Genomic DNA, 451991 nt, shown 5'->3' on the forward strand with positions numbered 1-451991 from the left:
ACGGCTCGGTAGCATCGGGCCGTGTTCCGACGAGTCCGTGCCAGCGTCCGCAGCATGCCCTCGGCAGCGCGGATGCTGGCCGTCGCGGCGATGCTCCTGGTCGCGGCCGCGGCACACCTCGCCGCCCGCTCGGAGCCCGGTGGCCGCTGGGTCCCGCTCCTGGTCGTCGGCGTCGTCGCTGCGGTCGTCACCGGATCACCGACCCGCCTCTGGCCGCTCCCCGCGATCTGGCTCGTCGCGACGCTCCTCGCCCTGACCGGTGACGTGCCGGTCGACGCCTCGTCCGCACTGGTCGCCCTGGTCGTCGGCGCAGTCGCGCTCCTGGCAGCGATCGCCGTGGACCTGCGGCCCGTCCTGCGGGCGCGACGCCGACGGGGTGCGGCGTGACCACCCCACGGCCTGGAGGCGCGACACACGACCCGCACCGTGCCTCCCGTCCGCCTGCTGGGCGCGTCGACGACCGTGACCTGCGTCGGTTCCTCGCCGACAGCACCCCCGTGGCCGCGGGCGGCCGCGCCATCCTGCTGCAGATCGCCGACCCGGTCGTCGCGGCCGGTGTCCGACGGCATTCGGACTTCGCCCGGCGACCCCAGCAGCGGCTCGCCCACACCCTGATGTTCGTCTACGCCGTCGTCATCGGCACGGAGACCGACTCGGCGACCGCAGTCGGCTTCGTCAACCGTGCGCACCGGCCCGTCGCGGGCGCCGACGATGTCGACCGGCAGCTCTGGGTGGCCGCGACCCTGTTCGACTCCGCCCGGCGGGCGCACGACCTGTTCGGCACACGCGTCTCCGCGGCCCGCGCCGAGCAGGTCCTCGCCGCCTACGCCCCGATCGCGACCGCGCTGCGGGTGCCGCCGGAGCGTTGGCCGACCTCGGTGGCGGCGTTCGACCGGTACTGGCAGCGGACGCTGGAGGGGCTCGAGGTCACCGACGACGCCCGCGGGGTCGTCCGCGACCTGCTGCACCCGCGGTTCGCGCCGCTGTGGGTGCGGGCGGCGATGCCCCTCGTCCGCATCGTGACCGTGGGGATGCTGCCGGAACGGGTGCGCACGGCGTACGGCTTCGCCTGGGGGCCGCGGGAGGAACGGCGTTTCCGGCGCACCGTGCGGGTGGTGGCCGGGGTGCGGGCGCTGGTGCCGGGGGCGCTGCTGCGACTGCCGGGGCCGTTGCTGCTGCGGGCGATGCGGCGAACCGCGGGGCGGTACGCGACGGCCGGGGCTGGTGCTGGGGCTGGTGCTGGGGCTGGTGCTGGTGCTGGTGCTGGTGCTGGTCAGCCTGCGAGTACCCGCACGGCGTAGTCCCCCACCATCACGACGTCACCGGGCCGGGCGATGACCTGTGCGCCGCCCACGCTGGGTTCCTGCGCACCGGATGCGCGGACGACCACCGTGCCGTTCGACGACCCGAGGTCCTCGACCACCAGGCCGCCGTCCCCCGTCGGCCGCATCGCGGCGTGCTCGCGCGACACCGATTTCCCCGGGTCGTCGAGCAGCACGGCTCGTCGTCCCGGCGCGGTCGGGACGCGTCGCCCCACGACGACCGGCTGGTCGAGCGGCACGACGGTGCCCGGCGCGACCTCGAGCACGAGTCGCGGCACTATGCCGATCGTCGGCAGCGGCTGCTCCGTCCGGACGACGGCGTCCGGCTCGTCGTCCGACACCGGAGCCGCGGGCAGCACCCAGGCGCGGGACAGGTACCCGGCCTGCCGGTCGCGCTCGACGTCGGCACGCGTGACCGCCGGGCGCTTCGGAGTGTCGTCGTCCTTCCGGCGTCGAGCCACCGTGTACCCCTCGTTCTGGTGATTGTTCAGAAGTGGTGCGAGATGCAACGCGATCAAGTATGGTCGAACCGCGCCGGGGGTCGCCCGGTACTTCACATACGCATCGGGAGGGCATGCGCCATGGCCAATGTCAACGTCACCTACGACGATCTTCGCAACCAGGCTTCGCAGCTTCGCAACGGCCAGAAGGCCATCGAAGACCAGCTGAGCCAGCTCAAGAGCCAGATCGACAACCTCGTCTCGTCGGGGTACGTCACCGACAAGTCCTCGAAGGCCTTCGACTCGACGTACTCGGAGTTCAACTCCGGCGCGACGCAGACGATCCAGGCCATCGACGGCATGGCCGGGTTCCTCGAGAGCGCGGCGAACACCCTCGAGTCGACCGACGAGCAGCTCGCGTCCAGCATCGGCTGAGACCGGCTCGGAACGGTGGTGGCCGGCGTCTTCGGGCGTCGGCCACCGCTCTCAGCATGACCACGTGGCACCGGGGGAAGAGGAAGACATTGGCAGGCGGAACTCTGCGCTACCAGGGCGCGAAGATGCAGTCGCTCTGGAGCGACCTCAACGCGGTGAAGAACGAGTTCGACCACGGGGACCAGCACTCGGGTGACGCGGCGGACGCCGTTGGGCATGCCGCGCTCGCAAGCCGCATCCGGTCGTTCTCCTCGGGGTGGGACAGTCACCGACGCGAACTCAGCGACTCCATCGAGAAGCTCGCGAAGCTCGCCCTGAACGTCGATGGCGCCTTCGACGACACCGAATCGGAACTCGTCAAGTCGATTGCGAGCGAGAAGTGAGCGCGCTCGTGGGGGGTCCTACGGGCGATCCCGTTGCCGTTCAGGACATGGCGCAGCGCTACCACCAGATCGCAACCGCGATCAGCGACGCGGCCAGCACCCTCAAGCGACTGGACGGCTCGGATTCGGAGAGCAAAGCGGTCACCGCCTTCCTGAAGAAGGCAGGCGACCTCGCCGACAAGCTCGGGCGCGCCGAAGGCCGCTACTCAGGCACCGGGGATGCACTGTCCGAGTACGCGACGGCGCTCACTTCGGCGCTCGACGAGGCATCCAGTGCCACTCGACTGCACGATCAGAGCGAATCCGAAGCGCAGTCCTCCAGCCGCTCCCAGGACCGCTACCAGGACCTTGCGAACAGCGCCACCGATCCGGATCAGCAGACGGAGTACCAGACGCTCGCGGACACGCAGCGGTCGCGGGCCGACGGGGCCCGCGCGGACGCGACCCGGGCTGCGAGCACCATGCGCGCCGCCGTGGAAGGGCTCGATGCGGCCGCGCAGCGGGCCATTGCAAAGATCGACGACAGCGTCGACGACGGCCTGAACGACAGCGGCTGGGACGACTTCAAGCAGTGGATGAAGGACAACGACGAGTGGATCTCGGTCGTCGTCAAGATCGCGCAGTTCGCCGGAACCGTGCTCGCGATCGCGGCGCTCCTGTTCCCGTTGACATCTTGGCTCGGCGCGCTGGCGCTCGGAGTGATGATCTTCGGCACCGCGGCTGACGTGACGAAGGCCGCCGCCGGAACCGGGTCCTGGGGAGATGTGGCGCTTGACGCCTTCGGTCTCGTGACCTTCGGCGCAGGCAAGCTCGCCGTTTCCAGCGGACGAGTAGCCGTCAACGCCGTTGCACAATCGCGAGTGCAATCGATCGTCGCGGACGGGATGAGCGAAACAGCCGCCTTCACCCGGGTGTCACGGAGCTACACGCGTATCGCTCGGGAAGGCATTTACAACAAGTACCGATTCCTTGCCGCCGGTGACGAAGAGCTTGCCCACATGGTGCAGTGGATCCGTCGCTCACAGGTGGGCGCGGTCGGTCAGAGTCCGGAGGCGGTTGCCCGACTGAACACGGTGCTCACCACCGGGATCGGTCTCGGTTGGACAGGTGTGGCTGCTGACGGCTTCGGCTGGGCGAAGGACTACATCCCGGCCTGGCAGAAGGTCGATCGTTGGGCGACGATGCCAATCGGCTCGCGCTGGTGAATAGCGAACGTCGCGACATGGGGATACCTGCTTCGTATGCTCTGGCTCTGCCCGCAGGCTGGATCCATCTTTCCGCTGGGACCCCCGACGAGATGTTGCGTCAGGCGGATCGCTCCTTTGCTTCCCGCCCCGGGGACAACTGGAGGGCAGAAGTCGGAAGCCTCTTCGAGGCCGCCTACGCACCAGACACCTCTCATAGCGTGCTCGACACCTTCATGACATCGGGGCCAGTGCCCGGTACGTCCATCGCGGCATCGATAACGGTCGCTCGTGCAGCACTTGCCGAAGCAGTGAACCATTCGGCCGAGGACGTCTTGCTCGCTCGAAGCCTCGGAGCAGGTGCCGAAGTCCTCTCAGTTGCAGGATCCGTGGCTGTCCTGACCCCCCTTGATCAGCCGCCAGCCCTGCCGCGCGGGTCCGCTCGCGTGTTGAGCTCCACCTCAGTCCTCCTCGCCGTTCCACAGCGGGATGACTTCCTCCTGGCGCTCGTGTTCACCGTGCTGACTGATCAGGCACCGACCGGGCCAGACCTGCACGCAGCGGAAACTCGCGTCAACTCCTCACTTGTGGAACTCTTCCGAGCTTTACTCACGACCTTCCGGTGGATCGACGATGGGGGTGCGGTCATGCAAGCATCTCCAGGTGAGCACGATGATTGAACCGTCCGCCCTCTCAGTCACGGTCGATCTGCTCGAACCGGGCTGGTTGTTCGCCGAACGTGAAGACAATTTACTAACTGCCGAGCGGGTCCAGGCCTGGGCGAGCGAACTCCCCGAGGATCTCCACGGCGACGAGGTGCTCGCGTCATGGCTCGTGCAGACGCTGCAGACGCTTGCGGATTCACTCCTCGAAGATGAGATCGTGGCCGTTCACCTCCCTGATGCTCTCGAACCGCCGACGATCGTTCGGATCCGATTCGCCCGTGAAACGGATGATGAGACTTTCGATCTTGCGGAACTCGTTCAGGGAGAGCCCCGCGAAACTCTCGAGCCACCGATCGTCGAACCACATCGAGCAGCTTCGCTCGGCGCCGGGGTACGAGCTTTACGATTCCGCGCGCTCGGCCAAGACCGAGAACTGTTCGGGTCCCTGGCATTTGCGTTCCGACAGCGGGACATGGTCGTCACGGTGGTCGGCGACAATCCGAACTTCGATGTGCTCGTGCGCCGCACCGACGCAATGGTCCGTTTGATCGATGCCATCACCATCACTCAACAAGTCGAGTCAGGACACCGTTGATGAACCTCGACGTACCCGGAGCAGAAGAGGACTGGATCGTCGTTCCGAACGACTTCCAGAACGCTTCTGACCGGAAGATCGCCAAGTGGGCTGCATCTGCTGCCCGGTCAGTCCTCCCGAAGCGGCTCTTCGGGCAGGATCCACAACAGTTCCCGATACAGGCTTCGCTCGCCGCCGCTGCTGCCATGACCAGCCCCAACGAGCGAGCCTACGTCCTCCGGGCAACTCTTCCGGACCAGTTCCTGCCGGTTCGGCTGCGGTGGGTGAGGTTGGGAAACTCCCCGCGGCAGACGCTCCTCGAGCTCGCAACGCCGGACTTGAAGCAGATCACACTCGGCACTCCATCGGAGTGGCTGTCCCCGTTGGGAACCAGTGGACTTCGCACCTCGATCACTCGCGATCACTCCGAGCACGGCTACATTGCAGCGTTCCCGCTCGACGACCTCGGTGTGCAGGTCAAGGTGGATGTCGACGGCCGCGCGTTGCTCGCCATGCAGGGGGCAGTCGCTGATCTCATCCAGCGCATTCGCCGGGTGAGCTGATGAACTCCCCTCGCCGTGGTCAGGAGCAAATCGAACAGGCAGGGGGCGACTGAATTGGAGATCGTAGCCCGGGGAGTCGACGGGGTGTGGCTGCCGGTGCCGAACGACCTCGGCGATGCCCCCGCCAAGAAGATCATGAAGTGGGCGCAACCGACGGTGCGGGACATTCTGCCGCGCAAGGTCTTCAGCCCGCATCCGAAGCAGATGTTCCTCCAGACGCTCTTCGGTTCAGTGGCACAGGCGACCCGACCGAACGAGCAGTACTTCATCCATCGGGCAGCGCTCCCGGCCGAGGTCCTCTTGGTCCGCGTCCGGTGGGAACCGGCCGAGCCGGACCTGACCGCGCATCTCCGCCGCCTCGTCGGTCCAGGGGACAGCAGCGACGTCATGGTCGGCCTCGCATCACCGGCACTCATCGCTCCAGGTATCGAGGGGTGGCGCGCCGAACTCCAGCGCGGTCAGGACGTCGTCGGTCATGTCGCTGGGTTCCGGTGCGACCGCCTGTCCGTCCAACTCCGTGTCGAACTCCCGCCGGAGTGCCTCGAGCCGGTCCAGCCCGATGTCGAGCAACTCGCCCGATCCCTCAAGGCGGTCTGATCCCCGTGTATGTCGACCGTCTCACTGCACTGACCGAGCGACCGATGTCACAGCCCGCGCGATTGCGGTGGTTCTGGACGGTGGCCGCGGTCAGTTGGAGCGCTGTGGCGGCGTGGATGGCGTTCCGCGGCGACGCTCCACGGTGGCCCGCTTCCATCATCCTCGCCTTCGTCTGCGGCGCCATCGGACTCTGTTTCTTCGTCCTGCTGCTCTTCGGCGGCCGGCCAACGCGTCGGCAGTTCCTCCGAGCAGCGTGCACCATCGTCGCCGGCCACGCCCTGATCGTGCTCGCGCTCGACTTTGCCCTCATCCCCGCGCCGAGCCGCTTGGCCGTCGCCGTCGACGCGGTGCTGATAGCCCCCGGACTCGGCATAGTCTTCGCGAGCTTCGGTGTGCTCGCGGTCGTGTCCGCGGCGGCCGTGGCCCTGGGGATCGCATTCACCCTCGATCTCGTCAACAAGGCCGTCCGAGAGTCCGGCGAGAACCCGCGCAAGCGCGTCCGGACACTGTCCCTGGCTGTCGGGGTCCTGGGCATCACGCTGGCGTTCCTCAGTGTCACCATCACGCCGCACCCTCTCGCCATGCCGGCGAGTATCCGCGGACGCGGTGCTGGACTTGCAGAGATCTCGTACCTGTTCCTGCAGTCGTTCGGAATCACGGAGACACGCCCTGGCTGGTTCCCGCTGACCGTCAACGTGCTGTTCGTCGTTTCACTGGTCTTGATCGCCCAGTTCGCCACCAGCCCGCTGTGGTCGCGGTTGATCCCCGAGAAGCGCACGACGTGACCCGACCCCGATTTTTCCACCGCGCCTCCAGACCGCACCCGGTGTCCACAGGAACGACCGGACCGCGCCTGCCGGACCGGGGAACCTGCGAGAATCAGGCCATGAGCGGCAGCATGACGCTGCGGGGGGCCTCGTCCGACCACCGCGCTGCGACCACGATGACCACGATCTCCGGTGCGGGGCGCCACACGTGCGCCTGACGTTCACCGCGAGCCACCTTCCGTCGAGCGCCTCCGCCGACTTCGTGGTGGAGTGCGACGAGGACACCCTGCTCGGCGAGATCGTCGAGGTCGTCGCCAAGCGGCTCGGGCAAGGGGCCACGTCGATCGTCGACGTCGCGGTCGACTCCGTCCCGACCACCCCGCACGCACGCATCGGTGACGGTGTGCTGCTCGAGGGCGCTCGGCTGACGTTCGGGGCCCCGGCTCCGGTCCTGCCCTTGCCCGGTGACCTGCCGAGCGTGCGGATCGTCGGCGGACCGGGTGCCGGCACCGTGGTGGTGCTCGATGCGGGCATCGCACACGTCGGTTCGGCGCCCGACGCAACGGTGCCCCTGCCGGACCGGAGCGCGCCGGAGTACGCCGCGATCCTGCGGCTCGACCTCAACCGTCGGTTCACGATCACGCCGACCGAAGGCTCCACGGTGCTGGTGGACCGCGCCGAGGTCGACGACGAGACCCCGGTCGAGCCGGGCAGCATCGTCACGATCGGCGACACCCTGCTGTCGGTCGCGGTGCCGGACGCCGACCGAGCGGCGATCACCCTGACCGCCGGTGGCGGCTCGCTCGACTACACGCGGCCGCCGCGGCTCCTGCCCGAGGACCACCCGTCCGTGTTCAAGCTGCCGGCCGTGCCGGCGCAGCAGTCACGTCGGTCCATCCCGATCATCGCGGCGCTCGCGCCGCTCGGCATGGCCGCCGTGATGATCTCGATCTTCCACAACGTCGCGTACCTCGCGTTCGGTCTGATGTCGCCGATCATCATGTTCGGCAACGCCTGGTGGGACCGTCGGAACGGCAAGAAGACCCACAAGCAGCGCGTTGCCGAGTACGAAGAGACCAAGAAGGCGGTCGAGGCGGACGCCCTGGAGGCAGTGGTCCGGTACCAGCGCGAGCTGCGGACGAGCGCACCGGACCCCGCGACCGTGCTCGACGTCGCGTTGCGGCGTCGCGCTCGCCTGTGGGAGCGCCGCCGGACCGATCCCGACTACCTGACGCTCCGCGTCGGGACCGCTGACGTCCCGTCCGGCGTCGTGCTCGAGGACCCGTCGGCGCTCGAGCACCGTCGCGCGGTCGACAAGCTGGCCGAGGACGTGCCGGTGATCGTCGACCTCGGCGTGCAGGGCGTCGTCGGCGTCGCGGGCCGAGACGAGCACACGCGGCACCTGACGTCGTGGTTCGTGGCGCAGCTCGCGGTGCTCCAGAGTCCGCGTGACACGCAGTTCGTCGTGCTGACGGACGCCCGGTCGGCCGATGAGTGGGCGTGGTTGCGGTGGATCCCGCAGGCCCGACCGGGCTTCGGGCAGGACGCCGTGATCGCGATCGGCAACGACGCCGAGACGCTCGGCGCCCGTGTGGCCGAGGTCGGTCAGCTGATCGATGCGCGACAGCGGGCGATGCGTGAGTCGAACATGCGCGGGATCCCCGGTCCGGACGTCGTCGTCGTGCTCGACGGTGCCCGGCGGCTCCGAGCGCTGCCCGGTCTGATCCGCATCCTCAAGGAAGGGCCGGCGGTCGGCGTCCGGGCGATCTGCATCGAGGAAGAGGCACGGCTGCTGCCCGAGGAGTGCTCCGTCGTGGTCACCGTCGGTCCGGAACGCATCCGGGTGGCTGCGCAGCGCCAGGCGACGGTCACCGACGTGCGGCCCGACCGGATCCCGGACGGCTGGTTCGAGACGGTCGCCCGAGCAGTGGCGCCGATGGTCGACGCCGATGACGAGAGCGACGCCGGCGGACTGCCCACGTCGTCGCGGTTGCTCGACGTCATGCTGCTCGAACCGCCGACGGCCCGGGCGATCACCGGGAAGTGGTCGGTGCGCCCACGCACCACCGAGGTCGTCGTGGGCGAGAGCCTCGACGGCCCGTTCGCGTTCGACCTGCGGAAGGACGGCCCCCACGGCCTCGTCGCCGGCACGACGGGTTCAGGCAAGTCCGAGCTCCTGCAGACGATCGTCGCGTCGCTCGCGGCGACCAACACTCCAGAGGGCATGAACTTCGTCCTCATCGACTACAAGGGCGGCGCTGCCTTCCGCGACTTCGCGCCGCTGCCGCACACCGTCGGCATGGTGACCGACCTCGACACACACCTGGTGGAGCGAGCGCTCGAGTCCCTGGGCGCCGAACTCCGTCGTCGCGAGCACCTGTTGGCCGATGCGGCAGCGAAGGACATCGAGGACTACCTCGACCGCCTCGGTCGTGGTGAACCGCTGCCGCCGATGCCGCGGCTGCTCATCGTCATCGACGAGTTCGCGAGCCTGGTGCGGGAGCTGCCCGACTTCGTGACCGGCCTGGTGAACATCGCCCAGCGCGGTCGGTCCCTCGGCATCCACCTGATCCTCGCCACGCAGCGTCCGACCGGTGTCGTCTCGAACGACATCCGCGCGAACACGAACCTGCGGATCGCACTGCGGGTCACCGACTCGAGCGAGAGCACCGACGTGATCGACGCCGGCGACGCGGCCCAGATCCAGAAGAGCACCCCCGGCCGGGGGTACATCCGTCTGGGCGCCGGGGCGCTGCTGCCGTTCCAGTCGGGTCGCGTCGGTGGCCGTCGCCCCGGACAGTCGACCCAGCGCAAGCAGGTCTGGGCCGGTGCGGTCTCGTGGTCGGCGCTCGGTACCGCACCGCCCGCACCACCGAAGTCCGAGGTGCAGCACACCGACGAGCGAACCGACCTGCAGGAGCTCGTCGGCGCCGTGACCGAGGCCGCGGCGGAGCTCGGCGGTCCGGCTCCGTACCGTCCCTGGCTCGATGCCCTGCCGGAGACGCTGCTCTTCACCGACCTCAACGACCGCGCGTGGGAACTCGACGTCAGCACCGTCACGGATGCCCGGGTGGGGCCGCTGCCGTTCGCGCTGCAGGACTTCCCCGGCGAGCAGGCGCAGCGGGTGCGCAGCCTCGACCTCGACTCCGACGGACACCTCTACGTCGTCGGTGCCCCGCGGAGCGGCCGGTCGCAGGTGCTCCGGACCCTGGCGGCAGCCATCGCCCGGAACACCTCGGCGGCCGACGTCCACGTGTACGCGCTCGACTGCGGCAACGGCGCGCTGCTGCCGATCCAGGCACTCCCGCACGCCGGCGCCGTCGTCCAGCGTGTCCAGACCGAACGAGCCCAGCGGCTGCTGACCAAGCTGGCCCAGGAGCTCGCCCGTCGCCAGCAGGTGCTGGCTGACGGCGGTTTCGCCAGCATCGTCGAGCAGCGTGCCGCGGCCGTCGTGCCGGCGGAACGCCTGCCGCACATCGTCTTCATGCTCGACCGCTGGGAAGGCTTCGTCGGCTCACTCGGCGAGCTCGACCACGGCGCTCCGACCGACCAGGTGATGACGTTGCTCCGCGAAGGCGCCAGCGTCGGCATCCATCTGGTCGTCACCGGAGACCGACAGCTGCTCTCGAGTCGGATGGCCACCCTGGTGGAGGACAAGCTCGTCCTCCGGCTGTCGGACCGGGGCGACTACGGGCTGGCGTCGCTCAACCCGCGCAAGCTCCCGGAGCAGGTCCCCGACGGACGTGCGTTCGCCTCCGAGTCCGCGACGGAGACACAGATCGCGCTGCTCGCCGCAGCCGGCACCGGGCAGTCGCAGGCCGCCGCCATCACGGCCCTCGCCACCTTCGCGACGGAACGCGACCGGGCAGTCGAACGCAGCCGACGTCCCTTCCGCGTCGACCAGCTGTCCGGCCCGGTGCCGTTCGAGCGGGCATGGGAGATGCGCGACGACGACGCCGGCCTGTTCGGTCTGGTCGGCATCGGCGGCGACGACCTCACCGCGATCGGGCCCGACCTGGCCGCGGCCGGTTCGTTCGTCGTCGGTGGACCCGCGAAGTCCGGACGCAGCGCCGTCCTGCTCTCGATGACCCGTTCGGTCCTGCGCGAGGGTGGCGAGGTCGTGCTCGTGACCCCGCGGCAGTCCCCGCTCCGTGCGCTGGCCGCGGAACCGGGTGTCCTGGCGGCGCACGAGGGTGCCGATCTGACCGAGGACGACCTCGCACCCCTGTTCGACGGGCAGCCCGGTCGACGCGTCCTGGTGATCGACGACGCCGAGCTCGTCAAGGACGCCCCGGCGAAGAGCTGGCTGCAGGGGTTCGTCAAGCGTGCGGCCGACAACGGTCAGGCGATCGTCGCGGCCGGGCTGACCGCCGAGTTCGGTGTCGGGTTCACCGGCTGGCAGGTCGACATGAAGCGCAACCGCTCGGGAGCGCTGCTCAGCCCCCAGGCGATCACCGAGGGCGACCTGCTCGGCATGCGCCTGCCGCGGAGCAGCATCGTCGAGCGCGTCCAGGTCGGTTCCGCGATCGTGCACCTCGGCGACGGTGCGCTCGTGTCGGTGCAGGTCCCGACGCCGTGACACATGGACACGGCAAGCGGCGATGACGACGTACGACCGGATCGCGTACCGGAACGGCACCGGCGCCCCGGCGACCGTCACGGTGGAGATGGACGTGACGAACCCCGACCACCAGGTGCACTCCACCGTGACCGTGTCGCTGCTGGGCGTCGAACACTCGGCCACGGCCGACGACGCCTTCGAGGCGCTGAGCCTGGTGCGCGCGGCACTCGACCGCGAGGGGTGGCTCCTGGGCGTGCAGGGGGCTCGCGTCGACGTGTGGCCGAGCGGGATGGCCCGACAGCAGGGTGGTGGCCTGCGTGCGTACCGACACCGCCGCGGTCGTCGTCCACGCCTCGACGACCTGGTCGACGTGTTCGCCCCGGCCGACGAACGCCTCGGCACGGTGGAGGCACAGCGGGCGTTCGTCGGAGTGAAGCCGCTGGTCGCGCGACCAGAGGCCGTCGACGACACCGAGACGATCGCCACCTCGACGACGCTTGCTCCGACCCACCCCATCGACGGACGGCCTTCCCTGATCGATCGCTTCCTCGGTCGCGCGCAGCCGGCCTCGTGGTCGGCACCGCAACGGTGGACCGCCGTGCGGGCGACGCTCGGTGACGCCCTGACTCCGGGCGAGTGGGCGGAAGCGGAAGTGCTCGCCGGCACGGTACTGGCCGGCAGGTACCAGCCGAGCACGCACCGGATCACCCGAGCGGTGGGCTGGGACGACGAGGACACCCGGTGGGCCGACCTCATCGACGTCGCCGTCGAACCGAACGGCACGATCGGCATCCGGGTGTTCCGCAGGCGGTACGTCGAGCGTCCCGGAGCACCGTTCGAGGTGGTGCACGACACCCGCGCGGACGACCTGCCACCGACGCAGTTCCGCCCGAGCGGACTCGAGACGTCCACGCGCCAGGACCAGGTGAGCGCACTCTGGCAGCACCTCCGTCGGCTCGCGCTGATCCCGGACGAGGCGCTGACCGTCATGTTCTGGCCGGACCACGGACGTGTCCCGACCGGCAGCGACGACGACCAGGGCCGAACCGTCACGTTCTCGGGCCTGGCGGACGGATCCGTCTGGACCGTCCTCGTCAGTGCGGTCGGACATCTCCGCATCACCCGGACGCTGCCGTCCGCGACGTCCTGACGAGGCCGAGGTCGACCCCGGCCTACGACCCCTTTCGAACACCGAGCCCTCAGGCACGGTTGGGTGGGTACATGTCCTCTGCCCCGCTCTCCGGTGACGACTCCCTGCACCTGCCCGAGTTCGACAGCCCGCCAGCGTCTCCGCTCGACCTCGCTCGCGACTGGCTGTCCGCGGCGAAGGACCGACAGGTCTCCGAGCCGTTGTCGATGACCCTCGCCACGGCCGGGGCCGACGGCCGTGTGTCCGCTCGCACCGTCGACGTGAAGCGCATCGAGGCGGACGGACTGGTCTTCGGCACGTCGGAGGACAGTCCGAAGGGGCGGCAGCTCGCCGAGAACCCGCACGCAGCCCTGCAGGCGTACTGGCGCGAGACGATGCAGCAGCTCCGGTTCGAGGGCCACGTCGTCCGGCTGTCGGACGCCGAGTCCGACGCCCTGTTCGCGGACCGCTCCCCGAAGTCACGCGCGGCGACGGCCATCGCGGACCAGTCGGCCGTGCTCGAGCCGCGGACCCTGCAGGACCTGATCGACGACGCGAACGACCTGCTCGACGACTCCGGCGACGACGTCCCCCGGCCGGCACGGTGGGTTGCCTGGCGTCTCGAGCCCGACATCGTGGAGTTCTGGCACGGCAGCCGCGACCGGATGCACCGACGACTGCAGTACGCACTCGCCGAGGGCACCTGGACGGCCACCCGCCTGCAGCCGTAGTCGGTACGGCTCCGGTTCGTGAGAGCCGCCGCCCCTCTACCGCCCGATCGGGTTCACCATCGCCCCCGCCCGGATGAGCGACGCCGACTGGTCCGCCAGGTCCACCATCGACAGGGTGTTCCGCAGCTGCAACCGGTTCAGGCACGAGTGCTCGAACGTCGGCACCCGCAGGTCCAGGGGACGACGGCGGTCCGGGTGCGCGGCGGCGTGGGCGTCGATGCACTCCCCCACGACCTGCCAGAAGCGGGACCCCGGCAGCACCGCGTCGTCGTCGAGGATCGCGGCGACGAACCGGAGCACCCCGTCGAACACGTCGGTGAAGACCGCGAGCGCGGCCTCGTCGTCGGACACCGGGTGCACGATCCGGTCGATGTCGGCGGGGACCGGGCGGTCGTCGTGCCGACCGAGCACCGCGGCCTCCTCGCCAATGTCCTTCATCACGGCACGGACCACGACGCCGTCGCGCACGACGAGCACCAGGTTCTCGCCGTGCGGCATGAACACCAGGTCGTGCACGGTCAGGCAGTGCACGACGGGCAGCAGGTAGGCGTCGAGCCAGCGCCGGACCCAGACGTCGGCGGGCAGACCGGAGGCCTCGATCAGCGCCGAGACCACGGCGTTCCCCGCGGCGTCCCGGTGCAGCAGCGCCGCCATAGTCAGCAGCCGCTCGCCGTCCGTCACCCGTGGCAGCGGGCTCTCCCGCCACAGGGCCGCGAGCATCTTGCGCTGCGGCGAGGACACGTCGACCCGGTGGTAGGCGTCCCCCGTGTAGCCGATGGCAGCGTGCTCCCGGAGCACCGAGAACCCGGCGGCGGCGAGCGTGGGGTCGGCGGAGACGATCGACTCGACCCAGTCGTTCACGGCCGGGGTGTTCCGCATGTACGCGGGCGACATGCCCCGCAGGAACCCCATGTTCTGCACGGCGAGCGCGGTCTTCACGTACGAGCGTGCCGGCTCGGTGCGGTTGAACGCGGTGCGGATGGACTGCTGCGGCTGGTACTCGTCGGGTCCCTCGCCCAGGTCGACCAGGTCCTGTCGGCCCAGGTCGGGCGCGAAGGTCACGGCGATCCGGTGCTGCCACTGCCACGGGTGCACGGGCAGCCACACGTAGTCGTCGGGGTCGAGCCCGCGACGCTCCAGCGTCGCACGGAACCCGGCCACGACAGTCGGTGACAGCTCTGCCTCCCAGTGCGCCTGCTCGGTCCGGTCGGCGGCGAGCGCCAGGTGCGTGTGCTCGCGTCGGGCAGCGAGCCACCGGTACCGGAACCGGCCGCCGGACTCCGGCGCGAACGCCCGGTACTCGTCGAGCCCGAACCCGATCCGGCCGTTGGCGGCGACGAACGCCGGGTGCCCCTCGGTCATCGCCGCCTCGACGTCCTGGAACGACGCGACGACGTCCTCGACGGACCCGGCCGAACCGAACGAACCGACCGACCCGGCCCCGCCCCGCCCCCGTGCCAGCTGCCCGGCCGACGGTCCGCCTCGCCGGTGCTTCGCCGCGGCGCTCGCCAGCGTCGAAGCGATCTCCTCCAGGTACGTGCCGAGCAACTCGTCGGGGATCCCGAGCACCGCGCGCAGCTCGAGCACGAGCTCCTGCGCGCTGAGCGGCGCCGGCACCCCCGCACGGGTCCGCATCAGCGAGGCCTCGTCCACCGACCAGTGCTCGAGCACGTGCTGCCGCGCCCGGAACCGGTAGGTCGACTCCCCCGCGTCGAGCCGCCACCCGTCCCCGTCCGGCACGGGTGCGATCAGCCGTTCGTGGGCGAACTCGGCGATCGCCTTCGCGACGAGGTGCCGTTCGGCGGGTTCCAGGTGCTCGGGCCGCAGGTGTGCGGCCGGCCCGTCGTCGTCGGGGACGCCGATCCGGTCGATGTCGAGCACCGACAGCAGGGCCCGCTTGCCGTCGACGTCCACCTGCCGCAGGGCGCGGAACCCGACCTCGGCGTTCTTCGCCTGCACGGCGGTGTTCCGCACGTCGGGCTCGACGACGACCCGGCAAGCGCCGAGGGCGTCCCGGCAGTGCTCGACGACGGCACGCATCACCGCGCTGGTCAGGCCGTGGACACGACCACCGGCGGGCACCGGCGCGACGAGCAGGTGCATGCCGACGTCGCCGGGTTCGGCCGCCCACACGTCGGTGAGCAGGACGGCGGAGGGGTCGTAGGTCTCCGCCAGGAAGCACGGTTCGCCGTTCCGGCGGCCGAGCCACGCTGCCTGCGCGGGGTCCGCGTGGACGCCGACCAGGTAGGCGCGCACCCCTTCCACGTCGAGGTCGCCCATCTCCCACCACGACGACGCGGGGTGGGCGAGCCACGACTGCACGACGGCGGCGTCGCGTTCCGGGTCCACGGGCTCGACGGTCAGGAGGCCCGGCTCGGCTCCCCGGGCGCGGTCGCCCCGTGCGCGTCGACCGTCGCAGTGCCCACCACACCAGCGCCCGCCGAACCGGCGACCGTCACACCGGTGCTGTCGACGACGGCGCTCATGCGGACACCTCCGTCCGTTCGGACGCGCGCCGGGCCGGCGCGCGCTCCGCGGCGCCGGGGTGGGCGGTGGACGGCTCCGAGGCGGGCAGGCCGAACTCCTGGAAGGCGATCCGGGCCTCCAGGCCGTACACGGGGCGACCCGTGACGGACCGGATGATCGACGCGTTCCGCCACGCACCCATGCCGAGGTCGGGCGCGGTCAGGCCGTGCGTGTGCTCCTCGGCGTTCTGTACCCAGATGCGTCCACCCAGGGTGTCGACGTGGTGGTCGCGGGCGACCGCCAGGCGACCGCGGGAGTCGCGGGCGACGAGGTGCTCGACCGGGTCGAGGAACCGCGGGATCCGCGGGGTGTACCCGGTGGCCAGCACCAGCTGCTCGACCTCGTGCTCGTACGTCTGGTCGAGCTGCTCGTGGCGGAGCGTCAGCCGGTACGTGCCGCGGTCGGCGAGCCAGGCGGCGTCGACGACGCTCGTCTCGGTCCGGAGCGTCGTCGGGACCGGGCCGCGCGCGCTGATCCGGTAGAGCTGGTCGTACAGGTCGTCGACCAGGTCCGCGCTGATGCCCTTGTACAGGCCACGCTGTTCCCGCCCCAGGCGATCGCGGACGGCTTCGGGCAGCCCGTGGAAGTGGTCCGTGTACTCCGGGCTCGTCATCTCGAGGGTGAGCTTGGTGTCCTCCATCGGGAAGAACCGGGGCGAACGTGTGATCCAGTCGAGCCGGTAGCCGTCCTGCCGGATGTCCTCGAGCAGTTCGCGGTAGACCTCGGCGGCGGACTGCCCGCTGCCGACGACGGCGATGGACCCGGCATCGCGCAGGGCGTCGCGGTTCGGCAGGAACCCGGCGGAGTGGATCGCCGGCCCGCCGATCCCGCGCAGCGGGGCGGGGACGGACGGCTCGGTGCCGATGCCCACGACGACGTGGTGTGCGCGGTACGTCTCGGGACCCTGATCGGTCTCGGCGTGCACCGTGAACGTGTCGGTGACCGGGTCGTGCTCGACGGCGGTCACCCGGCGGCCCCACCGCAGGGTGTCGAGCCGGTCGGCGGCCCAGCGGCAGTAGGCGTCGTACTCGCTGCGCAGGGGGTGGAAGTCCTCGCGGATGTAGAACGGGTACAGGCGCCCGGTCTCCTTGAGCCAGGCGAGGAACGAGAACGGCGAGGTCGGGTCGGCCATCGTCACCAGGTCGGCGAGGAACGGCACCTGGATCGTGGCGTCGTCGAGCATCATGCCGTGGTGCCAGGCGAAGCCGTCGGCGGCGTCGAGGAACACCGCGTCGAGGTCGGCGATCGGGTCGGTCAGGCAGGCGAGGCCGAGGTTGAACGGGCCGATGCCGACGCCGACGACGTCGTGCACGGTGGGGTCGGCGGCGGTGCGGTCGGCAGTGGTGGGGTCGGCGGCGGTGCGGTGGGCGGTCATCGGGTCGCTCCCCTCGGTCTCGGTGGTGGCGGCGCGCACCCGGGCGGCCGTCGCGACGACGTGCTCCAGCGACGCGCGCATCTGCTCCGGGGTGGTCTCGGGGTTGAGCAGCGTGAGCTTGTTGCACGGCCGGCCGTCGATGACCGTCTTGGCGATCAGCACCCGGCCCTCGGCGAGCAGGGCCGAGCGGATCGGGGCGACCAGCGCGTCGGCGGCCTCGTCCGTCATGCCGGCGGGCTGCCAGCGGAACAGCACCGTGCTGAGCTGCGTCGGCGCGACGAGCACCAGGTCGGGGTGCTCCTCGACGATCCGGTGGGTGGCCACGGCGAGGTCGATGACGGCGTCGACCGCGGCCCCGATCGCGTCGGCACCCGTCGCCCGCAGGGTGGCCCAGAGCTTCAGTGCGTCGAACCGGCGGGTGGTCTGCAGCGACTTGTCGACCTGGTTCGGCTCGGCGGCGTCCTCGGGGTTCAGGTAGTCGGCGTACCAGGCGGTGCGGCGCAGGTCCTCCGGGCGCTGCACGAGCAGGGCGCTCGACGACACCGGCTGGAAGAACGACTTGTGCAGGTCGGCGGTCACGCTCCGGGCCCGTTCGACGCCGTCGAGCAGGTGCCGGCGGGTCGGGGACACGAGCAGCCCGCAGCCGTACGCGGCGTCGACGTGCAGCCAGACTCCCTCGAGGTCACAGACGTCCGCGATCGGCTCGAGCGGGTCGATCACCCCGCGGTCGGTGGTGCCGGCGGTGGCGACGACGGCCATCGGCGTCTGCCCGGCTGCACGGGCGGCGGCGATCGCCTCGGCGAGGGCGGCGGGCACCATCCGGCCGGCGTGGTCGGTGGCGACGGCGACCACGGCCTCGAGCCCGAGCAGCCGCGCCGACTTCGCGATGCTGAAGTGGGTCTCCGCGGTCGTGAACACGGTGCCGCTGGCGCCGAGGGCCTCGCGCGCCAGCAGCAGGGCCTGCAGGTTCGACTGCGAGCCGCCCGAGGTGAAGATGCCGTCACCCGCGGCGAACCCGATCCGACCGGCGAGCCAGGCGACGACGTGCCGCTCGATCTCGGTGCCGATCCGGGACTGGTCCCAGGTGTCGACCGACGGGTTCACGGCGGCCAGGACCGACTCGGCGGCGACCGCGGGCAGCGCGACCGGGCAGTTCAGGTGCGCGAGGTACGCCGGGTCGTGGAACCAGACGGCCTCACGGACGAACAGCTCGTCGAGTTCGGCGAGCGCGCGGTCCGTCCCGAGGGGTTCGGCGTCGAGGTCGACGTCCTGCACCCGGGCCCGGAGGACCTCGGGAGCGGTGTCGGTGGTCGGACGGTCGGCGGCGGCGAAGCGGTCGGCCAGACGGTCCACCGTGGACGTCACGGCGGAGCGGTAGCGCTCGGCGGTGGCGGTGGTCAGGAGTTCGATGGGAGGTGTCACGTTAGGTAAGGCTAACCTCACAAAGCGAGATCGTGCCACCCGAACGAGGGGCGCGCCGAACGGCCGGGCGTGTCAGACGCCCGTCTGCCGGACGGCCCGGGCGCCCGCCCACCGCGCGGGTCAGGCGTCCGCCTGCGGGCGTCAGGCGTTCATGAACTCGCTCGGCTGCAGCGCCCGGCCGACGACGCGCACGTCGCCGATCGACCCGACGAACACCTGGTCGAGCTTGCCGCCGTAGCGGTAGCCACCGAGCAGCCACGGCTTGCCGATCGTGCTCAGGCCGCGGTTCGGGGTGGACGGGTTGCGGACGACCGGGCACCCGTCGACGTACAGCACGGTGTGCGTCCCGTCGTTCACCACGGCCACGTGCCACCAGGCCCCGAGCGGCAACTCGTGCCCCCAGTTCGTCAGTGACCCGTCCTGGCTCGCCGGGTACACGCACCACTGCAGTTCGCGGTCCCCCGACAGGCTCAGGGTCACGGCGGGTTCGTCCGGGTCACCGTCGGCTCCGGTCGCCTTCCCCACCTGGCCGGCGCTCGAGTACTGCGACAGCAGGGCGCTGAACCCGTTCGCGCTCGGGTCGAACGTGGTCGGCAGCGCGAAGAACGCCTCGACCGTGTAGCCGTGAGGGAACCGGGTCCGGTTGAGCGGAGCCGTGTCGACGGTCTGCAGGTGGTCCCCGCCGGTCTTGCCGCCCTGGAGCGCGAGGCTGCCGGCGCCCGGCTGGTCGGGGTGGTGCGCCGCCGTCCAGCGCAGCGCCCCCGCGACGGCACCGGTCCGGCGAGCGACCACCAGGTCGTTCCCCCGCCCGCTCTGGTCGCGCACACGCGTCGTCGGCGCGAGTGCCGCCCCGTCCGGGTTGCCGTCGAACCGCCAGTACGCCAGCGTCCCCGGCACCAGCATGCGTGCCGCCGGCCGGGAGGCCCGTGGTGCGACCGGCGCGAACCCCGCGAAGCGTGCGTCGAAGTCCACCGCCATGGTGAAGCGGTCGACGTCACCGCTGAGGGTGATCTCCTGGGCCGCGAGCTCGTTCGTCTCGCCGAGCCCACCGGCGAGCAGGAACGGCGACAGCGTCTCGACGTCGATGACGTTCCGCTCGAGGTCGACGTGGTACAGCCGGATCATGGCCGCCCCGCCGTAGTAGCGGTTCTGGTAGTTGGTCAGGTGCAGGGCGACGTCGTGCCCCAGGGCGTTCTTCGACGTCGTGCGGCCCGGACCCCAGTAGTGCCCGTTGAGCGTCAGGAACACCTGGTCGTGCTTCGAGATGAAGGAGTCCCAGAGCTGCTGGCCGTAGGGGTCGAACGCCGCCCCACCGCTGGCGTCCGAGTCGACGAGGGCGTGCGTCGTGAGGATGACCGGGGCGTGCGGCCGTGCCGCGAGCACGGAGCTGGCCCAGGCGAGCCCGCTCGCGCTCGTCCGCCAGTCGAGCGCGAGGACGACCCACTCGCGGCCGGCCGCGGTGAACCGGTGGGCGGTGTTGTAGCCGTCCGGGCTCGAACCGATCCAGCCCGGGGCCTTCCGGAACCGCTGCGGGCCGAACACGTCGAGGTACGGGGTTCGGCCGCGCTGGTCGTCGGTCGACGAGTCGACGTCGTGGTTCCCGGCGAGCACGCTGTAGGGGGCACCGGCACGGTCGAGCACGTCGAAGACCGCGCCGGACGCACGCATCTCGGACGCCGCACCGTTCTGCGTCAGGTCGCCGAGGTGGACGAGGAACACCGTGTTGTGCCGGGCCTGCTCGCGGACGACGTACTCGAGCGAGGCGCGCATCGGTGCCGGGTCGACCGCGGCACCGTCGAACATGTACTGCGTGTCCGGCATCACGGCGACGGTGAAGCGTGGCGAGGTCGTGTCCGGGCGCCACCGTCCGGTGTGCCCGCGCGCCACCGCCGCCTGAGCGGCCTCGGTCGATCCACCCAGTGCCGCCGGGGCGACAGCGGGTGCCGCGGACAGTGCCTCGGCGACGGCCGGGGCACTGCCGAACCCGTTCGACGCCACGAGACCGGCGGCACCGGCGAGTCCGGACCCGACCAGGAAGCCCCGGCGGGAGACCGGGATGCGCTTGCTGCGGTCTCCGGAGTGGTCGTCGGCGTCGTCGCGATCGTCAGGGCTGTTCTGCACAGCACCGCACGGTACGGACCGCGGGGGAACGCCCCGGGTCCGTTCCGTGAACTCCAGACGGGCTGCGACTGCCGGTTCGGTGTAGACCGGTGAGGGCTCCTACAGCTTCTCGATCGGGGCGATCTTGATGAGGAGCTTCTTGCGGCCCGCGGAGTCGAACGCGATCTCCGCGATGCGCTTGGCACCCTGACCCGTCACCGCGGACACCGTGCCCTCGCCGAAGTCGACGTGCTTGATGCGGTCGCCGGCGACGAGTTCCATGTCGCCGTTGTCGCGCACCTGCCCGGACACCCGGTTCGCCCACTCGGTCTTCGGGCGGGTCTTCGACGCTGCCGCTGCGCGGTCGTACGAGCCGCCGCCCCAGCCGCCACCACCGCGGTAGCCGCCGCCACCACCACCGCCGCCGCCGAAGCCGCCGTCGCGCTTGGCGTTCAGGGCGCGGGGCTGCGTGCCACCACGGCTGTTCGCCATGCCCGGGGACTGCTTCCACTCGATGAGCCCCTCGGGGATCTCCTGGAGGAAGCGCGAGGGCATCGCCACGTTCACGTCGCCGAACTGGGCACGGGTCATCGCGAGGGACAGGAACAGGACCTTCTTGGCGCGGGTGATGCCCACGTAGAACAGCCGGCGCTCTTCCGACGGCCCGCCGGGTTCGTTGGCGGACATCCGGTGCGGGAGCAGGTCTTCCTCGACGCCGGTCAGGAACACCGCGTCGTACTCCAGGCCCTTCGCGGTGTGCAGCGTCATCAGCGACACCGTGCCCGAGGAGTCGTCGAGCTCGTCCGCCGCGGCGACCAGCGAGACCTCGGTCAGGAAGTCCGACAGCGTGCCCTCGGGGTTGTTCTTCTGGAACTCACGCGTCACGGCCACGAGCTCGTCGATGTTGTCGGCACGGGCGGCGTCCTGCGCGTCGGGCGACTTCCGCAGGTTGTCGAGCAGCCCGGAGCCGTCGAGCAGCTGCGTCAGGGTGTCGACCACCGGCTGCGTCGGGGCCTTCTCAGACACGGAGTCGAGCAGTGCCGCGAACTCGGTGATGGCGTTCCGCACCTTCGGCCCGAACCCGAGCTCACCCGCGTGCCGCAGGGCGTCGCGCATCGTGGTCTCGTGCTCGTCGGCGTAGCGCTGCAGCGTGGTCTCGGTGACCGAGCCGATGCCGCGCTTGGGCACGTTGAGGATGCGGCGCAGGGCCATCGGGTCGGCCGGGTTGGCGACGGTGATCAGGTACGCCATGGCGTCCTTGATCTCGGCGCGCTCGTAGAACTTCGTGCCGCCGAGCACCCGGTACGGGATCGCCGCACGGATGAAGATCTCCTCCAGCGCACGGGTCTGCGAGTTGGTCCGGTAGAACACCGCCATGTCGCGGTAGTCCATGCCGTCTTCACGCAGGCGCTGGATCTCGTCGGCGACGAACTGCGCCTCGTCGTGGCCGGTGTACCCGGTGAAGCCGACGATCTTCTCGCCGGCACCGACGTCGGTGAACAGGCTCTTCGCCTGACGGTCGAAGTTGTTCGCGATGACCGCGTTCGCCGCGTCGAGGATGTTCTGCGTCGAGCGGTAGTTCTGCTCGAGCAGGATCGTCTTGGAGTTCGGGAAGTCCCGCTCGAACTCGACGATGTTGCGGATGTCCGCCCCGCGGAACGCGTAGATCGACTGGTCGGAGTCGCCGACCACCGTCAGGGACGCGGGGGCGATCGACCCGTCGGTCTCCCGCATCCGGGCGACGTGCTGGCCGGAGTCCTCGAGCTTGTCGACCTGTTCGACCGGCACCGGGCGGGTGAGCTCACGGATCAGGGCGTACTGGGCATGGTTCGTGTCCTGGTACTCGTCGACCAGGATGTAGCGGAAGCGGCGCTGGTACAGGGCGGCGACGTCCGGGAAGGCCCGGAACAGGAACACCGTCTGGCCGATGAGGTCGTCGAAGTCGAACGCGTTCGCCCGGCGGAGTTCGTTCGTGTAGCGCCGGAACACCTCGGTGAACATGACCTCTTGCGGGTCGTTCACGTTGATGTTGCGCGCGTAGGTGTCGATGTCCTGCAGCTCGTTCTTGAGCTTCGAGATCTTCGACGCCGCGGCGCCGACGGTCAGCCCGAGGGAGTCGGCCTCGAGCTCCTTGATGATCCGCTTCATCAGCGCCTTGGAGTCGGCGGAGTCGTAGATCGTGAACGACTGCGGGAACCCGAACCGCTCGGCTTCGCGTCGCAGGATGCGCACGCACGCCGAGTGGAACGTGGAGATCCACATCCCCTCGGCCTCGCCACCGACCAGGGCCCGGACACGCTCGCGCATCTCGGCCGCGGCCTTGTTCGTGAACGTGATCGCCAGGATCTGCGACGGCCAGGCTTCGCGGTTGGCGAGCAGCAGCGCGATGCGGCGGGTGAGCACGCTCGTCTTGCCGGAACCGGCACCGGCCACGATCAGCAGGGACTCGCCGCGGTACTCGACGGCTTCCTTCTGCTGGGGGTTCAGGCCCGCGGTGAACGGGTCTTCGTACGCGCGGGCACCGGCGCCCGGTTCGGGCGTCGATTCGAAGGGGTCGAGCACGATCGTCATGTCCGGGACAGTCTAGGCGGGACCCCCGACAGCGGACCGGGCGAGCACCGCCAGGTCGGGGTGGTCGGCGAACACCCCGTCGAGTCCGGTGCGGATCACGGACGTGAACCACCGCTCCCAGTCGCCGAACGCCGCGACGTCGCCACCACGGCGCAGCGGCGACGGCAGGAACCGGTTCTCCGGCCGGAGGGTCCACGTGTACACGGCGAGCCCGGCGGCGTGAGCGCGGTCGACGATCGCGCTGCGCACCGGCGTCGGGTCGTCGAGCGCGACGCTGTCGATGCCGGCCATCAGGGTGCCGAGGTCGACGCTGATGCCGTTGAACTCGGTCGCGAACGACGCGAGCGCGTCCTCGGAGCGCTCGGCGGCGTAGGTGGGGGCGAGCGATCCGTGGGACGCGACCTCGTCCGCGGCGCTGCCACGGGCCTCCTGGAGGTACACGAGTCGACCACCGGTCCCCCGCTCGCGCAGGTCGCGCAGCACGCCCTTCTCGAAGCTCTCCACCGTGAGCCGCTCGTCCTGCCGCCACCCGGCCTCGCCGAGCGCGGCGTCGACGAGTTCACCCATCGGGAACCCGGCGCGGTCGAAGGACGCGGCGTGCTTGACCTCGGCGACGAGCCCGACCGGGCGGGGCGCGGCGTCGAGGATCGCGAGCAGGTCGACGAGCCGCAGGATCGGCTGCGCACCGTCGTGCTCGGCGGATCCCGGGCGCAGCACCGGCAGGCGCTCGCGGGTGCGGAGCGTCTGCAGCTCGGCCCACGTGAAGTCCTCGGTGAACCAGCCCGTCAGGGTCTGCCCGTCGACGGTCTTCGTCGTGCGCAGGTGCCGGAACTCGGGGTGGTCGGCGACGTCCGTGGTGCCCGAGACCTCGTTCTCGTGCCGGAGCACCAGGACGCCGTCCCTCGTGGGCACCAGGTCCGGTTCGATCGCGTCGGCACCGAGCTCGATCGCGAGCTCGTACGCGCTCCGCGAGTGCTCGGGGCGGTAGCCGGACGCACCACGGTGGGCGATCACGAGGGTCATGGCGCGACCCTACTGGCCGCGGGTGACCAGCGGGGCGCCTGTGTCGCGGGACACACCGGTGGCTCCGGGGGCTGTCGTTCCCAGGGACGGCACCGAGCATCACCGCATGACCGTCCGTTCGCTCTCCACCGCCGTCGAGGCCCGGATCGACCGGGCCGCTCGCCGTCTGCTCGACGCCGGGCACCAACCGCACCGGCCCGTCCGGGTGTTCGTCACCGAGTTCCTGGTGTTCGGCGCGAAACAGGCCTGGGCGTGCGCGTTCGGGGCGCTGCTGCTCGCGACCATGGCCGTGGTGCACCTGACCGTGCCGGCAGCGATGCGGAACGACGTCCTGACGATCGCGGCCGTGCTGCTGCAGGTCGGCATGCTCGTGTTCGGGCTCGAGACCGTGCGCGAACTCCGGGTCGTGCTGCTGTTCCACGTCGTCGGCACCGCGATGGAGGTGTTCAAGACCCACATGGGCTCGTGGAGCTACGAACCCGGAGGGCTGTTCGTCGTCGCCGGGGTGCCGCTGTTCTCGGGGTTCATGTACGGCGCCGTCGGGTCGTACATGGTCAGGGTCTACCGGCTGTTCGACCTGCGGTTCGACCGGTACCCGCGGCAGTGGCTGCTGGCGGTCGTGGCGGGCGGGATCTACCTGAACTTCTTCGGCCACCACTTCGTCGCCGACGCCCGGTACCTGCTGCTCGCGCTCGTGCTGCTGCTCTTCGTCCGCACGACCATGCACGTCCGGATCCACCGGGCGACGCTGCGGATGCCCGTGCTCGTCGCGATGGGCCTCGTCGCGGTGTTCATCTGGGCGGCGGAGAACGTCGCGACCTGGGCCGGGGCGTGGAGCTACCCGGCGCAGCTGGCGGTGTGGCAGCCGGTGGCACCGACGAAGATCGTGGCGTGGTTCCTGCTCATGACGATCTCGGTCGCGCTCGTCACCTGGCTCTACCCGGCGCTGCCGTCCGGACGGGTGGGCTCCACCGGCTCGGCGGGCTCGACGGCGGACTCTCGACGTCCTCGGGGCGCGCGTGCAGCGGGCGACCCTAGGCTTCCCTCGTCGGGGCCCGTTGGGCCCGCGTCCGCTCGCCGCGAATCCTCAGCCTTCCGCGACCGAGCGCCCCTAGGCTGAGAGGACTCGAATCTCCTAGGAAGAGGACACCATGGCCTTCAAGCCCGGTTTCGACCAGTCCCCCGCCTTCAACGCACAGGGGGCAAACACCTGGGGCGGGCGCGGTGCTGGTCAGCAGCAGGCCGGCTGGGGACAGACCCCGCAGCAGGCCCAGGGTGGCATGACCCCCGAGCAGCTGCAGTACATGTACGACCGCCCGACTGCGTCCCCGGTGGACACCGACCGCATGTCGTACGAAGACACCATCGTCAAGACGCTGCTCGCGTTCGGCGTGCTCGTCGTCGGCGCGGTGGCCGGTTGGAACCTGCCGCCGGTCGTCTGGATCGTCGGCGCGCTCGTCGGGTTCGTCCTGGCGCTCGTCAACACCTTCAAGAAGAAGCCGTCGCCGGGTCTGATCCTGACGTACGCGTTCTTCGAGGGGCTGTTCGTCGGCGGTATCTCGAACTACTTCCAGACCGCGTTCCCCCAGGCCGACGGCATCGTGGCGCAGGCCGTGTTCGGCACCCTCGGCGTGTTCTTCGTCACCCTGCTCCTGTTCCGCTCGGGCAAGGTCCGCGCGACCCCGAAGGCCACGCGCTTCTTCCTGATCGCGATGGTCGGGTACATGGCGTTCTCCCTCGTGAACCTGGTCCTGATGTGGACCGGCGTGACGCAGAGCGCGTTCGGCCTGATGGGCGTGACGCTCTTCGGCATCCCGCTCGGTGTGCTCATCGGCATCTTCGTGGTCGTCATGGCGGCGTACTCGCTGATCCTCGACTTCGACCAGATCAAGACCGGTGTCGAGCGCGGCGCACCCCGCATCTACGCCTGGACCGCGGCGTTCGGCCTCATCGTGACGCTCGTCTGGCTGTACCTCGAGATCCTGCGCATCCTCGCCATCATCGCGAGCAGCTCGCGCAACTAGTACCACCGCACACGCGAAGGGCCCCGGCGCTGCCGGGGCCCTTCGTCGTTCCCGGGCCGGTGGTCGACGCCGGCGGGGGCGGGGGGGCGGCGGTGCCGGCCCGAGCGGCGGTCCTGGCGCCGGCGGTCCCAGCGCTGGCGGTCCCAGTGGTCACAACACCCCGCCGGTCGCCCACCGAGTGGTCACGAAGTGTCGTCCGGGCAAGGGCCAGCCGACACTTCCTGACCACTCGGCACCGGGCCCGCGGGGTGTTGCGACCACTCAACGGCCCCGGCAGCGCCACCCGCGAACACACGAAGGCCCGGCACGCGTGACGCGTACCGGGCCTTCCGTTGCTCAGGGGAGCCCTACTCCCACTCGATCGTCCCCGGCGGCTTCGACGTGACGTCGAGCACGACCCGGTTGACGTCGGGCACCTCGTTCGTGATGCGGTTCGAGATCTTCGCGAGGGTGTCGTACGGCAGACGCGTCCAGTCGGCGGTCATGGCGTCCTCGGACGAGACCGGACGGAGCACGATCGGGTGCCCGTAGGTCCGGCCGTCGCCCTGCACGCCCACGGAGCGGACGTCGGCGAGCAGCACGACCGGGCACTGCCAGATCTCCTGGTCGAGGCCGGCCGCGGTGAGCTCTTCGCGGGCGATCTTGTCGGCCGCGCGGAGCAGTTCGAGCCGCTCCTTCGTGACCTCGCCGACGATGCGGATGCCGAGGCCCGGGCCGGGGAACGGCTGGCGACCGACGATGACCTCGGGCAGCCCGAGCTCGCGGCCGACCGCACGGACCTCGTCCTTGAACAGGGTGCGCAGCGGCTCGACGAGCTCGAACGTCATGTCCTCGGGCAGGCCGCCGACGTTGTGGTGCGACTTGATGTTCGCGGTGCCTGCTCCGCCGCCGGACTCGACGACGTCGGGGTAGAGCGTGCCCTGCACGAGGAACTTGACCTCGGCGTCGGAGTCGGAAGCCTGCGCCTCGAGCACGAGTGCCTCGGCCGCGCCCTCGAACGTGCGGATGAACTCGCGCCCGATGATCTTGCGCTTCTGCTCGGGGTCGCTCACGCCGGCGAGGGCGTCGAGGAACTGCTGCTCGGCGTCGATCGTGATGAGCCGGACGCCGGTGGAGGCGACGTAGTCCTCTTCGACCTGCTTGCGCTCGTCGGCCCGGAGGAGTCCGTGGTCGACGAAGACGCAGGTCAGCTGGTCGCCGACGGCCTTGTGCACCAGGGCTGCGGCGACGGCGGAGTCGACACCACCGGAGAGCCCGGCGATGACCCGTGCGGAACCGACCTGCTCGCGGATGCGGGCGACCTGCTCCTCGATGACGTTGCTGGAGTTCCAGTCGCCGGGCAGCCCCGCGGCACGGTGCAGGAAGTTCTCGAGAACGGCCTGGCCGTACACGGAGTGCTTGACCTCGGGGTGCCACTGCACGCCGTAGAGCTTGCGCTCGTCGGACGCGAACGCCGCGACGGGCGTCGACGCGCTCGAGGCGAGCACCTCGAAGCCGGCCGGTGCCTTGGCCACGGAGTCGCCGTGCGACATCCACGTCACCTGGTCCGCCGGCTGGTCGCCGAGCAGAGTGCTGGTGCCGGGGGCGAGCGTCACGTCGGTGGCGCCGTACTCGCGCAGACCGGTGTTCGCGACCTCGCCGCCGAGGGCGGTCGCCATGGCCTGGAAGCCGTAGCAGATGCCGAGCACGGGGACGCCGAGGTCGAGGATGTCACCGTCGAGGGACGGCGCGCCTTCTTCGTACACGGACGACGGACCACCGGACAGCACGATGGCCGCCGGGTCCTTGGCGCGGATCTCGTCCGCGGTGATGGAGTGCGGCACGATCTCGCTGTAGACGTTCGCTTCACGGACCCGACGCGCGATGAGCTGCGCGTACTGGGCCCCGAAGTCGACGACGAGGACGGGACGCTGTTCGGTCTCGCTCACCGAGCGGCCTCCTTCTCACGCTGCTGGGCAGCGATCAGCTCGTGGTAGGTGTCCATGGCCTGCTGCTGCATGCGGTGTTCGACCACGAAGGACATGAACGGGATGATGCCCCCGAGGGCGATGAGCAGGAAGCGCGACGGCCTCCAGCGCATGATGCTCCACAGACGGAAGTCCGTGAAGAGGTAGAGCACGTACAGCCAGCCGTGGGCGATGAGGATCGCGATCGACAGGTTGAACGTGCCCGGGGTCTCGCCCGCCGTGCCGTTGGGCACGAAGAACGGACCGTTGCCGAGCTGCATCTCGAGCTGCAGCGGCGTGTACTTGATGATGACCTCGACCACCAGGGCGAGCAGCAGCACACCGGTGATGTACGCCGAGACGCGGTACCACTTCACCGCCCCCGGGATCTTGGGGATGTCACGGGTTCGGACGGTCAGGGCCATGCCGGCAATCCTACCGTCGGAGCGCGTCGGCTTCGGTGGCGAGCGCTGCCTCGCGATCCTCTTCCTGCTCGCGCTCCCAGGCGTCCTTCACGAACCGGTACCAGAGGAACACGGCGAAGCCGGCGAAGACGACCCACTCGATCGCGTAGAACAGGTTGAGCCAGTCGAACTGGACCTCGCGCGACGGCGCACGGTCGGCGATGGTGCCGAGGTCGGCGGCCTTCGCGGTGGAGCCGTCGGCGACCACGTACCCGAGGTACATGCGGTCGTCGAAGGCCTGCCAGGTGTTCACGAACCGGGCGGGGGCGACCGCCGAGTACTCGCCCTTCTTGTAGGCGTCCTGGTCGGGCGACTCGGCCGGGTAGTAGCGACCCTGGATCGTGAGCGTCTGCCCGTCCGCCAGGCGCTCGCCCCCGGCGACGGCGGCCGCCCGCTGGTCGGACCATCCGATGACGACCGGGAGGCTCGCCCCACCGTCCGAGTCCACCAAGTGACCGACGGTCTGGTACTTCCCACCCCCGGTGCGGCCGGTCAGGACGGTGGTGTCGTCGGCGACGAAGGTCCCGGTGACGGTGACCTTCTGCCCGGCGAGACTCTCGCTGACGGGGCGCTCGGGGGTGGTGACCGCCTCAAGCGTGCGGCGGGTCTCGGTGGTCGCAGGCAGGGGCTTGCCGTTGGCGATCGACCGCTCCAGCTGCCACTTGCCCAGCCCGGCGAACACCGCCGCCAGCACGAGCGCCAGCAACAGCAGCGCGATCCACCTCGGTCGTCGGGCAACGGCCCACATCTGTATCAGTACTCCGGATCGCGCTGTCGGACCGGGCGCTCGGGGCGCTCGGCGGGGATCTCGACCGGCGACGTCACGGGGGCGGACGTCGGCTCGGACCCCTCATTGTCTCGCTCGTCCCTGCCAGCTGCCTCGACGAGCGCGAACTCCTCGGCGAACTGGCGGTCCCGCTCGGCCTTCCGCGCCGCGGCGGTGGCATCCGCCTCGGCCTCGGCCGCTTCGGCGCTCTCGGCAGCGGCTGCCGCGGCGACGGCACGTCGGCCGCCCAGGCGTCCGCGCAGGCGGATGAGCCGACCCGGGCGCACCACGAGGCGGCCGATCCGGTCCGAGTTCACCGCGAGCAGCGGCCCGAGGACGGCCATGCAGAGGACGTAGAGGCCCGCGAAGGCGGTGATCCGCGCCTCCAGCCCGGCGGCAGCCGACAGCGTCGCGAGGATCAGTGCGAACTCACCCCGGTTCACCAGGATGACGGCGGTGTTGATGCCCTGCTGGACGTTGAAGCCGTTCATCCGCGCGACGATCTGGCCGGCGACCGCGTTGAGCACGACCGTCATGCCGATGGCGCCGAGGACGGGCCAGAGCACCTCGCCGAAGGTCGACAGGTCGAGGCCGAGCCCGAAGTTGACGAAGAAGAACGCGGCGAAGACGTCGCGCATCGGCAGGGCGAGCTGTTCGATGCGGTCGCGGTACCGGGTCGCTCCGCAGAGCAGGCCGATGACGAAGGCACCGATGGCGTCGGTCACGCCGAGCAGGTCGCCGATGCCGCCGAACATGACCGCGAGTCCGAAGAACAGCACCGTGAACAGCTCGTCGTCACGGGTGGCGAAGATCTTCGAGACCCACTTGCCCGCGAAGCGCGCGAGCGTGAACATCACGATGAGGAACCCGAACGCGAGTGCCAGCTTGCCGACGACGGCCCAGACGTTGGTGTCGCCGGACAGCACGACGGAGACGATCGCCAGGTAGACGGCGATGAAGACGTCCTCGATCACGGTGACGCCGAGGATCATCGGGGTCTCGTCGTTCGCCAGGCGCCGGAGCTCGATGAGGAGCTTCGTCACGATGGCGCTCGAGGACGTCGCCGTCATGCCCGCGATGATCAGGGCTTCACGGGTACCCCAGCCGAGCGAGAACCCGAAGGCGAACCCCACGCCCATGTTGATGACGACGTAGGTGCCGCCCGACACCAGGAGCTTGCCGGCGTTGCCGTAGAACTCCTCTTGGTCGAACTCGAGCCCGAGGTTGAACAGCAGCAGGATGAGCCCGAACGTCGCGATGAGCTCGATCGTGTGGGACTCGACGCTCAGCCCGAACCACGGCGTGTTCGGACTCGCGACGAGTCCGACCACCATGTAGATCGGGATGGCCGGCAGACCGATGGTCTTGCCGAGCCGGCCCAGGACGTAGGCGATGACGAAGAGCACACCGATGGTGAGCAGCTCACCACCCAGGTGCATGCGCTAGCTCTTCCGCGGGGCCTCGGCCGAGGCGGCCGCAAGCTCTCCGCTGCGGTAGAAGGAGAACGCCTTGGCGACCTTCTCGGGGGAACCGGCGACGACGATCGTGTCTCCGGGGAAGACGACGAAGTCCGACGAGGGCGCCGGGTTGGCACTGTCGCCACGGACCACGGCGACGACGGTCAGGCCGATGAAGCCCGAGTCGTGCAGGTCGCCGAGGGGCTTGCCCGCGATGGCGTCGTCGTAGTCGACGGAGAACCAGTCGATGGACAGCCCCGGGATCTCGTCGAGCTTGTCGAGGCCCTCGGTGATCCGGGTGCCGCCGAGCAGTTCGGCGAGCGTGTGCGCTTCGTCCTCGCTGAGACGCAGCGAGACCTTTTCCGACTTGTCCGCGCCGTCGGAGACGTCGGCGAACGAGATGAGGTCGGAGTGCCCCGACCGGTGCGTGATGACACCGCACTTGCCACCGTCGTCGGTGTAGAAGCTGTGCAGCACGCCGACTCCGGGGAGTTTGACGCGATGGACGTCGACCATGATGGCTCCCTTTTCGAGTACCCCGATGATAACCACCAGGACCGCCCGCGCATTCCGCTCACTAGAGTTCTGTGGATGGGGAGAACACGGATCGCCGTGGCCGTCGTCGGGGTGCTGGTCGTGACGCTGTACGCGGCGCTGCTGGCGGTGAACGCACTGGTGCTGGACCCGCTCGCAGCGGTCCCCGGTGCGACCCTGGCCGAGATCCACGCCGAGCTCACGCAGCAGGGCTTCCCGGTCGGGGCAGACGTCGCGACCGTCGTCGGGATCGCCGTCGTCGGCGTCCTGTTCGCCGCGGGGCTGTCGGTGCTGCTGCTCATCACCCGGGCACCGGCGCACGTCATCGCGGCGGTGCTGCTCGCCGTCGTGGTGATGGGGACGCCGATGTCGTTCGTGGCGGCGATCGCCCTCGGCATGGACGTCGCGGACGCCTACGGGGTCGGCGGCGGTGACCACACGATCTGGTCGGGCGTGCTGTACGTGACGAGCCTCGTCGCGCTGATCGCGATCCCGGTGGTGCTCGTGGTGGGACAGTCGGTGCACGTGCGCCGCGCTGCCCTGCGGGCGCGCGCCGTCTGACGGACGCACCACGGGCCTCCAGTCCGGTCTTCCGTCCTTCCGGTCTGGAGGCGCGGGTGGACCCCGCAAGACGCCGTCGTCTTGTCCAGACGCCTCGTCGGCACCGAGACGCCGCCGGATCCGGCGGCGTCTCGACGACCAGACGGCGTCAACACGACGCGACGGCGTCTTGTCCGACCCGCAGACGCCGGCTTTCCGGTGACACGACGGCGTCTGCTGGCCTCGCTACTCCGGCTCGCTCGTCTTCTCGCCGACGACCTGCTCGTCGGACGCCTTCGCGCCCTCGGCGCCGTCCGAGCGACCGCCGCCCACGACCACGTCGTCCTCGTCGAAGCCGAACGCGATGTCCGGGGCCTCGAGCCGCACGCGGTCCGCACTCTCGTCGTCGGGCTGCAGCTGCGACTCCCGTTCGGCGGCGACGCGCTTCAGGTAGTTCGCGACCTCGTGCTCGGTCGTCTCCTGGTCCCAGCCGAGCACGTCCGCCATGAGCTTCGCGGCGACGGGCGCTGCTGATTCGCCGCGGTCCCACGCCTCGATGGAGATGCGGGTGCGGCGGGCGAGGACGTCCTCCAGGTGCAGGGCGCCCTCGTGCGAGGCGGCGTAGACGACCTCGGCGCCGATGTAGTCGTCGGCCCCCGGCAGCGGCTCGGCGAGCGCCGGGTCCTGCTCGACGAGCTGCAGCACCTCGGTCGCGAGGGTGCCGTACCGGTTGAGCAGGTGCTCGATGCGGACCTTGTGCACGTTGAAGCTCCGTGCGGTGCGGGCGCGTCGGTTCCACGCGGCCGGGTACCCTTCGGCGCCGAGGAGCGGGATGTCCTCGGTCGTCGACTCCGGGATCCTGCCGTCCATGGCCGCGACGGCCTCGTCGATGGCGTCCTTGCCCATCACCCGGTAGGTGGTCCACTTGCCGCCGGCGACCACGACGAGGCCCGGGACGGTGTGGGCGACGACGTGCTCCCGGCTGAGCTGCGAGGTCTGGTCGGACTCCCCCGCCAGGAGCGGGCGGAGGCCGGCGTAGACGCCCTCGACGTCCTCGCGGGTCAGCGGGACGGCGAGCACCTTGTTCACGTGCTCGAGGATGTAGTCGATGTCCGCCGCGGTCGCTGCCGGGTGCGCCTTGTCGAGGTACCAGTCGGTGTCCGTCGTGCCGACGAGCCAGTGCCGGCCCCACGGGATGACGAAGAGCACGCTCTTCTCGGTGCGCAGGATCATGCCCGTGTTCGACTGGAACCGGTCCCGGGGGATCACGAGGTGGACGCCCTTCGACGCCCGCACCTTGAACTGGCCACGGGTGCCGATCATCGCCTGGGTGTCGTCGGTCCAGACACCGGTGGCGTTGACGACCTGCTTCGCGCGGATCTCGAACCGTTCGCCGGTCTGGATGTCGTGGGCCTGCGCACCGACCACGCGCTCTCCGACCTTGATGAACCCCTCGATGCGGACACGACTCGCTGCCTCGGCGCCGTACGAGGCCGCGGTGCGCACGAGCGACGCGACGTAGCGGGCGTCGTCGACCTGGGCGTCGTAGTACGTCATGCCGCCGACGAAGGCGTCCTTCTTGAGCCCGGGCATGTTCCTGAGCACTTGCTTCCGCCTGAGGTGCCGGTGGTGCGGGACGCCGGGCGGACGGCCGCCGGACCAGCTGAACACGTCGTACATCGCCATGCCGATGCCGATGTAGAAGCGCTCCCACACCCGGTGGTTGAGCGGGTAGAGGAAGCGCACGGGCTTCACCAGGTGCGGGGCGATGCGCTGGAGCAGCAGGCCGCGTTCGATGAGGGCCTCGCGGACGAGCGCGAAGTTGAGCTGCTCCAGGTAGCGGATGCCGCCGTGCACGAGCTTGGACGAGCGGCTCGACGTCCCCGAGCCCCAGTCGCGCGCCTCGACGATGCCGACGCTCAGGCCGCGGGTCACGGCGTCGAGCGCACTGCCCGCACCGACGATCCCGCCGCCGACGACCAGGACGTCGAGCTCCTTTGTCTTCAGCGTCTCGATCGCGGCCGCACGTTCGTCCGGGCCGAGCTTCGCCGCGGGGTCGAACCCCACGCCGGGCGCAACGTCACGCGGACGTCCGGCCGTGCTGGTCTGCTTCGTCGTGCTGGACTTGGCCATCGTCGCCTCCGGGTCACGGTCGGCGCCGTGGCGTCACCCGGGGTCGTGCCCGGGTGCCACCGTCACTGGTGGTACGGCGCCACGACCACTTCTACTCGCTGGAACTCCTTGGCGTCGGAGTATCCGGTCGTGGCCATCGAGCGGCGCAGGGCACCGACGAGGTTCGCGCGGCCGTCGTGGGTCGGCGTCGGGCCGTTCAGGACGTTCTCGAGCGGGGCGATCGTGCCCACCTCCACCCGGCGGCCGCGGGGCAGCTCGGGGTGGTGCGCCTCGGCACCCCAGTGGTAGCCACCACCCGGAGCCTCGGTCGCACGGGCCAGTGCGGTGCCGAGCATGACGGCGTCGGCGCCCACGGCGATGGCCTTGACGATGTCGCCCGCGGTGTCGAGCCCGCCGTCGGCGATGACGTGCACGTAGCGGCCGCCCGACTCGTCGAGGTAGTCACGACGGGCACCGGCGACGTCCGCGACGGCGGTGGCCATCGGGGCGTGGATGCCGAGCGCGGCGCGGGTGGTCGACGCAGCGCCGCCACCGAAGCCGACGAGCACGCCGGCGGCACCGGTGCGCATGAGGTGCAGCGCCGACGTGTAGGTCGAGGCACCGCCCACGATCACCGGGACGTCGAGCTCGTAGATGAACTTCTTGAGGTTGAGGGGTTCCTCGGTCTGGGAGACGTGCTCGGCCGAGACCGTGGTGCCGCGGATGACGAACAGGTCGACACCGGCGTCGACGACCGTCTTCGAGAACTCCTGGGTGCGCTGCGGGCTGAGCGAACCGGCGACCGGCACCCCGGCTGCGCGGATCTCGGCCAGGCGTGCGGTGATCAGCTCGGCCTTGATCGGCTCGGAGTAGATCTCCTGCATGCGCTTCGTGACGTTGCCGTCGGTGAGCGACTTGATCTCGTCGTAGTACGGGGTCGGGTCCTCGTAGCGGGTCCACAGACCTTCGAGGTCGAGCACACCGAGGATGCCGAGCTTGCCCATCTGGATGACCGTCGCCGGCGAGGACACGGAGTCCATCGGCGCCGACAGGATCGGCGACGCGAACGTGAACGCGTCGATCGACCACTGCACGCTGACGTCGCGCGGGTCACGCGTCCGCCTGGAGGGGACCACTGCGATGTCGTCGAACGCGTACGCCCGACGTCCGCGCTTGCCTGCACCGATCTCGACTTCGCTCACTCGGACAGCCTACCGGGCGGGCTCTGCGGCGTGCACGGGCCGGACGGTGCGGGCGGAGCAACCTCGCACCGTGCGAGGCCTGCCGCCTACGGTGCAAGGTTCCGTGTCCGGTGCGATGTCTCGAGGGTCGCACGACGTGCGGAACCTCACACCACGCAGCCGTCAGCGCGGAGTCGTCAGCGCGGACGCCGCGGCGCCCGTCGGCGCTTCCGGAGCGCCCGCAGCACGAAGCCGAGCAGGAGCGCGAGCACCACGAGGACGACGAGCAGCACGGCCGCGACCTTGACGAGCAACGCCGCCCCGACGAAGAGCGCGATGAACACGAGCCAGACGAGAGCGTCGAGCACGAGGGGTCCAGAGGTGCGCACCCGCGGAACGATACCGACCCGCGCGGGGCGAGCAGCGCCTCCGGGCCGGGTACAGGAGCGGGGCCGTGCGGCGCGAAGCGACCACGCACGGCCCCACCCGTCACGGATACCACCCCCACAGCGGTACCCGTAGCCGACGACAGCGCTAGCGCTGTGCGTCGACGTCCTTGGCGAGCGTCCCCAGGTAGAGCTCGATGACCTTGGGGTCGTCAGCGAGTTCCTTCCCGGTGCCCGAGTACGCGTTCTTCCCCTGGTCGAGCACGTACCCACGATCGCAGATCTGCAGACAGCGTCGCGCGTTCTGCTCCACCATGATGATCGACACACCGGCCTTGTTGATCCGGCGGGTCCGCAGGAACGTCTCGTCCTGACGCACGGGGGACAGTCCGGCGCTCGGCTCGTCGAGCAGCAGCACCTTCGGGTCCATCATCAGCGCACGGGCCATCGCGACGGACTGCCGCTCACCACCCGAGAGCGATCCGGCCCGCTGGTTGCGCCGCTGCGCGAGGACCGGGAACAGGTCGTAGATGACCTCGAGCCGCTCGGCGAACTTCCGGGGCCGCAGGTACAGCCCCATCTGCAGGTTCTCCTCGATCGACAGCGAGGGGAACACGTTGTTCGTCTGCGGCACGAAGCCGACACCGGCCTGCACGAGCTTGTTCGCCTTGAGGTTCGTGATGTCGTCCCCCTGCAGGGTCACCGAACCCTCGCGGATGGACACGAGCCCGAACAGCGCCTTGAGGAGCGTCGACTTGCCCGCACCGTTCGGCCCGATGATGCCGATGAGCTCACCCGGGTAGCAGTCCAGGTCGCAGCCGTTCAGGATGTTCACGCCCGGCAGGTAGCCGGCGACGAGGTTCTTGGCGCTGAGCACCGGCTCGCGTTCCAGCGTGGCCGCCGGGGACGGACTGGAGGCACTGCTCGCGTTCGTGGGGTCCGTTGCGTCCGTCATCGGGTCGTCTCCTCTGCTGCGTCCTCTTCGGCGACTTCCTCCGCCAGTTCCTCGAAGGTCTCCTCGGTGAGGAGCGAGTCGTCACCCAGGTCGGTGTCGTGGTGCGCACCGAGGTAGGCGTCGATCACGGCCTGGTCGTCCATCACCGTGTCCGCCGGGCCCTCGGCGACGACCTTGCCCTCGGCCATCACGACCACCCAGTCCGAGATGTGCCGGACCATGTGCATGTCGTGCTCGACGAAGAGCACGGTCATGCCGTCGTCGCGCAGGGACTGGATGTGCCCGAGGAGCGACTGGGTGAGCGCGGGGTTCACGCCGGCCATCGGCTCGTCGAGCATGATCATCGTCGGGTCGGACATCAGCGCCCGGGCCATCTCGAGCAGCTTGCGCTGCCCGCCGGACAGCGAGCCGGCGTAGTCGTCCGCCTTCGTGTCGAGCTTGAACCGGGCGAGGAGGTCCTCGGCCTTGGCCGTGATCTCGCGCTCCCGCTTCGCCCACACCGGCTTGACCAGTGCGGCGAAGAAGTTCTCGCCGGGCTGGTCGCGGGCACCGAGCAGCATGTTCTGCATCACGGTGAGCCGGGACAGCGCCTTGGTCAGCTGGAAGGTGCGGACCATGCCCTTGTTCGCGATGTGCGTCGCGCTCGTCTTCTGCAGCGTGGCGCCGTTGAACTGCGTCTTCGCACCCGGGCTCGGCTTGTCGAACCCGGTGAGCAGGTTGAAGAACGTGGTCTTGCCGGCACCGTTCGGGCCGATCAGGGCCGTGATGGAGCCGCGCTGGACCTCGAGGTGGTCGACGTCCACGGCGGTCATGCCCCCGAAGCGGCGGGTGACGTCGTCGACGGTGAGGATCGGGTCGGCCTTGGGGTGGCCGTAGGTCTCAGACACTGAACGTCAGCTCCTTCTTGTTGCCGAGCAACCCCTGTGGACGGAACACGATGAGCAGCATGAGCGCGACGCCGACGAGCACGTACGAGAACTGCTCGGCCTGCTGCGCGTTCATGATCGAGTCGGGGATGAAGTCGCCGGCCAGCGTGCGGATGAAGAGCCGGACGACGAAGAAGAGCACGGCTCCGAGCACCGGTCCGAACACCGTCGCCGCACCACCGAGGATGAGCGCCGTCCAGATGAAGAACGTCATCGAGCGGCCCATGGCGTCCGGTTGCACCGAACTCGGCAGCACGTAGATGATGCCCGCGATCGCACCGAGCGCCCCACCGAACACGAGCGCCTGCATCTTGTACGAGTAGACGTTCTTGCCGAGCGAGCGGACGGCGTCCTCGTCCTCGCGGATGGCCTTCACCACGCGGCCCCACGGGCTGCGCATGAGCAGGAAGAGCACCAGGGTGAACAGGGCGACCATGGCCCACGCCGCGATGCGGATCCACCAGCCGTTGACGCCGTTGTTCGCGTACGTGAACCACAGGATCGTGGTGGTTCCGTCGGGCAGCGGGCTGAGGGCGGTGAACGGATCGCGGTAGCTCGACCCGGTGATGCCGTTCGAGCCGCCCGTGGTCGAGGTGAGCAGGCTCGAGCGACCAACCATGCGGATGATCTCGGCGCCGGAGATCGTGACGATCGCCAGGTAGTCGCCGCGCAACCGCAGGGTGGGGATGCCGAGGATGATCGCGAACACGATCGCGACGAGCAGGGCGATGAGGACCGCCATCACGAACGGCAGTCCGTTCGTGATCGAGATCGCGAAGCCGTAGGCGCCGAGCAGCAGGAACGCCGCCTGGCCCATGTTCACGAGGCCGGTGAGCCCGAAGTGCACGTTCAGGCCGATCGCGGCCAGGGCGAACGCGGCCGTCGTCGGGGCGAGTGCCTCCTGGGTGAGCGAGGACAGCAGGTTGAGGATGTAGTCCATGCGCGTGCTCCCCTAGCCGATCCGCTCGGCGCGGCCGAAGATGCCCTGCGGCCGGAACAGCAGGATGAGGATGAGGATGACGAGGGCGGTGGCGTACTTGAAGTCACCGGGGAGCACCAGGTTCGTGAGCTCCACGACGACGCCGATGATCATCGACCCGACCAGGGCGCCGTACGCGGTGCCGAGGCCGCCAAGCGTCACCGAGGCGAACATGAGCAGGAGCAGCTGGAGCCCGGTCTGCCAGTTCACGCCGTTCAGGACGAGTCCGAGCATCACGCCGGAGAGCCCCGCGAGGCCTGCGGCGAGCGTCCACACGAAGCGGATCACCCGGTCGACGTCGATGCCGGAGGCCGCGGCGAGCGCCGGGTTGTCCGACACGGCGCGGGTCGCCCGGCCGAAGCGCGTCTTCGCCAGGAAGAGCCCGGTCGCCACCAGGACCACGAGGGCGATCCCCATGGCGACGTAGGACTGCACCGTGAGGGTGACGCCGGCGAACCGCACGGTCTCCGGGTTGCCCTGCTGGATGCGGACCGTCGAGGCTCCGAAGAAGTACTGGAACGCGTACTGGGCCGCGATCGAGAGACCGATCGTCACGATCATGAGCTGCGTCAGGCTGATGCGCCGTCGACGGAGTGGCCGCCAGATCGCGGCGTCCTGCAGGTACCCGGTCGCCGCGCACAACAGCGTGACGACGATGCCGGTGACCCAGATGTTCCAGCCGAGCTGGTTGGCGAACACGTACGCCAGCAGACCGCCGAGGGTGACCTGCTCACCGTGCGAGAAGCTCGACAGCCCCGTCGTGCCGTAGATGAGCGAGAGCCCGATGGACGCCAGGGCGATGAGCAGCCCGAGCCGGAGCCCGGAGGCGAACTGCTGCCAGGCCCGCTGGATGCTCACACCCGACGAGTCCGCCGAGGTCGTGGCGCCCTTCTGGTCGGACAGCTGGAAGATCTGGCCGACGTTGGCGTTCAGGGTGGCCTGCACCTTGCGCTCGGCGTCGGCGGCGTTCGTCAGGTACTGGCCCTTCGGCAGGGTGCCCTGGTCGACGCTCACCGTGTACTCGCCGGCCGTGTCGACGCTGACCGACCAGCGGCCGTCGCCGTTGGTCGTGGCCGTCTGGTCGAAGCCGCTCGGGCCGGTCACGTCGACGTCGACGCCCTCGGCCGGTTCACGCTCGGAGTCGGTGATCGTGCCCTGGATGCACCCGTTGTCGGGGCTGACGGTGCACGCCTGGCTGGTGGCCGGTGCCGAGGTGGCACTGAAGGCCGGCAGGGTGACCGCCCAGTCGATCAGGAAGGTCGCCAGGAACGCGGCGACGAGCACGGCCGCAAGGACCGGTCGTCGTCGTGCGTGGCGGAGGCGGAACAGGCGCGGCTGCGCCCGTCCCGGAGGAGTGATGGATCCCACGGAAGAGCCTCTCGTTCGGATGACGAGGAACCTATGGGGATTTTGTGACACCCGTGTTTCCAACACGTTCCCTGTGTGATTCGTACCCGAACTGTGACGTTGTGGAGGAATGCTCCGAGGCGGGCGCGATCCGTGCCTCCAGGCGGAATGCGGCGACAGCCGCTCGCGTTACCATGTCCTATCCGGAACCCGTCGTCGTGTTCCCGGTGTCTCGACACTTCACTCGCCCACGAAGGGGACCCATGGACCAGCCGGATCCGTTCGGATTCATCGGACTCACGTACGACGACGTCATGCTGCTGCCCGGGCACACCGACGTCATCCCGAGCGAGGCGTCCACGGCGTCCCGGCTCACCAAGCGGATCTCCGTCAACGTCCCGCTGCTCTCCGCCGCGATGGACACCGTCACCGAAGCCCGCATGGCCATCGCCATGGCGCGCCAGGGTGGCATCGGGATCCTGCACCGCAACCTGTCCATCGAGGACCAGGCTGCCTACGTCGACAAGGTCAAGCGCTCCGAGTCGGGCATGATCACCAACCCGGTGACCACCACCCCGGACGCCACCGTGGCCGAGGTCGACGCGCTCTGCGGCCAGTTCCGTGTCTCCGGCCTGCCGGTCGTCGAGCAGGACGGCACCCTCGTCGGCATCATCACGAACCGCGACATGCGCTTCGTGGCCACGTTCGAGCAGGCCACCACGTACGTGCGCGACGTCATGACGAAGGCCCCGCTGATCACCGCGATGGAGGGCATCGACCCCGAAGAGGCGATCGCCATCTTCGCGCAGCACAAGATCGAGAAGCTGCCGCTGGTCGACGCCGAGGGCAAGCTCCGCGGCCTCATCACCGTCAAGGACTTCGACAAGAGCGAGCAGTACCCGGACGCCACGAAGGACGACGAGGGCCGGCTCCGCGTCGGTGCCGCGATCGGCTTCTTCGGCGACGCGTGGCAGCGTGCCGAGGCCCTGCGTGACGCCGGCGTCGACGTGCTCGTCGTCGACACCGCCAACGGCGAGAGCGAAGGCGTGCTCGACATGGTCCTCCGCCTCAAGGCCGACCCGACGTTCGACGCGATCGACGTCATCGGCGGCAACGTCGCCACCCGCGCGGGCGCCCAGGCGCTCATCGACGCCGGTGTGGACGCCGTCAAGGTCGGTGTCGGCCCGGGCTCCATCTGCACCACGCGCGTCGTCGCCGGTGTGGGCGTGCCGCAGGTGACCGCCGTGTACGAGGCCTCCCTCGCCGCACGTGAAGCCGGTGTGCCGATCATCGCCGACGGTGGCCTGCAGTACTCCGGCGACATCGCGAAGGCCCTGGTGGCCGGTGCCGACACCGTCATGCTCGGCTCGCTGCTGGCCGGCACCGACGAGTCCCCTGGCGACCTGGTGTTCGTGAACGGCAAGCAGTTCAAGGCCTACCGCGGCATGGGGTCCCTCGGGGCTCTGCAGACCCGTGGCAAGAAGACCTCGTACTCGAAGGACCGCTACTTCCAGGCGGACGTGCCGAACGACGACAAGCTCATCCCCGAGGGCATCGAGGGCCAGGTGCCCTACCGCGGCTCGGTCGGCAACGTCGTCTACCAGCTCACCGGCGGGCTGCGCCAGTCGATGTTCTACGTCGGCGGTCGCACGATCCCCGAGCTGAAGGCCCGTGGCAAGTTCGTCCGCATCACCGCGGCGGGGCTCAAGGAGTCCCACCCCCACGATGTCCAGATGGTCGTCGAGGCGCCGAACTACCGCAGCTAGACAGCGTTCGACAGCACGCCTCCGTTCCCCTGTGGAGTGGGGGCGTGCTGCGTTGCCCGGCGGTAGTGTCGCCGCATGGTCAGCGCCGTCTCACACACCACGATCGACTCCCGCGACGCCTACGCCCAGTCGGAGTGGTGGAAGCAGGTGCTCGGGTACGTCGACCTGCCCGACGACCTGAACGCTCCCGGACACGAGGAGTGCGAGATCACGGCACCCGACCGGTCGCACACCGTGCTCTTCATCCAGGTGCCCGAGGCGAAGACCGTGAAGAACCGGATCCACTTCGACCTGCGCCCCACCGACCGCACCCGCGACGAAGAGGTCGAGCGGCTCCGCGGCATCGGTGCCGTGGAGCTCGCCGACCTGCGCCACCCGGACGGCGGATGGGTGGTCTTCGCCGACCCGGAGGGCAACGAGTTCTGCGTCCTGCGGTCCCAGGCCGAACTCGACGAGGAAGCCGGCCAGCCGAGCTGACCAGCCCGGCGACCGGCCTGCTGACCGGACCGCCGGCCGAGTTCCTACGCCGAACGCCAGTCGTTCGACGTGATGTGCGAGCCGCCGTGCGGGCCCATCTGCAGCATCCCGCCGTCCACCGGCAGGGACACCCCGGTGATGTAGGACGACGCACGCGAGGCCAGGAACGCCACGGCTGCCGCGATCTCCCACGCGTTGCCCGGACGGCCGAGCGGCACACCGGGGCGGTCGATGGTGTGCGGGTCCTCGTCCTCGGCGCCGGTCATCCGGGTGGCGATCTCGCCGGGGGCGACGGCGTTCACGGTGATGCCGTGCTCGGCGAGCTCGATCGCCATGGTCTTCAGCAGGCCGCCGAGCCCGTGCTTCGCGGCGTCGTAGGCGCTCGAGCCGGAGCGGGGCTGATGTTCGTGCACGCTCGTGATGCCGATGATCCGGCCGCCGGTGCCGGCCTGCACCATGTGCTTCGCGGCGGCCTGCATCGTGACGAAGGCGCCGTCGAGGTCGGTCGACACAGTGTGGCGCCACTGGTCGAGGGTCATCTCGAGGAACGGGGCGTTGTCGCCGGTGCCGGCGTCGGCCACGAAGACGTCGACGCCGCCCAGCTGCGAGACGAGGCGGTCGACGACGGCGGCCGCCCCGGCGAGGTCGGAGACGTCGATCTGCTCGACGAAGGCCTGACGACCGGTCTTCCGGACCTCCTCCGCGGTCTCCTCGGCACGGTCGGGCTCGGACAGGTAAGTGATGCCGACGTCCATGCCGGCTTCGGCGAGTGCGACGGCGGTCGCACGGCCGATCCCGGATTCGGAGCCGGTGACGATGGCTTTGGTGGGCTGGAAGTCGCTCATGCGGCGGAACGTACGCCGGGCCTCCCGGGCGCCCTGCCGGACCATCCGCCTGGCGCAGGTCGGGTTGCCACGCCGCCACCGTCGCTCCTGCGCCGATCCCTGTCCCTGCGCACAGGAACGTCACGGCTCGGTAACGAAACACCTTTGCGTACCGCCCCGTCACACGGGCGAAACACATGGACCCTACGTTTCTCGACATCCAGTGGAGGCGTCGCATTCACCCGAAGCGGCACAGCCTCCGCGCAGAGAAAGGGCTCCACGGATGATCAGAACCACCCGTGCCACCGCGGCACTGGCGTTGGCGGGCGCAGCAGCCGTCCTCCTCGCCGCGTGTTCCACCACCGGCAGTGCTTCCCCCTCGAGCTCGGCGTCGAGCGATGCGAAGAAGGATCCCGCCGCCAGCTGCAAGGCCCCGGACACCCCCGGTACGGACGCGCTGAAGATCGGCACGATCCTGCCCCTGACCGGTTCGCTGGCCTACCTCAACCCGCCGGCGGAGTCCGGTGTCGGCCTGGCCGTCAAGGACATCAACGCCGCGGGCGGCGTCCTCGACAAGGACGTCACGATCGACCCGGCGACCGACTCCGGTGACAGCAACGACATGACCGTGTCGAGCTCCGCCGCGACGAAGCTCGTCAACGCGAAGGTGCCGGTCGCGATCGGCGCCGAGTCCTCGTCGGTCACGCTGAACGTCATCGACCAGCTGACGAGCAACTGCATCGTCGAGATCTCGCCCGCGAACACCGCGACCGACCTCTCCGGCTACTCGTCGTACTACTACCGGACCGCACCGCCGGACTCGGTGCAGGGTTCCGCGCTCGGCCAGCTCGTGACCGGTGACGGCAACGCGAAGGTCGCCTTCCTGGTCTTCAACGACACGTACGGCACCGGTCTCCGCAACTCGGTGCAGGCTGCGGTCGAGGCGTCGGGTGGCCAGGTCGTCTACGGCGGCAAGGGTGAGGGCCAGGAGTTCCCGCCCGGCCAGACCACGTTCTCGTCCGAGGTGACCGCGGCCCTGGCCGCGAAGCCCGACGCGATCGTCGTCCTCGCCTTCGACGAGACGAAGTCGATCATCCCGGAGCTCGTCTCGCAGGGCAACGAAGCGAAGATCTACATGTCCGACGGCAACACGGCGGACTACTCGAAGGACTTCGACAAGGGCACCCTGACCGGCGCCCAGGGCACCATCCCCGGTGCCTCGCCGAAGGACGACTTCAAGAAGCAGCTCGCTGCGTTCTACAAGGACTCGTCGGGCAAGACGCTCGCCGACTACTCGTACGCGGCGGAGTCCTACGACGCCACCGTCCTCGCCGCCCTCGCCGCGGTGAAGGGCAAGGGCACCGACTCCGGCACCATCCAGGCCAACATGGCTGCGGTGTCGGGTGCTGACGGCGGCACCGAGTGCGCGACGTTCAAGGAGTGCAAGACGCTCCTGGACGACGGCAAGGACATCCACTACACCGGCCCGTCCGGCATCGGTCCGTTCGACGAGAACAACGACCCGTCGGCCGCCTACATCGGCATCTACAAGTTCGACGGCGACAACAAGCCCGTTTACCAGAGCGCCATCCAGGGTGCGGTGAAGAAGTAGGGCTCAGCCCAGCGCCGCTCACGAAAGCGACAGTCCCCCACGGAACTTCCGTGGGGGACTGTCGCTTTCGCGTCGGCGGCCTGGAGGCCCGTGGTGCGTCCGTCAGACCGGCTCGACCTGGGTGGATGCGAGCGCCCGGCGACGGGACGCCCGCGCGGCGGCGAACGAGTCCGCCGTCAGCACCACGAGCGCGAGCCACACGATGCCGAAGCCGAACCAGCGCCCGGCGGACATCTCCTCGTGCTGCACCAGCACCCCGACGAGCAGCTGCATCACGGGCGCCAGGTACTGGGTCAGCCCGAGCGTCGACAGGCTCACCCGCCGTGCCGACGACGCGAAGAGCAGCAGCGGCACCGCCGTCGCCGGCCCGGTCAGCACGGTGATGACCGCGTGCCCCCAGCCCTCGCTCGTGAACGTCACGCCGCCACCGAGCCCGGTCACACCGAGCACCACCAGCGCCACGACCGCGATCGGCAGCAGCCACACGGTCTCGATCGTCAGGCCGCTCAGGGCGTCCACGGTGCCGCCGACCCGCTTCTTCACCAGGCCGTACAGTCCGAACGAGAACGCCAGGGCCAGCGAGATCCACGGCATCTGCCCGTAGCCGATCGCGATGACGACGACCGCCACGACGCTCAGCCCGACGGCTGCCCACTGCGCCGGACGCAGGCGTTCGCGCAGGACCACGACGCCGAGCGCGATCGTGACGAGCGGGTTGATGAAGTAGCCGAGCGCCGCCTCGACGGTGTGACCGGTGGTCGTCGCGAGGACGTAGACGGTCCAGTTGACCAGGATCAGGACGGCGGCGAGCCCCATCACGAGCATCACACGGCGCTGGGCCATCAGGGTGCGGGTGCGGAGCCACGACCGGGTCACCGCGATCGCCACCGCGCAGAACACCAGGCCGAAGACGATCCGCCACGACACGATCTCGAACGCCGCCGCGGGGGCCATGGCGGCGAAGAGCAGGGGCATCAGCCCCCAGAGCCCGTAGGCCACGATGGCCTGCACCACGCCGACGGATGCCTCGCTGCGGACGGGTCGCGCCGGACTCGGTTCACTCACGGAACCATCCTAGGAACGACCGCCGACCCGTGGGACCCGCACCGGGCCTCCAGGCGGGCTGATGGCGGGCTGGTCAGGACCGGAGCACCGGGGCGACCGCCCCCGGACGCACGGACGCCCCGTCGGCCCGAAGGCCGGACGGGGCGTCCGTGGTGAGAACTCGACTCAGTGAACGATGACCGCGAGGACGTCGCGGGCCGACAGGACCAGCAGGTCCTCGCCCGAGTACTTGACCTCGGTTCCGCCGTACTTGGAGTAGATGACCTTGTCACCCACGGCGACGTCGAGCGGGACGCGGTTGCCGTTGTCGTCGATGCGACCCGGACCCACGGCGACGACCTCGCCCTCCTGGGGCTTCTCCTTCGCGGTGTCGGGGATGACCAGACCGGAAGCGGTGGTCTGCTCCGCCTCGACCTGGCGGATGACGATGCGATCCTCGAGCGGCTTGATGCTGACGGCCACGGTGACCTCTTCTTTCTCGGTACGGACTCGGTACAGATGAAAACCGGGTTGGCACTTCGCACAGGAGAGTGCCAACGCCAACTCTAGGGGGCCTCTGGCACTCGGTCAATCCGAGTGCCAGCACATCCGGAGAACACGCAGCACCTGCGAGGATCGACGCATGGACGCCGCCGAGCTCACCGCACTGCTGACCCCCGACGGGATGGCCCTGCTCGACCGTACCCCGGGCGTCTCCGACGGTGGCGAGATCGTCCGCGTGGTGTCCCGGCTGCGCGCCGAGGGCCACGATCCCCGACTGGTCGCCGCGGTGCTGACCCAGGCGAAGCTGCGGCTGAAGGCCCGCGGCAAGTTCGGCGACTTCGCCTCCCGCATGCTCTTCACCGAGGCCGGGCTCGAGCAGGCCACCCGGCTGCAGGTCGCGGCCCAGCACGCAGGACGCTTCGCCGCGGCCGGGCTGACCCGTGTCGCCGACCTCGGCTGCGGCATCGGCGGGGACGCGATGGCGATGGCGGCGCTCGACCTCGACGTCACCGCCGTCGATCGCGACGAGGTGACCGCGGCCGTCGCAACCCACAACCTGGCGGTGTGGCCGAACGCCCGGGTGGAGCTCGGTGATGCCGCGTCCTTCGACCTGTCCTCGGTGGACGGCGTGTGGATGGACCCCGCACGACGCACCTCCGGCCACTCGGACACCCGCCGGCTCGCCGACCCCGACGACTGGTCGCCCTCGCTCGACACCGTGTTCGCCGCGGCGACGACGACGCCGACCGGCGTGAAGCTCGGACCGGGCATCGACCGCGACCTGATCCCGGACACCGCCGAGGCGCAGTGGACCTCCGTCGACCGCGAGGTCGTGGAGCTCGCCCTGTGGTTCGGCCCCCTCGCCCGACCCGGGATCCGCCGCGCCGCCACCGTCATCGGCGCACACGGCATCGCCGAGATGACCGGAGCGGCCGACGCCGACGACGCCGAGGTCGGACCGCTCGGCGCCTACCTGTACGAGCCCGACGGCGCCGTGATCCGCGCACGGCTGATCGGCGACCTCGCACGGGGCCTCGACGGGCACATGCTGTCCGACGGCATCGCCTACGTCACGTCCGACCGCGCCGCCTCGACCCCCTTCGCGCAGGGCTTCCGGGTGCTCGACACGATGCCGCTCGACGTCAAGCGACTGGCCGCGCGGCTCGCCGCCGACGGCATCGGCACCGTCGAGATCAAGAAGCGCGGCGTCGACGTCGACCCGGCGCAGTTCCGCAAACGGCTGCGGTTGCGCGGATCGGGTCGCGTCACGCTCGTGCTCACCCGCCTGGAGGGACGCCACACGGCGATCCTGTGCGAGCGGCTCACCGACACGGTCGGCTGACGGCCGGGGGCCGCTCGAGGCGCCCGTTTCCCCCGGGCTGCGTCAGCTGACGAAGGCGCCGGAGTTCGAGCTGTAGTCGGAGTAGTCCGAGTAGTCCGACGCGTTCGCGATCGAGATCCACACCAGGGCGACGATCAGGATGAACAGTCCGGTCAGGATCCAGCCACCGATGATGCCGGCGAGCGCGAGGCCGCGGCCACCCTCGCCGGTCTGCTTGATCTTGCCGAGGGCGATGTGGCCCATAATCGCGCCGGCCGGGCTCGTCAGGATGATGATCGGCCAGATGATGATGCCGCCGAACGCGAAGACGATCGACAGGATCGAAAGGACGTTCGTCTTCGGGCGCTGCGCGTAGGGCTGGTACGTGTACGGGTTCGACGCGTAGGGCTGCTGCTGCTGCGCGTACGGGTTCTGCTGCTGGCCGTACGGGTTCTGCGGGGCACCGTAGGTGTTCTGCTGCGGCGGGGCCGCGTACGGGTCCTGCTGCTGCGCGTAAGGGTTCGACTGGGGCTGCGGGGCCGAGTACGGGTTCTGCTGCTGGCCGTACGGGTTCTGGGGCTGCTGCGGCTGGCCGTACGGGTTCTGCTGCTGCGGGGCCGAGTGCGGGTCCTGCTGCTGGCCGTACGGGTTCTGCTGCTGCGGTGCCGCGTACGGGTCCTGCTGCCGGCCGTACGGGTTCTGGGGCGCTTCCGGGGCCGACGGCGCCTGCGGTGCGTCAGGGGCCTGCGGGGCGTCCGGGGCCTGCGAGCCGTCGGGCTGCCCGTTCGCTCGGCCGTTCGGCGTCTCGCCCGGCTTCGGCCACTCGTTCTGATCGGACACCGTCCACCCCTCTCGGGCGTCCGGTCTCTCCGACGCCCGTGTGAATCCTCCCACAGGCTCCCGACGACCGACCGGGTGCGGCCGGTCAGACCTGGTCAGAGCTGGTCAGAGCTGGTCAGACCTGGACGGTCGTCACCGGCAGGGTCGAGTCCGCGGCGATGCCGAGGTCGCTCGGCGCGTGCCCCTCGGCCACGAGTCGGGCGCCGACGGCGGCGATCATCGCGCCGTTGTCGGTGCACAGGTCGAACGGCGGGATCCGGAGCCGCACGCCAGCGGCCGCGCAGCGCCTCCTCGGCGACCTGTCGCAGTCGGGCGTTCGCGACGACCCCACCGCCGAGCAGCAGCCGGTCGACCCCGGTGTCGCGGCACGCGTTCAGGGCCTTGGTCAGCAGGACGTCGACGACGGCCTCGCGGAAGCTCGCGGCGACGTCGGCCACCGGCACCTCGCGGCCCTCGTCGCGGCAGCGCTCGACCGACCGTGCGACGGCGGTCTTGAGCCCCGAGAACGAGAAGTCGTACCGGTGCGCGGCCATGTCCTTCGGCAGCGTCAGTCCCCGGGGGAACCGGATCGCCTTGGGGTCGCCGTCGGCCGCGGCTCGGTCGATCTGCGGGCCGCCGGGGTAGGGCAGTCCGAGCAGCCGCGCGACCTTGTCGAACGCCTCGCCCGCCGCGTCGTCGATCGTCTCGCCGAGCAGTTCGACGTCGCCGACCAGGTCCCGCACCAGCAGCAGTGACGTGTGACCGCCGGAGACCAGCAGCGCGATCGTCGGCAGCTCGATCTCGCTGCCGTCCTCGCGCAGCACGTCGGCGCCGACGTGCCCGACCAGGTGGTTCACGCCGTACAGGGGCTTGCCGGTGGCCACGGCGAGCGCCTTCGCGGCCCCCACCCCGACCATGAGCGCCCCTGCCAAGCCCGGTCCGGCGGTCACCGCGACGGCGTCGAGTTCGTCGAGGGTGACGCCGGCACGGTCGAGCGCCTCGTGCAGCGTCGGGGTCATCGCCTCCAGGTGGGCCCGTGCAGCGACCTCGGGCACGACCCCGCCGTAGCGCGCGTGCTCGTCCATGCTCGAGGCGATCACGTTCGCGAGCAGGGTGCTCCCCCGCACGATGCCGACGCCAGTCTCGTCACAGCTCGTCTCGATGCCGAGCACCAGTGGTTCAGTCGCGCTCACCGAGGGCCTCCTGTCCGATGGGTCCGACGCCCGACGACCGCTCGGCGTCCGGGCCCGGCAGTTCCGCCCGCATCACCCACGCGTCGACGCCGTCCGGTTGGTAGTAACGCGGTCGGGTCGCGATGTGCTCGAACCCGAACGCCGTGTACATCGCCTGCGCCACGGGGTTGTCCGCGCGCACCTCGAGGAACACCTCGCGCACACCGCGGCGACGCGCCTCGTCGAGCAGCTCCGTGAACAGGACCCTCCCGAGCCCCTTGCCGCGCTGGTCCGCGGCGACTGCGATGGTCTGCACGTCGGCCACCGGGTTCCCCGCGAGCGACGAGAGCCCGGCGTACCCGACGACCAGCGGGGCAGAGGCGTCGTCGACCGTCTCGATCACGACGTAGTACCCGTGCGGTGAGTACAGCTCGCCGGACATCTGCGACGCCGACCAGGCGTCCGTCGGGAACGAGACGTGCTCGAGCCACATGATGTCGTCGAGGTCCTGCGGGTGTGCTCGCCGCAGGCGGAGCCCGTCCGGCAGGGTCACTGCTTCACCCGCTTCGGCGCACCCGGCACCGTGACGTCGGGGTCGCGCAGGTACAGGGGCGTGTCCTGGTCGAACGCCGCACCGGACGCGAGCCGGTCCGCGGCGAGCGAGCCGAGCCTCCAGGCCGGGATGGACAGGGCCGTCACGCGGTCCCAGCCCACCGCTCCGGGCCGGGAGGCGCGGATCGCGTCGTCGAGATCGGCGGGCTTGGCGAGTCCGGGGCCGGCCACGCGGACGCCGTCGGCGTCGTAGGCGCTCCAGTAGACCTCGCGGCGGCGGGCATCCGTGAGGACGACGAACGGCCCGGCGATCCCCGAGTCGCGCTGGTCGAGGGCGACGGCGTCGTGGCTGACGAGGGGCAGGACGGGGACGCCGCGGGCTGCGGCGAAGGTGCGGGCGGCGGCGATGCCGACGCGCAGGCCGGTGAAGGGGCCGGGGCCCATGCCGGCGACGACGCCGGTGACGTCGGCTCCGGTGATGCCGGCCTCGGCGAGGGTCTCGGCGAGGAACGGACCGATCACCTCGGCATGCCGGCGGCTGTCCTCGGTGTCACGGGTCGCGAGGGCCTGGCCAGTGGCCGGGTCGACGACGGCGACGGAGGTCCCGGCGGAGGTGTCGATCGCGAGCAGCACCCGTCCATCGTAGGCGGCGGTCAGCGCACCGGCAGCCCGCGGGACCACGCGACCTCGTGGTCCAACTGCCCGGTCCGACGGAACAGGCGGACCTGGTGGGTGTCCGGCAGCGCGGCGGCCAGTGCCTGTCGGTCGGCGGGCGTGAAGCCGAGCGACTGCCAGAACGGACCGGAGCGACGCGAGAACAGCCACGCACGCTCGGCACCGGCCTCGGTCGCCCGCTGGATCGCGAACCGCGCCAGGCGCGTACCGGCCCCGGAACCGCGGTGCTGCGGCGCGACGGCCACACTCCGGACGAGGACGTGCCGGCCGTCAGCGCTCGCCTCGAATCCGGTGCTGCCGACCACCCTGCCGTCGTCGTCGCGGTCGAGCCAGAGCCGCACCGTCGGCTCGTCGAGGCCCGCGAGGGTCAGGTCGGCACCGACGAGGAACGCGCGGAGCGCCTCGACGTCGTCCGCGTCGACGGGCTGCAGGGTCAGAGGGCCACGCCTTCCCAGCGCGGACCGGTGGCGGTGACGACGACACGGCGGGGCTCGTCGGGCACGTCGTCCGGGTCCGTGTCGTGAGCGGCTGCGTCGTCGGCACCGGTGGCACGGGTGATCTCGACGTCGAGCACGCTGTCGCTGATGCCGTCGACCATGCCGCGGCCCCACTCGACGACGACGATGGCGGCGTCCCAGTCGAGGTCGAGGTCGTCGAGCTCGACCGGGTCGGACAGGCGGTAGGCGTCGACGTGCACCAGGTCGGGGCCGACGGTCGTCGGGTGCGTCCGGGCGAGGACGAAGGTCGGGCTGGACACCTGGCCGCGTGCGCCGAGTGCGGCGCCGAGCCCGCGCGTCAGGGTCGTCTTGCCGGCACCGAGCGGCCCGGTGAGCACGACGAGGTCCCCCGCGCGCAGCACCGCGGCCAACCGGGCCCCGAGCTCCCCCATCGCCTCGGTGCCGTCGACGGTGGTGTCGAGCAGGACGTGCGCCGACCCGGTCACGGCCGCTCGCCCCGCAGGTACTCCCCGACCCGTCCCTCGATGTCGTGGCCCTCGTAGAACCGGGGCACACGGCTGCCGATCCGGCAGACGATCTCCTCGCCGATGGTCTCGAGCGCCGCGCCCCACTCGAGCACGGTCATCTCGTCGTGCTCGCCGGTGCCGAAGAGCACGACGGTGTCGCCGGTCTGCACGTCGTCCTCGCCGACGTCCACCAGGAACTGGTCCATCGCGACGCGGCCGGCGATCGGGTAGCGCTTGCCGCGGATCGCGACCTCGATGCGGCCCTGCGCCAGACGCGGGACACCGTCGGCGTACCCGACGGGCACGAGGGCCAGGGTCGTCTCGGTCGCGGTGCGGTACGTGTAGTCGTAGGAGACGCCGGTGTCGACGGGGACGCGCTTCGTCTTCGCGACCGACGCGGTCAGGGTCATCACCGGCTCGAGTCCGAGGTCGGCCGCCGAGACGCCGTCGGCTCCGGGGATGCCGAACAGGTTCGCGCCCATCCGGACCATGTCCTTACGGAACTCCTTGCGCTCCAGCCCCGCGAGCGACGCGGCGACGTGCTCCATCGGGACGTCGAGCCCCAGGTCCTCGGCGATCTCGATCGCGGCGTCGAACACGGCGACCGCGGCGCTGTCCTCGTGGTCGGACGCCTCGGCCAGGTGCGTGTACGCGGCGACCACCTCGATGCGGCCGTTCCGCTGGGCGTCCCGGGCGAGCTCGACGAGCGCCGGCCAGTCCGCCGGGATCGCGCCGTCGCGGTGCAGGCCGGAGTCGACGCCGAGGTGCACCCGGGCCGGTCGCTGGTCGACGGCGTCGACGATGCGCTGCAGCTCGGCGACGTTCGAGACGCCGAGGTCGACGGCCGAGTCGATGGCGTCACGGAAGTCCAGGTCGGGGTCGTGCTGCCAGGTGAACAGGTGGACGTCCTCGCCGACGCCGATGGAGCGCAGGCGCAGGGCCGCGGGCACCGTCAGCACACCGATCCAGCGGATGCCGGCATCGACGGCGGCGAGCGCGATCGGCTCGAGGCCGTGCCCGTACGCGTCGGCCTTCATGATCGCCATCACGGCGACCGGGTCCATCCACTCACGGACACGGTCGAGGTTGGCACGGTAGGCGTCGAGGTCGATACGGGCCTGACGCAGCGGTGCGGAGCTCACGTCGTCCTCCGTTCCACGCTGCGGCCGATCCGGGCGACCACCTCGTAGTTGATCGTGCCGATGGCGTCGGCCCAGTCCTCGACGGCGGGGTCGCCGTTCGCGGGGTCGCCCCACAGCACCGCCTCGTCGCCGACCTGCACGTCGGCGTCACCGATGTCGACGTGCATGGCGTTCATCGCGACGCGTCCGACCACGGGGAACGTCCGGTCGCCGATCCGCACCGAGACCCGGTTGCCGAAGTCGCGGTCGAAGCCGTCCGCGTAGCCGAGGCCGATCACGGCGAGACGGGTGTCCGTCTCGGCGCGCCAGGTGTAGCCGTAGGAGACGCCGTCGCCCGCAGCGACCGGCACGGTGCGGAGCACGGCGGCGGTGACCCGCATCGCCGGGCGCAGCCCCAGGTCGGCCGAGGTGCGACCGTCGAAGGGGCTCAGCCCGTACAGGGCGAGTCCGACGCGGGACAGGTCGTGGCGGGTCTCCGGCACGGCGATGCTCGCGGCACTCGCGGCGAGGTGCACCACGTCCGGCACGATGCCGTTCGCGGCGAGGCCGTCCAGCGCCCGCTGCAGTGCGGCGTCCTGGTCGAGGTCGTCGGTGCGCGACGCGTTCGACAGGTGGGACATGAGCCCCTCGACCCGGGTGCGGTTGCCGCCGCGGGCCAGGGCGCCGGCGGTCGCGAAGAGCTCGGCCCACTCGGACTCGACCGCACCGTTGCGGCTCAGGCCGGTGTCGACGCACAGGTGCACGGCGCGGACGTCGGAGTCGGCTGCTGCGGAGAGTTGCTCGACGCTCGACACCGCGGGCGTGACGTCGAACTGCGCCGCGCGGCGGAAGTCCTCGTCGGGGGCGTGCAGCCACGCGAGGATCCGGACCCCCTCGTCGATGCCACCTTGACGGAGCGCGACGGCCTCGTCGATGTCGGCGACCCCGAGCCACTCCGCACCGGCGTCCACAAAGGCCTGCGCGGCGTCGAGGGCCCCGTGACCGTAGGCGTTCGCCTTGACCACCGCGATGACCCCGGCCGGGGCGACCCGGTCGGCGATGGTCGCGTAGTTCTCGATCAGGGCTCCGCGATCGACCGTGATGCCGGTGAACGCGCTCACGGGACCGTTCCTTCCAGGACCACGTCTGTTCCTTCCAGGACCACGAACGCGGTCGCGATCCCTCCATCATGCGAGAGCGACAGGTGCACGCTCGTCACGCCACGCGCGTCAGCCACCTGCCGGGCGCCCTGGTGCAGGGTGAGCGACGGGTTCCGCTGGTCGTCGGACACGACCTCGAGGTCCTGCCAGCTCAGCCCGGCACTCGACCCGAAGGCCTTGATCAGGGCTTCCTTCGCCGCGAACCGTGCGGCGAGGGACGCGATCGGCCGGGGTTCGCCGTCACGGACCTGCTCGGACGGCGTGAACAGCCGCGCCCGCATCGCCGGTGTGCGCTCCAGCACCCGTTCGAACCGCTCCAGGTCGACCACGTCGACCCCGATCCCGATGATCACCGTCGCGACTACTCGACGGTGACCGACTTCGCGAGGTTGCGTGGCTGGTCGACGTCGAGGCCCTTGGCGGCGGCGAGCTCCATGCCGAACATGTGCAGCGGTGCCACGGCGAGCAGCGGCTCGAACAGCGGGGTCGCGAGCGGGATCCGCAGGACCTCGTCGGCGAAGGGCAGCACCGCGGCGTCGCCCTCTTCGGCGATCGCGATCACCCGGGCACCGCGGGCGCGGATCTCCTGGATGTTCGAGACGACCTTCGGGTGCAGCGACCGGGGGTCGCGCGGCGACGGCACGATGACGAAGACGATCTGTCCCGGCTCGATCAGGGCGATCGGGCCGTGCTTGAGCTCTCCGGCGGCGAAGCCCTCGGCGTGGATGTACGCGAGCTCCTTGAGCTTGAGGGCCCCCTCGAGCGCGATCGGGTAGCCGACGTGGCGACCGAGGAACAGCACGCTTCGGGTGTCCGCCATCCAGCGGGCCAGGTCCTTGATGCCGGCGGCGTCCTCGATGGTCTGCTGCAGCTTCGGGGCGAGCCCCTCGAGCTCGGCGACCTGCTCGGCGATCTGCTCGGTGGTGAGCGTGCCGCGCAGCGTCGCCAGGTGCAGCCCGAGCAGGTACAGCGCGACGCCCTGGGCGATGAAGGCCTTGGTCGACGCGACGGCGACCTCGGGTCCGGCGTGCGTGTAGATCACGGCATCGGACTCACGCGGGATCGTGGCGCCCTGGGTGTTGCAGATCGACAGGACCTGCGCGCCCTGCTCGCGGGCGTACTTGACGGCCATGAGCGTGTCCATGGTCTCGCCGGACTGGCTGATCGAGACGACCAGGGTGCGCTCGTTCAGCACCGGGTCGCGGTACCGGAACTCGTGCGCGAGCTCGACCTCGACCGGCACACGCGCCCACTGCTCGATGGCGTACTTGCCGAGGATGCCGGCGTAGGCGGCGGTGCCGCAGGCGATCACGATGACGCGGTCGACGGTCGCCAGGCGGTCGGCGATCGGGTCGAGGTCGGTCAGCGTGACGGCGCCGTCGTGCACGCGACCGAGGATCGTCTTCGCGACGGCCTCGGGCTCCTCGCTGATCTCCTTCGCCATGAACGAGCTCCAGCCGCCCTTGTCGGCGGCGGAGGCGTCCCAGTTGACCTCGAACTCGCTCGGCGTGGCCGGGGTGCCGTCGAAGTGGATGACTTCCACGCCGTCGGGGCGGATCGTGGCGATCTCGTCCTGCCCGATCGACAGCGCGCGCTGCGTGTAGGCGACGAACGCGGCGACGTCCGAGCCCATGAAGTTCTCGCCGTCACCGAGCCCGACCACCAGGGGCGAGTTGCGACGGGCGCCGACGACGACGCCGGGCTGGTCGGCGTGCACGACGAGGAGCGTGAAGGCCCCCTCGAGTCGCTGCACGGCCTGCTGCATGGCTGCGGTCAGGTCACCGGTCTCGCGGAAGGCGCGTCCGACCAGGTGCGCGGCGACCTCGGAGTCGGTCTCGCTGCGGAACTCGATGCCCTCGGCCTGCAGTTCGGCGCGGAGCTCGGAGAAGTTCTCGATGATGCCGTTGTGGATGAGAGCGAGCTTGTCGCCGTCGGCCAGGTGCGGGTGGGCGTTGCCGTCGGTCGGGCCACCGTGGGTCGCCCAGCGGGTGTGCCCGATGCCGGTCGCGCCGTCCGGGATCGGCGACGACTCGAGCTCGTCGACCAGCGCCTGGAGCTTGCCGGCCTTCTTGGCCGACACGAGGTCTCCGGCTGGGTCGACGACGGCGATGCCCGCCGAGTCGTAGCCGCGGTACTCGAGGCGACGGAGGCCACCGAGGAGGACGTCCTGGCTGCTGTTGCTGCCGACGTAGCCGACGATTCCACACATGGAACCGATCCTACGGTCTGCCTGGACGCCCACCCTGCGAAGTCCCGGGGGTGGGGATAACGTTTCGGCCATGGGACGCTTCGACGACATCGCCATCACCACGCTGCACGGCGAGGACACCACGTTCGGCGCCTACGCCGACAAGGCCGTACTGGTCGTGAACGTCGCCTCTCGGTGCGGCCTCGCCCCGCAGTACGAGCAGCTCGAGGCCCTGCAGAAGCAGTACGGTCCCCGCGGGTTCACGGTGCTGGGCTTCCCGAGCAACCAGTTCCTGCAGGAGCTCGGCTCGTCCGAGGCGATCGACGAGTACTGCTCCACCACGTGGGGTGTGACGTTCCCGATGTCCGAGAAGGTCAAGGTCAACGGCAAGAGCGCGCACCCGCTCTACCAGGCCCTCAAGGAGACCCCGGACGCCGACGGCAAGGCCGGCCGGGTCGCCTGGAACTTCGAGAAGTTCCTCATCGCCCCCGACGGCACCGTGACGCGCTTCCGTCCCACCACGAAGCCGGACGCCCCCGAGGTCGTCGCCGCCATCGAGGCGGCCCTGCCCGCCTGACGCGTCGCGTCCTGCGGGCGCGCACCGGGCACTGGACGGGAGGCCCGGGGCACGTGAGCCGACCGCTCACGTGCCCCGGGCCTGGCGTCTGTACGCTCGATCCCATGCCGTTCTCGGAGACCGCCGTCGCGCACCCGACCCCGTTCGTGGAGATCCCGCGTGACGAGTGGTCCCAGCTCGCCCCGAAGGAGCACCTGTCGCTCACCGAGACCGAGATCGTGCAGCTGCGCGGTCTCGGCGACCGGTTGGACATGCAGGAGGTGCAGGAGGTCTACCTGCCCCTGTCCCGCCTGCTCACGCTCTACGCCGCCGGTGCGCGCAACCTGCACGCCGAGACGAGCCGGTTCCTCGGGGAACGCGCCGGCCGCACGCCGTTCGTCATCGGCGTCGCGGGCTCCGTCGCGGTCGGCAAGTCCACGGTCGCCCGTCTGCTGCGCGAGCTGACGAAGCGCTGGCCGGACACCCCTCGGGTCGAGCTCGTGACGACCGACGGCTTCCTGTACCCGAACGCCGAGCTGGAGCGACGCGGGATCATGGACCGCAAGGGCTTCCCGGAGTCGTACGACCGCCGTTCCCTGCTGCGCTTCGTGAGCCAGGTGAAGAGCGGGGCGACCGAGGTCCGCGCGCCGTACTACTCGCACCTGGTCTACGACATCGTGCCCGATGCCGAGATCGTCGTCCGGCAGCCCGACGTGCTCATCGTCGAGGGCCTCAACGTGCTGGCGCCGCCGGTGCACGGGCGGCTCGCGCTGTCCGACCTGTTCGACTTCACGATCTACGTGGACGCGAAGACGAAGGACATCGAGTCCTGGTACGTCGACCGGTTCCTCGCGCTGCAGGAAGAGGCGTTCTCGAGCCCCGACTCGTTCTTCCACCGGTTCGCCTCGCTCTCGCGTGAGGACGCGGTACGGACGGCGACCGAGGTCTGGCGGGCGATCAACGAGCCGAACCTGATCGAGAACGTGCTGCCCACGCGCTCCCGCGCCACCCTGGTGCTGAAGAAGGGCGCGAACCACAAGGTGAACTCGGTCCTGCTCCGCAAGATCTAGCGGTAGGGCAGCGCAAAACATCGGTGTTCGCGAGCTGAACCGCGGTCTGCGCGTGTTCAACCGGCGAACACCGGTGTCTTGCGGAGGAAACCCCTAGGCGGCGTCGAGCGCCAGGCGGTCCTGCACGACGGCGGCGAGCTCCTCGGCGATGCGCTGGGCATCGTCCTGCGAGGCAGCCTCGACCATGACGCGCACGACCGGCTCGGTGCCCGACGGACGGAGCAGCACACGGCCGCTGTCCCCGAGCGCCTCGCTGGCGGCGGCGATGGCGTCCTGCACGCCCTGGTCGGCGAGCCCGTGACGATCGACGCCCCGGACGTTGAGCAGCACCTGCGGGAACACGGTCATGCACGAGGCGAGCTCCTGCAGCGACTTCCCCGTCCGCGCCATCTCGGCCACCAGGTGCAGCCCGGTCAGGATGCCGTCGCCCGTGGTGGCGAACTCGTTGAAGATGATGTGGCCGGACTGCTCGCCACCGATGGAGTAGTCGCCCTCGGTCATCTTCTCGAGCACGTAGCGGTCACCCACGCCGGCCTCGATCACGGTGATGCCAGCGTCGGCCATGGCGCGTTTCAGCCCGAGGTTCGACATGACCGTCGCGACGAGGGTGTCGTCCTTCAGGCGGCCGCGCTCCTGCAGGGACAGCGCGAGGATCGCCATGATCTGGTCACCGTCGATCGCGTTGCCCGCGGCGTCGACCGCCAGGCAACGGTCCGCGTCACCGTCGTGCGCGATGCCGACGTCGGCACCGTGCTCGAGCACCGCGCGGGCGAGGTTGTCGATGTGGGTCGACCCGACGCCGTCGTTGATGTTCCAGCCGTCGGGGTCGGCGCCGATGAGCGTCACGCGGGCCCCCGCGTTGACGAAGACCTCGGGCGAGACGCCGGCGGCGGCACCGTTGGCGCAGTCGAGCACCACGTGGATGCCGTCGAGCCGGTGCGGCAGCGTGCCGAGCAGGTGCACCACGTAGCGGTCCTCGGCGTCGGCGAACCGCGAGATGCGCCCGACGTCGATGCCGGTGGGGGTGGGTGCGGAGTGGTCGTGCATGGCCGCTTCGATGCGGTCCTCGACCTCGTCCGGCAGCTTGCGGCCACCCGTGGCGAAGAACTTGATCCCGTTGTCGGGAGCGGGGTTGTGCGATGCGGAGATCATCACGCCGAAGTCGGCGTCGATGTCCGCGACGAGGAACGCCGCGGCGGGGGTGGGGATGACCCCGGCGTCGAGCACGTCGACGCCGGCCGAGGCGAGCCCGGCCGCGACGGCGGCACCGAGGAACTCGCCGGAGACGCGCGGGTCGCGCGCGAGGACCGCGCGCGGGCGCGGTCGACCCGACGCCCGGCGGGCGTCGGCATGGTGTCCGTGTGTGAGGACGGCCGCGCTCGCCTGGGCAAGACCCAGTGCGAGCGCGGCCGTCAGCTCGCCGTTGGCGAGACCACGAACCCCGTCGGTACCGAACAGACGCGGCATGGCGATCTTCAGCCGGTGACGACTAGCGCTTCGAGAACTGCGACGCCTTGCGGGCCTTCTTGAGACCGGCCTTCTTGCGCTCGATGACGCGGGCGTCACGGGTGAGGAAGCCGGCCTTCTTGAGGGTCGCGCGGTTGTTCTCGCGGTCGATCTCGTTCAGGGTGCGGGCGATGGCGAGGCGGAGCGCGCCGGCCTGACCCGAGGGGCCACCACCGGTGATGCGGGCGACGACGTCGTACGAGCCGAGGAGCTCGAGCACCTTGAAGGGGTCGTTGATGAGCTGCTGGTGCAGCTTGTTCGGGAAGTAGTCCTCGAGCGTGCGGCCGTTCACGACGAACGTGCCGGAGCCCGGGACGAGCCGGACGCGCGCGATGGCCTCCTTGCGGCGCCCGACGGCACCGCCGGAGACGTTGAGGATCTGACGGGGAGCAGCCTCGGCAGCGGCGGGTGCGCTCTCCGTGGTGAAGCTCTCCGGGGTCTGGTCGAGGGAATCAGCGATCTGAGCCATGAGTTTTTTCGTGTCCTTGAAGTCGTCGTGGCCGGAACTACTGTGCGACCTGGTCGAAGATGTACGGCTTGGGCTGCTGCGCGGCGTGCGGGTGCTCCGCGCCGGCGTAGACCTTCAGCTTCTTGAGCTGCTCGCGGCCGAGGGTGTTCTTCGGCAGCATGCCGCGGATCGCCTTCTCGACGGCGCGGGTGGGGTGCTTCTCGAGCATCTCCGGGTAGGAGGTCGCCGTCAGGCCGCCCGGGTAACCCGAGTGACGGTAGTAGACCTTCTTCGCGAGCTTCGAACCGGTCAGGGCGACCTTGTCGGCGTTCACGATGATGACGAAGTCACCCATGTCCATGTGCTGGGCGAAGGTGGCCTTGTGCTTGCCGCGCAGGAGCGCCGCGGCGTGGGTGGCGAGACGGCCGAGGACGACGTCGGTGGCGTCGATGACGATCCAGTCGTGCTGGACGTCTGCCGGCTTCGGTGAGAACGTGCGAGTCACAGGAGTGCTGCTTTCGTGTCGAGGTGAGGAGTCCGTGAATCCCACTCCGGTCGGGAGTTCCACGGGCAGAAGCACGGGGAACACCTCTGTTGGAGGGCTCATCTGACTGTCCGCGCGCGGGGCGCACAGACCAAGGTGAGAGCTTAGCCGACGCGGGGTACGTCGGTCAAACGCGTCCCGCTGCCGGCCTGGAGGCGCGGGGCGGCCCCGCACCGCGCCTCCCGTCCGTCGCGCGGTCGCGCCCACCACCCATGGTGCGCAGAAACGGTCGGGTCCGCTGTTCGAACCCGACCATTCCTGCTCACGAAGTGCGCCCGTGGGGCGTGGGGACTACTCCGCAGCCACCGTCCGACGTCGGCGACGCACGACCAGCACACCCGCACCCGCCGCGAACAGCAGGAACGCCACCACCGCACCGGCACCGAGCCCTGCGGCACCCGTGAACGCGAGCTGCCCATCCGCGGTGATCGTGATCGGCGTCCACCCGATCAACGACCCGTCAGCAGCCGTCACCGCCAACCGGTGCACCCCAGCCACCGTGTCCGCCGGGATCGTCACCCGCACCGTCCCGTCAGCAGCCACCACCGCCGTACCGATCAACGTCGGCTCCGAGAACAACCACGCGTTCACCGTGTCACCGGCCGACGCCGTGCCCACCGTCACCGTGATCGTCTCCCCCGCACGAGCCGACGCCGGAGCCGACACCCCACCACGGTTCGCCTCCGTCAACAGCGACCCCGACGGCGCCACCGGAGCAACCGGCGGGGTGATCCCGTCGACCGGCGGCACCGGAGTCGGCACCGGCGTCGGGGTCGGGGTCGGCACCGGCGTCGGGTCCGTGCCCGGGTCGGTGCCCGCGGCGTCGAGGTCGAACCCGACCAGGATCGGGTCGTGGTCGCTCGCCCGGTACACGTCGTCGTTGTACAGGTTCGTCGCGTTGTAGTTGTAACGGCTGTACTCCAGGCCCACCGACTCGACCGAGTTGATGTTCCAGATGTCCACGCCGGTGACCGTCTCGAGCGCGGCCTCCGACGCGAACACGTGGTCGAGCGAGCCGCTCAGGCCGGAGAACACGTACGAGTACTCGGTGCTGTCGAGCGCCGGGCCGAGGTCGGTGTAACCGGCCTCGTCGAGGACCACCACCGGGTCCTCCTTGCTGTAGGCGTTGAAGTCACCGAGCATGAACACCTTGTCGGTGCCGTACTGCTCCTGCATGTCGGTGGAGAACGTCACCAGGGCCTTCGCCTGCTCGACGCGGTCGGCGTTCGACGCACCCTGCCCGTCGCCCTGGTCGGCGTTCTCGCCGGTGCCGGAGCCCTTCGACTTGAAGTGGTTCGCGATCACCAGGAAGTCGTCGTCCGCGGTGCCGCCGACCGGGCGGAACGCGTCCGCGACGGGCTGGCGGGCGTTCGTGAACGCGTCGTCGAGCAGGATCGTCGACTCGCCGACGGGCTCGACGCGGTCCTTCTTGTAGATCAGGGCGAGGCGGATCACGTCCTCGCTCGCGGGCACGACAGCCGGGGACTTCGCGTAGGCCCAGGTGTCCTGGCCGGTGGCGGCGTTGAGCGCGTCGACCAGGGTGGCCACGGCGGCGTCACGGTCCTGACCGAAGCGGACGGAGTTCTCGATCTCCTCGAGCGAGACGACGTCGGCGTCCAGGCCGTTGATCGCCTTGACGATCTTGACCTGCTGACGCAGGAAGTCCTCCTGCTCGGCGGCACCGCGGGCGTCGCAGCCCGAGTTCACCGTGACGGGGTCTCCGGCACGGTCCGTGTAGTACTTGCAGCCGGTGAGCTCGTCGCCCGTGGTCGGGAAGTAGTTGAGGACGTTGAAGCCGGCGAGCTTCAGGTCACCGCCGACGTCCTGCGGTGCCGGCCGGCGCACCTTCGAGAACGACGCCGGCAGTTCGGCGGCCGGGGTCGCACCCGTGATCGGCGCGGTCGGCTGGAACTTCCACCCGTTGTTGCGGTAGTCCAGGACGACCGGCTCGGTGAAGGTGGCCGCGGCCCCGACGGTGACCGGGCCCTGGGTGAGCCACGACACCGGGATGCCCTGGTTCGCCTGGGTCAGGAAGTTGGTGCTCGCACCGTCGTCGAGCGTGACCTTGCGCGCGGCGTTGTCGGCCTCGACGGCCTTCGCCGCGGCGCTGCCCGGGCGGCCGACCTCCGTCGGCTGGATCAGACGCTTCGTGCCGCTGGCGAGCACGACCTCGCCGTACTGGTTCGTCGTGTAGTTGTCGGCGACGGTGTACGCCCCCTGGGGAGCGACGAGCATGCTCTCGAGCGACTCGCGCTGGGCGTCGGACGACGGGAACGCGACCACGGCCGGCTGCGGTGCCGCGACGCTGCCGTCCAGCTGCTGCAGCGACGAGGCCCCGGACACCGTGAGCTCGGTCAGGCCGAAGTACTCGGACACGGCGCCGGTGACCCGCACGTGGTCGCCCTCGTGCACCAGCCCTGCGGTGGCGGACGAGAAGACGAACACGGCGTCGGACGCGGTGTGGGCGGCGAGGTTGATCGCGCCGCCGGTGCCCGGGGTCTGGATCGTGTAGCCGTTGAAGCTGCCGGTGCCGTAGACCGCGGTGACGACGCCGTCGGTCGTGACGTTCTCGCCGGCGTACGGCGAGGTGTCCGTGGTGCCCTGCAGCTGGGCGATGGTCACCGTCTCGGCGGGGGTGCCGGGCGTGGGGGTCCCGCCGTCACCCGGGTCGGTCGGTTCTGTGGGCTCGGTCGGTGCCGTGGTCTCGCCCGCGGCGTTCCGCGGGGTGAGCGTCGTCGTCACCGAGAAGTCCGCACCGTTGACGTCGGTGTCCGTGGTGCCCTGGCGGACCAGGCCGTTCGGCACGGAGTTGTCCCCGGTCACGGTCCGCACGGCCGACTCGTACGTGTTCGAGGCGCCGTAGCCGAGCAGGTCGACCACGCCGTCGGTGCCGGTGGCGACGGGTCCAGCGGCGAGCGCCAGGGGTGCGGTGGCGTCTGACAGCACGAGCGTGCCGGTGGTGCCCGACGGGTTGAGCGTCGCGGTGTCGTCGGCTGCGGGCAGGTCCTCGCCAGCCGGGCTGGCCCCGCCGTTGCCCGCCATCGACACCAGGAAGGTGCCCTTCGCCGGCACGGTGCCCTGGAGCGCACTGGCCGAGAACGTGCCGGCGCCCGTGGCGGACCGGTACTGCAACGACCACCCGTCGAGCGACACGGCGGCGTCGGTCGGGTTGCCGATCTCGACGAACTTCTCGTTGTAGAACGCGCCCTTGCTCCCCGCCTTCAGGTAGGCCTCCTCGATGACGAGGCCGGTCCCCTCGGGGTTCGCGGTCGCTGCGGTGACGGTGACGAGTGGGGCCGCGAGGAGCGTCGCGGCCGCCGTGGCGCACAGCAGAGTGCGCCCGAGGGTGTTGGCCATGCCCGCACGCTACCGACCTGCGGGGACATTCAGGTTGCGTCGAGGTAAATGATTGCGTTCGGCAACATCAGCCCGATCGCGTCGGCCGCACAGCCGATCGCGCGGCATCAGCCGATCGCGCCGCATCAGCCGATCGGCAGCCACGTCCCGCCCACACGCCGGACGGCCGGTCCGTGTCCCGGCAGCACGAGGGCCGGGAACGGCAGCGCCCGTGCCGACTCGAGCGCGCGGTCCTGGTCGGCGGTGAAGAACGGTGTGATCATCCGCGGGCGCGGGGCCCACGACCCCGGCTGGGTGTCGTGCCGGCTGACGACCGCGTCGCCGGTGACGATCGCGTCCGCCGCGGGCAGCAGGTACGCGGTCGAGCCGTCGGTGTGGCCGACGGCGAGGAACGGCGAGATCGCCCGACCCGCGAAGTCCGCACCGGTGAACGCGCGAGCGGACGGCACGGTGGTGGGTCGGAGGGCGTCGGAGCGGATCGCCCGTGCCAGCCAGGCGAGCACGCGCGGGCTGGCGAGTCGGCCGCCGATCTCCGCCGGCGTGACCTGCTGCCGTTCCGGCCCGCGCACGTTGGCGAGCTCGTCGGCGTGGGCGAGCACCTCGACGTCGGGGTACCGCTCGAGGATCCCGGGGATGCCGCCGACGTGGTCGACGTGTCCGTGCGTCACGTAGACGCGACGCAGGTCGGCGGGGTCGTGTCCGGCGGCGCGCACGGTGTCGAGCACGAGGTCGGTGTCGGCCGGGTACCCGGCGTCGATCAGCGCGACGCCGTCCTCCTCCGCCAGCACCACCCAGTTGGACACCGGGCCCTCGACGAAGACGACTCCGGGGGCGACGGACACGACGGAACGGGGTTCGCGCGGGGTCATCCCTCGACGGTACCGTCCACCGACCGTCGGGCCCGGGTCTGCTCCGCCCGCTCCGCGAGCTCCGCGTCCGCCGGGTAGCCCACCTCGGTCAGGGTCAGCCCCTTCGCGGGCGCGGTCTTGAAGGCGCTCGTGCGCTCCTCGGCGACGCGCAGTTCCTCGAGGCGGTCCGGGCCGAAGCGACCCTCGCCGACGGCGATGGTCGCGCCGACCATCGCCCGCACCATCGAGTGGCAGAAGGCGTCGGCCTGGAGGCGCGCCACCAGCACGCCGTCCGGCTCGCGGTCCCAGCGGAACTGCTGCAACGTCCGGATGGTCGTCGCTCCCTCGCGCGGCTTGCAGAACGTCGCGAAGTCGTGCAGCCCGAGCAACGTCAGCGCACCGCGCTCCATCGCTGCCGGATCGAGCCGCGCCGCGTGCCAGACCGTGTGCCCACGACGACGTGGATCGCGCGGGGCGTCGGCGTCCGCGATCCGGTACTCGTACCGGCGCCAGAGCGGCGAGAACCGCGCGTCGAACCCGGCGGGCGCCACCGAAGCTCCGGTGACGACGACGTCCCCCTCGGGTGCCGCGATGCCGTTGACCCGCTTGAGCAGCCCGTCGAGCGGTGAGCGGCCCGACCCGCGCTTGGCGGTGAGCGCGGCCCACTGCTCCGCCGACAGGTCCAGGTGTGCGACCTGCCCCGTGGCGTGCACCCCGGCGTCGGTGCGTCCGGCGACGGTGAGCAGCGGCGGTTCGCCCCAGCGGGTGAAGACGGTGGCGAGTGCGGTCTCGAGCGCGCCCTGCACGGTCCGGAGCCCGGGCTGCCGGGCCCACCCGGAGAACGCCGCCCCGTCGTAGGCGATGTCGAACCGCAGCCGCACGTCGCCCGTGCTGTCGGGGTCCTGGAAGCCGACCGTCTCGTCCACGTGACCACCGTAGCGGGGGTGGTCCGTGCCTCCCGGCCCGCGCTGGATCTGCCGGACGGCGGCCGCCCGCACCCGCTCAGCCGCGCGGACGGCCGAACGCCGACGGACCGGTCCGGGTGTCGAGGTCGTCGGTGGCGCGTCGCTCGGACTCGACGATCCCCCGCAGGGCGACGAGCGCGGCCGAGGTGACCGCGACGTGGGAGGGGTTCTCACGCGACGCGTCGAGCGCTGCCTCGAGTCGTGCGATGGCCTCTTCGGCCTGGTCCTCCGGGGAGTCGCCGCGGATCGTGCTGGCGATCTTCCGCAGCGCCTCGGCGATGGGGGTGGCGAACGCGGGGTCCGGACGCCCGACGCCCTCGGACACCGGGCCGGAGCGGGCCACGAGCTCGGTGAGGTCGGTCGTGTACCAGGCGACCCGTTCCAGGGCCCGGAAGCGTCCGCCGTCCTTCTGGAGCCGCGCTCGCGACCCACGCAGTGCACCACGGGGGTTGAGCCGGCGGCTCTCGTGCGCGATCGCCACCCGCGACCGCACGTCCGCGATCGCGCGGTCCAGGCGGTCCTGCTGGTGGTCCCACGCCTTCTCGTCGCGCTTGCCCTCCTCGAGCACGGCTGCCAGCCCGTCGAGGTGGTCCGCCAGCACGCCGTTCACCGCGTCGATGCGGTGTTCGGCGTCCCAGAAGTGCAGCGGCGGGAACACCAGGAAGTTGACCAACAGTCCGATAACGACCCCCACGGCCATCTGCACGAGGTAGCCGAGCGAGTAGCCCTCGGCGTTCGCGCCACCGACGAGCAGCACGAAGAGCGCCGCGGTGGACACCCACGAGCTGCCCTCCCCCAGCACGCGGAACCCGCCGACCAGCACCCCGACACCGACCGCGAGCGCGATCGCGAGGAAGCCGGGGTCGCCGACCCACATCGTGAACGCGGCGATGAGGATGCCGAGGGCGATCCCGACCAGGGTCTGCACACCGCTCCGGATGCCGGCGAACACCGTGGTCTGCATCGCGACGACGGCACCGAGTGGTGCGTAGTACGGGTACTCGGCCGCGACGCCCGGGATGTGCCGCGCCACGAACCAGGCGATCACGGCAGCGGCAGCGGCCTTGCCGGCGTGCAGCAGGCGCGGCTGCGTGCCCGAGGTCCGGCTCCACCGCCAGACCCTCGTCCCCAGACCCGCAACGTGCTGGAACGCCATGTCTTCCTTCCCTCGCACCCGGCCGGGGACGTTACGCCGAGCCGTCCGTGCCCGTGACCAGCCTCGGACGCGAGGAAGCCCCCGCGACCTGGGTCGCGGGGGCTTCCTCGTGGTGGTGCAGCGCCCCGGAGGGCACCGGACTACTTGGTGTCGGCGTCGTCCGACTTCTCGGCGGCGTCGGCCTCGACCTCGGCAGCAGCCTCGGACTCGGACTCGGCCTCGACCGGTGCGGACTCCTCGGTGGTCTCGGTCTCCTCGACCGGGGCCTCCTCGGTGGTCTCGTCGGCGGCGGGCTCGTCGACCGGGGCGGCAGCAGCGGCCGGAGCCGAGTTGCGCTTGACCGGAGCGGGCGTGCTCGAGACGGGCTCGAGGACGAGCTCGATCGACGCCAGCGGGGCGTTGTCGCCCTTGCGGAAGCCGAGCTTCGTGATGCGGGTGTAACCGCCCTGGCGGTCCTCGACCTGGGGGGCGATCTCGGTGAACAGCGTGTGCACGACGGACTTGTCGCGCAGGATGCTGATCACACGACGACGCGCGTGCAGGTCGCCGCGCTTCGCGAACGTGATGAGACGCTCGGCGACCGGACGGAGGCGCTTGGCCTTCGTCTCGGTGGTCGTGATGCGACCGTGCGTGAAGAGGGCGTTGGCGAGGTTGCTCAGGAGCAGGCGCTCGTGGGCGGGACCGCCACCGAGGCGGGGGCCCTTGGTGGGCTTCGGCATGTCAGTTCTCCAGTGGTGAAAGTTGTGCGCGCGGTGTCAGCGCGCTTGCGCGTGAGCGCGAGGTCAGTTGTTGGACTCGTCCTCGTCGTACCCGCTGTAGAAGTGGGCGCCGTCGAATCCGGGGACGGTGTCCTTGAGGGACAGGCCGAGCTCGGTGAGCTTGTCCTTGACCTCGTCCACCGACTTCTGACCGAAGTTGCGGATGTTCATGAGCTGCGTCTCCGACAGGGCGACGAGCTCGGACACCGTGTTGATGCCCTCCCGCTTCAGGCAGTTGTAGCTGCGGACCGACAGGTCGAGGTCCTCGATCGGGGTCTGCAGTTCGTTCGAGAGCACGGCGTCGACCGGCGCGGGGCCGATCTCGATGCCCTCGGCCGCCGTGTTGAGCTCGCGAGCGAGCCCGAACAGCTCGACCAGCGTGCGACCGGCCGACGCGATGGCGTCGCGCGGCGTGATGGCCGGCTTCGCCTCGACGTCGACGACCAGGCGGTCGAAGTCCGTGCGCTCACCGGCACGCGTCGCCTCGACGCGGTAGGTGACCTTGAGGACCGGCGAGTAGATCGAGTCGATCGGGATCTGACCGGCTTCGCTGAACTCGGAACGGTTCTGCGTCGCCGAGACGTAGCCACGGCCACGCTCGATCGTGAGCTCGAGCTCGAAGCGCGCGGTGTCGTTCAGGGTCGCGATGACGAGTTCCGGGTTGTGGATCTCGACGCCGGCCGGAGCGGAGATGTCCGCTGCGGTGACCTGACCGGCACCCTGCTTCCGCAGGTACGCCGTGATGGGCTCGTCGTGCTCGCTGGAGACGACCAGGCTCTTGATGTTGAGGATGATCTCGGTGACGTCTTCCTTGACACCGGGAACGGTGCTGAACTCGTGGAGGACGCCGTCGATGCGGATGCTGGTGACAGCCGCGCCGGGGATCGAGGAGAGGAGCGTGCGGCGCAGCGAGTTGCCGAGGGTGTAACCGAAGCCCGGCTCGAGCGGCTCGATGACGAAGCGCGAGCGGTGCTCGGAGATCGGCTCCTCGGTCAGGGTGGGGCGCTGTGCAATGAGCACTGTGGGATTCCTTTCGGCGAAGTGTCCGCTATATGACACTTGGCGGTACGACGGGGCCGCATGGGCCCCGACGGGTCTGTTGAGTTGTGATCACGCGCACACACGTGCGCGATCGAACGACCAGGAATGGCCGCGGGCCCTGCCCGCCCTCGCCGGAACGGATCCGGTCAGGGGACGAGCAGGGCGCGGCCGGTTGCTCCTCGCGTCAGACGCGACGGCGCTTGGGCGGGCGGCACCCGTTGTGCGCCTGCGGCGTGACGTCGTTGATCGAGCCGACCTCGAGGCCAGCGGCCTGGAGGGAGCGGATCGCGGTCTCGCGACCCGAACCCGGGCCCTTCACGAAGACGTCGACCTTCTTGACGCCGTGCTCCTGCGCCTGACGCGCAGCGGACTCGGCGGCGAGCTGCGCCGCGAACGGCGTCGACTTGCGCGAACCCTTGAAGCCCACGGCACCCGAGGACGCCCAGCTGAGGACGGCACCCGACGGGTCGGTGATGCTGACGATCGTGTTGTTGAACGTGCTCTTGATGTGGGCCTGGCCCACAGCGACGTTCTTCTTCTCCTTGCGGCGCGGCTTGCGCGCGGCAGTCTTGGGGGTAGCCATCGGGGTCTCCTATCGAGCCTTCTTCTTGCCTGCCACGGTGCGCTTCGGTCCCTTGCGGGTACGAGCGTTGGTCTTGGTGCGCTGACCGCGCACCGGGAGACCACGACGGTGGCGGAGACCCTCGTAGCTGCCGATCTCGACCTTGCGGCGGATGTCGGCGGCGACCTCACGGCGGAGGTCACCCTCGACCTTGAAGTTGCCCTCGATGAAGTCACGGAGGGCGACGAGCTGGTCGTCGGTCAGGTCCTTGACGCGGATGTCACCGGAGATACCGGTCTCCGTCAGTGCCTGGACGGCGCGGGTACGGCCGACGCCGTAGATGTACGTGAGTGCGATCTCCACGCGCTTCTCGCGCGGGATGTCGACGCCTGCTAGACGTGCCATGTGATGGCTGCTCCTGTTGTCGATGGAGGTGTGGCGCAGTACCGGTGCTCGGGCCTCCGCCCCGAGGTGTCCCCCGGCCGTCGTGCGACCGGGTTCTGGTACTGCGTTGTCGATCTTCAGTTGTGGGTCGTGCTCGAGCAGCCTGGTGTCCGAGGGACACCGTCGGCGCCGGTCACGCGCCCGGGACTAGCCCTGGCGCTGCTTGTGACGCGGGTTGCTCTTGCAGATCACCATGACGCGGCCCTTGCGGCGAATCACACGGCAGTGTTCGCAGATGGGCTTGACGCTGGGGTTGACCTTCATGGTTCTTTCCTCGTGCTCGCTGGCTTCGTGCTCGGCAGGATTGCCGTGCCGTTCCTTTCCAGCTCGCGGATCACTTGTAGCGGTAGACGATCCGGCCGCGGGTCAGGTCGTACGGGCTCAGCTCCACGATCACGCGGTCCTCGGGGAGGATGCGGATGTAGTGCTGGCGCATCTTCCCGGAGATGTGCGCGAGGACCTTGTGTCCGTTCGTCAGCTCAACGCGGAACATCGCGTTGGGCAGAGCTTCGAGCACCGAGCCTTCGATCTCGATGACGCCGTCTTTCTTGGCCATAGCCTCACTGTCGCTTGGTTGTGGAACAGGTGTGATCCCCGAACCGGTCTGCGGGTCGGTCGCCACACCCGAGAGGGCATGACACACCAAAGATCGATCTTATGTGGTAAACCCGCAATTGCCAAGTGGGGACGCGGAACACCCCACGTCTGGGGCTTCCGGAGCCGTGCCTGAGCGTTCCACAGTGGTTTGACGGCGCGCTCCGGGCGCGCACTTGCGCGCGAACCGTAGTTTTGCTCCGCAGCCCCGTCCGTCGCACCAGCAGCTCGCGCCGGACCACCGAACGGAGAACACGTGCCCGACGCCACCCGACGCCCCTTCGCCAGCCACGGCAAGCAGGCCCGTCGCCGGGGTTGGGGCACGCTCGTCACCGTCGTCGCAGCCACCGTCGCCGTCCTGCTCGTCAGCGGCACCAGCGTCGCCGCGATCGCCGGGGCGCAGCTCGCCACCGCCCCGCAGACCGTCGCACTGAGCACCGACGACCAGAGCACCGCCAAGACCGCGGACATCTCCGCGATCAAGGGCGGGGCGAACATCCTGCTCATCGGCAGCGACACCCGGGTCGGCCAGTTCGACTCCGACGAGGACGTCGAGGGCGCCCGCAACGACGTCACGATGCTCATCCACATCTCGGCGGACCACCAGCAGCTCACCGCGGTCAGCTTCCCCCGTGACCTGATGGTCCCGATCCCGGCCTGCACCAACCCCGCGACCGGCACGACCTACCCCGCGTCCACCTCGGCGATGTTCAACACCGCGCTCGGCAACGGCGGTGTCTCCTGCGTCGTGGACACGGTCGAGAACCTCACCGGCCTGAGCATCCCCTACGCCGGGCTCATCACCTTCGACGGCGTCATCGAGATGTCCAACGCCCTCGGCGGCGTGGACGTCTGCGTCGCCGAGCCGATCGACGACACGTTCACCGGTCTGCACCTCACGACGGGTTCACACTCCCTCGAGGGCTCGGACGCCCTCGCCTTCCTGCGCACCCGCCACGGGGTCGGCGACGGCAGCGACCTCGCCCGCATCAGCTCGCAGCAGGTGTTCCTGTCGGCGCTCCTCCGCAAGGTCACCTCGGACGGCACGCTCTCGAACCCGATCACGCTCTACAAGCTGGCCGGTGCCGCCCTGTCCAACATGACGCTGTCCGACGGCCTGGCCCAGACCGGCACCCTGGTCAAGCTCGCCGCGGCACTGCGTGGGATGAGCACCGCCAACATGCTCTTCGTGCAGTACCCGGTGGCCGACGACCCCGACGACAGCGCCCGCGTGATCGTCGACCAGGAGACGGCCCACACCCTGAACGTGGCACTGCAGAACGACGTCCGGTCCTCGCTGAGCGACTCGAGCACCGGTCGCGCGTCCGAGGAGTCGCCGTCGAGCGGCGGGACGTCGAGCGGCGGGACATCGACCGGCACCGGGTCGTCCGGCACAACGGGTTCGACCGGGACCTCGTCGTCCGCCGGCACGCCGTCAGCCACGCCGAGCGCGACCGCCACTCGGACGCCGACCACGTCGGCGACGCCGCTGCCCTCGTCGATCACCGGGCAGAGCGCCTCCGAGGAGACCTGCTCCGTCGGCAACTGACCCGACGCCACGGCGTCCGTCCGGCACTGGTCGGGTGGGTCCACGCGACCAGGGCGACACGTCGGACGTCAGCCGGGCCTCCCGGCCGTTGCGTCGCGCAGGTGCGCGCGTCGCGCAGGTGCGCCGGTCGTGGACACCGGATCCGGACCGGAGGCCCGTCCTACGGGATCGGGACGGGCGTCACACCCAGCGGGGCCAGGCCCCGAGCGCCGCCGTCGGCGGCCGTGAGCACCCAGACACCGGCCGCGTGCACCGCGACGCTGTGCTCCCAGTGCGCGGCGTCCGAGCCGTCGAGCGTGCGGACGGTCCAGTCGTCGTCGTCGGTCGAGCTGTCGATCGCGCCGGCCGTGACCATCGGTTCGATGGCGATCACCAGCCCCGGCTTGACGGCAGGGCCGGCGCCACGGACGCGGTAGTTGAAGACCGGCGGGTCCTCGTGCATCGACCGACCGATGCCGTGACCGGTGTAGTCCTCGACGATGCCCCACGCGCCGGTCTCGTCGATCGCGTCTTCCACGGCGGAGCCGACCTCGTGCAGGTTCTTCGCGTGGGCGAGCGCGGCGATGCCGTGCCACAGCGACCGCTCGGTCGTGTCGCAGAGCGTCTGCCGCGCTGCGGTGACCGTGGCGTCGCCACCGGGCACGACGGTCGTGAACGCGCTGTCGCCGTTCCAGCCGTCGACCTCGGCGCCGGCGTCCACCGACACGATGTCCCCGGGCGCGAGCACGCGCTCTCCGGGGATCCCGTGCACGATCTCGTCGTTCACGGACACGCACAGCGTGTGGCGGTAGCCGGGCACGAGCTGGAAGTTCGGGATCCCACCGCCGTCACGGATGGTGCGCTCGGCGATCGCGTCGAGTTCACCGGTGGTGATGCCCGGGCGTATCGCTGCACGGACGGCGTCGAGCGCCTCGGCGGTCAGCAGACCCGGCCGGACCATCGCCCGGAGCTCGTCCGGGGTCTTGTAGATCGAGGGCTTCTTGAACCGCACCACGCTCGTCAGACGGTCGCGGAGAGCCCGCGGCCCGCCAGTGCCGTCTGGATGCGGTCGCCGACCTCGTCGATCGCGCCGAGGCCGTCGACGTCGACCACCAGGCCACGTTCGCCGTACGCCGCCACGATGGGCGCCGTCTGCTCGGCGTACACCTGCTGACGACGACGGATCGTCTCCTCGTTGTCGTCGCTGCGGCCCTGGTCCTCGGCACGCTTGAGCAGGCGGCCGACGAGCTCGTCCTGGTCGGCGACGAGCTGCACGACGGCGTCGATCCCGGTGCCCTGCTCGGCGAGCAGCGCGTCGAGGTACTCGACCTGGCCGACCGTGCGCGGGTACCCGTCCAGCAGGAACCCGTGCTCGGCATCGGACTCCTGCAGGCGGGACTTCACGAGCTCGTTCGTCAGGGAGTCCGGCACGTAGTCGCCGGCGTCCATGATCGCCTTCGCCTGCACGCCGAGGGGCGTGCCCTCTGCCACGTTCTTGCGGAAGATGTCCCCGGTCGAGATCGCGGGGATCCCGAGGGAGTCAGCGATTCGGCCGGCCTGGGTGCCCTTCCCGGCTCCGGGAGGTCCGACGATGATGAGACGTGCGCTCAACGGAGAAGCCCTTCGTAGTGACGCTGCTGCAGCTGCGAGTCGATCTGCTTCACGGTTTCGAGACCGACACCCACGATGATGAGGATGCTCGCGCCACCGAACGGGAAGTTCTGGTTCGCGCCGAACAGCGCCAGTGCTGCCAGCGGGATGAGCGCGATGAGACCGAGGTAGAGCGAGCCGGGCAGCGTCACCCGGGTGAGGACGTAGTCGAGGTACTCGGCGGTCGGACGACCGGCACGGATGCCGGGGATGAACCCGCCGTACTTCTTCATGTTGTCGGCGACCTCTTCGGGGTTGAAGGTGATCGCCACGTAGAAGTACGTGAACCCGACGATGAGCAGGAAGTACAGGACCATGTAGAACCAGTTGTCACCCGAGGTCAGGTTGTTCTGGATCCAGGTCACCCACGCGGCCGGCTCGGAGCCGTCCGAGGGCTGGTTGAACTGCGCGATCAGAGCCGGCAGGTACAGCAGCGACGAGGCGAAGATGACGGGCACGACGCCGGCCATGTTCACCTTGATCGGGATGTAGGTGTTGTTGCCGCCGTACGTCCGCCGCCCGACCATGCGCTTGGCGTACTGCACGGGGATCCGCCGCTGTGACTGCTCGACGAACACGACGGCCATCATGATCACGAGTCCGACCAGGATCACGAACAGGAAGAGCTCGAACGACTGCGACTGCTCGATCGCCCAGAGCGCCGACGGGAACTGCGCCGCGATCGACGTGAAGATCAGGAGCGACATGCCGTTGCCGATGCCGCGCTCGGTGACGAGCTCGCCCATCCACATGATGAGGCCGGTGCCGGCGGTCAGCGTGACGACCATCAGCATGATGGCGTACCAGCTGTCGTTCGAGATGATCGAGGTGCAGGACGCGGAGGCGTTGGTGCCGAACAGGGCGCCGGAGCGAGCGACCGTGATCAGCGTCGTGGACTGCAGGACACCGAGCGCGATCGTGAGGTAGCGCGTGTACTGCGTCAGCTTCGCCTGGCCCGACTGGCCCTCCTTGTAGAGGGTGTCGAAGTGCGGGATGACCACACGCAGGAGCTGCACGATGATCGACGACGTGATGTACGGCATGATGCCGAGCGCGAAGACCGAGAGCTTCAGCAGCGCGCCGCCGGAGAAGAGGTTGATGAGGTCGTAGAGACCGCCGGAGGACGACGCGCTGGCGAGACAGCTCTGCACGGCGGCGTAGTCGACGAACGGTGCCGGGATGTACGACCCGAGACGGAACAGCGCGATGATCGCGAGGGTGAAGCCGATCTTCTTGCGAAGATCAGGGGTGCGCATGATGCGCGCGACCGCTCTGAACACGATGACTCCGAACTTGTGGGACCGGGGCCGTCGATCGCGGCCGGACCGGTTTCGGTCGGCAGGGCCGACCTGGCCGGCGGATGCCGGCCACTGTCAAGGAAACCGTAACGGCGGCCCGTGCGCAAACGCACGGGCCGCCGACGGGGGTTACTGGGAGACGGTGCCGCCAGCAGCCACGATCTTCTCGGCGGCGGACGCCGAGACCTTGTCGACCGTGACCGTGATCTTCACGGTGATGTCACCCTGACCGAGAACCTTGACCTTCTCGTTCTTGCGGACGGCGCCCTTGGCGACCAGGCCCGCAACGGTGACGTCGCCACCGTCGGGGTAGAGCTCCGAGATCTTGTCCAGGTTCACGACCTGGTACTCGACCCGGAACGGGTTCTTGAACCCGCGGAGCTTCGGGGTGCGCATGTGCAGCGGCATCTGCCCACCCTCGAAGCCGACCCGGACCTGGTAACGGGCCTTCGTGCCCTTGGTACCACGCCCAGCGGTCTTGCCCTTCGAGCCCTCACCGCGACCCACACGGGTGCGGTCCTTCTTGGCGCCCTCTGCGGGACGGAGGTGGTGCAGCTTCAGCACCTGCACGCGCTCGTTCTTCTCGTCGCTCATGCGTCGACCTCCTCGACCTTCACGAGGTGCGCCACCGTCGCGATGTACCCGCGGTTCTGGGAGTTGTCCTCACGCTCGACCGAACGGCCGATGCGCTTGAGGCCCAGGCTGCGCAGGGTGTCGCGCTGGTACTGCTTCTCGCTGATAACGGACTTGATCTGCGTGATCTTCAGCATCGCCATCACGCACCTGCCTTCTCGGTCGCGGCACGCAGGGCTGCGGCCTCGGCCTGGAGCAGACGGGCCGGGACGACCCGCTCGACGTCGAGGCCACGACGGCTGGCGACGGCGCGGGGCTCCTCGAGCTGCTTCAGAGCCTCGACGGTCGCGTGCACGATGTTGATGGTGTTCGACGAGCCGAGCGACTTGCTCAGGACGTCGTGGATGCCGGCGCACTCGAGCACGGCGCGGACCGGACCACCGGCGATGACACCGGTACCGGGGCCGGCCGGACGCAGGAGGACGACGCCAGCGGCGGCTTCACCCTGCACCGGGTGCGGGATCGTGTTGCCGACGCGGGGGACGCGGAAGAAGTTCTTCTTCGCCTCTTCGACACCCTTGGAGATCGCCGTGGGGACCTCCTTGGCCTTGCCGTAGCCGACGCCCACGAGGCCGTTGCCGTCACCGACGACGACGAGCGCCGTGAAGCTGAAGCGACGACCACCCTTGACGACCTTCGAGACGCGGTTGATGGTCACCACGCGCTCGAGGAACTGGCTGTCGCCACCGCGGTTGTTGCGGTCGCGGCCCTGCTGACGGTCACGACCGCCACCACGACGGCCACGGTTGTCCGCGGAGTCGCGGTTGTTGGACGCGGAGCCCGCGGCGGTCTCGACCGGACGCTCGGCGACGGCAGGTGCCTCCGCCTCCTTGCCGGTCTTGGCGCCCTCGGTGGTCGCCTCGGCGGTTGCCTCGGTGGCCGTGGCCTCCGTGCTCGCCTCGGTGGTCTCCGTGGTCTCGACTGCCTCGGTCTCCGCGGCCTCGACGGCCTCGGTCTTGGCGTCTTCGTTGGTGTTCGCGTTGTCGCTCACAGGTTCAGCCCTCCTTCACGGGCACCATCGGCGATCGCGGCGACGCGACCGGCGTACTTGCTGCCACCGCGGTCGAAGACCACGGCCTCGACGCCAGCCGACTTCGCGCGCTCGGCGAGGAGCTCACCGACGCGACGGGCCTTGGCGGTCTTGTCGCCGTCGAACGAGCGGAGGTCTGCCTCCATCGTCGAGGCGCTGGCGAGGGTGTGACCCTTCGAGTCGTCGATGACCTGCACGAACACGTGACGCGACGAGCGGGTGACGGCGAGACGGGGACGAGCCTCGGTGCCGGTGATCTTCTTGCGGAGACGGTTGTGACGACGCGCCTTGGCGGCCGCCTTGCTCTTGCCTCGTGTCTTGAGGAGTCCCATGATCACTTACCTGACTTTCCGGCCTTGCGGCGCACGTTCTCGCCGGCGTAACGGACACCCTTGCCCTTGTAGGGCTCGGGCTTCCGGAGCTTCCGGATGTTCGCGGCGACCTCGCCGACAGCCTGCTTGTCGATACCGGCGACGGTGACCTTGTTGTTGCCCTCCACCGCGAAGCTGATGCCCGCCGGCGGCTCGACCGTGATCGAGTGGGAGTACCCGAGCGCGAACTCGAGGTTCGAGCCCTTGGCCGCGACACGGTAACCGGTGCCGACGACCTCGAGGCCCTTGGTGTAGCCCTGGGTCACGCCGATGATGTTGTTGGCGATGAGGGTCCGGGTCAGTCCGTGGAGCGAACGCGACTCGCGCTCGTCGTCCGGACGGGTGACGAGGACCTGGTTCTCCTCGACCTTGGCCTGGATGGGCTCCGCGATGACGAGCGCGAGCTCGCCCTTCGGGCCCTTGACCGCCACGTTCTGACCGTCAACGGAGACGGTGACGCCGGCGGGGATGTCGATGGGGAGACGTCCGATTCGTGACATTGTCGATCACCACACGTAGGCGAGGACTTCCCCACCCACGCCCTTCTGCTCGGCTTCGCGGTCGGTCAGGAGGCCGGAGGAGGTCGAGAGGATCGCCACGCCGAGGCCACCGAGGACCTGGGGGATCTCCGTCGACTTCGCGTAGACCCGGAGGCCCGGCTTCGAGACGCGCTTGATGCCGGCGATCGAACGCTCGCGCTCGGGGCCGTACTTCAGGTCGATGGTGAGGGTCTGCCCGACTCGGGCGTCCTCCACCTTCCACTCGCTGATGTAGCCCTCACGCTTGAGGATGTCGGCGATGTTCTTCTTGAGCTTGGAGCTCGGGAGCGCGACTGCGTCGTGGTGCGCGGAGTTCGCGTTCCGCAATCTGGTCAGCATGTCTGCGACCGGATCGGTCATCGTCATGATGTTCGTCCATTTCTCGCCTGGTTTCGACACCCGTTCCACGAATGCCGACCTGAGCGATCGAGTGATCCCGGGGCGGTTCCCCGAGATCGGTGTGTTCGTGCGTGCGGGCCGGAGGACGTGAATCCTCCGGCCCGCACCGCCCGAAGTAGTTTAGACCGTCTGCTCGTTGGAGCGGAACGGGAAGCCGAGCTGACGGAGCAGCGCGCGTCCCTCGTCGTCCGTCTTCGCGGTGGTCACGACAGTGATGTCGAAGCCGCGGACACGGTCGATGCGGTCCTGGTCGATCTCGTGGAACACGGACTGCTCCGTGAGACCGAACGTGTAGTTGCCGTTGCCGTCGAACTGCTTGTCGCTGAGACCGCGGAAGTCGCGGATGCGGGGCAGTGCGAGCGTCACCAGGCGGTCGAGGAACTCCCACGCGCGGTCACCGCGGAGGGTGACGTGCGCGCCGATGGCCTGGCCCTCGCGCAGCTTGAACTGTGCGATGGACTTGCGGGCGATGTTGACCTGGGGCTTCTGACCCGTGATCGCCGTGAGGTCCTTGATGGCCCCCTCGATGATCTTGGAGTCACGAGCGGCCTCGCCGACACCGGTGTTCACGACGACCTTGACCAGGCCGGGGACCTGGTTGACGTTCGCGTAACCGAACTGCTCGGTGAGGGCCGACTTGATCTCGGCCAGGTACTTCTGCTTGAGGCGCGGCTGGATCTTGCCAGCGGGCGCAGCAGTCGTGTCAGTCATCAGAGCTTCTCACCAGACTTCTTCGCGTAGCGGACACGGACGGTCTTCTTGACGCCGTCCTTCTCCACCTCTTCGGTGCGGAAGCCGACACGCGTCGGCTTCTTCGTCTTCGGGTCGACGAGTGCGACGTTCGAGACGTGGATCGAGGCTTCGTGCTGCTCGATGCCACCGGTCTTCGAACCACGCTGCGTCTGACCGACGCGGACGTGCTTCGTGACGAAGTTCACGCCCTCGACGACGACGCGGTTCTTGTCCTTGAGGACCTCGATGACCTTGCCCTGCTTGCCACGGTCGCCGCCACGCTCCTGCGTCGCGCCCGTGATGACCTGGACGAGGTCACCCTTCTTGATGTTCGCCATGGCTTACAGCACCTCCGGCGCGAGCGAGATGATCTTCATGAACTTCTTGTCACGGAGCTCGCGACCGACCGGACCGAAGATGCGCGTACCGCGCGGGTCGCCGTCGGCCTTGAGGATCACTGCCGCGTTCTCGTCGAACTTGATGTAGGAGCCGTCCTGACGACGGGTCTCCTTCTTGGTGCGAACGATGACCGCCTTGACGACGTCACCCTTCTTCACGTTGCCGCCGGGGATGGCGTCCTTCACCGTGGCGACGATGACGTCACCGAGGCCGGCGTAGCGACGACCCGAGCCACCGAGCACGCGGATGGTCAAGATCTCCTTGGCACCCGTGTTGTCGGCGACCTTCAGGCGGGATTCCTGCTGAATCACTGCTGTCTCCTATTCCGAAGCAGGCCGAGGCCTACTTGGCCTTCTCGAGGATCTCGACCAGGCGCCAGCGCTTGGACGCGCTGAGGGGACGGGTCTCGCTGATCACGACGAGGTCGCCGACACCAGCGGTGCCGAGCTCGTCGTGGGCCTTCACCTTGGACGTGCGACGGATGATCTTGCCGTAGAGCGCGTGCTTCACGCGGTCCTCGACCTCGACCACGATGGTCTTGTCCATCTTGTCGCTCGTCACGTAGCCGCGACGCGTCTTGCGGTAGCCGCGAGTGAGGGCGGCGGAGTTCTTCTCTTCGTTCGCCATTACTTCTCCTCGGCGGTCTCGGCCTCGGTCGACTCGGCCGGCTTGTCAGCCTTCTTCGTCGTCTTCTTGGCCTTGGGGGCGGTCTCGACGGGCGCGGGAGTGGCACGGATGCCGAGCTCGCGCTCGCGGAGGACGGTGTAGATGCGGGCGATGTCGCGCTTGACGGCACGGAGACGACCGTGGCTCTCCAGCTGGCCGGTGGCCGACTGGAAGCGGAGGTTGAAGAGTTCCTCCTTGGCCTTCTTCAGCTCGTCAGCGAGACGCTCGTTCTCGAACGTGTCGAGCTCCGTCGGACGGAGCTCCTTGGAACCGATCGCCATTATGCGTCGCCCTCCTCGCGCTTGATGATGCGTGCCTTGAGGGGCAGCTTGTGGATTGCACGAGTCAACGCCTCACGGGCGATCTCCTCGCTGACGCCGGAGAGCTCGAAGAGCACCCGGCCCGGCTTCACGTTCGCGACCCACCACTCGGGCGAACCCTTACCGGAACCCATGCGGGTCTCGGCGGGCTTCTTGGTCAGCGGACGGTCCGGGTAGATGTTGATCCAGACCTTGCCACCACGCTTGATGTGACGCGTCATGGCGATACGAGCGGACTCGATCTGACGGTTGGTCACGTACGCCGGGGTGAGGGCCTGGATGCCGTAGTCGCCGAAGCTGACCTTGGTACCACCGGTTGCCTGACCCGAACGCTTCGGGTGGTGCTGCTTGCGGTGCTTGACTCGACGGGGAATAAGCATGGTTACGCCTCAACTCCTGCGCCGGCCGGCGCGTCCTGCGGGGCCTGCTGCGGGCGACGGTCACCGCGGTCGCCGCCACGACGGTCGCCGCCACGGTCGCCACGCTCACCGCGCGGGCCGCCACGACGCTCGGGGCGCGACGAACGCTGGTTCGCCTGCTCGCGAGCGAGCTCCTTGTTCGTGATGTCGCCCTTGTAGATCCAGACCTTCACGCCGATGCGGCCGAACGTGGTCCGGGCCTCGTAGAAGCCGTAGTCGATGTTCGCGCGGAGGGTGTGCAGCGGCACACGGCCTTCGCGGTAGAACTCCGAACGGGACATCTCGGCGCCGCCGAGACGGCCCGACACCTGGATGCGGACACCCTTGGCGCCGGCGCGCTGTGCACCCTGCAGGCCCTTGCGCATGGCGCGACGGAACGCGACACGAGCGGAGAGCTGCTCGGCGATGCCCTGCGCGACGAGCTGGGCCTCGGTCTCGGGGTTCTTGACCTCGAGGATGTTCAGCTGGATCTGCTTCTTGGTGAGCTTCTCGAGCTCACCGCGAACGCGCTCCGCCTCGGCGCCGCGGCGGCCGATGACGATGCCCGGACGAGCCGTGTGGATGTCCACGCGGACACGGTCACGGGTGCGCTCGAGCTCGATGCGTGCGACACCGGCGCGGTCGAGGGTCTTCTTCAGGTACTCGCGCACCTTGATGTCCTCGGCCACGTAGTCGGCGTAGCGCTGACCGGCCTTCTTGCTGTCGGTGAACCAGTGCGAGACGTGGTCCGTCGTGATCCCGAGACGGAAGCCGTACGGGTTGACCTTCTGGCCCATTACTTGCTCGCCTTCTTGCTCGTCGCGGCAACCTCGGCCTCGTCGGGCGTCGCGAGGACGACCGTGATGTGGCTGGTGCGCTTGTTGATGCGGAAGGCGCGGCCCTGGGCGCGCGGCTGGAACCGCTTCAGGGTCGTGCCCTCGTCGACGAAGACGCGGCTCACGTAGAGGTCGCGCTCGTCGAGGAAGCTGTTCGTCGAGTCCGCCTTGACCCGTGCGTTCGCGATCGCCGAGGCGACCAGCTTGTACACGGGCTCCGAAGCGCCCTGGGGGGCGAACTTCAGGATGGCGAGGGCCTCGTGGGCCTGCTTGCCGCGGATCAGCTCGATGACGCGACGGGCCTTCTGAGGCGTGACGCGGATGTGTCGCACGCGTGCGATCGACTCCACCATTTCGTTCCTCCTCTGCGTCGCCGCCTCAGCGGCGACGGCCCTTCTTGTCGTCCTTCACGTGACCACGGAAGGTGCGGGTCGGCGCGAACTCGCCGAGCTTGTGACCGACCATCGACTCGGTGACGAACACCGGGATGTGCTTGCGGCCGTCGTGGACGGCGATGGTGTGCCCGAGCATGTTCGGGACGATCATCGACCGACGCGACCACGTGCGGATCACGTTCTTGGTGTTGGCCTCGTTCTGCGTGACGACCTTGCGGAGCAGGTGCTCGTCGACGAAGGGGCCCTTCTTCAGACTGCGTGGCATCTTCTGAACTCCTACTTGCGCTTCTTGCCGGCGTTACGGCGACGGACGATGAGCTTGTCGCTCGGCTTGTTCGGCTTGCGCGTACGGCCCTCGGACTGACCCCAGGGGCTGACCGGGTGACGACCACCGGAGGTCTTGCCCTCACCACCACCGTGCGGGTGGTCGACCGGGTTCATGGCGACACCACGGACGGTCGGGCGGACGCCCTTCCAGCGCATGCGGCCGGCCTTGCCCCAGTTGATGTTCGACTGCTCGGCGTTGCCGACCTCGCCGATGGTGGCGCGGCAGCGTGCGTCGACGTTGCGGACCTCACCCGACGGCAGACGGAGCTGCGCGTAGGGGCCGTCCTTGGCGACGAGGCGGACCGAGGCGCCGGCGGAGCGAGCCATCTTGGCGCCGCCACCGGGGCGGAGCTCGATGGCGTGCACGACGGTACCCACGGGGATGTTGCGCAGCGGCAGGTTGTTGCCGGGCTTGATGTCGGCGCCGGGGCCCTGCTCGATGACGTCGCCCTGCTTGAGCTTGTTCGGCGCGATGATGTACCGCTTCGTGCCGTCCACGTAGTGCAGGAGCGCGATGCGCGCAGTGCGGTTGGGGTCGTACTCGATGTGAGCGACCTTGGCGTCGACGCCGTCCTTGTCGGAGCGACGGAAGTCGATCACGCGGTACTGGCGCTTGTGGCCACCACCGATGTGACGCGTGGTGATACGGCCGGAGCTGTTGCGACCACCGGTCTTCGGCAGCGGACGAAGCAGGGACTTCTCCGGAGTCGAACGGGTGATCTCAGCGAAGTCTGCGACCGACGAGCCGCGACGACCGGGGGTCGTCGGCTTGTAGTTACGAATAGCCATGATTTATCCCTCTGGTCCTCAGCCGACAGCCGTGAAGATGTCGATCGAACCGGACTTGAGCGTCACGATGGCGCGCTTGGTGTCCTTGCGCTTGCCGAGACCGAACTTGGTGCGACGGGTCTTGCCCGGGCGGTTCAGCGTGTTGATGCTCGCGACCTTGACGTCGAAGATCTTCTCGATGGCGAGCTTGATCTCGGTCTTGTTCGAGCGGGGGTCCACGATGAACGTGTACTTGCCCTGGTCGATGAGCGCGTAGCTCTTCTCCGAGACGACCGGCGAGATGATGACGTCGCGCGGGTCCTTGTTGAAGCCGCTCATGCGGTGATCTCCTTCGCGGTCTTCGACGCGATGAAGGCGTCGAGGGCGCTCTTGCTGAAGACGACGGCGTCCGAACGCAGCACGTCGTAGGCGTTGAGCTGGCCGTACGAGAGCGCGTGGACGTTCGACAGGTTGCGGATCGACTTGAGCGTCAGCTCGTCGTCCGTCTCGAGCACGACGAGCACGTTCTTGACGGGCGCGACCTTCTCGAGGAGCGTGCGGGCGGTCTTGGTCGACGGCAGTTCAGCCGCGACGAAGCCCTCCACAGCGGAGATGCGGCCACCGCGGGCGCGGTCCGAGAGCGAGCCGAGCAGAGCAGCGGCGATCATCTTCTTCGGGGTGCGCTGCGAGTAGTCGCGCGGGGTCGGTCCGTGGACGACGCCACCGCCGGTGTGCTCCGGAGCACGGACGGAACCCTGACGGGCGCGGCCGGTGCCCTTCTGCTTGAACGGCTTGCGACCGGCACCGCGGACTTCGCCGCGGTTCTTGGTCTTGTGGGTGCCCTGACGCGCGGCTGCGAGCTGCGCGGTGACGACCTGGTGGATCAGCGGGACGTTGGTCTCGACGTCGAAGAGAGCTGCGGGGAGCTCGACGGTGCCGGACTTGGCACCCGATGCGTCGAGGACGTCGATCGTGGTTGCGGTCGTGGTGGCCATGATCACTTACCCTTCACGGCGGTGCGGACGAAGACGGAGCGGCCACGAGCACCGGGGACGGCGCCCTTGACGAGCAGCAGACCCTTCTCGGCGTCGACGGCGTGCACCGTGAGGTTGAGGACGGTCACGCGGTCGCCACCCATACGACCAGCCATGCGCATGCCCTTGAAGACGCGCGACGGGGTCGAGGAAGCACCGATCGAGCCGGGCTTGCGGTGGTTGCGGTGCGCACCGTGCGAGGCACCGACGCCGTGGAAGCCGTGACGCTTCATGACACCGGCGAAGCCCTTGCCCTTGGAGGTACCGACGACGTCGACCTTCTGGCCCGCCGTGAACGTGCCGTCCACGGTGAGCTCCTGGCCGAGCGTGTACTCAGCGGAGTCGTTGGTACGGATCTCGGTGAGGGTGCGACGCGGGGTCACGCCAGCGGCCTCGAAGTGGCCAGCGGCCGGCTTGTTGACCTTGCGCGGGTCGATGGCACCGGCGGCGATCTGGATCGCCTCGTAGCCGTCGCGCTCAGCGTTGCGGATCTGGGTGACCACGTTCGGGCCGACCTCGATCACGGTGACGGGGATGAACTTGTTGTTCTCGTCCCACACCTGCGTCATGCCGAGCTTCTTGCCGAGGAGGCCCTTGACGGTCTTGGTTGAGTTCGCCATTGGTCAGCCCCCTTACAGCTTGATCTCGATGTTGACGTCTGCCGGCAGGTCGAGTCGCATGAGCGAGTCCACGGCCTTCGGCGTCGGGTCGACGATGTCGATGACCCGCTTGTGCGTGCGCTTCTCGAAGTGCTCGCGCGAGTCCTTGTACTTGTGAGGGGAACGGATCACTGCGATCACGTTCTTCTCGGTGGGGAGCGGCACCGGGCCGACCACGGTTGCACCGGCACGGGTCACCGTGTCGACGATCTTCCGGGCCGACGTGTCGATGACCTCGTGGTCATACGACTTGAGCCGGATGCGGATCTTCTGTCCCGCCATGTGTCTCTTGTCCTCTCTGCGCCGCGCACCCTCTGGCCGCCTGACGCCGCTCGGTTCCGCATTCCTGCGGACCGTGCTGTTTTCCTGAACCAACCGGCCGCATCCACTGGGGATGACCGCTGTTCACCTGTCAACCTCGCGGGCGACCGTGGCCGTCCAGCGTGGGCAATCGACTGCCTCGCGCTCCGGGCGCAGCAGTGGTACACCGCGTCCGTCACATCTCGGGGAGTCGTGTTCTGCTGCCTGCGGCCCAACCCAGCCCTGCTGAACAAGGGGGTTGTGCACTGCCAGAGCAGTGATCCTGTGGGCGTACACCCACGGGGAATTCGGAACCGGACAAGTCTCGCATAGCCCCGCCCCACGTGCAACCCGGGCGTGTCGCGAATTGCCGGGCGTGTCCCGCCGGCTCGCTTCCCCGGATCCACGCGGATCGAACGGCCTGGAGGCCCGGCTCGGCCCCGCAACGCGACGCACCCTCCGGACGGGGTCCGGAGGGTGCGTCGAGACGGGTCAGGAGACCGTCACTCGGCGGTCACCGGGGGCACGAACCACGGCGGGAAGACGGCCACTCGCGGAGCGTGTCCACCGTGGTCGGCGAGCACGGCGCGGACGGTCTGCCGGGCCTTGTCGTTCGGCACGCCGATGACCGCGACCGACGTGAACGGCACACTCGGACCGGCGAGCAGCTCGAGGCCGTGCATCTCCGGGTCCGTGAAGTCGGTGCGGCGGATCAGGTTCGTGCCGGCGTCCGGGCCGACGGCGAACCGGACGTCGTCGGCGTCGGCGTCCTGGTCGGCGACGATCACCGAGGCACCGAACGCCGAGACCGGCACGACGAGCACGACGTAGTCGATCGCCCGGGTACGGCGGGCGGCGTCCGACCAGCGCTCGCCCTCGGCGCCCGTGCGGAGCTCGTCCCAGCGGGTGGCGTCCGGCGACAGCGTGAACGGCACGTGGCCGGCGATCGAGGAGCCGTCGGGCGCCTCGGCCTCGGCGCGGGCGGCGCGGGTCTCGGCGGAACTGACGTCCACGACCGGCTCGGCCTGGTCGGACGCCAGGATCGCGCCGGCACCGACGATGCCGTCGAGGTTGTCGATGTGGGTGACGTGGTGGGCGCGGAGCGCTGCGAACTCACGTGCCTCGGGCAGGTCGGCGGACGACGAGCGGAGCGACGTCGGCGACCGGAGCGACGTCCCGGGGCCGGAGGCCGGCGGGTCGACGCGCAGGTTGGTGGTGATGCGGGTCCGGCGGGGGGCCGGGGTGGCTGGGATCTCCGACGCCTCGCGCTGCCGGGGTGCGCAGATGTCGCAGAGCTCGGTGGGGAATCCGTGGATGCACTCGTCGGTCACGACTGTTGTGGGTCCTTCCGTGCCGTGTGGGGGTGGTCCGGCACGTCGACCAACGCTACGTCATCCGGACGGCCCCCGGGTCATTGTCGGTAGAGCAGTGCCCGGACCTCGGCCTCGGCGGACGCCAGGCGGTTCGGGTCGATGGTCTCCCCGTGGTCGTACGCGTCGAGCAACCGGGGGTCGATGTAGCTCTGTCGGCACACCGTCGGGGTGTTGCCGAGTTCGTCGCTGGCGGCCTTCACCGCGTGCGAGACGGCCTTCTTCCGCTTCGCCTGGGACGACTGCGGTCCGGTCTTCGCCAGGTCGACCGCGGCCGCGACCGTCCCGTGCAGGGTCCGGAAGTCCTTCGCGGTGAACTCGTCGCCCGCACGTTCCTTCACGTAGGCGTTGATGTCCTCGGCGGAGAGCGGCTCCCACTCCGCCCCACGGCGCTCGCGGAACGAGAGCAACCGCGCGTTGGGCCCGCGACGCTTCATGCCGGCGATCACCCGCGCGAGGTCGTGGTCGTGGATCGACGACGACCACTCCTGCCCGCTCTTGCCGGGGAAGTCGAGCTCGATGTCGTCGCCCGACACGTGCGCGTGCGCGCAGAGCAGCGTGGACAGGCCCCGACTGCCGTGCTCGGTGGCGTACCGCTCGGACCCGACCCGGAGCGACCCCTGGTCGAGCATCCGGAACGCTGCGGCCAACGCACGGCGGCGGTCCGGCTCGGGGCGGCGGAGGTCCTGCGTGACACCGCGGCGGGCGACCGGCAACGACTCGGCCAGTGCCAGCGCACGGTCGTACTTGATCCGGTCCATCCGTTCGCGCCACGACGGGTGGTACATGTACTGGCGACGTCCCGCGCCGTCCGTACCCGTCGCCAGGATGTGGCCGTTCTCGTACGGGGAGATCCAGACGTCGTCCCACGCCGGCGGGATCACGAACTCCTCGAGCCGACGGCGCTCGTCCGGGTCCGTCACGGTGTTGCCGTCGGGGTCGCGGAACGAGAAACCGCGTCCAGAACGGACGCGGTGGTAGCCGCGACCAGAGGTCGCGGATCTGCGGAGACGTGTCACGACGTCGAGCCAACTCCGTGACGCCTGTGACGGGTCACGGGGCGGACAGGAGGCCCGTGGCGGGCCCCGCCCCGGTCCTCCTGTCCGGCGCCCTGTACGCGCGCCAGGGGCCGGACACGACGAAGCGGGGCCGGGCCCGAAGGCCCGACCCCGCTGTCGCAAGGAACCGGAGTTACTTGATGATCTTCTCGACCGTACCGGCACCGACCGTACGACCACCCTCACGGATGGCGAAACGGAGGCCCTCTTCCATGGCGATCGGCTGGATCAGCTCGACCGTCATGGCGACGGTGTCACCGGGCATGACCATCTCGGTGCCCTCGGGCAGCGTGATGACGCCGGTGACGTCCGTGGTGCGGAAGTAGAACTGCGGGCGGTAGTTCGCGTAGAACGGGTTGTGACGCCCACCCTCGTCCTTGGTCAGGATGTACGCGTTCGCCTGGAACTCGGTGTGCGGCGTGACCGAACCCGGCTTCACGACGACCTGGCCGCGCTCCACGTCCTCGCGCTTGAGGCCACGGATGAGCAGACCGGTGTTGTCACCGGCGACCGCCTGGTCGAGCAGCTTGCGGAACATCTCGATGCCCGTGACGGTGGTCTTCTGCGTCGCGCGGATGCCGACGATCTCGACCTCGGCGTTCAGGTTGAGCGTGCCACGCTCGACGCGACCGGTGACGACCGTGCCACGACCGGTGATCGTGAAGACGTCCTCGATCGGCATCAGGAACGGCTGGTCGGTGGCGCGCACCGGGTCCGGCACGTGCTCGTCGACCTGGGCCATGAGGTCCTGGACCGACTTGACCCACTTCTCGTCGCCCTCGAGCGCCTTGAGCGCCGAGACCTGCACGACGGGGGCGTCCTCGTCGAACTGCTGCGAGCCGAGGAGCTCGCGGACCTCGAGCTCGACGAGCTCCAGGATCTCCTCGTCGTCCACCATGTCGGACTTGTTCAGTGCGACGACGATGTAGGGGACGCCGACCTGGCGGGCGAGCAGCACGTGCTCACGCGTCTGGGGCATCGGGCCGTCGGTGGCGGCGACCACGAGGATCGCGCCGTCCATCTGTGCCGCACCCGTGATCATGTTCTTCACGTAGTCGGCGTGACCGGGGGCGTCGACGTGCGCGTAGTGACGCTTCTCGGTCTGGTACTCGACGTGCGAGATGTTGATCGTGATGCCGCGCTGGCGCTCCTCGGGAGCGTTGTCGATCTGCGCGAAGTCGCGGGCCTCGTTGAGGTCCGGGTACTGGTCGTGCAGAACCTTGGTGATCGCCGCCGTGAGCGTGGTCTTGCCGTGGTCGACGTGACCGATGGTTCCGATGTTGACGTGCGGCTTGGTGCGCTCGAACTTGGCCTTGGCCACTGTGGGTCCTCCTCAGGACTCGGAAGCGTCACCCCCGGCCGGCCCTGGATGGGCTCGGAACCGTTGGTGCGCGGTGTGTGTCTGTACTTTACTTGGTGGCGAGGGGCCCGTCGCCGGGCGCCCCCGCCTGTGGAGAAGCGCTGAGCGCTACTCCCCCGCGTTCTTCGCGATGATCTCCTCGGCGACCTTGGCCGGGACCTGGCTGTAGGTCTCGAAGGTCATCGAGTAGACCGCACGACCAGAGGTCTTCGACCGCAGGTCGCCGACGTAGCCGAACATCTCGGACAGCGGCACGCTCGCGCGGACCACCTTGACGCCCGAGGCGTCCTCCATCGAGGCGATCTGGCCACGACGGGAGTTCAGGTCACCGATGACGTCGCCCATGTACTCCTCAGGAGTACGGACCTCGACGGCCATGATCGGCTCGAGGATCGCCGGACCGGCCTTGCGAGCCGCTTCCTTGTAGGCGATCGAGCCGGCGATCTTGAACGCCATCTCGGACGAGTCGACGTCGTGCGCCGCGCCGTCCTTGAGGATGGCCTTCACGCCGACCGTCGGGTAGCCCGCCAGGATGCCGACCTGCATGGCGTCCTGGATACCGGCGTCGACCGACGGGATGTACTCGCGCGGGACACGGCCACCGGAGGTCGCGTTGACGAACTCGTAGACCTTCTCGCTCGTGACCTCCATCGGCTCGAGCGCGATCTGCACCTTCGCGAACTGGCCGGAACCACCGGTCTGCTTCTTGTGGGTGTAGTCGTAGCGCTCGACGATCTTGGTGAGCGTCTCGCGGTAGGCCACCTGGGGCTTGCCGACGCTCGCCTCGACGTGGAACTCACGCTTCATGCGGTCGACGAGGATGTCGAGGTGGAGCTCGCCCATGCCCTTGATCGTCGTCTGACCGGTCTCGGCGTTGAGCTCGACGCGGAACGTCGGGTCCTCTTCGGCGAGCTTCTGGATGGCCGTGGAGAGCTTCTCCTGGTCAGCCTTCGTGTTCGGCTCGATGGCGACCTCGATGACCGGCTCCGGGAACGTCATCGACTCGAGGACGACCTGGTTGGTCGGGTCGCACAGGGTGTCACCGGTGGTGGTGTCCTTGAGGCCGATGACCGCGTAGATGTGGCCAGCGGTCACGTTGGCGACCGGGTTCTCCTTGTTGGAGTGCATCTGGAAGATCTTGCCGATGCGCTCCTTCTTGCCCTTGGTCGAGTTGATGACCTGGGCACCGGACTCGATCGAGCCGGAGTAGACGCGCACGTAGGTCAGACGACCGAAGAACGGGTGCACCGCGACCTTGAACGCGAGGGCCGAGAACGGCTCGGACGCGTCGGGCTTGCGGATGATCTCCTTCTCCTCGTCCTTGACGTCGTGGCCGATCATCGGCGGCACGTCGAGCGGGGACGGGAGGTAGTCGATGACGGCGTCGAGCATCGGCTGGACACCACGGTTCTTGAACGCGGAACCGCAGAGGACCGGGTAGAGCGTGCTGCTCACCGTGAGGGCACGGATGGCTGCCTTGATCTCGGCGACCGAGAAGTCGGTGTCGCCCTCGAGGTAGCGCTCCATGAGGACGTCGTCCGCCTCGGCCACGCGCTCGATGAGCTTCTCGCGGTACTCGGCGGCACGGTCCTGCAGGTCAGCCGGGATCTCTTCGATCTCGTACTTCGCGCCCATCGCGACGTCACCCTTGGCGTCGCCGCGCCAGGTGAGTGCACGCATCTGGACGAGGTCGACGACGCCTTCGAACGAGCTCTCGGAACCGATCGGCAGCTGGAGCACGAGGGGCTCCGCACCGAGGCGGTTCACGATGGTGTCGACGGTGTAGTAGAAGTCGGCGCCCAGCTTGTCCATCTTGTTGACGAAGCAGATGCGCGGGACGTCGTACTTGTCGGCCTGACGCCAGACGGTCTCGGACTGGGGCTCGACGCCCTCCTTGCCGTCGAAGACGGCGACCGCACCGTCGAGGACGCGGAGCGAGCGCTCCACCTCGACCGTGAAGTCCACGTGACCGGGGGTGTCGATGATGTTGATCTGGTTGTTGTCCCAGAAGCAGGTCGTCGCGGCCGACGTGATCGTGATGCCGCGCTCCTGCTCCTGCGCCATCCAGTCCATCGTGGCAGCGCCGTCGTGGACCTCACCGATCTTGTGCGTGATGCCCGTGTAGAACAGGATGCGCTCGGTCGTCGTGGTCTTGCCGGCATCGATGTGCGCCATGATGCCGATGTTGCGGACCTTGTTCAGGTCGGTGAGCACGTCCTGTGCCACAGGGTTCCTCCGGAAGAGTTGTAGGAGAGGTTGGCGGCCGTCCGGGCGCCGGGGTTCTTGACCACCGGCGCCCGGACGGTGCCGGGACTACCAGCGGTAGTGGGCGAAGGCCTTGTTCGACTCGGCCATCTTGTGCGTGTCCTCGCGGCGCTTGACCGCGGCACCGAGACCGTTCGACGCGTCGAGGATCTCGTTCATGAGACGCTCGGTCATCGTCTTCTCGCGACGGGCCTTGGCGTACGAGGTGAGCCAACGGAGCGCGAGGGTGTTCGCGCGGTGCGGCTTGACCTCGACCGGGACCTGGTAGGTCGAGCCACCGACGCGGCGGCTGCGGACCTCGAGGGTCGGACGGACGTTGTCGAGCGCCTTCTTCAGCGTCACGACGGCGTCCTGCTGGTTCTTGGCGGAAACGCCCTCGAGTGCACCGTAGACGATGCGCTCGGCGAGGCCCTTCTTGCCGTCGAGCAGGATCTTGTTGACGAGCTGGCTGACGATCGGCGCACCGTAGACCGGGTCGGCGACGACGGGACGCTTGGGGGCGGGACCCTTACGAGGCATCTAACTCAACCCTTCTTCGCGCCGTAGCGGCTACGAGCCTGCTTACGGTTCTTGACTGCCTGGGTGTCCAGGGCGCCACGGATGATCTTGTACCGCACACCCGGGAGGTCCTTCACACGACCGCCACGGACGAGCACCATCGAGTGCTCCTGGAGGTTGTGGCCCTCACCGGGGATGTAGGCCGTGACCTCAGTGCCGTTCGAGAGCTTGACACGAGCGACCTTGCGCAGTGCCGAGTTCGGCTTCTTGGGGGTGGTGGTGTAGACGCGGGTGCACACACCACGCTGCTGGGGGTTCGCCTTCAGGGCGGGCGCCTTGGTCTTGGTGACCTTCGGCGTACGACCCTTGCGAACCAGCTGCTGAATAGTAGGCAACTGTTCTCCTGGTTCTTCGCTCGTGCTCTCTGGCCGGCGCGTTCCGCCGGCTTCCTCGTCCCACGCTGATCACCGCCGGACGGCGGGTGTTCGAGTGGGGGACGGAGTGGTCCGGCTGGGCGATCCCGCTCGCCGGACTTTTCGGGCGCGCCCGAGGGCGCACACCCGGTAGAGACTACCCGCGTAACGGGACGAAATCAATCCGGGTCACCCCGGGAACCGACACCGTCATGAGCCGGTGTCGGAGGACCCGTTGCCCACCGCCGAGCGGAACGTGGCTCCGTCGCTCGAGAAGCCGGTGACGTACCCGCTCGCGTTCACGTTGAGCGGCCCCGCGGACGCCGTTCCGGTGCCGGCAGCACCCGAGATGTCGGCCGTGTACTTCGCCCGGCCGGGCGCCGTCGTCGTGATCAGCCAGCCGTTCGTCGTCCAGCTGCCGACCCGGACGGTGGGCCGCGTCTCGAGTGTCCACTTCTGGTTCGAGTACGTGTACGCGGGGTTCTGCCCGTACGCGTAGAAGCTGCACCCGGCGGGGGCGGCGTCGGTGGAGGCGATGCAGCCGTCCACCCAGTCGTCCACCGCTCGCTTGGCGGCCTGCTGCCCGGCGGTGGTCAGGGTCGTGGTCATCTGCACCGGGGTCGAGGTCGACCGCCCGAACCCGCTGACGCTCGCCGATCCCCCACTGGCCGTGGTCCACTTGCCGCCGTCGAAGGCGACGTCGTAGGTCCCGGGCAGCGCGCGGAGGCTCACGGTGCCGTCCTTCGCGGTCTTCACCTTGCTGCCGGCGACGGTGACCGCTGCGCCGGACGGCCCCCGCACGGCGACGTCGACCGAGCCGAGCTCGGGGGCCTGCAGCTCCCAGATCGGGAACACGCCCCAGTCCGTCCCGGTCTTGTCCAGCGTGAAGGTCGCGGCGACGTCCTGCCCGCCCTGGCGCAGGTAGGCGCGGACCGTCGCGGTGTCGCCCGCTGTCCGCGTCGCGGCGACGCGGTAGCCGGTGACCTTGTCCGATGCCTTCGCGTAGGCGGCTTCGCCGAGGAGCACGTCGGTCTTCTCGCGATCGATGCCCGCGTCGTCGAGGGCGTCGGCCACGCGTCCGGCCGTCAGGTCGTCGAGGAACGCCCGCACCGGACGGTCAGCAGAGTGCGAGGAGGAACCGATCGAGTACCCGACGACCCCGGCGACGAGCAGCAGGACGACCGCGGTGCCGCCCGAGACGATGCCGATGAGCTGACCACGGCGGAGCTTCCGGCGAGGACGCTGCGCCACCGGTCCGGGCATCCCGGGGAATCCGGGGGCTCCTGCAGCGGACGTTCCGTCGGTGCCACGGATCGAGTCCACCGGCGGGACGGCGCCCCAGCCGCCCTGCTGGTCCGGATCCTGCGCGTGCTGGTCGCTCATCGTTCCCCCGTTGCGTGTGCGTCGTGCCCTGCGAACACTACCGTCCGGCGGGTTCCTCGCCCGCGTTCGTCCGGTCGTGCCCGGAGCGCTCGTCAGGGCCGTCCGGACGCGTCGCGGCAGCGCCCGAGCCGCCTGCGGTCCGCGCCTGGTGTCGGGCCGTCGTGATCCCGCCGAGCACCGACAGGAGCGCCACCACGACGGACCCGACCACGAACGGCCCGAGGGCGTACCCCGCGGGGAAGACGAGGAGCTCCGTCGCGTCCGAGCGGACGAGCGTGTAGCCCACGGCCCCGACGCCGAGCATGACCAGGTAGACCGTCGCTGCGGCCACCAGGGCCGTCACGCCGGGGTTGCCGTCCCGCGCACCCGCCACGGTCGCGAGGAAGACCACCACCGCGGCGCCGACCACCATCGCGGGCCCGAGGTACGGGGTGGCGTCGAGCTGCGAGATGACCTCGACGTCGGCGAGCAGGGCTTCGAAGCCCGTGACGGCGATCACGAGCGCGATGAAGAGGACGGACGTCATCGTCGCGATCAACCACCGGGACATGCGCCGATCGTATCGCCGTCCGGCTGGTCAGCGAGCGGGTTCGGCGTGGCCCGTGTCGTCGGCGTGCTCGCGACGGTCCGCCCGGTCGGACTGCTCCTGCGCGGCGGCGACCAGGGCGAGCGCGATCGTCGCCGTGATGATCGGGACGGTCTCCGTCATGGGGGCGGGCGCCTCCCGCACTGCGGCGGGTGCGGCATCCGGCATCGTCGCGTCCGTCGGGTCGTCGGACTGGAGGCCCGTGGCGGCGTCCGCCTCGACGGTGCCCTCCGGCTCGTGGTCACGCAGCGCCGGGCCGATGACCGGCAGGACCCCGGTGGTCGCGGCCGGTTCGGCGTGCAGGACCGGCGGCTCGGTGGACACGGATCCGTCGCGCTTCGCCGCGCGACGCGCTCGGCCCATCTTCACCAGGACCACGACGGCGACGATCGCCCAGATCCCGTTGACGATCGTCGAGGGGACGGCGTGGTGCGCGGCGACGTTGATCGCCACCGCGAGGCCGCCGACCAGGTTGAACAGCTGGTAGAGCGGACCGTTCGAGATCTTGCCGGTGGAGAACAAGATGTAACCGGTTAGAACGGTTACGGCACCAAACCAACCAAGGAATTCCACGATTCCGACCAACACGCGCGACTCCGGGCACGACGAGGAACGGCCGGTTCGAGCCGACCGTTCGAGCGGGGATGAACAGCCGCGATCACGGCGTCAGGTGCATCGTAATCACAACGACGGGTGTCGCGGAAGTGGGGTCGGCGTGGCGTTGCCGACCCCGGTCTGTGGGGCGGGTTCAACCCTTCGCGGCGGTGTCCGACCCGGCGGTCAGGACGTACACGTAGCCACCGAACGTCCACGTCGTCGCAGCCGCCGCGGCGGGGTCGGTCGAGTCCTGCGAGACGGAGGAGGACACCGTGGTGACGAGGAAGAGCCGAGCGCCGTCCTGCATGCCCCCGACGAACGACAGGGCCTGGTCGAACGACCCGTCGACCGACACCGAGACGGGGATGGCCGAGAAGTTGGCGGCCGAGATCGCGGGATCGGTCAGCGGTGCCGTCGCTTCGTCGGTCGCACCGGTGGTCGGTTCGGCGGTCGCGCCATCGGTGGCTTCGGCCGCCGCGTCGGTCGCGGCGGCGGGTGCGGTGTATGCAATAGCGTCCGAGGTCGTGATCGCCGACACCTTCACGCCCGCCTTCGCGGCCACGCTGTCGACCGCGCCGTAGAAGGACGACATGCTCGCGCTCGAGGGCACCGAGGCGGTGAGCGCGGCGAGCTCCGCCTTGAGCTTCGGGAGGGACTCTGCCCGTTCCTTGAGCCGTGCGAGCTCCGCCGCCGTCGTCCGGTTCGTCGCGTCCACCGTCACCTGGTCGGTGCGGTCGCTCGCGGCCTGTGCGAGATGTGGCTGCACACCGAGGAAGAACCCCGCGAGCGCCACCACGACCATCGCCACGACGGCGAGGATCATGTTGAGTCGGTTGCGGGTCATCTCACTCGCCCTTGTCCTGGTACTTGCCGTCGAAGGCGGCCTGGTCGACGTGGATCGTCATGTTCACGGTGTAGGTACCGGTCGTCGGGTCGAGCGTGACCGAGTTCGCGGTCGCGTCGACGAAGCCCTTGAGCCCCTTGACGGCATCGAGCCACGACGGGACGGACGGCAGCGTCGGACTCTGCGCGTCGATGGTCAGGGTCGCGACACGCTGCCCCTGGAGCGGGGTGTCGGCCTGCGCGTAGGTCTCCAGCGGCGTGGCGGAGTCGATCGCGACGCCGGTGATCTCGACGCCCGCGGGGAGCGACGCCTTCAGCGAAGCGAGGTACGGCTGCCAGGCGATCTCCGTGGCCCCACCGACCGACTGCGCGGCTTCACGCAGCGCGGTACCGGCTTCCGTGTCCCGGACCTCGCGGTAGTTCGCCTGCTGCTGCAGGAGCGACAGGGTCTCCTCCTGCGCGTGGGTCAGGTCGTCGTGGGCCTGGCTGGACAGGAGGCTGGCGCCGGCGGTCGCGATCCCGACCACGATCGCCACGAGGACGACGCCGGCCCACATCCGACGGACGACACGGCGACTGCGTCGGTCGGCGAGGACCTCGGTGGGCAGGAGGTCGACGCTGGGGCGGCCCCCGACGACGATCTCGTTGGGGGCGGTGCGACGCTGGCGCTTGACGCGCTCGGCAGTCTCGGCGGCGACACGCAGGGCGGGGTCGGGCGCCGCTCCACGGCGGCGGCTCCGTCCAGCACGCGAGGGCTTCGACCTGGTCGTCTGGCTCATGCTGCCTTCCCTCCCGCGGCGAGTCCCCATGCGACCGCGATCGATGCCCCGTGTGCGTGCAGGTCTTCGACCCGGATGGACTTCGCGAGCGCGACGTTGGCGAACGGTGCCCCGAACCGGACGGGCGTCCGGGTGAACTCCGAGAGCGCTGCGGCGAAGCCGGGCAACGCAGCTGCACCACCGCAGAGCAGGATCTCGCCGACGGGTTCGGCGGGGTGTGTGTTGACGAAGTAGTTGACGGTGTTGCGGAGGCTGGAGAGCAGTTCGCCCATCGTCTCGCGGACCGCCGCCACCGCGAGTGCGTCGTCGCCCGTCCGCGCACGCTCCGGATCCATGCCGAGGTGGCGCTTGACGGCTTCGGCCGCTCCCTCGTCGATCGTCAACCGACCGGCGAGGAGCCGCGTGATGTCGTCACCACCGGTCGGCACGATGCGGACGAACTTCGGGACGCCGTCGGTGACGATGACGACGGTCGTCGTGTTGCCGCCGCACTCGACGATGGCGACCGTGCCCGACCGGTTCGCCGGCGCCAGCACGCGTGCCAGGGCGAACGGGATGAGGTCGACGCCGACCGGCTTGAGGCCCGCGTTCTGCACCGCGCGGATGTTGGCGAGCACGGCGTCCTTCACCGCGGCGACGAGGAGACCGCTCACGGTGGGGCCGTTCTCGCCCGTCTCCTCGCTCGTCGGGTAGAAGTCGAGGATGGCGTCTCCCACGGGCACCGGGAGCATGTCCTGCACCTGGAAGGGCAACGATTCGCGGATCTGCGCGATGGGGGCCTTCGGGACCGTCAGGTCGCGCGACAGCACTCGCTGGTTGCCCATGCCGAGCACGACGTCCTTCGAACGGAAGCGCCCCAGCGACCAGAGCTGTCGGAGCGCGCCCGCGACGGTGTTCGGCTCGAGCACCTCCCCCTGCTTCGTCGCGCCCGGGGGCACGGGGACCTCGGCGAACCGCAGGATCGTCGGCCTCGGCTTGTCGGCGTCCTGGACCTCGACAGCACGGATCGCGGCGGCGCCGATGTCGACGCCCACGATGCTCTTCGACATGGGTGGTCCTTCCGTGACCGTCTTCGGGTCGGTCTGGTGGGTCAGCGCGCGACGAGGCGTCAGGCGAGTCCGAGGAGGCGCAGGTAGCCGTCCCAGGCGGGGGCACCGACGGCGATGCCGAGCCAGGCACCCGCGAGCATCCAGGGGCCGAACGGGATCCCGCTGCGACGGCCCGCCCGGCGCACGACCAGGAGGACGACTGCGAAGGTACCTCCGAGCAGGAACGCCGCGAAAGAACCCACTGCGAGGGGTCCCCATCCGAGGTACGCGAGCACGAGGCCGAGCACGCCGGCGAGCTTGACGTCCCCGAGCCCCATCCCGCCGGGCACGGCCAGCGCGAGCGCGAGGTAGGTGCCACCGAGGACGACCAGGCCGATGAGCCCCCGGAGCGCGGCACCCCAGTCGCCGGACACCGCCGACGCCGCCAGCAGGAGCACGGGCAGCACGATGTAGGCCGGCAGCACGATCCGGTTCGGCAACGTGTGGGTGTCGAGGTCGATGAGCGTCAACGAGATGCTGATCGCCATCAGGTACAGGAGTGCGACGAGCAGGATCGCAGCGCGGATCGTTCCGGGGACGCCGTCCGGTGCCGCCAACGTCGACCACGATGCGAGTACCGAGAGCAGGGTCACCGCGACGAAGAGGAGGCCCGTGGCGGCTTCGACGAGCGGGTACCGGGCCGAGATGGGCGCGCCACAGTCGCGACACCGTGCACGCAGGACGAGCCAGGAGACCACGGGCACGTTGTCGCGGCGACGGATCTCGTGGCCGCACCCGGGGCAGGAGCTGGCCGGCACGACGACGGACATGCCCGCGGGCACCCGGTGGACGACGACGTTCAGGAACGACCCGATCGCGAGGCCGAGCACACCGACCAGCACGGCGACGAGGGGCGCCACAGCGGCGAGGGAAGACACGGTCACTTCCCCGTCGGAGAGCCGTCGGCGCGGAACGCCGTGGCCGACTCGGTCTCGGTCGTCACGCCGTACGTCGTCGACACGGGCTGCAGGAACTTCGGCGGGGCCGAGGTCTTCAGTCTGGTGTCGTACGCGTACGCCTTCGCGTAGCCGGTGAGGTACGAACCGTACGAGGTCCGCACCGACCCACGGAACTGCTGCGCGATCGAACCGTAGATGGTCAGGACCCCGAGGTTCGACCCGAACGCGCTGTTCTGCACGTTGAAGGTGCCGAGGTTGCTCGCGATGGCGGCATCGATCTCGATGTTCCGGGTCGGGGCGAGGTTGGCGGACGAACCCGACGAAGTGGAGCACGTGCTGCTCGTCCCGGAGGAGCACGAGATGGGGTTGTGGACGGACACTGCTCGCTGCCCCACGAGGCCGAGCATGTCGTCCGAGCCACGCCCGTTCTGGTAGACGATGCTCCCGGTCACGTAGACGAAGTTCTCGGCGGCCAGGGTCATCTGCCCTCCGAACGAACCCGACACGAAGACGTCGCCGTTCCGGCATCCGTAGTACCCGGAGTCACCGAGGCTGCCGGTGAACTCGTTGCTCTTCGGGTAGCCGAGTCCGTTCCCGTAGTCAGAGGTGGTCTTGCCGCTGGCGTCCTTCACGTTCTGCTGGCAGTAGACCGGCGAACCGGCGTTCACGGTCCCGTTCACGGTTCCGCCCGGGGGCGGTGTCGTGTTGGGCGCCCAGTAGTTGGGGTCTCCGCTGGCGCTCGGGACCGTCTGCACGAAGACCAGGTTCGACGGCAGGGTCGGGATGACCGCTCCCGCACCGGTCAGCGCCGAGACCGATCCACAGAGTGCGTCGTTCGTGCTGCCGCTGGTGATCGTGCCGTTCGCGGCGCCGGAGAGCTGGGTCTTCTTCGTCCACGGTGAGACGACGCGCATCTTGCCACCGGACAGGAAGGTGATCGACGTCGGCCCGGTGTAGATGCAGCCGGGCTTCGCAACCTTGTCGGGGATGTCCGTCCGTGCTTCCTGCTTCATGTTCGCGTTCGTGCTCGGCATCGGGAGGGTGCCCCTGTTCTGGATCAGACCGCCGTTGAACTTCGTCGAGGTCCGGCACGACGAGTCGACCTTCGTCTCCTTGCTCGTGTAGAAGAAGTCGGCTGCTCCGGTGTCGTACACGGCCTGGTTGAACGTCGCACCGCAGGCGGTGATGACGTCGTTCGTCCGGACGGGGCCGTCGAGCGTGTCACCCGCTCCGAACTGCACCGCGTCGCAGCTGGTGTAGTAGTTCCAGTTGCTGTCGTTGCGGTGCGCCGAGGTGCACCGCGTCGTCGTCGCAGCGCCACTCGTCGTCGTGGTGGTCTCACCGGTGAGGCCGGGGTCCTGCGACTCGTAGTTCGTGAACCAGAGGTAGTTCACGAAGCCGTCACCGCGCAGGTCGACGACGAGCGTCCGGGTCGCGTCGTCCGCCTTGCCGGTGACACGGAGACGGACCTTGCCGGTGTTCGCGTAGGCGGAGTTGTCGACCTCGTACCGGTAGAACTGGTCGGTGCTCCCCACGACCGGCGCCCAGGTCCCGCCCACGGTCGTCCCGAAGGCCTTGTTCGCGGTGTCGGTGGAGTACGTGCTCTCACCCGAGAACGGGGTCCGCACCCCGTACCTCACGTACGCGTTGTCCGCCGCGAGACGTCCCTGGTAGTCCGACAGGCCGGCGTACGCCGCAGCCATCGCCTTGTTGTAGTCGTCGTCGTTCGACGCCTTCGTCGCGCCGCTCGTCGCGGTCGCGACCACCAGCGAGAGCACGATCATGAGCACCGCGCCGAGGCCGATGACCGCCGCGAGTGCCACGCCACGTTCGTCGTCACGGCTTCGGAGGGCACGGACAAGTCGGATGAGCATCATGACTCCGTCGCTGCGCCGTAGTCGAGGTTGCGCAGGTTGATGTTCGCTTGGAAGGTGGTGTCGTTCGCGGTCGTCCCCGTCACGGATCCGACCGTGAGGGCCACGTCGACCGATCGGATCGAGTCGAGGGTTGCGGCTGTCGGGGTGACGACGCCACCGGCGGCGTTCCGGTAGCTGAACAGCGGGCTGCTGCCGGCGCTCGTCCGGATGACGTCGGCCAGCACGATGGTCTTCGTCGTGCCGGTGAACGTGCAGTACCCGTTCGCCGGGCAGTCGCCGCGCTGGAGCTGCATGCGGAGCTTCGTGCCCTGCGTGTCGATCGTGACCTTGGTGAGCCCGGCCCGGGACGTGGAGAGGTCGACGCCGGAGTAGAACCGCATGCTCGTGGCCGTCGCGCTCTCGAACGCCGCCAGGTTCGTCGTCTTCGTCAGCTGCACGCGGGACGCTTCGCGCAGGTACCGGCTCACCTGCGTCATGGAGGTCGTGCCCTGCCGCGTGCTGTCGTTGACCGACGAGACCGTCCGCTGGGCCTTGATCATCGAGACGAAGAAGCTCCCGACCAACGTGAGCAGCAGTGACGTGACGAGCATCGCCACGAGGAGTTCGACGAGCGTGATGCCCCGTTGCTCCGAGTGGAGACGACGGATGATCGCCCGCATCAGCTGACCGGCCTGGGATCGACCATCACGGAACCACTCCGGACGGCGCCGTTCGTGACCATCGCGGCGTTCTCGTTCGTGAGGGCGAGGGCGTTCGTGGTGGATCCGGCCGTGTCCCCGGAGTAGATCTTCCAGGTCCCCCACGGCAACGCGATCGACGCAGTGCCCGCTGCGAGCTTCGGGAACTGCAGGGTCATCCCTGCGGCGCAGCCCGGGTCGCCGTTCACGGGCGTCGTCGTCTTCGCGGTCAGGAACTTGCCCGCCGTCAGACCCGAGAGCTTGACCGCCCCCATCTGCACGGTGATCGTCGCCTTGTTGTTCAGGGGCTCCGAGGGTGTCCCGACCTTCGACTTCGCATTCGGGGTCGTCCAGGACCCCGGCTCAGGGCTGAGACAGGTCGACGACGAGGTACCCGACGCGTCGACGACGTACGACCCGGCGACCACCCGGTAGCTCCCGTACGGGAACAGCGACGCCGAGCTGGCGGTGTTCGTCAGTTGGGTGGTGCCGGAGGTCGGGTTGATGAGCGTCGTCGGCATGTTGGTGGGGAGCATCGCGCCCACGTCCGGCGTGGACGTGTACGTGAACGTGTACTTCGCTGCCACGTCGAAGCTGAACGCGGCAGCCCCGGACGCGCCCGCAGCGACGGTGATCGTCTGCGATGACGGGCTGACCTGCTGGTTCGAGTCGACGTAGCCGCTCCGAGCGATCTTCACCGAGTAGGTGCCGGGAGCGACTCCGGAGACGTAGGTGCACCCCTCGGCGTCGGTTGCGGGCATGGTGACCCCGTCCGGGCCGGTGACGGTCGGGATGATCCCGGACACCCCGACGCCGTTCGCGTTCGTGACCCCGATCAGGATCGAACCCGTGCTGTCCGAGTTGATGTTCGTCAACGGAGCGATGGCGCTCGACATGGTGACCTGCTGCGAGCCGGACGACGATGCACTCGTCTTCCAGCTGACCGTGACGGTGACGGCTTTGTAGGACAGCACGCCTTCGCCGGTGCCGCAGGCCGTCGCGCTTCCCGACGACCGGGTCCACGACACCTTGCGCGTGAGGGCGAACGTCTGGTTACCGACCTTCGGCGAATCGGTACCGCTCTTGATGTCGAAGATGCTGGGGAGGTCGCGGAGGCCGTCGATGTCCTCCATCGCGATCGTCGACGCGACCTCTCGAGCACGGGTGTCCTTCGAGAGCACGAGAGAAGCGGTGATGCCGGCGGCGATGCCGGCGGCGATCAGGGCGAAGATCGTCATGGCGACCATCACCTCGATGATCGTGAAGCCGTCCTCGTCCTCACGGGCGGAACGCAGTCGCTCGGCGATGCGCGAGATCATGTCGTCCCTTCTGCTGGTCGTGCTGGTGGGCAAGGGGGGGCACCAGGGCGAACTCGCCCTGGTGCCCCCTTTGCCCCGTTGGTCAGGATGCCTTCGTGAACACGCCTGCAGAGCAACTTCCCTCGGCGACACCGGAAGCATCCGTCGCGCCGAAGGTCTTGCCGGTTGCCGTGCTCTTGCCCTGGATGCAGAACGCGGACTTGTCGGCGTTCACCGTGTAGGTGAGCGTCGTGTCCGTCCCCGCGGTACTTCCCGCAGCCTTGTACGGGTCTGCCGCGAACTGGGCGGCGCTGATCGAAGCGGGAAGCGTCCCGGCGTCGGACTGCGTGACCACGGTCACGACGGCGGTCTTCGCGTTGGAGATGTCGGACTTGACAGCCGAGTTCTTCGCGTTGTTCTGCACGCTGATGTACACCGGGATGGCGATCGCGGCGAGGATGCCGATGATGATGACGACGACGAGGAGCTCGATGAGCGTGAAGCCCTTCTCGCCGTCCTTCAGGAGACCCTTGCGGCGAGCGTCGAGCTTGCCCATGAGAGCGAAGTACATGGTTTTTCCATTCTGCGGGGAATGTCGGGGAAATGGGTTCGGGGCTTGCTCGGCCGCCGCAGATCAGCGTATTGGGGGCGCATCCAGTGGCCAATCCCGAGAACGGGGGCCATGCTGGGCGCAAAACACCCCCAGTGCGGGGGAGGGCCGATATCGACAATGCCCCCGCATGGGGGTGGAATGACTAGGAAGCGTTCTGCACGACGTTGGTGATCTGGAAGATCGGCATGTAGAGCGCGATGATCATCCCGCCCACCACCACCCCCAGGAAAGCGATGAGCAGCGGCTCGATCAGCGAGGTCAGGGCGTCGGTGGTCGCCTCGACTTCGGCGTCGTAGAACACCGCGATCTTCTCGAGCATGATCTCGAGGGAACCGGCGTCTTCACCGACCGCGACCATTTGCGTCACCATCGGCGGGAAAACAGATTGTGCGGCGAGCGGAACCGCGATGGATTCGCCTTTCCGCACGGCCTCGGCGACATTGTCGAGCGCACGCTTCACGACGAAGTTGTTCGACACTTCCCCGACGATCCGCAATGCCTGCAGAATGGGAACACCCGCGCCGATCATGTTCGAGAAGTTGCGCGCGAACCGAGCAATGACGATCTTCTTCTGCAGCGGGCCGAAGACCGGCAGTTTCAAGGTGATCGGATCGATGAACGCCCGGACGCGTTCGGTGTTCTTGTTCGCCCGCCACCAGAGCCACGCCAGCACGACGACGATCGCGAGCGGGATCGCGACGTACCGCATGGCGTGCGAGAGGGAGACGAGGATCTGCGTCGGCAGCGGGAGCGTTCCGCCGAGCGACGAGAACATGTCCTGGAAGATCGGGACGATGAAGATGAGCATGATGGCGACCGCCACCAGTGACATCACGAGCACGACCACCGGGTAGGTCATCGCCGACTTGATCGTCGAGCGGAGCTTGTGCTCCTTCTCGAAGTTCATCGCGATGGAGTCCATGGCCTGGTCGAGGAAGCCGCCGGTCTCCCCCGCGCGGATCATGTTGATCATGATCGGCGGGAAGTCGACCGGGTACTTCGCGACGGCGTCGGAGAACGAGACACCGCGCTCGACGTCGTCGCGGACCTTGCCGAGGATGTCCTTGAGCTTCTTGTTCTCGGTCTGGTCGGACAGGATCGTCAGGGTCCGCAGGAGCGAGAGCCCCGAGGTGAGCATCGTCGAGGCCTGCCGCGACATGATCGCGAGGTCCTTGAGCCCGACGCCCTTCTCGAACCCGGGGATCTTGATCTCGGTCTGCAGCCCGGTGCCGGCCTTGGCCTCGGTGATGGCGATCGGTGAGACGCCCATCCCCCGGAGGCGCTGGACGACGGCTCCTTCGGACGCGGCGTCGAGGCGGCCCTTGACGAGCTTGCCGGCGCCGTCACGCCCGCGGTAGTCGAACGCGAGTGACATCAGTAGCCTCCGGAGAACTTGTCGCCGAAGTCGATGCCGCTGGCGGCGATCGCGGCGGCCGAGGAGTCGGACGGGGACTCGACGCGCTGGACGAGCCGGTCGAAGCCCTCTTCGTCGTGGACCTTCTCCATCGCGGCCTTGCGCGAGATGGTGCCGACGTTGACCAGTTCGGCGAGGTCCTGGTCCATGGTGTGCATGCCGAGGTCACGGCCGGCCTGCATGGCGGAGGTGATCTGGTACGTCTTGCCCTCGCGGATGAGGTTGCCGATGGCCGGGGTGATCGTCATGATCTCGGTCGCGACGACCCGACCGACGCCGTTGGCCTTCGGGACGAGGGTCTGGCAGACGACGCCCTGCAGGGTGGCCGCGAGCTGTGTGCGGATCTGCCCCTGCTGGTGCGGCGGGAAGACGTCGATGACGCGGTCGATCGTGCCGGGTGCGCTCTGCGTGTGCAGGGTGGCGAACACCAGGTGGCCGGTCTCGGCGGCGGTGAGCGCGACGGAGATGGTCTCGAGGTCGCGGAGCTCACCGATCAGGATGACGTCGGGGTCCTGCCGTAGCACGTGCTTGAGCGCCGAGGCGAAGGAGTGGGTGTCGGCGCCGACCTCGCGCTGGTTGATGATCGACCGCTTGTGGTCGTGCATGAACTCGATCGGGTCCTCGACCGTCACGATGTGGTCGGCACGGCTCTCGTTGACCAGGTCGATGAGCGCGGCGAGGGTGGTCGACTTGCCCGAGCCGGTCGGGCCGGTGACGAGGACCAGGCCACGGGGCAGGCCGGCGAAGTCGCCGACGTGCGCGGGGATGCCGAGCTGCTTGAGCGTCTTGATCCTGGTGGGGATGATGCGGAACGCCGCACCCCAGTTGCCGCGCTGCTGGTAGTAGTTCACGCGGAAGCGGTACTCCGGCGACAGCGAGTACGCGAAGTCGAGCTCCTGGTCGTGGTCGAACTGCCCGGCCTGTTCGACGGACAGCAGCGTCTTCAGTGCCGCGATGACCTTGCCACGGGACCACGCGCCTCCGGGCACGGCCGGCCGGAGCGAGCCGTCGACGCGGACGGTGGGTGGGGCGTCGGCCGTGACGTGCAGGTCGGAGGCCCCCTGGTAGACGACCTGCGCCAGTGCGGTGATGAGGTCGGGGTCGGCGACCTCACGCGCGTGTCGGGCGAAGTCGATGTCACCGGCCGACGCCGCGGCGGGGGCGGGAACCGGAGTGGGTGCCGCCGGTGCGGCGTGGTGGGCGCCGCTGTAGGCGATGGCCGGCAGCTGCTGGGTCGCGGGCTCGGCGTACCCGTAGATGGCGGTCGAGGACGGCACCGCGGCGGGCGGCGTCGCCGGAGCGGTGGCGGACTGTGCCACGGGCGCAGCGACCGGACCACCCACGGGCCCGGCGACCGGGCTGGCCACCGGCGTGCCGGTGGGCGCGGGCCACACCGCCGAGTCGTCCGTCAGGTCGTAGACCTGCTCGGGCGGGGCGGCAGCCGCCGCGGCCAGACGCGCGGCACGGCGGGAGCCGACCTCGGCGCCGGGGGTGCCGGGGTGCCATCCGGCGACGGGCTCGTCGCCGGGCATGGTGATGTCGTACACGGAGTCGGTCATCTGCTCGTCCTGTTCCCCGGTCACGCGACGACGCGCAGGATCTCGTCGACGCTCGTCATGCCGAGCTTGACCTTCTCGAAGCCGTCCTGGCGGAGCGTGAGCATGCCCTGCTGCTGGGCGACGCGGCTGATCTCCGCGCTCGAGGCGCGACCGACGGCGAGCCGCTCGATCTCCTCGGTCACGGTCATGACCTCGTGCAGGGCGATGCGGCCGCGGTACCCGGTGTTCGAGCACACCGCGCAGCCGACCGGGGCGAAGAACGCGGGCATCTCGTCGCCGGGGGCCAGGAACCCGAGTGCCTGGAGCTGCTCGATCTCGTACACGGCGGGCGCCTTGCACCGGTCGCACAGTCGGCGGGCGAGTCGCTGGGCGACGACGGAGTCGAGGGCGGACCCGACCAGGAACGGCTCGATGTCCATCTCGGTCAGGCGGGTCACGGCCGACGGCGCGTCGTTGGTGTGCAGGGTCGAGAGCACGAGGTGCCCGGTGAGCGACGCCTCGATCGCGATCTGCGCGGTCTCGTGGTCGCGGATCTCGCCGAGGAGCACGACATCGGGGTCGGACCGGAGGATCGAGCGGAGCGCGGACGCGAACGTCAGGCCGGCCTTCGGGTTGACCTGCACCTGGTTGATGCCGGCCATCCGGTACTCGACCGGGTCCTCCACCGTGATGACGTTGATCTCGGGCTTCGCCACGGCGTTGAGGGTCGTGTACAGCGTCGTCGACTTGCCCGAACCGGTGGGACCCGTGACCAGGATCATGCCGTACGGCTTCGAGTAGGACCGCTGGTACGCCTGGAAGTTCTGCTCGAGGAGGTTGAGGTCCTTGAGGGTCAGCGAGGTGTTCGTGTTGTCGAGGATCCGCATGACGACCTTCTCGCCCCAAACGGTGGGCAGCGTCGCGACACGGAGGTCGATCTGCCGGCCGCCGTGCCGCACGGACATGCGGCCGTCCTGCGGCTTGCGACGCTCGGCGATGTCGATGTCGCTCATGATCTTCAGGCGGCTGATCACGCCGTTCTGGATGTTCTTCGGCGCCGGCGCCATCTCGTGCAGCACGCCGTCGATGCGGTACCGGATCCGGACCTCGTGCTCGCCGGGCTCGATGTGGATGTCGGACGCGTGGTCCTGGATGGCCTGCGACACGAGCAGGTTCACGAAGCGGACGATCGGCACGTCGTCGAGGGCGCCGTCGGCGATGTCGACCTGCGCCTTCGAGGTCGTCGACGCTTCTTCTTCGAGCGACGACGTCAGGTCGTTCAGCTCGTCGTCGGCGCGCAGGTACCGGTCGAGGGCAGCGACGAGGTCGCGCTCCTCGACCTGCAGCGGCTTGATCGCCCGGCCGGATGCCGTCCGGGCGTCGTCGATGGCGAGCACGTTCGTGGGGTTCACCATCGCGAGGATGAGCAGGTCGCCCTCGAACCCGACGCCGAGTACACCGTGTCGACGGCACAGTGCCGCCGGCAGGATCGACACCGCGGTGCCGTCGACGGGGTAGTCGCTCAGCGGGACGGTGCGGGAGTTGTTCGACGCGGCCCGGGCGGTGATGAACTGGGCCTCGCTCACGACGCCCTGGTCGACCAGGCCGCGGATGGCGCGCTCGTCGAGGTCCTCGTCACCCGTCATCGCATCGAGGTGCTCGATCGGCAGGGCGCCGTTCAGGATGAGGATCTCGGACAGGGTCGCCATGAGTCCCGTGCCTCCTTGGACTCGCGCACGGCGAGACGTCGTCGGGTGATGCGCCACCAGGGATGTGGCGCCCGACCACGCTACTTCTGGGGCCCTCGCCGACCGCAGTCCCAGAAAGAGGGGGCGGAGGGGGTCCGGCTGCACCCAGAACTGGGGTCCACGACCGGTTCGGCCCCGGTCCGGGGGACGCCTCGGCCGGTTCACGGTGGTCGTCGGAGGGTGCATGTCCGCCAGCCTCCCGGACCCCGCACCGCTCCCGGAGTCCTGGCGAGCAGTCCGTGGAGAACGTCGGCGTCACACGGGGGTGTGGAGGAACAAGGCCGCCGTCGGACGTGGGCCGGACAGCGCGGCACCGCGGAATCCCTCTCGACGCGCGCCCCCACCCGGGCACATGATGAGTCATGGACATCACGAGCGTGACCGTGGGGTTGCCCGTCAGCGACATCGAGGCGTCCTGCCTCTGGTACGGCGCGGTCTTCGAGCGCACCGAGCCGGACCTCGAGCCCGAGGACGGCGTCGCCGAGTACGAGGTCGGCGGCATCTGGATCCAGCTCTACGTCGACGAACAGGCCGAGGAGAACCCGGTCAGCGTCCGCTTCGGCGTCGACGACGTCGCCGCGCAGCACGCACGCATCGGCGCACTCGGCATCGACATCGGCCCCGTCGAGTGCGTCGACGGGGCGGTCGACTGGTTCGACGTCCGCGATCCCGACGGCAACGTGCTGAGCCTGTTCTCGCTGGTCGACGAGACCGGTCGCGGTTCCGGCCGCGACAACGGCGCGGGCCGCGCGCTCTAGCCGCGACCCCACGGCGGACGGGAGGCCCGTGGCGGCCCCGCACCGCGCCTCCAGGCCGTCACGTGGTGACGACACGACGAAGGCCCCGCCTCCTTGCGGAGACGGGGCCTTCGTGGGATCACATCAGGCTCAGTTGTACGTGCCCGGCGTGAAGTCGTCCGACGAGAAGCTGTCGAAGTCGACGAAGCTCAGGTCGGCGTCCGAGAACGACGAGTCGTCAGCGAAGATGCGGTTGGGGTACCGCTCCGCCTTCGCCTCTTCGGTCGCGTTCACGTCCACGTCACGGTACCGGCTGAGGCCCGTCCCGGCGGGGATGAGCTTACCGATGATGACGTTCTCCTTGAGGCCGACGAGGTGGTCCTGCTTGCCCTCCATGGCCGCCTGCGTGAGCACGCGGGTGGTCTCCTGGAAGGAAGCGGCGGACAGCCACGACTCGGTCGCGAGGGACGCCTTCGTGATGCCCATGACCTCCTGGCGAGCCGAGGCGGTCTTGCGACCCTCCTGCAGCGCCGCACGGTTCAGCGCGTTGTAGCGCGACCGGTCGACGAGCTCACCCGGCAGCAGGTCGGTGTCGCCGTGGTCGACGACGGTGACCTTGCGGAGCATCTGGCGGACGATGACCTCGATGTGCTTGTCGTGGATCGGCACACCCTGCGAGCCGTAGACGTCCTGCACACCGTTGACCAGGTGCTTCTGGACCTCTCGGACACCCTTGACCCGGAGGACTTCCTTCGGGTCGACGGTGCCGGCGATGAACTGCTCGCCGAGCTCGACGTGCTGGTTGTCCTCGATGAGGAGCGTCGCACGCTTGAGCACCGGGTAGATGAACGGCTCGTCGCCGTTGTCCGGCGTGAGGATGATCCGACGACCCTTGTCCGTGTCCTCGACCACGACGCGGCCGGGGGCCTCGGCGATCGGGGACGCGCCCTTGGGGGTACGCGCCTCGAAGAGCTCCGTGACACGCGGCAGACCCTGGGTGATGTCGTCGGCCGAGGCCGAACCACCCGTGTGGAAGGTACGCATCGTCAGCTGGGTACCGGGCTCACCGATGGACTGCGCGGCGATGATGCCGACTGCCTCACCGATGTCGACCAGGTTGCCGGTGGCGAGCGAACGGCCGTAGCACTTCGCGCAGACACCGACGGCCGACTCGCAGGTCAGGACCGAGCGCACCTTGATGCTCTCGACACCGGCTGCCAGCAGCTTCTCGAGGAGCACGTCACCGACGTCCTCACCGGCTTCGGCCACGACCGTGCCCTGTGCGTCCACGGCCTCGGTGGCCAGGGTGCGGGAGTACACGGTGTTCTCGACGCGCGGGTCGCGGACGAGCTTGCCGTCGGCGTCCACGGTCGCGATCGGCAGCTCGAGGCCACGCGTCGTGCCGCAGTCGTCCTCGCGGATGATGACGTCCTGCGAGACGTCCACGAGACGACGGGTGAGGTACCCGGAGTCCGCGGTACGGAGCGCGGTGTCGGCAAGACCCTTACGAGCACCGTGGGTGGCGATGAAGTACTCCGCCACGGTCAGGCCCTCGCGGTACGAGTTGATGATCGGGCGGGCGATGATCTCGCCCTTCGGGTTGTTCACCAGACCACGCATACCGGCGATGTTGCGGACCTGGAGCCAGTTACCACGAGCGCCGGACGACACCATGCGGTTGATGGTGTTGTCGACCGGGAAGTTGTCGCGCATCTCCTGCGCGATCTCGTTCGTGGCCTCGGTCCAGATCTTGATCAGGTCGGCGCGACGCTCGGAGTCGGTGATCAGACCCTTGTCGAACTCGCCCTGCACCTTGGCGGCCTGGATCTCGTAGCCCGCGATGATCTCCTTCTTGCGAGGAGGCGTCACGACGTCCGACAGGGCGACGGTCACACCGGAGCGGGTGCCCCAGTAGAAGCCGGCGTCCTTGATCCGGTCCAGCGCAGCGGCCGTCTCGGTCTTGGAGTAGCGCTCGGCGAGGTCGTTGACGATCGCGGAGAGCACGCCCTTGTCCGTGACCTTCTGGACGAACGGGTAGTTCGCCGGCAGGGTCTCGTTGAAGAGCGCACGGCCCAGGGTCGTCTCGAGCAGCACGGTGTCGCCCTGCTCGTAGCCCTCGGGAGCTTCACCCTCGGCGAAGTGGACACCCGTCATGCGGATCTTCACCATCGCGTTGAGGTGCAGCGTGTGCTGGTCGTTCGCCAGGATCGCCTCGGCCACCGACGAGAACGCACGGCCCTCGCCCACGGCGCCCTCGCGGACGGTCGTGAGGTGGTGCAGACCGATGATCATGTCCTGTGCGGGCAGGGTCACCGGGCGGCCGTCGGACGGCTTCAGGATGTTGTTCGAGGCGAGCATCAGGATGCGGGCCTCGGCCTGGGCCTCGACCGACAGCGGCAGGTGCACGGCCATCTGGTCGCCGTCGAAGTCCGCGTTGAACGCAGCACACACGAGCGGGTGGAGCTGGATGGCCTTGCCCTCGACGAGCTGCGGCTCGAACGCCTGGATGCCCAGACGGTGCAGCGTCGGCGCACGGTTCAGCAGGACGGGGCGCTCGCGGATGATCTCCTCGAGCACGTCCCACACCTGCGGACGCGAACGCTCGACCATGCGCTTGGCCGACTTGATGTTCTGCGCGTGCGACAGGTCGATGAGGCGCTTGATCACGAACGGCTTGAAGAGCTCGAGTGCCATCTGCTTGGGCAGACCGCACTGGTGCAGCTTCAGCTGCGGGCCGACGATGATGACCGAACGGCCCGAGTAGTCGACGCGCTTGCCGAGCAGGTTCTGGCGGAAACGACCCTGCTTGCCCTTGAGCATGTCGCTCAGGGACTTCAGGGCGCGGTTGCCGGTACCCGTGACCGGACGCCCACGACGACCGTTGTCGAACAGCGCGTCGACCGCTTCCTGCAGCATGCGCTTCTCGTTGTTCACGATGATCTCGGGGGCACCGAGGTCGAGCAGGCGGCGGAGACGGTTGTTGCGGTTGATCACACGACGGTAGAGGTCGTTGAGGTCCGACGTGGCGAAACGGCCACCGTCGAGCTGCACCATCGGGCGCAGCTCCGGCGGGATGACCGGCACGACGCCGAGCACCATCGCGGCCGGCGAGTTGCCGGTGGCGAGGAAGGAGCTGACGACGCGCAGACGCTTGATCGCGCGGATCTTCTTCTGGCCCTTGCCCTCGGCGATCTGCAGACGCAGTGCCTCGGCCTCGGCGGCCAGGTCGAACGCCTCGAGCCGGAGCTTGATCGCCTCGGCTCCCATGTAGGCGTCGAAGTAGATCCCGAACCGGTCCTGGAGCTCGTGGAAGACGGCGTCCTCGGGCTTGAGGTCGCCCACCTTGAGGTTGCGGAAGTCCTCCCACACACGCTCGAGACGGGTGATGTCCTCGTCGAACGACTTGCGGACCTGGGACATCTCCTTCTCGGCGGTGTCCTTGGTGCGGCGCTTGACGTCGGCCTTCGCGCCCTCTTCCTCAAGGGCTGCGAGGTCGTCCTCGAGCTTCTTGAGGCGGTCGGCGATGATCGAGTCGCGCTGGCCCTCGAGGGTCTTGATCTCGAGACGCATCTCGTTCTCGAGACCCGGCATGTCCGCGTGACGGCCCTCTTCATCGATGTCGATGATCATGTACGCCGCGAAGTAGATGACCTTCTCGAGGTCCTTCGGCGCCATGTCGAGGAGGTACCCGAGGCGCGACGGGACGCCCTTGAAGTACCAGATGTGCGTGACGGGGGCAGCGAGCTCGATGTGGCCCATGCGCTCACGACGGACCGAGGACTTGGTGACCTCGACGCCGCAGCGCTCGCAGACGATGCCCTTGAACCGGACACGCTTGTACTTGCCGCAGGCGCACTCCCAGTCACGGGAAGGACCGAAGATCTGCTCGCCGAACAGACCGTCCTTCTCGGGCTTCAGGGTGCGGTAGTTGATGGTCTCCGGCTTCTTGACCTCGCCGTACGACCACTGACGGATGTCCTCGGCGGTCGCGAGGCCGATCCGAATGGCGTCAAAGGAAGTTGCTTCGAGCAATGTTCTTCTCTCTTGCTGATTCAGGCTTCGATGTACGGGCGGGATCAGATGTCGTCGACAGAGGACGACTCGAACCGCGAGGAGATGTTGATGCCCAGCTCCTCCGCAGCGCGGAAGACCTCGTCATCGTTGTCGCGCAGGCTGACCGCCTGGCCGTCGGCCGAGAGGACCTCGACGTTCAAGCAGAGCGACTGCATCTCCTTCATGAGGACCTTGAAGGACTCGGGGATGCCGGGTTCCTGGATGTTCTCGCCCTTGACGATCGCCTCGTAGACCTTCACGCGGCCGAGGATGTCGTCGGACTTGATCGTCAGGAGCTCCTGGAGGGCGTAGGCGGCGCCGTACGCTTCGAGCGCCCACACCTCCATCTCACCGAATCGCTGTCCACCGAACTGCGCCTTACCACCCAGCGGCTGCTGCGTGATCATCGAGTACGGACCGGTCGAACGCGCGTGGATCTTGTCGTCGACCAGGTGGTGCAGCTTGAGGATGTACATGTAGCCGACCGAGACGGGCTCCGGGAACGGCTCGCCGGAGCGGCCGTCGAAGAGCTGCGCCTTGCCGGACGAGCCGATCAGGCGCTCGCCGTCGCGGTTCGGGAGGGTCGAGTCGAGGAGGCCCTCGATCTCGCGCTCGTACGCACCGTCGAACACCGGGGTGGCGACCTTGGTGCCGGGCTCGGCGCTGTGCGCTGCCTCCGGCAGGTTCTCGGCCCAGTCCTGGATGCCCTCGACGTTCCAGCCCTGCTTGGCGAGCCACCCGAGGTGGATCTCGAGCACCTGGCCGAAGTTCATGCGGCCGGGGACGCCGAGCGGGTTGAGGACGATGTCGACGGGGGTGCCGTCGGCGAGGAACGGCATGTCCTCGACCGGGAGGATGGTCGAGATGACACCCTTGTTGCCGTGACGACCGGCGAGCTTGTCACCCGCGGTGATCTTGCGCTTCTGGGCGATGTAGACGACCACGCGCTGGTTGACGCCCGAGCCGAGCTCGTCGTCGCCGTCCTGCGAGTCGAACACCTTGACGCCGATGATCGTGCCCTCTTCACCGTGGGGCACCTTGAGCGAGGTGTCGCGGACTTCGCGCGACTTCTCGTTGAAGATGGCACGGAGCAGACGCTCCTCGGCGCTCAGCTCGGTCTCGCCCTTCGGCGTGACCTTGCCGACGAGGATGTCGCCGGGGCGGACCTCGGCACCGATGCGGATGATGCCGCGCTCGTCGAGGTCGGCCAGCAGGTCCGGGCTGACGTTGGGGAGGTCACGGGTGATCTCCTCCTTGCCGAGCTTGGTGTCGCGGGCGTCGACCTCGTACTCCTCGATGTGGATCGAGGAGAGCGTGTCGTCCTTGATGAGGTTCTGCGACAGGATCATCGCGTCCTCGTAGTTGTAGCCCTCCCACGGCATGAACGCGACGAGGAGGTTCTTGCCGAGCGCGAGCTCGCCGTTCTCCGTCGCGGGACCGTCGGCGATGACCTCGCCCTGCTCCACGCGCTCGCCTGCGGAGACGATGACGCGGTGGTTGTAGCTCGTGCCCTGGTTGGAGCGGTCGAACTTGCGCAGGTAGTAGGTCTGCGTGCCGCCCTCGTCGAGCTGCAGGGTGACGGCGTCGGCCGAGACCTCGGAGACGACACCGGCCTTGTCGGCGGTGACGACGTCGCCGGCGTCGATGGCCGTGTAGCCCTCCATGCCGGTGCCGACGAGCGGCGACTCGGAACGGAGCAGCGGGACGGCCTGACGCTGCATGTTCGCACCCATGAGGGCGCGGTTCGCGTCGTCGTGCTCGAGGAACGGGATCAGCGACGTCGCGACCGACACCATCTGGCGCGGGGAGACGTCCATGTAGTCGACCTCGTCCTTGGCGACGAGTTCGACCTCGCCACCCTTCTTGCGGACGAGCACCTTGTCGTCAGCGAAGTGGAAGTCGTTCGTCAGCGGGGCGTTGGCCTGCGCGACGACGAAGTCGTCCTCTTCCGAAGCGGTGAGGTAGTCGATGGTCTTCGTGACCTCGCCGTCGACGACGCGACGGTACGGGGTCTCGATGAAGCCGAAGGAGTTGATCCGACCGAACGACGCGAGCGAACCGATCAGGCCGATGTTCGGGCCTTCCGGGGTCTCGATCGGGCACATGCGGCCGTAGTGCGACGGGTGGACGTCACGGACCTCGACGCCGGCACGCTCACGGGACAGACCACCCGGGCCGAGGGCCGAGAGACGACGCTTGTGCGTCAGGCCCGCGAGCGGGTTGTTCTGGTCCATGAACTGCGACAGCTGGGACGTTCCGAAGAACTCCTTGATCGCGGCGACGACCGGACGCACGTTGATGAGCGTCTGGGGCGTGATCGCCTCGATGTCCTGCGTGGTCATGCGCTCGCGGACGACGCGCTCCATGCGGGACAGACCCGTGCGGACCTGGTTCTGGATGAGCTCGCCGACGGCGCGGATGCGACGGTTGCCGAAGTGGTCGATGTCGTCCACGTCGAGGCGCAGCTGCACCGGCTCGCCGTCACGGACGCCGTCGATCGTGGTGCGCTCAGCGTGCAGCGACACCAGGTACTTGATCGTCGCGACGATGTCCTTGACGGTGAGCACCGAGTCGGACAGCGGGGCGTCCATGCCGAGCTTGCGGTTGACCTTGTAGCGGCCGACCTTCGCCAGGTCGTAGCGCTTCGGGTTGAAGTAGAAGTTGTCGAGGAGCGCACGCGCGGCCTCGGCAGCGACCTGCTCGCCCGGACGGAGCTTGCGGTAGATGTCCTTGAGCGCCTCTTCCTTCGTGAGGACGGCGTCCTTCTCGAGGGTCGACTCGATCGACGCGAAGCCCTGGAACTCGTCCATGATCTCTTCGCTCGTCAGGCCGAGGGCCTTGAGGAAGACGGTCACGGACTGCTTGCGCTTGCGGTCGATGCGCACGCCCACCTGGTCGCGCTTGTCGATCTCGAACTCGAGCCAGGCACCACGCGACGGGATGATCCGCGCCGAGTAGATGTCCTTGTCGGAGGTCTTCTCCTGCTGGCGCTCGAAGTACACGCCGGGCGAACGGACGAGCTGCGACACGACGACGCGCTCGGTGCCGTTGATGATGAACGTGCCGCGTTCGGTCATGAGCGGGAAGTCGCCCATGAAGACCGTCTGCGTCTTGATCTCACCCGTCATGTGGTTCATGAACTCGGCGTTGACGTACAGCGGAGCGGCGTAGGTCTTGCCGCGCTCCTTGCAGTCGTCGATCGAGTACTTCGGGTCTTCGAGCTCCGGCGCGGTGAACGAGAGCTGCATGGTCTCGCCGAGGTCCTCGATCGGGGAGATCTCCTCGAAGATCTCCTCGAGCCCCGAGTGCAGCGCGAGGTCGGTACGACCCTGCTCCTGCCCTTCGGCGAGGCGGGCCTTCCACACGTCGTTGCCGACGAGCCAGTCGAAGCTCTCCGTCTGGAGTGCGAGCAGATCAGGAACCGTGAGGGTGTCCGTGATCTTGGCGAACGAGAGTCGCGAGTGGTTGCGACCGTTCTTGGGGTTGGTGGATGCGTTGGGCGCAGCAGCCAAGGGTGTGACCTCCGGTAGGCCCCGTCGGGCCGACACTGACGAGCAGTGTGTAGGTGAGTGGATTGATCGCTCGGCGAACCCTGAGATGCAAGCCCTGCGACCACGCCGACGCGTGCCTGACGCGGAACGTCGGTGCACGTGTGGGATGATCTCCGTGAGCGGTACCCGCCGCCATATACGGGTCCGGCTGCACCAGGGCGAGATGAGTTTCTGTCTCAGAACTCTGCGTCGACCGCAATATGACGACACGGATGCCAGGGAGCGCGAACTGTCATCATAGTTCGCTCCGTGGCGCGCTGTCCAGTCCCGGCTTGACCGGATTCGGCAGTGGCGTGTATAAGCCGCCACGCACCGCTTCCATTCCCGTGCTCAGCCGGGTCTCTCCTCAGCCGAGCCCGTGATCAACCGAGACGCTCGCGCTCGACGTGATCCGCGCCTCCCGGCCCGCCCGGCAGTCCGGCCAGCGCACGGAACGCGTCCTCCGGTCGACGCGTGCGGACGAACGTGACCCGGCCCCGGTCGTCCGTGAGCTCGATCCCGAGCCCCGGCGTGAGGATGAGCGCACGCACGCCGCGACGGATCCGCAGGCCGACACCGCCGTAGGTGGCCGCGTCCGCCTCGACCAGGCGGACGTCGGTGATCCGCCGGCGCGGGATGCGCCGTGGCGGGAGCGGACGGAAGTGCAGGGTCACGTGCCGCTCGGTGACGGTGAACCCGGCACGGGCGAGCAGGAGCAGCGCCCCGAGGGCGACGGCGAGCAGGGCCGGCACCAGCAGGGCGACCTCCGGTGCGTCCCCGGGCCAGCCGAGCACGGCGGCGGACAGGCCGGCGCCGCCGACGAGCAGCGCCGTGCCGACGACCCGCATCCAGGTGGGCGCCGTCTCGCGGTCGGCGTGGAACTGCAGGGAGGCACGCGAAGCGCGCGACGGCCGAGAAGCGCGGGACGGCCGGGAGGCCCGGATCACCCGGGTGGGTCGGGTGCCGGCCCGGCGGGTGTCCGGGGTGGTGGAACGAGCGGTGGGCACGCTCATGGTGTCGGCGGTCATGACGGAGGTCTCCTGCGGCGGATCAGCAGTGGTGCACTCGTCATCGGGTGCGGTGCGTTCGACGGCCAGCGCGCGCGGGTGGCCGGAGGGGTGGCGCTCAGCAGCACGCCGACGACGCGCACGCTCGAGCGGTGGGGGCGCTCACGGGCACGTCGTGGTCACGGTGTCCGGGCGGACGCGTGGTGTGTGGGGCACACACGCATCGACGCTCTGGCGTCGTGACGACAGGCGTCAACGGTACGCAACGAGTCTTGGCGTCCGCTGGTCGTCCATGTGTACGCATTCACGTGTCCGCAGCGCGTCGCGTGGGTACGGCGGGGTGCTGCCGACGGTCAGCGCAGGACGCGGGCGACGGCCTCGGCGCGGGTCCGGACCCCGAGCTTCGCGAACACCTGGTTCACGTACGACTTCACGGTGGGCACCGTCAGGAACAGCTCGGCGGCGATCTGCGGGTTCGTCCGGCCGTCCGCGATCCGCTCGAGGACGTCCACTTCGCGCGGGGTGAGGTCCGGGAACCGGGCACCGAGTGACCGGCCCGGATCAGCTCCCGCCGGCGCAGCGGAACCAGCAGCGGCGCCGGCACCTGCGTCGGCACCAGCACCACCGGCGAGGCGCGCCACCAGCCGCGCCCCCACGGTCGCGTCGAAGGTCGACTGCCCGGCGGCCACCGCCCGCACCGCGGTCGCGATCTCCGCCCGCCCGGCGTCCTTCGTCAGGTAGCCGCGCGCTCCCGCCCGCAGCGCGGTGACGACGGAGTCGTCGTCGGCGTAGGTCGTCAGCACCAGGACCGCCACCCCGGGGTGCTCGGCGACGATCCGCGCGGTCGCGGTCGGCCCGTCGACCCCCGGCATCCGCAGGTCCATCAGGACGACGTCGGGCACGTACCGGTCGACGGCGGCGATCGCCTCGGCACCGTCCGCCGCCTGCCCGACGACCTGCAGGTCGGGCACGAGCGACAGCACCGTCACCAGGCCGTCGCGGACGATGGCCTGGTCGTCGACCACGAGCACCCGGATCGTCACGAGCGGTCGTCCTCGGCGGCGCCCGGAGCGTCCGCGGTCTCCGCATCGACCGAACCGTCGACGGGCAGGTGCATGGCGACGACGAACTCGTCGTCGGAACGCTCGGCCTCCACCGTGGCCTCGCTGCCGAGTTCCGCGAACCGCTCGCGCATCCCGAGCAACCCCTGTCCACCGCTCGGCAGCGGGTTGGCCACGACGACGTCCACGGCGTCGCCGTCCCGGATCACGGACAGGGACACGGGGCGGCCGGGAGCGTGCCTGCGGGCGTTGCTGAGGGCCTCCCGGACGACCTGGACCACGGCGGCCCGGTGGGCGTCGTCGAGGACCGCGAGGGTCGCGTCGCCCTGCACGACGACCTCGCCGCCGAACGAGCGGTGCGCGTCGAGCAGGGCCGTCAGGCCCGACGCGTGGTCGGCGGACGGACTGGAGGCACGGGTCGGCTCCGGCTGGTCGGGCTGCGGTTCGTCGCGGAGCGCGTGCACCGCACGCCGCGCCTCGGCCAGGCCGTCCGCGGCCAGCGCGCGGGCATCGCCGGCTCGGCGGGTGGCCTCGTCGACGCGGCCGGCCTCGAGCAGGGCCTCGACCGCGTCGAGCTGCAGCACCAGGCCGCCGAGCGAGTGGGCGAGGACGTCGTGGATGTCCCGGGACGCCCGCGACCGATCGGCGAGGAGCCGTGCGCGCTGCTGCTGCCGCTCGGTCTCGCGGGCCTGCGCCGTCGTGATCCGCACCTGCCGACGGCTGAATCCGACGAGCACGCCGAGCAGCAGCCCGCCGCCGACGCCGAGGACGAACTGCACCGACGTCTGCTCGAGCGTCGCGGTGACGGCGACCACCACGACGGCGGCGAGCGCGGCGACCGCGGCCGTCCAGACCGGCAGGCGGAGGTCGGCGCCGAGGACGACGAGCCCGACGATCACCGGGACGACCAGGAGCGAGTCGGTCGGCACCACGACGCAGGATCCGGCGGCGATCATCACGCCGGCTGCGGCGACGAGCACGCGGGGCGTGCGTGCGGCTTCGCGGACGGCCCAGGCGGCGAGCGCCACGGCCCCGAGGACCCAGACCCACGCGGGGTGGTGGAGCAGCAGGCCGTTCCGGACGAACCAGAAGGCCACCACGGCGATCCCGACGGCGTTGAGTCCCCAGGTGAGCACCGAGCGGGACCGGACCCCGGCGGGGTCGGTCGGGTCCGGGTCGGTGGGCAGGCTCACCGGACCATCATGCCGCGGCGGGCGGCCGCCGACCGGTCACCGCCGCGGGGGATGCGCTGGTCGACGACCAGGGCACGGGCGGCGCGGTTCAGGGCGAGCACGAGCAGGATCGTGCCGGTCGAGGTGAGCAGGTGTGCGCCGAGGTGGCCGCCGAGGACGTCGAGTCCGATGCGGGCGGCGATCAGGACGAGCCAGAGCGCGGCGCCCAGCCAACCGGTGCGGGACTGCAGGGTGCGCCCCTTGTCGTCCGGTGTCGTGACGGTGCGGAACCGGGTCATGGCCCCCATCGCGAGGCCGACGCCGGCGGTGAGCAGGGCCTCGAGGCCGAGGAACACGACGTCGGTGGTGGTGACGGTCGTCGTGGTCTGCGCGAGGACGACCACGCCGACGATCGCCATCACGAGCGGACCCCGCCAGATGCGCGCCGGGTCGAGGTACCGCCAGGTCGCCTGCCGGTACGCCAGGAGGCCGACGAGGGCGAGGCCGATGAGCACGTTCGCGAGGAGCTGGACCGACATGGTGTGCCTTTCGAGGTGGTCCGGCGGGGCGTTCCCGACCGGTGTGATCAGCCTCGTTCCGGGCGGCCCGCGGGCACACCAACCAGGGGTGGGGACGCGGGTGGTGATCGCGGTGGTGTTCCATTGACGGCATGGCTGATGCGTTCGACGGGTTCCGGATCGGTGCGGGGTACTCGGTGGTGGAGCCGGACCGGCACCGACCGGGGTCCTTCACCCTGGTGGTGGACGGCACCCCGCAGTCGCACGTGGACCTCGAGGACCCGACCCACCTGGCGTTCGAGTACATCCGGCGGATCGGGCACGCGATCGACCTGCTGCCGGACGGCCCGATCACGGCACTGCACCTGGGCGCCGGCGCCCTCACCCTGCCCCGCTACGTCGCGGTGACCCGTCCGGGTTCGCGGCAGCAGGTGATCGAGCTCGAGCGTGACCTGGTCGAGCACGTGCGCGAGGCCCTGCCGTTCCCCCGTGGCGCGTCGATCCGGGTGCGGTACGGCGATGCCCGGGAGGTCCTCGGCAAGCTGCCCGCCGGGCTCCGCGGCACCGTGGACCTGGCGGTGGTGGACGTCTTCGGCGGTTCGCAGATCCCCGCACACGTGACGAGCGTCGAGTTCTACCGCGAGGTCGCCGCGTTCCTGTCGCCGACGGGCATCGTCGCGGTGAACGTGGCCGACGGCGCCGGGTTGGCCTTCGCCCGCGGGCAGGCGTCGACGCTGCAGTCGGTGCTGCCGTCGGTCGCGGCGGTGGCGGACACCGGCATGCTCAAGGGCCGGCGGTTCGGCAACATCGTGCTGCTCGGGTCGCCGACCGACCTGCCGGTGGCGGACATGCCGAGGCGGTACTCGTCCGACCCGATGCCGGCCAAGGTCGTGCACGGTGCGGAGCTCCGGTCGTTCATCGCCGGGGCGCCGATCGTCACGGACCAGACGGCGGTCGCGTCGCCGGAGCCGAACCGGAGCGTGTTCGGGGGCTGACGCCCGCCCGGGGCCTCGCCGGGGACGGACTTCGGGCACTCGACGGGTCCGGCTGTCAGGATGGTCTGAACGACCGCGCAGCTGCGCGACCGAGCGATGGGAACCCTGATGACGAACGACGACCGGAACGACCAGGACCGGACGGGCGACGGCCAGGCGCCGCGCTGGGGCGACGCCCCGCAACAGCAGCAGCCCGACGCCGATGCCCCGCGGTACGGCGAGCGGGTGGACCCGGCGCCGACCTCGACCCCGCAGTACGGCGAGCAGTACGGCCAGGGCCAGCAGCAGTCCGGGCAGGGCCAGGGCCAGTACGAGCAGCAGTCCGGGCAGGGCGAGCAGCAGTACGGGCAGCAGCAGTACGGCCAGCCGTCGAGCACGCCGAGCTGGAACGACCAGCAGCGCCACGATCAGGGCCAGCACCACGACCAGCAGCCGTACGCCGCCGCGCCCGCGCACTCCGGCGCCCCGGCCTGGCAGAGCCACGACGAGCCGAAGCCCAAGAAGAAGAAGACCGTCGGCATCATCGCCTTCGTGCTCGGCCTGCTCGCGCTCGTGCTCGGCGTCGTCGGCGGCTACATCATGGGTTCGGCCATCAGCAACAGCGGTGTGATCGACCAGATCACGCAGAACGGTTCGACGAACCTCACGCCCGAGCAGATGCAGAGCGAGGTCATGAACGACCCGGACGTCCGCTCGCAGCTCGTGGGCGGCATCGCCGTGATCGGCATCGCCGCGTTCCTCGGACTCTGGGCACTCGTGCAGGGGATCATCGCGGCCGTCGCCAAGCGCGGTCGTGTCTGGGGCATCCTGGCGATCGTCCTGGCGGTCGTCGCGACCATCGCGACGTTCGTCACCTACGCCGGCGTGGCCGCCGCCGGCGCGATGGGCGCCAACTCCTGATCGACCCCCTCGACCGAACGGCCCGTCGCGCTCCGGCACGGCGGGCCGTTCGTCGTCCCGGGGGGGCACGCGCGGACGGCTGCACCCGCGCAACCTGAGCGCGTCGCACCGACCGCTCCCGGGAGACCGCGGCTACCCTCGAACCGATGTCCCTCCCGCCCGACGACCGCCAGCAGCCCGACCTGTCCGACCGTTCCCGTGAACCGCGCCACGCGGCTCCCGTGACGGCCGGAGTCAGCCCGGGCAGCACCTTCGCGCCCATCAGCCTGCGACCCGCGGTCGACGTCGACGCCGTGCACCAGCGGCTCCGTGACCTCGGTCAGAGCCGCAGCACCGACGCCCTCGCCGAACGGGCCGAGCTCCTCCGCCTGCTCGGCCGTCTGGACGAGTCGCTCGTGATCGCCGAAGAGGTGTTCCGCCTCGCCATGTTCACCGGGGAGCGCCAGGACAAGGTCGCCGCGCGGATCCGTCGTGCGCACGTCCTGCACGACCTCGGCCGGCACGACCGCGCCGCCGCCGAGGCCGCCATGGCCCGCGACACCGCCGCCACCGAGGAGTGGCCGGAGCTCGAGGGCGCCGCGGCCGAGATCGAGGGCTGGTCGCTGTTCGAGAACGACCGCTTCGACGAGGCCCGGGCCGCACTGTCGCGGGCGTACCAGGCCTTCCGGCAGGCGGGGGCGCCGTCCGAGCGCACCGACGCGCTGCGCACCGCGGTCGAGGCCGCCATGCGGGCCTCGATCACGAACCCGGCGGAACCGTCCGACCGGCCCCGGACGGCCCGCGAGGTCGCCGCCCGCCGCGCCGAGGACGACGAACCCACGACCCGCGTCGCCGAGCCGGTGAAGCAGGTCCCGCCGATCCGCCGGCGCGTGCTCGGTGCGCCCGACGCCGCCCGGACCGAGGCCGACGACATCTGGGGCCGGATCGCGGCCCGGGCAGCGAAGAAGGGCCAGGCCGACCCGCGTTCCGAGCAGTGACCGCGCTCGAGACCGTCCGGCTCCGCGCCGAGGCGCTCATCGCCGAACACCTCGGCGCCGGGACGTGGGCGTTCGGGTTCGACCACGCCAAGACCCGCGCGGGTCAGTGCGACTTCGCGCGGAAGCGGATCACGGTGAGCCGTCACCTGGCCACCCGGTTCTCCGACGACGACGTCGAACAGGTCCTGCTGCACGAGGTCGCGCACGCCCTCGCCGGCGCCCGGGCGGCACACGGACCGAAGTGGAAGCGCACGGCCGCGTCGATCGGGTACACCGGTTCCCGGCTGCACGACGGGCCGATCGCCAGCGAGCTCGCCCCCTGGATCGGCACCTGCCCCGCGGGACACGAGCACTTCCGGTACCGCACGCCCACCCGTCCCCTGGCCTGCGCCCGCTGTTCCCGGCGGTTCGACGCCCGGAACGTCATCACGTGGCGGCGCCGGACCGCGGACGACGACGCAGCCACGATGGCATCGACTACCGCATGAGGTGCCCGACGCACGGAGGCGCGCCGGTAACCCGTTAGCCTGGGCGGATGCACACGGGGCAGCACATCCGCACGGACGCCGGTTCCTCCTGGTTCTTCGACGCCGGACGGATCGCGCTCGACTTCGCGCACACGGGTGGCTTCGCCGACGACCCCACCGGACGCCGACCGCGGTCGCAGCTCGGGGAGCTGCTCGCGAGTCCGGCCGACCTGGACGAGTGGCTCAGCGAGCACACCGAGCCGATCGACGTCGGTGCCAGCGCCCGCGAGCTGCAGGACGCCCGTGCCCTGCGTGCCGCGATCGCCCGGCTCGCCGTGGCCGCCGCCCCCGCGCCGGCGAGCACCGCCGCGGAGCGCACCGCCGTGGCGGCGGGCCTGCGCGCCGGAGCCGGCCGCACGCGCCCCGCGCCCGACGACATCGACACCGTCAACCTGTTCGCCGCCCTGCCGGACGTGCCCCCGAGCCTCCCGGGTGGCCGACGCCGCGCCGGAGCGAACCGGGTCCGCCTGGCGCAGGCCCTGTCGAGCGTCGCGCGCGACGCCGTCGCGCTCTTCACCGAGGTCGGCTTCGACGACGTCGAGGCCGACGGTCGGCCGACGCGGCTGAGCCGGTGCTCGGCCGAGGACTGCGGCCTGGTGTTCTACGACTCGTCGCGCGGTGGGACCCGTCGCTGGTGCTCGATGCAGCGGTGCGGCAACCGGGCGAAGGTCCGGGCGCACCGCGCTCGCCGCGCCGCGGAGTGAGCCCGAGCTGACACCTTCCTCTCGTCGTCCGGGAGGGGGCGAGTCGCGACACCCCGCGCACCTCGGCCGAGCGGTCACCAACCGTCGCCCGACGGCGTTCCAACCGTCAGGTTGCGACCACCCGACGCGAAGCAAGCGACGAGTCGCGACCAGCCACCGGCCGGGAGGCGCGTGGCGGCGCCGCCACGGGCCTCCTGTCCGCCTTCTGCGAGCGGTCACGACACCCCGCGCACCTCGGCCGAGCGGTCACCGACTGTCTACTGGCGGCGTCCCAGCCGACGGGTCGTGACCACCCGACACACGCACACGCGAGTGGCGACCGGCCAGCACCACGACACAGCGAAGAAAAAGATTCGGTGAGCCGAATTCTCTGGCAGGATCGGTGCATGACCGACACTGCCAGCCCCCGGCTCGACGAGCACCCATCCGGTGCCCCGCGTCGTCGCGCAGCCGGGCTCACCCTGCTCGGACCGGCCTTCGTGGCGGCCATCGCGTACGTCGACCCGGGCAACGTCGCCGCCAACCTGACGGCCGGCGCCGAGTACGGGTACCTGCTGCTCTGGGTGCTCGTGGCCGCGAACGCCAGCGCCGTGGTGGTGCAGTACCTGTCCGCCAAGCTCGGGGTGGTGACGGGCAAGTCGCTGCCCGAACACCTCGGCCTGCGGATGCGGCGCACCCCGCGCCTGCTCTTCTGGGGCCAGGCCGAGATCGTCGCCGCCGCGACCGACATCGCCGAGGTCATCGGCGGCGCGCTCGCGCTCTACCTGCTCTTCGACCTGCCGCTCGTGGTCGGCGGGATCATCACCGGGCTCGTCTCGATGCTCCTGCTGACCCTGCACAGCCGCCGGGGCACGCGCCTGTTCGAGACCGTGGTGACGGCGATGCTCGCGATCCTGACGGTGGGCTTCTGCGCCGGGCTCCTGTTCGCCCGGGTCACACCGGCCGACCTGGTCGCCGGGCTCGTGCCGCGGTTCGAGGGCGCCGGGTCGGTGCTGCTCGCGGCCTCGATGCTCGGTGCGACCGTGATGCCGCACGCGGTGTACCTGCACTCGGCGCTCGCCCGGGACCGCCACGGGGACGTCCCCGCCGGGCCGGAGCGTCGCCGGGTGCTCGTCGCGACCCGGTGGGACGTCGGCCTCGCGCTGATCGTGGCGGGTGGAGTGAACATCGCGATGCTCGTCCTCGCCGCGGCCACCCTGCCCGGAGTCGAGGGCACCGACTCCATCCCCGGTGCGCAGCGCGCCATCGCCGAGAACGTCGGCCCGGTCGTCGGGGTGCTCTTCGCCGTGGGCCTGCTCGCGTCCGGCCTGGCCTCGACCTCGGTGGGCTGCATGGCCGGCGCGGAGATCATGAAGGGCCTGCTGCACGTGCGGATCCCGCTCGTGGCCCGACGCGCGATCACCCTGGTGCCCGCGATCGTGCTGCTCGCGCTGAACGCCGACGCGACGATGCTGCTCGTCGTCAGCCAGGTGGTGCTGAGCTTCGGGATCGCCTTCGCGATCGTGCCCCTGGTGGTCTACACCTCGCGACGGAGCGTGATGGGGACCGACGTGAACGCCGCGACCACCCGCGTGGTGGCGTGGGTGATCGCGGCGGTCATCGTGGCGCTCAACGTCGCGCTGGTCGTGCTGACCCTGACCGGCTGAGGCCCGGCCGGTCAGGGGACGGGCGGTCGTCAGTCGACGACCTGGACGTCCTTCCAGAACGCGACGTAGCCCGAGTAGTCCTTGCCGACGCGGTCGAACGACGACGGGATCGGCGTCGGGTACGACCACGCGCGGTCTTGCAGCGCCTGTCCGTCGACGTTCACCGTGAAGTACTGGGTGTCGCCCTTCCACGGGCAGTGGTACTGGGTGGGGCTCTCGGTGAAGAGCTCGGTCTTCACGCTCGACGGCGGGAAGTACCAGTTGCCCTCGATCTTGATGAGGTCCTCTTCGGGGGCCTCCGCGATCACCGTGTCGCCGACGACTGCCTTCATGGCGTTGCTCCTTCGCTCGCTGGTTCCGTGACGGGGCGAACGCTACGCGCGCTCCCCCGATTCCCGCAGGACGGTCAGGTCGGGGCCCGCGGCGAGCGCCGCGTGCACGTCGTCACGGCTCAGGACGGCGGCTCCCTCGGACGCACTGACCAGGTGGCGCACGGCCCGGCGCAGCCCGGTGTACGCCGCGCAGGCCGCGGCGGCCTCGGGTGAGGTGTGGTCGATGCCGACCTCGGTGAGCGCGTCGACGACGGCTCCGGCGGCGAGCAGGTCCTCGACGGCGAAGTCCGGTGCGTCGGCGACGTCGACGGACTCCCCCGCCGCCTCGGCCGCGTCGTCGAGGGCTGCGGTGTGGTGCAGCCCGGCGGCCACGATCGCGACGACGCACCGGTCACCGCGTGCGGCCTGGAGGCCCGTCACCCGTTCCGCGACCGCCGCCGCGTTGCCGAGGTGGCCGAGCACGACCTCCGGACCCTGCGGCAACTGGGCGGTCACGTTCCGCAGCGCGCGCCGCTGTGCGGCGGCGTCGGGAGTCGGCGGCAGGGCGTCGACCCAGACGAGCAGGTGGGTGCCGTGGGCGATGCGAGCCGCACCCCCGGGACCCCACGCGAACCGGACCTGGTACTTCTCCTGGGTGCGTTCTGCCACGTCCGTCACGATAGCCGCCCGGGCGATGCTGTCCCTCTCCACAGGGTCGCCGTCCGACCGGGTTCCGCCAGGGTCGTCGACCCTAGGATGCATGTCCATGGAGATCGCCCCCGCGCCCACCCTGACCGGCGACCGTGTGACGCTCGAGCCCCTCGGGCAGGAGCACGCGGAAGACCTGCGGGCGGCGGTCGCGGACGGCGATCTGTGGCGCACCTGGTACACCTCGGTGCCCGCCCCGGCACAGGTCGAGGCCGAGATCGACCGGCGGCTCGCCGAGCACGAGGCCGGCCGCATGGTGCCCTTCGCCGTGCGGGACCGCCCGACCGGCCGGGTGGTGGGCGCGACGACCTTCATGAACATCGACTCGGGCAACCGCCGTGTCGAGATCGGCAGCACGTTCCTGGCCAGGTCAGCGCAGCGATCGGGGATCAACACCGAGTCGAAGCTGCTCATGCTGTCCCACGCGTTCGAAGCGTGGCAGTGCATCGCGGTCGAGTTCCGCACCCACTGGCACAACCTGCAGTCCCGAGCGGCCATCGCGGGTCTCGGCGCCAAGCAGGACGGCGTCCTCCGGAACCACGCGATCGGCCGTGACGGCACCCTGCGCGACACCGTGGTGTTCTCCGTCATCGCGTCGGAGTGGCCGGCGGTCCGCCTCTCGCTGGCCGAGCGGCTCCGGCGGCACGACCGCGCCGAGGGGTCCCGCCGTCGGTCGGCCCGGCACGCCTGAGGCGGCACCGTCCAGCCCGCGGGCGTAGCGTCACCGCCATGCACGTCGGCCTCCGGATCGTCCTCGACGCGCCGGTCGACGCCGTGCGCGATGCCCTGCTGTCCCCGTCCGTGATGGTCGCGGTGACGAAACCGTTCCTGGCGTACCGTTCGCGCGACCCGCGGGGGTTCCCGGAGCGTTGGGAGCCCGGGCACCCGCACCCGATCACCGCGGACGCCTTCGGGCTGGTGCCGAGCGGCGACACGCACGTCGACCTCGACCTGTACGAGGTCCGGGGAGTCCCCGTGCAGCGTGACAACGGCGGCGGCACGTCCGGGTTGTTCGGGCGGATGACGATGTCGCACCGGATGGCCGTCGTCCCCGCGCCGGGTGGCCGGACCCTGCTGCTCGACCGCCTGACCTACCGGATGCGACCGGCCGTCCTCGGGCTCGCCCTGTGGCCCGGCATGTGGGTCATCTGGCAGTGGCGGGCGTTCCGGATGCGTGCCCTCGCGCCCACCTGGCGGACCGACGGCGAGTGACGTGACGCGGGTCGGGCCTCCCGTCCACCGCGGAGCGGGCGTAGCCTCGTCCACGTGAGCCAGACGCGCCCCCAGGAGCCGACGACCGACGACCGCGTGCGCAGCACGCTGGCGACGACGGATTGGCGGCGGATGACGTTCGACCTGTACCGCCGCGTCCGCGCCACCCCGGACCCCCAGACGGCGCACGCGCTCTGGCGCGAGACCCGGGACGCGATGTTCGCGGAGCACCCGGCGTCGCCGCTGCTCGACGAGGACGCCCGCGACTTCGAGTCCCTGCCGGTGCCGGACTACGACCCCGCGTGGCGGTTCCAGGTGCGCATCGAGGCCACGGAGCCCGCCGAGTTCGATTTCGAGACCGGCACCGACGGCATCGTCCACTTCGACCGGCTCGGCCTCGTGCGGGTCCCCGGGGTCGGCACGCTCGACGTCTGGAAGCACGGCGGCTACGCGGGCGGGGTGTTCGTCCCGGTCAAGGACGCCAGCGCCGGCAAGGCCCGCGGCACCTACGGCGGCGGACGCTACCTGCTCGACACCATCAAGGGCTCGGACCTGGGCGGCGACGACCTCGGGTCGCTCGTGCTCGACTTCAACTTCGCGTACAACCCGTCGTGCGCGTACGACCCGGCGTGGGCGTGCCCGCTCGCGCCTCCGGGCAACACCGTGGCGGTCCCGATCCCCGTCGGCGAGCAGTACGACTTCTAGGGTGGAACGCATGACAGGACTCGTCGCCCTCGACGTCGGTGGCCGCGTGCCGCCGTTCGAGCAGGTCCGATCGCAGATCGCCGCGCAGATCACCGCCGGGTACCTGGTGGACGGCGAACGGCTGCCGAGCGTGCGTGGACTGGCGGACGAGCTCGGGCTCGCCGCCGGCACCGTCGCGAAGGCCTACCAGCTGCTCGAGGAGGCCGGACTCGTGCACACCGCACGGGGCGCCGGCACCCGTGTGGTGCGACCGGCAGCGGTACCGGACGCCGTGGCCGAGGCCGCTCGCGCCCTGGCCGCTGCGGCACGCTCCGCGGGGCTGTCGGCGGACCAGGCCGCGACCGCGTTGCGCGAGGCCTGGCCGGCCTAGCGCGGGCGTGCGGCTGGCTGGCTGGCGCTTCCGGGCGTACCCGGTCGTTCCGGGCGTACCTGGTCGGAAGTTCTGACCCGGTACGCCCGATCCGACCAGGCATCGCAGGCGTTCTGGGAAGAACCGATCCGAGCGCTCAGCAGTGCTCGTACACGTACGCGTCGTCCGTCGGGGTCACCAGGTCACGGTCGCGCAGGATCGTCATGGCCGGACGGCTCCCCAGCCCGCAGACCGACGCCCACGAGCCCTTGAGGGTGTCCGAGTACTCGACGTCGATGACCCGTCCGCCGTAGGCCTTCGTGTACGCGGCGCACTCCCGGTACTGCACGCACTCCTCGGCGACGACGAAGTCGAACCCGGTCTGCTTCCTGCCGGACGCCCCGAGCTGCGGGGTGTTCTTCTGCCCGACGGCCAGGCCGTGCCGGTGCCCCTCGGCGACGAGCGACTTCGCGAGCGCCAGGTTGCCGGCACGGGTGAGCCGCTTGCCGCTTCGGGTCCACGAGTCGAGGTTGTCGAACTCCACCGCGTCGAACCCGCGGTCACCGCAGCGGGCGACGGTCTTCGCGAGCACCTTCGTGATCAGGGCACGCTTGGCCGCCGTCCGGGTGTCGAGGAGCATCTCGTCCGGCCATCCCGGGTCCGACACCGGCTTGCCCGCACGATCGCGGAGGATCGCCGACGGGTACGACTTCTTCCACGTGCTGGCGGCCTCGGGCTGCGTCTGGAACCCGTTGACGTAGCAGATGTTGTACTTGCCCTTCGCCGGGCGGTCGGTGCTGTCGCGCTCGACGATCGTCACGCCGGAGGGCGGGGTGTACCCGCCGCCGAGCTGGTAGTCCACACGACCCGAGGTCGGCAGGTTGCGGTAGCTCCCGGCCGCGCTGGTCGTGGCGGCCTCGGCGCAGCCGGCGGTGCCGAGGACGGCCACCAGGGCCATCGTGGTGGTCAACAGGAGGGATCGCGTGCGCACCCCGGAATCCTCGCACGCCACGGGTGAACGACCCCGCCCTCGCCGTTCCGGGGATGTGCACGCTATGCTGGTCGTACTCGAGGCGCCGATCGCCTCGTGCGTCGTACGGACGCCCCGAACTCCCGACCAGCTGTCTCCAGACTCCGGTCGATGATCGAGCACCTCACGAAGGTGCCCAGGCTTCTCTGCTGCGGCGACTGCGCCAGCCACATCCGTTGGCGCGCATCCCGCCCGCGCGCTGCCTCAGAGCGCGCCCACAGCCGGACTGCTCCGGCTCGAAAGGTCACCATGACCACCGAAGACATCCGTTTCTCCGACCTCGGCGTCCCCGCGCCGATGGTCTCCGTCCTCGCTGACCAGGGCAAGGACATGGCGTTCCCCATCCAGGCGGACACCCTCCCGGACTCCCTGCAGGGCAAGGACGTCCTCGGCCGCGGCCGCACCGGCTCCGGCAAGACCATCGCCTTCGCGATCCCGCTCGTCGCGCGCCTCGCCGCCAGCGGCCGCAAGCGCCGCGCCGGCCGCCCCCGCGCCCTGGTGCTCGCCCCGACCCGTGAGCTCGCGACCCAGATCGACGTCGCCCTCGCCCCGCTCGCCAAGGCCATGGGCCTGAACACCACGACCATCTTCGGTGGCGTCGGTCAGGGCCGTCAGGTCGACGCCCTGCGCGGCGGCGTCGACGTCGTGGTCGCCTGCCCGGGTCGCCTCGCCGACCTCATGCAGCAGGGCCACGTGAACCTGGGCGACATCGAGGTCACCGTCCTCGACGAGGCCGACCACATGGCCGACATGGGCTTCCTGCCCGGCGTGACCAAGATCATGCAGGCGACGCCCGAGAACGGGCAGCGACTGCTGTTCTCCGCCACGCTCGACAACGGCGTGGACAAGCTCGTCAAGAAGTTCCTGCACAACCCGGTGATGCACTCCGTCGACGAGGCGAACAGCCCCGTCGAGGCGATGACCCACCACCTGTTCGAGGTCGCCGACGCCGACGCGAAGAAGCACCTCGTGAGCGCCCTCGCCTCGGGCAACGGTCGCCGCATCCTCTTCATGCGCACGAAGCACCACGCCAAGCGCCTGGCCAAGCAGCTCAGCAGCCAGGGGATCCCGGCCGTCGACCTGCAGGGCAACCTGTCGCAGGGTGCCCGCGAGCGCAACCTCGCGAAGTTCTCCTCCGGCGAGGCCCTCGTGCTCGTGGCCACCGACGTCGCCGCCCGCGGTGTGCACGTCGACAACGTCGAGCTCGTCGTGCACGTCGACCCGCCCACCGAGCACAAGGCGTACCTGCACCGCTCGGGCCGCACGGCGCGTGCCGGTTCGTCCGGTGACGTCGTCACGGTGACGATGCCCGCCGAGCGTCGCGACGTCGCGCAGATGATGCGTGCAGCCGCGATCAAGGTCACCCCGCAGCACGTCACGGCGACCTCCCCGGCCGTCGCCGCGCTCGTCGGCGAGGTCGCTCCGATCCGCCACGTGGCCGAGGAGCAGCCCACCCAGCAGCGTCAGCCCAAGCAGCGCTCGGCCGAGTCCGCCGGTGACGGCGGCGGTCGTCGCCGTGGTCGCGGCGGTCGGTCTGGAGGCGCGGCGCAGCCCGCACGCTCCGGCTCGGCTGGCGAGTCCGCCGGTTCGGCCGGGGGCCGTCAGGGCCGTCCGGCCCGTGGCGCACGGACCGAGGGCGCCGGGCGCTCCGGTGCCGCGGCCGCTGGTTCGACCGGTGGTCGCCGCAGCGGCGGCAACCGTCGCTCGGGCAGCAGCGACGTCGTGCGCGGCGGCTCGTCGGCCGTCTGGTCGTCCGAGGGCGGCTACGCCGCGGGTCGGTCCGGCAACGAGTCGGGCGGCAACCGTCGTGGTGGCTCGCGCCGCGCCTCCCGTCCGGCCGGCGCTGCCGACCGCCACTGACCCACGCGCTCTGACCCGCGCAGCCTGACCCGCGCAGCCTGACCCAGTCGGGCTGAGCCCGTCGGTGCCCGCAAGACACCGGTGTTCACGTTTCGAACCCCCGCATCGCGCGGTGTGTTCCGTGAACACCGGTGTTCTGCGTCCGGGCTCGGGCGAACCTTGGCGGGGGCTGGGGGTGGGGTACTCCGCCGGGCGTACGGTCTCACTCACCGGATGCCGCGCAAGCGGCTGACGGGGAACACGTCCGCTTCTGGAAGGAGTGCCTATGGCTGGCATCGATGACATCAAGAACGCCGCTGAGAAGGCGGCAGGCAAGGTCAAGGAAGCTGCCGGCAACGCGACCGGTAACGACCGGCTGAAGGCCGAAGGCCAGACCGACCAGGGCAAGGCCTCGGCGAAGCAGGGCGTCACCGACGTCAAGGACGCCGCGCACGGCGTCGCCGACAGCTTCAAGGACGACAAGCACTAAGCCGGTTCGCGACCGCGCTGCGAAGCCCCCGGATCCGATCGGATCCGGGGGCTTCGTCGTGCGGGGACTTCGTCGTGCGCCGGGCGTGGACGCCGCGGTCGGGCTAGTGCAGGGCGCCGACCGATGCCAGGCCGGCCCGCAGCAGTGCGCCGCGGCCGCCTTCCATCTCGTCGGCGACGGCGTCGGACGCAGCTTCCATCGGGCTCATCCACGTGAGCTCGAGGGCGTCCTGCCGGGGCTCGCACGTGCCGGTGACGGGGACGACGTACGCCAGCGAGATCGCGTGCTGCCGCTCGTCGGTGTACACCGAGGCGCCGGGCAGCGGGAAGTACTCGGCCACGGTGAACGGCGTCGGGCTCGAGGGCAGCTGCGGGAACGCCATCGGCCCGAGGTCCTTCTCGAGGTGGCGGAACAGCGCGGTGCGGATCGACTCGCCGAACATCACGCGGCCGGACACCAGGGTGCGGGCGATGAGACCGCTCGGGGAGACACGCAGCAGCACGCCGACCTCGGTCACGACGCCGAGACCGTCGGTGCGGACGGGGACCGCCTCGACGTAGCAGATCGGCAGACGACGGCGGACGTTCGCGAGCTCCTCGTCGGACAGCCAGCCGGAGTCGGGATCGGGGGTGCGCAGCGAGGACATGCACCGTGTCTACCAGGGACGGCGGCGAGTTCGGCGGAAGGCACGGGAGTTGGGGATGGTTAGCGTTGTCCACATGATCGATGCGGACCTGGTGCAGTGGACACGGAGTGCCTCGGACCGGCGGGGCACACCCCTGCTCGTGGCGATGCACGGGGTGGGCTCGAACGAGCACGACCTGCTCGGGCTCGCCCCCGCGCTGCCGCCCGCGTGGACCGTTGCGTCGCTCCGCGCGCCGATGCCGTGGGGGTCCGGCTTCAGCTGGTACCCGCTCGGCACGCCCGGCTCCCCAGCGCCCGAGGCGGTGGACGCCACGACCGCCGAGGTGCTCGACTGGATCGACTCCGTCGCCGCCGACCACCCGCGGATCGGGCTGCTCGGGTTCTCGCAGGGCGGCTCGATGGCACTCCAGCTCCTGCGCGCCCGGCCCGCGGCGTTCGCGTTCGCGGTGTCCCTGTCGGGGTTCGTCGTGCCGGGCGTCACGGACTCGCGCGACGAGGCCGTGTCGGCCGTGCGGCCGCGGGTGTTCCTGGGGCACGGTGACCTCGACCCGGTGATCCCACCCGAGGCGACCGCCCGGACGCAGGCGTGGGCCGCAGCGCACACCGACGTGACCGACCGTTCCTACGCGGGCCTGCCGCACGCCGTGTCGACGGCGGAGCTGGCGGACGTGGCGGCCTTCGTCGACGCGGTGTAGGCGCACGACGACGGACAGGAGGCCCGGTGCCAGCTGGCACCGGGCCTCCTGTCCGTCATGGGTGACGTCCGTCAGTCGGCGAGGATCTGGAGCAGGTCCTTGCGGAGCTGGTCCACCTTGGCCGTGGCGGCCTTGGCCTGTTCCTCGGTCGCGGTGCTGCGGTACATCTGCAGGACGCCCATGGTCTTCCGCAGCGCCTCGAAGAACTCGCGCTGGGCGTCCGGGATGCCCGGGGCCCCGTCGAGTGCCGCAGCGATCTCGTCGGCCTTGGCCTCGGTCTCGGCCTTGCCGGCGTCGGTGAGCTCGAAGAGCGTCTTGCGGCCGTCGCCCGACGAGACCACGAGGTCTTCGTCGACGAGCTGCTGGAGCGTCGGGTAGACCGAGCCGGGGCTCGGCTTCCAGGCGCCGCCGGTGCGCTCGGCGATGGTCTTGATCACGGCGTACCCGTTCTGCGGGCCCTCGGCCAGCAGACCGAGGATCGCGAGACGGACGTCACCGCGGCGACGGCGTTCGCGGCCGAAGCCGGGCCCGCCGAAACCGGGGCCGAAGCCCATGCCCGGGCCGAAGCCGGGTCCGAACCCGCGACCACCGAAGCCGCGGCCGCCGTGGTCGTGGTCACCGCGGTCACGGCCGGGGAAGCCGGCACCGTGGTGCTGCCGCGCGCCGCCGAAGCGGGGGCCGCGCGGACCGAGCCCGCGCTGGTCGCGGGGGGACGTGTTGCTGTCGTCGTCATACCAGGGGCGCATGAGGAGTCCTTTCATCGTGCTGAGTCGGCTCGCGACCGGTCTGACCTGATCGTCTTCGTCGTATCGCGATGTGTTTACGATAGATCGCTAACTATCGTCCTGTCAAGGGGTACGTGTGCTCGGCCTGCTGTCGGTGGTGGCGGGCAGGATGGGACGGACCATGACGGACGTCTTCGAGCGCTTCTCCCCCGCGACCACCGAGTGGTTCCGCGGCGCCTTCGACGCACCGACACCGGCACAGGCCGGGGCGTGGGACGCCATCTCGACCGGGCAGCACGCACTCGTGATCGCCCCGACCGGCTCCGGCAAGACCCTGGCGTCGTTCCTGTGGTCGATCGACCGGCTCATCAGCGCGACGGACCGCCCGCCGGCGAAGCAGCGCACGCGGGTGCTCTACGTCTCGCCGCTCAAGGCCCTCGGCGTCGACGTCGAGCGCAACCTGCGGAGCCCGCTCGTCGGCATCACCCAGACCGCTCGGCGCCTCGGCACCGGACCGCCGGACGTCACGGTCGGGGTGCGCAGCGGTGACACCCCGTCGTCCGACCGCCAGAAGCTCCTGCGCCAACCGCCGGACATCCTCATCACCACGCCAGAGTCGCTCTACCTGATGCTCACCTCGCAGGCGCGCGAGACCCTGGTGAACGTCGACACGGTCATCGTGGACGAGGTCCACGCGGTCGCCTCGACCAAGCGCGGCGCGCACCTGGCCGTGTCGCTCGAGCGCCTCGACGACCTGCTCGACAAGCCGGTGCAGCGCATCGGGCTGTCCGCGACCGTCCGCCCGCCGGAAGAGGTCGCGCGGTTCCTCGGCGGCCGTGCACCGGTGACGATCATCGCGCCGCCCGCGCAGAAGACCTTCGACCTGCGGGTCGTCGTGCCCGTCGACGACATGACCGAGCTCGGGGCGCCGCCGGTCGGCGCGGACGCGTCCGAGTCACCGACGAACGGGTCGATCTGGCCGCACGTCGAAGAACGTGTCGTCGACCTGATCGAGGAACACCGCTCGACCATCGTGTTCGCGAACTCGCGGCGGCTGGCCGAACGGCTCACGGCCCGGCTCAACGAGATCCACGAGGAACGCGTGCTCGCCGCCGCCGGTGACGGCGTGCTGGTGCCGGCTGGGGCGTCCCCGGACGACGACGGGCTCCCCGCGGCGCGGGGCCGACCGCAGTCACCGGCCCGCACCTCGGCGCACGCCGTCGCACCCCAGGGGGCCAAGCGACCGCCGGCGCAGCTGATCGGCGGGTCCGGGCAGACGGGTGGCGGGGGCTCGGACGCCTCGGTCCCGGTGCTCGCCCGCGCACACCACGGCTCGGTGTCGAAGGACCAGCGCGCGATCATCGAGGACGACCTGAAGTCCGGTCGGCTGCGGTGCGTCGTCGCGACGAGTTCACTCGAGCTCGGCATCGACATGGGCGAGGTCGACCTGGTCGTCCAGGTCGAGGCGCCGCCGTCGGTCGCGAGCGGCCTGCAGCGCGTCGGTCGCGCCGGCCACCAGGTGGGTGAGATCTCCCGCGGCGTGCTGTTCCCGAAGCACCGGGCCGACCTGGTCAACAGCGCGGTCACGGTCGAGCGGATGGTCACGGGTCAGATCGAGTCGATCTCGGTGCCGGCGAACCCGCTCGACGTCCTGGCGCAGCACACCGTGGCCGCCGGGGCGATCGACACCCTCGACGTCGAGCACTGGTTCGAGCTCGTGCGGCGGAGCGCCCCGTTCAGCGGCCTGCCCCGGTCGGCCTTCGAGGCGACGCTCGACCTGGTCACGGGCCGGTACCCGAGCGACGAGTTCGCCGAGCTCCGGCCACGGCTGGTCTGGGACCGCGTGCACGGCACCCTGACCGGGCGCCCCGGTGCGCAGCGACTCGCGGTGACGAGCGGCGGGACGATCCCCGACCGCGGGATGTTCGGCGTCTTCATGGTCGGCGAGAAGGCGTCCCGCGTCGGCGAGCTCGACGAGGAGATGGTCTACGAGTCGCGCGTGGGCGACGTCTTCGCCCTCGGCGCGACGAGCTGGCGGATCGAGGAGATCACCCACGACCGCGTCGTCGTGAGCCCGGCGTTCGGGCAGCCCGGACGCGTGCCGTTCTGGAAGGGCGACGGCATCGGCCGGCCCGCCGAGCTCGGCCGGGCGACCGGTGCGTTCGTGCGCGAGGTCGAGGGCGCCTCGGACGACGACGCCCGCGCCCGCGTCGCCGCCGGCGGACTGGACGAGCGCGCGATCACCAACCTGCTGACCTTCCTGCGCGACCAGCGCGCGGCCACCGGTCACGTGCCGAACGACACCACGCTCGTCATCGAGCGGTTCCGCGACGAGCTCGGGGACTGGCGGCTCATCCTGCACTCGCCCTACGGCATGCAGGTGCACGCGCCGTGGGCCCTGGCCGTCGCCGCACGCTTGCGCGAACGGCACGGCATCGACGGCGACGCGATGGCGGCCGACGACGGCATCGTCGTCCGCATCCCGGAGACCGACGCCGAGCCACCGGGTGCCGACCTGTTCGTGTTCGAGCGCGACGACCTCGAGGCCCTGGTCACCGACGAGGTCGGCGGCTCGGCGCTGTTCGCCGCGCGGTTCCGCGAGTGCGCCGCGCGCGCCCTGCTGCTGCCCCGACGGAACCCCGGGCAGCGGTCGCCGCTCTGGCAGCAGCGGCAGCGGGCCTCGCAGCTGCTCGAGGTCGCGCAGAAGTACCCGACGTTCCCGATCGTGCTCGAGACCGTGCGCGAGGTGCTGCAGGACGTCTACGACGTGCCCGCGCTGCTCGGGATCGCCGACGACATCGCCGGACGCCGGATCCGCCTGGTCGAGACGGAGACCGAGCAGCCGTCGCCGTTCGCCCGGTCGATCCTGTTCGGGTACGTCGCGGCCTTCATGTACGAGGGTGACACCCCGCTCGCCGAACGCCGGGCAGCGGCCCTGTCGCTCGACTCGACGTTGCTCGGCGAACTGCTCGGACGCGCGGAGCTGCGCGAGCTGCTCGACCCGGCGGTCATCACCTCGGTGGAGCGCGACCTGCAGCGGCTGTCGCCGGACCGCCGTGCCCGTGACGCCGAAGGACTCGTGGACGTGCTGCGGCTCGTCGGCGCGCTCGACCTCGACGAAGCGGTCGACCGGAGCTGGCTCGCCGACACCGCCGACCGTCCAGCGGCCACCGCCGAGCTGCGGAGCACGCTCCAGGTGTTGGAGCGGGACCGCCGGGTGCTCCCGTTCTCGCACGCCGGCGCGACCCGCTGGGCCGTGATCGAGGACGCCGCCCGCCTGCGCGACGCCCTCGGGGTCCCGCTTCCGATCGGTGTGCCCACGGCGTTCGTCGAGCCCGTGGCCGACCCCCTCGGCGACCTGATCGGCCGCTACGCCCGGTCGCACGGGCCGTTCTCCGCGCAGGAGGCCGCCGGTCGCCTCGGGCTGGGCATCGCCGTCGTGCAGGACACCCTGCGCCGACTCGTCGCCGACCGCCGGGTGGTGGAGGGCGAGTTCCGCCCCGATCGTCAGGGTGCCGAGTGGTGCGACGCCGAGGTCCTGCGACGGATCCGCACGAAGTCCCTGGCAGCCCTGCGGCACGAGGTCGAACCGGTCTCGCCGGACACCCTCGCCCGGTTCCTGCCCGCGTGGCAGCACGTGCAGACCCCCGGGACCCGCGGCGGGCTCCGTGGCGTCGACGGCGTCCTGCAGGTGATCGACCAGCTCGCCGGGGTCGCCCTGCCCGCCAGCGCCTGGGAGACCCTGGTGCTGCCGTCGCGCGTCACGGACTACTCGACGAGCATGCTCGACGAACTCACCGCCACCGGCGAGGTCCTGTGGTCCGGCGGGGGCACCCTGCCCGGCAACGACGGCTGGGTGCGCCTGCACCTGGCCGACACCGCGGCGACGACACTCGCCGAGCCCTCCGGGGACGAGACGACCGAGCTGCAGCGGGACGTGCTCGGCGCCCTGGCCGGCGGTGGCGCGTACTTCTTCCGGCAGCTGGGCCAAGCCGTGGGCAGCAGCGACGACCAGGCGCTCACCACCGCGCTGTGGGACCTGGTCTGGGCCGGGCAGATCACGAACGACACGTTCGCCCCGCTGCGCTCGATGCTCGGCGGCAAGGCGAAGAGCTCGAGTGCTCCGCGGGCTCGGGCCTACCGCGGCCGTCGGCGTCCGACGATGCCGACGCAGTCCGGGCCGCCGTCCGTCGGGGGACGCTGGTCACTCCTGCCGCTGGCCGAGTCCGACTCGACCGTGCGGGCCGCCGCGACCGCCGAACAGCTGCTCGAACGCTACGGCGTCGTCACCCGCGGTGCCGTCCAGGTCGAGGGCGTCAGGGGTGGTTTCGCCGGGGTGTACCGGGTGCTCTCGCGGTTCGAGGAGTCCGGCCGGGCTCGTCGCGGGTACTTCGTCGAGGGGCTCGGTGCCGCACAGTTCGCCACCGGCCCGACCGTCGACCGGCTGCGCACCTACGCCCGCGAACTCGGCGACGACGAGCGCGACGATCCGGACCGGAAGCGCGAGGCGCTCACGCTCGCAGCGACCGACCCGGCGAATCCGTTCGGGGCCTCGCTGCCGTGGCCGACGGGCGACGCAGACCACGGTGTCGCGGCCGACGACGCCGAGGTCGCCGGCGTGGCGAGCACCGCCGCGAACGGTGTTGCGAGCGGCGCTGCGAGCGCCGCGAAGACCACGCGGGGCCACCGCCCGGGCCGGAAGGCGGGTGCACTGGTGACGACCGTCGACGGCAAGCTCACCGTGTACGTGGAGCGCGGCGGCAAGTCGGTGCTGACCTTCACCGACGACGCCGCCGACCTCGCTGCTGCCGCCGCCTCCATCGCCGGCATCGTCCGGACCGGGCTGCGGAAGCTCTCGGTCGAGCGGGTCGACGGGGACTTCGTGCTCGAGACGCCGCTCGGCGGCGCACTCCGGGCCGCGGGGTTCACGGCCACCCCGCAGGGCCTGCGACTCCGTGTGTGAGGCGACCTGCGCCTCCCGGCAGTGCAGCGACCACGTGCCGGAGGTGACCCGTGCCGTCCGGACGGGGCGCGCGCACCCGTCGGAGGCGACCCGTGCCTGAAGGCGACACCGTCTACCGGGCTGCCCGCCGCCTGCACACCGCACTGGCGGGCAAGGTCCTGACGAAGAGCGACTTCCGGGTCCCCGCGTTCGCGACGCTCGACCTGGTCGGCCGCACCGTCGACGAGGTCGTCCCCCGCGGCAAGCACCTGCTGCACCGCATCGGCGACCTGACCGTGCACTCGCACCTGAAGATGGAGGGCCGGTGGGACGTCTACGCGCCCGGTGACCGATGGCGACGCCCTGCGCACCAGGCCCGGGCGATCCTGGACGCCGAGGGGGTCTCCACCGTCGGCTTCGCACTCGGGGTGCTCGAGGTCGTGCCGCGCGACCAGGAGTCCGAGGTCGTCGGACACCTGGGGCCCGATCTGCTCGGCCCGGACTGGGACGCCGACCTGGCGCTCGCCAACCTGACCGAGGACCCCGAGCGCCCGGTCGGGTTGGCACTGCTCGACCAGCGGGTGCTCGCCGGGCTCGGCAACGTGTACCGGAACGAACTCTGCTTCCTGCGCGGTGTGCTGCCCACGCGTCCGGTCGGGCAGGTGCCGGACCCGGCGCGGACGATCACGCTCGCGAGCCGACTGATCCTGGCGAACCGCGACCGCAGTGCCCGCGTCACCACCGGCGTCGACCGCCCGGGGCGACGCTTCTGGGTCTACGGTCGCGCCGGCAAGCCGTGCCTGCGGTGCGGGACCCCGATCCGGCACGGCGAACTCGGCGACTCGGAACTCACCCTTCGCGACACCTACTGGTGTCCGCGCTGTCAGACCTGACGCGCGGGGTGCAGGCGCGACGAGGCGGTCGCACGGACGGCGTCGGTGACCCGTTCGAGGAGCGGTGACGCCAGGTTCCAGCGCTGCCACCACAGCGCCACGTCCGCGTGCCGGCCCGGGGCCAGCTCGACCAGGACACCGCGGTCGATCGCCTCGAGGCACTGCGCCTCGGGCAGCAGCCCCCATCCGAACCCGAGCGTGACCGCACGGGCGAAGTCGGCGGAGGTCGGGACGAAGTGGCGCGGGCCTCCGGGAGCGTGGCCGAGGACCTGCCGCAGGTACCCCTGCTGCAGGTCGTCGTCGCGGTCGTAGTCGACGAGCGGCACCTCGTCGAGCCGCCGGAGCATCCGCCGCTCGGTGCCGGTGTCGCCGAGGTAGCGGGCGACGAACGGGGGGGACGCCACCGCCCGGTACCGGTCGATGCCGAGCGGCACCGACGAGCAGCCCTGGACCGGATCCGCCTCGGCCGTCACGGCACCCATCACCGTGCCGGCGCGGAGCAGTTCGGCGGTGCGGTCCTGGTCCTCGCGGTGCAGGTCGAAGACCACCTCGGTGTCGGCCCGGACGAGGGCGAGGGCGTCGAGGAACCAGGTGCCGAGCGAGTCGGCGTTCACGGCCAGCGGGATCGACGGCACCACGGAGGAGCCGCCGCCGAGTGCTCGGGAGGTCTCCTCGTCGAGCAGCCGGACCTGCCGTGCGTGCCGGAGCACCACTGCGCCGTCCGCGGTCGGGCGCACCGGGGTGGTTCGCTGGAGCAGGACCCGACCGACCTGCTGCTCCATGGACTTGATCCGCTGCGAGACCGCCGACGGGGTGATCGCCAGCGCGCGGGCCGCCGCGTCGAGCGTGCCGTGGTCGACGGCAGCGAGCAGCGTCTCGAGGTGCTCGCGCTGGAACCGGGTCATGCAGTTGAGCTTACGGCGCTGCAGGAACCTGAGCTGTACTACACCGCTGCCCGGCCCTAGCGTCGGACCGTGACCACGTTCCTGCCCCTGCTCTCCGGCCTCGGCACCGGCCTCGCACTGATCGTCGCGATCGGTGTGCAGAACACCTACCTGTTGCGCCTCGCCGTGAGCGCCGGGGTCCGGGTGGTGGCCGCTGCCGTCGTGGTGTGCGCCGCTTCGGATGCGCTGCTCATCATCGCCGGGGTGCTCGGGGTCGGCGCCGTGGTCGAACGGTTCCCCGTGGCGCTGCTGGTGGTCCGGTTCGTCGGTGCCGCGTTCCTGCTCACGTACGGGGTGCTCGCGGCGCGGCGTGCGCTGCGGCCCTCGGGGGACGCGATGCGCGTGGCCGACGAGGCGGGCGACGACGGAGTGGTGGGCGCCGGCGCGGGCACGGGGGTCGACGCGACCACCGGCACGACCGTGGCGGCGGGGCGGACGCGCACCGCGCCTCCCGGCCAGGTGGTGACCATGCGGACGGCGGTGCTGACCATGCTCGTCTTCACGTGGGCGAACCCGCACGTCTACCTGGACACGCTGGTGTTCCTCGGGTCGGTGGCGAACCAGCAGGGCGCGGACGACCGGTGGCTCTGGACGATCGGTGCCGTCACGGCGAGCTGCCTGTGGTTCGGTGCGCTCGGGTTCGGCGGACGCCTGCTGCGGCCGCTGTTCGAGAAGCCGCTGACCTGGCGGGTGTTCGACGGGCTGGTCGCCGTCGTGATGCTCGCGTTCGGCGTGCTGCTGCTCGTCGGCGCGTAGCGGAGCGGCGGCGGCGCGGCGCGCGGACCGGCGGCGCGGCGCGCGGACCGGCGGGCTGCAAAACACCGGTGTCCACTCGTCGAACCGCGTTGTGCGGGTGTGCAACGTGCGAACACCGGTGTCTTGCGGAACCGCCCTACTGCATGCGCTGGCCGACGCGGCTGTGGCGACGGCTGTAGCCGAAGTAGATGACGAAGCCGATGACCAGCCAGACGACGAACCGGAGCCAGGTCTCGACCTCGAGGTTCAGCATCAGCCAGAAGCACAGCACCGCCGAGATGATCGGCAGCACCGGCGCCCACGGCACCCGGAAGGCCCGCGGGGCGTCGGGCCGCGACCGACGCAGCACGACGATGCCGATCGACACCAGGACGAACGCCGACAGCGTGCCGATGTTGATCATGCCCTCGAGCTTGTCGACCGCGGTGAACCCGGCCAGCAGCGCCACGACGACACCGGCGACGACCTGCACGCGCACCGGGGTCTGCGTCTTCGGGTTGGTCTTCGAGAACCAGCGGGGCAGCAGGCCGTCGCGGCTCATCGAGAAGACGATGCGGGACAGGCCGAGCAGCAGCACCATGACGACGGTGGTCAGACCGATCAGCGAGCCGATGGCGATGATGCCGGCGGCCCACGGCAGCCCGACGATGTCGAACGCCGACGCCAGGGACGGCGCCTTCTCCTCGGCCAGCCGCTGGTACGAGACCATGCCGGTGATGACGATGCTGACGCCGACGTAGAGCAGGGTCACGATGCCGAGCCCGATGAAGATGCCGCGGGGCAGGGTCTTCTGGGGGTTCTCGGTCTCCTCGGCACTGGTGGCGACGACGTCGAAGCCGATGAAGGCGAAGAACACCAGGGACGCCGCGGCGAGCAGGCCGAAGACGCCGTACTGGGCGGGCTCGGCACCGGTGAACCAGGACACGAGCGACTGGGTCCAGACGCTGCCCTCGGCGCCCTTGGCGGGCTCGGCCGGCGGGATGAACGGCGTGAAGTTCGCGGCCTTGACGAAGAACGCACCGGCGACGATGACGAACACGACGATCGCGACCTTGATGACGGTGATGACCGCCGACACCCGCGACGACAGGCGGGTGCCGAAGGCGAGGAGCACCGTGAAGATCCCGACGATGAGCACCGGCCCCCAGGTGAAGGGGATCGGGCCGAGCTGGATCGTGCTCGGCAGGGTGATGCCGAAGACGTCGAACGCGGTGCTGAGGTAGATGCCCCAGTACTTCGCGATCACGGCACTGGCCGTGAGGGTCTCGAGGATGAGGTCCCAGCCCACGATCCAGGCGAGCAGTTCGCCCATCGTGGCGTAGGTGAACGTGTACGCGGAGCCGGCGACGGGGATCGTCGACGCGAACTCGGCGTAGCACATGATCGCCAGGCCGCAGGTGACGGCGGCGAGCAGGAAGGAGATGATGACGCCGGGCCCGGCGAAGTTCGCGGCGGCGTTCGCGCCGACCGAGAAGATGCCGGCGCCGACTGCGACCGCGATCCCCATCGCGGCGATGTCGAACGTCTTCAGGGAGCGTTTCAGGGACCTGCCCTGCTCCTCGGAGTCGGCCAGGGAGGCCTCGATCGACTTGATGCGGAGCTTCGTTGCCATGGGGTGGATCCCGTCATCGGCTGGCGGCGGACCTCGGAAGGGTACTGGTGTACCACTGTGTCACGCAAAGCGTCCGCCCGGACGGTGGCCGGGTCCGGCGACGGCCAGGAGGCCCGGCCACCGGTCCGGCACGCACCGTACGGTCGGCCGACGGGTGCGTCCAGGGCCGCGATCGCGCCGGGGGGTGCGGTTGCGGGGTGCGGTTGTGCTCGCGTCAGCGGCCGGCGCGCCAGTCCGCCAGGAACCGGGCTCCGGCCTCGTCGTGGATCACGCCGTCCGGGGCGGTGAGCACCGGGTACGGCGTGGCCGGCACCCCGTCGGCGGGACGGACGTCGACGTGCGCGACCTCGTGGCCGTGGGCGTGCAGCCAGTCCGCCATGGCGTAGTCGCTGCGGGAGTCCCCCACGGTGCGCCAGGTGACCGGGAGCTCGCCGTCCTGCCCGAGGAGCTCGAGCGAGCGCTCGGCTCCCAGGTCCTTGCCACTGCGGTCGGACTCGACGTCGGTCGAGATGATCGTGGGGTCGATGCGCCACTGCACGGCACCGTCGGCGTCGGGTCGGACGTCGTCGAGTCGGCGGACACCGAGCCCGCGACGCTCGAGCGCTGCCATGGCCTTCGCGTCGAACTCCGGCTGGCGGGCCAGGTAGGTGGCGTTCGGCACCTCGACGCGCTGCTCGATCGACACCATGGCGCGCTTCGTCTCGTCGAAGAACACCAGGTCGGCGTACTCGTCGCGGACCAGCTCGCGCATCTCGTCGGCGTAGTCCCGCGGCAGCGCGAGGTCCTCGGCGACCGTCAGCTCACCCATGCCGCCGTCGTACTGCGGACCGATCGAGCACCACACGGCGCCCTTCTCGCAGACGGCGTGGACCCGGCCACCTTCGGCGAGGCCACCGGCGAGCAGCGGGCCGACGACCTCGGAGCGGATGAACGCGTCGCTGCGCCCGGTGTTGAAGACGATCGGGATGCCCTCGGCGGCGAGCGCGACGAGGTCCGCGACGATGCTCGGGATCGCGATGGTGCGGGAGACCGGGCTGGCGATGGGCCCGTCGACGTCGAGCAGGAGACCGAGGCGGGGTGCGTTCACCCGCCCATCCTCTCGCAGTCAGCTGCTGGGCGAGACGATCCGGCTCCGGACACGGTCGATCAGGGCTCCGAGGGCCGCCGGTGCGGGGACGTGTCCCTGCCCGGGCACCTCGGCGTACTCCGAACCGGGCACGGCGTCGACGAGGGCGCGGGCCGCACGACGCATCCACTCGAGTCCGTCGCCACCGGCGCCGACGAGCACGGGCACACCCACGGCGGCAGCGACCCGTTCGGGTACGGCGAGGCCGTTCAGCACACGGACCTCGCGGCTGAGCACGTGGGCGTCGACGACCAGGGAGCGCCAGAGCGACCCCCTTGAGCCGCAGCGCCGTGACCTGGCCCATCGGGACCCCGAGCACCTGGGTCAGGAACCCGCGGACGGCCTGGGCCCGGCGGCCGGCACCGACGTGTTCGTCGAGCAGGTCGGCGAACACGACGTCGTCGGCGTGCGGGTCGACCGAGGCGCGGTACGGCGGTTCCCACAGGACGGCACCGTCGACGGGCAGTCCGGTGGCGAGCCCGTGCAGGACGACACCGGCGCCGACGCAGATGCCGACGGCGGTGGTCGGTGCGCCGATGCTCTCGACGACGGCGCGCAGGTCGTCGACCTCGCGCTCGATCGCCCACGTCGCGGAGTCACCGCTGGCACCACGGCCACGGCGGTCGTAGGTCACCACGCGGTGGGTCGAGCCGAGCTCGGCGACCACGCGGTCGAGGTACGGGGTCCCCCGGTGGTCGAAGGCACCGCCCACGACGACGACCGCCGGCCCGTCCCCTGCCTCGGAGACGGCGATGGTGGTGCCGTCGGAGGAGACGACCGTTCGGTCGACTGGAGGGAGCATGGGGTCCTTTGCGAGCTGTCGACGGCGATGCGTCGGGCCTCGGAGGGGACCGTGCGGATTACCGGTCCTCCGAGTGTCGCAGGCGTGGGAGCCCGTGTCTCCCCCCGCTTCCAGGGGCAGAACCCCGTCGCTCGACACCGTGGTGGTCGCCGTGCCATGCTGTTTGAGTACACCTGTACTCAAACGATCACCGCCACTGCAACGGGGAACCATGACACTCATCGCCATCGTCGCCTGCGAGATCGCCTTCTGGGTCGCGATCCTCGGCGGCCTGACCACCCGGTACCTGCTGCGACGGCCGCGGACGGGCGCGGCGATGCTCGTCGCGGCACCCGTGATCGACGTCGTGCTGCTCGCGGTCGTCACGGTCGACCTGCTCGGCGGTGGGACCGCGTCGTGGCATCACGGACTCGCGGCGATCTACATCGGCTTCTCGGTCGCGTACGGGCACCGGATGATCGCGTGGGCGGACGTCCGCTTCACGCACCGGTTCGCCGGCGGTCCGGCACCCGAACGGCTGAGTGGACGGCGGTACACGGCCCGGTGCTGGGGCGACGTGCTGCGGACCGGGCTCGCCGTGCTGATCGCCGGTGGGATCATCGGCGGACTCGTCCTCGTCGTCGGCGACCCGGAGCGCACGGACGAACTGCAGGGCACGGTCGCACTGCTCGGGGTGGTCCTGGGCGTCGAACTGCTGTGGGCGATCAGTTACACGATCTGGCCGCGCCGAGTCACCACCGCAGCCGCGGACCCGGCCGGAGCGCCGAGCCGGCCGTAGGCTGACCCGGTGCCGCGCCGTGTCGACCTCGAGGAACGGGGATCCCTGGTGGCCGCGGCCTGCCTGCGGATCCTGGAGCGGGACGGCCTCAGCGCACTGTCCGTGCGGAACGTCGCGGACGAGGCCGGCATCGCCCCGGCGTCACTCCGCCGCGTGTTCCCGACGCAGGACGCCCTGCGCGAGCACTGCCTGACGATCATCGAGGAACGGGTCACCGCTCGGCTCGCCGCCCTGCGTTCGACGGGTCGTGCGCTCGCACTGGACGTCCTCGCACAGGTGCTGCCGCTCGACGCCGAGCGCACGACCGAGATCCTGGCGCAGGTGCAGCTCGGCGTGCTCGCGCGCACCGACGAACGCCTGGCTGCGAGCGCCCGACGCCTGAACGACGGGGTCAGCCGGGTGTGCACCCGGGCGCTGGAGATCCTGCGCGAGGACGGCAGCTTCGGTGCCGATCGCGACCTGACCGACGAGGCGGACCGGCTGCACGCGCTGATCGACGGGCTGGCGATCGAGCACACGTGGGACCCGACGGCGCGTGCGCCGGAGCGGGTCCTGGCGCTCGTCGAGCTGCACGTGGACAGCCTGCGCGGCGCGATCGGCTGACGGCTGACGCCTCAGCGACCTCGGTAGACCTCGCGCCGGTGCCCGGCGCGCACGACGACGACCACGAGCCGCCCATCGTCGATCAGGTAGATCACGCGGTAGTCACCGACCCGGACACGCCATTCCGGGCTGTTGACGAGTCGACGAGCCGCGGGTGGACGCGGCTCGTCAGCCAGGATCGCGAGAACCCCTTCGACGAGTCGTCGGGCATGTGGCGGCAGTTTGCGGATGGCACGCCCCGCACTCGGTTCGAGCTCGATGTCGTAGGTCATCCCAGACCGAGTTCGCGCCTGAGGTCCTCCCACTTGACGTTCTCGCCGCCGATGCGCTCGTTCTCGAGTCGGGCCTCTTCCACCGCCTTCAGGTCGTCCAGGTCCTCCGCCGCCTCGAGCAACCGGTCGAGGACGGCCGCGTCGACCACGGCGGCGACGCGCTTGTTGCGCCGGGTCAGGTAGACGGGTTCGTGTCGGGCATCGTCGATGATCGACGCCAGACGGCCACGGGCTTCGGAGATCGACACTTCGCTCACCTGTACATTCTAGGGCGTTTTGTACAAATCAGACGAGTGCCGTGGTGCCGACCGACTCCCGTTCGAGCAGGGACCGCTTGACGTTGAGCCCCCACGCGAAGCCCCCGAGCGTGCCGTCCGAACGCAACACCCGGTGGCACGGGACGAAGAGCGCCGGGGCGTTCCGGGCGCACACGCTCGCCGCCGCCCGCACCGCGTCGGGCCGGCCCATCGCCGCCGCGAACCCGGTGTAGGTCAGGGTGCCGCCCGCGGGGATCCGGCGGAGCTGGCGCCACCCCTCGGTGAAGAGCTCGGTGCCGAACTGCCGGACCGGTACCTGCATGGCGTGCTCGACCTCGCCCGAGTAGAAGGCGTCGACGGCGTCGGCCGAGGCGACCACGCCGTCGAGCACGCGGTCGGGGCGGTGGCGATCGGCCAAGCGGGCGAGGATCCGCTCGACGGAGTCGGTCCACCCGGAGGCGAGGACCCTGCCCTCGGCGTCTTCGAGCACGGTGAACGGCCCGTCGGGGGTGTCCAGGGTCTGGATGGTTGCGTCGGTCATCGGTCGTCCTTCCGGGGGTCCTCGGTGGCACGGGCTGCACGGGCGCCGGCGGTCGCGGTCATCGCGCGGTCGATGATCGGTCGCCAGCAGTGCATCGTGAGGTAGCTCCGCCAGGGGGCCACCTGCTCCGACCATAGGGAGAGCTCGCGCGCCGTTCCGGGCAGCCCGAGTTCCTGTGCACCGTTCCGTACGGCGAGGTCGCTGTGGAGGAAGATGTCGGGGTGGTGCCGGACCCGCAGCGCGACGTAGTCGGCGGTCCACGGCCCGATGCCCTTCACCGCGAGGAGTCCGTCGCGCAGGTCGCCGAGGGACTGCCCACCGTCCACCACCAGGGACCCGCCGGCGAGCGCGGCGGCCACCCGCAGGATCGTGTCGACGCGGGCGGCCGGGCCACGCAGGACCTCGTGTCCGCGTTCGGCGATCACCGCCGCCGACGGGAACAGCAGCCCGCCGGGCCGGATGGCGTCCGGCACCGTCGCTCCGAGTGCGGCCACGAGCCGGGTCTGCGCGGTGCGCGCCGCGGCCACCGAGACCTGCTGCCCGATCAGGGTGCGGAACACGATCTCGTGCGCGTCCACCGCGCCGGGGAGCCGGAGACCGGGCACCCGGGCGACGGGTCCGGCGAGCTCGGGCACGCCCCCGAGGACGGCGTCGACGGCGACCGGGTCGGCGTCGAGGTCGAACAGTGCCCGGACACGCGCCACGAGGGCCGGCAGGTCGGAGAGGTCGGCGACCCGCACACGCAGGTCGATCCCGGTGCCCCGTCCGGCCACGTCGGGGACGGCGGCCAACGCGGTGAACCAGCCCGGGCCTCCCGGCAGGTCGACCAGCCGCCCGTACGACGTGACGCGGCCGGCGGGGTCGGTGTCCACCTGCTCCGTGCCCGGCAGGGCGTGCAGCGCGTGCCAGTCGAGCAGGCCCTGCGCGTCGAAGGGTGCCCGGGCCGGCAGGTGGACGCGGAGTGCGCCGTCGCCGCCGTCCGTGGCACCGTCGACTCCCCCGGACCGGCGTGCGCGGAGCTCGGTCGGGGTGACGGCGAAGACCTCGCGAACGGTGTCGTTGAACTGTCGGACGCTGGCGAACCCCGCGGCGAACGCGACGTCCGCGACGGGCAGGTCGGACGAGGTCAGCAGGGTCCGCGCGGTCTGCGCCCGGTGCGCCCGGCTGAGCGCCTTCGGCCCGGCGCCCAGCTCGGCCGTCATGATGCGGTTGAGCTGCCGCTCCGAGTAGCCCACGCGCGCGGCGAGCCCGGGGACGCCGTCGCGCTCGACGACGCCGTCGAGGACGAGCCGCATCGCCCGACCGGCGACGTCCTCGCGCAGGTCCCACTCGGGGCTGCCGGGGGTCGCCTCCGGCAGGCAGCGCTTGCAGGCGCGGAAGCCGGCCAGGTGCGCTGCGGCGCTCGTGCGGTAGAAGGTGACGCCCGAGACCCTCGGCGTGCGGGCCGGGCAGCTGGGCCGGCAGTAGATGCCGGTGGAGTGCACGGCGGTGACGAACTGGCCGTCGAAGCGCGCGTCGCGCGAGGCGACGGCGCGGTGCCGTTCGGCGTGCAGCGCGTCGGGCTGCGCGTCGGTGTCCGGGCTGGTCATGGGCTCAGCCTGACATGCGCCGCCGACGTCGACTGGCGGGAATCGGACGGAGCAGCGCACGGCCGGGAGGCCCGGCTAGCGTTGGCCGCGTGACTTCCGCAGACGACGTGGCCGGTCTCGACGACCTACCGTTCCGGACCGAGGTCGAGGTCGCGCTGCTGCTCGTCTCGCCGCGGCACCGGTACGAGGGGCGCCCGGTCGACGGCGCGCTGCCGGTGTCCGCGGACGATCCGGACGAGTCACGCGACCGGATCGAGCTCCGGTCCGGGCTGGGCATCGTCGGCGACCGGTACTTCGCGGCCCGGGCGCACGTGCACGCCTCGGTCACGGTGATCGGCCTGGAGGGGCTCGAAGCCGTCGGTCACGCCATCGGTGCCACCGTCGACCCCGCTGCGACCCGGCGGAACGTGTTCCTGCGGGGCGCCGACGTCGAGGCACTTCGGGGCGAGCCGTTCTCGCTGGAGAGCGTGACACCGAACACCGGTGGCGGCCCGGTCCGGTTCCGTGGCTTCCGCGCGGCGAACCCCTGCGCCTGGATGGACCACGAGGTGGCCCCCGGGGCGTTCCGGGCGATGCGGGGCCGGGGCGGCGTGCGGTGCGACCCGGAGTCCGACGGTGTGCTCACCCTCGGACCCGCGGTGCTCCGCACGGCCCGCCCCGTGGCGCTCGGCTGACGCGGTCGCCGAGCGGCGAGACGCTCGTCGGCGCAGTGCTCAGGCGGTGAGGGCGCTCTCGATCGCGTCGACGAACGCCGGCAGGTCGTCCGGGGTGCGGGAGGTGATGAAGCCGCCGTCGACCTGGACCTCCTGGTCGACCCACTCGGCTCCGGCGTTGCGCAGGTCGGTCTGCAGCGACGGGAAGGACGTGACGGTCTTGCCCGACAGCACGCCCGCCTCGACGAGGGTCCACGGACCGTGGCAGATCGCCGCGACCGGCTTGCTCGCCTCGGCGAAGGCCTGCACGAGCGTCGCGGCGCGGGACTCCTGGCGCAGCGTGTCGGCGTTGATGGTGCCGCCGGGGATCACGAGGGCGTCGAAGTCCTTCGCGTCGACACCGGCGATGGTGGTGTCCGGCTCGAGCGTCTGCCCCGGGTCCTTGTCGCCGACCAGCGTCTGGATCGTGCCGGTCTCCTTCGCCGCCACGGTCACCGAGGCACCGCGCTCCCGCAGCTGTTCGGTGGGGACGACGATCTCGTCCTGCTCCACGCCGTAGTTCGTCGTGATGACGAGGATCTTCTTGCCGTCGAGGGTTGCCATGATCGCTCCTTCCGCGGCCCGGTCGTTCCGGCCGCACACCCGAGGGTCGTCGGCGTCGGCTGGGCAGGCGTGCAGGGGCGGCTCGGGGGGCGGTCGGCCGGTCGCAACACCCCGCTCACGTCCGCCGAGCGGTCGCGAAGCGTCGGCCGGCGGCGGCGCAGCCGACGGTTCCTGACCACTGGGCGCAGGCCGGGCGGGGCGTCCTGACCGCGGGCGAGGCGCCGTGGACGCGCCCACAGTCGGCCTGGAGGCACGGTGCCGGCCCGCCACGGGCCTCCAGGCCGCCACCCGGCCGGTCGCCCCCCCCCCCCCCGCTCACGTCCGCCAGACGGTCACGAAGCGTCGCCTGGCGGCGACGCAGCCGACAGTTCCTGACCACCCAGCGAAGGCCGGGCGGGGCGTCCTGACCAGCCGGCGGGCCGACGCGCCGGGCAGGACGGGCGCCGCGCTCAGCCGCGGATGCGGAAGGCGTCGCCGTCGCGCTCGACGGTCAGGCCGTCGTACCCGTGGACCCGGTGCAGGCCGGCCGTCACCGGGTGCTCGAGGGGACCGACGACGACCGTGGTCGCGCCGGAGGCGATGGCGGACTCGAGTCCGGCGGGGGCGTCCTCGAACGCCACGCAGTCGGTCGGGTCGACGCCGAGCAGGGCAGCTCCGCGCAGGTAGCCGTCGGGGTGGGGCTTGCCGTGCGCGACGTCCTCAGAGGGCACGAACGCCTCGGGCACGGCGAACCCGGCGGCCGCCATCCGGCCCGCGGCGAGGTCACGCGGGGCGCTCGTCACGAGGGCCACCGGGACACCGAGTTCGACGAGTCGCTGCACGAAGGCGACGGCTCCGGGGATCTCGAGGATGCCCTCGGTGCTCGCGGTCTCCTCGGCCACGAGCTCCGCCGCGATCCGCTGCTGCTCGGCCAGGGGCAGGTCGGGCAGGAAGCGCCGCAGGGTGTCGATCGCCTGCCGTCCGTGCGAGAACGCGAGGATTTCGTCGGGGTCGATGCCGTTCGCGTTCCCGAACCGGGTCCAGGTCGCCTCGACCACCGCGGTCGAGTCGACGAGGGTCCCGTCCATGTCGAAGAGGACCCCGGACGCCACGATGTCGATCACGCGCCCGACCCTAGCCCACGGGTGTCAGCGTGCCCCCGGCGGCCGCGCGGGCGGGGTCAGCGCGCCCGGACGTACCGGGTGAGCAGCACGCCGCCGGCGCCGAGCAGCACGTGCGCCGGTCGCATCCGCCGGAGCTCCGGCGACGACCCCCGGGCGATGCGCGGCCCCGCCCCGCCCTCGAGCGACGGGTCGATCGTCAGGGTCAGCTCGTCGACGGCGTCCGCGGCGATGAGTGCCCCGAGGAACGACGGCCCGCCCTCGCAGTGGATCGTCCCGAGGCCACGGCCCGCCAACAGCCCACGGATCCGTCCGGCGTCCACCGAGTCCGGGTCGTCGTCCGCGCTGCACGCCACGACGTCCGCGACCTCGGCGAGCGCCCGGGCCTTCGACGACGCAGCCGCGGTCGCCGACGTCAGGACGATCGGCCGCACCGGTGCCTCGGTGAACACCCGAGACCCGGGGTCGAGCGACAGCGACCCGGTGACGATGGCGAACACGGGGTGGTCCGGCTTGCCGTGGGCCCGCCGCCAGACGACGTCGGTGTCGTGCAGGACCATCGGCCCGTAGCCCTCGTCGCGGACGGTGCCGGCGGCGACGAGCACGACGTCGGCCACCCGCCGGAGCAGGTCGAAGACGCGCAGGTCGTCGTCACCGCCGAGCGACCCGGACACCCCGGCGGCCGAGGCCGAACCGTCCAGCGTCGCGACGAAGTTCACGCGGAGCCAGGGATCCCCGGCGTCGGCGGTGTAGAGCTCGAGCAGGTCGTCGTCGGACAGGTCCGCGATCGACGGGGGCAGGACGTTCACGTGTTGTGCCTCGATTCCACGGGGGTGCGCCATCCGAGCGTGGCCTCGACCATGCGCATCGCGTCGACGCTCTCGGCGACGTCGTGCATGCGGACGATCCGGGCGCCGAGCATCGCGCTCACGGTCGCCACGGCGAGCGATCCGGAGAGCCGCTCACCGCGGGGGCGGCCGAGCGACTCCCCCACGAAGTCCTTGTTGGACACCGCGGCGAGGACCGGGTAGCCGAGCGCGACGACCTCGGGCAGTCGACGGGTGAGCTCGAGGGTGTGCACGGTGTTCTTGTGCAGGTCGTGGCCCGGGTCGACGATGATCCGCGACTCGGGGATGCCCGCGGCGAGCGCCCGGTCGACCCGTTCGCGCAGGAACGCGACGACCTCGCCCACGATGTCGCCGTACTGCGGCGGTGCCGGCAGGGGCTGTCGGGGTTCGGCGAGCGAGTGCGTGATGACGACGGTGGCGTCGGAGTCGGCGACCACGGCGGCCATCCGCGGGTCGGACAGGCCGGTGGTGTCGTTGACGACGGTCGCGCCGGCTGCGATCGCCGCCGCGGCGACCTCGGGACGGAAGGTGTCGACGCTGATGACGACGTCGGACTGCTGGGCGAGCTGCTCGACGACGGGCACGACGCGGTCGATCTCGTCGGAGGCGGGCAGCTCCGGACCGGGGGCGAACTTCACGCCGCCGATGTCGACCCAGTCGGCGCCCTGCTCGGCGGCGCGCACCGAGGCGGCGACGGCCCGGTCGAGCTCGAAGGTGGCGCCGCGGTCGTGGAACGAGTCGGGGGTCCGGTTCACGATCGCCATCACGGCGATGCGGTGGTCGAAGTCGATGGTGCGGCGGCCGAACGTCCGGACCGGGTGACGCAGGTCGGGCACGACCCAGCCGGGTCCGGCCGCCTCGGTCTGTGGGCCCACGACGCCGGTTCCGGCGCGACGCGCCAGCGGCGTACCGGCCGTGCCGTCGGGGAGGCCCGTCATGCGTCCGCCCCGGCACCCGCGTCGGGCCCGGCGTCGGTCCCACGCCCCGCGCCGATGAGCGCGATCGCCTCGGCCCGTCCAGCGGTGTCGGCCAGCGAACCGGTCGCCGCCACCGTCACGGTCGTCGACCCGGTCTGGCGCTCCCCACGCGTCGTGACGCACTGGTGCTGCGCGTCGAGGACCACCAGGACGCCCTCGGCGCCGAGCCCCTCGGCGATCGTCGCGGCGACCTGTTCGCCGAGCCGCTCCTGCAGCTGCGGGCGAGAGGCCACCGCGTCGAGCACCCGTGCCAGCGTGCCGAGCCCGATGAGGCGGTCACCCGGCGCGTACGCCAGGTGTGCGACCCCGAGGAACGGCAGCAGGTGGTGCTCGCAGACGGAACGGAACTTCACGTCGCGGACGATGACGAGCCGACCGCGCTCACCGTCCTCGGCGTGCACGGTGCCGTCCCGGGCGATGGCGACCGCGTCGGTGCCGATCCCGGAGAAGAACTCGGCGTACGAGTCGGCGACACGGGCGGGGGTGCGGGTGAGTTCCGGGCGGTCGGGATCCTCGCCGATGGCGAGCAGCAGCTCGCGGACGGCGGCCTCGACACGGACGCGGTCCATGGGTGACGTCACCCGCTCATCCAACACCAGCCATGGCCGGAGAACGCGGGCAGACGCCCAGCGCGAGGTGCGCGATCCGCGTGGAACGGGCCTCCCGGCTGTCACAACCTGTGAGACCGGTGTGACACGCCCGAAACCCAGCGTCCTTTAAACTCTCGTGGTGAGCGCCCCGCAGACCGACACCACGCCCCGGAACCGCTTCGCGACCGGCCTCGATCGATTCTTCTCCATCACGCAACGCGGATCGTCGATCCCCCGCGAGGTCCGCGGTGGCCTCGTCTCGTTCGTGACGATGGCGTACATCGTCATCCTGAACCCCCTCATCCTCGGCGGGTTCAGCGCCGACCAGGCCGCCAAGGACGTCAGCGGCGGATGGCTCGAGAACGCTCAGGTGGCCGCGGCGACCGGCCTCGTCGCCGGCGTCATGACCATCGCGATGGGCATCATCGCGAACCTGCCGTTCGGCATCGCCGCGGGGCTCGGGATCAACTCGTTCCTCGCCGTCAGCGTCGTGCACCAGGTCACCTGGGCCGAGGCGATGGGCCTGGTCGTCATCAACGGTGTGATCATCGTGATCCTCGCGTTGACCGGCATCCGGACGATGATCTTCACCGCCGTCCCGGCGCAGCTCAAGGCCGCGATCACGGTCGGCATCGGCCTGTTCATCGCGTTCATCGGCCTCGTCGACTCCGGCTTCGTTCGGTCCTCCGGGCTCGCGTCGCCGCCGCTGCAGCTCGGCGAGGACGGCTCCGTCGGCGCCCTGCCGACCATCGTGTTCCTGATCGGCCTGATCATCATCGGCACGCTCATGGCCCGCCGGGTCAAGGGAGCGCTGCTCATCGGCATCGTCGCGACCACGATCATCGCGATCATCCTGCAGGCGATCTTCCAGGTGCCGACCTCGGTCGACTCGAAGACCGGCTGGAACCTCAACGCCCCCGGCCTGCCGAGCGCACTGTTCGCCGTGCCGGACCTGTCGCTCGTCGGCCACGCCGACGTCTTCGGTGCCTTCACCCGCATCGGCCCGCTCGCCGCGTCGATGCTCGTCTTCACCCTGGTCTTCACGAACTTCTTCGACGCCATGGGCACCATGACCGGTCTCGCCAAGGCCGCCGGTGTCGCGAAGCCCGACGGCACGTTCCCCCGCCTGAAGTCGGCGCTCGTCGTCGAGGGCGTCGGCGCGATCGCCGGTGGTGGCGCGTCGGTGTCGTCGAACACCGTCTTCATCGACTCGGCCTCCGGCATCGGCGAGGGCGCCCGCACGGGCATGGCCTCGGTCGTCACCGGCCTGCTGTTCCTGGCGTCGATGTTCCTCACGCCGCTCACCCAGGTCGTCCCGCTCGAGGTCGCCGCCGCCGGGCTCGTCGTCGTCGGTGCGCTCATGGTCGCGCAGGTCGCGGACATCTCGTGGTCGGACTTCGGATCGGCCCTGCCGGCGTTCCTGACGATCGTCGTCATGCCGCTGACCTACTCGATCGCGAACGGCATCGGCGCCGGCTTCATCAGCTGGGTGCTCATCAAGCTGCTGTCCGGCCGTGGCCGTGAGGTCTCGTGGCTGCTCTACGTCGTCGCCGCGGGCTTCCTGCTGTACTTCGCGCGGGGGCCGCTGGAGGCGCTGCTCGGCGTCGGCTGAGGCGTTGGCCGGGCGGGGCCTGTCACAAGACGCCGTCGTGTCATCGAGACGCCGCCGATTCCGGCGGCGTCTCGACGTTTCTGGGGCGTCTCCGCAAGATGCCGGCGTCTTCCGCAGGCGCGGCCGCCGCGTCGGCCTGGAGGCCCGGGGTCAGTCCGGCAGGTCGCTCGGCGTGGCCTCGTGGTGGCGCTGGTCCTGGGTGCGACGGTCTTCCTTCATGCCCGCCTCGAACAGGTGGCGACGGCCCTGCACGAGCTCGTCGCGCGCCGTGCGCTCGAGCTCCTTGGCGAGGGCGTAGTAGCCGTCGTCGTAGTCCTCGACGATCTGGAACGTCCAGCGGCCCGCGATGACGTTGCGGCCCACGAGTTCGGTGTCGATGCGCTCGGCGAGTTCGGTGTGCCCGGCCTTCCGCAGCTGCTCGACCGCCTCACCGAGGTTCAGGTCAGCGGTGCCGGTCAGCCGGTGGAACCCGTAGAGCAGGCCACGGGCGTGCTCGATGACCTCGACCGCGGCGGACAGGCTGCCGAGCGCCTCGACCGTGGCCTCGGACACCCCCTCGGGAACCTGGTGCTGCTCGTCGGGGCCCTGTGCGTCGTTCGTCATGGGTCCCGTCTACACGACGGCTGCTGCGTCGTTCGAGGGGTTCGCCCACGACCCGCCGGGGTCGGCCGCCGGTGGTTGCGACGTCGGAGGTCGACACCTACCATTCGAACACACGTTCGAATGAGGAGACCCGATGATGATCACCGACACGGCCGCCACGGTGTGGTGGGCCGAGGGCACGCCGACCCGGCTGGTGTGGGCCGGACGGCGCTGGCGGGTGAGCGACACCCCCACGCGGCTGACCGTGACGCGCGCTGAACTGCCCACCGCGATCACCCATGCGCCCGAACGCACCGTGGGCTGGCGGTTCCAGGCGACCAGCGACGACGACGGCGAGGCCCTGGTGGTCGACATCGTGCCGCAGGGCACAGGCTGGGGCGTGGCCCGGACGTGGACGTGAGCGGCCCGGACCGTTACCGTCCGGACATGGACAGGTGGGTGGCGCTGCTGCGCGGCGTCAACGTGAACGGCATCACGATCCGGAGCGCCGAACTCGCGGAGCTCTTCCGAGGGCTCGGGTTCGACGACGTCCGCACCGTGCTCGCCTCGGGCTACGTCGTGTTCTCCGCCGACGTGCCCGCCGAGCAGCTCAAGACGTCGATCGAGCAGGGGCTGCGCGACAGCTTCGGGTACGACGCCTGGATCGTGCTCGTCCGGCACGACGCCCTCGCGGCCGTGGTCGACGGTTTCCCCTTCGCGCGGGCCGACGAACGGCACGACTACGTCGTGTTCGCGTCCGACGACGGTGCGCTCGACGCGTTGGTCGGGGACCTCGAACTCGACGAGTCGGTCGAGCGGGTCGCCCGCGGGAACGGGGTCGTCTACTGGTCCTGCCCGAAGGGTTCGAGCACCGACACCGTGTTCGCCAAGCGGGCCGGAGCCGCACGCTTCAAGCGCACGACGACGACCCGCAACACGAACACCCTGCGGAAGCTCCTGTGATGCTCGGCACGCTGCACCACGTCGAGCTCCGCACCGCCGACCTCGACACCGCCGCCGGGTCCTGGGGCTGGCTGCTCGGCGAACTCGGCTACGAACCGTTCCAGCAGTGGGACCACGGCCGAAGCTGGCGGCTCGGTCCGTTGTACGTCGTCCTCGAATCAGCGCCGCTGGACGGCGACCACGACCGGCGCCGCCCGGGGCTCAGCCACCTGGCGTTCCACGCCGGTGCTGCCGAGACCGTGGAGCGGCTCTGGGCCGAGGCTCCCGGTCACGGCTGGGCACGCCTGTACGAGGACCGACACCCGTTCGCCGGTGGCCCGGAGCACCACGCGGCCTTCCTGGAGGACGCCGAGCGGTTCAAGGTGGAGCTCGTCGCCAGCTGACGGTGCCGCCGACGCCGGGGTGGCTCAGGCCTGCGGCGGCTGCCCGTTGCTCGCCATGGTGCCGCCGTCCACCGGCAGGACCGCACCCGTGATGAACGAGGCCGCGTCGCTGGCCAGGAACAGGATCGCCTCGGCGACCTCGGCAGAGCGACCCCCGCGGCCGAGGGCGATGCGCTCGGTGAACTTCGACTGCAGGGCCTCGTCCTCCGCCTGCTCCTGGGTCAGGTCGGTCCAGATGAGTCCCGGAGCGACGGCGTTCACGCGGACGCCGAACTGGCCGTTGTCGAGGGCAGCGGCCTTGGTGAAGTTCGTCACGCCACCCTTCGCCGCGTTGTAGGGGCTCATCCGCCAGTCGGCGTCCTCACCGGAGACCGACGACGTGTTGACGATCGACCCCTTCGTCTCGCGCAGGAACGGCAGGGCCGCCCGGGTGCCGTAGAACACACCGGACAGGTCGGTCTCGATGACCCGGCGCCACTCGGCCGTGCTGATGTCGGTGATGTCGCCCGAGCTGAAGGTCCCGGCGTTGTTCACCAGGACGTCGAGCCGATCGAAGCGGTCGATCGCCGCCGAGACGACGGTCTCCCAGTCCTCCGGGCTCGCCACGTCGGCGTGCAGGGCGACGACCCGGTGCGTCGGCAGGGAGTCACCCACCGCGCGGACCTTCTCCTCGACGCTGTCGGTCAGCACGACAGACGCGCCCTCGTCGATGAACGCCCGCGCCGTCGCTTCACCGATACCGGACCCCGCGCCCGTGACGATCGCGACCTTGCCCTCGAACCGGTTGCCCATGATGTCTCCTCTCGTTGCACGAACCGTGCCCGGGGAGACGCCATCGACCCGAGGGGCACGGCAGACCACGGTGCCCCTGACCGACTGGACGCGTTCGGAGGCGCCGGGAACGACCCGTGGATGCACGTCGCCCCGGCACCGCGAGGCGGAACCGGGGCGACGTGCGACTGCGGCGCGGGGTCTGGCGTCAGCCGGTCGAGTCGTCGAGGTCGAAGTCGCGCTCCAGGGAGATCGTCGGGATCGACGCGGTGATGACCGAGCCGTCCGCCCGCAGCGTGCCCTGGATGTCGCTCGTGGTCGGGGCGTGCCCGGACATCCGCGGCCCGTGGTGCGGCAGCGGCACCACGGTGGGCTCCCCCGCCTCGATGTCCCACTGCTGGTTGTGCACCCACACCGTGAAGCCCGAACCGGTCTCGACCGTGAGGGTCATGGCTTCCTGCTCGAGGTCGACCCGGACCCGCGACCCGCGCACCGTCAGACGGTAGGACAGACGGTCCCAGTGCTTCGGCAACCGCGGGTTGAAGGTCATCCGACCGCCGTGGTCACGCATGCCACCGAACCCGTTGACGAGCGCACCCCAGATGCCACCGGTCGACGCGATGTGCACGCCGTCCGAGGTGTTGCCGTGCAGGTCCGCCAGGTCGACGTAGAGCGCGGTCTGGAAGTACTGGTCGGCGAGGTCGTGGTACCCGACCTCGGCAGCCATGATCGACTGCACGACCGCGGACAGCGTCGAGTCACCGGTGGTGAGTGCGTCGTAGTAGTCGAAGTCGCGACGCTTCTCGGCCGCCGTGAACTCGTGCCCCTGCAGGAACAGCGCGAGCACGACGTCGGCCTGCTTGAGCACCTGGAACCGGTAGATCACCAGCGGGTGGTAGTGGAGCAGCAGCGGGCGCTTGGACTCGGGGGTGTTCTCGAGGTCCCAGAGTTCCTTGTCGAGGAACTGGGCGTCCTGCGGGTGGATGCCGCGGTGCGGGTCGAACGGGATCTCCATCGACTCGGCGGCGTGCTCCCACTCGACGAGCTCGTCCGGCTGCAGACCGGTCCGGCGCACCATGCGGTCGTACTCTTCGGCGTCGTCGGCGGCGAGCTCGCGGCAGGCGTTCACGGCGAACCACAGGTTCGCCCGCGCCATCACGTTCGTGTAGAGGTTGTCGTCGACGACGGTCGTGTACTCGTCCGGCCCGGTGACGCCGTCGATGTGGAACTTCTTGTCGCCGTTGGACCGCCAGAACCCGAGGTCGGCCCAGAGCCGGGCGGTCTCGACGAGCACGTCGATGGCGCCGCGCTTCAGGAACTCGCGGTCGCCCGAGGCCCGCACGTACTGCATGAGCGCATGCGAGATGTCGGCATCGATGTGGTACTGCGCGGTGCCGGCGGCGTAGTACGCGCTGGACTCTTCACCGTTGATCGTCCGCCACGGGAACAGGGCGCCGCGCTGGTTCAGCTCGCGGGCCCGAGCCCGTGCCGCGTCGAGCATGTTGTAGCGGAAGCGCAGGGCGTTCCGGGCGACGATCGGCGCCGTGTACGACAGGAACGGCAGGACGTAGATCTCCATGTCCCAGAAGTAGTGGCCGCCGTAGCCGGAGCCGGTGACGCCCTTCGCGGCGATGCCGTGGCCGTCGGTGCGGGCGGTGGCCTGCGCGAGCTGGAAGAGGTTCCAGCGGACGGCCTGCTGGATCGCGGGCTGGCCGGCGATCTCGACGTCGCTGCGCGCCCAGTAGTCGTCGAGCCAGTCGCGCTGCTTCGCGAAGGTCTCGTCGACGTTCTCGGCGTGCGCGCGGTCGAGCGTGCGGTCGCACCGGTCGGCGAGCTCGCGCACGGGCACCCCGCGGGAGGTGTGGTAGACCACGTGCTTCACGAGCCGGATGGGCTGCCCCGCGCGGGCCTGCACCCGGTAGACGTGCTTCGCCAGGTCGTCCTCGATCGACGACGACTCGTCCCAGCTGTTCTCGGTCTCGATGTGGTGCTCGACGCCGACGCAGATCGTCATGCCGGAGCTGGACGCCTGGTACCCGAGGACCGAACGGCCGCCGGTGCTGCGCTTGAGCTTCGGCACGAGCACCCGCTCGGTGAACGACTCGGCCTTGCGGGGGTCGAAGGCGTTCGCCGCGGCGCGCATGCCGGCGTGGTACTCGTCCTGCACGTCCTGGCGGTTGAGGATCTGGCTGGACAGCAGGATCGAGGCGTCCGCGTCGAGCACGGTGACCTCGTAGTCGATGACGGCGAGGTGCCGGTCGGTGAACGACACGAGTCGACGTGCCCGGATGAGCACCCGCTTGCCGGACGGCGTCGACCACTCGGTCTCGCGGAACAGGTAGCCGTCGCGGAACTCCAGCCGGCGGGTGTGCCGGAGGATGTCGGCCTCGGCCAGCACGAGCGGCTCGTCGTCGACGTAGAGGCGGATGACCTTGGCGTCGGGCGCGTTGATGATCGTCTGCCCGGTCTTCGCGAAGCCGAAGGCGTCTTCCGCGTGCCGGATCGGCCAGGTCTCGTGGAACCCGTTGATGTACGTGCCGTACTGCACGCCGCCACGGCCTTCGTCGAGGTTGCCGCGCAGGCCGAGGTACCCGTTGCCGACGGCGAAGTTCGTCTCGGCGACGCCCTGCTCGTCGGGGGTGTACTCGGTCTCGACGAGAGCCCACTCGTCGATCGGGTAGCGGACGCGGTCGAGGGGGTCCGAGGTGATGGGGTTCATGCTGCTCCGTGGGAAGGGAGGGAGATGGGTACGTCGGTGCGGCCGGCAGGCAGGGAGTGTCCGGCCGGGTGGCCTACGTCGTGCTGGTGGCTGGTGCGGGCAGCTCGTCGATGAGTTCGGCGAGGTCGGACACCACGACGTCGGCACCGTGCTCGCGCAGGGCGTCCGCCCCGGCGCCGCGGTCGACACCGACGACGAGACCGAACGAACCGTTGCGGCCGGCTTCGACCCCGCTGGTGGCGTCCTCGACCACGACGCACTCGGCGGCGGTGAGTCCGAACCGGGTCGCCGCGTCGAGGTAGGTGTCGGGCGCGGGCTTGCCGGTCAGGCCGTCCTGGCGCGCGACGAGCCCGTCGACGACCACCGGGAACCGGTCGAGGATGCCCGCCGTCCGGAGCACCGAGGTGGCGTTCGCCGAGCTCGAGACGACCGCGACGGACAGTCCGGCGGCGATCGCGGCGGTCAGGAACCGCAGCGAACCCGGGTAGGGCTCGACGCCGTGCTCGTCGAGCTCGGCGGTGAACTCCGCGTTCTTCCGGTTGCCGAGCCCGCACACGGTGTCGGTGTCGGGCGCGTCGTCGGGGGTGCCCTGCGGCAGGTCGATGCCGCGCGACTCGAGCAGCGAGCGCACGCCGTCGTAGCGGGGCTTGCCGTCGATGGAGGTGAAGTAGTCCTGCTCGGTGTACGGCGCGACCCCGTGCGCTTCGAGGTACGGCGTGAACAGTCGGCTCCAGGCCCGCATGTGGACGTCGGCGGTCGGGGTGAGCACGCCGTCGAGGTCGAACAGGAGCGCCCGCTGGTCACTGAGTCGAGCGGGCGTGCGGTGGTCCTGCGTCGTCATCTGCGGTCCTCCGGGGACTGGTGGTGGACGTGTGGCTCCCGACGAGTCTAGGACCGCTCCAGTCCGGACGTTCCGACGCGCCGCACCCTGTGGAGAGAGTTCACCGGCCGCTCCGCTGTGCAGGGAGGACCCCCGCCACGGCGCACCTGTGAGGCCTTCGAGACACACCCCGGCACGCTGACCCGGACGAGAGGCACCACCATGACCAGCGACACCACGGCCGCACCCCACGACGGCACGCAGTCGAAGCTCCGCCAGGCGATCACCGGCCCGCTGCTGTTCCTCTTCATCCTCGGGGACGTGCTCGGCGCCGGCATCTACGCCCTGATGGGGACGCTGGCGAAGGACGTCGGCGGCGCGCTCTGGGCACCGCTGGTGCTCGCGCTCCTGCTGGCACTGCTCACGGCGGGCTCCTACGCCGAACTCGTGACGAAGTACCCGAAGGCCGGCGGTGCCGCGGTCTTCGCCGAACGCGCCTACAAGGCGCCCATCGTCTCGTTCCTGGTCGGGTTCAGCATGCTCGCCGCCGGCGTCACGAGCGCCGCCGGCCTGTCGCTCGCCTTCGCCGGCGACTACCTCGGCACGTTCGTCGACCTGCCGCCCGTGCCCACCGCGATCGTCTTCCTCGCCCTGATCGCCTGCCTGAACGCCCGCGGCATCTCCGACTCGCTCAAGAGCAACGTCGTGATGACGATCATCGAGGTCTCCGGCCTCGTCATCGTGATCGTCGTCGTGGCCGTGATGCTCGGCGGTGGCGGCGGTGACGTCTCCCGGATCGGCGCGTTCCCGTCCGAGGCCAACCCGGCCCTGGCGACCCTGAGCGCCGCGATCGTCGCCTACTACTCGTTCGTCGGCTTCGAGACGTCTGCCAACATCGCGGAGGAGGTCCGCGACCCCCGCCGCGTCTACCCGAAGGCCCTGTTCGGCGCCCTCGCCACGGCCGGCGTCGTCTACGTCCTCGTCGCCCTCGCCAGCGCGATCGCCCTGCCCGCTTCGGAGCTGTCCGAGTCCAGCGGCCCGCTGCTCGCGGTCGTCTCCGCCACCGGCGTCCCGATCCCCGACTGGGTCTTCAGCCTCATCGCCCTGGTCGCCGTCGCGAACGGCGCGCTGCTCACGATGATCATGTCGAGCCGCGTGACCTACGGCATGGCCGAGCAGCGGCTCCTGCCCGCCCTGCTCGCGAAGGTCCTGCCGAACCGCAAGACCCCGTGGACCGCCATCGTCGCCACCACGATCGTCGCGATGCTCCTGACCCTGGTGGGTGACGTGGGCGTGCTGGCCGAGACCGTCGTGCTCCTGCTGCTCTTCGTGTTCATCAGCACGAACATCGCCGTCCTGGTGCTCCGCCGCGACCACGTCGAGCACGACCACTTCCGGGTCTGGACGTTCGTCCCGGTGCTCGGGGTGCTGTCGTGCATCCTGCTGCTGACGCAGCAGAGCGGTCAGGTCTGGCTCTACGCCGCGATCCTGCTCGCCGTCGGCGTGGTCCTGTACTTCGTCGCCCGGTTCACCGGGCGCCGTTCCGGACGCGACCACGAGGCGGGCGTGATCCACTGACGGCACGTCCCACGGGCCTCCAGGCAGACCGTCTGGAGGCCCGTGGTGCGTCCGCCGGTCCGCCCGGTTGATCAGCGCAGGTCGCGCACCCAGGCCTCGATCGCGTCCGAGATCTGCTGGCGGGCATCAGCACGGCTGATGGTCGCCGTGCGGTCGCCCGGCTGGTCGCCGTAGGCACCGAAGTCGGCGTGGTTCGACCCCTGGATCTCGGTCATGGTGGCGGTCGACGGCAGCTTGTCCCGCGCGGCGTCGACCTTGGCCGGCGTCGACAGGCCGTCACGCGAACCGGAGACGCTCAGCACGTCGATGTACGAACGACTGATGTCGTTCGCGCAGTAGCTGCCGAGCAGCAGCAGGCCGTCGGCGTCCTGGGCGAGCTGGCACGCGCGGACCCCGCCGAGGGAGTGCCCGCCGACCGCCCAGCGGGTGACCGAGGGTGCGTGGGCCTCGAACGTGGCGAGCGGCCGGGTGTCGAAGAACGCGAGGTTCAGCGTCGGCTTCGTGATGACCACCGTCGTGCCGTTGGCGACCACCTGCCGGAACGTGGCCATGTAGGCGTACGGATCGACCTTCGCGCCGGGGATGAAGACGATCCCGACCCCGTCGGCCTGACCGGTCGGGGTCATCACCACCGAGTCACCGGCGTCCCGGACCGCGATCCGGTCGTCGCGCCAGACCTGCAGGGCGGCGCTGCGGGTGCCCTGCATCACGATGTGCGCCCAGACGAGGAACACCACCGCGATCAGCACGACGACGGCGACGATCCAGGTGGTCCAGCGCAGCGCTCGGTTCATGTGGCCACCGTACGGCGCATCCGGACGGCGGCGTTCGCTTCGTGAGCAGGAATGGTCGGGTGCGACGTGCACACCCGACCATTCCTGCTCACGATGTCGCCCGGGAAGGGCGACCGCGACGCGCTACTTGATGGCGGCGCGGATCTCGGCGGCTGCTGCGCCGACGTCCGAGGCGCTGTAGATCGCGCTGCCGGCGACGGCGATGCGGGCGCCGGCCTCCTGCACCGAGGCGACCGAGGACGCGTTCACGCCACCCGCGATCGAGAACGGGACGCCCGACTCCTTGCCGGCGTCGAGCAGGGTCGAGAACGTGAAGCCCTCTTCGGCCTGCTCGTCGAGCCCGGCGTGGACCTCGACGAACTCGGCACCGAGTGCGACGACCTCGCGGGCACGGGCGGCCTTGTCGGAGACGCCGATCAGGTCGACGACGATGCCCTTGCCGTGCTTCTTCGCGGCCTTGACGGCGCCGACGATCGTCGAGTCGCCGGCGACACCGAGGACGGTGACCAGGTCGGCACCGGCCGAGAAGGCGATGTCGGCCTCGAGCTCACCGGCGTCCATGGTCTTGAGGTCGGCGAACACGATCTTGTCGGGGTGTGCTTCCTTGATCGCGGTGACGGCGGACAGGCCGGCGCTCTTGATCAGGGGCGTGCCGAGCTCGAGGACGTCGACGTTCGGCGCGGCCGCGGCGGCGAGCTCGAGGGCGGCTTCGGTGGTCAGGGTGTCCATGGCGAACTGGAGCTGCATGGGTGTGCCTTTCATTCGAGGTTGGCGTGACGGGGCCAGAGGTCGTCGGCGGACTGCCCGCCTCGGGCCCACAGGGCGTGGAACACGGCGTCGCCCACCAGGGCGACGGCCTGTTCGAAGAGGCCACCGGCGTACTGGGCCGAGGCGGTGCCGGAGCGGTCGGTCTTCGTCGCGGCGGGCAGCACGATCGTGACGTCCGCCAGCTCGGAGAGCGGGGAGTCGTCGGTGGTCGAGAGCGCCACGACGGCAGCTCCGACCTCGTGCGCGGTGCGTGCGGCCTGCACGATGCCGGTGGTCGTGCCGGAGCCGCTCGCGACGAGGAGCAGGTCGCCCGGTCGGATGGCCGGGGTGGTGACCTCGCCGACGACGTGCGCGTCGAGCCCGAGGTGCATGAGGCGCATCGCGGTCATGCGGAGGGCGAGTCCGGAGCGGCCGGCGCCGTGGACGAACACCCGGTCGGCGCCCTCGATCAGGTCGAGTGCGCGCTGGGCCGGGGCGTCGTCGAGGCGGGCTGCCAGGTCGCCGACCTCGCGGACGACCAGGTCGAGCGCTGCGGAGACGGTGGTTGCTGCCATGCCCTCGATCCTTCCGTCGCAGGCCCCGGCACGCCGCTACCCGCCCCGGCAGGGACCCCATCCCATCGGGTGGGCCCGTCCGCTCGGGTGGGACGGGTACGGTCGCGTCCATGGACGCATCGGTCGACACCCTGGAGGCCCGGGGCGGCTCCGCCATCCGGCTCGCGGCCGCCGAGCACGCCCGCACGGTCGCCGAGCAGGCGGACCGGCACGCGCTGACCCTCGAGTCCGTCCTCGCCGTGCTCCGGTCGTCGCGGGTCACCGACGCGGCCGCCCGGGCCGAGGCCGTCGAGATCGCCTCGGCCGCCCTCGTCGACCTGCGCACCGTGACCGATCAGCAGCGGAGCACCCTGCTCGAACCCGTCACCGGCGCGTTCTCGCGGTTGCGCGCTGACCTGCGGCCGCTCGTGCGCTTCGGGGACCTCGACGTGCAGTTCGTCGAGCCGCCGGCCACCGGCCGTGCGCTCCCGGGGGACGTCGCCCACGCGGCCCGGGCGATCGTCCGGACCGCGGTGCTCGCCCTGGTCGACGACGGTGCGGCGAAGCGGGTGCGCATCCAGTGGGACTGCGACGGCCGGAACCTGCTCATGCAGCTCCGCGACGACGGCTCCGGCACGCTCGACGTGCACGACGACGCCATGCGGCCGATCGCGGAGCGGGTCGTCACGCTCGACGGGCGGGTGCAGGTCGCGAGCACGCCCGGCTGGGGGTCCGTGCTCGACATCTCACTGCCGCTCGACCCGCGGCCGACCGAGGTGGACGCGGTCGACGACGGCGACCTGACCCCGCGGGAGCGCGACGTCCTGCGGCTCGTGGCGACCGGTGTCGGCAACCGGGAGATCGCCGAGGGACTCGGCATCAGCGTCAACACCGTGAAGTACCACGTGGCGAACCTGCTCCGGAAGCACGGCGCCCGGACCCGGGCCGAACTCGCGGCGTTCAGCTCCCGGGCGTGAACCGACGGGATCGCGACGAGGCGTCCCGACGAGACCGCGACAACGGGTACCGACGGTCGAGCGCGGGCTCGACGACGGTCGCCATCAGGAACTGGGAGAGCAGCCGCCCACCCGCCCAGTAGATGGGGATGACGAAGATCGCGGCACCCGGCCAGATGCGCGAACCGATGAGCGCCAGGGTACCGAGCGTCACGACGATGCCGACACCGGAGTACAGGTACTGCCAGCCGCGCGAAGCAGCGTCGCGCTGCGCCTGCTCGCGCTCGGCGCGCTCGTCGAGACCGCGCACCCCCGGGTCGAGCGACGCCGGCTCCTCGGTGGCGAACAGGTCGCGCACGGGGACCTCGAGGGCCGTGGCCACCGCGGACAGCGACTCGAGGCTCGCGTCGTTGCCGCTCTCCATCCGTTGCACCGTCCGCACGGCGATGCCGCTCGTCTCGGCCAGTCGTTCCTGGGTCCAGCCCCGCAGTCGTCGGAGTTCACCGATCCGCATCTCGTTCATGTCCTGAACAGTAGGGAACCGCGGAACGGCGCACCACGACAGGGACCCGCCACCCACACGACAGTTCCCCGACAGCGCCCCGCCAGGGCGTCGGTGGCGGCGGCCCCTTACGCTCCGGGGGCGAAGCGGTACCCCATGCCGGACTCCGTCACCAGGTACCGCGGGTGCGCGGGGTCGGGCTCGAGCTTCCGACGCAGCTGCGCCATGTACAGCCGCAGGTACCCGGAGTCGTTGCCGTGCGTCGGCCCCCAGACCTCGGTCAACAGCATCTCGCGGGTCATCAGGCGGTCGGGGTTCGTGACCAGGACCTCGAGCAGGCGCCACTCGGTGGGCGTCAGGCGGATCGCGGGGCCCTCGGCCGGGGTGACCTGCTTCGCCACGAGGTCGACGAGCAGCGGTCCGATCGCGATCGTCGGGGTCTCCTCCGACGCCACCACCCGTCGCCGTCCGAGTGCCCGCAGCCGGGCGAGGAGCTCGTCCATCTGGAACGGCTTCGTCACGTAGTCGTCGGCACCGGCGTCGAGCGCGTCGACCTTGTCGGACGAGTCGGTGCGCCCGGAGAGCACGAGGACCGGCACCTGCGACCAGGCCCGGACGCCCTCGAGCACGCCGATGCCGTCGAGCCGGGGCATGCCGAGGTCGAGCAGCACCAGGTCGGGGCGCTCGGTGATGACGGCGTCGATCGCCTCGCGCCCGTCCCGAGCCGTGACGACGTCGTACCCGCGCGCCGAGAGCGTCACCGAGAGGGCGCGGACGAGCTGTGCGTCGTCGTCAGCGATCAGGACCTTCATCGGATCTCCACTCCCACGTGCCCGGCGATCGGCAGCCGCACCACGACGGTGAGCCCACCGCCCGGGGTGTCGTCGACCTCGATCGTGCCGCCCATGCCCTCGGTGAACCCGCGCGCCAGCGCCAGGCCGAGCCCGAGGCCGGTCTCGTTGTCGGTGTCACCGAGTCGCTGGAACGGCTGGAACACCTCGTCGCGGCGGTCCTCGGGGATGCCGGGGCCGTGGTCGGCGACGCGGAGCTCCACCCCGCCGGCGAACGCACTCGCGGCGACCCGGACGTGGGTGCCGTCCGGGGCGTACCGGGCGGCGTTGGCGAGCAGGTTCACGACGACGCGCTGCAGCAGGACCGGGTCGGCGAGCACCGGTGGCAGATCCGCGGGCAGGTCGAGGTCGACGTCGTCCGGGCCGAGCTCCAGCTCGTCGAGCGCGGGGGCGACCACCGTCTCGAGCGCGATCGCCGCCGGGGTGACCGCGAGGACACCGGCCTGGACCCGACTGACGTCCAACAGGTCTGCCAACAGCACCGCCAGCTGACCGAGGCTCTCGTCGGCGGTCGCGAGCAGCGCCTCCCGGTCGGCCCCGGACAGGTCGATGTCGGACGCACGCAGCGTCTGCACGGCGGCGGAGGCCGCGGCGATGGGGCGGCGCACGTCGTGGCCGACGGCCGCGAGCAGCGCGCTCCGGACCCGGTCGGCGGCGGCGATGCGCTCGGCGCCGACGGCGGTGCGTGTCAGTTCGCGGTGCTCGACGGCTGCGTCGAGCTGCTGCTCGACGACCCGCAACAGCCGGCGCTGGGTCGGGTCGTCGGGCGCGCCGGCGAACTCGAGCACGGCACCGGACGCCAGCGTCGTCGACGCGTCCGGCGTCGCACCGAACTCGCCGGAGGTCGCCGGCACCTCGTCGCCCTGGCGGATCCGGACGCCGGCGAAGCCGAACGCCTCTCGTGTGCGGTCGAGCAGTGCCTGCAGGGCGTCGTCGCCGCGGAGCACGCTGCCGGCGATGCCCATCAGGAGCCCGGACTCCGCCGAGGCCCGACGGGCAGCACGCGACCGCCGGGCGGACCGGTCGACCACGAAGCTGACCAGCACCGCACTGATCACGTACATGACCAGGGCGAACAGGTGCCACGGCTGCTGGACGGTGACCATGTAGAGGGGTTGCACGAAGAAGTAGTCGAGGCTGAGCCCGGACAGCACGGCCGTGAACACCGCCGGCCACATCCCGCCCACGAGCGCCACGACGAGCACGAGCAGCTGGTACGCCAGCACGTCCACCGTGATGGCGTCCGGGTCGCTGCCGATCGACAGCACCCACGTGAGCAGCGGCCCGACCAGGACCGACAGCACGAACGCGGCGACCACCCGGCCGCGGGACAGACTGCCGCCGAGCTTGGGCAGGGTGATCCCCCCGCCGGCGCGCTCGTGCGTGACGACGTGCACGTCGATGTCGCCGGACTCGCGGATCACGGTGTTGCCGATCCCCGGACCGGTCATGGCGGCCGCGAGCCGGCTGCGGCGGCTGACCCCGATCACGATCTGGGTGGCGTCGATCGACCGCGCGAACCGCACCAGCGTGCTCGGCACGTCGTCGCCGACGACCTGGTGGTACGTGCCACCGAGCTGCTCGAGCAGGGTCCGCTGCTTGCCGAGCGCGCCGGGGTGCCGGACGCGCAGGCCGTCGTTCGTCGTCACGTGCACGGCGGCGAGTTCCCCACCGGCGCTGCGGGCGGCGATGCGGGCGCCGCGGCGCAGCAGGGTCTCGCCCTCGGGGCCACCGGTCAGGGCGACGAGCACGCGCTCCCGGGTCTCCCACCGGTGCTCGATGCCGTGCTCGGCGCGGTAGGCCTTGAGCGCGTCGTCGACCTCGTCGGCGAGCCAGAGCAGGGCGATCTCGCGCAGTGCGGTGAGGTTGCCGAGGCGGAAGTAGTTCGACAGCGCGGCGTCGATCCGGGCCGCCGGGTAGACGAGCCCGTCGGAGAGCCGTTCGCGCAGCGCTGCCGGGGCCAGGTCGACGACCTCGATCTGGTCGGCCGCACGCACCACGGCGTCGGGGACGGTCTCGCGCTGCACGGTGCCGGTGATCTCGCGGACCACGTCGCCGAGGGACTGCATGTGCTGCACGTTGACGGTCGAGATGACGTCGATGCCGGCATCCCGCAGTGCTTCGACGTCCTGCCAGCGCTTCTCGTTGGGGCTCCCCGGGGCGTTCGTGTGCGCGAGTTCGTCGACCAGCGCGACCTCGGGTGCCCGGGCGATGACGGCGTCGAGGTCGAGGTCGTCGAGGTCGACTCCCCGGTGCGAGACGGTGCGCCGGGGCACGACCTCGAGCCCGTTCACCAGTGCTGCGGTGGCGGCGCGCTCGTGCGTCTCGACGACGGCGACGACCACGTCGCGACCCTCGTCGAGCAACCGACGCCCCTCTTCGAGCATCGTGTAGGTCTTGCCGACACCGGGCGCCGCACCGAGCAGGACCCGCAGCTTCCCGCGCTTCACGTGCTCATCCTCTCGCGTGCGGGGGTCGGCCTCTGCAAAACACCGGTGTTCACCTGTCGCGCCGCGGATTGCGGGTGTTCGACGCGCGAGCACCGGTGTTTTGCGGAGGGATCACCCACGCTCAGGACGCCTTCGCCAGCGCCAGGTTCAGCGCGAGCACGTTCACCACGGGCTCACCGAGGAACCCGAGCTGCCGCGACTCGGTGTGCGACGCCACCAGCTGCCGCACGGTGTCCGCTGACAGGCCGCGCGCCGAGGCCACACGGGCCACCTGCTGGGACGCGTAGGCCGGGCTGATGTCCGGGTCGAGCCCCGAACCGGAAGCGGTCACGGCGGCGGCGGGCACCTGCGCGGCGGAGACCCCGTCGGCCTTCGCCAGCGCCGCACGACGCTCCTCGACGGCCTTGAGCAGGTCGGCGTTGTTCGGCCCGAGGTTCGAGCCGGAGGACGCTCCCGCGTCGTAGCCGTCCCCGGCGGCGGACGGCCGTGACTGGAACCAGCGGTCGGCCTGCTTGCCCGTGAACGACTGCCCGATCAACGAGGAACCGACGACCTTGCCGGACGAGTCCGTGACCATCGAGCCGTTGGCCTGGTCGTGGAACGCCGCCTGGCCGACGCCCCAGACGGCGAGCGGGTACCCGACGCCCAGGACGACGGTGGCGACGAGGGTGAGGCGGATGGCCACACCGGCGGAACGGAAGGTGGAACGTGCAGATGCCATGACTAGAACCCCGGGATGAGACCGACCACGAGGTCGATCAGTTTGATGCCGATGAAGGGGACGACCACGCCGCCCAGCCCGTAGACGAGCAGGTTGCGGCCGAGGATCGACGACGCTGCGGCCGCGCGGTACTTGACGCCACGCAGGGACAGCGGGATGAGCGCCACGATGACCAGCGCGTTGAAGACGACCGCCGACAGGATCGCGGACGACGGGCTGTGCAGCCCCATGATGTTGAGCGCCGCGAGCCCCGGGAACGCCGCCTGGAACATCGCCGGGATGATCGCGAAGTACTTCGCGACGTCGTTGGCGATCGAGAAGGTGGTCAGGGCACCGCGGGTGATGAGCAGCTGCTTGCCGATGCGGACGACGTCGATGAGCTTGGTCGGGTCGGAGTCGAGGTCGACCATGTTGCCCGCCTCCTTCGCCGCCGTCGTGCCGGTGTTCATCGCGACGCCGACGTCCGCCTGCGCCAGGGCCGGGGCGTCGTTGGTGCCGTCACCGGTCATGGCGACGAGGTTGCCGCCCTCCTGCTCGCGCTTGATGTAGGCGAGCTTGTCCTCCGGGGTGGCCTCGGCGAGGAAGTCGTCGACTCCGGCCTCGTGGGCGATGGCGGCCGCGGTGCGCGGGTTGTCGCCCGTGATCATCACCGTGCGGATGCCCATCGACCGGAGCTCGGCGAACCGCGACGCCATGCCGTCCTTGACGACGTCCTTCAGGTGCACGACACCGAGCAACGTGACCGCGCCCGACGATGAGCGGCGACCGACGACGAGCGGGGTGCCGCCCTGGTCGGAGATCTCCGCGACGGTCGCATCGATGGCCGACACGACACCGGCTTCGGTGGTGTCCGCCCAGGCGAGCACTGCCGCAGCGGCACCCTTCCGGATCTGCGACCCGTCGGGCAGGTCGAGACCCGACATGCGCGTCTGCGCCGTGAACGGCACCTCGACGGCGCCGTCCGGCAGGCCGACGGCGGCGCCGTCCTCGCGCGCCAGGTCGACGATCGAGCGCCCCTCAGGGGTCGAGTCCGCAGCACTCGACAGGGCTGCCGCTTCCATCAGCGAGGCCTCGCTCACGCCCGGCACCGGCACCACGCGGGATGCCCGGCGGTTGCCGTAGGTGATCGTGCCGGTCTTGTCGAGCAGCAGCGTCGTGATGTCCCCGGCGGCCTCGACGGCACGGCCCGACATCGCCAGCACGTTGTGCTGCACGAGCCGGTCCATGCCGGCGATGCCGATCGCGGAGAGCAGGGCTCCGATGGTGGTCGGGATGAGGCAGACGAGCAGGGCGATGAGCACCGGCACGCTGACCGTCGCACCGACGAGCCCCGCGATGGGCTGCATCGTCAGGCAGACGATCACGAAGACGATCGACAACGAGGCGAGCAGGATGTTCAGCGCGATCTCGTTCGGCGTCTTCTGCCGTGCCGCACCCTCGACCAGGCGGATCATCCGGTCGATGAAGGTCTCACCCGGCGTCGAGGTGATGCGCACGACGATCCGGTCCGACAGCACCCGGGTGCCGCCGGTGACGGCACTGCGGTCACCGCCGGACTCGCGGATGACCGGTGCGGACTCACCCGTGACGGCCGACTCGTCGACCGACGCGATGCCGTCGATGACGTCGCCGTCGCCCGGGATGACCTCGCCGGCGACGACCACGACCACGTCGCCCTTGGCCAGGTCCACGGACGCGACCTCCTCGGTCTCGTTGCCGGTAGCAGCCGCGTCGGTCGTCGCGTACCCGAGCACCCGGCGGGCGCTCGTGGTCGAGCGGGTCTTCCGCAGGGTGTCGGCCTGCGCCTTGCCACGGCCCTCGGCCACCGACTCCGCCAGGTTGGCGAAGACGACGGTGAGCCAGAGCCAGACGGCGATCGCGATCGTGAACGCGGACGGCTCGACGACGGCGGCCGCCGTCGTCAGCGCTGCGCCGACCTCGACGATGAACATGACGGGGTTCCGCCACATGAGTCGCGGATCGAGTTTCCGCAGGGCGCCCGGGAGGCCCGCCACCAGTTGGCGGGGTCCGAATGCGGACGAGCGGGTGGCCGGTTCCACGGCGGTGCGCGGTTCCGACTCCGTGGTCACGGGGGTGGTCATGACAGTCCTTCTGCGAGCGGACCCAGTGCGAGCACCGGGAAGTAGGTGAGTGCGGTGACGATGACGGCGACGCCGCCGAGCAGCCCGATGAACAGCGGGCGGTGGGTGGGCAGCGTGCCGGCGGTCTCCGGCACCCGGTCCTGCGCGGCGAGGGACCCGGCGAGCGCCAGGACGAACACCATCGGCACGAAGCGGCCGAGCAGCATCACGACGCCGAGCGAGGAGTTCATCCACGTGGTGTTCGCGGTGAGCCCGCCGAAGGCCGAGCCGTTGTTGTTCGCACCGGAGGTGAAGGCGTAGAGCAGCTCGGTCAGCCCGTGGTTGCCGGGGTTGAAGATCGACGTCCCGAGCACCTGTTCGCGGACCCCGGGGATCACGAGCGAGAGCCCGGTGGCCAGGAGCACGAGCGTCGGCGTGACGAGGATGTACAGCGCCGCGAAGGTCATCTCCTTGGCGCGGATCTTCTTGCCGAGGTACTCCGGGGTGCGACCGACGAGCAGGCCGCCGATGAACACCGTGATGACGGCGAGCACGAGCATGCCGTACAGGCCGGAGCCGACGCCGCCGGGGGTGACCTCGCCGAGCATCATGTTGACGAGCGCCATCATCCCGCCGATCGGGGTGTAGCTGTCGTGCATCGCGTTGACCGCACCGGTGGACGTCGAGGTGGTCGCGGTCGAGAAGAGCGTCGAACCGAGGATGCCGAAGCGGCTCTCCTTGCCCTCCATCGCGGCCCCGGCAGCGTGTGTGGCGACACCGCCGCCGCCGAGTTCGGCGATCGACATGACCGACAGCGACACGAGGAAGATCGCGCCCATCACGGCGAGGATCGCGTAGCCCTGACGGTCGTCGCCGACCAGCCGCCCGAACGTGCGCGGGAGCGAGAACGGGATGACGAGCATCAGGAAGATCTCGACGAGGTTCGTCCACGCCTGCGGGTTCTCGAACGGGTGCGCCGAGTTGGCGTTGAAGTAGCCGCCACCGTTCGTGCCGAGTTCCTTGATCGCCTCCTGCGAGGCGACGAACCCGTCGGGGATGTGCTGCGTGCCGCCGATGAGCGTGGTGACGTCGGTACCGCTCCCCCACGACTGCACGACCCCGCCAGCGACGAGGATGATCGCGAAGACGAACGCGCCGGGCAGCAGCAGACGGCCGAGGCCGCGCACGATGTCCACCCACACGTTGCCGAGGGTGCCGGACTTGCGACGGGCGAACCCGCGCACCAGGGCCACGGCGACCGAGAGACCGACGGCCGCGGACAGGAAGTTCTGCACCGCGAGGCCGGCCATCTGCACCGAGTAGCCGAGGGTGACCTCGGGCGAGTACGACTGCCAGTTCGTGTTCGACACGAACGACGCCGCCGTGTTGAACGCGAGCGAGGGTCCGACGGCGGGCAGCCCGAGGTCGCCGGGCAGGACGACCTGGATGCGCTGCAGCAGGTAGACGAGCAGGAGCCCGGCGACGCTGAACAGCAGCACGCCGCGCAGGTACACGGGCCAGGACTGCTCGGCGTCCGGGTCGACCCCGATCAGCCGGTAGACCCCGCGCTCGACCCGGTTGTGGCGGACGGGCGTGAAGACCTTCGCCATCCAGTCACCGAGCGGGCGGTACGCGACGACGAGCAGCAGGACGAGGGTGGCGACCTGGGCGATGCCCGCCCAGACGTCCGCGGCGCCCACTAGAAGCGCTCCGGACGCACGAGCGCCCAGACGAGGTACACGACTGCGGCGATGCCGAGGACGGCGGCCGCGATGGTGATGCCGATCACAGCCGTTCCACCCCCTTGGCGATCAGTGCCACCACGCCGAACACGGCGAGGACACCGGCGACGACGAACACGTCGAACACGAGGGACTCCAGAAGCTCTGCGGTGTCCGCGCCGGGTGACGCGGACCGGCACCACTTGTGGTGCCGAACCGATGCTGGGTCCTGCGCCGTGCCTCCAGTGCGGTCCTAACGGATCCCTGACGCTGCCCTGGCGGACGCATGCACGCTCCTAACGCGCGTGACCGAGGCGGCTCAGTCGGCCGCGGTCGCGAGTCGGGTCGACAGGTCGCGAACGGCTCGGCGCAGCGCGTCCGGCCCCTCGACCCGGATCGGGACGGCCAGCCCGGCGACGACTCCGGCGAGCCCGTCCCACGACCACGATCCGAGGGTGACTCGGGCCCGGTCGCCCTCGAGCTGCTCGACCACGGCGTCCTCGGGCAGGTACGGCGCGATCCGCCGCGCGTCGCCCGCCGTCGTGGTCACCGAACCGGTGCACGGCCACACGTCGTCGACCGCCGACCCCTTGAACCGCGCGGACACGAACGCGGCCGCATCGCCGCCGGGGATCGGGCGCGGCGTGAAGGGGACGCGGGTGCGCATCCGGGGCGTGATCCGGTCGATGCGGTGCGTGCGCCAGTCGTCGCGGTCGACATCCCGGTCGAGCAGGTACCAGCGACCGTTCCGGGAGACGACGGCGTGCGGTTCCACCCGGTGCGGGGTCTCGTCGTCGCCGTACCCGAAGCGGAACACCTCCTGCAGGTGGACGGCCTCGCTCACCGCCACCAGGACCTCCGGGTCGGTGGTGGTCCGGCTCGTCGCGGTGACGGCCTGCACCGCGTCGACCCGGGACCGCAGCCGTGCGGGCATCACCTGCCGAACGGTCGCCAGGGCACGAGCCGCCGACTCGGCGACGTCCGCCCCCGAGGCCGGCGCCACGGCGAGCGCCAGGGCGATCGCCACCGCCTGGTCGTCGTCGAAGAGCAGCGGCGGCAGGTCGGATCCCGCCTCGAGCCGGTAGCCGCCGGCCGGTCCGCGGACCGCCTCGACCCGGTACCCGAGTCCACGGAGTCGATCGACGTCGCGGCGGACGGTGCGGGCACTGACGTCGAGCCGCCCGGCGAGCTCGTCGCCCGGCCAGTCGCGGTGCACCTGGAGCAGGGAGAGCAGCGCGAGCATCCGTGCGGAGGGTCCGGCCATGACGTCCATCTTCGTCCGAGAAGCGGACACAACCTGACCGCATCGGCCGACATCCTCGTCCCATGAGCATCGAACCGACAACCCACCTCAACTTCGACGGCGACGCCCGCGCGGCGCTCGACTTCTACGCATCGGTCTTCGGCGGCGAGGTCACCGCCGCCACCTACGGCCAGATGGGCGCCCTGGACGACCCGGCCTGGGCGGACCGGATCGTGTTCGGTCAGGTCTCCACGACCGCCGGCTTCCGCGTCATGGCCTTCGACGTCTGGCCCGGGCAGCCCTACGACCAGGGATCGAACGCCTTCTACGTGTTCGTGCACGGCGACGACACCGCCGAGGTCCAGCGGTACTGGGCCGCACTGTCCGACGGCGCCGAGATCCGGCAGCCCCTGGAACCCTCGGCCTGGGCACCGTTGGCCGGGCAGCTGCGCGACCGCTTCGGCGTGGTCTGGCAGCTCGACGTCGCCCCGGCTGGCGACTAGTCGGTCCTCACGGTCGCGGTCAGCGCGTCGGCGTCCACGTCGACACGGTGACCGCGGCCGTCACCGTCGCCGGCTCGAACACGGTGTCCGCCGCGACGTGGTGGTGACTCGGCCCCATGTGCACGACGTCGTGGACGTCCTCCGCCGACAGCTCCATGGTCCACGTCAGGTCCTCGGAGGACCGCAGCGCGAACGACGGCGTCAGGGAGTCGTGCAGCCGGCGTTCCTTCTCCGGGTCCACGCTGATCGTCGCCTCGGCGAGCTCCGCCAGGTGGCCGGCCCGCGGGGTCACCACCGCGAGCACGCCGTCGGCGCGCAGGACGCGGGCGTACTCGGCCTGGTTGCGGGGTGCGAAGACGTCGAGCAGGACGGCGGCAGCGCCGTCGACGACCGGGAGGCGCTCGGTCACGTCCCCGACGACGGCCCCCGCGCGCTCGTGGGCGCGTGCCGCACGCCGGATCGCGACGGCCGACAAGTCCAACGCGACCCCGAGCCTCCCGTCCGGAACGTTCGCAGCGTCCAGCGCGTGCGCCAGGTAGGTCCCCGGACCGGAACCGACGTCGAGCACGATGCCGGGCGCGGTGGCATCCGCGACGATCGCGGCGAGCGCCCGCTCGACGGGCGCGTAGTGCCCACGCCCCAGGAACCGCAGCCGCGCGTCCACCATCTCCGGGGTGTCCGCGGTGAGTGCGCGGCGCTTCGCGGGCAGGAGGGTCAGGTGGCCCTGCTTCGCCTCGTCGAACCGGTGCCCGTTCGGGCAGCCGACCTGGCCGCCGTCGACGCGGCCGAGCGGCTCGGCGCACACGGGGCAGGCGAGCATCGGCAGCAGGTCGTCACGCACCGGCCCAGCGTACGGGCCTCGGTAGCCTGACCGGATGTCGCTGCAGCAGCTCTTCGGCCTCGACGGCCGCACCGCACTCGTGACGGGAGGCAGCTCCGGCATCGGCCGAGCGATCGCCACCGCACTCGCCGACGCGGGTGCCCACGTCCTCGTCGCCGCCCGGACGCCCGCGACCATCGACGCCACCGTCGCCGGCATCCGCCAGGCGGGCCGCTCGGCCGACGGCATCGTCGCGGACCTGTCCTCCCGCGCCGGAGCCCACGCACTCGCGGACTCCGCTGGCGACGTGGACGTGCTGGTGAACTCCGCCGGGATCAACCTGCGGCCGCCGATGCCCGAACTCGACGAGGCCACCTGGGACGCCACGATGGCCGTCAACCTCGACGCGCCGTTCGTGCTCGGGCAGCGGCTCGCACCCGGGATGGCGGCCCGTGGGTACGGACGGATCGTGTCGATCAGTTCGCAGCAGGCCCACCGCCCCTTCGCCGCCAGCGGCGCGTACGGGGTCTCCAAGGCCGGTCTGGAGGCGCTGGCCCGGTCCCAGGCAGAGGCCTGGTCCGCGCAGGGGGTCACCTCCAACGTCCTCATCCCCGGTTTCGTGCGCACCCCGCTCAACGAGCGGCTGGGTTCCGACCCGGCGACGGTGGCGGCCCTCGCCGCACGGACGCTGGTCGGCCGGAACGGGCTGGCGTCGGACTTCGCCGCGGCGGCGGTGTTCCTCGCCGGGCCCGGGTCGGCCTACGTCACCGGGCAGTCCATCGCGGTGGACGGCGGGTTCTCCGTCCACTGACCCCGAGGTGCGCCGACGGCGGGTTCGGGCGTCGCCTGAGGTACTGGCAGGGCCTGCCTGCACCGGGGCCCGACTGGCAGGATCGAGGGCGTGAAGACACTGGAGTTGCCACAGACAGACCTCACCGCTTCCGACGTCGTCGTCGGACTGATGCGGATCAACGACATGAGCGACGAGGACATCCGTTCGCTCTACAGCGCCTCGCGCGATGCGGGCGTGAACATGTTCGACCACGCCGCGGTGTACGGCGAATGGCACGGCTGCGAGCAGCGGTTCGGCGCGGCGGTCACGCTGTCGCCCGCGGAACGCGCCGAGATCGTGCTGCAGACCAAGGTCGGCATCCGACCGACGCCGAAGGGCGCCTACTTCGACTTCTCGTACGAGCACATCCTCGAGTCCGTGCACGAGTCGCTCGAGGCGCTGCAGACCGAGTACATCGACGTCCTGCTGCTGCACCGCCCCGACGCCCTGGTCGAGCCGGAAGAGGTCGCCAAGGCCTTCGACGAGCTGCACGCCGCCGGCAAGGTGCACCACTTCGGCGTCTCGAACCACACCCCCGGCCAGGTCGACCTGCTCAAGAAGCACGTCCGCCAGCCACTCGCGTTCAACCAGGTGCAGCTGAGCATCACGCACGCCAACGTGATCTCGCAGGGCCTGACAGCGAACATGGGTGGCCTCGAGCAGTCGGTCGATCGCGACAACGACATCCTCAACTACTCGCGCATCAACGACGTCACGCTCCAGGCCTGGTCGCCGTTCCAGAAGGGCTTCTTCGACGGCGTCTTCCTGGGCGACCGTGAGCAGTACGCCGAACTGAACGACGTGCTCGAGGAGGTCGCAGCGGCGCACGGTGTCACCCCGACCGGCATCGCGGTCGCGTGGATCACCCGCCACCCCGCGCACTTCCAGGTCGTCCTCGGCACGACGAACCCGCAGCGCGTGCGGGACTCGGCCGCCGGCTCGGACGTCGAGCTGTCGCGCGAGGAGTGGTACCGGATCTTCACCGCGGCTGGACACACCGTTCCCTGAGCAGGAACGGCCCGGTCGGGTCGGGCAGGGTGGGGTCGTGCTCCACGATCTCGCCCTACCCGTCCGCCTGACCACACGTTCCGGCGAGGTGACGCTGCGGAACGCCACGGAAGTGGACCTCGATGCACTCATGACACTGTTGTCCGACGACCCGATCAGCGCCGCGCGTGGAGACGTCGCCGCACCGGAGGATCGCCCGCAGTACGCCGAGGCACTCCGGTCGATCGTGGACGACCCGGCGAACGCGCTGCTCGTCGCCGAGGACCCCGACGGGCAGCTCGTCGGGACGCTGCAGCTCACCCGGATCCCCGGCATGGCTCGTCGTGGTGCCACCCGACTGCTCGTCGAGGCGGTGCGGGTCAGCAGTGCTCTGCGATCCGGCGGCATCGGGAGTGCCCTGATGCGCTGGGTGACCGACGTCGCTGCGCCGGCCCTCGGGACCCCGCTCGTGCAGCTCACGTCCGACGCTGCACGGACGGATGCGCACCGGTTCTACGAGCGCCTCGGCTTCACCGGCTCGCACGTCGGGTTCAAGTACCGGGTCCTCGACCCTTCCGCGCGCTGAGGTTCCTTCCCAGAACGCGTGCGATGCAAGGTGCTTTCGGGCGTACCTGGTCAGAAGTTCCGACCAGGCATGCCCGATTCGACCAGGTACGCCCGCTTCGACCAGGGGCGCGCTAGTCGTCGGAGTCGGCGCCAGCAGACCTCGGCGTCGGCACGTTCACGTCGACCGGGGACACCCCGGCAGGGTCGGCGGAGGCGCCACCCACGACGTCGAACGAGATCCCCAGCATCGCCGGGTCCTCGTCGAGTTCGAGCCCGTCCTGGCGGACCTGGTCCTCCGGGATCGCACGGCCACCGGACGGGTCCCACGAGTTCGCGATCGACATGCGCACGAGCATGCCCGAGCCGCTTGGCAATCGCCCAAGAAACGCCTGAGGACCCCCGGACCGCTCAGCCGGCGAGGTCGTCCGGGTGTAGCCGCTCACCGGCGTGCGGACGCCGGAACACCGGGCCGCCGCCGGCCTCGTCCTCGTCGTGGTGGCTGACGGGCGAGACGCTCGGGTCGGCGGAGTCGTCGCCGACGTCGGCGCCGCGGTCCTCCTCCATCTCGAGCTCGGACTCGTCACTGCCGTCCACGGGGATGGACCGGCCCTGCTGTTCGGGATCGAACGGTGCGCTCATCGACATGTGGCGAGCATGCTCCCGCTCGGTGAACGCCGGGTCAACGCTGTCCGTCGGCCGCGATGAGCTCGAGCTGCGTCAGCGCCAGGTCGGTGCCGGCGGTGAACGTGAACGACGAACCCCCACCGAGGATCCGGAACACCCGGGTCTGGCCGGCCCACGTGAACTCGGCGCCGTCGACCGCGGTGACGGCGTCGTCGAGGCCGACCTGCCACGAGTAGGACCCCGGCGATGCCACCGTCACGGTGTACAGCGAGGCGGCGGGGCACGACACGTCGAAGGACACGGACTCCCCCGCGGCGAGCGCCGTGACGGTGCGGCCGGTGTCGTCGGTGAGCGCCGAGACCCCGACGGGCAGGACGTCCACCGGGGCGTCCCGGTAGCCGTGCACGTCGGAGGCCGAGACGGGGCGGGTGTCCGACGCCCATCCCCGCGGTTCGTCGGACAGCGTGAACTCGATCCGCGACGCGGCCACGACCACGCTGTGCGGGATGGTGACCGAGGTCCAGGGCGAGCCGTCGACCGTCACCGACGCCACGTACCCGCCTGCGGAGCCGGCGGCGATCTCGATGACCGTGGCCGTCCCTCCAGGCTGTCGCAGCACCGTCCTGCGGACCGACGGCGGCACGAGCACGTAGGTACCGGTTGACGGCGCCAGCGGGTACAGGCCGATGGTCGCGAAGACGTACCAGGCGCTCATCTCACCGTTGTCCTCGTCGCCGGGGTAGCCCTGGCCGAGGTCGGACCCGACGAACAGGCGCTCGAGCGATTCGCGGACGATGCGGTGCGCGTCGTCGTGCCGCCCGGTGAACATCGGGAAGAAGGGGATGTGGTGCGCGGGCTGGTTCGACAGCCCGAGCATGCCCATCCGGACGTCGCGGGCCTCGGTCATCTCGTGGATCGGGAAGCCGTACGAGCCGGAGCGCGCCAGGGCCCCGGTCTCGGGGGTCGCGAAGAACGCGTCGAGAGCGGCGTCGAAGCGCTCCGGCCCGCCGTGCAGGTCGACGATGCCGGCACCGTCGTGCGGCGCCGTGAACGCGGTGCCCCACGCGTTCGTCTCGGTGTAGTCGTCGCCCCAGTCACGCGGGTCGAACTCGGTGCCGACCCGCCACGAGCCGTCCGGGTCGCGGCCGATGAAGAACCCGCGCTCGGAGTCGAAGACGTGCCGGTACTGCAGCGACCGGCGGGCGAACCACTCGGCCTCGGCCTCGTAGCGGGACAGGTCGGCGGGCGTCCGGGCCCGCGACGCGAGCAGGCCCGCCATGACGGCCAGACCCCAGTCGTTGATGGCCGCGTCCAGGGTCCACGACATCCCCTCGTGGGTCGCCGTGTCGACGTGGCCGCGGAAGGCACCCGGGAGGCTCCCCTTGCGTCCGACGCGCTCGTCACGCGGCGGGACGGTCGCGTTCCGCACCGCGCTCCGGTACGCCTCGGCCAGGTCGAAGCCGCGCACGCCCTTCACCGCCAGGTCGGCGAAGACGGTGTCGCTCGTGGTGCCGGTCATGCAGTCCTCGGCACCGGGGGCACTCCAGCGGGGCGTCCACCCACCGTCGTGGTGGTGCTCGACGAAGCCCTGCGCGAGCTCGCCCGCGGTCTCGGGGGTCAGGAGTCCGAGGAGCGGCCAGGCCGTGCGGTAGGTGTCCCAGAAGCCGTTCGTGGTGGTGAACGGGCCCTCGACGATCTCCGGCCCGGGCTCGTCGCGGATCGGCTCCGCCAGCACGTCGCCGTACGGGGAGCGGTGCCGCGGGGTGCCGGTCAGGGCGGTCTCCCCGGCACGGTTCGGGTAGAGGAACAGCCGGTACAGGCCGGAGTACAGGCTCGTCAGCTGGTCGGGGCTCGCGCCGTCGAAGGACAGCGTCGCGAGCTTCTCGGTCCACAGCGCCTCGGCACGGGAGCACATGGCGTCGAACGAGCCGGCGTCGTCGAGGTTCGCGCGGGCGTCCTCGATCGAGACGGTCGAGATGCCGAGCAGGACGTCGACCGGGCCGCCGGTGCCCCCGGGTTCCCCCACGGACAGCCAGCCGCGCAGCTCGTGCTCGCCGACCGTCGTGTGGTCGGCGGTGACCCCAGGGACCCGCAGGTGCACGTGGTGCGGCGGGGTGCCGGGGCGGTCGTCGAGGACGGCCTCGACCACGGCGGTGCCGTCGGTGACCGTCACGGAGACGTCGGACACCCGGCCGTGGTGGTCGAGCACGACGCTGCGGGTGCCGGTGAACCGGAACCCGAGGGCGAAGCTCCCCCGCGGTCAGCTCGGCCGTCACCCCGTGCTCGAGGGCGACCCGGTAGCGGTTCGGGCCGTCCTGCTCGTCCGCGTGGTCGAACCCGAGCGCGCGGGCGGACCGATCGACGTCGGGGGTGTCGAGTGGCGAGGGCATCACCTGGAACACCCCGCGGTCGCCCATCCACGGCGACGGGATGTGACTCGTCGCGAAGGCCTGGATCGCCGGGCGGAGCCGCCCCTGGCCGTCGAGCCGGTCGTGCTCCTGGTACGCGTACGGCCAGCGGTTGCTCGAGGCGTCCGTCATCGGCAGGCCGAACACCCCGCCGTGCGGGACACCGACCAGCGGGGCGTTGTTGCCGCGGGAGAACCGGGAGGACGCCTGGGTGCCACGGGTCGTCCGGACGTGGCCGAGCGGGGTCGTCGGGGTCGGACGCGCGGGACCGATCCGGACGGCGTCGAGCCAGCCGCGCAGTGCGGGGCGCTCACCGTCGGCCGCCGCAGCCGGTGCGTCGGAGCCGAGCCGGGCCTCCAGGCGGTCGACGACCAGCCCCGCGAACGGCGTGAGGTCGACCGCGCGACGGTTCCACTGGTCCACCCACTGCTTGCGGGCCGCGTCCTGCGCGTCCGGGGTGACCGCGTCGCCGTACTGGTCGCGGGTCCCGGCGTGGTCACGCAGCCGCGAGCCGTCGGTGAAGACGACGTCGACGGCGAAGGCCGTGGCGTCCCAGAAGTGCGGCAGGTCTGCTTCCCTCGGTTCCGACGCCCCGTCGGGCAGGGTCCGCTCGGGGAACCAGACCCAGGAGAGCTCGTCGCCGGTGGCGATGGTGCGTCCGCTGAAGCCGGGGACGATCGCCTCGGCCACCGACCCGCCAGCTGGTCGTTCGACGAGCCAGCCCTCCGCGGAACCGAACCCGACACCGTTCCGAGCGGCCACGGCCGTCGTCGGACCACCGCTCCGTTGCAGTTCTCGCACGGGGCGAGCCTATTTGCTCCAGGGACTGGACGAAAACCCCGGCGTGTCCGTGCCGGTCGTCAGTGTTGGTCGTCAGCCCTTGTTGTGCCCCGGGGCGCTGCCGGACTTGCCGGGAGCGGTGTCCGACGTGGTGTCGACCGCACCGGTGCCGTCCTGCGGCTCCTGCACCGGGTTCGAGGCCGGGGTGCTCGGCTCCGGGCCGACGGGCGGGTCCTGCGTGGGCTGCTCCGGCTGGGTCGGTTCGCTCGGCTGCTCGCTGGGTTCCTCGGCGGGCTGCGACGGCTGCTGCTCCTGTGAGGGCTGCTGCTCGGCCGGTTCGCTCGGCTGCTGTTCCTCGCCCGGGCCCTCGGACGGCTGCTGCTCGGTCGGCGCGGTCGAGGTGGTGTCCGTCGGGGCCGGGGTGCCGTCGTCGTCGCCGTTGAGGGCGAACACGGCGACCCCGATGCCGATGAGCACCAGGACGATCACGATGATCGCGGCGATGAGTGGTCCGCGCTTCTTCTTCTCCGGCTGGTCCTCCGGCTGGTCGCCCCGGCCCGGGCGGGGCGCGACCGGCGGCGGGGTCGGCCCGCTCGGGCCCGCCGCGCCGCGGTCGGCCGCCTGGGCGCCGAGGACGGTCGTCGAGACGTCATCGGCGGGGTTCGGGCGCTGGGTGTCGAGGACGCGGGTGGCGTCGTCGCCCGGACGCGCGCCGCCGTTCGGCAGTTCGCTCGCCGGCATCGCCTGCGTCCGGTCGTCGGCGTTCGCCGCTGCGGCGGCACCGGCGCCGACCGCGGCACCCGCAGCACCGGCAGCCGCGGCCGTCACCGCACCGGGCGCGCCGGGCAGGAGCTGCGTCGCGTTCGTCGGCTCGTCGCGGCCCAGCGCACGCAGGCGCTCGGCAGCCTCGGCTGCCGTCGGTCGCTCCGCCGGGTCCTGCGCGGTCATCACGTGCAGCAGGGTGCGCCAGGCCGTGGGCAGCTGCCGGTCGATCTCGGGCGAACGGGTCAGCCGAGCGGTGGCCGACTCGACCGCACTGCCCGGGAACGGCTGACGACCGGTCATGCACTCGAGCAGCACGAGCCCGAGCGAGTAGACGTCGGCTTTGCCCGTGATCTCCTTCGCCAGGACCTGCTCCGGGGCCAGGTACGCGGCCGTCCCCATCACGGTCCCCGTCCCCGTCACCCGAGAGGCGTCGCGGAGCAGGGCGATCCCGAAGTCGGCGAGCTTGACGTGCCGGCCGTCGCTCTCGAGCAGGACGTTCGCGGGCTTCACGTCACGGTGGACGATCCCCTGCGCGTGCACGGCGGCCAGACCGTCGGCGACCTGCGCGCCCAGGCGGGCGGCGGTCGCGGGGTCGAGCGGGCCCTCGCGCAGACGGGTCGCCAGGTCACTGCCCGGCACGAGTTCCATGACGAGGTACGAGTCGCCGTCGACGTCGTCGAGGGCGGCGTCGTAGAGCGTGACGAGCTCGGGGGCGCGCAGCGTCGCGAGGGTCTGGATCTCCGCCTCGGCGCGGGCGCGCTCACCGCGGTCGACGGGGCCGATGCGGAACACCTTGACCGCGACCTCGCGGCCGAGCTGCTCGTCGACCGCCCGGTACACGGACGCCATGCCACCGTGTCCGAGCGTGCCCGTGACGCGGTACCTGCCGCCGAAGACCCGTTCTTCCATGCCCGGCAACCTACCGGTCGCGGCTGACGGCGCTCTGCCGTTCGGGGGCGGGCCTGGCGACTTCGTGAGCAGAAGATGTCGGGTGCGGGCGAGCGAACCGACTTCTTCTGCTCACGAAGTGATGCGGTCGACGTCCGGCGCGGGCTCGGCACCGTGGCGGAGTGCCGTCAGGTACAACCGGTGCGCCGTGATCACGAGGGCGAGCCAGGCGAGTCCGAGCGCCCACGCCGCCAGGACGTCGGTCAGCCAGTGGTGCCCGAGGAACACCCGCGACGCCCCGACCGACAGCACGAACAGGGTGCCCACGACGATCGTCCACACCCGGGTGACGACGCGCGACTGCCGCAGGAGCAGCAGGTACACGATGGTGCCCACGATCACCGTGGAGTTGAGCGTGTGGCCCGACGGGAACGACGGCGACGTCTCGTACGGCGGCACCGCGTCGGACAGCGGCGGACGGGCGCGACCGATCAGGTCCTTGCCCGCGATCGTCATGAGCAGCGAACCACCGCTCGCGGCGACCAGGAGCACCAGTGGCGTCCACGCACGGCGCTGGATCGTGAAGCCGACCAGGAACCCGAGCGCGACGATCGGCATCCCGATCGTGCCCGCGATGTCGGTCCACCAGGTGACGAGCGTGTCCGCCGTGGGGGATCGGAGTGTGAGCGCCCAGTCGAGGACGGGTCGGTCGAGCACCGCGACGTCGTCGGCTTCACGGACGGCGTCGTAGACCTCGGAGGCGATCCACGTGGCGAGGACGGCGACGCCCAGGCCGATGGCGAGGGTCAGCAGCAGGACGGGCATGGCGCCGAAGCGCTTGCCGAGCGCTGTCCACGCACCGGCGACGCTGCGGCCGGCACGGGAGCGCCAACGGGTCAGGTCGACTTCGCCGACGGTGCGGTCGGCGGCGTCCCCGTGTTCGGTGTGCATCCGTCCACACTGCCCGAAGCCGCCGGGAGCCGTCCCGGCCGCCTCAGTCCTTCGCCTCCGAGTACGCCCCCACCACCCCGACCGACAGCGGGAACGTCACCGGGAAGTCCTGGAACAACAGCCGCCCGGCATCGACTGCAGCCTCCCGGATCTGCTCTGCCACCCACTCCGCGTGCTCCGCCGGGGCGTGCACCACGATCTCGTCGTGCACGAAGAACACCAGGTGCGGCCCGTCCGTCACGGCTCCGGGGAACCGCGCGAGCAACCGCGACCGCAGGGAACCCATCCACGCGAGCGCCCACTCGGCCGCGGTCCCCTGCACCACGAAGTTCCGGGTGAACCGGCCCCAGCTCCGGGCGCGGGACTCGACGGCACGCTGCATCGCCGGGGTCCCCTCGACCGTGTACGCCTGGTTCCGGGCCTCGAACCACGAGTCCTCGGGCACCGGTGACGTCCGACCGAGCAGCGTCGTCACCGGCTCGCCGCGCTCCCCCGCACGCGCGGCCCGTTCCACCATGTCGAGCGCCTGCGGGAACGCCCGGACCAGGCGTGGCACGAGCCGACCGCCCTCGCCCTGGGTCGCCCCGTACATCGCACCGAGCATCGCCACCTTGGCCTGCTGCCGGGTCTCGACCGCCCCCGACGCCACCACGCCGTCGTACAGGTCGCGCCCGTCGCCGGCCGCGGCCATCGCCCGGTCGCCGGACATCGCGGCGAGCACCCGGGGCTCCAGCTGCGCGGCGTCCGCCACGACGAGCTTCCACCCGGGGTCGGCGATGACCGCGCCGCGGATGCCCTTCGGCAACTGCATCGCTCCCCCGCCGTCGGCCGCCCAGCGCCCGGTGACGACACCACCGACGACGTACTTCGGGTGGAACCGTCCATCGCGGATCCAGTCGTCGAGCCAGGTCCAGCCGTTGGCGGTGAGCAGTCGCGCCAGGCGCTTGTACTCGAGCAGCGGCTCGATGACGGGGTGCTCGATCTCCTGCAGCTCCCACTTCCGCGTGCTCGTGACCATCAGGCCGGCCCGGCGCAGCGACTTCAGGACGTCGGCGGGCGAATCCGGGTTGAGCCCGGGGTCGTCGAGGCGCTCGCGCACGACGGCGGCGATCTCCTCGAGGCGTCGCGGTCGCACCCCGTAGGGCACGCGCGGCCCGAGGGCGTCCTCGAGCAGCCGCTCGTGCACGTCGGCACGCCACGGCAGCCCGGCGTGCAGCATCTCGGCCGCCACGAGCGCACCGGCCGACTCCGCGGTGAGCAGCAGGCGGAGCGCACCCGGAGCGCTCGACCCCGCCACCGCGGCGAGCTGCGCCCGGAGCTCCGCCACCGGGTCGACCTCGTCGTCGGGCGCAGCGGCGGTGAACAGGGCGTCGTCGAAGAGCTGGGCCTGCGTCGGCCGGACCACGCGGGGTTCCGCGACCGGGGCGTCCAGGGCGTCGGCCGGCCGAGCGGCGAGCGCGGATCCCCGTGCCGAGAGCGCAGCCCGCAGGACACGACGACCGAGGCGTAGGTCGACGCAGCGTCCGACTCGCCCGCCAGCGGCGAGCACCGCCGGGTACCAGCGGGCGGTGTCGTCCCACACCCAGCGCACGCCCGGTGCATCGTGGGCCGCGACGAAGGCCGGGAGGCCCGGCTCGTCCAGGCGGATCGGCTCGCCTCCGGCGGTCCCCGCGTCGGTCAGGGGCGTCGCGAGGACGCCGCCGTCGACGCGGCGGAGGACGAGGTGCACGACACGATCATGCCGTGCCCCACCGACCCCGGCGGACCAGGGCCGGAACGGGTGTCACTCGCCGGGTCGGACCGCCGCGGTGTCGGCGACGTCGATGCGGACGTCGCCGTCCTCGGCACGGGAGACCTCGACCCGCGGGTCGGCGTCGTGCTCGTCGGATCCGGACATGCGGCGGAACGTGTCCTGTCGGCGTTCCTCGAACGTCATGTCGACGCCGTCGTCGAGGTGGTCGTGGTCGGGCTTCGTCATGCCGTGCACGGTACGCGGCCGCAGCTGCGGGCGGTCACGCGACCGGTGCCGTGCCGGTCCGCTCGGTCCAGTGCCCACCGCTCGCCCACCGGTCGAGCACCGCCGCGCGCAACCGACCGGACGGCGCCGCGGACCGTGCGGCGGCCAACGGCACCCCGAAGACGAAGTTCGCGACGCTGGCGTCCCCCTCGGTCGCATCGTGCTCCCCCGGCGGGACGAGACGGAAGCGCCGGGCGAAGCGCACGAGGTTGGCATCGGGACCGAGCGCCGCCGGCAGGCCCGGATCGAGCATCCAGGAGCGGCACTGCCACCGGTCCGCAGCGAGCTGCGGTGCGAGGCCGCGCAGGACCTCGGGTGCGCGGGCGAACGAGCGGTCGCAGGCCACCGGGTCGAGCGGCCCGGTCTCCGGCACGTGCACACCCCAGGCCGGCGTGCCGTCCGCCAGGTGGTCGCCGAGTTCGAACTGGAGGCGCCCCACGGCCACCACACGCCCGGTCACCACGGCGACGAGCCACTCCACCCCGGTGCCGTGCAGCCCGTAGCGCGCGAGCTTGCGGTCGACGTCGGCGACGGATGCCTCGGCGAGCGCGCGCGGGAGCCCACGCTCCGCGAGGGCGTCGGCGGTGTCCGGCACCGCGGCGCGGAGTGCCGCCACCAGCCGCGCGTCCCGCTCCGCGGACCCGGCGTCGGCGACGGTGGCGGCCAGTGCGGCCGCCACCGTCGCGGAGTCGTCCGGTGACCCCACGGCGGCGGCGAGGACCGCGACGGACGCGGGACGGGCCTCCCGGCCGGGGGTCACGGTGGTCACTTCAGACCGGACGACGCGAGCCCGTCCATCACCCGACGCTGCAGCACGACGAACATGATGAGCACCGGTGCCATCGCCATCAGGCTGGCGGCCATCAGTACCGGGTAGTCGATCGTGCGGTCGCTCGACAGCGTCGCGAGGCCGGCGGCGAGCGGCATGTCCTCGGCGCGGGTGGAGACCACGAGCGGCCAGAGCAGCTCGTTCCACGACCACAGCACGGTCGTGATCGCGAGCACGCTGATCGAGGGACGGGCCAGGGGCAGCATGATCCGCCAGAACGTCTGGAACGGGTTCGCACCGTCCATCCGCGCTGCCTCCTCGAGCTCGGGCGGCATGTTCAGGAACGCGGTCCGCATCAGGAACGTGCCGAAGGCGCTGAACAGCCCGGGTGCGACGATCCCCATCAGGGTGTCGAGCCAGCCGAGCCCCTGCACGATCTGGTACTGCGAGATCAGGTAGACCTGCGAGGGCACGAGCAGGATCGACAGCACGATCGCGAGCAGGGCTGCCCGACCGCGGAACCGCATCCGGGCGAAGGCGTACCCGGCGAGCGTGCACAGGACGATCTGCGCGAGCGTGCGGATGATCGTGACGTACACGGACGTGCCGAGCTGGCTGAGGAACGGCAGGCGTTCGAAGACCTGCGCGTAGTTCTGCCACTGCAGCTCCCCCGGCCAGAAGACCGGCGTGACGGACTGCACCTGCGCGTTCGTGGAGAGCGACATGATGATCTGCCACAGGAACGGGAACGCCATCGCGAACCCGCCGATGCCGAGCACGACGTGGATCCACCAGTGGCTGCCGCCGCGACGGCCGGGCCGACGCGTGGTCCGAGGCGGTGTGACGGTGGCGGTCATCCCTGCACCCACTTCCGTTGGACGCGGAACTGCACGAGCGTGACGATGCCGATGAGCAGGAAGATCACCATCGCGATCGCGGCCGCGAAGCCCTTGTCGTTGTCGATGAACCCGGCACTGTAGAAGTAGAAGACGAGCGACATCGTCTTCGGGATCACCGGGTTGGTGCTGCCGAGGATCGCGTACAGCAGGTCGAACAGCTGGAAGCTCGAGATCGTCGTGACGATCACCACGAAGAAGATGCTCGGGCTGAGCAACGGCACGGTGACCGAGCGGAACTGCCGCCACCGGCTCGCGCCGTCGAGCTCCGCGGCTTCGTAGAGCTCCGGCGGGATGTCCTTGAGCCCGGCGCCGAGGATGATCATCGAGAACCCGAGGGACGACCAGAGGCCGACCAGGCTCACCGCGATCAGCGCGAAGCCGGGGGTCGAGATCCAGTACGGACCGTCGATGCCGAAGTTCCCGAGGAACCAGTTCACGATGCCGTAGTCGCCGTTGTACATGATGCGCCAGACCAGGGCGATCGCCGCGGGCATGGCGACGTACGGCAGGAAGAAGAGCACCCGGTAGAACTGGGCGAATCGCAGCCCCGGGGTGTTCAGCAGACTGGCGAGCCACACCGCGATCGGGATCCCGGCGAGGACGATCACGGTGTAGATCACCGTGTTGAACAGCGACTGGTAGAGCTGCGGGTCACCGACGAGTCGGACGTAGTTGGCGACGCCGGTGAACGTGGCGCCCCCGAAGACGCCCCAGCTGGTGAACGAGTACCAGAACGTCTGGATGATCGGCCAGATGTAGAAGGTACCGACGCCGAGGAGCAGCGGGAGCACGAAGAGCCACGGCCACCAGCCGTCGGTCCGTCGTGGCGCTCGGCCGCCGTCGGCGCGCGGCGCGGGGCGCCCCGCCCGGACGAACGTGTCGTCCGGGCGGGGGTGGCTGCGGCCGGGGGCCGCTCGGTGTTGATCGTCACGCGCGGGTCCTACTTTTCCTTGGCGAGGGCGGCGTCCATCTTCTGTGCGAGGTCCTCTGCCACCTGGTCGACGGGCTTCGACCCGTCGAAGGCGCTCGGCAGCAGGGTGGTCTCGAGGGTGTTCCACGCGGCGGTGTTCTTCGACACGGGCAGCGGCTTCGCGTAGTCCACCGCGTCGAGGAACACCTGCAGGTCGGCGTCGGGCATCGTCTTCGTGAAGGCGGTCTGCGTGCCCTCGTACGCCGGGATGACCGCGCCCATGTCGCCCTGCTGCTGCTGGGCCGTCTTGCCCGCGAGGTAGACCTGCAGCGCCTGGGCGGCTGCCTTGTCCTTGCTCGCCTCGGACACGACGTTCGAGACACCGTGGATGACGGTCGCCTGCTCCTTGCCCTTCGGCAGCGGGTAGGCGACGACGTCCTTCTCGAGCTCGGTGCCGGTCAGCGCGGAGCGGAACCAGCTGCCGCCCTGGTACATCGCGAGCTTGCCCGAGGTGAACCACTGGTCGGCCGTGGTGTCGGTGAGCTGCTTGATCGAGGGCGAAGCCCCCGAGTCGATCAGGTCGGTCCAGAACTGCAGGCCGTCCTCGGAGGGCTTCGTGGCGTACTCGGACTCGGTGCCGTCCGCGTTCACGACCGATCCCCCGGCCTGCAGGATCGTGTTGTAGTACGTCGTCTGGCCGTCCATGCCACCGGCTGCGCCGTAGGCGCCCTTCGCCCGCAGCTTCTCGGACAGCTCGGCGCCGGTCTGCTGGAAGTCGTCCCAGGTCCAGTCCTTGGAGGGCAGGTCCATGCCGGCCTGCTCGAACAGCGACTTGTTCACCCAGACGCCGATGGTGTCGAAGTCCTTCGGCACGCCGTACTGGGTGTCGTCGTACGTGTACAGGTCGTTGAGTGCGCTCGAGTACTTCGACGCGTCGATGTCACCCGACTCGACCTCGCCGGTGATCGGCGCGAGCTTGCCGTTGGCCGCGTACAGCTGGAAGTTCGGGCCGTTCATCCAGAACAGGTCGGGCAGGGTGTTGCTCGAGCCCTGGGTCTGCAGCTTCGTCCAGTAGTTGGCGAACGGCGTGACGTCGACGCTCACCTTGATGTCCGGGTACTCCTCGTTGAAGCCCTTCAGGTTGGCCTTGATGGCCTTGACCTGGTTCTCGTCCCAGACGGCGTAGGTCAGCGACGCCTTGGTGTCCTTCGGCGCGGCTTCGTAGTCGCCTGCGGAGCCGGACGCCCCGGACGACGAGGAGCAGCCGGCCAGGGAGTGCGGCCGCGCCGAGGGCGGCGACGGCGCCGAGGAGGACGCGGCGCACGCCGGTTCCTCGGGTGGGGATGTGTGCGGTCATCGGGGTGTCCTTTCGCACGGCCGTCAGGAGCCGACGGTCTGGGCGGGATGCGGGGTGGAGGGGGTGGAGGGGGTGAAGTGCGCGATGGTGTCGGCCGGCAGTGGGGGGACGTCGATGGGGACGGACCCGTTGCGGAGCGAGCGCGTGGCCAGCGCGCCGGCGGCGACCGCGGCACGGGCCGCGATCGGGGAGAGCTCCGACGGTTCGCCGAACGCGACGGACCGCAGGAACTCGGTCATGGTGAGCAGGTCGGCATCGGCGTGACCGTCCTCGACGCCGTCGATCGGGTACTCGCGGTCCCCCGCGGTGTCCCAACCCCGGCGGTGCGTCCAGACCTTCACGACGCCACCACCGGTGTCGCCGATGTTCTCGAGTCGTCCTTCGGTGCCGATGACGGTGTAGTTCCGCCAGTAGTCCGGGGTGAAGTGGCACTGCTCGTAGCTGGCCTGCACCCCGTTGTCGAGCGTCATCATCACCATCGAGACGTCCTCGACGTCGACGACGGGGTTCAGCCCGGTCTGGGCGAGCGGCGGCCAGTTGTCGTGGGAGAACCAGTCCCCCATGAGCTCGCCGCTGCGGTCGCGCCGGTCGGTGACGTCGCCGTAGACCGACAGCGACCCCATGCCGACGACCCGGGCGGTGTCACCCCCGCCGAGCGCGTGGATGACGTCGAGGTCGTGGCTCGCCTTCTGCAGCAGCAGGGAGTTCACCTTGCTGCGGTCGGCGTGCCAGTCCTTGAAGTAGTAGTCACCGCCGTTGCCGACGAAGTGCCGGCACCAGACGGCCTTGACCTGACCGATCTCGCCGCGGGCCACGATCTCGCGCATCAGGCGGACGACGGCGGCGTGCCGGAAGTTGTGCCCGACGTACAGCGGCGTGCCGGTCTCCGCAGCGGTGTTCAGGACGGCGTCGGCGTCCTCGACCGTGATGGCCAGCGGCTTCTCGAGGTAGACGGCGATGCCCACGCGGAGCAGGTCGATCGCGATCTCGGCGTGGGTCCAGTCCGGCGTGGTGACGATGGCCGCGTCGACGTGGCCGGTGAGGTCACGGTGGTGTTCCACCACCAGGGCGTCCGGGTACTCGTCGTGCCCACGGTCCCGGCCGGCCGCGGTGACGTCCGCGACGGCCACGACCCGGGCCTGCAGCGACGGGTCGTCGGCCGTTGCCTCGGCCACGTGGCGCGCGATGGCGGACCGCTGGCCCATCCCGATCACCGCGACGCGGAGTCCTGCGTTGTCAGCGCCCATGCTCATCGCTCCCTTGCGTGAATGTGACGCCCATGATGCCGAATCGATCATGAATGCACAATAGGCGCTCACAGATCGCTCACGCATCCGTGCCGGGGAGGGTTTTACACGATCGAAACGTCCGGACCGTTCCGGGGTGGCCGCAGGGGCGCTCAGTCGGCGACGACGAGCTCCACGCCGGCGCTGGCCAGGTCGGCGGCGAACGAGGCCGGCACCGGCTGGTCGGTGACCAGGACGTCGATGCGGTCGAGCGGGCAGATCCGGGCGAAGGTCGACCGTTCGATCTTGGTCGAGTCCGCGACCACGACGACCCGTCGCCCGACGGAGGCGAAGTGGCGGCTGACCTCGGCCTCGCCCTCGTGCATGGTCGTCGCGCCGTACTGGCCGGTGAGCCCGTCGACGCCGAGCACCACGAGGTCGAGGGCGAACTCGTCGAGGGTGTCCCGGACGAGCGGCCCGACGAGCTCGTAGGACTGCCGCCGCGCCACACCACCGGTGACCACGATCTTCACGTTGGACCGGACGGACAGCTCGTACCCGACGTTCAGGGCGTTCGTCACGATCGTGATGCCGAACTCGCCGTCGGCGCGGATGAACCGCTCGCTCTTGCCGAGCTCACGCGCGACCTCGGTCGTGGTCGTCCCGCCGTTGAGCCCGACGGTCTCCCCCGGCTGCACCAACCGGGCGGCCGCGCGGGCGATCGCCGTCTTCGCCTCGGCCTGCCGGGCGATCTTGTACTGCAGCGGGAGCTCGTACCCGGCCCCGAGTGCTGCCGCTCCCCCGTGCGTGCGCGTGACGAGCCGCTGGTCGGCGAGGGTCGCGAGGTCGCGGCGAGCCGTCGCGGCGGAGATCCCGAGCAGCTCACCGATCTCGGCGATCGACACGTTGCCGCGTTCGCTCACCAGTTCGAGTAGGGCGTTCAGCCGCTGTTGGGGGGTCATGACGGTCATCCTACGGCGTCACCACCGACGCCCGGTGATCGGAAATGACGTTTTCCCCTTCCCTTGCGCACGATCGCTCGCTACGCTTCCTGATCATCGATCACCCGGATCGACCCGGACCCGGAAGGCTCCCATGACCGACACCTTCGTGAGCGCTGAACTGGCCTCGCAGCCGGAGACCTGGCGTGCAGCCGCCGCGCTCCTGCCGACCTTCGCCGACGCGCTCCCCCAGCGGGGCGAACGCGTGGCCGTGATCGGCTGCGGCACGAGCTGGTTCGTCGCCATGAGCTACGCCGTGGCCCGTGAGCAGGCGGGCCTCGGCGTGACCGATGCCTTCGCCGGGTCCGAGTACCCCGCGTCCCGCGAGTACGACCGCGTGCTCATGATCAGCCGCTCGGGCACGACGACCGAGATCGTCGACCTGCTGCAGGCCCTGCCGTCGCAGCGCACCGTCCTGATCACGGCCGTCGGCGACAGCCCCGCCGCGGCCGTCGCCGACCAGGTGGTCGCCCTGCCGTTCGCCGACGAGCGCTCGGTCGTCCAGACCCGCTTCGCCACCACGACGCTCGCACTGCTGCGGGCGTCCATCGGTGACGACGTCGACGCGCTCGCAACCCAGGCCGAGACCGCACTGACGGTGCCCATCGAGGACCTGCTCGACGCCGAGCAGGTCTCGTTCGTCGGTCGTGGGGCCGCCGTCGGCCTGACGTTCGAAGCCGCGCTCAAGACGCGTGAGGCCGCGCAGTTCTGGGCCGAGTCCTACCCGGCGATGGACTACCGGCACGGTCCCATCGCGATCGCCCAGCCCGGCCGGCTCGTCTGGTCGCTCGGCACGGCACCCGAGGGCCTGGCCGACGAGGTCGCCGCCACCGGCGCCCGCTTCGTCCAGCACGACCTCGACCCGATCGCCGGGCTCGTCGTCGTGCACCGGTTCGCCGTAGCCCTGGCCGAGGGACGCGGGCTCGACCCGGACAACCCCCGGTCGCTCACCCGGTCGGTCATCCTCACCTGATGGGTGGCGCAGGCGCGGTGCTCGGGGTCGACGTCGGCGGCACGGGCATCAAGACCCGGCTGACGACCGCCGACGGACTCGTCCTCGACGAGACCCGGGTACCGACGCCACGTGACGACCCGGGTGCCGAGCGCCTCGCCGCCGTCGTCGCCGAACTGTCCGCACAGGCCTCCCGAAGTGCGCAGCTCGGAGCCATCGGGCTGGTGACCCCCGGCGTCGTCGACGAGACCCGCGGCACCGTGGACCTGTCCGTCAACCTCGGGTGGCGCGACGTCCCGGTGCGTGACCTCGTCCGCGCCGAGCTCCTGCGGCAGGGGATCGACGTACCGCTCGCCTTCGGCCACGACGTCCGTGCCGGCGCCCTGGCCGAGGTCCGGGCCGGCGACCCGGCGCTATCTCGGGGGTCGGTCTCGTTCGTGCCGGTCGGCACCGGGCTCGCGAGCGCCCTGGTGGTCGACGGTGCCGTCGTGTCCGGCGGTGGCTGGGCGGGGGAGATCGGACAGGTCCGGATCCAGGCCGGTCCGCACGCGGGCCACCGCGTCGAGGAGATCGCGTCCGCCGGGGGAGTCGCACGTCGTTCCGGCGTGCCGTCCGCTCACGCCGCCATGCTCCTGGTCCGCCAGGGCGACCCCGCAGCCCGTGCGGTCTGGGACGACTGCGTCGCGGTCCTGGCCGACGCACTCGCCTGGACCACCGCGGTCGCCGGGGTCCACACGATCATCGTCGGCGGGGGACTCGCCGAGTCGGGCCCGCTGCTGCTCGACCCGCTGCGCGACGCCGTCACGGAGCGTCTGCAGGGCGTCCGTGTCCCCGTCATCGTGCCCGCCCGGCACGGCGACGCAGCCGGCGCCATCGGAGCGGGGCTCCTCGCACGCACGCTGCTCGAGACCGAGACCGAGACCGGGGTCCTGCTGTGACCACCCTCGTCCGGGCCCATCGCATCGTCACGGCCCAGGCAGACCTGCACGACGGCTGGCTCGTCATCGGTGACGACGACACCGTTCTGGCGACCGGCACCGGATCCCCGATGCGCACGGACACCGCCGTCACCGTCGACGGTGTGGTCGTGCCCGGGTTCGTCGACCTGCACGCCCACGGGGCGCTCGGGCACGACTTCGCCGGGTGCTCCGCCGAGGATGCCCGTGTCGCCGCCGGGCACCACCGGTCGCGGGGCACGACCACCCTGGTCGGGTCCATCGCCACGGGCGAGCGCGCGGACACCGTGGCGGCCCTCACCCGGCTCCGGCCACTCGTCGCGGACGGCACGCTCGCCGGGCTGCACCTGGAGGGGCCGTGGCTCGCGCCCGCCCGTCGCGGGGCGCACCGTGTGGACCTGCTGCACGCTCCGGACCCCGCCGAGGTCGACGCCTACTGCGACGCCGCGGGTGGCGCCCTGCGGATCGTCACGCTCGCGCCGGAGCTCCCGGGTGCACTCGAGGCCGTCACCCGTTTCGTCGAAGCCGGGGTCGTCGTCGCCATCGGCCACACCGACGCCACCGCCGAGCAGACCCGCCGCGCGGTCGACGCCGGAGCCTCGCTCGTCACCCACCTGTTCAACGGGATGCCCCCGCTGCACCACCGTGCGCCCGGGCCGGTCGGGGTCGCGCTCTCCGACGACCGCGTGCTGCTCGAGTGCATCGTCGACGGCCACCACCTCGATCCCGTGACGGTCACCCTCGTGCAGCGCAGTGCTCCGGGCCGGATGGTCCTGGTCTCCGACGCCATGGCTGCGACCGGCTGCCCCGACGGCACGTACACGGTGGCCGGATCGGCGGTGACGGTCCGCGACGGGCTCGCCGTGCTCGCCGACGGTTCGTCGCTGGCGGGCAGCACGATCACGGTCGCCGAGGCCGTCCGCCGCCTGCTCGACGCCGGGACCGACCTGCCCGAGGTCGTCGCGGCGTCCGCGGGGCGTGCGGCACGCCTGCTCGGGGCCCCGGCACCGCTCAGCGTGGGCGCCCCCGCCGACCTGGTCGTGCTCGACCCGGAGCGCGGCAGCGTCCGAGCCCTGCCGACGGCGGTGGTCGCATGATCCTCGTCGTCACCCCGAACCCGGCCGTCGACGTGACCTACCGTGTCGCCGAACAGCGCATCGGCGAGACCCAGCGCGTGCTCGAGGTCCAGCGGCGCCCCGGCGGCAAGGGCCTGAACGTCGGGCGGGTCCTCGCAGCCACCGGCGTGCCGACCCACGCCGTGCTGCCCCTCGGCGGCGACGGCGGGCGCTGGATCGCCCACGCTCTCGGCGACCTCGGGCTCGTCCACACCGACGTCGCCGTCCGTGGTGAGACCCGCACGACCGTGACGGTGGTGGACGACCTCGCCCACCCGACGATGTTCGGCGAGCCCGGACCCGTGCTCAGCCCCGACGAGTGGGACACGGTCACCGCCGCGGTCGAGACACTGCTCGACGGCGATGTCGGACGTACTGGCGGTGCCGACGGCGCCGTCGGTGGCGCCGGTACCGCCGATGCCCCGCCCGCAGCCGCCCTGGTCGTGTCGGGCTCGCTGCCCCGCGACTCCGATCCCGCGGTCGTCGCCCGCTGGGTCACCGCCGCTCGCCGCCGCGGTGTGCTCTCGGTGGTCGACTGCTCGGGCACCGCGCTGCTGGCGGCCGCCTCGGCCGGGGCGACGGTCTGCAAGCCCAACCGCGAGGAACTGCTCGAGGCCACGGGCACCGACGACGAGCGCTCTGGGGCGCTCCGGCTCCTCGAACTCGGCGCGACGGTCGTCGTCGTGTCCCGCGGATCCGACGGCATCGCCGCCCACACCACCGAGCACGTGCTCGAGGTGCCGGCGGTCCCCGGAGTCTCGGGCAACCCGACCGGCGCCGGTGACGCCGCCACCGCCGGGCTCGTCGATGTCCTCGTCGAGGTGCTCGTCGGTGCCGGTCTCCCCGCGCCCGACGGCAGCGTCCCGGCCCCCGACGACGCCACCCTGCTCCGAGCCCTGCGGTCCGCCGCCGCACACGGGGCCGCCGCCGTCCTCCAGCCGGTGGCCGGCGCGGTCGACCCGGCAGACGTCCACCGCTTCCTGTCCACCCCGCCCGCTCCCGCCCACGACCGAACGAGGACCCCCGCATGATCACCGACCTCGCCCTCACCGGCCTGCTCGACACCGCCCGCACGGCCCGTCGCGGGGTCGGTGCGTTCAACGTGGTGCTGCTCGAGCACGCCGAGGCGATCGTCTCCGGCGCCGAGCTTGCCGGGCTGCCGGTGATCCTGCAGATCAGCGAGAACTGCGTCCGCTACCACGGCGGACTCGCACCGATCACGACCGCGACCCAGGCGGTCGCACGTGCCGCCGACGTCGAGGTCCTCGTGCACCTCGACCACATCGAGGACCCCGAGCTGGTGGCGGCCGGCGTCGACCTGGGCGTCGACTCGGTCATGTACGACGGTTCCCACCTGGACTTCGCCGCCAACGTGGCAGCGACCCGCGAGCTCGCCGCGCGGTGTCACGCCGCGGGTGTCGCGATCGAGGCCGAGCTCGGCGAGGTCGGCGGCAAGGACGGCGTGCACGCGCCCGGCGTCCGCACGGATCCGACCGACGCCGCCGCGTTCGTGGCCGACACCGGGGTCGATGCCCTGGCGGTCGCGGTGGGGACCTCGCACGCGATGCAGACCCGCGAGGCCTCGGTGGACCGCGACCTGGTCGAGCGCCTCCGTGCCGCGGTGCCGGTGCCGCTCGTGCTGCACGGGTCCTCGGGCCTGTCCGACGACGAACTCCGCGCCGCCGTGCACGCGGGGATGACGAAGATCAACATCTCGACGCACCTGAACGGCCTGTTCACCCGCGCGCTCCGCACCGTGCTCGACGAGCGGCCGGACGTCGTCGACCCGCGCAAGTACGTGTCGGCGGGCCGGGACGCCATCGCCACCGAGACGGCGCGACTGCTGACGCTCCTGCACGCCTGACGCGCGAGCGGACGCTCAGCAGAGCGGGACGTTCACCGCGAGCCCGCCCATCGCGGTCTCCTTGTACTTCGACGACATGTCCGCCCCGGTCTGCCGCATCGTCTCGACGACTTGGTCGAGCGACACGTGGTGCACCCCGTCGCCCCGCAGGGCCATCCGGGCGGCGTTGATCGCCTTGTTCGCCGCGATCGCGTTCCGCTCGATGCACGGGATCTGCACCAGACCGCCGATCGGGTCGCAGGTCAGCCCGAGGTTGTGCTCCATCGCGATCTCGGCGGCGTTCTCGACCTGCTCCGGCGTGCCCCCGAGGACCTCGGCGAGCCCCGCAGCCGCCATCGACGCCGCGGATCCGACCTCGCCCTGGCAGCCGACCTCGGCGCCGGAGATCGACGCCCGTTCCTTGTAGATCGACCCGATCGCCCCGGCGGTGAGCAGGAACCGCACGACGGCGTCGTCCCGTTCGGCGGCGGGGGCGTCGGCGACCGCGGGCACGTAGGTGAGCGCGTAGTACAGGACCGCGGGGATGATGCCGGCTGCGCCGTTCGTCGGGGCGGTGACGACGCGGCCTCCGGTGGCGTTCTCCTCGTTGACCGCCATGGCGACGAGGTTCACCCACTCCATCGCGAAGAGCGGGTCGTGGTCGGGGTCCTCGCGCGTGAGCTGCTCGTGCCAGGTGGCCGCGCGACGGCGGACGTCGAGCCCACCGGGCAGGCACCCGCCCCTGCGGACGGAACGGTCGACGCACGACTCCATCACGCCGTGGATGCCCAGCAGTCCGGACCGGATCTCGGCGTCCGTCCGGGTGACGGCCTCGTTCGCCAGGGCGACGCCGCTGATCGGCAGGCCTGAACCGGCACACGCGGCGAGCAGCTCGGCGCCGCTCGAGAACGGGTGGGGCACGGCGTCGTCGACCGGGATCGCGGCACCGGCGACGGCAGCCGAGGCGTCCGCCACGGGCTCGGCTGCCTCGTCCCGCGCGATGAACCCGCCCCCGATCGAGTAGTAGGTCTCGTCGGCCAGATCGGTCCCGTCGGCGTCACGGGCACGCAGCCGCATGGCGTTCGGGTGCCGGGGCAGCATCGTCAGGGGGTGCAGGACGATGTCGGCGAGGCGGAACGGCACGCTCGCACCGCCGTCGAGCCGCAGGACACCGTCGCGTTCCACGGCGTCGAGCGCGAGGACCATGGCATCGGGGTCGACGGTCTCCGGGTGTGACCCCATGAGCCCGGCGACGACGGCACCGAGGGTGCCGTGACCCTGCCCGGTCGACGCGAGGGACCCGTACAGGTCGACCACCACGGACGTGACGGGCAGGCCACGGACGAGGGTGGCGAACTCGGCACCGGCCCGCATCGGGCCGACGGTGTGCGAGCTCGAGGGGCCGACACCGACGCTGAACAGATCGAAGACGGAGACCGGCACGCCGCCACACTAACCCGTCCGGACGGACCGGCGCTCAGCGCCGCGACCCGGACCGCTCAGCGCCGCCGACCACCCTCGGGCGGCATCACGAACCACAGCACGACGTACGCGATCCACAGCGGCCCGGGGAAGAAGCTCAGGATGACCCAGACCACCCGGACCAGGGTGCGGGACAGGTTGAAGCGGTCGGCGAGACCGGCGCAGACGCCGGCCAGCAGACGACCGTTGCGGGGACGGGAGAGTGTGCTCATGTCGACGACGCTACGCAACGCCGCCGGTCGAGCGCATCCGGGACGCACCCCGAGCGTGGTGGGGAAACCCCCGGACCGGCCCTGAGCGGCCCTGGGATCAGGGGATGAGGACGATCTTGCCGCGGGTGTGACCCTGCTCGAGCTCCTCGAAGGCGTCCTGCACGCGCTCGAGCGGGTAGGTCGCGGCGACGGGCACCTCGATCGCGCCGTTCGCGACCTCGAGGGCGAGCGCCCCGAGGATCTCCGGGTCGGCGGTGTCCGCGCTGCCCGAGGCCTTCGCCCCGACCTCGGCGGCCTCGTCGAACGCGATGATCGTCTCGATGCGGTCGACCGGCACCCCGAGGGCGATGCCGAGCCGGACGTACTCGGCGCCGTGGGTGTCGATCACGGCGTCGACGCCGTTCGTCGCGAGTTCGGTGATGCGCTCCTGCAGTCCGTCGCCGTACGCGACCGGCCGTGCGCGCTTGGAACGGAGCCACTCGTGGTTCGCCTCGGACGCGACGGCGATGACGTCGATGCCCTCGTTCGCGAGCAGCTGGGTCACGAAGCCGCCGACCCCGCCCGCGGCGCCGGACACCACGACGGTCTCGCCCGGCCGCGGATCGACCGCACGGACGGCTGCGGCCGCGGTGGTCGCGATGACGTCGAGGCCACCCGCCACGGTCCAGTCGAGCAGGCGTGGCTTCTGGACGACCTGGACGGCCGGCACGGAGACGTACTCGGCCTGGCTCGCGCGGTCCCACGACCAGCCGATGACCTCTTCGCCCTCGTCGACGCCGTCGACCTCGACCCCGACGGCCACCACGATGCCGGCGAAGTCGGTGCCCTGCCCGGACGGCAGGTCACCGCCGAACGCGCCCTGGCGGATGGCGGACTCACCGGGGTTGATGCCCGCGGCGCGGACGCGGACGAGCACCCGCCCGGGCGTCACCTCGGGAACGGGCACCTCGGCGACGTGCAGGACCGATCGGTCACCCCACTCGTCGAAGCGGACGGCGCGCATGGTCTCCGGGATCTCAGTCATCGCCACCGACGCTACCCCGGCGCGCGGCACCCGGTCTGTGTGGACCGCTCCATCCCTGCGAGGACGCGAAAGGGAGAGGGTGCGAGACTGGAGGCATGCCCATCCTGAACAAGGACATGCAGGTCTGCATGTCGCTGGCCGCGCGACCGAGCAACATCGGCACCCGGTTCCACAACTTCCTGTACGACGAGCTCGGCCTCAACTTCCTGTACAAGGCGTTCACCACGACGGACCTGCCCGGCGCCGTCGCCGGCATCCGTGCGCTCGGGATCCGCGGGTGCTCGGTGTCGATGCCCTTCAAGGAGGCGATCATCCCGCTGGTCGACCACATCGAGGACTCCGCCGCCGCGATCCAGTCGGTCAACACGGTCGTGAACGACGACGGCGTACTCACCGCATCGAACACCGACTACGAGGCGATCGCCGCCCTGCTCGGGTCCCACGAGGTCGACCCGGCTTCGCGCGTGCTGCTCCGCGGCTCGGGCGGCATGGCCAAGGCCGTCACGGCGGCGTTCCGCGGCGCCGGCTTCGACCGGTTGACGGTCGTCGCCCGCAACGAGCAGACCGGCCCGGCCCTCGCATCGCAGTACGGGTACGACTGGGTGGCCGACGAGCACGAGGCGGGGGAGACCGACCTGGTCGTCAACGTCACCCCGCTCGGCATGCGCGGCGACCAGCAGGACGCACTCGCCTTCGCGCCGGAACGGATCGAGGCGGCGCACACCGTCTTCGACGTGGTCGCGTTCCCGTCGGAGACCCCGCTCGTGCGTGCTGGGCGGAATGCCGGCAAGCACGTCATCACCGGTGCCGAGGTCATCGCTCTGCAGGCGGCGCGCCAGTTCGAGCGGTACACGGGCGTCGCCCTGACCGACGACCAGGTGGCGCGCGCCAGCGAGTTCTCGCGCGCCGAGTAGTCGACGCACCCACAGGGCGGACAGGAGGCACGTGGCGGCGCCGCCACGGGCCTCCCTTCCGTCTCGGGGGACGTCTCAGGCGTTCGCCGCGCGCCCGACGGCCACCCACTCGAGGCGGCGGAGCGTCTCGCGGTTGCGGATCCAGATGAGCGGCTGCATGAGGAAGTCGGGCACGTACGAACCCGGCCCGGCCACCGCGTTCTCGGTGATCGTGACCTTGCTGCCGTGCCGGTGCGGTTCGACCGTCAGTTCGACGCGGGCCTCGCCGATGGGCCAGCCCTTCGGCTGGATGACCATGCGGTGCGGCGGCTCCCACACCAGCGACGTCGTGACGTCGTTGATGACGATCGGCCACGCGCCGAACGAGTGGTGCAGGTGGGTACCGACCTGCGGCCAGCCGGACTCCTCCTGGCGCATGCGCGAGGCCCCGACCACCCAGGTCGTGTAGAGCCACCCGTCGCCGAGCACGTCGAAGACGGCTTCGGGACGGCAGTGCAGGATGCGGGCGTTCTTCGCCATGGTGATCAGCCTTCCGGGGTGAGGTCGACGTCCTCCGGCAGGCCGAAGGTGTGCCGGAGTGCGCTCTTCGCCGCGTGCCACCCGGCCATGCCGTGCACGCCGGGGCCGGGCGCGGAGGACTCGGAACACAGGTACATGCCACCGCCCATCCGCCACGGGTCGCTGGACAGGACGGGGCGCTTGACGAGCTGCCAGAAGCTCGCGGCACCGGCGGCGATGTCGCCACCGACGTAGTTCGGGTTGTACTCGCCCATCTGCACGGCGGTGCGGGAGCTCGACGACAGGATCGTGTCGCGGAACCCCGGCGCGAACCGCTCGATCTGGCGGGTGACCGCCTCGGTCGGGTCGACGTCCGACCCCGCGGGGACGTGCGCGTAGGCCCAGAAGACGTGCTTGCCGGCCGGGGCCCGGGTCGGGTCCACCACGGTCGGCTCCGCCCCGAGCACGTACGGGCGCTCGGCGTGCTGCCCGTGCGCCACCGCCCGTTCCGCCGCCGCGATCTCCTGGCGGGTACCGCCGATGTGGACGGTCCCGGCCTTCCGCAGCGACTCGTTGGTCCACGGCACCGGGTCGGACAGCGCGAAGTCGACCTTCGCCGCCGCGTTGCCGAACCGGAAGCGACGCAGCGCACCGCGCTTCGGGGTCGGGATCTGCTTGCCCGCAATCCGGAGCATGCCCGGCACGCTCGTGTCGAACAGCACCGCCTTCGCCGGGGTGAGGTCACCGAGCGACCGGACCTCCTGCCCGGTGACGATGCGGCCGCCGTGCGCGACGAGGTCGGCGGCGAGCGCGTCGACGATCGCCTGGCTGCCGCCGATCGGCACCGGCCAGCCGCGGGCGTGCGCGTACGAGCCGAGCGACAGTGCCGCCGCCGCGGTGGACAGGGACGGCAGGTGCTGGATCGAGTGCGCCGCGACGCCGGACACCATCGCCGGAGCGGCGTCGCCGCGGAAGCGCAGGTTCCACGCGGCGGTGCCCTGCTCGAGCGCCCGCAGGCCGAAGCGCAGGACGGTCAGGGGGTGGCGCGGCACGTGCAGCAGCGCGTCGGTCGCGAAGTCGGCGACCTGGTCGGCGTTCTCCGCCAGCGGGGCCATCAGCTGCTTGAAGGCCGGACCGTCCACCCCGAGCTCGGCGGCGGTGCGGTCGAGGTCCTGGTAGGCGATGCCGGCGCGGCCGCCGTCGAGCGGGTGACCGTACTGCACCTCGGGCAGGCGGAGTTCGATGCGCTCCTCCATCCGGAACAGCCGGAAGAACTCCGACTGCAGGGCCATCGGGTGCACGGCGGAGCAGACGTCGTGCAGGAAGCCGGGCAGGGTGAGCTCGGCAGTGCGGGCGCCGCCGCCGATCGTGTCGTTCCGTTCGACGACCTCGACCGACAGCCCGGCGCGTGCGAGCGTCACCGCTGCCGCGAGCCCGTTCGGTCCCGCTCCGACGACCACCGCATCAACCATGCACCGAGCCTAGGGACTCGTGACTGCGTGTGGTGTCGGTCAGGTGCGCGAAGTGTCGGGATCAGCGGGGTCCGACTCGTCCTGGTCACCGTCGGCGTCGTCGGGCTCGTCGGCGTCGACCGGGGTCGATCCGACGGGGTGCTCGGCGAGCAACTCGGCGAAGTCCTCGTCGAGCATCTGCTGCAGCCGGTCGTCGCGTCCGATCTCGTAGTCGTCCGCCGGGCGCTGCGCCCAACCGAGGCGTCCGACGACGGTGGTGCCGATGTCGTCCCAGGCGCGGGCCCGCGCGGCGAGCACGATGCCGTCGACGAAGTGCTGGTCGTCGCGCCGCTTGTCGAGCATGGTGGCGAGCTGCTCGTAGGTGGCCTCGCGCATCCGGAGCTTCAGGTCGTCGCCCCGCCGGTAGTCGTGCTGGTGGCGGGAACGGCCCTTCTGCTTGCTCGAGGTGGAGCGGATCTCCCGCATGCGTGCGGCGTCGCCCCGCTGTTCCTCGGCCATGCGGTGGAGTTCTTCGCGCGTGGCCTCGGCGATGAGCGCGTGGTCGAAGTACCCCTGGTCACGCAGGGCGTTCGTGATGATGCGGTTGGCCACCGCGATGGTGACGGCGGCCTTCGCGATGAGGAAACCCTCGTCGACCGCCCGCTTCAGTTCGACCTGGCTGATGGGTCGATCGCGCACGTCGGGGTTGCGTCGTCCGAACAAGGCCATGCTCCGACGATACCGGCGACCGGTGTCGGTCGGTCTGCACGACGGCGACGGGCGTCAGAGCAGCAGGCCGTACACGGCGACGTCGACACGCTCGGGGCCGAGGGGCAGCGCGCCTCGCAGGGTGCCCTCGTGCGCGAAGCCGAGCCGCTCGGCGAGCCCCCGGCTCCGCGCGTTGTCGACCGCCGTCCGGATCTCCATCCGTGCGGACCCGCGCGCCCGGGCGACCCCGATCAGCACGGTGGCGGCCCGCCGGACGACACCACGGCCCTCCTGTCCGGCGTCCACCCAGTAGCCGAGCGATGCCTGGCCCAGGTACGGGTCGAACGTCAGCGAGGCCACCCCGACGATGCGGTCATCCGCCCGGATGACGCAGGGCAGCGCGCGGTCCATCGCGAACTGACCGAGCAGCCGCTCGGTGTGCAGGGCGATGGCCTCGCGGGTCTGGGGGTCCCACGCCCAGGGCTCGGCGGCCCGCAGACGATCGGTGTTGGCGTGCACGAGTGCGAGCACCGGGTCGACCGTCGTCAGGTCGCGCAGCGTCAGCGTGTAGCCGTCACCGAGGTCGCGTCCGAACGTCGTCACCGTCCAGACACTAGGCACCCCTGCCTGTCACTCGTACCGGAGCGCCTCGATCGGGTTCTGCCGTGCCGCTCGTCGTGCCGGCAGGGTGCCCGCCAGGAACGCGATGAACATCACGACGAGGATGATCGTCGCGACGGAGCCCGGCGCGAACTGCATGATCTGCAGCCCCGGCAGGTCCTTGAGGAGCGTGCCGGCCAGGACGTTCGAGATCCCGGTGCCGAGCAGGATCGCGACCCCGGCGCCGATGGCACTGCCGAGGAACCCGATGAACACCGCCTCGAGCGAGAACAGCGTGTAGACCTTGCCGCCACCCATGCCCATCGCCTTCATCAGGCCGATCTCGCGGGTGCGCTCCTGCACGCTCATGAGCAGGGTGTTGATGATGCCGAAGCCGGCAGCGACGAGCGCGATCACGGCGAAGGCGTTCAGGACCCCGACGATGCCGCTGATCACGGTCTGGAACTGACCGAGCTGGTCCTGGATGGTCTGACCGAGGAACCCGTCGTCGGCCAGGGACTTCTTGACCGTGGTGACGGAGGCGTCGGCGTCGAGCGTCGCGGTGGCGCTGGCGTAGGACGTCGCGATCGAGTCGGGCTTGCCGATCTCCTGCGCGGCCTGCATGGCGTCGGTCAACGCGGCGTTCGCCCCCGCACCGCTGCCGAACAGCGACTCGTTCTGCACCCCGACGACGGTGGCGGTGAGCGTGTGCGCCTTGCCCTGGTAGTCGTCGACGGCGAACGTGAGCTCCTTGCCGACGGCGGCCGACGCGCTGCCGAGGCCCATGTTCTCCAGGTAGTCGGTCGGCAGCATCACCTGGTTGGCGTCGGTCTCGTCGTCGAGCTGCTTGCCGCTCGCCAGGTCGGCGTCGAGCTCGCCGGCGTTGGCCGTGAGCGACACGACGTACTTGCCCTTGTCCCCGTACTCGGCGTACTTCGGTGCGAGGGCGACCGCGGGGCGGAGGCTCTTGATGCCGTCCGTCTTCTTGATCGCGTCGACGTCGGACTGCGACAGGTACGAGAACGACGCCGGGCCACGGTCGACGCTCTGGCCGGACTCGTCCGGGTCGTACTTCGCCGGGCCGCTGTCGGTCGAGGTGCTGTCGACCGCCTTCGTGATGGTCAGCGAACCGGTGTCGCCGATCGAGGAGACCTGGCTGTCGATGTAGTTGCTGACGCCCGTGCCGATCGCCGACGTGAGGGTGATCGTGAAGGCGCCGATGAAGATCGCGATGACGGTCAGGGTCGTGCGCAGCTTCGAGCGGAAGGTGTTCGAGACCGCGGTGCGCAGGAGGTCGAGGAAGTTCATGCGGAGTGCCTTCCGTGCGTGGCAGACGCGTCGACCACGTCATCGGGTCCACCGACGATCAGGCCGTCGCGGACGTTCACGCTGCGGTCGCAGCGCGCGGCGAGCTCTTCGTCGTGCGTGACCACGACGAGCGTGATCCCCCGCTCGCGCTGCAGCCCGAACAGCATGTCCTCGACCACCTGTCCGGTGTTCGTGTCGAGGTTGCCGGTCGGCTCGTCGGCGAAGATCACGCTCGGCTCGCCGACCAGCGCCCGGGCGATCACCACGCGCTGCTTCTGGCCGCCGGACAGGTCGTTGGCGTCGTTCTTCGCCTTGTCGGCCAGCCCGAGGGCATCGAGCGCCGCCATGCCCCGGCGCTTCCGCTCGGCTCCGGAGACACCGGCGATCTTGAGCGGGAGCACGACGTTGTCGAGCACCGAGGTCTTCGGCGTCAGGAAGAACTGCTGGAACACGAACCCGAAGGTGCTGTTCCGGGTTCGGTTGACCTGCCGCGCACCGAGCGTCGCCGCGTCGGTGCCGTCGAGCAGCACCTGTCCGGCCGACGGCTTGTCGAGCAGTGCGAGCAGGTGCATCAGCGTCGACTTGCCGGAGCCGGACTTGCCGACGATCGCCAGGCTCTCGCCCTGGTGCACCGCCAGCGACACCCCCTTGAGCGCGTCGAACCGCGTCGCGCCGCGGCCGTAGGTCCTGGCGAGGTCACGGGCCTCGAGCACGGGAGTGGTCATGGGTTCACCGTAGTGTCCGATGCACGACTGCAAGTTTGCGTTTGCTGTAGATCATGTGACGTTCCGGTTACAGTCGGGCCATGCCCGACTCCGCGACGCCGTCAGAACTCGGTCTCCGTGACCGCAAGCGCATCGAGACCCGCAACCGCATCGCCGAGGCGGCTCGGTCCCTGGCCCTCGAGCAGGGCGTCGACGGCACCACGATCGAGCAGATCGCCGCGCGGGCCGATGTCTCCCCGCGGACGTTCTTCAACTACTTCGAGAGCAAGGAGGACGCGGTCCTCGGGCACACCGAGCTCGACCTCGAACCCGCCACTCTCCAGGCGCACCTGGCGGCCGTCGCGGGGGAGCCTGCGGCGCAGGCCGTCGTCGACCTGGCGTTCCTGGTGTTCGGGTCGTCGTTCGGCGACGAGCACGAGCGGCTCGAGCGCAAGGCCGTCATCGTGCGGTTCCCGCAGCTGATGCGTCGGCAGGTCGCGCGGATGACCACGGTCGCCGAGGCGATGACCGGCGCGGTGCGCAGGATCCTCGAACGCGACCCGGCCTGGGGCCCCGAGGCGGCGACCCCGCAGGCGGCCGAGATGCTCCTCGGCATGTGCATGACGGGCCTCCGCAGTGCCGCTCGGCACGAGGGTTCCGACCCGGAGCAGGTGCGGGCTGCGGTGGTCGCGTCGATCCGCGACACGGCAGCGCGCATCGCCGCGGCCTGAGACGCGACCACGAACGGACGGGAGGTGGGCCCCACCAGCCGGTACCGGCGCACCGCGCCAGCGGGGCGACGGCCGTGCCTGGAGGCGCGGTGCCGGCTGGCACCGCGCCTCCAGTCCGTCGGTGGGTGCGTCGAGAACGGTCAGGGCTTCGTGATGAAGCCCTCCTTCACCATCCAGTCGAAGGCGACGTCGGCCGGCTCACGCCCCTCGACGTCGACCTGACGGTTGAGTTCCTGCAGCACCGCGTCCGTGAGCTTCGGCGAGATCTGGTCGTAGATCCCCTCGAGCTGCGGGTACTCCTTGAGCGTCTTCGAATCGATGACGGGGGCGACGTTGTACGCCGGGAAGAACCCCTTGTCGTCCTCGAGCACCGTCAGCCCGAGCGACTTGATGCGGCCGTCGGTGGTGAAGACCTCACCGAAGTTGCACTTGCCGCGGTCGGTGGCCGTGTAGACCGTGCCGGTGTCGAGGATGCTCACGTTGCTGCTCGGCACCCCGTTCGACCCCGAACCGCCGAGCTCCAGGCCGTACTTCTTGAGCATCGGCTTGAAGCCGTCGGCACGGGAGTTGAACTCCGACTCCACGCAGAACGTGCGCTGGTCGACCGGCAGCTTGGTGATGTCGGAGAGCGTCTTGACGTCCCCGAGCTCCTTGACGGCCTCGTTGCGGACGGCGAACGCGTAGGTGTTGTTCATGGGCGCCGGTTCGAGCCACGTCAGCCCGTTGCCGGCGTCCTCCTTCTTCACCGCCGTCCACTGCTCGGTCTTGTCCGGGATCCCCTTCGTGTGACCCATGAAGGTCAGCCAGGCGGTGCCGGTGTACTCGTACGTGAAGTCGGCCGCGTGCGAGGTCATCAGCTCACGGACCGCGACGCTGCCGGGCACGTTCGTCTCGTCGGTGACGTCGAACCCGGCGGCCTTGGCGGCGAGCACGGCGATCTTGCCGAGCACGAGCTGCTCGGTGAAGTTCTTCGACGTCACGGTGATGTGGGCGCCGGCCGGCAGGTCGTCGATGCGCTGGATGGAACCGGCGCCGGCCTCGGGCACGAACGACGTCGCGGGCTGCAGGCCGCACCCGGTCAGGACGAGGGCGGTGGCACCGGCGACGAACGCGGCGGCTCCGACCCGGGTGCGGGTGCGGCGGGTGCTGCGGGTGCGGCGGGTCATCGGAGTCCCTTCGGTCGTGCGACCGTCTCGACCACGCGGCCGAGCCAGTCGATGGAGAGGGCGAGCAGGGCGACGAGCAGGGCCCCGGCGACGAGCACCTTCGGCAGGAACAGCGTCACGCCCGTCGTGATGAGCAGACCGAGTCCGCCCGCACCGACGAAGGTGGCCAGGCTCGCCGTGCCGACGAGCAGCACGAGGGCGGTCCGGATACCCGAGAGCATCACGGGCACCGCGAGCGGCAGTTCGACGCGCATCAGCACGCTGAAGGCGCTCATGCCCATGCCGCGACCGGCCTCGACCAGGCGGTCGTCGACGCTCTGCACGCCGATCATGGTGTTCCGGAGCACCGGCAGGATCGCGTAGAGCACGAGCGCGATGACGGCGGACGAGCTGTTCAGGCCGAGCCAGGCGGCGAGCAGCACGATGAGGCCGACGGCCGGGGCCGCCTGCCCGAAGTTCGCGACGGCGAGCACGTACGGGCTCGCCCGGCGCAGCGGCCCGCGGGTGAGCACGACGCCCAGCGGGATGCCGATCACGAGCACCAGGACCGTCGACTGCAGGGTCAGCACGAGGTGCTGGCCGGTCAGGGCCAGGATGTCCGCCGGGTTGAGCGTCGTGCGCTCCGTCGGGGTCAGGTCCGCCGTCGCGAGCCACACCGCGAAGCCGGCCAGGACGACCAGGATCGCGATCGGCTGGAACAGCAGGCCCTTCCACGAGGTGCGTGCACCGGTGGCGGGGCCGGCGACGGCGACTGCGCTCACAGGTCTTCTCCGGTGGGCATCGCCGACACCGGTGACGACGGCATGGTCTCGATCGGGTTCGTGTTGGTGCCGACCGGCGTGTAGGCCTGGTCTCCTGCGGCGGTCGCGCGGGAGCGGGTGATCGCCTCCATCACGGTCTCGACGGTGATGACCCCGCGGAACGCGTCACGACGACCGGTGACGAGTGCGGCGCCGGCGCTCGAGACGAGCATGGTGTCGAGCGCGTCGTTGAGGGTCGCGGCCTCGCCCACGACTGGCAGGCCGGGCTCGACACCGTCGGGGATGCGGTCGAGGCGCTCGAGCTGGCGGCGCGACGGCCACCCGATCGGACGCTGGCGGTGGTCGACGACGACGGCGTGCTGGTGCCCGCCGGCCTCGTTCATCCGCTGCAGCACGGCCTTGACCTCTTCGCCGGGCGAGCAGGTCACGGCCGACTCGACCTCGACGTCGCGCACGCGGTTCAGCGTGAGCTGCTTCAGGCCCGCACCGGAACCGATGAAGTTCTCGACGAACTCGTTCGCCGGCTCGGCCAGGATCCGCTCCGGGGTGTCGTACTGCACGATGTGCGCACCCTCGGTGAAGATGACGATCCAGTCGCCGAGCTTCACGGCCTCGTCGAAGTCGTGCGTGACGATGACGATCGTCTTGTGCAGTTCCTCCTGGATGCGCAGGAGCTCGTCCTGCAGGCGCTGGCGGGTGATCGGGTCGACCGCGCCGAACGGCTCGTCCATGAGCAGGACGGGCGGGTCCGCCGCGAGCGCACGGGCCACGCCGACGCGCTGCTGCTGCCCACCGGAGAGTTCACGGGGGAACCGGTCGCGGTAGGTGTCGGGGTCGAGCGAGACCAGGTCGAGCAGCTCGTCGACGCGCGCCGCGATCTTCTCCTTCGACCAGCCGAGCATCTTCGGCACGATGGCGATGTTCGCCGCGACGGTCATGTGCGGGAAGAGACCGCCGGCCTGGATCACGTAGCCCATGCGGCGGCGGAGCTCGTCACCGTCGATGCCGGTGACGTCGTCGTCGCCGACGACGATCCGCCCCTGCGTGGGCTCGATCAGGCGGTTGATCATCTTGAGGGTCGTCGTCTTGCCGCAGCCGGACGGGCCGACGAGCATGACGATCTTGCCGGCCGGGATCTCGAGCGTGATGCCGTCGACGGCGGGCTTCGACTGCCCGGGGTACCGCTTGGTGACCTCGTCGAGCAGGATGCTGCGCCCGGTGACGTCCCCGTCGGGCGCGGTGGTGGTGGCGGAGTCAGTGCTGGACACGGATACCTCTCGAGATGGTCAGGCGGCCGAGGCCGATGAGGAGCAGGTCGAGGACCAGGGCGAGCAGGACGACGCCGACCACCCCGACCACGACGGAGAACAGGGCGTTGGCGCCGCCGAGGCGGGACAGCCCGGAGAAGATGAAGCCACCGAGCCCGGGACCGAGCGCGTACGCGGCGATGGCGGCGATGCCCATCACCATCTGCGCGGCCACGCGGACGCCGCTCAGGATGATCGGCCATGCCATCGGCAGCTCGACCTGCAGCAGGGTGCGGAACCGGCTCATGCCGATGCCACGCGCCGACTCGACGACGGTGGGCGGGATCTCGGCGAGACCGACGACCGCGTTGCGCAGGATCGGCAGCGCGGCGAAGAAGACGACCGTCACGACCGACGGCAGGACGCCGAAGCCGAGCGGGACGATGAGCAGGCCGATGACGGCGAACGACGGCAGGGTGAGGCCGATGGCCGACACCCCGTTCGCGAACGCGGTCAGGCGCGGGCTGCGGTAGACGAGTGTGGCGAGCACCACGGCGATGACCGTGGCGAGGACGACGCACTGGACGACCAGTGAGAAGTGCTGCCACGATGCGAACCAGATCTGGTTCCATCGCTCCACGACGTACTGGAACACGGGTGGGCGCTCCCCTTCCGGTCGGCTGAACTGCCCACAGATCGGGGCACGAGCTCGGCCAAAGCTACGCAGCAGCCGGACCGGTTGTACAACGCAACCCCGCCGGGACGGCGGTTTCCCTTGCAGTTGCGAGGAGGACAACCCCTGATCAGCGGGGGTTCACCAGGGCGAGCCTGGGAGAACGGTAACGATCGGTCTGCCTGCTCGGCTATGCGTCGAGGTCGCGCAACCCTGATCGCTCCGCGATGTCGACGAGCTGCTCACGCCACCGGACCCATTCCTCCGGGGACTTGTCGGCCAGGTTGCCGTCGCCGTCGCCGGCCAGGCCGTCGAGCATCTCGCGCACGATGTCGGCGTGACCCGCGTGCCGGGCGGTCTCGTACGCCATGTGCACCAGGATCCGGTGCAGGGTGACGTCCCGGTGCCCCTCCGGCCACCACGGCACGGTCCCGGTGGCGGTGAGGTCGAGCGCTTCGATCGTGGCGTCGGCGTGGGCGGCACTCCGGTGGTGGAAGGCCACGACGTCGGCCATGGTCTCGTCGAGCGAGGCGTACATGTCCTCACCGTCCTCCGACTCGAGCCAGGCGGGCTGGTCCGGCAGCGGCCGCCCGAACACCTCGCCGAAGTAGCCGGCCTGCACCCCGGCGACGTGCTTCACCAGCCCGAGGACGTTCGTGCCCGTCGGCGTCACCGGCCAGCGGGCCTGCCGCTCCGCGAGCCCGTCGAGCTTGGCCAGCAAGGCCGCGCGGTGCTTCTGCAGGTACCGGTGCAGCGTCCGCTTCACCGCGGCGTCGGCGGCAGCGACGTCGGCGACCGCGCCGTCCGCGGCCGTCGCACCGTCGGGGTCCCGCGTGGACCCCTCGTCCGAGAGCAGGGCGTTGCCGCTCGCGGCCAGGGTGCTGGTGCTCGCGGGGTGCACCTCGGGGACCGCTTCGACGTCGCTCATGCCCCCGATCGTGCCACCCGGAGCTCCTGCAGGCGCGTCGACTCCTGCACGGCGACCCGTTCGGCGGTCAGCAGCAGCCCGGCGACCTCGGCGCCGGTGCGTGCCGGGGCGTCGTTCCAGCTCGTCAGGTCACGCACCCGGCCCATCCGGATGTCGGGCGCGGGGCACCACAGCACGGGCTCGCCCTCGTCGCGGGCGAGGGCGTGCCACACGACGTCGAGCGCGTGCTGCACCCGGGGCGCGTGGACCGCGTGCGGCCCGCCGGCGGCGGACACGACCGCACCGACCAGGCAGGCACCGACGAGCGGCCGGCCCTGCACGTCCATCGCGGCGGCACTGGAGGCCTTGCGCTCGCGGCCGTGCTCGTCGAGGTAGGCGAACCAGGCGTGCTGGACCCACCCGCGTTCGACGACGGCGCGGGCGTCGGAGAGCAGGTGGACGAGTTCCCCGAGTTCGCGGACCCGGTCGTCGACCCGTCGCGCGCGGGCGGCGGCGCGGCAGTCGCACAGGCGGTCGAGCAGGCCGCGGAGACCGCGTCGCTCGGGTCGGACAGGGGCGGGGAGGCGTCGGTGGCGACGTCGTGCTGGACGCGGAGCTCGAGGGTCATGGCGGCCCCTCCGATCGGCTGTGCACGGATGGTGCGGTCACGATAGCCCCGCGGGGACTCAGTCGTCCAGCACCGCGTCGATGCTCCGTCGCGCGACGCTCCGGAAGGCGCGTTCGTCGGCGGTCGCCAGCGCGGACGCGAGCGCGACCACCCACCCTCGTGCGCGCAGCCAGGTGGTCTCCGGCACCGCGACGCGCGCGCGGAACGCCCGACGCCCCGGCCGGTCGAGCGTCAGCCAGGCGGTGGCGAGGTCGACGGCCGGGTCGCCCGCGGTGACGTCACCGAAGTCGATCACGGCCGACAGGCGGTCGACACCGTCCGACGAGTCGACGAGCAGGTTGAAGGGGTGCAGGTCGCCGTGCACCCAGACGGGAGGCCCGGCGTGCGCGGACACGGCCGCTGCGGTCCGCCACAGCGCGGCCAGCTCTCCGGCCCGGTGCACGCCGTGGTCGTCGAGTCGCGCCAGCACGGCCTCGCTCCGCGACGCGAGCGGCACCGCACGGAACGGGTTCGCCGGGGCGTCGTCCGGGGCTGGGACGTGCAGGAGCCCGACGAACGCGGCGAGCGCCTCGGCGACGGGGACCTCGGCCGCCCGTTCACCGATCGCCGTGCCGGGCAGCCACGGCACGATGCTCCACGACCACGGGTACCCGAGGGCGGGGCGGCCGGTGCGCACCGGGGCCGGTACCGGGACGACCGATCCGACCCGGGCGGCGATGTCGGGCAACCAGCGCTGTTCGTGCTCGACGAGGCGTGCGGCCAGCTCCCGACGGGGGACCCGGACGGCCAGGTCGTCGCCCAGGCGGAGCACGACGTTGTCCCAGCCGTTCGCGACGACCTGGAGCGGGAGCCCGGCCAGGTCGGGGTGCTGGTCGCGCAGCAGGGCCCGGACGAGCGGGACGTCGACGTCGACCTCGGCAGCGGGTGTGGGCACGGCGTCAGGCTAGTGGGCCGCCGGACACACGCCCGCGAACTGGGGCCGGTGGCGCGACACCCTTCTCGCTATTCTCAGAGGCGAGGTGACGTGGGTGTTTCCCTGGGGGGACCCGCGTCACTCCGGAGCGATGAGCGCGACGAGCCGCGGGATCTCCGGACGCAGCCGTTCGGTGACGAACGCGTCCAGCAGGACCGTCCAGAGTTCCCGCAGGCCCGCGAACAGGTCGGCCCGGCGGGTCATGACGTCCGAGACGGTCTGCACGCCGGTGTAGGCGCGGACGACGACGCGGCCGACCAGGTCCGGGTCCCACCGCGGGTCGATCTCGCCGGCTTCGACGGCCTGCCGTGCGAACCCGGCGACCACCGTGGTCCAGTCGGTGTACGGGTCCTGCCGCGCGACGTCGCTCGCGGCCACGTCGGTCGACAGCCGGACACCGGCGCTGACCACCACCTCGGTCGTCATCTGCAGGGCCAGGCCCTGCGCCAACCACACGATCCACTCGAGCGGCGTCGTCCCCTTCGCCACCGCGGCCTCGCCGTACCGCCGGGAGATCGCGTGCTGCTCGGCGATCACGGCGCCGGCCATGTCGGCCTTCGACGTGAAGTGGAAGTACAGCGCGCCCTTGGTCATGCCGATGCGTTCGGCGATGCCGTCCATCGAGGCACCGACGTACCCGCGTTCGTCGAACTCCGCGGCCGCGCCCTCGATGATCGCCGTGCGGGTCGCGAGCGACCGCTGCTGCCGGGTCGGTCGGTCCTGCGCCATGGGGTCCGATCGTAGTCAGCGCAGGCTGCCGCCGGGGCCCGCTGGCCGCATTCGGCATGCGTTCGGCCGGGTGCCCTACGGTCGGTCGCCATGGACGGATGGCGGAACCCTGCGCGCTGGGCACGGACGGGGCGGTGGCTGCTGCTGCCGATCGCGGTGCTGGACTGGGTCGCGCTCGCGCCGCAGACCATCGTGGTGCTCGCGTTCCTGCTCGCCGTCGTCGGGCTCGCGGGCATGGGTGCGGCCCTCGTGGTGCACATGCTCCGTCGGTCCCGTGGGGCGATGGCCGGCCTCGGGGTCGTCCTGCTGCTCGGTGGCCTCGTCGTGTTCGGCCTCGATCCGTTCCCCGGCTCGTTCCCGCTCATCGAGTCGTGGTGGCCGGAGTCGATCACGCAGCCGCAGCACGTCGGCAGCGCGTACTGGCAGCTCGCCGGTCTGGGCATCGAGCTCGCCGGGTTCGCCCTGCTCGCGACGCTGCTCGTGGTCGCGCTGACCGGTACCCCGCGCCCGCGGCCGGACCGCTCCCGCTCCTGATCCACTGCGGGCGGCGGTGAGCACCCCGGGCGGCGCCTGGGCGGCGGATCCCGCTCAGTGCCGTGTGAGCACGACCAGCGTGACGTCGACCGCGGCGTCCGTGGGGATCGCCGTGCGCACCCGTTCGACCGCCGTGGCCCCGTCCGGAGCCGTGCGCGCCAGCTCGGCGAGGTCGTCCAGGTGCCGGAGCCCGTCGAGCGTCAGGACGCCCTGGGTACAGATCGCGAGCCGGTCTCCGGGTTGCAGGTCGAGCGCGCCGGGCGACCGGGGGATCGACTCCGGCTGCAGCCCGAGCGGCAGGTCGAGCGGGTGCAGGACGCGCGCCGGACCGTCGGCGGGGACGAGCACCGCCAGGCCGTGGCCGGCGTCGCCGAAGTCGACGTGACCCGACGTCGGGTCGAGCCGCAGGTGGAAGAGCGAGCCGACGGCGTCCGCGGCCGACAGGTCGGCGGTGACCTGCGCCTCCAGGCCGACGATCGCGTCCTGCATGTCGGTGCCGGTCCGGGCCGCCACGGCACCGCGGACCGCGGAGGCGAGCAGACCCGACGCCGGGCCGGCCGCGCTCACCCGGCCGACGGTGACGTGCAGGGCGCCGTCCGGTGCGACGCGCCAGTCGGCGACGTCGCCCCCGCCGTCGTCGTGTTGGGCCACCAGGACGTCGAGGTCGTACCCCGGCACCGCGACCGGGTCCGGCACCAGGCCGTCGAGCACCCGACGGACCCGTCCGCGGTCGATGGCGACGCCGAGCTCGCGCTCCGCCCACCGGGCCAGGTCACCCAGCAGGGCGACGTCGTCCGGCGAGAACGTGCGCGGCACCGCGTCCATCAGGCACAGCGTGCCCACCCGGGTGCCGTCGACCATGGTCAACGGTGCGCCCGCGTAGAACCGGATGCCGTGCTCCGCCACCGCGGCCGTGTCGGCGAACCGGGCGTCGAGCGACGCGTCCGGGATCACCATCGGTTCGCGGGTGAGCACCGTCGACGCGCAGAACTGCTCGCTGGCGGGGACGCTCGATCCCTGGTGCCAGCCGAAGGTCGACTGCGTGGTGACGAGGTCGTGGTGGACGAGGTTGAGGAAGGTCAACGGGACGTCGAACGCCTCGTGGGCCATGCGGGTGATGCGGTCGAAGCGCTCCTCGGGTCCTGATCCCAAGATGGCGAGCGCCTCGATCACCGCGGTGCGCTTGTCCGCACCGTCGAGATGGTTGGTCACCCGGCCTGTCTACCCCCATCGTCCGACAGGAACCAGTCCCGCGGGTGGGGGTCGGCGGTCAGCTCGCGGCGCTCGGACACCGGGGCGGCCCAGGCGGCGGCGTTCGACAGCACGCGCTGGATGTCGGGGTGGTGGTACACGGGGTACTCCTGGTCGCCGGGCGAGAAGTAGAAGACCTTGCCGAGCCCCCGGCGGTACGCGACGCCGGAGCGGAAGACCTCGCCACCGGCGAAGGTCGACAGGAACACCTCTTCGTCGGGGCGCGGGATGTCGAAGTACTCGCCGTACATCTCCTGCCGGTCGATGACGATCGGGTGCGGGACCCCCGCGGCGATCGGGTGCTCGGGCGCGACGGTCCAGACGAGTTCGCGCTCGCCGTCGTTCCGCCACTTCAGCGAGCAGGTCGTGCCCATCAGGCGCTTGAACGGCTTGGAGTAGTGGCCGGAGTGGAGCACCACCAGGCCCATGCCGGCGTGCACGGCGTCGACGACCAGGTCGACGACGGCGTCGCTCACCTCGTCGTGGGCGGCGTGGCCCCACCAGAACAGCACGTCCGTGGTGGCCAGCCGTTCGGCGGTGATGCCGTGGTCGGGTTCCTGCAGGGTGGCGGTGGAGACGTCGGCCCCGGGCTGCAGCTGCCGGAGCGCCTCGGCGATCACGGTGTGCATGCCGTCGGGGTAGTGCCCGATGACCGTCGCGTCACCGCGGGTCTCGTGCACGTTCTCGTTCCAGACGACGATGTTCAGGGGACGGTTCTCGGTCGACGGCGACATGCAGGCAACGCTACCCGTGCTCGGTTCGCGCATCCACTGGCGTTTTCTGATCGTTTGGCCTACCTTCAGATCACATTCGCGCAGGACGGCAGCGCCAGGGGGCGCCGATCACCGTCCGCGCCGAGGACAGGGGCTCGTCCGATGCAGCACCGCACCATCACCACCGTCGCACTCGCGGCGGCACTCGCACTCGCCGTACCGACCACCGCGTGGGCGTCGTCGCCCACCGGCCACCACCCGACACGGACCGCGACCACCTCGACCGTGACCTACACGGCGAGCGACGCGGTCATCCCGAACCCATCGCGCGGGTTCGACCACACCACCGAGACGCACTACCGCGCCGACGGCACCGGGTACACGCCGCTCGACGCCGCGACGCTCCGCGGCTACCGCGCCGAGGGGGTCACCCAGGTCGTCCGGGTGTTCTACATGGAGGCGTTCGTCCAGCAGCGGCGCCTCAGTCCGGCCTGGCTGCGGCTCGTGCAGCGCGACTACGACACCGCACGTGCGGCGGGGGTGGGCGTGATCACCCGGTTCGCGTACGTGCAGGGCGGCGCGTACCCGTACTCGGCGCCCTACGGCGACGCCGACCTGCCGACCGTGCTCGCGCACATCCAGCAGCTCACCCCGACGCTCCGCCGGAACGCCGACGTGATCCCGACCCTGCAGCAGGGGTTCATCGGGCTCTGGGGCGAGGGCTACTACACCGACCACTTCGCCAGCGACCCGGCGAACCCGGGCGTGCTGACCGAGGCCGACAAGGACGCGCGACGACAGGTCCTGCAGGCCGAACTCGCGGCCCTGCCGTCCAGCCGCTCGGTCCAGGTCCGCACGATGCAGATGAAGCAGGACGCACTCCGCACGCCGTCCGGCACGGCCGGGGCACTCACCCCGGCGCAGGCGCACGACGGATCGGCAGCGTCGCGGATCGGGCACCACAACGACTGCTTCCTCGCCTCGCCGGACGACTTCGGCACGTTCCTGAGCGACCCGCTGTCACTCGACCAGGACTACCTGGCCGCCGAGTCGCGGTACGTCCCCGTCGGTGGCGAGACCTGCGCCGTGAACGCGCCGCGGTCCGAGTACCCGTCCGCCTCGGCCGAGATGGCGAAGTACCACTACAGCTACCTCAACCTCGACTACAACAAGGACGTCCTGGCGACCTGGGGCGCGGACGGCATGACCGACGCGGCGAAGAAGCTCGGCTACCGCTTCACGATGACCTCGAGCACCGTCACCACCGGTCGCACGCCGTCGGTCGCGGTGTCGGTGCGGAACGACGGCTGGGCGGCGCCGTACAACAGCCGCCCGGTGCAGCTCGTCCTGACCGACGGGCACCGCAGGGTCACCGTGCCGGTGCGTGCCGACGCGTCATCGTGGCAGCCGGGCCGGACCGTGACCGTCCGGGCGTCGCTCGCACACCTGCCGAAGGGCCGCTGGGACGTCGCCCTCGCCCTGCCCGCACCCGAACGCTCGGTGGCGTCGAACCCGGCCTTCGCGATCCAGACCGCGAACACCGGCACGTGGGACGCGCGCGCCGGCCTGAACCGCCTGGGCCAGACGGTGGTGGTGCGGCACTGACCCGACAGCAGGACGCCCCGGGTCGATCGGCCCGGGGCGTCCTGCTGTCCGTGGGGTGCCCCGCAGGTCGGGCGTCCTGCTGTCTGTCAACCGGGTCCGCCACCATGGAGGCCATGACTCCGCGCTCCCTGTTCCGCGCCGCCGCGGTCGCCGAACTCGTGACCTGGACCCTGCTCATCCTCGGGATGGTGCTCAAGTACGGCCTGGACGCCGGCGACTGGGGCGTCCGCATCGGCGGTGGGGTGCACGGCTTCGTGTTCCTGGCGTACCTGGTGGTCACGACGGTCGTCGCGGTGAACCAGCGGTGGTCGTTCGGGGCGCTCGTGCTCGGCTGGGCCAGTGCCGTCGTGCCGTACGCCACGGTGCCGTTCGAGGTCGCGGTCGCCCGCCGCGGCATGCTCGAGGGCTCCTGGCGACGCTCGCCGGACGCCCACTCGGGCTTCTGGGACCGTCTGCTGTTCTTCGTGGTCCGTCGGCCCGCCGTGGCCACGGGCATCGGGGTCGTGGCCGTCGTCCTGGTCTTCACCGGGTTGCTCGCCGCCGGCCCGCCCGTCCCGTCCCGCGGCTGACGCCCCGCGCGTCCCCTGTCACTTCGTGAGCAGGAATGGTCGGGTTCGTGGTGCGGACGCGACCATTGCTGCTCACGAAGCGCGGCCGTGGTCGCGACCACGGACGGACAGGAGGCCCGGTGCCAGCTGGCACCGGGCCTCCTGTCCGTGGGCCGGTCGCTGCTAGAGCGCTGCCAGCGCCGCGTTCAACGTGGCGGACGGACGCATGACCGCGCTCGTCTTGGCGTCGTCGGGACGGTAGTAGCCGCCGATGTCCGCCGGGTGGCCCTGCACCGAGACGAGCTCGTCGACGATGGTGTGCTCCTGCTCGCCGAGCTTCGCCGCGAGGTCCGCGAACGACGCCGCGAGCTCGGTGTCCTGGGTCTGCGCCGCGAGCTCTTCGGCCCAGTACTTCGCCAGGTAGAAGTGGCTGCCGCGGTTGTCGATCGAGCCGAGCTTCCGACCCGGGGACTTGTCCTGCTCGAGGAACGTCCCGGTGGCACGGTCGAGGGTCTCGCCCAGGATCTTCGCCCGCTCGTTGCCCGTCACACCGGCGAGGTGCTCGAGGCTGACCGCCAGTGCGAGGAACTCGCCCAGGCTGTCCCAGCGCAGGTAGTTCTGCTGCACGAGCTGCTGTACGTGCTTCGGCGCGGAACCACCGGCACCGGTCTCGAACAGGCCGCCACCGCCCAGCAGCGGGACGACGGAGAGCATCTTCGCCGAGGTGCCGAGCTCCATGATCGGGAACAGGTCCGTCAGGTAGTCGCGCAGGACGTTGCCGGTGACCGAGATGGTGTCCTCACCGCGGCGGATGCGCTCGAGCGAGAAGCGCATGGCGTCCTCGGGCGCGAGGATCTCGATCTGCAGGCCGTCGGTGTCGTGCTCGCCGAGGTACTGGCGGACGAGCCCGATGAGCTTCGCGTCGTGGGCGCGGGTCTCGTCGAGCCAGAACACGGCCGGCGTCGCGGAGGCACGGGCGCGGGTGACGGCGAGCTTCACCCAGTCGCGGATGGCGACGTCCTTCGTCTGGCAGGCGCGCCAGATGTCACCGGGCTCGACGTCGTGTTCGATGACGACGTCGCCCGACGCGGTCGTGACGCGGACCACACCGGCGCCGGGGAGCTCGAAGGTCTTGTCGTGCGAGCCGTACTCCTCGGCCTTCTGCGCCATCAGGCCGACGTTGGGCACGGAGCCCATCGTGGACGGGTCGAAGGCGCCGTGGGCGCGGCAGTCGTCGAGCACGGCCTGGTAGATACCGGCGTAGCTCGAGTCGGGGATGACGGCGAGGGTGTCGTGCTCATCGCCGTCCGGGCCCCACATGTGCCCCGAGGTGCGGATCATCGCGGGCATCGACGCGTCGACGATGACGTCGCTCGGCACGTGCAGGTTCGTGATGCCCTTGTCCGAGTCGACCATGGCGAGCTCGGGGCCGTCGGCGATGCCCTGCTTGAAGGCACGCTCGATCTCGGCGCCGTTCGGCAGCGCAGCGAGGCCGGCGAGGATCGAGCCGAGGCCGTCGTTCGGGGTCAGGCCCGCGGCGGCGAGGTCGGCGCCGTAGCGCTCGAACACCGACGGGAAGAACGCCTTGATGACGTGCCCGAAGATGATCGGGTCGGAGATCTTCATCATCGTGGCCTTGAGGTGCACGGAGAACAGGACGTCCTCGGCCGCGGCGCGCTCGATCTGCTTGCGCAGGAACGACTCGAGTGCGGCCACGTGCAGCACGGTGCCGTCGACGACCTCGCCCTGCAGGACGGGGATCGACTGCTTGAGGACCTGCTCGCTGCCGTCCTCGGCCACGAAGGTGATCGTCAGGACGTCGTCGTCGGGGGCGATCCAGGACTTCTCGTTCGAGCGGAAGTCGTCGACGCCCATGGTGCTGACGTTCGTCTTCGAGTCGCGCGACCAGGCGCCCATGCGGTGCGGGTGCTTGCGGGCGTAGTTCTTGACCGACAGGGGTGCGCGGCGGTCGGAGTTGCCCTCGCGCAGCACCGGGTTGACGGCGCTGCCCTGGACACGGCCGTAGCGGGCGCGGACGTCGCGCTGCTCGTCGGTCGTGGCCTCGTCCGGGTAGTCGGGCAGGTCGTAGCCCTGCGCCTGCAGTTCCTTGATCGCGACCTTGAGCTGGGGGATCGACGCCGAGATGTTCGGCAGCTTGATGATGTTCGCCTCAGGGGTCTTCGCCAGGTCGCCGAGCTCGGCGAGGGCGTCGTCCAGGCGCTGCTCGTCGGTGAGCCGCTCCGGGAACTGGGCGATGATCCGGCCGGCGAGCGAGATGTCGCGGGTCTCGACGTCGACACCCGCGGTGCCGGCGAAAGCCTGGATGACCGGGAGGAAGGAGTGGGTGGCGAGGAACGGCGCCTCGTCCGTGAGGGTGTAGATGATCTTGGCCATGCTGGCGGGTACTCCCTTGTTCGACCGTCGGTACGTCCACGGTACTCGTGGCGCAGGATGTCTCGACATCAAGATACATGGCCCCCGCCTCCGCGCGGCAGATGCTCGGCCTACACCCTGGAGGCGCACTGTCGACACATAGGAACGGTGCGTGGACTGGTCTTCCGCAGCACCAGAGCGAGGGAGAGCGCGCATGACCACCACACGGCAGACCCCGGACGACTTCGGCTGGAGGGCGGAGGACCTGCGGTCCGCCTACGCCTCGGACGGCAGCGGCCCCTACCGGTACGCGCCGGACGGCTCCGGCCCGTTCTCGTACGACCCCGACGGCTCCGGTCCCTGGCTCGTCGGCCCCGAACCCCGACGGAGCGCCAAGCGGTTCGCACCGCGCCAGCGAGGCAGCCGGTCGCGGTTGCGGCGGATCGGGACGGCCTGCACCGCCGGAGCGCTGGCGCTCGCGCTCGCCGTCGGCAGTGTCTCCGTCATCGCGCACGCCGCTCCTCCACACCCGTCGGTGCAGGCGAGCGCCGCGCACGGCTCCGGACCCGACGGAGCCTGATCCTCAGTCGCCGATCGAGACGCGGAACACCCGGACGCCGGCGGCACGGAGCCCGGCGAGCCCGAGCCGCATCCGCAGGGGCCGGAAGGGCCGACGGAACCCGGACGAGGCCGACGCGGCATCGATCTGGTGCAGGACCTCGGACGTCAGGGTGCGCTCGAGCTTCGGCGCGAGCCGGGTCACCCCGGACACCGTGACGACGATGCGGACGGCGTGCGGCGCGAGCATCGGCGCGATGAGTTCGGCCGCCGCCTGCGCCCGGTGGAACGCGGGGTCGTCACCGGGGCGGCGGATGGCGATGACGGCCAGCGCCGCGTCCCAGGTCTCGTCGGGGTCCGGCAGGTCGTCGACCCCGATGACCCGCATCCGCGCGGCGTCGATCCCGGCTCGCACGGCCGCGGCCCGGAGCACGGGCAGGAGTTCCTGGGTACCGGCCAGCACGACGTCGGCCGACGCCAGGTCGACCGTTCCGTACCGCTCACGCGGCGATCGGGCCATGGTGCGGGTCCTTCCGTCGCTTTCCCCTGACCGTACCGATGCGGAGGGCTCGGGGGACGCTTCCGCCCGTGGTGATCAGGCGCCTCCCAGCGCACTCGGTAACGAAAAGATCACGGAAGGGCCTGTACAAAGCGACAGAGTCGTGCAGAATGGTGGGCGGCCATGACGACTGCACCCGAACCAGACCAGCACCCGGCGACCCCGGTGGTGCACCTGTCCCGTCGCGCCGCCCTCGAGGCCGAGCGCGCAGCGGCCCGCGGACCGCAGCGTCGCAGCAGGACGGCGCCGGTCGCGAAGACCGCCAAGCCCGAGAAGCCGGCCAAGGCAGCGAAGGTCGCCAAGCCGGCCAAGGTCGCCAAGGCGCCGAAGGCCGCCAAGGTGGCCAAGCCGTCGAAGGCCATCGTCCTCGCGACCGCGACCGCGTCCTCGGCCACCGAGCCGGCCGGCCGCCGCTCCGCAGCCGCACGCGCCACCACCGAGCACGTCGACGACCGCATCCAGCGCGTCGTCCGTCGCCCCGCACCCAGGGTGACCCGCGTCGCCAGCGCACCCCGGGCCTCCCGGTCGGCCCGTGCCGGACGCATCACCCTCACCAGCGCCGCCGCCGCCATCGCGATGTTCGCCGCCTCGGCGATGCCCGCCCACGCGAGCGCCGGCACCTCGATGGCCACGTCGACCATCGCGCCGGTCGTGCGCACCCAGGACTACGCCGTGACCCAGGCGGTCACGGCCGCCGGGTTCGACCGTGACGGCTTCACCGTCGGCGGCGGCTCGACCGTCACCACGAAGACGGCCGGTTCCGCCGACGCCGCGGCGACCGCCGGAGGCGCCGTGTCGTTCGGCGGCGCGGTCCGCTCGCCGTTCCCCGGCCCCGTGCAGATGAGCTCCGGCTTCGGGTACCGCTCGGCACCGTGCGGCGCGTGCTCGTCGCTGCACCAGGGCCTCGACTTCACCCCGGGCATGGGCACGCCGATCGGCGCCGTCGCCGCGGGCAAGGTCCGGGTCTCGGGCACCTACTTCTCGTACGGGAACGCGGTCATCATCGACCACGTGGTCGACGGCCGACAGGTGTCCACGCTCTACGGCCACATGATCCCCGGCTCCTCGCCGCTCAAGGTCGGCGACACCGTCGCTGCCGGGCAGTTCATCGGGCTCGTCGGGTCCTCCGGCGTCTCGACCGGTGCGCACCTGCACCTCGAGGTCCTGATGGACGGCGTCACGCCGATCGACCCGAAGGCGTGGCTCGAAGCGCGCATCGGTCGCTCGCTCACCCTGTAGCGACCGCTCCCGTCACGGCGCGGGATCCACAGCAGCTGTCGAGCGGCAGCACGGTGATGTCCCAGTCGGCCTGTGCAGACTCACAGGCATGGACGATCCCCACAGACCGCCCGCCCGTCGTCGATCCGAGGCGGCTGCCCGCTGATGGGCGCCGACACCTGGATCGCCTTCGGGCTCGTCATCCTCTTCGTGCTCGTCGGCGGGGTCTTCGCGGCCGCCGAGATCGCACTCGTCTCCCTCCGCGAATCCCAGCTGCAGCAGCTCGAACGCCGCGGCCCCCGCGGGATGCGGGTCGCCGAGCTCGGCCGTGACCCGAACCGGTTCCTGTCCGCCGTGCAGATCGGCGTGACCGTCGCCGGGTTCTTCTCCGCCGCGTACGGTGCGTCGTCGATCGCACCCGACGTCGCCCCGCTGTTCCAGGAGCTCGGCCTCGAGCAGGGCACGGCCGAAGCCGTCGCGCTGGTGCTGATGACCCTCGTCATCGCGTACCTGTCGCTCGTGTTCGGCGAGCTCGTGCCGAAGCGCCTCGCCCTGCAGCGTGCCGAGGGCTTCTCGATGGCCGTCGCCCCGACCCTGGAGCGCTTCGCGGTGCTGATGCGGCCGGTGATCTGGCTGCTCTCGAAGTCCACCGACACCGTCGTGCGACTGCTCGGTGGCGACCCGGACGCCCGCAGCGAGTCGATGAGCACCGAGGAGCTCCGCGGCCTGGTCGACGAGCACACCGGCGTCGACGAGCAGGGACGCCGGATCGCCCGCAGCGCCCTGGACGCCGGTGACCGCACCCTGCGCGAGTCGATGCGCCCCTGGTACGACGTGTCGACGCTGGACGCCGGCCTCTCCGTCGCCGAGGCCACCGACCAGGCCATCGCAGCCGGGCACACCCGGTACCTCGTGACCTCCGGCGGGCGCGACGAGGTCCAGGGCTTCGTGCACCTCCGTGACCTGCTGCGTCCGGTCGACCCCGCGGCCCCGGTCGCCACGCTCGTCCGGCCGGTGCTCGCCCTGCCGGAGACGAAGTCGCTGTCGAGCGCGATCGCGGACATGCGCACCGACGGCCACCAGATCGCCCTGGTGGTCGACGAGTACGGCGGCAGCGCCGGCATGGTCACGCTCGAGGCGCTGCTCGAGGACCTCGTCGGCCGCATCCGCGACGAGTGGGACTCCAGCGAGTACGACGAGTCCGTGCTGGCACACGACGGCGTCGACGGCGCCACGGTGCTCGAGGACCTGGCCGCGGACGGCGGTCCTGTCCTGCCGGACGGCGACTACGAGACCGTGGGTGGGCTCGTGCAGGTGCAGCTGGACCGCGTACCCGAGGTCGGCGACGTCGTCCTGGCCGGCGGACACCGCCTCGAGGTGACCGCCATGGACGGTCACCGCGTCGCGCGCGTGCGCATCGGAGCCGACGCCGCGTCCTGACCGCGGCCCCGCGTCGGACGGGAGGCCCGTGGCGCAGGCGGTCGCAACACCCCGCGGGGCGCCGGCGAGCGGTCACAGGCCGTCGCCTGCGGCGCCACCAGCCGACAGGTTGCGACGGGACGGCGCACGGCACGCGACGTGTCGTGACCAGTCAGAGACGGCCGGCGGCCCCGCCGCGGCCCTCCCGCCTGCCGGACGCACGGCCCGGGCACGTACGCTCGTCGCATGGGTATCGACGTGCGCAACGAGATCCGCGACTTCCTGTCCTCCAGGCGGGCGCGGCTCACCCCCGAGCAGGTCGGCATGCCGTCGTTCGGCGGCGGGGTCCGACGCGTGCCCGGGCTGCGACGACACGAGGTCGCCATGCTCGCCGGCGTGAGCGTCGACTACTACACACGGCTCGAGCGGGGCTCGCTCAAGGGCGTCTCGGACAGCGTGCTCGAGGGCCTGGCGAGCGCCCTGCAGCTCGACGAGGACGAGCGTGCGCACCTGTGGGACCTCACGCGCCTGGCGAACTCCGGCGCGAAGGTCATGCACCGGAACGTGCCGACCCGCGTGCGCCCCGGCGTGCAGCGGCTGCTCGACGCCATCACCGGCGCACCGGCCTGGGTGCGGAACGAGCGCGGGGACGTCGTCGCGACGAACGAACTCGGCCGTGCGCTCTACGCACCGCTCTTCGCCGGCCCCGGACGCCCGGTGAACACCGCACGCTTCACGTTCCTCGACCCGGCCGCCCGCGACTTCTTCCCGGACTGGGCACAGACCGCGAAGGACGCCGTGGCCGTGCTCCGGACCGCCGCGGTGTCGAACCCCTGCGAGCCGGGGCTCATCACGCTCGTCGGTGAGCTCTCCACCCGGAGCGAGGAGTTCCGCGGCTGGTGGGCCGCCCACGACGTCCGGATGCAGCGCACCGGCAAGAAGCGCATCGACCACCCGATCGTGGGGGAGCTGCGGCTGTCCTACGAGGCGCTCGACCTGGTCGCCGACCCCGGCCTGACGCTGTTCTCGTACTCGGCCGAGCCGGGCAGCGAGTCCGAGCGGTCGCTCGCGCTGCTCGGCAGCTGGGCCGCGACGGAACGGGCCGAGCAGTACGCGGCCCTGCGCGAGTCGGAGTCCGAGTCCGAGTCGGTCGACTGACCCGGACCCCGGACCGCCGGGAGCCTCAGCCCCGCGGTCGGACCGTCACGCCTGGGGCGGCATGTCCCCGTCGAACAGCTCCGGCGAGCGCATCCGCTCGATGCGCAGCTGCCGCTCCGTCGCCGACAACCGCAGCACACGGATCGCGGCGAACACGAGCACGATGAGGGCGACGGCCAGCACGGCGAGCGCCAGCACGAACAGGGCGTAGAGGACGACGACGAATCCGAGACCACTGTCTGCGAGCATCCGTCGAACATAGCAGCGCGGGTTCGTAGGGTGGGGACGTGACGAGGACGACGGACGGCTCAGCAGGGGATGCGGACCACCGGCAGCACCGCCGGCCCGAACCCGCGTTCGCCCGTGCGGTCGCGAAGGCCCTCGGCGACGCCCGGACCGTGCTCGACATCGGTGCCGGTGCCCCTTCGTACGCGCCGACCGACCGCGACGTGACCGCCGTGGAGCCCGCCGGAGACCTGCCCTTCGCCGACGACACCTTCGACGCCGCGATGACGACCTTCTCGATGCACGAGTGGCACGACGTCGAAGGCGTGCTCGCCGAGGTGCGTCGGGTGACCCGGGGCCCGATCGTGGTCCTGACGTTCGACCCCGACCGCATCGAGCGCTCCTGGCTCGCCGAGTACGCGCCCGAGGTGCTGGCGGCGGACGCCCGTCGCCATCCGGCACTGCAGCGGATCGCCGACGCACTGGGCGACGACACCGTGACGAGCACCCCGCTGCCGATCCCGTTCACGTGCGTCGACGGGTTCGCCGAGGCGTACTACGCCCGCCCCGAGCGACTGCTCGACCCCGGCGTGCGCCAGGCGGACCCGGCGTGGGGACTGGTCGACGAGTTCACCGTCCGGCGGTCGGTGGCAGCGCTCCGGACCGCGCTGGAGGCGGGGGAGTGGGACCGGCGGCACGGGTCGTTGCGAATCCGCCCGACGTACGAGGGCTCGGTCGTCCTGGTCACGGCGACGCCGAACCGACCGCGGACGGACCGGGCCGGGCTTGACACCCGGTCGTAGGCTGTTCGGGTGAGCTTCCAGGAGGTGGTCGGCGCCCGTATCGCCGGCATCAGGGCGTGAGGCCCTCGGTCGTGCCCTCGGGTGCGGCCGACCTCGTCGAACCCTGACCTCCTCTGCCCGGTGCGGCGTGCGTCCGCACGCCCCGGGCCCGCACGAAAGCGATCACCCATGCTCCCCATCACGGAGAAGACCCTCCGCACGTCCTTCGTCAACGCCTCGCGCAAGGAGGTGTCCGACCTCACGCTGCCCGCCGACTTCGAGACGCTCGACTGGGACGCGCTCGACTACCTCGGCTGGCGCGACCCGAAGATCGGGCGGCGTGCGTACGCCGTCGTGCCGACCCTGGACGGCGACCTGATCGGCATCCTGTTCCGGCAGGCCGAGGCCTCGTCCCGCTCCCGGGCCCAGTGCTCGTGGTGCCAGGACGTCAAGCTGCCGAACGACGTCGCGTTCTACAGCGCGAAACGGTCCGGGCCGGCCGGACGGAACGGCAACACCGTCGGCACCCTGGTGTGCCAGGACTTCCAGTGCTCGCGGAACGTCCGGAAGCTGCCGCCGCCCGCCTACGAGGGCTACGACGTCGAGGCAGCGCGCCTCCGGCGCATCGAGGACCTGCAGGTCCGGGCCGCGTCCTTCGCCGCGGAGGTCTGAGACGCCGGCGTCTCGCGTCCGCAAACGCGACTGACGACGGACGGGAGGCCCGGTGCCAGCTGGCACCGGGCCTCCCGTCCGTCATGCGGTCGCGTCTACCGACCGATGGTCGACATGTCGGGGTAGCGGTCACCGGTCGGGACCGGCAGCGCCGACAGGCGCGACAGCTGGTCCGCGGTGAGGGTCAGGTCGGCTGCGCCGACGTTCTCCTCGAGGCGGGAGACCCGCTTCGTGCCGGGGATCGGGACGATGTCGTCGCCCTGGGCCAGCAGCCAGGCGAGCGACACCTGCGCCGGGGTGGCGCCGGCCTCGGTGGCGATCTCCTTGACCGCGTCGACGATGCGCATGTTCTGCTCGAACGCCTCTTCCTGGAAGCGCGGGTTCGCCAGGCGGAAGTCGTCGGAGTCCAGGTCGGACGGCTTCGTGATCGCGCCGGTCAGGAACCCGCGGCCGAGCGGCGAGTACGGCACCAGGCCGATGCCGAGCTCGCGCAGGGTGTCGAGCACGTCGCCCTCGGGGTCCCGCGTCCACAGCGAGTACTCGCTCTGCAGCGCGGTGATCGGGTGGACGGCGTGGGCTTTCCGGATCGTCTCGGGTCCGGCCTCGGACAGGCCGATGTGGCGGATCTTGCCCTCCTGCACGAAGCCGGCGAGCTGCCCCATGACGTCCTCGATCGGGACGGCCGGGTCGACGCGGTGCTGGTAGTAGAGGTCGATGTGGTCCGTGCCCAGGCGACGGAGGGAGCCTTCGAGGGCCTCGCGCACGGACTCGGGCTTGCTGGAGATCCCGCGCTGCTGCGTCGGCGTCTCCTCACCGGCCTCGTGCTGGTACAGGCCGAACTTGGTCGCGATGACGACGTCGTCGCGACGGCCCTCGAGCGCACGGCGCAGGAGTTCCTCGTTCGTGTAGGGGCCGTACGCCTCGGCGGTGTCGAACAGGGTGACGCCGAGGTCGATCGCGCGGTGGATGGTGCGGATCGACTCGTCGTCGTCGGTGCCGGCGCCCGTGTAGAAGGCGCTCATGCCCATGGTTCCGAGGCCGATCGGTCCGACCTCGAGGTCTGCGAGCTTGCGTGTCTGCATGCTGCAGGTCTACTCCCGGTCCCCCTGACGGCGGGAGGCACTGGCTGTACCCGCCTCCGCACCGCTACGCTGCGAGGGACGGGGCAGACGCCCCGGGCTCGGGGGAGTGTCATGGTCGTCATCTGGATCGTCATCGCCGTGGTCGTCGTGCTCGGCACCCTGCTCGTCGTGCTCGAGGTGCAGAACCGCCGTCGGCGGCGGGCGCTCGAAGCGATCGAAGACCTGTCGGACCCGCGTGACAGCGCACGCGCCGCGGCCGAAGCCGAAGCTGCGCACTCCAGGACCGAGGGGCTCGCCAAGTCCGCGCACCCCGGCATCACGGGCGCCGGCGGCGGCTTCCCCGGCTGAATCGCCCGACCCCACCGCCCGCCGATTGTCGGGAGCGGCTGGTGGTGTGTCGGCGGACGGCCGCGCGCTTCGTGAGGTTCCTCCAAGGTGCTCGCACGATTGGTCCGCGCACTGGTGTGATCGTCCCGTGAACCTGTACTTCCGACTGCTCCTGCTGCAGCTGCGCACCCGTCTGCGCGCTCGGGTCGGTGGGCGCCGCCGGGCGTCGCTCTGGGACGAGGTGCGGACGCCGTTCCGGGTGGTCCCGACCGACCTCGACCCGCTGCGACACGTCAACAACGGCAAGTACCTGTCGATGCTCGACCTCGGTCGGCTCGACCTGATGCTCCGCTCCGGCTACTGGGCCGCGCTGGCCGAGCACGGCTGGTACCCCGTCGTCTCGGCGCAGACGATCACGTACAAGCGGTCGCTGACGCTCGGGCAGCGGTTCGAGCTCCGCACCCACGTGCTCGGGGTCGACGACCGTGCCGTGTACCTGGAGCAGACGTTCGTGCGACAGGGTGCCGTGATGGCCCGCGCCGTGGTGCAGGCCCGGTTCCTGCGGCGTTCCGGCGGGACCGTGCCGACCGCGGACCTGCTCGAGGCGGCGGGTGGCGCGGACCGCGACCTGACCGTGCCCGACTGGGTGCACGACTGGGCGAGTGCGACCCGGATCAGCAGCGGTGCGGCGTAGACAGGTCCGGTGACCGAACCAGCAGGCTCCCACCGGACGACCGCCACCTCGCGCCGCACGCTCATCGCCGGCGGCGTCGGTCTCGGTGTCGCCGGCATCCTCGCCGCCTGCAGCAGGCCGGGGCCCGAGCCCAGCCGGTCACCGAGCGCCGCCCCGACGCGCTCGCAGACCCCGGACCCTGCACCGAGCGCTTCCCCGGACCGCGGCCCGGACTCGTGGGATGCGCTGGCCGCCGCGGTGTCCGGCGCCGTGCTGCGCTCCGGCGCCGCGGGGTGGGACGACGCCCGCGTGCTCGAGAACCCGCGCTTCGACGACGCCGACCCGCGGGGGATCCTGCGGGCGGCGGACACCGCGGACGTGCAGGCCGGCCTCGCCTTCGCCCGGACCACCTCGACGCCGGTGGCGCTCCGGGCCGGCGGGCACTCGTACACGGGGTGGTCGGCGGGAGGGGCATCCGGCACCGGCGTGCCGCGATCGCTGGTCATCAGCACGCAGGACCTGGACGGCATCGACCTGCACGACGACGGGACCGTCACGATCGGCCCGGGTGCCCGGCTCGGCGACGTGTACGCCGAGCTCGCGGAGGCCGGACGGGCGATCGGCGCCGGTTCGTGCCCGACGGTCGGCATCGGCGGACTGACCCTGGGTGGTGGAGTCGGCGTCCTCGTCCGGTCCTTCGGGTTGACCTGCGACCAGCTCACGGGGGCAACCCTCGTCACCCCGGACGGAGCCGTGCACCGGGTGTCGACGTCCCGCGAACCCGACCTGTTCTGGGCCTGCCGCGGCGGGGGCGGTGGAACCGTCGGCGTCGTGACCGCACTGACGTTCCGGACGCACGCCGCGCCTCCCGTCCTGCTCTTCACGATCACGTTCGCGTGGTCGGCCGCCGCTGCCGTGGTGCGTGCCTGGCAGGACTGGGCACCGACCGCCGACCGGAAGCTGTGGTCGTCCCTGAAGCTGCTGAACGGCAGTCGGCACACCGCGCCGACCGTCACCGTGACCGGTGTGTGGACGGGGTCGAAGACCGGGGCCGACACTTCCGTCGACGGTTTCATCGCCGCCACCGGCGCGAAGCCGCTCGCCCACACCGGGCGGGTGCTCACCTACGGTGCCGCGATGTCGGCGTTGGCGGGGAAGCCGCAGCGGGTGTCCGAGGCGGCGACGTCGTCGATCGGCTCGGCGAAGCTCACCGACCCGCAGATCGACGTGCTCGTCGCCCAGGCGGCCGCGGCGGGTGACGTGACGGGCAACCTCGAGGGTGGGGTAGCGCTCGACGCGCTCGGCGGCGCGGTGGCGGACGTCGGCGCGGGGGACTCGGCCTTCCCCTGGCGGTCGGCGCTGATGACCGTGCAGTACACGGCAGTGTTCGCGGACGGGGCGGATCCCGCGCCGTTCGATGCGTACGTGCGGGGGTTCCGGGAGGCGATGCGACCGGCGTGGGGCGACGCGGCGTACGCGAACTACTGCGATGCATCGATCACCGACCCGTCCGTGTACTTCGGCGACAACACCGCGCGCCTGCACCGCATCGCCGAACAGGCCGACCCGGCGGGCGTGCTCGCGCAGCCGCACTGGGTCTGACGCACGCGAGTCTCGGGCCGGACCCGCGGCCGGCCGGTCCTACGATGACCGCATGGACATCGTCGACCTGGTGCTGCCGGACGTCGCCGCGTGGCGCGCCTGGCTCGACGACCACGAGCACGAACCCGACGGGGTGTGGCTCGTCCTCGCCAAGAAGGGCGTCACGGAACCGACGACGCTGACCTACGACACGGCCCTCGACGAGGCGCTCTGCTCCGGGTGGATCGACGGGCAGCGGCGCGGTCGCGACGACACGACCTACCGTCAGCGGTTCACCCCGCGCCGGAAGGCCTCGCTGTGGTCGCAGCGGAACCTCGGCCTGGTCGCCGCGCTCATCGCCGAGGGACGGGTGCGGGAGCGCGGGCACGCCGAGATCGAGCGCGCGAAGGGTGACGGCCGGTGGGACCGCGCCTACGCCGGATCCGCCACGGCCACGGTGCCCGAGGACCTGCAGGCCGCGCTCGACGCCGCCCCCGCAGCCGCCGCACTGTTCGCCGAACTCGACGCCACGAACCGGTACGCCGTGCTGCACCGCATCACCACCGCCCCGAACGCCACGGTGCGGACGAACCGGCTCACCAAGCTCGTCGGCGGACTCGAACGCGGGGAGACCCCGTACCCGCGGCCCACCCGTCCGTAGACCCTGCGAACCCGGGGAGCGGTCGGGGGACACCGACTCAGGGACCGGCAACGCACCGGGCGTAGACCGGGGACATGACCACAGGCACTGACACCACGAACCGTCCGGCCGCGTCCTCCGGCACCTTCCGCATCGGCGGCGACCTCGAGGTCAACCGGCTCGGCTACGGCACCATGCAGCTCACCGGTCCCGGCGTCTGGGGACCGCCGAAGGACCACGACGAGGCGATCCGCGTCCTCAAGCGCGCCGTCGAGCTCGGCGTGAACTTCTTCGACACCGCCGACTCGTACGGCCCCTACGTCGCCGAGGAGCTCCTCAAGGAGGCCCTGCACCCCTACGGCGACGACGTCGTCATCGCCACGAAGGCCGGCCTCACCCGCACCGGCCCGAACGTCTGGCCGCCCGTCGGCCGCCCGGAGTACCTCCGGCAAGAGGCGGAGATGAGCCTCCGCCGCCTGGGCCTCGAGCGCATCGACCTGTTCCAGCTGCACCGCATCGACCCGAAGGTCCCGCTCGAGGACCAGGTCGGCGAGCTGAAGAAGCTGCAGGACGAGGGCAAGATCCGCCACATCGGCCTGTCCGAGGTCTCCGTCGACGAGGTCAAGGCCGCGCAGGAGATCGCCACGATCGTCTCCGTGCAGAACCTGTACAACCTGCAGAAGCGTGACGCCGAGGAGCTGCTCGACTGGTCCGAGGAGCAGGGCATCGGCTTCATCCCGTGGTTCCCCCTGGCGACGGGTGGCCTGACCGGCGAGGACTCGCCGCTCACCGAGATCGCCGAGCGCAAGGGCGCCACCCCGGCACAGCTCGCGCTCGCCTGGCTGCTCAAGCGCTCCCCGGTGATGCTGCCGATCCCCGGCACGTCGAGCGTCGCGCACCTGGAGGACAACCTCGCGGGTGCCACCGTCGAGCTGACCGACGACGAGTTCGAGGAGCTGGCGAAGCTGGGTCACTGACCCTGAGGACGCGACCACGGGTCGCGAACGCGACCACCGGTCGGACGGGAGGCGCGGTGCCAGCTGGCACCGCGCCTCCCGTCCGTTTTCCCGCCCTGTCCAGATCCGTGCTTGCGCAGGCATACCGGGTATGTGCATACTCAGTATGGCCACGGTGGCCCGGGACAGGGGAAGTGTCATGAGCGTTCGGATGGGCGTACTCGCGCTGCTGGTGGGGGACCCGGCTACGGGTACCAGCTCCGGGGGGAGTTCGAGCACCGCACCGGCGGGAGCTGGCCGCTGAACATCGGCCAGGTCTACACGACCCTGGACCGCCTGGAACGCGACGGCCTCGTGGCCCGCGGTGACGCCGACGACGACGGACACGTCGTCTACACGGCGACGGACGCGGGTCGCGCCGAGGTGGCGCGCTGGTTCAGCGAGCCCGTGCCGGCCAAGCGTGGCCGCGACGAGCTGGCGATCAAGTTCGCCCTCGCCGTGACCGTGCCCGGGGTCGACGTCGCCCGGCTGGTGCAGGTGCAGCGCGGCGCCGCGATCCGGAACCTGCAGGACCTGACGCGGCTGAAGCGGACGACCGACCCGTCGACGGACCTGGCGTGGTCGCTCGTGCTCGAGTCGATGGTGTTCCAGGCCGAGGCCGAGGTGCGCTGGCTCGACCACGTGGAGTCGAGTGTCGCGCGGTACCGGCCGGACGAGCACCCAGCGGCGCCTGCCAGTGCCGACGCTGCCGCTGCCGCTGCGCGGAGCGCACGGTGACCGCCGCACCGCTCCTGCAGCTCGACGCCGTGAGCGTGCACTACGGCTCCGGCGCGAAGGCCGTCACGGCCCTGGCCGGTATCGACCTGCGGGTCGAGCGTGGCGAGATGGTGGCCGTGATGGGCACCTCGGGGTCGGGCAAGTCGACGCTGCTCGCCTGCGCCGGCACCCTGCTGCCGCCGACGAGCGGTGAGGTGCTGATCGACGGCTCCTTCGTGTCCGACCGTCCCGCCAAGGAGCTCGCAGCGCTGCGCCGCCGACTCATCGGGTTCGTGTTCCAGGACTTCAACCTGATCCCCTCGCTGACCGCGGTCGAGAACGTGGCACTGCCGCTCGAGCTCGACGGGTGGAAGGCCTCGCAGGCCCGCCGCGCCGCGGAACTCGCGCTGGACAACGTCGAGCTGTCGCACCGCGCCGACGCCTACCCGGACGACCTGTCCGGCGGCCAGCAGCAGCGCGTCGCGATCGCCCGCGGCGTGGTCGGGGAGCGTCGACTCGTGCTCGCCGACGAGCCGACCGGAGCCCTCGACTCGCAGACCGGCGAGGTCGTGCTCCGCATGCTCCGTCGGCACGTCGACGCCGGAGCCGGCGCCCTCCTGGTGACCCACGACGCCCGGCACGCGGCCTGGGCGGACCGCATCGTGTTCCTGCGCGACGGTCGGGTGGTCGACGAGACCGTGTACTCGGGCGTCGAGGCGGCGCTGACGGACCGGACCGCCTCGTGAGCCGTGGTCGGCGTGCCGGGACCGGCCGGACGCCGTTCGCCCTCCGACCGGCGCTCCGTCTGGGGCGTCGTCTGGCGTTCGCGAAAGCGGGCCGTGCGGCACTGATCATCGCGCTCATCGGGATCCCCACCGCCGGGTTCGCCGCCGTCGCCGTCGTGGTGCAGTCGACGCAGCCCACGGTGACCGAGCAGCTCGACCACGACCTCGGCCAGGCATCGGCGCAGATGCGGGTGTCCGGCCCGGACCTGCCCGGCATGGTGCAGGACCCGGTGCAGTGGCAGTTCACCGACTCGAAGCGGAACAGCCCCGTCACGAAGTCGGACGAGGACTCACCGTTCGCGAACGTCCTGGCCCACGTGCCCGACGGCGCGCTGGCGATCCCGGTCGGCGGCACGCCCGTCGTGGTGCAGGGTGCGCACGGCCCCGTCGGACTGACCGCGGTGGAAGGCAGCGTCTGGGACCCGTCGCTCGAGGGCCACTGGCACGTGCTCGACGGCTCCAGGCCGACCACGCGCAGCGAGCTCATGGTCACGCCGGCGACGCTCGACCGCCTCGGGGCGCGGATCGGTGACACGGTGGACCTGACCGACCCGGTCACCAAGCGCTTCACGATCACCGGGACCATGACCGACCTGGGGACGGACCCGGGGACGCAGGGGGTGTTCCTGCCCTGGGGCACGACGCTCTCGACGACCGACACCACCGACGACGTCGGGCTCGACGACGTCACCGTGTACCTGCCGTCGGACGCCCCGACGTGGTCGGAGATCCGGCAGCTCAACGCGCACGGCATCATCGTGCAGTCGCGTCCGGTCGTGCTCGACCCGCCCGACGCCCGGCTCCCCGGTGGGCAGCTGAACTCGACAGTCGGCTGGTACCTCGGGGCGATGGGGTTGCTCGGCGTCTTCGCGATGTTCGAGGTCGCCCTGCTCGCCGGGGCAGCTTTCCTGGTCGGCACCCGGGCGGACACCCGCTCGTACGCCATCGTCACGAGCGTCGGCGGCGACAAGCGGTTCGTCCGCACGATCGTCGCAGGGTCGGGCCTGGTGCTCGGGCTCGTCGGCGCGGTCCTCGGGGTCGCCGCCGGCACCGGGATCGGCGTGCTCGCGTTCCGGCTGGTCGACAACGGCAACGTGGTGTCGTTCCCCGGCTTGCACGTGCCGCCGCTCCTGCTGCTGTCGATCGCCGCCGCCGGGGTGCTCGCCGGACTCGTCTCCGCGCTCGTCGCCGCACGGTCCGCCACCCGGATCAACGTGCTCGCGGCGCTGCGGGGCTCGCTCCGTCCGGTGCCCGTCAGCCGTCCGGCCCGCCGTCGTCGGCGCATCTGGGGACCGCTGCTCGTGGTCCTCGGCGCCGTGATGACGCTGGCGTGCGGTGTCGGGGTGCTCATGCTCAACGACCGCCCGGTGCAGGAGGACCGGTGGGCCTACGTCGTCGGTGCCGGCGTCGCGATCGGGCCGTGCCTGATGCAGCTCGGGATCGCCATCTGCTCGCCGTGGCTGCTCGCCCTGGTCACCCGGCTCACTTCCCGCGCGGGGCTGTCCGCACGGCTCGCCGCCCGCGACGCCCGCCGCAACCCGGTCCGCACGGTGCCGGTGCTGGCGAGCGTGATGAGCGTCGTGTTCGTGGCGTCGGTCGTGATCACGTGGAGTGCGTCGAGTCAGGCCCAGTACGTCCGTGGCTACGAGTACTCCACGGCGGTCGGGGTCGCGACGGCCGAGGTGCAGACCGAGACGAAGGACGGTGGCAGTACCGGTCGCCACGACGCGGAGCTGACGGCGCACGCCGCGAAGGTGGTGTCCGGGGTCTTCGACCAGGACCGCATCCGGGTGCTCGGTGTCGCCCAGGGGCAGCCGGGCGACACCCCCTCGACCGTCACGATCCCGCACCGCTGGAGCGCGTACGACTGCCCCGCGAACGACACGACGAGCTGCTCGTACTACCTGGACACGGCGAGCGCGTCGAGTCCGCACATCTGGACCGGGACCGTCGACGACTACGCCGTGCTCACCGGGCACCGGCCGTCCGCCGCCGTCCGGAGCGCGCTCGAGGGCGGTCGCGCGGTGTCGCTCTGGCCGGAGTACGCCCACGACGGCGCGGTCCGCGTCGACACCTTCCACGACCGGACGTGGGAGAGCGAGCCCATCACCGAGCGGAGCCGACCGGCGGCCAGCGTCTCCATCCCCGCCGTGCTCGACGTGCAGACCCCGCGGATCCAGGTCGGCGTCTTCATGACGAAGGCGACCGCCGAACGGTACGGCGTCCCGGTGGTCGACGGCATGCTCGTCACGACGCTGCCCCACGACATCCAGCCGGCCCAGTGGGACGAGCTGAGCTCGGCGTGGCAGAGCTTCGGCGGCGACGACCGTGCACGGTGGAGCGGCCCGTCGTTCACCTACGAAGCCGGTCCGGTCGACAACGAGGCGATCATCCGGGCGATCGTGCTCGCACTGGCGGCGGCCGTCACCATCGGTGCGACGGCGGTCGCGATCGGACTCGCACGGTCCGACGGCCGGCGGGACGACGAGGTGCTCGACGCCATCGGTGCCGCACCACGCCTGCGCCGCGGGGTGTCGACGTGGCAGGCGGCGATCCTGGCCACGGTCGGCTCGGTGATCGGGACGCTCCTCGGACTCCTGCCGATCCGCGCCCTGACCCTGCGGTTCACCGAGAGTCCGGTCGGGGTGAACCACATGCCCTTCGTGCCGGACTGGCCGGTGCTGGCCCTGCTCGCGATCGGTCTGCCCCTCGTGGTGACGGCCGGGGCCTGGCTGACCTCGCGGGGTCGGCGGCGGGTGGCGGTGCGACGGGCGCACTGACGCCACGGGAGGCCCGTGGCGGCGTCGCCACGGGCCTCCCGTCCGTCACACGGTGAGCAGGAACGGTCGGGTCGCTGTGCCGGACCCGACCATTCCTGCTCACGAAGCGGCGAGCGCCGCGCTCACGCGAGCTCGGGCAGCGCCTCCGCGTAGGTGCGGAAGTCGCCGCGCTCCGTGTGGATCGCCCACAGGCGGTCGGCGATGGACTCCCCGGAGTGCTCGGGCTGCCCGTCGTCGATGCCGAACGGGATGATGAGCTGGCCGACGTGGACGTCCTCGTCGCGGACGGCGTCGTGCAGGAGCTGCGCGTAGGCGCTCTCGGCCGCGAAGGCGACGGACGTGCCGGTGACGCGGGCGCCCGGTCGGACCGCGCTGCCGCCGTTGACGAACAGGATCGTGCCGTGGCCGATCGCGCGCATGCCGGGCAGCACCTGGCGGACGGCGTTGACCGAGCCGTAGACCGAGAACTCGATCGGGCCGACCAGGTCGTCCGCCGTGGTCTCGAGCACCGGGCGCATGTACTCCTTGGCGGGGAGCGGGCTGTACTGCAGCACCTCGATGGGGCCGAGCTGCTCGGTGGCGCGCTCGAGTGCGGTGCGCAGGGAGTCCCCGTCACGGACGTTCGCGGCGAACCCGGCTGCGGTGTGGCCGCGCTCGCGCAGTTCGGCGGCGAGGCCGTCCAGCCGGTCCTGGTTGCGGGAGATCAGGGCGACGGCGAAGCCCTCACGGGCGAAGCGCTCGGCGACGGCGAGGCCGAGGCCCTTGCCGGCCCCGACGATGGCGATGGTGGTCATGCGGTGTACTCCTCGTCGCTCACGTGCTCGAGCCAGGTGGTGGTCGTCGCCGGGTCGTCGGCGGCCTCGAGCATCGCGAGGTGTTCCATGGAGTCGGTGAGGGTCGCGCCGTGCCAGTGCTCCTCGCCGGCGGGCGTGTAGACGGTCTGTCCAGCCTGCACCTCGATGACGTGGCCGTCCCGGGTGCCCATCCGCGCGACGCCCTCGGTGACGTGCAGGGTCTGGCCCTTCGCGTGCGAGTGCCACGCGGTGCGGGCGCCGGGCAGGAACCGGACCTTGGCGACGGTCATCGTCTGACCGGGCTCCTTCGGCGAGGCGATGGCGTCGAGGTACACGTCGCCGGTGAACTGCTCGGGCGGGTTCTTGACGGTCGGCTGCTTCGGTTCGATCTGCATGCCGACGACGGTAGGCCGCCGTGAGAACCGTCGGGAGGTGCCGTCAGACCCCCTCAGGGGTTTCCCGAACGCAGCGTGTGTGATCGACCCACGACCCCGGGAGGATCATCGTGGACACACCCGCCGGAACGCCCCGCAGCCGCCGCCTCTGGTCGCTGGCCGGCCTCGCAGCCGTCGCCGCACTGGCCCTCACCGCCTGCACGAGCGGCGACGGAGCAGAGCGGGACGGATCCGACCGGGGCGGTTCGCCGTCGGCGCGCGCGACCGCGCCCGCCGACCTGTCGGCCGGTCAAGTGGCGCTCGACGGTGACACCACCGACGTGGTCACCGGCCTGGAGGCTCCCTGGTCGGTGGTCCTGACGGGTGACGACGGCGACGCGCTGGTCAGCGAGCGCGACTCGGCCCGGGTGCTCGAGCTGCGGTCCGACGGCACCACCCGCCAGGTCGGCACCGTCGACGGTGTCAGCCACGGCGGCGAGGGCGGACTGCTCGGGCTCGCGCTGCACGACGACGACCTGTTCGTGTACTCCACGGCCGACGACGGCAACCGGATCCAGCGGTACGAGCTGACCGGTGACACCGGGTCGTGGGGGCTCGGGGACGCGACGACGATCATCGACGGGCTGCCGAAGAACACGTTCCACGACGGCGGCCGGATCGCGTTCGGGCCCGACGACATGCTCTACGCCAGCGTCGGGGACGCCGGTGCGAGCACGGACGCGCAGGACGAGGACTCGCTCGCGGGCAAGATCCTGCGGCTCACCCCGGACGGCGACGTCCCCGCCGACAACCCGATCGACGGGTCGCCGGTGTGGAGCCTCGGGCACCGCAACGTGCAGGGCATGGGGTGGTCGTCGGACGGCACGATGTTCGCGTCGGAGTTCGGTGAGAACACCCACGACGAGCTCAACGTGATCGAGCCCGGGTCGAACTACGGCTGGCCCGAGGTCGAGGGCACCGGTGGCGAGGACCAGGGCTTCGTCGACCCCGTGCAGCAGTGGTCCACCGACGAGGCGTCCCCCAGCGGCCTCGCCGTCGTCGACGACACGGTGTTCATCGCGAACCTGCGGGGCGAGGTGCTCCGGGCGGTCCCGGCCGACGACCCCGGCACCGCGACCGAGTACTTCGCGGGCGACTTCGGGCGCATCCGCACGGTGCTCGAGGGCCCGTCGGACACCCTCTGGTTCGTCACGAACAACACCGACGGCCGCGGGACGCCGTCGAGCGGGGACGACCGGATCGTCTCCGTCCCGTTCACGCGCACGTGAAAGGGGTTCCCGCAGCCCCTCGCTCGCGCCGGACGGGGCGAAGTACCGTGACGGCATGAACCACCGCGACGAAGCGCGCGACTTCCTCTCCAGCCGTCGCGCCCGCATCACCCCCGAGCAGGCCGGCGTCGAGACCTTCGGCACGCGGCGTCGCGTCACCGGGCTGCGTCGCGAAGAGGTCGCACGCCTGGCCGGCGTCAGCATCGACTACTACACGCGGCTCGAGCGCGGCAACCTGCAGGGGGTCTCGGACAGCGTGCTCGACGCCATCGGCCGGGCCCTGCAGCTCGACCCCGCCGAGCAGGAGCACCTGCGCGACCTGTCGCAGCACCAGAACGAGACCCCGCGTCGCGCCGGTCGTGTCGTGCCCGTCGCTGCCGTCCGACCGGAGCTGCAGTACCTGCTCGACGTGGTCACGGACGCCCCGGCGATGATCATCAACAACCGACAGGACATCGTCGCCGCGAACGCGCTCGGCTTCGCGATGCACTCGGACCTGGTCGCGGCACCGGCGCGGCCGATGAACTTCTCGCGCTTCATCTTCCTGGACCCGCAGGCGCGGAACTTCTACCAGGACTGGCAGCGGGCCGCGCACACGAACGTCGCGATCCTGCGCCGCGAAGCGGGCCGGACCCCGAACGACAAGGACCTCGCTGCGCTGATCGGCGAGCTGTCGATGCGGAGCGACGACTTCCGCGGCCTCTGGGCAGCGCACGACGTCCGACGCCACTACGCCGGCGTGAAGTCGTTCCGGCACAGCGTCGTGGGGCCGCTCGAACTCCACTTCCAGACGCTCGAACTCGCCGAGGACCCGGGGCTCGCGCTCACCATCTACCCGGCGACACCGGGCAGCCCCACAGCCGACGCCCTGCGGATGCTCGCCTCGTGGGCGGCGACCGAGGGCATCGCGGAGCGGGCGCGCCAGCTCGCCTGAGGCGGTGGTGGCGACCACCCCACTGACGGGCGCGGCCCGCTCAGCGGTGACGCGCCAGCGTCATGCGGGCCGCGCCGACCGAGCCTGCGAGGGAGGACGGCGCGGGCGGGCACCGCGCCTCCCGTCCGCTCGTGGTCGCGTCAGATCTCCGGGATCACCCGGTCGAACCGGCTCGTGTCCGTCCCGTCCGGGTCCGGGCCGTTGCGACGGCCGGTGTCCAGGGCGTCGAGCCGCGCGAGCTCGTCGTCCGTCAGCGCGAAGTCGAAGACGTCGAAGTTCTCGGCGATGCGACCGGGGTTCGTCGACTTCGGGATCGCGTTCCGCCCCTGCTGCACGTGCCAGCGGAGCATCACCTGCGCCGGCGTCCTGCCATGCGCCTCGGCGATCGACCCGATCGTCGGGTCGTCCATCACGCTGACCCGCTCGTCGCCCCAGCCCGGGTAGAACGTGATGCCGCCGATGGGGGACCACGCCTGGTCGAGGATGCCGTGCTCGGCGTCGGCCCGCTGGACGTCCGGCTGGGTGAAGTACGGGTGCAGCTCGACCTGGTTGAGCGCCGGGATGACGTCGGACTGGTCGAGCAGGGAGCGCAGGTGGTGCGGCATGAAGTTGCTCACGCCGATCGCGTGGACCCGGCCGTCGGCGTACAGGCGCTCGAGGGCCCGGTACGCCTGCACGGTCTGCTCGAAGCGGTCCGGCGCGGGCTGGTGCAGGATCAGCACGTCGATCGTGTCGAAGCCGAGCTTGCCGGTCGCCTTGTCGAAGGCGTGCAGGGTCTCGTCGAAGCCGTAGTCCGAGACCCAGATCTTGGTCTCGACCACGATGTCGTCGCGGTCGACGCCCGAGGCGCGGATGCCCTCGCCGACCTCGCGCTCGTTGCCGTACGCGGCGGCGGTGTCGATGTGGCGGTACCCGGTCTCCAGGGCCGTGCGGACAGCGTCCACGGTCTCCTCCGGGGCGCTCTGGAACACGCCGAAACCGATGGCGGGGATCTCGAGTCCGTTGTTCAGGGTGACTGTCTCCATACCGACGACGCTACGACCGCCGACCCCCTGCTGACGGGTACCAGCAACCCCTGCTTGCGGCACCCGGCCGGCCGTACCGTGGACGCATGGACACCAGAAGCGAAGTGCGCGACTTCCTCCGCACACGCCGCGAGCGGGTCACGCCGCAGCAGGTCGGTCTGCCCGACTTCGGTGGGGTGCGCCGCGTCAAGGGACTGCGGCGCGAAGAGCTCGCGATGGTCGCGGGGATGAGCGTCGACTACTACGTCCGCCTCGAGCGCGGGAACCTGACCGGGGTCTCCGAGAGCGTCCTCGAGTCGCTGTCCCGTGCACTGCGTCTCGACGATGCCGAGCACGCGCACCTGTTCGACCTGGCCCGTCTGCAGAACGCTTCGGGTGCCTCGCGCCGGACGGTCCCGACGTCGAAGGTCCGGCCGAACGTGCAGCGGGTGCTCGACTCGATCAGCGCCCCCGCCTGGGTCCGCAACGGCCGGTTCGACTTCCTCGCCGGCAACGCGCTCGCCCGCGCGGTGTACTCGCCGCTGTTCCTCTCGCCCGCCGGCACCCCGAACACCGCGCGCTTCGCGTTCCTCGACCCGCGCGGCCAGCAGTTCTGGCGTGACTGGGACGCGGTCGCCGGCGACGTGGTCGCCGCCCTGCGCGCCGAGGCCGCCCGCTCGCCGTACGACAAGGGACTGACCGACCTGATCGGGGAACTCTCCACCCGCAGTGACGAGTTCCGGCGGCGCTGGGCCGCACACGACGTGATGCGGCACCGGAGTGGTGTCAAGCGCGTGCACCACCCGGACGTGGGCGATCTCGACATGAGCTACGAGACGATGGAGCTCGTCACGGACTCGGGGCTGACCATGGTCGTGTACGGCACGGAACCCGGGTCGGCGTCCGAGGAACGGCTGCAGCTGCTGGCGAACCTCGCGGCGACGAGCGCGACCGGTGCGACCGGTGCGGCGGCTGCGTCGGCTGCCACTTCCACTTCCACTGCGGCGGCGGCGGAGGACGCGTGAACGAGACCGAGTCCGTCGAGACCGTCATCACGGCTCCGTCGACCGGGTTCGTCAGCCGACTGCGGTTCCGGCTGCGCGCCGAGCAGGAGATCCACGAGCTCACCCGTGACCGCGAGCTCGAGGAACGGGTTCGAGCCGAGGCAGCCGTGCGGCTCGCGCCCGGGCCGTGGCACCTGGGGGAGCTGTTCCGTCGGCGGTGACGGCTGAGGGGGGAGGACAGCACCTGTCACGGCCCCGCGGTCGGCCCTAGCGTCGAGGACATGACCTTCGCCGACACCGACCCCGAGTTCGCCCGGTACCACGCCGACTTCGTGGACGAGACCCTTCGGAACGCATCACTCAGCGAGCACGACCGCGTGGTCGTCCAGCTCGGTGCGTCGATCGCGGCCGGGGCACCGACGGCGTTCCGCGACCTGCTGGAGGCGGCCCTCGACGGCCCGCTCTCGCCCACCGAAGCGAAGGAGATCGTGTACCAGGCGGTGGCCTACGTCGGCTCCGCACGCGTCGGCGACTTCCTGTCGATCACCAATTCCGCGCTGGTCGCCCGCGGGGTCGCTCTGCCGTTGCCCGGGCAGTCGACGACGACCCCGGTGGACCGGCTCGAGCGTGGTCGAGCCGTGCAGGGTTCCGTCGTCGGTGCGGACCGCGTCGACGCGATGTACGAGAACGCCCCCGCGGACGCCGTGCACTTCCAGCGGTTCCTGTCCGGCAACTGCTTCGGGGACACCGTCGGCCGGGACGGCCTGTCGCTGCCCACCCGTGAACTCCTGACCTTCGCGCTGCTCGCGGCGCTCGGCGGGGCCGACGCGCAGGTGCAGGGGCACGTGGCCGGCAACCTGAACGTCGGGAACACCCGCCAGCAGATGCTGGACGTCCTGACCGTGCTCGTCCCGCTCATCGGCTACCCGCGCACGTTGAACGCCCTGGCCGCCGTGAACGAGGGAGCACCCGCAGCATGAGCACGGACCACTCGATGTCGACGGGCCGGACCCTGCTGTTCGCCGTCGCCGGGGGAGCAGCGGTCGGCAACCTGTACTGGTCGCAGCCGCTGCTCGACGACATCGCATCGTCGCTCGGCACCTCGGCGTCACTCGCCGGGCTGCTCGTCACGCTCACCCAGGTCGGCTACGCCCTCGGCATCCTGCTCGTCGTGCCGCTCGGGGACGTCCTCGACCGCCGGCGCCTCATCCCCTGGGTGCTCGTCGCCTCCGCCGTCGCGCTGCTGCTCGCCGCGATCGCACCGACCTTCGCGACACTCCTGGTCGCCCTGGCGTTGGTCGGGCTCACCACGGTCGCCGGGCAGCTCCTCATCCCGCTGGCCGGGGACCTCGCCGACCCCGCACAGCGCGGACGCGTCGTCGGCACGATCGCGTCCGGTGTGCTCACCGGCATCCTCGTGTCGCGGACGATCAGCGGCCTGGTCGCGGACGCGTTCGGGTGGCGCGCGATCTACGTGCTCGCCGCCGTCGTCGCGGTCGTCCTCGCCGTGCTGCTGCGGCGGGCCATCCCCGAGCTCGACGCCCGTGGCAAGGTGGCGTACCCGCAGCTCATCCTGTCGGTGTTCCGAGCCGTCCGGACCCATCGGACCGTCCAGGTCACGCTGGTGATCAGCTCGTCGGTGTTCGCCGTGTTCACGATGTTCTGGACCGCCCTGACGTTCCTGCTGAGCAGCGACCCCTACGACTTCTCCACCAGCAGCATCGGGTTGGTCGGCCTGGTGGGGCTCGCGGGTGCCGTGGCTGCGCAGCGGGTCGGGCGACTGCACGACCGGGGGTTGTCGGTACCCGTCACCGGCGGAGCGATCGTGCTCCTGCTCGTCTCCCTGGTCGTCGCCGGGATCGGTGCGCACTCGATCGTCGTGGTGCTGCTCGCCGTGCTGCTGCTCGACGTCGCCGTGCAGGCCGCGAACGTGCTCAACCAGACTCGGCTCTTCTCGGTCGACCCGGCCGCGCGGAGCCGGCTCAACACAGCGTTCGTCACCTCGAACTTCATCGGCGGCGCGATCGGTTCTGCCCTGGCGTCGGTGCTGTGGAATGCCGGGGGCTGGACGGCGGTCACGATCGGCGCCGCGGTGCTGGCGGGGTTCGCCGCGACGGTCTGGGTCGCGCACCGGGACCGTGGTCTCGTGGTCGAGCCGGAGCGGGCCTGAGTCAGATCGCCAACTCGACGTCACGGCCGTTGACCGTGACGATGATGCGTGGGTTCTCGGCACCGGTCGCGGTGATGTAGCTCCGGAGAGTGGAGAGCAACATGTCCTCGCGCCGTTCCATCTGCGACACCGCCCCCTGACTGATACCGAGCTCGTGTGCGATCTCGGCTTGCGTGCGCTTCCCCGCTTCACGCACCATCGCCAGGCTCATCGCGTGGACTCGGTCCAGGTCGTCGGCCTCGGTCTCGAGCGCGGCAACAGCGTCCGCGATGTCCGGCTGCCTCAGGAGACGCTCGACGCGGTCGTTCCCGCGGACGAAATCCTTCTTGCCCATCATCGTTCCTTCGTTTCGTCGAGCCAGTGGTCGATCAGTCGGTCAGCTCGGGTACCCACAGTGTCGTAGAAGACGTCTCCCATCGATGCCTTGTCGCCCGAGAACAGCGCCACGACGACCCGGTCCTGAGTGGGCGGGAACCAGCAGATGACGCGCAGGGCGACACCCGGAACGTAGGGATGCGAGACACGCCACACGAGGTGCTTCCGTGACTGGCGGACCCGCTTGATCATCGCCGTGTCCTGGACCGGTGCCTCCTCGAGATCTCGGAGTCGCTTCAGCATGAACGTCAGGAGCTGCAGGCGCTTCCGTCCACGCGGGCTCGTGTCGGCCTCGAGACGATCGAGCTGGTCGTTGAACTCGCGCGGCCAGTCGATCTCCATGCGCTGACATTACCCACAACTCATAATAGCTGCAACTAATAACATCCGCAAGGGGTTCCGCATGGCTCAGACCCCGGGGCTCAGCGGACCAGGGGGTTCGTGACCTCGAGCTCACCGTGGTCGACGAGCCAGCGCACGGCGTCCAGCACGGTCTCCTCGGCGGTGAACGCCGGCGCGTAGCCGAGCAGACGACTCGCCTTCTCGGTGCTGAAGACCTGGCTGCGGGACAGGTGCTCCCAGCTGGCGTCAGCGTGTTCCGGAGCCGTGGTCTCGCGGAACCGGTCCCAGGTGACGGAGTCGAGCCGGGCCTCCTGGCCGAACCACGACGCTGCCAGGTGGGCGTACCCGCGCGCGGTGAGCGCCGTCGGAGCCGTGACGAAGAAGTCCTCTCCCGCCGCCGCATCGCGGTGCTCGACCGCGAGCTGGAACGCCTGCGCGACGTCGTCGGCGTGCACGTGGGCCATCGTCTCGGCGCCGAGACCGGGGACCTCGAGCGGTTCGCCGGCGGACAGCTTCGTCAGCACCGAGGTGTCGAGGTTGCCGAGCGGACCGATCGGCGTCCAGCCCGGACCGCTGATGTGACCGGGGTGCAGCGACGTCCTGACCAAACCGCCTGATGCGGTTTCTTCTTTGAGCATCCGGGCGATGGCGTCCTTCTGGACGCCGTAGTCGCCGAACGGCGGCGTGGCGTTCTGCTCGGTGATCGGCAGCACGTGCGAGACACCGGCGCGCCAGATCGAACCGCAGTGCACCAGGTGCGTGCCGGTGCCGCGGAGCGCGTCGACCAGCGCTGCGGCCGAGGACTCGGTGAAGCAGACGAGGTCGACGACGGCGTCGGCACCGAGCGCGGCGATGCGGCTGCCGAAGGTGCCGTCGCGGTCCTCCTGCTCGCGGTCGGCGGTGATCCGTTCGACCTGCTGCCACTCCGGGGCGTCGGCGTAGGGGGTGCTCGTGCCGCGCGTGACGGCGACAACGCGGTGCCCCGAGCGGACGAGACGGGGGACGAGGAACGAGCCGATGTGGCCGGTGGCTCCGATGACGACGATGTGCATGGTGGCCACCGTAGGCCGAGGCGTGCGGATCGTGAGCAGGAACGGTCGGGTGCGGCGGTGCGACCCGACCGTTCCTGCTCACGAAGCGCGCCCGCAGCCCGCGCAGCGACCGCAGCGACCGCAGCGACCGCAGCGAGCAAGCGCAGCGCGCCCGCCACGCTCAGTCGGCGGTGATGACCTTCACGGAGCCGGCGATGGTCGCGGCGTCCTCGGCGAGCGCGACGACGGGGTCGGGCAGGCCGGCGCCCCCGAGGGCCTTGCGCACACCCCAGCCGACGAAGCTGCCGACGAGGGCACCGACGCCACCGAGGATCGCGCCCTCGATCCGCAGGTCGCGCTTGCCCGTGGTGCCGAGGGCGGCACCGGCGAGGGCACCGGACGCGACACGTCCGAGCAGCGCCGAGGGGGCGATGCGGTTCGGGGTCTTCGGCAGCTTGTCGCCGATGAGCTCACCGACGGCGGAGGCCACGAGCAGCCCGCGGCCGACCGGGGTGCTGAAGACCTTCCACTGCTGCCACGAACCCTTCAGCGAGGACCGGTCGTGGTTCAGTGCGAGGACGGCGAGCGGGGTGGCGCTCCGGCCGCCGCTCATGATGCCGAGGACCAGGGTGCGGACCAGGGTGTGCTGCTCGTGCTGCTTGCTCATCGTGACTCCTGTCGTGTTGCCCCCGACGGTACGCACGGTGACCTCGCGTGTTCCGAGCATCGCGAGCGATCGCCGGGCGGACGTCCGGCGATCGCCGAGCGGACGTCCGGCGTTCCCCGGGTACGGAGCCTCCCCGAGTAGCGTCCGGCGCATGAGCAACGTCATCGTCCTCGGCGGCCACGGCAAGGTCGCACTCCTCGCCACCCGCATCCTGTCCGAGCGCGGACACACGGTCACCTCCGTCATCCGGAACGCCGACCAGTCCGACGAGATCCGGGCGCACGGCGGCGAACCGCACGTCGCGGACATCCAGCAGCAGTCCCTGAACGACTTCGCCGAACTGATCCGCGGGCATGACGCCGTGGTGTGGTCGGCCGGTGCCGGTGGCGGTTCCGTCGACCGGACCTGGGCCATCGACCGCGACGCTGCGGTGCTGTCGATCCAGGGGGCGAAGCAGGCCGGCGTCGACCGCTACGTGATGGTGTCGTGGTCCGGGTCGCAGCTCGACCACGGGATCCCCCAGGACCAGGACTTCTTCGCGTACGCGCAGTCGAAGATGATCGCCGACGCCGTGCTCCGCGACTCCGGGCTGCAGTGGACGATCGTCGCGCCGAGCACCCTGACCGACGACGAGCCGACCGGTTCCGTCGACTGGGACGGCTCGTCGACCGAGGTGCCGCGCGGTGACGTGGCGCACGTGGTCGCCGACGTGGTCGAGAACCCCGGCACGGCCGGCAACACCTTCCGGTTCAACACCGGGTCGACGCCGGTGGCGGAGTTCCTGCGCGCCGACGCGGTCTGACCGGGACCTCCAGACCCACAGACAGACACGGACGGGGTCGCGGCGGTTCTCCGCCACGACCCCGTCAGTGTGTCTGCAGGGCGTCGAGCTCAGTAGAGCGTCGAGATGCCCGTCATGTCGCCGCGGCCGAGCGCGCGCCCACCGAGGTCGCAGTACCCGCCGGACGGCTTCATGACCTGGCCGGTGCCGGAGTCGACGTGCCCCAGTCCGTACAGGTGGCCCCACTCGTGCGTCGCGACAGCCTGGGTGTCGAAGCGCGTGCCCGAGCAGGTGGCCGTCGAGCTCCACTGGAAGCCGGTGGCGTAGCGCTGGTCGGCCTCACGGGCGTTGCCGTCGCCGTCGTACCAGACGCACGTGACGCCGAGGGTGCCGGAGGGGAGCTTCCCCCAGCCCATCACGTTGTAGCCGTTGCTCGACGCGCAGCCGCCGCTCGCGGTGAAGTTCGGCGCCTGCTTGGCGAGACGCAGGTAGGTGTTGCTCGCGGTCGACGTCACGGTGCGGCTGCACGCCGCGATCTTCCCGGTCCACGTGGTCGCGGCCTTGCGCAGCGCGTCCTTGGCGTACGTCGACTTCTGGCCGGTTTCGTTGTAGTACCACTGCACGGTGCCCGGCCAACGGTAGCCGGGGCTCCCGGCCGGCTTCCACGCGGTGCTCGTGCACTTCGTGGTCGCGGCGGTCGCGGCACTCGACGTCGCCGTGGCGGCCTGGCCCTGCGCGCGCTCCTGCTGCACGGCGGGGGCGGACCCGCGCCATTCCTCGTCGACGCGGACCGCGACGCCCGCTGCCCCGTTGTTCGCGACGACGATGTCGGCGAGCTCGGGTGCGCCCGGTGCCGAGGTGCTGCTCGCCATCACGCTCTCACCCGGAGCGGGGAGTGCGAAGGTGCGTCCGTCGGGCGTCACGACCGTGCCGGAGGTCGCCGTGCAGCCGCTCTCGAGCGTCTGCACGGACAGGGTCCCGGGGGCGCAGCTCGTGCCGGCCCCCGGGGTCGCCGCCTGGGTCGCCGCCTGGGCGGGTGCTGCGGTCAATGTGAGACCGGCGAGGATCGCGACGATCGCCCCGGTGCTCAGCGCGTTCCTGACAGGACGCATGGTTCCCTTCCAGCGGCAGGCCACGTGGCCCCCGCTCCTGATCGGGATCCATGCTCGCCGATGACCCCGCACCGGGTCCAGGACTGCGCTGCGGGGACACGCCCCCAGTCAGGGGCGGCGCTCAGGCCATCTGTGAGTAGAAGCGCTCCGGTGCGTCGGCGAGGGACGCCTTCACCATCCGGCTCCAGTCGTCGACCAGCACCTCGGCCGCGCCGCGCTCCACACCGTCGAGTGCCGCACGGGCCACGTCCGTCGGGTCCGTCTTCGGGCCGTCGTAGTCGCCCATCATGTCGGTGTCGGCCGCACCGAGGTGGAGTCCCTGCACGCTGATGCCCCGGTCGGCGAGCTCCAGGCGGACGGCGTTCGTCATGTTCCACTCGGCCGCCTTCGCCGCGGCGTAGCCACCGGCGCCGGGCGCCGCGAACCAGGACAGTGCCGACAGCACGTTGACGATCGCGCCGCCGCCGTTCCGCTCGATCACCGGCGCGAAGGCGCGGATCATCGACAGGCTGCCCCAGAAGTGGGTGTCCATGGCCTTCCGTACGATGGTCAGGTCGTCGGTCACCAGGGAGCCCTGCGTCGAGATGCCGGCGTTGTTCACGAGCAGCGTCACGTCGCCCGCGGCGGCGGCCACCGCGTCGACCGAGGCCTGGTCGGTGATGTCGAGGGGCAGCGCGACGACGCCCTCGACGTCGACGAGTTCGGGGCGGCGTGCGGTCGCGTAGACCTTCGACGCCCCGCGCTCCAGCAGCTCCAGGGCGAAGCGGCGTCCGATGCCGCGGTTCGAGCCGGTGACGAGTGCGACCGATCCAGCGATGTCCATGGTGTCTCCTCCTGCCGCGCGGGTGTCTCCTGCAGCGGCTCGGCTACGCTAAGACCTCACATTCATGTCAGGGGCAAGCCCGGATCGGAGCACACATGCGCATCGGCGACCTCGCGGCCGAGACCGGCGTCAGCGTCCGCTCGCTGCGGTACTACGAGGAGCAGGGACTGCTCACCGCGTCGCGCACCGCGAGCGGGCAGCGGATCTACACGGACGCAGCCGTCGAGCGGGTCCAGCTCGTGCAGCAGCTGTTCGCCGCCGGGCTCGCGAGCCGCACGATCGTGCAGCTGCTGCCCTGCGTCGACCGTGGGGAGTCGACGCCGGAGTCGTTCGCACTGCTCCTCGCGGAGCGGGACCGGATCACCGCGCAGCTGGCCGAGCTCGAGGCGGTCCGGGGGCGGCTCGACCAGGTCATCGCGATCACCGAGCACCCGACCGCCGAGCACTGCCCGGCGCTGCGTGACCGGCCTGCGGAGCCGGTCGCGGCCTGAGACGCGGCACCCGGACGGACGGGAGGCCCGTGGCGGGTCCGCCACGGGCCTCCAGTCCGCGTCCTGGTCACGACCAGGGCCGCAGGTGCGGCGTCAGGGCTGGAACACCTGGATCTGGTCCAGCTCGGCGAACCCGGTCCCCTTGGTGAAGGTGAGCGTGTTCGCGCCGGCCTTCAGGGTGACCGTCTTCTGCGCCCATCCGAACCGGCCCCAGTTGACGGTCGGCGCGTAGCTGACCGAACCGGCCGAGGTCCCGTTGACCGCGAGCGCGTGGGTGCTCGTCGCACCCGTGCCGTTGTCGTACCGGACGTTCACCGTGTACGTCCCCGCGGTCGCGGCCTGCACCGTGAACTGCACGGAACTCGTCGCGTTGTTGATGTTGCCGACCTTCGCGCCGCCGACGGCGTCGGCCTGCGTGACGGTGCTCGTGTCGTTCCGGACCGCAGACTCGGCCTCGTACCGCTGCGCGTTGATCGGGATCGACCCGACCCGCACGTCGTTGTAGGTGGTGGTGAGGTTCTCGACGTTCGTCGCCTGGTACAGCGTCTTGCCGTCGGCGCTCGAGTCGAAGCCCTGGGCGAAGCCGCTGAACGTCCCGCCCTCGGCGTCCCGTGCGTCGTACGTCACCGCGTACGGGAGCTGCTCCCACGAACCCGTGCCCTGGTTGCGGTTCACGACGAAGTTCTGGCCACCGTCGATGTTGCCCGCACTGTCGAGGGACCACTTGGACGAGACGACGATCATGCCGTTGGCGTTGCCGGCGGTCGGGACCCAGCGCACCTCGGGCGACGACCCGACCCCACGGCCGTCCGGCAGCGCGATCTTGGTGCCGATGCTCGTCTCGGGGCTCCAGTTCAGGCCGTCCGGTGAGGTCTTGAAGTACACCGGCGCCGTGTTGTTCGTCTGGCTCGGCCGGTTGACGACCTCGAACGTCGCCACGTAGTTGCCGTTCGGGATCCGCGTCACCGTGATCATGCCCGGACGGTCGCTCTTGTTGGTCGGTGCGGACACGTTGACCAGGCCGCCCCAGGTCAGGCCACCGTCCGTCGAGCGCCGGTAGCTGACGGCCTGCAGGACGTTGTTCGCCTTCTGCCGCTCGTCCGAGAAGTAGGTGACCAGCCCGCCGTTCGCGTCGACGGCGACGGACGGCTCCCACACCGTCGAGGTCGTCGAGGTCGGGCTCGGGTCGTACGTGGCCGGACCGCCGGTGTCGACGGTGCTCACGAAGGACCAGGTCAGCCCGTGGTCGAGGCTCTTGTACATGACCAGTCGGCTGCTCGAGCGGTCGGTGGGCATGATCATGCCGCTCAGCAGCAGTGTGCCGGCCGGCATCGTGCCGAGCTGGATCGGGGTCTCGTACAGCGAGGGCTGCGCGGTGCGGGTGAGCGTCGGGAACTGCGTGCTCGGCTTGACCGTGGCGACGCGGCTCCACGAGGTGCCGTTGTCCGTGCTCCGGTAGATCGGGTAGACCTGCACGCCGTTCTCGAGCACGAGCTGGTCGAAGGTGACGAACTGCTGGCCGTTGGCCGATCCGCTGTTCTTCAGGACGATGTTCTTCGCGTAGGTGGTACCGGCAGCGCGGCCGCCCTCGGGGTTGAACGAGGAACCCGCTGCCGGCGAGTACACGAGGGCTCCGTTGCCGGTCGTGACCGCCTGAGCGGGGAGGGGGCCGGCGACGCCGGCGACGAGGGCTGCCGCGGCGGCGGCAGCGGTGACGACGAGCGCGAGCGTTCGGCGTCGACGAGGCGCCGGAGCGGCGCCGAGGCGGAGGGACATGGTGCTCCGTTCGGTTGGTGGTGCGGTGGTGGTGCGCGGAGGCGGACTGGAGGCGCGGGTCCGACCCGACCCGCGCCTCCCGTCCGTCACGGGGTCGCGGACAGGGCCGCTGCCACGGCCCGTTCCTGTCGCGTGTGCGCGGCGAACGCGTCGGCGACCGGGTTGCGACGACGGTCGAGGCCGCCGGCGCCGTCCTCGACGAGGTCGAAGAGGCCCATCGTGAGCAGGTGCTCCTGGCGAGGGGCGTCCGTGTGCCGCCAGGTCCACTCGTACATGTCGAACAGCGGCCACCAGGTGTAGCCGACGACCGGCACCCCCTCGTCGCGGAGCTCCCGCACGGCCGTGACCGACGCGTCCAGCCAGCCGATGCGCTCCTCGACCGAACCGGTGACGCACGTCTCCGTGAGCATGACCGGGGCACCGTAGCGCTCGGCGTAGGTGGTGAGCACGTCGCGGAGCCCCTCGACCCCGGTGTCCTCGTAGGGGCGCGGGTCGGCGAACCCGCCGCCGTGGTGCACCCCCGCCTCGAACACCTCGGTGGAGTGCAGCGGGTAGTAGTTGACGCCCATCACGTCGGGCCGGACCGCGTGCTGCCGGAACCAGTCGAGGTCGGCGTCGGTGACGCCCCCGGACCGGAGCCGCCCGACCAGGGGGTGCGCGTCGTCGACGCCCCCGGTGACCAGGTCCTCGACCAGGAACGTCTGGGCGCGCAGGCGGGCGACCGTGTCGCGGTGTTCCGGGGCGTCGACGTCTCCGACGTACCGGATGCCGGCGTCCACGTGCACGAAGGTGGCGGCGTCTCCGAGTTCGCGGGTGATCGCGTGCTGCGTCGAGACGAACCCCTTGGCCAGGGCGGAGGCGATCCGGGCCGACCCCTCGGCGCCGGTCAGGTACGGGGGCCAGTACCCGTACTCACCCGAGAACAGGGCGTGGATGACGGGCTCGTTGACGGGCGTGTAGTCGGTGGCGACGTCGCCGTACCGCGCCGCGAACCGGGCGGCGTACTCGGTGACGTGCGCCGGGTAGTCGGGGTGGGCGAACTGCCCGTCGAGCCAGAGCGGTGTGCCGTAGTGCAGCAGGTCGACCACGGGCCGCAGGCCGGTCTCGCGGAACCGCGCCATGACGTCGTCGACCCACGACCAGTCCCAGACGCCGGGCTCGGGGGCGACGCGGTACCAGGGGACGCCCCAGCGCAGGAGTTCGGCGCCGACGTCGACCGCCAGCCCGAGGTCGGCGGCGTACTGCCGGTAGTGGTCGGTGAGCTCGTACTCGTCGATGGGACGTTCACCCGGTCGGGCCTGCGGGACGAAGGTGTCCTCGATGCCCAGGGCGAAGTGCAGCCTGCCGTCGTCGGACCAGTGCATGGTGTCTCGTTTCGTGGTGGGCACGGCCGCTCCGGGCTCGTGCGGGGTCGTCGTCACTTGAGCCCGGTGCTGGCGACGCTCTCGATGAAGCGGCGTTGCACGAGCAGGAACATGACGGCGAGGGGCAGCACGGCGATCAGGGCGCCGGCCATCATCACGCCCTGCGGGATGATCCCGCCGGGTCCGGTCAGCAGGGTGAGGCCGGACGTGATGGTCCCCATGTCCTGGTCGGTGGTGAACACCAGCGGCCAGAGCAGGTCGTTCCAGTTGTTGACGAAGGTGAAGATGCCGAGGGTGAGCAGGGCGGGGACGGCGTTCGGCAGGACGACGCTCCGGAAGATCCGCCACTCCGAGGCCCCGTCGATCCGCGCCGCGTTGTCCAGGTCGCGGGGCAGCGACACGAAGAACTGCCGCAGGAAGAAGATCCCGAAGGCGTCGGCCGCCCGAGGAGCGATGAGCCCCGCGAACGTGTTCACCCACCCGAGGTCGGACACCAGTTGGTAGATCGGGATGAGCGTCGCCTGGAACGGGATCATCAGGCTGGCGACGATCACGATGAGCAGCACCTTGCTGCCCCGGAAGTCGAGCCGTGCCAGGGCGTAGGCGGCGAGCGCGTCGAACGCCAGCGCGAACACCGTCACACCGCCGGCGAAGGCGAAGCTGTTCAGGATGAGCCGCCCGAACGGCAGCTGCGTGAAGATCGCCCGGAAGTTGTCGAGCGTCCAGGTGTGCGGGAACAGCGTCGGCGGGTAGGCGTTGACCTCGCTCGCCGGTTTGAACGCCGTGAACACGATCACGAGCACGGGGAGCAGCACCGCCAGGGTCACGACGGCCACGGCTGCGAAGCCGAGCCAGCGCATCGACGGCTGTCGACGGGCCACGGTGCTGCGTCGGACGACGGTCGCGGGACGGGGGAGCGCGGTCATGATGCGGTGTCCTCTCCGCGCTTCCCGAAGAACAGGAACTGCACGAGGCTGAGCAGCAGGGTCGCGATGAGGAGCACGTACGCCAGGGCGCTCGCGAACCCGAGGTCGAGGTCCTTGAAACCGGACTGGTAGATCTGCATGACGATCGTCTCGGTCGACCGGTACGGACCACCGCCGGTCAGGACGTAGATCTGGTCGAACGCCTGCAGTGCGGCGATGAGGGCGACGATCACGACGAACGCCATCGTGTTGCTCAGCATCGGGAAGGTGACGTTCGCGAACCGCTGGCGGCCGTTCGCTCCGTCGAGCTGCGCTGCCTCGTACAGGCTCGTGGGGATCTCCTGCAGCCCGGCCAGGAAGATCACCATGTAGAAGCCGAAGTTCTTCCACACGGCCACGAGCACCACGGTGGGCATCGCGAGCGTCGGGTCCTGCAGCACGTTGCCGAGCCGGATGCCGACGAGCTGCAGCCAGTGGTTCAGCAGGCCGATCTGCGGGTCGAGCAGGTACGACCACGCGAACGCGGCGACGGCCAGGGACACGATGAACGGCAGGAACAACGCCGACCGGAAGAACCCGCGGAACGGCAGGGCCGGGTGGTTCAGCACGAGGGCGAGCACCAGGGCGACGACGATCGCGACGGGGGTGAAGAGCACCGAGTAGAGCGCGGTGTTGCCGATGGACCGCAGGACGTCGGGGTCGGTGAAGACCCGGACGTAGTTCGCGAACCCGATGAACGACGGGTCGCCGAACCCGCTGGCGTCGGTGAACGACAGCCGGAGCGCCGAGAGCATCGGCCAGAGCACGAACGCCCCGAGGATGACGATCGCGGGTGCGAGGAACCCGACGATGGTGGCGCGGCGGCGGAACGTGCCGTTCAGGGGCGATCGTCCGCCGAGCTGGCCCGGTGGTCGGTACCGACGGCGTCGGCCGAGTTGCTGCGTGGTCACGAGGGTCCTCCGAGGGCCGCTGCTGCTACTTCAGGGCCGACTGCACGTCGGCGTCGGCGGTGGCGAGGAGCGATCCGGGGTCCCCGCCCGCCATCGCCTTCTGGGTCGCGGTGTCCACGGCGGTGAGCACGTCAGCGCTGTCGACCACGCCGGGCAGGAGCGGGATCGTGGTGCCCGGCAGCCCGGTGAGCGTCGCGACGGTCGGGTTCTCGTCGACGTCCGCGGCGGTGACGTCGGTGCGGAGCGGCGGCCAGCCGGACCCGAGGGCCCACTTCGTCGCGACGGACTGCTCGTTGAAGTAGCGCAGGAACCGCTCGGCCGCGGCCTGCTTCGTGTCGTCGGTCTGGGCCGTCACACCGAGCGAGATGCCGATGGCCGAGGCGACCTGCGCTTCGGGGCCCGCCGGGATCGCGGCGATGCCGTAGTCGATGTCCGAGGCCTCGGCGACGCCGGCCATCCAGGGGCCGCCGATCTCCATGGCGGTCTTGCCGGCGGTGAAGAGCTTGTCCGCGGCGATGCCGTCGACACCGGTCGGCGAGATCTTGTCGTCGCGCACCGCCTTCGCCCAGTACTCGAGCGTCTCGGCGTTCGCGGCGGAGTCGATGGTGGACTTCGTGCCCGCCTCGTTCGTGATCGATCCGCCGTTGCCGGCGAACAGGCTCGGCCAGATGCCGTTGCCGACGGTCTGGTGGTCCGGCAGCACGAGACCGTACTGCTCGGGGGTGCCGTCGCCGTTCTCGTCCTTCGTGAGCTTCTTCGCGTCGGCGACCCACTCGTCCCAGGTGGTCGGGAAGGAGTCGATGCCGGCCGCTGCGAACAGCTTCTTGTTGTAGATCACGGAGAGCGGGACGAACCCGCTCGGCACCCCGTACTCCTTGCCGTCGACCCGCTCCATCGCGACGGCCTGTTCCTTCAGGTCCGCGGTGTTGTTGGCGTCGTCGGCGTAGAAGTCGCTGAGGTCGACCAGCGCCTTCTTCTGCGCGTAGACGGGCAGCCGGTCGGAGGTCATCGCGACGAGGTCCGGGCCCTTCTTGGCGGACAGGGCGGGGAGCATCGTGTCGTCGATCACGGCCCAGGTCTTCGTCTGGGTCGTGATGGTGACCTTGTCCTGCGAGGCGTTGAAGTCCTTGACGATGCCGTCCAGGACCTTGCCGTCGGCCTCGGTGTAGCCGTGCCAGAACGTCAGGTCGACGTGGCCGCCGTCACCCGACGACCCGGGGGAGCCGGCGCACCCGGCGAGGGAGAGCGACGCCGCTGCTGCGAGCGCGACGACCGCGATGTGCTTCTTCATCGAAAACCTGCCATCCGTCCGGCACGTCGGTGTGCGGACCTCGTCCATGCCGGATTTACACCGGTGTAAATGTGGACAGTAGCCGGTGCTCGACCACCCGGTCAAGGGGTCGGGGAGCACCCGTGGTCAGCGGGTCAGGCGGAGACCGAGCGCAACGGTCCGGACGACGCCCGGACGACGAGTGCGTGCGGCGAGCGCAGCACCCCCGGTGTCGCCGGGGCGCCCTCCTCGAGCTGGGCGACGAGGACCCCGACCGCCGTCGCCGCGACGCGGTCCAGGTCGGCCGACACCGTGGTCAGCGCCGGGGTCGAGTACGCCGACTCCTCGATGTCGTCGAACCCGACGACCGCGACGTCGTCCGGCACGGTCCGGCCCGCGAGCTGCAGGGCACTCATCGCCCCGAGCGCCAGCGCGTCGTTGCAGCAGACGATCCCGTCGACCGGCACGCCGGCGTCGAGGAGTTGCCGCGCAGCCGCCGCCCCCTCGGCCCGGTGCCACAGCGCGGTCGGCACCACCCGCTCGGGTGCGAACGGCACGCCGTGGTCGTCGAGCGCCTCGCGGTAGCCCCGCAGTCGCTCCTGCGCCGTGCGCACGGGGCCCGACGGGTCGGAGCCGATGAAGGCGATCGACCGCCGACCGGCGTCGAGCAGGTGCGCGGTCGCGTCCCGCAGCGCGTCCGCGTTCGACATGGCGATGAACGGCACGGGGGCGTCCGGGATCGGCTCACCGAGCACGACCAGGGGGAACTTCACCTCGAGCGCGGCGGCGTCGCTCGGCCGGACGGTCAGCGGGCTGTAGATGATGCCGTCGATGGAGTGCTCGCGCATCCGGGTGATCGCGTCCGCCTCGCGCACGCCGCTCGCGGTCTGCTCGATGAGCACCGTGTAGCCCACGGCTCCGGCAGCGCGGATGACGGCGTCGGCGAGTTCGGCGAAGTACGCCTGCCGCAGTTCCGGCACCGCGAGCCCGAGCACCTTGGAGCGTCCGGCGCGGAAGTTCCGGGCCGAGACGTTGAGCTCGTAGCCGAGCTCGTCGACGGCGGCCATCACACGGTCGCGCGTGCGGACGGAGACGTGTTCGTAGCCGGACAGCACGTTCGAGACGGTCTTCTTCGAGACACCCGCCACGGCGGCGACGTCGCTCATCGTGGGCGGAGAGCGGTGCCCCTGCGCCATCGGGCGCCCCCTCTCACGTGCGGACTGCGTTCGGCAGGAACCTACCGCACCAGCGTGGTGCGGACCGGACGGGAGGCCCGTGGCGGGTCCGCCACGGGCCTCCTGTCCGGTCGGTCGCCCGTCCAGGGCCCCGCTCAGTCCGCCAGGAACCGCAGGACCGCGAGCACCCGCCGGTTCTCGTTCGGCGTCGCCTCGAGCCCGAGCTTGGTGAAGACCGCGGTGACGTGCTTCTCGACGGTCCCACCGGACAGGAACAGCGTGTCCGCGATCGCGGCGTTCGACCGACCCTCGGCCATCAGGCGCAGCACGTCGGTCTCGCGGGCGGTGAGCGAGTCGAGCGGACCGCTCGTGGCACGCGGCGCCTGGACCAGTGCGGCAGCCACCTCGGGGTCGAGCACGACGTTGCCCGCGGCGACCTGGTGCAGCGAGTCGATGAAGGTGCCGACCTCGGCGACCTGGTCCTTCAGCAGGTACCCGACGCCGACGGTGGCGACGTCGAGCAGCGCCCGCGCCCACTGCGCCTCGGCGTACTGCGAGAACAGGAGCACCCCGACGTCGGGCCGGACGTCCTTCACCCGCATGGCCGCGCGGACCCCCTCGTCGGTGTGGGTCGGCGGCATCCGGATGTCCATCACCACGACGTCGACCACGCCGTGCGCGACGGCGGCCACCGCGGCGTCGCCGTCCGACACCGGCACGACCTCGTGCCCGCGACCACGCAGCAGGGACGTCAGCCCCTCGCGCACGATCGTGTTGTCGTCGGCGACGACGATCCTCACCGTTCGGCTCCGCTCGGCATGCGCATCCGGATGCGGGTCGGGCCGCCGGCGGGGCTGTCCACCTGCAGGTCCCCGTCCACGGCGCGCAGCCGTTCGAGCACCCCGGCCAGACCGGTGCCGTGACCGTCGGGGGTGCCGAGCGCGACGTGTGCCCCGCCGTGGCCGTCGTCCTCGACCTCGACGAGCAGGTCGGTGCCGAGCATGCCGACCCGGACGGCGGTGGCCGAGGCTCCGGCGTGCTTCGACACGTTCGTCAGCAGCTCGAGCACCCCGAAGTACGCGATCCCCTCGACGACGCGGGACGGCCGGACGGGCAGGTCCACCGACAGCGTGACGGGGAACGGGGTCCGGGAGCACGCCGAGGTCAGCGCGGCCTCGAGTCCCTCGTCGAGGACGGGCGGGTGGATGCCGCGGGCCAGGGCGCGGAGCTCGACCAGCGCCTCTTTCGTCGACGCGTGCGCCCGGTCGACCAGCGCGGTGACCGCGTCCGGGTCGGCGCCGGTCTGCAGGCGGTCGCGGGCGTCGCCCAGGGTCATCGCCAGGCCGACGAGCCGGGCCTGGGTGCCGTCGTGCAGCTCCCGCTCGATGCGGCGCAGGGTGGTGTCGGCGTCGAGCACGGCGGCGTCGCGCGAGGCCGTGACCTGGCGGAGCCGCAGGTCGCGGGCGGTGGCACCGAGCAGGGCGCGGATGACCACACGCTGCAGTGCCGCGAGCCCGTGGTTCACCGCGGGCCAGAGGAACAGCACGATGAGCAGGCCGAGCACCGCGAACGCGACCTGCAGCGGCGGGGTGTCGACGTACACGCCGAGGAACTGCGCACCGCTGTGGAGCTCGCCGTCCGCGCCCCGCTGCGCCGGCAGGAAGTGCCCCCACGCCGCGTGGGTCATCGCGCCCAGACCGCTCACGAGCACAGCGGTCGAGACGGCGAACGTGGTGGTGGTCAGCACGAACCCCGCGAGCAGGTACGCGAACGCCCGCCAGGTGGGGCCGTCCGACAGCCGGGCGAACGCGGTGCCGAGCGGCGTCGAACCCGCACGGGGCGGTGCCGGGGCGACGACGACCTGCCCGAGCAGCGCGGCGGACATCCGGCGGGTGACCGCGGCGAACCAGTGCGACCCACCGAGCAGGAACGCGGCGACGACCAGGCCGACCCAGGTCAGCGACACCGGGATGCCGACGGCCAGCACCACGACGAACCAGGCCAGCGCGGCGATCGCGATCGGCAGGTGCGCGGCGTGGAACGCGAAGGCCCGCCAGGTGCTGCCGTCGGCGACGGCTCGGAACGGTCGGAACCGGGGGACGGTGGTGGGTGCGCCCGGGGTGGCGACGGCGGTGTACATGCGGACCTCTTCGTGTCGGTGACGAGCTTATTGCCCGACACCAGCCTCGCCGCGGGGGTCCGCCCGCACACCGGTGCTGCCCCCCGTGGTCGGTGGGGAAACCCCGCGATCGTCGTCAGCCGGGTCCGCTCAGGCGCCGGTCTGCTCCGTCGGTGCGGCCACGGGCTTCGACTGGCTCGACCCTCGTTGCCGCAGGGACACGGTGGCGATCACCATCACCGAGATGACCAGGAACTCCGACTGCCAGTTCTGCATCGACTCGAACCAGAACTGGCTCGTGCCCAGGTAGCCCCACGCCGTGACGACATCGCCGCCGTGTTCGAGCTGCTCCTCGTTGTAGGCCGCCGCACCACCGATCAGGTGCCCCACGACACTGCCGAGGAACAGCACCGCGAACAGGATCAGCAGGGAGTTCTCGTACAGCACGAGCACGATCCCGCCCCGGCGCACCGGCCACGGGGCCTTCGGGTCGTCGGCGTGCTCCCGGGGGTCCTCGTCCTGCGGGCTCTGTTCATCCAGGGGCTCGGACTCGCTCGACCCCTTCTGGAACAGGAACACCGTGAACACGATGTACGCGCCCATCTGCAGGAACTCGCTCTCCCAGTTCTCGAAGGTGGCCTCGGCGAAGTCGCCGCTCGTCAGGAAGCCCCAGAGCGACACGGCCGCCTCACCGTGCTGGAGTGCGTCCGCCGCGGACACCCGCCACCCGGCGAACACCATGCCGACGAAGCACACGACGAAGACGGCGACGTTCGCGAGGAGCAGGCCGTGCCGTCGCACACGCTGCCACCCACTCGTTCCGTCGTGCAGGCCGAGGGTCACCGGGTCCTCCGTTCGTCGCGTCGAACCCATCCTGGTCCGGACGCCACGAACGGCTTCGCAGGAGCACCCGACCGGTCGCGCCGGTCCGTCAGCGACTCAGAGCGTGACGCCGGTGGCCGTCGCGAGCGCGTCGAGCAGTTCGGTGCGGAACCGCTGGTCGGCGACCGCCGGGTGCGGCTCCTGCCGCTCCCCGTGGAACCAGTAACCACCCGTCGCGGTTTGGTCCGGGTCGGTCGCGAGCGTCTCCTGCGTGCGGTGTCCGAGCTCGAAGTCGTCCGGAGCGCCGGCCCCGCCCATCTTGGTCGCCACCCAGCCCGGGTCGACGGCGTTGCTCAGCACGCCCGGGCGTCGGAGCGGCACCTCGGCGGCGAGCGCCGTCACGACCAGCTTCGTGTCGGAGTACGAGTTCGTCTCCGAAGCGCCGGTCCAGTCGACGGTGTCCAGGCGCGGACGGCCGCCCCGGTGCATCCCGCTGCTCAGGTACACGTGCCGCCCCGGCGAGCGGAGCAACGCGGTGAACAGGTAGGGCGCCACGACGTTGACGGGCACCAGGGAACGGCCGGAGATCACGCCGGCGTTGTGCACGACGGCGTCGAGCGGGGTGCCGGCGTCGAGCTCCCGGGCGGTGGCGATCACGGCGTCGCGGTCCGCCAGGTCGGCGACGACGAGTTCGGCGCCGCGCTCCACCAGGTCGGCGACCGCCTCGGCGCGGGCCCGGTTGCGCGCGTGGACGACGACGTCGTGTCCGCCGCGGAGCAGCGAGTCGGCGGTCCCCCGCCCGAGGCCGTCGGTGGATCCGGTGACGAGGATGCGTGCCATCCGCCCATCATGCGCCCGACGGCTGCGGCCGGTCCGGCAGGTGGACCGGGAACGAGCGGACGGGAGGCACGGTGCGGGTCCGCCACGGGCCTCCCGTCCGGTCACGGCCCCCGTCACACCTCGGCGACGGCCCGCAGCTCGAGCGCCACGGCGTTCAGGTCCTCGATCAACCCGTCCGCCCGGTCGGCGTACTCCGGAGCAGGCGCCCCCGCATCACGTCCCTTGCCGTTCGGCCACGGTGCCCACACCGGCACGGCGACCGCGAGCAGGTCCGCACGATCCCATCCGTGTTCGAGCAGCACACGCGCACGGTCCACACGCTCCTGCACCCGCACGACGTGGGGATCGTCGTGCTCGGTGAGGAACGCGACCAGCCGGTCGCCGCGGACCACGTACCGCCGGAGCTGGTCACGTCGGTCCCGCTCGTCGTACCGGCCGCCGTGCAGCAGGTGTCGGCGCAGCCATCCCATGCCCCGATGATCCCACCGCACATCGCGGCCCGCTGGTCCTGTACGTTTCCTGTGTAGACATTCCCTGATCAGAGAGGACGCGGCGCCATGAGTGACGGCACGCCCCAGTACAACCAGCAGAACCCGAACCCCTACGCCGCCGGAGGGCAGCCCTACGGCGCTCCGATGCAGCCGTCGTCCGACCGCTTCAACGTCATGGCGATCGTCGGGTTCGTCCTGGCCTTCGTGGTGAACATCGCAGGCCTCGTGGTGTCCATCATCGCGCTCTCGCAGATCAAGAAGACCGGGGAGCGCGGCCGCGGCCTGGCCCTCGCCGGCGTCATCATCAGCGCCCTGTCGCTCGTGTTCGGCATCTTCTGGATCATCTTCGTGGTCACGGTCCTCGCGAACACCCCCACCAGCACCACGGGCGGCTACTGACGCCCACCAGCACCAGACCGGAGGCCCGTGGCAGCTCGCCACGGGCCTCCCGTTCGTCCGGGGTCGGTTCCGGACCGCGGCCTCAGCCGATGACGCCGGTGTGCTCCAGCACGATGTTCAGACCGATCAGGATCAGGACGACACCACCCGCGATCTCCGCCGGCTTGCCGAAGCGGGCACCGACACGGCGACCGACCAGGACCCCGACGAACGACAGCACCGCGGTCGTGATCCCGATGAGCAGCACCGCGCCGCCGATCGAGACGGGCAGGAACGCCAGGGTGACGCCGACCGCCAGGGCGTCGATGCTGGTCGCGACCGCCAGCACGAGGAGCTCCCGGATCGGCAGCCGATCGGTGTCCTGCTCGGTGTCCTCGTGCTTCGAGAACGCCTCCCACAGCATCTTCCCGCCGATCAGCGCGAGCAGCCCGAACGCGACCCAGTGGTCGAAGGCCGCGATGTACTGCGCGAACGCCGACCCGAGCAGCCAGCCGAGCAACGGCATCACCGCCTGGAACACCCCGAACGTGAGCGCGATCACGATCGCGTGCCGCACGTCGAAGCGCTTCATGTGCAGGCCCTTGCCGAGGGCCACGGCGAAGGCGTCCGCGGAGACGCCGAGCGCGATGAGGAACAGGGCCCAGAAGGACATGGGGTGGCGCCTTTCGAGACGGTCGGATGGAGACTCCGACGTCTCAGGACCTGACGATCCTGGCACGGCCCGGGGCACGAAAAGGCCTGATCAGCGGGATTCGTCGGCCCGAATCCGCGGGTTGGTGGGCCCGGGCCGCCAACCCGGCCCACGTCGTCGACGTGACCAGGGGACGGACTGGAGGCCCGTGGCGGGCACGGCCACGCGCCTCCAGTCCGGCAGTCAGTGCGTCAGGAACCGGCGGCCGCGTGCGCGGCGACCTGACTGGCCGTCAGTTCCGTGCCGTAGACGGCGGCGTACCGCATCGAGCCGGTGAAGTACGGGTTGTTCGTGGAACCCGGCCACCCGCTGACGACGTCGTAGCCGACGCGGAAGTACCCGGTGAAGTTCTCGGGGTTCTTGAAGGCCGCGTTCGACGCGACGAGCGTGCCGTCGACGTACAGGCGCATGCCGTTGGTGGGCGACATCGTGGCGACGGTGTGGTGCCAGGCACCGTCGTTGACAGCCGTCGGCGACGTGATGACCTGGGTGGCGCCGTTGTAGGTGCCGAACGCGAGCTGGCCGGTCGTGGTCAGGTAGAGCTTCCGGTCGTGCTGGCTCGACGCTCCGGTCTGGCTGCTGCCGAAGCCGATGAGCATGCCGCCGGCGACCGTGGTGCGGAACCAGACCTCCTCGCTGAAGGTCGTCGGGTTGGCGTACGAGCGCGGGGTGGAGACGTAGCTCGTGGACCCGTTGAGCGCGTAGGCGCTCCCGCTGTCACGCGGGCAGGCGTTCGGGCTCGGCGTGGTCGCGGTCATGGCGCCCTGGTAGGTGCCGTTCGCGCCGCGACCCGACCAGTCGGTGGCCGTCTTCGAGCCAGAAGCCTCGGTCAGGCGGTAGGCGAACAAGGCGTTCGCGGTGTCGGCGCCGACTGCGCCCGTGCACGTGAAGTACGGGGCGGTCGCCGCCATGTTCGCGCTGTTGGTCACGCGGGCGGTGTACGCCGAGCGGGTCGGGGCGAACTGGTTCAGCAGGACGACGACGGCCAGGGCGACCACGAGGAGGACGGCGACGACGCGACCGTCGCGCAGACGACGGAGGATCACGAGGGACGCACCGCCTCGACGCGGCCGACCGCCAGGCACGCCACGAGCGGCACGAGGCACACGGCGATCAGGGCGACCCAACCCAGGGGGTCGAGGTCGATGTTCGACATGAGCTGGTAGTGCCCGTTCTTCGTCAGCTCGTGGATCACGACCCGGCCCATCTCGCCGTCGACCAGGTGGACGCTGTTGCCGCCGTGGGCGTCGACGCGGACCGGGAAGATCCCCGACGAGATCACGGTGGCCTCGACACCCGTCGGGCTCGAGGTGTTCGTGATCGTCGTCACGTTGACGAACGGCTTGAACACGAACGCCGCGTACGAGACGGTGAGGGCGCTGCCCGCGATCCGCAGGCAGGAACGGGTCACCCGGTCGGTGAACGCGCTGGTCAGGGTCAGGATGATCAGCGTGCCGATGAGCAGGATCGGGGCGGCACGGAGCAGCCAGCCGATGCGCGGGACCAGGAGCGCGGGGGTGCCGATCACATCGGCCTGGGTGAGCGTCCACGGGTCCGTCGCGCCGTTGATGTCACCGCGGGTGTGGATCCCGCCGTCCGCGTCGATCGAGACGATGCGGTGCGTGTAGACGACGTCCGGGTTGGCGGAGGTCTCGAACGAGACGATGTCGCCGACGCTGAGCGTGGCGACGTCCACCGGCAGGTCGAGCACGAGGGTGCCGACCGGGGCGGCTTCGCCCATCGAGGGGGTCTCGACGACGAACCAGCGGCCGCCTGCGGAGAGGAACAGGACGGCCGCGGTGAGCAGCAGTGCTGCGATCGCGGCGACCGACCAGGCGAGGACCGTCTCGGAGCGGGTGACCTGACGGCCGCGGAGGACCGGGCGGTCGAGCATGCCGCTGAGCGGGATCGCTGCGGTCTGGCTCATGGGCTCTGCTCCGGGAGGTCGAGGTGGGGCTGGTCGGGCTGGTCTTGCTGGTCTTGCCGGGGTGGCGACGCTCGGCCGGAGGGGGGTCGGCCGAGCGTCGCCGGTCTGGGGGAGGGGTGATGGGGGCGGATCAGGGCGGATCAGGCCGGATCAGGCTGGATCAGGCCGTGAAGGTCCAGGTCATCGGGACCGAGGCGGCGAGGCCCTGGTAGGTGTTGCCGGCCGAGGAGTCCAGGGTCACCGCGAAGTTGAACGGGACGCTCGCGCCGGCGGCCGGAGCCTGCGGCATCGTGAAGGCCGACGCCGCCGCACCCTTGAAGCTGGCGAGGGTGCCGCTGAACACCGTGGTCGAACCGGAGGTGACGACGAGGTTCATCTTGGCGCAGAGGTCGGTCGCGGTGCCGTTGGCCGAGCCGTTCGCCGACTGGGTGCACGTGGTGCCCGGGTTCAGCGTGAAGGTGCTGGCGTTCGCGGTGCCGGTGTTCTTGATCGAGATCGCGGTGTTGACCGTGTTGCCCGGGGTCATCGTCGTGCTGCCGCCGAACTTGTTGATCGTCGAGCAGGTCGCCGAGTTCGTCGAGACCGAGCCGCCGTCGGTGCTGAGGCAGGTGACGGTCGCGCCGGCGTTCTGCTCCTGCATGATCAGCGTGCCGCTGCCGGCGGTGTTGCTGCTGTTGGTGATGCTCGCGGCGAACCCGGAGAGGGTGCCGGTGAGCGAGAGGGAGAGCAGGACGGCGGCGAAGATACCCGCGAGGAGTGCCACGGGGGCGAAGCGGATCCGCTTCAGTGCGGAGGTGCGGAGCTTGGTGGACACGGGGTACCTCTTCGTTCGGTGGTGGTTGCAGGAAGTCGGGGGAAGCAAGACCTTCGGGCTGTTTTGCTTCAATGGTTAAGATAGTCAGTGATTCACCAAGTTGACCACTCGTATACTCACCCCAGTGCGGGGGACGCACCTTGTCCCCCGGTCCCCGACACGGAAGAAGGCCCTCGTGGCAGCAGCACCGAACGACGACGACGACGCCGATCTCATGGCCGCGTTCACCGCCGTCGTGCGTGCGAACGCCAGCCTGGTGAGTCAGCTCAGCGCCCGGGCGGGCGTGCACGAGAACGCCCTCCGCGCCCTGGTGCTCATCAGTGACACCGGGTACTCCACGCCGACCGAGGTCGCCGGGTACCTGGGGCTGACCTCGGGCGCGGTGACGAACATGATCGACCGGATGAGCACCGCCGGCCTGCTCGAGCGCGCACCGAACCCGGCCGATCGCCGGGGCTCACTGCTGCGGCTGCTGCCCCCGGGCCATGTCGTCGTGTCGGACTACCAGGAGCGGTACGCAGCGATGCTCCGGGCCGTCGACGGGGCGCACAAGGGCGAACTGCACGAGGTGCTCAACGACCTGGCGACGAGTCTGTACGAGCAGGCTGCCGCTGCGACCTGATCTCGCTCGTGCGGACCGCGCGTCTACCCGGTGTGGATCGCCCGTTCCGCTGTCGCGGTGAGGCCGGCACGGCGTTCCCGATCCGTCCCGCGGGCACGCTCGTCCTCGAGCACCCGCACGACGGTGTCCCGGAGGGGTCGGGTCACCCCGCCGGCGTCCGTGAACGCCACCGCGGAGCGCTGCGCGAACCCGGCCTCCGACACCGGGATCCACAGGGGGAGTGATCGCGGTCCGGCCCAGTAGGCCACGTCGTGCGCAAGCAGGAGGTCGTCGTCGACCGCGACCAGCTCGTCGTCGAAGCCGGTGACCTCGGCCACGCACCGGAAGAAGTCCTGCATCGGCGTCGGAGCGCCCACGGCGTTGACCGTGCCGACGAACCCGTCGCGCCCGGCACGGACGAGCCAGGCGGCGAGGTCTGCGACGTCGATCACCTGGACGAACCGCTCCGCCGTCGTCGGCACCAGCACCGGCCCACCGCGGTCGAACCGAGCCGGCCAGTACCCGAACCGGTCACTGGGGTCGCCAGGTCCGACGATCAGCCCCGGTCGCGCGACGAGCAGCCGCGACCCGAGCCGGAGCCGGGTGGCGCGTTCGGCGAGGACCTTCGCGTCGGCGTAGGCGGACGGGTCCCTCGGCTCCACCAGCCGAGCGGACTCATCGGCGCCCGGCTCGTCGTTCTCTGCGTACACCGAGACCGTCGACACCAGGGTCCAGTGCGCGGCCCGGTCGGCGAGGGCATCGAGCGCCGGGGCGACGAGTCCGGGGGCGCTGGCGAGCTCGATGACCTCGTCCCAGTCGCCGGTGGCCTGTGCGTACGCGCCGGCCAGGGTTCGATCCGCCTGGACGAAGCGCGCTCCCTCGGGGACGCTGCCGGTGGTGCCCCGGGCGAGGCAGGTGACGTCGGCGCCCTCGGCCAACAGCTCGTCGACGATCTTCCGTCCGAGCCAACCGGTGCCGCCGAGTACCAGGACGCGTCGCACGCGCTGCGGCATCAGACGGGCTGGAGGGGTCGTCGTTCGCCGTCCGGGAGCTCGACCCGGATGCGGTCGCCCGGCCGGACCGTGCCACCGCTGAGCACGACGCTCATCACGCCGCCCTTGCGCTCGACCGTGCCGTCCTCGGCGCGCCCCAGCACGGCACGGAGGAGTCCCGGCTCGAAGCCGTTGATCTGCTGGCACGGGTTCCGCAGGCCGGTTACCCGTACGGAGGCGTCGTCACCGAGGTGCAGCACCGCCCCCTCGGGCAGTCCGAGCAGATCGACGCCGCTGGTCGTCACGTTCTCGCCCATCTGGCCCGGCTCGACGCTGAACCCTGCCTCGGCGACCTCGTCGAACAGCTCGGCGTGCAGCAGGTGGACCTGACGCAGGTTCGGCTGCGAGGGGTCCCGGGCGACCCGGGAGCGGTGCTGCACGGTCGTGCCGGCGTGGGCATCACCCTCGATGCCCCACCCCGCCACGAGCGTCACCGCGTCGACCAACGGCTTGCTGAACCGGTGCTCGCCGTCCTTGCTCACCGCGACCACGCGCGGCTGGTCCATGTCGTCCCCGCTCATGGGGCCGATTCTGCCCCATGGTCGCGGCCGCGCGAGTGCAGCGCCGATCAGCGGCGCTCGCGCAGGCCGGTTCAGCGGCGCTTGCGCAGCGCGTTCGTGGCCCACAGGGAGACGGCGATGAGCACGGGCTGGAACAGCAGGCGGACGAAGCGCTTGGTGTCGGTGTCCAGGCCGAACCCGTCGCGGTGGTGCATCCACTGCGCAATGTTGCCGGGGAAGACCGCCAGGAAGAACACCGCGACGACCCACCCGACCGTCACCTGACGCCGAGCCAGGAGCATCAGCGCAGCTCCGAGGGAGATCTCCACCACGCCGGAGGCGATGACCGTGACGTCGGTCGGCAGCGGCACGAACTTCGGCACCTGCGCCTGGAACTCCTCACGTGCCACCGTCAGGTGGCTGATGCCGGCCCAGGTGAGCAGCGCGCCGAACAGGATGCGGACGATGGTCCGGGGGCGGGTGGAGCGGACTGCGGGGGTGCGGGTTGCCATCGGGGTGGTGCCTTTCACGGTCGTGGTGGGGTTCGGTGGAGTGGGGGCGCCGAGGTCAGCGGCTGCGGCTGCGGAGGACTCGGCGTCGGCGTGCGGCCTCGAACGTGATCGCGACAGCGGCGGCACCGAGCGTGAGGATCCGGGCGGCCGGACGGCCGCGGGTCGAGGCGGCCAGTCGCAGTGCGCCGACGAGTGCGAGTGCCCCGGCAGCACCGGTCGTGGTCGTCGCCTGCCGGTCTTCGAGGTCGATCACGAGCCGGGTCCCGCCGAGAGCGGTCGCCGCGATGGTGGCGCCGGTGCCGATCAGGTCGCCCCCGGGCGCACGACGGACCGCTGCAGCAACGAGTCCGAACCCGGACAGGAGTTCCAGAGCCGGGATGCCGAGTGCGTGTGGAACGCCCGGCTCGAAGCCCCGGCGCTGCATCTGCTGGGCCCTGGCGCGCAGCGGGGTGCGGCGAACCGTGGCGAAGCCGTGCCCGGCGAGCAGGACGCCGGTGACGAGGTCGATCCAGCTGGTCAGTTTCACGTTGTGCTCCATTAGGTTGTGCACAACCTAACACGTCGACGTGTCGAGTGGGCGGGAACAACGTGCACCTACCCTGAACACGTGGAGGACGATGTCCCTGGCGGACCAGGTTGGATCATCAGAGCTGCTGACCTCCGCCCCGTCGTCACCGACCTGGAGGCCTTCCGAGCCGGCCTCGCTGAGGATCCCCTCGCCGAGCCGATCGAATTGCTGTGGACCGGGAACGCCGGCGCTGCTCTTCAGATGCTCGGGGTGCTCCAGCAGACTCCGCGGGTACGGGCGCTTGCTGCCGATTGCCATCGCGACCTCGGGGACACCGCTCATGCCGTGAGCGAGTACGACGTGCTCGTCGCAGAGTGCGTGGGTACGGCACGCGAGGCCGTGATGCGGCAGCACCGCGGCAAGGCCCTCCTCGCTAACGGTGAAACGGAACGTGCAGTCGAGGACTTCCAGCGTGCCGTCGAACTCCGACGGACAGCCCACCCGGTGCTCCTCGCATCGGCAGAGCAAGGCTTGGCGGTCGCGCGCGCTCGTATGGACCGCGGGTGATCACAGCCGGAGTGGCGTGCTACCGGATTGAGCTTCGAGCGCTCGAAGGGTTCCTGTCCCTGCTTCTGACCCTTGGTTGGCTTCGAAGCGCTGGTCTCACGGGGAGCTATCGGTCTGTAGGGGAACACCATGCAGAAGAAATCGAGGTCAACACGCTTCGCCAGAGCAAGATGCTGGCGGAACCAGGGGCCCCGCGGCTGATGCGCTGTGGCCAGCGGCGATGGCATCGATGCCTTCCGCCGACGGCTCACGAAAGCACACGTCTCACTAGATCCCTCACAGGGACGTTGCGCCCGCCGGGCTCAGCTGAGAGGTTCGAGTCGTGAATGGTGAGGTCACGGCAGAGGCTCTCCGGAAGGCTTTCCGTGAAGCTGACGGCTTGGAGCCGATGGTCCTTCCTGATGCTGAGGTGATCGGCTCCCTGGAGGCTGACATCGACACGTTGCGTGACGCCCTCACGAGCGCGCCGTGGATCCGTGTTGAGGAGCGCCGTGGAGGTGATGAAGGAGAAAGCTATTCCGTCTGGCCGACCGACGGCGTCCAGGTCAATTTCTTCTTCGACTGGGGAGCCCCCATCGAGTTCGACTTCGACCTTCGGGAGCTGATCGATGACGAGGCCGTCAACGGGCTTGTTCGCTTGTTTCGGCTGGTGAGTTCAGCAGTAGGCAAGGACGTCGTCGTTCGAGCCGAGGGACATGGAGACGGTCTGCCAGTCGTGCGCGTCGACGCTGGAACCGGCTGCGTTGTGCTCAGCCCTCTCTCCTGAACGATGAAGGCGCCCCGTAGGTGATCGGCTACCGGATGGGCAGCGTCATGGTGACCGCGTGAGCACCTTGCTGTCCGTGGCGGATCTGATGCGGCTACTCGACCCCATGTTCGACTCCATGCTCACTCCCCGTGAACGGAAAACGCTCACGGTACGGGTCGAGCAGATCACCGACGGGCACGAGCTCTTCGACTCCGACATCATCGAGAGCGGCTCAACCTGGCTTCGCTGGGCGGTGTTTGGCGAGGACGGGGGCTCCGGATCGTTGCAGCTGGCTCAAGGCACCCGAGAGATGGTGTTGTCTGTCCAAGGTGATCTTCAGGACTTCCTCGCAGAGACCACGTTCGCCTGGGGTGAGCTTCGCGAGCCAAGTGACCTGGCCTAGTCAGTACCTGCCTGCCTGACCGGCAAACGGTCCATCAACGGTCTCCTCTCCCGAGTGACCCGACATCTCTGCGTGTGCCTGTGAGACTCGCACGATGGACCTCGACGAGCTCGGTCAACGGATCTGCATTCTCGGGCCGTCCAACAGTGGCAAGTCGACCCTTGCGGCCGCTGTCGGCCGAGCCCGCTCGCTGCCGGTCGTGCACCTGGACCAGTACCGACACCTACCCGGAACAGACTGGCGCGAGCGACCGGACCTCGATTTCGAGTCCATGCACAACGAAGCGATGAGCACCGATCAGTGGGTCATCGAGGGCAACTATTCGCGTTGGTTGCCAGCCCGGTTGCGGCGAGCAACCGGTCTGGTGCTGCTGGATGTCTCGACCGCCGTGGGCATCGTCCGCTACTTTCGGCGCACCTTCTTCGAGCCCGACCGTGCTGGACGCTTGGAAGGCACTCGTGACCGAGTCCGCGTCGAGATGTTGCGCTTCATGCTCGGGCCGGCCAGGAGGAACCGGCTCCGTTATCGGCATGCCTTCGACGAGTTCGAGGGGCCGAAGGTGTTCCTGTCGGACCGCGCTGCCTCGGAGACCTTCTACCGCCGCAACGGGCTGGCCCGTCGAAGCCGATGACGCTGTCCGACAACCGATCCTCTGCCGAAACGCCGAGCGCTCATCTCGGCCAGTTATCCGGTACGGTCCGGGACGTGGGTGTCCTCTTCCTTGCGGTCGGAGCGGTGATCTGTGTCGCCTGGGGCTGTGCCCTCGTGCTTTTCCCGAACCCGATCGCCCGCTTTGCGAGGAAGGTCGAAGGCGAGTTTTGGGGACGCCAGATCACTCCGGAGCTGACGCGGTTCATCGGATTCGGATTCTTCCTCGGAGGCCTCGTTGCAGCAGTAACGCTGGTCGTCGGACTCATCAGGTGCTGACGAGTCAGGTGCCCGCTCGAGGATCCTTCAACGGAGCATCGCTTTGCTTGCCTCCGCGGTTGGTCGCACTTACGCTGCCCGCATGTGGTGGTGGATCGGAACCGGCTTGGTCTTGGCGGTGCTCCTCGTGCTGTGGTTCGTCATGCACCACTACACGAACTTTGGCTCTCGGGCGGCGAAGTTCGAGGGGACTGACCCCGAAGTCGCGGAGGCCCTTCGGCAGGCCGAGGCTGACATCGCGCGGGGGCGCATGTACTTCTGACGCTCTCAAGGGCCAGCGAGCCCACGGCCGTCCGGTAGGCGATCGTCAGCCGGACACTTGCGACTTCAAACCGAACCCGCTCGGTCCTGGGTTGATGGATGTGAGCAGCTTCGCTCTGTGTCGCCTTTCTCGCTGCGCTCTGTGTCGTGATCGCGTCCCGGTAGCCGATGCACCTCCGGACGCACCGCGCCGACTCGTATGCCAACCTTCAACATATGGGAATCGAACTCGTGGAGCACCGCAGCGCTAAGGACGTGCGCCGGACTCTCGAGGCGCTACCCGAATGGTTTGGTGACGTCGACGCCATCGACAACTACGTAGCGGCGGCGGAGAACGACGACTACGGGAGCCTGCTCGCTGTTGCCCCTGACGGGGTTATCGGCGCTGCACTGACACGACGTCACTTCCGCGAGGCCGCCGAGCTGCACCTCATCGCGGTGCATCCAGAGGCTCGCGGGACCGGTGTCGGGCGGTTGCTCGTCGAGCGCATCGCGTCACGGTTAGCGGTTGATGGTTGCACCCTGCTGTCGGTGCACACGGTCGGGCCGTCCTTTGAGAACGAGCCGTACGCGCAAACACGGCGTTCTACCGCAGCGTCGGCTTTGTGCCGTTGGAAGAGCACGACGGACTTGACTGGCCCGGACCCACTCTCATCCTGGTTCGCCCGTTGGTCGTTCAGATGCAACAGGACGGGTCCCGGTAGCCGATCGGCTAGCGAGACCGCCGGAGCTTCGGCGAACGGCGACAAGATGTTCGACCAACTCAAGTGACGCGCACCCTCGGGGAGCATTGCGAGCCCACGTCGGCGACAGGCCTCTGCAGGGACCGCGAGCGCACAGCCCTAGCCGCTTACCCCGTCGTAGACCCCGATCAGCCGGTCGAGGAAGGTCTGGACCGTCGCACGCTCCGCGGGGTCCAGGTCGTCGACGATGCACTCGATGCCCTCGATTAGCGGCAGCACGAGGTCGTACGCACGGTCCGAAGAGCGCTCCGCCGCCGTGACGACGAGCTTGCGTCCGTCGCTCGGGTGCCGCTCTCGCCGGACGTGCCCGGCGCCCTCGAGCCGATTCAAGACGAGCGTCATCGCGGCGGTCGAGATCTCGAGCCGACGCGCGAGCTCGGTCGGGGTGGCCGGCCCGGTCGCGATGAGGTGGTCCATCGCCTCGAGCCCCGCAGCGTCGACCGACAGTGCCGCGGCGAGGTGCCGCTCGAAGCGCTGCTGCCGGACACTGACCTGCTGCACGCGGGACCGGATGTCGTCGTCGGGGAGTGATCGCCCGTCGCGTCGCGCCGTCGCCCGGTCGTGGCGGTCCTGCCGGTCGTCGGAGCGATCGGTCGCTGGGTGCTGGTCGTGGTTCGGCACGTCACCATGGTAGTCGTGTACATTGCCAATCTCATTGGTAATCAACGATGTGAGGGACAATGACCGATCACACCCGCGGCCGCGTGCTCATCTCCGGCGCGAGCATCGCCGGCCCGGCGCTCGCCCACTGGCTCCACCGCTTCTCGTTCGAGACGGTCGTCGTCGAGCGGGCGCCGTCCCTCCGCACCGGCGGGCAAAACGTCGACGTGCGCGGAGCCGGGCGTGAGGTCGCGCGCCGGATGGGCATCGAGGACGACATCCGCGCCGCCACGACGGGCGAGGTCGGCACCCGGTTCATCGGTCCGAGCGGCCGGACGATCGCGGCGTTCCCGGCGGGGACCTCGGACTCCGGCGGGGCCACCGCCGAGCTCGAGGTCCTGCGCGGTGACCTCGCGCGGCTCCTCGTCGACGGGACGTCCGACGCCACCGAGTACCGCTACGGTGACCGGATCACCCGCATCGACCAGGACGACAACGGCGTGACCGTGGGGTTCGAGCACGGCCCGGACGACCGGTTCGATCTGGTGGTCGCGGCGGACGGCATCGGCTCGAGCACCCGTCGGCTGGTGTTCGGCGACGAGCCGGAGATCCGTTCGCTCGGGCTCGAGACGACGTACGGCACGATCCCCCGGACCGCGGCGGACGACGACTGGTGGCGCTGGTACAACGCACCGGGTGGCCGGTCGATCACCCTCCGCCCCGACCAGCACGGGACCATCCGCGCGGCGATGTCGGTCGTGACGGACCGGCAGCGGGAGCGAGCCGGTTCCGAGCGCGGCGACCTCGATGCGGTGCGCAGCCGCCTGCACGCGGTGTTCGGCGACGCCGGGTGGGAGGCGGAGCGGGTCCTCGCGGGGTTCGACCACTCCGAGGACCTCTACTCCGAGGCGATCGGACAGGTCCACGCCCCGCGCTGGTCGGACGGCCGGGTGGTGCTCGTCGGGGACGCCGCGTACTGCGCGTCGCCGGTGAGCGGGATGGGCACGAGCCTCTCGCTCACCGGCGCCTACGTCCTCGCCGGGGAACTCGCCGCCCACGTCCACCACCGCGACGCCCTGCGCGCATACGAGCGCATCATGCGCCCGTACGTCGCGAAGGCGCAGCAGCTGCCGCCGGGCACACCGCGGATCGCGAACCCGAGGTCCCGGCTCGGGATCGCGGCCTTCGGCACCGCCGTCCGCGTGGCGTCGCTGCCCCTCGTCGGGCGCCTCGGCGCCCGCTTCGCCACCCCGCCGGCCGAGGCAATCGACCTGCCGGACTACGCGCACCTGGAGTGAACAGCCGTCCAGCACGACCAACGATGCTCAACGAAGAGTTCGTGGCCTATCCGGCGACGAGTGCGTTGAACTGCCGCGAGCCGAAGAACGGGCGCGCGCTGAGCAGCGACCCGGTCCGGGGTCGACGACACGAAGTGAGTGTAGCTCGTTGAATCCCACTGGGCAGGCGGACTGGGAGCATCCCGTCGAAAGCTAAGGCCCAAGTATCTCGACGGTGCAGGAGGAGTGGAACTGCCACTCCAACCGGCATCCCGTCGGGTCGTCGGTTCAAGGCTCGCCGGGGGCGACCGTTACTTCGCGGCATGGCATTATCAGCGTTCATCACCCCGCGACGGTCGCCTTGTCCGGTAGCCGGTCCTCCAGTGGACCACGGGTGCTCGCAAGCTGCTCCGGACTCCTACGGCCCTGCTCCGGGGGGAACCCGTCTCACATAGGTGGTCCGCGAACTATCTCACTTCCCGCACGCCATACGGACGCCTCGCGACGCACGAAGACCGAGCCGACCCCTAGTCAGCGTGGCCCGTCCGTACTGCCAAACATCGTGTCCACGTCCGTCTTTCAGACACGTTGGTTGGCAGTCGGACAAGTCAGCTGGCGGACGACACAACAAACCCCCTACTGCGGCATGTCGACGAACCGCGAGAACATCCCGTGGAACGCCACGGTGATGGTGTCCGTCGGTCCGTTACGGTGCTTCGCCACGATCAGGTCCGCCTCACCCTGACGCGGGTTGTCCTTCTCGTACGCCGACTCACGGTGCAGCAGGATGACCATGTCGGCGTCCTGCTCGATGGAGCCGGACTCACGAAGGTCGGAGATCGCCGGCTTCTTGTCGGCACGCTGCTCCGGACCACGGTTCAGCTGCGACAGGGCGATGACGGGCACCTGGAGCTCCTTGGCCATCAGCTTCAGGGCACGCGAGAACTCGGAGACCTCTTGCTGGCGGCTCTCGACCTTCTTGCCCGAGGTCATCAGCTGCAGGTAGTCGATGACCACGAGCTTCAGGTTGTGCTGCTGCTTGAGTCGACGGCACTTGGCGCGGATCTCGACGAGCGTCATGTTGGGGGAGTCGTCGATGAAGAACGGGGCGTCGTTGATGCGACCGCGGGTCTGGGCGATGGTGGTCCAGTCGCGGGAGTCCACGGTGCCCTTGCGCATGTTCTGCAGCGGCACGCTGGTCTCGGCGGAGAGCAGACGCATCGCGATCTCGGCGCGACCCATCTCGAGCGAGAAGAAGGCGGCGGTCTGGTCGTGCTTGATCGCGGCGGCGCGGCACAGGTCGAGCGCGAGCGTCGACTTGCCCAGGGCGGGGCGGGCGGCGACGATGATGAGCTGTCCGGGGTGGAAGCCGTTCGTCAGGCCGTCGAGCTGCGCGAACCCGGTCGGCACGCCCGTCATCTGGCCGTCGCGGCCCTTGGCGGCCTCGATCTCGTCGAGCGCGGCGGAGATGGCGTCGGTCAGCGGGACGTAGTCCTCGGTCTGCACACCACCGGCGACGTTGTAGACCTCGGCCTGCGCGCTGTTGACGAGGTCGGTGACTTCACCCTCTGACGCGTAGCCCATCTGCACGATCCGGGTACCGGCGTCGACCAGACGACGGAGCACGGCCTTCTCGGCGACGATGCCGGCGTAGTAGCCGGCGTTCGCGGCGGTCGGCACCATGCTCGTGACGCTGTGCAGGTACTCGGCGCCGCCGGCACGGGACAGCAGCCCGGTCTTGGTCAGCTCGTCGGTGACGGCGATGACGTCGGTGGGTTCACCGTGCGAGTAGAGCGACAGGATCGCGTCGAAGATGACCTCGTGCTTGGGGACGTAGAAGTCCACACCGCGGGCGGTCTCGATGACGTCGGCGACGGCGTCCTTCGACAGGAGCATGCCACCGATGGTCGACTGCTCCGCGAGCATGTCGTGCGGCGGGGTGCGTTCCATGCCGCGGTCCGCGTAGTCCTGCGGTGCGGGCTCAAGATGTGCGATCGACACACGCTCTCCTCTGTTGACGACACGGACCTGAACCGGCGGGACAGCACCCACCGGCCGGAACCCGCACCCCTGTTTCTACCCCCGGCGACCGACATCCCCGAGTCGCTCGCCCAAGCTACGGCCCCAGAGTTATCCCCAACAAACGGCCCTGTGGATAACTCTGTGGAGAGGCTGCGGAACACGCCGGAACGCTGTGTGGAGAACTGTGGACGAGCCTGTGGAAAAAGCGGCGTACGAACACACTTTCGACCACTTGACCTGGGGTTTTCTGTTGCACACCGTGTGTGGAAAAGTGGGGTTCAAGTACCCCTTGAAGGTTCCGATTTGACACGTTTCCACTGTGTAAAACGACTTGACAAGCACCCCTCCTGTGGGGAGAGTTCCCGGCCCGTTCCCAGCCAGCGTGACCCCGTCTGAACCGTAACCGGCCAGCCCGAGTCGAGCCGCGCCTCCAGGCCCGTGACCATGTCGGCGACAGCCGTGGGACAAGCCGCGCGACCGCCCCCGGAACGCAACGACGGGCGGGCCTCCCGGAGGAGACCCGCCCGTCGTGGAGCGGAACATCAGTGCTACTTGGCAGCGACGACCTTGAGCGAGATCACGGCAGTGATGTCCTCGCGCAGGCGCACGGTGGCCTCGTGGTCACCGACGGTCTTGATGGTCGCGGGGACCTCGACCTTGCGCTTGTCGAGCGAGCCGACGCCCTGCGCCTGGACGGCGTCAGCGACGTCGCCCGGACGGACGGAGCCGAACAGACGACCGTCCTTGCCGGCCTTGACCGACAGGGTGATGGTCGCGTTCTCGAGCTTCATCTTGAGGTCCTGTGCCTCTTCGATGGTGGCGAGCTCGCGCGCGGTACGCGCGGCACGGATCGACTCGACCTGCTTCTCGCCGCCCTTGGACCACGCGACAGCGAAGCCCTGGGGGATGAGGTAGTTGCGGGCGTAGCCGTTCTTGACGTCGACGACGTCACCAGCGGAACCGAGGCCGGAGACCTCGTGGGTGAGGATGAGCTTCGACATGTGTCGACCTCCGATCAGCGGCCGGAGCCGGCGTAGGGGAGGAGCGCCATCTCACGGGCGTTCTTCACGGCACGGGCGATGAGGCGCTGCTCCTGGACGGAGACGCCGGTGATGCGACGGGCGCGGATCTTTCCACGCTCCGAGATGAACTTGCGAAGGGTCGCAACGTCCTTGTAGTCGATGACGCCGACCTTGATCGACTTCGCGGGAGCAGCGTTCTTGCCGCCCTTGCCGCGAGGCTTCCGGCGGTCGCCGGTGCTCTTTCCAGCCATAGTGATTTGTCCTTAGAAGAAAAGTTGTGTGTCCGTCGGAACGCTGAGGATCAGAACGGGGTCTCGTCGTCGAAGTTGCCGCCGGGGGTGCTCCACACGTCGTTCGACTGTGCGTTGCCGCCACCCTGCTGGCCGCCCTGGGGAGACCACGGCGCGTCCGACTGACCGCCACCGTTGTTGTTCCAGTTGCCGCCGCCGTTGCCCGCGGGGGCGCTGGCGCCGCCGCCGACCTGGCCACGACCGCCGCCACTGCCACCCGCTGCGCGGGTGATCTGTGCGGTCGCGTAGCGGAGCGACGGGCCGATCTCGTCGACCTCGAGCTCGATGCTCGTGCGCTGCTGGCCCTCACGGTCCTGGTAGGAACGCTGACGCAGACGACCCTGCGCGATGACGCGCGAGCCCTTCGTCAGCGACCCCGCCACGTGCTCGGCGAACTCGCGCCACACACTCGCGCGGAGGAACAGCGCATCGCCGTCCTTCCACTCGTTCGCCTGACGGTCGAACGTGCGAGGGGTCGACGCGATGGTGAAGTTCGCCACGGCGAGCCCGTTCTGCGTGTACCGCAGCTCGGGGTCCGCGGTGAGGTTGCCCACCACCGTGATGACGGTTTCGCCGGCCACGGGTTACTCGGCGCTCGCGGTCGCGGTCGCGGAGGCGTTGGCGGCCTTGCGGGCCGCGCGCGCCTCGTCACGCTGCTTCTGGGCGGCGACCTGCGCGATGCCCTCTTCAGCGCGGAGGACCTTCGTGCGGAGCACGGCCTCGGAGAGACCGAGCTGACGGTCGAGCTCCTTGGCGGCCTCGGGCGACGACGTGAAGTCGACGACGGCGTAGATGCCCTCGGACTTCTTCGCGATCTCGTAAGCGAGCCGGCGACGGCCCCAGACGTCCACGTTGTCGACGGTGCCACCCGCGTTGCGGATCACGGCCAGGAACTTGTCCAGGCTGGGAGCGACGGTGCGCTCATCGATCTCGGGGTCGAGGATCGCCATCAGTTCGTACTGGTGCATGCGGAACCCACCTCCTCTGGTCTCAGCGGCCCCGGGCGGTTCCCGGGGCAGGAGGGTTGATGCATGTGCCCCAGACCACGCAGGTGCGCGAGGGGCAACCTGGGTAGCCTACCGGACTGCCTGGAGGCGCGCCACCGGCGTGTGGAGAGCGGTCCCGCCCGTCAGGCGGTCGCGTCCCAGGCGCCGGTGTCTCAGGCGCTGGCGTCGCCTCGGGCGCTCCACCACTCGCGCAGGCGCTCCTCGGCCGTCTCCGGCCCGAGGGGTCCTTCGTCCATCCGGGCCTCGAGCAGGAACCGGTAGGCCTCGCCCACGGCACGCCCCGGCGGGATGTCGAGGATCCGCATGATGTCGTCGCCGGTCAGGTCCGGACGGATCGACTCGAGCTCCTCCTGCTCGGAGAGGGTCTTGATGCGGTCCTCGAGGTCGTCGTAGGCGAACGCCAGCCGGTCGGCCTTGCGGCGGTTGCGGGTGGTGACGTCCGAACGGGTGAGCTCGTGCAGCCGTTCGAGCTGGGGTCCGGCGTCACGGACGTAGCGGCGGACGGCGGAATCGGTCCAGGCGCCCTCGGTGTACCCGAAGAAGCGCAGGTGCAGCTCGATCAGGCGGGAGACCGCGGCGATGGTGTCGTTGTCGAAGCGGAGCGCACGGAGTCGCTTCTTCGCCATCTTCGAACCGACCAGGTCGTGGTGGTGGAAGCTCACGGCGCCGCCGGGCTCGAGCTTGCGCGTCGCGGGCTTGCCGATGTCGTGCAGCAGCGCCGCGAGCCGGAGCACGGTGTCCGGGGGATCGCCGGCGTGCCGCTCGGCCTCGTACCCGATGGCCTGCTCGAGCACGGTGAGCGAGTGCTCGTAGACGTCCTTGTGGTGGTGGTGCTCGTCGACCTCGAGCCGCATCTCGGGCAGCTCGGGCAGGAACCGCTCGGCGAGGCCGGTGTCGACGAGCAGCCGGAGGCCGGGGACCGGGTCGTCCGTGTTGAGCAGCTTGACGAGCTCGTCGCGGACCCGCTCGGCGGACACGATGTCGATCGACGCGACGAGCTCCTGCATCGCGGCCCGCACGTCGTCGTCGACGGTGAAGCCGAGCTGGGAGGTGAACCGTGCGGCGCGCATCATCCGCAGGGGGTCGTCGCGGAACGAGACGACCGCGGTCTGGGGCGTCCGGAGCCGTGCGGCGAGCAGGTCCTCGACGCCGCCGTGCACGTCGACGAGTTCGCGGGCCGGCAGTCGCAGGGCCATCGCGTTGACGGTGAAGTCGCGACGGAGCAGGTCGTTCTCGATGGTGTCGCCGAACGCGACCTCGGGCTTGCGGGTCTCGCCGTCGTAGACGTCGCTGCGGTACGTGGTGATCTCGACCTGCTCGCCGGCGACCCGTGCGGCGATGGTGCCGAACTGGCGACCGACGTCCCACGTGGCACTCGCGATGGGCTCGACGATCCGCAGGATGTCGTCCGGCCGGGCGTCGGTGGTGAAGTCCAGATCGGTCACCGCACGGCCGAGGAACGCGTCACGGACGGGCCCGCCGACGAGGGCGAGTTCGTGTCCGGCGTCGGCGAAGGCCCGAGCGAGGAGGTCGACGGGCTCGGTGGTGGCGAGTGCGTCGAGTCGTTCGACGGCCTGGGCAACGGACTGCATGACGGTGCTCATCCTCCCAGATCGAGGCCCCGAGTTCTCCACAAGCCGCGCGCGCACGGGACCTGTTCATGGTCGCGCCTCATACACTCGTGCTCGGCCCGAACCGACCCCGTGGCCCGCTCCCCGTATGCAGATGCTCCGCACCACGCTCGCCGCAGCCGCGTCGACCCTCGTCGCGCTCGGCCTGGTCGTCGCGCCCGTCGCCACCGATCACGCCTCGGCTTCCACGGCATCCGCCGCCAAGAGCCACGTGGCCGATCCCGCCGCCGCCGACGCGGGCAAGGCGACCATCTCGATCGCGCCGGCCAACCGCGGCGTCGTCCAGCGCGACCAGGACCTCACCCTCTCGGTCACCGTCACGAACGACACCGACGCGGCCCTGCCCGCCGGGACCGCAGACTTCCGGATCTTCCGGTCGGTGAGCACGCGCGACGTCCTCGCCGGCTGGCTTGCCGACACCACCACAACGGGTTACCTCGGCGCAGAGATGGACTCCGTGGACATCCCGGCGATCCCGGCACACCGTTCCGTCTCGATCGACTCGGTGGACATCGTCTCCGGCAACGTCGCCCTCGGCGGGTACCCCTCGTTCGGTGCCCGACGCATCGCTGCCGAGTACACGGCGGGCGACGCCTTCGCCGTGGACCGCTCGGCGATCACCTGGTACCCGGACTTCGAACAGGCCCCGGTCAGCGTCTCCGTCGCGATGCCGGTCACGGTGCCCAAGTCGACCGACGGCGTCCTCACCGCCCCGGTGCTGGCCGCCGCGACCTCGGTGGACGGCACCCTCACGCAGCAGCTCGACGCGGCCGAGGACCACAACGTCGCCGTGGCCGTCGACCCGCGGATCATCGCCTCGATCCGGCTCCTCGGCGACAACGCCCCGTCGAGCGCGACCACCTGGCTGCAGCGTCTCGAAGCACTGCGCAACGAGACCTTCGCGCTGTCCTACGCCGACGCTGACGTCACAGGCCTCCGCCAAGCCGGGTCCGACGGCATCCTGTCGCCGATCTCACTCGACCAGTCCGTCGAGTCCGAGAACTTCCCCGGCGCCGAGACCCCGGCCCCGACACCGTCGGCCACGCCGGGGCAGACCTCGTCCCCGGCACCCACCGAGACCTCGAGCGACGGCGACACGACCGGCGACGCTGCCGACCAGGCGCAGGAGACCCTGCCGACCACGGAGTCCCTGCTCGACTTCCCGTACTCGATGGACTCGATCGCCTGGCCGACCGAAGGCACCGTGTCCTCCGCCGACCTGCCCGCGCTCGAGCGTGCCGGCACGAAGACCACCATCGTCTCGAGCGGCAACACCTCGGCCGGCGCGGACACCACCATCACGGCGTCCGAGAAGATCGGCGACGACCATGTGCTCGTCTCCGACCAGTCGATGTCGTCGATGCTCCGCCGAGCCGCGGCCGCCACCGACCGGCAGGCCTTCTCGTCGGCGATGTCCGAGCTCACCGCGACGTTGGCCACCTCGGCCCGCGCAGCGACCGCCACGGGCCCGATCCTGCTGACCCTCGGGCGCGAGTGGCCGTCCGACTCCACGCGGCTCAGCCAGGCGCTGGACGCCCTCGAGAGCACCGCCTGGGTCGCCCCGGCCGACCTCTCCACCGCTTCGAAGGCCGTCGCCGGGTCGCTCACGCTCGCCAGCGCGTCCACCGGCGAGGCCCGCATCGACCAGCTCCAGCGACTCGTGCGCGGAGAACAGGGGCTCTCCGCGTTCGCGACGATCCTCGACGACCCGAACCAGCTGACCGCCCCGGCCCGGCTCCGTCTGCTCGCGCTCGCCTCGAACGCGTGGCGCGACGACGACCAGGGCCTCGCCGCCGCGGTCGAGGCCCGCACGGCCGCCTGGGCGAAGACCACCACCGAGGTCGGCATCGTCGACTCGAGCAGCCTCACCCTGCTCGGCGACCGGTCGTCCCTGCCGGTGTCCATCCGCAACAGCTCCGACTACCCGGTCACGGTGCACCTGTCCGTGCAGCCGTCCAACTCGGCGCTGCGGGTGGTCCGCAACGACATCGTCGTCGAGATCCAGCCCGACTCCTCCACCCGCGCCACCGTCCCCGTGCAGTCGGTCGCGAACGGCAAGGTCGAGCTGACGATGTCGCTCTCGAGCCCGACCGGGGTCGCCGTGGCACAGCCCGCGACCGTCGAGCTGAACGTGCAGGCGCAGTGGGAGACGGTGATCACCGCGGTCGCCGCGATCGCCCTGATCGGCATCTTCGGCTTCGGCATCTTCCGCAGCATCCGGAAGCGCATCCGCCGCCGCAACGGCGAGCTCGACGACGAGGACGACGACGACCCGAACCGCCCCCTGGCAGTCCAGCCGACGGTCGGGGGCGCGCAGGCGGCCACCACCCGGCCTGGAGGCACGGATCACCCCTCCGGAGCGGCCCCCGCACCCAGCGTGGCCGCGTCCACTGCCGGGGTGGCGACCGCAGCGCCGGGTGCAGCGCCGGCCGCTGCGCCGCCCGCGGCGGTGGACCAGGGCCCCCTGCAGGACGCCATCGCGCGCGCCGGAGCCGAGCCGGGCCTCCCGTCCGACGCAGCACGCAACACCGTCGCGGACGACCGCGACCCCGAGGAGCCGACCATCAGCGCCACCCAGCCCCAGCCCGACGTCGACGCCGAGCCGGTCGCCGAGCGCAGCCTCGGCCGGGCGAGCGCGATGCTCGCGGCGGGCACGATGGTGAGCCGCATCCTCGGTTTCGCGAAGACCTTCGTGCTGGCGTACGCGATCGGGCAGAACGCGAGCCCCTCGGCCAACGCCTTCGCCGTCGCGAACCAGCTGCCGAACAACATCTACGCGCTGATCGCGGGCGGCCTGTTGTCCGCCGTGCTCATCCCGCAGATCGTCCGCGCGATGAAGACCGGCACGGACGGCGGGCAGGCGTACGTCAACAAGATCGTGACGCTCGGTGGTTCCGTCTTCATCGTCATCACGATCGTGGCGACGGCACTCGCCCCGCTGCTGGTGCGGTTCTACACCAGCAACTCGGCGGACTCCGGTCCAGCCGCCACCGACCTCGCCGTCGCCTTCGCGTTCTGGTGCCTGCCGCAGATCCTCTTCTACGCCATGTACTCCCTGCTCGGGGAGGTCCTGAACGCGAAGCAGGTCTTCGGGCCGTTCACGTGGGCGCCGCTGCTCAACAACGTCATCGCCATCGCCGGGCTCGTCGTGTTCATCGCCCTGTACGGCACCAGCGGCAGCCAGCTCGACCAGTGGACGCCGGCGAAGATCGCACTCCTGGCCGGCAGCGCATCGCTCGGTGTCTTCGCCCAGGCTGCGTTCCTCCCGTTCTTCTGGAAGCGCGCCGGCCTGTCGTTCCGCCCCGACTTCCGCTGGCGCGGTGTGGGCCTGAAGTCCACGGGAACCGCTGCTGGCTGGCTCTTCGCGATGATCCTCGTCACCCAGATCGCCGGCATCGTGCAGTCACAGGTCGCGTGGCTCGGACGGGATGACGGTCCGGGCAACGCCGTGCTCGGCAACGCGTGGCTCATCTTCATGCTCCCGCACTCGATCATCACGGTCTCCATCGCGACGGCGTACTTCACCCGCATGAGCCACGACGCCGAACGTGGCGACCTCGACGCGGTCCGCCGCAACCTGTCGCTGTCCCTGCGCATCGTCGGGCTCTTCACCGTCTTCGCCTCGGTCGCGCTGATCGTCGTCGCCGTCCCGTTCGGCCGCCTGTACGAGGGCACGTTCGAGAGCGCCCTGCAGGTCGGCGCCGTGCTCGTCGCCTACATGCCCGGACTCGTCCTGTTCAGCATGCTGTTCGTGATCCAGCGGGTCTTCTGGGCGATGCACGACCACCGGACGCCGTTCCTGATGCAGTGCATCCAGTCGGTGCTGTTCGTCATCGGCGCCCTGGCTGTGTCGACGTTCCCCACCTCGGTCATCGGCATCGGGGTCGCCGCCTGCACCACCATCGCGGGGTCGGCGCAGACGATCGTCGCACTCGTGCTCGTCCGGAAGCGGCTCGGCAGCATCGAGGGACCGGTCATCACCCGGTCGCACGTCCAGTTCGTGATCGCCGCGCTGATCTCGGGCGTCGTCGGGCTCCTGGTCGTGAACTTCTTCGGCGCGTTCTCGGAGTCCGGGTTCGCGATGTCCGACCGCACCGGTGCCCTCATCACGATCATCCTCACCGGCGCCGCGATGGTGGCCGTGTACTTCGGAGCCCTCGTCGTCGCGAAGAACGGTGAGATCGGCAACGCCGTCCGGATGATCCGCAGCAAGCTCGGCCGCTGATCCCAGCCGCGCACCACACGCTCACGGGTCGTGTGGAATGCCTCGCCGGTACGATGGGTTGACCCGGTCAGACGCAACGGAAGGGCAATCAGGCATGCGCCAGCTCATCATCATCGGTTCCGGCCCGGCCGGGTTCACCGCCGGCATCTACGCAGCGCGCGCAGAGCTCAAGCCGCTCATCGTCGCCTCCAGTGTCGAGACGGGCGGTGAACTCACCAAGACGACCGAGGTCGAGAACTTCCCCGGCTTCCCCGAGGGGATCCAGGGCCCCGACCTCATGATCAAGATGCAGGAACAGGCCGAGAAGTTCGGTGCCGAGGTCCTGTACGACGACGCCGTCTCCGTCGACCTCACCGGCAAGGTCAAGAAGGTCACCGTCGGCTCCGGCGAGACGTACGAGGCCCTCGCGGTCATCTACGCCACCGGCTCGGCTTACCGTCACCTCGGCCTCCCCGACGAAGAGCGCCTGTCCGGCCACGGTGTCTCGTGGTGCGCGACCTGCGACGGCTTCTTCTTCCGACAGAAGAACATCGCCGTCGTCGGTGGCGGCGACTCCGCGATGGAAGAGGCGACGTTCCTCACCCGCTTCGCTGACAAGGTGACGGTCATCCACCGCAAGGACTCCCTGCGTGCGTCGAAGATCATGCAGGACCGTGCGATGAACGACGCGAAGATCGAGTTCGCCTGGAACAAGGAAGTCACCGGCATCACGGGCGACTCCGCGGTCGAGGGCGTCACGCTCAAGGACACCGTGACGGGCGAGGAGTCCGAGCTCGCGCTGGACGGCCTGTTCATCGCGATCGGCAACGACCCGCGCACACACCTGATCCACGGCCAGATCGACATCGCCCCCGAGGGCACGATCGCCGTCCAGGGCCGCTCGTCGAAGACCAACCTGCCGGGTGTCTTCGCCGCCGGTGACGTCATCGACCCGACCTACCGTCAGGCCATCACGGCTGCCGGTTCCGGCACGGTCGCCGCGCTCGACGCCGAGAAGTACCTCGCCGAGCTCGACGACGCACTGACGGACGAGGCCGAGGGCGTCGCCCCGACCGAGCCCGCCATGGTCGACGTCATCGCCACACGGGCCTGACCCGCCTCGGAATACCACGACGGCATCGCCGTTGTACCCCCTGAACGACTTCTCGAAGGAGCACACATGTCCAACGCCAAGGCTGTCACCGACGCCACCTTCTCGGACGAGGTCCTCAAGTCCGACAAGACGATCCTCGTCGACTTCTGGGCCGAGTGGTGTGGCCCGTGTCGCGCGGTCTCGCCGATCCTCGACCAGATCGCCGAAGAGCACGCCGGCAAGATCGAGATCGTGAAGCTCAACGTGGACGACAACCCCCAGTCGGCCATGAACTACCAGATCACGTCGATCCCCGCGATGAAGGTCTTCAAGGGCGGCGAGGTCGTCAAGACCGTCATCGGCGCCAAGCCGAAGCCCGCGCTCGAGGCCGACCTCGCCGAGTTCCTCGCGTAGGTCACCCCACCCGAACGGCCCCGCTCTCCCCGGAGAGCGGGGCCGTTCTCGTCCGGAGCCACCGGATGACGATCGGCCCCGTCGCGGAACCCTGGTTCCCGGGGCCGATGTCGTAGTGTGGCGGGAATGTCCCACTGAACGGAGCACTCGATGACGAACGGCAACAGCCTCGACCCCTGGTACGACTCCTACGCCCAGCGCACCGCCGGGCTGAGCGCCTCCGAGGTCCGAGCCCTGTTCGCCGTCGCCTCGCGCCCCGAAGTGGTCTCGCTGGCCGGCGGCATGCCGTTCGTCTCCGCGCTCCCCAGGGAGCTCGTCACGGGCTCCCTGGACCGTGTCATGAACGAGCACTCCGCCATGGCGCTCCAGTACGGCGGCGGACAGGGCCTGCGGTCCCTCCGTGAGCACATCGTGGACGTCATGAGTCTCGAGGGCATCCGTGCCAGCGCCGAGGACGTCGTGGTCACCACGGGCTCGCAGCACGCCCTCGACCTCGTCACACGGCTGTTCATCGATCCGGGCGACGTCGTGCTCGCCGAGTCGCCGTCCTACGTGGGCGCGATCGGCGTCTTCCGGTCGTACCAGGCCGAGACGGTACACGTGACGACGGACGAGCTCGGTCTCGTCCCAGAGGCCCTGCGCGAGGCCATCGCGAACCTCCGCACCCAGGGCAAGCGGATCAAGTTCCTCTACACGATCCCGAACTTCCACAACCCGGCCGGCGTCACGATGAGCCGTGAGCGCCGCATCGAGGTGCTCGACATCTGCCGGTCGAACAACATCCTCGTGCTGGAGGACAACCCGTACGGGCTCCTGTGGTTCGACGAGCCGGCGCCGCAGGCGATCCGATCGATCGACGAAGAGGGCGTGGTGTACCTCGGCTCCTTCTCGAAGACCCTCGCACCGGGCTTCCGCGTCGGCTGGGCCCTCGCGCCGCACGCCATCCGCGAGAAGCTCGTGCTCGCCAACGAATCGGCCGTGCTCGCGCCGAACTCCTTCGGCCAGTACGTCGTGAACGCCTACCTCGACGCGGCGGACTGGAAGGGCCAGGTCGACACCTTCCGGGGCATCTACGCCGAGCGCCGTGACGCCATGCTGTCCGCACTGGGGGAGTTCCTGCCCGACCTGTCCTGGACCAAGCCGAACGGTGGCTTCTTCGTGTGGCTCACCCTGCCCGAGTCCCTCGACTCCAAGGGCATGCTGCCGCGTGCGGTCAAGGAGCTCGTGGCGTACACCCCGGGGACGGCCTTCTACGCCGACGGACGCGGAGGCGGACACATCCGTCTGTCGTTCTGCTACCCCACCCCGGAGCAGATCCGGGTGGGGGTCAAGCGCCTGGCCAACGTCGTCAACGACGAACTCGAACTGATCGAGACGTTCGGCCCGACGACCCGACCGAACACCGTGGTCCGCCAGACGTCGTCGGTCAGCGCACCGCCGCCGAACATCTCCTGATCAGCGCTTTTCCTCAGTGCTGCTCGCACAGCACCGCAGTTCCACACCGGAGGACCCCGCATGGCCGAGCTCACCCGTCGTCACGTCGTCGTCGTAGCCGGAGGCATCTCGCACGAGCGCGACGTCTCCCTCCGCTCCGGCCGCCGGGTCGCCGACTCACTGACCGGCTACGGCTGGCAGGTCGACCTGCGTGACGCTGACGCGATGCTCCTGCCGGCTCTCACCGAATCACGCCCGGACGTCGTGTGGCCGGCACTGCACGGCGCCTCCGGTGAGGACGGGGCCCTGCGGGGCATCCTGGAGGCCGTGGACATCCCGTTCGTCGGCTCACGTTCGACGTCGGCCCGGTTGGCATGGGACAAGCCCACGGCGTCAGCGTTGGTCGCCCGCGCCGGCGTCCGAACCCCTCGTTCTGTGACGCTCTCCCACGACGTCTTCCGTGAGCTCGGTGCCGTCGGTGTCCTCGAGGCCATCGCGACGGAGCACCCGGTGCCGCTCGCGGTAAAGCCGGCGCGAGGCGGGAGTGCACAGGGCGTCACCCTGGTCGACGACGTCAAGGACCTTCCCCGGGCAATGGTGACGGCGTACACGTACTGCGACGACGTCGTGGTCGAGCAGCTCATCCGCGGCACCGAGGTCGCCGTGGGGATCATCGACACCGGGGACGGCCCCGTGGCGCTCTCCGCTGTTGAGATCGTGCCTCGGAACGGCATCTACGGGTTCGAGGCGCGCTACAACGCGGGGGAGACGACCTTCTACACGCCCGCGCGGCTCTCGGGCGAGCTTCGCCGGAGCAGCCGCGGCGGCTGCGGTCGCAGCGCACGCAGCCCTGGGACTCCGCCACCTGTCCCGCGTCGACCTGATCATCGACGGGGCCGGGACGCCCTGGTTCCTCGAGGCGAACGTTCTCCCCGGGCTCACCGAGACGTCACTGCTGCCGCAGGCGCTGTCGGCGTCCGGTTTCGATCTCGGCTGGACCTACGCCGAGCTCGCCGAGCAGGCGATCCGCGACCATCGCGCCTGACCCTGCAGCCGATGTTCCACGTGGAACACCGGCATCTCGTTCCGGGCCTCCTTTGCGGGCGAACTCCGATGTTCCACGTGGAACGTCGCCTCACGCGCCGAAGCGATGGATTGAAGTCCCTCCGGCCACGACGTCGATCGCCACGATCTCCACCCCTTCAGACCGGACGCATTGTGGGCGACCACCGCGGCCCGTACTCCGACAGCTGAGGAGCTGCGGCACAACGTAGGCTGCTGGGCCCTCGCGTTCCCACCCGACGACCGAGATCCCGCGACAGCGAACGCGCGGAACCTCGGGTCAACGGCCCGGTAGAACGTCCCTCGGACCGATGGCATGAAGGGCGAGCCGTCGCTGGTCACGACACCACCATCTCATCTGACGCAGACTCTGGTCACCCCTGTTGCAACCGCGTCCGAGCGAGCTACGGAGCCGCTGACGCCGCCGAAACGGCCAACCAAGGTCCGCGCCCGGTATCGCCGCTACAGGCGCTCAAACCGCCGCACAGGGCCGCACAGGGCCGCGCAGCAATGGTTTCAGCCCTCGAGGTCCTGCACGCCGAGCTCCCCGAGGATCCGGTTGAGGTCGTCGCCGTTCGCGAAGTCGATCGTGACGGAACTCTTGCGAGCACCGACTGCGATCTTCACCCGCGTGTTCAGGCGGTCGCCGAGCCGCTCAGCGAGATCGTTGAAGTGTGCCTGGCGCTTGGACGGCTCGGCCTTCGGCTTCGCCGGCGGCGTCTTGGCCGCCAGCTGCTGCGCGATGGCCTCAGCAGCCCTGACGGACAGGTCCTCATTGACGATCTTCTCGGCCAAGTACTCCATCGCCTCGGCGTCCGGAGCGGCGAGGATGGCGCGAGCGTGTCCGGCAGAGAGCACGCCTGCGGCCACCCGCCGCTGCACGGGGGAGGGGAGCCGCAGGAGTCGGATCGTGTTCGTGATCTGCGGGCGCGATCGACCGATGCGCTGCCCGAGCTGTTCCTGGGTGATCCCGAAGTCGGCGAGGAGTTGCTGGTACGCAGACGCCTCCTCGAGTGGGTTGAGCTGCGCACGGTGGAGGTTCTCCAGCAGTGCATCGCGCAGCATCGCGTCGTCGGGGGTGTCCTTCACGATCGCCGGGATCGTGCTCAGACCGAGCTCCTTGGTGGCACGCAGACGGCGCTCACCCATGATGAGCTCGTACTGAGGCTCGGTACCCGTCGCGCCGGGAATCGGCCGGACGACGATGGGCTGCAGCACACCGATCTCACGGATCGAGTGGACGAGCTCCTGGAGCTCCTCTTCGCGGAACTCCTTCCGCGGCTGCTGCGCGTTGGGGATCACGTCGAGCGGGTTGAGGTTGGCAAGCCGTGCTCCCGGCACGGCCACCAGATCGTCGGCCGTCGGCGCGGATGCCGGCGAGCCTCCGGTCGGGAAGAACACGTCGACGGGACGGTCCTGCTGATCGGTCGCGGTCGGGATCAGGGCGCCGATGCCTCGGCCGAGTCCGGTTCGCTTCGGTGCCATCAGTGCTTCGCTCCTCGTGCTGCGATCTCGGCGGCCGCTTCCAGGTAGGACAGCGACCCGGTGGAGTTCACGTCGTAGGCGACGACACTCTGGCCGTAGCTCGGTGCTTCGCTCACTCGGACGGATCGGGGGATCATGGCCTTGAGTACCTGGTCGCCGAAGTGCTCACGGACGTCGTTCGCCACCTGGTTCGACAGGTTCGTGCGGCTGTCGTACATGGTCAGGAGGATCGTCGAGACCCGGAGGTTCGGGTTGAGGTGCCGTTCGATCAGTTCGATGTTCCGCAGCAGCTGGCTCAGTCCTTCGAGCGCGTAGTACTCGCACTGGATCGGGATGAGGACCTCTTGCGCAGCCACGAAGGCATTGATCGTCAAGAGGCCCAGCGACGGCGGGCAGTCGATGAAGACGTAGTGGTACGGCTCGTCCAACGACTGCAGGTACATGTCGAGTGCAGTCCGGAGGCGCTGCTCGCGGGCCACCAGTGAAACGAGTTCGATCTCGGCACCGGCAAGGTGGATGGTGGCCGGAACGCACCAGAGCGTGTCCGACTCGGGGGAGGCCTGCACGGTGTCGGCCATCGGTGCTTCATCGACGATCACGTCGTAGATGCTCGCGACCTCCGCCTGGTGGTCCACGCCCAGCGCCGTCGAGGCGTTGCCCTGCGGGTCCAGGTCGATCACCAGCACCCGAGCGCCACCATGCGCGAGACCAGCGGCCAGGTTCACCGTCGTCGTCGTTTTGCCGACGCCACCCTTTTGGTTCGAGACGGTGATGATCCGTGTCTCAGAAGGCAGCGGGAACTGTTGCGTGGCGATCGCACGCCGGCGACGGTTCAGGTCGGCGATCTCGCGAGCGAGCGGTGTCGACGCGTCGTAGTCGGTCGATGAACTCAACGAGTGCCTCTTCCCCGGTTCGATGTTTCACGTGGAACGCGGAGCCACTGGCGGCCGGATGTCCCGGCCCGAGCCGCAGCGTCAGTCAACTGTAGCCCGGAAGACGCGGGTGGTCTCGTCGACAACACCCTCTCCGAGCTCGAGCACCTCGACATCAGAGAGGCGCTTCCGAAGGATGACCTTTCGGGCCTTCTCGATCTCTTCGTCGACCCGCGCACCCTTCATCAGGATGAGCTGCCCGCCCGAGCGCACCAGGGGCACGGTGAGCGGGATGAGCTTCGACAGGGCACTCACGGCCCGTGCGGTGACCTGGTCGACGACGACGTCGTCAGCGACGTCCTCAGCACGCCCGCGGAGCACCGTGACGTTCTGCAGGGCGAGACGATCGGACTCGGCACGAAGCCAATCCGTCCGCCGCTCCATCGGCTCGATGAGGACGAATTCGACGTCAGGACGGGCGATCGCGAGCACAAGACCCGGCAACCCTGCACCCGAGCCGACGTCAGCAACGCGACCACCGGCCTCCAGGAGGGGCGCCAGCAAGGCGGAATTGAGGATGTGTCGCGTCCAGAGACGGGGCAGCTCGAGCGGGCCGATCAGGCCCAGCTCCTCACCCCGTCGCGCAAGTTCGTTCGTGAACGAGCGCGCACCCTCGATCTGGTCACCGAAGAGTGCTGCAGCGGCCGCCGGCTCAGCCTCGAGCACCGGTGCTGCGTCGGTCGGGACGGGTGCGTCCGTCATCGGGTGACGACCGTGTGGCGGTCCCGACCCTCACCCTCGGACTCCGAGTGGAAGCCCTTCTCAGCGACCAGGTCGTGGACGAGCTTGCGCTCGTACGACGACATCGGGGGAGCGCAGCCGACGACGAACCGGCTTCGATGCGCTCGACAGCGGTGTCCACGAGCCGCTGCAGCTCGTCAGCACGGGCATCCCGCGAGCCACCGACGTCGAGGATCAGCCGGCTGAACTCGCCGGTCTCGGCCTGCACGGCGATCCGCGTGAGCTCCTGCAGCGCCGTCACGGTGTCGGGCTTCGACAGCACGCGGAGTGCCTCGCCGTCATCGGTGACCGACAAGTACACGCGACCGGCGCGTTCCTCGATCTCGATGTCGCCATCGAGGTCGCAGATGTCGAGGAGTTCCTCGATGTAGTCCGCCGCGATGTCCGCTTCGTCGCGGGCGTCCTCGGTCTCGGTGTCCGTCGTCTCGACGGCGCCTGCGGTGTCCTGCTCGGTCACTTACTTCTTCCCGTTCTTCTTCTGGCGCTGCTTGCCGACCGGCTGCTGACGCTGGGTGGTGACGCGCACGGGCTCGATCTCCGTCGCACCGGCGCCGGCACCGGCCTCGGCGAGGACCGGGGTGGCGGTCCCGCGACGCTGTGCCTTCTTGGCCAGGCGGGCTTCACGAGCCAGAGCGGCTTCGGAGCCGGGAGTCGGCATGCTGCGGATGACGAAGTACTGCTGCGCCATCGTCCAGAGGTTCGAGGCCAGCCAGTAGAACATGACGCCGAGGGGGAAGCTCAGACCCGAGATCACGAAGACCAGCGGGAGGATGTACAGCATCATCTTCTGCTGGCGGTACATCGGAGACTCCTTGGTCTCCGGCGACATGTTCTTGGCGACGAGCTGCAGCTGCGTGATGAACTGCGACGCCGTCATCACGACGATCATGAAGCCCGCGATCGCACGGACCTCCCACCCGGAGGCGTTCGTGAACGTCTCGTGCAGGGGAGCGCCGAACAGGGCCGCGTTGCCGAACGACGCCGCGAGGTCGTTCGTCAGCAGGCCGATGCCCGTCTTGTTGATCTGGGCCTCGTGCAGCACCGAGTACAGCGAGAAGAAGATCGGCATCTGCAGCAGCAGCGGCAGGCAGGAGCTGAGCGGGTTGGTCCCGGTCTCCTTGTAGAGCGCCATCGTCTCGCGGCTCATGGCCTCACGCGAGAACTGGTCCTTCTTGCCCTTGTACTTGTCCTGGATCTTCTTCAGCTGCGGCGCGACCTCGAGCATGCGGCGCTGCGACTTGATCTGCCGGACGAAGATCGGGATCAACGCTGCGCGGACGACGAACGTCAGGAAGATGATCGAGAGCACCCACGTGATGCCCTCGTTCGGGTCCATGCCGATGCTCTCGAAGATCCAGTGGAAGCCGACGAGGATGGCCGAGACCACCCATTTGAGCGGCCAGAGGATCGTTCCGATGATGTCCATGGGGACGGCTACGCCTTTCGAGTGCGCTGGGGGAGCAGGACCGGCCGAACCGTTCCGACCGCGGGGTGCGGCTGCTGCGGGATCGGCGCGAGGACGAACCCGAACCGGTTGACGACGAACGGGTGACGGCGTTCCTTGACGTCGTCGATGCCGCCAGCAGCCCAGGGGTTGCAACGGGCGATGCGCCAGGCGCCCATGGCGGATCCGCGCACGACGCCGTACTGCTGGATCGCCTCGAGGGCGTACCGGGAGCACGACGGGTGGTAGCGGCAGACGTTGCCGTACAGCGGGGAGATCACCGCACGGTAGGCCCGGAGCACGACGACGCACGCGTTGCGTGGGAGCAACGCGATGACCCAGGCGAGCCGGGTCCACAGAGTGCGGTTCATGCTGCCTTCTCCACCCCGCGCGCGAAGGAGCGCGTGACGTCTTCGAGCAGGGTAGGCCATCCGGCCTGCGATGCGGCTGGCAGTACACGGACCACCACGTCGAAGCCCTGAGGGCACTCGACGAGCAGGTCGTGCGCGATCGCCTTGAGCCGCCGCCGGATCAGGTTCCGGGTCACGGCGTTGCCCACCGTCTTCGCGACGATGAAGCCGAACCGCGTCGGTCCGTTGCGATCTGCCGGCTGACGGACCACGGACACGACGACGTGCGCCGTGGCGCTCTTGCGACCACGACGCACGACGTTCCGGTAGTCATCCCCGCGCACGATGCGGTTGGCGCTGGCCAACACTGCGACGCCGGGGTCAGACCGAGGACCGGATCAGGCGATGAGCCTGATCAGGCCGAGAGCTCGGTACGGCCCTTGGCGCGACGCGCCGACAGGATGGCGCGGCCGGCACGCGTCCGCATGCGGAGGCGGAAGCCGTGCTTCTTGGCGCGGCGGCGGTTGTTCGGCTGGAAGGTGCGCTTGCTCATGATGTTCTCCACACGGCTGCTCGCGGCGAGCCGTCACGTATGTGTAGCCGTCCGGGTGTCGAACGACGCAGATGGGCGCGACCAAAGGGCCGCAGTCAACTGGTTAACGGTACGTGACAGCGGCGAGCAGGTCAAACCCCGCCTGGATCGGTCACGCCGTCCCCGCCGGGCCTGGCGCCCCTCGAGCCCATTCTCCACATTGGGGACAACTTCCGTTCGGTGGGACTCGGTCCGGTCCTTTACAGTGGTGTGATCGATCCCCCCGATGGCCGGTACGACAGGGAAGTACTCCTGTCAGACGGCTCGAGGTGGTCGTGGACAACACTGTGGACAACCCTGTGGGAACCTCCGCGGCAACGAGGCGTCGACGAAGCCCCCGGAGCCACCGATCCGCCGGCGACGACCTGGTCCCGAGTGCGGTCCCCGAGGACGCCACCGCATGTCCGACCCCGCAGGACGCACCCTCGTCCGGCAGCGAACGCACGACACGACCCCTGGAGACGAGCGCGACATGACGATGCCGGCCGACCCCGTCGAGGACCTCTGGTCATCCGTACTCGGACTCCTCGCCGAGGACCCCCGCATCACGCCGCAGCTCCACGGGTTCCTGAACCTGGTCGAGCCGAAGGGCGTGCTCGCCGGCACCCTGTACCTCGAGGTGCCGAACGACCTGACCCGGGGCATGCTCGAACAGCGCATCCGCATCCCGATCACCGAGGCGGTCGCCCGCATCGGTGACGACTCGGTCGCGAACTTCGCGATCACGGTCAACCCCGACATGGCCTCGGAGCCGCGGGTGGACCCGAACGTGCCCGAGTACGCCGAGCCCGTGCAGGAAGCCGTCGAGCAGAGTGCCGCTCCGCGCCAGTACATCGAGGCACCGTTCGTGCCGAGCCAGATCGACTCTCCCGGAACCAGCGGGCGCCCCGAGTCGCGGCTCAACCCCAAGTACAACTTCGACAACTTCGTCATCGGGTCGTCGAACCGGTTCGCCCACGCCGCAGCGGTCGCCGTCGCCGAGGCACCGGCCAAGGCCTACAACCCGCTCTTCATCTACGGGGACTCCGGGCTGGGCAAGACCCACCTGCTCCACGCCATCGGGCACTACGCCGAGAGCCTCTACCCGGGGATCCGCGTCCGGTACGTGTCGAGCGAGGAGTTCACCAACGACTTCATCAACTCGATCGCGAACAACCGCTCGAACCAGTTCCAGCAGCGGTACCGCGACATCGACATCCTGCTGATCGACGACATCCAGTTCCTGCAGGGGAAGGACTCCACGCAGGAGGCCTTCTTCCACACCTTCAACACCCTGCACGACCACAACAAGCAGGTCGTCATCACGTCCGACGTCGCGCCGAAGCACCTGACCGGGTTCGAGGACCGGATGCGATCGCGCTTCGAGTGGGGCCTGATCACCGACGTGCAGGCACCCGAGCTCGAGACGCGCATCGCGATCCTCCGCAAGAAGGCACAGTCCGACCACCTGCAGGTGCCCGACGACATCCTCGAGTTCATGGCGTCGAAGGTGTCGAGCAACATCCGCGAGCTCGAGGGCACCCTGATCCGGGTCACCGCGTTCGCGAGCCTGAACCGGACGGCCGTGGACATGGCCCTGGTGCAGACGGTCCTCAAGGACCTGATCACCCTCGACGAGGACAACGTCGTCGCGCCGACGGACATCATCAACCACACCGCGGAGTACTTCAAGCTCTCCGTCGACGACCTGTACGGGTCGTCCCGCTCGCAGGCGATCGCCACGGCACGACAGATCGCGATGTACCTGTGCCGCGAGCTGACGAGCCTGTCCCTGCCCAAGATCGGGCAGCTGTTCGGCAACCGCGACCACACCACCGTGATGTACGCGAACAAGAAGATCACCGAGCTGATGAAGGAGCGTCGGTCGATCTACAACCAGGTCACCGAGCTCACCAGCCGCATCAAGCAAGACCGCCGCTACCGCTGAGATCGGCCCGTTCCCGGCCCCATCCACCATCTGAGACGGTTCCATGGGCCGGACTTCTCACAGTGTGGATAGCCTGTGGATAACTGTGGAGGACACGCCGCCCGGTTGTACACAGGTAGGGGGTCACCTGTGGAGACTGGGGATGGAAGTGGATAGATGAGATTCATTCATCCCGTTAACGCTCACACACCGCTCACAAGTCACAAGCGTGTAGTTCCCTACTGCGGAGCGGGATGCACAGGGTTATCCACAGTGTGCACAGGCGTTAACACCATTACTCCTGGTTAACGATCAATCTCCGCGGGACAACCTTGTGGACGGCGGGATGACAAGAAATCCGGCCCCCGTCCGCCTGTGCCAGAATGGGGCGGCCGGACAGTCCAAGCCGATCGACAGGGGTTCCAGCTGTGAAGTTCGAGGTCAACCGGGACGTCTTCTCCGAAGCCGTCTCCTTCGCAGTGAAGCTCCTCCCGCAGCGCACGACCCTCCCGATCCTGTCGGGCGTCCTGATCCACGCCGACGGAGATCGTCTGACGCTCTCGTCGTTCGACTACGAGGTGTCGGCGCAGACGTCCATCTCGGCCCAGATCGACGAGCCGGGCACGGTCCTGGTCTCCGGTCGACTCCTGAACGACATCGCGAGCCGGCTGCCGAACGCCCCCGTGTCGTTCACCACCGAGGACGCCAAGATCTCCGTCTCCTGCGGGTCGGCGCACTTCACGTTGCTGTCCATGCCGGTCGAGGAGTACCCGACGCTGCCGGAGATCGGGCCGCAGACCGGTGTGATCCCCGGCGACGCGTTCTCCGAAGCAGTGTCCCAGGTCGCCGTCGCCGCCAGCCGCGACGACGTCACCCCCGTCATCACGGGCGTGCAGCTCGAGGTCGGCGACAACGACCTCTCCCTCATCGCGACGGACCGCTACCGCGTCGCCGTCCGCACCATCGCGTGGGACTCCGGCCGAGTCGGCTCGGACCCCCTGCACGCACTGGTCCCGGCCCGCACCCTGCAGGAGGTCGGCCGCACGTTCGGTTCGGCGTCGACGGTGTCGGTGTCGATCAGCGGCAACTCCGATCGCGAGCTCATCGCGTTCCACGCCGACGACAAGACCGTGACGTCGTTGCTCATCAAGGGCAACTACCCGCCGGTCCGCCGGCTCTTCCCCGAGACCGTCAACGACCACGCGGTGATCAACACCGCGGAGCTCGTCGAGGCGGTCCGACGGGTCTCCCTCGTCCTGGAGCGCGAAGCGGCGCTCCGGTTCTCCTTCACGGTCGACGGGCTCACGCTCGAGGCGATCGGATCCGAACAAGCGCAGGCGTCAGAGTCGATCAGTGCGTTGTTGACCGGCGAGGAAACGGTGGTCTCGTTGAAGCCCGCCTTCCTCCTGGACGGACTGAACGCGGTGCACTCCGAGTTCGTCCGCATCTCCTTCACCAAGACGGAGAACCCCAACAAGCCGGGCCCGGTGCTGATCACCGGCCAGACTTCGCAAGAGGCCGCAGCGACCGATGGATACCGGTACCTGCTGCAGCCGAACCTGCTGCTGCGATAGGCGCAACAGGCAACCTGCGCTGGCGCACACCACCGGCAGCATCAGCGCGACGACGAACAGAAGAGGAAATCATGCACATCGGTCTTGTCGGCCTTGGTCGCATGGGCAACAACATGCGTGCCCGTCTCCGCAACGCAGGTATCGAGGTCACCGGGTACGACGCCAACCCCGCCGTCTCGGACGTCGCCGACCTCGGCGCCCTCGCCGCTGCCCTCCCGGAGGGCAAGCGTCTCGTGTGGGTCATGGTCCCGCACGGCAAGATCACCGACGACGTGATCACCGACCTGGCCGGCGTCCTCAGCGAGGGCGACCTGGTCATCGACGGTGGCAACTCGAAGTGGCTGGACGACACCACGCACGCCGAGCAGCTCGGTGCGCGCGGCATCCGCTACATGGACGCCGGCGTCTCCGGTGGTGTCTGGGGCAAGGACAACGGCTACGGCCTGATGGTCGGCGGTGACGCCGCGGACGTCGAGTTCGCGATGCCCGTGTTCGACGCGCTGCGCCCCGAGGGTCCCCGCGAAGAAGGCTTCTCGCACGCCGGCCCGATCGGCGCCGGCCACTACGCGAAGATGGTCCACAACGGCATCGAGTACGCGATCATGCAGGCGTACGGCGAGGGCTACGAGCTCCTCGAGGCCAAGGACCTGATCACCGACGTCCCCGCCGTGTTCGCCGGCTGGCAGCGCGGAACGGTCGTCCGTTCCTGGCTGCTCGACCTGATGGTGCTCGCGCTGAACGAGGACCCGAAGCTCGACGAGCTCGAGGGCTACGTCGAGGACTCGGGCGAGGGCCGCTGGACGCTGGAAGAGGGCATCGAGCTCGCCGTGCCGATGCCGGCGCTCTCGGCGTCGATCTTCGCGCGCTTCGTCTCGCGCCAGGGCAGCGCCTCGCCGACGATGAAGGCCGTCGCGGCGCTCCGCAACCAGTTCGGCGGTCACGCCGTCAAGAAGTCCTAGGACTTCCCGGGGGAACCCGGACTCGGCCCGCGTGCACGTCGACCATCTCCAACTGACCGACTTCCGGAACTACCGGGAGGCGGACGTCGACCTCGCACGCGGGCCGAACCTGTTCGTCGGGCGCAACGGACAGGGCAAGACCAACCTGGTCGAGGCGATCGGGTACCTGTCCACCCTCGGCTCGCACCGCGTCCCCACCGACGCGGCCCTCGTCCGTCAGGGATGTGACGCCGCGATCGTCCGGGCACGGCTCGCCCACGAGGAACGCAGCATCCTCGCCGAGGTGCAGATCAACCGCACCGGCGCGAACCGCGCGCAGGTGAACCGCTCCGCGATCAAACCGCGCGAGCTGCCGCGCTACTGCACGAGCGTGCTCTTCGCGCCGGAGGACCTGGCGCTCGTCCGAGGCGAGCCGGCCGGTCGGCGCCGGATGCTCGACGAGCTGCTCGGCCAGATCGCGCCGCGGATGCAGGGCGTGCTCGCCGACTACGACCGCACGCTCCGCCAGCGGAACACCCTGCTCAAGTCAGCCCGTGCCACCGGCGCGAAGGCGAACGCCCTGTCGACGCTCGACGTCTGGGACGACCGGCTCGTCGGACTCGGCGCCGAGATCGTCGCGGCACGTGACCACCTGACCCGGCGGCTCGCGCCCTTCGTGGCCGAGGCCTACGCGACCGTCGCCGGCGAGCACCACGACGCCTCGATCACCGGTGTCCTGTCGATCCGTGGTGGCGACCCCGAGTCGGCGGCGGCCACCGATCCCGTCCTCGGGACCCCCGACGAGCCCGTCACGGTCGCGTCGGCGGCCGAGGCCTTCGCAGCCGCGCTCGAGCGACGTCGCCGGGACGAACTCGATCGCGGACTCACCCTCGTCGGGCCGCACCGGGACGACGTACTGTTCCAGCTCAACGGGTTACCGGCCCGGGGATACGCCAGTCACGGCGAATCCTGGTCCTTCGCGCTGGCCATCCAGCTCGCGAGCGCCTCGATCCTGCGCGCGGAGTCGAACCTGGGCGACCCGATCATCATCCTCGACGACGTCTTCGCCGAGCTCGACGAATCGCGTCGGGAACGACTGGCGAACGCCGTCGCCGACTACGAGCAGGTGCTCATCACGGCCGCGGTGTTCGGCGACGTGCCCCCGAAGCTGGCGGCGCACACCGTGCGGATCGAGGCGGGCACGATCGTGACCGACGAGACGGACGCGATCCGGGCCTCCAGTCCGGCGACGGACCGGAGGGACCAGACGGACGCCACTGGCACAACGGACGCCACCGGCACAACGGACGCTGCCGGCGCAACGGACCCGAGCCCCGCCGGAGCCGACGCCTGATGCCGAAGCCCCGCAAGCCCACCGAGCCCTCGCAGGTGTACCGCCACCTGCGCGCGGTGTTCGGCGACCCGTCCAAGCGCGGCACCGATGCCCGCCGCCGCCGAGCCCGCGAGTTCGACGCCGACACCGTGCCGTACGGACGCGGCCGCGAGCCGAAGGGCCTCGCCGACATCGTCGGTTCGCTCGCCCAGGAGCTCGGCTGGACGGAACCCCTCGCCCGCTCCGAGCTCTTCGTGGACTGGCCGAGCGTGGTCGGCGAGGAGCTGGCGAAGCACTCCCGGCCGGTCACCATCGAGGACGGCGCACTCGTCATCCGGTGCGACTCGACGGCCTGGGCGACCCAGCTCCGACTCATGCGCGCGACGGTCACGACGACCATCGCGGAACGGCACCCGGAAGCCGGGGTCGAGTCGATCAGGGTTTCCGGCCCGGACGCCCCCCACGTGGAAACGCGGCCCCAGGACGGTCCAGGGGCGCGGTCCTCGCGACACCTACGGTTGAGGCGACGAAATCATCCTGGAGTGCCAGAAAAGCCCGTCTGAGGGGCAGATGAGCCCTCGAAAGAGGGGGCTCTGCGGTAGACTGGGAGGTGCAGTGCGCGGGCGTTCCGCGCGCAGGCAGGAGCACGCTCGACATGGCAGCAGAATCTGAAGACGACCGGCAGAACCCGCTCGGCGCGGAGACCCCGCAGAGCGAACCGTCCTACGGCGCAGACCAGATTCAGGTGCTCGAGGGGCTCGAGGCCGTCCGCAAGCGCCCCGGTATGTACATCGGTTCGACCGGTCCCCGTGGTCTGCACCACCTCGTCCAGGAGATCGTCGACAACTCCGTCGACGAAGCCCTCGCCGGCTACTGCGACACCATCGACGTGAGCATCCGTGAAGACGGTGGCGTCCGCGTCGTCGACAACGGCCGTGGCATCCCGGTCGACGTCCACGCGGCCGAAGGGGTCTCGACCCTGCAGGTCGTCCTCACCGTCCTGCACGCCGGCGGCAAGTTCGGCGGTGGCGGCTACGCCGTCTCCGGTGGACTGCACGGCGTCGGTTCGTCCGTCGTGAACGCGCTGAGCTCCGAACTCGACGTCGAGGTCCGTCGGCAGGGCCACGTCTGGCGCCAGAGCTACACCGACGGTGTCCCCGTCGCGCCCGTCTCCAAGGACGAAGAGACGGACGAGACCGGCACGACGATCACGTTCTGGCCGAACGCCGAGATCTTCGAGTCCGTCGTCTTCGACTACGAGACCCTGCGCACGCGCTTCCAGCAGATGGCCTTCCTCAACAAGGGCCTGCGGATCAACCTGCGCGACGAGCGCACCCCGGAAGAAGGGGAAGAAGCCCGGAACGACACGTTCATGTACGAGCGCGGTCTCGCCGACTACGTCGAGTACATCAACGCGCAGAAGAAGGCCGACCTCGTCCACCCCGACGTCATCGGCTTCGAGTCCGAGGACCCGGAGCGCAAGATCGCGCTCGAGGTCGCGATGCAGTGGAACACCTCGTACCAGGAGAGCGTCCACACCTTCGCGAACACGATCAACACGCACGAGGGCGGCACCCACGAAGAGGGCTTCCGCGCCGCGCTCACGACCCTCGTCAACCGCTACGCGCGCGAGACGAAGATCATCAAGGAGAAGGACGACAACCTCACGGGTGACGACATCCGCGAAGGGCTGACGGCCGTCATCTCCGTGAAGCTCGGCGAGCCGCAGTTCGAGGGCCAGACGAAGACCAAGCTCGGCAACACCGAGGCGAAGTCGTTCGTGCAGCGCGTCGTCGGCACCGAGCTGACCCACTGGTTCGAGAGCAACCCGACGCAGGCGCGCGACGTCGTCCGCAAGGCGATCCAGGCGTCGCAGGCACGTCTGGCCGCCCGCAAGGCGCGCGAGACCACCCGCCGCAAGGGGCTGCTCGAGTCGGGCGGCATGCCCGGCAAGCTCAAGGACTGCCAGTCGAAGGACCCGACGGTGTCGGAGATCTTCATGGTCGAGGGTGACTCCGCCGGTGGTTCCGCCGTGCAGGGCCGCAACCCGATGACCCAGGCGATCCTGCCCCTGCGTGGCAAGATCCTGAACGTCGAGAAGGCCCGGCTCGACCGCGCCCTCGCGAACCAGGAGATCCAGTCGATGATCACGGCGTTCGGTGCCGGCATCGGTGAGGACTTCGACCCGGACAAGGCCCGGTACCACAAGATCGTGCTGATGGCCGATGCCGACGTCGACGGCCAGCACATCACCACGCTGCTGCTCACACTGCTGTTCCGCTACATGCGTCCGCTCATCGAGCACGGCTACGTGTACCTCGCGCAGCCGCCGCTGTACCGCCTGAAGTGGTCGAACTCGGCACACGAGTACGTCTTCAGCGACCGGGAGCGCGACGCGCTGATGCAGGCGGGCCTCGCAGCCGGCAAGCGCATCCCGAAGGACAACGGGATCCAGCGCTACAAGGGTCTCGGCGAGATGGACTACAAGGAGCTCTGGGACACCACGATGAACCCGGACACCCGCACGCTCCTGCAGGTCACGCTGGAGGACGCGGCTGCGGTGGACAGCGTCTTCTCGACGCTGATGGGTGAGGACGTCGACGCACGTCGCCAGTTCATCCAGCAGAACGCCAAGGACGTCCGCTTCCTCGACATCTAACGGCCAGGAGGCGCGGCGTGAGCCGCGTCGACCAGTCCTGACCACCTGTGGTCGCGCCCGGCGCGACCAACGGAACCACAGCCTCCAGGCTGTCCAGAAAGGGAACGAAGCCACATGGCTGACGACAACGAGAACGGCGCCGACGAGCTGCCCGAGATCGTCCACGGCGACAGCGGGGACATCGTCGTCTCCGGTGACCGCATCTCGCAGGTCGACCTGCAGCTCGAGATGCAGCGCTCGTACCTCGACTACGCGATGTCGGTCATCGTCGGTCGTGCCTTGCCGGAGGTCCGCGACGGCCTCAAGCCGGTGCACCGCCGTGTGATCTACGCGATGTTCGACGGCGGCTACCGCCCGGACCGTGCGTTCTCGAAGTGCTCCCGCGTCGTCGGTGACGTCATGGGCCAGTTCCACCCGCACGGTGACTCGGCGATCTACGACGCCCTGGTCCGCCTGGTGCAGCCGTGGTCGCTCCGCTACCCGCTCGCGCTCGGCCAGGGCAACTTCGGTTCGCCGGGCAACGACGGTGCCGCCGCCCCGCGGTACACCGAGACGAAGATGGCGCCGCTCGCGCTCGAGATGGTCCGCGACATCGACGAGGACACCGTCGACTTCCAGGACAACTACGACGGCCGCACCCAGGAGCCGGCGATCCTGCCGGCCCGGTTCCCGAACCTGCTCGTCAACGGCTCGGTCGGCATCGCAGTCGGCATGGCGACGAACATCCCGCCGCACAACCTGCGCGAGGTCGCCGAGGGTGCCAAGTGGGCGCTCGACAACCCCGACGCCACCCGCGAAGAGCTCCTCGCCGCGCTCATGCAGCGCATCAAGGGCCCGGACTTCCCGACCGGTGCGCAGGTGCTCGGCACCAAGGGCATCCAGGACGCCTACCGCACCGGCCGTGGCTCGATCACGATGCGTGCCGTCGTCTCGGTGGAGGAGATCCAGGGTCGCACCTGCCTCGTCGTCACCGAGCTGCCGTACCAGGTCAACCCGGACAACCTGGCGATCAAGATCGCCGAGCTCGTCAAGGACGGCAAGCTCGCCGGTGTCGCCGACATCCGTGACGAGACCTCGGGCCGTACCGGGCAGCGCCTGGTGATCGTGCTGAAGCGCGACGCCGTCGCCAAGGTCGTGCTGAACAACCTGTACAAGCACACCCAGCTGCAGGAGAACTTCGGCGCGAACATGCTCGCGATCGTCGACGGGGTGCCCCGCACCCTGCCGCTCGACGGCTTCATCTCGGCGTGGGTCGCGCACCAGGTCGACGTCATCGTCCGCCGGACGCAGTTCCGTCTGCGCGAGGCCGAGAAGCGCGCCCACATCCTGCGCGGCTACCTGGCTGCGCTCGACGCCCTCGACGAGGTCATCGCGCTCATCCGTCGCTCGCCCGACGTCGAAGAGGCCCGCACGGGCCTGATGGACCTGCTGTCCGTCGACGAGATCCAGGCGCGCGCGATCCTCGAGCTGCAGCTCCGTCGTCTCGCCGCCCTCGAGCGTCAGAAGATCCACGACGAGGCCGAAGAGCTCGAGCGCAAGATCGCCGACTTCCAGGACATCCTCGGGTCGGAGAGCCGTCAGCGGTCGATCATCCGCGACGAGCTGAGCGAGATCGTCGACCGCTTCGGTGACGACCGCCGGACCGAGATCATGTTCGGCTACGACGGCGACATGTCGATGGAAGACCTGATCCCCGAAGAGGAGATGGTCGTCACCATCACCCGCGGTGGCTACGTCAAGCGCACGCGCAGCGACCAGTATCGCTCGCAGCACCGCGGCGGCCGAGGCGTCCGCGGAGCCCAGCTCCGCGCCGACGACATCGTCGAGCACTTCTTCGTCACGACGACGCACCACTGGCTCCTGTTCCTCACCGACCAGGGCCGGGTCTACCGCGCGAAGGCGTACGAGCTTCAGGAAGCCGGCCGCGACGCGAAGGGCCAGCACGTCGCGAACCTCCTCGCGATGCAGCCCGACGAGCAGATCCAGCAGGTGCTCGACATCCGCGACTACGAGGTCGCGCAGTACCTCGTCCTCGCGACCGAGCACGGCCTGGTGAAGAAGACCGCGCTCACCGAGTACGACACGAACCGCACCGGCGGCATCATCGCGATCAACCTGCGCGACGGTGACAAGCTCCGCCAGGCGCTGCTCGTCGACGAGCACGACGACCTGCTCCTGGTGTCCCGCCAGGGCATGTCGCTCCGGTTCACGGCGACGAACGACACCCTGCGTCCGATGGGTCGCTCGACCTCGGGCGTGAAGGGCATGTCCTTCCGCGACGGCGACTCCCTGCTCGCAGCCCGGGTCGTGTCCGACGACGGCTTCGTCTGGGTGATGACCGAGGGCGGCTACGCCAAGCGCACCGCGGTCGACCAGTACCGTGTGCAGGGCCGTGGTGGTCTGGGCATCAAGGTGGCCAAGTTGGCGGTCGACCGGGGCGACCTTGTGGGCGCTCTCATCGTCGGCGAGGACGACGAGGTGCTCGTCGTGCTGCAATCGGGCAAGGTGGTAAGGTCTGCCGTGGCCGAGGTCCCTGCCAAGGGCCGTGACACGATGGGCGTCGTCTTCGCGAGGTTTGCGGAGAACGACCGGATCATCGCGGTGGCCCGGAACACCGAGCGGAACCTGGACGACCAGGACGACGCCGAGATCGAGCCCGCGGGCCCGGTGGAGACGGTCAGCCCTGCCGAAGCGGCCCCGGATTCCACTGATCCCATCGACACCGAGCCCGTCGCAGACGAGGCCGGAGAGGACCAGTCAAGCAATGAGTAGTGTCGCCGAGAAGCTCCAGAAGAAGGCGAAGCGACCCGTCGGCACCCGCCAGGTGCGGTTGCGGCTGGTCTACGTCGACTTCTGGTCGATGGTGAAGCTCAGCTTCCTCATCGCCCTGGCCGGCAGCATCGTGATCGTGGTCGCCACGGCACTGGTGTGGGTCATCCTGAACCAGACGGGTGTGTTCACCCAGGTCGACGCCCTGTTGAAGGACGTCACCGGACAGAACAGTTACTCGATCATGGACCAGTTCTCGCTGGGCCAGGTGCTCGGGTTCTCCATCGTCGTGGGCATCCTCAACGTGGTCGTCGGCACCGTACTCGGCGCCATCGTGAGCGTGCTCTACAACCTCAGTGTGCGGATCACGGGCGGTCTGCTCGTGGGCTTCACGAACAACTGACACACCCGGGCCGGATGGGCCCACTGCTCGATTTCGTTCCGGCGGCATCGTACGGTAGGCTTTCATCCGGTCTGAGGGGCTATAGCTCAGGCGGTTAGAGCGCTTCGCTGATAACGAAGAGGTCCAAGGTTCAAGTCCTTGTAGCCCCACCAGTTCTCCGGAACAGCACGACAATTCCATCCCGTCGCCGATCACCTCGGTGGCACTCGGGGCCTTAGCTCAGTTGGTAGAGCGCCTGCTTTGCAAGCAGGATGTCGGGAGTTCGATTCTCCCAGGCTCCACTCGCATCAGCCCCTGGTTGCCGACTTCGTCGTCTGCCCAGGGGCTTCGTTCTGTGCCCGTGCGCGCCGCCGCCCCTGCGGCGCGATCGTCGCGGCAGCCCGGTCGTGGTGCTTGTCTGCGCGCCTTCGGCGACGCGCCGCTCCGCGATGGTCGGGTCCGCCAGTCTCCCTGCGGATTGCTTCTGGTCGAGTGGTCGCGACATGCCGCGTGCGGTTCGCCGAGGTGGCTGGAACTGTCGTCTGAGCGTCCTCCGGGCGACAGGTTGTGACCACTCGGGGGCGTGCCCGGGGCGCGTGGCGTGAGCGCGCGGCGGACGGGAGGCGCGGTGCAAGGCCGGCGCGGGCCTCCAGGTTGGTGGGTGGGCGCGTTCAGGGCATGCGGTGCTGGTGTCCGCATGCCCGGCCCGGAGAACGACGAAGGGCCCCGGCGACAGCCGGGGCCCTTCGTACGAACCGGGAGGTCAGGCGGCGGGCTTCTCCGCCGTGTCGGCGTCGTCGGCGACCCACAGGTCATCGTCGGCGCGGAGCGTCTGGTACGCGGCGTACGCAGCACCGGCGACGGCGACGACGCCGACGATGATGAGTGCGACTCCGCCGAAGCCGAGACCCTTCTTCTGCTGCGACGGGACGTACTTCGCCGCGGCCTTCTTCGCGCTCTTGCTCTTCTTCTGCGCGTTCTTCACGATCTTCTTGACCCGGGGGTCCTTCGCGAGATCGGTCACGCTCAGCACCGAACCAGCGGTCGAGACGAGTCCGGGGACCACCTCGGACTGGAACTTGTGCGAAGCGCTCTGCGCTGCCGAGGTGGCAGCGTGCACGCCGGTTGCGAACGCGGGACGGATCCCGTTGTCGATCGCGTTCTGCACGCGGGGTGCGATGTCCTTGCGAGCTGCGTCCGCGGCGTTCGACCGGGCCTCAGCCAGGATCGCGTTCGCGTGCTCGAGGACCTTGCGCTGCTCGCCGAGGAGCGAGGCGGTCTGGCCCTTGAGCTTCTTGATCTGCTTCCGACGCTTTCGCGGGATCTCGATCGTCGTCATCTGGTACCTCCATCGGATCGGCGTGCCCCCATCCTGCCACCACACTGCCTGACAGGTCACGGAACCGCAGCTGTGCAATCCGTCCGCGGTCAGGAGTACATGCGAGAATCGGAACATGTCTCTGCACACCGCTGTCGCAACGATCCACACCAACAAGGGCGACATCCGCGTCAACCTGTTCGGCAACCACGCACCGAAGACCGTCAAGAACTTCGTCGACCTCGCCACGGGCCAGCAGGAGTGGACCCACCCCGGCACGGGCAAGGTCTCGACCGACAAGCTCTACGACGGCGTGATCTTCCACCGCATCATCAAGGACTTCATGATCCAGGGCGGCGACCCGCTCGGCCAGGGCATCGGTGGCCCCGGTTACCGCTTCGACGACGAGATCTCCCCGGAGCTCACGTTCCAGAACCCCTACATCTTCGCCATGGCGAACGCCGGCATCCAGGGCGGCCGCGGCACCAACGGCTCGCAGTTCTTCATCACCACGGTGGCGACGCCGTGGCTGCAGGGCAAGCACACCATCTTCGGTGAGGTCGCCGACGACGAGTCCCGCGCGGTCGTCGACGCGATCGAGGGTGTTCCGACCGACGGTCGCGACAAGCCCGTCGAGGACGTCGTCATCCAGAGCATCGACGTCGAAGGCGTCTGACCCTCACGTGACCGACCAGGCGTACAACCCGAACAACACCTGCTACCGGCATCCGGACCGGCAGAGCTTCGTCCTCTGCCAGCGCTGTGGGCGGACGATCTGCCCGGAGTGCCAGACGCCGGCGGCGGTCGGGGTGCACTGCCCGGAGTGCGTGCGTGAACAGCGCGCACAGTTCGCAGCGAACCGCCGAGCGTCCGGAGCCCCGAGTGGGTTCACGGTCGCTCGGCGGCGTTTCGCCATGCTCGACCAGAAGGCCACGGTCGTCATCGTGGCCGTCACGGTCGCCATCTGGCTGCTCGATCAGGTGAGCGGTGGGTTCTTCTCGAGCCTGTTCGCCTACAACTCGCTGTTGTTCCCGACCCAGCCATGGCGCGTGGTGACGGTCCTGTTCGTGCACTCGGGCATCTTCCACATCCTGTTCAACATGTGGGCGCTGTGGATCTTCGGTCGGATGCTCGAGAACATGCTCGGTGCCTGGCGGTTCCTGGCGCTGTACTTCATCACCGGGATCTTCGGGTCGATGCTCGTGACCTTCCTCGCTCCGGGCACCTGGGTCGTCGGAGCGTCCGGTGCCATCTTCGGTCTCTTCGCCGCGTTCTTCGTGCTGCAGCGCAGCCTGGGGAACAACGCCGTGCAACTCCTCGTGATCATCGGGCTGAACCTGGTGATCGGGTTCCTGCCCGGGACCAACATCTCGTGGCAGGCGCACGTCGGCGGGATCATCGGTGGGTTCGTGATGGGCTTCGTCTTCGCGCAGACGCGGAACATCCGGAAGCGCCCGTTGCAGATCGCGTTGATCGTCGCTGCGGCGGTGCTCGGCCTCGCCCTCACTGCAGTCGGGTACGCCGTCACGGTCGGCTGACACGTCCGCAGCACCACCTTCGAACGCCCCGTCGCACTGCGGCGGGGCGTTCGTCGTTCCCGGGGCACACCGTTGCTGCTCATCCACAGCTCTCCACAGCGTCCCCGGGAGTTATCCACAGCTGTGGAGAAGTCGGTGAGTTACACCAGTGTGATTATCCCCACTGTGGACTCAGCTGTGGATAACTCCGGGGTGGGGGTGTGGATGACCGTGTGGAGAGTGGGGAAAAGTGTGGAGAACGGCCGGATCATCGAGGATCTGCGTTCCTCTGGTGCTCGACCTTGTGGAGAACGACGACGCCCGCCGCACCTTGCGGTGCGACGGGCGTCGAGAGAACAGCGGGCTGGGGGTCAGCGCCACCGGGTGGTCATGAGAAAGCCGACGAACATGATGCCGAAGCCGATCACGATGTTCCACGAGCCGAGGCTCGGAACCGGCAGCGTGGCGTTCGAGATGTAGAAGACGATCACCCACACCAGACCGATGAGCATGAAGCCGAACATGACCGGCTTGAACCACACCGGGTTCGGGGCGTCCCCCGCGGTGTCGACCGAGTCAGCTCGGGTCGTCCGGGCGGGCTTGGTGCGGTCCTTGTCCTTGGCCATGGCCGGTATCCTACCGTGACCACGTGTGTGGATCGGCCCGCGGACCGCCGCACACATCCCCCACGAGTACGGTGAACCGCCATGACCAGGATCCTCGTCGTCGACAACTACGACAGCTTCGTCTACACGCTCAACGGGTACGTGCAGCAGCTCGGTGCCGAGACCGACGTCGTGCGCAACGATGCCTCCCCCGAGTCCGAGATCGCCGACCGCATCGCCGAGTACGACGGCGTGCTCCTGTCCCCGGGTCCGGGTACACCAGCGGCTGCGGGCGTCTCGATCCCCACGGTGCACGCGGCGATCGCTGCGGAGACCCCGCTGCTGGGTGTCTGCCTGGGGCACCAGGCCATCGCTGAGGCCCTCGGCGCGACCGTCACGCACGCCGAGGAGCTCATGCACGGCAAGACCTCCGAGGTCGACCACGACGACAGCGCGCTCTTCGCCGGCGTCCCGCACCCCTTCACGGCCACCCGGTACCACTCGCTCGCGATCGTCGACGGCACCGTCCCCGACGAGCTCACCGTGACCGCGCGCACCGAGGGCGGGGTCATCATGGGCGTCCAGCACCGTGAGCACCCCGTGTTCGGCGTGCAGTTCCACCCGGAGTCCGTGCTGACCGAGGGCGGCTACCGCATGGTCGGCAACTGGCTCGAGACCACCGGCCTGACCGGGGCCGCCGAGCGTGCCGCCGACCTCGGGCCGCTCATCGCCACGCACCGCGCCTGACGAACGCCCGCGGCGACAGACGCCGCCGTGTCCTCGAGACGCCGCCGGATCCGGCGGCGTCTCGTGCGTTCCGGAGCGCCGTGCCGACACGACGGCGTCTGTCCCGCACTGGACCGGACCGCCTGCGTGAGGTGTCGCTGGAGGCGGTCGTGCGCCGCGCCTCCAGGCCGTTGTGTCCAGCGCGGCGAACTGAGGCGACGATCAGACGTGCCTACAGGCATGGAGGCCGAACCGGAGGCCCGTCACCCGTCCGTCAGGAGGGTCAGTTCAGGAGACGGTCGGCTCAGCGACCGTCGTCACCCTTGCCGTCACCGCTGTCGCTGTTCCCGCTCTTGTCGCCACTGTCGTCGTTCGAGGTCGGGGCCTTCGACGGCGCCGCGGAGCGTGCGCAGTAGGTGAGCGTGACGGCGCTGCCCTGGGCGACGTCACCGGCAGGGGTGTCCTGCTGGGTGACGAGGCCACCCGTGCACGAGTACGACGGAGCGCCGTTCACGGTGAGCCCGAGCTGCTCCACGGTGGCCTTCGCCGCCGGGAACTGCTGCTGCGTGACGTCCGGCAGCTGGACCTTGCCGTTGGAGATGGTGAGGTTGATCACGATCCCCTTGGTGTGCAGGGACCCTGACTCGGGGTCGGAACTCAGCACCGTGCCCTCGGGCACGTCGGCCGAGTAGTCGCTCGAGATCGCGCCGAGACGGAACCCGGCGTCGTCGAGAGACTGTTGCGCCGCGGCCTGTGACTGGCCGTCCAGCTCGGGCACGGGGATGCGTTCCGGGCCGAGGGACACGACGACGTCGACGTTCTGGTTGCGCCCGAGGTTCACCCCCGAGCCGGGGTCCGTCCGGATGACCATGCCCTTGTCGACACTGTCGGAGTTCTCCTCGACCTTGACGGGCTTGAGGGACTTCTTCTCGATGGCACTGGCGGCGGCGCTGTAGGTCGAGCCCGCGACGTTCGGCACGCTGACCGAGGACGACACCGGCGGCTTGCCGGGTTGCAGGTTCGCGACGAAGAACACCACGGCGACGATGACTGCGACCGTGAGCAGGATGCCGACCCAGATCCACGCCACCGGTGGGCGGTTCTGCGTGCGCTGCGGTCGGTGCTCGGCGGTGTCGTCGTCGAGCTCGCGGAACGCCGATGCTGCGTTCGTCGTCGTGCGGGGGTCGACGCCGAACAGCACGGTCGACGCGTCGTTCGCAGCGTTCTGCTGCTGCTTCTTGGTGGACGCGGGGACCCGGCCTGCTGCAGCCTGCTGCAGGTCGGCGCGGAACTCGGCCGCGTTCTGGAACCGGCGCGTGCGGTCCTTGACCAGGGCGTGGAGGGTCACGGCGTCGAGGGCAGGTGACACGTCGGGCGAGATCGTCGACGGTGCGACCGCCTGCTCGCTGACGTGCTGGTACGCGACCGCCACCGGGGTGTCGCCGAGGAACGGTGCGCGACCGGTGAGGAGCTCGAAGAGCACGACGCCCGTGGAGTAGAGGTCGGTGCGGGCGTCGACGGTCTCGCCGCGGGCCTGCTCCGGCGAGAAGTACGAGGCGGTGCCGAGGATCGACGTGGTCTGCGCGACCGTCGCCGAGGTGTCGGTGATGGCACGGGCGATGCCGAAGTCCATGACCTTGACCTGGCCGCTGTGCGTGACCATGACGTTGGCGGGCTTGATGTCCCGGTGGACGACGCCGGCGCGGTGCGAGTACTCGAGTGCGGTGAGGATGCCCTCGGTGATGCGGACGGCTTCGTCCGGGGCGACGGCGCCCTCGGCGATGATGTCGGAGAGCGGTCGGCCCTCGACGTACTCCATCACGATGAAGGGGACCTGCACCTCGGCACCCGACGGCTCGGACACCGTCTCTTCGCCGGCGTCGTACACGCGGACCACGGTCGGGTGCGCCATGCGGGCGGCGGCCTGGGCTTCCTGTCGGAAACGCGTGCGGAAGGCCGGGTCGTTGGCGAGGCTCGGCTTGAGGAGCTTCACCGCGACCTTGCGGCCGAGACGGGTGTCGATGCCGAGGTGCACGGTCGCCATGCCGCCCCGACCGATGACGTCACCGATCTCGTAGCGATTGGCGAGGAGCGTGATCCCCGCGGTCACACCTTCTGGCACGTACTCCTCCGTCTGTTCGTCCGGCCTAGTGTACGACAGCACCACCTGGTGGGACGCTGGTCACGGAGGGGCCGACCGAACCGTTACCGAACGGTGTCGACAGTCCCCGTCCGGGGGTCGTTCACAGGTTGTCCTGCGGGGTCTCGGTCGGGTTCGGTGTGTCACCGGGGTCGGTACCGTTGCCCGGATCCTCGGTGTCGGGGGCGGTCCAGGTGGCCGTCGCGGCGTCCGATCCCGGGGACTTCGCGAGGTCGCTCCCGTTCGCGCCGCAGGTGACGGAGTACTTGAACGTGACCGGCTGGTCGGCTGCGTCGGCCTGGATGCTGACGGCTGTCGAGGAGATCGTGCCCGAGGTCGCTCCGGAGGAGTCCTTGCCGCCGGTCACGTTCCACGAGTAGGTGGAGACGCTGTACCCGGTCGGGCACGTGGCTGTCTCCCAGCTGAAGGTCACCGATCCGGTGTCGGAGACGTCGCCGGCCTCGGGAGCGGCTGGCTTCGAGACGGTCGGCGGCGTGGTCCACTGCCGGATCGTCACGGTGTCGCCGGGGACGAGGCTGCCGGTCGGGTCGAGCGACTGGACGGTGTTCGGGCTGTTGGAGCCGGTCGCCGCGTCGCCGTCGACGACGGTTGCCACGAGTCCGAGCTGGCCGAGTTCGGTCTGCACCTCGGAGGTCGGGCGGCCGATGTAGTCCGACGAGTCGATGTCGACGCGGGCCACGGAGGGCGTGGGGCTCGGCGTGGTCTCCGTCGGGGTCGCTCGGGGAGTCGACCGCGACGGACTCGGTGACGGGTCCGGCGCACTGTTGCCGTTCAGGGCGAAGACAGCGATGCCCGCGGCGATGGCGAGCACGACGACGGCGCCCACGACCCACCAGATCCAGGCGCGCTTCTTCTTCGGCTCCTCGGACTCGTCGGAGACGGGCGAGCGGGGGGTGCCCGGCCCGCCGGCCACCGCGCCGGCCTGCGTGCCGATGAGTGCGGTCGCGGCGTCGTTCCCCTGACCCTGCGGCGGGTTGAACGCGACGGTGCCGTTCCCCGCGATCGCGGGGACGGCCACGGTGGCCGCAGCGACGTCACCACGGCGGAGCGCCTGTGCGGCACGGGCGAGGTTGGCGGCCGTCGCGGGACGGTCGGCGGGCTTCTTCGCGATGCACGAGATGACCAGGGCCGAGACGGGCTCCGGGATGTCCCCGGGCAGCGGCGGCGGCTGCTCGTTGATGTGCGCCATCGCGATCGCGACCTGCGACTCGCCGGTGAACGGACGACGACCCGCCAGGGCCTCGTACGCGACGATGCCGAGCGAGTAGATGTCGGTCGACGGCGAGGCGGGGTGGCCGCTCGCCTGCTCGGGCGACAGGTACTGCACCGTGCCCATCACCTGACCGGTCGCGGTGAGCGGGACCTGGTCGGCGATGCGGGCGATGCCGAAGTCGGTGATCTTGACGCGACCGTCGGGCGTGATGAGCAGGTTGCCGGGCTTGATGTCGCGGTGCACCAGGCCGACCGCGTGCGCGGCCTGCAGGGCGTTGGCGGTCTGCGCGACGATGTCGAGCACCTTGTCGACCGGGAGCGTGTGCTCGCGCTCGATCATGGTCGACAGGGCCTCGCCGGGGACGAGCTCCATCACGAGGTAGGCGCTGCCGTCCTCTTCGCCGTAGTCGAAGACGTTGGCGATGCCCTCGTGGTTGACGAGGGCAGCGTGCCGGGCCTCGGCGCGGAAGCGCTCGAGGAAACCGGGGTCACCGAGGTACTCGTCCTTGAGGATCTTGAGTGCGACGGTTCGGCCGATGACGAGGTCGGTCGCCTGCCACACCTCGCCCATGCCGCCGATGGCGACCCGGGAGGAGAGCTGGTACCGCCCACCGAAGGTGAGTCCGCTGGTGGGTCTCATTTGTTCAGCACCGCCTCCATGACTTTCTTCGCGACCGGGGCCGCGACCGTGTTGCCGACTCCGGACTGCCCGAGCCCGCCGCCGTTGCCGACGACGACCGCCACGGCGACCTCCGGGTCCTTGGCGGGGGCGAACCCCGTGAACCAGAGCGTGTAGGGATCGCCGGTGCCACCTTCGGCCGTGCCGGTCTTGCCGGCGACGTCGACACCGTCGATCTTGGCATTGGTACCGGTCCCCGCGTTCACGACGCTCTGCATGGCCTCGGTGAGGTCAGCGGACTCGGAGGGTGACAGCGGATCACTGTACTGCCTCGGGGAGAAGGACTCGACCGTCTTCAGGTCGCTCGTGGTGATCGAGTCGATGAGCGACGGCTGCATGACCTTGCCGCCGTTCGCGATGCCGGCGGACACCATCGCCATCTGCAGCGGGGAGACCCGGACGCTCGCCTGGCCGAAGGCGCTCAGCATGAGCTGGGCCGTCGAGTCGACGTCGGGGTACTGGCTCGCGGTGGCAGCCATCGGGACCTCGATCGCGTCGCCGAAGCCGTACTTGTCGGCCATGCTCTTGATCGCGTCGTACCCGAGCTTCTGGCCGAGTTCAGCGAAGGGGATGTTGCACGAGTACTGGATGGCCGTGCGGAGCTTGACCTTGTCGCCGCCGCCGCAGGTGCCGCCCTCGGCGTTGTTGATGTACGAGCTCGTCCCGGGCAGCTGCAGTCGCGACGGGTTCGGGAACGTGGAGTCGAGGTTGTACTTGCCGCCCTCGAGTGCCGCGGAGGCCACCACGAGCTTGAACACCGACCCGGGTGTGTACAGGTCGCCGCCGATGGCGCGGTTCTGCAGCGGGGCGGTGTCGGCGCCGAGCAGGGCGTCGTACTGGCGCTTGACCTCGGCCGTGTCGTGTGAGGTGAGCGAGTTCGGGTCGTAGCTCGGCTTCGACACCATCGCGAGGATCTTGCCGGTCTTCGGTTGGATCGCGACGACGGCACCGCTGTTGGTGCCGAGTGCGTCGTACGCGGCCTGCTGCACGTCGGGGTCGATGGTCAGGTTGACGTTGTCGCCCTGGACGTCCTGGCCGGTGAGGATCGAGTTGAGGTTCTGGAAGAACGAGGCGTCGGAGTTGCCCGACAGCACGGTGTTCTCCGCGCTCTCGATGCCGGTGTTGCCCTGCCCGATCGTGAAGTACCCGGTCACCGCCGAGTACAGGTCGCCGTTCGTGTACTTCCGCTGGTACTCGTACTGGTCGTCCACCGGGGTCGACTCGGCGATCGGGCTGCCGTCGACGAGGATCGCGCCACGCTTCGTCGAGTAACTGTCCAAGATGGTCCGGGAGTTCCGGGAGTCGGCGCGCAACGAGTCCGCTGCGAAGAACTGGATCGACGTCGTCGACACGAAGAGTGCGACGAACATGAGCACGATGACGGTCGAGACACCGCGGAGCTGTCGGTTCATCGACGACGCTCCTTCCTGGTCCGCCCGCTCGCGGCGGGGAGCGCGCCCTGCTGGACACGCTGTTCGGCGGGGATCGAGTCGGTCAGGCGCAGCAGCATCGCGGCGATGATCCAGTTGGCGATGAGCGAGGAACCACCGGCGGCCATGAACGGCGTCGTCAGGCCCGTCACCGGGATGATCCGGGTGATGCCACCGACGACCACGAACACCTGCAGGGCGATGATGAAGCCGAAGCCGACACCGAGCAGCTTGCCGAAGTCGTCCTGCGCCATGAACCCGACGCGGATACCGCGCGATGCGAAGACGATGAAGAGGGCGAGGATCGCGAAGACGCCGATCAGGCCGAGCTCCTCGCCGAGCGACGCGACGATGTAGTCGGCGTTGGCGACCGGCGTGATGTACGGCCGGCCCTGCCCGAGCCCGGTCCCGGTGATCCCGCCGTTCGCGAAGCCGAACAGGCCCTGCACGAGCTGGTAGCTCGCCTGGGTGTCGCGGCTGAAGACCTCTTGGTTGAACGGGTCGAGCCACTGCTCGAAGCGGCCGCGCACGTACTCCAGGACGCTCTGTGCGACGAGGGCGCCACCGATGAACAGCGTGAGCCCGATCGCGACCCAGCTGATGCGTGCCGTGGCGACGTAGATCATCACGAGGAACAGGCCGAAGTAGAGCAGGGCGGTGCCGAGGTCGCGCTGGAACACGAGGACGGCCATCGCGGCGCCCCACATCACCAGGATCGGACCGAGGTCACGGGCACGCGGGAACGTCATGCCGAGGAACTTCTTGCCGACGATCGACAGCGAGTCGCGGGCGGTGACGAGGTACCCGGCGAAGAACAGCGCCATTGTGATCTTCGCGAGTTCACCGGGCTGGAACGAGAACGGACCGATCTTGATCCAGACCCGCGCGCCACCGATGTTCGTGCCGATGCCCGGCAGCATCGGCAGGAGCAGCAGGACGATCGTCAGCGCCATGAAGATGTAGCGGTACCGCTGCAGGAACCGGTGGTTGCGGACGGCGACGAGCGTGATGATCGCCAGGACCATCGCGAGCATCGTCCAGACGATCTGCTTCACGCCGATGGCGTCCCAGCCGGACAGGCCGTTGTGGACGTCGATGCGGTAGATCTCGGCGATGCCGATGCCGTTCAGGACGAGCGCGATCGGCAGGATGAACGGGTCGGCGTTCTTCGCCACGACCCGCAGCACCACGTGCATGACGAGTGCGAGCCCGAGGATGCCGCCGCCGACCCAGAGCACCGACTGGTCGAACAGTCGGCCCTTGGTGCCGAGCTGCACGAGCACCATCGCACCCGCGCAGATGCCGCACGCGATGACGAGCAGGAAGAGCTCGAGGTTCCGCGCGCGAGCGGGCTCCCGGAGCTTGATCGTGATCGCCTGGGTGAAGGACTGGGCGGCCGTGGCGTTGCTCATCGCGGGCTCCGCGTCGGACTCGGAGACGGCGATCGGGTCGGCGAGGGCGACGGTGACGAGCTGGCGTCGCCGTCCCCACCGGTGCCGGCCTGGTCCTGGCCGGTCGCGGCGGCCTTGCGCAGGCGGTCGACGATGTCACGGGCGTCGGTGAGGGACTGCGCGTTGATCGTCGAGCGGACGTTCTCGCGGGTGTAGTCCGGCAGCGACGAGACCGTGATGTCGGTGTCCTCGTACACGTCCGACAAGGCCAACGGCCCGATCGACTGCTGCACGCCCTTGTAGATCGCGACGGTGCCGCGGTCGGTGCCGACGTAGTAGTGGTCCTGCGTGATCCGCCAGCCGATGAACACCGCGCCGACGAGCACGGCGACCGCGACCACGAGCGCGACGGTCCAGGACACCCGACGGCGGATGCGGCGTCGGCGGTCCTCGGCGATGAGCTCGGCGAAGAACTGGTCGGACTCGGGCTCGAAGTGCGAGTCCTCGGGCGCGGTGGTGACCTTGAGCGGGTGGAGCAGGATCGTGGGGAGGCGGATCGGCTTGCGGCCGGTCGACGCCTCGAAGGTGAGCGGTGCCGCAGCGGAGCCGACCGTGGTGGCCGCGTCGTCGTCGTCTTCGGGTTCGGTGTCCGTGACGTCCATCACCACGACGGTGACGTTGTCGGGGGCACCGTGGTCGAGCGTCTCCTTCACCAGGCGCTGCGTGACCTGGTTGGCGTCCATGTTCGAGGCCAAAGCGTGGCGGATGCGCTCTTCGGCCAGGTACGAGGACAGGCCGTCGGAGCAGAGCAGCCAGCGGTCGCCCGGCTGGATGTCCATGATCGCCGTGTCGACCTCGGGGGCGGCGTCGACGTCGCCGAGCACGCGCATCAGCACGGAGCGGCGCGGGTGGACCGCGGCTTCCTCGGGCGTGATCCGGCCGCTGTCGACGAGCCGCTGGACGAAGGTGTGGTCGGACGTGATCTGCTGCAGCTCGCCGTCGCGGTGACGGTAGATGCGGGAGTCGCCGATGTGCGCGATCGCGATCTGCTCGCCGACGCGGATCATCGCGGACACCGTGGTGCCCATGCCGGTGAGCTCCTGGTGCTCGAACACGGTCTCGGTGATCAACTGGTTCGCCGCGATGAGTGCCGACTGCAGTGCGAACTCGGCGTCGTGCGCCGACGGGAACTCGCGATCGACCTCGCGGATGCGTCGGATCGCAATCGCCGAGGCGACGTCACCGCCGGCGTGGCCGCCCATGCCGTCCGCCACCGCGAACAGGTGCGCCCCGGCGTAGCCGGAGTCCTGGTTGTTCGCGCGGATGCGCCCCACGTGGGACACAGCGGCGCTCAGCGTGCGAGCGGTCATGCCGGGTTACCGCCGCAGCTCGAACGTCGTCGTCCCGATCGTGATGGGCGTGCCCTCTGCCACGAGGACGGGAGCGCTCACCTTCTGACCGTTGACGAAGGTGCCGTTCGTGGACTCGAGGTCGGTGAGGAGCCAGCCGTCGGCGCGGAGGTCGAGGCGGGCGTGGTTGGTCGAGGTGTAGTCGTCACGGATCACGACGTTCGACTCGCTCGACCGTCCGATCGTGATGGGGCCGCCACCCAGCGGCATCTCCATGCCCTCGCGCGCACCCTCGGTGATGACCAGGCGGGACGCGGCCGGCGAGGCGGGACGCTGCGAACCTCCGGGTTGCCCGATCACGTCGGTGAACGCACCGCTCGAGGCGGGGCCGGGGGCCGCCGCAGCCGGCACGGTGGGGGTGCTCGGTCCGGACGGCGCCGACTTGGGATCGGTCGGGATCGTGCGGACGCGCTGGCCGAAGAGATCGCTGCGCAGGGCGAACACGATCACGAAGACGAACAGCCAGAGCACCGCGAGGAACGCGAAGCGCAGGACGAGCAGGGTCAGGCCTGTGGTCATCGAGCACCTCCGTCGTTCTCCGGGATCACCCGGAACACCATACGGGTACGACCGATCTCGATGGTGGAGTCCGGCTCCACGATCGCCTGCTGGAAGTGCTGACCGTTCAGCTTCGAGCCGTTCGTGGAGCCGAGATCGGTGGCCTGGGCGTGCTTGCCGTCCCACAGCACCTCGACGTGCTTCCGGCTCGTCCCGGTGTCCGCGATGGTGATGTCGGCGTCGCTGCCGCGCCCGATCACCGTGCGCCCGCGGTGCAGTCGGTGTCGCTGCGAGCCGATGTCGAGCACCGGGACCCAGGCCACGTCGCGCTGCACGGTGGTGGAGTCGACCTGCAGGATGCCCGTCGAGAGCGTGCCGTCCTGCTGGAGCCGGATGGTGACCGGGCCGGAGAACGAGTAGTTCTGCGCGACGGCGTGTTGGTGCACCATCTGGGTCAGTTCGTCGATGAGCGGGCGACCGACGTCGTTCATGCGCGTGCAGTCCGGCGGTGCCAGGCGCACGGTGAACTCGTTCGGCACGAGGATGCGCTCGCGAGAGACCACCGCAGCCTTCGTGTCGAGCTCGCGCCGCAGGGCGCTCGAGATCTCGACGGGCTGCACCCCGGAGCGGAAGGTCTTCGCGAACGCGCCGTTGACGGCGCGTTCCAACCCTCGCTCGAAGTTGTCCAGCAGGCCCATGCGTCTCCCGTGTCGTCGGTCGTCAACCACTGCATGGTAGTGGTTGGCGTTGACACCCGTCTGTGCGTGGTAGTGTTTCGGGGCTGGCGCGAGTGGCGGAATTGGTAGACGCGCACGGTTCAGGTCCGTGTGCTGGAAACGGCGTGGGGGTTCAAGTCCCCCCCTCGCGCACCAGGCGAAGAACAGGAAAGGCCCCGGAGGAATCCGGGGCCTTTCCTGTTTCTCCGGAGCCGTCCGCGGTTCGCGGCTGTCAGGCCCGGTCGGCGTCCGTCGTGTGGTCGGCATCCGGCCTGGAGGCACGGCCCGGCCCCGACACGCCGGTCACGTCGAACCCGTGGTCGGCTCTCCGTCCTTGCTGCGAGGCGAAGAACGGGCGCGCGCTGGGCAGGAAGAGCAGGACCGCGGCGACGACCGACAGCGCGATCGTCAGGACCGCGAGTTCGCCGCCGGTGAGGCTCAGGACCGCGCGGAAGGCCGCGACGACGACGAGCACGATGCGCGCGACGCGGGAGCCCGCGGCCATCCGGAACACCGCCCACGTCACGAGGGCCCAGAGTGCCAGGGCGACGATCCCGGCGAGGACCGGTGCCTGACCGACCGCGGCGTCCGTCGCGAAGAACTGGAGCACCGTGGCCGCGACGCAGGCCGCCACCCACACCAGCCACAGCACGAAGGACACGGTCACCACCTGCGGTCGGTCCGGTCGTCGGAGGATGAACGTCCTGGTCATGCTGCACCGCCCTCTGCCGCTCCCTGGTGCGGCACGTCGAGCGTACCGAGCGGACGGAGACCTGCCGAGGTGCCCCGCTACGGTGACCGGGTGACCGACGAACGCACGACCGCCCCTCGTCCCGGTGTCGACGTCCCCGACGACCGCGGTCGCATCGGACTCGACGCCGTGGGCCGTGCCCTCGACCGCAACCCCGACGTCGTCGTGCGGGACGTCGAGGTGGTGTCGAACGGCTGGCACGTGCTCCGTCGCACGACCCTCGACGTCCGGCGGCGTGACGGTCGGTGGGACCGGCAGCAGCGCGAGACCTACGACCGCGGCAACGGTGCGACGGTCCTGCCGTACGACGCCGAGCGCGGCACCGTCCTGCTCACGCGGCAGTTCCGGTGGCCGGCGTACGTGAACGGACACCCGGACGGCATGTTGATCGAGGCCGCGGCGGGACTGCTCGACGAGGACGATCCCGAGACCGCGGTGCGGCGTGAAGCGGCCGAGGAGCTCGGCATCCGGCTCGGTGCGCTCGAGCACCTGGGCGACGTGTTCATGAGCCCCGGTTCGGTCACCGAGCGGGTGCACTTCTACCTCGGCGCCTACACCCCGGCCGACCGGGTCGAGGCCGGTGGCGGCGTGGAGGACGAGGGCGAGGACATCGAGGTGCTCGAGGTGCAGCTCGACGAGGCGCTCGCGATGGTGGCGGACGGTCGGATCGCCGACGGCAAGACGATCATGCTGCTGCAGTGGGTGGCGCTGGGGCGGGTGTCACCCCGACAGGACTGACCCGTCCAGACCCACCGCTCGAGCGATCGTCGTGCGGACCAGGCCCTCGCGGGTCGGGCGGTCGAGGTAGTCGACCAGGGCGTACCCGTTGGTGGCGTCGACGAGCGCGAAGAGCAGGCGTCCGACGCCGTCCGGGTCGTCGGTGTGCAGCACCCCCGCGCGCACCCCGTCGACGACGACCGTGGTCGCGAGGAGCTGCCAGGCGTCCATGACGTCCCGTGCCGCGGTCGCCAGTGCCGCGTTCGTGCGGCCGATGCTCCAGGCGTCGGCCCACAGGGTGGCGACGTCGTCGCGCGCGGGATCGGCGATGCAGCCGAGCAGGGTGCGGAGGCCGGAGACGGGGTCGGGCGCAGCGGCGACGATCGCGCGGACCTCGGTGACCTCGGCGACCGCGACGGTGCGGAACGTCTCGCCGACCAGGTCCTCCATGCTCGGGCGGTAGTGGGCGACGAGCGAGGGCGCGACCCCGATCACGGCGGCGACCCCGCGGAGCGTCACCGCCGCGAGGCCCTCGGCACGCGCCAGGTCGACGGCGGCCGCCGTGATCTGGGCTCCGCGTTCGGCCGGGCTCAGGCGCCGGCGGGCCGGTGTCGACGGCATCGACCCACCGTATCCGCGCGTCACGCGCCCTCGACCACGAAGGCTGCCCAGAGGTCGGCCCGGGTCGAGAAGACGGAGAGGTCACGGTCGAGGAGCCGACCGGCGTGCTCCACCCGGGCGCGGGCGGTGTGCCGGTGGATGCGGAGGACCCGTGCGGTGCGGTCGTACTCGCAGTTCTCCTGCAGCCAGGTCCGGACGGTGCCCGTGAGCTCGGTGCCGGCCGTGCGGTCGTGGTCGAGCAGCGGCGCGAGGAACGCGCGGGCGACGGCACCGGCGTCCACGTCGACGTGGGCGAGGTGGGCGAGCACCCCCTCTCGGGCGAGGTCGCCGAACTCGGTGGTGCCCGGGCGTCCTTCACGGCGTCGGTCGAGTGCCTGCACGGCCTCGGTGCGGGCGCGTCCGAACGACCGGTAGGCGGCGCCGTCGGACAGGCCGGCGCGCAGGTCGAAGCGGTCGACGAGTGCACCGACGATCCCGGTGTCGTCCGCGTTCACGCAGAGGAACAGGGCGTCGTCGACCGCGAAGAACAGGTGCCCCGGACGGTCCTGCACCCACAGTTCGAGCAGGTCCACCACGGTGTCGAGGTCGTGGTCGGGGACGTCGACGGCCGCGATCCGGACGGGTTCGGTGGGCAGCGGCCCCCACACCTCGCGGGACGTCGCCTGCACCACCTCGGGTTCGCCGACGGACAGCATCGTGAGGAGCCCGGTCCGCAGGAGCCCCCGGGCACGGGCGAGCTCGCGGTTCTGCTGCAGGGCGAGGCCGGCCAGGGCGATCACGGCCGTGACGACCTCGCGTCCGGCCCGGTCGAGGGCTCCGCCGTTCGCGATCGCGAGCACGCCGCTCAGATGTCCGCCGCTGCCGAGCGTCTGCAGGGTGTACCCGACGCCCCGGACGGTGGCGACCGGCAGGCTCGCCCGCTGCCCGGAGCGCAGCAGCCGCAGCGCTTCGGTCCGCAGGAGGTCGAGGTCGGCAGCGGGCAGCCCGTCGGCGGGGTGTCCGCGGTCGAGCCGCCCGGAGACGTCGAACAGGCCGACCCACCCGTCGAGCTGCCGGGACAGCTCGGCGATGGTCGCGCCGAGTCCGTCCGGTCGCATCGCGGCGAGCGAGATGGCCCGTTGCGCGGCGAGGGCCCAGGCACCGCGTGCGTTGGCGTCCCGTGCGACCGCTTCGGCGTTGGCCTGCGCGACCGCGATGAAGGAGGTCTCGTAGGGCACCTCGAACAGCGGCAGTCCGTTCCGGGCGCAGGCGGCGACCAGGGCGTCGGGGGTGCCAGCCCGGACCACCTCGGTGCCGAACCCGAGCGCCACGACACCGCCGTCCACGAGCCGCCGGACGTAGGCCTCGGCGACGTCGTCGCGCACCTCGGCCTCGGCACCGAACTGGGTGCCGGTCGTGAGCAGTCCCTGTCCCTCGGCGAGGAACGGCGTCGGGTCCTCGAGGTCCGAGCTGTGCAGCCAGGACAGCGGGGCATCGAGGGCGTGCTCGTCCGCGTCGGTGAGCGGGCGCAGGTGGAGTTCACGCCGGTGCAGCAGGGAGCGCAGCGTTGCGGGCATGCGGTCACCCTATCCACCGGGTCGATCTGGCCGGGGGCCGATGTACGCCGTGGACAGTACGAGTGCGCGGTGGTGGCTCCTACCATCGCGGCATGTCCTCCACCGCAGCGTCCGCGACCCGAGCGACCACCGGCGGCCCGTCGCTGCCCCAGGAACGACGGCTCGTCACCGCCGTCCCCGGCCCGCGATCGCAGGAGCTGCTCGCCCGGAAGGCCGGTGCCGTCGCGGCCGGCGTCGGTGTGGCCGTGCCCATCGCCGTCGTCGCGGCCGGTGGCGGCGTCGTGGTCGACGCCGACGGCAACTCGTTCGTCGACCTCGGGTCCGGGATCGCCGTGACGTCGGTCGGCAACGCCCACCCCGGTGTGGTCGCTGCGGTCACCGAGCAGGTCGCCGCCTTCACGCACACGTGCTTCACCATCGCCGCCTACGACGGGTACGTCGCCGTCGCCGAGGCACTCAACCGTCTGACCCCCGGCGACCACGAGAAGCGGACGGCGCTGTTCAACTCCGGGGCCGAGGCCGTCGAGAACGCCGTCAAGATCGCCCGGAAGCACACCGGTCGGCAGGCCGTCGTCGTCTTCGACCACGCCTACCACGGCCGCACGAACCTGACGATGGCGCTGACCGCGAAGAACCAGCCCTACAAGAACGGCTTCGGACCGTTCGCACCCGAGGTCTACCGCGTCCCGATGTCGTACCCGTTCCACGACGGGCTGTCGGGGCCCGAGGCGGCGAAGCGTGCGATCAGCCAGATCGAGAAGCAGGTCGGGGCTCTGAACACCGCCGCGGTCCTGATCGAACCGATCCAGGGCGAGGGCGGCTTCGTCGTCCCGGCACCGGGTTTCCTCACCGCACTGTCCGAGTGGGCCACCGCCAACGGCGTCGTGTTCATCGCCGACGAGGTGCAGACCGGGTTCGCCCGCACCGGCGCGATGTTCGCCAGCGAGCACGAGGGGATCGTGCCCGACGTCGTCACGACCGCGAAGGGCATGGCCGGCGGACTGCCGTTGTCCGGTGTGACCGGGCGTGCGGCGATCATGGACTCCGCCCACGTCGGCGGCCTCGGCGGGACGTACGGCGGCAACCCGATCGCCTGCGCTGCAGCCCTCGCGGCCATCGACGCCTTCGAGCACGACGGACTCGTCGAGCGCGCCGGGGCGATCGGCACGGTCCTGCTCGACGCCCTGCGCAGCGCGCAGGCCGACGACCCCCGCATCGGCGACGTCCGCGGCCGCGGTGCGATGGTCGCGATGGAGCTCGTCGACCCGGCCACCGGTGATCCCGACCCCGGGCTCACCGGACGGGTGGTGCAGCACGCGTTCGAGCACGGCGTCATCGCCCTCACGGCCGGCACGTACGGCAACGTCGTGCGCTTCCTGCCGCCGCTGTCGATCGACGACGACCTGCTCCGCGACGGCCTGACCGTCGTCCTCGACGGGCTGGCCGCGTCGTGAGCGCGACGATCCCCGCCACAGCGTGGCCCAGCGTCCCCGACGCCACCGGACCAGCCGCCGAACAGGCGGTGCTCGACCGCGTCCCCACGGGCCTCCTGGTCGACGGTGTCTGGCAGCCGGCGGCCGACGGCGGCACCTTCGCCGTCGTCGACCCTGCGACCGGCGAAACACTCCTGCACATCGCCGACGCCTCGCCCGAGGACGGCCGGAAGGCGCTCGACGCCGCCGTCGCCGCACGGCACGGCTGGGCGACCACTCCCCCGCGGCAGCGCGCCGAGGTGCTGCGCCGCGCCTTCGACCTGCTGCAGGAGCGACGCGAGGAGTTCGCGCTCCTGATGACGCTGGAGATGGGCAAGCCCCTGGCCGAGGCCCGCGGCGAGGTCGCGTACGGCGGCGAGTTCCTCCGCTGGTTCTCGGAGGAAGCGGTCCGGATCGGCGGTTCGTACGGCACCAACCCCGAGGGGACCGGCCGCGCCACCGTCTCGCACAAGCCCGTCGGACCCGCGTTCCTGATCACGCCGTGGAACTTCCCGTTGGCGATGGCGACCCGCAAGATCGCACCGGCGCTCGCCGCCGGCTGCACCGTCGTCGTGAAGCCGGCCGAACTGACGCCGCTGACCACCCTGCTGTTCGCCGACCTGCTCGTCGAGGCCGGTGTGCCCGCCGGCGTCGTCAACGTCGTCCCGACCACCCGGGCCGCCGAAGTCTCCGCGCCCGTGATCGCCGACCGCCGCCTGCGCAAGCTGTCCTTCACCGGTTCCACGCCGGTCGGACGCACACTGCTCGGCCAGGCGGCGCAGAACGTGCTCCGGACGAGCATGGAGCTCGGGGGCAACGCACCGTTCCTGGTGTTCGCCGACGCCGACCTCGACCTGGCGGTGGAGGGCGCGCTCGCCGCGAAGTTCCGGAACACCGGCCAGGCCTGCACCGCCGCGAACCGGTTCCTGGTGCACGAGGACGTCGCCGACGAGTTCACCCGCCGGGTCACCGAGCGGGTCGCCGCGATGCGGGTCGGCCGGGGGACCGAGGACGGCGTGGCCATCGGGCCGCTCATCGACGCCCGAGCCGTGGACAAGGCGCACCGCCTGGTCACCGACGCGGTCGAGCGCGGGGCGACGCTCCGGACCGGCGGACACCCGGTCGACGGGCCCGGCACCTTCTACGCACCGACCGTCCTGACCGACGTGCGACCCGGCAGCGCGATCCTCGACGACGAGATCTTCGGGCCGGTGCTCGCGATCCGCACGTTCCGCTCCGAGGACGAGGCCGTGGCCGCCGCGAACGACACCGAGTACGGTCTGGTCGGCTACGCGTTCACCGAGGACCCGGCACGCGGGCAGCGCCTGATGGAGCGGCTCGAGACCGGCATGCTGGGGCTGAACACCGGGGTCGTGTCGAACGCCTCGGCCCCGTTCGGCGGCGTGAAGCAGTCCGGCCTCGGTCGCGAGGGCGGCGGCGAGGGCATCGCCGAGTACCTCGAGACCATGTACACGCTCACCCCGGACCCGTTCCGGTACACCGACAGCACCACGACCGCACAGGGAGCAGCTCGATGATCGAGAAGGACGTCGTCGTCATCGGAGCCGGTGTCGCCGGTCTCACCGCCGCGAACCGCCTGCGGGCCGCCGGCCTGCGGGTCGCCGTGCTCGAGGCCCGCGACCGCGTGGGGGGCCGCACCTGGACGAACGACATCGACGGGGTGACCCTGGAGATCGGCGGGCAGTGGGTCTCGCCCGACCAGACCGCACTGCTCGAGACCCTCGACGAGCTCGGCCTGCAGACGTACGACCGGTACCGCGAGGGCTCCAGCGTCTACGTCGACGCCGACGGCACCCGGACCGAGTACACCGGCGACATCTTCCCCCTGCCCGAGGCCACGGCGAACGAGATCGAACGCCTCGTCGCCGTCGTCGACGAGTACGTCGCGAAGGTCGACCCCGCCCGCCCCTGGGAGACCCCGGACGCGGCCGCCCTCGACGAGGTCTCGTTCCGCGCCTGGCTGCACGACCTGAGCCCGGACCGGGTCGCGAGCGACAACGTCGAGCTGTTCATCGCCGGCGCCATGCTCACGAAGCCCGCGCACGCGTTCTCGGCGCTGCAGGCCCTGCTGATGGCGGCGTCCGCCGGGAGCTTCACCAACCTGGTCGACGCCGACTTCATCCTCGACAAGCGGGTCGTCGGCGGCATGCAGCAGGTGTCCGAGCGGCTCGCCGAGCGCCTCGGCGACGACGTCCACCTGAACGCCCCGGTCCGGACGCTGCGGTGGGGCGACGACGGGGTCGTCGCGCTCGCCGACGGCGGCATCGAGGTGCACGCCCGACAGGCCCTCGTCGCGGTCCCGCCGCCCCTGTACTCACGGATCTCGTACGAACCGCCGCTGCCCCGACGCCAGCACCAGCTGCACCAGCACCTGTCGATGGGCTTCGTGATCAAGGTGCACGCCGTCTACGACCGTCCGTTCTGGCGTGCGGCGGGCCTGTCCGGCACCGCGTTCAGCCCGTACGAGGTCGTGCACGAGGCGTACGACAACACCTCGCACGGTTCCGAGCAGGGGACCCTGGTCGGCTTCGTCTCCGACCAGCACGCGGACGACCTGTTCGCGCTGTCGACCGAGGAACGGCGGGCCCGTGTGCTCGCCTCGCTGGCGCACTACTACGGCGACGAGGCCCTGTCGCCGGTCGTCTACTACGAGAGCGACTGGGGCACCGAGGAGTGGACGCGCGGCGCCTACGCGGCGAGCTTCGACCTGGGCGGGCTCGTCCGCTACGGCGCCGACCAGCGCGCCGCGGTCGGTCCGATCCGGTTCGCCTCGAGCGACCTGGCTGGGCAGGGGTACCAGCACGTCGACGGCGCGGTGCGCATCGGACGCGAGGTCGCCGAGGAGATCCTGGCGGTCGTTCCACAGCCCACTGCGGCACGGTAATTACCTGGGCCGGTTACGTCTGGGTGCCCCGTCCAGGCGCCGACGCGTACCGTCCGGGCCATGAGTGACGCAGCGAACGGGTCCAGCGACCCCACCAAGGACCAGGAGCAGTACACCGAGGACCTGCCGGACGGGTCGCCCACGGGCGACGCGACGGAGGACCCGCAGCAGGACAGCGACACGGACTCCGGCGGCGAGCCCGCCGACCCGCAGCAGTAGCGGCGACCGACGACGGACGGGAGGCACGGTGCCAGCTGGCACCGTGCCTCCCGTCCGTCCGTCACCCGGGTCCAGCGCGTCAGGAGCCGATGCGGATCAGCTTCTTGTTCACGAACTCGTCGGCCCCCAGGGGGCCGAGCTCGCGGCCGAAGCCGCTGCCCTTGACGCCACCGAACGGCAGCTCCGGGCTGTCCGCGCCGACGATGTTCACGTAGACCATGCCGGCCTCGATCCGGTCGGCGACCCGGAGTGCCTGGTCGGCGTCGGTGGTGAACAGGTACGAGCCGAGGCCGTACGGGGTGTCGTTGGCCAGGGCGATCGCCTCGTCCTCGTCGGCGACGCGGTACACGGCGGCGACGGGGCCGAAGAACTCCTCGCGGTAGGCGTCGTTGTCCGGTGTGACGTCGGTCAGGATCGTCGGCAGGAAGGCGTTGCCCTGGCGGTCGCCGCCCGTGACGACGGTCGTACCCTGCTCGACGGCGGCAGCGAGCTGCTCCTGCAGCCGGTCGGCCGCGGCTGGTGACGACAACGGGCCGAGTTCGGCACCGGGCACGCTCGGATCGGTCGGTTCGACCGCCGACATCGCCGCGGTGAACTTCGCCAGGAACTCGTCGTACAGGCCGTCGACCACCAGGAACCGCTTCGGGGCGTTGCAGACCTGGCCGTTGCCCTCGAGCCGGGTGGTGACTGCGGACTCGACGACGGCGTCCAGGTCGTCGGTGGACAGCACGATGAAGGGGTCCGAGCCGCCGAGTTCGAGCACCACCTTCGTCAGGTTCCGGCCGGCGATCTCGGCGACCGCGGCACCGGCGCGCGCCGAACCGGTGAGTGAGACGCCCTGCACGCGCGGGTCGGCGATGACGTCGGCGACCTGGTCGTTCGTCGCGAACACGTTCGTGTAGGCGCCGTCCGGGAAGCCGGCATCGTGGAAGATCCGCTCGATGGCCAGGGCGGACTCCGGGCACTGCGGTGCGTGCTTCAGCAGGACGGTGTTGCCGATGACCAGGTTCGGTCCGGCGAACCGGGCGATCTGGTAGGCGGGGAAGTTCCAGGGCATGATGCCGAGCACGACGCCGATGGAGGCCTTGCGGATGAACGCGGACCCCTCGGACCCGTCCGCCAGGGTGATCGGCTGGTCGGCCAGGAACGCCTCGGCGTGCTCCGCGTAGTAGTCGTAGATGTCGGCGCAGAAGTCGACCTCGCCCTCGGCCTGGTCGATCGGCTTCGCCATCTCGCGCACGATCGTGGCGGCGAGCTCGGCGTGCCGCTCCCGGTACAGGTCCGCGACGCGGTGGAGCAGGGCCGCACGGTCGGCGACCGTCGTCGCCCGAGACCACTCGGTGTGGGTGCGGTCGGCGGCTGCGACGGCGTCGTGCAGCTCGGCGTCCGTGATGGTCGGGTAGGTCTCGAGGGTCGTGCCCGTGGTGGGGTCGGTGACGGCGTACATGGCGTCCTCTCGTGGTGGCGGTCAGGCCTGGTCGGTCAGCTGCTTGTTCACACCGGTGACGGGCTGGTTCTCGTCGAAGCCCTTCGGTGCGACCCGGAAGCCCTTCGTGATGACGAGCAGGTAGACGAACCCGATCGCCGCCCACACTCCTCCTGCGATCAGGGCGTCGGCATGGAGCTGTGACCAGAGCACCCCGGTCAGGAGCATCGCGACCCCCGGCAGCACGATGTAGCGCCAGCGGTCGCCCGCCGTGTGACGGCGCCCGTTCCGGATCGCGAAGTGCACGATCACGGTGGCGTTGACGAAGGTGAACGCGATGAGCGCGCCGAAGTTGATGTAGGCCGCGATCGTGTCGAGCGAGAAGCTCATCGCCAGCAGGGTGACCGCGCCGACGAAGACGACGTTGAACACCGGGGTGTGCGTGCGGGGGTGCACGTAGCCGAAGACCCGCTTCGGCAGCACGTTGTTCCGACCCATCACCATGAGCATGCGGGCGACGCTGGCGTGCGACGCGAGACCCGAGGCGAGTGCGGCGACGAACCCGGCCGACACCAGGACCGCCTGGAACACCGGACCGCCGACGAGCAGGCCGATCTGGGGGAGCGGGTCGTCGGTGAACTCGCCGAACGGTGCGTTGGTGGGGAAGCGGAGCTGGGCGAAGTAGGCGGAGACCAGGAAGATCGCACCGCCGAGCAGGACGGTCAGCATGATCGCCTTCGGCATGATGCGGATGGACTTCGCCTCTTCCGTGTACATCGTCACGGCGTCGAAGCCGATGAACGAGAAGCAGACCACCGTCGCCCCGGTGAGCAGGGCCGACATCGTCACGCCGTCGTGGACGAAGGGTTCGGCGCTGACGATCGTGCCCGCACCGGCACCGTGGGTGAGCTCGATGACGGTGAAGACCACGAACGCGATCATCGCCAGGACCGCACCGATGAGCAGCACCATGTTGAGGTTCGACGTGCCGCGCATCGACAGGCAGATCACCGTCGTCACGAACACCGTGTACACGACGACGGTCACCCACGGGGGCAGCCCTGGGAACACCTGCTCCAGGTAGAGCCGGATGATCAGGGCGTTCACCATCGGCAGCAGCAGGTAGTCGAGCAGTGACGCCCAGCCCACCATGAAGCCGAGGTTAGGGTGCATCGACTCCCGGACGTACGTGTACGCGGAACCGGCCGCGGGGTAGACGCGCACCATCTTCCCGTAGCTGATCGCGGTGAGCGCCATGATGACGAGGGCGATGAGGTACGCGCTCGGCACCGCGCCGTCGGTCTGCCCGGAGACGATGCCGAAGGTGTCGAACACGACCGTCGGGGTCATGTAGCCGAGGCCGAGTCCGACGATCGCCCAGAGCCCGAGGCTCCGCTTCAGCGACCCGCCGCGCACCGGTGCTGCCGGCGCGGTGACCGCGATCGGTGATGCCATGTGACTTCCCTGCTCTTCGGGGCCGGGCAGCGTCGCCCGGATCAGTTCGGAGCACCATACCGACGGGTCGGCAGTGGGCGGACCGGCCGCGGTGTACAGGTGATCGGCACCCGCTGTACACCGCGGCAGTGGTTCAGGCCACCGGTTGCTGCTGCGTGATGCAGTGCAGCCCGCCGCCGCGCGCGAACACCTGTCGCGCGTCGATCGAGCGGACCCGTCGGCCCGGGTACGCCTCGGCGAGGATGCCCCTGGCGCGGTCGTCAGCGACCGGGTCGCCGAACGCGCAGGCGATCACGGCACCGTTCACCACGACGTGGTTCACGTAGTTCCAGTCCACCGGTCCACCGTCGTCCGACAGCGTCGAGGGGGCGGGCAACTCGATGATCGTCGCGTCGGTCGCCTGCTCGAGCGCACGTCGGATCTGGGGCATGACCAGGTGGTCCGGGTGGCCCGCATCCGGCTGGGCGTGCAGCAGGACCGTGCCCGGTTGGGCGAAGGTCGCCACCATGTCGACGTGCCCCCGGGTGCCGAAGCCGTCGTAGTCGCGCGTCAGACCGCGGGGCAGCCAGATCACCCGTGTGGCGCCGATCGTGCGCGCCAGCTCCAGCTCGACGCGCTCCCGGTCGGCGGACGGGTTCCGGCGCGGGTCGAGCTGCACCGTCTCCGTCACGAGCACGGTGCCGGCGCCGTCGACGTGGATCGCCCCGCCCTCGTTGACGAGCAACGACGGGATCCGTGTGGCTCCCGCAGCACGGGCGACCGTCGCGGCGACCTCGGCGTCACGGGTCCACGTCGACCACGGGTTCGCACCCCAGCCGTTGAAGACCCAGTCGACGGCGCCGAGCGCACCGGTCACGTCGTCGACGACGAACGTCGGACCGATGTCGCGCATCCAGAAGTCGTCGAGGGGCGCCTCGAGCACGTCCACGCCGGACGACAGCAGGCGACCGGCATCCGCGCGGGCGACCGGGTCCACGACGACGGTCACCGGCTGGTGCTCGCTGATCGTGTTGGCCGTGGTCGCCCACGCCGTGCGCGCGGCCTCGGCACTCGCCGCGTCGTCGCCGAGCGTCAGGCCGGGGCGCGGGAACGCCATCCAGGTGCGTTCCTGCGGAGCCGTCTCGGGAGGCATCACCCACGTCATGCGCGCGCCCCGCGCCCGGCGGTGGCCGGTTCCACGGCCAGGGCCGCGTCGATCGCGTCGCGTGCGCCGTACGCGTGGCGTTCCTCGTCGACGGGGTCGACGAGCCCGGCGTACAGGTCGGGGCGCCGGGTCAGGTAGAAGGGGAACAGCCGGAGCCACTCCGTCCGGGCGTCGAGGTCGAGGTCGGCGACGAGCACCACGCTCGCGTCACGGGGAGCCTCGACGAGCACGCGGCCGAACGGGTCCGAGATGAAGGACGAGCCGTAGAACGTGATGTCGCCCTCGTCACCCCACCGGTTCGGCACGACCATGAACTGCCCGGCGGTGATGCCGTTCGCCACGATCACCCGCTGCCAGATCGGCGCGGTGTCGAAGTCGGGGAAGGTCGGTTCGGAGCCGATCGCCGTCGGGTACACGAGCACCTCGGACCCGGCGAGGCCGTAGGAACGGGCGACCTCGGGGAACCACTCGTCCCAGCACGTCGGCAGCCCGAGGCGCACGCCGAGTCCGGCGGGCTCGTACACCGGGAAGGCGTCGTCGTCCGTCCCCGGGCGGAAGTACGTGTCCTCGTGGTAGCCGGCGCTGATCGGGATGTGGGTCTTCCGGGTCCGGCCGACCAGGGTGCCGTCGGGCGCGACGAGGATCGCCGTGTTGTACCCGCGCGGGTCGTCGGGCTGGTCGTCGTCGTCCGGCCGCTCGTACAGGGAGGCGTGCACGAACACCCCGTGCTGGATCGCCCGGGCACGGGCGAAGGTGACGGTCGGACCGTCCTGCAGCGACTCGGCGAGGTCCTTCGGGGTCCCGCTCGCCGGGGTGTCGCCCGGGTAGCGGCGCAGCGTCAGTTCGGGCAGGAACACCGCGGTGGCTCCGTGCGCTGCGGCGGTCGCGATGCCGTCGGCGAGCTGGGCCCGGTGCTCGTCCGGGTCGGGGAGCCACTGCATCTGCACGAGGGCGATGCGGAGGGACCGGCGGGGTGCGCCGGTGTCGGCGTGCAGCGGCGACGGGAGCGAGGGTGCGGTGACGACGTCCATGCGCCATTGTTGATCACACGATCAACTACCGCAAGGCCTTCAGCTGATGATGTTGACCGCGCGCGAGATGACCAGCGCCAGCAGGATGAACCCGCTGAGCGCCTGGTAGGCCATGATCATCTTCGCCCGGACGGTCATCGGCATCGTGTCCGTCGGGCTGAACGCCATCATGTTCGTCATCGCCACGTAGAGGTAGTCGAGGTAGACCGGCCGCCAGTCCGCGGTCTTCGGGTCGGTCTCCTGCGGGAACTGGAAGTCCGCCTCGGCACTCGCCCACAGCTCGGGGCGACGCCGTGCCACCGGACCCCCGCGGTCGAGCTCCCAGTAGACGAGCCCGAACACGATGATCGTGCTCACCCAGACCTGCAGCGCGGTGAGCAGCACGGCCGCACCGTCCGCGTGCCCGCCGAGCAGCTCGGTGATGGTCCGGATGACGGTGAGCTGGCTGGCGACGGTGAGCAGGGCCGCGAGCGCGAACGACAGCCACCGTGACCAGGTGGTCTCGCGCGTCAGACGCCGCGGGTTGAACACGATGAGCGGGGCGAGCAGCAGGACGCCCAGGACGGGCACCACCCACGACGGGAAGAACAGCACCTCGTCCGGCAGGAACAGGCTCAGCGCCAGGTTCACCAGGACCGCGACGGCGACCGGTGCCCGGTGTTCGTGTCTCGGTCGGGTCCTCGTCGGGGTCACGGAGCGAGTGTCGCACGGGCCGACACCGGCGGGGGTGCGCTCAGGGCGTGGACAGCGGGTCGGCGAGCGAGAGCGGCTCGACCTGGGTGCCGAGCAACCGCCCGGCCGCGCGCAGCCCGGACAGCAGCGCACCGTGCACCGTCGCCGGGTCGTCGCTCCAGGTGGCCTCGCCGGCGAGCTGCACCCGGCCGGACGGGGTGCCGAGCAGGTCGTGGTCGTCGGGTGACGCCCCGACGTGCAGGTACGAGTACGAGCCCCGCGAGAACGGGTCCTCGGCCCACCGGGTGATCCGGAACGCCTCGGGCCGGGGGACCGACGCGCCGAACATCTTCCGCAGCGCCACCACCCCCTCGTCGACGACCATGGCGTCCGGCAGGGTCTCGAGCCGACGGGCTCCGGCACCACCGACCAGGGCGGCGAGCACCGGCGCACCGGTCACCCGGGACATGTCGTACCAGGAGTGCCAGTCGACCCCGGCGGACCCCTGCTGCCGGACCACCCACGAGTCGCCCCAGAACCGTGACGGGAACCGCAGGAACACCTTGTCGTAGGTGCCCATCCCGAGCCGGTCGAGCGCTCCGGTCACCGGCGTGGACAGGGGTGGATCGAACACCACGTCGCCGGCCTGCAGCACCCCGAGCGGCACCGTGACGACGACCTGCCGGGCGACCACGGCGGTGCCGTCGGTGAGCCCCACCGTCACCGAGTCGTCGGCCTGGGTCACCGACCGCACGACCGACGACAGCCGGACGTCGAGACCCTCGGCCAGCGCGCGGGCGTACTGGGCGTAGCCGCCGGGGAACACCACCTCGTCGCCGGGGACGTGCTCCTCGTCGAGGCCGTGCGCGTCGAGGACGGTCACGGGGGCCCCGCAGAGGTCCTCGGAGCGGTGGGCCGTGTACTCGCGGACCCGTGCGGCCCGGTCGCCCTGCCACTGCAGCGACCGCAGCACGGTGTCGACGGCGGCCGCGTAGGTCGAGGGCGGGGGCGCTTGCGCGACGACGGCGTCGAGGGCCGCGTCGACGGTGTGCAGGTCCGCCACGAACGCCGACGTGTCCTCGGCGGAGAGTGCGGCGCCGGACGGGTCGTGCCACGCGATCGGCCGGCCGTCGAACTGGAAGCTGCCGACCGTGAACTCCACGGTGTCGATGCCGAACGCCGACGCCAGGGCCCAGAGCGGGTTGCCGTCGACCCCGTGGATCCACGAGGCGCCGAGGTCGACCGGAACCCCGATCGACGAATCGGTCCAGGTGCGCCCGCCGATCCGGTCGCGGGCCTCGAGCACGACGACCCGCTGCCCGCCGAGTGCGACCGCCCGGGCGGCGGCGAGTCCGGCGACCCCCGCCCCGACGACCACCACGTCGGCGTCGAGACCAGCAGCCATCAGTGTCCTCCGGTCAGCGGTGCCATCAGCCGGGCCGCCAGACTCGGCCGCCCGGTCAGCGCCTCTTCGCGGTCGGCAAGGTCGGTCGCGACGAGTCCCGCGTTCGCCCCGAGGAACCGCAGCGGCTCGGGCTCCCAGTCGGGCGATCGGTGGTTCACCCACGGCAGCGCGGTCAGTGCTGTCGACTCCCCGCGCACGAGGTCGGCGAGGGTCCGTCCGGCCAGGTTCGTCGTCGACAGACCGTCACCGACGTACCCGCCGGCGCTGCCGACGTGGCCGTCCCAGGTCACCGAGGCGCACCAGTCACGCGGCACCCCGAGCGGTCCGCCCCACGTGTGCGTGACCGGGGCGTCCGCGACGACGGGGAACAGGTCGACCAGGGCCCTCCGCAGGTGCTCGAACACCCGCGGCACCCGGTCGTACCCGGGCGTGATCGCCGATCCCCAGTGGTACCGGGCTCCGCGGCCGCCGAACGCCAGCCGGTCGTCGGCCGTGCGCTGCCCGTACACGAGCAGGTGCCGGTAGTCGGAGAACGTCTGCCCGTGCTCGAGCCCGATGCGCTCCCACGCGGACGCCGGCAGCGGGGCCGTCGCGATCATGAGCGAGTACAGCGGCAGGATCCGCCGCTTCGTCTGCTCCAGCTGGGCGCCGTAGCCCTCGACCGCGATCACCACGGCGCCCGCCGTGACGGTGCCGCGCGAGGTGACCACACGCCCGCGATCCCAGGACGAGACGGGCGTGTGCTCCGCGATCCGGACGCCACGGGCCTCCAGGGCTGCCGCGAGGCCACGTACCAACGCGGCGGGCTGCACGCGCGCGCAGTCCGGGGTCCACGCGACCCCCGCCGATCCGGCGGCGTCGCCCGCTCGGGCGGGCCGCCACGTCATGTCGTCGCCCCATGCCGCGGAGGACGCGACCTCGTCGTGGGCGGCGCGTTCCTGCACGGCGGAGCGTGCGTAGAGGACGGTCCCGCCCTTCACGTAGTCGCAGTCGACCTCGGCTTCGGCCGCGGCGCGGCCGACCTCGTCGACGGTGTCGCGCATGGCGGCCCGCAGCGCCAGCGCGGCGTCGCGCCCGTGCTCCTCGGCGATCGCGGAGGCGGACCGCGGGAACAGCGCCGAGCACCAGCCGCCGTTCCGACCGGACGCGCCGAAGCCGGCGATCTCGCGTTCCAGGACGACGATCTGGAGGCCCGGGTCGGCTCGGTGCAGGTACCACGCGGTCCAGAGACCCGTCAGTCCACCGCCCACGATCGCGACGTCGGCCGTCGTGTCGCCGTCGAGCGGCGGCCGGGGCGTCAGGTCGTCGCGTCCGGTGGACGCGAGCTGGTCGAGCCAGAACGAGACGCCCCGGTAGCCGCCCACGGTCAGATCTTCGTCCAGGCCTCGGACAGGACGCTCCGCAGGATCGACGTCATCTCGCGGAACTCCGGCTGCCCGATGGTCAGCGGCGGTGCGAGCTGCACGACGGGGTCACCGCGGTCGTCGGCCCGGCAGTACAGCCCCGCGTCGAACAGCGCCTTCGACAGGAACCCGCGCAGCAGCCGCTCGGACTCGTCGTCGTCGAAGGTCGTCTTGGTGGCCTTGTCCTTGACGAGCTCGATGCCGTAGAAGTAGCCGTCACCGCGGACGTCCCCGACGATCGGCAGGTCGAGCAGGGTGTCGAGCTCGGCGCGGAAGAGCGGGGCGTTCTGCTGCACGTTGGCGAGCAGCCCCTCTTCCTCGAAGATGTCGAGGTTCTCCATCGCGACGGCGGCCGACACCGGGTGCCCGCCGAACGTGTAGCCGTGGTAGAAGGTCGTGTCCCCCTTGGAGAACGGCTCGAACAGGCGATCGCTGATGATCGTCGCGCCGATCGGGGAGTACCCGGAGGTCATCGCCTTGGCGCACGTGATCATGTCCGGCACGAAGCCGTAGGTGTCGCAGGCGAACATCGTGCCGATCCGACCGAAGGCGCAGATCACCTCGTCCGAGACGAGCAGCACGTCGTGCTCGTCGCAGATCTCGCGCACCCGCTGGAAGTACCCGGGCGGCGGGGTGAAGCAGCCGCCGGAGTTCTGCACCGGCTCGAGGAACACCGCGGCGACGGTGTCGGGGCCCTCGAACTCGATCATCTCGCGGATCCGCTCCGCCGCCCAGAAGCCGAACTGCTCCTCGGTGCCGCCGGGGAAGCCCATCTCCTCGGCGCGGTACGAGTTCGTGTTCGGCACCCGGAAGCCACCGGGGGTCAGGGGCTCGAACATCTCCTTCATCGCCGGGATGCCGGTGATCGCCAGGGCGCCCTGCGGGGTGCCGTGGTAGGCGACCGCACGGGAGATCACCTTGTGCTTCATCGGCTTGCCCTGGAGCTTCCAGTAGTACTTCGCGAGCTTGAAGGCGGTCTCCACCGCCTCGCCGCCGCCGGTGGAGTAGAAGACCTTGTTGAGGTCACCGGGGGCGTGCTCGGCCAGCCGGTCGGCGAGCTCGATCGCCGCGGGGTGCGCGTACGACCAGATCGGGAAGAAGCTCAGCGTCTCCGCCTGCTTCGCGGCCATCTCGGCCAGGCGCTTCCGCCCGTGCCCGGCGGCGACGACGAACAGGCCGGACAGCCCGTCGATGTACTCCTTGCCGTGGCTGTCGTAGACGTGGTGGCCCTCGCCGCGCACCATGATCGGCACGTCGGCGCCGGCCTGGTTCGCACCGTGCCGGGCGAAGTGCATCCACAGGTGGTCCCGGGACTTCCGCTGCAGGTCGGCGTCGTCGACCGGTGCGAACGGGTCGTACGAGCCGAGGCGGGTGGGCTGTTCGGTCTTCTGGTCGGAGATGGTCATCGCGTTCCCCCAGTCGTAGAGCTGTTTGCGGAGTTGCAGGTAGACGAAGGTCTCGGTGCCGGCGACGCCCGGGATGGCCCGGATGGTGCCGTTGAGCAGTTCGATCAGGTCGTCGTCGTCCTCGCACACGACCTCGACCATCAGGTCGAAGCTGCCGGCGGTCATCACGAGGTAGTCGACCGCCGGCAGCTGCTCCAGGGCATCGGCGACGGTTCGGGTGTCGCCGCTGACCCGGATGCCGATCATCGCCTGGCGGTGGAAGCCCAGTTGCATCGGGTCGGTGACCGCGACGATCTGCATGACGCCGGTCTCGGTCAGCTTCTGCACGCGCTGTCGGACCGCCGCTTCACTGAGACCGACGGCCTTGCCGATCTCGCCGTACGGGCGGCGCCCGTCCGCCTGGAGTTGTTCGATGATCCGCTTCGAGGTGTCGTCGATCGGTCCCGGACGTCGTGGTGCTGCCGCCATGCCGGACAGCATGGCAGCGAGGTTCGGGGTGCGCAAGGGATTCCGTTGTGAACACCGTGTTTCGCGACGATTTCCGTTGTTACGGTTCTCCACAACCTCCGGATCCTTCTTCCGTGCGGCCGGAATCCGTGTCAGTATCACCGCCATGCTGGACGCACAGAGCACGGCGACGGCGGACACCGACACCCGGGTCGTGCGGAACTTCGTCGGGGGTGCCTCGGTCGAGTCGACCGCCGACTCCACGTTCGACCTGGTCGACCCGACCGACGAGCACGTCTACGGCACGTCCCCGGTGTCCACCCCCGCCGACGTCGACGCCGCCTTCGGTGCGGCCGCGACCGCGTTCGAGACCTGGCGCCGCACCACCCCCGGCGAACGGCAGCTCGCCCTGTTCCGGATCGCCGACGCGATGGAGCAGCGGGCGTCGGAGTTCGCCGACCTCGAGTCGCTCGACACCGGGAAGCCCCGCGCCTCCCTGGTCGAGGACGAGATCCTGCTCTCCGTCGACCAGATCCGCTTCTTCGCCGGAGCCGCCAGGAACCTCGAGGGCCGGAGCGCGGGCGAGTACCTGGCCGACCACACCTCGTTCGTCCGGCGCGAGCCCATCGGTGTCGTCGCCCAGGTCACCCCGTGGAACTACCCGCTCAACATGGCGGTGTGGAAGGTCGCGCCGGCGCTCGCCGCGGGGAACACCACCGTGCTCAAGCCGAGCGACACGACACCCCTGTCGACCCTGCTGCTCGCCGAGGTCGCCGCCGAGTTCCTGCCGCCGGGGGTCCTGAACGTCGTGGTGGGGGACCGCACCACCGGCGCCGCGATGGTCGACCACCCCACCCCGCAGCTCGTGTCCATCACCGGGTCCGTCCGTGCCGGCATGGAAGTCGCCCGCGCCGCCGCCGGTGACCTCAAGCGCACGCACCTGGAGCTCGGCGGCAAGGCACCCGTGATCGTGTTCGACGACGCGGACATCCCCTCGGCGGTGGCCGGAATCGTCGCCGCCGGGTTCTTCAACGCCGGACAGGACTGCACCGCCGCCACCCGGCTGCTCGTGCAACAGGGCATCCACGACGAGTTCGTCGCAGCGCTCGCAGCAGAGGCACGCGTCAACGCGAGAACCGGGTCGGACGGTCACTACGGTCCCGTCAACAACGCGAACCAGCTCGCGCACGTGCAGTCGTTCCTGGACACGCTGCCCGACCACGCGACGATCGAGCTCGGCGGCGCACGACAGGGCGACCGCGGGTACTTCCACGAGGCCACGATCGTCGCCGGCCTGCGCCAGGACGACCGTGCCGTGCAGCAGGAGATCTTCGGCCCCGTGCAGACCGTGCAGCGGTTCTCGACGGAACAGCAGGCCCTGACGTGGGCGAACGGCGTCGAGTACGGCCTGGCGAGTTCGGTGTGGACGACCGACCACGCGCGTGCCATGCGCTTCGCCCGTGACCTGGACTTCGGCTGTGTGTGGATCAACACGCACATCCCGATCGTCGCCGAGATGCCGCACGGCGGGTTCAAGCACAGCGGGTACGGCAAGGACCTGTCCCAGTACGGCTTCGACGACTACACCCGCATCAAGCACGTCATGTCCTACATCGGCTGAGGCCGACCACCCCCTGGAGGCACCATGGCAATGACCGGAACGTTCGCCGAATCGGGAGCCGATCTCCGGCTCGACCAGATCACGAAGTCCTTCCCCGGCCACACCGCGGTGGACAGCCTCGACCTGACGGTGCCCGCCGGCTCGTTCTTCGCGTTGCTCGGCCCGTCGGGCTGCGGCAAGACGACGACCCTGCGGCTCGTCGCCGGGCTCGAGGAACCCACGAGCGGCACCATCACCATCGGCGGCCAGGACGTCACCGACACGAAGCCGTACCAACGGCCCGTCAACACGGTGTTCCAGAACTACGCGCTGTTCCCGCACATGAGCGTGCTCGACAACGTCGCGTTCGGGCTGAAGCGGCGCCGGATCCCGGACCCGATGACGAAGGCCACGGAAGCGCTGCGGCTCGTCGAGCTCGAGGGGGTCGGCGTCGAAGCGGCCCGCCCAGCTCTCCGGCGGCATGCAGCAGCGCGTCGCCCTGGCCCGCGCGATCGTGAACCGGCCGGCCCTGCTGCTGCTCGACGAGCCCCTCGGCGCCCTCGACCTGAAGCTCCGCCACCAGATGCAGCTCGAGCTGAAGACGATCCAGGCCGAGGTCGGGCTCACGTTCCTGCACGTCACCCACGACCAGGAAGAGGCGATGACGATGGCCGACACGGTCGCCGTCATGAACGGCGGCCGGATCGAGCAGATGGGCAGCCCGCAGGACCTGTACGAGCTGCCGCGCACGGCGTTCGTCGCGAACTTCCTCGGCCAGTCGAACCTGCTCGAGGGCGAGGTCCGCGGCACCGATGCCGGCCTGCTCGTCGTCGCCACCGCGGCCGGCTCCATCGCGGTGCCGGCCGACCGAGCCGTCGCCACCACCGGTCGCGTCGTCGTCGGCGTCCGGCCCGAGAAGCTCAAGATCCGCACCGCCGAACCGACCCCCGAGGCCGGACGGAACATCCTCGGCCCCGGTCGGGTCGTGGACGTCTCGTTCTCCGGCGTCAGCACCCAGTACCTGGTCGACGTGCCGGGCGCCGGTCGTGTCTCGGTGTTCGCGCAGAACTCGAAGGGCGGGCCGCGGATCGCGACCGGCACCGAGGTCTGGCTCACGTGGGGCGTCGACCACGGTTTCGGCCTGGAGGCGCACCCCGCGTCCGGCGCGACCGTCACCACCCAGGACGACCCGGGCCTCCAGGCCGTCCCCGCCACGGCAGGATCGCTCGCGTGACCGGCGCGGTGCCGGGTCCGGACCTGCTGCGCGGGCTGACGTCGGCCCGCGTCAGCCGACGCGGCCTGCTGGCCGGCGGCGGGGCCGCCGCGCTGGCCGCCCTGCTCACCGGCTGCAGCATCAAGGGCTCCGCCGCCGCCGGCGCCGAGGACACCGTCGACTGGGCGGCGTTCTGGAAGGACGCGAAGGCGACCGGCACGCTGAACTTCGCGAACTGGCCGCTGTACATCGACTCCGACCACGGCAAGTCCGAGTCCCTGGCGCTGTTCAAGCAGGAGACCGGCATCGCGGTCGACTACCAGGCGGTGATCCAGGACAACGCGACCTTCTACGCGACCGTCTCACCGATCCTGCGGGCGCACGGTGCGACCGGCTACGACCTCGTCGTCATGACGAACGGGTTCGAGCTGACCCAGATGATCAAGAACGGGTTCGTGTGCGAACTCGACCACTCGCGGCTGCCGAACTTCGCCGCGAACGCGTCGGACTCCGTCAAGGACCCCATCTACGACCCGGGCAACAAGCACTCCGTCGTCTGGCAGACCGGGTTCACCGGGCTCGCCTACAACCCGAAGTACACGGGGCGGAAGATCACCTCGCTCAAGGACCTGCAGGACCCGGCGTTCACGGGCCGCATCGGGCTGATGAGCGACAACACCGAACTCGGGTCGCTCGGACTGCTCGCGCTCGGCATCGACCCGGAGACCTCGACGCCCGCCGACTGGCGGAAGGCCCAGGCCTGGCTGCGCGAACTGCGACCGAGCGTCACCGGCTTCTACGACCAGAGCTACATCAACCGGTTGGAGAACGGCGACACCTGGATCACCCAGGCGTGGTCGGGCGACGTGTTCCAGGCGCAGCAGTCCGGGTTCCCCGACCTGGAGTTCGTCACGCCGGAAGAGGGGCAGATGACCTGGCACGACAACATGCTCATCCCACGGCAGGCCGCGAACCCGGTGTCGGCGCTGGAGTGGATGAACTTCTACTACACGCCGAAGGTCGCCGGGATCGTCGAGGACTGGGTCAACTACGTCTGCCCGGTGCCCGCGGCCGAGGACTACGTGCGGGACGAACTCGACGACGCCACCGTGGCGGACAGCCCGCTCGTGTTCCCCTCTGCGGACGTGCTGGAGCAGTCGCACGAGTTCCGGGTGTTCGAGAACTACGACGAGTACTCGGAGTGGAACGGCATCTTCAACGCGGTGGTGCAGTCGTGAGCGCGGTCGGAGTGGCGCCGGGGCTCGCTCCCGGTGGTTCCGCCGGCCCGGCGCCGGTGCGGCGGGGACGCCGTCGGAGCACACCGTTCTTCCTGGCGCTCGTCGGCACCGCGTACCTCTGCGTGTTCTTCGTCATCCCGCTGGTGTCCGGGCTGATCGTCTCGCTCATGACCGGCAACCCGGACGACGGCTACACGTTCACCTGGAACTTCGGGATCTACGGCTCGCTGTTCGTCGACCCGCAGGTGCCCTACCTGACGTTCCTGCTCCGGTCGCTCTGGTACGGAGCCGCCGCCACGATCGCCTGCATCGTCGTCGGGTACCCGGTGGCGTACTTCATCGCGTTCCGGGTGTCCCCGCGGTGGAAGAACCCGCTGCTCATGCTCGTGTTCATCAGCTTCCTGGTGTCGTTCATCATCCGGACCGACATGTGGGCGTTCGTGCTCGCGTCGCAGGGCCCGGTCGTCACGACGCTGCAGTCGCTCGGGCTGGCCGGCAAGGACTTCCACATCCTCGGCACCGGCGGCGCGGTGATCTTCGGCGACGCCTACAACGACCTGGCCTTCATGGTGCTGCCGATCTACGCCGCCCTCGAGCGCATCGACCCTCGACTCGGCGAGGCCGCGAACGACCTGTACGCCGGCAAGTTCCGGGCGTTCTGGCACACCACGCTGCCGCTGTCCCGCTCGGGCATCTTCGCCGGGGTGCTGCTCGTCTTCATCGACAGCGTCGGCGACCCGGTGAACTCGGCCCTGCTCGGCGGCACGAACACGTACACGATCGGTCAGGCGATCCAGGACGCCTACTCCGGCAACCAGCAGTACAACGTCGCCGCAGCCCTGTCGACCGTGCTCATGGTCGTGCTCGGCATCATCCTGTTCATCTACGCCCGCGTCTCCGGCACCGACGACCTCGAGGACCTCGTATGACCGCCGTCGCACCGTCCCGATCCGCCGCAGCTCCGGCCTCGCCCGTGACCGGTTCCGTCGCCGGCCGTCCGCGTCGCCACGGCGTGAACCGTCGGGGGCCCTGGCTCGCCATCGTGTACTGGGTGACGATCGCGATCACCCTGGTGCCGATCGTCTACATGGTCGTGTACTCGTTCAACGACGCCCCCACCAACCGGCTGTCGTTCGCCTGGAACGGTTTCACGACCTACTGGTACGCGAACCTGGTGAACGTGTCCGGGCTCGGGGCGGCGTTCGTCACCTCGGTGCTCGTCGCGTTCCTGGCCGCCATCATCTCCGTCGCGATCGGGCTGCCCCTCGCGCTGGCGCTGGAGCGGTACCGGTTCCCGGGTCGCGGTGTCGTGAACACCGTCGTGTTCGCGGACATCGCGGCGCCCTCGATCGTCGTCGGTTCCGCGTCGCTCTCGTTCTTCCTGTCGGTGGGGCTCGGCACCGGGTTCCTGACCGTGCTCATCACGCACGTGGCGTTCGACGTCGCCTACGTGGTCGTGGTGCTGCGGGCCCGGATCGCGGGGACCTCGCGGGCGCTCGAAGAGGCCGCGGGTGACCTCGGGGCGACGCCGTTCCAGGCCTTCCGGCTCGTCACCCTGCCGCTGCTGGCACCGGGCATGCTCGCCGCCGGGCTGCTGGCGCTGGCGATGTCGATCGACGACTACGTGATCACCTCGTTCGTCGCCGGGCCCGCGGTGACCTTCCCGCTGTTCGTCTACGGCGCCGCGAAGGCTGGGATGCCGCCGCAGGTGCTGTGCTTCGGGACGCTGGTGTTCGCGGTGGGGCTGCTCGTCGCGCTGCTGAACGGGGCGCTCAACCGGCGGCTGGCGCGCACGCGGGGGTAGGCGCCGGCACGCACGGTGCGGAGTGCGCGGGCTGGTGCGGGGTTGGCGCGGGTCGCACGGTGCGGCGTGCGCGCGCTGGCACGGGGTTGGCGCGGGTCGCACGGTGCGGCGTGCGCGCGCTGGCACCGGCACGGTGTCGCGTGCGTCGGCTGGTGCGGGGTTGGCCGCAGGGTGCGTGCTTGTAGCGGCGCACGGTGCGTGGAACTTCGCACGGGGTGAAGAGGTGCGCACGGTGCGGACGGGAGGCGCGTGGCGGGGCTGGCGCCGTGCCTCCCGACTGCGGGTGGTGCGTCCACAGCACGGTGCGGCTTTCGCGGGCCGGTGCGCGATCGGCGCGGGTTGCACGGTGCGAGGTGCGTGGGCTGGTGCGGGGTTGCGCGCGTGGTGCGCGCTTGTAACCGGGCACGGAGCGTGGAACCTCGCACGGGGTGGCGCGGGTCGCACGGTGCGGGCGGGAGTTCAGCGCTCGTGACGCTCGGTGGACGGGAGTGTTACGGGCACGAGTCGGGCGGTGTGCCGCGGTGCGCGCCACAGGGCACACGCGTAGGTTCCAGCCATGAGTGCAGAGCTGACGCTCGGCGCCGAGGAAGAGCTGCACCTCATCGACCTCGAGTCCGGCCGACTTTCCGCGAAGGCCCCGCGCCTTCTGCCCAAACTGCCCACCGACCGCTTCGGCGCCGAGCTGCAGCGCACGACGATCGAGACGAACACCCCGGTGGTGCGGACCCTCGACGACCTGCGGCGGGTGATCGTCGACCTGCGCAGTGAACTCAGCGCCGCGATCGCCCCGGCCGGAGTCACCATCGCCGCCGTCGGCACCGCGCCGAGGTCGGAGTACGCCGACTTCGAGCTGAGCTCCGGCGGTCGGTACGGCCGGATGCAGGAGCAGTACCGGATGCTCGTCGACGAACAGCTCATCTGCGGCCTGCAGGTGCACGTCGGGGTGAGCGACCGCGACCTGGCGGTGCTGATCGCCCAGCGGGTGGCGCCGGTGCTCCCGGTGCTGCTCGCCCTGAGTGCGTCGAGTCCGTTCTGGAACGGGCAGGACACCGGGTACGCCTCGTTCCGGAGCATCATCTGGCAGCGGTGGCCGTCGGCCGGCAGCTTCGGTCCGGTCGAGGACGCCGCCGAGTACGACCGGGTGCTCGACGACCTGATCGCATCGGGCGTGATCGCCGACAAGAAGATGGCCTACTTCGATGTGCGGCCGTCGTCGCACGCACCGACGCTCGAACTCCGGGTCTGCGACGCGACCCCGGTGGTGGACGACGCCGTGCTCATCGCCGGACTCTTCCGCGCCGCCGTGCGCAAGGCCGAGAAGTCGGTCGTGTCCGGCGCCGAGTGGCACCCGCGCAGCGAACCCCTGCACCGTGCGGCGATGTGGCAGGCCGCCCGCTCCGGGTTGAGCGGGGAACTCGTCGGCCTGGGGCAGCACCCCGAACGGCTGCCCGCCGAGGTCGCGGTACGCCAGCTCGTGTCCCGCCTGCGCCCGGAGCTCGAGGAGCTCGGTGACTGGGGGACGGTGACGGAGCTGCTCGACGCGACCCTGGCCCGCGGCAACTCCACCGACCGGCAGCGCACCGCGTACGCCGAGCGCGGGGAGATCGACGACGTCGTCGCCCTGGTGGTGGAGGACACCGCGGGGCTCCCGTCCGGACGCGACGAGGACCCGGTGGTCCCGATCCACGGGTACCGCGTCCGCGCCGGCGACGAGGCGGTCGGCCCCGGTGCACGCCCTCGTCCGGCGTTCCGTGACCTGGCGGCGTTCTTCGACGGCTGGGACGCCGAGACCGCGATCGAGCGCTGCACCGCTCGCGACGTCTGGACCCGCGAGCACCACGTCGGCTTCGTGGTGGACGGCGGGGCGCAGGCGTTCGGCTGCGACCTGGTGCCCCGGACGATCAGCGCGTACGAGTGGTCACAGCTCGAGCGTGGCCTGGGGCAGCGTGCCCGCGCGATCGAGCTGTTCCTGCGTGACGCGTACGGCGACCGGCGGATCGTGGCCGACGGCGTGCTGGACGCGGACCACTTCGTCGGCGCGAAGGGCTGGGACCCGGACGCCACCCGGCTGCCGGCGACCGCCGTCCGTGCGCCGGTGCTCGGGTTCGACCTGGTGCGCAACGAGTTCGGCGGCTGGCGGGTGCTCGAGGACAACGTCCGCTCGCCCTCGGGCGTCGCGTACGGCATCGCCCTGCGCGAGCTGATGGACGACGTCGTGCCGGACGCCCCGCGGCCGGCGCACCTGCGCGACCCGCACGGCGTGACCGACCGGCTCCGCCGGACCCTCTGCGCGAACACCACTGCGGTGACCGGCGCGACGGACCCCGTGATCGCGCTGGTCAGCGACGGCCCCGCCGCCGGCGCGTGGTTCGAGCACCGCAGGCTGGCCGACGGGGCCGGGTTGCGCCTCCTGTCCGGGTCGGACCTGGACGTCCGTGACGGACGCGTGGTCGACGCGACGACGGGCGACGTGCTCGACGGGCTGTACCTGCGGATCGACCGCGACGTCAGTGCGCTGACCGCCGAGCACGCTCCCCACCTCGGGGCGCGGATCCTCGACGCGGCGGAGGCGGGACGCGTCTACCTGGCGAACGCGCCGGGCAACGCGCTGGTCGACGACAAGGCGATGTACGTCACCGTGCCGGACCTGATCTGGTACTACCTCGACGAGAAACCCCTGCTGGCATCGGTGCCGACGTACCGCACGAGCATCGAGGTCGAACGGCTGTCGGTCCTGGACCGCGTCGGGGAACTCGTGACGAAGCCGGTCGACGGCGAGGGCGGCCGCGGGGTCCTGATCGGACCGAGCGCGAGCGCGCCCGAGGTGGCCGAGCGACGGCGGGAGATCGCCGCGGACCCCGCCGGGTGGGTGGGGCAGGAGGTGGTGCAGCTGTCCTCGCACCCGACGATCGGACCCGCCGGTCTCGACCCGCGGCACGTGGACCTGCGGGCCTTCGTCTACGCGACGGGGACCGGACCGGACGACGTGCACCTGGCCGACGTCGCCCTGACGCGCGTCGCGCCCGAGGGCAGCATGGTCGTCAACTCGTCGCAGGGCGGCGGCGCGAAGGACACGTGGATCGTGGGGAACGCCCCGGCGGACATCGAACCCGCCCCGGCGGACACCGAACCCGCCCCGGCGGACACCGAGGGAGAGCGCTGATGTGTGGACTCGCGGGCGAGATCCGGTTCGACGGCCGAGCGCCGGACGTCGGGGCGGTCGCCCGGATGACCGGCTGCATGACGCACCGCGGCCCGGACGGCGACGGCCTGTGGGCTCGCGGCCCGGTCGCGCTCGGGCACCGACGGCTGTCCATCGTCGACCTGTCCACCGCGGGCGCGCAGCCGATGGTGCTGGCCGAGGCGGGGCTCACGATCGCCTACAACGGGATGGTCTACAACTACCGGCAGCTCCGCGACGAGCTGCACGGCAAGGGGCACCGGTTCGCGTCGACGTCGGACACCGAGGTCATCGCCCTGGCGTACGCCGAGTGGGGCACCGCGTTCGTCGACCACCTGATCGGGATGTTCGCCATCGCCATCTGGGAGCACGGCAGCGGCCGACTCGTGCTGGCGCGGGACCGGCTCGGCATCAAGCCGCTCTACGTCGCGCCCGTCCCCGGCGGGCTCCGGTTCGCGAGCTCCCTGCCGGCGATCCTGGCGGGCGACGCCGGCAACGGCGGCACGGGCGGCAGCGGCGGCACGAGCGCCGGCGGCGTCGACACGTCCATCGACCCCGTCGCCTTCGCGTCGTACATGAGCTTCCACTCGATCGTCCCCGCGCCCCGCACGATCCTGGCCGGCGTCGGCAAGCTCCCGCCCGCGACCGTCCGGGTGATCGAACCCGACGGCACCGCGCACGACACCGTCTACTGGGAGCCCCGCTTCGAGCGTGACCCCGCCCGGGCCGACTGGTCCGAGCGCGACTGGGAGCAGGCGTTCATCGGGTCGCTCCGCACCGCCGTCGAGCGCCGGATGGTCGCCGACGTCCCCGTCGGGGTGCTGCTCTCCGGCGGGATCGACTCGTCGCTCGTCGTGGGGCTGCTCGCCGAGGCCGGGCAGCAGGACCTCGCCACGTTCAGCATCGGGTTCGAGGCGGCGGGCGGCGAGTCCGGCGACGAGTTCGAGTACTCCGACCAGGTCGCCCGGCACTTCGGCACCGACCACCACCGCATCCACATCCCCTCGTCGCGGCTGCTCGACGGCATCGACGGTGCGGTCGCCGCCATGAGCGAGCCGATGGTCAGCCACGACTGCGTCGCCTTCTACCTGCTGTCGCAGGAGGTCTCGCAGCACGTCAAGGTGGTGCAGTCCGGCCAGGGCGCCGACGAGGTGCTCGCCGGCTACGACTGGTACCCGCCGCTCGCCGACGTGCCGCGCGACCAGGCCGCTGAGGCCTACCGCTCCGTGTTCATGGACCGCCGCTGGCCGGCGCTGCAGGGCATGCTCGGGGAGCGGTGGAAGAGCGACGACGACACCCCGTCGGCGTTCGTGGACCGCCAGTTCGCACGGCCGGGCGCGGAGAGCAGCGTCGACGCCGCGCTCCGCAGCGACACCACGATCATGCTCGTCGACGACCCGGTGAAGCGGGTCGACAACATGACGATGGCGTGGGGGCTCGAGGCCCGCGTGCCGTTCCTGGACCACGAGTTCGTCGAGCTCGCCGCCGCGATCCCGCCGTCGATGAAGCTCACCGACGGCGGCAAGGGCGTGATGAAGCGCGCCTCGCGCGGGATCGTGCCCGACGCCGTCATCGACCGCAGCAAGGGCTCATTCCCGGTCCCCGCCATCCGGCAGCTCGAGGGTCCGTACCTGGAGCGCGTCCGCGACGCGCTGCACGCACCCGAGGCGCGGGAGCGCGGGCTCTTCGACCCCGCCACCGTCGAGCGGATGCTGCAGGACCCGAACAGCACCAGGACCGCGATCGGCGCGAACGCGCTCTGGCAGCTCGGCCTGATCGAGATGTGGCTGCAGCAGCAGGGGGTGCGGTGACCGTGGGTTCCGTCCGGACTGGAGGCGCGCAGGGCGTCGCGTCGTCGGCCACCGTCGAGCCGTCGGTCACCACCAGGGCCGCGGCCGACCTGGGTGCGCGGCTCACCGCCGCCTGGGGGTCGTGGGGACCGACCATGACCCGGAACGCCCGGCGGGTGGCGTTCGTGAGCGACCGGCACGGCACCCCCGAGGTCTTCGTGCAGGACGTCGTCGTCGACGGCGAGCTGCCGGAACCGGTGCGGATCGCGCTCTCCGACGACCCCGTGATCCGGGTGTCGTGGTCGTCCGACGGGGAGTGGCTCGCCGTCGCCATCGCGACCGACGGCGGCGTGAAGCAACAGGTCTGGGTGGTGCGGCCGGACGGCTCCGACGCCGCGCAGATCGCCGGCTCGCGGTACCAGCACGCCGAACTCGGACCGTGGAGCCGCAGCGGCCACCGGGTCGTCATCACCCTGCCCTCGACCGAGCCCGAGCAGCCGGCCCGTGCGTACCTGGTCGACCCGGTCACCGGTGATCGCGACGACCTGGCCGTGGGGGAGCTCATCCACATCCTGGACCTGTCGGTGGAGGAACGGCTCGTCGTGCTGAGCGACGGCCAGCGCGGCCAGGAGTTCGTCGTGGTCGTCGACCGGCTGACCGACGAGAGCCACGCCCTGTTCGCCGACGACCCCGACGGGTCCGCCGAGATCGCGTTCCTGCGGCCCTCGCCCGCGAGCGAGACCAGCCCGCTCGTCGCCTACGTCGCCACCGAGGCCGGACTGCCCCGCCGCGGGCTCGTCGCGCAGCCGGTCGGGCCGCACGGCTGGCGCGGCACACCCCGGCGGATCGTCGAGCGCGACGACGCCGAACTCGAGTACCTGGACGCCGACGACGCCGGCCGCACCCTGCTGCTCGTCTGGAACGTCGACGGCCGCAGCGAACTCGACCTCATCAACACCCACGACGCCTCGCGCACCCCCGTGCCGGACCTGCCCGGGTACGTCGTCACCGATCCCGTGCTCAGCCGTGACGGCCGGAGCGTGCTGCTCGCCGTCGAGGGACCGACCCGGCCGCGCGAACTGTGGCGACTCGACACGAACGCGCTGACCTGGAGCCGGGTCACCGACGTGCCGGTGCTGCCCGACGTGCAGCTGGTCGAGCCGACGCTCGAGCGGTTCGCCGCCCGTGACGGACTGGAGCTGACCGGGTGGCTGTACCGGGCCGTGGAGCCGACCGCGTCGGGGGCGGGCGCCGACCCTGGTGCTGGTGCCGTGCCTCCCGGCCGCGCAGCGCTCGTCCACCTGCACGGCGGACCGGAGTCGCAAGAGCGACCCACGTTCTCGCCGCAGCACCAGGCGCTCGCCGCCGCCGGGGTGACCGTGTTCGCACCGAACATCCGTGGCTCCAGCGGGTACGGCCACGAGTTCGTGCACGCCGACGACCTGGCGCTGCGGTGGAACGCGCTCGCCGACGTCGTCGACTGCGCGCGGTTCCTGGTGACCAACGGGTACGCCGAGCGGTCCCGGGTCGCCGTCGAGGGGCGCTCGTACGGCGGGTACGCGACCCTCGCGTCGTTGGCGTTCACGCCCGACGTGTTCGCGGCCGGGGTCGCGGTGTGCGGGATGAGCGACTTCGCGACCTTCTACCGGGACACCGAACCGTGGATCGCGGCCGCTGCCGCCACGAAGTACGGCCACCCCGTCGAGGACGAAGCCCTGCTCGCGGCCCTGTCACCGATGCGCGCGATCGACGACGTCACGGCGCCGCTGCTCGTCGTGCACGGTGAGCTCGACACGAACGTGCCGATCGGTGAGGCGCACCAGGTCGTCGCGGCGTTGCGGGAGCGGGCGCACGACGTGGAGTACCTGGAGCTCGAGGGTGAGGGGCACGAGTACCGGCGGGCGTCGTCGCAGGCGCTGCTCGTGCGGCGGATGGTCGAGTTCGTGGCGGCGCGGCTGGGGTGAGACGGGGCGGGTCGTGGGCCCCTCGCACCGTGCGATCCGCAGCACGGCGTCACCGGGTGCAACGATGCGTCGGCGGCGCTCGCCGCGGGCGGAGAATGGTGGCATGACGACGACTGCGCCGACCTCGACCGCGCTGCCCCGACCCGGAGAGGTCCTCGTGGCCTCGGCAGCGGACGTCGAGCTGGTCGTGCACCGTGCCACGAACCAGTACGCCTCCGGGGTCGTCGCGGACACCGCCGGGTGGGCGGACGGCGATCGTCGGCGGATCGAGGACCTCGGGTTCCGTGGTGGTGATGCCCGCGGCGAAGCGCTCCGGACCCTCGACCTGACGATCGCCGACGACAGCACCCCGACGCGGATGCTCGACGCACCCGCGATGGCCGCGCTGAACAGCCACCACGCACGGTTCGCCGAGCGGCGCGGCGACGTCGTCCGCTACCAGACCGACGTGTCGGTGTGGACGGGGATCCCCGAGCGACCCACCGCGCAGGACTGGGAGGACGTCCGGGCGCTGCTCGGGTCGGGCGGGATGCTCGGCGTCGGTGCGGCTGCCGTCCTGCCCGTGGGGTGGGAGCTCGTCGAGGGTGCCGGCGGCGTGCAGCTCACCGGTGAGGCGATCGAGGGTGCACCGGACGACGAAGCCGTCGTGCTGACGCCCGACGACGTGCCGGAGATGACCGCCCTGGTGGAGCGGACGAAGCCAGGGCCGTTCCTGCCCCGCACGATCGAGCTCGGCACGTACCTGGGCATCCGGCGGGACGGGCGGCTCGTCGCCATGGCGGGGGAGCGGTTGCACCCGCCGGGGTGGACCGAGATCAGCGCGGTGTGCACGGACGAGGCGTACCGGGGGCAGGGGTTCGGGCGCCGGTTGGTGCTCGCCGTCGCGCTCGGGATCCGAGAGCGCGGGGAGACCCCGCTCATGCACGCGGCCGCGGGGAACACCGGGGCGATCGGGCTGTACCAGCACCTGGGGTTCCGACTGCGGGACCGTGGGGCGCCGCGCTTCGTGCGGGTGCCGTGAGCTGCGTCCGGGCCTGACGGGTCAGAACGCGGCGAGGGCGCGGCGGAGCATGTCGTGGCCCTGGGCCTCGAAGCCCTCGTCGCCGACCGCGTGGGCCCAGGTCGCGGTACCCACTGCTTCGCGGAGTTGCAGCCAGCGCCACGCGTCCGGAGTGCGCGGATCATCCCCGTACCCGGCGAAGAACGCCGCTTCGAGGGCGGGATCGTGCTGCCAGTGCAGCACCGCGAGGCGGGTGAGGTCGAAGGACGCGGGGCGCCAGCCGAAGCGGCCGAAGTCGATGACGCGCAGTCGGCCGCCGTCGGCGATCCAGTTGCGCGGGTGGAAGTCGCCGTGGGTCGGCACGAGGGCCTGCGTCGTGCGGTCGGTCGGGAGTTCGCCCAGTGCCGCTCGTGCGCTGGCGACGACTCCCGCGGGGATCCGGTGCGGGGTGTCGAGCGCGGCCAGCGCCTTCGCCTGCTCGTGCTGCAGGAACGTCGGGTCGTGGCGGGTGTCCTGGTCGTGCAGCCGTCGGAGCAGTGCGCCGGCCTGACGGTGGACGTCGGGGTCGTGCTCGTCCGGGGTCCCGAGGGCGAGGTGCCCGGGGACGCGTTCGAGCACGAGGACGCGGTGCTCCTCGTTCGCGGCGACGAGGGCACCGGTGTCCCCGCTCGCCCGGAGTGCGGCGGTGGCGGTGCGGTGCGCGTCGAGCTCGCGGGGGAAGTGGGTGTTGGTCGGGCCGGAGGCCTTCACGGTGAAGCCGTCGACGCCGGTGCGGACGTGCAGGACCCTCGTGTCGAGGAGCCCCCACGAGTCATCGGCCACGACGACGGCACCGGGAAGCGACTGCTGCACGAACGCGATCTGGTCGTCGTCGAGTCCGGCGTCTCCCCAGTGCATGGCGGCACGCTACCGTCCTGCTCCGCAGGGCGTGCGGCGCAGTGCCGTATCGGTTTCGTCCTGCAACTTTCGACCCCCCCGATCTGGGGGAGCGAGCGTGAGGGATGCTCCGTACCGTTCTGAGTGGTTGCACAGCGCCGTCATGGGGACTGCTGAGCTGGGGCAACCCTAGAGGGGTTCTTTTCGCGTGTTCGCTGCGTCGTGGTCCGGTCGTGTTCGTGGAGTGATGCTGGCAGTGGTGACGTTGGTCGCCTTGCTGGGTTCGTTGTTGGTGGTGGTGTCCCAGCCGGCACCGGCGCAGGCCGTGGTGACCGGGACGGGCGGGCAGTACGTGCCGATGCCCTCCAACGCCCGCGTGTTGGGTGGTGCGACCGAGAAGGGCGTGTTCCGCACGGTGAAGGTCGCGGGGGTCGCCGGACTGCCGTCGTCCGGGATCGGCGCGGTGACGATGATGGTCACGATCGCCGACCCGTCGGGGTCGGGGCAGCTGCAGATGCGCGCCGACGCTGCCGACACGACGACGCTGATGATGATCTACAACTCTGGAGTCGGCGGGAACACGTCGAACACGGGCCTGCTCGCGGTCGCGGATGACGGCACGATCCAGGTGCGGACCGAGACGGCGCAGTCGAAGGTGGTCATCGACGTCACCGGCTACTACACCTCGACGAAGAACGGTGTCTCTGCCGGTGGGTTCGTGGCGATGTCCCCCTCCCGTGTCCTGGACTCGCGTGGCGGGATCGGTGCCGCGCAGGGGCAGATCCCCGCAGGTTCGCAGCGCACCATCCAGGCGACCGGCTCGAACGGCATCCCCGCTGGTGCGGCGGCGGTCGCGGTCAACATCATCGTGATCAACCGCGAGGCCAAGGCCGGCTACGTCCGCCCGACGCCGACCGGTGAGACCCGCAGCACGGGTGTCCTGAACTACAACTCGGTCGCGGGCCAGTCGACCGCGATGAACGCACAGGTCGCGTTGAACGCCGACGGCAAGTTCAGCATCGACACCGCTGAGGACGGCGGCAAGATCGACCTCGTCGTCGACATCCAGGGGTACTTCCTCAAGTCGAACCCGGGTGGCGGCTTCACCCCGCTGAACGGCCGACTCATCGACACCCGCAACGGCTCGAGCATCGCGTCGGGCGCATCGTTCACGGTCCAGGTCGGCGGGGTCCAGGGGGCTCCGACGGTCGAGGGTGGCCTGTCTGCGGTGGCCGTCACGTTCACCGCGGTCAACGAGAGCGGCGCCGACTCGTACGCGAAGATGTGGGCCGACGGTGCGGCGGAGCCGGAGTCGTCGGCGATCAGCAGCGACCGGACCTCGAAGGTCACGAACACCGTCGTCGCGCCGGTCGGTGCGAACGGGAAGATCCGCATCAAGAACATGGGCACGGGGGCGATGAACTACCTCGTCGACCTGCAGGGCGCCTACAACTCGCTCCCCGGTGGCCCCGGCAAGACGAACCGGACCGGCCAGCGGACCTCGGCGACGACGCTGCCGTTCCCGATCACGGACCAGACCGACGCATCCGTCGACGTCGGCACGGGCAACCTGTTGGTCACCACGACGGCGATGAGCCTGCCGGGAGTGACCGAGAACACCACGATCGGCGCCGCGTACAACTCGCGCAGCACCACCGTCGGCGACGTCAACACCATGGACGCGAACCGGTGGCAGTACGCCCTCGCCGGCGCCGGGAACCTCACCGCGAACGCCGACGGAGTCATCTACACCGACGCCGTGGGGACGACGTGGCAGTTCCGGCCGTCGGGGGCGCAGGGTGCGTTCACCAGCCCGGCCGGTCTGCAGCAGACCCTGACCCGCGTCGACAACAGCACGACGCACGAGTACACGTTGAAGGGGTGGACGTCGAACTCGACGACGCACTTCAACCTGGCGGGCCAGCCCACCTCGATCGTGGACCGGAACAAGAACCAGATCAGCTTCAACTCCGACGAGCCGGGCTTCACCCTGAAGTCCCTCGTCTCGACCGCGGGTGTCTCCGGGGCGCGGACGGCGAACTCGTCGTACGCCAACGGTGTGCAGACGTTCTCGCAGACCAGCGGCTCGAGCTCGCGTTCGGTGTCGTGGACGAAGAACAGCACCGGCGACATCACCACGTACACGGACGCGCTCGGCAAGAAGACCACGTTCGGGTACACCAGCGGGGACCTCACCTCGATCACGGCGCCCACCGGCGGCGTGACGGCGTTCACGTACGACTCGTCCGACCGGGTCACGAAGGTCGAGCAGCGCAACACCACCGCCGGTTCCCCGGGGACCGCTGTGACGCGGTTCTCGTTCAAGGACGACACCACCACGCTGGTCGCCGACCCGCGGTCCGATCAGTCGGTCGCGGTGGCGGACACGAAGTACACCAACTACACCCTCGACGGGAACGACCTCGTCACGAACGTCGTCGACGCCGCGAAGCGGGAACAGTCCCGCTCCTACAAGTCGACGAACAACGGCGTCGAGAACTCGAGTGTCGGCGCGGGCGCAAGCGCGTCGACGTCGAAGAACACCTACGGGGCGAACAACGAGCAGTCCCTGACGCAGTCGGAGTCCGGCGCGGGCACGAAGAACTCGGCGACGTACGGTTCCGGATCGGCCGCGTACCTGCCGTCGAAGGTGACCGACAGTTCGGGTAACGAGACCAACTACGGCTACGACGGCCCCGGCAACCGAACGTCGACCGCCACGGGCGGCTCCGGTCCGGAGGCGGCGAAGGCAGAGCTCGAGTACAACAAGAAGGGCACCGACCCGTATGCGTGGGGTGCGGTGAAGTCCGCGACGGCTCCCGGCGACAGCGACCGTGACCGGAAGACGACGTATTCGTACGACACCCACGACCAGCTGCTGGCGATCACGGCGCCGGCGAACACGGTCGGGGAGCAGAAGTACTCCTACGACGACTTCGGCCGCGTGAAGAACCACACCGACGGTGACGGCGGCGTCACGACGTACACGTACGACAACGACGACCGTCTCCTGACGACCGCGTTCGATGACGGCACCGCAACGGTGACGAACACCTACGACGGCAACGGCAATCAGCTCACCGAGCAGTCCGCGACCGGCACCATCACCAACACCTACGACCAGCGGAACCGGCTCACCTCGACGGTGAACACCGCCGGCGGCAGCACCGTGTCCTACGGCTACGACCTCGCCGGCAACACGGCCAAGGTCACCGACGCCCACGGCACCGTCACGCACGACTACGACGTCGCCAATGTCCTGACCCGCACCACCTACCCGACCGCGAACGGCGGCACGGCGAAGCAGGTCTACAAGAATGACGACCACGGCCGCCGCACGGACACCTGGCTCGGCGCTGTCGAGAACTCGGATCCGACCAAGGACCCGACGTCGTGGCAGGCGCACCAGACGATCACCTACGGCGTGTCCGACCACGTCACCGGTGTTCGCGCCGTGGACGCCGACGACCCGTCCAAGTCCGTCGTGAGCCTGACGTACTGCTACATCACCGGTATCGACGCCGGGGGTGACTGCTCGGCGACGAAGAGCCCGAACGCCACGGACAGGATCCAGTGGGTCAAGGACAACATCACCCAGCAGACGACCACGTACACGTACGACTCGAACGGCCGCCTCACCAAGGCAGCGCAGGCCGGCGGTGCGAGGAACATCACGTGGGCGTACACGTACGACGCGGCCGGGAACCGGCTCACCGCCAAGCGCGGCGGCGATGTCACGTCGTCGCAGACGCTTACCTACAACACCGCCGGGCAGATCACGTCTGACGGGTATGCGTACGACGGTGTCGGCAACATGGTGAAGGCGCCCGGGCAGACGTTCACGTACAACGGCGCGCAGCAGATGACGTCCTCCACGAAGGACGGTGTCACCACCCGCTACGAGTACGCCGGCGGCGACATGAACAAGCTGCTCTCGCAGGTCACCGACGGAGGAGCCGAGTACGACTACACGTATGGCACGTCCGACTCCAACGGTGTCCCCGTGATCACCAGTCGCACCGTCGCCGGCACCGGAACCGCGTCTGTGATCAGCGACCCGGGTACGGGACAGCCGCTGGACCTGCAGACCACCGACGGCACCACGAGCATGTGGGTCATCGACGGCACCGGCAACCCTGTCGCCGCGATCGCTGACACTGGCAAGACCGCGTACACCGTCTCGTACGACCCGTACGGCGTCGAAACCGTCACCGTCGGCGGCGACAGCGCGCAGTGGCAGCAGAACCCCTACGGCTTCAAGAGCGGCCTCCGCTCGAGCAGCACCGAAAACGGGCTCACCAAGTTCGGGTACCGGTGGCAGTCCAGCACCACGGGAGCGTGGATCGAACGTGACACCCTCGACGCACCCCTCGACCCAACCAATGCAAATCGCTACGCGTTCGCGGCCGGGGATCCCATCAATCACTCTGACCCGACGGGTCAGTACGACTTGTGGCAAGCTACGGTGACAGGTGCGGCAAGTGGAATCGGTTCTGCGGCTGGCGGATGCCTTGCGGGAGGAGCGGTCGGAACGCTGGCCGGCGGAGTCGGCGCTCTCCCTGGTTGCGGTCTAGGAGCCGCTACAGGGCTGGTTTCAGGGTTCGTGGGCGGATTCGTGACAAATTCACTTCTGCAGCTGACAGGAATGGCATAGCGTGGACCGCTTCAGACTGGTACGCCTTGCGCGTATTTTAGGGGCAATTATTTTCCCCCTTTGGTTGACTGTTTACCTTGTCATCGCAATCGGGGATGCAACAGCTCCGGCTGCTCTTGTGATCGGTATTGCGAATCTGTTTGTCGGCCTACTCGTTGGGTGGCTGTGGACCTGGTCTCCCGGGAAAAAGAATAGGGATCTACCTTAACCAAGCCCCCGGAGGTCTGTTCCTTGAGCGGGTGCAAGCCGTGGGCGTCCCAAGAGAGCGTCACCGATTCTTGCGATGGTTCCGGGTGCGTCGCCTAACTGGCGAGGCATCGGTAGTACAACGGTTCGCCCTAATCTCGGTTCCCGGGGCTGTGGCCGCTCTATCCGGCGCCTGGGACCTCTTGTATCGCGAGGTCGGAGCGGGGTGGAAGTAGGAGACGCTTGTGACAAGGACGGATGTCCAACTGGCGCGGGGTGAGCCCGGGGCAACTTCGCAGATGGGGATGCCCGGTGGCGGCGCTGGGTGACGCGGGGCCCGCGCACCAAGCCCGAGTCGTGGATTCTCTAGGATCGACCCATGTCCACGACCATGCCCGGCTTCGGGACGGAGCGCATCACGCAGCTCGGCCTGCGCGACCGCGTCTACGACCGGGTGCTCGAGGTCCTGATGGGCCACGACGTCGAACCGGGCATGCGACTGTCGATCGACGGGCTCGCCCGGACCCTCGGCGTCTCCCCGACCCCGGTGCGCGAAGCCCTGGTGCAACTCGAACGCACCGGCCTCGTCACCCGTGAAGCGAACAAGGGGTACCGGGTCTCCCCGCCCCTGGCCGGCGACCAGCTCGAGGCCCTGTTCGACGCCCGGCTCATCGTGGAGAGCGGCGCCGTCGAGCTCGCGGCCCGCGGTGACGTCGACGGCCTGCGCGAGCGACTGGCGGCAGCGCTCGACGAGCAGGCGGCGGTGGCCGCCGAGGTCGCGTCCGTCGGTGCTGCGCACGCTCCGGAAGAACTGATGGCCCGCTTCTTCCGCAGCGACTGGCAGTTCCACCAGCTGATCTTCGACGCGACACGGAACCCGTTCCTCGAGGAGATGTCCGAGATCATCACGACGCGCGTGCACCGCATGCGGCAGATCGTCGAGGGTGGCGGGGACGACACGGATCGTGCGGTCCAGGAACACCGGGCCATCCTGGAGGCGCTGGCTGCGGACCCGACGTCGGCCGTCGCTGCGATGCGGCTCCACATCGACGCCGTCCGGTTGCGTTCGCGCGCGGACGCGTCCCACACGAGCTGAGGCGGAGGGGTTGCGTTCCGGCGTCGTGCGAGTATCTTTCCTATAGGAAAGAGGTTCGCCGTCGAACCGCCACGACATGCAAGGGAGCATTCCGTGACCACTCCACAGGACTGGGTCGACCAGGATTGGGACCCCACCACCTGGACGTCGGAGACCTGGCCGATCGCCGCCTGCCTGCACGGGTTCGCGCAGGTCACCCGCGACGGGACGGCCTTCCACGACGCCCCCGCCGAGGTGTGGGACGAGGTGTTCGGGCAGATCGAGGCCGTCGGCTTCTCGCTCGCCGAACTCGCCGACAGCCACATCCGCCCCGCTGACCTCGAAGCCTCGCGCCGCGACGAGCTGTTCGCCGTCGCGAAGTCGCACGGCATCGGGATCCCGTCGGTGCACCTGCAGCGCAAGAGCGTCATCCAGCCCGGACACGAGGAGGAGAACCTGGCCTACGCCCACCGCACCATCGACGCGGCGGCCGAGTGGGGCATGCAGGTCTTCTCGACCGGGCTGCACCAGCCGTTCACCGACGCCCAGAAGCGCGCGCTGTGGTTCTGGACGGCGCCGGGCCCGAAGGACCCGGACGACCCCGAGGTCTGGAACGCCGCGGTCAAGCGACTGCGGGAGCTCGGCGAGCACGCTGCGAGCGTCGGGCTGCCGATGGCGCTCGAGCTGTACGAGGACACGTACCTCGGCACCGCCGACAGCGCGGTCCGCCTGGTCGAGGAGATCGGACTCGACAACGTCGGGCTGAACGCGGACGTCGCGAACCTCATCCGGCTGCACCGTCCGGTCGAGGACTGGCGGGAGCTCTTCGCGAAGACGATGCCGCACACGAACTACCTGCACGTGAAGAACTACACGCGTGACGAGGCCGGCGACGGCAGCTGGGCGACGAGTGCGCCGAGCACCATGGAGACAGGCCTCATCAACTACCGCCAGGTCCTGCGCGACGCCGTCGCCGACGGGTTCCGCGGGATCGTCATGACCGAGCAGTACGGCGGGGACAGCCTCGGCGTCTGCGCCACCAACCAGCAGTACATCCGATCCGTCCTCGCGACGACGAAGCTCGACGCGACGGCGACCCCGACTGCAGCAACCAGCACCGAAGGAGCAATCCGATGAGCACCCTCGACATCGCCGTCGTCGGGTCCGGCTACATGGGCGGCGGGATCGCCCAGGTCCTCGCCCTCGCCGGCCACACCGTCCGGATCGCCGACGTCTCGGCCGAGATCGCCCAGCAGAACCTGGAGCGGCTGCTCACCGAGACCGCACAGTTCGTCGCCGACGGGCTGTTCCCCGAGGACGCCGTCGAACGGGTCCGCGCACACCTGAGCGCCGCAGAGTCGATCGAGGCCGCCGTCGCCGACGCGGACTTCATCGAGGAGGCCGTGCCGGAGAAGCTCGAGATCAAGCACGCGACGCTCCGCCGCATCAGCGAGGCCGCCCGCCCCGACGCCGTGATCGGCTCGAACACCTCGACGATCCTGATCGAGTCGCTGGCCGAGGCGGTCGTGGGCCCGGAGCGGTTCCTCGGCGTGCACTTCTCGAACCCGGCACCGTTCATCCCCGGCGTCGAGCTCATCCCGCACCCGACCACGAACGAGCACGCGGTCGAGGTCGGCGAGACCGTCGTCGCCGCGACCGGCAAGCAGTCGGCACGGGTGAAGGACTCGACCGGGTTCGTCCTGAACCGCCTGCAGTACGCGCTGTTCGAGGAGGCCACGAAGATCGCCGACGAAGGCATCGCGAGCCCCGACGACATCGACACCATCGTGCGGACCACGTTCGGGTTCCGCCTGCCGTTCTTCGGCCCGTTCGCGATCGCTGACATGGCAGGGCTCGACGTCTACGCGTTCTGCTTCGAGTCGCTGCAGACCCGCTGGCCCGAGCGCTTCGCCACCCCGCCGTCGCTGCAGCAGCACGTGGACGCCGGTGAGCTCGGCACGAAGTCCGGCGCCGGGTACCTCGAGGTCCCCGCCGACCGCACGCCCGAGCTCGTCGCCTACCGGAACAAGGCGTACGTCGCGATGCAGAAGCTCCTCGACGAGCTCGGCCCGGCACCGATCCACTGAGGCGGGAGGGACACCATGAGCGACCAGAACCAGTCAGCCGGCCAGCACCAGGACCGCACCGTCGTCCTCACCGGTGCCGCCTCACCGCGGGGCATCGGCCGCGCCACCGCCCACCACCTGGCCGAGGCCGGGTGGGACGTCGGGATCATCGACCTCGACCAGACGGCGAGCGAGCAGGTCGCCGCCGAGATCCGTGAGCAGCACGGCGTGCGGGCCGTCGGCGTCGGTGCGAACGTCGCCGACGAGTCCGCCGTCCGTGCGGCCTTCGACACGATCGAGGCCGAACTCCGGCCGATCACCGCACTCGTGAACCTGGCCGGGGTGTCGTCCGCGCACGCCTACCTCGACCTGCCCGAGGGGGAGTGGCACCGGGTGCTGTCGATCAACCTCGACGGCGTGCACTTCGCCAGCCTGCGGGCGGCGGAGTCGATGGTGCGGTCCGGCTACGGGCGCATCGTGAACCTGTCGTCGGTCTCCGCCCAGCGTGGCGGCGGCACCTTCAGCAAGACCCCGTACACGGTGGCGAAGGCCGGCGTGATCGGCCTGACCCGCGGCCTGGCGCGCGAGCTCGGCCCGCGCGGCGTCACCGTCAACGCGATCGCCCCCGGTCCGATCGACACCGACATCATGGGCGGCACCCTCTCCGAGGAACGGAAGGCCGAGATGGCCGCCGACGGCGTGCTGCCGCGCATCGGCACCCCGCGGGACATCGCCGCCGCGATCGCCTACCTGATCAGCGAGGACGCCGGGTTCGTCACGGGCCAGACGCTCAACGTCGACGGCGGCCTGTACATGCACTAGGGCCAGCCGCCCACGGAACGCGCGCCGACCGTGCGACGCGATCCGTGCCTCCCGTCCGGACGACCGAACCGACCGCCGGACGCCAGAACGACCGCACCGTGCTCGCAAAGGAGCGAACCCGTGTCACTACCCCCTGCCCCCGCGCTCGGGTCGACGAACGACCCCGGCCTGAAGTCCGCCATCGGCAAGGCGACGAAACACCTCATGCCGATGCTCGTCATCCTGTACTTCGTCGCGTTCCTCGACCGCACGAACGTCGGCTTCGCCGAAGAGGCCCTGCGCGTCGACCGTGGCATCTCCGACGCCGCCTTCGCCCTGGGCGCCGGCATCTTCTTCATCGGCTACGCGATCTTCGAGATCCCGTCGAACCTGCTGCTCAAGCGGTTCGGTGCGCGCTTCTGGCTCGCCCGCATCGCCGTCACGTGGGGCATCGTCGCCGCACTGTTCGCCTTCACGACGAACGACACGATGTTCATCATCCTGCGGTTCATCCTCGGTGTGACCGAGGCCGGGTTGTTCCCGGGCGTGATCATGTACCTGTCCGAGTGGTTCCCGAACAAGGTGCGCGTGCGCATGTTCGCGATCTTCTACCTGGCGCAGCCGTTCTCGCAGATGATCGGCGCCCCGCTGTCCGGCGGCCTCATCAGCGTCGGTGACCAGGTCACCCCGTTCCACGGCTGGCAGGTCATGTTCGCCGGCGAGGGGATCCTCGCGGTGCTGGCGGGCATCGCGGCCCTGGTGTTCCTGACGAACAGTCCGCAGCAGGCGAAGTGGCTCGAACCGGGCGAGAAGGCGTCGCTCACCGCGGCCATGGAGCGCGAGGACACCGCCCGCAGCGAGGACGGCCCGAAGGGCATCTGGCGCGCGATGGCGAGCGGGCGCGTCTGGTACTTCACGATCATCTACTTCTGCCTGCAGGTCGCCGTGTACGGCACGACGTTCTACCTGCCACAGCAGGTGTCCTCGCTGCTCGGGCAGGACGTCGGCTGGCAGGTCGGTCTGGTGTCCGCGATCCCGTGGCTCGTCGGGCTCGTCGCCTGCTACCTGATCGGGTCGCGTGCGGACTCCGTCGGTCGCCGTCGTCGCTGGGGCACCCTGTTCTACGTCACGACCGGCCTGTCGATCCTCGGCTCGGCGTGGGCGGGTGCGAACGGGCAGCCGGTGCTCGGCATCCTGTTCATCACCCTGGCCGTCGCGAGCTTCCTGGCCGTCGGCCCGATCACCTGGGCGTACCCGACGGCGTTCCTGACCGGTGCCGCAGCCGCCGCGGGCATCGGCCTGATCAACTCGCTCGGCAACCTCGGCGGGTTCGTCGCCCCGATCATGCGCACCGCGATCAACGAGGTGGTGCCCACCGACAGCGGTGCGTTCGGCATCGTCTCGCTCGGCGTCCTGGCGTTCGTCGCCGCGGTGATGATCTTCTGCACCAAGTTCTTCCGCGGGGCCAAGGCCGACGAACTGCTCGACACCTCGCACGTCCGCACCACCGACCCGAAGGGCAGCAAGCGATGACCAGACTGTTCAACGACCCGGCGGACTTCGCCGACGAGGCGACCGACGGCTTCGTCGCCGCGAACGAGCGGTGGGTGCGCGGGGTGCACGGCGGGGTCGCCCGTTCCACCACGAGCCCCGACGGCACGGTCGCGGTCGTGATCGGCGGCGGCTCGGGCCACTACCCCGCATTCGGCGGACTGGTCGGACACGGCCTGGCCGCCGGTGCCGCGATGGGCAACCTGTTCGCCAGCCCCAGCGCCCAGCAGGTCACCGGGGTCGCGAAGGCCGCGGAGCACGGTGGCGGGGTGCTGCTCAGCTACGGCAACTACGCCGGTGACGTGCTGAACTTCGACGCCGCGGCGCGCACGCTCGAGGCCGACGGCATCCCGGTCCGGACGGTCCGCGTCACCGACGACGTGACGAGCGCCCCGGCCGACGACCGCGCGAAGCGCCGCGGCATCGCGGGTGACCTCTGCGTCTTCAAGGTCGCCGGCGCCGCCGCCGAGCGCGGTGACGACCTCGACACGGTCACCGCCGTCGCCGAACGGGCGAACGACCGGACGCGCAGCTTCGGCGTCGCCTTCTCCGGGTGCTCGCTGCCCGGCGCCGAGGAACCCCTGTTCACGGTGCCCGAGGGTCGGATGGCGGTCGGCATGGGCATCCACGGCGAGCGTGGCATCGACGAGACGGACGTGCCGTCGGCCGACGGGCTGGCCGAGCTGCTGGTGTCCCGTCTGCTCGACGAACTGCCCGACGGCGTGGCGCTCGAGGGCCAGCGGGTGGTCCCGATCCTGAACGGCCTGGGCTCGGTCAAGTACGAGGAGCTCTTCGTCGTCTACCGCTCGGTGCAGCGGCTCCTGACGGACGCCGGGGTCGTCATCGTGGAGCCCGAGGTCGGCGAACTCGTCACGAGCTTCGACATGGCCGGGGTCTCCCTGACGCTGTTCTGGCTCGACGACGAGCTCGAGGAACTCTGGGCAGCACCCGCGGACACGCCCGCCTACCGCAAGGGCGGGGCGGTCGCCGAACAGCGGGTCGACCCGTCCACCGTGGCGGCGGACGCCGAGGGCGTCGGCATCGGCCCGGCGACCGCCGAGTCCCGCGCGGTCGCCGAACAGGTCGCCGCCGGGTTCGCGGCGGTCCGAGCCGTCCTCGACGAGCACGCCGACGAACTCGGCCGCATCGACGCCGTCGCCGGTGACGGCGACCACGGCATCGGGATGCAGCGCGGATCGCACGCCGCCGACGTCGCAGCCGCCGACGCGGTCAGCCGCGGTGCCGGTGCCGGCACGGTCCTGCTGGTCGCCGCGGACGCCTGGTCCGACAAGGCCGGCGGCACGTCCGGTGCGATCTGGGGTGCCGCCCTGGAGGCACTGGGTCGCGTGGTCGGGGACGACTCGCGTCCGTCGGGTGCCACCGTCGCGCAGGGGGTCCGCGCGGCCACCGAGGCCGTGCTCGCGTTCGGCGCCACCGTCGGTGACAAGACGATGGTGGACGCCCTGGTGCCGTTCGACGAGGTGCTCCGCACCCGGCTCGACGCCGGGGCGGCGCTCGCCGAGGTCTGGGGCGACGCCGTCCGCGCCGCCCGACAGGCAGCGGACGCCACGGAGTCCCTGGTGCCGAGGATGGGCCGGGCACGGACCCACGCCGACCAGGCCGTCGGCACCGCGGACCCCGGTGCGCTGTCCTTCGCCCTCGTCGTGGAGACGGTCGCCCCGTGATCACCGTCGGGGTGTCGCTGAAGACGTACTTCTCGCATGCCCGGACGCTGTCGTGGGCGGCCGAGGTCGGCGACATCGCCCGGCGACACCCCGCGGTGCGCTCGGCTGCGGCGTCGCTCTTCGTGGCGCCGACGTTCCCGGCCCTCGTCCCGGTGCGTGACCTGCTCGAAGGCACCGGTGTGCAGCTCGCCGCGCAGGACCTGTCGTGGGCCGACGCGGGTGCGTTCACCGGCGAGGTCTCGGGCGCCGAACTGCGGGAGATCGGTGTCGACCTGGTCGAGATCGGGCACGCCGAACGGCGCTCCCTCTTCCACGAGGACGACACGACGATCGCGGGGAAGGTGCACGCGGCCTTCCGGAACCACCTGCGTCCGCTGGTCTGCGTCGGGGAGCCGGACCGGGCCTCCGATCCGACCGAGGCCGTGGCGGCGGTGACCGCGCAGCTCGACCGGGCCGTCTCGACCGCCGTCGCGGACGGTCTCGCCGGACCCCTGACCGTCGCCTACGAACCGGTGTGGGCGATCGGCGCACCGGCACCCGCACCGGACGACCACATCGTGGCGGTGCTCGCCGGGATCGAGCAGCACCTCGCCACCCGGCCCGAGCTGCGCGGCAGCACCGTCCTCTACGGCGGCAGTGCCGGACCGGGTCTGCTCACGCGGGGGCAGGGCCGGATCGGCGGCCTGTTCCTCGGACGGTTCGCCCACGACCCCGCAGCGGTCGAGGCGATCCTCGATGAGGTCGCGGCGCTCAGCTGAGCTGGTCGCGGACCCGCCGTGGGGCGCGACCGAGCAGTTCGCCGAGCAGCGGGTCGGTGCCGGCGAACAGGCCCCGCTCGGCGGCCTGGTACATGCCGAGCAGGAACGCGACCATGTGCGGGTCCTGCCCCGCTGCCAGCGCACGGGCACGCCACTCGTCCTCGCCCAGGGCCTCGAACCCGATCGTCCGACCGGACACCTCGGACGCCTGCCGAGCCAGGTCGGCGAAGGTCGGCGCGTCCGGAGCGGTGAGCGTCACCGGCCCGTCGAACGGCTGGTCGGCGAGCAGGATCGCGGCGGCTGCCTCGGCGGCGTCCTCGCGGGCGGTCCACGACACCGGGCCGTCGACGGGGACGGACACCGTGCCGGTCTCCTGCCACGGGCCCGTCATCCAGGCGGCGCTGTGCGCGTAGAAGCCGTTCCGCAGGCTCGTCCACGGCAGCCCGGAGTCGCGGAGCAGGTCCTCGGTGGCGGCGTGGTGCGCTGCGGGCACGAAGGGCGAACCGTGCGCGGCGCCCTGGTGGCTCGTGTACAGGACCCGGCCGACGCCGGCGTCGACGGCTGCGTCGACCGCGGCACGGTGCAGCGCGACGGCGTCGGCGGCCGGGTCGCTCGACGAGACGAGCAGGAGCTGGTCGGCGCCCGCAAAGGCTGCCGGCAGGGTCTCCGGTTCGGCGTAGTCGCCTCGGCGGACCTCGACGCCGCGGTCGGCGAACCGCTGTGCTCGGGCTGGATCACGGGTCACCACCGCCAGGTCGGAGGGCGCGAGGTGCTCGAGCAGGTGGTCGGCGGTCGCGCCGTTGAGGGCTCCGGTGGCCCCGGTGATGACGATCATGACTTCTCCGTATCGATGGAAACAGCGCTTCGGTATCGCTGCTAACACAGTGATAGCACAGATCCGTTATCGTTGTTCCGTGATCGAGCAGGGAAGCCAGCGCGACGAGACGCGTGCGCGCATCGTCGAGGTCGCCGGCACCATGCTGCGCGAACGCGGTGCCGCGGCGGTGACCACGCGGGCGGTCGCGGACGGCGCAGGCGTCCAGGCACCGACCATCTACCGGCTGTTCGGCGACAAGGACGGTCTGCTCGAAGCGGTCGCCGAGCACGCGATGGCGACGTTCTCGGCGATGAAGGCCGACGCCGTCCGAGCTGCTCGTGACGAGGCGACCGACCCCGTCGAGGACCTGCGCACCGGGTGGTCGATGACGATCGGCTTCGGGCTGGCGAACCCCGACCTGTTCGTGCTGTTGAGCGACCCGGAGCGTGGCCGTCGGTCGGCAGCCGCCCGCGCCGGTACCGCGCTGCTCGCCGAACGCATCCGGCGGGTGGCCGAGGCCGGACGACTGGCCGTGCCGGAACACCGCGCGGTCGAGCTCGTGCACGCGGCCGGCACCGGTGCGGTGCTCGCGATCCTGGCCGCTCCGGCGGACGAGCGGGACCCGTCACTCGCCGACGACGTCCTCGACGCGGTGCTCGGGCGGATCCTCGTGCCGAGCGGGCCGACGAGGGACGACGGCGGCGCGGCCCCGGGTGGTCGCGGTCGGGGGACTGACGCCGTGACGAGCGCCGCGATCACGCTCCGTGCTGCAGCGCCCCGGCTCGATCGACTGTCGGCAGCCGAGCGGACGATGCTCGCGGAGTGGCTCGACCGGATCGCCGCGGACTAGTCCTCGCGGGCGCCCGCCAGGCCGTGGTCGTGTGCGTAGACGACGAGCTGCACCCGGTCGCGCAGTGACAGCTTGCCGAGGATGCTCGAGATCTGGGTCTTCACCGTCGACTCGGTGACGTACTCCTTCGTGGCGATCTCGGCGTTCGAGAGCCCACGGGACGCCCACCCGAACACGACGCGCTCCCGCTCGGTCAGGGTCGCGAACTCCGGCGGCTGCGGTGCGGGGGCCCGCGCCACGTCGGTGCCGAACAGCTGCGCGAGGTCGTTCGGTGCGATGACCGAGCTGCCCTCGTGCACGGCCCGCACCGCGGCGAACAGGAACGGCGGCGTGGTGTCCTTGAGCAGGAACCCGCTGGCGCCGAGCCGGATCGCGGTCGCCGCCGCCGGGTCGAGCCCGAAGGTGGTGAGCACGACGACGCGGGGCAGCGGACCCGGGACGGCGCCTGAGTAGAGCTGCCGGACGGTCTCCACGCCGTCCATGCCGGCCATCCGCATGTCGAGCAGCACCACGTCGGGGCGCACCTCGGGGATGAGCGCGAGCGCTTCGGCGCCGTCGGAGGCCTCACCGACCACGCGCATGTCGTCCTGGGCGTCGAGCACCACCCGGAGCCCGGCGCGGAACAGCGCCTGGTCGTCGGTGAGCAGGATCCTGATCGGTTCGGTCATCGGACGGGTCCCCCTTGGACGTCGAACGGGATGCGGGCGCGTGCCGTGAACACGTCGTCCAGCACGGCGGCGTCGAACGACCCACCGAGGGCGCCGAGGCGCGAGTCCATGCCGTCGATCCCACGGCCCGAGCCGGCGGTGGTGCCGTCGCCGGCGACGTTCTCGACCTCGAGCACCAGGTCCGCGTTCCGCCAGGTCTCCCGCACGACGACCGGGTTGCCGGGGGCGCCGTGGCGCAGGGCGTTCGTGAGCATCTCCTGCAGCACGCGGCGGGCGGCGGTGCCGGTGTCCGGGCGCAGGGCCAGCGGGACCCCGCGCACCGTGCGGTCGACGTCGACCCCGGCGTCGCGGATACCCTGCACGATCTCCTCGAGCGAGCCCGGGCCGGTCGCCTCGGCGGAGCCGTCGATGTGCCCGAGGACCTGTCGGACCTCGACCAGGGAGCTCCGGGCGGTGCTCGCGATGGTGGCGCTGACCGCTCGGATGCGCGCCTCGTCGTCGAGGAACGGCACCGAGTCGGCCTGCGCGATGATGACCGCGAGCGAGTGGCCGACGACGTCGTGCACGTCGCGGGCGATGTCCGCGCGGATGCGTTCGGACTCGGCGACGTCGATGGCGCGGGTGGCGGTGGCCTCGGCCTCGGTGGCGACGGCCTCGGCACGCGATGCTGCGGCCTCGGCGTCGGCACGGCGCTCCGACTCGCGGTCGCGGGAGCGGAAGGCCCGGACGGCGACGCCGCCCGCCCAGACCCCGAGCAGCGCGGTCACCGGGGCGGCCATCGCCAGGAAGGCCTGGTCGCGCGGGCCGTTGATGAGCACGAGGAACCGGAAGCCGGTCGACGCCAGGTAGACCGTCGCACCCGCCCCGGCGACGACCGCGAGCACGCCCGAGGCGACGACCTCGGTGCGGGTGCCCACGACCGCGGCGGTGCCGATCACGACGAAGAGCGCCAGGTCCACCAGCGACGGGCGCTCGCCGCCGCCGACCTGGATCACCCCGAGGACGACGACCATCGCCATCGCGGCGGACGGGGAGATGCGACGCAGGGCGATCGCCACCGAGGCCGACAGCACCGCGGCGAGGCTCGCATGCTCGAGCTCGAGGTCGATGGGCAGCAGGAAGACCAACGCCGCCAGGGCCGCCCAGGCCACGTCGACGGCGATCGACCGGGTGGCGAGCGGCCGGAGGAACCTGCCCCGTTCGGTCACGAGAGCGATCCTCCCATGCCGTACCGGCGTCACGCGGGCGGGGTCATGGCCATGAGTGCGATGACGGTGGCGACCACGATCGCCGCGCAGAGCAGCAGGGTGGCGATCGTGTGCTTGGTCGAGGTCTGCATGCTCCCAGCCTGCGCAACGGGACGGCCGAGGGCATCGGGCGGTCGACCGAAGGGACTCGTCCTGCCGGGTGAACCTGCCGTCTGCGTGATCCGGCCACCTTGGACGGCCGCCCAGTGCCCCCGGCGAACCATCGGCCGTGCAATCGCTCGATCGACACGAAGGAGCACGATTTGTACTTCCACAAGCAGGAACTCCAGCACAAGGCAACGCCCGACAAGCCCGACGCGATCTACGCCCGCAAGCTGCAGGAGGTGCTCGGTGGCCAGTACGGAGAGATCTCCGTCGCGCTGCAGTACCAGTTCCAGGCGTGGAACATGCACATCCCCGGCAAGTACCGCGACATGGTGTTCGGCATCGGCGCCGAGGAGATGGGCCACGTCGAGATGCTCGCGACGATGATCGCGCAGCTGCTCGAGAAGTCCCCGCTCGGCATCACCGAGGACGCGCTGCAGGACGACCCCACGGTCGCCGCGATCGTCGGCGGCACCGACGTCCAGCACGCGATCGTCGCCGGTGCGGGCGCCCGTCCGGTGGACAGCAACGGCAACCCCTGGCAGGGCTCGTACATCACCGCCAGCGGCAACCTGCTCGCCGACTTCACGGCGAACGAGAACGCCGAGATGCAGGGTCGTGTGCAGGCCGCCCGGATCTACCACATGACCGACGACCACGGCGTGCGGGACCTGCTGTCCTTCCTCATCGCCCGCGACACCATGCACCAGAACATGTGGGCGACCGCCGCCGCCGAGCTGCGCGAGAAGGGCGTCGAGGGCTTCCCCGTGCCGAGCAACTTCCCGCAGTCGAAGGAGAACCAGGAGGTCAACTACCAGTACCTCAACTTCTCCGACGGTGCCGAGGCGAAGAACGGCCCGTGGGCGAGCGGCCCCTCGTTCGACGGCAAGGGCGAGTACTCGTACCACGACGGTCCGACCACCTCGGTCCCGATGCCCCCGCCCACGCACCCCGACGTCCGGCTCTACGGCACCACCGAGCTGCCGAACGTCGTCGAGAAGACGGCCGGCCTGGTGCAGGACAAGCTGAACAAGGAGTAGTCCCGACGGTCGCCCACGCGACCGACGGAACGACAGGAGGCCCGGCGCACGACGTGCACCGGGCCTCCTGTCCGTCAGGTGGTCACCGCGCCGACGGGGCGGACCCGCCCACGGTCATCAGCGCCCCCGTCTCGGGTTCTTCGTCGCGTGGTGCCTCGAAGATGCCCGAGTAGGCGCGGACCGCGCTCCACCCCGCGATCAGCAGGGCCGTGCCGAGGACCGCCGCGACCCAGGGCGCCAGGAGCGACTGCTCGAACAGCCGGGGCGCGGCGACCCAGGTCAGGAACGTGCCGGTCAGGCTGCCGGTGGCCCCGAGGAGCACGGCGGTGCGCCGGTCCAGGCTCGTCAGCGCGAGCGCCGCGGTGACGACGAGGACCGCGACCACCGCGTTCAGCAGGACGGACGTCATCGCTCAGCTCCTCACTCGGCGGCGGCGCCGGAACCGACCGCGAGATGCTCGGACGCGCCGCCGACGGTGACGGCGATCTTGCGCGGCTTCGCGGACTCCTTGACGGGGATCGTGACGCTCAGCACGCCGTTGTCGTACCCGGCGGTGATGCGCTCGGCGTCCAGGCCGTCGCCGAGCGTCAGCTGCCGGACGAACGTGCCGGGCTGGCGCTCACGCGTGAGCCACTGCGAGCCCTCGGGCGCGCCCAGGGTGCGCTCGGCGCGGATGGTCAGGACGGAGCCGTCCACGTCGATGTCGACGGAGCCCGGGTCGATGCCGGGCAGGTCGACGTCGAGGACGTAGTGGTCCCCGGTGCGGTACAGGTCCATCGGCATCGAGCGCGGACCAGCTGCGGTGCCGAGGAGCGAACCCGCGAGTCGGTCGAGCTCGCGGAACGGGTCGAAGTTCATCGTCATCGAAATCAACTCCTTCGTGGTTCTCGTTGAGTCCCCTCGACTCAACTGCCACCGTTTTAGCACTCGACTCTGGCGAGTGCCAAGAGATCGCTCAGAGGACGCCGAGAACTCAGCCGAGCAGGGGCGCCAGGAACGGGTCGATGACCGCCCACGTCGCGTCGGGGGCCTCGAGGTGAGGCAGGTGCCCGGCCGCCGGGACCTCGGCGAACACCGCACCCGGCACGGCCGCAGCGACCGCACGACCGTACGCCGGGGTCACGACCCGGTCGCTCGCGCCGGACACCACGAGCGTCGGCACCCGTACGGCCCCGAGTCGACCGAGCAGGCTCGGGTCGCTCATCGACCGGCCGGCGATCACCGCCATGGTCTGCCCGTTCGACCGCTGCGCCGCCCGCTGTTCCTCGGTGACGGACGCCGGGTCCTGGTACCCCCGCGCGGGATCGTGCCAGGCGACCTCGGCCAGCCCGCGGGCATCGAGGGCGAAGAAGTCGGCGATCGGTTCGCCCTCGACCACCGCACCCACCCCGTCGATGTCGACCACAGCACCGACGACCCCGGCGTACCGGTCGTCGCCAGCTGCCTGCAGGGCCATCTCGAGGGCGATCCAGCCGCCGATCGAGGACCCGACCACCACGACGTCCTGCTCTCCGGCGGTGACGAGCTGCTCGAGGTACGCGGTCGCCAGGGCCGGGACGGAGTCGATCCCGTCCGGGCGCGGGGTACCGTCCCACCCGGGGTGTGTGGGGGCGACGACGTGGAGGGTGGGTGCGAGGTGCGCGACGATCGGCGCGACGGTCCGGGGGCCGCCGCCGCCATGCAGGACGAGCGCGGTGCGGGTGTGGGTGTCGGTCATGGGTGCTCCGTATCAACATGTTTATGTACGAGTATTGATACCGTAGCACCATGCCGACCGACCTCGAAGCCCTGGGCCACGCCGTCAAGCGGGCGCAGTACCGCAACCACCGCACGATGGACGCCGCCCTCCGTGACCTCGGCGTGACGCTCGTGCAGTGGGACGCCCTGCGCGCCATCGACCGGATGCCCCACGCATCGGGGCACGACCTCGCCGTCGCGACGTTCCAGAGCGACCAGGCCTTCGGCACCCTCGCGAACCGGATGCTCGACCGCGGGCTCATCACCCGGACCGCCGGTCGGGGTCGGCGGATCGAGCACGCGATCACCGAGGACGGTCGGCGGGTGCTCGACGAGGGACACCGCATCGCCGAGGGGGTGCTCGACTCCCTGTTCGCACCGCTCGACGAGCCGCGACGAGCGGCGCTCCTGCAGCTCCTCACGACCCTGACGGGCTCCGCCGAACCGTTCGGCGCGCAAAACGTACACAGTGCGAATGGTTCGTTGAACTGACCGTTCACTTTGTGAAAGAGTTCAGCCGTCCGAAGGGGACACACGGCAAGCAAGAAAGGCGGGACACGACATGCACAGCACGTACTCCGGGATGCCTCGGACGGCACGGATCGGTGGCAGTCACACGCGCGTCGGTCTCACCGACCCGGCGATCATCGACGCCTACGTCGAGCGTCGCATCCAGGACCCCTCGCTGCTCGCCGGTCGTTCCGAACCGTCCTACGCGGACTTCTTCAGCACGCCTGCCGTTTAGCAAGGAGCGCATGACCCCATGCCGTTGACCGTCGTCCGTCGAGAGCACGTCCACCTCTACGCCCGCGAACCCGAGTCCGGGGTCGCGAAGACCGCCGTCGACGCGCTGCTCCGCCTGCAGCACGCCGAGGACCAGCAGATCGAGTCCGCCCGCATCGAGAGCGGCCTGTCGAAGAACGAGTTCCTCGCCGTCCGGTACATGCTCCAGGCACACCGGGACGGCCGCACGATGGGCCCGAAGGACCTCGCCGTGATGCTCGCCGTCTCGAACGCCTCGGTCACCAAGATCGTCGACGGGCTCGTGCAGAAGGGTCTGCTGTCCCGCACGGCGCACCCCACCGACCGTCGTGCGCAGGTGCTCGCCCCGACCGACCGGGCCGCCGACAAGATCGACGCCTCGTACGCGCGCTTCCACGCGGCCGTCGTCGAGGTGCTCGAACAACTCCCCGACACGGACAACGCCGTCCTCGCCGACTCGCTCACGAAGATCGTCGACGCGCTCGCCGCGGGCACGCCCGCGCCGGTCGACGAGTACACGGTCGACGACCAGGACTGACGCGAGCGCACCCGGCTGACGCGACCCGGCGGGTGCGACGCGACCGGATACGGACGGGAGGCCCGTGGTGCGCCCGCCACGGGCCTCCAGACCGGACGGTGGCGAGAAAACCTTCCAGCGGTAAGTTGGGTGCATGACCCACCCCGCGGACGACGCCGACGCGGCCCAGCCGCGCCGCGGCGGGTACCGCAAGGGCGCCGAGCGGCGCACGCAGATCCTCGACGAGATGATCCGCATGGTCGCGGAGCAGGGGGTCGACGCATCGTCGCTCCGCTCGGTGGCCGAAGCCCTCGGGATCACGCACGCGGCGCTCCGCCACTACTTCCCCAGTCGCGACGAACTGCTGCTCGCCGTCTACCGGGAGCACGAGGTCCGCGAGCAGGGCGCGCCCGACCGGATGAAGTCGGCGATCGGCGACATGCGCGAGAGCGCATCGCGCAACCGGGCCGTGCCGGGGCTGGTGCAGCTGTACACGACCCTCGCGGCCGACGCCGTGCAGGAGGGCCACCCGGCCACGCGCGACTTCATGCGCGAACGCTTCGCCCGCCTTCGCGCCGAACTCGCCGTGCTGATCGAGGCGGACCAGGCGAGTGGCCGGATCCGCGCAGACCTGGACCCGGTCGACCTGGCGAGCCTGAGCATCGCGGCATCCGACGGACTGCAGGTCCAGTGGCTGCTCGACCCGGACGCCGTCGACGGCGAGCGGGTGCTGCGGCTGCTCGAGCAGCTCGTCCCGCCGGTGCGCTGAGCGGCCAGGGGTACGCCCACACCGCCGGTGGCACAGCGACCGGCCGGTAGAAGGGCAGCATGACCACTTCCACGCGCACCCCGCTCGGCGTCACGCTCGTCGACGGGGGCGCCAACGTCGCCCTGTTCTCGAGCACCGCCGAGCGGGTCGAGTTCTGCACCTTCGACGACGACGGCACCGAGCACCGCACCGAGCTCCGCAACCGCACCGGCTACACCTTCCACGACGTCGTCCCCGGGGTGACCGTCGGCACCCGCTACGGCTTCCGCGTGCACGGTGCGTGGGACCCGGCGAACGGCCTCCGCCACAACGGCGCGAAGCTCCTGCTCGACCCCTACGCCACCGCGATCGACGGCGAGTACGAGTGGGGCCAGGCGCTCTTCGGTCACGACATGAACGAGCCCGAGCAGATCGACGAGACCGACTCGGCCAGCGCGATGCCCAAGTCCGTCGTCGCCGACCGGTCCTTCGACTGGGACGGTGACACCCTGCTGCGGACCCCGCTCGCCGACACCGTCGTGTACGAGGTGCACGTCAAGGGCTTCACGAAGCAGCACCCGGACGTCCCCGAGGAGATCCGCGGCACCTACGCCGGCATGGCCCACCCGGCGGCGATCAAGCACCTGACCGACCTCGGCGTCACCGCGGTGGAGCTGCTGCCGACGCACCAGTTCGTGCAGGACTCGACGCTCCTCGACAAGGGCCTCCGCAACTACTGGGGCTACAACAGCATCGGCTTCTTCGCGCCGCACGACGAGTACTCGTCCGCCGGCACCGCCGGGCAGCAGGTCGCCGAGTTCAAGGAGATGGTGAAGGCCCTGCACGCCGCGGGGCTCGAGGTCATCATGGACGTCGTCTACAACCACACCGCCGAGGGCAACCACATGGGCCCGACGCTGTCGTTCAAGGGGATCGACAACCAGTCGTACTACCGGCTGGTCGAGGGTGACGAGGCGAACTACTTCGACACCACCGGCACCGGCAACAGCCTGAACGTCGGGCACCCGGCGGCCCTCGGACTCATCATGGACTCGCTCCGCTACTGGGTCGAGGAGATGCACGTCGACGGCTTCCGGTTCGACCTGGCCACGACGCTCACCCGCCAGGACGGCGAGGCCGAGAAGCACTCCGCGTTCCTCGACATCATCCACCAGGACCCCGTGCTGCGCGAGGTCAAGATGATCGCCGAGCCGTGGGACACCGCCGGTTACCAGGTCGGCGGGTTCCCGGCCGACTGGTCCGAGTGGAACGGCAAGTACCGCGACGACCTGCGGGCCTTCTGGCGCGGCGACGAGGGCGCCCTCGGCGACGCCGTCCAGCGGGTCCTGGGCAGCCCGGACGTCTACGAGGGCTCGCGGCGCTCCCCGCTGTGCTCGATCGACTTCGTGACCGCCCACGACGGTTTCACCCTGGCCGACCTGACGATGTACGCCGACAAGCACAACGAGGCGAACGGCGAGGACAACAACGACGGCGAGAGCGACAACACCTCGTTCAACGGCGGCATCGAGGGCCCGACCGACGACGGCGCGGTGAACGACTACCGCGACCGGCAGCGCCGCAACTTCCTCGGCACCCTGCTGCTCTCCGCCGGCGTGCCGATGATCCTGGGTGGCGACGAGCTCGCCCGGTCGCAGGGCGGCAACAACAACGCGTACTGCCAGGACGACGAGATCTCGTGGTTCGACTGGGCCGCCGCCGACCAGGACCTGCTCGCCTTCACCACGGCGGCCATCGCGTTCCGTCGGCAGCACCAGGCGCTGCGTCCGGAGTGGTTCCGCACCGCGCCGGGCGACTCGGAGTCGACGGTGACCGTGCTCCGTGCCGACGCCGCCGGGTTCGAGGACGGCGACTGGGCGGACGGGGGCAACCGGGCCGTGACGCTCGTGCTGCACCAGGGCGACGACACCGTGGCCGTGCTGCTGAACGCGTCGGACACCACGGTGGAGTTCACGCTGCCGGAGCGTCCGGGTGGGGGCAGCTGGTCCCTCGGGCTGTCGAGCGACCCCGACCAGGCCGTGGTGGGCGACGCGGCGACGCTGCTCGTGCGCGACGCGTCCTTCACCGCGCTGGTCTGACGCGGGGCGGGGCTCGCGCGGTTTCGCTTGGTGAGCAGCAATGGTCGGGTCCCCGTTCGGGACCCGACCATTGCTGCTCACGAAGTGGTGCGCGTGGTGCTCGCGACGCTCCTAGGCGTTCGCGCCCGCGGTCAGCACGGCTGCCGCGGGGTCGAAGTCCTCGGGGAGCGGCGGGATCGCGTCCACGGTCGACGTGATGTCGATGGCGGAACCCGACTCGGCGGCGTCACGGATGCCGAGCAGCACGTCGAGCACGTGCAGCGCGACGGCGCCGGAGGCACGCTCGGGGCGGTCCTCGGCGATGGCGCGGGCGAGCTCGACGACACCGGTGCCACGACCCCAGGTGGAGCCGACCGCCTCGAGCGTCTCGGGCTCGTCCTGCCCGTAGCGCCAGAGCTGCGACGAGCCCTCGAACGTGTTCGGGTCCGGCAGCGAGATCGTGCCGAGCGTGCCGTTGATCTCGACGAAGCCCATGCGCGGCAGGGCGTGCTGGAACGAGAACGTCGACTGGGCGGACTGCCCGCCGGCGAACTCGATCAGGGCCGCGTGGTGCGTCGGGACCTCGACCGGGAACGTCTCGCCGGCGCGGGGGCCGGACGCGATCGTGCGACGGTCGAGCGACTTCGACGAGACGGCCTGCACGCGCGAGGCGGTGCCGAACGCGTGCACCAGGGTCGTCACGTAGTACGGGCCCATGTCGAACAGGGGGCCGGCACCGGTGGCGAACAGGAAGTCCGGGTTCGGGTGCCACGCCTCGGGCCCGGGGACGTGGAACAGCGTCGTCGCGGAGAGCGGCTCGCCGATGTCACCGCGGGCGATGGCCCGGAGCGCCGTCTGGATGCCCGCGCCGAGCACGGTGTCCGGAGCGGTCGCGACACGCAGGCCCTTGGCCTTCGCCGACTCGAGCACCGCGGCGGCCGACGCGTGGTCGGTCGCGATCGGCTTCTCGCTCCAGACGTGCTTGCCGGCGTCGATGATCTGCTGGTCGACCTCGGCGTGTGCGGCCGGGATCGTCAGGTTGATCACGATCGAGATGTCGTCGCGGGCGAGGAGTTCCTCGACCGATCCCGACGAGGCGACGCCGTACGAAGCGGCCTGCTCAGCGGCACGCTCGAGCAGCACGTCGGCGACGAAGCGGACCTCGACGTCGGCGAACTTGGTCAGGTTCTCGAGGTACTGCGTGGAGATGTTGCCGGCACCGATGATGCCGATCCCGACACGGCTCACTTGTCGTTGTCCTTGAGCCAGGTGAGGGACTCGGTGATGCCCTCGAAGACGTCGCCCTTGTACGCGTCGAACTCGACCACGCGGATCGCCTGCGGTGCGGCGGCGAGGATCGCGGTCACGTCGACGTCGCCCTGACCGGCCGGCGTCTGGTTCTCGAAGGCGCGCTGCAGCGCCTCGGGCACGATGAGGGCGCTCTCGGACGAGGGCAGCGCGGTGCGGATGTCACCGTCGACCTTGCCGTCCTTGACGTGGATCGCGACGACGCGGTCGCCCAGGCCCTTGAGCACGGCAGGGGCGTCGGCGCCACCGACGGTCGCCCAGAAGGTGTCGACCTCGAGGACGGTCTCCGGCGACAGCTGCGACACGAACAGGTCGTAGACGGTGCGGCCGTCGACCTTGTTCGTGAACTCCCACTGGTGGTTGTGGTACCCGAACTGCAGGCCACGGCCGGCGGCCTCGGCGGTCAGCTCGTTGACGCGCTCGGCGATCTTCGCGACGTCGTCGGCGGTCTGCCAGCGGTCGGTCGGGATGAACGGGTCGATGACGGTGCGGATGCCGAGGCGCTCGGCGGCGTCCCAGATCGGCGCGGTGTCCTCGGCGTCGATCACGGCGACGTGGCCGGACGGAGCCTTGAGGCCGGTGGCCGCGAACGCACGCTCGAGGTCGGTGGCGCGCTCGACGAACGCGTAGGGCTCGACGTTCTCGTACCCGATCTCGGCGACACGGGCGATGGCCTTGTCGAGGTCTTCGGCGATGGCGTCGCGCAGCGAGTACAGCTGCACAGAAGTGGTGGGCATTGCAGAGGCTCCTTCGATCCTGTCTGGGTGTCGCGGCCCGTCGAGGAGCGATGCTCCGCGGCGAGATCGATGACGACGCTACCCCAAAAACCACCCGGTGTGTAGTTTTTGCTGCCCCGTGTGACGCGGCCGGTGTTGCAGACAACACGTGTCGATGTATGCTCGCGTCGGAAAAACCTTGTCAGGCAAGGTTTTCATCGACTCAAGGAGGCGTCATGAGCACACCCGAACCCGGCAGCCCGGCACTGCTCAACCCGGAAGAGGGCATCACCCAGCCCGTCAGCACGGTCAAGGTGGGCATCGGCTACCAGATCGCCCTGTTCCTCGGGCAGTTCGGCCTCTTCGTCGCGCTCATGGCGCCCGTCTACGTGAGCATGCAGCTCAAGGCGCAGGCCCTGGTCGGCGACGACGCTGCGAACGTCATCGGCTCGGTGCTGCCGATCGGCGCGTTCGGTGCGCTCATCATGAACCCCCTCGCGGGTGCCCTGTCCGACCGCACCCGCACGCGCTGGGGTCGTCGTCGCCCCTGGCTGCTCAGCGGTGTCGTGGTCTTCGCGATCGCCCTCGCCTGGATCGCCTACTCGCCGGACGTCCTCAACCTGACGCTGGCCTGGCTGCTCGCCCAGCTCGCCGCGAACGCCACGCTCGCCACCCTGCTCGCGAGCTTCGCCGACAACGTGCCGCAGCTGCAGCGCGGCCGGTCCTCGAGCATCATCGCGCTCGCGCAGAACATCGCCGTGCTCGCCGGCACCTACCTGTCGGTCTTCTTCGTCGCGAACCTGCCCGTGCTGTTCATCGCGCCCGGCATCCTGGCGATCATCCTGGTCGCCGTGTACGCCGTCGTCGCGCGGGACGACCTGCCGACCTACAAGCTCAAGAAGTTCACGTTCCTGAACCTCATCGCGTCGTTCTGGACGAACCCGGTCAAGAACCCGGACTTCGCGTTCGCGTGGTGGTCGCGCTTCCTCATCATCTTCGCGACCTTCATGTTCACGACGTACCGCCTGCTCTACATGGAGCAGCACCTCGGCATCGAGAGCGCGAAGGAGGCGACGGCCGCCGTCGCCTTCGGTGTGCTGCTCTACACGATCGCGCTGCTCGTCAGTGCGGCGCTGTCCGGCTGGGCCTCGGACAAGCTCGGTCGCCGCAAGGTGTTCGTCGGCGGCTCCACGGCGATGTTCGCGGTCGGACTCATCGTGCTGGCGCACGCCGACACGGTCAACGGCTTCTACGTCGCCGAGGTCATCATGGGCTTCGCGTACGGCATCTACTCCGCGATCGACACCGCACTCGTCGTCGACGTCCTGCCGAACGCCGACCGTCCCGGCAAGGACCTCGGCGTCATCAACATCGCCAACGCCCTGCCGCAGTCGCTCGCCCCGGCCGTCGCACTGTTCTTCCTGAAGATCGGGTCCGGGGACGCCGCCGACAACTACACGCTCATGTGCTGGGCCGCCGGCGCGATCGCCATCATCGGCGCACTCGTCGTCATCCCCATCAAGCGGGTGCGGTAGCGCCCGTCGCGCAACGCGACAAGAGGAGGACGGGCGCGGCACGCTCAGCGGTGTCGCGCCAGCGACACGCGGGCCGCGCCGACCGAGCCTGCGAGGGAGGGGGTGGCGACGCCGCCACGGGCCTCCCGTCCGTCTGCCTGGTTGCGTCAGCGGGCCCCGATAGCGTGATCCACATGCTCGCCGCCGCCCCAGCCCCCTTCGACACCCCCGCCGGCCGCATCGTCGGGACGGTCGACGGCGACGTGGTGCGGGTGCTCGGGATCCCGTACGCGCAGGCCGAACGGTTCGCCCCGCCGCAGCCGATGCCACCGTTCGTGGGCGAGCTGCACGCGTCGACCCCGTCGCCGGTCGCACCGCAGCCGCACGAGGAGTTCGTCGACCTGCTGCTCAACCCGATCCAGGGCATCGAGGTCGACGAGCACTGCCAGCGGCTCTCGATCACGCTGCCCGCCGACGTCCGTCCGGGCGAACAGCTGCCGGTGATGGTCTGGATCCACGGCGGATCGTACGTCATCGGCGGTGGCGACCTGCCGATCTACGACGCCCGCGACCTGGTGACCGAGCAGCGCGTGATCGTGGTGTCGGTCACGTTCCGGCTCGGCGTGCTCGGGTTCCTCGGTGACGGCGAGACGATCCCGGCGAACCTCGGGCTCCTCGACCTGGTCGAGTCGCTGCGCTGGGTGCGCGCGAACATCGCTTCGTTCGGCGGCGACCCCGACCTGGTCACCGTCTTCGGGCAGTCGGCCGGCGGGGACGCAGCTGCGCACCTGATGATCAGTGCCGGCGCCGAAGGGCTCTTCCGCCGCGCGATCATCCAGAGCGCGCCGCTCGGGCTGTCCCGTCGTCGGACCCGGATGAACCGCGCGATGGTCCGGGCGGTCGGCACCGTGCACGCCGACACCCCGCTCGAGGACCTGCTCGACCGGCAGGCGCTCGGCACCCGGGCGGCTGCGCCGTACGGGCTCGCCGCCGGCATGCCGTTCGGCACCCAGTACGGGTTCGCGCCGCTGCCCGCCGAGCGCGACCTCGACGCCGCGTGGAGCCGGGTCGCGCCCGACGTCGACGTCCTGATCGGGTCCGGTTCGGACGAGGCCGGCATGTACGTGCCGCTCGTACCCGGGCTGCGTCGGGTCACCCGGTCGCGAGTGCTGCGGTCGGCCCTGCGGTGGTGGGTCGTGCGCCCGCTGTCCGATGTCATCTACGGGCGCGACGCCCGACGGTTCACCGAACGGCACCGACGCGCCGGCGGCCGGTCGACCTCCTACCGACTGCACCGCGGTGTCACGAGCGCCCCGACCGGAGCCGTGCACATGAGCGACCTGCCGCTGCTGCTCGGTGGCCGCGAGGCCTGGGCCGGCACCCGGTTCGTCCCCGAACGCGACTGGCCCGAGGTCGAGCGCCGCGGCCGGGCCTTCCGGGCGATCTGGGCCGACTTCGCCCGCACCGGCGAGGTCCGGGCCCCCGATGACGAGACGCTGACGTTCGACCGCGGCTGACCGGGAGCCGGTGACGGTGGCTGCGCCCCCTGAACTGGCGGTCGCGGGCCGCTGACCGGCCCCGCACAATCGTCAGCATGCCCACGACCGACGTCGACCTCCGCGCACGCATCGTCGCCGGGGCGATCAGTGCCTACCGAGCCGGGGACTTCCACCGCGTCGGGCCCGACGAGGTCGCCGAGCACGCCGGGGTCACGGCCGACGAGTTCCACCGGGCATACCCGATGTGGGAACTGCTGGTGGTCGCGGTCATGGACAAGTGGAACAACGGCAGCCGACGCGAGCTCTGGCCGATCGCAGAGCTGGACGGCACGGTCGCCTACCTGCGAGCCCGGCTCGCCGCGGGCGTCGAGGACCCGGCCCTCGTGCGACTCCGGGTCGCCGTGCTCAGCGCCGCCTCGAACCCCGACCACCCGGCCGCCGGGTGGTTCCGCACGCAGTACACGCGGGCGTTCGAGGACGTCACCCTCGCCCTGGTCCGTGACGTCGTCGCCGGCCGGGAGTCCCGTGGCGCCTCGCCCCGGCACGCCGCCGAGCAGCTCATGGCGCTGTACGAGGGGCTCCAGCTGCAGTCCGTCATCCGCGACGACGGGGAGCCGCTCAGCGCTTTCGACCGGGCGGCCGCCCGGATGCGCGTGGGCTGGGCGGCGGCACGCGCCGACGCCTGATCCGGGTCGGGCGAGCACGTCGGGTCCGGGGCCTTGCGCGGCGAGCGGTCACGACTCCCCGCGCGTGCAGTGTCGCGTGGTCACGTTCCGTCGTCTGGCGGTGCCGCAAGCAACGGTCTGTGACCGCTCGGCGGGCAGCCATCGGGGTGTCCTGACCGCGCGCCGGCGTGGACGTCCCGACGGTACGCCGGACGGCCGGGAGGCCCGTGGCGGCGGCGACTCGCGCCTCCCGGCCCGCGGGGTGGTCGCGACACACCGCACGGGCTGCGTCGCGTGGTCACGTTCCGTCGTCCGCGGGCGTCGGGGCCGACGGTCTGTGACCGCTCGGCGTGCGGGCCGCGGGGGTCGTGACCGGTCGGTGGCCTGGTGGAGCGTCCGCCCCACCCCGGTCCACGGCCTGGAGGCCCGGCGCGGCTGGCAGACGTCGGTGCACCCACCTGGCATGGTCGGCCCATGGAGTACACGGACTACGACACCCGGCTCGCCGCCTACGGCGTGATCACGGACGGTGACCGCGTGCTCCTGGCGAAGCTGCGTCACCCCGATGCGGGCACGTGGACGCTGCCGGGCGGCGGGGTCGAGTTCGACGAGACCGTCGAGCAGGCCGTCGTGCGCGAGATCCGCGAGGAGACCGGGTACGAGGCCCAGGCCGGTGCCCTGCTCGGGGTCCGGCACCACATCGTCCCCGCGGAACGCCGCATCCACGCCAACGGCCGGCCGATGAAGGCCGTGCAGGTGGTCTTCCGGGCGACCGTCACCGGGGGAGCACTGCGGCACGAGCTCGACGGCTCGACCGACGAGTCGCGGTGGATCCCCGTCGCCGAGCTCCCGCACCACCGCCACGGCCTGCTCGTGCCGATCGCCCTCGGCTGGGCGGGTGCCCTGTCCCGCTGACCGCTGGCGTCACTCTTCGATGACGCTGAGGACGTTGCCCGACGGGTCGGTGAACCAGGCGATGAGCGGCCCGCCCTTCCGGTTCACACCCCGATCGTCGGTCACCCCCTCGTACTGCAGGAACACGACGCCCTTCGCGGTGAGCTCGTCGACCGCCGCGTCGATGTCCGGCACCGGGAAGTTCAGCACCGTGAAGGCCGCCGGTTCGTGACCCGGGCCCTTCGGGTAGACGAGCACCTGGTGTCCGCCGCCGAGCTGCAGGAAGAGCATGCCGTGGTCCTCGGCGACCTCGACCCCCAGGACGTCCTCGTAGAACGCCTTCGCCTCGGGCACGTCGCGCACCGAGAACCCGCTGAACGCCTTCGTCGCATCGACCATGCGGCAAGTGAACCACCGCGGCCCGCCGTCGGTGCGCTCTGCGAGGATGAAGCCGTGAGCGACTCCGGCACGACCGTCGACCAGGCCGTCGAGCGTGCCGTCGAACTGGCCCGTTCGAGCCACCGCACCGTGCTCGGGATCGCCGGAGCACCTGGTGCCGGCAAGTCCACGCTCGCCCGCCGCATCGTCACCGCCGTCGACGACCGCCTGGGTGCGGGCACCGCGGTGCAGGTCCCGATGGACGGCTTCCACCTGTCGAACGCGGCGCTCGACGCCCTCGGCCGGCACGACCGCAAGGGCGCGGCGGACACCTTCGACGCCGACGGGTACGTCGCGCTCGTCCGCCGACTCGTCGCCGCCGACGAGGACGTGGTGTGGGCACCGGACTTCGACCGTCGCGTGGACGAGCCCGTCGCCGGCAGCATCGCGGTGCCCCGCGCAGCCCGACTCGTGGTGTCCGAGGGCAACTACCTGCTCGACGACACGGCACCGTGGTCGGCGCTGCCGGCGCTCTTCACCGAGACCTGGTTCTGCGCCGTCGACGACGACGTGCGGCTCGACCGCCTGGTCGGCCGGCACATGCGGCACGGCCGCGACCACGACGCCGCCCGCGCATGGGCGGTGGAGGTGGACGGCGTGAACGCCGCGAGGGTCGCGCCCACGGTGATCCGGGCCTCCAGGACGGTGTGGACGTGACCACCGACCGACGCGACCGTCGACGACCACCAGGCGACCCCGACAACCACGAGACCCCGACCACCACCACGCGACACCGACACCGACACCGACACGAGGAGCGACCATGACCATCGCCATCACCGGAGCGACCGGCAACATCGGGGGCGCCGTGAGCGCGGCGCTCGCCGCGGACGCCGTGCCGTTCCGGATGCTCGTGCGCGACGCCTCGCGTGCGCCGGAACTCCCGGGCACCGAGGTCGCCGTCGCGACCTTCGCCGACGCCGACGCGAGTCGAGCGGCGCTGCAGGGCGTCGAGGTGCTGCTCATGGTCTCGGCGGCCGAGGCCCAGGACCGCCTCGACCAGCACCGGGCGTTCGTCGCCGCGGCGGCCGACGCAGGCGTGCGGCACGTCGTCTACACGTCGTTCCTCGGCGCGGCTCCCGACGCGACCTTCACGCTCGGCCGCGACCACTGGGCGACGGAGCAGGCGATCCGCGACAGCGGGATGGCGTTCACGTTCCTGCGCGACAGCTTCTACCTGGACTTCGTCGAGGACCTGGTCGGCGAGGACGGCGTGATCCGCGGCCCGGCCGGCTACGGCGCCATGGCCGCGGTCGCCCGTGCCGACGTCGCCCGCGTCGCGACCGCGGTGCTCCACGACCCGGACGCCCACCGCGACCAGACGTACGAGCTGACCGGCCCCGAGGCGATCACCCTGGCCCAGGCGGCGGCGATCGTGTCCGAGGTCCGCGGCCGCACCGTCAGCTACCACCCGGAGACCCTCGACGAGGCGTACGCATCACGTGCGCAGTGGAACCCGGAGCCGTGGCAGGCCGACGCCTGGGTGAGCACCTACACGGCCATCGCCGAGGGGGCGCTCGCGCACGTGTCCGGCGACGTCGAACGCATCACCGGCCGTCCGCCGATGTCCCTGCGCGAGGTGCTCGCCGCGAGCTGATCCTCGGCGGTGGTGGTGCGCACCGGGTCCGACCGACGGCCCGGGCAGCCCGCAGTGCCAAACCGTCCACGTGATGCCGGCGGTCCGGCGCGGTCGCACCGGCGGACGTGCGTGCCGCGCGACCCCCGTGACCGCCCGGCAGCCCCCGGCCAGTGCGGCGCGCAGGACCGGGTCGGTGCGCGGCGCGTGGGCCTCGACGACGAGGACGTGCAGGCCGTCGGCGATCCTCCGGCGGATCTGCTGCGCCGTGAAGACGGGCACGGTACCCGAGAACCCGCCGTCCGTCAGCACCGGGAGGCCCGTCGCGTCGATGATCGGCGCGGAGACGCGCCACGTGTCCGTCAGGAACAGCGGTTCGTCGTGCCGGTCTCCCTCCAGCCGTCGCGCGGTCGCGACGAGCCGGCGGAGTGCGCGCGGGTAGGGCGTCGACCCGCCCCAGGGGTCCGGGCGCGACACGTGGAAGACGTCCGGGCTGCCGATCGGGGCCGGCCAACGCGCGGGCCACGGCCCGACCGACGCGTCGACGCCGCTGCCGTCGCGGGTCGCGTCGAGGGCCTGCAGGGAGAACGCGGCGGGTCCGGCGAGCAGCGCGAGTCCGGCTGTGAGCGCGATGGCCGTCCGGGAGGCCTGGTGCCGGCGCGGTCCGCGCGTCGCCTCCCAGCGGGGTCGCCACCACACCGCCACCACGCCGGCGACGACGGCGACCGTCGCGAGCGTGATCGCCGGCCAGGCGAGCACGCGCGGCATCGCGGTGCCCCGGGCGAGGAACACCACCCAGCCGAGCTGCGCCACGGCGAGGACGACCGGGAGCGCCCGGAGCACCCGTGACCGCGCGCGGACCAGTCCGACCGCACCGCGCCACCCGAGGGCGGCGAGCAGGGCGAGCTGCACACCGATCGCGGCGACGTAGGCGGTGTGCGGCACCGCGGCCACCGACAGCACGGCCGCCGCGGTGCCGAACCAGACGACCAGGACGGCCAGGGTGGCGGATCCGGCACGGGTGTCGAACGTGTGCCCGAACGAGGAACCGGGGCCGTCGAGCCGTTCCACTCGTCGCCGTACGAGCACCACGGTCGCGACCACCACGCCGAACACCGCCGCGGGCAGGAGCCAGGCGACCTGCGATGCCAGGTGCGGTCCGAGCAGCTTGCCGAACCCGGCCGCGCCGCCGCGCCAGGTGTGCGGGCCGACCGGCACGGCGAACGACCGGACGGACCCGGGGACCGCGCCGGGCAGGAACCGGTCGATGCCGTTGTACCCGAACACCATCGCGAGCGGACTGTCGTCGGTGGAGCCGTCCACCCAGGGCCGCGAACCGGACGGGGTGAGAGCCAGCGCCGTGACCCACGACAGGGACGCCCCGACCGCGACGATCCCGAGCACCCCGGCGCGGACCACCCGCATGCCCAGGCGGAGCGGGCCGCCGTCGTGCCGCGCCGTGGCGAGCAGGGTGCCGAGGAGCAGCGCCGGCAGGACGAACCACGCCTGCACCATCTTCGCCTGGAACCCGACGCCGACCGCCAGGCCCGCGGCGACGAGCGGCCACCAGCGCCCGGTCAGTGCCGCGTGCTGCCAGCACAGCAGGGCGACGGCCAGCGCGGCCGTGACCATGCCGTCCTCCATCGGGTGCGCGAACATCGACACGAAGACCGGCGTCGACCCGGCTGCGGCGGCGGCGACGAGGCCCGTGCCGACCCCGGCCCAGCGGAGTCCGACCAACGAGCAGGCCCACAGGGTGACGAGCCCCTCGACGACCTGGGGGAACGCGATCGCGGCGGTGGAGTGCCCGAACAGCCGGATGCTCAGCGCCTGCGGCACCGCGAAGCCGCTGAGCTTGTCGAGCGTCACCGTCGCCGACGGGTCGAACGAACCGGAGAGCAGTGCCCGCCACGACTCGGACATCGACCGCGCCGACGCCTGGTAGAAGCTGAAGTCCCCGCCACGGCCCAGGTTCCAGGCGAGCAGCACGGTCGTACCGGCCGCGATGACGAACAGGGTGAGCCGTGCTGTGAGCGGCTGGTCCCGCCACCGGGCGGGTCGTCGGATGTCCACCCTCCGGACCTTGGCGGTCCGGGGTGACGACCGGCCGGGACCGTGCCGCCAGCTCGCCCCCAAGCCGGTCCGTGCGCTGAGGGGTCGTGCGGGTGCGGGCCCCGTCGGTCAGCCCTTCGGGGGGCGAGCCGGAGCGGGGTCTCAGCCGGTGTTCGGGTTCGGGGTCAGGACACCCGTCGCGCGGCGAACGTCCCGACCACGCCGAGGGTGAGCACCGCGACGAGCACGACGAGCAGCGGTGCCGTCCAGTTCCCCGTCGCACCGTGCAGGGCACCGGCGACGAGCGGCCCGGCCGAGCCGAGCAGGTACCCGCCGCCCTGCACGAACGCGGACATCCGGCGGGCGTCGGCGTCGCTCGAGACGATCCGAACGATCACGATGAAGATCACGGTGATGCCGCCACCCTGGGCCGCGCCGCCGAGCACCGACCACAGCAACCAGAGCTGCGGGGCGAACAGCAGCCCGAGCGGCATCGCCAGCCACAGCGTGCCGACCAGGGCGATGATCGCCGCCGGACGCCACCGGGTCGCGAGCAACGGGACACCGAGCGCCCCGACGACGGCCAGGATCTGGAACACCGACGAGCTGGCGCCCGACGACGCCTTCGAGAACCCGATCTCGTCGTGCAGCAGCGTCGGGATCCACGCGGTGAGGGCGTAGTACGAGAACGCCTGACCACCGAAGGCGAGCGTCAGGCCCCACGTGATGAGCCGTCTCGCCGGTCGGATGGGCTCGGCGGCGGCGACCCGTGCGGCCTCGGCGGCGCGGGCGGTCCGGATCGCCCCGGTGTCGAGCACCTGGTCGATGGGCCCGGTGACGGGCAGCGGTTCGTCCCGCTCGGACGGCAGCGGGCGTCGCCAGGCGGCCCGAGCACCGACCGCGTAGGTCCAGGCGGCGGCGGCGATCAGTGCGAAGACCGCCCAGATCGCGATGGCGACCGGCCAGCCCCACAGTGCGGCCAGGGGAGCGGTGCCGAGCGACGTGATCATCGACCCGACGTTGAGCGCCGACGTGTACACGCCGGTGACCAGGCCGACGCGTTCCGGTGAGGTGTCCCGCCGGATGACCACCGGGATCACCACGTTGCCGATCGTGATGCCGATGCCGATGACCGCGGTGCCGATCAGCAGCGCCGCCGACGAGGGCATCGAGCGCACGACGGTGCCGGCGAGCACGATGACGAGCGACAGCGAGACCGCGCGCTCGGGATCGGCCTTCGCGATGACCCAGCTGGCGAACGGCGTCGCGAGGGCGAAGCACAGCACCGGGATCGTGGTCAGCAGCCCGGCGATCGTCGCGGTCAGGCCGAGGTCGGCGCGGACGTCGCCGATGACCGGGGCGGTCGCGACGATCGGACCGCGGAAGTTCAGTGCGATCAGGACGATCGCCGCCGGCAGCAGCCAGGCGGCACCGCGGAGCCCGCGCCGGACGACGTCGCCGCTCATGCGGACGGCGTCGCGGACGGCAGCAGGATCGGCAGCAGGTCGAGCGGGGTGGCGGCGCGGGCGATGGTGCCCTCGGCCTCGTCGGGGGAGCCGTAGCCCCACTCGGCGAAGACGACCGGGACGCCGTGCACGGTCGCGCCCTCGACGTCGTGCTTCCGGTCGCCGATCAGCACCGGGCGGCTGATGTCGAAGCCGTGGGCCTCGAGGCGTCGCAGCGCCTCTTCGACGACGTCGGCCTTGCTCGACCGCACCTCGTCGTCGCTCGCACCCGTGATGATGTCGATGTCCCCGGTGAGCCCGTAGTGCTCGAGGATGTAGGTCGCCGGGGTCTCCGGCTTGCTCGTCGCCGTCGAGATCGGCAGCCCCGCCTGGTGCAGGGTGCGCAGCACGACGTCGATGTCCGGGAACATCGCGGAGTCGAGCGCCCCGTGCGAGAAGTAGTGCTCGCGGTAGACGGCGAGGGTGCGGTCGGCCAGTTCGTCGTCCATGCCCATCGCGACCCGGAACGTGTCCATGATCGGCGGGCCCACGAACGACATCAGGGTGTCGTGGTCCGGCACCGGGACGCCGACGGTGCGGAAGGTGTGCGTCAGGCTCTCGAGGATGCCCGGCGCGGAGTCGCTGATGGTGCCGTCGAGGTCGAACAGGATGGCGGAGAACGGGCTGGTCATGTCCTGTCCACCCTAGCCGGGCGGTGGCGGGCGACCACCCGGGGTCGCGGCGGCGACGGGGTGGACCGGCGCCGCGCCTCCAGGCCGGGGACCGGACGGTCCTCGTAGCGCTCGGAGGGCGACGTCGACCGACGGCGCTCGCCGATCAGCGGCGTTTCCGCGAGAACCAACCCCCGGCGGTGAGCGAGAGGCCGGCGATCACGGCGATGACGACGATCCAGATGATTGTTGTGGTCTCCACGTTGTGCTCCTGTCGGTGTTGTGCGGTGGGTGTGGTGCTTGTCAGGGGTTCGGGTGCTGCGGGCGGGCCCGGGGCGAGCGGACCGGCCTGCGGAGACGGCTGCGGCGGCCGGTGATGGACCGGTGGTAGACCCTCGCGCCGCCGACCGCGGCGATCACCGTGGCCGCGGCGATCACCGCCACGGACGCCACGAGGTCGACACCGGCGACCTCGCCGGCAGCGAGCCGCATCGGCATGAGGATCGCGGAGAACGGCGGGATCAGGCTCATCACGCGGACCCACGGATCCCCGATGCCCTGGAGCGCGAGGATCGCGACGACGAACACCGCTGCGTTCAGCAGCTGGAGTGGCAGCAACGACGAGGACAGTGCCTCCGGCCGCTTCGCGGTGGCGGCGACCGCCCCGTAGATGAAGCCGTAGAAGGCGAACCCGAGGACGAACCACATGATGCTGACGAGCGCCGCCGGGGCGATGAGGTCCTGCAGGCCAGCCGTCCCGAACACCCGCACGGCGCCGATCCCGACGAGGGCGAGGATCGCCATCTGGATGAGACCGAAGAGCCCCGTGCCGACGACCTTGCCGACGAGCAGGGACACGGGGCGCACGCGCGAGAACAGGATGTCGACGACCCGCGTCGTCTTCTCCTCCATCGTTCCCTGCGCGACCGACCCGCCGAGGCCGGCGATCTGGGTGAACAGCACGATGGACACGACGTACGCGAGCACGAGTCGTGCTGCGTCGCCGGACGAATCGGAGACGGCACGGACCACCGGTTCGGGGACCGAGACCGGACTCCCGGTGGCGTCGGCCACCATCATCTCGAGTGTGCCGGTCCTGATCGCGGCTGCGACGGCCAGGCCGGCGGCCTCGTCGGCGCTGTCGGCCATCGTGACCGTGACCCGGCCGTCGGCCACCGCTGCCGTCCCCGCGACGTCGCCGGCATCGAGGGCCCTGGCCGCCTCGCCCGCGGAGTCGACGGGACGGATGTCCACGCCGGGGACCGCGCCCCGGTCGTCCGCCGAGAGCGCGGCGACGGCCTCGGGCGTCGCGGCGAACGCGAGCGCGGTCGGGGCCGTGTTGCCGGCCAGCAGTCCGGGCACGAGCGCGAGCGCCACGATGAAGAGACAGCTGACCACCATGCCGATCCAGAACGACCGCATGCGCAGTCCGACGTGGACCTCGCGGCCGGCGATGTGGCCGACCTGTCGGAGGTCGAGCCGTGGTCGATCAGAGAGCATCCTGCGTCACCGCGTCTCGGTAGAGGTCGGACAAGGTCGCGCGGGCCCGCTCGACGCCGATCACGTCGACGCCGGCGGCCAGGCGTCGGAAGACGTCCGCCTCGGTGCCGGACGGTACCCGGACCACGTGGCGATCCGGATCGGTCGTCGTGCCGCTGAGCGCATGGCGGCCGCTCGTCACGACGTCCGCACCGAGCTCGGCGAGCACACCCGGAGCGACGGGGGTGGCGGTGCGCACGACGTGGAGGTTCTCCGTCCCCTCGAGGAGGTCGTCGACCCGGTCCTCGGCGACGATCCGCCCGTCGTGGATGATGACCACCCGGTCGCACACGCGCTCCATGAGGTCGAGCTGGTGACTCGAGAACAGGATCGGGCGGCCGGATCGTGCGGTGTCGGCGAGGACCGCGCCCATCGCGTCGACGCCGCTCGGGTCCAGGCCCGAGAACGGTTCGTCGAGCACGAGCGCCGTGGGGTCGCCGAGCAAGGCGGCGACGAGCTGCACACGCTGCCGGTTGCCCAGGCTGAGTTCACGGACGACGTCGCCGAAACGATGCCGGATCCCCAGCACGTCCCCCCACCGCGCGACCTCGGCACGAGCCTGTCGGCGTCCCATGCCGTGGAGCCGGGCCAGGTACACGAGGTGGTCACCGACCCGCATCTCCGGGTACAGACCCTGTTCCTCGGGCATGTACCCGATGCCGCTGCGGTAGGCGGAGTCGATCGGGCGCCCACCGACCGAGACCGTCCCGTCGTCGGCCTCGAGCAGGCCCAACAGGATCCGCATCGTCGTGCTCTTGCCGGCGCCGTTGCTGCCGATGAAGCCGGTGACCTGCCCCGACGGCACGGTGAAGGAGACCCCGTCGAGCACGAGCCGGGACCCGAAGCGCTTGTCGAGGTCGCGGACCTCGATGGTGCCGGCCGGGTTCATGCCGGCCGCCGGAGGACCGCGACCCAGAGCGGGTTCTCGCCCGCTTCGTAGGGCGTGCCGTACCAGTCGCCGAGCAGCGCGACCCGTTCGAGGCCGGCGTCCTCCGCCCACGCGGCGAGTTCGTCGGGCTCGACGAAGGCGACCCGTTCGTCGAACTGCGTCACGGACCGCGGTTCCTCCCACCGGTGCGCGACGGACCAGGTGTCCGCCGCCGTGTCCAGACGGTAGGTCGACGTCAGGCGTGCACCGTCCGGGCGTTCGGTGACGACCGGCAGGGGCTCGATGCCGAACCTGCCGACCGCGGTCGCTCGGTCGTACGCCTCGACCACGAGGTGGCCACCCGGCGCGAGCCAGGACGAGGCTCGTCGCACAACGCCTTCCCGGTCGGCCGGGTCGGGCAGGCAGGAGATCGAGCCGAGGACACAGGCGACGAGGTCGGCCGATCCGCTCGGTTCGGAGTGGTCCCGCATGTCCGCGTCGACCACCGTCGTCCGGGCTCGGGTCGGGGCGTCCTCGGCACCGAGGTTGTCCCGCAGGCGATCAACCATCGCGGACGACACCTCCACGGCGCGCACGGTGTGTCCCGCGCGCGCCAGCGGGATCGCCACCCGGCCGGTCCCGGCACCCAGTTCGACGATCCGGGACTCGGGGGCGACGAGGCTCCCGAGCGCCTCGGCCTCGAGCGCGCCACCGTGCTCGAACACCCGGTCGTAGACGCTCGCCCACGCTCCGCCGTACCCACCGGAGCGGTCGATGTCCTGGCGGTCCCGGTCCCGGTCCCGGTCCCGGTCCCGGTCTCGGTCGATGTTGCTGTCGATCACGATCGGTCCTCCGTCGGCGCGGGCAGTTCCGCACCCTCGATCCGCGGGACGAGCCCGGAGACAAAGCGGTACTCGGGATCGCCGGACTCGTCGTAGCCGCTGTAGAGCACCACCATGAACTGAAAGGCGTCGCTGCCCGGTTCGAGGTCGCCGGCGCGCTCGCGGCGTTCGACGGCGTGCCGGATGTAGTTGGCCACGAGCCGGTACGAGGACGCCTGCTGCATCTGCTCGACGTCGAGCGAGTTGAGCGCGATGAGGTCGATGCCGACGTCGAAGAACGCTTTCTCACGGCGTCGGCCGGGGAACCAGAACGCGTGCACGAGCCGCCGGCGGACGATGCTGGAGGCCTCGTGCCAAGGGGACACCTGGCCGTCCGCACCGCGTGTCCGGTACATCAGGTGGAAGTCCTGGGTGGCCGGCTCGGGAGCGAAGAACCGCCAGTTCGGGATCGTCAGCCCGACCGGGTCCAGGCTGCGGAGCCGGTCGAAGCTCCGCTGCGGGTGCTGGGTCAGGAGCGTCAGGACGAACCAGCCGGCGAACACCGCCTCGACGGCGGTCGTGATGACGGTGGTGGGTGCGGGTCGGCGGCCCATCAGCGCGCACCCTCCGCTTCCACGGGCACCCGCGGCGTCGTGTGCTGGAGGACGACGGCGGCGATCCGGGTGACGACGGCACGGTCGGCGAGGAGACCGAGGTGATCGGTTCCGTCGACCACGGTGAGACGACCGTCGGCACCGGCGGCCACGAACTCCTCGTCGAGCGCCCGCTGGTGCGGGTGTTCCCGCAGGGTCCGGTCGGCAGCGACGACGTCGACACGAGCCGAGGTCGTCGGCAGGCTCCCCACCGGTGCGCGGAACACCTGGTACAGGCTCGTCCACTCCCGTTTGGCGGTGGACCACAGGGCGTGGTCCCGCAGTTCGGCCCGCAGCCGCGCTGCGACCTCGTCCGGGTACAGGGACACCCACGGCGGGACGTCGAGCATCACACCGAGTCCGAGCCGGAGCGAGGGTGCGACGAGTCGCATCGACATGTCGAGCATGCGGGCACCCTCGGCCTGCACCGCGGACACGGCGACCTCGCCCGGGTGCGTCGGGTCGATGAGCACGATCCCGGTCACCCGTGATCCCAGACGCTCCGCCGCACGGGTGACGAGGTACCCGCCGAGCGAGTGCCCCACCAGCACGACGTCCCGATCGGCGGCGACCGCGTCGACCAGGTCGACCAGGTCGTCGACGGACTCCTGCAGGCTGTAGCTGTCACGTGAGAAGTAGCTGCTCGCGCCGTACCCGGCACGGCTGTAGAACAGGGTGTCGACCCGTCCGGCGAGCTCCTCGCCGTACCAGTGCCAGTAGGTGGCGGAGGACTGGTGGCCGCTCTCGAACACGACGAGCGGCAGAGCCTCCGCACCGGGTGCGCGCCGGAGGCGGTAGGACAGCACGTTCCGTGACGGGGTGCGGTGCCGCCGGGCCTCCGGCCCGTCCGCTCGCTCGATCCCGGCGCGGCGCACCAGCGCGGAACCGACGCCGACGACGGCGAGGAGGCCGGTGACCGAGGCGACGATCGCCGGGAGCCGAGCGGGCGAGCGGTGCGCGCCTGCCGTCAGCGACCGCGCCGCGCGCCCCTGCACCACCGAGAGGATGGCCGGGTAGGTCGCCATGAAGGCCCACACGAACCGGGCGAGTCCCATGTACCGCGCGTTCGCCAGGTGGAACGCGGCCATCGCACCGACGACCGCGTAAGCCGCGCGGGTCGGCAGCACGAAGACCAGCGGGAACGCGGTCTCGAGGACGAGGACAGTGTGCGCGGCGAGTCGGGAGAGGCGGGGGTGCGCGGTCAGGAACCGGTAGAGGCCCTCGTCGCCGTAGGTGCGGGTGCGCAGGATCCCCGGGAGCGCCTCGCCGGTCCGCCACGTCCGGCTCACGATCTTCACCAGGCCGGAGACGCTGTACGACAACGCGGCCTGCATCGCCAGGAACCACACCGCCGCTTCGGCCGCTCGGGGTGAACCGCGACCGACACGGCCGAGGGCTGCCGAGGTCTGCACGAGGAAGGCGAGCTGGTCGGACCCGTCCGAGCCGTAGTGGTTCTTCGGGTGCAGCACGAGCGCGCTCGCAGCGAGGAAGGCGTTCGCCGGGGCCCGGTGTGCCGTCACGTGCAACGGCAGGAAGAGCGACAACCCCGCGCCGATCCGGAGCACGTGGACGACGTTGTCGATCTTCTCGTCCGAGACGCGGTCGAGGAACGGCATCAGCCGAGGGAACCGGGTAGCCATCGCGCTGCGACCGTACGTCCAGTCACCCAGGCCGCCGGGACGTTGGTCACGTCGGCTGAAGAGGTACTCGACGCTGCTGAGCACCTGCGTGACCGCGCTCATCCGTTCGGCCGCGAGCAGCGCCGTGCGCGGTCGCGACACGGCGGTCAGCACGTCGCCGATGCCGGCTGTGATCGCCCGGAGACGGGGTGCGCGGAGCGGAGGGAAGTGCGCGAGGACGGACCGGGCGTTCACGCTCGGTCCCCGCTCGCGGGTCGCTGGTGCATGGGTGTGTGGCCTCCTGGGCGAGGGAGTCGCTTGTGCGACCCGTCTGGACGAGGACGTACGTGACCCGACCGCTGCGCGGTCGAGCGGGGTGCCGGCCGACGAGGAACCGTCGGCCGGCACAGGTGGTCAGCCGATGGCCTGACCGATGGTGAACCCGGCTGTGAAGGCGGCGGCACCCGCCGCTGCGCCCTTGAACGCAGCGACGAAACCGGGGCAGAAGGCCGCGGCCGTGGCGGGCGTCGCGAGGACCGGGACGGAGGCGCTCAACCCTCGGCTGGACACGTCGGCGAAGGGCAACGTCGCGAGCGCGGCGTCCGCGTTCACTTTCTCGAGCAGCATCGTCACCACCCCCTAGTCGGCCGTCGCGACGCCGACCCACACGCCGGCACCGAACAGCCCGGCGAAGGCAGCCGCGCCGGCGACCGCTCCCTTGTTGGCTGCCACGAACGCGGCAGCGGCCGTGACGGTGGCCGGGGTGGCCAGCACGGGCAGCTCCCCTGGTGCTCCGGACCAGTTGGTGCGGTCCATCTGCAGGTTCGCGATCGATCGATCGCTGTTCACACGTGACGCGAGTGACGTCATGGTCTTCCCCATTCCTCTTCCGTTATCGACATCGATCACGGCCGGCACCGCCCCGGAGGGCGACGAGATGACGGAGGACAGCTGCGCCGGTCGCCCCGCGACTCCCCCTGTCAACTCTTACAGGTTTGGTCACAGGGGTCGCAGGTTCACCCCCTCTTTCGAGGGGCGTCACATGCGATTGACACGGAAACCTCAGGTTTCCGTACCCCAGAAGGAGGACCCGGGTCCGGCCTGTTCTAGAACAGGCGGGTGTGGCCGCCCTCGATGCCGCGCATCGCGTCGTAGTCGAGCACGAGGACGCGGATACCGCGGTCCTCGGCGAGGGTTCGTGCCTGCGGTGCCACCGTCTGCGCCGCCAGCACGCCCTGCACCGGACGCAGGTGCGGGTCGCGGTTCATGAGCTCGAGGTACCGGGTGAGCTGCTCGACGGCGTCGATGTTGGCGTTGCGCTTCATCTCGACCGCGACGCTCGATCCCGCGTCGTCGCGGGCCAGGATGTCGACCGGTCCGATCGCCGTCATGTACTCGCGGCGGACCAGGGTGTGGCCGTCACCGAGGAGCTCGATCTGCTCGGCCAGGAGCTGCTGCAGGTGCGCCTCGACCCCGTCCTTCACCAGGCCCGGGTCGACGCCCAGGTCGTGGGTCTCGTCGGACACGACCTCGTACAGGGAGACGATGAGCTTGTCCTGCGTCTTCTTCTGCGTCACCGTCCACACCTGCGTGATGCCGGCGCTCGACTGCTCGTCGTCCGGCTCGGTGATCTCGATCGAGCAGGGCGGGCTCATCCAGTTCAGCGGCTTGTAGCTCCCGCCGTCGGAGTGCACGAGCAGGGAGCCGTCCGCCTTGAGCATGAGCAGGCGGGTCGCGAGCGGCAGGTGGGCTGAGAGCCGGCCCGCGTAGTCGACGGAGCACCGGGCGATGACGAGACGCACCCCGGAAGCCTAACCGGCGCGGTGTCGTCGGCCGGACGAGGCGCGCGGCCTGTGCGGCCCGCACGGATTCACATGCCCGTAACGACGTTCTGCACATGTACCGCAATCCGATGCCGTCCTACCGTGGCTCCCACCCCGATCGGCCCACGCCGACACCCCTCCCCGAGGAGCCACGATGGCCAGCGAGACCGCAGTGTCAGCACCACGAACCCCCCGTTCCGAGTCGGTCGCCGTCGACGACTACTCGCTCAGCCGAGTTCCGATGTCCGCGCGCTACGGCTGGTTCCAGGTCGCCGTGCAGCGCTTCGGGCAGATCTCGGCCCTGTCCCAGTTCCTGCTCGGTGCGACGCTCGGCTTCGGCATGAGCTTCTGGGACGCCTTCTGGGCGATCACCCTGGGCGCCGTGATCCTGGAGATCGTCTCGGTGCTCGTCGGCGTCATCGGCGTCAAGGAGGGCCTGAACACCTCGGTCATCGCCCGCTGGACGGGGTTCGGCAAGGCCGGCTCCGCGCTGGTCGGGCTGGCGATCGGGCTGAGCCTGATCGGCTGGTTCGGCATCCAGTCGGGCGTCTCGGCGGCCGGCCTGGTCTCGATCCTGCCGATCCTGCCCGCCTGGGCGTGGTCGCTCGTGTTCGGGCTGCTCGTCACCGCGATCGTCCTGCGCGGGTTCCACTCGATGCAGTGGCTGGCGAACGTGACCGTGCCGCTGTTCCTGGTGCTCGTCGGTTGGGCGGTCATCGTCGAGCTGAGCCGGCACTCGATCGCCGAGCTCGCGGCGCGTGCCCCGGCCGGTCCGGAGCTGAGCTTCGTGGCCGGGACCACCCTGGTGGCCGGCGGGTTCATCGTCGGTGCGGTGATCACGCCGGACATGACCCGCTTCAACCGGTCGGTCGGCGACGTCGTCAAGCAGACGCTGCTCGGCGTGACCCTCGGCGAGTACGTCATCGGCCTTGCCGGTGTCCTGCTCGCCCACGCCGTCGGCTCCGCGGACATCACCCGTGTGATCACGTCGAGCGTCGGCTGGGTCGGCATCCTCGTGATCCTGCTCGGCACGTTCAAGATCAACGACTGGAACATCTACAGCTCGAGCCTCGGCGTCACGAACTTCATCGACGCGGTGTTCGGCAAGCAGGTGAACCGCGGGCTCGTGACGCTCGTGATGGGCGTCGTCGGCTCGGTGCTCGCCGCGGTCGGGTTCCTCGGGGCCCTGACACCGTTCCTGTCGGTGCTCGGGGTCGTCTTCCCGCCCATCGCCGGGATCATGGTGGCGGAGTACTTCGTCGTGAAGCGCTGGCGCCGCGAGCTGAGCGACGCCGAGAACATCCCGGCGACCTCGCCCACCTGGGTGCCGGCCACCCTGGTCATCTGGGCGGTCGCCTCGCTCATCGGGTACTTCGTCGCCGTCGGCATCCCGTCGATCAACTCCGTGGTCATCGCCTTCGTGCTCTACGTGGTCGCCGGCAAGGTCGGGCTGATCCGCGGCGTCGGTGTCAGTCGGACAGAGGCGGCCCCGGTCGCCGGACCGGCCACCCCGGCCGCCTGACCCGGGCGTTCCCCGAACGGCCGGTCGCGTCGCCGCACCCCTGATCCGCGCGACGGCGCGGCCGGTCCCCCCCCCCCCAGCACCACCCCGCGACCAGCACCACCGAAGGGAACCCCCATGCGCATCGGCATCGACGTCGGCGGCACCAACACGGACGCCGTCCTGATGGACGGCAGCACCGTCCGCGCGGCGGTCAAGCGGTCCACCACCCCCGACGTCACCTCGGGCATCGTCGCCGCGCTCGACGGCCTGCGCGAGCAGCACGCCTTCGGCCCCACCGACATCGACGGCGTGATGATCGGCACCACCCACTTCATCAACGCCCTGGTCGAGGCACGCGGCCTCGCCCCCACCGCCGCCGTCCGCCTGGGCCTGCCGGCGACGGCGTCGCTGCCCCCGTTCACGGACTGGCCCGCGCACCTGGTGTCGGCCGTGCACGCGCAACCGTTCCTGGCCCACGGCGGGCACGAGTTCGACGGCCGCGTCATCTCCGAGCTCGACCCCGAGGAACTCAAGCGGCACGCCGGTGCCATCGCGGCCGCGGGCATCCGTTCCGTCGCCATCTCGTCCGTGTTCTCCCCGATCAACGACGAGTTCGAGCAGCGCGCGCAGGAGATCATGGCCGCCGAGCTCGGGCCGGACGTGGCGTTCTCGCTGTCGTCCGAGATCGGTCGCATCGGGCTGCTCGAGCGCGAGAACGCGACGATCATCAACGCGGCACTCCGCGAGCTCGCCGACCGGATCGTCGACGGCCTGTCCGGGTCCGTCACGGGCAGCGGCATCGACGCACCGCTCTTCCTGAGCCAGAACGACGGCACCCTGATGGACGTCGAGTACGCCCGTCGCTACCCGGTCGCGACGTTCGCCTCGGGCCCGACGAACTCGATGCGTGGCGCAGCGGTGCTGTCCGGCTTCGACACCTGCGCGGTCGTCGACGTCGGCGGCACGACGAGCGACGTCGGCGTCCTGACCGCGGGCTTCCCCCGTGAGGCCACGGGCGAGGTCGCCGTCGCCGGCATCCGCACGAACTTCCGGATGCCCGACGTCCTGTCCGTCGGCATCGGCGGCGGCTCCCGCATCCGCGAGGACGGCAGCGTCGTCGGTCCGGACTCCGTCGGGTACCGCCTGACCGAGGAGGGCCTGGTCTTCGGCGGCACCACCCTGACCGCCACCGACGTGGCCGTCCGCGGCGGCCGTGGTGCGATCGGGGACCCGTCGCTCGTCGCCGGGGTGCCGGCCGAGGTCGCCGCCCGCGCGCTCGACGTCATCGCGGAGCGCGTCGCCGACATCGTCGAGCGGATGCGGACCTCGTCCGACCCGCTGCCCGTCGTGGCGGTCGGCGGCGGCTCGGTGCTGCTGCCGGACACCCTGCCCGGACTCGGCACCGTGCACCGCCCGGAGCACTACTCGGTCGCCAACGCCATCGGTGCGGCGATCGCGCAGGTCAGCGGCGAGGTCGACAAGGTCTACGCGATCAGCGACGGCCGCCGGTCCGCCGTGGTCGACGAGGCCCGGCAAGAGGCGGTCGACCGGGCCATCGCGGCCGGCGCCGACCCCGGCTCGGTGGACATCGTCGACTTTGACGAGGTCCCGATCCCGTACCTGCCGGGCAACGCGACGCGGATCCGCGCCAAGGCCGTCGGCGACCTGGCACTCGGGGCGCTGGTCCGATGAGCGCCACGCAGGCCGCGCCCCGCGCCGCCGCCGCGCACGCAGCGCCCCACGCCGCCACGCACGCCGCCACCGCGCCCCTCACCACCATCGGCGCCGACTGCTCCGCCCTCGCCCGTGGCGCCGCGATCCTGGGTACCGGCGGCGGCGGTGACCCCTACATCGGGCGCCTGCTCGCCGAGGCCGCCGTCCGCGCCCACGGCCCGGTCGAGATCGTCCAGGTCGAGGACCTGCCGGACGACGCCGTGGTGCTCTCGGTCGCGATGATCGGCGCCCCCACCGTGATGGTCGAGAAGCTGCCGTCCGCAGGCCAGTTCGCCGAGGCCATCCGCAGCCTGTCGGCGTTCCTCGGGGTCACCCCCACCCACCTGGCCTGCATCGAGGTCGGCGGTGTGAACTCGACGACCCCGATCGTCGCCGCTGCCGAGCTCGGCCTGCCCCTGGTCGACGGCGACGGCATGGGCCGCGCCTTCCCCGAGGTGCAGATGGTGCTGCCGACCCTGTCCGGGGTCCGTGCCACCCCGATGGCCCTGGCCGACGAGAAGGGCAACACCGCCGTCTTCGACACGGTGGACAACCGGTGGGCGGAACGGCTCGCCCGCACGGCGACGGTCGAGATGGGCTGCTCCGCGATCACGGCGCAGTACGCCATGTCCGGTGCGCAGGTGAAGGAGTCGTTCGTCCGCGGCAGCCTGTCGCTGAGCGTCCGGCTCGGCGAGACGCTGGTCCGCGCACGCGGCGAGAACACCGACCCCGTCACGGCGGTCACCGAGGTCCTCGGCGGCACGGTCGTGTTCCAGGGCAAGGTCGCCGACATCGAGCGCAAGACCGTCACCGGGTTCGCCCGTGGCACGGCCCGCATCGCCGGTTCCGGCAGCGACACCGGCCTGGAGGCGGTGCTCCTGTTCCAGAACGAGCACCTGCTGGTCGAGGTGGCCGGCCAGGTCCGCACCACGGCTCCCGACCTCATCATCACCTTGGACGCCGAGACCGGCGAGCCCATCACCACCGAAGCCCTGCGCTTCGGCGCCCGCATCCGGATCGTCACCGCGCCGGCCGACGAGCGCTGGCACTCCCCGGACGGCCTGCGCCTGGCCGGCCCGCGGTACTTCGGCTACGACACCCCCGCGGTCCGCCACGACGGCACCACGAGCGCGGGGGAACTGAGCACGGGAGAGAACCGATGAGCTGGATCCTCGACGTCGATGACCTGCCCGACCTGGCCCGCGGCGCCGCGCTGCTCGGCACCGGCGGCGGGGGCGACCCCACCATCGGGATGCTCCTGGTCCGTGCTGCGATCGAACAGCACGGCCCCGTCACGATCCTCGACCCGTCCGAGGTGCCCGACGACGCCCTCGTCATCCCCACCGCGCAGATGGGCGCACCGACCGTGGTGCTCGAACGCATCCCGGCCGGACCGGAACCCCTCGGCGCCCTCCGTCGGCTCGAAGCCCACCTGGGCCGGACGGCGACCGCGACGATGCCCATCGAGTGCGGCGGCATCAACTCGATGATCCCGCTGCTCGTCGGCGCCACCGGTGGCCTGCCCGTGGTCGACGCGGACGGCATGGGCCGCGCGTTCCCCGAGCTGCAGATGGAGACGTTCTCGGTCTACGGGGTCCCCGGCAGTCCACTGGCGATCAGCGACGAGAACGGCCACGGCGTCATCATCGAGACCGGCACGGACAACAAGAAGATGGAGTGGCTCGCCCGCGGGGTCACCATCCGGCTCGGCGGCGTCGCCTACATCGCCGAGTACGCGATGTCCGGCCGCCAGGTGCGGGAGACCGCCGTCCCGCGCACGCTCTCCCTGGCACTCGCCGTCGGTCGGGCCATCCGAGTCGCCCGCGAAGCCCACCGCGACCCCATCGACGCGCTCGCCGAGGCCCTCGGCACGACGATCTACACGCACCTGCGCGAGCTGTTCGACGGCAAGGTCGTCGACGTCGAGCGCCGCACGGTCGACGGGTTCGCCCGCGGTCGTGCCACCGTGCAGGGGACCGACGGCTCCGAGCTCGAACTCCGGTTCCAGAACGAGAACCTCGTCGCCCGGCGTGACGGGCAGCTCGTCGCCGTCGTGCCCGACCTGATCTGCGTCCTCGACGCCGAGACCGCCGAGCCGATCACCACCGAACGGCTGCGGTTCGGGCAGCGCGTCCGGGTCATCGGGATCTCGACGCCCGACCTGATGCGGACCCCGGAGGCGCTCGCCGTGTTCGGGCCGTCGTGCTTCGGGCTCGACGAACCGTTCGTCCCGGTCGAGGACCTGCACGAGCACGTCCGCCCGGCCGCCCCGGCGGTCGGCTGACGAACGGCCGCGCGCCGACGCCGGCGCCCGGCCCGTACACCCGACCCCCCCGGCCCCGGGCTCGGGCCCCGAGACGCGACCACGGCAGCAGAATGGACCCATGGACCAGGGTGAGCGGCGGGGCGGCGGTGTGGCGGGCCTCCAGGCCGACGACGCGACCGTCTTCGGACGCGGCACCGCCCTGCTCGGCTGCGGTGGTGGCGGCCGCGTCGACCACATGGTCAGCGCGCTCCGCTTCGCGCTCGGCGACCGCAGCGTGCCGGTCGTCGACCTCGACGACCCCGCGCTCGGATCGGTGGTGGCCGTCGGGCTGATCGGGTCGACCACCGTGCTCGAGGAGAAGATGCCGAGCGGCGAGGAGCTGCCGGCCGCGCTCGCGGCGGTCGAACGCTGGACGGGCACCCGTGCCGACGCCGTGGTCGCCGCGCAGATCGGCGGCGTGACCGGACCGGCCGCCGCCCTCACCGCACACGCCGCCGGACTGCCGCTCGTCGACGCGGACCTGGTCGGCCGCGCGGTCCCGCGCATCGACCAGCTGTCGGTCTTCGTCGGCCCGACCACGACGGTCACGGCAGCCGCGGCCACCACCAGCGGTCTGCGGATCGTCGTCGACGCCCGGCACCCCCACGACGTCGAGACCGTCTGGCGCGAGGCCGTCTCGCACAGCGGCGGCTGGGCGGCCTTCGCGATCGGCCCGGTCCCTGTGGCGCTGCTGCGCGAGCGGGCCGTCGTCGGCAGCGTGCAGCGCGCGCTCCGGATCGGACGTGCCGCGGGTGGCGCACGCGACGCGGCGGAACTCGCCGCGCTCATCGGCGGCCGGGTCGTCGCGCAGGGCCGGGTCATCGACGTCCAGCGCGAAGGAGACGCGCTCGCCTTCGTCCGCAGCAGCCTGGCCATCCGCGACGCCGGCACCGGTGCGGTCGCCCGGGTCGAGGCGGGCAGCGAGTACGTGCACTGCCTGGTCGACGGCCTGCCGGTCGCCAGCACCCCGAGCGTCATCACCGTCGTCGACGCGCGCTCGCTCGCGCCGGTGGCGACCGACCGCACGCGGGTCGGCAACGAGCTCGCGGTGCTCGTGCTGCCGTCGGCGCCGTGGTGGTGGGCGGACCCCGACCGCACCGCGCGCATGGGACCGCGGGCGTTCGGCATCGACGCGGACGTCGTGCCCGAGGCCGTGGGCCAGGTGCTCGCGTGAACGCCGTCGGCGACCTGCTGCCGCTCCTGCCACTCGGCACCCGCCTGCTCGTCGGCCCCGGCAGCACCGCGGTCCGGAGCGTCCGCGGGGTCGTGGGGACCCCCGACCAGGTCGGCCGGTCCCTGTCACAGGGCGACGACGTCGTCGTGCTGCTCACCCCCGTCGACCGCGCGGACGCGCGCTTCGACGTGCTGCTGCGCCGGGCGTCCGCCGCCGGCACCACCCTGCTCGTCGTCGACGGGGCGCTGGAACTCGGCCCCGGCACCACGACGCTCGCCGACCGGCTCGGCGTCGCCGTGCTCGCCACCCCGGACCCGTGGGCGACCTCGGTCCGCCTGCACGAACTCATCGGCACCGGGATGGGTCCGGCGGCCCGGGCAGCCCTCGACGCCTCCCGCGTCGCGCTCGACGCCGGCCCCGAACTCGACGACCTGTTCGCCCGGCTCGACCGCTCGCTCGGCCACCCGGTGCGGTTCCTCGACGCCTCGGGCCTGGCGCTCCGCGGAGCCGCGGTCGACGACGCGGCCCGCGCCGTGCTCGTCCGCCGCGCCGGCACGAGCGACGTGCTGACCGCCGAGGGCGTCGACGAGACGCTCGTGGCGATCCCGGTCGGCACCGGCATCGGACCGCGCGCCTGGCTGGCCGTCGGCCTGCCCGTCCCGATCGCCGCCGAACAGCAGGTGGTCGCGAGTGCCCTGCAGGTGGCCGCCGTCGCCGTCGGGCACCGGCTGCTGCTCACCCGGCTCGACGACGAGCGTGACGCCCGCTACCGGATGGCGATGCTCGACGAACTCCGCGCGGCGGACGGGGCGCCCGCCCCGCAGCTCGTGCAGCGGACCATCGCCGCCGGGTGGCGGCTGGACGCCTGGCACGTCGGCGCACGCGTGGTCGCGCGGCAGGGCGTCGACCTGGTCGCGCTCCGCCAGCAGGTCGACGCCGCGGTGCGCGCCGAGGGACTCGACGCGGTCGTCGTCGAACAGGCGGACGGCTGGGTGCTGTGGCTGTCGGAACCCGACGAACCCGGCCGGGAGGCAGTGGCCGACATCGCGGGTCGGCTGCGGCGCGCGCAGAACACGCTCCGCACCACCGTGGAGACCAACGTGGGCGTCGGCAGTCTGCAGGCGGGCCCTGCCGGGCTGGTCCGGACGCTCGGCGAGGCCGGCGACGCCGCTCGCCTGGCCGCGAGCCGTCCGGAGTCGGGGCACTTCGTGCACGTCGACCGGCTCGGGCTCGCGCAGCTGCTGCTCGCGTGGACGCAGACGGATACGTTCCTGCCGGCCTCGCGGCAGTTGCTCGCACCGCTCGAGCGCGGTGGCGGCGCGCTCCTGACGACGCTCGCCGCCTACCTGGACGCGGAGTCGTCGATCGCCGAGACCGCCGCGGTGCTCGGGGTCCACCGGAACACCGTGTCCGACCGCATCGCGCGGGTGGAGCGGCTGCTCGGGGTGGACCTGTCCGACCCGGAGACCCGGCTCGCCCTGCACCTGGCGACGCGGGCGCGGGCGGGCGACGGCGGCTGAGGGCTCGCTGCGTCAGCTGCGGTCGCTGGCGTTCTCGGTCTCGCTGGTCGCGGTGTCGTGCTCGTGCTCGGTCGTGCTCTTGTCGGTCCCGCGGGCGGGCCGGGCGGCGGCGCCGGTCTCGCGGGCCGCACCCGAGGCCAGGCCGGCCGCGATGATGAACACGAAGACGATCAGCAGCGCGCCGAGCAGGCCGATCTCCTCACCGAGGAACCCGATCAGCGGCGGCCCGGCCAGGAACGCCACGTAGCCGATCGTCGCGACCGCGCTGACCTTGGCGGCCGCGGTGCGGGGGTCGTCGGCCGCGGCGGACATGCCCATCGGGAAGCCGAGGCTGGCGCCGAGGCCCCAGAGCACGACGCCGACGATCGCGAGCGGCACGTTGTCGATGAAGATGAGCATGCCGAGGCCGACCACTGCGACGGCGGCGCTGATGCGCAGGATCGGCACGCGGCCGAACTTGTCGATCAGCGGGCTGCCGGCGACGCGGCCGGCGGTCATCGCGGCGAGGAACACCGTCAGCACGGCAGCACCACCGGCGTTGTCGAGCCCGTGGCCGTCGATCATCGCGAGGGGCAGCCAGTCGTTCGCGGACCCCCTCGGCCAGCGCCATGCCGAGCACGATCACGCCGATGAGCAGCGTCGAGGGCTGTGCCCAGACCTGCCAGCGGGTGAGCGGGGTCGCGACCGGGCTGGTGTCGGTCGACACCGGCTGCTCGAAGCGGTGCTCGTCCTGGAACTTCGTGACGGCGACGAGCATGGCGGCGCTCGTGATGACGACGAGCACGATGAAGTGCCACGAGACCGGGATCTCGAACCGCTCGGCCAGGGCGCCGAGGCCCGCACCCGCGAGCGTGCCGAGGCTGAACGCGGCGTGGAACAGCGGCATGATCGTGCGTCCGCCGGCCTTCTCGGCGGCGGCGCCGGAGACGTTCATCGACACGTCGCACAGGCCGTTGCCGAATCCGAACGCGATGAGCGCGATCCAGATGGCGGCGAAGCCCCATCCGAGCGTGACCGCGACCCCCGCGAAGATCATCCCGACCGCCAGGCACGCCGCAGCCACCTGCACGCCCCGACGGGCACCGAGCTTCGCGACGATGTGGCCGGCGAAGGTCAGACCGCCGATGGAGCCGACGGCCATGCCGAGCACGAGCAGGCCCATCTCGAACGTGCTCGCCCCGAGGGAGTCGCGGACGCTCGGGATCCGGCCCAGCCACGTCGCGATGTCGAGCCCGGACAGGGTGAACACCACGAACACCGCGATGATCCAGGCCTTGGTGGTCGGGACGGTGCGGGTGGACGGCGTCGTCATGGTGGTTCCCATCGTGCTGCGGCGCGCTCGGTAGTGCGCGTTCTGGTGCGTGTCAGTGCTGGTCTTGCGGTTGTCGAATCGATTCGACTGCTCGTTCCGGCTACGCTAACGGGCGATGGACGAACCGGCAACAGGACCCGGCGCGTCGCCTTCCCGCGGCGGCGTCACCCGTTCGTCGCGCCCGACGCTGGCAGCCGTCGCCCGTGCTGCCGGTGTTGCGCCGTCGACGGCCTCGCTCGCCTTCAGTGGTCTCGGCCCGGTGTCCGAGGACGCCAAGGCCCGCGTGCTCGCCGCTGCCGCCGACCTCGGTTACGGCGGCCCCGACCCCCGTGCCCGTTCCCTGCGCCGCGGTCGTTCCGGCGTCATCGGCGTCGTGATGGACGAGCGTCTGAGTGACGCCTTCCGTGACCCGGTCAACGTCCTGACGCTCGACGGCATCGCCGAGGTCGCGGGTGCCGCAGGTGCCTCTCTGTTGCTCGTCCGGAGTCCGCTCGACGACGAGCAGGGTGCCGGCCCGCTGGTGGATGCCCCGATGGACGCCGTGGTGCTCGTCGGGTGCAACGTCCGGATCGACCCTGCCGTCGCCGTACTGCGGCGTCGGCAGATCCCCGTCGTCGCGATCGAGGCGGACGAGATCGAGGGTGCTGTCCCCGTCCAGCTCGACAACCGCGATGCCTCGCGCCGTGCTGCGGAGTACCTGCAGGAGCTCGGCCACCGGGACGTGACCGTCGTGACCCTGCCCCTCGACGCCGCACGCCGCCGTGGCCCGATCGACGCAGCCCGGCAGGGCGAGGGCATCGCCTTCACCACCCTCGAACGCCTGCGCGGTGTGCGCCAGGTCTACCCGGACGCCGTCGCGATCGAGACCGCCGGCAGTTCGGTTGAAGAGGGACGTCTCGCCGGCACGGAGCTCTTCGCGCCGGACGGCCCGCGCCCCACCGCCGTCATCGCGCAGAGCGACCTGATCGCCGTCGGGGTGATCTCGGCCGCACTCGACGCCGGACTCCGTGTCCCAGAGGACGTCAGCGTCGTCGGCTTCGACGGCATCACCGTGGACGACAGCCTGCTTCACCGCACCCCGATCCGGCACCTGACCACCCTGGTGCAGCCCTTCGTGCAGAAGGGCCAGGCCGCCGCACGTGCCGCCCTGGCCATGCTCGAGGGGGCGGAACCGCGGCCGGCGTCCTTCACGTCGGAGTTGCGGGTGGGGGACACGACGGGGCCGCCGCCCCCTTCGCGCTGATCCCACGCCGTCCGGGTTCGCCAGACCGAGAAACTGGCGCACGGGGTCATCGCCCGAATCTGCCGGTGGTGCGCTTGGGCTCCGAGCGGTCGAGCTGGTACAGCGCATTCCGGGTATGACCGACCGCAAACATCGTTTACTCGATGGGGGCAAGCGGGAGGTCTTTGGTAGCTAGCGCGTTCAGATGGGCGCGGCGAGGCGGCCTCTCTGGACCAATGAAGCAACCTCCGCGCGCCCTCGACTCCGGCGACCACGATCTCGTCTGAGCATGCTCCAAGATCGATCCGGGGTTCCGGAGTGTTGTTCCGGGGGCGACTTCTCGCCTTAGTCGCTATCGATTGGCTCGGTAATCGTCTCCACTGTGTCGTTTGGTCGGAGGCCTGCCACCGAATCGACCGGTTCGAGCGGCATTTTGATACGTACGTCACGCGCAGCGGGCACAGCATCCGTGGCCAAGACCATCGCTTGCTCGAACTCAGCTCGCGTCGTCTCGGGTTCACCGGCGAGCTCAACGGAAAGCGCACCGCCCGCGTACTCCGTCACGTTCTGAACCCAAACCATCCCAGCGGTCTCGCTGCGCACAAGCTTATTAAGGTAGTCGCGGAAGCTCGAGTAAGGCGCACCAGTCGTCAGCCGCGCGTCGAGCGCGGCGCGTTCTCTCGGCGTGCCGTGGCTCATGCTGTTAGCCAGCCGATCCTGCCCTGCAGCGAGGGACCGAACCCGGCTGACGAGTTCTTCGAGCATTGACGTATCATTACGCGGCTCGACGTTACCGTCGGCGTCCTCGTCCGGCTGCCAGGAGGCCTCCACCGCCGGCCACTCCGCTGAAAACAAGAGTGCAACTGCCTTCTCCGGGAACGATTCTGCGGCAGCGTTGACGATCTGTGTGAACAATTGTCGGACCGACTCTCGCTGGCGAAAGTGCGTCGCTTGGAAGTCCGCCAAGGGCGTGTCTACGTCTGCCGTTGAAAGATCGAGTAGGACTGTTGCCACGCGGCGGTTCAGTAACTTGGTGGACAGCGCACCTGCCTCGTAGTTGATCCAGGGCTTGTGCAGGTTTGCGCGAGACAGCACCACGATCCCGTAGTCCGTCGCCGACAACTCTTGTTCGATCGCGGCAATCCCGCGCCCTCCCCGCGGGATGTCGATGCTCGACACAAACGCTTCGACGTTGCCGGTTCCGACCGTGTGTAGCGCGTCGCGAAGCGCCTCGGCGACACGGCGCTCAGCGTCGCCGGACCAGCTAATGAACACCTTCATGTGCTGACCGTATCGACGATTGGCGCATGTTGATGTCCTCGGGGACCTAAATCTCGGGTCAGACGTTGGAGAAGGCCACCGAACGCATCTGCACTGACTTGGTGCCAGAAGGGTCGACAGCGACGCAACTGGGGACGTTCTCGTTCCTTGGCGCGATGCCAGAGAGGCGCGTTCGCGGCAGAACGGGTGAGCTGCTTGCGAAGCAGCGACATGTGGATCGTGACAGGTACCGCGGGATTCAGGCAGGAAGCGAGACCGTCGGTGGCCATGCCGAATCTCTGGACACGTGCTTGGACGTGCCCTGGCGACAGGGCGGCGAGCCTGCAATCAGCCCGATCAGCCGCACGGCACAAGCTGCGGACCTCGCCCGCCCCCCGTTTGAGGGCTATCGGGTCAACCGAGGCATGGTCATGTTAGAACCCTCATGTCTTCGCAGCCAGCACCCCTTCTCCGGACCGACGACCTCATCGACGACAGTGTTGTTGCCAACGTTGACGGAGACGAGTTTGAGCACGATGCGATCGCTGGACGAGTCGTCGAGGTGCTGAAAGCGGGTCGCACGCCGTTGAACATTGCGCTCTACGGCCCCTGGGGTTCCGGGAAGTCTAGTATCTATCGCCTCATGAAGGAGCGCATGGATGCGGACAACAGCGTGAAGCTGGTGCGTTACGACGCTTGGAAGTACGGCGGAGATTCGCTCAAACGTAACTTCATAAGTTCAACCGCACGATCTCTGGGACTCGACCACCACAAAAAGTTTATGCAGGGTCTATACGAGACGCGCCGCGAGGTCAGACTTGACTGGGTCGCATTCTTGAAGCAGCACTGGCGCTCACTCCTCCTCATTCTGCTGTTCGCTGCAACCGTCGCGACAGGATGGGCGGCCATCGTTTCACTGGCCGCTATTGCAAAGGGCCACTTCCTAGACGATTTCTGGAAGCACCTGCCCACTTCGATGCTCACACTCGGGACTGTTCTGCTTACACTTATGACGTCGCTCAAGATCGTGGACGGCGCTAATCTTACGGTCGAGTCGAGTGCGCCAAGCTCGGACGAACAATTCGCCGAGACGTTTCGCGAATTGATCGCCAGCGCAAAGAGGAAGTACGGCGCGCAACGCTTGGTCTTCTTCGTAGATGAACTCGATCGGTGCGCACCGAGCGAAGTCGTCTCGACGCTGGTCAGCCTCAAGACGTTCCTTGACGAACCCGATGCAGCTTTCGTTGTTGCCGCAGACCGTCTAGTGCTTGAAGCAGCCCTTGATGATGGCCTTCGTCAGGTCACACCCATCCGCACCAACGAGCCGTACTACAGCACCTCTGGCGCGTTTCTGGAAAAAATCTTCCAGTATCAGTTCGCGTTACCACCACTCCGAGAGCGCGCGCTGACGGGCTTCGCCAGAGATCTTGTTGCGCAAAGAGGTGGACTATGGCGACAAATTCGCGAGCACGGATCGGATGAATTGCTGGAGGCAGTCGTATATGTCCTCATACCGGCACATGTCCGCAGTCCGCGCCGCGTTAAGGCTCTTCTCAATTCGTTCGCAACGAGTTGCCGGGTTGCCGAAGCGCGGGGTATCAGCTGGCTCCCGCGTGTACTCGAACTTGCACAACTTTCGACGCTCGAGATTGAGTTCCCCGACGTAGCGCGGAGCCTTCTTAGCCACCCGTCACTTTTGCAAGCTTTGCGAAACGAGGACTCGGCTTCTGACGACGCGAAGGAAGTAGCGAACGCTCTCAAGACAGGAGCGGGACCGAGCGATCTGATCGAGGACGACGACAACGGTAGCTCAATGGATGAGAGATCGGCGGCGGTGACCGCGCTACATCGTCAACTCGTCCGATACCTCGAGCGTGTAGTAGTCACCGGCGTCGTCGATCCGAGCCCGGACCTCTTTTACCTCCAGCAGCCTGGCGGGTCGCAACGCTTCGAGAGTGAGGCGGTGGCGCGAGCTGTGGATATGAGCGCGGATGAGTCGGTCGCGACAACTTTAAGGGCCTTCGAGGGTGCCTCGCCGGCGGACTGTCTTCTCGGCATCGAGGTGCTTCTTGGTATGGCCGAGAACGCGTTTGGACCCGGTCGTGGGAACGTTCTCGAAGCGGCGGCCCGCTTGTCCGAGGAAGTGCCGGGCGAGACGCTCCGTCGCTCAGCAAGACGTTTCGTCGCACCGCTTGTCGCCGCTGAAAAGAAGCATGATCTACGGGATGCGGCGAGCCCCGGCGCGATCCGGATTCTAGCAGCGGCAGAAAGCGACAGTCTGATCCTCCTGATTGCTGGGCACGGCACTGACGCTAGAACGCTCCTCGAAGCCTCGCACCTGGCGGGGGCGATGAAACAGGAGGACATCAATGTTCTGACTGAATTCATTCTCGAACTGATCAAAAATGGCAACGATGACCTGCTGACGGAGCTTATTCTTCGGGCGGACGAGCGGATAGTTACGGAACTTGTGAAGGCGTCCGCGACCGTAATGCTCGAACGGCTTGAGAAAAGCGGCGTCGAGATGGCAGGCACTCGCGCCGTCCCCGCCCACAAAGATTTCGCCGATGCTCAGTCCAAGCTCAATGAATTGGTCAAGGCGGCCGAGGGCCGTGTTATGAATCCGGACCTGATGGTGGAGGTGATGACTTTCGCGCTTGGATCAGATGACGCAGACCTACAATCGGTCGCACTCGGTGTTGCACGTGAGCATATCGAGATCGCGGCGGAAGGGGCGCCTCGCAGCGCGATCGCGTTGATTGCGTCAAGCTACGCTGAAGATGCCGAGTTTGAGTTTTGGGCGAGCAATATAAGCGGTGGCGAGCCCGCTGCGCTGGCTGATTTCATCGTGAGGATGCTCGATTCTCTGCGTCTGGATGAGAGCGGGGAGGTCACCTCAGGTATATCGAGCGCCATCGCAAAGATCGGCGGATTGATACCGAGCATTGAGTCCACGGATGAACTGCGGGCGGGTGCGCAAGCTCTGCTCGATCAGGAGAACTGGGCTCAAGGAGGCGCGAGCAGGGTCGACAACGTGTATGGCACGGTCCGTGCGCTCGAGTCCGTTCTCGGCGCTGAGACCATTAGTGAACTGCTCTCCAGTGATATTCGGCGCGAGGCGATTGCTTCATCGTTCTCTGCTAGTGGGCTTGTTGTTCTTCGACGACAGTTGGACGCTTCCGGGTCGGATACCGTCCGACTCCTTGCCGAAGCGCTTGAGGCTGAAGCATTGAGTGAGAAGCCCCTAGTCGCGCGTCTCGAGTTCTACGCCGTACGGCGCACCGAGCGAAGTACCGTTCGTTTGTTCGCGGACATTTCAGAGTACGTAGAGAATGGCGAGGTGGAAGTGATCGCTGATTGGTTGGGGGCGAAGCCCGCGGTCGAAGATGTGCTCACGCTCATGGGCCGAGGACGGGTGAGTTTGCACCCAATCAGCGGCTACGTACGACACCTCGGCGACGCTGACGCCGATCGGCTTTGGCTTGAAGCGGAGTCGCTTGGGTGGCCCACGGCTCATCTGAGAGCGCTCGCACGCCACACTGTTGGCGACTCGGCGGTTGCCCGCCTTCGTGAACGAATCGTGCTTGCGCCACGTTCGGATGAACGGGCGGCGGCCACTGAGCGCCTTCTGACTGTCCCGTTCACTTCCCAAAGTCCAGGCTCGGATCGTTTGATGGAGATCGCCCTCGATCTTTTGAAGACTGGTATTCAGACAAATGCCGCGCTTGCGGCCCAAGTCGTGGGTCATTTGCAGATGATCCCTCGAGGTTACAAGATGTCTCTGCGTGATGAGTTCAATGCAGCGCAAGACAGGCACGCAAAGCCCTTTAATGCTGCCCAAAGTCAAAAGCTCGGAAAGCTCGGCGTGCTTCCGCCCCAGAAAAAGAGCATCCGCAAGAAAAGACGGTGAAAGTGGATTGGTGTAAATGTGGCAATTGGACCGCTCTGAAATACCTATTCAAGTGCGGTCCCGTAGATCGATAGCCCGTGCGCTTCTCTTTAATCCACCCTGGCACTTGGTTTTCGTCCTACTCCGTGTCTCTATGGACGAGTAATCTTGCAAGCCGTGTGTTCAACGCCGTGTAATGGGCCGCATCGAATTGCATACCCGGCGAATGTTGCCCATCCGCGCCCCGAGCCCCACCACCGCAACCAGGTTCACCGCGCTCCCGACCAGGAACCCCGTCGTCCCGCCCGCGACTCCCACGACGGGTCCGAGCACCGCCATGAGCCCGGCGCCGACGACGAACCCCGCGACCGAGGCAAGGGCGACCTGGCGCGAGCGTCCGGCGGCGAGCAGCAACGCCGCCGGCACGAGCCCGACGGTGAACACCCACACCGCGACCATCAGGTACCGCAGGTCGGCGACGGCAGCGGCACCCTCGGCGGGGTAGACGATCGGCAGGAACCATCCGGCGAGCAGGGCGACCGCGCCGAAGACGACGGCGGAGGCAGCAGCGAACCCGACGACGAGCAGCAGGGCGCCGCGGGAGCGTAACGACCCGCCGTCGGTCCGGTGCGCGAACGCCGGCACGAGCACCTGCCCCAACGCCTGCCCGAGCATCGACGCCGGCGTCGCCAGGGTGAACGCGGCTGCGTAGACACCGGCGTCGTGCGCCGACGACGTCACCTGCGCCGAGATCATCGTCAACTGCAGCAACCCGTTCGAGGTCACCACCGCCAGCACGTTCCACGCCGCGAACCCGAGCACCCCGGTGGCGGGTTCGTGCGAAGCCGGCGAGAAGCCGTTGCCCCGGGGCCAGCACGCGATCGCGAACACCGTGTACCCGATGGCCAGGGGCAGCAGCACGAAGGGCTCGAGCCGCGCGACGCACGCCACCACGAGCAGCCCGAGCGCCAGCACGCTCGTCACGGAGTCCCAGAGCGCGACGCGGGGCGCGCGGTCGTAGCCGAGCTGCGCGCCGCGGGCGTAGCAGTAGAGGCCGTAGCCGACGACGACCGCGGCACCGCCGAGCACCATGCCGGGGCCGTTGCCCCAGGCCAGCGCGATCGGCACGGTGACCGCCGCGAGCACCACGCTCGACACCAGCATCGACACCCCGAGCAGCCGGTTCACCGCGGCGTCCGACCGCCGGCCCCGCAGTGCGATCGCCAGGAACCGCGACGCGGTGTTGCCCGCGGCGTTCGGCCAGAGCAGGGCGACGAAGACCGAGAGTGACAGCAGCGCCGTGGTCTGCCCGAGGGTCTCGGTGCCGAACACCCGCCCGACGACGACGGTCACGAGCAGCTTCGCGACGCCCTGCACCCCGATGCCGACCGTGGCGAGCACGGCCGACGAAGCCACGGAAGACGACGGCGCCGCAGAAGCAGCAGGCCCGCTCACCGCGCCAGCGCCTGTTCCACCCAGCCACGCCGGTGCGCCCGCACCCCGAGCGTCACCGCCCGGACCCCGATGTACCCGAGGGCGAAGGCCGCCCACAGCCCCGCGAGCGTCCCGCCGGCCCACCAGAGCAGCGGCAGGTACACGACGAGGTTCACACCTCCGGCGATGGCCAGGTACCGCGCATCACCGGCACCGATCAGCACCCCGTCGAGCACGAAGACGTACCCGGCGACGGGCATCCCGACGGCGATGAGCACCAGCACGACGGGCAGGGCGTCCCGCACCGCCTGCGAGTCCGAGAACACCGGCCCGAGCACCCTGCTCACGGCAAGGGTCAGCACCCCGAGCACCACTCCACCGGCGATCCCGAGCAGCACGAGCCGTCGCGTCACCAGTCGCACCCGCTCCGGGTCACGTCCGCCGAGTCCGTGCCCGACGAGCGCCTGCCCGGCGATCGCCAGGGCGTCGAGCGCGAACGCCAGCGTCGAGAAGACGGTCAGCCCGACCTGCGTCGTCGCCAGCCCGGTGGTCCCCAGCCCGGCAGCGGCCCCGACGGTCGCGAGCATCGCGATCCGCAGCGACGCGGTCCGCAGGAACAGCCATGCCCCCGACCGCAGGGCCCGGGCGACGCCCGAGGCGCCGGGTCGCAGCGGCGCCCCCGACGACCGAGCGGCCCGCACCGCGATGCGCACGTAGACGACGGCCATCGCCCACTGCACGATGACGGTGCCGGCGGCGGATCCCTCGACACCCCAGCCGGCGCCGTAGATCAGGACGGCGTTGAGCAACCCGTTCGCGACGAACCCGATGGTCGCGACGACGAGCGGGGTCTTCGTGTCCTGCAGCCCACGCAGCAGACCCGTCGAGGCCGTCACGACCAGGATGCCGGGCAGCCCGACCAGCGAGATGGTCAGGTACGCGGTCGCGGCGGCCGACACCTCGGCCGAGGCGCCGAACAGGTCGACGAGCGGTCCGGCGAGCGGCCACCCGACCAGCGCCAGCACCACCCCCAGCACGAGCGCGAGCCACATCCCGTCGATGCCCGCGTGCACGGCTCCGCGACGGTCGCCACCACCCAGCGCCCGTGCCACGGCCGGGGTCGTCGAGTACGCCAGGAACACCAGCAGCCCGGTCACCGTCGACAGCACGGCACTCGCGAGCCCGACGGCCGCCAGCGGCGTCGCCCCGAGGTGCCCGACGAGCGCGGTGTCGGTCAGCAGGAACAGCGGCTCGACCACGAGCGCTCCGAGCGCCGGCACCGCCAGCCGCACGATGTCGCGGTCGACCGCGCGCCGCTCAGCGGTCACAGCGGGTCGCGTCGGTCGGTGCACCGACCCATTCTGTCGGCGATGCCGACCCGTCGTGGTCGCCAGGCGGGGTGGACGCGACCACGTGACGGACTGGAGGCCCGTGGCCGTGTCCGCCACGGGCCTCCAGTCCGGTGGTCCCACGTCGTCAGGCCGGACGCGCGTTCCGGCCGACCACTCGCGTCAGTCGGCGCGCGGTTCCGCGGGGACGGCGCCGGTGGCGGCGTGTGCGGGGTCGGCGACCTCGGTCGACGGCTCGTCGGTGCCACGGGCCCGGCCGATGACGTCCATCACGTGGTAGACGACGATCGCGGCGATCGTGCCGACGATGATGCCGCCGAAACTTGCCTGGCCGAAGCGGAACGTGAAGTCCGCGATGCCGATGATCAGGGCGATGCCGGCCGTCAGCTGGTTCTTCGGCTTCGAGAAGTCTACTCGGTTCTCGACCCAGATCCGGATGCCGATGACGCCGATCAGGCCGTAGAGCGCGGTGGTGGCGCCGCCGAGCACGCCGGCCGGCACCGAGGAGATGACGGCGCCGATCTTCGGCGACAGGCCGAGCAGGACGGCCGCGATGGCGGCGACCCAGTAGGCGGCGGTGGAGAAGACGCGGGTGGCGGCCATGACACCGATGTTCTCGCCGTAGGTGGTGGTGGCGGAGCCGCCGCCGACGCCCGCCAGGACGGTCGAGATGCCGTCGGCGAAGAGCGCCCGACCGGTGAGCGGCGTGAGGTCACGGCCGGTCAGCTGCCCGACGCCCTTGACGTGGCCGACGTTCTCGGCGACGAGCGCCAGGACGACCGGCACGAACGCCAGGTAGATCGCGAGCTGCGAGGGGTCGAACGCGGGAGCGGTGAACTCCGGCAGACCGATCCACGGTGCTGCGTCGACCTTCGAGAAGTCGACCTGGCCGCCGATGAGCGCCGCGACGTAGCCGACGAGCACACCGATGACGATCGACAGGCGGCCGATCAGGCCCTTGAACAGCACGGTGACCAGGATGATCGCCGCCAGGGTGATGAGCGCGATGACCGGGGCTGCCGTGAAGTTGTCGCGGGCCGCCGGAGCCAGGTTGAAGCCGATCAGGGCGACGATCGCGCCGGAGACCACCGGGGGCATCAGCCGGTCGATCCAGCCGGCACCGGCCAGGTGGACGACGAGCCCGACGATCGCGAGCAGCGCACCGACGACGATGATGCCGGACAGGGCGAGGGGGATGCCGCCGATCTTGGTCGCCGCACCGATCGGGGCGATGAACGCGAACGACGAGCCGAGGTAGCTCGGCAGGCGGTTGCCCGTGATGAGCAGGAACAGGATCGTGCCGATGCCGCTGAACAGCAGCGTCGTCGACGGCGGGAACCCGGTCAGCAGCGGCACCAGGAACGTGGCGCCGAACATCGCGACGACGTGCTGCACGCCGAGGCCGATCGTCCGGGGCCAGGTGAGCCGTTCGTCGGGTGCCACGATCGTCGTCGCGGAGACGGTCTTGCCGTCTCCGTGCAGCTTCCACGGAAGTCCCATGCGATGACCGTACCGGCAGCCGTGCGCCGGTGACGACCCGGATCGACCTGCCCCATGGGGTCGGTGGCTATCGTGGACAGCATGACCGACGTCGCACGTGCCTCCGGCATCCACACTGACGAACTCGACCCCGCGGTGCGCCCCCAGGACGACCTGTACCGCCACGTGAACGGGACCTGGATCGAGGCGACGCCGATCCCCGACGACAAGGCCCGGTACGGCTCCTTCACGGTGCTGGCCGAAGCCGCCGAGATCGCCGTGCGCGACATCATCGAACGCTCGCAGCAGGCCGCCCCCGGCACCGAGGAGCGCAAGGTCGGCGACCTCTTCACCTCGTTCACCGACGAAGCGCGACTCGAGGAGCTCGGCACCGCACCGATCGAGCACCTGCTCGCCGAGATCACCGAGATCCAGTCCGTGCCCGAGGTCATCGCCGCCGTCGGCCGCTTCGAGCGCATCGGCCTGCCGAGCTTCCTGCAGCTCTTCGTCGACAACGACCCGGGCGACCCCGAGTCCTACGTCGTGTTCCTGGAGCAGTCCGGCCTCGGGCTGCCCGACGAGTCGTACTACCGCGAAGACCGCTTCGCCGACATCCGCGAGAAGTACCGCGAGTTCGTCGCGGCGATGTTCCCGCTCGCCGGCCTCGATGACGGCGGCGCCCGCACCGAGCACGTCATCGCGCTCGAGACGGCGCTCGCCGCTCAGCACTGGGACAACGTCACCACGCGTGACAGCCAGAAGACCTACAACAAGCTGCCCTGGGCCGAGGTCGCCGCGCTCGCGAAGGGCGTCGACCTGCAGACCTGGTGGCAGGCCATCGACGCCCCGGCCGGCGCGTTCGAGACCGTCGTGGTGCGCGAGCCCTCGTTCATCACCGGCCTGGCCGACCTGCTGAACGACCAGCCGCTCGAGGTCTGGAAGGACTGGCTGCGCTGGCAGGTCATCCGTGGCTCCGCCGCGTACCTGACGAGCGCGTTCTCGGCCACGAACTTCTCGTTCTACGGCACCGCACTCACCGGCGCGCCCAAGCAGCGCGACCGCTGGAAGCGCGGCGTCTCGCTGGTCGAGGGCGCGATGGGCGAGGCCGTCGGCCGCATCTACGTGCAGGAGCACTTCGACGAGACCTCGAAGGCCAAGATGGACGACCTCGTCGCCAACCTGGTCGAGGCGTACCGGCAGAGCATCACCGCGCTCGACTGGATGACCGACGAGACCCGTGCCCGTGCGCTCGACAAGCTCGACAAGTTCACGCCGAAGATCGGCTACCCGGTGAAGTGGCGCGACTACTCGGCGCTGCCCGTCCGTGCCGACGACCTGGTCGCGAACGTCCGCGCGGTCGCCTCGTTCCAGGTCGACCGCGAGCTCGGCAAGATCGGCAAGCCGATCGACCGTGACGAGTGGTTCATGACCCCGCAGACGATCAACGCGTACTACAACCCCGGCTTCAACGAGATCGTGTTCCCGGCCGCGATCCTGCAGTTCCCGTTCTTCGACGCGAACCGCGACGCCGCCGCCAACTACGGCGCGATCGGTGCCGTCATCGGGCACGAGATCGGCCACGGCTTCGACGACCAGGGGTCGCAGTACGACGGCGACGGCAAGCTCGAGAACTGGTGGACCGAGGCCGACCGGGCGGCGTTCGAGGAGCGCACGAAGGCCCTCATCGCCCAGTACGACGCCCTGGTGCCGACCGAGGTACCCGACAGCCACGTGAACGGTGCCCTGACGATCGGCGAGAACATCGGCGACCTCGGTGGCCTGTCGATCGCGTGGAAGGCGTACCTGCTGTCGCTCGACGGTCAGGAGCCCCCGGTCGTCGACGGCCTCACCGGTGCCGAGCGCTTCTTCCTGAGCTGGGCACAGGCCTGGCGCATGGCGATCCGCCCGGAAGAGGCGGCTCGTCTGCTGAGCATCGACCCGCACTCGCCCAACGAGTTCCGCTGCAACCAGGTCGTGCGGAACATCGACGTCTGGTACGACACCTTCGGCGTGACCGAGCAGGACGCGATGTACCTCGACCCCGCCGAGCGCGTCGCGATCTGGTGATGACGGAGCCGGACGCGGCCCGGTCGTCGCGCCGCCGGCGACCGGACGACCGCCCAGCAGGTGGCGGCCGCGGTCGTGGGCGGCACAGCGGCCGGTCCGACGACCGCTTCACCGCCACCACCGAGGCCCTCGGCGCCCTCGCGCTCGAGGGCGCCGGGGTCAGCGCCTCGGTGATCGACACCTCCAGCGGCAAGGCCCTGCTCGCGATCGACGACACCCTGGTGCAGCCGGTCGCGAGCCTGGGCCGCGTCCTGCTGCTCATCGAGGTCGCCGCCCAGCTCGAGGACGGCCGCCTGCACGGTGACCGCCTGCAGCGCATGGCCCGCGACACCGCGACCGGTGCCGGCCTGTGGCAGTTCCTGCAGGAGCCGACCATGCAGGTGCCCGACCTGGCGACCCTGGTGGGGGCCACCGCCGATGCCTGGGCCATGAACGCACTGCTGTCGACCGTGAGCATCGACGCCGTCCGGGAACGCGCGGAGTCCCTGGGCATCGAGCGCACGGCGTTGATCGACCGCGTGCGGGACCGCCGCGGCCCGGATGACGCCCCCGACGCCTCCGTCGCACCGACCGGGGAGCTGTCGTGGGTGATGCGCGGACTGGCGCTCGGCGAGGTCGTCGACGAGGCGGTGTCGAACCGGGTGCTCGGCTGGTTGTCCCTGGCGAGTGACCTGAACCTGGTCGCCGGGTCCTTCGGGCTCGACCCCCTGGCGCACCGTGCGCTCGACCACGGGCTGCAGGTCGTCGCGGTCACCGGGTCGAGCACCGGCGTGCGGGCCGAGGCGGGGATCCTGCGGGGGCCCGGGTCGTCGGTCAGCTACGCCGTGACCGTCACGTTCGACGACGCCTCGTTGCAGCGGCGGTTGGCCGTCGTCGAGGCGCTGCGGACCATGGGCACCGAGGTGCTCGAGGCCGTGCACGCCCCCGCTCGTCGCTGAGGAGCATGATGCTGGGCATGACCCGGTACCTGATCTCCTTCGACGAGGGCACGATGGTGTTCCCCATGGCCGACCTGCCGGCCGTCTCCGAGGCGTCGCACGCCGTCGTCCGACAGGCGAAGTCCGCCGGTGTGTGGGTGTTCGGCGGCGGGATGATGGAAGCGTCGGCCGGCGCGGTCGTCGAGACCGACGGCACCGTCCACGATCCCGCCACACGCCCCGGTAAGGACACCTTCATCGGGGGTTTCTCGGTGATCGATGTCGAGAGCCGGGCAGATGCACTGGCCTGGGCCGCCCGCATCGCCGAGGCCTGCCGCTGTGCGCAAGAGGTGCGCGAGATCATGGACGACCCCGAGTCCTGAACGCGTTCGGTCAGGGGACGCAGACCGACTCGGCGCTCAGGCTCAGCCCGTCGACGGTGCCCCGGATGCTCGCCGTGGCGGGGTCCGCCCCGGTCGACGACGACCAGTAGTCCCGCCCCATCGCCCGGCCGCTGACCCTGAAGCCCTCCGACGTCCACAGCGCGGTCACGGCGTCGAACGGCTCCTGCGCGTCGTCGACGATCTGGAACACCGGCACGACGCTGGACGCCGTCGCGCGGGTGCCGGTCGCGTCGGGCGACCAGCTGGACCCGGTCGGGGCGCACTGTTCGGTACCCGTGGTCACGGTTGCCGGGACCCCGGCGGCGTCGGCGGAGCGCTCGAGGAACGCTCGGAGCGTCGCGGCCCGGTCGCTGACGTCGGCGGGCACCCACGGGGTCGGCGACGGGCCCGACGTCGGGGTGCCCGGGGCAGTGGCGTCCTGCGGCTTCTCGGCGTCGAGGGGGAGTCCGAGCCAGCCGCTCGTCCCGTCGAGGCCGACGGAGAACGCGGTGCGCGAAGCGCGGTGTGCATCGGCGGCTTCGTCCTTCGTCCGGACGAGGACGTCGGCGACGGCGCCGAGTCGTTCGCCGGAGATCGACAGGTACGGGCGTTCGGCCTCGGCAGCCGTGCCGGTGGGGGCCTGCGCTGTGTCGGCCGGGGCCTGCGCCGCGTCGGCGTAGGTCGTGCCCGGTGAGTAGTACAACTGCTCGACGTCGTGGTGACCGTCGCCGACCAACCCGTCGATCGTGCGCAGGAGTGCTCGGCCGGGCTGTGTCGCCGTGATGCCCACGGACACGTCACCACGGAGCAGGGAGGCCGGGTGATCATCGAGGATCGGCCGGGCCTGCTCGACGGCGTCGCTGAAGCTGATGCCCTGCACGAGCCGGATCGTTGCATCGGACGGCGTCAGCCACAGCCGACGCACGAAGGGCTCCGCACGCAACCGACCGGCCAGCTCGACGACGTCGGCGTCCATCGGGTCGATGATGACCGGAGCCGAGGCCCGGCCGCGCGGCACGTCCACGCTCACCGTCAGCGTCGTCCCGGTGACACCCCGCGCTGCCGTGTGGCGGATCCGTTCGGCGACGGCGAGGTCGGTGGTGTCGGTCGTGACCTCGAGCGACGCGATCCAGTGGTTCCGATCGTCCTTCGCGTCGACCGGACGGACCTCGCCGTCGGCCGTGTCGACCCCGGGCAGTCGTTCGATCCGGGTGATGAGCTTCGCGAGCGCCGATTCCGACCCAGCCGGCGGTGGTGGCGACGTGCACGCGGCGAGGGCGAGCACGACGCCGAGCGCGGTCGCGACGGCTGCCGCTGAACGTGTCCGTGCGCGAGCCCCCATGCGTCCGAGTCTAGGAACGGCATCACGCCGCACGGAATCGGTCGCGAGACCCATCCGTGCTCAGCGCAGGAGCACGAAGGAGCGCAGCGGCTGCGGTTCCATGTCGTGGGCCTCGACGAAGCCACGCGACTCGTAGAACGCCCGCTGCCCCGGCTCGTCGTCGGTGAGCAGGACCGTCTGGCGAACGCCGGCGTACCGCTGCAGGACGGCGTCGAGCAATGCGCCGCCGATACCGCACCGGTGCGCGGACGGCAGGACCAGGACGTCCTGCACGTACACGATCGTCACCCCGTCGGAGACCGTGCGGACCAGACCGAGCAGGCGCCCGTCGTCGTCGCGGGCCGTCAGCACGGTGTGGGAGCCGGCGATCGCCGCGGTCAGGGCTGCGGGGTCCTGCGTGTACGCGGTCCACCCGACGGCGTCGTACAGCGCCACCAGCTCATCGGTGCCGGGTCGTTCGTCGCTGTTCGTGGTGGTCACGGTGCCCATCGTGCCCGACCGCTACGAGGTCGCCTGCCCCTCCGGCACGAACGCCTGCACGGCCAGCAGTGAGGCATCGGCCGACGCACACGCCTGGAAGTCGGTGTCCTTCACGAACAGGGACTGCTTCGACCCGGGCGGGTACACGCGGAAGCCGTCCGGGGTCTCGGGCGAGCAGTCGCCCGCCGAGTAGTTCCCGGCCCGGACGATCTTGAGCGGTGCGACGGCGGTCTTGCCGGGCGCCAGCGTCACAGTGGGGTGCGGTGAACTCTTCTCCGCGACGGCCGCCGCTCCGATCTGCTTGCCGGTGCCGCCCCCGACGAACGAGACGCCGGGCCACCCCTGCACGGTGCAGGTCGTCGACCCGGTGTTCTCGAGCACCAGGTGCACGATGGCGCTGCCGGCGGCACCACCGCTGCCGGCCTCGATGCGACCGGCCAGCGACGACACCGCGCACCGGTCGCCGGAAGCCTCGCCGGTGGCACCGGATCCGGCGGACGAGCCGGACCCGGAGGACGGTGCTGCCGAGGCGGACTCCTCGGACGACTGCGGCGTGGTCGCCGACGCGGACGGCGACGGCGCGGGCGCGGTGACGGTCTCGGTGGCGGCGGGCTGCCCGTCCGAGGCGCACCCCGCCAGGGTCCCGACGGCGACGAGCCCGGTCACGACGAGCAGGAACTTCGATCGGCTGCTGCGTTGCATGGTGCACAGGCAACCACCGAACGCCGCATCTGGTTCGGTCGGCGTCCAGGGACCACGGGCACACTCCGAGGCAAGCAACCCGAGCAGCGGAGGTCGGACATGACGGGCAAGCACGAACAGGCACGAGGCGACGAGGGTCGCGCGGACGGGGTCGAACCCCGCGCCGGAGCCTTCACGGACAGCGAGATCCCGGGCGAGGAACACGTCGAGTCGACGGAGCCCGTCGGCGAGTTCGTCTCGAGCGACATCCCCGGCGAGACGCGTCCGACCGGGGACGGACCCGACGGCGAGTACGTCGACTCGGACATCCCCGGCGAGGCCGAGCCGGTCCAGAACGGCGAGGTCGGCGAGTACACCGACACCGACAAGGCCTGACGAACCCGAGCGGAAGCGAGCCCATGCTCAAGGATGAGTACTCATCCTTGAGCATGGGCTCCTCTGCGTCGTCGCTCTGCGCCTGACGGTCAGTCGATGAGCTCCGCCGCCACCAGGCGGCGGAGCGTCTCCACGCCCGCAGGCGGGCAGCGGTCCGCGTCGGCGGAGGTGACCCACTCGACCTCGTCCACCTCGGCCGAGGCGACGGGCGTGGCGGAGTCCAGCGGGCCTCCCGGCCGGACCAGGAACAGCGTCATCGCGACCATGGTCCCCGGAGCCTGCCCGTGGGCGGGCTCGAGCACGACGCCGAACGGGTCGACGTCGTCGGCGGTGAGCCGCAGGCCGGTCTCCTCGAGCGCCTCGCGCACGGCGGCCTCGACGTCGGTCTCGTGCGGCTCCGCCTTGCCGCCGGGCAGGTAGAGCACGTCGCGCGCCCGGGCGCGCACCATCAGGACACGTCGGTCACGCACCAGCAGCAGCGCACTCACGCGCAGCGTGGGCGGTTGCGGAGCGGCCTGGAGGCTCAGCTCGCGTCCGCCTGGTCGTCGCGATCCGAGGCGGTCGGGTCCAGTGCCGTGCGGTCGGCGAGCGGGACAACGGGCGACGGCAGCTCCGGCTCGGCCTCCGGCCGGACGCCGTACAGGGAGTCGATCGCCCCGACGAACTCCTCGCCGCGACCGGCGCGACCGAGCTCACGAGCGCGGACCGAGGGACGGTGCAGCAGGACGCCGACCAGGTGCCGGAGCGCCCGCTCGGTGTGCTCGACGGACTCGCCGTCGGCGTCCGCGCGGCGCTTGGCCCGCTCGATCTCGTCGTCGAGGATGTCGAACACGTGCTTGCGGAACGCCACGAGCGCCGGGGTCGTCGACTGCTCCATCGCCTGGGCGCGGAACCGGGACACGGCGTCGTCGACCATCGCGCGGGCCTCGGACTCGGCGTTCAGCTCGGAGATCGGGGCGTGGATGCTGATCGTCTCGAGGTCGAGCAGTTCGACGCCGTCGACACCGGCGGCCGCGGGGTCGACGTTGCGGGGGAGCCCGAGGTCGATGACGATGCGGCGGACCCCGTCGTCGAGGTCGGCCGGTGCGACGACCGGGACCTCGCTCGAGGTGCAGGTGATCAGGACGTCGCTCTCGCCGATGGCCTGGCGCAGGTCGCGGGCGGCGACGAGGTCGTGCTTGGCGGCGAACCAGGGCGCCCGGCCCGAGGGCGAGAACACCTGGATGTTCGTGGCGCCGCGGTCACGCAGGGCGGCGATGGTGGTGGCCGCGTAGCTGCCGGTGCCGACGAGCAGCACGCGGGTGCGGGCCCAGTCGGTGACCCGCGACGAGGCGAGTTCGAGGCCGAGGCGCACGAGCGACCGTCCGGCGGCGCCGATGCGGGTGCGGGTCTTGACGCCGCGTGAGGTGTGCGCGGCCTCTTGGAACAGGCGCTCGAGGTCCGAGGTGGTGGTGCCGTTCGACCGGGCGTCCTCGAGCGAGCGACGGACCTGGCCGGAGATCTCGGTCTCGCCGACGACGACGGACTCGAGTCCGCTCGACACGGCGAACAGGTGCTGCACGACGTCCTTGCCGTCCAGCACGTTGACGGAGTCCAGGACCTCGGTGGCGTCCAGGTCGCTCGCGGCGGCCACGGCCTGCACGGTGGCGGAGACGGCGGAGTCGCTCTCGTCGCCCGCGATGTCGAGGTACGCCTCGAAGCGGTTGCAGGTGGCGAGCACCACGGCACCGTCCAGGACGCCGGCATCCGTGACGAGTCGGCTGGCTGCCGCGGGTGCACCGATGCTCAGTCGCTCCAGGAGATCGAAGCTGGCGTTGCGATGCGACGCCGTGAGACAGATGAGCACGTAGTCAATGGTAACGCGCTCGATGGGAGAATCATCCGGTGACCGAAGCGACGACCACATCCCTCCCCGACTCCCACCCCCTGGCATCAGGGCGGACGAGTGGTTCCCGCCTGGTACGGGCCCTGCGGGGTGACCGTCCGGAGACGCTCCCGGTGTGGTTCATGCGGCAGGCCGGACGGTCCCTTCCGGAGTACCGGGAGCTTCGGATCGGCACAGCCATGCTCGACGCGTGCCTCGACCCGGAGATGGCGTCGGAGATCACCCTGCAGCCGGTCCGTCGGCACGGGGTCGACGCGGGCATCTTCTTCAGCGACATCGTCGTGCCGATCAAGCTCGCCGGAGTGGACGTCGAGATCGTCCCCGGTCGTGGCCCGGTGCTCTCGTCGCCGATCCGCACCCCCGCCGACGTCGACGCCCTCGAGCAGCTCGACCCCGCGGCCCTCGCCCCGATCGAGCAGGCCGTCCGACGCACGGTCGAGCAGCTCGGCGACACCCCGCTGATCGGCTTCGCGGGGGCGCCGTTCACCCTCGCCGCCTACCTGGTCGAGGGTGGCCCGTCCAAGGACCACATCCGCGCCCGCACGCTCATGCACGCCGACCCCGAGACCTGGTCGCGGCTGCTCGCCTGGGCCGCCGAGGTGTCCGGGATGTTCCTCCGGGCACAGGTGCTCGCCGGGGCCTCGGCCGCGCAGCTCTTCGACTCGTGGGTCGGGTCGCTCTCCCGCGCCGACTACGTCCGGTCCGTCGCACCGCACTCCGCCCAGGCGATGTCGCACGTCGCCGAGCTCGGGGTGCCGCGCATCCACTTCGGCGTCGGCAGCGGCGAGGTCCTGGCCGACATGACGACGTTCGGCACGGACACCGTCGGCGTCGACGCGGTCGGGGTCGACTGGCGCCTGCCGCTCGACCAGGCGGTCCAGCGCGTCGGCACCGGCGTCAGCGTGCAGGGCAACATCGACCCGGCGATGCTCTCGGCGCCGTGGGATGTCCTCGAAGCGCACGTCCGCGACGTCGTCCGTCGGGGCGGTGCCGCACGGGCCCACGTCGTGAACCTCGGCCACGGGGTCCCGCCCGAGACCGACCCGGCCGTCCTGACCCGGGTGGTCGAGCTGGTCCACTCGCTCGGCGACGGCCGAGCGGACGACGGTGCAGCGCAGGCCGGAGCCGACGCGTGACCGACGTCGTCGTGGTCGGCGGCGGGGTCGCCGGGCTCGTCACCGCCCGTGACCTCGCCAAGGGCGGCGCCCACGTGGTGCTCGTCGAGTCCTCGGGCGAGCTCGGGGGCATGATCCGTCGGCACACCGTCGGCGGGATCGACCTGGACATGGCGGCGGACTCCTTCGCCACCCGCACGGACGCCGTCGGCCGCCTGGCGATCGAGCTCGGGCTCGGCAACGACGTCGTCGCCCCTGACCCGCGCGGCGCCTGGCTGATGACCCGCGACGGCAGGACCTCCCCGATCCCGGCGACCGGGCTCCTCGGCATCCCGAGCACCCCGATGGCCGCCGACGTGCTGGCCGTGGTCGGCCAGAAGGGCGGCCTGCGCGCCCAGATGGACTCGCTGCTGCCCGCACCGGTGGGCGCCAAGGCCTCGTCGCTCGGCGAACTCGTCCGCCGGCGCATGGGGGAGCGGGTGCTCGACGACCTCGTGGTGCCGATCGCCGGTGGCGTGCACTCCACGCACCCCGACCAGCTCGACCCCGACCGGGTGGCTCCGGGCCTGCGTGCCGCACTGCTCCGCGAGGGCTCACTCGCCCGGGCCGTGCTGTCGCTGCGGGCGCGCGCGGCTGCCGGCACCCCGGTGCAGGGGATCCGCGGTGGGACGGTGCGCCTGGTGGACGAGCTCGTCGCCGACATGGAGACCTACGGGGTCGACGTCCGGCTGCACACCCGGGCAACCCGCATCGAGGCGCACGCGGTCGAGGTCGTCAGCGCCGACGGCTCCACCGAACGGCTGCCGGCCCAGCGCACCCTGTCCTCCGTCGCCGACCCGGAGCGCACCGCAGCCCCCGACCGGACGGGCATCCAGCTCGTCACGCTCGTCGTCGACCAGCCGGAGCTCGACGCCGCCCCGCGCGGCACCGGGATGCTCGTGCACCCCGACGCCCAGGCGGTGGCGGCGAAGGCCCTCACGCACGCGACCGTGAAGTGGCCGTGGCTGGCCGACGTGGCGGACGGGCGCCACGTCCTGCGGCTCAGCTACGCGACCACCGGGACGGACCCTGCGGGCGTCGCCACGAGCCTCCCGGTCGACCCGACCGACCCCGTCGGCAGCCGCGCGCTGCAGGACGCGTCCACGCTGCTCGGTGTGCCGATCACGGCCGACCGCGTCAGCGGCGCCGCACGCGTCGGCTGGTACGGACCGGACCTGGCCGCGGCCGGGTTGGCCGAGGGCGTCGTCGGCATCGGTGAGGCCTCGACCGGACGGGGCCTGGCGGGCATCATCGCCGCCGCTCGGACGGCAGCCGACGAGATCCTCGGTTCCTGAGCGGACCGCGCAGCCCCTGAGGGCTACTGTTGGTGAGACCGCCGGACGTATTCCGTTCGGTGCATGACCACCGCACAACCAATGCACGGAGGAATCGCACATGCGCGGAAAGCTCCTGTTCGTCGCCGGCGCCGCACTCGGGTACGTCCTGGGATCGCGAGCCGGACGGGCGCGGTACGAGCAGATCAAGACCGTCAGCGGCAAGGTCTGGAACAGCAACGGCGTCCAGAAGGGCGTGCACGTCGCCGAGGACTTCATCGCCGACAAGACCCCGGACGTCGCCGAGTTCATCGGTGAGACGACCAAGAAGGCCGTCCGCAAGGTCGGCCAGAAGAAGGACACCACCACCTCATGACCGACACCCGCGATCGCAAGTCGCGTTCGCTGTTCGGCCTGGTCGGCGACGTCCCGAAGCTCGTCAAGGGCCTGGTCAAGGGCGAGATCGACCTGCTCAAGGCCGAGATGCTCGCGAAGGCGAAGATCTTCGGCTTCGCAGCCGGTCTGCTGGTCGGTGCGCTCGTCGTCGTGCTCTACGCGATCGGCGTCCTGCTGACCGCAGCCGTCATGGGCCTCGCGACCGTGATGCCGGCGTGGCTGGCCGCACTGGTGGTGGCCGTGGCGATGCTGATCATCGCCGCGATCCTCGGCCTGATCGGCTGGAAGCGCCTGAAGAAGGGCCTGCCGATCACGCCGAAGCGCACGATCGCCAGCGTCAAGGACGACATCAACGCGGTGAAGGGCCTCGGCAAGAAGCCGACCCCGCCGACGCAGTACGGCAGCCGCAAGCCGGACGTCGACGGCCGCTCCCTGAGCGCCGACAGCCCCGACAGCCGCACCACCGACGGAGGAACCGTGACCGACCCGCACGACGATCTCGCTGCTCGCGTCGCCGCGACCCGCGCCCAGCTGTTCGACACCCTCGACGCGATCGAGGACAAGCTCAACGTCCCGAAGCAGATCGGGATCGCGGCGTCGAAGTTCAAGCGCGGCCTCGACGAGAAGCCGGTGCCCTACCTGGCCGGTCTCGCAGCCGGTGTGGCGGTGGTCGGGGGTATCGTCGTGCTGGTGCTCCGACGGCGGTAGATCGCCCGAGCGCGGTCCACCGGATGCGGGGCGGCCAACACCCTGGCAACCGATAGGACAATGGATCCATGAGCTCCGACGCGCCCACGAACACCGGGCCCGTGCCCGCGCACGACCATCCCCACACGGAACCCGCTGAGACCGGTCACCCGGACTCCGGGATCGACCCGAACCTGCTGACGGCCTACGCCCTCTGGGCTGTGTTCCGCCGGCCCCTCGGTCCGGTCCACCGCGTCGGCGACGACGCCGTGGCCGAACTCGACACCGTGATCGCCAGCGCCGCCGAGCGCGGGGTCACGATCCGTGGCTTCTACGACGTCTCGGCCTTCCGTGCCGACGCCGACGTCATGGTCTGGCTGCACGGCGACGATGCGCAGGCCATCCAGGCCGTGCTGCGCGAGATCCGTCGCACCGGGCTGTTCCAGGACGCCGAGCCGGTCTGGCACGTGATGGCCATGCACCGCGAGGCCGAGTTCAACAAGCGGCACACCCCCGCGTTCCTGCGCGGCAAGGACCCCGAGGCGTGGATCACGGTGTACCCGTTCGTCCGCTCCTACGAGTGGTACCTGCTGCCGGAAGAGGAGCGCTCGAAGATGCTCCGCGACCACGGCGTCGCCGGCGCGAAGTACCGCCGCGTGCTCACGAACACCATCGCGACCTTCGCCCTGAGCGACTACGAGTGGATCCTGCCGCTCGAGAGCCCGGACCTCGTCGACCTGGTCGACCTGATGCGCGATCTCCGCTACACCGAAGCGCGCATGCACGTGCGCGAAGAGGTCCCCTTCTTCACGGGTCGTCGCGTGACGACCGCCGAACTCCCGGAGGTGCTGTCATGACCGACACCAGCATGATCACGAACGGCCAGGTCCTCGCCGCCACCCCCGCGGCGGCGTCCGGTCCCGAGCACGTCGAGACCCCGACCGCCTACGACGCGATCCTGCTCGCCGGCTTCGGTGGCCCCGAGGGCCAGGACGACGTCATCCCCTTCCTGCGGAACGTCACCCGCGGCCGCGGGATCCCGGACGAGCGTCTCGAAGAGGTGGCGCACCACTACCGCCACTTCGGCGGCGTGAGCCCGATCAACGCGCAGAACCGTGCGCTCAAGGCCGCGCTCGAGGCCGAGCTGGCGTCGCGCGGCATCGACATGCCGGTCCTCTGGGGCAACCGCAACTGGGAGCCCTACCTCGAAGAAGCCTTCACCGAGGCGGCGGACAAGGGCTACACGAAGCTCGTCGCCATCGCCACGAGCGCGTACTCGTCGTTCTCGAGCTGCCGGCAGTACCGCGAGGACTACGCCCGCGTGCTCAACGAGACCGGTCTGATCGACACCATCCAGATCGACAAGATCCGCCAGTTCTTCGACCACCCGGGCTTCGTCCGCCCGTTCATCGACGGCGTCCGCGACGGCATGGCCCGTGCGATCGCCGAGAACGAGGGCCTCGACGTCGCGACCGAGCTGCAGGTGCTCTTCTCGACGCACTCCATCCCCTCGACCGACGCCGCCCGCTCGGGCCCCGACTACCGCGGGTTCGACGAGCACGGCGCGTACGAGGCGCAGCACCTGGCCGTCGGCGAGGTCGTCCTCGACCAGGCCTGGGCCGAGCTCCTCGAGCAGCCCGAGCACGCGCACCTGCAGGGCACGTCGAAGCCCGCCTGGAAGCTCGTCTACCAGTCGCGCTCCGGCCCCCCGACCCAGCCGTGGCTCGAGCCCGACATCAACGACTACATGAACGAGGACCTCAAGGGCGGCCCGACGCGTGCCGTGCTGATCGTCCCGCTCGGCTTCGTCAGCGACCACATGGAGGTCATGTGGGACCTCGACGAGGAAGCCACCGAGACCGCCGGTGAGCTCGGCTTCTGGTCGCTCCGCACGCAGACCCCCGGCATCGACCCGGCCTACGTGTCCGGTCTCGTCGACCTGGTGCTCGAGCGCGTCAACGGCACGCCCAAGGCCGAGCGTCCGCACATGACCGACATCGGCCCCTGGTACGACGTGTGCCGTCCCGGGTGCTGCGAGAACGTGCGAGCGGGGTTCAAGCCCGCTGCCGCGGGCGTCGCTCCGTGACCGACACGACCGTGAACGACCCCAGCGCCACCGGGCACGACGGCCCGACCCCGATCCGGCTCGGCACCCGTGCCAGCCGGCTCGCGGTCGCGCAGTCACAGGACGTCGCCGACCGCCTGGCGAAGGCGGCTGGTCGCCCCGTCGAACTCGTCACCGTCACGAGCGAGGGCGACACGAACCGTGCCTCCCTCGCGTCGCTCGGCGGCACCGGTGTCTTCGCCAGCGCCCTGCGTGAAGCGCTCGTCGCGGGCGAGGTCGACGTGCTCGTGCACTCGCTCAAGGACCTGCCGACCGCGCCGTACCCGGGCCTGACGATCGGTGGCGTGCCGAAGCGTGCGGACGCCCGTGACGTCCTCGTCGCCCGGAACGGCGCCACCGTCGACACCCTGCCCGAGGGCGCGAAGGTCGGCACGGGTTCGCCCCGCCGTGCCGCGCAGCTCCGTGCGCAGCGCCCCGACCTCGACGTGGTCGACATCCGCGGCAACATCGACACCCGCCTCGGCCGGGTGGACGACGACCTCGACGCCGTGGTGCTCGCCGCCGCCGGCCTCGGGCGCATCGACCGCCTGTCGGCCGCCACGGAACTGCTCGACCTCGGCTTCTGGCCCAGTGCTCCCGGACAGGGCGCGCTCGCGGTGGAGATCCGCTCGGACGAGACCGACCGTGGGCTGCTCGCCGCACTCCGCAAGATCGAGCACGCCCCCACCCGCCTGACGGTGACGGCCGAGCGCGAGGTCCTCGCCAAGCTCGAGGCCGGCTGCTCCGCCCCGATCGGTGCGACGGCCGTGGTGGACGCCGAGCTCCTGCTCGTGTCCGCGACCGTCTACCGCCCCGACGGCACCGAGTACCGCACCGCGTCGCACGCGGCCGTGCTCGACGGGTCGGCGCAGGACCGTCTCGACGAGGCGCTCGCGGTCGGCGGTCGCGTGGCGACCGAGCTGCTCGAGAACGGCGCTGCCGACCTCGCCGACCTGGCGACCACCGTCGCCGAGGACACCACGGACGGGCCGTACACCGCGGGTCCCGGCCTCGCGACGCCGGCCGAGTAGGCGGTCACCACGGAACCCTCCACCACCGCGACGGACGAGGCGCGACCCCCGGTCGTCCTCGTCCCGCGTGGCGGTGCGTGGGGGGACCGGGTCGCCGAAGCGGCGCGGGTTCGAGGGCTCGCGCCCGTCGTCGTCCCCCTCATCACGGACGCTCCGCCGTCCGACCCCTCCGCGCTCGACGCTGCGGTCCGCCGCCTGGTCGCGTCCGGTTGGGCCGGGAGGTCCGGATCACCCGTTGCTGTCGGCGAACGAACCCCCGTGGCTGGTTACGCATGGGTGGTGGTGACCAGCGCGACGGCCGTGACGGTCCTGTCGGAACGCGTGGCGGGCCTCCCGGCCGGGGTGCGCGTCGCTGCGGTCGGCGAGCCGACCGCCCGTGCCGCGCGCGCTGCGGGCTGGGTCGTCGACCTGGTGCCGACCGAGACGTCCGCCGCGGGCCTGGTGCAGGAGTTGCCGGACACCGACGGCACCGTGCTGTTCCCCCGCTCCGAGATCGCGGCACCGACCCTCGTCGACGGCCTCCGTGCCCGCGGCATCGACGTGGACGACGTGGTCGCGTACCGTACCGTGGGGACCGGCGACGAGCCGATCACCCTCGAGACGACGCCCGCTGCGGTGCTCGTGACGAGCGGCAGCGTCGCCCGTGAGATCGCCCGCCGGATGACCCCGCTCGACCCCCGCACCGTCGTGGCCTGCATCGGCCCCGGGACCGCGACCGACGCCCGTGCGGCCGGACTGCCCGTGCACGCGGTCGGAGGCACCAGGTCCGCAGAAGCCCTGCTCGACGCCGTCGTCGAGGCACTGAACCCAACCACCCCCCACCAGGAAGGTCACCCGTGACTGGACGCTTCCCCCAGGTCCGCCCCCGTCGGCTCCGCGCCACCCCCGCGATGCGACGACTCGTGGCCGAGACCCGGCTCCACCCCGCCGAGCTCGTGCTGCCGATGTTCATCCGCGAAGGCGCGACCGACGCCGTGGACATCTCGAGCATGCCGGGGGTGCAGCAGCACTCCCTTGACTCGTTCCGCCGCGCGCTCGTCGACGCCGCGTCGGTCGGTGTGGGTGGCGTGAACCTGTTCGGCGTCCCGACCACGAAGGACGCCACCGGCTCCGGTGCGACCGACCCGGACGGCATCCTCAACGTGGCCATCCGGGTGGCCAAGGAAGAGGTCGGTGATGCCCTCGTGGTGCAGTCCGACCTGTGCCTCGACGAGTTCACCGACCACGGACACTGCGGTGTGCTGGCAGCCGACGGCTCCGTCGACAACGACGCCACCCTGCTGCGCTACCGCGACATGGCGGTCGCGCAGGCCGAAGCCGGTGCCGAGCTCGTCTGCATGAGCGGCATGATGGACGGCCAGATCGCCGCCGCACGTGACGCCCTCGACGGCGCCGGACACAGCGGGACCGCGCTGCTCGCCTACGCCGCCAAGTACGCCTCGGCGTTCTACGGGCCCTTCCGCGAGGCCGTGTCGTCGTCGCTCGTCGGTGACCGCCGGACGTACCAGATCGACGCCGCGAACGGTCGGCAGGGGCTCCGCGAGGTCGAGCTCGACGTCGACGAGGGCGCCGACATCGTGATGGTGAAGCCCGCGATGAGCTACCTCGACGTGCTCGCCGAGACCGCGGCCACCTCGCCGGTCCCGGTCTGGGCGTACCAGATCTCCGGCGAGTACGCGATGATCACCGCAGCAGCGCAGAACGGGTGGATCGACCGCGACGCCGCCGCGATGGAGTCGCTCGTCGGCATCAAGCGCGCCGGCGCCGACGCGATCCTGACCTACTTCGCCGTCGACATCGCGCGGAAGCTCAACGAGGAGGCGGGCCTCCGCACCTCGGGCAGCACCGCGGACGTCGCCGGCATCGCCTCGACCGGGAAGGCCCCCGAATGACCACGAACGACCAGCTGTTCGGCCGTGCCAAGAACGCGATCCCGGGTGGTGTGAACTCCCCGGTCCGCGCCTACGGGTCGGTCGGTGGCACCCCGCGGTTCCTGGTGTCCGCGAAGGGCGCCTACGTCACCGACGCCGAGGGTCGCGAGTACGTCGACCTCGTCGCGTCGTGGGGCCCCGCGATCCTCGGTCATGCCCACCCCGGCACGGTCGAGGCGGTGCAGCAGGCCGCCGCGCGCGGGCTGTCGTTCGGGGCGTCGACCCCCGGTGAGACCGAGCTTGCCGAACTGGTGAAGCAGCGGGTGTCGGTGGACGGCGACGGCCCCATCGAGAAGCTCCGGATGGTGTCGACCGGCACCGAGGCCACGATGACGGCGATCCGGCTGGCCCGCGGCTACACCGGTCGCGACCTGCTCGTGAAGTTCGCCGGGCACTACCACGGGCACTCGGACTCCCTGCTGGCCGAGGCCGGCTCGGGCGTCGCGACCCTGGCCATGCCGGGCAGTGCGGGCATCACCGCCGAGACCGCGGCGCAGACCCTCGTACTGCCGTACAACGACCTCGACGCCGTCCGCCGGGCCTTCGACGAGCACTCCGAGCGCATCGCCGCCGTCATCGTCGAGTCCGCCGCGGCGAACATGGGCGTCCTGGCACCGGAGCGCGGCTTCAACCGTGCCCTGGCGCAGATCACCCGGTCGCACGGGGCGCTGCTCATCGTCGACGAGGTCCTGACCGGGTTCCGCGTCGGTGCTGCCGGCTGGTGGGGCCTCGAGGCGTCGAAGGTCGTGCCGGACGGTGCCGGGTGGAAGCCCGACCTCATCACGTTCGGCAAGGTCATCGGCGGTGGCATGCCGCTCGCCGCACTCGGCGGTCGGCGTGAGGTCATGGACTTCCTCGCCCCGCTCGGGCCGGTGTACCAGGCGGGGACCCTGTCGGGGAACCCGTTGGCCGTCGCCGCCGGCATCGCCACGCTGCGGGCCGCGACGCCGTCCGTGTACGAGTCGCTGAACCGCACGGCTGCGGTCATCTCCGCGGCCACGTCGGACGCCCTGTCGGCCGAGGGCGTCGCCCACACCGTGCAGCGCGCCGGCAACCTGTTCTCGTTCGCGTTCACCGAGCAGACACCGCGGAACTACGACGACGTGCGGGCGCAGGACGTGTTCCGCTACGCGCCGTTCTTCCACGCGATGCTCGACGCCGGGGTGACCCTGCCGCCGAGCGTCTTCGAGGCGTGGTTCGTCACGGCCGCACACGACGACCGTGCGGTCGGACGGATCCTCGACGCCCTGCCCGCGGCCGCGAAGGCTGCTGCCGCCGCGACCGCGTGACGGGCGTCGGGGCTCAGGAGCAGTCTGCCTTCGTGAAGGTCGTGTCGACGGTCTTCGACGAGCCCTCGAACTCGTAGGTGTACCGCATGTCGACGTCCTCGTCGAGGAGCTTCTTCGTCTCGCTGTTCGAGCAGAGGTTCGGCCCGACGGCGTCGCGGATGGCCCCCTCGGTGATCGAGGCCGGGTCGACGTTCGACGACACCGTGTAGTCGTAGTGGATCGCGGCGCCCTCGGCCTCGATCCCGGTCCACGTCGTGACGGAGTCGACCTGCTTGGGCAGGTTGCTCTGCTCGCGGATCTGCTCGACGGCCTTCGAGACCTTCTCTTCCGTGGAGTCGCTGAAGGCCGCGTTGAGGCCCTGACGGACGAGGAACGCCACCACCACGGCCACGACGACGCCGAGCACCGAGATCAGGACGCGCTTGCCTCGGGACGACGACGACTTGGGCGGGGGTGCGTAGGGAGCGGCGCCGGCCGGGGCCTGGTACGGCTGGCCGGCGGGCGGCTGCTGCTGCGCGTAGGGCTGGCCGGCGGGCTGCTGCGGGTACTGCTGGCCGTTCGGCTGGCCCGTGTTCGGCTGCCCGTCGTTCGGCTGCGGTTCCGACCCCGGGTAGGGCGGCGGCGTGTTCGTCATGGTTCCCCCTGGTGACGGTCCGCGGCGTGACACCGTGGGGCGGTGCCGGGGTCCCTCCCCGACACGGGCCGCGGACACTGAACGGCCATTCAAGCACGCGTCAGGCGGATCGGCGTGCCGCCCAGCGCCCTTCCGACCGCAGGATCGCGAGCGGGAAGTCGAACGCGTGCGACACCGCCGACGACGTGATGACCTCGTCCGAGGTGCCCTGAGCAACGACGGCGCCGTCGCGGAGCAGCATCGCGTGCGACGTCGAGGCCGGCAGGTCCTCCAGGTGGTGGGTCACCATGACGCTGCCCAGCTCGGGGTGCCGGTGCCGCAGCGCGTCGACGGTCTCGAGCAGGTGCTCCCGTGCGGCGACGTCGAGGCCGGTCGCCGGCTCGTCGAGCAGCAGCAGCTGGGGTTCGGACATCAGAGCGCGGGCGATGAGGGCGCGTCCCCGCTCACCCTGCGACAGCACCGGCCAGCGGGCGTCCCGTCGTGCGCTGAGTCCGACGTCGGCGATGTGCTGCTCGGCCAGCGCGACCTGCTCGGCCGAGGGCTCCCACCGCATCATGAGGTCCGTCGTGCCGGTCAGCCCGGTGAGCACCGTCTCGAGCACCGTGAGCGGCGACAGCATCCGGTGCCGAGGGTCGACGTGGCCGATGTGCTCCCGGAGTTCGCGGACGTCGACGCGTCCGAGGCGGCGGCCGAGGACCTCGACCGTGCCGGCTGTGGGGTGTCCGGTCGCGCCGAGGACAGCGAGCAGCGTGGACTTGCCGGCACCGTTCGGTCCGAGCAGCGCCCAGTGCTCCCCGCGCCGGACGGTCAAGTCGACGTCGTGCAGCAGGTCGCGGCCGGAGCGCGTGACGCGGACCCCGGTGGCGTGGATCAGGACGTCGTCGTGCGCGTCGGTCATGACCCCATCGTGCCCCACCGCGCCGTGACGTCGTCCACGTGCGCCCGTGCGACGTCGACGAACAAGCGAGCTGCGAGCCGAGCGGTCCCGACGGCACCGCTGCCGGCGGTGGCGTCGAGCGAGAGCCAGAGTGCCTCCGCGTCCCACTGCCGGAACGCCGGAGCCTCGGGCAGTGCGTACGCGAGCCTGGACATCACGAGGCGCAGCGCCGCACGCGTCCAGCGGTTGCCGGACTGCTCGGACAGGAACCGGGTGACGGCGAAGGCGCTCTCGGTGTAGCGGTGGTCGCGGACCTGGCCGTCGGCGCGGGCGCGTTCCACCAGCCGGTGGAACTCGTCGAGCGCCGGACCGTCGAGGCCGGGCAGGACGCGGACGGTCGCGTGGGCGAACACCCCGCTGAGCAGCTCCATCGTGTCGCGCCAGGTGGTGAGCGACGGCTCGACGACACGGTACCCACCGCCGCCACCCTCGACCAGGCCGAGGTCGTGCAGCCACCGGACCGCTTCGAGCACCGCCTGGGGCGGGGCTCCCGTCCGGACCACCAGGCCCTCGAGCGAGTGCGTCGAGCCCGCTGGCAGCGAACCCGAACGCACGTCGCGGAGGAGCGCGCGGTGCACGGCACCCGCGCGCCGTTCGGAGGCGTCGTCGGCCGGTCGACTGGTCCGGGGGACCCCGATGTTCCGGCGGTGGACGTCGAACAGATCGTCCAGCACCTCGGCTGCCGCGGTGGCGTCGGCCGGGTCGCCGGTGTCCAGCGCCCGGGTGGACGTGGTGAACCAGGCGTCGACGTCGTGGACCGACCAAGCCCGGGTCGGCACGCGGGCCCAGCGCAACCGCTCGAACGCCCGATGGCCGAGGTCGCGGACCAGGGCGTTCGGGCAGTGGTCGAACCAGAACTGGCAGGTGGCGGAGAAAGCCGTGGGGCGCTCCGGCAGCCGCAGGGCCGCGGTCAGTGCGGCACGTGCGACCAAGCGCTCGTACTCGCCGCGCTGCTCGGCGGTGAGCGTCGGGATCGTGGTCCGGAGCGCCGGGCCGATCAGCGCGATCCAGTCGTCGAGCGCATCCGACAGGTCGGCGTCGGACAGTTCCTCGTACAGCCACGTGTCGTCCGGACGTCGGGTCAGTAGCCCCAGGTCCTCCAGACGTGCGGCCGCACCCCGCACGTGGCCGCGCGGGACGGCCCATGCCCAGCGCATCGCGTCGAGGTCGACGGCGACGGGTCCGCGGGGCCCGGCGCGGACATGGGCGAGCAGCGCCTCGTAGGCGTCGTCGTTCGACGCCGCCCACGGGTCGGCGTCACCCCACTCGCCGTCGACCACGGGGATCAGCCGCGGTCGGCGCGGACCGCCTCGATGTGCTGTTCGAAGTTGCGGGTGAGGGCGCGTCCAGCCTCGGCAGCGCCTTCGCCGTCGCGTTCGGAGAGGGCTTCGTGCAGGATCGAGAAGAACGCCTCGGATCCGTACTGCTCGAACGCCGGCGTGGGGTTGAGCGTGAAGCGGACCCGCTCCATGGCGCCGACGGCCGCGTTCTGCACCAGGGGGTTCCCGGAGTGCTCGACGGCGAACTCGATGATCTCGGTGAGGGCGCCGCTGAAGCCGTAGTCCCGCACCTTGCGCATGCGGTCGGCCTTGTCGAGCAGCACGGTGAGGGCTTCGACGTCCTCGTCGCTGTACTCGGGGACGCCCCAGCGCAGGCTGAGCTCGAAGAACCCGGCGGTCGCGCGGGTCGCGATGACCCAGTCCTCGAAGGTCGGGGTGGCGACGCGGGTGTACCGGTTCGCCTCCATCTCGACCAGGCCGATGTCGACGAGCTTCGCGATCGCCTCGCGGATCGGGGTGCGACTCACACCCAGCCACTGGACCAGCTCGTCGTCGTTCAGGCGCTCGCCGTGCTGCAGCGTGCCATCGCGCAGGGCCGCGAGCATCTTGTCGTAGACGACATCGCGCAGGAGCTTCCGGGGAGAACTCTCCACGGTGGACTTGGGGACCGGCATGTCATCTCCTCGAGGACGAAATCGACACTCGAAATCCTAGCGTGCCAATATGCAAACGTTTGCTAAATCAACCGCTCGGGAAACATCCCGGATCAGCCCGCCACGGCGACGACAGTCCGGCCGTGCACCCGGCCTGCGACGACCTCGGCCCCCACCGCGATGGCCTGCTCGGGCGTGACCGTGCGGGTGACGTCGGCCAGGAGCGCCGCGTCGAGGTCGGTCGCGAGCCGGTCCCAGGCCCGACGTCGGAGCTCGAGCGGGGCATCGACGGAGTTGATCCCGAGCAGCGAGACCGACCGCAGGATGAACGGCAACACGGTCGTCGGCAGCGCGGAGTCCTGCGCCAGCCCGCACGCCGTCACGGCACCGCCCCACCGAGTCGAGGCCAGGACGTTCGCCAGCGTGGTCCCGCCGACGCTGTCCACCGCTCCGGCCCAGGTTGCGCGCTGCATCGGCTTGCCCGGCTCGGACAGGGTGCCGCGGTCGACCACCTCGGTCGCCCCGAGTCGGCGGAGCGAGTCCGTGTTGGCCGCGCGACCGGTCGACGCCGTGATCCGGTACCCGCGGGCCGCCAGCAGTGCGATCGCCACGGTGCCGACCCCGCCGGACGCCCCGGTCACCAGCACCGGCCCGTCGTCCGGCGCGACGAAGCGCTCGAGCGCCAGCACACTGAGCATCGCCGTGAACCCCGCGGTGCCGATGGCCGCCGCGAACGAGTCGTCGATCGCCTCGGGCAGCACGACGAGCGACCCGGACGGCACCACGGCCTGCGTTGCCCAGCCCCCGTGCCGGGTCTCACCCAGGCCAGCGCCGTTCAACACCACCCGGTCACCGATCGCGACCTCGTGCACGCCCGGCCCGAGCCCCGACACCGTGCCGACGACGTCGATCCCCGGCACGAGTGGATCGAGCCGGGCGACGCCGGGGTTCCGCGCGAGGGCCAGGCCGTCCTTGTAGTTGACGCTCGAGTACGTGACGTCGACGAGGGCCTCGCCCTCGGCCGGATCCGGCAGGTCGACGTCGGTGACGGTGGGCGGGGCTGTAGTGGACACGAGGACGGCGCGGGTCATGCGCCGGACGCTACCCCGGGCCTCCCGGCGGCCTGCCCGTTCTTTCCCAGAACGCGTGCGATGCCTGGTGGATTCGGGCGTACCGGGGCAGAACATCCGACCAGGTACGCCCGATTCGACCCGGTACGCCCGAAACGGCCCCCGCCCCAGCCCCGCCACGACCCGCCCCCGCCCCACCTAGCCGAACATGATGGCGGCCTCGTCGAACCGCGCCTGCGGCACGGTCTTGAGCTCGCCGAGCGCCTCCTCGAACGAGACGTGCTCGATCTCGGTGCCCCGCAGCGCCACCATCCGGCCCCAGCGCTCCTCGACGACCGAGTCGATCGCCGCCAGCCCGAGCCGGGTCGACAGCACCCGGTCGTACGCGGTCGGCGTGCCACCGCGCTGGATGTGCCCCAGGGTCGTGGCCCGCGTCTCGATGCCCGTCATCTCCTCGATGAGGGGCGCGAGGCGCTCGCCGATGCCACCGAGTCGCGGGCGCCCGAAGGCGTCGAGTCCGCGCTCGGTGTGCGCCGTGTCCTCGTGGTCGGGGACGAAGCCCTCGGCCACCACCACGAGCGGTGCGCGACCGCGGTCGTACGCGGCCCGCACCCACTTCGCGATCTGTTCCATGCTCGTCTTCTGCTCGGGGATGAGGATCGCGTGCGCGCCCGCGGCCATGCCGGAGTGCAGCGCGATCCAGCCCACGTGCCGACCCATCACCTCGGCGACCATGCAGCGCGAGTGCGACTCACCGGTGGTGCGCAGGCGGTCCATGGCCTCGGTCGCGATGGCGACGGCGGTGTCGAAGCCGAAGGTGTAGTCGGTCGCGCCCAGGTCGTTGTCGACCGTCTTCGGCACGCCCACGATCTTCAGGCCGGCGTCGGTCAGGCGCTTCGCGGCGGCCAGGGTGCCCTCGCCGCCGATCGCGACGATCGCGTCGATCCCGTGCCGCTGCAGGGTCGCGGAGATGTTCTCGACCCCGCCGTTGGGGCCCTCGAACGGGTTGGTGCGGCTGGTGCCGAGGATCGTGCCGCCCTGCTTCGCGATGCCCTGGATGTCCTTGCGGCCGAGCGGGACGATGTCGCCGTCGACCACCCCGCGCCACCCGTCGCGGAAGCCGACGAAGTCGTGTCCGTAGATGGCGATGCCCTTCAGGACGATCGCGCGGATGACCGCGTTCAGGCCGGGGCAGTCGCCTCCGGAGGTGAGGATGCCGATGCGCATGGTGAACTTCCGTCGTCGGGTGGTGGGGATCAGTGCCCATCATGACTGACGGTGGTTCCGCATTACCATCCCCGTGTGTCCCTGCTCGCTTCCGCCGCCGTCGACGACGCTGGTGCGTCCGGTGACGCGTCTCGCGTCGACACGGTGTACCGGCCTGGAGGCGCGGTGGACGTCGCGTCGACCCTGCGGCCCCTGCAGCGCGGCTCCGGCGACCCGGCCTTCCAGGTGGTCGGCGGCGTCGTGTGGCTCGCGCTGCGCACTCCCTCCGGTCCCGCTTCCGTGGCGATCCGGCGGGCCGGCGACACCATCGCGGTGTCGGCGTGGGGGAGCGGTGCGTCGTGGGCGGTCGAGCACGCCCCCGATCTGCTCGGACGGGGCGACGACTGGTCGTCGTTCGACGTCTCCGGCAACGAGTTCCTCGCCGCGGCACGAAACCGGCAGCCCGGGCTCCGGCTGCTCCGCACGAACACCGTGGTCGCGATGCTCGTGCCGGCGATCATGGAGCAGAAGGTGACCTCACGCCAGGCGTGGGGCGCGTGGCGGTACCTGCTCCGTCGGCACGGCACCCCGGCGCCCGGTCCGGCACCCGCGGGCATGATGGTGCCGCCGGACGCTCCGACGTGGGCGCGGATCCCGAGCTGGGAGTGGCACCGGGCAGGCATCGAACCGGGGCGCTCGGCCACCGTGATGCGCGCCGTGAAGCTCGCGCCGGCACTCGAACGGACCCTGGTGCACGGCCGCGGCGGCGAGGTCGTGTCCACGAAGCTGCAGTCGATCCCCGGGGTCGGTCGGTGGACCGCCGCCGAGACGGCCCAGCGCTCCCACGGCGACCCGGACTCACCCAGCGTGGGGGACTTCCACGTGCCGGCGCTCGTCGGGTGGGCACTGACCGGTGCCCCCGTGGACGACGACGGGATGCTCGAGCTGCTCGAACCCTGGCGCGGGCACCGGGAGCGTGTCGTGCGGTTGATCGGCGGCTCCGGGTTCCGGAAGCCGTCGTTCGGGCCGCGGATCACGATCCAGGACCACCGGGGGCACTGAGCACGAGCGACGGCTCGCCGGCCGTTACTGGAACACCTGGGTGAGGTCTCCGTTGCCCAAGGCATCCACGATCCACATGACGGCGACCAGGAGCACGGGCGGCACGACGTACCCGAATTCGGACTTGACCGACGCCGCAGCGAACTTCTCGGCGCGCGCTGACGCCCGACCGGACACTGTCCCACCGACGATGCGGAGCATGTTCTGCCATTCGAGGATCTGCACGATCGCGAAGAGCACCGCGGCGAGTGCGGCCAGGAAGACCACGGTGATCTGGAGACCGCTCAGCCAGATCGCCGGGCCGTGCAGGGCTCGAGCGACTTCGATGGGGTACTCGATCGACCAGGACGAGTCGTTGCCCCTGACGCTCTCCGCGAGGGCCTGGAAGTCGCTCAGGCGATGGCTGCCCCAGGTCCGGTGCAGCGCGAACGTGACGATCAGCGCGCACTCGACCGCAAGGACGACGACGACGACGATGATGCGGATCACCCGGCGGTCGCCGAGCACGCCGAGTCTCGCTGATCGGGCCAGCGCGACGACGAACCCGACCGCGCCGCCGACGGCCGCACCGAGCAGCAGTCCGAACGCGAGGTTCGAGTACGAGACGAAGCCGAGGGCAGCGACCAGGCCCACCGCGGCTGCGAGGATGATCGGCCCCCAGTCGCCGCCTCCTGAACTCGACTGGTTGTTCTGCGCTTGGACCGTCACGTTCTGCTGGATCGACATCCGCTGGTCGTAGAAGTGCAGGTCGCGTGCATCTCGTCCCGCCTGGACGACCGTCCCGCTGTTGTTCGTGACCTGCTGGAACGGTGATCCCGATCCACTCGCGGACTTGCCCTTGCCCTTCCCCCCGACGGCGAGGCTGAACACAGCGATGATCACGGCAGCGACCAGCGCGACGATCAGATCGGCCCCTTTGTCCGCGAGCGACACCGATCCGGTTGCAGCAACGATGCCGCCGGTATTCCCCATGCTGGTATTCGTACCGGCGTCGGGAGGCGGTGTCAACCGGTCCCGACCGCGCGGCTCGTCAAAGGTCAGGGGTGGCGGGTGCCCTCGCCTGCCAGCACGGCGCGGTAGCCCTCACGGAACGTCGGGTACTGGGGCGCCCATCCCGTCGACCGGAGCAGCGCGTTCGACAGGCGCTTGTCGCCGCCGGCCTGCCGCGCGTCACCGTCGCCCGTCGACGGCTCGGCGACGTGGAGTTCGTCGGCCAGGAACCGCAGCACGTCGTCCAGCCGACTCGGCTCGTCGTCGGTGCCCAGGTAGAGCGGTGCCGGGTCCGGCAGCGCCGCCAGGTGCACGAGCGCTGCGGCGGCGTCGTCGCGGTGGATGCGGTTCGTGTGTGGTGAGGTCCCCGGCGCCAGCCGTGCGGCACCGGACCGGACCTGGTCGATGAGCCGCTCGCGGCCCGGACCGTAGACGCCCGACAGCCGGACCAGCACGGCGCCGGGAGCACGTTCGCGCAGCAGGACCTCGGCCTCGACCAGGACCTCGGCGGTCGGGGTCGCCGCGCGCGCGGGTGTCTTCTCGGTGACCTCGCTGCCGTCCGAGACGTCGTACACGGCGGTCGAGGACACGACGAGCACCCGGGGGTCGGCCTCCGATGCGTCGATGCCGTCGAGCACGTTGCGCAGGCCGTCGACGTAGGTGGCGCGGTACTCGTCGACATCGCGGCTGCCGGCGGCGAAGGCCACGACGACGACGCTCGTGTCGGCCGGGATCTCGGGGACCTCGTGTCGCAGGTCGACGCTCCGGCCGGTGATCGGCGCGGGGATCAGCTCGGCGCGGCGGCGGAGTCCGATCACGTGGTGGCCCAGGTCGGCGAAGCGCAGGCCGGCTTCGGTCCCGAGGTCGCCGCATCCGGCGATGACGACTGTCGTGGAGTTCTGCACGGCTCGACCTTGGCACGGTCTCATGGTGGAAGGCGGGGAGCTTGGTGATAATGGTTCTCAACTGGGCGATCACCGTCCGGTCTTCTCGACAGGAGTTCCATGTCCCCTCGATCCCTGCGTCTCCTCCCCGCGCTCGTCCTGGCCGGGCTCGTCCCGCTCGTCGCCACGGCGATCGCCGTCCCCGCCTCGGCCGCTCCCGCCGTGACCCGGACCGCCCACCACAGCTGGCTCGTCACGGCTGACCCGACGGCGAAGCGCGTGTACGTCGACGACGCCGTCACGGGCAGGCGGACCGCCACCCTGAGCGGGATCGAGTTCGGCACCCACGCGGGTTCCGTGCAGCTCGGCCACGGCCGGATCGCGTTCATGGACGAGTCGAAGCCCCAGCTCGACGTCATGGCGATCGGTCCCCGCGGCACCGCACGGATCGCGCAGCACTACGCGATCCCGAACGCCGACGGGCGCTGGGAGCGTGCCGGATGGTTGTCGACCGACACCGCGCGCCGGCACCTGGCGGTCGGCTCCGACTTCGACGGCTCCGAGCGGCAGCGGGTCACGGTCATCGACCTGCAACGGAAGGTGGAGCGCACCGCCCGGATCGACACCTCGGCGGTGCAGCTCGCCACGACCGGCAAGCGCGGCACCGAAGAGGTCGAGACGTTCCTGGTCGGCAGCCCCCTGCGCCTGGTCGTCACCGCGGGTGGACGCCTCGACGCCTACTCCGTGTCCGCGATCATGCGCGGCGCGACCCACCCGCGCCCCGTCGCGACCACGCCCCTCGGCGCGTACCCGCACGGCCCGGTCGTCAACGCCACGGGGACGGTGATCGGCTCCGACCTGGCCGCCGGCGTGCAGACCGTCCGGGTGACGCGGACCGGCTTCACGGGCTCCCGGTCCGTCGCGTACCCGAAGCCGAGCGTGCAGAGCTACCGGCCACGCATGGCGCCGGACGGGACGACCGTGGTCGGCACCCAGGCCGGCAGCACGGCTGCGGGCACCCCGTGGAACACCGTCCCCGCGTACCTGACCACCTCGTCGACGTCCTCGAGCAGGATCCACAGCGTCGACCTCGGCACCGGGTCCTTCACCCGGGTCGCCGTCACCGCACGGTTCGCCGCCATCGCGCTGACCTCGGGCACCGGGGACTCGCTCGTCCTGGTGCGGAAGCAGGCCGACGGTGTCTACTCCGGCCGGACGACCTCGGTCCCGCTCACGCCGCTGCACAAGGGGCCCGTCGCCGGGCAGTCGGCCGCCGGGGCATCGGTGCGGTTCACCGCGGCGACCGACGACGGCCGCAGTGTGTTCGTGACGCGGGGTGACGAGGGGGAGATCACCCAGATCGACACCACCGGTGCGAGGCCCTCGGTGCTCCGCACCATCACGCTGCCGACGGCGCTCGCCGGGGGCGGGTACCTGACGACGGTCGACTCCACCATGCGTCCGTACGACCTCAGCGGACGCTGACGGGCCGTCCTGCCGGCGGGCCGAACCGCTGACCACCGACCGACCAGCCGCCGACCGCCCCACGGGGTGGTCGGCGGCTAGGGTCCTGGTGTGATCGTCTGGTTGAACGGAACCCACGGGGCGGGGAAGACGACGACGAGTCGACTGCTCCAGCCGTTGCTGCCCGGTTCGCGGATCCTCGATGCCGAGAAGGTCGGCGAGGTGCTGATGGACGTCACGCCGGCGCTGCCGGCCAGCGACAACTTCCAGCACTGGGACCCGTGGCGGCCGCTCGTGGTCGAGACCGCTCGCCGGGTGCACGACTACGTGGGCGGGCCGCTCATCATGCCGATGACGGTCCTGGTCGAGGCCTACTGGCGGGAGATCGCCGCGGGGCTCGCCTCCCACGGGATCCCGGTCCGGCACTTCGTGCTGCACGTCGACGGGCCGACGCTCCGCGACCGGATCCAGAACGACCGGATCGTGGGGCCGTCGACGTTCCGGTTCGCGTACGTCGACGCCTACGCCGAGGCGGCGCGCGGCTGGCTGCATGCCGAGGCAGAGGTCATCGACGCGACCGAGGCCCCCGCCACCGAGGTCGCACAGACCGTCGCGGACGCGGTGACGTCAGAGCGCTGACCGCACGAGCGCCCGGAGACCAGGGGCCTCCGGCTGCGCGTGGTCGACCAGCACCGCCCGCATCCCGGCTGCCCGGGCACCGGCCACGTCGCGCTCGGGGTCGTCACCCACGAAGAGACAGTCCGCCGGGTCGACGTCGAGCTGTGCTGCCAGGGCGTGGAAGGCGCGGACGTCCGGCTTCTGGAACCCGATGCGTTCCGAGATGCAGACGACGTCGAACGCGTCGGCCAGGCCGGTACGAGCGAGCTTGTCGAGCTGCTGGGTCTCCGTGCCGTTCGTCAAGAGACCGAGGCGGTGTCCGAGGTCGCGCAACTCGTGCAGCAGCGGCAGGCCCTCGGGGAAGAGCCGCCAGGCCTCGCGGTACGCACGCAGGTAGTCGTCGAACACGGCGTCCAGGCCGGCATCGTCCCCGGGGACCGCGACGCCCAGTTGCGGCAAGACCGTGCGGAGTCGTGCGCGTCGCTGATCCTGGAAGCCGATCACCCCGGATCGCCAGCGCTCGAACTGCTCGTCCTCGGCGGTGAACCAGGCGCCGATCGCTGCCTCCGTGCCCTCGACGCCCAAACCCTGGAGGAACCGGGTCAGGCCCACGCGAGCGGACCCGCGGTGGTCGAACAGCGTCCCGTCCAGATCGAAGCAGATCGCTCGAGGAGTCGCCACGCGCCCAGGCTACGGCCCGTTCGACCAGCGGGAACAGCCGGGAGCGGGACGGCTCTGTCCGCCGCACGCAGCCCCGGGGTTCGCCACCGCCCGGATCATGCCGGAGACTGGTGCGGGTCGCTCACGAAGCCGCCCGCCCCACCACCAGCAAGGAAGGCTCCGCATGCCCGAGCTCCCCGTCGTGTTCGAAGTCGGCTCGATGATCGCCCTGGTCGCGATCCTGCTCGCCGACCTGCTCATCGTCGCGCGTCGCCCGCACGTGCCGACGCTGCGCGAATCCGGCATCTGGGTGGGCATCTACGTCGGGCTCGCACTGATCTTCGCGGTGCTCATGCTGGTCTTCGCCGGTGGCGACTCCGCCGGGCAGTTCCTGGCGGGCTGGTTGACCGAGTACAGCCTGAGCATCGACAACCTGTTCGTCTTCGTCATCATCATGGCGCGCTTCTCGGTGCCGAAGAAGATCCAGCAGGAGGTGCTGCTGCTCGGCATCATCATCGCGCTCGTGCTCCGCGGGATCTTCATCCTGGTCGGCGCGCAGCTCATCGAGAACTTCTCGTGGATCTTCTACATCTTCGGCGCCTGGCTGATCTGGACGGCGATCCAGCAGCTCCGCGGCGAGGACGAGGACGACCAGAAGGACACCTTCATCGTCCGGCTGCTCCGCCGCCGGGTCCGTCTCACCGACACGTACGACGGCATGAAGTTCCGCACCCACCACGACGGTGTCCGGCACTTCACGCCGCTGCTCATCGTGCTCATCGCGATCGGCACCACCGACCTGCTGTTCGCGCTCGACTCGATCCCGGCGATCTTCGGCATCACCGAGAGCCCCTTCATCGTGTTCACCGCGAACGTCTTCGCGCTGATGGGTCTGCGCCAGCTCTACTTCCTGCTGGGCGGACTGCTCGAGCGTCTGGTCTACCTGAAGTACGGCATCGCCGTGATCCTGGCCTTCATCGGCGTGAAGCTCGTCCTGCACGCGCTGCACGACAACGAGCTGCCGTTCCTGAACGGCGGTCACCACATCGAGTGGGCGCCGGAGATCAACACGTGGGTGTCCCTGCTGGTGATCGTCGCCGCGATGGCCGTGTCGACGCTGGCGAGCCTCGTCCGGATGCGCGGGGAGACCCCCGCCGACGACGCCGTGACCGCGGACGACACAGCGGCGGACGACGACCGGGCGGACCAGGACCGCGCCGACCAGGACCGAGCCGACCAGGACCGGGCCCGCACCTCCGACTGAAACCCGTTTGAACGATCTGCCCTGCTGCCTCGTCGTTCAGGGTATGGCACTCCGCAAACGCACCAAGGTCATCATCGGGATCTCCGCCGGCGTCGTCGTCGTGGCGGCAGCAGCCGTCATCGCCGGCCCGGTCATCTACGCGAACACCGTCAACGGCCAGGCCGCCGCAGCCCCCTCGCTGTCGGCGTCCTCGTCCGGCACCCTCGACGCGAAGGACGCCGACGGCACCTGGACCAGCACGAGCAGCTCGTACGCCGGGTACCGGGTGCACGAGGTCCTGCAGGGGAATGATGTGAACGTGGTCGGACGCACGAAGGACGTCGAGGGCACCGCCGTCGTCGACGGCGGCTCCCTCACCAAGGCGACCGTCACCGTCCAGGTCGGCAAGATCAGCACCCCCGAAGCGGCCCGCGACGAGTACTTCCGCTCCACCGCGCTGCAGACCGACAAGTACCCCACTGCCACGTTCGAGCTGACGAAGCCCGTCGACGTCACGAAGGCGCTCGACGGCTCCACGCAGGACGTCACCCTGACCGGCACGATGGACCTGCACGGCGTCGAGAAGCCGGTCACGGCCGACGCGCAGGTCGCGGTCGGCAAGGGCGGGACCGTCCAGGTCGCCGGCACCGTGCCGATCACCTTCGCCGACTACGGCGTGAAGGCCCCGTCGCTCGGCTTCGTCACCGTGGACGGGAAGGGCTCCGTCGAGTTCTCCCTCGACCTCGGGAAGTGACCGTGACGAGTCGTTCCGCGGACGAGCTGCTCGCGACGCTGTACCGCGAGCACGGTGACGCGCTCACGCGGTACGTCCGGCACCTCACGCGGGACGGCTCGACGGTCGAGGACGTCGTGCAGGAGACGATGGTCCGCGCCTGGCAGCGTCCGGCCGTGCTCGAACGGGCACCCGACAGCGCGCGGGCGTGGCTCTTCACGGTGGCGCGCAACCTGGTGGTCGACGACGCGCGGTCGGCCCGCAACCGGCGTGAGCACGGCACCGAGCACCAGGTCGAACGGATCGAGTCGGACAGTACGGACGCCGTGCTGGACCGGATCGTGGTCGCCGACGCACTCGCGTCGCTGACCCCGGACCACCGCCGCGTGGTGGTGGACGCGTACTGGCTCGGGCACACGGTGCCGGAGATCGCACGGCGACACGACATCCCGGAGGGCACCGCCAAGTCGCGGTTGCACTACGGGCTGCGAGCCCTCCGGCTCGCACTGCAGGAACGAGGAGTGACCCGATGAGCGACGACAAGTACGCGGAGTGGGATGCGGCGTACGTCCTGGGGTCGCTCCCGGCCGGTGAACGCCTGGAGTACGAGCGGCACCTCGAGACGTGCGACCGCTGTGCGGCCGCCGTCGCCGAGCTGGTCGGTCTGCCGGGGCTGCTCGGCAAGCTGCCGGCCGACCAGGCGATCGAGATCGCAGAACCGGACGGGAGGCCCGACACCCGTTCCGAGAGCGACCTCGCCTCCGTCGCGCACCGCGTCCGACACCGTCGCCGCCGTCGCCGGGTCTGGGTCGCCGCCACCGCGGGGCTCGCGGTGGTCGCCGCCGTCCTGGGCGGGCTCGCGGTCGGTGCCGCGGGGGAGCGCACCACGGTGCAGGCCGGTGCCGCTCCGACGGCAGCTGCCACCGCCGACCGCTACGACATGACCGGGTTGCAGGGACTCGACGTCCAGCTCGCCATCAGCGGCGAGCAGTGGGGCACCCGCTTCGACTGGGGGTGCTCGTACGGCGGCAAGGAGTGGTCGCCGGACGGGTCGATCCTCTACGACCTGGTGGTCGTCCGGACCGACGGCACGACGCAGACCGTGGGGTCGTGGACTGCTGCCGGCGCGGACGCACGAGGGCTGTCGGCGTCGACGGACATCCCGCGGGACGAGATCGAGAGCGTGCAGGTCCGGCTGCGCGGTGAGCGCGGCGCGCTCGCCGTCGTCACGCTCTAGCCGATGTCGGCCTCGTCCGAGGCGTCGTCGGGGCCGATGGCGTCCTGGACGCGCGCACTGACGGACCGCAGCGTCTCGGCGTCGGTCCCCACGGGCCTCCAGAACAGGTCCTCGAGCGCGCCGGTGTGTGCGCGGATGCCGGCGAGCACCGCGCGACGGCCGTCCGCGGTCATCACCACCCAGCTGCCGCGGGCGTCGCTCGGGCAGTCCGCCCGCTCGACCAGGCCGCGGGAGACCATCCGCGTGACCTGGTGGCTGACGCGCGACTTCTCCCAGCCGATCCCCGCGGCGATGTCCCGGACGCGCAGACGGTGGTCGGGGTCGCGGTGCAGGCCGATCAGGATCTCGAACTCGGGGACGGAGATGCCGGCGCCCGCCTGGACGGCTCGGTCGAGCGCCCGGTCGAGTCGTCGCCAGGCGTCGTGGTACGCGTCCCAGGTGACCCAGTCGTGGCCACCGTTGCCCTCCGTCGACATGCCGACCAGCGTATCCACCGGGCGGACGGTCGGTCCGCCCAGCGACCCCTTTCATCCGCTCGGATGACTCCTGGCCGACGTACGGCGTGCTCCGAGGTCGCGTCGGACGTGCGGCATACGATCGGGGGATGCCGAGTGCTCGCCTCCAGGACACCACCGATGACGCCGTCGTGCTCGTGCGCCGGTGGCTGGCGGCGTCCGCCGGGGTGAAGCCCGACCCGGGTGCGGTCCGTCTGGCCGAGGTCCTGCGCGACGAGCAGGGCCTCGACTTCACCCGGGGTTTCGTGGACAAGGTCGTCCGCCCCGAAGACCCCCGCGTGGCGGCACGGAACCTCGAGCAGCTGAGCCGTGACGTCCCCGACTTCCTCGCCTGGTACCTGCGCGGGGCGGTGACGCTCGGCGGTGGGTTCGCCACCATGGCACCGTGGGCCGTGATCCCGACCGCACGCCGGACCCTGCGCCGGATGACCGGGCACCTGGTCATCGACGCGAGCACGAGCAAGCTCGGCCCGGCCCTCGCCAAGGTCCGCGGTCCGGGCACCCGACTGAACGTGAACCTGCTCGGCGAAGCCGTCCTCGGCAGCGCCGAGAGCGACCGACGCCTGCAGGGCACCATGGACCTGCTCGCCCGCGACGACGTCGACCACGTGTCGATCAAGGTGAGCTCCGTCGTGCCGCAGACCTCGCCGTGGGCCTTCGACCAGACGGTCGAGCGCGTCGTCGACCGGCTCGTCCCGCTCTACCGCCTGGCCGCGGCGCCGACGGCCGCCGGACGCCCGGCCAAGTTCATCAACCTCGACATCGAGGAGTACCGCGACCTCGACGTCACCCTCGCCGTGTTCCGGGCGCTGCTCGACCGTGACGAGTTCGCCGACCTGCAGGCCGGCATCGTGCTGCAGGCCTACCTGCCCGACGCCGCGGGAGCGCTCGACGCGCTGACCGAGTGGGCACAGGAACGCCGGGCGCGCGGCGGTGCCCCGATCACGGTGCGGCTCGTCAAGGGCGCGAACCTCGCCATGGAGCACGTCGACGCGATCCTGCACGGGTGGCCCCTCGCCACCTGGGGCAGCAAGCGCGAGACCGACACCGCCTACCTCCGGATGCTCGACACCGCACTGACGCCGGAGCGCGCCGACGCCGTGCGGATCGGGGTCGCCGGACACAACCTGTTCGACCTCGCCACCGCGTGGGTGCTCGCGCAGCGCCGAGGGGTCACCGACGCCGTCGACGTCGAGATGCTGCTCGGCATGGCGTCCACCCACGCCCAGGCCGTCCGGGCCGACGTCGGGCAGGTCCTGCTCTACACGCCCGTCGTGCAGCCGGACGAGTTCGACTCGGCCATCGCGTACCTCGC

At 70.6% G+C, this 451991-nt stretch carries 438 protein-coding genes, 3 tRNA genes and 9 pseudogenes (1 of these 450 only partly in view); 178 read left to right on the forward strand and 272 right to left on the reverse strand.

Features of this window, described 5'->3' with window-relative positions; translation table 11 throughout:
• The first annotated feature begins 21 nt into the window (after window positions 1-21).
• Window positions 22-387 (forward strand): hypothetical protein, encoded by a 366-nt coding sequence (locus tag ACZZ9K_RS09135; RefSeq protein ID WP_463443892.1) that lies wholly within the window; start codon window positions 22-24, stop codon window positions 385-387.
• Entirely contained in the window at window positions 384-1301 is a 918-nt protein-coding gene (locus ACZZ9K_RS09140) for an oxygenase MpaB family protein (protein WP_463443893.1), read from the forward strand. Before ACZZ9K_RS09135 ends, ACZZ9K_RS09140 begins: the two co-directional genes overlap by 4 nt.
• Here ACZZ9K_RS09140 and ACZZ9K_RS09145 read toward each other — a convergent pair.
• Window positions 1274-1783, reverse strand: a complete 510-nt coding sequence (locus ACZZ9K_RS09145; protein WP_181438479.1) for an FHA domain-containing protein — start codon at window positions 1781-1783, stop codon at window positions 1274-1276. The two genes, ACZZ9K_RS09140 and ACZZ9K_RS09145, sit on opposite strands and share 28 nt — an antisense overlap.
• 120 nt (window positions 1784-1903) lie before the next feature.
• On the opposite strand from ACZZ9K_RS09145, the gene ACZZ9K_RS09150 reads away from it, so the two are divergent.
• From ACZZ9K_RS09150 to ACZZ9K_RS09195, 10 genes are all read left to right on the forward strand, one after another.
• Window positions 1904-2197 (forward strand): WXG100 family type VII secretion target, encoded by a 294-nt coding sequence (locus ACZZ9K_RS09150; RefSeq protein WP_111089241.1) that lies wholly within the window; start codon window positions 1904-1906, stop codon window positions 2195-2197.
• Between the two features lie 56 nt (window positions 2198-2253).
• Window positions 2254-2580: a hypothetical protein gene (locus ACZZ9K_RS09155; protein WP_463443894.1), complete on the forward strand. Its 327-nt coding sequence runs from the start codon at window positions 2254-2256 to the stop codon at window positions 2578-2580.
• Window positions 2581-2588: 8 nt separating this feature from the next.
• On the forward strand, window positions 2589-3785 hold the full coding sequence (locus ACZZ9K_RS09160; protein WP_463444746.1) for a putative T7SS-secreted protein: 1197 nt from the start codon (window positions 2589-2591) through the stop codon (window positions 3783-3785).
• 642 nt (window positions 3786-4427) lie between these two features.
• On the forward strand, window positions 4428-5024 hold the full coding sequence (locus ACZZ9K_RS09165) for a hypothetical protein (RefSeq protein WP_138802016.1): 597 nt from the start codon (window positions 4428-4430) through the stop codon (window positions 5022-5024).
• The gene (locus ACZZ9K_RS09170) at window positions 5024-5566 is read left to right on the forward strand and encodes a hypothetical protein (RefSeq protein ID WP_463443895.1); all 543 of its coding nucleotides are present in this window, start codon (window positions 5024-5026) and stop codon (window positions 5564-5566) included. Before ACZZ9K_RS09165 ends, ACZZ9K_RS09170 begins: the two co-directional genes overlap by 1 nt.
• A gap of 15 nt (window positions 5567-5581) precedes the next feature.
• On the forward strand, window positions 5582-6163 hold the full coding sequence (locus ACZZ9K_RS09175; RefSeq protein ID WP_463443896.1) for a hypothetical protein: 582 nt from the start codon (window positions 5582-5584) through the stop codon (window positions 6161-6163).
• A gap of 44 nt (window positions 6164-6207) precedes the next feature.
• Complete coding sequence (locus ACZZ9K_RS09180) at window positions 6208-6948, forward strand: hypothetical protein (RefSeq protein WP_463443897.1); 741 nt, start codon at window positions 6208-6210, stop codon at window positions 6946-6948.
• Window positions 6949-7138: 190 nt separating this feature from the next.
• On the forward strand, window positions 7139-11509 hold the full coding sequence (locus ACZZ9K_RS09185; RefSeq protein WP_463443898.1) for an FtsK/SpoIIIE domain-containing protein: 4371 nt from the start codon (window positions 7139-7141) through the stop codon (window positions 11507-11509).
• A 22-nt stretch (window positions 11510-11531) separates the two neighbouring features.
• The gene (locus ACZZ9K_RS09190; RefSeq protein ID WP_463443899.1) at window positions 11532-12641 is read left to right on the forward strand and encodes a hypothetical protein; all 1110 of its coding nucleotides are present in this window, start codon (window positions 11532-11534) and stop codon (window positions 12639-12641) included.
• Window positions 12642-12712: 71 nt separating this feature from the next.
• The gene (locus ACZZ9K_RS09195) at window positions 12713-13351 is read left to right on the forward strand and encodes a pyridoxal 5'-phosphate synthase (RefSeq protein WP_138802022.1); all 639 of its coding nucleotides are present in this window, start codon (window positions 12713-12715) and stop codon (window positions 13349-13351) included.
• Window positions 13352-13387: 36 nt separating this feature from the next.
• On the opposite strand, the gene ACZZ9K_RS09200 is transcribed toward ACZZ9K_RS09195, so the two are convergent.
• From ACZZ9K_RS09200 to ACZZ9K_RS09230, 7 genes and pseudogenes are all read right to left on the reverse strand, one after another.
• Window positions 13388-15700: a GNAT family N-acetyltransferase gene (locus ACZZ9K_RS09200; protein ID WP_463443900.1), complete on the reverse strand. Its 2313-nt coding sequence runs from the start codon at window positions 15698-15700 to the stop codon at window positions 13388-13390.
• A gap of 11 nt (window positions 15701-15711) precedes the next feature.
• Window positions 15712-15837, reverse strand: a complete 126-nt coding sequence (locus ACZZ9K_RS09205) for a hypothetical protein (RefSeq protein WP_463443901.1) — start codon at window positions 15835-15837, stop codon at window positions 15712-15714.
• Window positions 15834-17252, reverse strand: coding sequence for a lysine N(6)-hydroxylase/L-ornithine N(5)-oxygenase family protein (locus ACZZ9K_RS09210; RefSeq protein WP_463444747.1), 1419 nt, complete (start codon window positions 17250-17252; stop codon window positions 15834-15836). Before ACZZ9K_RS09210 ends, ACZZ9K_RS09205 begins: the two co-directional genes overlap by 4 nt.
• Before the next feature lie 252 nt (window positions 17253-17504).
• Window positions 17505-18713 (reverse strand): annotated as a pseudogene (locus ACZZ9K_RS09215) (pyridoxal phosphate-dependent decarboxylase family protein); the annotation flags it as partial.
• Window positions 18714-18815: 102 nt separating this feature from the next.
• A complete protein-coding gene (locus ACZZ9K_RS09220; RefSeq protein ID WP_463443902.1) occupies window positions 18816-20795 on the reverse strand; it encodes a LamG-like jellyroll fold domain-containing protein in 1980 nt (659 codons plus the stop codon).
• A gap of 99 nt (window positions 20796-20894) precedes the next feature.
• Entirely contained in the window at window positions 20895-23345 is a 2451-nt protein-coding gene (locus tag ACZZ9K_RS09225; protein ID WP_463443903.1) for an ATP-dependent helicase, read from the reverse strand.
• A gap of 12 nt (window positions 23346-23357) precedes the next feature.
• Window positions 23358-24368 carry a glycerophosphodiester phosphodiesterase family protein gene (locus tag ACZZ9K_RS09230; protein ID WP_463443904.1) on the reverse strand — a complete coding sequence of 337 codons (1011 nt, stop codon included), beginning with the start codon at window positions 24366-24368 and terminating at the stop codon, window positions 23358-23360.
• A 106-nt stretch (window positions 24369-24474) separates the two neighbouring features.
• Here ACZZ9K_RS09230 and ACZZ9K_RS09235 point away from each other — a divergent pair, with 106 nt between their 5' ends.
• Both ACZZ9K_RS09235 and ACZZ9K_RS09240 read left to right on the forward strand, forming a co-directional pair.
• A complete protein-coding gene (locus tag ACZZ9K_RS09235; protein WP_463443905.1) occupies window positions 24475-25488 on the forward strand; it encodes a DUF817 domain-containing protein in 1014 nt (337 codons plus the stop codon).
• 31 nt (window positions 25489-25519) lie between these two features.
• Complete coding sequence (locus tag ACZZ9K_RS09240) at window positions 25520-26392, forward strand: Bax inhibitor-1/YccA family protein (RefSeq protein ID WP_138802029.1); 873 nt, start codon at window positions 25520-25522, stop codon at window positions 26390-26392.
• Window positions 26393-26739: 347 nt separating this feature from the next.
• On the opposite strand, the gene guaA is transcribed toward ACZZ9K_RS09240, so the two are convergent.
• The 5 genes from guaA to ACZZ9K_RS09265 are packed head-to-tail and all read right to left on the reverse strand — an operon-like array spanning window position 26740 to window position 31541.
• Window positions 26740-28320 carry a glutamine-hydrolyzing GMP synthase gene (gene guaA, locus ACZZ9K_RS09245; protein WP_027466690.1) on the reverse strand — a complete coding sequence of 527 codons (1581 nt, stop codon included), beginning with the start codon at window positions 28318-28320 and terminating at the stop codon, window positions 26740-26742.
• Window positions 28317-28763, reverse strand: coding sequence for a DUF3817 domain-containing protein (locus ACZZ9K_RS09250; RefSeq protein ID WP_027466691.1), 447 nt, complete (start codon window positions 28761-28763; stop codon window positions 28317-28319). The genes guaA and ACZZ9K_RS09250 overlap by 4 nt, the downstream gene beginning before the upstream one ends.
• A 10-nt stretch (window positions 28764-28773) precedes the next feature.
• Window positions 28774-29550, reverse strand: coding sequence for an SURF1 family cytochrome oxidase biogenesis protein (locus ACZZ9K_RS09255; RefSeq protein WP_463443906.1), 777 nt, complete (start codon window positions 29548-29550; stop codon window positions 28774-28776).
• A gap of 5 nt (window positions 29551-29555) precedes the next feature.
• Entirely contained in the window at window positions 29556-31007 is a 1452-nt protein-coding gene (locus ACZZ9K_RS09260) for a cation:proton antiporter (RefSeq protein ID WP_027466692.1), read from the reverse strand.
• A 3-nt stretch (window positions 31008-31010) separates the two neighbouring features.
• Complete coding sequence (locus ACZZ9K_RS09265) at window positions 31011-31541, reverse strand: cation:proton antiporter regulatory subunit (protein WP_017885470.1); 531 nt, start codon at window positions 31539-31541, stop codon at window positions 31011-31013.
• Window positions 31542-31616: 75 nt separating this feature from the next.
• On the opposite strand from ACZZ9K_RS09265, the gene ACZZ9K_RS09270 reads away from it, so the two are divergent.
• Window positions 31617-32120 (forward strand): hypothetical protein, encoded by a 504-nt coding sequence (locus tag ACZZ9K_RS09270; RefSeq protein WP_138802033.1) that lies wholly within the window; start codon window positions 31617-31619, stop codon window positions 32118-32120.
• 225 nt (window positions 32121-32345) lie between these two features.
• Here ACZZ9K_RS09270 and ACZZ9K_RS09275 read toward each other — a convergent pair whose 3' ends face one another.
• The 7 genes from ACZZ9K_RS09275 to ACZZ9K_RS09305 form a co-directional block, all read right to left on the reverse strand.
• Window positions 32346-34232, reverse strand: coding sequence for a glycerol-3-phosphate dehydrogenase/oxidase (locus tag ACZZ9K_RS09275; protein WP_463443907.1), 1887 nt, complete (start codon window positions 34230-34232; stop codon window positions 32346-32348).
• A 62-nt stretch (window positions 34233-34294) separates the two neighbouring features.
• Window positions 34295-35413 (reverse strand): GuaB3 family IMP dehydrogenase-related protein, encoded by a 1119-nt coding sequence (locus ACZZ9K_RS09280; protein WP_027466694.1) that lies wholly within the window; start codon window positions 35411-35413, stop codon window positions 34295-34297.
• A 176-nt stretch (window positions 35414-35589) separates the two neighbouring features.
• Window positions 35590-35781 carry a hypothetical protein gene (locus ACZZ9K_RS09285; RefSeq protein ID WP_027466695.1) on the reverse strand — a complete coding sequence of 64 codons (192 nt, stop codon included), beginning with the start codon at window positions 35779-35781 and terminating at the stop codon, window positions 35590-35592.
• A gap of 145 nt (window positions 35782-35926) precedes the next feature.
• Window positions 35927-36733 carry an ABC transporter ATP-binding protein gene (locus ACZZ9K_RS09290; protein WP_027466696.1) on the reverse strand — a complete coding sequence of 269 codons (807 nt, stop codon included), beginning with the start codon at window positions 36731-36733 and terminating at the stop codon, window positions 35927-35929.
• A complete protein-coding gene (locus ACZZ9K_RS09295) occupies window positions 36730-37620 on the reverse strand; it encodes an ABC transporter ATP-binding protein (protein ID WP_027466697.1) in 891 nt (296 codons plus the stop codon). Before ACZZ9K_RS09295 ends, ACZZ9K_RS09290 begins: the two co-directional genes overlap by 4 nt.
• The gene (locus ACZZ9K_RS09300; RefSeq protein WP_027466698.1) at window positions 37613-38599 is read right to left on the reverse strand and encodes a branched-chain amino acid ABC transporter permease; all 987 of its coding nucleotides are present in this window, start codon (window positions 38597-38599) and stop codon (window positions 37613-37615) included. The genes ACZZ9K_RS09295 and ACZZ9K_RS09300 overlap by 8 nt, the downstream gene beginning before the upstream one ends.
• A gap of 12 nt (window positions 38600-38611) precedes the next feature.
• Window positions 38612-39922, reverse strand: a complete 1311-nt coding sequence (locus ACZZ9K_RS09305) for a branched-chain amino acid ABC transporter permease (RefSeq protein ID WP_138803386.1) — start codon at window positions 39920-39922, stop codon at window positions 38612-38614.
• Window positions 39923-40248: 326 nt separating this feature from the next.
• Here ACZZ9K_RS09305 and guaB point away from each other — a divergent pair, with 326 nt between their 5' ends.
• Together guaB and ACZZ9K_RS09315 are read left to right on the forward strand one after the other, a co-directional pair.
• Window positions 40249-41751, forward strand: coding sequence for an IMP dehydrogenase (gene guaB / locus ACZZ9K_RS09310; RefSeq protein ID WP_463443908.1), 1503 nt, complete (start codon window positions 40249-40251; stop codon window positions 41749-41751).
• A gap of 75 nt (window positions 41752-41826) precedes the next feature.
• On the forward strand, window positions 41827-42228 hold the full coding sequence (locus ACZZ9K_RS09315) for a VOC family protein (protein WP_463443909.1): 402 nt from the start codon (window positions 41827-41829) through the stop codon (window positions 42226-42228).
• A 44-nt stretch (window positions 42229-42272) separates the two neighbouring features.
• Here the strand turns inward: ACZZ9K_RS09315 and ACZZ9K_RS09320 are convergent, their stop codons facing one another.
• Entirely contained in the window at window positions 42273-43073 is an 801-nt protein-coding gene (locus ACZZ9K_RS09320) for an SDR family oxidoreductase (protein WP_138802038.1), read from the reverse strand.
• Window positions 43074-43335: 262 nt separating this feature from the next.
• Here ACZZ9K_RS09320 and ACZZ9K_RS09325 point away from each other — a divergent pair, with 262 nt between their 5' ends.
• A complete protein-coding gene (locus tag ACZZ9K_RS09325; RefSeq protein WP_071404636.1) occupies window positions 43336-44664 on the forward strand; it encodes an ABC transporter substrate-binding protein in 1329 nt (442 codons plus the stop codon).
• Window positions 44665-44766: 102 nt separating this feature from the next.
• Here the strand turns inward: ACZZ9K_RS09325 and rarD are convergent, their stop codons facing one another.
• Window positions 44767-45729, reverse strand: coding sequence for an EamA family transporter RarD (gene rarD / locus ACZZ9K_RS09330; protein ID WP_440226889.1), 963 nt, complete (start codon window positions 45727-45729; stop codon window positions 44767-44769).
• Window positions 45730-45894: 165 nt separating this feature from the next.
• Entirely contained in the window at window positions 45895-46191 is a 297-nt protein-coding gene (groES, locus tag ACZZ9K_RS09335) for a co-chaperone GroES (protein WP_017885484.1), read from the reverse strand.
• A gap of 160 nt (window positions 46192-46351) precedes the next feature.
• Here groES and ACZZ9K_RS09340 point away from each other — a divergent pair, with 160 nt between their 5' ends.
• Complete coding sequence (locus ACZZ9K_RS09340) at window positions 46352-47554, forward strand: class I SAM-dependent methyltransferase (RefSeq protein WP_071245445.1); 1203 nt, start codon at window positions 46352-46354, stop codon at window positions 47552-47554.
• Between the two features lie 42 nt (window positions 47555-47596).
• Here the strand turns inward: ACZZ9K_RS09340 and ACZZ9K_RS09345 are convergent, their stop codons facing one another.
• From ACZZ9K_RS09345 to glmS, 10 genes and pseudogenes are all read right to left on the reverse strand, one after another.
• Window positions 47597-48373, reverse strand: a complete 777-nt coding sequence (locus ACZZ9K_RS09345) for a DUF4190 domain-containing protein (protein WP_463443910.1) — start codon at window positions 48371-48373, stop codon at window positions 47597-47599.
• A gap of 115 nt (window positions 48374-48488) precedes the next feature.
• A pseudogene (gene tsaD / locus ACZZ9K_RS09350) lies at window positions 48489-49545 on the reverse strand (tRNA (adenosine(37)-N6)-threonylcarbamoyltransferase complex transferase subunit TsaD).
• A complete protein-coding gene (gene rimI / locus ACZZ9K_RS09355; protein ID WP_463443911.1) occupies window positions 49532-50077 on the reverse strand; it encodes a ribosomal protein S18-alanine N-acetyltransferase in 546 nt (181 codons plus the stop codon). Before rimI ends, tsaD begins: the two are co-directional and overlap by 14 nt.
• Entirely contained in the window at window positions 50074-50709 is a 636-nt protein-coding gene (gene tsaB / locus ACZZ9K_RS09360) for a tRNA (adenosine(37)-N6)-threonylcarbamoyltransferase complex dimerization subunit type 1 TsaB (protein ID WP_463443912.1), read from the reverse strand. The genes rimI and tsaB overlap by 4 nt, the downstream gene beginning before the upstream one ends.
• 20 nt (window positions 50710-50729) lie before the next feature.
• Window positions 50730-51092, reverse strand: coding sequence for a GNAT family N-acetyltransferase (locus ACZZ9K_RS09365; RefSeq protein WP_463443913.1), 363 nt, complete (start codon window positions 51090-51092; stop codon window positions 50730-50732).
• A gap of 92 nt (window positions 51093-51184) precedes the next feature.
• The gene (gene tsaE, locus ACZZ9K_RS09370; RefSeq protein ID WP_463443914.1) at window positions 51185-51694 is read right to left on the reverse strand and encodes a tRNA (adenosine(37)-N6)-threonylcarbamoyltransferase complex ATPase subunit type 1 TsaE; all 510 of its coding nucleotides are present in this window, start codon (window positions 51692-51694) and stop codon (window positions 51185-51187) included.
• Window positions 51691-52857 carry an alanine racemase gene (alr, locus tag ACZZ9K_RS09375; RefSeq protein WP_463443915.1) on the reverse strand — a complete coding sequence of 389 codons (1167 nt, stop codon included), beginning with the start codon at window positions 52855-52857 and terminating at the stop codon, window positions 51691-51693. The genes tsaE and alr (ACZZ9K_RS09375) overlap by 4 nt, the downstream gene beginning before the upstream one ends.
• Window positions 52854-53957: an alanine racemase gene (gene alr / locus ACZZ9K_RS09380; protein WP_071406148.1), complete on the reverse strand. Its 1104-nt coding sequence runs from the start codon at window positions 53955-53957 to the stop codon at window positions 52854-52856. The genes alr (ACZZ9K_RS09375) and alr (ACZZ9K_RS09380) overlap by 4 nt, the downstream gene beginning before the upstream one ends.
• Window positions 53954-54349, reverse strand: coding sequence for a holo-ACP synthase (locus tag ACZZ9K_RS09385; protein ID WP_071245460.1), 396 nt, complete (start codon window positions 54347-54349; stop codon window positions 53954-53956). Before ACZZ9K_RS09385 ends, alr (ACZZ9K_RS09380) begins: the two co-directional genes overlap by 4 nt.
• An 8-nt stretch (window positions 54350-54357) precedes the next feature.
• A complete protein-coding gene (glmS, locus tag ACZZ9K_RS09390; RefSeq protein WP_463443916.1) occupies window positions 54358-56205 on the reverse strand; it encodes a glutamine--fructose-6-phosphate transaminase (isomerizing) in 1848 nt (615 codons plus the stop codon).
• Between the two features lie 70 nt (window positions 56206-56275).
• On the opposite strand from glmS, the gene ACZZ9K_RS09395 reads away from it, so the two are divergent.
• Entirely contained in the window at window positions 56276-56761 is a 486-nt protein-coding gene (locus tag ACZZ9K_RS09395; protein ID WP_182065709.1) for a glutathione peroxidase, read from the forward strand.
• A 104-nt stretch (window positions 56762-56865) separates the two neighbouring features.
• Window positions 56866-57810 (forward strand): type I pantothenate kinase, encoded by a 945-nt coding sequence (coaA, locus tag ACZZ9K_RS09400; RefSeq protein WP_027466714.1) that lies wholly within the window; start codon window positions 56866-56868, stop codon window positions 57808-57810.
• A gap of 93 nt (window positions 57811-57903) precedes the next feature.
• On the opposite strand, the gene glmM is transcribed toward coaA, so the two are convergent.
• From glmM to infA, 13 genes are all read right to left on the reverse strand, one after another.
• The gene (gene glmM, locus ACZZ9K_RS09405) at window positions 57904-59277 is read right to left on the reverse strand and encodes a phosphoglucosamine mutase (RefSeq protein WP_071245465.1); all 1374 of its coding nucleotides are present in this window, start codon (window positions 59275-59277) and stop codon (window positions 57904-57906) included.
• A 22-nt stretch (window positions 59278-59299) separates the two neighbouring features.
• A complete protein-coding gene (rpsI, locus tag ACZZ9K_RS09410) occupies window positions 59300-59785 on the reverse strand; it encodes a 30S ribosomal protein S9 (protein ID WP_027466716.1) in 486 nt (161 codons plus the stop codon).
• 37 nt (window positions 59786-59822) lie between these two features.
• Window positions 59823-60269: a 50S ribosomal protein L13 gene (gene rplM, locus ACZZ9K_RS09415; RefSeq protein ID WP_027466717.1), complete on the reverse strand. Its 447-nt coding sequence runs from the start codon at window positions 60267-60269 to the stop codon at window positions 59823-59825.
• A gap of 330 nt (window positions 60270-60599) precedes the next feature.
• On the reverse strand, window positions 60600-63665 hold the full coding sequence (locus ACZZ9K_RS09420) for an ExeM/NucH family extracellular endonuclease (RefSeq protein ID WP_463443917.1): 3066 nt from the start codon (window positions 63663-63665) through the stop codon (window positions 60600-60602).
• Between the two features lie 125 nt (window positions 63666-63790).
• Window positions 63791-64534: an MBL fold metallo-hydrolase gene (locus tag ACZZ9K_RS09425; RefSeq protein WP_463443918.1), complete on the reverse strand. Its 744-nt coding sequence runs from the start codon at window positions 64532-64534 to the stop codon at window positions 63791-63793.
• On the reverse strand, window positions 64531-65439 hold the full coding sequence (truA, locus tag ACZZ9K_RS09430; protein ID WP_463443919.1) for a tRNA pseudouridine(38-40) synthase TruA: 909 nt from the start codon (window positions 65437-65439) through the stop codon (window positions 64531-64533). Before truA ends, ACZZ9K_RS09425 begins: the two co-directional genes overlap by 4 nt.
• A gap of 76 nt (window positions 65440-65515) precedes the next feature.
• Window positions 65516-66634: an FUSC family protein gene (locus tag ACZZ9K_RS09435; RefSeq protein ID WP_232749186.1), complete on the reverse strand. Its 1119-nt coding sequence runs from the start codon at window positions 66632-66634 to the stop codon at window positions 65516-65518.
• Window positions 66635-66774: 140 nt separating this feature from the next.
• Window positions 66775-67353: a 50S ribosomal protein L17 gene (gene rplQ / locus ACZZ9K_RS09440; RefSeq protein ID WP_406882558.1), complete on the reverse strand. Its 579-nt coding sequence runs from the start codon at window positions 67351-67353 to the stop codon at window positions 66775-66777.
• A 63-nt stretch (window positions 67354-67416) separates the two neighbouring features.
• Window positions 67417-68412 carry a DNA-directed RNA polymerase subunit alpha gene (locus ACZZ9K_RS09445; RefSeq protein ID WP_017885506.1) on the reverse strand — a complete coding sequence of 332 codons (996 nt, stop codon included), beginning with the start codon at window positions 68410-68412 and terminating at the stop codon, window positions 67417-67419.
• A 205-nt stretch (window positions 68413-68617) separates the two neighbouring features.
• The gene (gene rpsK, locus ACZZ9K_RS09450; protein ID WP_017885507.1) at window positions 68618-69016 is read right to left on the reverse strand and encodes a 30S ribosomal protein S11; all 399 of its coding nucleotides are present in this window, start codon (window positions 69014-69016) and stop codon (window positions 68618-68620) included.
• A gap of 9 nt (window positions 69017-69025) precedes the next feature.
• Entirely contained in the window at window positions 69026-69400 is a 375-nt protein-coding gene (gene rpsM / locus ACZZ9K_RS09455) for a 30S ribosomal protein S13 (protein WP_017885508.1), read from the reverse strand.
• Between the two features lie 186 nt (window positions 69401-69586).
• Entirely contained in the window at window positions 69587-69703 is a 117-nt protein-coding gene (gene rpmJ / locus ACZZ9K_RS09460) for a 50S ribosomal protein L36 (RefSeq protein WP_022903266.1), read from the reverse strand.
• Window positions 69704-69773: 70 nt separating this feature from the next.
• On the reverse strand, window positions 69774-69995 hold the full coding sequence (gene infA, locus ACZZ9K_RS09465; protein ID WP_017885509.1) for a translation initiation factor IF-1: 222 nt from the start codon (window positions 69993-69995) through the stop codon (window positions 69774-69776).
• A gap of 294 nt (window positions 69996-70289) precedes the next feature.
• Between infA and ACZZ9K_RS09470 the strand changes: the two genes are divergently transcribed.
• On the forward strand, window positions 70290-71582 hold the full coding sequence (locus tag ACZZ9K_RS09470) for an LCP family protein (RefSeq protein WP_138802048.1): 1293 nt from the start codon (window positions 70290-70292) through the stop codon (window positions 71580-71582).
• Between the two features lie 160 nt (window positions 71583-71742).
• Here ACZZ9K_RS09470 and map read toward each other — a convergent pair whose 3' ends face one another.
• The 43 genes from map to ACZZ9K_RS09685 form a co-directional block, all read right to left on the reverse strand.
• Window positions 71743-72522, reverse strand: a complete 780-nt coding sequence (map, locus tag ACZZ9K_RS09475; RefSeq protein ID WP_463444748.1) for a type I methionyl aminopeptidase — start codon at window positions 72520-72522, stop codon at window positions 71743-71745.
• 59 nt (window positions 72523-72581) lie between these two features.
• Entirely contained in the window at window positions 72582-73172 is a 591-nt protein-coding gene (locus ACZZ9K_RS09480) for an adenylate kinase (protein WP_138802049.1), read from the reverse strand.
• A complete protein-coding gene (secY, locus tag ACZZ9K_RS09485) occupies window positions 73169-74491 on the reverse strand; it encodes a preprotein translocase subunit SecY (protein WP_027466722.1) in 1323 nt (440 codons plus the stop codon). Before secY ends, ACZZ9K_RS09480 begins: the two co-directional genes overlap by 4 nt.
• Window positions 74492-74638: 147 nt before the next feature.
• On the reverse strand, window positions 74639-75103 hold the full coding sequence (rplO, locus tag ACZZ9K_RS09490; protein WP_027466723.1) for a 50S ribosomal protein L15: 465 nt from the start codon (window positions 75101-75103) through the stop codon (window positions 74639-74641).
• Window positions 75100-75285: a 50S ribosomal protein L30 gene (rpmD, locus tag ACZZ9K_RS09495; RefSeq protein WP_017885515.1), complete on the reverse strand. Its 186-nt coding sequence runs from the start codon at window positions 75283-75285 to the stop codon at window positions 75100-75102. Before rpmD ends, rplO begins: the two co-directional genes overlap by 4 nt.
• The gene (gene rpsE / locus ACZZ9K_RS09500) at window positions 75285-76133 is read right to left on the reverse strand and encodes a 30S ribosomal protein S5 (protein ID WP_138802050.1); all 849 of its coding nucleotides are present in this window, start codon (window positions 76131-76133) and stop codon (window positions 75285-75287) included. The genes rpmD and rpsE overlap by 1 nt, the downstream gene beginning before the upstream one ends.
• Entirely contained in the window at window positions 76130-76504 is a 375-nt protein-coding gene (gene rplR / locus ACZZ9K_RS09505; RefSeq protein WP_027466725.1) for a 50S ribosomal protein L18, read from the reverse strand. The genes rpsE and rplR overlap by 4 nt, the downstream gene beginning before the upstream one ends.
• Window positions 76505-76506: 2 nt before the next feature.
• Window positions 76507-77043 carry a 50S ribosomal protein L6 gene (gene rplF / locus ACZZ9K_RS09510; RefSeq protein WP_017885518.1) on the reverse strand — a complete coding sequence of 179 codons (537 nt, stop codon included), beginning with the start codon at window positions 77041-77043 and terminating at the stop codon, window positions 76507-76509.
• Between the two features lie 6 nt (window positions 77044-77049).
• Complete coding sequence (gene rpsH / locus ACZZ9K_RS09515; RefSeq protein WP_017885519.1) at window positions 77050-77448, reverse strand: 30S ribosomal protein S8; 399 nt, start codon at window positions 77446-77448, stop codon at window positions 77050-77052.
• 153 nt (window positions 77449-77601) lie between these two features.
• Complete coding sequence (gene rplE / locus ACZZ9K_RS09520) at window positions 77602-78192, reverse strand: 50S ribosomal protein L5 (RefSeq protein WP_110859500.1); 591 nt, start codon at window positions 78190-78192, stop codon at window positions 77602-77604.
• A complete protein-coding gene (gene rplX / locus ACZZ9K_RS09525; protein ID WP_017885522.1) occupies window positions 78192-78551 on the reverse strand; it encodes a 50S ribosomal protein L24 in 360 nt (119 codons plus the stop codon). Before rplX ends, rplE begins: the two co-directional genes overlap by 1 nt.
• A 3-nt stretch (window positions 78552-78554) precedes the next feature.
• Window positions 78555-78923, reverse strand: a complete 369-nt coding sequence (rplN, locus tag ACZZ9K_RS09530) for a 50S ribosomal protein L14 (RefSeq protein ID WP_017885523.1) — start codon at window positions 78921-78923, stop codon at window positions 78555-78557.
• Between the two features lie 31 nt (window positions 78924-78954).
• Window positions 78955-79239 (reverse strand): 30S ribosomal protein S17, encoded by a 285-nt coding sequence (gene rpsQ, locus ACZZ9K_RS09535; protein WP_017885524.1) that lies wholly within the window; start codon window positions 79237-79239, stop codon window positions 78955-78957.
• Window positions 79239-79559, reverse strand: a complete 321-nt coding sequence (gene rpmC, locus ACZZ9K_RS09540) for a 50S ribosomal protein L29 (RefSeq protein WP_017885525.1) — start codon at window positions 79557-79559, stop codon at window positions 79239-79241. Before rpmC ends, rpsQ begins: the two co-directional genes overlap by 1 nt.
• Window positions 79559-79978, reverse strand: a complete 420-nt coding sequence (gene rplP / locus ACZZ9K_RS09545; protein WP_017885526.1) for a 50S ribosomal protein L16 — start codon at window positions 79976-79978, stop codon at window positions 79559-79561. Before rplP ends, rpmC begins: the two co-directional genes overlap by 1 nt.
• A gap of 2 nt (window positions 79979-79980) precedes the next feature.
• Window positions 79981-80793, reverse strand: a complete 813-nt coding sequence (rpsC, locus tag ACZZ9K_RS09550) for a 30S ribosomal protein S3 (RefSeq protein ID WP_017885527.1) — start codon at window positions 80791-80793, stop codon at window positions 79981-79983.
• Window positions 80793-81185: a 50S ribosomal protein L22 gene (gene rplV, locus ACZZ9K_RS09555; RefSeq protein WP_035809257.1), complete on the reverse strand. Its 393-nt coding sequence runs from the start codon at window positions 81183-81185 to the stop codon at window positions 80793-80795. The genes rpsC and rplV overlap by 1 nt, the downstream gene beginning before the upstream one ends.
• A gap of 25 nt (window positions 81186-81210) precedes the next feature.
• On the reverse strand, window positions 81211-81492 hold the full coding sequence (gene rpsS, locus ACZZ9K_RS09560; RefSeq protein WP_017885529.1) for a 30S ribosomal protein S19: 282 nt from the start codon (window positions 81490-81492) through the stop codon (window positions 81211-81213).
• 11 nt (window positions 81493-81503) lie between these two features.
• Window positions 81504-82343 (reverse strand): 50S ribosomal protein L2, encoded by an 840-nt coding sequence (gene rplB, locus ACZZ9K_RS09565; protein WP_027466728.1) that lies wholly within the window; start codon window positions 82341-82343, stop codon window positions 81504-81506.
• A gap of 18 nt (window positions 82344-82361) precedes the next feature.
• Complete coding sequence (gene rplW, locus ACZZ9K_RS09570) at window positions 82362-82661, reverse strand: 50S ribosomal protein L23 (protein ID WP_027466729.1); 300 nt, start codon at window positions 82659-82661, stop codon at window positions 82362-82364.
• Window positions 82658-83317 (reverse strand): 50S ribosomal protein L4, encoded by a 660-nt coding sequence (gene rplD / locus ACZZ9K_RS09575; RefSeq protein ID WP_027466730.1) that lies wholly within the window; start codon window positions 83315-83317, stop codon window positions 82658-82660. Before rplD ends, rplW begins: the two co-directional genes overlap by 4 nt.
• Before the next feature lie 2 nt (window positions 83318-83319).
• Window positions 83320-83976 carry a 50S ribosomal protein L3 gene (gene rplC, locus ACZZ9K_RS09580; RefSeq protein WP_027466731.1) on the reverse strand — a complete coding sequence of 219 codons (657 nt, stop codon included), beginning with the start codon at window positions 83974-83976 and terminating at the stop codon, window positions 83320-83322.
• A gap of 12 nt (window positions 83977-83988) precedes the next feature.
• Window positions 83989-84297 carry a 30S ribosomal protein S10 gene (gene rpsJ, locus ACZZ9K_RS09585; RefSeq protein WP_017885534.1) on the reverse strand — a complete coding sequence of 103 codons (309 nt, stop codon included), beginning with the start codon at window positions 84295-84297 and terminating at the stop codon, window positions 83989-83991.
• Window positions 84298-84818: 521 nt separating this feature from the next.
• Window positions 84819-85646, reverse strand: a complete 828-nt coding sequence (locus ACZZ9K_RS09590) for a DarT ssDNA thymidine ADP-ribosyltransferase family protein (RefSeq protein ID WP_138802052.1) — start codon at window positions 85644-85646, stop codon at window positions 84819-84821.
• Between the two features lie 80 nt (window positions 85647-85726).
• The gene (locus tag ACZZ9K_RS09595; RefSeq protein WP_027466733.1) at window positions 85727-86704 is read right to left on the reverse strand and encodes a DNA topoisomerase IB; all 978 of its coding nucleotides are present in this window, start codon (window positions 86702-86704) and stop codon (window positions 85727-85729) included.
• Between the two features lie 172 nt (window positions 86705-86876).
• The gene (gene tuf / locus ACZZ9K_RS09600; RefSeq protein WP_027466734.1) at window positions 86877-88064 is read right to left on the reverse strand and encodes an elongation factor Tu; all 1188 of its coding nucleotides are present in this window, start codon (window positions 88062-88064) and stop codon (window positions 86877-86879) included.
• Between the two features lie 147 nt (window positions 88065-88211).
• Window positions 88212-90329: an elongation factor G gene (gene fusA / locus ACZZ9K_RS09605; RefSeq protein ID WP_027466735.1), complete on the reverse strand. Its 2118-nt coding sequence runs from the start codon at window positions 90327-90329 to the stop codon at window positions 88212-88214.
• Window positions 90330-90416: 87 nt separating this feature from the next.
• Window positions 90417-90887, reverse strand: a complete 471-nt coding sequence (gene rpsG / locus ACZZ9K_RS09610) for a 30S ribosomal protein S7 (RefSeq protein WP_017885539.1) — start codon at window positions 90885-90887, stop codon at window positions 90417-90419.
• 5 nt (window positions 90888-90892) lie between these two features.
• Window positions 90893-91261, reverse strand: a complete 369-nt coding sequence (gene rpsL, locus ACZZ9K_RS09615) for a 30S ribosomal protein S12 (protein WP_017885540.1) — start codon at window positions 91259-91261, stop codon at window positions 90893-90895.
• Window positions 91262-91489: 228 nt separating this feature from the next.
• A complete protein-coding gene (locus tag ACZZ9K_RS09620; RefSeq protein WP_463443920.1) occupies window positions 91490-92662 on the reverse strand; it encodes a hypothetical protein in 1173 nt (390 codons plus the stop codon).
• Between the two features lie 37 nt (window positions 92663-92699).
• A complete protein-coding gene (locus ACZZ9K_RS09625; RefSeq protein WP_463443921.1) occupies window positions 92700-93212 on the reverse strand; it encodes a DUF6121 family protein in 513 nt (170 codons plus the stop codon).
• A gap of 27 nt (window positions 93213-93239) precedes the next feature.
• On the reverse strand, window positions 93240-93836 hold the full coding sequence (locus ACZZ9K_RS09630) for a CBU_0592 family membrane protein (RefSeq protein ID WP_463443922.1): 597 nt from the start codon (window positions 93834-93836) through the stop codon (window positions 93240-93242).
• A 160-nt stretch (window positions 93837-93996) separates the two neighbouring features.
• Entirely contained in the window at window positions 93997-94689 is a 693-nt protein-coding gene (locus ACZZ9K_RS09635) for a hypothetical protein (RefSeq protein ID WP_463443923.1), read from the reverse strand.
• 1 nt (window position 94690) lies between these two features.
• On the reverse strand, window positions 94691-95467 hold the full coding sequence (locus ACZZ9K_RS09640) for a hypothetical protein (RefSeq protein WP_111123210.1): 777 nt from the start codon (window positions 95465-95467) through the stop codon (window positions 94691-94693).
• Complete coding sequence (pilM, locus tag ACZZ9K_RS09645) at window positions 95464-96516, reverse strand: type IV pilus assembly protein PilM (protein ID WP_111123209.1); 1053 nt, start codon at window positions 96514-96516, stop codon at window positions 95464-95466. Before pilM ends, ACZZ9K_RS09640 begins: the two co-directional genes overlap by 4 nt.
• A gap of 59 nt (window positions 96517-96575) precedes the next feature.
• On the reverse strand, window positions 96576-97439 hold the full coding sequence (locus ACZZ9K_RS09650) for a prepilin peptidase (protein ID WP_463443924.1): 864 nt from the start codon (window positions 97437-97439) through the stop codon (window positions 96576-96578).
• Window positions 97436-99277, reverse strand: a complete 1842-nt coding sequence (locus tag ACZZ9K_RS09655) for a hypothetical protein (protein ID WP_463443925.1) — start codon at window positions 99275-99277, stop codon at window positions 97436-97438. Before ACZZ9K_RS09655 ends, ACZZ9K_RS09650 begins: the two co-directional genes overlap by 4 nt.
• 50 nt (window positions 99278-99327) lie before the next feature.
• Complete coding sequence (locus tag ACZZ9K_RS09660) at window positions 99328-99990, reverse strand: prepilin-type N-terminal cleavage/methylation domain-containing protein (RefSeq protein ID WP_463443926.1); 663 nt, start codon at window positions 99988-99990, stop codon at window positions 99328-99330.
• The gene (locus tag ACZZ9K_RS09665; protein WP_463443927.1) at window positions 99990-101327 is read right to left on the reverse strand and encodes a prepilin-type N-terminal cleavage/methylation domain-containing protein; all 1338 of its coding nucleotides are present in this window, start codon (window positions 101325-101327) and stop codon (window positions 99990-99992) included. Before ACZZ9K_RS09665 ends, ACZZ9K_RS09660 begins: the two co-directional genes overlap by 1 nt.
• 82 nt (window positions 101328-101409) lie before the next feature.
• A complete protein-coding gene (locus ACZZ9K_RS09670) occupies window positions 101410-101877 on the reverse strand; it encodes a type II secretion system protein (RefSeq protein ID WP_463443928.1) in 468 nt (155 codons plus the stop codon).
• A 184-nt stretch (window positions 101878-102061) separates the two neighbouring features.
• Window positions 102062-103294, reverse strand: a complete 1233-nt coding sequence (locus ACZZ9K_RS09675) for a type II secretion system F family protein (protein ID WP_463443929.1) — start codon at window positions 103292-103294, stop codon at window positions 102062-102064.
• Entirely contained in the window at window positions 103294-104892 is a 1599-nt protein-coding gene (locus ACZZ9K_RS09680; protein ID WP_463443930.1) for a type IV pilus twitching motility protein PilT, read from the reverse strand. Before ACZZ9K_RS09680 ends, ACZZ9K_RS09675 begins: the two co-directional genes overlap by 1 nt.
• 20 nt (window positions 104893-104912) lie before the next feature.
• Window positions 104913-106580: a GspE/PulE family protein gene (locus ACZZ9K_RS09685; RefSeq protein WP_111234628.1), complete on the reverse strand. Its 1668-nt coding sequence runs from the start codon at window positions 106578-106580 to the stop codon at window positions 104913-104915.
• Between the two features lie 401 nt (window positions 106581-106981).
• Between ACZZ9K_RS09685 and ACZZ9K_RS09690 the strand changes: the two genes are divergently transcribed.
• Complete coding sequence (locus ACZZ9K_RS09690; RefSeq protein ID WP_071245506.1) at window positions 106982-107377, forward strand: VOC family protein; 396 nt, start codon at window positions 106982-106984, stop codon at window positions 107375-107377.
• 129 nt (window positions 107378-107506) lie between these two features.
• Here the strand turns inward: ACZZ9K_RS09690 and rpoC are convergent, their stop codons facing one another.
• The 6 genes from rpoC to ACZZ9K_RS09720 form a co-directional block, all read right to left on the reverse strand.
• A complete protein-coding gene (gene rpoC, locus ACZZ9K_RS09695; RefSeq protein WP_027466748.1) occupies window positions 107507-111388 on the reverse strand; it encodes a DNA-directed RNA polymerase subunit beta' in 3882 nt (1293 codons plus the stop codon).
• A 44-nt stretch (window positions 111389-111432) separates the two neighbouring features.
• Window positions 111433-114921, reverse strand: coding sequence for a DNA-directed RNA polymerase subunit beta (gene rpoB, locus ACZZ9K_RS09700; RefSeq protein ID WP_027466749.1), 3489 nt, complete (start codon window positions 114919-114921; stop codon window positions 111433-111435).
• 401 nt (window positions 114922-115322) lie between these two features.
• Window positions 115323-115967 (reverse strand): hypothetical protein, encoded by a 645-nt coding sequence (locus ACZZ9K_RS09705; RefSeq protein WP_463443931.1) that lies wholly within the window; start codon window positions 115965-115967, stop codon window positions 115323-115325.
• A gap of 332 nt (window positions 115968-116299) precedes the next feature.
• Window positions 116300-116989 (reverse strand): response regulator transcription factor, encoded by a 690-nt coding sequence (locus tag ACZZ9K_RS09710; RefSeq protein WP_463443932.1) that lies wholly within the window; start codon window positions 116987-116989, stop codon window positions 116300-116302.
• On the reverse strand, window positions 116986-118200 hold the full coding sequence (locus ACZZ9K_RS09715) for a sensor histidine kinase (RefSeq protein ID WP_463443933.1): 1215 nt from the start codon (window positions 118198-118200) through the stop codon (window positions 116986-116988). The genes ACZZ9K_RS09710 and ACZZ9K_RS09715 overlap by 4 nt, the downstream gene beginning before the upstream one ends.
• A complete protein-coding gene (locus tag ACZZ9K_RS09720) occupies window positions 118197-118718 on the reverse strand; it encodes a hypothetical protein (protein ID WP_463443934.1) in 522 nt (173 codons plus the stop codon). Before ACZZ9K_RS09720 ends, ACZZ9K_RS09715 begins: the two co-directional genes overlap by 4 nt.
• A 131-nt stretch (window positions 118719-118849) precedes the next feature.
• Here ACZZ9K_RS09720 and ACZZ9K_RS09725 point away from each other — a divergent pair, with 131 nt between their 5' ends.
• From ACZZ9K_RS09725 to ACZZ9K_RS09750, 6 genes are all read left to right on the forward strand, one after another.
• Window positions 118850-119692 (forward strand): spermidine synthase, encoded by an 843-nt coding sequence (locus tag ACZZ9K_RS09725; protein ID WP_071245518.1) that lies wholly within the window; start codon window positions 118850-118852, stop codon window positions 119690-119692.
• A gap of 108 nt (window positions 119693-119800) precedes the next feature.
• A complete protein-coding gene (locus tag ACZZ9K_RS09730) occupies window positions 119801-120592 on the forward strand; it encodes a DUF4064 domain-containing protein (protein WP_463443935.1) in 792 nt (263 codons plus the stop codon).
• A 146-nt stretch (window positions 120593-120738) separates the two neighbouring features.
• Window positions 120739-121569, forward strand: a complete 831-nt coding sequence (locus ACZZ9K_RS09735) for a hypothetical protein (protein ID WP_111056561.1) — start codon at window positions 120739-120741, stop codon at window positions 121567-121569.
• The gene (locus ACZZ9K_RS09740) at window positions 121566-122057 is read left to right on the forward strand and encodes a SprT-like domain-containing protein (protein ID WP_138802068.1); all 492 of its coding nucleotides are present in this window, start codon (window positions 121566-121568) and stop codon (window positions 122055-122057) included. The genes ACZZ9K_RS09735 and ACZZ9K_RS09740 overlap by 4 nt, the downstream gene beginning before the upstream one ends.
• A gap of 47 nt (window positions 122058-122104) precedes the next feature.
• Entirely contained in the window at window positions 122105-122800 is a 696-nt protein-coding gene (locus ACZZ9K_RS09745; protein WP_027466753.1) for a CGNR zinc finger domain-containing protein, read from the forward strand.
• Between the two features lie 386 nt (window positions 122801-123186).
• Entirely contained in the window at window positions 123187-124446 is a 1260-nt protein-coding gene (locus ACZZ9K_RS09750; protein WP_138802070.1) for an Nramp family divalent metal transporter, read from the forward strand.
• 29 nt (window positions 124447-124475) lie between these two features.
• On the opposite strand, the gene ACZZ9K_RS09755 is transcribed toward ACZZ9K_RS09750, so the two are convergent.
• Together ACZZ9K_RS09755 and ACZZ9K_RS09760 are read right to left on the reverse strand one after the other, a co-directional pair.
• Window positions 124476-124778: a DUF427 domain-containing protein gene (locus ACZZ9K_RS09755; protein WP_110859472.1), complete on the reverse strand. Its 303-nt coding sequence runs from the start codon at window positions 124776-124778 to the stop codon at window positions 124476-124478.
• 42 nt (window positions 124779-124820) lie between these two features.
• Entirely contained in the window at window positions 124821-125426 is a 606-nt protein-coding gene (locus ACZZ9K_RS09760) for a hypothetical protein (RefSeq protein WP_244993276.1), read from the reverse strand.
• 91 nt (window positions 125427-125517) lie between these two features.
• Here ACZZ9K_RS09760 and ACZZ9K_RS09765 point away from each other — a divergent pair, with 91 nt between their 5' ends.
• The 4 genes from ACZZ9K_RS09765 (at window position 125518) to ACZZ9K_RS09780 (ending at window position 127752) form a co-directional block, all read left to right on the forward strand.
• Entirely contained in the window at window positions 125518-126156 is a 639-nt protein-coding gene (locus ACZZ9K_RS09765; RefSeq protein ID WP_463443936.1) for a GNAT family N-acetyltransferase, read from the forward strand.
• A gap of 38 nt (window positions 126157-126194) precedes the next feature.
• Window positions 126195-126677, forward strand: a complete 483-nt coding sequence (locus ACZZ9K_RS09770; RefSeq protein ID WP_111056558.1) for a hypothetical protein — start codon at window positions 126195-126197, stop codon at window positions 126675-126677.
• Window positions 126678-126809: 132 nt separating this feature from the next.
• Window positions 126810-127382, forward strand: coding sequence for a DUF1684 domain-containing protein (locus tag ACZZ9K_RS09775; RefSeq protein WP_463444749.1), 573 nt, complete (start codon window positions 126810-126812; stop codon window positions 127380-127382).
• Window positions 127383-127392: 10 nt separating this feature from the next.
• Entirely contained in the window at window positions 127393-127752 is a 360-nt protein-coding gene (locus ACZZ9K_RS09780) for a GntR family transcriptional regulator (protein WP_035809483.1), read from the forward strand.
• A gap of 136 nt (window positions 127753-127888) precedes the next feature.
• Here ACZZ9K_RS09780 and ACZZ9K_RS09785 read toward each other — a convergent pair whose 3' ends face one another.
• Complete coding sequence (locus tag ACZZ9K_RS09785) at window positions 127889-128722, reverse strand: endo alpha-1,4 polygalactosaminidase (RefSeq protein WP_463443937.1); 834 nt, start codon at window positions 128720-128722, stop codon at window positions 127889-127891.
• A gap of 288 nt (window positions 128723-129010) precedes the next feature.
• Here ACZZ9K_RS09785 and ACZZ9K_RS09790 point away from each other — a divergent pair, with 288 nt between their 5' ends.
• Together ACZZ9K_RS09790 and ACZZ9K_RS09795 are read left to right on the forward strand one after the other, a co-directional pair.
• Entirely contained in the window at window positions 129011-130621 is a 1611-nt protein-coding gene (locus ACZZ9K_RS09790) for a DEAD/DEAH box helicase (RefSeq protein WP_463443938.1), read from the forward strand.
• Window positions 130622-130886: 265 nt separating this feature from the next.
• Window positions 130887-131090, forward strand: a complete 204-nt coding sequence (locus ACZZ9K_RS09795; protein ID WP_027466762.1) for a CsbD family protein — start codon at window positions 130887-130889, stop codon at window positions 131088-131090.
• A gap of 103 nt (window positions 131091-131193) precedes the next feature.
• Here ACZZ9K_RS09795 and ACZZ9K_RS09800 read toward each other — a convergent pair whose 3' ends face one another.
• Window positions 131194-131736 (reverse strand): NUDIX hydrolase family protein, encoded by a 543-nt coding sequence (locus ACZZ9K_RS09800; protein ID WP_027466763.1) that lies wholly within the window; start codon window positions 131734-131736, stop codon window positions 131194-131196.
• Between the two features lie 73 nt (window positions 131737-131809).
• On the opposite strand from ACZZ9K_RS09800, the gene ACZZ9K_RS09805 reads away from it, so the two are divergent.
• Window positions 131810-132430 (forward strand): alpha/beta hydrolase, encoded by a 621-nt coding sequence (locus ACZZ9K_RS09805; RefSeq protein ID WP_138802074.1) that lies wholly within the window; start codon window positions 131810-131812, stop codon window positions 132428-132430.
• Window positions 132431-132501: 71 nt separating this feature from the next.
• On the opposite strand, the gene ACZZ9K_RS09810 is transcribed toward ACZZ9K_RS09805, so the two are convergent.
• Entirely contained in the window at window positions 132502-133176 is a 675-nt protein-coding gene (locus tag ACZZ9K_RS09810; protein WP_463443939.1) for a PadR family transcriptional regulator, read from the reverse strand.
• Window positions 133177-133336: 160 nt separating this feature from the next.
• Here ACZZ9K_RS09810 and ACZZ9K_RS09815 point away from each other — a divergent pair, with 160 nt between their 5' ends.
• Window positions 133337-138118 carry an Lhr family ATP-dependent helicase gene (locus tag ACZZ9K_RS09815; RefSeq protein ID WP_463443940.1) on the forward strand — a complete coding sequence of 1594 codons (4782 nt, stop codon included), beginning with the start codon at window positions 133337-133339 and terminating at the stop codon, window positions 138116-138118.
• Between the two features lie 92 nt (window positions 138119-138210).
• Window positions 138211-138990 carry an Fpg/Nei family DNA glycosylase gene (locus tag ACZZ9K_RS09820; protein WP_110859462.1) on the forward strand — a complete coding sequence of 260 codons (780 nt, stop codon included), beginning with the start codon at window positions 138211-138213 and terminating at the stop codon, window positions 138988-138990.
• Here ACZZ9K_RS09820 and ACZZ9K_RS09825 read toward each other — a convergent pair.
• Window positions 138981-139895 (reverse strand): LysR family transcriptional regulator ArgP, encoded by a 915-nt coding sequence (locus tag ACZZ9K_RS09825; protein WP_463443941.1) that lies wholly within the window; start codon window positions 139893-139895, stop codon window positions 138981-138983. The two genes, ACZZ9K_RS09820 and ACZZ9K_RS09825, sit on opposite strands and share 10 nt — an antisense overlap.
• Window positions 139896-139964: 69 nt before the next feature.
• On the opposite strand from ACZZ9K_RS09825, the gene ACZZ9K_RS09830 reads away from it, so the two are divergent.
• Entirely contained in the window at window positions 139965-140690 is a 726-nt protein-coding gene (locus tag ACZZ9K_RS09830) for a LysE/ArgO family amino acid transporter (protein ID WP_463443942.1), read from the forward strand.
• Window positions 140691-140826: 136 nt separating this feature from the next.
• Here ACZZ9K_RS09830 and ACZZ9K_RS09835 read toward each other — a convergent pair whose 3' ends face one another.
• The 3 genes from ACZZ9K_RS09835 to ACZZ9K_RS09845 form a co-directional block, all read right to left on the reverse strand.
• Window positions 140827-142302 (reverse strand): APC family permease, encoded by a 1476-nt coding sequence (locus tag ACZZ9K_RS09835; RefSeq protein WP_463443943.1) that lies wholly within the window; start codon window positions 142300-142302, stop codon window positions 140827-140829.
• Window positions 142303-142516: 214 nt separating this feature from the next.
• The gene (locus ACZZ9K_RS09840) at window positions 142517-143389 is read right to left on the reverse strand and encodes an HAD family hydrolase (RefSeq protein WP_110859458.1); all 873 of its coding nucleotides are present in this window, start codon (window positions 143387-143389) and stop codon (window positions 142517-142519) included.
• Window positions 143390-143407: 18 nt separating this feature from the next.
• Window positions 143408-143665 (reverse strand): hypothetical protein, encoded by a 258-nt coding sequence (locus tag ACZZ9K_RS09845; protein ID WP_463443944.1) that lies wholly within the window; start codon window positions 143663-143665, stop codon window positions 143408-143410.
• A 776-nt stretch (window positions 143666-144441) separates the two neighbouring features.
• Between ACZZ9K_RS09845 and ACZZ9K_RS09850 the strand changes: the two genes are divergently transcribed.
• Both ACZZ9K_RS09850 and ACZZ9K_RS09855 read left to right on the forward strand, forming a co-directional pair.
• On the forward strand, window positions 144442-145008 hold the full coding sequence (locus ACZZ9K_RS09850; protein ID WP_301600558.1) for a hypothetical protein: 567 nt from the start codon (window positions 144442-144444) through the stop codon (window positions 145006-145008).
• 9 nt (window positions 145009-145017) lie between these two features.
• The gene (locus ACZZ9K_RS09855; protein WP_463443945.1) at window positions 145018-145611 is read left to right on the forward strand and encodes a TetR/AcrR family transcriptional regulator; all 594 of its coding nucleotides are present in this window, start codon (window positions 145018-145020) and stop codon (window positions 145609-145611) included.
• Window positions 145612-145622: 11 nt separating this feature from the next.
• Here ACZZ9K_RS09855 and ACZZ9K_RS09860 read toward each other — a convergent pair whose 3' ends face one another.
• The 4 genes from ACZZ9K_RS09860 to ACZZ9K_RS09875 are packed head-to-tail and all read right to left on the reverse strand — an operon-like array spanning window position 145623 to window position 148270.
• Window positions 145623-145883 carry a type II toxin-antitoxin system RelE family toxin gene (locus tag ACZZ9K_RS09860; protein ID WP_463443946.1) on the reverse strand — a complete coding sequence of 87 codons (261 nt, stop codon included), beginning with the start codon at window positions 145881-145883 and terminating at the stop codon, window positions 145623-145625.
• Entirely contained in the window at window positions 145880-146140 is a 261-nt protein-coding gene (locus tag ACZZ9K_RS09865) for a type II toxin-antitoxin system prevent-host-death family antitoxin (protein WP_071250100.1), read from the reverse strand. The genes ACZZ9K_RS09860 and ACZZ9K_RS09865 overlap by 4 nt, the downstream gene beginning before the upstream one ends.
• A 28-nt stretch (window positions 146141-146168) precedes the next feature.
• Window positions 146169-146681: a methylated-DNA--[protein]-cysteine S-methyltransferase gene (locus tag ACZZ9K_RS09870; RefSeq protein WP_463443947.1), complete on the reverse strand. Its 513-nt coding sequence runs from the start codon at window positions 146679-146681 to the stop codon at window positions 146169-146171.
• Window positions 146678-148270, reverse strand: coding sequence for an AlkA N-terminal domain-containing protein (locus ACZZ9K_RS09875; RefSeq protein ID WP_463443948.1), 1593 nt, complete (start codon window positions 148268-148270; stop codon window positions 146678-146680). The genes ACZZ9K_RS09870 and ACZZ9K_RS09875 overlap by 4 nt, the downstream gene beginning before the upstream one ends.
• Before the next feature lie 89 nt (window positions 148271-148359).
• Between ACZZ9K_RS09875 and ACZZ9K_RS09880 the strand changes: the two genes are divergently transcribed.
• Entirely contained in the window at window positions 148360-148944 is a 585-nt protein-coding gene (locus ACZZ9K_RS09880) for a molybdenum cofactor biosysynthesis protein (protein ID WP_463443949.1), read from the forward strand.
• A gap of 39 nt (window positions 148945-148983) precedes the next feature.
• On the opposite strand, the gene ACZZ9K_RS09885 is transcribed toward ACZZ9K_RS09880, so the two are convergent.
• The 5 genes from ACZZ9K_RS09885 to folE form a co-directional block, all read right to left on the reverse strand.
• Window positions 148984-149526 (reverse strand): type 1 glutamine amidotransferase domain-containing protein, encoded by a 543-nt coding sequence (locus ACZZ9K_RS09885; protein ID WP_071245566.1) that lies wholly within the window; start codon window positions 149524-149526, stop codon window positions 148984-148986.
• Window positions 149527-149975: 449 nt separating this feature from the next.
• Complete coding sequence (locus ACZZ9K_RS09890; RefSeq protein ID WP_463443950.1) at window positions 149976-150629, reverse strand: HAD-IA family hydrolase; 654 nt, start codon at window positions 150627-150629, stop codon at window positions 149976-149978.
• A gap of 56 nt (window positions 150630-150685) precedes the next feature.
• Window positions 150686-151435, reverse strand: coding sequence for a pyrimidine reductase family protein (locus ACZZ9K_RS09895; RefSeq protein ID WP_463443951.1), 750 nt, complete (start codon window positions 151433-151435; stop codon window positions 150686-150688).
• Window positions 151432-152412, reverse strand: a complete 981-nt coding sequence (gene folP, locus ACZZ9K_RS09900; protein ID WP_463443952.1) for a dihydropteroate synthase — start codon at window positions 152410-152412, stop codon at window positions 151432-151434. The genes ACZZ9K_RS09895 and folP overlap by 4 nt, the downstream gene beginning before the upstream one ends.
• Window positions 152409-153020, reverse strand: a complete 612-nt coding sequence (gene folE, locus ACZZ9K_RS09905; RefSeq protein ID WP_463444750.1) for a GTP cyclohydrolase I — start codon at window positions 153018-153020, stop codon at window positions 152409-152411. The genes folP and folE overlap by 4 nt, the downstream gene beginning before the upstream one ends.
• A 157-nt stretch (window positions 153021-153177) precedes the next feature.
• Here folE and ACZZ9K_RS09910 point away from each other — a divergent pair, with 157 nt between their 5' ends.
• On the forward strand, window positions 153178-154653 hold the full coding sequence (locus tag ACZZ9K_RS09910) for an NCS2 family permease (protein WP_027466783.1): 1476 nt from the start codon (window positions 153178-153180) through the stop codon (window positions 154651-154653).
• A 150-nt stretch (window positions 154654-154803) separates the two neighbouring features.
• Here the strand turns inward: ACZZ9K_RS09910 and ACZZ9K_RS09915 are convergent, their stop codons facing one another.
• Entirely contained in the window at window positions 154804-155256 is a 453-nt protein-coding gene (locus ACZZ9K_RS09915) for a hypothetical protein (RefSeq protein WP_349847649.1), read from the reverse strand.
• Between the two features lie 133 nt (window positions 155257-155389).
• Here ACZZ9K_RS09915 and ACZZ9K_RS09920 point away from each other — a divergent pair, with 133 nt between their 5' ends.
• The 3 genes from ACZZ9K_RS09920 to ACZZ9K_RS09930 are packed head-to-tail and all read left to right on the forward strand — an operon-like array spanning window position 155390 to window position 156581.
• The gene (locus tag ACZZ9K_RS09920; protein WP_138802086.1) at window positions 155390-155656 is read left to right on the forward strand and encodes a hypothetical protein; all 267 of its coding nucleotides are present in this window, start codon (window positions 155390-155392) and stop codon (window positions 155654-155656) included.
• 26 nt (window positions 155657-155682) lie between these two features.
• Window positions 155683-156198: a DUF1697 domain-containing protein gene (locus ACZZ9K_RS09925; RefSeq protein WP_463443953.1), complete on the forward strand. Its 516-nt coding sequence runs from the start codon at window positions 155683-155685 to the stop codon at window positions 156196-156198.
• Window positions 156198-156581, forward strand: a complete 384-nt coding sequence (locus ACZZ9K_RS09930; RefSeq protein WP_138802088.1) for a VOC family protein — start codon at window positions 156198-156200, stop codon at window positions 156579-156581. The genes ACZZ9K_RS09925 and ACZZ9K_RS09930 overlap by 1 nt, the downstream gene beginning before the upstream one ends.
• A gap of 24 nt (window positions 156582-156605) precedes the next feature.
• Here the strand turns inward: ACZZ9K_RS09930 and budC are convergent, their stop codons facing one another.
• The 3 genes from budC to ACZZ9K_RS09945 form a co-directional block, all read right to left on the reverse strand.
• Window positions 156606-157373 (reverse strand): meso-2,3-butanediol dehydrogenase, encoded by a 768-nt coding sequence (budC, locus tag ACZZ9K_RS09935; RefSeq protein ID WP_071406210.1) that lies wholly within the window; start codon window positions 157371-157373, stop codon window positions 156606-156608.
• Window positions 157374-157560: 187 nt separating this feature from the next.
• Window positions 157561-160071, reverse strand: coding sequence for a glycoside hydrolase family 65 protein (locus tag ACZZ9K_RS09940; RefSeq protein ID WP_349847643.1), 2511 nt, complete (start codon window positions 160069-160071; stop codon window positions 157561-157563).
• 73 nt (window positions 160072-160144) lie between these two features.
• Window positions 160145-160912 carry an HAD family hydrolase gene (locus ACZZ9K_RS09945; protein ID WP_111056544.1) on the reverse strand — a complete coding sequence of 256 codons (768 nt, stop codon included), beginning with the start codon at window positions 160910-160912 and terminating at the stop codon, window positions 160145-160147.
• Window positions 160913-161113: 201 nt separating this feature from the next.
• Between ACZZ9K_RS09945 and ACZZ9K_RS09950 the strand changes: the two genes are divergently transcribed.
• Window positions 161114-162469, forward strand: coding sequence for an APC family permease (locus ACZZ9K_RS09950; RefSeq protein WP_463443954.1), 1356 nt, complete (start codon window positions 161114-161116; stop codon window positions 162467-162469).
• A 71-nt stretch (window positions 162470-162540) separates the two neighbouring features.
• On the opposite strand, the gene ACZZ9K_RS09955 is transcribed toward ACZZ9K_RS09950, so the two are convergent.
• From ACZZ9K_RS09955 to hxlB, 3 genes are all read right to left on the reverse strand, one after another.
• Window positions 162541-163263 carry an alpha/beta hydrolase gene (locus ACZZ9K_RS09955; protein ID WP_027466790.1) on the reverse strand — a complete coding sequence of 241 codons (723 nt, stop codon included), beginning with the start codon at window positions 163261-163263 and terminating at the stop codon, window positions 162541-162543.
• A 123-nt stretch (window positions 163264-163386) separates the two neighbouring features.
• A complete protein-coding gene (gene hxlA / locus ACZZ9K_RS09960; protein WP_463443955.1) occupies window positions 163387-164010 on the reverse strand; it encodes a 3-hexulose-6-phosphate synthase in 624 nt (207 codons plus the stop codon).
• 11 nt (window positions 164011-164021) lie between these two features.
• A complete protein-coding gene (hxlB, locus tag ACZZ9K_RS09965; RefSeq protein ID WP_301624324.1) occupies window positions 164022-164585 on the reverse strand; it encodes a 6-phospho-3-hexuloisomerase in 564 nt (187 codons plus the stop codon).
• A 110-nt stretch (window positions 164586-164695) separates the two neighbouring features.
• Here hxlB and ACZZ9K_RS09970 point away from each other — a divergent pair, with 110 nt between their 5' ends.
• A complete protein-coding gene (locus ACZZ9K_RS09970) occupies window positions 164696-165541 on the forward strand; it encodes a helix-turn-helix transcriptional regulator (protein ID WP_071406217.1) in 846 nt (281 codons plus the stop codon).
• Here ACZZ9K_RS09970 and ACZZ9K_RS09975 read toward each other — a convergent pair.
• The 8 genes from ACZZ9K_RS09975 to ACZZ9K_RS10010 form a co-directional block, all read right to left on the reverse strand.
• Window positions 165525-166043, reverse strand: a complete 519-nt coding sequence (locus ACZZ9K_RS09975; protein ID WP_027466794.1) for a helix-turn-helix domain-containing protein — start codon at window positions 166041-166043, stop codon at window positions 165525-165527. The two genes, ACZZ9K_RS09970 and ACZZ9K_RS09975, sit on opposite strands and share 17 nt — an antisense overlap.
• 107 nt (window positions 166044-166150) lie before the next feature.
• Window positions 166151-166834, reverse strand: a complete 684-nt coding sequence (locus tag ACZZ9K_RS09980; RefSeq protein WP_027466795.1) for a response regulator — start codon at window positions 166832-166834, stop codon at window positions 166151-166153.
• A complete protein-coding gene (locus tag ACZZ9K_RS09985) occupies window positions 166831-169323 on the reverse strand; it encodes an ATP-binding protein (protein WP_027466796.1) in 2493 nt (830 codons plus the stop codon). The genes ACZZ9K_RS09980 and ACZZ9K_RS09985 overlap by 4 nt, the downstream gene beginning before the upstream one ends.
• 121 nt (window positions 169324-169444) lie before the next feature.
• Window positions 169445-170044, reverse strand: a complete 600-nt coding sequence (kdpC, locus tag ACZZ9K_RS09990; protein WP_463443956.1) for a potassium-transporting ATPase subunit KdpC — start codon at window positions 170042-170044, stop codon at window positions 169445-169447.
• 2 nt (window positions 170045-170046) lie between these two features.
• On the reverse strand, window positions 170047-172146 hold the full coding sequence (kdpB, locus tag ACZZ9K_RS09995) for a potassium-transporting ATPase subunit KdpB (RefSeq protein WP_463443957.1): 2100 nt from the start codon (window positions 172144-172146) through the stop codon (window positions 170047-170049).
• Window positions 172143-173825 (reverse strand): potassium-transporting ATPase subunit KdpA, encoded by a 1683-nt coding sequence (gene kdpA / locus ACZZ9K_RS10000; protein WP_176709537.1) that lies wholly within the window; start codon window positions 173823-173825, stop codon window positions 172143-172145. The genes kdpB and kdpA overlap by 4 nt, the downstream gene beginning before the upstream one ends.
• Window positions 173825-173914, reverse strand: coding sequence for a potassium-transporting ATPase subunit F (locus ACZZ9K_RS10005; RefSeq protein WP_017887940.1), 90 nt, complete (start codon window positions 173912-173914; stop codon window positions 173825-173827). Before ACZZ9K_RS10005 ends, kdpA begins: the two co-directional genes overlap by 1 nt.
• A gap of 251 nt (window positions 173915-174165) precedes the next feature.
• Window positions 174166-175110 carry a helix-turn-helix transcriptional regulator gene (locus ACZZ9K_RS10010; protein WP_463443958.1) on the reverse strand — a complete coding sequence of 315 codons (945 nt, stop codon included), beginning with the start codon at window positions 175108-175110 and terminating at the stop codon, window positions 174166-174168.
• A gap of 62 nt (window positions 175111-175172) precedes the next feature.
• Between ACZZ9K_RS10010 and ACZZ9K_RS10015 the strand changes: the two genes are divergently transcribed.
• Window positions 175173-175592, forward strand: coding sequence for a VOC family protein (locus ACZZ9K_RS10015; protein ID WP_463443959.1), 420 nt, complete (start codon window positions 175173-175175; stop codon window positions 175590-175592).
• A gap of 19 nt (window positions 175593-175611) precedes the next feature.
• Here ACZZ9K_RS10015 and ACZZ9K_RS10020 read toward each other — a convergent pair whose 3' ends face one another.
• Window positions 175612-176433 carry a putative RNA methyltransferase gene (locus tag ACZZ9K_RS10020; protein WP_463443960.1) on the reverse strand — a complete coding sequence of 274 codons (822 nt, stop codon included), beginning with the start codon at window positions 176431-176433 and terminating at the stop codon, window positions 175612-175614.
• A gap of 34 nt (window positions 176434-176467) precedes the next feature.
• Between ACZZ9K_RS10020 and ACZZ9K_RS10025 the strand changes: the two genes are divergently transcribed.
• The 3 genes from ACZZ9K_RS10025 to ACZZ9K_RS10035 all read left to right on the forward strand — a co-directional run bounded on the left by ACZZ9K_RS10025 (window position 176468) and on the right by ACZZ9K_RS10035 (window position 178817).
• Window positions 176468-177223, forward strand: a complete 756-nt coding sequence (locus ACZZ9K_RS10025; RefSeq protein WP_463443961.1) for an SDR family NAD(P)-dependent oxidoreductase — start codon at window positions 176468-176470, stop codon at window positions 177221-177223.
• Between the two features lie 90 nt (window positions 177224-177313).
• On the forward strand, window positions 177314-178252 hold the full coding sequence (locus ACZZ9K_RS10030) for an aldo/keto reductase (RefSeq protein WP_259586708.1): 939 nt from the start codon (window positions 177314-177316) through the stop codon (window positions 178250-178252).
• 37 nt (window positions 178253-178289) lie between these two features.
• The gene (locus ACZZ9K_RS10035; RefSeq protein ID WP_463443962.1) at window positions 178290-178817 is read left to right on the forward strand and encodes a GNAT family N-acetyltransferase; all 528 of its coding nucleotides are present in this window, start codon (window positions 178290-178292) and stop codon (window positions 178815-178817) included.
• Between the two features lie 112 nt (window positions 178818-178929).
• Here ACZZ9K_RS10035 and ACZZ9K_RS10040 read toward each other — a convergent pair whose 3' ends face one another.
• The 14 genes and pseudogenes from ACZZ9K_RS10040 to ACZZ9K_RS10105 all read right to left on the reverse strand — a co-directional run bounded on the left by ACZZ9K_RS10040 (window position 178930) and on the right by ACZZ9K_RS10105 (window position 193354).
• Window positions 178930-179142, reverse strand: coding sequence for a hypothetical protein (locus tag ACZZ9K_RS10040; RefSeq protein ID WP_138802103.1), 213 nt, complete (start codon window positions 179140-179142; stop codon window positions 178930-178932).
• A gap of 64 nt (window positions 179143-179206) precedes the next feature.
• The gene (locus ACZZ9K_RS10045) at window positions 179207-179443 is read right to left on the reverse strand and encodes a hypothetical protein (protein ID WP_173032661.1); all 237 of its coding nucleotides are present in this window, start codon (window positions 179441-179443) and stop codon (window positions 179207-179209) included.
• Window positions 179444-179477: 34 nt separating this feature from the next.
• Window positions 179478-181631, reverse strand: a complete 2154-nt coding sequence (locus ACZZ9K_RS10050; protein ID WP_463443963.1) for a GH92 family glycosyl hydrolase — start codon at window positions 181629-181631, stop codon at window positions 179478-179480.
• 100 nt (window positions 181632-181731) lie between these two features.
• Window positions 181732-182631: pseudogene (locus ACZZ9K_RS10055) on the reverse strand (GH92 family glycosyl hydrolase); the annotation flags it as partial.
• A 72-nt stretch (window positions 182632-182703) separates the two neighbouring features.
• On the reverse strand, window positions 182704-184284 hold the full coding sequence (locus ACZZ9K_RS10060; protein ID WP_463443964.1) for a serine/threonine-protein kinase: 1581 nt from the start codon (window positions 184282-184284) through the stop codon (window positions 182704-182706).
• A gap of 111 nt (window positions 184285-184395) precedes the next feature.
• Window positions 184396-185214, reverse strand: a complete 819-nt coding sequence (locus tag ACZZ9K_RS10065; RefSeq protein WP_463443965.1) for a phosphatase PAP2 family protein — start codon at window positions 185212-185214, stop codon at window positions 184396-184398.
• Between the two features lie 43 nt (window positions 185215-185257).
• Entirely contained in the window at window positions 185258-186943 is a 1686-nt protein-coding gene (locus ACZZ9K_RS10070) for a bifunctional 3'-5' exonuclease/DNA polymerase (protein ID WP_463443966.1), read from the reverse strand.
• A 54-nt stretch (window positions 186944-186997) separates the two neighbouring features.
• Entirely contained in the window at window positions 186998-187192 is a 195-nt protein-coding gene (locus ACZZ9K_RS10075) for a hypothetical protein (protein WP_017887924.1), read from the reverse strand.
• 34 nt (window positions 187193-187226) lie between these two features.
• The gene (locus ACZZ9K_RS10080; protein WP_463443967.1) at window positions 187227-188000 is read right to left on the reverse strand and encodes a hypothetical protein; all 774 of its coding nucleotides are present in this window, start codon (window positions 187998-188000) and stop codon (window positions 187227-187229) included.
• On the reverse strand, window positions 187997-188857 hold the full coding sequence (locus ACZZ9K_RS10085; protein ID WP_260678769.1) for a carbohydrate ABC transporter permease: 861 nt from the start codon (window positions 188855-188857) through the stop codon (window positions 187997-187999). The genes ACZZ9K_RS10080 and ACZZ9K_RS10085 overlap by 4 nt, the downstream gene beginning before the upstream one ends.
• The gene (locus ACZZ9K_RS10090; RefSeq protein ID WP_463443968.1) at window positions 188854-189690 is read right to left on the reverse strand and encodes a carbohydrate ABC transporter permease; all 837 of its coding nucleotides are present in this window, start codon (window positions 189688-189690) and stop codon (window positions 188854-188856) included. The genes ACZZ9K_RS10085 and ACZZ9K_RS10090 overlap by 4 nt, the downstream gene beginning before the upstream one ends.
• A gap of 149 nt (window positions 189691-189839) precedes the next feature.
• Entirely contained in the window at window positions 189840-190913 is a 1074-nt protein-coding gene (locus tag ACZZ9K_RS10095; RefSeq protein WP_463443969.1) for an ABC transporter substrate-binding protein, read from the reverse strand.
• A 276-nt stretch (window positions 190914-191189) separates the two neighbouring features.
• Complete coding sequence (locus ACZZ9K_RS10100; protein WP_463443970.1) at window positions 191190-192419, reverse strand: Gfo/Idh/MocA family protein; 1230 nt, start codon at window positions 192417-192419, stop codon at window positions 191190-191192.
• A gap of 146 nt (window positions 192420-192565) precedes the next feature.
• Window positions 192566-193354, reverse strand: a complete 789-nt coding sequence (locus ACZZ9K_RS10105; protein ID WP_185974063.1) for a DeoR/GlpR family DNA-binding transcription regulator — start codon at window positions 193352-193354, stop codon at window positions 192566-192568.
• A gap of 133 nt (window positions 193355-193487) precedes the next feature.
• On the opposite strand from ACZZ9K_RS10105, the gene ACZZ9K_RS10110 reads away from it, so the two are divergent.
• The 5 genes from ACZZ9K_RS10110 to ACZZ9K_RS10130 are packed head-to-tail and all read left to right on the forward strand — an operon-like array spanning window position 193488 to window position 198280.
• Entirely contained in the window at window positions 193488-194366 is an 879-nt protein-coding gene (locus tag ACZZ9K_RS10110) for an SIS domain-containing protein (protein ID WP_463443971.1), read from the forward strand.
• Window positions 194366-195283, forward strand: coding sequence for an ROK family protein (locus ACZZ9K_RS10115; protein WP_463443972.1), 918 nt, complete (start codon window positions 194366-194368; stop codon window positions 195281-195283). Before ACZZ9K_RS10110 ends, ACZZ9K_RS10115 begins: the two co-directional genes overlap by 1 nt.
• Entirely contained in the window at window positions 195280-196398 is a 1119-nt protein-coding gene (nagA, locus tag ACZZ9K_RS10120; protein ID WP_463443973.1) for an N-acetylglucosamine-6-phosphate deacetylase, read from the forward strand. The genes ACZZ9K_RS10115 and nagA overlap by 4 nt, the downstream gene beginning before the upstream one ends.
• Entirely contained in the window at window positions 196395-197447 is a 1053-nt protein-coding gene (locus tag ACZZ9K_RS10125) for a 1-phosphofructokinase family hexose kinase (protein ID WP_463443974.1), read from the forward strand. Before nagA ends, ACZZ9K_RS10125 begins: the two co-directional genes overlap by 4 nt.
• A complete protein-coding gene (locus ACZZ9K_RS10130; RefSeq protein WP_463443975.1) occupies window positions 197444-198280 on the forward strand; it encodes a class II fructose-bisphosphate aldolase in 837 nt (278 codons plus the stop codon). The genes ACZZ9K_RS10125 and ACZZ9K_RS10130 overlap by 4 nt, the downstream gene beginning before the upstream one ends.
• A gap of 15 nt (window positions 198281-198295) precedes the next feature.
• Here ACZZ9K_RS10130 and ACZZ9K_RS10135 read toward each other — a convergent pair whose 3' ends face one another.
• The 3 genes from ACZZ9K_RS10135 to ACZZ9K_RS10145 form a co-directional block, all read right to left on the reverse strand.
• Window positions 198296-199702 carry an L-serine ammonia-lyase gene (locus tag ACZZ9K_RS10135; RefSeq protein ID WP_463443976.1) on the reverse strand — a complete coding sequence of 469 codons (1407 nt, stop codon included), beginning with the start codon at window positions 199700-199702 and terminating at the stop codon, window positions 198296-198298.
• 56 nt (window positions 199703-199758) lie between these two features.
• Window positions 199759-199953 (reverse strand): PspC domain-containing protein, encoded by a 195-nt coding sequence (locus ACZZ9K_RS10140; RefSeq protein WP_027466823.1) that lies wholly within the window; start codon window positions 199951-199953, stop codon window positions 199759-199761.
• 97 nt (window positions 199954-200050) lie between these two features.
• Window positions 200051-200977 carry an NADP-dependent oxidoreductase gene (locus ACZZ9K_RS10145; protein ID WP_463443977.1) on the reverse strand — a complete coding sequence of 309 codons (927 nt, stop codon included), beginning with the start codon at window positions 200975-200977 and terminating at the stop codon, window positions 200051-200053.
• 95 nt (window positions 200978-201072) lie between these two features.
• Here ACZZ9K_RS10145 and ACZZ9K_RS10150 point away from each other — a divergent pair, with 95 nt between their 5' ends.
• Window positions 201073-201891 carry a shikimate 5-dehydrogenase gene (locus ACZZ9K_RS10150; protein ID WP_463443978.1) on the forward strand — a complete coding sequence of 273 codons (819 nt, stop codon included), beginning with the start codon at window positions 201073-201075 and terminating at the stop codon, window positions 201889-201891.
• A gap of 75 nt (window positions 201892-201966) precedes the next feature.
• Here the strand turns inward: ACZZ9K_RS10150 and ACZZ9K_RS10155 are convergent, their stop codons facing one another.
• The 6 genes from ACZZ9K_RS10155 to ACZZ9K_RS10180 are packed head-to-tail and all read right to left on the reverse strand — an operon-like array spanning window position 201967 to window position 207181.
• Window positions 201967-202410, reverse strand: coding sequence for an SRPBCC family protein (locus tag ACZZ9K_RS10155; protein WP_138802120.1), 444 nt, complete (start codon window positions 202408-202410; stop codon window positions 201967-201969).
• Between the two features lie 5 nt (window positions 202411-202415).
• Window positions 202416-203861 carry a phytoene desaturase family protein gene (locus ACZZ9K_RS10160; protein WP_138802121.1) on the reverse strand — a complete coding sequence of 482 codons (1446 nt, stop codon included), beginning with the start codon at window positions 203859-203861 and terminating at the stop codon, window positions 202416-202418.
• A gap of 39 nt (window positions 203862-203900) precedes the next feature.
• Entirely contained in the window at window positions 203901-204569 is a 669-nt protein-coding gene (locus ACZZ9K_RS10165) for a hypothetical protein (protein WP_027466829.1), read from the reverse strand.
• A 54-nt stretch (window positions 204570-204623) separates the two neighbouring features.
• Window positions 204624-205151: a GNAT family N-acetyltransferase gene (locus ACZZ9K_RS10170; protein ID WP_071245631.1), complete on the reverse strand. Its 528-nt coding sequence runs from the start codon at window positions 205149-205151 to the stop codon at window positions 204624-204626.
• A gap of 27 nt (window positions 205152-205178) precedes the next feature.
• Window positions 205179-206456: an ABC transporter permease gene (locus ACZZ9K_RS10175; RefSeq protein WP_463443979.1), complete on the reverse strand. Its 1278-nt coding sequence runs from the start codon at window positions 206454-206456 to the stop codon at window positions 205179-205181.
• Window positions 206453-207181 (reverse strand): ABC transporter ATP-binding protein, encoded by a 729-nt coding sequence (locus ACZZ9K_RS10180; protein ID WP_051597014.1) that lies wholly within the window; start codon window positions 207179-207181, stop codon window positions 206453-206455. Before ACZZ9K_RS10180 ends, ACZZ9K_RS10175 begins: the two co-directional genes overlap by 4 nt.
• Before the next feature lie 80 nt (window positions 207182-207261).
• Here ACZZ9K_RS10180 and ACZZ9K_RS10185 point away from each other — a divergent pair, with 80 nt between their 5' ends.
• Entirely contained in the window at window positions 207262-207891 is a 630-nt protein-coding gene (locus ACZZ9K_RS10185) for a TetR/AcrR family transcriptional regulator (RefSeq protein ID WP_463443980.1), read from the forward strand.
• Between the two features lie 140 nt (window positions 207892-208031).
• Here the strand turns inward: ACZZ9K_RS10185 and ACZZ9K_RS10190 are convergent, their stop codons facing one another.
• From ACZZ9K_RS10190 to ACZZ9K_RS10225, 8 genes are all read right to left on the reverse strand, one after another.
• Window positions 208032-209057, reverse strand: coding sequence for a glycine betaine ABC transporter substrate-binding protein (locus tag ACZZ9K_RS10190; RefSeq protein ID WP_071406245.1), 1026 nt, complete (start codon window positions 209055-209057; stop codon window positions 208032-208034).
• Window positions 209054-209818: an ABC transporter permease gene (locus tag ACZZ9K_RS10195; protein WP_111056509.1), complete on the reverse strand. Its 765-nt coding sequence runs from the start codon at window positions 209816-209818 to the stop codon at window positions 209054-209056. The genes ACZZ9K_RS10190 and ACZZ9K_RS10195 overlap by 4 nt, the downstream gene beginning before the upstream one ends.
• Window positions 209815-211086 carry an ABC transporter ATP-binding protein gene (locus ACZZ9K_RS10200; RefSeq protein ID WP_017887899.1) on the reverse strand — a complete coding sequence of 424 codons (1272 nt, stop codon included), beginning with the start codon at window positions 211084-211086 and terminating at the stop codon, window positions 209815-209817. The genes ACZZ9K_RS10195 and ACZZ9K_RS10200 overlap by 4 nt, the downstream gene beginning before the upstream one ends.
• Complete coding sequence (locus ACZZ9K_RS10205) at window positions 211073-211720, reverse strand: ABC transporter permease (RefSeq protein ID WP_138802126.1); 648 nt, start codon at window positions 211718-211720, stop codon at window positions 211073-211075. Before ACZZ9K_RS10205 ends, ACZZ9K_RS10200 begins: the two co-directional genes overlap by 14 nt.
• 208 nt (window positions 211721-211928) lie before the next feature.
• On the reverse strand, window positions 211929-212666 hold the full coding sequence (locus ACZZ9K_RS10210; protein ID WP_463443981.1) for a DinB family protein: 738 nt from the start codon (window positions 212664-212666) through the stop codon (window positions 211929-211931).
• Window positions 212663-213187: a DUF6197 family protein gene (locus ACZZ9K_RS10215; protein WP_463444751.1), complete on the reverse strand. Its 525-nt coding sequence runs from the start codon at window positions 213185-213187 to the stop codon at window positions 212663-212665. Before ACZZ9K_RS10215 ends, ACZZ9K_RS10210 begins: the two co-directional genes overlap by 4 nt.
• 144 nt (window positions 213188-213331) lie before the next feature.
• Complete coding sequence (locus ACZZ9K_RS10220; RefSeq protein WP_138802129.1) at window positions 213332-214207, reverse strand: aminoglycoside phosphotransferase family protein; 876 nt, start codon at window positions 214205-214207, stop codon at window positions 213332-213334.
• A 117-nt stretch (window positions 214208-214324) separates the two neighbouring features.
• A complete protein-coding gene (locus ACZZ9K_RS10225; RefSeq protein ID WP_138802130.1) occupies window positions 214325-214975 on the reverse strand; it encodes a ScbR family autoregulator-binding transcription factor in 651 nt (216 codons plus the stop codon).
• A gap of 90 nt (window positions 214976-215065) precedes the next feature.
• Between ACZZ9K_RS10225 and ACZZ9K_RS10230 the strand changes: the two genes are divergently transcribed.
• Window positions 215066-215509 carry a disulfide bond formation protein B gene (locus tag ACZZ9K_RS10230; protein ID WP_138802131.1) on the forward strand — a complete coding sequence of 148 codons (444 nt, stop codon included), beginning with the start codon at window positions 215066-215068 and terminating at the stop codon, window positions 215507-215509.
• A gap of 54 nt (window positions 215510-215563) precedes the next feature.
• On the opposite strand, the gene ACZZ9K_RS10235 is transcribed toward ACZZ9K_RS10230, so the two are convergent.
• Together ACZZ9K_RS10235 and ACZZ9K_RS10240 are read right to left on the reverse strand one after the other, a co-directional pair.
• The gene (locus ACZZ9K_RS10235; protein WP_138802132.1) at window positions 215564-216721 is read right to left on the reverse strand and encodes a PP2C family protein-serine/threonine phosphatase; all 1158 of its coding nucleotides are present in this window, start codon (window positions 216719-216721) and stop codon (window positions 215564-215566) included.
• The gene (locus ACZZ9K_RS10240; protein ID WP_027466841.1) at window positions 216718-217494 is read right to left on the reverse strand and encodes a ThuA domain-containing protein; all 777 of its coding nucleotides are present in this window, start codon (window positions 217492-217494) and stop codon (window positions 216718-216720) included. Before ACZZ9K_RS10240 ends, ACZZ9K_RS10235 begins: the two co-directional genes overlap by 4 nt.
• Before the next feature lie 141 nt (window positions 217495-217635).
• On the opposite strand from ACZZ9K_RS10240, the gene ACZZ9K_RS10245 reads away from it, so the two are divergent.
• The gene (locus tag ACZZ9K_RS10245; RefSeq protein ID WP_463443982.1) at window positions 217636-219078 is read left to right on the forward strand and encodes a DUF4832 domain-containing protein; all 1443 of its coding nucleotides are present in this window, start codon (window positions 217636-217638) and stop codon (window positions 219076-219078) included.
• A gap of 113 nt (window positions 219079-219191) precedes the next feature.
• Complete coding sequence (locus ACZZ9K_RS10250; RefSeq protein WP_463443983.1) at window positions 219192-219647, forward strand: DUF3817 domain-containing protein; 456 nt, start codon at window positions 219192-219194, stop codon at window positions 219645-219647.
• 162 nt (window positions 219648-219809) lie between these two features.
• On the opposite strand, the gene ACZZ9K_RS10255 is transcribed toward ACZZ9K_RS10250, so the two are convergent.
• Window positions 219810-222020, reverse strand: coding sequence for an NADP-dependent isocitrate dehydrogenase (locus ACZZ9K_RS10255; RefSeq protein ID WP_463443984.1), 2211 nt, complete (start codon window positions 222018-222020; stop codon window positions 219810-219812).
• A 193-nt stretch (window positions 222021-222213) separates the two neighbouring features.
• Here ACZZ9K_RS10255 and ACZZ9K_RS10260 point away from each other — a divergent pair, with 193 nt between their 5' ends.
• On the forward strand, window positions 222214-222579 hold the full coding sequence (locus ACZZ9K_RS10260) for a hypothetical protein (protein WP_138802136.1): 366 nt from the start codon (window positions 222214-222216) through the stop codon (window positions 222577-222579).
• A gap of 3 nt (window positions 222580-222582) precedes the next feature.
• Here ACZZ9K_RS10260 and ACZZ9K_RS10265 read toward each other — a convergent pair whose 3' ends face one another.
• Window positions 222583-223077: a hypothetical protein gene (locus ACZZ9K_RS10265; RefSeq protein WP_111056500.1), complete on the reverse strand. Its 495-nt coding sequence runs from the start codon at window positions 223075-223077 to the stop codon at window positions 222583-222585.
• A gap of 162 nt (window positions 223078-223239) precedes the next feature.
• Here ACZZ9K_RS10265 and ACZZ9K_RS10270 point away from each other — a divergent pair, with 162 nt between their 5' ends.
• The 3 genes from ACZZ9K_RS10270 (at window position 223240) to ACZZ9K_RS10280 (ending at window position 226911) form a co-directional block, all read left to right on the forward strand.
• A complete protein-coding gene (locus tag ACZZ9K_RS10270; protein ID WP_463443985.1) occupies window positions 223240-224355 on the forward strand; it encodes a M23 family metallopeptidase in 1116 nt (371 codons plus the stop codon).
• Between the two features lie 144 nt (window positions 224356-224499).
• On the forward strand, window positions 224500-225774 hold the full coding sequence (locus ACZZ9K_RS10275) for a hemolysin family protein (RefSeq protein ID WP_463443986.1): 1275 nt from the start codon (window positions 224500-224502) through the stop codon (window positions 225772-225774).
• Window positions 225775-225999: 225 nt separating this feature from the next.
• Window positions 226000-226911 carry a helix-turn-helix transcriptional regulator gene (locus ACZZ9K_RS10280; protein WP_071406260.1) on the forward strand — a complete coding sequence of 304 codons (912 nt, stop codon included), beginning with the start codon at window positions 226000-226002 and terminating at the stop codon, window positions 226909-226911.
• A 45-nt stretch (window positions 226912-226956) separates the two neighbouring features.
• Here ACZZ9K_RS10280 and ACZZ9K_RS10285 read toward each other — a convergent pair whose 3' ends face one another.
• Window positions 226957-227160 carry a hypothetical protein gene (locus ACZZ9K_RS10285; RefSeq protein WP_463443987.1) on the reverse strand — a complete coding sequence of 68 codons (204 nt, stop codon included), beginning with the start codon at window positions 227158-227160 and terminating at the stop codon, window positions 226957-226959.
• A 38-nt stretch (window positions 227161-227198) separates the two neighbouring features.
• On the opposite strand from ACZZ9K_RS10285, the gene ACZZ9K_RS10290 reads away from it, so the two are divergent.
• Together ACZZ9K_RS10290 and ACZZ9K_RS10295 are read left to right on the forward strand one after the other, a co-directional pair.
• Window positions 227199-227939 (forward strand): class I SAM-dependent methyltransferase, encoded by a 741-nt coding sequence (locus ACZZ9K_RS10290; RefSeq protein ID WP_463443988.1) that lies wholly within the window; start codon window positions 227199-227201, stop codon window positions 227937-227939.
• A gap of 168 nt (window positions 227940-228107) precedes the next feature.
• A complete protein-coding gene (locus ACZZ9K_RS10295; RefSeq protein WP_138802140.1) occupies window positions 228108-228590 on the forward strand; it encodes an FBP domain-containing protein in 483 nt (160 codons plus the stop codon).
• A gap of 95 nt (window positions 228591-228685) precedes the next feature.
• Here ACZZ9K_RS10295 and ACZZ9K_RS10300 read toward each other — a convergent pair whose 3' ends face one another.
• Entirely contained in the window at window positions 228686-229672 is a 987-nt protein-coding gene (locus ACZZ9K_RS10300; protein WP_463443989.1) for an aldo/keto reductase, read from the reverse strand.
• Window positions 229673-229783: 111 nt separating this feature from the next.
• Between ACZZ9K_RS10300 and ACZZ9K_RS10305 the strand changes: the two genes are divergently transcribed.
• From ACZZ9K_RS10305 to ACZZ9K_RS10340, 8 genes are all read left to right on the forward strand, one after another.
• Window positions 229784-230020 (forward strand): hypothetical protein, encoded by a 237-nt coding sequence (locus tag ACZZ9K_RS10305; RefSeq protein WP_138802142.1) that lies wholly within the window; start codon window positions 229784-229786, stop codon window positions 230018-230020.
• Window positions 230021-230147: 127 nt separating this feature from the next.
• Window positions 230148-230693, forward strand: a complete 546-nt coding sequence (locus ACZZ9K_RS10310) for an acyl-CoA thioesterase (RefSeq protein ID WP_110892909.1) — start codon at window positions 230148-230150, stop codon at window positions 230691-230693.
• 9 nt (window positions 230694-230702) lie between these two features.
• Entirely contained in the window at window positions 230703-232274 is a 1572-nt protein-coding gene (locus ACZZ9K_RS10315; protein WP_463443990.1) for an FAD-binding oxidoreductase, read from the forward strand.
• A 52-nt stretch (window positions 232275-232326) separates the two neighbouring features.
• Complete coding sequence (locus ACZZ9K_RS10320) at window positions 232327-232914, forward strand: YdeI/OmpD-associated family protein (RefSeq protein WP_463443991.1); 588 nt, start codon at window positions 232327-232329, stop codon at window positions 232912-232914.
• A 74-nt stretch (window positions 232915-232988) separates the two neighbouring features.
• On the forward strand, window positions 232989-233870 hold the full coding sequence (locus ACZZ9K_RS10325) for an aldo/keto reductase (RefSeq protein WP_027466858.1): 882 nt from the start codon (window positions 232989-232991) through the stop codon (window positions 233868-233870).
• Window positions 233871-234002: 132 nt separating this feature from the next.
• Window positions 234003-234626 carry a PadR family transcriptional regulator gene (locus tag ACZZ9K_RS10330; RefSeq protein WP_463443992.1) on the forward strand — a complete coding sequence of 208 codons (624 nt, stop codon included), beginning with the start codon at window positions 234003-234005 and terminating at the stop codon, window positions 234624-234626.
• Window positions 234623-235351 (forward strand): ABC transporter ATP-binding protein, encoded by a 729-nt coding sequence (locus ACZZ9K_RS10335; protein WP_138802144.1) that lies wholly within the window; start codon window positions 234623-234625, stop codon window positions 235349-235351. The genes ACZZ9K_RS10330 and ACZZ9K_RS10335 overlap by 4 nt, the downstream gene beginning before the upstream one ends.
• Window positions 235348-238170, forward strand: a complete 2823-nt coding sequence (locus ACZZ9K_RS10340) for an ABC transporter permease (protein ID WP_463443993.1) — start codon at window positions 235348-235350, stop codon at window positions 238168-238170. Before ACZZ9K_RS10335 ends, ACZZ9K_RS10340 begins: the two co-directional genes overlap by 4 nt.
• Before the next feature lie 122 nt (window positions 238171-238292).
• Here the strand turns inward: ACZZ9K_RS10340 and ACZZ9K_RS10345 are convergent, their stop codons facing one another.
• Complete coding sequence (locus ACZZ9K_RS10345) at window positions 238293-238964, reverse strand: SDR family NAD(P)-dependent oxidoreductase (RefSeq protein ID WP_027466861.1); 672 nt, start codon at window positions 238962-238964, stop codon at window positions 238293-238295.
• Window positions 238961-239359, reverse strand: a complete 399-nt coding sequence (locus ACZZ9K_RS10350; protein ID WP_463443994.1) for a (R)-mandelonitrile lyase — start codon at window positions 239357-239359, stop codon at window positions 238961-238963. The genes ACZZ9K_RS10345 and ACZZ9K_RS10350 overlap by 4 nt, the downstream gene beginning before the upstream one ends.
• A gap of 110 nt (window positions 239360-239469) precedes the next feature.
• On the opposite strand from ACZZ9K_RS10350, the gene ACZZ9K_RS10355 reads away from it, so the two are divergent.
• Together ACZZ9K_RS10355 and ACZZ9K_RS10360 are read left to right on the forward strand one after the other, a co-directional pair.
• On the forward strand, window positions 239470-240627 hold the full coding sequence (locus tag ACZZ9K_RS10355; protein WP_463443995.1) for a PQQ-dependent sugar dehydrogenase: 1158 nt from the start codon (window positions 239470-239472) through the stop codon (window positions 240625-240627).
• Window positions 240628-240682: 55 nt separating this feature from the next.
• Window positions 240683-241561 (forward strand): helix-turn-helix transcriptional regulator, encoded by an 879-nt coding sequence (locus ACZZ9K_RS10360; protein ID WP_301602414.1) that lies wholly within the window; start codon window positions 240683-240685, stop codon window positions 241559-241561.
• A gap of 140 nt (window positions 241562-241701) precedes the next feature.
• Here ACZZ9K_RS10360 and ACZZ9K_RS10365 read toward each other — a convergent pair whose 3' ends face one another.
• Window positions 241702-242586, reverse strand: a complete 885-nt coding sequence (locus ACZZ9K_RS10365; RefSeq protein ID WP_463443996.1) for an aldo/keto reductase — start codon at window positions 242584-242586, stop codon at window positions 241702-241704.
• An 86-nt stretch (window positions 242587-242672) separates the two neighbouring features.
• On the opposite strand from ACZZ9K_RS10365, the gene ACZZ9K_RS10370 reads away from it, so the two are divergent.
• The 4 genes from ACZZ9K_RS10370 to ACZZ9K_RS10385 are packed head-to-tail and all read left to right on the forward strand — an operon-like array spanning window position 242673 to window position 245739.
• Window positions 242673-243590 (forward strand): helix-turn-helix transcriptional regulator, encoded by a 918-nt coding sequence (locus tag ACZZ9K_RS10370; RefSeq protein ID WP_463443997.1) that lies wholly within the window; start codon window positions 242673-242675, stop codon window positions 243588-243590.
• Complete coding sequence (locus ACZZ9K_RS10375; RefSeq protein WP_027466866.1) at window positions 243587-243790, forward strand: hypothetical protein; 204 nt, start codon at window positions 243587-243589, stop codon at window positions 243788-243790. Before ACZZ9K_RS10370 ends, ACZZ9K_RS10375 begins: the two co-directional genes overlap by 4 nt.
• A gap of 60 nt (window positions 243791-243850) precedes the next feature.
• Complete coding sequence (locus ACZZ9K_RS10380) at window positions 243851-244549, forward strand: carboxymuconolactone decarboxylase family protein (RefSeq protein ID WP_463443998.1); 699 nt, start codon at window positions 243851-243853, stop codon at window positions 244547-244549.
• The gene (locus ACZZ9K_RS10385) at window positions 244546-245739 is read left to right on the forward strand and encodes an MFS transporter (protein ID WP_111056481.1); all 1194 of its coding nucleotides are present in this window, start codon (window positions 244546-244548) and stop codon (window positions 245737-245739) included. Before ACZZ9K_RS10380 ends, ACZZ9K_RS10385 begins: the two co-directional genes overlap by 4 nt.
• Window position 245740: 1 nt before the next feature.
• On the opposite strand, the gene ACZZ9K_RS10390 is transcribed toward ACZZ9K_RS10385, so the two are convergent.
• From ACZZ9K_RS10390 to ACZZ9K_RS10405, 4 genes are all read right to left on the reverse strand, one after another.
• Window positions 245741-246076, reverse strand: coding sequence for a helix-turn-helix domain-containing protein (locus ACZZ9K_RS10390; RefSeq protein WP_110865336.1), 336 nt, complete (start codon window positions 246074-246076; stop codon window positions 245741-245743).
• The gene (locus tag ACZZ9K_RS10395) at window positions 246073-246456 is read right to left on the reverse strand and encodes a hypothetical protein (RefSeq protein ID WP_440227009.1); all 384 of its coding nucleotides are present in this window, start codon (window positions 246454-246456) and stop codon (window positions 246073-246075) included. The genes ACZZ9K_RS10390 and ACZZ9K_RS10395 overlap by 4 nt, the downstream gene beginning before the upstream one ends.
• Before the next feature lie 80 nt (window positions 246457-246536).
• On the reverse strand, window positions 246537-247508 hold the full coding sequence (locus ACZZ9K_RS10400; protein WP_463443999.1) for an NAD-dependent epimerase/dehydratase family protein: 972 nt from the start codon (window positions 247506-247508) through the stop codon (window positions 246537-246539).
• A 160-nt stretch (window positions 247509-247668) separates the two neighbouring features.
• Window positions 247669-248154 (reverse strand): DUF4126 family protein, encoded by a 486-nt coding sequence (locus ACZZ9K_RS10405; RefSeq protein ID WP_051597019.1) that lies wholly within the window; start codon window positions 248152-248154, stop codon window positions 247669-247671.
• 151 nt (window positions 248155-248305) lie between these two features.
• Between ACZZ9K_RS10405 and ACZZ9K_RS10410 the strand changes: the two genes are divergently transcribed.
• Window positions 248306-248956: an NAD(P)H-binding protein gene (locus ACZZ9K_RS10410; protein ID WP_138802156.1), complete on the forward strand. Its 651-nt coding sequence runs from the start codon at window positions 248306-248308 to the stop codon at window positions 248954-248956.
• An 89-nt stretch (window positions 248957-249045) separates the two neighbouring features.
• Here ACZZ9K_RS10410 and ACZZ9K_RS10415 read toward each other — a convergent pair whose 3' ends face one another.
• A complete protein-coding gene (locus ACZZ9K_RS10415) occupies window positions 249046-250047 on the reverse strand; it encodes a matrixin family metalloprotease (protein WP_463444000.1) in 1002 nt (333 codons plus the stop codon).
• Window positions 250048-250168: 121 nt separating this feature from the next.
• Window positions 250169-250870, reverse strand: coding sequence for an SDR family oxidoreductase (locus tag ACZZ9K_RS10420; RefSeq protein ID WP_463444001.1), 702 nt, complete (start codon window positions 250868-250870; stop codon window positions 250169-250171).
• 95 nt (window positions 250871-250965) lie between these two features.
• Between ACZZ9K_RS10420 and ACZZ9K_RS10425 the strand changes: the two genes are divergently transcribed.
• The gene (locus tag ACZZ9K_RS10425; RefSeq protein WP_138802159.1) at window positions 250966-251361 is read left to right on the forward strand and encodes a MerR family transcriptional regulator; all 396 of its coding nucleotides are present in this window, start codon (window positions 250966-250968) and stop codon (window positions 251359-251361) included.
• A gap of 93 nt (window positions 251362-251454) precedes the next feature.
• Here the strand turns inward: ACZZ9K_RS10425 and ACZZ9K_RS10430 are convergent, their stop codons facing one another.
• The 11 genes from ACZZ9K_RS10430 to ACZZ9K_RS10480 all read right to left on the reverse strand — a co-directional run bounded on the left by ACZZ9K_RS10430 (window position 251455) and on the right by ACZZ9K_RS10480 (window position 263073).
• Window positions 251455-253137: a CBM35 domain-containing protein gene (locus ACZZ9K_RS10430; protein ID WP_138802160.1), complete on the reverse strand. Its 1683-nt coding sequence runs from the start codon at window positions 253135-253137 to the stop codon at window positions 251455-251457.
• 86 nt (window positions 253138-253223) lie between these two features.
• Window positions 253224-254501: a family 1 glycosylhydrolase gene (locus ACZZ9K_RS10435; RefSeq protein WP_463444002.1), complete on the reverse strand. Its 1278-nt coding sequence runs from the start codon at window positions 254499-254501 to the stop codon at window positions 253224-253226.
• A gap of 53 nt (window positions 254502-254554) precedes the next feature.
• Window positions 254555-255427, reverse strand: a complete 873-nt coding sequence (locus tag ACZZ9K_RS10440; RefSeq protein ID WP_071404106.1) for a carbohydrate ABC transporter permease — start codon at window positions 255425-255427, stop codon at window positions 254555-254557.
• Window positions 255424-256377, reverse strand: coding sequence for a carbohydrate ABC transporter permease (locus tag ACZZ9K_RS10445; RefSeq protein WP_035809298.1), 954 nt, complete (start codon window positions 256375-256377; stop codon window positions 255424-255426). Before ACZZ9K_RS10445 ends, ACZZ9K_RS10440 begins: the two co-directional genes overlap by 4 nt.
• A gap of 25 nt (window positions 256378-256402) precedes the next feature.
• Entirely contained in the window at window positions 256403-257668 is a 1266-nt protein-coding gene (locus tag ACZZ9K_RS10450) for an ABC transporter substrate-binding protein (RefSeq protein ID WP_463444003.1), read from the reverse strand.
• Between the two features lie 134 nt (window positions 257669-257802).
• Window positions 257803-258813, reverse strand: coding sequence for a LacI family DNA-binding transcriptional regulator (locus ACZZ9K_RS10455; RefSeq protein ID WP_111056473.1), 1011 nt, complete (start codon window positions 258811-258813; stop codon window positions 257803-257805).
• 164 nt (window positions 258814-258977) lie between these two features.
• Window positions 258978-259622 carry a response regulator transcription factor gene (locus ACZZ9K_RS10460; protein ID WP_209132482.1) on the reverse strand — a complete coding sequence of 215 codons (645 nt, stop codon included), beginning with the start codon at window positions 259620-259622 and terminating at the stop codon, window positions 258978-258980.
• On the reverse strand, window positions 259619-260962 hold the full coding sequence (locus ACZZ9K_RS10465; protein ID WP_463444004.1) for a sensor histidine kinase: 1344 nt from the start codon (window positions 260960-260962) through the stop codon (window positions 259619-259621). The genes ACZZ9K_RS10460 and ACZZ9K_RS10465 overlap by 4 nt, the downstream gene beginning before the upstream one ends.
• Before the next feature lie 129 nt (window positions 260963-261091).
• A complete protein-coding gene (locus tag ACZZ9K_RS10470) occupies window positions 261092-261784 on the reverse strand; it encodes a DUF6766 family protein (protein ID WP_463444005.1) in 693 nt (230 codons plus the stop codon).
• A 96-nt stretch (window positions 261785-261880) separates the two neighbouring features.
• Entirely contained in the window at window positions 261881-262603 is a 723-nt protein-coding gene (locus ACZZ9K_RS10475; protein ID WP_463444006.1) for an SDR family NAD(P)-dependent oxidoreductase, read from the reverse strand.
• 113 nt (window positions 262604-262716) lie between these two features.
• Window positions 262717-263073: a hypothetical protein gene (locus tag ACZZ9K_RS10480; protein WP_463444007.1), complete on the reverse strand. Its 357-nt coding sequence runs from the start codon at window positions 263071-263073 to the stop codon at window positions 262717-262719.
• Between the two features lie 87 nt (window positions 263074-263160).
• Here ACZZ9K_RS10480 and ACZZ9K_RS10485 point away from each other — a divergent pair, with 87 nt between their 5' ends.
• Window positions 263161-263493 carry a DUF4190 domain-containing protein gene (locus ACZZ9K_RS10485; protein ID WP_051597022.1) on the forward strand — a complete coding sequence of 111 codons (333 nt, stop codon included), beginning with the start codon at window positions 263161-263163 and terminating at the stop codon, window positions 263491-263493.
• A gap of 82 nt (window positions 263494-263575) precedes the next feature.
• On the opposite strand, the gene ACZZ9K_RS10490 is transcribed toward ACZZ9K_RS10485, so the two are convergent.
• The 4 genes from ACZZ9K_RS10490 to ACZZ9K_RS10505 all read right to left on the reverse strand — a co-directional run bounded on the left by ACZZ9K_RS10490 (window position 263576) and on the right by ACZZ9K_RS10505 (window position 266925).
• Entirely contained in the window at window positions 263576-264145 is a 570-nt protein-coding gene (locus ACZZ9K_RS10490) for a manganese efflux pump MntP (RefSeq protein WP_111056467.1), read from the reverse strand.
• Window positions 264146-264375: 230 nt separating this feature from the next.
• Window positions 264376-265230, reverse strand: coding sequence for a LamG domain-containing protein (locus tag ACZZ9K_RS10495; protein WP_463444008.1), 855 nt, complete (start codon window positions 265228-265230; stop codon window positions 264376-264378).
• Window positions 265227-266111, reverse strand: a complete 885-nt coding sequence (locus tag ACZZ9K_RS10500; protein WP_463444009.1) for a S26 family signal peptidase — start codon at window positions 266109-266111, stop codon at window positions 265227-265229. Before ACZZ9K_RS10500 ends, ACZZ9K_RS10495 begins: the two co-directional genes overlap by 4 nt.
• Window positions 266112-266271: 160 nt before the next feature.
• Window positions 266272-266925, reverse strand: coding sequence for a COG1361 family protein (locus tag ACZZ9K_RS10505; protein ID WP_111094114.1), 654 nt, complete (start codon window positions 266923-266925; stop codon window positions 266272-266274).
• Window positions 266926-267100: 175 nt separating this feature from the next.
• Between ACZZ9K_RS10505 and ACZZ9K_RS10510 the strand changes: the two genes are divergently transcribed.
• Window positions 267101-267547, forward strand: a complete 447-nt coding sequence (locus tag ACZZ9K_RS10510) for a MarR family winged helix-turn-helix transcriptional regulator (protein WP_463444010.1) — start codon at window positions 267101-267103, stop codon at window positions 267545-267547.
• Window positions 267548-267570: 23 nt separating this feature from the next.
• Here ACZZ9K_RS10510 and ACZZ9K_RS10515 read toward each other — a convergent pair whose 3' ends face one another.
• The 4 genes from ACZZ9K_RS10515 to ACZZ9K_RS10530 form a co-directional block, all read right to left on the reverse strand.
• On the reverse strand, window positions 267571-268539 hold the full coding sequence (locus ACZZ9K_RS10515; RefSeq protein WP_463444011.1) for an NAD-dependent epimerase/dehydratase family protein: 969 nt from the start codon (window positions 268537-268539) through the stop codon (window positions 267571-267573).
• Window positions 268539-269099 carry an MOSC domain-containing protein gene (locus ACZZ9K_RS10520; protein ID WP_185974066.1) on the reverse strand — a complete coding sequence of 187 codons (561 nt, stop codon included), beginning with the start codon at window positions 269097-269099 and terminating at the stop codon, window positions 268539-268541. The genes ACZZ9K_RS10515 and ACZZ9K_RS10520 overlap by 1 nt, the downstream gene beginning before the upstream one ends.
• Before the next feature lie 71 nt (window positions 269100-269170).
• Entirely contained in the window at window positions 269171-269590 is a 420-nt protein-coding gene (locus tag ACZZ9K_RS10525) for a DoxX family protein (RefSeq protein ID WP_071404117.1), read from the reverse strand.
• A gap of 55 nt (window positions 269591-269645) precedes the next feature.
• Complete coding sequence (locus ACZZ9K_RS10530; RefSeq protein ID WP_138802172.1) at window positions 269646-270116, reverse strand: hypothetical protein; 471 nt, start codon at window positions 270114-270116, stop codon at window positions 269646-269648.
• 81 nt (window positions 270117-270197) lie between these two features.
• Here ACZZ9K_RS10530 and ACZZ9K_RS10535 point away from each other — a divergent pair, with 81 nt between their 5' ends.
• The 7 genes from ACZZ9K_RS10535 (at window position 270198) to ACZZ9K_RS10565 (ending at window position 273775) form a co-directional block, all read left to right on the forward strand.
• Window positions 270198-270665 (forward strand): tetratricopeptide repeat protein, encoded by a 468-nt coding sequence (locus ACZZ9K_RS10535; RefSeq protein ID WP_463444012.1) that lies wholly within the window; start codon window positions 270198-270200, stop codon window positions 270663-270665.
• Between the two features lie 322 nt (window positions 270666-270987).
• Window positions 270988-271431, forward strand: a complete 444-nt coding sequence (locus ACZZ9K_RS10540) for a hypothetical protein (protein ID WP_138802174.1) — start codon at window positions 270988-270990, stop codon at window positions 271429-271431.
• A 58-nt stretch (window positions 271432-271489) separates the two neighbouring features.
• Window positions 271490-271816 (forward strand): hypothetical protein, encoded by a 327-nt coding sequence (locus ACZZ9K_RS10545; RefSeq protein WP_138802175.1) that lies wholly within the window; start codon window positions 271490-271492, stop codon window positions 271814-271816.
• 94 nt (window positions 271817-271910) lie between these two features.
• The gene (locus ACZZ9K_RS10550) at window positions 271911-272447 is read left to right on the forward strand and encodes a P-loop NTPase family protein (protein WP_138802176.1); all 537 of its coding nucleotides are present in this window, start codon (window positions 271911-271913) and stop codon (window positions 272445-272447) included.
• A 74-nt stretch (window positions 272448-272521) separates the two neighbouring features.
• Window positions 272522-272743, forward strand: coding sequence for a hypothetical protein (locus ACZZ9K_RS10555; RefSeq protein WP_138802177.1), 222 nt, complete (start codon window positions 272522-272524; stop codon window positions 272741-272743).
• A gap of 82 nt (window positions 272744-272825) precedes the next feature.
• On the forward strand, window positions 272826-273005 hold the full coding sequence (locus ACZZ9K_RS10560; RefSeq protein ID WP_111057426.1) for a hypothetical protein: 180 nt from the start codon (window positions 272826-272828) through the stop codon (window positions 273003-273005).
• A 215-nt stretch (window positions 273006-273220) separates the two neighbouring features.
• On the forward strand, window positions 273221-273775 hold the full coding sequence (locus tag ACZZ9K_RS10565; RefSeq protein WP_463444013.1) for a GNAT family N-acetyltransferase: 555 nt from the start codon (window positions 273221-273223) through the stop codon (window positions 273773-273775).
• 71 nt (window positions 273776-273846) lie between these two features.
• On the opposite strand, the gene ACZZ9K_RS10570 is transcribed toward ACZZ9K_RS10565, so the two are convergent.
• The gene (locus ACZZ9K_RS10570) at window positions 273847-274368 is read right to left on the reverse strand and encodes a MarR family winged helix-turn-helix transcriptional regulator (RefSeq protein ID WP_138802179.1); all 522 of its coding nucleotides are present in this window, start codon (window positions 274366-274368) and stop codon (window positions 273847-273849) included.
• A 59-nt stretch (window positions 274369-274427) separates the two neighbouring features.
• On the opposite strand from ACZZ9K_RS10570, the gene ACZZ9K_RS10575 reads away from it, so the two are divergent.
• Complete coding sequence (locus ACZZ9K_RS10575) at window positions 274428-275645, forward strand: FAD-dependent monooxygenase (RefSeq protein ID WP_071278456.1); 1218 nt, start codon at window positions 274428-274430, stop codon at window positions 275643-275645.
• A 615-nt stretch (window positions 275646-276260) separates the two neighbouring features.
• On the opposite strand, the gene dnaB is transcribed toward ACZZ9K_RS10575, so the two are convergent.
• The 6 genes from dnaB to ACZZ9K_RS10605 form a co-directional block, all read right to left on the reverse strand.
• Window positions 276261-277625: a replicative DNA helicase gene (gene dnaB, locus ACZZ9K_RS10580; RefSeq protein ID WP_027466900.1), complete on the reverse strand. Its 1365-nt coding sequence runs from the start codon at window positions 277623-277625 to the stop codon at window positions 276261-276263.
• Between the two features lie 569 nt (window positions 277626-278194).
• Window positions 278195-278647, reverse strand: coding sequence for a 50S ribosomal protein L9 (gene rplI, locus ACZZ9K_RS10585; protein WP_027466901.1), 453 nt, complete (start codon window positions 278645-278647; stop codon window positions 278195-278197).
• Window positions 278648-278661: 14 nt separating this feature from the next.
• A complete protein-coding gene (rpsR, locus tag ACZZ9K_RS10590; RefSeq protein ID WP_017887834.1) occupies window positions 278662-278919 on the reverse strand; it encodes a 30S ribosomal protein S18 in 258 nt (85 codons plus the stop codon).
• A 50-nt stretch (window positions 278920-278969) separates the two neighbouring features.
• Window positions 278970-279539 (reverse strand): single-stranded DNA-binding protein, encoded by a 570-nt coding sequence (locus ACZZ9K_RS10595; protein WP_027466902.1) that lies wholly within the window; start codon window positions 279537-279539, stop codon window positions 278970-278972.
• A gap of 3 nt (window positions 279540-279542) precedes the next feature.
• Window positions 279543-279926, reverse strand: a complete 384-nt coding sequence (gene rpsF / locus ACZZ9K_RS10600; RefSeq protein ID WP_027466903.1) for a 30S ribosomal protein S6 — start codon at window positions 279924-279926, stop codon at window positions 279543-279545.
• 191 nt (window positions 279927-280117) lie between these two features.
• Window positions 280118-281557 (reverse strand): CCA tRNA nucleotidyltransferase, encoded by a 1440-nt coding sequence (locus ACZZ9K_RS10605; protein ID WP_463444014.1) that lies wholly within the window; start codon window positions 281555-281557, stop codon window positions 280118-280120.
• A 127-nt stretch (window positions 281558-281684) separates the two neighbouring features.
• Here ACZZ9K_RS10605 and ACZZ9K_RS10610 point away from each other — a divergent pair, with 127 nt between their 5' ends.
• The 5 genes and pseudogenes from ACZZ9K_RS10610 to ACZZ9K_RS10630 all read left to right on the forward strand — a co-directional run bounded on the left by ACZZ9K_RS10610 (window position 281685) and on the right by ACZZ9K_RS10630 (window position 289786).
• The gene (locus ACZZ9K_RS10610) at window positions 281685-285821 is read left to right on the forward strand and encodes a DUF6049 family protein (protein ID WP_463444015.1); all 4137 of its coding nucleotides are present in this window, start codon (window positions 281685-281687) and stop codon (window positions 285819-285821) included.
• Window positions 285822-285915: 94 nt separating this feature from the next.
• Window positions 285916-286914 (forward strand): thioredoxin-disulfide reductase, encoded by a 999-nt coding sequence (trxB, locus tag ACZZ9K_RS10615; protein ID WP_463444016.1) that lies wholly within the window; start codon window positions 285916-285918, stop codon window positions 286912-286914.
• A gap of 66 nt (window positions 286915-286980) precedes the next feature.
• The gene (trxA, locus tag ACZZ9K_RS10620) at window positions 286981-287307 is read left to right on the forward strand and encodes a thioredoxin (RefSeq protein WP_017887828.1); all 327 of its coding nucleotides are present in this window, start codon (window positions 286981-286983) and stop codon (window positions 287305-287307) included.
• A gap of 150 nt (window positions 287308-287457) precedes the next feature.
• Window positions 287458-288762: an aminotransferase-like domain-containing protein gene (locus ACZZ9K_RS10625; RefSeq protein ID WP_138802186.1), complete on the forward strand. Its 1305-nt coding sequence runs from the start codon at window positions 287458-287460 to the stop codon at window positions 288760-288762.
• Window positions 288763-288822: 60 nt separating this feature from the next.
• Window positions 288823-289786: pseudogene (locus tag ACZZ9K_RS10630) on the forward strand (D-alanine--D-alanine ligase family protein).
• Window positions 289787-290319: 533 nt separating this feature from the next.
• On the opposite strand, the gene ACZZ9K_RS10635 reads toward ACZZ9K_RS10630, so the two are convergent.
• From ACZZ9K_RS10635 to rpmH, 8 genes and pseudogenes are all read right to left on the reverse strand, one after another.
• Window positions 290320-291288, reverse strand: coding sequence for a ParB/RepB/Spo0J family partition protein (locus ACZZ9K_RS10635; RefSeq protein ID WP_463444017.1), 969 nt, complete (start codon window positions 291286-291288; stop codon window positions 290320-290322).
• Window positions 291288-292181, reverse strand: a complete 894-nt coding sequence (locus ACZZ9K_RS10640; protein WP_027466910.1) for a ParA family protein — start codon at window positions 292179-292181, stop codon at window positions 291288-291290. Before ACZZ9K_RS10640 ends, ACZZ9K_RS10635 begins: the two co-directional genes overlap by 1 nt.
• An 81-nt stretch (window positions 292182-292262) precedes the next feature.
• Window positions 292263-292922, reverse strand: a complete 660-nt coding sequence (gene rsmG, locus ACZZ9K_RS10645; RefSeq protein WP_463444018.1) for a 16S rRNA (guanine(527)-N(7))-methyltransferase RsmG — start codon at window positions 292920-292922, stop codon at window positions 292263-292265.
• Window positions 292919-293418 (reverse strand): annotated as a pseudogene (locus ACZZ9K_RS10650) (Jag family protein). The gene rsmG and the pseudogene ACZZ9K_RS10650 overlap by 4 nt, the downstream one beginning before the upstream one ends.
• Window positions 293419-294387: a membrane protein insertase YidC gene (yidC, locus tag ACZZ9K_RS10655; protein WP_111032520.1), complete on the reverse strand. Its 969-nt coding sequence runs from the start codon at window positions 294385-294387 to the stop codon at window positions 293419-293421. It lies immediately after the preceding pseudogene.
• An 8-nt stretch (window positions 294388-294395) separates the two neighbouring features.
• Window positions 294396-294776, reverse strand: a complete 381-nt coding sequence (gene yidD, locus ACZZ9K_RS10660) for a membrane protein insertion efficiency factor YidD (protein ID WP_071248636.1) — start codon at window positions 294774-294776, stop codon at window positions 294396-294398.
• Window positions 294773-295123 (reverse strand): ribonuclease P protein component, encoded by a 351-nt coding sequence (gene rnpA / locus ACZZ9K_RS10665; RefSeq protein WP_027466914.1) that lies wholly within the window; start codon window positions 295121-295123, stop codon window positions 294773-294775. Before rnpA ends, yidD begins: the two co-directional genes overlap by 4 nt.
• A gap of 47 nt (window positions 295124-295170) precedes the next feature.
• Window positions 295171-295308 carry a 50S ribosomal protein L34 gene (rpmH, locus tag ACZZ9K_RS10670; RefSeq protein ID WP_022889115.1) on the reverse strand — a complete coding sequence of 46 codons (138 nt, stop codon included), beginning with the start codon at window positions 295306-295308 and terminating at the stop codon, window positions 295171-295173.
• A 511-nt stretch (window positions 295309-295819) separates the two neighbouring features.
• Between rpmH and dnaA the strand changes: the two genes are divergently transcribed.
• The 10 genes from dnaA to ACZZ9K_RS10720 all read left to right on the forward strand — a co-directional run bounded on the left by dnaA (window position 295820) and on the right by ACZZ9K_RS10720 (window position 307210).
• Window positions 295820-297274, forward strand: coding sequence for a chromosomal replication initiator protein DnaA (gene dnaA, locus ACZZ9K_RS10675; RefSeq protein ID WP_027466915.1), 1455 nt, complete (start codon window positions 295820-295822; stop codon window positions 297272-297274).
• 407 nt (window positions 297275-297681) lie between these two features.
• Entirely contained in the window at window positions 297682-298827 is a 1146-nt protein-coding gene (dnaN, locus tag ACZZ9K_RS10680) for a DNA polymerase III subunit beta (protein ID WP_027466916.1), read from the forward strand.
• A 71-nt stretch (window positions 298828-298898) separates the two neighbouring features.
• Entirely contained in the window at window positions 298899-299786 is an 888-nt protein-coding gene (gene gnd, locus ACZZ9K_RS10685) for a phosphogluconate dehydrogenase (NAD(+)-dependent, decarboxylating) (RefSeq protein WP_138802192.1), read from the forward strand.
• A 31-nt stretch (window positions 299787-299817) separates the two neighbouring features.
• On the forward strand, window positions 299818-301119 hold the full coding sequence (gene recF / locus ACZZ9K_RS10690; protein WP_463444019.1) for a DNA replication/repair protein RecF: 1302 nt from the start codon (window positions 299818-299820) through the stop codon (window positions 301117-301119).
• A complete protein-coding gene (locus ACZZ9K_RS10695; protein WP_463444020.1) occupies window positions 301119-301661 on the forward strand; it encodes a DciA family protein in 543 nt (180 codons plus the stop codon). Before recF ends, ACZZ9K_RS10695 begins: the two co-directional genes overlap by 1 nt.
• 92 nt (window positions 301662-301753) lie before the next feature.
• A complete protein-coding gene (gyrB, locus tag ACZZ9K_RS10700; RefSeq protein ID WP_406882199.1) occupies window positions 301754-303757 on the forward strand; it encodes a DNA topoisomerase (ATP-hydrolyzing) subunit B in 2004 nt (667 codons plus the stop codon).
• A gap of 114 nt (window positions 303758-303871) precedes the next feature.
• Window positions 303872-306529 (forward strand): DNA gyrase subunit A, encoded by a 2658-nt coding sequence (gene gyrA, locus ACZZ9K_RS10705; protein ID WP_138802195.1) that lies wholly within the window; start codon window positions 303872-303874, stop codon window positions 306527-306529.
• Window positions 306522-306929 (forward strand): DUF3566 domain-containing protein, encoded by a 408-nt coding sequence (locus ACZZ9K_RS10710; RefSeq protein ID WP_027466922.1) that lies wholly within the window; start codon window positions 306522-306524, stop codon window positions 306927-306929. Before gyrA ends, ACZZ9K_RS10710 begins: the two co-directional genes overlap by 8 nt.
• A gap of 75 nt (window positions 306930-307004) precedes the next feature.
• Window positions 307005-307081, forward strand: a tRNA-Ile gene (locus ACZZ9K_RS10715).
• Between the two features lie 56 nt (window positions 307082-307137).
• Window positions 307138-307210 (forward strand) — tRNA-Ala (locus ACZZ9K_RS10720).
• A gap of 461 nt (window positions 307211-307671) precedes the next feature.
• Here the strand turns inward: ACZZ9K_RS10720 and ACZZ9K_RS10725 are convergent.
• The gene (locus ACZZ9K_RS10725) at window positions 307672-308247 is read right to left on the reverse strand and encodes a hypothetical protein (protein WP_051597033.1); all 576 of its coding nucleotides are present in this window, start codon (window positions 308245-308247) and stop codon (window positions 307672-307674) included.
• A gap of 115 nt (window positions 308248-308362) precedes the next feature.
• Here ACZZ9K_RS10725 and ACZZ9K_RS10730 point away from each other — a divergent pair, with 115 nt between their 5' ends.
• On the forward strand, window positions 308363-308902 hold the full coding sequence (locus ACZZ9K_RS10730; protein WP_027466924.1) for a peptidylprolyl isomerase: 540 nt from the start codon (window positions 308363-308365) through the stop codon (window positions 308900-308902).
• A 238-nt stretch (window positions 308903-309140) separates the two neighbouring features.
• Window positions 309141-309764 carry a rhomboid family intramembrane serine protease gene (locus ACZZ9K_RS10735; protein ID WP_308202704.1) on the forward strand — a complete coding sequence of 208 codons (624 nt, stop codon included), beginning with the start codon at window positions 309141-309143 and terminating at the stop codon, window positions 309762-309764.
• A gap of 350 nt (window positions 309765-310114) precedes the next feature.
• On the opposite strand, the gene ACZZ9K_RS10740 is transcribed toward ACZZ9K_RS10735, so the two are convergent.
• Entirely contained in the window at window positions 310115-310369 is a 255-nt protein-coding gene (locus tag ACZZ9K_RS10740; RefSeq protein WP_027466926.1) for a cell division protein CrgA, read from the reverse strand.
• Between the two features lie 81 nt (window positions 310370-310450).
• Here ACZZ9K_RS10740 and ACZZ9K_RS10745 point away from each other — a divergent pair, with 81 nt between their 5' ends.
• Window positions 310451-311095, forward strand: a complete 645-nt coding sequence (locus tag ACZZ9K_RS10745) for an aminodeoxychorismate/anthranilate synthase component II (RefSeq protein ID WP_463444021.1) — start codon at window positions 310451-310453, stop codon at window positions 311093-311095.
• Between the two features lie 283 nt (window positions 311096-311378).
• Here ACZZ9K_RS10745 and pknB read toward each other — a convergent pair whose 3' ends face one another.
• From pknB to ACZZ9K_RS10780, 7 genes are all read right to left on the reverse strand, one after another.
• A complete protein-coding gene (pknB, locus tag ACZZ9K_RS10750) occupies window positions 311379-313196 on the reverse strand; it encodes a Stk1 family PASTA domain-containing Ser/Thr kinase (protein WP_260678774.1) in 1818 nt (605 codons plus the stop codon).
• Between the two features lie 121 nt (window positions 313197-313317).
• The gene (locus tag ACZZ9K_RS10755) at window positions 313318-315087 is read right to left on the reverse strand and encodes a protein kinase domain-containing protein (protein WP_138802198.1); all 1770 of its coding nucleotides are present in this window, start codon (window positions 315085-315087) and stop codon (window positions 313318-313320) included.
• Window positions 315084-316538, reverse strand: coding sequence for a peptidoglycan D,D-transpeptidase FtsI family protein (locus tag ACZZ9K_RS10760; RefSeq protein ID WP_138802199.1), 1455 nt, complete (start codon window positions 316536-316538; stop codon window positions 315084-315086). The genes ACZZ9K_RS10755 and ACZZ9K_RS10760 overlap by 4 nt, the downstream gene beginning before the upstream one ends.
• A complete protein-coding gene (locus ACZZ9K_RS10765; protein WP_027466931.1) occupies window positions 316535-317968 on the reverse strand; it encodes an FtsW/RodA/SpoVE family cell cycle protein in 1434 nt (477 codons plus the stop codon). Before ACZZ9K_RS10765 ends, ACZZ9K_RS10760 begins: the two co-directional genes overlap by 4 nt.
• Window positions 317965-319317, reverse strand: coding sequence for a Stp1/IreP family PP2C-type Ser/Thr phosphatase (locus tag ACZZ9K_RS10770; protein WP_138802200.1), 1353 nt, complete (start codon window positions 319315-319317; stop codon window positions 317965-317967). Before ACZZ9K_RS10770 ends, ACZZ9K_RS10765 begins: the two co-directional genes overlap by 4 nt.
• Before the next feature lie 6 nt (window positions 319318-319323).
• Window positions 319324-319875, reverse strand: a complete 552-nt coding sequence (locus ACZZ9K_RS10775; RefSeq protein WP_138802201.1) for an FHA domain-containing protein FhaB/FipA — start codon at window positions 319873-319875, stop codon at window positions 319324-319326.
• Window positions 319872-320552: an FhaA domain-containing protein gene (locus ACZZ9K_RS10780; protein ID WP_138802202.1), complete on the reverse strand. Its 681-nt coding sequence runs from the start codon at window positions 320550-320552 to the stop codon at window positions 319872-319874. The genes ACZZ9K_RS10775 and ACZZ9K_RS10780 overlap by 4 nt, the downstream gene beginning before the upstream one ends.
• A gap of 86 nt (window positions 320553-320638) precedes the next feature.
• Here ACZZ9K_RS10780 and ACZZ9K_RS10785 point away from each other — a divergent pair.
• Window positions 320639-320726 (forward strand) — tRNA-Leu (locus tag ACZZ9K_RS10785).
• A 76-nt stretch (window positions 320727-320802) separates the two neighbouring features.
• On the opposite strand, the gene ACZZ9K_RS10790 is transcribed toward ACZZ9K_RS10785, so the two are convergent.
• The gene (locus tag ACZZ9K_RS10790; RefSeq protein ID WP_463444022.1) at window positions 320803-321282 is read right to left on the reverse strand and encodes a hypothetical protein; all 480 of its coding nucleotides are present in this window, start codon (window positions 321280-321282) and stop codon (window positions 320803-320805) included.
• 90 nt (window positions 321283-321372) lie between these two features.
• On the opposite strand from ACZZ9K_RS10790, the gene ACZZ9K_RS10795 reads away from it, so the two are divergent.
• On the forward strand, window positions 321373-322059 hold the full coding sequence (locus tag ACZZ9K_RS10795) for an NUDIX domain-containing protein (protein WP_463444023.1): 687 nt from the start codon (window positions 321373-321375) through the stop codon (window positions 322057-322059).
• Here ACZZ9K_RS10795 and ACZZ9K_RS10800 read toward each other — a convergent pair.
• Together ACZZ9K_RS10800 and ACZZ9K_RS10805 are read right to left on the reverse strand one after the other, a co-directional pair.
• Window positions 322042-322659: a TetR/AcrR family transcriptional regulator gene (locus tag ACZZ9K_RS10800; protein WP_463444024.1), complete on the reverse strand. Its 618-nt coding sequence runs from the start codon at window positions 322657-322659 to the stop codon at window positions 322042-322044. The two genes, ACZZ9K_RS10795 and ACZZ9K_RS10800, sit on opposite strands and share 18 nt — an antisense overlap.
• A 20-nt stretch (window positions 322660-322679) precedes the next feature.
• Entirely contained in the window at window positions 322680-324215 is a 1536-nt protein-coding gene (locus tag ACZZ9K_RS10805) for a PucR family transcriptional regulator (protein WP_463444025.1), read from the reverse strand.
• 92 nt (window positions 324216-324307) lie between these two features.
• Here ACZZ9K_RS10805 and gabT point away from each other — a divergent pair, with 92 nt between their 5' ends.
• The 4 genes from gabT (at window position 324308) to ACZZ9K_RS10825 (ending at window position 328811) form a co-directional block, all read left to right on the forward strand.
• Window positions 324308-325669, forward strand: coding sequence for a 4-aminobutyrate--2-oxoglutarate transaminase (gene gabT, locus ACZZ9K_RS10810; RefSeq protein ID WP_214526534.1), 1362 nt, complete (start codon window positions 324308-324310; stop codon window positions 325667-325669).
• Between the two features lie 68 nt (window positions 325670-325737).
• Window positions 325738-327225 (forward strand): NAD-dependent succinate-semialdehyde dehydrogenase, encoded by a 1488-nt coding sequence (locus ACZZ9K_RS10815; protein WP_463444752.1) that lies wholly within the window; start codon window positions 325738-325740, stop codon window positions 327223-327225.
• On the forward strand, window positions 327222-328592 hold the full coding sequence (locus ACZZ9K_RS10820) for a flavin monoamine oxidase family protein (protein WP_463444026.1): 1371 nt from the start codon (window positions 327222-327224) through the stop codon (window positions 328590-328592). The genes ACZZ9K_RS10815 and ACZZ9K_RS10820 overlap by 4 nt, the downstream gene beginning before the upstream one ends.
• A 60-nt stretch (window positions 328593-328652) precedes the next feature.
• A complete protein-coding gene (locus tag ACZZ9K_RS10825) occupies window positions 328653-328811 on the forward strand; it encodes a hypothetical protein (protein ID WP_155896911.1) in 159 nt (52 codons plus the stop codon).
• Between the two features lie 79 nt (window positions 328812-328890).
• Here the strand turns inward: ACZZ9K_RS10825 and ACZZ9K_RS10830 are convergent, their stop codons facing one another.
• The 9 genes and pseudogenes from ACZZ9K_RS10830 to ACZZ9K_RS10870 all read right to left on the reverse strand — a co-directional run.
• The gene (locus tag ACZZ9K_RS10830) at window positions 328891-330258 is read right to left on the reverse strand and encodes an NAD-dependent succinate-semialdehyde dehydrogenase (protein ID WP_463444027.1); all 1368 of its coding nucleotides are present in this window, start codon (window positions 330256-330258) and stop codon (window positions 328891-328893) included.
• Window positions 330259-330279: 21 nt separating this feature from the next.
• Window positions 330280-331692 (reverse strand): APC family permease, encoded by a 1413-nt coding sequence (locus ACZZ9K_RS10835; RefSeq protein ID WP_051597034.1) that lies wholly within the window; start codon window positions 331690-331692, stop codon window positions 330280-330282.
• A 133-nt stretch (window positions 331693-331825) separates the two neighbouring features.
• Window positions 331826-332836, reverse strand: a complete 1011-nt coding sequence (locus ACZZ9K_RS10840) for an agmatine deiminase family protein (protein ID WP_463444028.1) — start codon at window positions 332834-332836, stop codon at window positions 331826-331828.
• Complete coding sequence (locus ACZZ9K_RS10845) at window positions 332833-333867, reverse strand: nitrilase-related carbon-nitrogen hydrolase (protein WP_463444029.1); 1035 nt, start codon at window positions 333865-333867, stop codon at window positions 332833-332835. Before ACZZ9K_RS10845 ends, ACZZ9K_RS10840 begins: the two co-directional genes overlap by 4 nt.
• A 39-nt stretch (window positions 333868-333906) precedes the next feature.
• Window positions 333907-334560 carry a DUF1345 domain-containing protein gene (locus tag ACZZ9K_RS10850; protein WP_182064159.1) on the reverse strand — a complete coding sequence of 218 codons (654 nt, stop codon included), beginning with the start codon at window positions 334558-334560 and terminating at the stop codon, window positions 333907-333909.
• A 40-nt stretch (window positions 334561-334600) separates the two neighbouring features.
• A complete protein-coding gene (locus ACZZ9K_RS10855) occupies window positions 334601-335944 on the reverse strand; it encodes a flavin monoamine oxidase family protein (protein ID WP_463444030.1) in 1344 nt (447 codons plus the stop codon).
• Complete coding sequence (locus ACZZ9K_RS10860) at window positions 335944-337308, reverse strand: NAD(P)/FAD-dependent oxidoreductase (protein ID WP_463444031.1); 1365 nt, start codon at window positions 337306-337308, stop codon at window positions 335944-335946. Before ACZZ9K_RS10860 ends, ACZZ9K_RS10855 begins: the two co-directional genes overlap by 1 nt.
• A 2-nt stretch (window positions 337309-337310) precedes the next feature.
• Window positions 337311-338753 carry an aspartate aminotransferase family protein gene (locus tag ACZZ9K_RS10865; protein WP_463444753.1) on the reverse strand — a complete coding sequence of 481 codons (1443 nt, stop codon included), beginning with the start codon at window positions 338751-338753 and terminating at the stop codon, window positions 337311-337313.
• A gap of 6 nt (window positions 338754-338759) precedes the next feature.
• Window positions 338760-339233 (reverse strand): annotated as a pseudogene (locus ACZZ9K_RS10870) (Lrp/AsnC family transcriptional regulator); the annotation flags it as partial.
• Window positions 339234-339366: 133 nt separating this feature from the next.
• Here ACZZ9K_RS10870 and ACZZ9K_RS10875 point away from each other — a divergent pair.
• The 9 genes and pseudogenes from ACZZ9K_RS10875 to ACZZ9K_RS10915 all read left to right on the forward strand — a co-directional run bounded on the left by ACZZ9K_RS10875 (window position 339367) and on the right by ACZZ9K_RS10915 (window position 353011).
• A complete protein-coding gene (locus ACZZ9K_RS10875; RefSeq protein ID WP_463444032.1) occupies window positions 339367-340821 on the forward strand; it encodes a gamma-aminobutyraldehyde dehydrogenase in 1455 nt (484 codons plus the stop codon).
• Between the two features lie 24 nt (window positions 340822-340845).
• Window positions 340846-342034, forward strand: a pseudogene (locus ACZZ9K_RS10880) (ABC transporter ATP-binding protein).
• On the forward strand, window positions 342031-343251 hold the full coding sequence (locus tag ACZZ9K_RS10885; RefSeq protein WP_071248717.1) for an ABC transporter substrate-binding protein: 1221 nt from the start codon (window positions 342031-342033) through the stop codon (window positions 343249-343251). The pseudogene ACZZ9K_RS10880 and the gene ACZZ9K_RS10885 overlap by 4 nt, the downstream one beginning before the upstream one ends.
• On the forward strand, window positions 343248-344180 hold the full coding sequence (locus ACZZ9K_RS10890; protein WP_138802218.1) for an ABC transporter permease: 933 nt from the start codon (window positions 343248-343250) through the stop codon (window positions 344178-344180). Before ACZZ9K_RS10885 ends, ACZZ9K_RS10890 begins: the two co-directional genes overlap by 4 nt.
• Window positions 344177-345055: an ABC transporter permease gene (locus ACZZ9K_RS10895; RefSeq protein WP_138802219.1), complete on the forward strand. Its 879-nt coding sequence runs from the start codon at window positions 344177-344179 to the stop codon at window positions 345053-345055. The genes ACZZ9K_RS10890 and ACZZ9K_RS10895 overlap by 4 nt, the downstream gene beginning before the upstream one ends.
• A gap of 556 nt (window positions 345056-345611) precedes the next feature.
• Window positions 345612-348218, forward strand: a complete 2607-nt coding sequence (locus ACZZ9K_RS10900) for a glutamate--cysteine ligase (RefSeq protein ID WP_463444033.1) — start codon at window positions 345612-345614, stop codon at window positions 348216-348218.
• Complete coding sequence (locus ACZZ9K_RS10905; protein WP_463444034.1) at window positions 348218-350047, forward strand: N-acetylglutaminylglutamine amidotransferase; 1830 nt, start codon at window positions 348218-348220, stop codon at window positions 350045-350047. Before ACZZ9K_RS10900 ends, ACZZ9K_RS10905 begins: the two co-directional genes overlap by 1 nt.
• Window positions 350044-351990 carry a S9 family peptidase gene (locus ACZZ9K_RS10910; protein ID WP_463444035.1) on the forward strand — a complete coding sequence of 649 codons (1947 nt, stop codon included), beginning with the start codon at window positions 350044-350046 and terminating at the stop codon, window positions 351988-351990. Before ACZZ9K_RS10905 ends, ACZZ9K_RS10910 begins: the two co-directional genes overlap by 4 nt.
• Window positions 351991-352093: 103 nt before the next feature.
• Window positions 352094-353011, forward strand: coding sequence for a GNAT family N-acetyltransferase (locus ACZZ9K_RS10915; protein WP_463444036.1), 918 nt, complete (start codon window positions 352094-352096; stop codon window positions 353009-353011).
• 21 nt (window positions 353012-353032) lie between these two features.
• Here the strand turns inward: ACZZ9K_RS10915 and ACZZ9K_RS10920 are convergent, their stop codons facing one another.
• Entirely contained in the window at window positions 353033-353887 is an 855-nt protein-coding gene (locus ACZZ9K_RS10920; RefSeq protein ID WP_463444037.1) for a phosphotransferase, read from the reverse strand.
• A gap of 238 nt (window positions 353888-354125) precedes the next feature.
• Here ACZZ9K_RS10920 and ACZZ9K_RS10925 point away from each other — a divergent pair, with 238 nt between their 5' ends.
• The 8 genes from ACZZ9K_RS10925 to ACZZ9K_RS10960 all read left to right on the forward strand — a co-directional run bounded on the left by ACZZ9K_RS10925 (window position 354126) and on the right by ACZZ9K_RS10960 (window position 366642).
• A complete protein-coding gene (locus ACZZ9K_RS10925; protein ID WP_463444038.1) occupies window positions 354126-358520 on the forward strand; it encodes a beta strand repeat-containing protein in 4395 nt (1464 codons plus the stop codon).
• Between the two features lie 565 nt (window positions 358521-359085).
• Window positions 359086-359802, forward strand: a complete 717-nt coding sequence (locus tag ACZZ9K_RS10930) for a GntR family transcriptional regulator (RefSeq protein WP_463444039.1) — start codon at window positions 359086-359088, stop codon at window positions 359800-359802.
• 93 nt (window positions 359803-359895) lie between these two features.
• Window positions 359896-360918: a sugar phosphate isomerase/epimerase family protein gene (locus tag ACZZ9K_RS10935; RefSeq protein ID WP_463444040.1), complete on the forward strand. Its 1023-nt coding sequence runs from the start codon at window positions 359896-359898 to the stop codon at window positions 360916-360918.
• The gene (locus ACZZ9K_RS10940; protein WP_110863646.1) at window positions 360915-361868 is read left to right on the forward strand and encodes a 3-hydroxyacyl-CoA dehydrogenase family protein; all 954 of its coding nucleotides are present in this window, start codon (window positions 360915-360917) and stop codon (window positions 361866-361868) included. Before ACZZ9K_RS10935 ends, ACZZ9K_RS10940 begins: the two co-directional genes overlap by 4 nt.
• Window positions 361869-361883: 15 nt before the next feature.
• The gene (locus ACZZ9K_RS10945; RefSeq protein ID WP_463444041.1) at window positions 361884-362669 is read left to right on the forward strand and encodes an SDR family NAD(P)-dependent oxidoreductase; all 786 of its coding nucleotides are present in this window, start codon (window positions 361884-361886) and stop codon (window positions 362667-362669) included.
• Window positions 362670-362789: 120 nt separating this feature from the next.
• Window positions 362790-364181 carry an MFS transporter gene (locus ACZZ9K_RS10950; protein ID WP_035809316.1) on the forward strand — a complete coding sequence of 464 codons (1392 nt, stop codon included), beginning with the start codon at window positions 362790-362792 and terminating at the stop codon, window positions 364179-364181.
• Entirely contained in the window at window positions 364178-365884 is a 1707-nt protein-coding gene (locus ACZZ9K_RS10955) for a dihydroxyacetone kinase family protein (RefSeq protein WP_463444042.1), read from the forward strand. Before ACZZ9K_RS10950 ends, ACZZ9K_RS10955 begins: the two co-directional genes overlap by 4 nt.
• Window positions 365881-366642: a triose-phosphate isomerase family protein gene (locus tag ACZZ9K_RS10960; protein WP_463444043.1), complete on the forward strand. Its 762-nt coding sequence runs from the start codon at window positions 365881-365883 to the stop codon at window positions 366640-366642. The genes ACZZ9K_RS10955 and ACZZ9K_RS10960 overlap by 4 nt, the downstream gene beginning before the upstream one ends.
• Here the strand turns inward: ACZZ9K_RS10960 and ACZZ9K_RS10965 are convergent.
• Window positions 366635-367477: an NmrA family NAD(P)-binding protein gene (locus ACZZ9K_RS10965; RefSeq protein ID WP_463444044.1), complete on the reverse strand. Its 843-nt coding sequence runs from the start codon at window positions 367475-367477 to the stop codon at window positions 366635-366637. The two genes, ACZZ9K_RS10960 and ACZZ9K_RS10965, sit on opposite strands and share 8 nt — an antisense overlap.
• 79 nt (window positions 367478-367556) lie before the next feature.
• On the opposite strand from ACZZ9K_RS10965, the gene ACZZ9K_RS10970 reads away from it, so the two are divergent.
• Window positions 367557-368309 (forward strand): TetR/AcrR family transcriptional regulator, encoded by a 753-nt coding sequence (locus tag ACZZ9K_RS10970; protein WP_258370494.1) that lies wholly within the window; start codon window positions 367557-367559, stop codon window positions 368307-368309.
• Here ACZZ9K_RS10970 and ACZZ9K_RS10975 read toward each other — a convergent pair.
• The gene (locus tag ACZZ9K_RS10975; RefSeq protein ID WP_138802231.1) at window positions 368306-368977 is read right to left on the reverse strand and encodes a response regulator; all 672 of its coding nucleotides are present in this window, start codon (window positions 368975-368977) and stop codon (window positions 368306-368308) included. The genes ACZZ9K_RS10970 and ACZZ9K_RS10975 overlap by 4 nt on opposite strands.
• Complete coding sequence (locus ACZZ9K_RS10980) at window positions 368974-370185, reverse strand: sensor histidine kinase (protein WP_260678777.1); 1212 nt, start codon at window positions 370183-370185, stop codon at window positions 368974-368976. The genes ACZZ9K_RS10975 and ACZZ9K_RS10980 overlap by 4 nt, the downstream gene beginning before the upstream one ends.
• Window positions 370186-370487: 302 nt before the next feature.
• Between ACZZ9K_RS10980 and ACZZ9K_RS10985 the strand changes: the two genes are divergently transcribed.
• Window positions 370488-371369, forward strand: a complete 882-nt coding sequence (locus ACZZ9K_RS10985) for a manganese catalase (protein ID WP_463444045.1) — start codon at window positions 370488-370490, stop codon at window positions 371367-371369.
• An 82-nt stretch (window positions 371370-371451) separates the two neighbouring features.
• Here the strand turns inward: ACZZ9K_RS10985 and ACZZ9K_RS10990 are convergent, their stop codons facing one another.
• The 3 genes from ACZZ9K_RS10990 to ACZZ9K_RS11000 all read right to left on the reverse strand — a co-directional run bounded on the left by ACZZ9K_RS10990 (window position 371452) and on the right by ACZZ9K_RS11000 (window position 373086).
• Window positions 371452-371778, reverse strand: coding sequence for a hypothetical protein (locus ACZZ9K_RS10990; protein ID WP_214526553.1), 327 nt, complete (start codon window positions 371776-371778; stop codon window positions 371452-371454).
• A gap of 11 nt (window positions 371779-371789) precedes the next feature.
• Window positions 371790-372233, reverse strand: a complete 444-nt coding sequence (locus ACZZ9K_RS10995) for an Hsp20/alpha crystallin family protein (RefSeq protein ID WP_138802234.1) — start codon at window positions 372231-372233, stop codon at window positions 371790-371792.
• Window positions 372234-372342: 109 nt separating this feature from the next.
• Window positions 372343-373086: an alpha/beta fold hydrolase gene (locus ACZZ9K_RS11000; RefSeq protein WP_463444046.1), complete on the reverse strand. Its 744-nt coding sequence runs from the start codon at window positions 373084-373086 to the stop codon at window positions 372343-372345.
• Between the two features lie 50 nt (window positions 373087-373136).
• Between ACZZ9K_RS11000 and ACZZ9K_RS11005 the strand changes: the two genes are divergently transcribed.
• From ACZZ9K_RS11005 to glgX, 5 genes are all read left to right on the forward strand, one after another.
• Window positions 373137-373598 (forward strand): MarR family winged helix-turn-helix transcriptional regulator, encoded by a 462-nt coding sequence (locus ACZZ9K_RS11005; RefSeq protein WP_463444047.1) that lies wholly within the window; start codon window positions 373137-373139, stop codon window positions 373596-373598.
• A 70-nt stretch (window positions 373599-373668) separates the two neighbouring features.
• On the forward strand, window positions 373669-373851 hold the full coding sequence (locus ACZZ9K_RS11010; protein ID WP_071248776.1) for a hypothetical protein: 183 nt from the start codon (window positions 373669-373671) through the stop codon (window positions 373849-373851).
• An 18-nt stretch (window positions 373852-373869) separates the two neighbouring features.
• A complete protein-coding gene (locus ACZZ9K_RS11015; protein WP_463444048.1) occupies window positions 373870-374406 on the forward strand; it encodes a MarR family winged helix-turn-helix transcriptional regulator in 537 nt (178 codons plus the stop codon).
• A 133-nt stretch (window positions 374407-374539) separates the two neighbouring features.
• On the forward strand, window positions 374540-375154 hold the full coding sequence (locus ACZZ9K_RS11020) for a TetR/AcrR family transcriptional regulator (RefSeq protein ID WP_042538020.1): 615 nt from the start codon (window positions 374540-374542) through the stop codon (window positions 375152-375154).
• 59 nt (window positions 375155-375213) lie between these two features.
• Window positions 375214-377232 (forward strand): glycogen debranching protein GlgX, encoded by a 2019-nt coding sequence (gene glgX / locus ACZZ9K_RS11025; RefSeq protein WP_463444049.1) that lies wholly within the window; start codon window positions 375214-375216, stop codon window positions 377230-377232.
• 111 nt (window positions 377233-377343) lie between these two features.
• Here the strand turns inward: glgX and ACZZ9K_RS11030 are convergent, their stop codons facing one another.
• Both ACZZ9K_RS11030 and ACZZ9K_RS11035 read right to left on the reverse strand, forming a co-directional pair.
• Window positions 377344-378459, reverse strand: a complete 1116-nt coding sequence (locus ACZZ9K_RS11030; protein ID WP_463444050.1) for a Gfo/Idh/MocA family protein — start codon at window positions 378457-378459, stop codon at window positions 377344-377346.
• The gene (locus tag ACZZ9K_RS11035) at window positions 378456-379256 is read right to left on the reverse strand and encodes a sugar phosphate isomerase/epimerase family protein (protein ID WP_171907779.1); all 801 of its coding nucleotides are present in this window, start codon (window positions 379254-379256) and stop codon (window positions 378456-378458) included. Before ACZZ9K_RS11035 ends, ACZZ9K_RS11030 begins: the two co-directional genes overlap by 4 nt.
• Before the next feature lie 215 nt (window positions 379257-379471).
• Here ACZZ9K_RS11035 and ACZZ9K_RS11040 point away from each other — a divergent pair, with 215 nt between their 5' ends.
• The 4 genes from ACZZ9K_RS11040 (at window position 379472) to ACZZ9K_RS11055 (ending at window position 383828) form a co-directional block, all read left to right on the forward strand.
• Window positions 379472-380770: an MFS transporter gene (locus tag ACZZ9K_RS11040; protein WP_051597042.1), complete on the forward strand. Its 1299-nt coding sequence runs from the start codon at window positions 379472-379474 to the stop codon at window positions 380768-380770.
• A 173-nt stretch (window positions 380771-380943) separates the two neighbouring features.
• Window positions 380944-382266, forward strand: a complete 1323-nt coding sequence (locus tag ACZZ9K_RS11045; RefSeq protein ID WP_463444051.1) for a carboxylesterase family protein — start codon at window positions 380944-380946, stop codon at window positions 382264-382266.
• Between the two features lie 77 nt (window positions 382267-382343).
• Complete coding sequence (locus tag ACZZ9K_RS11050) at window positions 382344-382934, forward strand: TetR/AcrR family transcriptional regulator (protein ID WP_463444052.1); 591 nt, start codon at window positions 382344-382346, stop codon at window positions 382932-382934.
• A gap of 453 nt (window positions 382935-383387) precedes the next feature.
• Window positions 383388-383828: an NUDIX hydrolase gene (locus ACZZ9K_RS11055; RefSeq protein WP_111057291.1), complete on the forward strand. Its 441-nt coding sequence runs from the start codon at window positions 383388-383390 to the stop codon at window positions 383826-383828.
• Between the two features lie 9 nt (window positions 383829-383837).
• Here the strand turns inward: ACZZ9K_RS11055 and ACZZ9K_RS11060 are convergent, their stop codons facing one another.
• On the reverse strand, window positions 383838-384206 hold the full coding sequence (locus ACZZ9K_RS11060; RefSeq protein ID WP_185974070.1) for a VOC family protein: 369 nt from the start codon (window positions 384204-384206) through the stop codon (window positions 383838-383840).
• Between the two features lie 54 nt (window positions 384207-384260).
• On the opposite strand from ACZZ9K_RS11060, the gene ACZZ9K_RS11065 reads away from it, so the two are divergent.
• Window positions 384261-384902: a nucleoside/nucleotide kinase family protein gene (locus ACZZ9K_RS11065; protein WP_138802244.1), complete on the forward strand. Its 642-nt coding sequence runs from the start codon at window positions 384261-384263 to the stop codon at window positions 384900-384902.
• 106 nt (window positions 384903-385008) lie between these two features.
• Window positions 385009-385842: an SDR family oxidoreductase gene (locus ACZZ9K_RS11070; protein ID WP_463444053.1), complete on the forward strand. Its 834-nt coding sequence runs from the start codon at window positions 385009-385011 to the stop codon at window positions 385840-385842.
• 1356 nt (window positions 385843-387198) lie between these two features.
• Here the strand turns inward: ACZZ9K_RS11070 and ACZZ9K_RS11075 are convergent.
• The 11 genes and pseudogenes from ACZZ9K_RS11075 to nucS all read right to left on the reverse strand — a co-directional run.
• Window positions 387199-387744: pseudogene (locus ACZZ9K_RS11075) on the reverse strand (ArnT family glycosyltransferase); the annotation flags it as partial.
• Between the two features lie 314 nt (window positions 387745-388058).
• Complete coding sequence (locus ACZZ9K_RS11080; RefSeq protein ID WP_138802247.1) at window positions 388059-389339, reverse strand: MFS transporter; 1281 nt, start codon at window positions 389337-389339, stop codon at window positions 388059-388061.
• On the reverse strand, window positions 389336-390010 hold the full coding sequence (locus ACZZ9K_RS11085; RefSeq protein WP_138802248.1) for an HAD hydrolase-like protein: 675 nt from the start codon (window positions 390008-390010) through the stop codon (window positions 389336-389338). Before ACZZ9K_RS11085 ends, ACZZ9K_RS11080 begins: the two co-directional genes overlap by 4 nt.
• A gap of 282 nt (window positions 390011-390292) precedes the next feature.
• A complete protein-coding gene (locus tag ACZZ9K_RS11090) occupies window positions 390293-391489 on the reverse strand; it encodes an ABC transporter permease (protein ID WP_138802249.1) in 1197 nt (398 codons plus the stop codon).
• On the reverse strand, window positions 391479-392417 hold the full coding sequence (locus tag ACZZ9K_RS11095) for an ABC transporter ATP-binding protein (protein ID WP_463444054.1): 939 nt from the start codon (window positions 392415-392417) through the stop codon (window positions 391479-391481). Before ACZZ9K_RS11095 ends, ACZZ9K_RS11090 begins: the two co-directional genes overlap by 11 nt.
• The gene (locus ACZZ9K_RS11100; protein ID WP_463444055.1) at window positions 392414-393238 is read right to left on the reverse strand and encodes a class I SAM-dependent methyltransferase; all 825 of its coding nucleotides are present in this window, start codon (window positions 393236-393238) and stop codon (window positions 392414-392416) included. Before ACZZ9K_RS11100 ends, ACZZ9K_RS11095 begins: the two co-directional genes overlap by 4 nt.
• Entirely contained in the window at window positions 393235-393831 is a 597-nt protein-coding gene (locus ACZZ9K_RS11105) for a DUF5819 family protein (protein WP_463444056.1), read from the reverse strand. The genes ACZZ9K_RS11100 and ACZZ9K_RS11105 overlap by 4 nt, the downstream gene beginning before the upstream one ends.
• On the reverse strand, window positions 393831-395744 hold the full coding sequence (locus ACZZ9K_RS11110) for an alpha/beta fold hydrolase (protein ID WP_463444057.1): 1914 nt from the start codon (window positions 395742-395744) through the stop codon (window positions 393831-393833). The genes ACZZ9K_RS11105 and ACZZ9K_RS11110 overlap by 1 nt, the downstream gene beginning before the upstream one ends.
• A 159-nt stretch (window positions 395745-395903) precedes the next feature.
• Window positions 395904-396116 (reverse strand): hypothetical protein, encoded by a 213-nt coding sequence (locus ACZZ9K_RS11115; protein ID WP_185002932.1) that lies wholly within the window; start codon window positions 396114-396116, stop codon window positions 395904-395906.
• A gap of 12 nt (window positions 396117-396128) precedes the next feature.
• The gene (locus tag ACZZ9K_RS11120) at window positions 396129-396359 is read right to left on the reverse strand and encodes a hypothetical protein (protein ID WP_148053811.1); all 231 of its coding nucleotides are present in this window, start codon (window positions 396357-396359) and stop codon (window positions 396129-396131) included.
• 236 nt (window positions 396360-396595) lie between these two features.
• On the reverse strand, window positions 396596-397291 hold the full coding sequence (nucS, locus tag ACZZ9K_RS11125; RefSeq protein ID WP_463444058.1) for an endonuclease NucS: 696 nt from the start codon (window positions 397289-397291) through the stop codon (window positions 396596-396598).
• A 175-nt stretch (window positions 397292-397466) separates the two neighbouring features.
• On the opposite strand from nucS, the gene ACZZ9K_RS11130 reads away from it, so the two are divergent.
• The 6 genes from ACZZ9K_RS11130 to ACZZ9K_RS11155 all read left to right on the forward strand — a co-directional run bounded on the left by ACZZ9K_RS11130 (window position 397467) and on the right by ACZZ9K_RS11155 (window position 405528).
• Complete coding sequence (locus ACZZ9K_RS11130; RefSeq protein WP_463444059.1) at window positions 397467-398834, forward strand: purine-cytosine permease family protein; 1368 nt, start codon at window positions 397467-397469, stop codon at window positions 398832-398834.
• Window positions 398835-398951: 117 nt separating this feature from the next.
• Entirely contained in the window at window positions 398952-400508 is a 1557-nt protein-coding gene (locus tag ACZZ9K_RS11135; protein WP_042538007.1) for a hydantoinase/oxoprolinase N-terminal domain-containing protein, read from the forward strand.
• Window positions 400505-401692: a DUF917 domain-containing protein gene (locus tag ACZZ9K_RS11140; RefSeq protein ID WP_463444060.1), complete on the forward strand. Its 1188-nt coding sequence runs from the start codon at window positions 400505-400507 to the stop codon at window positions 401690-401692. Before ACZZ9K_RS11135 ends, ACZZ9K_RS11140 begins: the two co-directional genes overlap by 4 nt.
• The gene (locus ACZZ9K_RS11145) at window positions 401689-402813 is read left to right on the forward strand and encodes a DUF917 domain-containing protein (protein WP_017887750.1); all 1125 of its coding nucleotides are present in this window, start codon (window positions 401689-401691) and stop codon (window positions 402811-402813) included. Before ACZZ9K_RS11140 ends, ACZZ9K_RS11145 begins: the two co-directional genes overlap by 4 nt.
• A gap of 100 nt (window positions 402814-402913) precedes the next feature.
• Window positions 402914-404008 carry a DUF917 domain-containing protein gene (locus tag ACZZ9K_RS11150; RefSeq protein ID WP_111055261.1) on the forward strand — a complete coding sequence of 365 codons (1095 nt, stop codon included), beginning with the start codon at window positions 402914-402916 and terminating at the stop codon, window positions 404006-404008.
• The gene (locus ACZZ9K_RS11155) at window positions 404005-405528 is read left to right on the forward strand and encodes a helix-turn-helix domain-containing protein (protein WP_463444061.1); all 1524 of its coding nucleotides are present in this window, start codon (window positions 404005-404007) and stop codon (window positions 405526-405528) included. Before ACZZ9K_RS11150 ends, ACZZ9K_RS11155 begins: the two co-directional genes overlap by 4 nt.
• A 12-nt stretch (window positions 405529-405540) precedes the next feature.
• On the opposite strand, the gene ACZZ9K_RS11160 is transcribed toward ACZZ9K_RS11155, so the two are convergent.
• Together ACZZ9K_RS11160 and ACZZ9K_RS11165 are read right to left on the reverse strand one after the other, a co-directional pair.
• A complete protein-coding gene (locus ACZZ9K_RS11160; RefSeq protein ID WP_463444062.1) occupies window positions 405541-406092 on the reverse strand; it encodes an MFS transporter in 552 nt (183 codons plus the stop codon).
• Window positions 406093-406321: 229 nt separating this feature from the next.
• Window positions 406322-406852 (reverse strand): annotated as a pseudogene (locus tag ACZZ9K_RS11165) (MFS transporter); the annotation flags it as partial.
• Window positions 406853-406955: 103 nt separating this feature from the next.
• Between ACZZ9K_RS11165 and ACZZ9K_RS11170 the strand changes: the two are divergent.
• Complete coding sequence (locus tag ACZZ9K_RS11170) at window positions 406956-408083, forward strand: substrate-binding domain-containing protein (protein ID WP_463444063.1); 1128 nt, start codon at window positions 406956-406958, stop codon at window positions 408081-408083.
• Window positions 408084-408407: 324 nt separating this feature from the next.
• Here ACZZ9K_RS11170 and ACZZ9K_RS11175 read toward each other — a convergent pair whose 3' ends face one another.
• On the reverse strand, window positions 408408-409343 hold the full coding sequence (locus tag ACZZ9K_RS11175; protein WP_263136926.1) for a toll/interleukin-1 receptor domain-containing protein: 936 nt from the start codon (window positions 409341-409343) through the stop codon (window positions 408408-408410).
• Window positions 409344-409767: 424 nt separating this feature from the next.
• Here ACZZ9K_RS11175 and ACZZ9K_RS11180 point away from each other — a divergent pair, with 424 nt between their 5' ends.
• Window positions 409768-413232 (forward strand): KAP family P-loop NTPase fold protein, encoded by a 3465-nt coding sequence (locus ACZZ9K_RS11180; RefSeq protein WP_463444064.1) that lies wholly within the window; start codon window positions 409768-409770, stop codon window positions 413230-413232.
• Between the two features lie 162 nt (window positions 413233-413394).
• On the opposite strand, the gene ACZZ9K_RS11185 is transcribed toward ACZZ9K_RS11180, so the two are convergent.
• The 3 genes from ACZZ9K_RS11185 to ACZZ9K_RS11195 all read right to left on the reverse strand — a co-directional run bounded on the left by ACZZ9K_RS11185 (window position 413395) and on the right by ACZZ9K_RS11195 (window position 417494).
• Window positions 413395-414612 (reverse strand): lipopolysaccharide biosynthesis protein, encoded by a 1218-nt coding sequence (locus ACZZ9K_RS11185; protein WP_463444065.1) that lies wholly within the window; start codon window positions 414610-414612, stop codon window positions 413395-413397.
• A 50-nt stretch (window positions 414613-414662) separates the two neighbouring features.
• Complete coding sequence (locus ACZZ9K_RS11190; RefSeq protein WP_463444066.1) at window positions 414663-415973, reverse strand: MATE family efflux transporter; 1311 nt, start codon at window positions 415971-415973, stop codon at window positions 414663-414665.
• A 183-nt stretch (window positions 415974-416156) separates the two neighbouring features.
• Window positions 416157-417494, reverse strand: coding sequence for a uracil-xanthine permease family protein (locus tag ACZZ9K_RS11195; RefSeq protein ID WP_071248865.1), 1338 nt, complete (start codon window positions 417492-417494; stop codon window positions 416157-416159).
• A gap of 81 nt (window positions 417495-417575) precedes the next feature.
• Here ACZZ9K_RS11195 and ACZZ9K_RS11200 point away from each other — a divergent pair, with 81 nt between their 5' ends.
• Genes ACZZ9K_RS11200 through ACZZ9K_RS11210 form a run of 3 tightly spaced genes read left to right on the forward strand, consistent with a single transcriptional unit; the run spans window position 417576 to window position 420840 of the window.
• Complete coding sequence (locus ACZZ9K_RS11200; RefSeq protein ID WP_463444067.1) at window positions 417576-419540, forward strand: M13 family metallopeptidase; 1965 nt, start codon at window positions 417576-417578, stop codon at window positions 419538-419540.
• Entirely contained in the window at window positions 419540-420478 is a 939-nt protein-coding gene (locus tag ACZZ9K_RS11205) for a serine hydrolase (protein WP_463444068.1), read from the forward strand. The genes ACZZ9K_RS11200 and ACZZ9K_RS11205 overlap by 1 nt, the downstream gene beginning before the upstream one ends.
• A 17-nt stretch (window positions 420479-420495) precedes the next feature.
• Window positions 420496-420840, forward strand: coding sequence for a YciI family protein (locus tag ACZZ9K_RS11210; protein ID WP_138802267.1), 345 nt, complete (start codon window positions 420496-420498; stop codon window positions 420838-420840).
• 10 nt (window positions 420841-420850) lie between these two features.
• On the opposite strand, the gene ACZZ9K_RS11215 is transcribed toward ACZZ9K_RS11210, so the two are convergent.
• The 3 genes from ACZZ9K_RS11215 to ACZZ9K_RS11225 are packed head-to-tail and all read right to left on the reverse strand — an operon-like array spanning window position 420851 to window position 423364.
• A complete protein-coding gene (locus ACZZ9K_RS11215) occupies window positions 420851-422182 on the reverse strand; it encodes a hypothetical protein (RefSeq protein ID WP_463444069.1) in 1332 nt (443 codons plus the stop codon).
• A 60-nt stretch (window positions 422183-422242) separates the two neighbouring features.
• Entirely contained in the window at window positions 422243-422662 is a 420-nt protein-coding gene (locus tag ACZZ9K_RS11220; protein WP_260678779.1) for a GNAT family N-acetyltransferase, read from the reverse strand.
• A gap of 21 nt (window positions 422663-422683) precedes the next feature.
• The gene (locus tag ACZZ9K_RS11225) at window positions 422684-423364 is read right to left on the reverse strand and encodes a DUF4232 domain-containing protein (RefSeq protein ID WP_463444070.1); all 681 of its coding nucleotides are present in this window, start codon (window positions 423362-423364) and stop codon (window positions 422684-422686) included.
• 99 nt (window positions 423365-423463) lie between these two features.
• Here ACZZ9K_RS11225 and ACZZ9K_RS11230 point away from each other — a divergent pair, with 99 nt between their 5' ends.
• On the forward strand, window positions 423464-423739 hold the full coding sequence (locus ACZZ9K_RS11230) for a hypothetical protein (RefSeq protein ID WP_138802271.1): 276 nt from the start codon (window positions 423464-423466) through the stop codon (window positions 423737-423739).
• An 89-nt stretch (window positions 423740-423828) separates the two neighbouring features.
• Here ACZZ9K_RS11230 and ACZZ9K_RS11235 read toward each other — a convergent pair whose 3' ends face one another.
• Both ACZZ9K_RS11235 and ACZZ9K_RS11240 read right to left on the reverse strand, forming a co-directional pair.
• Window positions 423829-424227, reverse strand: coding sequence for an NUDIX hydrolase (locus ACZZ9K_RS11235; protein ID WP_260678780.1), 399 nt, complete (start codon window positions 424225-424227; stop codon window positions 423829-423831).
• Between the two features lie 35 nt (window positions 424228-424262).
• Window positions 424263-425585 (reverse strand): glutamyl-tRNA reductase, encoded by a 1323-nt coding sequence (locus ACZZ9K_RS11240; RefSeq protein ID WP_110863603.1) that lies wholly within the window; start codon window positions 425583-425585, stop codon window positions 424263-424265.
• 38 nt (window positions 425586-425623) lie between these two features.
• Here ACZZ9K_RS11240 and hemE point away from each other — a divergent pair, with 38 nt between their 5' ends.
• The 10 genes from hemE (at window position 425624) to hemL (ending at window position 435490) form a co-directional block, all read left to right on the forward strand.
• Window positions 425624-426760, forward strand: coding sequence for a uroporphyrinogen decarboxylase (gene hemE, locus ACZZ9K_RS11245; RefSeq protein WP_051597048.1), 1137 nt, complete (start codon window positions 425624-425626; stop codon window positions 426758-426760).
• Window positions 426757-428073, forward strand: a complete 1317-nt coding sequence (locus tag ACZZ9K_RS11250) for a protoporphyrinogen/coproporphyrinogen oxidase (protein WP_463444071.1) — start codon at window positions 426757-426759, stop codon at window positions 428071-428073. The genes hemE and ACZZ9K_RS11250 overlap by 4 nt, the downstream gene beginning before the upstream one ends.
• Before the next feature lie 100 nt (window positions 428074-428173).
• Complete coding sequence (locus tag ACZZ9K_RS11255; RefSeq protein ID WP_017887727.1) at window positions 428174-428428, forward strand: hypothetical protein; 255 nt, start codon at window positions 428174-428176, stop codon at window positions 428426-428428.
• Window positions 428425-429156 (forward strand): phage holin family protein, encoded by a 732-nt coding sequence (locus ACZZ9K_RS11260; RefSeq protein WP_463444072.1) that lies wholly within the window; start codon window positions 428425-428427, stop codon window positions 429154-429156. The genes ACZZ9K_RS11255 and ACZZ9K_RS11260 overlap by 4 nt, the downstream gene beginning before the upstream one ends.
• 68 nt (window positions 429157-429224) lie before the next feature.
• Entirely contained in the window at window positions 429225-429992 is a 768-nt protein-coding gene (hemQ, locus tag ACZZ9K_RS11265) for a hydrogen peroxide-dependent heme synthase (protein WP_250895791.1), read from the forward strand.
• Window positions 429989-431221, forward strand: a complete 1233-nt coding sequence (locus tag ACZZ9K_RS11270) for a ferrochelatase (RefSeq protein ID WP_027467028.1) — start codon at window positions 429989-429991, stop codon at window positions 431219-431221. Before hemQ ends, ACZZ9K_RS11270 begins: the two co-directional genes overlap by 4 nt.
• A complete protein-coding gene (gene hemC, locus ACZZ9K_RS11275) occupies window positions 431218-432270 on the forward strand; it encodes a hydroxymethylbilane synthase (protein ID WP_463444073.1) in 1053 nt (350 codons plus the stop codon). Before ACZZ9K_RS11270 ends, hemC begins: the two co-directional genes overlap by 4 nt.
• Window positions 432271-432528: 258 nt before the next feature.
• Entirely contained in the window at window positions 432529-433110 is a 582-nt protein-coding gene (locus tag ACZZ9K_RS11280; RefSeq protein WP_463444074.1) for a uroporphyrinogen-III synthase, read from the forward strand.
• Window positions 433107-434162 (forward strand): porphobilinogen synthase, encoded by a 1056-nt coding sequence (hemB, locus tag ACZZ9K_RS11285; RefSeq protein WP_269780227.1) that lies wholly within the window; start codon window positions 433107-433109, stop codon window positions 434160-434162. Before ACZZ9K_RS11280 ends, hemB begins: the two co-directional genes overlap by 4 nt.
• Window positions 434159-435490, forward strand: a complete 1332-nt coding sequence (hemL, locus tag ACZZ9K_RS11290) for a glutamate-1-semialdehyde 2,1-aminomutase (protein ID WP_463444075.1) — start codon at window positions 434159-434161, stop codon at window positions 435488-435490. Before hemB ends, hemL begins: the two co-directional genes overlap by 4 nt.
• A gap of 13 nt (window positions 435491-435503) precedes the next feature.
• Here hemL and ACZZ9K_RS11295 read toward each other — a convergent pair whose 3' ends face one another.
• From ACZZ9K_RS11295 to ACZZ9K_RS11320, 6 genes are all read right to left on the reverse strand, one after another.
• The gene (locus ACZZ9K_RS11295; protein WP_463444076.1) at window positions 435504-436124 is read right to left on the reverse strand and encodes a hypothetical protein; all 621 of its coding nucleotides are present in this window, start codon (window positions 436122-436124) and stop codon (window positions 435504-435506) included.
• Window positions 436125-436224: 100 nt separating this feature from the next.
• Window positions 436225-437022: an ABC transporter ATP-binding protein gene (locus ACZZ9K_RS11300; protein WP_138802278.1), complete on the reverse strand. Its 798-nt coding sequence runs from the start codon at window positions 437020-437022 to the stop codon at window positions 436225-436227.
• A complete protein-coding gene (locus tag ACZZ9K_RS11305; RefSeq protein ID WP_463444077.1) occupies window positions 437019-438341 on the reverse strand; it encodes a GntR family transcriptional regulator in 1323 nt (440 codons plus the stop codon). The genes ACZZ9K_RS11300 and ACZZ9K_RS11305 overlap by 4 nt, the downstream gene beginning before the upstream one ends.
• A 5-nt stretch (window positions 438342-438346) precedes the next feature.
• A complete protein-coding gene (locus tag ACZZ9K_RS11310; protein WP_138802280.1) occupies window positions 438347-439015 on the reverse strand; it encodes a GntR family transcriptional regulator in 669 nt (222 codons plus the stop codon).
• Between the two features lie 92 nt (window positions 439016-439107).
• Complete coding sequence (locus ACZZ9K_RS11315; protein ID WP_463444078.1) at window positions 439108-440085, reverse strand: MDR family oxidoreductase; 978 nt, start codon at window positions 440083-440085, stop codon at window positions 439108-439110.
• A gap of 177 nt (window positions 440086-440262) precedes the next feature.
• On the reverse strand, window positions 440263-441291 hold the full coding sequence (locus tag ACZZ9K_RS11320) for a 6-phosphofructokinase (RefSeq protein WP_027467034.1): 1029 nt from the start codon (window positions 441289-441291) through the stop codon (window positions 440263-440265).
• Window positions 441292-441366: 75 nt separating this feature from the next.
• Between ACZZ9K_RS11320 and ACZZ9K_RS11325 the strand changes: the two genes are divergently transcribed.
• Window positions 441367-442332 carry a DNA-3-methyladenine glycosylase family protein gene (locus ACZZ9K_RS11325; RefSeq protein ID WP_463444079.1) on the forward strand — a complete coding sequence of 322 codons (966 nt, stop codon included), beginning with the start codon at window positions 441367-441369 and terminating at the stop codon, window positions 442330-442332.
• A gap of 24 nt (window positions 442333-442356) precedes the next feature.
• Here the strand turns inward: ACZZ9K_RS11325 and ACZZ9K_RS11330 are convergent, their stop codons facing one another.
• The gene (locus ACZZ9K_RS11330) at window positions 442357-443304 is read right to left on the reverse strand and encodes a hypothetical protein (protein WP_463444080.1); all 948 of its coding nucleotides are present in this window, start codon (window positions 443302-443304) and stop codon (window positions 442357-442359) included.
• A 65-nt stretch (window positions 443305-443369) separates the two neighbouring features.
• Window positions 443370-444227 carry an NAD-dependent epimerase/dehydratase family protein gene (locus tag ACZZ9K_RS11335; RefSeq protein WP_463444081.1) on the reverse strand — a complete coding sequence of 286 codons (858 nt, stop codon included), beginning with the start codon at window positions 444225-444227 and terminating at the stop codon, window positions 443370-443372.
• A 99-nt stretch (window positions 444228-444326) separates the two neighbouring features.
• On the opposite strand from ACZZ9K_RS11335, the gene ACZZ9K_RS11340 reads away from it, so the two are divergent.
• Both ACZZ9K_RS11340 and ACZZ9K_RS11345 read left to right on the forward strand, forming a co-directional pair.
• Window positions 444327-445691, forward strand: coding sequence for a hypothetical protein (locus ACZZ9K_RS11340; protein ID WP_463444082.1), 1365 nt, complete (start codon window positions 444327-444329; stop codon window positions 445689-445691).
• A gap of 90 nt (window positions 445692-445781) precedes the next feature.
• The gene (locus ACZZ9K_RS11345) at window positions 445782-446309 is read left to right on the forward strand and encodes a DEAD/DEAH box helicase family protein (RefSeq protein WP_463444083.1); all 528 of its coding nucleotides are present in this window, start codon (window positions 445782-445784) and stop codon (window positions 446307-446309) included.
• Here the strand turns inward: ACZZ9K_RS11345 and ACZZ9K_RS11350 are convergent.
• Window positions 446298-446969, reverse strand: coding sequence for an HAD family hydrolase (locus ACZZ9K_RS11350; RefSeq protein ID WP_463444084.1), 672 nt, complete (start codon window positions 446967-446969; stop codon window positions 446298-446300). The two genes, ACZZ9K_RS11345 and ACZZ9K_RS11350, sit on opposite strands and share 12 nt — an antisense overlap.
• A gap of 163 nt (window positions 446970-447132) precedes the next feature.
• Here ACZZ9K_RS11350 and ACZZ9K_RS11355 point away from each other — a divergent pair, with 163 nt between their 5' ends.
• The 4 genes from ACZZ9K_RS11355 to ACZZ9K_RS11370 are packed head-to-tail and all read left to right on the forward strand — an operon-like array spanning window position 447133 to window position 450161.
• Window positions 447133-448212, forward strand: a complete 1080-nt coding sequence (locus ACZZ9K_RS11355) for a TerC family protein (protein ID WP_463444085.1) — start codon at window positions 447133-447135, stop codon at window positions 448210-448212.
• A gap of 43 nt (window positions 448213-448255) precedes the next feature.
• Window positions 448256-448945, forward strand: a complete 690-nt coding sequence (locus ACZZ9K_RS11360) for a YceI family protein (protein ID WP_463444086.1) — start codon at window positions 448256-448258, stop codon at window positions 448943-448945.
• Entirely contained in the window at window positions 448942-449457 is a 516-nt protein-coding gene (locus ACZZ9K_RS11365; RefSeq protein WP_071245305.1) for a sigma-70 family RNA polymerase sigma factor, read from the forward strand. The genes ACZZ9K_RS11360 and ACZZ9K_RS11365 overlap by 4 nt, the downstream gene beginning before the upstream one ends.
• On the forward strand, window positions 449454-450161 hold the full coding sequence (locus ACZZ9K_RS11370) for an anti-sigma factor (RefSeq protein WP_463444087.1): 708 nt from the start codon (window positions 449454-449456) through the stop codon (window positions 450159-450161). Before ACZZ9K_RS11365 ends, ACZZ9K_RS11370 begins: the two co-directional genes overlap by 4 nt.
• Here the strand turns inward: ACZZ9K_RS11370 and ACZZ9K_RS11375 are convergent.
• Window positions 450158-450637: a MarR family winged helix-turn-helix transcriptional regulator gene (locus ACZZ9K_RS11375; protein ID WP_463444088.1), complete on the reverse strand. Its 480-nt coding sequence runs from the start codon at window positions 450635-450637 to the stop codon at window positions 450158-450160. The two genes, ACZZ9K_RS11370 and ACZZ9K_RS11375, sit on opposite strands and share 4 nt — an antisense overlap.
• Before the next feature lie 128 nt (window positions 450638-450765).
• Between ACZZ9K_RS11375 and ACZZ9K_RS11380 the strand changes: the two genes are divergently transcribed.
• Window positions 450766-451991: the 5' end (the start) of a proline dehydrogenase family protein gene (locus ACZZ9K_RS11380; RefSeq protein ID WP_463444089.1), read on the forward strand. 2344 nt of this gene lie beyond the right edge of the window; the window shows 1226 of its 3570 coding nt (coding positions 1-1226); it begins with the start codon at window positions 450766-450768; the stop codon falls past the right edge of the window.

Source organism: Curtobacterium sp. AC268 (assembly GCF_979258745.1).

Bases quoted from the DNA above. Each gene is read 5' to 3' on its own strand.
- ACZZ9K_RS09885 (WP_071245566.1), bottom strand. From the start codon at position 149,526: ATGGCAACCCTCGACGGCAAGAAGATCCTCGTCATCACGACGAACTAC.
- ACZZ9K_RS10485 (WP_051597022.1), top strand. From the start codon at position 263,161: ATGAGTGACGGCACGCCCCAGTACAACCAGCAGAACCCGAACCCCTAC.
- ACZZ9K_RS10110 (WP_463443971.1), top strand. From the start codon at position 193,488: ATGACCGACACCTTCGTGAGCGCTGAACTGGCCTCGCAGCCGGAGACC.
- ACZZ9K_RS11260 (WP_463444072.1), top strand. From the start codon at position 428,425: ATGACCGACACCCGCGATCGCAAGTCGCGTTCGCTGTTCGGCCTGGTC.
- ACZZ9K_RS09850 (WP_301600558.1), top strand. From the start codon at position 144,442: ATGACACTCATCGCCATCGTCGCCTGCGAGATCGCCTTCTGGGTCGCG.
- ACZZ9K_RS10830 (WP_463444027.1), bottom strand. From the start codon at position 330,258: ATGTACGCCGTCACCGACCCCACCACGGGCACGACCCTCGAGACCTAC.
- ACZZ9K_RS11015 (WP_463444048.1), top strand. From the start codon at position 373,870: ATGCCGTTGACCGTCGTCCGTCGAGAGCACGTCCACCTCTACGCCCGC.
- ACZZ9K_RS09325 (WP_071404636.1), top strand. From the start codon at position 43,336: ATGATCAGAACCACCCGTGCCACCGCGGCACTGGCGTTGGCGGGCGCA.
- ACZZ9K_RS11135 (WP_042538007.1), top strand. From the start codon at position 398,952: ATGCGCATCGGCATCGACGTCGGCGGCACCAACACGGACGCCGTCCTG.
- gabT (WP_214526534.1), top strand. From the start codon at position 324,308: ATGTCCTCCACCGCAGCGTCCGCGACCCGAGCGACCACCGGCGGCCCG.
- ACZZ9K_RS11055 (WP_111057291.1), top strand. From the start codon at position 383,388: ATGGAGTACACGGACTACGACACCCGGCTCGCCGCCTACGGCGTGATC.
- rpsH (WP_017885519.1), bottom strand. From the start codon at position 77,448: ATGACGATGACCGATCCGGTCGCAGACATGCTGACCAGATTGCGGAAC.
- ACZZ9K_RS10325 (WP_027466858.1), top strand. From the start codon at position 232,989: ATGACCACAGGCACTGACACCACGAACCGTCCGGCCGCGTCCTCCGGC.
- yidD (WP_071248636.1), bottom strand. From the start codon at position 294,776: ATGAACCGCACTCTGTGGACCCGGCTCGCCTGGGTCATCGCGTTGCTC.
- ACZZ9K_RS10345 (WP_027466861.1), bottom strand. From the start codon at position 238,964: ATGACCACCATCGCCATCGTCGGGGCCGGCAAGGGCCTCGGCCTCGCC.
- rplI (WP_027466901.1), bottom strand. From the start codon at position 278,647: ATGTCGAAGCTCATCCTCACCCACGAGGTCTCCGGCCTCGGTTCCGCT.
- ACZZ9K_RS11320 (WP_027467034.1), bottom strand. From the start codon at position 441,291: ATGCGCATCGGCATCCTCACCTCCGGAGGCGACTGCCCCGGCCTGAAC.
- ACZZ9K_RS10045 (WP_173032661.1), bottom strand. From the start codon at position 179,443: ATGTCGATGAGCGCACCGTTCGATCCCGAACAGCAGGGCCGGTCCATC.
- ACZZ9K_RS10105 (WP_185974063.1), bottom strand. From the start codon at position 193,354: ATGACCCCCCAACAGCGGCTGAACGCCCTACTCGAACTGGTGAGCGAA.
- pilM (WP_111123209.1), bottom strand. From the start codon at position 96,516: ATGTCGAAGAGCATCGTGGGCGTCGACATCGGCGCCGCCGCGATCCGT.
- ACZZ9K_RS10255 (WP_463443984.1), bottom strand. From the start codon at position 222,020: ATGGCCAAGATCATCTACACCCTCACGGACGAGGCGCCGTTCCTCGCC.
- ACZZ9K_RS11315 (WP_463444078.1), bottom strand. From the start codon at position 440,085: ATGACCCGCGCCGTCCTCGTGTCCACTACAGCCCCGCCCACCGTCACC.
- ACZZ9K_RS11255 (WP_017887727.1), top strand. From the start codon at position 428,174: ATGCGCGGAAAGCTCCTGTTCGTCGCCGGCGCCGCACTCGGGTACGTC.
- rpmJ (WP_022903266.1), bottom strand. From the start codon at position 69,703: ATGAAGGTCAACCCCAGCGTCAAGCCCATCTGCGAACACTGCCGTGTG.
- ACZZ9K_RS10085 (WP_260678769.1), bottom strand. From the start codon at position 188,857: ATGACCGCCACCGTCACACCGCCTCGGACCACGCGTCGGCCCGGCCGT.
- ACZZ9K_RS10565 (WP_463444013.1), top strand. From the start codon at position 273,221: ATGGGAATCGAACTCGTGGAGCACCGCAGCGCTAAGGACGTGCGCCGG.
- ACZZ9K_RS10380 (WP_463443998.1), top strand. From the start codon at position 243,851: ATGACCTTCGCCGACACCGACCCCGAGTTCGCCCGGTACCACGCCGAC.
- ACZZ9K_RS10800 (WP_463444024.1), bottom strand. From the start codon at position 322,659: ATGCCGTCGACACCGGCCCGCCGGCGCCTGAGCCCGGCCGAACGCGGA.
- ACZZ9K_RS09915 (WP_349847649.1), bottom strand. From the start codon at position 155,256: ATGACGAACGACGCACAGGGCCCCGACGAGCAGCACCAGGTTCCCGAG.
- ACZZ9K_RS09815 (WP_463443940.1), top strand. From the start codon at position 133,337: ATGACGGACGTCTTCGAGCGCTTCTCCCCCGCGACCACCGAGTGGTTC.
- ACZZ9K_RS09320 (WP_138802038.1), bottom strand. From the start codon at position 43,073: ATGAGCGACTTCCAGCCCACCAAAGCCATCGTCACCGGCTCCGAATCC.
- ACZZ9K_RS10455 (WP_111056473.1), bottom strand. From the start codon at position 258,813: ATGAGCGACGTCGCCGCCGTGGCGGGTGTCTCGAAGAAGACCGTCTCG.
- ACZZ9K_RS11170 (WP_463444063.1), top strand. From the start codon at position 406,956: ATGGACGAACCGGCAACAGGACCCGGCGCGTCGCCTTCCCGCGGCGGC.
- ACZZ9K_RS10010 (WP_463443958.1), bottom strand. From the start codon at position 175,110: ATGGCCGGACCCTCCGCACGGATGCTCGCGCTGCTCTCCCTGCTCCAG.
- ACZZ9K_RS10390 (WP_110865336.1), bottom strand. From the start codon at position 246,076: ATGATGGGCAAGAAGGATTTCGTCCGCGGGAACGACCGCGTCGAGCGT.
- ACZZ9K_RS10575 (WP_071278456.1), top strand. From the start codon at position 274,428: ATGACCGATCACACCCGCGGCCGCGTGCTCATCTCCGGCGCGAGCATC.
- ACZZ9K_RS10225 (WP_138802130.1), bottom strand. From the start codon at position 214,975: ATGGCGCAGGACCGACCGACCCGGCAGCAGCGGTCGCTCGCGACCCGC.
- ACZZ9K_RS10155 (WP_138802120.1), bottom strand. From the start codon at position 202,410: ATGGCGAAGAACGCCCGCATCCTGCACTGCCGTCCCGAAGCCGTCTTC.
- ACZZ9K_RS09750 (WP_138802070.1), top strand. From the start codon at position 123,187: ATGACCGACACTGCCAGCCCCCGGCTCGACGAGCACCCATCCGGTGCC.
- ACZZ9K_RS10790 (WP_463444022.1), bottom strand. From the start codon at position 321,282: ATGACCAGGACGTTCATCCTCCGACGACCGGACCGACCGCAGGTGGTG.
- rpmH (WP_022889115.1), bottom strand. From the start codon at position 295,308: ATGAGCAAGCGCACCTTCCAGCCGAACAACCGCCGCCGCGCCAAGAAG.
- ACZZ9K_RS09150 (WP_111089241.1), top strand. From the start codon at position 1,904: ATGGCCAATGTCAACGTCACCTACGACGATCTTCGCAACCAGGCTTCG.
- ACZZ9K_RS10945 (WP_463444041.1), top strand. From the start codon at position 361,884: ATGAGCGACCAGAACCAGTCAGCCGGCCAGCACCAGGACCGCACCGTC.
- rpsQ (WP_017885524.1), bottom strand. From the start codon at position 79,239: ATGGCGAACGAAGAGAAGAACTCCGCCGCCCTCACTCGCGGCTACCGC.
- ACZZ9K_RS09835 (WP_463443943.1), bottom strand. From the start codon at position 142,302: ATGGCAACGAAGCTCCGCATCAAGTCGATCGAGGCCTCCCTGGCCGAC.
- rplD (WP_027466730.1), bottom strand. From the start codon at position 83,317: ATGGCCACCACGACCGCAACCACGATCGACGTCCTCGACGCATCGGGT.
- ACZZ9K_RS09730 (WP_463443935.1), top strand. From the start codon at position 119,801: ATGACGAACGACGACCGGAACGACCAGGACCGGACGGGCGACGGCCAG.
- ACZZ9K_RS10040 (WP_138802103.1), bottom strand. From the start codon at position 179,142: ATGTCGATCGCGAACTCGTGGGACCCGTCCGGTGGCCGTGCGATCCCG.
- ACZZ9K_RS10995 (WP_138802234.1), bottom strand. From the start codon at position 372,233: ATGACGATGAACTTCGACCCGTTCCGCGAGCTCGACCGACTCGCGGGT.
- gyrA (WP_138802195.1), top strand. From the start codon at position 303,872: ATGGCTGACGACAACGAGAACGGCGCCGACGAGCTGCCCGAGATCGTC.
- rplF (WP_017885518.1), bottom strand. From the start codon at position 77,043: ATGTCACGAATCGGACGTCTCCCCATCGACATCCCCGCCGGCGTCACC.
- ACZZ9K_RS10635 (WP_463444017.1), bottom strand. From the start codon at position 291,288: ATGGCACCGAAGCGAACCGGACTCGGCCGAGGCATCGGCGCCCTGATC.
- ACZZ9K_RS11085 (WP_138802248.1), bottom strand. From the start codon at position 390,010: ATGACCAGCCCGTTCTCCGCCATCCTGTTCGACCTCGACGGCACCATC.
- ACZZ9K_RS11115 (WP_185002932.1), bottom strand. From the start codon at position 396,116: ATGCTGCTCGAGAAAGTGAACGCGGACGCCGCGCTCGCGACGTTGCCC.
- ACZZ9K_RS09805 (WP_138802074.1), top strand. From the start codon at position 131,810: ATGATCGATGCGGACCTGGTGCAGTGGACACGGAGTGCCTCGGACCGG.
- ACZZ9K_RS09275 (WP_463443907.1), bottom strand. From the start codon at position 34,232: ATGGCCAAGTCCAGCACGACGAAGCAGACCAGCACGGCCGGACGTCCG.
- ACZZ9K_RS10260 (WP_138802136.1), top strand. From the start codon at position 222,214: ATGACCACCACACGGCAGACCCCGGACGACTTCGGCTGGAGGGCGGAG.
- ACZZ9K_RS10175 (WP_463443979.1), bottom strand. From the start codon at position 206,456: ATGAACTTCCTCGACCTCCTGCGCACCGCGGTCTCGAACACCTTCCGC.
- hxlA (WP_463443955.1), bottom strand. From the start codon at position 164,010: ATGCAGCTCCAGTTCGCCATGGACACCCTGACCACCGAAGCCGCCCTC.
- ACZZ9K_RS09210 (WP_463444747.1), bottom strand. From the start codon at position 17,252: ATGACCGCCCACCGCACCGCCGCCGACCCCACCACTGCCGACCGCACC.
- rpsJ (WP_017885534.1), bottom strand. From the start codon at position 84,297: ATGGCGGGACAGAAGATCCGCATCCGGCTCAAGTCGTATGACCACGAG.
- ACZZ9K_RS09980 (WP_027466795.1), bottom strand. From the start codon at position 166,834: ATGAAGGTCCTGATCGCTGACGACGACGCACAGCTCGTCCGCGCCCTC.
- ACZZ9K_RS10300 (WP_463443989.1), bottom strand. From the start codon at position 229,672: ATGCAGACACGCAAGCTCGCAGACCTCGAGGTCGGACCGATCGGCCTC.
- ACZZ9K_RS09665 (WP_463443927.1), bottom strand. From the start codon at position 101,327: ATGATCTCGCGCATCGCCGAGCGACTGCGTTCCGCCCGTGAGGACGAG.
- ACZZ9K_RS11205 (WP_463444068.1), top strand. From the start codon at position 419,540: ATGACGGAGCCGGACGCGGCCCGGTCGTCGCGCCGCCGGCGACCGGAC.
- ACZZ9K_RS09875 (WP_463443948.1), bottom strand. From the start codon at position 148,270: ATGACCAGCCCGGACACCGACGCGCAGCCCGACGCGCTGCACGCCGAA.
- ACZZ9K_RS10825 (WP_155896911.1), top strand. From the start codon at position 328,653: ATGAGTGACGCAGCGAACGGGTCCAGCGACCCCACCAAGGACCAGGAG.
- ACZZ9K_RS10895 (WP_138802219.1), top strand. From the start codon at position 344,177: ATGACCGCCGTCGCACCGTCCCGATCCGCCGCAGCTCCGGCCTCGCCC.
- ACZZ9K_RS10900 (WP_463444033.1), top strand. From the start codon at position 345,612: ATGAGTGCAGAGCTGACGCTCGGCGCCGAGGAAGAGCTGCACCTCATC.
- ACZZ9K_RS10015 (WP_463443959.1), top strand. From the start codon at position 175,173: ATGAGCATCGAACCGACAACCCACCTCAACTTCGACGGCGACGCCCGC.
- ACZZ9K_RS11020 (WP_042538020.1), top strand. From the start codon at position 374,540: ATGACCCACCCCGCGGACGACGCCGACGCGGCCCAGCCGCGCCGCGGC.
- ACZZ9K_RS10480 (WP_463444007.1), bottom strand. From the start codon at position 263,073: ATGGGATGGCTGCGCCGACACCTGCTGCACGGCGGCCGGTACGACGAG.
- budC (WP_071406210.1), bottom strand. From the start codon at position 157,373: ATGGGCAACCGGTTCGAGGGCAAGGTCGCGATCGTCACGGGCGCGGGG.
- ACZZ9K_RS10695 (WP_463444020.1), top strand. From the start codon at position 301,119: ATGCCGAAGCCCCGCAAGCCCACCGAGCCCTCGCAGGTGTACCGCCAC.
- ACZZ9K_RS09945 (WP_111056544.1), bottom strand. From the start codon at position 160,912: ATGACGACGCAGGACCACCGCACGCCCGCTCGACTCAGTGACCAGCGG.
- ACZZ9K_RS10425 (WP_138802159.1), top strand. From the start codon at position 250,966: ATGCGCATCGGCGACCTCGCGGCCGAGACCGGCGTCAGCGTCCGCTCG.
- ACZZ9K_RS11150 (WP_111055261.1), top strand. From the start codon at position 402,914: ATGGACCAGGGTGAGCGGCGGGGCGGCGGTGTGGCGGGCCTCCAGGCC.
- ACZZ9K_RS10770 (WP_138802200.1), bottom strand. From the start codon at position 319,317: ATGACCGCTCGCACGCTGAGCGCCGCTGTGTCCCACGTGGGGCGCATC.
- ACZZ9K_RS11120 (WP_148053811.1), bottom strand. From the start codon at position 396,359: ATGACGTCACTCGCGTCACGTGTGAACAGCGATCGATCGATCGCGAAC.
- gyrB (WP_406882199.1), top strand. From the start codon at position 301,754: ATGGCAGCAGAATCTGAAGACGACCGGCAGAACCCGCTCGGCGCGGAG.
- ACZZ9K_RS10560 (WP_111057426.1), top strand. From the start codon at position 272,826: ATGTGGTGGTGGATCGGAACCGGCTTGGTCTTGGCGGTGCTCCTCGTG.
- ACZZ9K_RS11105 (WP_463444056.1), bottom strand. From the start codon at position 393,831: ATGGGCCGCCGACCCGCACCCACCACCGTCATCACGACCGCCGTCGAG.
- map (WP_463444748.1), bottom strand. From the start codon at position 72,522: ATGGTCCGGCCGGGTCTGCTGACCGCCGAGGCGCTCGACGCCGTCCGT.
- ACZZ9K_RS09240 (WP_138802029.1), top strand. From the start codon at position 25,520: ATGGCCTTCAAGCCCGGTTTCGACCAGTCCCCCGCCTTCAACGCACAG.
- ACZZ9K_RS10955 (WP_463444042.1), top strand. From the start codon at position 364,178: ATGACCAGACTGTTCAACGACCCGGCGGACTTCGCCGACGAGGCGACC.
- rpsM (WP_017885508.1), bottom strand. From the start codon at position 69,400: ATGGCACGTCTAGCAGGCGTCGACATCCCGCGCGAGAAGCGCGTGGAG.
- ACZZ9K_RS09675 (WP_463443929.1), bottom strand. From the start codon at position 103,294: ATGTCACTCGCGTTCGACTACCGCGGGCGTGACGGCGCCGGCAAGCTC.
- ACZZ9K_RS11370 (WP_463444087.1), top strand. From the start codon at position 449,454: ATGAGCGACGACAAGTACGCGGAGTGGGATGCGGCGTACGTCCTGGGG.
- ACZZ9K_RS09195 (WP_138802022.1), top strand. From the start codon at position 12,713: ATGTCCTCTGCCCCGCTCTCCGGTGACGACTCCCTGCACCTGCCCGAG.
- rpsS (WP_017885529.1), bottom strand. From the start codon at position 81,492: ATGCCACGCAGTCTGAAGAAGGGCCCCTTCGTCGACGAGCACCTGCTC.
- ACZZ9K_RS11130 (WP_463444059.1), top strand. From the start codon at position 397,467: ATGGCCAGCGAGACCGCAGTGTCAGCACCACGAACCCCCCGTTCCGAG.
- ACZZ9K_RS09775 (WP_463444749.1), top strand. From the start codon at position 126,810: ATGACGTTCGACCTGTACCGCCGCGTCCGCGCCACCCCGGACCCCCAG.
- ACZZ9K_RS10180 (WP_051597014.1), bottom strand. From the start codon at position 207,181: ATGACCACTCCCGTGCTCGAGGCCCGTGACCTCGCCAGGACCTACGGC.
- ACZZ9K_RS11225 (WP_463444070.1), bottom strand. From the start codon at position 423,364: ATGCAACGCAGCAGCCGATCGAAGTTCCTGCTCGTCGTGACCGGGCTC.
- gnd (WP_138802192.1), top strand. From the start codon at position 298,899: ATGCACATCGGTCTTGTCGGCCTTGGTCGCATGGGCAACAACATGCGT.
- infA (WP_017885509.1), bottom strand. From the start codon at position 69,995: ATGGCCAAGAAAGACGGCGTCATCGAGATCGAAGGCTCGGTGCTCGAA.
- ACZZ9K_RS09250 (WP_027466691.1), bottom strand. From the start codon at position 28,763: ATGGCCCTGACCGTCCGAACCCGTGACATCCCCAAGATCCCGGGGGCG.
- ACZZ9K_RS09780 (WP_035809483.1), top strand. From the start codon at position 127,393: ATGACAGGACTCGTCGCCCTCGACGTCGGTGGCCGCGTGCCGCCGTTC.
- ACZZ9K_RS11375 (WP_463444088.1), bottom strand. From the start codon at position 450,637: ATGTCGACGGAGGGCAACGGTGGCCACGACTGGGTCACCTGGGACGCG.
- ACZZ9K_RS10160 (WP_138802121.1), bottom strand. From the start codon at position 203,861: ATGGTTGATGCGGTGGTCGTCGGAGCGGGACCGAACGGGCTCGCGGCA.
- ACZZ9K_RS10835 (WP_051597034.1), bottom strand. From the start codon at position 331,692: ATGGCATCACCGATCGCGGTCACCGCGCCGGCAGCACCGGTGCGCGGC.
- ACZZ9K_RS09685 (WP_111234628.1), bottom strand. From the start codon at position 106,580: ATGGCGACCCTGTCCGAGATCCTCATCCTGAACGGCGCCCTGCCGATC.
- rplR (WP_027466725.1), bottom strand. From the start codon at position 76,504: ATGGGACTCCTCAAGACACGAGGCAAGAGCAAGGCGGCCGCCAAGGCG.
- ACZZ9K_RS09435 (WP_232749186.1), bottom strand. From the start codon at position 66,634: ATGGCGTTCCAGCACGTTGCGGGTCTGGGGACGAGGGTCTGGCGGTGG.
- dnaA (WP_027466915.1), top strand. From the start codon at position 295,820: ATGACGATGCCGGCCGACCCCGTCGAGGACCTCTGGTCATCCGTACTC.
- ACZZ9K_RS09205 (WP_463443901.1), bottom strand. From the start codon at position 15,837: ATGAGCGCCGTCGTCGACAGCACCGGTGTGACGGTCGCCGGTTCGGCG.
- ACZZ9K_RS10490 (WP_111056467.1), bottom strand. From the start codon at position 264,145: ATGTCCTTCTGGGCCCTGTTCCTCATCGCGCTCGGCGTCTCCGCGGAC.
- ACZZ9K_RS09635 (WP_463443923.1), bottom strand. From the start codon at position 94,689: ATGACCCGCAACCGACTCAACATGATCCTCGCCGTCGTGGCGATGGTC.
- ACZZ9K_RS09680 (WP_463443930.1), bottom strand. From the start codon at position 104,892: ATGACCGACTCCGTGTACGACATCACCATGCCCGGCGACGAGCCCGTC.
- ACZZ9K_RS10075 (WP_017887924.1), bottom strand. From the start codon at position 187,192: ATGACGAAGCCCGACCACGACCACCTCGACGACGGCGTCGACATGACG.
- ACZZ9K_RS10360 (WP_301602414.1), top strand. From the start codon at position 240,683: ATGAACCACCGCGACGAAGCGCGCGACTTCCTCTCCAGCCGTCGCGCC.
- ACZZ9K_RS11230 (WP_138802271.1), top strand. From the start codon at position 423,464: ATGACGGGCAAGCACGAACAGGCACGAGGCGACGAGGGTCGCGCGGAC.
- ACZZ9K_RS10130 (WP_463443975.1), top strand. From the start codon at position 197,444: ATGATCACCGACCTCGCCCTCACCGGCCTGCTCGACACCGCCCGCACG.
- ACZZ9K_RS09955 (WP_027466790.1), bottom strand. From the start codon at position 163,263: ATGAACCGAGCGCTGCGCTGGACCACCTGGATCGTCGCCGTCGTCGTG.
- ACZZ9K_RS10140 (WP_027466823.1), bottom strand. From the start codon at position 199,953: ATGAGCACACTCTCCCGTCCCCGCAACGGTCGTCTGCTGGCCGGCGTC.
- ACZZ9K_RS11005 (WP_463444047.1), top strand. From the start codon at position 373,137: ATGCCGACCGACCTCGAAGCCCTGGGCCACGCCGTCAAGCGGGCGCAG.
- ACZZ9K_RS09975 (WP_027466794.1), bottom strand. From the start codon at position 166,043: ATGAACGAGATGCGGATCGGTGAACTCCGACGACTGCGGGGCTGGACC.
- glmS (WP_463443916.1), bottom strand. From the start codon at position 56,205: ATGTGTGGAATCGTCGGCTACGTCGGCAGCAACAGCAGCCAGGACGTC.
- ACZZ9K_RS11175 (WP_263136926.1), bottom strand. From the start codon at position 409,343: ATGAAGGTGTTCATTAGCTGGTCCGGCGACGCTGAGCGCCGTGTCGCC.
- ACZZ9K_RS11070 (WP_463444053.1), top strand. From the start codon at position 385,009: ATGACCATCGCCATCACCGGAGCGACCGGCAACATCGGGGGCGCCGTG.
- ACZZ9K_RS10395 (WP_440227009.1), bottom strand. From the start codon at position 246,456: ATGGAGATCGACTGGCCGCGCGAGTTCAACGACCAGCTCGATCGTCTC.
- ACZZ9K_RS10190 (WP_071406245.1), bottom strand. From the start codon at position 209,057: ATGACCCGCCGCACCCGCAGCACCCGCCGCACCCGCACCCGGGTCGGA.
- ACZZ9K_RS10805 (WP_463444025.1), bottom strand. From the start codon at position 324,215: ATGCCCGCAACGCTGCGCTCCCTGCTGCACCGGCGTGAACTCCACCTG.
- rplX (WP_017885522.1), bottom strand. From the start codon at position 78,551: ATGGCGAACATCAAGAAGGGTGACCTCGTCCAGGTCATCACGGGCGCG.
- ACZZ9K_RS10920 (WP_463444037.1), bottom strand. From the start codon at position 353,887: ATGCACTGGGGAGACGCCGGACTCGACGACGACCAGATCGCGTTCGTG.
- ACZZ9K_RS09625 (WP_463443921.1), bottom strand. From the start codon at position 93,212: ATGTCCCGGTGGTTGATCGCGACGATGACGTCCGTCCTCTTCATCGCG.
- ACZZ9K_RS10025 (WP_463443961.1), top strand. From the start codon at position 176,468: ATGTCGCTGCAGCAGCTCTTCGGCCTCGACGGCCGCACCGCACTCGTG.
- folE (WP_463444750.1), bottom strand. From the start codon at position 153,020: ATGGACCGCGTCCGTGTCGAGGCCGCCGTCCGCGAGCTGCTGCTCGCC.
- rplB (WP_027466728.1), bottom strand. From the start codon at position 82,343: ATGGCTATTCGTAACTACAAGCCGACGACCCCCGGTCGTCGCGGCTCG.
- glmM (WP_071245465.1), bottom strand. From the start codon at position 59,277: ATGCCGCGTCTGTTCGGTACCGACGGGGTTCGTGGTCTCGCCAACGGC.
- guaB (WP_463443908.1), top strand. From the start codon at position 40,249: ATGGACCAGCCGGATCCGTTCGGATTCATCGGACTCACGTACGACGAC.
- ACZZ9K_RS10775 (WP_138802201.1), bottom strand. From the start codon at position 319,875: ATGACCACAGGCCTGACCCTGCTCGTCCTGCGCTTCGCGTTCCTCGCG.
- hxlB (WP_301624324.1), bottom strand. From the start codon at position 164,585: ATGGCAGCAACCACCGTCTCCGCAGCGCTCGACCTGGTCGTCCGCGAG.
- ACZZ9K_RS10420 (WP_463444001.1), bottom strand. From the start codon at position 250,870: ATGGACATCGCTGGATCGGTCGCACTCGTCACCGGCTCGAACCGCGGC.
- ACZZ9K_RS10625 (WP_138802186.1), top strand. From the start codon at position 287,458: ATGACGAACGGCAACAGCCTCGACCCCTGGTACGACTCCTACGCCCAG.
- ACZZ9K_RS10735 (WP_308202704.1), top strand. From the start codon at position 309,141: ATGCTCGACCAGAAGGCCACGGTCGTCATCGTGGCCGTCACGGTCGCC.
- ACZZ9K_RS09925 (WP_463443953.1), top strand. From the start codon at position 155,683: ATGGACAGGTGGGTGGCGCTGCTGCGCGGCGTCAACGTGAACGGCATC.
- ACZZ9K_RS10725 (WP_051597033.1), bottom strand. From the start codon at position 308,247: ATGACGACGATCGAGATCCCGCGAAAGCGTCGGAAGCAGATCAAGAAG.
- ACZZ9K_RS09930 (WP_138802088.1), top strand. From the start codon at position 156,198: ATGCTCGGCACGCTGCACCACGTCGAGCTCCGCACCGCCGACCTCGAC.
- rpsK (WP_017885507.1), bottom strand. From the start codon at position 69,016: ATGGCTACCCCCAAGACTGCCGCGCGCAAGCCGCGCCGCAAGGAGAAG.
- ACZZ9K_RS11040 (WP_051597042.1), top strand. From the start codon at position 379,472: ATGAGCACACCCGAACCCGGCAGCCCGGCACTGCTCAACCCGGAAGAG.
- ACZZ9K_RS11010 (WP_071248776.1), top strand. From the start codon at position 373,669: ATGCACAGCACGTACTCCGGGATGCCTCGGACGGCACGGATCGGTGGC.
- ACZZ9K_RS09970 (WP_071406217.1), top strand. From the start codon at position 164,696: ATGGACGCATCGGTCGACACCCTGGAGGCCCGGGGCGGCTCCGCCATC.
- ACZZ9K_RS11295 (WP_463444076.1), bottom strand. From the start codon at position 436,124: ATGACGAACACGCCGCCGCCCTACCCGGGGTCGGAACCGCAGCCGAAC.
- ACZZ9K_RS10605 (WP_463444014.1), bottom strand. From the start codon at position 281,557: ATGCAGTCCGTTGCCCAGGCCGTCGAACGACTCGACGCACTCGCCACC.
- ACZZ9K_RS10730 (WP_027466924.1), top strand. From the start codon at position 308,363: ATGTCTCTGCACACCGCTGTCGCAACGATCCACACCAACAAGGGCGAC.
- glgX (WP_463444049.1), top strand. From the start codon at position 375,214: ATGACCACTTCCACGCGCACCCCGCTCGGCGTCACGCTCGTCGACGGG.
- ACZZ9K_RS09790 (WP_463443938.1), top strand. From the start codon at position 129,011: ATGACCACCGAAGACATCCGTTTCTCCGACCTCGGCGTCCCCGCGCCG.
- ACZZ9K_RS10295 (WP_138802140.1), top strand. From the start codon at position 228,108: ATGCTCCCCATCACGGAGAAGACCCTCCGCACGTCCTTCGTCAACGCC.
- ACZZ9K_RS09225 (WP_463443903.1), bottom strand. From the start codon at position 23,345: ATGACGATCGTGCTCGACCCCTTCGAATCGACGCCCGAACCGGGCGCC.
- ACZZ9K_RS09735 (WP_111056561.1), top strand. From the start codon at position 120,739: ATGTCCCTCCCGCCCGACGACCGCCAGCAGCCCGACCTGTCCGACCGT.
- ACZZ9K_RS11270 (WP_027467028.1), top strand. From the start codon at position 429,989: ATGACCGACACCAGCATGATCACGAACGGCCAGGTCCTCGCCGCCACC.
- ACZZ9K_RS09670 (WP_463443928.1), bottom strand. From the start codon at position 101,877: ATGTACTTCGCTCTCATGGGCAAGCTCGACGCTCGCCGCAAGGGTCTC.
- ACZZ9K_RS09260 (WP_027466692.1), bottom strand. From the start codon at position 31,007: ATGCACCTGGGTGGTGAGCTGCTCACCATCGGTGTGCTCTTCGTCATC.
- rplQ (WP_406882558.1), bottom strand. From the start codon at position 67,353: ATGCCGAAGCCCACCAAGGGCCCCCGCCTCGGTGGCGGTCCCGCCCAC.
- ACZZ9K_RS10115 (WP_463443972.1), top strand. From the start codon at position 194,366: ATGGGTGGCGCAGGCGCGGTGCTCGGGGTCGACGTCGGCGGCACGGGC.
- folP (WP_463443952.1), bottom strand. From the start codon at position 152,412: ATGACGGGCCTCCCCGACGGCACGGCCGGTACGCCGCTGGCGCGTCGC.
- ACZZ9K_RS09825 (WP_463443941.1), bottom strand. From the start codon at position 139,895: ATGACCCGGTTCCAGCGCGAGCACCTCGAGACGCTGCTCGCTGCCGTC.
- ACZZ9K_RS11330 (WP_463444080.1), bottom strand. From the start codon at position 443,304: ATGGGGAATACCGGCGGCATCGTTGCTGCAACCGGATCGGTGTCGCTC.
- kdpC (WP_463443956.1), bottom strand. From the start codon at position 170,044: ATGGCATCTGCACGTTCCACCTTCCGTTCCGCCGGTGTGGCCATCCGC.
- rplO (WP_027466723.1), bottom strand. From the start codon at position 75,103: ATGAGCGACGAGAAGAACGAGCGCGTGCAGGTGCTGAAGCTGCACCAC.
- ACZZ9K_RS11355 (WP_463444085.1), top strand. From the start codon at position 447,133: ATGCCCGAGCTCCCCGTCGTGTTCGAAGTCGGCTCGATGATCGCCCTG.
- ACZZ9K_RS09155 (WP_463443894.1), top strand. From the start codon at position 2,254: ATGACCACGTGGCACCGGGGGAAGAGGAAGACATTGGCAGGCGGAACT.
- ACZZ9K_RS09705 (WP_463443931.1), bottom strand. From the start codon at position 115,967: ATGACCGCCGACACCATGAGCGTGCCCACCGCTCGTTCCACCACCCCG.
- ACZZ9K_RS10840 (WP_463444028.1), bottom strand. From the start codon at position 332,836: ATGACGTGGGTGATGCCTCCCGAGACGGCTCCGCAGGAACGCACCTGG.
- ACZZ9K_RS10515 (WP_463444011.1), bottom strand. From the start codon at position 268,539: ATGCCGCAGCGCGTGCGACGCGTCCTGGTACTCGGCGGCACCGGTTGG.
- ACZZ9K_RS11045 (WP_463444051.1), top strand. From the start codon at position 380,944: ATGCTCGCCGCCGCCCCAGCCCCCTTCGACACCCCCGCCGGCCGCATC.
- ACZZ9K_RS09860 (WP_463443946.1), bottom strand. From the start codon at position 145,883: ATGACCTACGACATCGAGCTCGAACCGAGTGCGGGGCGTGCCATCCGC.
- ACZZ9K_RS10250 (WP_463443983.1), top strand. From the start codon at position 219,192: ATGACTCCGCGCTCCCTGTTCCGCGCCGCCGCGGTCGCCGAACTCGTG.
- ACZZ9K_RS10320 (WP_463443991.1), top strand. From the start codon at position 232,327: ATGGACATCGTCGACCTGGTGCTGCCGGACGTCGCCGCGTGGCGCGCC.
- rplW (WP_027466729.1), bottom strand. From the start codon at position 82,661: ATGAGCGGCTTCAACAAGGACCCGCGCGACGTCATCATCTCGCCGGTC.
- ACZZ9K_RS09180 (WP_463443897.1), top strand. From the start codon at position 6,208: ATGTCACAGCCCGCGCGATTGCGGTGGTTCTGGACGGTGGCCGCGGTC.
- ACZZ9K_RS09745 (WP_027466753.1), top strand. From the start codon at position 122,105: ATGCACACGGGGCAGCACATCCGCACGGACGCCGGTTCCTCCTGGTTC.
- ACZZ9K_RS09270 (WP_138802033.1), top strand. From the start codon at position 31,617: ATGGGGAGAACACGGATCGCCGTGGCCGTCGTCGGGGTGCTGGTCGTG.
- ACZZ9K_RS11095 (WP_463444054.1), bottom strand. From the start codon at position 392,417: ATGAACCCGGCCGGCACCATCGAGGTCCGCGACCTCGACAAGCGCTTC.
- ACZZ9K_RS10740 (WP_027466926.1), bottom strand. From the start codon at position 310,369: ATGGCCAAGGACAAGGACCGCACCAAGCCCGCCCGGACGACCCGAGCT.
- ACZZ9K_RS10875 (WP_463444032.1), top strand. From the start codon at position 339,367: ATGCTGGACGCACAGAGCACGGCGACGGCGGACACCGACACCCGGGTC.
- ACZZ9K_RS10240 (WP_027466841.1), bottom strand. From the start codon at position 217,494: ATGTCGCCGTCGACCGAGAACCGTCCCCTGAACATCGTCGTCTGGAAC.
- ACZZ9K_RS10150 (WP_463443978.1), top strand. From the start codon at position 201,073: ATGCCCATCCTGAACAAGGACATGCAGGTCTGCATGTCGCTGGCCGCG.
- ACZZ9K_RS10350 (WP_463443994.1), bottom strand. From the start codon at position 239,359: ATGCAGATCGAACCGAAGCAGCCGACCGTCAAGAACCCGCCCGAGCAG.
- ACZZ9K_RS10780 (WP_138802202.1), bottom strand. From the start codon at position 320,552: ATGGGCCTGCTGGACAACTTCGAGCGAGGGTTGGAACGCGCCGTCAAC.
- ACZZ9K_RS10410 (WP_138802156.1), top strand. From the start codon at position 248,306: ATGAGCAACGTCATCGTCCTCGGCGGCCACGGCAAGGTCGCACTCCTC.
- ACZZ9K_RS10760 (WP_138802199.1), bottom strand. From the start codon at position 316,538: ATGAACCGACAGCTCCGCGGTGTCTCGACCGTCATCGTGCTCATGTTC.
- ACZZ9K_RS09770 (WP_111056558.1), top strand. From the start codon at position 126,195: ATGCACGTCGGCCTCCGGATCGTCCTCGACGCGCCGGTCGACGCCGTG.
- ACZZ9K_RS11060 (WP_185974070.1), bottom strand. From the start codon at position 384,206: ATGGTCGATGCGACGAAGGCGTTCAGCGGGTTCTCGGTGCGCGACGTG.
- ACZZ9K_RS10370 (WP_463443997.1), top strand. From the start codon at position 242,673: ATGGACACCAGAAGCGAAGTGCGCGACTTCCTCCGCACACGCCGCGAG.
- ACZZ9K_RS10385 (WP_111056481.1), top strand. From the start codon at position 244,546: ATGAGCACGGACCACTCGATGTCGACGGGCCGGACCCTGCTGTTCGCC.
- ACZZ9K_RS11210 (WP_138802267.1), top strand. From the start codon at position 420,496: ATGACCCGGTACCTGATCTCCTTCGACGAGGGCACGATGGTGTTCCCC.
- ACZZ9K_RS10145 (WP_463443977.1), bottom strand. From the start codon at position 200,977: ATGACTGAGATCCCGGAGACCATGCGCGCCGTCCGCTTCGACGAGTGG.
- ACZZ9K_RS09620 (WP_463443920.1), bottom strand. From the start codon at position 92,662: ATGAGCGACCAGCACGCGCAGGATCCGGACCAGCAGGGCGGCTGGGGC.
- ACZZ9K_RS10500 (WP_463444009.1), bottom strand. From the start codon at position 266,111: ATGAGCCAGACCGCAGCGATCCCGCTCAGCGGCATGCTCGACCGCCCG.
- ACZZ9K_RS10415 (WP_463444000.1), bottom strand. From the start codon at position 250,047: ATGCGTCCTGTCAGGAACGCGCTGAGCACCGGGGCGATCGTCGCGATC.
- ACZZ9K_RS10745 (WP_463444021.1), top strand. From the start codon at position 310,451: ATGACCAGGATCCTCGTCGTCGACAACTACGACAGCTTCGTCTACACG.
- ACZZ9K_RS11360 (WP_463444086.1), top strand. From the start codon at position 448,256: ATGGCACTCCGCAAACGCACCAAGGTCATCATCGGGATCTCCGCCGGC.
- ACZZ9K_RS10975 (WP_138802231.1), bottom strand. From the start codon at position 368,977: ATGACCGAACCGATCAGGATCCTGCTCACCGACGACCAGGCGCTGTTC.
- kdpB (WP_463443957.1), bottom strand. From the start codon at position 172,146: ATGACCACCCCCGTGACCACGGAGTCGGAACCGCGCACCGCCGTGGAA.
- ACZZ9K_RS11200 (WP_463444067.1), top strand. From the start codon at position 417,576: ATGACCGACGTCGCACGTGCCTCCGGCATCCACACTGACGAACTCGAC.
- ACZZ9K_RS11080 (WP_138802247.1), bottom strand. From the start codon at position 389,339: ATGAGCGGCGACGTCGTCCGGCGCGGGCTCCGCGGTGCCGCCTGGCTG.
- ACZZ9K_RS10465 (WP_463444004.1), bottom strand. From the start codon at position 260,962: ATGTACACCGCCGTCGCCACCCCGGGCGCACCCACCACCGTCCCCCGG.
- rpsI (WP_027466716.1), bottom strand. From the start codon at position 59,785: ATGGCTCAGATCGCTGATTCCCTCGACCAGACCCCGGAGAGCTTCACC.
- ACZZ9K_RS11035 (WP_171907779.1), bottom strand. From the start codon at position 379,256: ATGCCCACCACTTCTGTGCAGCTGTACTCGCTGCGCGACGCCATCGCC.
- ACZZ9K_RS11300 (WP_138802278.1), bottom strand. From the start codon at position 437,022: ATGACCGACGCGCACGACGACGTCCTGATCCACGCCACCGGGGTCCGC.
- rpsC (WP_017885527.1), bottom strand. From the start codon at position 80,793: ATGGGCCAGAAGGTCAACCCGTACGGCTTCCGTCTCGGGATCACGACG.
- ACZZ9K_RS09255 (WP_463443906.1), bottom strand. From the start codon at position 29,550: ATGTGGGCCGTTGCCCGACGACCGAGGTGGATCGCGCTGCTGTTGCTG.
- rpmD (WP_017885515.1), bottom strand. From the start codon at position 75,285: ATGGCGATGCTGAAGATCACGCAGATCAAGTCCGTTATCAGCGAGAAG.
- ACZZ9K_RS09725 (WP_071245518.1), top strand. From the start codon at position 118,850: ATGGCTGATGCGTTCGACGGGTTCCGGATCGGTGCGGGGTACTCGGTG.
- ACZZ9K_RS10765 (WP_027466931.1), bottom strand. From the start codon at position 317,968: ATGAGCAACGCCACGGCCGCCCAGTCCTTCACCCAGGCGATCACGATC.
- ACZZ9K_RS09290 (WP_027466696.1), bottom strand. From the start codon at position 36,733: ATGACGGACGCAACGGACCCCACGAACGCGAGCAGTGCCTCCAGTCCG.
- rplP (WP_017885526.1), bottom strand. From the start codon at position 79,978: ATGCTTATTCCCCGTCGAGTCAAGCACCGCAAGCAGCACCACCCGAAG.
- ACZZ9K_RS11090 (WP_138802249.1), bottom strand. From the start codon at position 391,489: ATGCTCTCTGATCGACCACGGCTCGACCTCCGACAGGTCGGCCACATC.
- ACZZ9K_RS09425 (WP_463443918.1), bottom strand. From the start codon at position 64,534: ATGACCCCGCGCGAACCCCGTTCCGTCGTGTCCGTCGCCCCCGGAGTC.
- ACZZ9K_RS10245 (WP_463443982.1), top strand. From the start codon at position 217,636: ATGCAGCACCGCACCATCACCACCGTCGCACTCGCGGCGGCACTCGCA.
- ACZZ9K_RS09940 (WP_349847643.1), bottom strand. From the start codon at position 160,071: ATGAACCCCATCACCTCGGACCCCCTCGACCGCGTCCGCTACCCGATC.
- ACZZ9K_RS10710 (WP_027466922.1), top strand. From the start codon at position 306,522: ATGAGTAGTGTCGCCGAGAAGCTCCAGAAGAAGGCGAAGCGACCCGTC.
- ACZZ9K_RS10865 (WP_463444753.1), bottom strand. From the start codon at position 338,753: ATGACCATCTCCGACCAGAAGACCGAACAGCCCACCCGCCTCGGCTCG.
- ACZZ9K_RS09420 (WP_463443917.1), bottom strand. From the start codon at position 63,665: ATGGCCAACACCCTCGGGCGCACTCTGCTGTGCGCCACGGCGGCCGCG.
- ACZZ9K_RS11160 (WP_463444062.1), bottom strand. From the start codon at position 406,092: ATGATCGACGGCCACGGGCTCGACAACGCCGGTGGTGCTGCCGTGCTG.
- ACZZ9K_RS10165 (WP_027466829.1), bottom strand. From the start codon at position 204,569: ATGGCCTTGTTCGGACGACGCAACCCCGACGTGCGCGATCGACCCATC.
- ACZZ9K_RS10525 (WP_071404117.1), bottom strand. From the start codon at position 269,590: ATGGCAACCCGCACCCCCGCAGTCCGCTCCACCCGCCCCCGGACCATC.
- ACZZ9K_RS10940 (WP_110863646.1), top strand. From the start codon at position 360,915: ATGAGCACCCTCGACATCGCCGTCGTCGGGTCCGGCTACATGGGCGGC.
- ACZZ9K_RS09870 (WP_463443947.1), bottom strand. From the start codon at position 146,681: ATGACCGACGCAACCATCCAGACCCTGGACACCCCCGACGGGCCGTTC.
- ACZZ9K_RS10430 (WP_138802160.1), bottom strand. From the start codon at position 253,137: ATGTCCCTCCGCCTCGGCGCCGCTCCGGCGCCTCGTCGACGCCGAACG.
- ACZZ9K_RS09660 (WP_463443926.1), bottom strand. From the start codon at position 99,990: ATGCGGGCGATCATCCGTCGTCTCCACTCGGAGCAACGGGGCATCACG.
- ACZZ9K_RS09690 (WP_071245506.1), top strand. From the start codon at position 106,982: ATGGACATCACGAGCGTGACCGTGGGGTTGCCCGTCAGCGACATCGAG.
- trxA (WP_017887828.1), top strand. From the start codon at position 286,981: ATGTCCAACGCCAAGGCTGTCACCGACGCCACCTTCTCGGACGAGGTC.
- ACZZ9K_RS09755 (WP_110859472.1), bottom strand. From the start codon at position 124,778: ATGAAGGCAGTCGTCGGCGACACGGTGATCGCGGAGGCCCCCGAAGAG.
- ACZZ9K_RS11180 (WP_463444064.1), top strand. From the start codon at position 409,768: ATGTCTTCGCAGCCAGCACCCCTTCTCCGGACCGACGACCTCATCGAC.
- rplE (WP_110859500.1), bottom strand. From the start codon at position 78,192: ATGACTGACACGACTGCTGCGCCCGCTGGCAAGATCCAGCCGCGCCTC.
- ACZZ9K_RS10405 (WP_051597019.1), bottom strand. From the start codon at position 248,154: ATGAGCAAGCAGCACGAGCAGCACACCCTGGTCCGCACCCTGGTCCTC.
- ACZZ9K_RS09950 (WP_463443954.1), top strand. From the start codon at position 161,114: ATGACCAGCGACACCACGGCCGCACCCCACGACGGCACGCAGTCGAAG.
- ACZZ9K_RS09795 (WP_027466762.1), top strand. From the start codon at position 130,887: ATGGCTGGCATCGATGACATCAAGAACGCCGCTGAGAAGGCGGCAGGC.
- ACZZ9K_RS10210 (WP_463443981.1), bottom strand. From the start codon at position 212,666: ATGAGCGACGTCGAAGCGGTCCCCGAGGTGCACCCCGCGAGCACCAGC.
- ACZZ9K_RS10275 (WP_463443986.1), top strand. From the start codon at position 224,500: ATGGGCGCCGACACCTGGATCGCCTTCGGGCTCGTCATCCTCTTCGTG.
- ACZZ9K_RS10230 (WP_138802131.1), top strand. From the start codon at position 215,066: ATGGACGGATGGCGGAACCCTGCGCGCTGGGCACGGACGGGGCGGTGG.
- ACZZ9K_RS11215 (WP_463444069.1), bottom strand. From the start codon at position 422,182: ATGGGGGCTCGCGCACGGACACGTTCAGCGGCAGCCGTCGCGACCGCG.
- ACZZ9K_RS11140 (WP_463444060.1), top strand. From the start codon at position 400,505: ATGAGCGCCACGCAGGCCGCGCCCCGCGCCGCCGCCGCGCACGCAGCG.
- ACZZ9K_RS09230 (WP_463443904.1), bottom strand. From the start codon at position 24,368: ATGACCCTCGTGATCGCCCACCGTGGTGCGTCCGGCTACCGCCCCGAG.
- ACZZ9K_RS11145 (WP_017887750.1), top strand. From the start codon at position 401,689: ATGAGCTGGATCCTCGACGTCGATGACCTGCCCGACCTGGCCCGCGGC.
- rplV (WP_035809257.1), bottom strand. From the start codon at position 81,185: ATGGTGGAGTCGATCGCACGCGTGCGACACATCCGCGTCACGCCTCAG.
- rpsR (WP_017887834.1), bottom strand. From the start codon at position 278,919: ATGGCTGGAAAGAGCACCGGCGACCGCCGGAAGCCTCGCGGCAAGGGC.
- rsmG (WP_463444018.1), bottom strand. From the start codon at position 292,922: ATGACGGACGCACCCGTCCCGACCGACGCAGCACCGGTGCTCGAGGCT.
- ACZZ9K_RS10280 (WP_071406260.1), top strand. From the start codon at position 226,000: ATGGGTATCGACGTGCGCAACGAGATCCGCGACTTCCTGTCCTCCAGG.
- ACZZ9K_RS09170 (WP_463443895.1), top strand. From the start codon at position 5,024: ATGAACCTCGACGTACCCGGAGCAGAAGAGGACTGGATCGTCGTTCCG.
- ACZZ9K_RS10265 (WP_111056500.1), bottom strand. From the start codon at position 223,077: ATGGCCCGATCGCCGCGTGAGCGGTACGGAACGGTCGACCTGGCGTCG.
- ACZZ9K_RS09395 (WP_182065709.1), top strand. From the start codon at position 56,276: ATGGGACGCTTCGACGACATCGCCATCACCACGCTGCACGGCGAGGAC.
- coaA (WP_027466714.1), top strand. From the start codon at position 56,866: ATGCCGTTCTCGGAGACCGCCGTCGCGCACCCGACCCCGTTCGTGGAG.
- ACZZ9K_RS09720 (WP_463443934.1), bottom strand. From the start codon at position 118,718: ATGTCGGTCCAGCTCCTCGCGAACGTGCTCATCGGCCTCGCCCTCGTC.
- ACZZ9K_RS10100 (WP_463443970.1), bottom strand. From the start codon at position 192,419: ATGAGCATGGGCGCTGACAACGCAGGACTCCGCGTCGCGGTGATCGGG.
- ACZZ9K_RS11050 (WP_463444052.1), top strand. From the start codon at position 382,344: ATGCCCACGACCGACGTCGACCTCCGCGCACGCATCGTCGCCGGGGCG.
- ACZZ9K_RS11310 (WP_138802280.1), bottom strand. From the start codon at position 439,015: ATGCCGGTCCCCAAGTCCACCGTGGAGAGTTCTCCCCGGAAGCTCCTG.
- ACZZ9K_RS10755 (WP_138802198.1), bottom strand. From the start codon at position 315,087: ATGAGACCCACCAGCGGACTCACCTTCGGTGGGCGGTACCAGCTCTCC.
- ACZZ9K_RS10400 (WP_463443999.1), bottom strand. From the start codon at position 247,508: ATGCACATCGTCGTCATCGGAGCCACCGGCCACATCGGCTCGTTCCTC.
- rpmC (WP_017885525.1), bottom strand. From the start codon at position 79,559: ATGGCGATCGGTTCCAAGGAGCTCCGTCCGACGGAGCTCGACACGTTC.
- rplC (WP_027466731.1), bottom strand. From the start codon at position 83,976: ATGGCGAACTCAACCAAGACCGTCAAGGGCCTCCTCGGCAAGAAGCTC.
- rpsF (WP_027466903.1), bottom strand. From the start codon at position 279,926: ATGCACCAGTACGAACTGATGGCGATCCTCGACCCCGAGATCGATGAG.
- ACZZ9K_RS09920 (WP_138802086.1), top strand. From the start codon at position 155,390: ATGATGATCACCGACACGGCCGCCACGGTGTGGTGGGCCGAGGGCACG.
- ACZZ9K_RS11195 (WP_071248865.1), bottom strand. From the start codon at position 417,494: ATGGGACTTCCGTGGAAGCTGCACGGAGACGGCAAGACCGTCTCCGCG.
- ACZZ9K_RS10305 (WP_138802142.1), top strand. From the start codon at position 229,784: ATGGTCGTCATCTGGATCGTCATCGCCGTGGTCGTCGTGCTCGGCACC.
- hemL (WP_463444075.1), top strand. From the start codon at position 434,159: ATGACCACGAACGACCAGCTGTTCGGCCGTGCCAAGAACGCGATCCCG.
- ACZZ9K_RS10450 (WP_463444003.1), bottom strand. From the start codon at position 257,668: ATGAAGAAGCACATCGCGGTCGTCGCGCTCGCAGCAGCGGCGTCGCTC.
- ACZZ9K_RS10905 (WP_463444034.1), top strand. From the start codon at position 348,218: ATGTGTGGACTCGCGGGCGAGATCCGGTTCGACGGCCGAGCGCCGGAC.
- ACZZ9K_RS10365 (WP_463443996.1), bottom strand. From the start codon at position 242,586: ATGGAGACAGTCACCCTGAACAACGGACTCGAGATCCCCGCCATCGGT.
- ACZZ9K_RS10915 (WP_463444036.1), top strand. From the start codon at position 352,094: ATGACGACGACTGCGCCGACCTCGACCGCGCTGCCCCGACCCGGAGAG.
- ACZZ9K_RS09300 (WP_027466698.1), bottom strand. From the start codon at position 38,599: ATGGACTACATCCTCAACCTGCTGTCCTCGCTCACCCAGGAGGCACTC.
- ACZZ9K_RS09640 (WP_111123210.1), bottom strand. From the start codon at position 95,467: ATGAGCCAGACGACCAGGTCGAAGCCCTCGCGTGCTGGACGGAGCCGC.
- ACZZ9K_RS10965 (WP_463444044.1), bottom strand. From the start codon at position 367,477: ATGATCGTCATCACCGGGGCCACCGGAGCCCTCAACGGCGCGACCGCC.
- ACZZ9K_RS09810 (WP_463443939.1), bottom strand. From the start codon at position 133,176: ATGCGCCCCTGGTATGACGACGACAGCAACACGTCCCCCCGCGACCAG.
- ACZZ9K_RS09315 (WP_463443909.1), top strand. From the start codon at position 41,827: ATGGTCAGCGCCGTCTCACACACCACGATCGACTCCCGCGACGCCTAC.
- ACZZ9K_RS10440 (WP_071404106.1), bottom strand. From the start codon at position 255,427: ATGACCGCGCTCCCCCGTCCCGCGACCGTCGTCCGACGCAGCACCGTG.
- ACZZ9K_RS10185 (WP_463443980.1), top strand. From the start codon at position 207,262: ATGCCCGACTCCGCGACGCCGTCAGAACTCGGTCTCCGTGACCGCAAG.
- ACZZ9K_RS10820 (WP_463444026.1), top strand. From the start codon at position 327,222: ATGATCGAGAAGGACGTCGTCGTCATCGGAGCCGGTGTCGCCGGTCTC.
- trxB (WP_463444016.1), top strand. From the start codon at position 285,916: ATGCGCCAGCTCATCATCATCGGTTCCGGCCCGGCCGGGTTCACCGCC.
- ACZZ9K_RS10550 (WP_138802176.1), top strand. From the start codon at position 271,911: ATGGACCTCGACGAGCTCGGTCAACGGATCTGCATTCTCGGGCCGTCC.
- ACZZ9K_RS09235 (WP_463443905.1), top strand. From the start codon at position 24,475: ATGACCGTCCGTTCGCTCTCCACCGCCGTCGAGGCCCGGATCGACCGG.
- ACZZ9K_RS10610 (WP_463444015.1), top strand. From the start codon at position 281,685: ATGCAGATGCTCCGCACCACGCTCGCCGCAGCCGCGTCGACCCTCGTC.
- ACZZ9K_RS11000 (WP_463444046.1), bottom strand. From the start codon at position 373,086: ATGACCGACACCCACACCCGCACCGCGCTCGTCCTGCATGGCGGCGGC.
- ACZZ9K_RS10435 (WP_463444002.1), bottom strand. From the start codon at position 254,501: ATGCACTGGTCCGACGACGGCAGGCTGCACTTCGCCCTGGGCATCGAG.
- ACZZ9K_RS10475 (WP_463444006.1), bottom strand. From the start codon at position 262,603: ATGGCACGCATCCTCGTCACCGGATCCACCGACGGCCTCGGGCGGGGG.
- ACZZ9K_RS10270 (WP_463443985.1), top strand. From the start codon at position 223,240: ATGACGACTGCACCCGAACCAGACCAGCACCCGGCGACCCCGGTGGTG.
- ACZZ9K_RS10855 (WP_463444030.1), bottom strand. From the start codon at position 335,944: ATGGCTGCTGGTCTCGACGCCGACGTGGTGGTCGTCGGGGCGGGGGTC.
- ACZZ9K_RS10930 (WP_463444039.1), top strand. From the start codon at position 359,086: ATGTCCACGACCATGCCCGGCTTCGGGACGGAGCGCATCACGCAGCTC.
- hemQ (WP_250895791.1), top strand. From the start codon at position 429,225: ATGAGCTCCGACGCGCCCACGAACACCGGGCCCGTGCCCGCGCACGAC.
- ACZZ9K_RS10990 (WP_214526553.1), bottom strand. From the start codon at position 371,778: ATGACGTCCGTCCTGCTGAACGCGGTGGTCGCGGTCCTCGTCGTCACC.
- ACZZ9K_RS09765 (WP_463443936.1), top strand. From the start codon at position 125,518: ATGTCCATGGAGATCGCCCCCGCGCCCACCCTGACCGGCGACCGTGTG.
- ACZZ9K_RS11340 (WP_463444082.1), top strand. From the start codon at position 444,327: ATGTCCCCTCGATCCCTGCGTCTCCTCCCCGCGCTCGTCCTGGCCGGG.
- ACZZ9K_RS10845 (WP_463444029.1), bottom strand. From the start codon at position 333,867: ATGGACGTCGTCACCGCACCCTCGCTCCCGTCGCCGCTGCACGCCGAC.
- ACZZ9K_RS10520 (WP_185974066.1), bottom strand. From the start codon at position 269,099: ATGAGCGGGGACGACATGGACCAGCCGCGCGTGGTCGCGGTGAGCAAG.
- ACZZ9K_RS10065 (WP_463443965.1), bottom strand. From the start codon at position 185,214: ATGCACACCGAACACGGGGACGCCGCCGACCGCACCGTCGGCGAAGTC.
- ACZZ9K_RS10060 (WP_463443964.1), bottom strand. From the start codon at position 184,284: ATGGAAGAACGGGTCTTCGGCGGCAGGTACCGCGTCACGGGCACGCTC.
- ACZZ9K_RS10125 (WP_463443974.1), top strand. From the start codon at position 196,395: ATGATCCTCGTCGTCACCCCGAACCCGGCCGTCGACGTGACCTACCGT.
- rpsG (WP_017885539.1), bottom strand. From the start codon at position 90,887: ATGCCTCGTAAGGGTCCCGCCCCCAAGCGTCCCGTCGTCGCCGACCCG.
- yidC (WP_111032520.1), bottom strand. From the start codon at position 294,387: ATGGACATCATCGGAACGATCCTCTGGCCGCTCAAATGGGTGGTCTCG.
- ACZZ9K_RS09265 (WP_017885470.1), bottom strand. From the start codon at position 31,541: ATGGTCGACGTCCATCGCGTCAAACTCCCCGGAGTCGGCGTGCTGCAC.
- ACZZ9K_RS09190 (WP_463443899.1), top strand. From the start codon at position 11,532: ATGACGACGTACGACCGGATCGCGTACCGGAACGGCACCGGCGCCCCG.
- ACZZ9K_RS09340 (WP_071245445.1), top strand. From the start codon at position 46,352: ATGGACGCCGCCGAGCTCACCGCACTGCTGACCCCCGACGGGATGGCC.
- ACZZ9K_RS09800 (WP_027466763.1), bottom strand. From the start codon at position 131,736: ATGTCCTCGCTGCGCACCCCCGATCCCGACTCCGGCTGGCTGTCCGAC.
- ACZZ9K_RS10285 (WP_463443987.1), bottom strand. From the start codon at position 227,160: ATGCTCGCAGACAGTGGTCTCGGATTCGTCGTCGTCCTCTACGCCCTG.